The sequence below is a fragment of the Halomonas sp. GD1P12 genome (assembly GCF_025725645.1).
Classification (GTDB): Bacteria; Pseudomonadota; Gammaproteobacteria; order Pseudomonadales; family Halomonadaceae; genus Vreelandella.
Window position 1 is genome coordinate 2728967 of sequence record NZ_CP107007.1, and the last position, 451901, is coordinate 3180867.

General features: G+C 61.9%; 424 protein-coding genes, 7 tRNA genes and 3 rRNA genes (2 of these 434 running past the window's edge). 185 read left to right on the plus strand and 249 right to left on the minus strand.

What is annotated here, in order from left to right:
* On the minus strand, positions 1–1686 hold the 5' portion of the coding sequence (locus OCT39_RS12490; RefSeq protein ID WP_263584792.1) for a ligand-gated channel protein. It extends 273 nt beyond the left edge of the window; the window shows 1686 of its 1959 coding nt (coding positions 1–1686); the start codon lies at positions 1684–1686; its stop codon lies beyond the left edge, outside the window.
* A gap of 201 nt (positions 1687–1887) precedes the next feature.
* Here OCT39_RS12490 and OCT39_RS12495 point away from each other — a divergent pair, with 201 nt between their 5' ends.
* The 5 genes from OCT39_RS12495 to OCT39_RS12515 all read left to right on the plus strand — a co-directional run bounded on the left by OCT39_RS12495 (position 1888) and on the right by OCT39_RS12515 (position 7942).
* On the plus strand, positions 1888–2802 hold the full coding sequence (locus OCT39_RS12495; RefSeq protein ID WP_263584793.1) for a LysR family transcriptional regulator: 915 nt from the start codon (positions 1888–1890) through the stop codon (positions 2800–2802).
* Positions 2803–2910: 108 nt separating this feature from the next.
* The gene (locus tag OCT39_RS12500; protein ID WP_263584794.1) at positions 2911–3786 is read left to right on the plus strand and encodes an AEC family transporter; all 876 of its coding nucleotides are present in this window, start codon (positions 2911–2913) and stop codon (positions 3784–3786) included.
* 71 nt (positions 3787–3857) lie between these two features.
* A complete protein-coding gene (locus OCT39_RS12505) occupies positions 3858–5024 on the plus strand; it encodes a PQQ-dependent sugar dehydrogenase (RefSeq protein ID WP_263584795.1) in 1167 nt (388 codons plus the stop codon).
* A 60-nt stretch (positions 5025–5084) separates the two neighbouring features.
* Positions 5085–6533, plus strand: a complete 1449-nt coding sequence (locus OCT39_RS12510; protein WP_263584796.1) for an ATP-binding protein — start codon at positions 5085–5087, stop codon at positions 6531–6533.
* Positions 6534–6544: 11 nt separating this feature from the next.
* Positions 6545–7942 (plus strand): sigma-54-dependent transcriptional regulator, encoded by a 1398-nt coding sequence (locus OCT39_RS12515; RefSeq protein WP_263584797.1) that lies wholly within the window; start codon positions 6545–6547, stop codon positions 7940–7942.
* Positions 7943–8020: 78 nt separating this feature from the next.
* On the opposite strand, the gene OCT39_RS12520 is transcribed toward OCT39_RS12515, so the two are convergent.
* Both OCT39_RS12520 and OCT39_RS12525 read right to left on the minus strand, forming a co-directional pair.
* Entirely contained in the window at positions 8021–8215 is a 195-nt protein-coding gene (locus tag OCT39_RS12520) for a hypothetical protein (RefSeq protein ID WP_263584798.1), read from the minus strand.
* A gap of 278 nt (positions 8216–8493) precedes the next feature.
* A complete protein-coding gene (locus OCT39_RS12525; RefSeq protein WP_263584799.1) occupies positions 8494–8949 on the minus strand; it encodes a hypothetical protein in 456 nt (151 codons plus the stop codon).
* Between the two features lie 428 nt (positions 8950–9377).
* Between OCT39_RS12525 and OCT39_RS12530 the strand changes: the two genes are divergently transcribed.
* From OCT39_RS12530 to OCT39_RS12550, 5 genes are all read left to right on the plus strand, one after another.
* Positions 9378–10580, plus strand: coding sequence for a quaternary amine ABC transporter ATP-binding protein (locus OCT39_RS12530; RefSeq protein ID WP_263584800.1), 1203 nt, complete (start codon positions 9378–9380; stop codon positions 10578–10580).
* Positions 10580–11416: an ABC transporter permease gene (locus OCT39_RS12535; protein ID WP_263584801.1), complete on the plus strand. Its 837-nt coding sequence runs from the start codon at positions 10580–10582 to the stop codon at positions 11414–11416. Before OCT39_RS12530 ends, OCT39_RS12535 begins: the two co-directional genes overlap by 1 nt.
* 164 nt (positions 11417–11580) lie before the next feature.
* The gene (locus tag OCT39_RS12540) at positions 11581–12450 is read left to right on the plus strand and encodes a glycine betaine ABC transporter substrate-binding protein (protein WP_263584802.1); all 870 of its coding nucleotides are present in this window, start codon (positions 11581–11583) and stop codon (positions 12448–12450) included.
* 173 nt (positions 12451–12623) lie between these two features.
* Complete coding sequence (locus OCT39_RS12545; RefSeq protein ID WP_409335784.1) at positions 12624–14264, plus strand: BCCT family transporter; 1641 nt, start codon at positions 12624–12626, stop codon at positions 14262–14264.
* A gap of 396 nt (positions 14265–14660) precedes the next feature.
* Positions 14661–16322, plus strand: coding sequence for a BCCT family transporter (locus tag OCT39_RS12550; RefSeq protein ID WP_263584804.1), 1662 nt, complete (start codon positions 14661–14663; stop codon positions 16320–16322).
* A gap of 109 nt (positions 16323–16431) precedes the next feature.
* Here OCT39_RS12550 and OCT39_RS12555 read toward each other — a convergent pair whose 3' ends face one another.
* From OCT39_RS12555 to OCT39_RS12565, 3 genes are all read right to left on the minus strand, one after another.
* Complete coding sequence (locus OCT39_RS12555; RefSeq protein ID WP_263584805.1) at positions 16432–17157, minus strand: 3'-5' exonuclease; 726 nt, start codon at positions 17155–17157, stop codon at positions 16432–16434.
* A 10-nt stretch (positions 17158–17167) separates the two neighbouring features.
* Positions 17168–19069 carry a DUF294 nucleotidyltransferase-like domain-containing protein gene (locus OCT39_RS12560; protein ID WP_263584806.1) on the minus strand — a complete coding sequence of 634 codons (1902 nt, stop codon included), beginning with the start codon at positions 19067–19069 and terminating at the stop codon, positions 17168–17170.
* 183 nt (positions 19070–19252) lie between these two features.
* The gene (locus tag OCT39_RS12565) at positions 19253–19645 is read right to left on the minus strand and encodes a DUF4168 domain-containing protein (protein ID WP_263584807.1); all 393 of its coding nucleotides are present in this window, start codon (positions 19643–19645) and stop codon (positions 19253–19255) included.
* Positions 19646–19776: 131 nt separating this feature from the next.
* Between OCT39_RS12565 and OCT39_RS12570 the strand changes: the two genes are divergently transcribed.
* Positions 19777–20718 (plus strand): DMT family transporter, encoded by a 942-nt coding sequence (locus OCT39_RS12570; protein ID WP_263584808.1) that lies wholly within the window; start codon positions 19777–19779, stop codon positions 20716–20718.
* Here OCT39_RS12570 and mtgA read toward each other — a convergent pair.
* The 3 genes from mtgA to OCT39_RS12585 all read right to left on the minus strand — a co-directional run bounded on the left by mtgA (position 20700) and on the right by OCT39_RS12585 (position 23543).
* The gene (mtgA, locus tag OCT39_RS12575) at positions 20700–21416 is read right to left on the minus strand and encodes a monofunctional biosynthetic peptidoglycan transglycosylase (protein WP_263584809.1); all 717 of its coding nucleotides are present in this window, start codon (positions 21414–21416) and stop codon (positions 20700–20702) included. The genes OCT39_RS12570 and mtgA overlap by 19 nt on opposite strands.
* Before the next feature lie 10 nt (positions 21417–21426).
* A complete protein-coding gene (fghA, locus tag OCT39_RS12580) occupies positions 21427–22281 on the minus strand; it encodes an S-formylglutathione hydrolase (protein ID WP_263584810.1) in 855 nt (284 codons plus the stop codon).
* A gap of 152 nt (positions 22282–22433) precedes the next feature.
* On the minus strand, positions 22434–23543 hold the full coding sequence (locus tag OCT39_RS12585) for an S-(hydroxymethyl)glutathione dehydrogenase/class III alcohol dehydrogenase (protein WP_263584811.1): 1110 nt from the start codon (positions 23541–23543) through the stop codon (positions 22434–22436).
* A gap of 135 nt (positions 23544–23678) precedes the next feature.
* Here OCT39_RS12585 and OCT39_RS12590 point away from each other — a divergent pair, with 135 nt between their 5' ends.
* Positions 23679–24566, plus strand: coding sequence for a LysR family transcriptional regulator (locus OCT39_RS12590; RefSeq protein ID WP_263584812.1), 888 nt, complete (start codon positions 23679–23681; stop codon positions 24564–24566).
* Positions 24567–24711: 145 nt separating this feature from the next.
* Positions 24712–25371, plus strand: coding sequence for a hypothetical protein (locus OCT39_RS12595; protein WP_263584813.1), 660 nt, complete (start codon positions 24712–24714; stop codon positions 25369–25371).
* A gap of 112 nt (positions 25372–25483) precedes the next feature.
* Here the strand turns inward: OCT39_RS12595 and rpoD are convergent, their stop codons facing one another.
* The 4 genes from rpoD to OCT39_RS12615 form a co-directional block, all read right to left on the minus strand.
* Entirely contained in the window at positions 25484–27340 is a 1857-nt protein-coding gene (rpoD, locus tag OCT39_RS12600; RefSeq protein ID WP_263584814.1) for an RNA polymerase sigma factor RpoD, read from the minus strand.
* Positions 27341–27640: 300 nt separating this feature from the next.
* A complete protein-coding gene (gene dnaG / locus OCT39_RS12605; protein WP_263584815.1) occupies positions 27641–29485 on the minus strand; it encodes a DNA primase in 1845 nt (614 codons plus the stop codon).
* A gap of 165 nt (positions 29486–29650) precedes the next feature.
* Positions 29651–29866, minus strand: a complete 216-nt coding sequence (rpsU, locus tag OCT39_RS12610) for a 30S ribosomal protein S21 (protein ID WP_016416934.1) — start codon at positions 29864–29866, stop codon at positions 29651–29653.
* A gap of 203 nt (positions 29867–30069) precedes the next feature.
* The gene (locus OCT39_RS12615) at positions 30070–31494 is read right to left on the minus strand and encodes an amidohydrolase family protein (protein WP_263584816.1); all 1425 of its coding nucleotides are present in this window, start codon (positions 31492–31494) and stop codon (positions 30070–30072) included.
* Positions 31495–31682: 188 nt separating this feature from the next.
* On the opposite strand from OCT39_RS12615, the gene tsaD reads away from it, so the two are divergent.
* Positions 31683–32729 (plus strand): tRNA (adenosine(37)-N6)-threonylcarbamoyltransferase complex transferase subunit TsaD, encoded by a 1047-nt coding sequence (tsaD, locus tag OCT39_RS12620; protein WP_263584817.1) that lies wholly within the window; start codon positions 31683–31685, stop codon positions 32727–32729.
* On the opposite strand, the gene plsY is transcribed toward tsaD, so the two are convergent.
* Entirely contained in the window at positions 32726–33304 is a 579-nt protein-coding gene (plsY, locus tag OCT39_RS12625; RefSeq protein WP_263584818.1) for a glycerol-3-phosphate 1-O-acyltransferase PlsY, read from the minus strand. The two genes, tsaD and plsY, sit on opposite strands and share 4 nt — an antisense overlap.
* Before the next feature lie 104 nt (positions 33305–33408).
* Between plsY and folB the strand changes: the two genes are divergently transcribed.
* Together folB and folK are read left to right on the plus strand one after the other, a co-directional pair.
* A complete protein-coding gene (gene folB, locus OCT39_RS12630) occupies positions 33409–33789 on the plus strand; it encodes a dihydroneopterin aldolase (protein WP_263584819.1) in 381 nt (126 codons plus the stop codon).
* Entirely contained in the window at positions 33786–34298 is a 513-nt protein-coding gene (gene folK / locus OCT39_RS12635; protein WP_263584820.1) for a 2-amino-4-hydroxy-6-hydroxymethyldihydropteridine diphosphokinase, read from the plus strand. Before folB ends, folK begins: the two co-directional genes overlap by 4 nt.
* Here folK and OCT39_RS12640 read toward each other — a convergent pair.
* Together OCT39_RS12640 and OCT39_RS12645 are read right to left on the minus strand one after the other, a co-directional pair.
* Positions 34295–35416, minus strand: coding sequence for a polynucleotide adenylyltransferase (locus OCT39_RS12640; RefSeq protein WP_263584821.1), 1122 nt, complete (start codon positions 35414–35416; stop codon positions 34295–34297). The two genes, folK and OCT39_RS12640, sit on opposite strands and share 4 nt — an antisense overlap.
* A gap of 1 nt (position 35417) precedes the next feature.
* Positions 35418–36233 (minus strand): symmetrical bis(5'-nucleosyl)-tetraphosphatase, encoded by an 816-nt coding sequence (locus OCT39_RS12645; protein WP_263584822.1) that lies wholly within the window; start codon positions 36231–36233, stop codon positions 35418–35420.
* A 174-nt stretch (positions 36234–36407) separates the two neighbouring features.
* On the opposite strand from OCT39_RS12645, the gene OCT39_RS12650 reads away from it, so the two are divergent.
* Both OCT39_RS12650 and OCT39_RS12655 read left to right on the plus strand, forming a co-directional pair.
* Positions 36408–36638, plus strand: a complete 231-nt coding sequence (locus OCT39_RS12650; protein WP_263584823.1) for a hypothetical protein — start codon at positions 36408–36410, stop codon at positions 36636–36638.
* The gene (locus OCT39_RS12655) at positions 36638–38077 is read left to right on the plus strand and encodes an FAD-dependent oxidoreductase (RefSeq protein WP_263584824.1); all 1440 of its coding nucleotides are present in this window, start codon (positions 36638–36640) and stop codon (positions 38075–38077) included. The genes OCT39_RS12650 and OCT39_RS12655 overlap by 1 nt, the downstream gene beginning before the upstream one ends.
* Here OCT39_RS12655 and apaG read toward each other — a convergent pair.
* The 5 genes from apaG to OCT39_RS12680 form a co-directional block, all read right to left on the minus strand.
* Positions 38074–38451, minus strand: a complete 378-nt coding sequence (gene apaG, locus OCT39_RS12660; protein WP_263584825.1) for a Co2+/Mg2+ efflux protein ApaG — start codon at positions 38449–38451, stop codon at positions 38074–38076. The genes OCT39_RS12655 and apaG overlap by 4 nt on opposite strands.
* On the minus strand, positions 38448–39281 hold the full coding sequence (rsmA, locus tag OCT39_RS12665; RefSeq protein ID WP_263584826.1) for a 16S rRNA (adenine(1518)-N(6)/adenine(1519)-N(6))-dimethyltransferase RsmA: 834 nt from the start codon (positions 39279–39281) through the stop codon (positions 38448–38450). Before rsmA ends, apaG begins: the two co-directional genes overlap by 4 nt.
* Positions 39282–39339: 58 nt before the next feature.
* Positions 39340–40398 (minus strand): 4-hydroxythreonine-4-phosphate dehydrogenase PdxA, encoded by a 1059-nt coding sequence (gene pdxA / locus OCT39_RS12670; RefSeq protein WP_263584827.1) that lies wholly within the window; start codon positions 40396–40398, stop codon positions 39340–39342.
* Positions 40398–41429 carry a peptidylprolyl isomerase gene (locus OCT39_RS12675; protein ID WP_409335793.1) on the minus strand — a complete coding sequence of 344 codons (1032 nt, stop codon included), beginning with the start codon at positions 41427–41429 and terminating at the stop codon, positions 40398–40400. Before OCT39_RS12675 ends, pdxA begins: the two co-directional genes overlap by 1 nt.
* A gap of 75 nt (positions 41430–41504) precedes the next feature.
* Complete coding sequence (locus tag OCT39_RS12680) at positions 41505–43952, minus strand: LPS-assembly protein LptD (RefSeq protein ID WP_263584829.1); 2448 nt, start codon at positions 43950–43952, stop codon at positions 41505–41507.
* A gap of 70 nt (positions 43953–44022) precedes the next feature.
* Between OCT39_RS12680 and OCT39_RS12685 the strand changes: the two genes are divergently transcribed.
* From OCT39_RS12685 to speD, 5 genes are all read left to right on the plus strand, one after another.
* A complete protein-coding gene (locus tag OCT39_RS12685) occupies positions 44023–45030 on the plus strand; it encodes an aminoglycoside phosphotransferase family protein (protein ID WP_263584830.1) in 1008 nt (335 codons plus the stop codon).
* A complete protein-coding gene (murU, locus tag OCT39_RS12690; RefSeq protein ID WP_263584831.1) occupies positions 45027–45710 on the plus strand; it encodes an N-acetylmuramate alpha-1-phosphate uridylyltransferase MurU in 684 nt (227 codons plus the stop codon). Before OCT39_RS12685 ends, murU begins: the two co-directional genes overlap by 4 nt.
* Complete coding sequence (locus OCT39_RS12695) at positions 45707–46096, plus strand: gamma-glutamylcyclotransferase (protein WP_263584832.1); 390 nt, start codon at positions 45707–45709, stop codon at positions 46094–46096. The genes murU and OCT39_RS12695 overlap by 4 nt, the downstream gene beginning before the upstream one ends.
* A 133-nt stretch (positions 46097–46229) precedes the next feature.
* Positions 46230–46655, plus strand: a complete 426-nt coding sequence (locus OCT39_RS12700; RefSeq protein ID WP_263584833.1) for an OsmC family protein — start codon at positions 46230–46232, stop codon at positions 46653–46655.
* A 144-nt stretch (positions 46656–46799) separates the two neighbouring features.
* On the plus strand, positions 46800–47591 hold the full coding sequence (gene speD / locus OCT39_RS12705) for an adenosylmethionine decarboxylase (RefSeq protein ID WP_263584834.1): 792 nt from the start codon (positions 46800–46802) through the stop codon (positions 47589–47591).
* 188 nt (positions 47592–47779) lie between these two features.
* Here speD and lpxL read toward each other — a convergent pair whose 3' ends face one another.
* The 12 genes from lpxL to OCT39_RS12765 form a co-directional block, all read right to left on the minus strand.
* Positions 47780–48694 carry an LpxL/LpxP family Kdo(2)-lipid IV(A) lauroyl/palmitoleoyl acyltransferase gene (lpxL, locus tag OCT39_RS12710; protein WP_263584835.1) on the minus strand — a complete coding sequence of 305 codons (915 nt, stop codon included), beginning with the start codon at positions 48692–48694 and terminating at the stop codon, positions 47780–47782.
* Between the two features lie 14 nt (positions 48695–48708).
* Complete coding sequence (gene alr / locus OCT39_RS12715; RefSeq protein ID WP_263584836.1) at positions 48709–49803, minus strand: alanine racemase; 1095 nt, start codon at positions 49801–49803, stop codon at positions 48709–48711.
* Positions 49804–49970: 167 nt separating this feature from the next.
* Positions 49971–50945 carry an RNA polymerase sigma factor RpoS gene (gene rpoS, locus OCT39_RS12720; protein WP_263584837.1) on the minus strand — a complete coding sequence of 325 codons (975 nt, stop codon included), beginning with the start codon at positions 50943–50945 and terminating at the stop codon, positions 49971–49973.
* Positions 50946–51107: 162 nt separating this feature from the next.
* Entirely contained in the window at positions 51108–52193 is a 1086-nt protein-coding gene (locus OCT39_RS12725) for a peptidoglycan DD-metalloendopeptidase family protein (RefSeq protein ID WP_263584838.1), read from the minus strand.
* Positions 52194–52210: 17 nt separating this feature from the next.
* Positions 52211–53167 (minus strand): DUF368 domain-containing protein, encoded by a 957-nt coding sequence (locus OCT39_RS12730; RefSeq protein ID WP_263584839.1) that lies wholly within the window; start codon positions 53165–53167, stop codon positions 52211–52213.
* The gene (locus OCT39_RS12735) at positions 53164–53796 is read right to left on the minus strand and encodes a protein-L-isoaspartate(D-aspartate) O-methyltransferase (protein ID WP_263584840.1); all 633 of its coding nucleotides are present in this window, start codon (positions 53794–53796) and stop codon (positions 53164–53166) included. The genes OCT39_RS12730 and OCT39_RS12735 overlap by 4 nt, the downstream gene beginning before the upstream one ends.
* Before the next feature lie 31 nt (positions 53797–53827).
* On the minus strand, positions 53828–54574 hold the full coding sequence (gene surE / locus OCT39_RS12740) for a 5'/3'-nucleotidase SurE (RefSeq protein ID WP_263584841.1): 747 nt from the start codon (positions 54572–54574) through the stop codon (positions 53828–53830).
* A gap of 88 nt (positions 54575–54662) precedes the next feature.
* The gene (gene truD, locus OCT39_RS12745; protein WP_263584842.1) at positions 54663–55700 is read right to left on the minus strand and encodes a tRNA pseudouridine(13) synthase TruD; all 1038 of its coding nucleotides are present in this window, start codon (positions 55698–55700) and stop codon (positions 54663–54665) included.
* Complete coding sequence (ispF, locus tag OCT39_RS12750) at positions 55700–56179, minus strand: 2-C-methyl-D-erythritol 2,4-cyclodiphosphate synthase (protein WP_263584843.1); 480 nt, start codon at positions 56177–56179, stop codon at positions 55700–55702. Before ispF ends, truD begins: the two co-directional genes overlap by 1 nt.
* A gap of 5 nt (positions 56180–56184) precedes the next feature.
* Entirely contained in the window at positions 56185–56886 is a 702-nt protein-coding gene (ispD, locus tag OCT39_RS12755) for a 2-C-methyl-D-erythritol 4-phosphate cytidylyltransferase (protein ID WP_263584844.1), read from the minus strand.
* Entirely contained in the window at positions 56879–57235 is a 357-nt protein-coding gene (ftsB, locus tag OCT39_RS12760) for a cell division protein FtsB (protein WP_263584845.1), read from the minus strand. Before ftsB ends, ispD begins: the two co-directional genes overlap by 8 nt.
* A gap of 96 nt (positions 57236–57331) precedes the next feature.
* Complete coding sequence (locus tag OCT39_RS12765; protein WP_263584846.1) at positions 57332–58501, minus strand: GNAT family N-acetyltransferase; 1170 nt, start codon at positions 58499–58501, stop codon at positions 57332–57334.
* A 235-nt stretch (positions 58502–58736) separates the two neighbouring features.
* Here OCT39_RS12765 and OCT39_RS12770 point away from each other — a divergent pair, with 235 nt between their 5' ends.
* Genes OCT39_RS12770 through hexR form a run of 3 tightly spaced genes read left to right on the plus strand, consistent with a single transcriptional unit; the run spans position 58737 to position 63960 of the window.
* Positions 58737–61352 (plus strand): GAF domain-containing protein, encoded by a 2616-nt coding sequence (locus OCT39_RS12770; protein WP_263584847.1) that lies wholly within the window; start codon positions 58737–58739, stop codon positions 61350–61352.
* Positions 61349–63157 (plus strand): EAL domain-containing protein, encoded by a 1809-nt coding sequence (locus OCT39_RS12775; protein WP_263584848.1) that lies wholly within the window; start codon positions 61349–61351, stop codon positions 63155–63157. The genes OCT39_RS12770 and OCT39_RS12775 overlap by 4 nt, the downstream gene beginning before the upstream one ends.
* Positions 63109–63960 carry a transcriptional regulator HexR gene (gene hexR, locus OCT39_RS12780; protein ID WP_263584849.1) on the plus strand — a complete coding sequence of 284 codons (852 nt, stop codon included), beginning with the start codon at positions 63109–63111 and terminating at the stop codon, positions 63958–63960. Before OCT39_RS12775 ends, hexR begins: the two co-directional genes overlap by 49 nt.
* 8 nt (positions 63961–63968) lie before the next feature.
* On the opposite strand, the gene OCT39_RS12785 is transcribed toward hexR, so the two are convergent.
* Positions 63969–64328 carry a RidA family protein gene (locus OCT39_RS12785; protein WP_263584850.1) on the minus strand — a complete coding sequence of 120 codons (360 nt, stop codon included), beginning with the start codon at positions 64326–64328 and terminating at the stop codon, positions 63969–63971.
* Positions 64329–64363: 35 nt separating this feature from the next.
* Positions 64364–64846 carry an Lrp/AsnC family transcriptional regulator gene (locus tag OCT39_RS12790; protein WP_263584851.1) on the minus strand — a complete coding sequence of 161 codons (483 nt, stop codon included), beginning with the start codon at positions 64844–64846 and terminating at the stop codon, positions 64364–64366.
* Positions 64847–65032: 186 nt separating this feature from the next.
* Here OCT39_RS12790 and OCT39_RS12795 point away from each other — a divergent pair, with 186 nt between their 5' ends.
* The 3 genes from OCT39_RS12795 to OCT39_RS12805 all read left to right on the plus strand — a co-directional run bounded on the left by OCT39_RS12795 (position 65033) and on the right by OCT39_RS12805 (position 67598).
* The gene (locus tag OCT39_RS12795; RefSeq protein ID WP_263584852.1) at positions 65033–66724 is read left to right on the plus strand and encodes a 2-isopropylmalate synthase; all 1692 of its coding nucleotides are present in this window, start codon (positions 65033–65035) and stop codon (positions 66722–66724) included.
* Positions 66725–66813: 89 nt separating this feature from the next.
* Positions 66814–67215, plus strand: coding sequence for a fluoride efflux transporter FluC (locus tag OCT39_RS12800; protein ID WP_263584853.1), 402 nt, complete (start codon positions 66814–66816; stop codon positions 67213–67215).
* The gene (locus OCT39_RS12805; RefSeq protein WP_263584854.1) at positions 67212–67598 is read left to right on the plus strand and encodes a fluoride efflux transporter FluC; all 387 of its coding nucleotides are present in this window, start codon (positions 67212–67214) and stop codon (positions 67596–67598) included. Before OCT39_RS12800 ends, OCT39_RS12805 begins: the two co-directional genes overlap by 4 nt.
* Before the next feature lie 22 nt (positions 67599–67620).
* On the opposite strand, the gene OCT39_RS12810 is transcribed toward OCT39_RS12805, so the two are convergent.
* Positions 67621–68472, minus strand: coding sequence for a universal stress protein (locus tag OCT39_RS12810; protein WP_263584855.1), 852 nt, complete (start codon positions 68470–68472; stop codon positions 67621–67623).
* 16 nt (positions 68473–68488) lie between these two features.
* On the minus strand, positions 68489–69976 hold the full coding sequence (locus OCT39_RS12815; RefSeq protein WP_263584856.1) for a SulP family inorganic anion transporter: 1488 nt from the start codon (positions 69974–69976) through the stop codon (positions 68489–68491).
* A 490-nt stretch (positions 69977–70466) separates the two neighbouring features.
* Here OCT39_RS12815 and OCT39_RS12820 point away from each other — a divergent pair, with 490 nt between their 5' ends.
* The gene (locus OCT39_RS12820) at positions 70467–71735 is read left to right on the plus strand and encodes a PAS domain-containing methyl-accepting chemotaxis protein (RefSeq protein ID WP_263584857.1); all 1269 of its coding nucleotides are present in this window, start codon (positions 70467–70469) and stop codon (positions 71733–71735) included.
* A 117-nt stretch (positions 71736–71852) separates the two neighbouring features.
* Here the strand turns inward: OCT39_RS12820 and OCT39_RS12825 are convergent, their stop codons facing one another.
* The 5 genes from OCT39_RS12825 to OCT39_RS12845 all read right to left on the minus strand — a co-directional run bounded on the left by OCT39_RS12825 (position 71853) and on the right by OCT39_RS12845 (position 77566).
* Complete coding sequence (locus OCT39_RS12825) at positions 71853–72503, minus strand: peroxiredoxin (protein WP_263584858.1); 651 nt, start codon at positions 72501–72503, stop codon at positions 71853–71855.
* Positions 72504–72597: 94 nt separating this feature from the next.
* The gene (locus OCT39_RS12830) at positions 72598–73680 is read right to left on the minus strand and encodes a CNNM domain-containing protein (protein ID WP_263584859.1); all 1083 of its coding nucleotides are present in this window, start codon (positions 73678–73680) and stop codon (positions 72598–72600) included.
* 82 nt (positions 73681–73762) lie between these two features.
* Complete coding sequence (locus tag OCT39_RS12835; RefSeq protein ID WP_263584860.1) at positions 73763–74440, minus strand: haloacid dehalogenase type II; 678 nt, start codon at positions 74438–74440, stop codon at positions 73763–73765.
* A gap of 108 nt (positions 74441–74548) precedes the next feature.
* Positions 74549–75982, minus strand: coding sequence for an aspartate aminotransferase family protein (locus OCT39_RS12840; RefSeq protein WP_263584861.1), 1434 nt, complete (start codon positions 75980–75982; stop codon positions 74549–74551).
* 87 nt (positions 75983–76069) lie between these two features.
* A complete protein-coding gene (locus tag OCT39_RS12845; RefSeq protein WP_263584862.1) occupies positions 76070–77566 on the minus strand; it encodes an NAD-dependent succinate-semialdehyde dehydrogenase in 1497 nt (498 codons plus the stop codon).
* 305 nt (positions 77567–77871) lie between these two features.
* On the opposite strand from OCT39_RS12845, the gene OCT39_RS12850 reads away from it, so the two are divergent.
* A complete protein-coding gene (locus tag OCT39_RS12850; RefSeq protein WP_263584863.1) occupies positions 77872–79077 on the plus strand; it encodes a GGDEF domain-containing protein in 1206 nt (401 codons plus the stop codon).
* Here OCT39_RS12850 and OCT39_RS12855 read toward each other — a convergent pair.
* The 4 genes from OCT39_RS12855 to OCT39_RS12870 all read right to left on the minus strand — a co-directional run bounded on the left by OCT39_RS12855 (position 79072) and on the right by OCT39_RS12870 (position 83054).
* Positions 79072–79548: an Lrp/AsnC family transcriptional regulator gene (locus OCT39_RS12855; protein ID WP_263584864.1), complete on the minus strand. Its 477-nt coding sequence runs from the start codon at positions 79546–79548 to the stop codon at positions 79072–79074. The genes OCT39_RS12850 and OCT39_RS12855 overlap by 6 nt on opposite strands.
* 6 nt (positions 79549–79554) lie before the next feature.
* Complete coding sequence (doeB, locus tag OCT39_RS12860) at positions 79555–80586, minus strand: N(2)-acetyl-L-2,4-diaminobutanoate deacetylase DoeB (protein WP_263584865.1); 1032 nt, start codon at positions 80584–80586, stop codon at positions 79555–79557.
* Positions 80587–80650: 64 nt separating this feature from the next.
* Positions 80651–81850 (minus strand): ectoine hydrolase DoeA, encoded by a 1200-nt coding sequence (gene doeA, locus OCT39_RS12865; protein ID WP_263584866.1) that lies wholly within the window; start codon positions 81848–81850, stop codon positions 80651–80653.
* 196 nt (positions 81851–82046) lie between these two features.
* A complete protein-coding gene (locus OCT39_RS12870) occupies positions 82047–83054 on the minus strand; it encodes a DNA topoisomerase IB (protein ID WP_263584867.1) in 1008 nt (335 codons plus the stop codon).
* 130 nt (positions 83055–83184) lie between these two features.
* Between OCT39_RS12870 and OCT39_RS12875 the strand changes: the two genes are divergently transcribed.
* The 4 genes from OCT39_RS12875 to OCT39_RS12890 all read left to right on the plus strand — a co-directional run bounded on the left by OCT39_RS12875 (position 83185) and on the right by OCT39_RS12890 (position 86414).
* Complete coding sequence (locus tag OCT39_RS12875) at positions 83185–84120, plus strand: 2-hydroxyacid dehydrogenase (protein WP_263584868.1); 936 nt, start codon at positions 83185–83187, stop codon at positions 84118–84120.
* 75 nt (positions 84121–84195) lie between these two features.
* On the plus strand, positions 84196–84885 hold the full coding sequence (locus OCT39_RS12880) for a hypothetical protein (RefSeq protein WP_318152967.1): 690 nt from the start codon (positions 84196–84198) through the stop codon (positions 84883–84885).
* A gap of 15 nt (positions 84886–84900) precedes the next feature.
* Positions 84901–85827, plus strand: a complete 927-nt coding sequence (locus tag OCT39_RS12885) for a lysine exporter LysO family protein (RefSeq protein ID WP_263584869.1) — start codon at positions 84901–84903, stop codon at positions 85825–85827.
* Positions 85828–85868: 41 nt separating this feature from the next.
* The gene (locus OCT39_RS12890) at positions 85869–86414 is read left to right on the plus strand and encodes a cysteine hydrolase family protein (protein WP_263584870.1); all 546 of its coding nucleotides are present in this window, start codon (positions 85869–85871) and stop codon (positions 86412–86414) included.
* 25 nt (positions 86415–86439) lie between these two features.
* On the opposite strand, the gene OCT39_RS12895 is transcribed toward OCT39_RS12890, so the two are convergent.
* The 6 genes from OCT39_RS12895 to OCT39_RS12920 all read right to left on the minus strand — a co-directional run bounded on the left by OCT39_RS12895 (position 86440) and on the right by OCT39_RS12920 (position 94028).
* Positions 86440–87033, minus strand: a complete 594-nt coding sequence (locus OCT39_RS12895; protein ID WP_263584871.1) for a GNAT family N-acetyltransferase — start codon at positions 87031–87033, stop codon at positions 86440–86442.
* A 53-nt stretch (positions 87034–87086) separates the two neighbouring features.
* Positions 87087–88286 carry a serine hydrolase domain-containing protein gene (locus tag OCT39_RS12900; RefSeq protein ID WP_263584872.1) on the minus strand — a complete coding sequence of 400 codons (1200 nt, stop codon included), beginning with the start codon at positions 88284–88286 and terminating at the stop codon, positions 87087–87089.
* Positions 88287–88306: 20 nt separating this feature from the next.
* Positions 88307–90505, minus strand: coding sequence for an OsmC domain/YcaO domain-containing protein (locus tag OCT39_RS12905; protein WP_263587340.1), 2199 nt, complete (start codon positions 90503–90505; stop codon positions 88307–88309).
* Positions 90506–90611: 106 nt separating this feature from the next.
* On the minus strand, positions 90612–91922 hold the full coding sequence (gene argA, locus OCT39_RS12910) for an amino-acid N-acetyltransferase (protein ID WP_263584873.1): 1311 nt from the start codon (positions 91920–91922) through the stop codon (positions 90612–90614).
* A gap of 150 nt (positions 91923–92072) precedes the next feature.
* The gene (locus tag OCT39_RS12915) at positions 92073–93338 is read right to left on the minus strand and encodes an inorganic phosphate transporter (protein WP_263584874.1); all 1266 of its coding nucleotides are present in this window, start codon (positions 93336–93338) and stop codon (positions 92073–92075) included.
* Between the two features lie 9 nt (positions 93339–93347).
* Entirely contained in the window at positions 93348–94028 is a 681-nt protein-coding gene (locus OCT39_RS12920) for a TIGR00153 family protein (protein ID WP_263584875.1), read from the minus strand.
* A gap of 136 nt (positions 94029–94164) precedes the next feature.
* Between OCT39_RS12920 and OCT39_RS12925 the strand changes: the two genes are divergently transcribed.
* Together OCT39_RS12925 and OCT39_RS12930 are read left to right on the plus strand one after the other, a co-directional pair.
* On the plus strand, positions 94165–95043 hold the full coding sequence (locus tag OCT39_RS12925) for a CYTH domain-containing protein (RefSeq protein WP_263584876.1): 879 nt from the start codon (positions 94165–94167) through the stop codon (positions 95041–95043).
* Positions 95044–95072: 29 nt separating this feature from the next.
* Complete coding sequence (locus OCT39_RS12930) at positions 95073–96038, plus strand: ion transporter (protein WP_263584877.1); 966 nt, start codon at positions 95073–95075, stop codon at positions 96036–96038.
* Positions 96039–96059: 21 nt separating this feature from the next.
* Here OCT39_RS12930 and OCT39_RS12935 read toward each other — a convergent pair whose 3' ends face one another.
* Together OCT39_RS12935 and OCT39_RS12940 are read right to left on the minus strand one after the other, a co-directional pair.
* Positions 96060–96683 carry an L-threonylcarbamoyladenylate synthase gene (locus tag OCT39_RS12935; protein WP_263584878.1) on the minus strand — a complete coding sequence of 208 codons (624 nt, stop codon included), beginning with the start codon at positions 96681–96683 and terminating at the stop codon, positions 96060–96062.
* A 71-nt stretch (positions 96684–96754) separates the two neighbouring features.
* Positions 96755–97693, minus strand: a complete 939-nt coding sequence (locus OCT39_RS12940) for a PHP domain-containing protein (protein ID WP_263584879.1) — start codon at positions 97691–97693, stop codon at positions 96755–96757.
* 189 nt (positions 97694–97882) lie between these two features.
* Between OCT39_RS12940 and OCT39_RS12945 the strand changes: the two genes are divergently transcribed.
* Together OCT39_RS12945 and mnmC are read left to right on the plus strand one after the other, a co-directional pair.
* Complete coding sequence (locus OCT39_RS12945; RefSeq protein ID WP_263584880.1) at positions 97883–98182, plus strand: YciI family protein; 300 nt, start codon at positions 97883–97885, stop codon at positions 98180–98182.
* A gap of 166 nt (positions 98183–98348) precedes the next feature.
* Positions 98349–100352: a bifunctional tRNA (5-methylaminomethyl-2-thiouridine)(34)-methyltransferase MnmD/FAD-dependent 5-carboxymethylaminomethyl-2-thiouridine(34) oxidoreductase MnmC gene (gene mnmC / locus OCT39_RS12950; RefSeq protein ID WP_412031123.1), complete on the plus strand. Its 2004-nt coding sequence runs from the start codon at positions 98349–98351 to the stop codon at positions 100350–100352.
* Positions 100353–100363: 11 nt separating this feature from the next.
* Here the strand turns inward: mnmC and OCT39_RS12955 are convergent, their stop codons facing one another.
* The 13 genes from OCT39_RS12955 to ccmA all read right to left on the minus strand — a co-directional run bounded on the left by OCT39_RS12955 (position 100364) and on the right by ccmA (position 115467).
* Positions 100364–100639: a YheU family protein gene (locus tag OCT39_RS12955; protein WP_263584881.1), complete on the minus strand. Its 276-nt coding sequence runs from the start codon at positions 100637–100639 to the stop codon at positions 100364–100366.
* Positions 100636–102672: an NAD-dependent DNA ligase LigA gene (ligA, locus tag OCT39_RS12960; protein ID WP_263584882.1), complete on the minus strand. Its 2037-nt coding sequence runs from the start codon at positions 102670–102672 to the stop codon at positions 100636–100638. The genes OCT39_RS12955 and ligA overlap by 4 nt, the downstream gene beginning before the upstream one ends.
* Before the next feature lie 117 nt (positions 102673–102789).
* Positions 102790–104691, minus strand: a complete 1902-nt coding sequence (gene zipA / locus OCT39_RS12965; RefSeq protein WP_263584883.1) for a cell division protein ZipA — start codon at positions 104689–104691, stop codon at positions 102790–102792.
* Between the two features lie 592 nt (positions 104692–105283).
* A complete protein-coding gene (gene smc / locus OCT39_RS12970; protein WP_263584884.1) occupies positions 105284–108775 on the minus strand; it encodes a chromosome segregation protein SMC in 3492 nt (1163 codons plus the stop codon).
* Between the two features lie 33 nt (positions 108776–108808).
* Positions 108809–109705: a c-type cytochrome biogenesis protein CcmI gene (gene ccmI, locus OCT39_RS12975; RefSeq protein ID WP_263584885.1), complete on the minus strand. Its 897-nt coding sequence runs from the start codon at positions 109703–109705 to the stop codon at positions 108809–108811.
* Entirely contained in the window at positions 109702–110166 is a 465-nt protein-coding gene (locus tag OCT39_RS12980) for a cytochrome c-type biogenesis protein (RefSeq protein WP_412031124.1), read from the minus strand. Before OCT39_RS12980 ends, ccmI begins: the two co-directional genes overlap by 4 nt.
* On the minus strand, positions 110163–110687 hold the full coding sequence (locus tag OCT39_RS12985) for a DsbE family thiol:disulfide interchange protein (RefSeq protein WP_263584887.1): 525 nt from the start codon (positions 110685–110687) through the stop codon (positions 110163–110165). The genes OCT39_RS12980 and OCT39_RS12985 overlap by 4 nt, the downstream gene beginning before the upstream one ends.
* The gene (locus OCT39_RS12990; protein ID WP_318152968.1) at positions 110684–112660 is read right to left on the minus strand and encodes a heme lyase CcmF/NrfE family subunit; all 1977 of its coding nucleotides are present in this window, start codon (positions 112658–112660) and stop codon (positions 110684–110686) included. The genes OCT39_RS12985 and OCT39_RS12990 overlap by 4 nt, the downstream gene beginning before the upstream one ends.
* A gap of 3 nt (positions 112661–112663) precedes the next feature.
* Entirely contained in the window at positions 112664–113164 is a 501-nt protein-coding gene (gene ccmE / locus OCT39_RS12995; protein ID WP_263584888.1) for a cytochrome c maturation protein CcmE, read from the minus strand.
* Positions 113154–113381 carry a heme exporter protein CcmD gene (gene ccmD / locus OCT39_RS13000; protein ID WP_263584889.1) on the minus strand — a complete coding sequence of 76 codons (228 nt, stop codon included), beginning with the start codon at positions 113379–113381 and terminating at the stop codon, positions 113154–113156. The genes ccmE and ccmD overlap by 11 nt, the downstream gene beginning before the upstream one ends.
* Positions 113378–114118, minus strand: a complete 741-nt coding sequence (locus OCT39_RS13005; RefSeq protein ID WP_263584890.1) for a heme ABC transporter permease — start codon at positions 114116–114118, stop codon at positions 113378–113380. The genes ccmD and OCT39_RS13005 overlap by 4 nt, the downstream gene beginning before the upstream one ends.
* Positions 114119–114127: 9 nt before the next feature.
* Positions 114128–114844 (minus strand): heme exporter protein CcmB, encoded by a 717-nt coding sequence (gene ccmB / locus OCT39_RS13010; RefSeq protein ID WP_263584891.1) that lies wholly within the window; start codon positions 114842–114844, stop codon positions 114128–114130.
* Positions 114841–115467 carry a cytochrome c biogenesis heme-transporting ATPase CcmA gene (gene ccmA / locus OCT39_RS13015; RefSeq protein ID WP_263584892.1) on the minus strand — a complete coding sequence of 209 codons (627 nt, stop codon included), beginning with the start codon at positions 115465–115467 and terminating at the stop codon, positions 114841–114843. The genes ccmB and ccmA overlap by 4 nt, the downstream gene beginning before the upstream one ends.
* Before the next feature lie 276 nt (positions 115468–115743).
* Here ccmA and OCT39_RS13020 point away from each other — a divergent pair, with 276 nt between their 5' ends.
* Entirely contained in the window at positions 115744–116145 is a 402-nt protein-coding gene (locus OCT39_RS13020; protein WP_263584893.1) for a LexA family protein, read from the plus strand.
* 19 nt (positions 116146–116164) lie between these two features.
* Positions 116165–116788: an IMPACT family protein gene (locus tag OCT39_RS13025; RefSeq protein WP_263584894.1), complete on the plus strand. Its 624-nt coding sequence runs from the start codon at positions 116165–116167 to the stop codon at positions 116786–116788.
* 199 nt (positions 116789–116987) lie between these two features.
* Here the strand turns inward: OCT39_RS13025 and OCT39_RS13030 are convergent, their stop codons facing one another.
* From OCT39_RS13030 to OCT39_RS13040, 3 genes are all read right to left on the minus strand, one after another.
* The gene (locus tag OCT39_RS13030; protein WP_263584895.1) at positions 116988–118307 is read right to left on the minus strand and encodes a sodium ion-translocating decarboxylase subunit beta; all 1320 of its coding nucleotides are present in this window, start codon (positions 118305–118307) and stop codon (positions 116988–116990) included.
* Between the two features lie 12 nt (positions 118308–118319).
* Complete coding sequence (oadA, locus tag OCT39_RS13035; protein ID WP_263584896.1) at positions 118320–120185, minus strand: sodium-extruding oxaloacetate decarboxylase subunit alpha; 1866 nt, start codon at positions 120183–120185, stop codon at positions 118320–118322.
* An 84-nt stretch (positions 120186–120269) separates the two neighbouring features.
* On the minus strand, positions 120270–120527 hold the full coding sequence (locus tag OCT39_RS13040) for an OadG family protein (RefSeq protein ID WP_263584897.1): 258 nt from the start codon (positions 120525–120527) through the stop codon (positions 120270–120272).
* 125 nt (positions 120528–120652) lie between these two features.
* On the opposite strand from OCT39_RS13040, the gene OCT39_RS13045 reads away from it, so the two are divergent.
* A complete protein-coding gene (locus OCT39_RS13045) occupies positions 120653–121648 on the plus strand; it encodes a tRNA dihydrouridine synthase (RefSeq protein ID WP_263584898.1) in 996 nt (331 codons plus the stop codon).
* Positions 121649–121832: 184 nt separating this feature from the next.
* On the opposite strand, the gene OCT39_RS13050 is transcribed toward OCT39_RS13045, so the two are convergent.
* From OCT39_RS13050 to OCT39_RS13090, 9 genes are all read right to left on the minus strand, one after another.
* Positions 121833–121909, minus strand: a tRNA-Arg gene (locus OCT39_RS13050).
* A 76-nt stretch (positions 121910–121985) separates the two neighbouring features.
* A tRNA-Arg gene (locus OCT39_RS13055) sits at positions 121986–122062 on the minus strand.
* Between the two features lie 71 nt (positions 122063–122133).
* Positions 122134–122226 (minus strand) — tRNA-Ser (locus tag OCT39_RS13060).
* A 125-nt stretch (positions 122227–122351) separates the two neighbouring features.
* Positions 122352–122540: a carbon storage regulator CsrA gene (csrA, locus tag OCT39_RS13065; RefSeq protein ID WP_252106858.1), complete on the minus strand. Its 189-nt coding sequence runs from the start codon at positions 122538–122540 to the stop codon at positions 122352–122354.
* Between the two features lie 199 nt (positions 122541–122739).
* Positions 122740–123990: an aspartate kinase gene (locus OCT39_RS13070; protein ID WP_263584899.1), complete on the minus strand. Its 1251-nt coding sequence runs from the start codon at positions 123988–123990 to the stop codon at positions 122740–122742.
* 129 nt (positions 123991–124119) lie between these two features.
* Entirely contained in the window at positions 124120–126726 is a 2607-nt protein-coding gene (gene alaS, locus OCT39_RS13075) for an alanine--tRNA ligase (protein WP_263584900.1), read from the minus strand.
* 159 nt (positions 126727–126885) lie between these two features.
* Entirely contained in the window at positions 126886–127371 is a 486-nt protein-coding gene (locus OCT39_RS13080) for a regulatory protein RecX (protein ID WP_263584901.1), read from the minus strand.
* A 24-nt stretch (positions 127372–127395) separates the two neighbouring features.
* Complete coding sequence (gene recA, locus OCT39_RS13085) at positions 127396–128457, minus strand: recombinase RecA (protein ID WP_263584902.1); 1062 nt, start codon at positions 128455–128457, stop codon at positions 127396–127398.
* Between the two features lie 153 nt (positions 128458–128610).
* Positions 128611–129084, minus strand: coding sequence for a CinA family protein (locus tag OCT39_RS13090; protein WP_263587343.1), 474 nt, complete (start codon positions 129082–129084; stop codon positions 128611–128613).
* 168 nt (positions 129085–129252) lie between these two features.
* Here OCT39_RS13090 and mutS point away from each other — a divergent pair, with 168 nt between their 5' ends.
* Positions 129253–131817 (plus strand): DNA mismatch repair protein MutS, encoded by a 2565-nt coding sequence (mutS, locus tag OCT39_RS13095; RefSeq protein WP_263584903.1) that lies wholly within the window; start codon positions 129253–129255, stop codon positions 131815–131817.
* Between the two features lie 154 nt (positions 131818–131971).
* Positions 131972–132295, plus strand: coding sequence for a ferredoxin FdxA (fdxA, locus tag OCT39_RS13100; RefSeq protein ID WP_263584904.1), 324 nt, complete (start codon positions 131972–131974; stop codon positions 132293–132295).
* A 67-nt stretch (positions 132296–132362) separates the two neighbouring features.
* On the opposite strand, the gene OCT39_RS13105 is transcribed toward fdxA, so the two are convergent.
* The 13 genes from OCT39_RS13105 to OCT39_RS13165 all read right to left on the minus strand — a co-directional run bounded on the left by OCT39_RS13105 (position 132363) and on the right by OCT39_RS13165 (position 151444).
* Positions 132363–133754 carry an L-cystine transporter gene (locus OCT39_RS13105; RefSeq protein WP_263584905.1) on the minus strand — a complete coding sequence of 464 codons (1392 nt, stop codon included), beginning with the start codon at positions 133752–133754 and terminating at the stop codon, positions 132363–132365.
* A 618-nt stretch (positions 133755–134372) separates the two neighbouring features.
* Positions 134373–135662, minus strand: a complete 1290-nt coding sequence (gene eno / locus OCT39_RS13110; protein ID WP_263584906.1) for a phosphopyruvate hydratase — start codon at positions 135660–135662, stop codon at positions 134373–134375.
* A gap of 84 nt (positions 135663–135746) precedes the next feature.
* Positions 135747–136610 carry a 3-deoxy-8-phosphooctulonate synthase gene (gene kdsA, locus OCT39_RS13115; protein ID WP_263584907.1) on the minus strand — a complete coding sequence of 288 codons (864 nt, stop codon included), beginning with the start codon at positions 136608–136610 and terminating at the stop codon, positions 135747–135749.
* 9 nt (positions 136611–136619) lie between these two features.
* On the minus strand, positions 136620–138275 hold the full coding sequence (locus OCT39_RS13120; RefSeq protein ID WP_263584908.1) for a CTP synthase: 1656 nt from the start codon (positions 138273–138275) through the stop codon (positions 136620–136622).
* A gap of 183 nt (positions 138276–138458) precedes the next feature.
* Positions 138459–139877, minus strand: coding sequence for an FAD-dependent oxidoreductase (locus OCT39_RS13125; protein ID WP_263584909.1), 1419 nt, complete (start codon positions 139875–139877; stop codon positions 138459–138461).
* Between the two features lie 34 nt (positions 139878–139911).
* Entirely contained in the window at positions 139912–144354 is a 4443-nt protein-coding gene (gltB, locus tag OCT39_RS13130; protein ID WP_263584910.1) for a glutamate synthase large subunit, read from the minus strand.
* Positions 144355–144825: 471 nt separating this feature from the next.
* Positions 144826–145929 (minus strand): 3-dehydroquinate synthase, encoded by a 1104-nt coding sequence (gene aroB / locus OCT39_RS13135; protein ID WP_263584911.1) that lies wholly within the window; start codon positions 145927–145929, stop codon positions 144826–144828.
* Positions 145926–146492: a shikimate kinase AroK gene (gene aroK, locus OCT39_RS13140; protein ID WP_263584912.1), complete on the minus strand. Its 567-nt coding sequence runs from the start codon at positions 146490–146492 to the stop codon at positions 145926–145928. Before aroK ends, aroB begins: the two co-directional genes overlap by 4 nt.
* Entirely contained in the window at positions 146492–148582 is a 2091-nt protein-coding gene (gene pilQ / locus OCT39_RS13145) for a type IV pilus secretin PilQ (RefSeq protein ID WP_263584913.1), read from the minus strand. Before pilQ ends, aroK begins: the two co-directional genes overlap by 1 nt.
* 63 nt (positions 148583–148645) lie before the next feature.
* The gene (locus tag OCT39_RS13150; protein ID WP_263584914.1) at positions 148646–149170 is read right to left on the minus strand and encodes a pilus assembly protein PilP; all 525 of its coding nucleotides are present in this window, start codon (positions 149168–149170) and stop codon (positions 148646–148648) included.
* Positions 149167–149808, minus strand: a complete 642-nt coding sequence (locus OCT39_RS13155) for a type 4a pilus biogenesis protein PilO (protein ID WP_263584915.1) — start codon at positions 149806–149808, stop codon at positions 149167–149169. The genes OCT39_RS13150 and OCT39_RS13155 overlap by 4 nt, the downstream gene beginning before the upstream one ends.
* Positions 149808–150386: a PilN domain-containing protein gene (locus OCT39_RS13160; RefSeq protein ID WP_263584916.1), complete on the minus strand. Its 579-nt coding sequence runs from the start codon at positions 150384–150386 to the stop codon at positions 149808–149810. The genes OCT39_RS13155 and OCT39_RS13160 overlap by 1 nt, the downstream gene beginning before the upstream one ends.
* A complete protein-coding gene (locus OCT39_RS13165; RefSeq protein WP_263584917.1) occupies positions 150383–151444 on the minus strand; it encodes a pilus assembly protein PilM in 1062 nt (353 codons plus the stop codon). Before OCT39_RS13165 ends, OCT39_RS13160 begins: the two co-directional genes overlap by 4 nt.
* A 195-nt stretch (positions 151445–151639) precedes the next feature.
* Here OCT39_RS13165 and OCT39_RS13170 point away from each other — a divergent pair, with 195 nt between their 5' ends.
* Positions 151640–154168, plus strand: a complete 2529-nt coding sequence (locus tag OCT39_RS13170; RefSeq protein WP_263584918.1) for a penicillin-binding protein 1A — start codon at positions 151640–151642, stop codon at positions 154166–154168.
* A 92-nt stretch (positions 154169–154260) separates the two neighbouring features.
* On the opposite strand, the gene OCT39_RS13175 is transcribed toward OCT39_RS13170, so the two are convergent.
* The 3 genes from OCT39_RS13175 to OCT39_RS13185 form a co-directional block, all read right to left on the minus strand.
* A complete protein-coding gene (locus OCT39_RS13175) occupies positions 154261–156273 on the minus strand; it encodes a TRAP transporter permease (protein WP_263584919.1) in 2013 nt (670 codons plus the stop codon).
* Between the two features lie 102 nt (positions 156274–156375).
* On the minus strand, positions 156376–156876 hold the full coding sequence (locus OCT39_RS13180; protein ID WP_263584920.1) for a DUF1850 domain-containing protein: 501 nt from the start codon (positions 156874–156876) through the stop codon (positions 156376–156378).
* A gap of 49 nt (positions 156877–156925) precedes the next feature.
* The gene (locus tag OCT39_RS13185; RefSeq protein WP_263584921.1) at positions 156926–157885 is read right to left on the minus strand and encodes a TAXI family TRAP transporter solute-binding subunit; all 960 of its coding nucleotides are present in this window, start codon (positions 157883–157885) and stop codon (positions 156926–156928) included.
* Positions 157886–158179: 294 nt separating this feature from the next.
* Here OCT39_RS13185 and csiR point away from each other — a divergent pair, with 294 nt between their 5' ends.
* The 6 genes from csiR (at position 158180) to gabT (ending at position 164735) form a co-directional block, all read left to right on the plus strand.
* Positions 158180–158869: a DNA-binding transcriptional regulator CsiR gene (csiR, locus tag OCT39_RS13190; protein ID WP_263584922.1), complete on the plus strand. Its 690-nt coding sequence runs from the start codon at positions 158180–158182 to the stop codon at positions 158867–158869.
* A 93-nt stretch (positions 158870–158962) separates the two neighbouring features.
* Positions 158963–160141, plus strand: coding sequence for an acyl-CoA dehydrogenase (locus OCT39_RS13195; RefSeq protein WP_263584923.1), 1179 nt, complete (start codon positions 158963–158965; stop codon positions 160139–160141).
* A 21-nt stretch (positions 160142–160162) separates the two neighbouring features.
* A complete protein-coding gene (locus tag OCT39_RS13200; protein WP_263584924.1) occupies positions 160163–161377 on the plus strand; it encodes a CaiB/BaiF CoA transferase family protein in 1215 nt (404 codons plus the stop codon).
* 273 nt (positions 161378–161650) lie between these two features.
* Positions 161651–162460 (plus strand): EAL domain-containing protein, encoded by an 810-nt coding sequence (locus tag OCT39_RS13205; RefSeq protein ID WP_263584925.1) that lies wholly within the window; start codon positions 161651–161653, stop codon positions 162458–162460.
* Complete coding sequence (locus OCT39_RS13210; RefSeq protein ID WP_263584926.1) at positions 162453–163379, plus strand: diguanylate cyclase; 927 nt, start codon at positions 162453–162455, stop codon at positions 163377–163379. The genes OCT39_RS13205 and OCT39_RS13210 overlap by 8 nt, the downstream gene beginning before the upstream one ends.
* Positions 163380–163457: 78 nt before the next feature.
* The gene (gene gabT / locus OCT39_RS13215; protein WP_263584927.1) at positions 163458–164735 is read left to right on the plus strand and encodes a 4-aminobutyrate--2-oxoglutarate transaminase; all 1278 of its coding nucleotides are present in this window, start codon (positions 163458–163460) and stop codon (positions 164733–164735) included.
* A gap of 69 nt (positions 164736–164804) precedes the next feature.
* On the opposite strand, the gene OCT39_RS13220 is transcribed toward gabT, so the two are convergent.
* The 7 genes from OCT39_RS13220 to OCT39_RS13250 form a co-directional block, all read right to left on the minus strand.
* A complete protein-coding gene (locus OCT39_RS13220) occupies positions 164805–166109 on the minus strand; it encodes a TRAP transporter large permease (RefSeq protein ID WP_263584928.1) in 1305 nt (434 codons plus the stop codon).
* Between the two features lie 22 nt (positions 166110–166131).
* The gene (locus tag OCT39_RS13225) at positions 166132–166644 is read right to left on the minus strand and encodes a TRAP transporter small permease (protein ID WP_263584929.1); all 513 of its coding nucleotides are present in this window, start codon (positions 166642–166644) and stop codon (positions 166132–166134) included.
* A complete protein-coding gene (locus OCT39_RS13230) occupies positions 166641–167657 on the minus strand; it encodes a TRAP transporter substrate-binding protein (RefSeq protein WP_263584930.1) in 1017 nt (338 codons plus the stop codon). The genes OCT39_RS13225 and OCT39_RS13230 overlap by 4 nt, the downstream gene beginning before the upstream one ends.
* 274 nt (positions 167658–167931) lie before the next feature.
* Positions 167932–168183: a YkoF family thiamine/hydroxymethylpyrimidine-binding protein gene (locus OCT39_RS13235; protein ID WP_252106825.1), complete on the minus strand. Its 252-nt coding sequence runs from the start codon at positions 168181–168183 to the stop codon at positions 167932–167934.
* 35 nt (positions 168184–168218) lie between these two features.
* Positions 168219–169010, minus strand: coding sequence for an alpha/beta fold hydrolase (locus tag OCT39_RS13240; RefSeq protein ID WP_263584931.1), 792 nt, complete (start codon positions 169008–169010; stop codon positions 168219–168221).
* 116 nt (positions 169011–169126) lie between these two features.
* Positions 169127–170173 carry a DNA polymerase IV gene (gene dinB / locus OCT39_RS13245; RefSeq protein ID WP_263584932.1) on the minus strand — a complete coding sequence of 349 codons (1047 nt, stop codon included), beginning with the start codon at positions 170171–170173 and terminating at the stop codon, positions 169127–169129.
* Positions 170174–170284: 111 nt separating this feature from the next.
* Positions 170285–171745: a protein adenylyltransferase SelO gene (locus OCT39_RS13250; protein ID WP_263584933.1), complete on the minus strand. Its 1461-nt coding sequence runs from the start codon at positions 171743–171745 to the stop codon at positions 170285–170287.
* Between the two features lie 70 nt (positions 171746–171815).
* Here OCT39_RS13250 and OCT39_RS13255 point away from each other — a divergent pair, with 70 nt between their 5' ends.
* Positions 171816–172439: a DNA-3-methyladenine glycosylase gene (locus OCT39_RS13255; RefSeq protein WP_263584934.1), complete on the plus strand. Its 624-nt coding sequence runs from the start codon at positions 171816–171818 to the stop codon at positions 172437–172439.
* Here the strand turns inward: OCT39_RS13255 and OCT39_RS13260 are convergent.
* On the minus strand, positions 172436–173284 hold the full coding sequence (locus tag OCT39_RS13260; protein WP_412031144.1) for an NAD-dependent protein deacetylase: 849 nt from the start codon (positions 173282–173284) through the stop codon (positions 172436–172438). The genes OCT39_RS13255 and OCT39_RS13260 overlap by 4 nt on opposite strands.
* Before the next feature lie 106 nt (positions 173285–173390).
* Here OCT39_RS13260 and OCT39_RS13265 point away from each other — a divergent pair, with 106 nt between their 5' ends.
* Entirely contained in the window at positions 173391–174563 is a 1173-nt protein-coding gene (locus tag OCT39_RS13265; protein ID WP_263584936.1) for a UbiH/UbiF/VisC/COQ6 family ubiquinone biosynthesis hydroxylase, read from the plus strand.
* Between the two features lie 60 nt (positions 174564–174623).
* The gene (locus OCT39_RS13270) at positions 174624–175043 is read left to right on the plus strand and encodes a hypothetical protein (RefSeq protein ID WP_263584937.1); all 420 of its coding nucleotides are present in this window, start codon (positions 174624–174626) and stop codon (positions 175041–175043) included.
* A gap of 18 nt (positions 175044–175061) precedes the next feature.
* Here the strand turns inward: OCT39_RS13270 and OCT39_RS13275 are convergent, their stop codons facing one another.
* Positions 175062–176021: a ribonuclease Z gene (locus OCT39_RS13275; RefSeq protein WP_263584938.1), complete on the minus strand. Its 960-nt coding sequence runs from the start codon at positions 176019–176021 to the stop codon at positions 175062–175064.
* Positions 176022–176384: 363 nt separating this feature from the next.
* Here OCT39_RS13275 and OCT39_RS13280 point away from each other — a divergent pair.
* Positions 176385–177505 (plus strand): IS3 family transposase gene (locus OCT39_RS13280; protein ID WP_263584723.1). Its coding sequence is split into 2 segments (ribosomal slippage): positions 176385–176643 and positions 176643–177505, totalling 1122 coding nucleotides; the frame shifts between segments, so codons are not numbered across the junction.
* Here OCT39_RS13280 and OCT39_RS13285 read toward each other — a convergent pair.
* The gene (locus OCT39_RS13285; protein WP_263584939.1) at positions 177479–177766 is read right to left on the minus strand and encodes a hypothetical protein; all 288 of its coding nucleotides are present in this window, start codon (positions 177764–177766) and stop codon (positions 177479–177481) included. The two genes, OCT39_RS13280 and OCT39_RS13285, sit on opposite strands and share 27 nt — an antisense overlap.
* 238 nt (positions 177767–178004) lie before the next feature.
* Between OCT39_RS13285 and OCT39_RS13290 the strand changes: the two genes are divergently transcribed.
* Positions 178005–179138: an E22 family MetX-like putative esterase gene (locus OCT39_RS13290; protein WP_311960225.1), complete on the plus strand. Its 1134-nt coding sequence runs from the start codon at positions 178005–178007 to the stop codon at positions 179136–179138.
* Positions 179139–179305: 167 nt separating this feature from the next.
* A complete protein-coding gene (locus tag OCT39_RS13295; RefSeq protein WP_263584940.1) occupies positions 179306–180433 on the plus strand; it encodes a glycerol dehydrogenase in 1128 nt (375 codons plus the stop codon).
* 78 nt (positions 180434–180511) lie between these two features.
* Here the strand turns inward: OCT39_RS13295 and OCT39_RS13300 are convergent, their stop codons facing one another.
* The 5 genes from OCT39_RS13300 to OCT39_RS13320 form a co-directional block, all read right to left on the minus strand.
* On the minus strand, positions 180512–181165 hold the full coding sequence (locus tag OCT39_RS13300; RefSeq protein WP_263584941.1) for a DsbA family oxidoreductase: 654 nt from the start codon (positions 181163–181165) through the stop codon (positions 180512–180514).
* A 91-nt stretch (positions 181166–181256) separates the two neighbouring features.
* Positions 181257–181673, minus strand: coding sequence for a lysozyme inhibitor LprI family protein (locus tag OCT39_RS13305; protein ID WP_263584942.1), 417 nt, complete (start codon positions 181671–181673; stop codon positions 181257–181259).
* A 168-nt stretch (positions 181674–181841) separates the two neighbouring features.
* Entirely contained in the window at positions 181842–182243 is a 402-nt protein-coding gene (locus tag OCT39_RS13310; protein WP_263584943.1) for a hypothetical protein, read from the minus strand.
* 77 nt (positions 182244–182320) lie between these two features.
* Positions 182321–182824, minus strand: a complete 504-nt coding sequence (locus tag OCT39_RS13315) for a hypothetical protein (RefSeq protein WP_263584944.1) — start codon at positions 182822–182824, stop codon at positions 182321–182323.
* A 1136-nt stretch (positions 182825–183960) separates the two neighbouring features.
* Complete coding sequence (locus OCT39_RS13320) at positions 183961–184326, minus strand: winged helix-turn-helix transcriptional regulator (RefSeq protein WP_263584945.1); 366 nt, start codon at positions 184324–184326, stop codon at positions 183961–183963.
* Between the two features lie 93 nt (positions 184327–184419).
* On the opposite strand from OCT39_RS13320, the gene OCT39_RS13325 reads away from it, so the two are divergent.
* The gene (locus OCT39_RS13325) at positions 184420–185154 is read left to right on the plus strand and encodes an SDR family NAD(P)-dependent oxidoreductase (protein WP_263584946.1); all 735 of its coding nucleotides are present in this window, start codon (positions 184420–184422) and stop codon (positions 185152–185154) included.
* Positions 185155–185207: 53 nt separating this feature from the next.
* On the opposite strand, the gene OCT39_RS13330 is transcribed toward OCT39_RS13325, so the two are convergent.
* Both OCT39_RS13330 and OCT39_RS13335 read right to left on the minus strand, forming a co-directional pair.
* A complete protein-coding gene (locus tag OCT39_RS13330) occupies positions 185208–186233 on the minus strand; it encodes a histone deacetylase family protein (protein WP_263584947.1) in 1026 nt (341 codons plus the stop codon).
* Positions 186234–186297: 64 nt separating this feature from the next.
* The gene (locus OCT39_RS13335) at positions 186298–187002 is read right to left on the minus strand and encodes a GntR family transcriptional regulator (RefSeq protein ID WP_263584948.1); all 705 of its coding nucleotides are present in this window, start codon (positions 187000–187002) and stop codon (positions 186298–186300) included.
* 217 nt (positions 187003–187219) lie between these two features.
* Between OCT39_RS13335 and OCT39_RS13340 the strand changes: the two genes are divergently transcribed.
* The 6 genes from OCT39_RS13340 to OCT39_RS13365 all read left to right on the plus strand — a co-directional run bounded on the left by OCT39_RS13340 (position 187220) and on the right by OCT39_RS13365 (position 194939).
* Entirely contained in the window at positions 187220–188776 is a 1557-nt protein-coding gene (locus OCT39_RS13340; protein WP_263584949.1) for an ABC transporter substrate-binding protein, read from the plus strand.
* A gap of 60 nt (positions 188777–188836) precedes the next feature.
* The gene (locus OCT39_RS13345; protein WP_252106793.1) at positions 188837–189814 is read left to right on the plus strand and encodes an ABC transporter permease; all 978 of its coding nucleotides are present in this window, start codon (positions 188837–188839) and stop codon (positions 189812–189814) included.
* On the plus strand, positions 189811–190644 hold the full coding sequence (locus OCT39_RS13350) for an ABC transporter permease (RefSeq protein ID WP_263584950.1): 834 nt from the start codon (positions 189811–189813) through the stop codon (positions 190642–190644). The genes OCT39_RS13345 and OCT39_RS13350 overlap by 4 nt, the downstream gene beginning before the upstream one ends.
* Positions 190645–190653: 9 nt before the next feature.
* Complete coding sequence (locus OCT39_RS13355; protein ID WP_263584951.1) at positions 190654–192300, plus strand: ABC transporter ATP-binding protein; 1647 nt, start codon at positions 190654–190656, stop codon at positions 192298–192300.
* A gap of 86 nt (positions 192301–192386) precedes the next feature.
* Positions 192387–193784, plus strand: coding sequence for an FAD-binding oxidoreductase (locus OCT39_RS13360; protein WP_263584952.1), 1398 nt, complete (start codon positions 192387–192389; stop codon positions 193782–193784).
* A 45-nt stretch (positions 193785–193829) separates the two neighbouring features.
* Positions 193830–194939, plus strand: coding sequence for a pyridoxal phosphate-dependent aminotransferase (locus OCT39_RS13365; RefSeq protein WP_263584953.1), 1110 nt, complete (start codon positions 193830–193832; stop codon positions 194937–194939).
* 22 nt (positions 194940–194961) lie between these two features.
* Here OCT39_RS13365 and OCT39_RS13370 read toward each other — a convergent pair whose 3' ends face one another.
* The 6 genes from OCT39_RS13370 to OCT39_RS13395 form a co-directional block, all read right to left on the minus strand.
* Positions 194962–195918 (minus strand): branched-chain amino acid transaminase, encoded by a 957-nt coding sequence (locus tag OCT39_RS13370; RefSeq protein ID WP_263584954.1) that lies wholly within the window; start codon positions 195916–195918, stop codon positions 194962–194964.
* Complete coding sequence (locus OCT39_RS13375; protein ID WP_263584955.1) at positions 195915–197021, minus strand: class II histone deacetylase; 1107 nt, start codon at positions 197019–197021, stop codon at positions 195915–195917. The genes OCT39_RS13370 and OCT39_RS13375 overlap by 4 nt, the downstream gene beginning before the upstream one ends.
* A 92-nt stretch (positions 197022–197113) precedes the next feature.
* Positions 197114–198058 carry an ornithine cyclodeaminase family protein gene (locus OCT39_RS13380; protein ID WP_263584956.1) on the minus strand — a complete coding sequence of 315 codons (945 nt, stop codon included), beginning with the start codon at positions 198056–198058 and terminating at the stop codon, positions 197114–197116.
* 187 nt (positions 198059–198245) lie between these two features.
* A complete protein-coding gene (locus tag OCT39_RS13385) occupies positions 198246–198602 on the minus strand; it encodes a RidA family protein (protein ID WP_263584957.1) in 357 nt (118 codons plus the stop codon).
* A 113-nt stretch (positions 198603–198715) separates the two neighbouring features.
* Positions 198716–199027, minus strand: coding sequence for a hypothetical protein (locus OCT39_RS13390; protein ID WP_263584958.1), 312 nt, complete (start codon positions 199025–199027; stop codon positions 198716–198718).
* Positions 199028–199110: 83 nt separating this feature from the next.
* Positions 199111–199197: transfer RNA gene (locus OCT39_RS13395), tRNA-Leu, on the minus strand.
* 112 nt (positions 199198–199309) lie between these two features.
* Here OCT39_RS13395 and queA point away from each other — a divergent pair.
* From queA to secF, 5 genes are all read left to right on the plus strand, one after another.
* A complete protein-coding gene (queA, locus tag OCT39_RS13400; RefSeq protein ID WP_263584959.1) occupies positions 199310–200341 on the plus strand; it encodes a tRNA preQ1(34) S-adenosylmethionine ribosyltransferase-isomerase QueA in 1032 nt (343 codons plus the stop codon).
* Positions 200342–200397: 56 nt separating this feature from the next.
* The gene (gene tgt / locus OCT39_RS13405; protein ID WP_412031125.1) at positions 200398–201516 is read left to right on the plus strand and encodes a tRNA guanosine(34) transglycosylase Tgt; all 1119 of its coding nucleotides are present in this window, start codon (positions 200398–200400) and stop codon (positions 201514–201516) included.
* A 99-nt stretch (positions 201517–201615) separates the two neighbouring features.
* Positions 201616–201942 carry a preprotein translocase subunit YajC gene (gene yajC, locus OCT39_RS13410; RefSeq protein ID WP_252106781.1) on the plus strand — a complete coding sequence of 109 codons (327 nt, stop codon included), beginning with the start codon at positions 201616–201618 and terminating at the stop codon, positions 201940–201942.
* A gap of 131 nt (positions 201943–202073) precedes the next feature.
* Positions 202074–203927 carry a protein translocase subunit SecD gene (gene secD / locus OCT39_RS13415; RefSeq protein WP_263584961.1) on the plus strand — a complete coding sequence of 618 codons (1854 nt, stop codon included), beginning with the start codon at positions 202074–202076 and terminating at the stop codon, positions 203925–203927.
* Positions 203928–203976: 49 nt separating this feature from the next.
* Entirely contained in the window at positions 203977–204903 is a 927-nt protein-coding gene (gene secF, locus OCT39_RS13420) for a protein translocase subunit SecF (RefSeq protein ID WP_263584962.1), read from the plus strand.
* Positions 204904–205017: 114 nt separating this feature from the next.
* On the opposite strand, the gene OCT39_RS13425 is transcribed toward secF, so the two are convergent.
* Positions 205018–205812: an inositol monophosphatase family protein gene (locus OCT39_RS13425; RefSeq protein WP_263584963.1), complete on the minus strand. Its 795-nt coding sequence runs from the start codon at positions 205810–205812 to the stop codon at positions 205018–205020.
* Positions 205813–205990: 178 nt separating this feature from the next.
* On the opposite strand from OCT39_RS13425, the gene trmJ reads away from it, so the two are divergent.
* The 16 genes from trmJ (at position 205991) to OCT39_RS13505 (ending at position 221217) form a co-directional block, all read left to right on the plus strand.
* The gene (gene trmJ / locus OCT39_RS13430; RefSeq protein WP_263584964.1) at positions 205991–206749 is read left to right on the plus strand and encodes a tRNA (cytosine(32)/uridine(32)-2'-O)-methyltransferase TrmJ; all 759 of its coding nucleotides are present in this window, start codon (positions 205991–205993) and stop codon (positions 206747–206749) included.
* A gap of 80 nt (positions 206750–206829) precedes the next feature.
* Positions 206830–207690 (plus strand): serine O-acetyltransferase, encoded by an 861-nt coding sequence (gene cysE / locus OCT39_RS13435; protein ID WP_311960200.1) that lies wholly within the window; start codon positions 206830–206832, stop codon positions 207688–207690.
* Positions 207691–207826: 136 nt separating this feature from the next.
* Positions 207827–208294: a Fe-S cluster assembly transcriptional regulator IscR gene (iscR, locus tag OCT39_RS13440; RefSeq protein ID WP_263584965.1), complete on the plus strand. Its 468-nt coding sequence runs from the start codon at positions 207827–207829 to the stop codon at positions 208292–208294.
* A gap of 35 nt (positions 208295–208329) precedes the next feature.
* Positions 208330–209511: an aminotransferase class V-fold PLP-dependent enzyme gene (locus OCT39_RS13445; RefSeq protein ID WP_263584966.1), complete on the plus strand. Its 1182-nt coding sequence runs from the start codon at positions 208330–208332 to the stop codon at positions 209509–209511.
* 50 nt (positions 209512–209561) lie between these two features.
* Positions 209562–209888, plus strand: coding sequence for a HesB/IscA family protein (locus OCT39_RS13450; RefSeq protein ID WP_263584967.1), 327 nt, complete (start codon positions 209562–209564; stop codon positions 209886–209888).
* 143 nt (positions 209889–210031) lie between these two features.
* Positions 210032–210457, plus strand: coding sequence for a nucleoside-diphosphate kinase (gene ndk, locus OCT39_RS13455; protein ID WP_263584968.1), 426 nt, complete (start codon positions 210032–210034; stop codon positions 210455–210457).
* Between the two features lie 72 nt (positions 210458–210529).
* Positions 210530–211714 (plus strand): 23S rRNA (adenine(2503)-C(2))-methyltransferase RlmN, encoded by a 1185-nt coding sequence (rlmN, locus tag OCT39_RS13460; RefSeq protein WP_263584969.1) that lies wholly within the window; start codon positions 210530–210532, stop codon positions 211712–211714.
* A 153-nt stretch (positions 211715–211867) separates the two neighbouring features.
* Complete coding sequence (pilW, locus tag OCT39_RS13465; protein ID WP_263584970.1) at positions 211868–212614, plus strand: type IV pilus biogenesis/stability protein PilW; 747 nt, start codon at positions 211868–211870, stop codon at positions 212612–212614.
* A gap of 28 nt (positions 212615–212642) precedes the next feature.
* Positions 212643–213560 carry a RodZ domain-containing protein gene (locus OCT39_RS13470; RefSeq protein ID WP_263584971.1) on the plus strand — a complete coding sequence of 306 codons (918 nt, stop codon included), beginning with the start codon at positions 212643–212645 and terminating at the stop codon, positions 213558–213560.
* Positions 213561–213568: 8 nt separating this feature from the next.
* Positions 213569–214684, plus strand: coding sequence for a flavodoxin-dependent (E)-4-hydroxy-3-methylbut-2-enyl-diphosphate synthase (gene ispG / locus OCT39_RS13475; RefSeq protein WP_263584972.1), 1116 nt, complete (start codon positions 213569–213571; stop codon positions 214682–214684).
* A 50-nt stretch (positions 214685–214734) separates the two neighbouring features.
* Entirely contained in the window at positions 214735–216030 is a 1296-nt protein-coding gene (gene hisS / locus OCT39_RS13480) for a histidine--tRNA ligase (RefSeq protein WP_263584973.1), read from the plus strand.
* A 68-nt stretch (positions 216031–216098) separates the two neighbouring features.
* Complete coding sequence (locus OCT39_RS13485; protein WP_263584974.1) at positions 216099–216755, plus strand: YfgM family protein; 657 nt, start codon at positions 216099–216101, stop codon at positions 216753–216755.
* A complete protein-coding gene (bamB, locus tag OCT39_RS13490) occupies positions 216755–217936 on the plus strand; it encodes an outer membrane protein assembly factor BamB (protein WP_263584975.1) in 1182 nt (393 codons plus the stop codon). Before OCT39_RS13485 ends, bamB begins: the two co-directional genes overlap by 1 nt.
* Positions 217933–219336 (plus strand): ribosome biogenesis GTPase Der, encoded by a 1404-nt coding sequence (der, locus tag OCT39_RS13495; RefSeq protein WP_263584976.1) that lies wholly within the window; start codon positions 217933–217935, stop codon positions 219334–219336. Before bamB ends, der begins: the two co-directional genes overlap by 4 nt.
* A gap of 304 nt (positions 219337–219640) precedes the next feature.
* Positions 219641–220255: a hypothetical protein gene (locus tag OCT39_RS13500; RefSeq protein ID WP_263584977.1), complete on the plus strand. Its 615-nt coding sequence runs from the start codon at positions 219641–219643 to the stop codon at positions 220253–220255.
* Positions 220256–220416: 161 nt separating this feature from the next.
* Positions 220417–221217 (plus strand): M48 family metallopeptidase, encoded by an 801-nt coding sequence (locus OCT39_RS13505; protein WP_263584978.1) that lies wholly within the window; start codon positions 220417–220419, stop codon positions 221215–221217.
* Between the two features lie 80 nt (positions 221218–221297).
* Here the strand turns inward: OCT39_RS13505 and aroE are convergent, their stop codons facing one another.
* The 6 genes from aroE to OCT39_RS13535 all read right to left on the minus strand — a co-directional run bounded on the left by aroE (position 221298) and on the right by OCT39_RS13535 (position 226835).
* A complete protein-coding gene (aroE, locus tag OCT39_RS13510) occupies positions 221298–222119 on the minus strand; it encodes a shikimate dehydrogenase (RefSeq protein WP_263584979.1) in 822 nt (273 codons plus the stop codon).
* Positions 222116–223051 carry an oxygen-dependent coproporphyrinogen oxidase gene (gene hemF / locus OCT39_RS13515; RefSeq protein ID WP_263584980.1) on the minus strand — a complete coding sequence of 312 codons (936 nt, stop codon included), beginning with the start codon at positions 223049–223051 and terminating at the stop codon, positions 222116–222118. Before hemF ends, aroE begins: the two co-directional genes overlap by 4 nt.
* Before the next feature lie 71 nt (positions 223052–223122).
* The gene (locus OCT39_RS13520) at positions 223123–223965 is read right to left on the minus strand and encodes an oxygenase MpaB family protein (protein WP_263584981.1); all 843 of its coding nucleotides are present in this window, start codon (positions 223963–223965) and stop codon (positions 223123–223125) included.
* Position 223966: 1 nt separating this feature from the next.
* Positions 223967–224524 carry an L-threonylcarbamoyladenylate synthase gene (locus tag OCT39_RS13525; protein ID WP_263584982.1) on the minus strand — a complete coding sequence of 186 codons (558 nt, stop codon included), beginning with the start codon at positions 224522–224524 and terminating at the stop codon, positions 223967–223969.
* 84 nt (positions 224525–224608) lie between these two features.
* Positions 224609–225733, minus strand: a complete 1125-nt coding sequence (gene dprA, locus OCT39_RS13530) for a DNA-processing protein DprA (protein WP_263584983.1) — start codon at positions 225731–225733, stop codon at positions 224609–224611.
* A gap of 58 nt (positions 225734–225791) precedes the next feature.
* Positions 225792–226835, minus strand: a complete 1044-nt coding sequence (locus tag OCT39_RS13535; RefSeq protein WP_263584984.1) for a LysM peptidoglycan-binding domain-containing protein — start codon at positions 226833–226835, stop codon at positions 225792–225794.
* Between the two features lie 218 nt (positions 226836–227053).
* Here OCT39_RS13535 and def point away from each other — a divergent pair, with 218 nt between their 5' ends.
* The 8 genes from def to OCT39_RS13575 all read left to right on the plus strand — a co-directional run bounded on the left by def (position 227054) and on the right by OCT39_RS13575 (position 235413).
* Positions 227054–227566, plus strand: a complete 513-nt coding sequence (def, locus tag OCT39_RS13540) for a peptide deformylase (protein WP_263584985.1) — start codon at positions 227054–227056, stop codon at positions 227564–227566.
* 84 nt (positions 227567–227650) lie between these two features.
* A complete protein-coding gene (gene fmt, locus OCT39_RS13545) occupies positions 227651–228664 on the plus strand; it encodes a methionyl-tRNA formyltransferase (protein ID WP_263584986.1) in 1014 nt (337 codons plus the stop codon).
* Positions 228661–229992, plus strand: a complete 1332-nt coding sequence (gene rsmB, locus OCT39_RS13550; RefSeq protein ID WP_263584987.1) for a 16S rRNA (cytosine(967)-C(5))-methyltransferase RsmB — start codon at positions 228661–228663, stop codon at positions 229990–229992. Before fmt ends, rsmB begins: the two co-directional genes overlap by 4 nt.
* 48 nt (positions 229993–230040) lie before the next feature.
* Complete coding sequence (locus OCT39_RS13555) at positions 230041–230247, plus strand: dodecin (RefSeq protein ID WP_252106752.1); 207 nt, start codon at positions 230041–230043, stop codon at positions 230245–230247.
* Positions 230248–230355: 108 nt separating this feature from the next.
* Positions 230356–231729, plus strand: a complete 1374-nt coding sequence (gene trkA / locus OCT39_RS13560) for a Trk system potassium transporter TrkA (RefSeq protein WP_263584988.1) — start codon at positions 230356–230358, stop codon at positions 231727–231729.
* A 45-nt stretch (positions 231730–231774) separates the two neighbouring features.
* A complete protein-coding gene (locus tag OCT39_RS13565; RefSeq protein ID WP_263584989.1) occupies positions 231775–233223 on the plus strand; it encodes a TrkH family potassium uptake protein in 1449 nt (482 codons plus the stop codon).
* Between the two features lie 37 nt (positions 233224–233260).
* Positions 233261–234511, plus strand: a complete 1251-nt coding sequence (locus OCT39_RS13570) for a TraB/GumN family protein (protein WP_263584990.1) — start codon at positions 233261–233263, stop codon at positions 234509–234511.
* Complete coding sequence (locus OCT39_RS13575) at positions 234508–235413, plus strand: DMT family transporter (RefSeq protein ID WP_263584991.1); 906 nt, start codon at positions 234508–234510, stop codon at positions 235411–235413. The genes OCT39_RS13570 and OCT39_RS13575 overlap by 4 nt, the downstream gene beginning before the upstream one ends.
* Positions 235414–235428: 15 nt before the next feature.
* On the opposite strand, the gene OCT39_RS13580 is transcribed toward OCT39_RS13575, so the two are convergent.
* From OCT39_RS13580 to OCT39_RS13605, 6 genes are all read right to left on the minus strand, one after another.
* A complete protein-coding gene (locus tag OCT39_RS13580) occupies positions 235429–236175 on the minus strand; it encodes a tRNA-uridine aminocarboxypropyltransferase (protein ID WP_263584992.1) in 747 nt (248 codons plus the stop codon).
* Between the two features lie 150 nt (positions 236176–236325).
* A complete protein-coding gene (locus OCT39_RS13585) occupies positions 236326–237384 on the minus strand; it encodes an isopenicillin N synthase family dioxygenase (RefSeq protein ID WP_263584993.1) in 1059 nt (352 codons plus the stop codon).
* A 71-nt stretch (positions 237385–237455) separates the two neighbouring features.
* Positions 237456–238205, minus strand: a complete 750-nt coding sequence (locus OCT39_RS13590; protein WP_263584994.1) for an SIR2 family NAD-dependent protein deacylase — start codon at positions 238203–238205, stop codon at positions 237456–237458.
* Positions 238206–238274: 69 nt separating this feature from the next.
* Positions 238275–239135 (minus strand): ethanolamine ammonia-lyase subunit EutC, encoded by an 861-nt coding sequence (gene eutC, locus OCT39_RS13595; protein WP_263584995.1) that lies wholly within the window; start codon positions 239133–239135, stop codon positions 238275–238277.
* Positions 239125–240540, minus strand: coding sequence for an ethanolamine ammonia-lyase subunit EutB (locus OCT39_RS13600; protein WP_263584996.1), 1416 nt, complete (start codon positions 240538–240540; stop codon positions 239125–239127). Before OCT39_RS13600 ends, eutC begins: the two co-directional genes overlap by 11 nt.
* 166 nt (positions 240541–240706) lie before the next feature.
* Positions 240707–243511, minus strand: a complete 2805-nt coding sequence (locus OCT39_RS13605; RefSeq protein WP_263584997.1) for an EAL domain-containing protein — start codon at positions 243509–243511, stop codon at positions 240707–240709.
* Positions 243512–243974: 463 nt separating this feature from the next.
* Here OCT39_RS13605 and OCT39_RS13610 point away from each other — a divergent pair, with 463 nt between their 5' ends.
* From OCT39_RS13610 to zigA, 3 genes are all read left to right on the plus strand, one after another.
* Positions 243975–244337 carry a helix-turn-helix domain-containing protein gene (locus OCT39_RS13610; RefSeq protein ID WP_263584998.1) on the plus strand — a complete coding sequence of 121 codons (363 nt, stop codon included), beginning with the start codon at positions 243975–243977 and terminating at the stop codon, positions 244335–244337.
* Positions 244338–244486: 149 nt separating this feature from the next.
* A complete protein-coding gene (locus tag OCT39_RS13615) occupies positions 244487–244765 on the plus strand; it encodes a TIGR03643 family protein (protein WP_263584999.1) in 279 nt (92 codons plus the stop codon).
* Between the two features lie 121 nt (positions 244766–244886).
* Positions 244887–246110 (plus strand): zinc metallochaperone GTPase ZigA, encoded by a 1224-nt coding sequence (gene zigA, locus OCT39_RS13620; RefSeq protein WP_263585000.1) that lies wholly within the window; start codon positions 244887–244889, stop codon positions 246108–246110.
* Between the two features lie 283 nt (positions 246111–246393).
* On the opposite strand, the gene OCT39_RS13625 is transcribed toward zigA, so the two are convergent.
* From OCT39_RS13625 to OCT39_RS13725, 21 genes are all read right to left on the minus strand, one after another.
* Positions 246394–248382: a polysaccharide biosynthesis protein gene (locus tag OCT39_RS13625; protein WP_263585001.1), complete on the minus strand. Its 1989-nt coding sequence runs from the start codon at positions 248380–248382 to the stop codon at positions 246394–246396.
* 519 nt (positions 248383–248901) lie between these two features.
* Positions 248902–250185 carry an O-antigen ligase family protein gene (locus OCT39_RS13630; protein WP_263585002.1) on the minus strand — a complete coding sequence of 428 codons (1284 nt, stop codon included), beginning with the start codon at positions 250183–250185 and terminating at the stop codon, positions 248902–248904.
* Positions 250186–250213: 28 nt separating this feature from the next.
* Positions 250214–250990 (minus strand): ElyC/SanA/YdcF family protein, encoded by a 777-nt coding sequence (locus OCT39_RS13635; protein ID WP_263585003.1) that lies wholly within the window; start codon positions 250988–250990, stop codon positions 250214–250216.
* A gap of 89 nt (positions 250991–251079) precedes the next feature.
* Entirely contained in the window at positions 251080–252117 is a 1038-nt protein-coding gene (locus OCT39_RS13640; protein ID WP_263585004.1) for an NAD-dependent epimerase/dehydratase family protein, read from the minus strand.
* Positions 252118–252165: 48 nt separating this feature from the next.
* On the minus strand, positions 252166–253443 hold the full coding sequence (gene tviB / locus OCT39_RS13645; protein ID WP_263585005.1) for a Vi polysaccharide biosynthesis UDP-N-acetylglucosamine C-6 dehydrogenase TviB: 1278 nt from the start codon (positions 253441–253443) through the stop codon (positions 252166–252168).
* 407 nt (positions 253444–253850) lie between these two features.
* Complete coding sequence (gene galE, locus OCT39_RS13650) at positions 253851–254867, minus strand: UDP-glucose 4-epimerase GalE (protein ID WP_263585006.1); 1017 nt, start codon at positions 254865–254867, stop codon at positions 253851–253853.
* Entirely contained in the window at positions 254864–256069 is a 1206-nt protein-coding gene (locus OCT39_RS13655) for a DegT/DnrJ/EryC1/StrS family aminotransferase (protein ID WP_263585007.1), read from the minus strand. Before OCT39_RS13655 ends, galE begins: the two co-directional genes overlap by 4 nt.
* A gap of 45 nt (positions 256070–256114) precedes the next feature.
* The gene (locus tag OCT39_RS13660; protein WP_263585008.1) at positions 256115–256738 is read right to left on the minus strand and encodes an acetyltransferase; all 624 of its coding nucleotides are present in this window, start codon (positions 256736–256738) and stop codon (positions 256115–256117) included.
* Entirely contained in the window at positions 256735–257328 is a 594-nt protein-coding gene (locus OCT39_RS13665) for a sugar transferase (protein WP_263585009.1), read from the minus strand. The genes OCT39_RS13660 and OCT39_RS13665 overlap by 4 nt, the downstream gene beginning before the upstream one ends.
* A 197-nt stretch (positions 257329–257525) precedes the next feature.
* Positions 257526–258659 (minus strand): glycosyltransferase, encoded by a 1134-nt coding sequence (locus tag OCT39_RS13670; RefSeq protein ID WP_263585010.1) that lies wholly within the window; start codon positions 258657–258659, stop codon positions 257526–257528.
* On the minus strand, positions 258656–259582 hold the full coding sequence (locus tag OCT39_RS13675) for a glycosyltransferase family 2 protein (RefSeq protein ID WP_263585011.1): 927 nt from the start codon (positions 259580–259582) through the stop codon (positions 258656–258658). Before OCT39_RS13675 ends, OCT39_RS13670 begins: the two co-directional genes overlap by 4 nt.
* Positions 259576–260640, minus strand: a complete 1065-nt coding sequence (locus OCT39_RS13680; protein WP_263585012.1) for an EpsG family protein — start codon at positions 260638–260640, stop codon at positions 259576–259578. The genes OCT39_RS13675 and OCT39_RS13680 overlap by 7 nt, the downstream gene beginning before the upstream one ends.
* Positions 260637–261734: a glycosyltransferase family 1 protein gene (locus tag OCT39_RS13685; RefSeq protein WP_263585013.1), complete on the minus strand. Its 1098-nt coding sequence runs from the start codon at positions 261732–261734 to the stop codon at positions 260637–260639. The genes OCT39_RS13680 and OCT39_RS13685 overlap by 4 nt, the downstream gene beginning before the upstream one ends.
* On the minus strand, positions 261734–263536 hold the full coding sequence (locus tag OCT39_RS13690) for a hypothetical protein (RefSeq protein ID WP_263585014.1): 1803 nt from the start codon (positions 263534–263536) through the stop codon (positions 261734–261736). Before OCT39_RS13690 ends, OCT39_RS13685 begins: the two co-directional genes overlap by 1 nt.
* 25 nt (positions 263537–263561) lie before the next feature.
* On the minus strand, positions 263562–264572 hold the full coding sequence (locus OCT39_RS13695) for a glycosyltransferase family 2 protein (protein WP_263585015.1): 1011 nt from the start codon (positions 264570–264572) through the stop codon (positions 263562–263564).
* Complete coding sequence (locus OCT39_RS13700; protein WP_263585016.1) at positions 264569–265648, minus strand: polysaccharide pyruvyl transferase family protein; 1080 nt, start codon at positions 265646–265648, stop codon at positions 264569–264571. The genes OCT39_RS13695 and OCT39_RS13700 overlap by 4 nt, the downstream gene beginning before the upstream one ends.
* Positions 265632–266960, minus strand: coding sequence for a lipopolysaccharide biosynthesis protein (locus tag OCT39_RS13705; protein WP_263585017.1), 1329 nt, complete (start codon positions 266958–266960; stop codon positions 265632–265634). The genes OCT39_RS13700 and OCT39_RS13705 overlap by 17 nt, the downstream gene beginning before the upstream one ends.
* 313 nt (positions 266961–267273) lie before the next feature.
* Positions 267274–269505, minus strand: a complete 2232-nt coding sequence (locus OCT39_RS13710; protein WP_263585018.1) for a polysaccharide biosynthesis tyrosine autokinase — start codon at positions 269503–269505, stop codon at positions 267274–267276.
* A gap of 38 nt (positions 269506–269543) precedes the next feature.
* Complete coding sequence (locus OCT39_RS13715; RefSeq protein WP_263585019.1) at positions 269544–269984, minus strand: low molecular weight protein-tyrosine-phosphatase; 441 nt, start codon at positions 269982–269984, stop codon at positions 269544–269546.
* 38 nt (positions 269985–270022) lie between these two features.
* Complete coding sequence (locus tag OCT39_RS13720; RefSeq protein ID WP_263585020.1) at positions 270023–271171, minus strand: polysaccharide export protein; 1149 nt, start codon at positions 271169–271171, stop codon at positions 270023–270025.
* An 848-nt stretch (positions 271172–272019) separates the two neighbouring features.
* Entirely contained in the window at positions 272020–272193 is a 174-nt protein-coding gene (locus tag OCT39_RS13725) for a hypothetical protein (protein ID WP_263585021.1), read from the minus strand.
* A gap of 42 nt (positions 272194–272235) precedes the next feature.
* Here OCT39_RS13725 and OCT39_RS13730 point away from each other — a divergent pair, with 42 nt between their 5' ends.
* The 3 genes from OCT39_RS13730 to OCT39_RS13740 all read left to right on the plus strand — a co-directional run bounded on the left by OCT39_RS13730 (position 272236) and on the right by OCT39_RS13740 (position 276060).
* The gene (locus OCT39_RS13730; protein ID WP_263585022.1) at positions 272236–273039 is read left to right on the plus strand and encodes a hypothetical protein; all 804 of its coding nucleotides are present in this window, start codon (positions 272236–272238) and stop codon (positions 273037–273039) included.
* A gap of 79 nt (positions 273040–273118) precedes the next feature.
* Positions 273119–273940, plus strand: coding sequence for a capsule biosynthesis GfcC family protein (locus tag OCT39_RS13735; protein ID WP_263585023.1), 822 nt, complete (start codon positions 273119–273121; stop codon positions 273938–273940).
* Between the two features lie 53 nt (positions 273941–273993).
* Entirely contained in the window at positions 273994–276060 is a 2067-nt protein-coding gene (locus OCT39_RS13740; RefSeq protein WP_263585024.1) for a YjbH domain-containing protein, read from the plus strand.
* A gap of 139 nt (positions 276061–276199) precedes the next feature.
* Here OCT39_RS13740 and OCT39_RS13745 read toward each other — a convergent pair whose 3' ends face one another.
* Positions 276200–277258, minus strand: a complete 1059-nt coding sequence (locus tag OCT39_RS13745) for an SDR family oxidoreductase (RefSeq protein ID WP_263585025.1) — start codon at positions 277256–277258, stop codon at positions 276200–276202.
* Positions 277259–277404: 146 nt separating this feature from the next.
* On the opposite strand from OCT39_RS13745, the gene OCT39_RS13750 reads away from it, so the two are divergent.
* The gene (locus tag OCT39_RS13750) at positions 277405–278352 is read left to right on the plus strand and encodes a LysR family transcriptional regulator (protein ID WP_263585026.1); all 948 of its coding nucleotides are present in this window, start codon (positions 277405–277407) and stop codon (positions 278350–278352) included.
* Positions 278353–278422: 70 nt separating this feature from the next.
* Here OCT39_RS13750 and OCT39_RS13755 read toward each other — a convergent pair whose 3' ends face one another.
* The 6 genes from OCT39_RS13755 to OCT39_RS13780 form a co-directional block, all read right to left on the minus strand.
* Positions 278423–279736, minus strand: a complete 1314-nt coding sequence (locus tag OCT39_RS13755; RefSeq protein ID WP_263585027.1) for a TRAP transporter large permease — start codon at positions 279734–279736, stop codon at positions 278423–278425.
* Positions 279733–280239, minus strand: a complete 507-nt coding sequence (locus tag OCT39_RS13760) for a TRAP transporter small permease (protein ID WP_263585028.1) — start codon at positions 280237–280239, stop codon at positions 279733–279735. The genes OCT39_RS13755 and OCT39_RS13760 overlap by 4 nt, the downstream gene beginning before the upstream one ends.
* An 82-nt stretch (positions 280240–280321) precedes the next feature.
* Entirely contained in the window at positions 280322–281320 is a 999-nt protein-coding gene (gene dctP / locus OCT39_RS13765; protein WP_263585029.1) for a TRAP transporter substrate-binding protein DctP, read from the minus strand.
* Between the two features lie 158 nt (positions 281321–281478).
* Positions 281479–282114, minus strand: coding sequence for a 3-isopropylmalate dehydratase small subunit (gene leuD, locus OCT39_RS13770; RefSeq protein ID WP_263585030.1), 636 nt, complete (start codon positions 282112–282114; stop codon positions 281479–281481).
* Positions 282111–283541 carry a 3-isopropylmalate dehydratase large subunit gene (gene leuC, locus OCT39_RS13775; RefSeq protein WP_263585031.1) on the minus strand — a complete coding sequence of 477 codons (1431 nt, stop codon included), beginning with the start codon at positions 283539–283541 and terminating at the stop codon, positions 282111–282113. The genes leuD and leuC overlap by 4 nt, the downstream gene beginning before the upstream one ends.
* Before the next feature lie 248 nt (positions 283542–283789).
* Positions 283790–284593 (minus strand): GntR family transcriptional regulator, encoded by an 804-nt coding sequence (locus tag OCT39_RS13780; protein ID WP_263585032.1) that lies wholly within the window; start codon positions 284591–284593, stop codon positions 283790–283792.
* A 219-nt stretch (positions 284594–284812) separates the two neighbouring features.
* On the opposite strand from OCT39_RS13780, the gene OCT39_RS13785 reads away from it, so the two are divergent.
* The 7 genes from OCT39_RS13785 to OCT39_RS13815 all read left to right on the plus strand — a co-directional run bounded on the left by OCT39_RS13785 (position 284813) and on the right by OCT39_RS13815 (position 291441).
* Positions 284813–285235 (plus strand): nuclear transport factor 2 family protein, encoded by a 423-nt coding sequence (locus OCT39_RS13785; protein WP_263585033.1) that lies wholly within the window; start codon positions 284813–284815, stop codon positions 285233–285235.
* Positions 285236–285245: 10 nt separating this feature from the next.
* Positions 285246–286130: an isocitrate lyase/PEP mutase family protein gene (locus OCT39_RS13790; RefSeq protein ID WP_263585034.1), complete on the plus strand. Its 885-nt coding sequence runs from the start codon at positions 285246–285248 to the stop codon at positions 286128–286130.
* 126 nt (positions 286131–286256) lie between these two features.
* A complete protein-coding gene (locus OCT39_RS13795; protein WP_263585035.1) occupies positions 286257–286916 on the plus strand; it encodes an isochorismatase family protein in 660 nt (219 codons plus the stop codon).
* A gap of 10 nt (positions 286917–286926) precedes the next feature.
* Positions 286927–287880 (plus strand): polysaccharide deacetylase family protein, encoded by a 954-nt coding sequence (locus tag OCT39_RS13800; RefSeq protein ID WP_263585036.1) that lies wholly within the window; start codon positions 286927–286929, stop codon positions 287878–287880.
* A 4-nt stretch (positions 287881–287884) separates the two neighbouring features.
* Positions 287885–288814, plus strand: coding sequence for a polysaccharide deacetylase family protein (locus tag OCT39_RS13805; RefSeq protein WP_263585037.1), 930 nt, complete (start codon positions 287885–287887; stop codon positions 288812–288814).
* On the plus strand, positions 288814–290229 hold the full coding sequence (locus OCT39_RS13810; protein ID WP_263585038.1) for an FAD-dependent oxidoreductase: 1416 nt from the start codon (positions 288814–288816) through the stop codon (positions 290227–290229). The genes OCT39_RS13805 and OCT39_RS13810 overlap by 1 nt, the downstream gene beginning before the upstream one ends.
* Positions 290230–290325: 96 nt before the next feature.
* Entirely contained in the window at positions 290326–291441 is a 1116-nt protein-coding gene (locus tag OCT39_RS13815) for a metallophosphoesterase (protein ID WP_263585039.1), read from the plus strand.
* 15 nt (positions 291442–291456) lie between these two features.
* On the opposite strand, the gene OCT39_RS13820 is transcribed toward OCT39_RS13815, so the two are convergent.
* The 4 genes from OCT39_RS13820 to OCT39_RS13835 are packed head-to-tail and all read right to left on the minus strand — an operon-like array spanning position 291457 to position 294277.
* Positions 291457–292365, minus strand: coding sequence for an MBL fold metallo-hydrolase (locus OCT39_RS13820; RefSeq protein ID WP_263585040.1), 909 nt, complete (start codon positions 292363–292365; stop codon positions 291457–291459).
* A 44-nt stretch (positions 292366–292409) separates the two neighbouring features.
* Positions 292410–292628 (minus strand): DUF1653 domain-containing protein, encoded by a 219-nt coding sequence (locus OCT39_RS13825; protein ID WP_263585041.1) that lies wholly within the window; start codon positions 292626–292628, stop codon positions 292410–292412.
* A complete protein-coding gene (tcdA, locus tag OCT39_RS13830) occupies positions 292625–293482 on the minus strand; it encodes a tRNA cyclic N6-threonylcarbamoyladenosine(37) synthase TcdA (protein WP_263585042.1) in 858 nt (285 codons plus the stop codon). Before tcdA ends, OCT39_RS13825 begins: the two co-directional genes overlap by 4 nt.
* Before the next feature lie 24 nt (positions 293483–293506).
* Positions 293507–294277, minus strand: coding sequence for a pseudouridine synthase (locus OCT39_RS13835; RefSeq protein WP_263585043.1), 771 nt, complete (start codon positions 294275–294277; stop codon positions 293507–293509).
* 147 nt (positions 294278–294424) lie between these two features.
* Here OCT39_RS13835 and sodC point away from each other — a divergent pair, with 147 nt between their 5' ends.
* The 3 genes from sodC to OCT39_RS13850 all read left to right on the plus strand — a co-directional run bounded on the left by sodC (position 294425) and on the right by OCT39_RS13850 (position 298030).
* Positions 294425–295000, plus strand: coding sequence for a superoxide dismutase [Cu-Zn] SodC (sodC, locus tag OCT39_RS13840; protein ID WP_263585044.1), 576 nt, complete (start codon positions 294425–294427; stop codon positions 294998–295000).
* A gap of 214 nt (positions 295001–295214) precedes the next feature.
* The gene (locus tag OCT39_RS13845; protein WP_263585045.1) at positions 295215–296681 is read left to right on the plus strand and encodes a carbon starvation protein A; all 1467 of its coding nucleotides are present in this window, start codon (positions 295215–295217) and stop codon (positions 296679–296681) included.
* A 512-nt stretch (positions 296682–297193) separates the two neighbouring features.
* Positions 297194–298030: a manganese catalase family protein gene (locus OCT39_RS13850; protein WP_263585046.1), complete on the plus strand. Its 837-nt coding sequence runs from the start codon at positions 297194–297196 to the stop codon at positions 298028–298030.
* A gap of 64 nt (positions 298031–298094) precedes the next feature.
* On the opposite strand, the gene bfr is transcribed toward OCT39_RS13850, so the two are convergent.
* The 4 genes from bfr to lptF form a co-directional block, all read right to left on the minus strand.
* Complete coding sequence (bfr, locus tag OCT39_RS13855; RefSeq protein WP_263585047.1) at positions 298095–298586, minus strand: bacterioferritin; 492 nt, start codon at positions 298584–298586, stop codon at positions 298095–298097.
* A gap of 190 nt (positions 298587–298776) precedes the next feature.
* On the minus strand, positions 298777–298983 hold the full coding sequence (locus OCT39_RS13860) for a (2Fe-2S)-binding protein (RefSeq protein WP_263585048.1): 207 nt from the start codon (positions 298981–298983) through the stop codon (positions 298777–298779).
* Between the two features lie 208 nt (positions 298984–299191).
* The gene (gene lptG, locus OCT39_RS13865; RefSeq protein WP_263585049.1) at positions 299192–300271 is read right to left on the minus strand and encodes an LPS export ABC transporter permease LptG; all 1080 of its coding nucleotides are present in this window, start codon (positions 300269–300271) and stop codon (positions 299192–299194) included.
* A complete protein-coding gene (gene lptF / locus OCT39_RS13870) occupies positions 300271–301347 on the minus strand; it encodes an LPS export ABC transporter permease LptF (protein ID WP_263587346.1) in 1077 nt (358 codons plus the stop codon). The genes lptG and lptF overlap by 1 nt, the downstream gene beginning before the upstream one ends.
* 135 nt (positions 301348–301482) lie before the next feature.
* Here lptF and OCT39_RS13875 point away from each other — a divergent pair, with 135 nt between their 5' ends.
* The 6 genes from OCT39_RS13875 (at position 301483) to OCT39_RS13900 (ending at position 309455) form a co-directional block, all read left to right on the plus strand.
* Positions 301483–303000 carry a leucyl aminopeptidase gene (locus OCT39_RS13875; RefSeq protein WP_263585050.1) on the plus strand — a complete coding sequence of 506 codons (1518 nt, stop codon included), beginning with the start codon at positions 301483–301485 and terminating at the stop codon, positions 302998–303000.
* Positions 303001–303138: 138 nt separating this feature from the next.
* Positions 303139–304251 (plus strand): branched-chain amino acid aminotransferase, encoded by a 1113-nt coding sequence (locus tag OCT39_RS13880; protein ID WP_263585051.1) that lies wholly within the window; start codon positions 303139–303141, stop codon positions 304249–304251.
* Positions 304252–304320: 69 nt separating this feature from the next.
* Positions 304321–304752 (plus strand): DNA polymerase III subunit chi, encoded by a 432-nt coding sequence (locus tag OCT39_RS13885; RefSeq protein WP_263585052.1) that lies wholly within the window; start codon positions 304321–304323, stop codon positions 304750–304752.
* Between the two features lie 17 nt (positions 304753–304769).
* Entirely contained in the window at positions 304770–305822 is a 1053-nt protein-coding gene (locus tag OCT39_RS13890; protein WP_263585053.1) for a PDDEXK nuclease domain-containing protein, read from the plus strand.
* Between the two features lie 138 nt (positions 305823–305960).
* Complete coding sequence (locus OCT39_RS13895; RefSeq protein ID WP_263585054.1) at positions 305961–308807, plus strand: valine--tRNA ligase; 2847 nt, start codon at positions 305961–305963, stop codon at positions 308805–308807.
* A gap of 315 nt (positions 308808–309122) precedes the next feature.
* Positions 309123–309455, plus strand: a complete 333-nt coding sequence (locus tag OCT39_RS13900; protein ID WP_263585055.1) for a DUF4124 domain-containing protein — start codon at positions 309123–309125, stop codon at positions 309453–309455.
* 23 nt (positions 309456–309478) lie between these two features.
* On the opposite strand, the gene OCT39_RS13905 is transcribed toward OCT39_RS13900, so the two are convergent.
* Positions 309479–309970, minus strand: coding sequence for a nucleoside deaminase (locus OCT39_RS13905; protein ID WP_263585056.1), 492 nt, complete (start codon positions 309968–309970; stop codon positions 309479–309481).
* 235 nt (positions 309971–310205) lie between these two features.
* On the opposite strand from OCT39_RS13905, the gene OCT39_RS13910 reads away from it, so the two are divergent.
* Positions 310206–310691, plus strand: a complete 486-nt coding sequence (locus tag OCT39_RS13910; RefSeq protein ID WP_263585057.1) for a nucleoside deaminase — start codon at positions 310206–310208, stop codon at positions 310689–310691.
* A gap of 43 nt (positions 310692–310734) precedes the next feature.
* On the opposite strand, the gene OCT39_RS13915 is transcribed toward OCT39_RS13910, so the two are convergent.
* The 3 genes from OCT39_RS13915 to OCT39_RS13925 form a co-directional block, all read right to left on the minus strand.
* Positions 310735–311301 carry a DUF2726 domain-containing protein gene (locus OCT39_RS13915; RefSeq protein ID WP_263585058.1) on the minus strand — a complete coding sequence of 189 codons (567 nt, stop codon included), beginning with the start codon at positions 311299–311301 and terminating at the stop codon, positions 310735–310737.
* Between the two features lie 951 nt (positions 311302–312252).
* Positions 312253–313314, minus strand: a complete 1062-nt coding sequence (locus OCT39_RS13920) for a phage portal protein (protein WP_263585059.1) — start codon at positions 313312–313314, stop codon at positions 312253–312255.
* Positions 313304–315103: a terminase large subunit domain-containing protein gene (locus tag OCT39_RS13925; RefSeq protein WP_412031126.1), complete on the minus strand. Its 1800-nt coding sequence runs from the start codon at positions 315101–315103 to the stop codon at positions 313304–313306. Before OCT39_RS13925 ends, OCT39_RS13920 begins: the two co-directional genes overlap by 11 nt.
* 144 nt (positions 315104–315247) lie before the next feature.
* Here OCT39_RS13925 and OCT39_RS13930 point away from each other — a divergent pair, with 144 nt between their 5' ends.
* From OCT39_RS13930 to OCT39_RS14060, 27 genes are all read left to right on the plus strand, one after another.
* A complete protein-coding gene (locus OCT39_RS13930) occupies positions 315248–316057 on the plus strand; it encodes a GPO family capsid scaffolding protein (RefSeq protein ID WP_263585060.1) in 810 nt (269 codons plus the stop codon).
* A 48-nt stretch (positions 316058–316105) separates the two neighbouring features.
* Positions 316106–317110 (plus strand): phage major capsid protein, P2 family, encoded by a 1005-nt coding sequence (locus OCT39_RS13935; protein ID WP_263585061.1) that lies wholly within the window; start codon positions 316106–316108, stop codon positions 317108–317110.
* Positions 317110–317790: a phage terminase small subunit gene (gpM, locus tag OCT39_RS13940; protein WP_263585062.1), complete on the plus strand. Its 681-nt coding sequence runs from the start codon at positions 317110–317112 to the stop codon at positions 317788–317790. Before OCT39_RS13935 ends, gpM begins: the two co-directional genes overlap by 1 nt.
* Positions 317791–317903: 113 nt before the next feature.
* Positions 317904–318374, plus strand: coding sequence for a head completion/stabilization protein (locus OCT39_RS13945; RefSeq protein ID WP_263585063.1), 471 nt, complete (start codon positions 317904–317906; stop codon positions 318372–318374).
* Positions 318371–318586 (plus strand): tail protein X, encoded by a 216-nt coding sequence (locus tag OCT39_RS13950; RefSeq protein ID WP_263585064.1) that lies wholly within the window; start codon positions 318371–318373, stop codon positions 318584–318586. Before OCT39_RS13945 ends, OCT39_RS13950 begins: the two co-directional genes overlap by 4 nt.
* A 12-nt stretch (positions 318587–318598) precedes the next feature.
* Positions 318599–318943, plus strand: a complete 345-nt coding sequence (locus tag OCT39_RS13955) for a phage holin family protein (RefSeq protein WP_263585065.1) — start codon at positions 318599–318601, stop codon at positions 318941–318943.
* Positions 318940–319212, plus strand: a complete 273-nt coding sequence (locus tag OCT39_RS13960) for a phage holin family protein (RefSeq protein WP_263585066.1) — start codon at positions 318940–318942, stop codon at positions 319210–319212. The genes OCT39_RS13955 and OCT39_RS13960 overlap by 4 nt, the downstream gene beginning before the upstream one ends.
* Entirely contained in the window at positions 319212–320024 is an 813-nt protein-coding gene (locus tag OCT39_RS13965) for an N-acetylmuramidase family protein (protein WP_263585067.1), read from the plus strand. The genes OCT39_RS13960 and OCT39_RS13965 overlap by 1 nt, the downstream gene beginning before the upstream one ends.
* Complete coding sequence (locus OCT39_RS13970) at positions 320021–320371, plus strand: hypothetical protein (protein ID WP_263585068.1); 351 nt, start codon at positions 320021–320023, stop codon at positions 320369–320371. The genes OCT39_RS13965 and OCT39_RS13970 overlap by 4 nt, the downstream gene beginning before the upstream one ends.
* Positions 320355–320501, plus strand: a complete 147-nt coding sequence (locus OCT39_RS13975; RefSeq protein WP_263585069.1) for a hypothetical protein — start codon at positions 320355–320357, stop codon at positions 320499–320501. The genes OCT39_RS13970 and OCT39_RS13975 overlap by 17 nt, the downstream gene beginning before the upstream one ends.
* Complete coding sequence (locus tag OCT39_RS13980; RefSeq protein WP_263585070.1) at positions 320498–320809, plus strand: hypothetical protein; 312 nt, start codon at positions 320498–320500, stop codon at positions 320807–320809. The genes OCT39_RS13975 and OCT39_RS13980 overlap by 4 nt, the downstream gene beginning before the upstream one ends.
* Positions 320809–321624, plus strand: coding sequence for a hypothetical protein (locus OCT39_RS13985; protein WP_263585071.1), 816 nt, complete (start codon positions 320809–320811; stop codon positions 321622–321624). The genes OCT39_RS13980 and OCT39_RS13985 overlap by 1 nt, the downstream gene beginning before the upstream one ends.
* Positions 321621–322034 (plus strand): hypothetical protein, encoded by a 414-nt coding sequence (locus tag OCT39_RS13990; protein ID WP_263585072.1) that lies wholly within the window; start codon positions 321621–321623, stop codon positions 322032–322034. Before OCT39_RS13985 ends, OCT39_RS13990 begins: the two co-directional genes overlap by 4 nt.
* Positions 322031–322516, plus strand: coding sequence for a phage tail protein (locus tag OCT39_RS13995; RefSeq protein WP_263585073.1), 486 nt, complete (start codon positions 322031–322033; stop codon positions 322514–322516). Before OCT39_RS13990 ends, OCT39_RS13995 begins: the two co-directional genes overlap by 4 nt.
* On the plus strand, positions 322513–322971 hold the full coding sequence (locus OCT39_RS14000; RefSeq protein ID WP_263585074.1) for a phage virion morphogenesis protein: 459 nt from the start codon (positions 322513–322515) through the stop codon (positions 322969–322971). The genes OCT39_RS13995 and OCT39_RS14000 overlap by 4 nt, the downstream gene beginning before the upstream one ends.
* A 73-nt stretch (positions 322972–323044) precedes the next feature.
* Positions 323045–323599: a phage baseplate assembly protein V gene (locus tag OCT39_RS14005; RefSeq protein WP_263585075.1), complete on the plus strand. Its 555-nt coding sequence runs from the start codon at positions 323045–323047 to the stop codon at positions 323597–323599.
* A complete protein-coding gene (locus OCT39_RS14010) occupies positions 323599–323937 on the plus strand; it encodes a GPW/gp25 family protein (protein WP_263585076.1) in 339 nt (112 codons plus the stop codon). The genes OCT39_RS14005 and OCT39_RS14010 overlap by 1 nt, the downstream gene beginning before the upstream one ends.
* Positions 323934–324830, plus strand: coding sequence for a baseplate J/gp47 family protein (locus OCT39_RS14015; protein WP_263585077.1), 897 nt, complete (start codon positions 323934–323936; stop codon positions 324828–324830). Before OCT39_RS14010 ends, OCT39_RS14015 begins: the two co-directional genes overlap by 4 nt.
* Entirely contained in the window at positions 324823–325509 is a 687-nt protein-coding gene (locus OCT39_RS14020; protein ID WP_263585078.1) for a phage tail protein I, read from the plus strand. Before OCT39_RS14015 ends, OCT39_RS14020 begins: the two co-directional genes overlap by 8 nt.
* Before the next feature lie 4 nt (positions 325510–325513).
* On the plus strand, positions 325514–327976 hold the full coding sequence (locus tag OCT39_RS14025) for a phage tail protein (RefSeq protein ID WP_263585079.1): 2463 nt from the start codon (positions 325514–325516) through the stop codon (positions 327974–327976).
* An 8-nt stretch (positions 327977–327984) separates the two neighbouring features.
* Complete coding sequence (locus tag OCT39_RS14030; protein WP_263585080.1) at positions 327985–328527, plus strand: DUF4376 domain-containing protein; 543 nt, start codon at positions 327985–327987, stop codon at positions 328525–328527.
* Positions 328528–328563: 36 nt separating this feature from the next.
* A complete protein-coding gene (locus OCT39_RS14035; protein WP_263585081.1) occupies positions 328564–328740 on the plus strand; it encodes a hypothetical protein in 177 nt (58 codons plus the stop codon).
* Positions 328741–329034: 294 nt separating this feature from the next.
* On the plus strand, positions 329035–330207 hold the full coding sequence (locus tag OCT39_RS14040) for a phage tail sheath protein (protein ID WP_263585082.1): 1173 nt from the start codon (positions 329035–329037) through the stop codon (positions 330205–330207).
* A gap of 35 nt (positions 330208–330242) precedes the next feature.
* Complete coding sequence (locus OCT39_RS14045; RefSeq protein ID WP_263585083.1) at positions 330243–330752, plus strand: phage major tail tube protein; 510 nt, start codon at positions 330243–330245, stop codon at positions 330750–330752.
* A 61-nt stretch (positions 330753–330813) separates the two neighbouring features.
* Positions 330814–331158 carry a phage tail assembly protein gene (locus OCT39_RS14050; protein ID WP_263585084.1) on the plus strand — a complete coding sequence of 115 codons (345 nt, stop codon included), beginning with the start codon at positions 330814–330816 and terminating at the stop codon, positions 331156–331158.
* A 26-nt stretch (positions 331159–331184) separates the two neighbouring features.
* Positions 331185–331325 carry a GpE family phage tail protein gene (locus tag OCT39_RS14055; RefSeq protein ID WP_263585085.1) on the plus strand — a complete coding sequence of 47 codons (141 nt, stop codon included), beginning with the start codon at positions 331185–331187 and terminating at the stop codon, positions 331323–331325.
* 9 nt (positions 331326–331334) lie between these two features.
* Positions 331335–334412 carry a phage tail tape measure protein gene (locus OCT39_RS14060; protein WP_263585086.1) on the plus strand — a complete coding sequence of 1026 codons (3078 nt, stop codon included), beginning with the start codon at positions 331335–331337 and terminating at the stop codon, positions 334410–334412.
* A 6-nt stretch (positions 334413–334418) separates the two neighbouring features.
* Here the strand turns inward: OCT39_RS14060 and OCT39_RS14065 are convergent, their stop codons facing one another.
* Positions 334419–334790: a hypothetical protein gene (locus OCT39_RS14065; RefSeq protein ID WP_263585087.1), complete on the minus strand. Its 372-nt coding sequence runs from the start codon at positions 334788–334790 to the stop codon at positions 334419–334421.
* Between the two features lie 15 nt (positions 334791–334805).
* Between OCT39_RS14065 and OCT39_RS14070 the strand changes: the two genes are divergently transcribed.
* From OCT39_RS14070 to OCT39_RS14085, 4 genes are all read left to right on the plus strand, one after another.
* Complete coding sequence (locus tag OCT39_RS14070) at positions 334806–335249, plus strand: phage tail protein (protein WP_263585088.1); 444 nt, start codon at positions 334806–334808, stop codon at positions 335247–335249.
* Positions 335246–336232: a contractile injection system protein, VgrG/Pvc8 family gene (locus tag OCT39_RS14075; protein WP_263585089.1), complete on the plus strand. Its 987-nt coding sequence runs from the start codon at positions 335246–335248 to the stop codon at positions 336230–336232. Before OCT39_RS14070 ends, OCT39_RS14075 begins: the two co-directional genes overlap by 4 nt.
* Positions 336233–336539: 307 nt before the next feature.
* The gene (locus OCT39_RS14080) at positions 336540–337046 is read left to right on the plus strand and encodes an ImmA/IrrE family metallo-endopeptidase (protein WP_263585090.1); all 507 of its coding nucleotides are present in this window, start codon (positions 336540–336542) and stop codon (positions 337044–337046) included.
* Complete coding sequence (locus OCT39_RS14085; protein ID WP_263585091.1) at positions 337043–337732, plus strand: hypothetical protein; 690 nt, start codon at positions 337043–337045, stop codon at positions 337730–337732. The genes OCT39_RS14080 and OCT39_RS14085 overlap by 4 nt, the downstream gene beginning before the upstream one ends.
* Positions 337733–337909: 177 nt before the next feature.
* Here the strand turns inward: OCT39_RS14085 and OCT39_RS14090 are convergent, their stop codons facing one another.
* Positions 337910–338260 (minus strand): hypothetical protein, encoded by a 351-nt coding sequence (locus OCT39_RS14090; protein WP_263585092.1) that lies wholly within the window; start codon positions 338258–338260, stop codon positions 337910–337912.
* 103 nt (positions 338261–338363) lie between these two features.
* Here OCT39_RS14090 and OCT39_RS14095 point away from each other — a divergent pair, with 103 nt between their 5' ends.
* The gene (locus OCT39_RS14095; protein WP_263585093.1) at positions 338364–339689 is read left to right on the plus strand and encodes a Y-family DNA polymerase; all 1326 of its coding nucleotides are present in this window, start codon (positions 338364–338366) and stop codon (positions 339687–339689) included.
* A 179-nt stretch (positions 339690–339868) separates the two neighbouring features.
* The gene (locus OCT39_RS14100) at positions 339869–340369 is read left to right on the plus strand and encodes a hypothetical protein (RefSeq protein WP_263585094.1); all 501 of its coding nucleotides are present in this window, start codon (positions 339869–339871) and stop codon (positions 340367–340369) included.
* A gap of 30 nt (positions 340370–340399) precedes the next feature.
* On the opposite strand, the gene OCT39_RS14105 is transcribed toward OCT39_RS14100, so the two are convergent.
* From OCT39_RS14105 to OCT39_RS14120, 4 genes are all read right to left on the minus strand, one after another.
* Positions 340400–340600, minus strand: coding sequence for a hypothetical protein (locus tag OCT39_RS14105; protein WP_263585095.1), 201 nt, complete (start codon positions 340598–340600; stop codon positions 340400–340402).
* Positions 340601–340820: 220 nt separating this feature from the next.
* A complete protein-coding gene (locus OCT39_RS14110; protein WP_263585096.1) occupies positions 340821–342071 on the minus strand; it encodes a hypothetical protein in 1251 nt (416 codons plus the stop codon).
* Between the two features lie 22 nt (positions 342072–342093).
* Positions 342094–342726, minus strand: coding sequence for a DUF4145 domain-containing protein (locus OCT39_RS14115; protein ID WP_263585097.1), 633 nt, complete (start codon positions 342724–342726; stop codon positions 342094–342096).
* Positions 342726–343331, minus strand: a complete 606-nt coding sequence (locus tag OCT39_RS14120; RefSeq protein ID WP_412031127.1) for a S24 family peptidase — start codon at positions 343329–343331, stop codon at positions 342726–342728. The genes OCT39_RS14115 and OCT39_RS14120 overlap by 1 nt, the downstream gene beginning before the upstream one ends.
* A 138-nt stretch (positions 343332–343469) precedes the next feature.
* Between OCT39_RS14120 and OCT39_RS14125 the strand changes: the two genes are divergently transcribed.
* From OCT39_RS14125 to xerC, 14 genes are all read left to right on the plus strand, one after another.
* Positions 343470–343973: a hypothetical protein gene (locus OCT39_RS14125; RefSeq protein WP_263585099.1), complete on the plus strand. Its 504-nt coding sequence runs from the start codon at positions 343470–343472 to the stop codon at positions 343971–343973.
* A gap of 192 nt (positions 343974–344165) precedes the next feature.
* Positions 344166–344462 (plus strand): hypothetical protein, encoded by a 297-nt coding sequence (locus OCT39_RS14130; protein ID WP_263585100.1) that lies wholly within the window; start codon positions 344166–344168, stop codon positions 344460–344462.
* A gap of 46 nt (positions 344463–344508) precedes the next feature.
* Positions 344509–344715 (plus strand): hypothetical protein, encoded by a 207-nt coding sequence (locus tag OCT39_RS14135; RefSeq protein WP_263585101.1) that lies wholly within the window; start codon positions 344509–344511, stop codon positions 344713–344715.
* Positions 344716–344746: 31 nt separating this feature from the next.
* A complete protein-coding gene (locus OCT39_RS14140; protein WP_263585102.1) occupies positions 344747–344950 on the plus strand; it encodes a hypothetical protein in 204 nt (67 codons plus the stop codon).
* A gap of 37 nt (positions 344951–344987) precedes the next feature.
* A complete protein-coding gene (locus OCT39_RS14145) occupies positions 344988–345179 on the plus strand; it encodes a hypothetical protein (protein ID WP_263585103.1) in 192 nt (63 codons plus the stop codon).
* Complete coding sequence (locus tag OCT39_RS14150) at positions 345172–345489, plus strand: ogr/Delta-like zinc finger family protein (protein WP_263585104.1); 318 nt, start codon at positions 345172–345174, stop codon at positions 345487–345489. The genes OCT39_RS14145 and OCT39_RS14150 overlap by 8 nt, the downstream gene beginning before the upstream one ends.
* The gene (locus tag OCT39_RS14155) at positions 345482–345883 is read left to right on the plus strand and encodes a hypothetical protein (protein WP_263585105.1); all 402 of its coding nucleotides are present in this window, start codon (positions 345482–345484) and stop codon (positions 345881–345883) included. Before OCT39_RS14150 ends, OCT39_RS14155 begins: the two co-directional genes overlap by 8 nt.
* Positions 345880–346146: a hypothetical protein gene (locus OCT39_RS14160; RefSeq protein ID WP_263585106.1), complete on the plus strand. Its 267-nt coding sequence runs from the start codon at positions 345880–345882 to the stop codon at positions 346144–346146. The genes OCT39_RS14155 and OCT39_RS14160 overlap by 4 nt, the downstream gene beginning before the upstream one ends.
* A complete protein-coding gene (locus tag OCT39_RS14165; protein ID WP_263585107.1) occupies positions 346143–348461 on the plus strand; it encodes a replication endonuclease in 2319 nt (772 codons plus the stop codon). Before OCT39_RS14160 ends, OCT39_RS14165 begins: the two co-directional genes overlap by 4 nt.
* Positions 348462–348478: 17 nt before the next feature.
* Positions 348479–348694 (plus strand): TraR/DksA C4-type zinc finger protein, encoded by a 216-nt coding sequence (locus OCT39_RS14170; RefSeq protein WP_263585108.1) that lies wholly within the window; start codon positions 348479–348481, stop codon positions 348692–348694.
* A gap of 2 nt (positions 348695–348696) precedes the next feature.
* Positions 348697–348987 carry a hypothetical protein gene (locus tag OCT39_RS14175; protein WP_263585109.1) on the plus strand — a complete coding sequence of 97 codons (291 nt, stop codon included), beginning with the start codon at positions 348697–348699 and terminating at the stop codon, positions 348985–348987.
* On the plus strand, positions 348980–349303 hold the full coding sequence (locus OCT39_RS14180) for a hypothetical protein (RefSeq protein ID WP_263585110.1): 324 nt from the start codon (positions 348980–348982) through the stop codon (positions 349301–349303). Before OCT39_RS14175 ends, OCT39_RS14180 begins: the two co-directional genes overlap by 8 nt.
* On the plus strand, positions 349300–349509 hold the full coding sequence (locus tag OCT39_RS14185; RefSeq protein WP_263585111.1) for a hypothetical protein: 210 nt from the start codon (positions 349300–349302) through the stop codon (positions 349507–349509). The genes OCT39_RS14180 and OCT39_RS14185 overlap by 4 nt, the downstream gene beginning before the upstream one ends.
* On the plus strand, positions 349506–350654 hold the full coding sequence (gene xerC / locus OCT39_RS14190) for a tyrosine recombinase XerC (RefSeq protein WP_263585112.1): 1149 nt from the start codon (positions 349506–349508) through the stop codon (positions 350652–350654). The genes OCT39_RS14185 and xerC overlap by 4 nt, the downstream gene beginning before the upstream one ends.
* A 102-nt stretch (positions 350655–350756) precedes the next feature.
* Here xerC and OCT39_RS14195 read toward each other — a convergent pair.
* The 7 genes from OCT39_RS14195 to OCT39_RS14225 all read right to left on the minus strand — a co-directional run bounded on the left by OCT39_RS14195 (position 350757) and on the right by OCT39_RS14225 (position 355519).
* A tRNA-Thr gene (locus OCT39_RS14195) sits at positions 350757–350832 on the minus strand.
* Between the two features lie 71 nt (positions 350833–350903).
* Positions 350904–350978 (minus strand) — tRNA-Gln (locus OCT39_RS14200).
* A gap of 6 nt (positions 350979–350984) precedes the next feature.
* Positions 350985–351060 (minus strand) — tRNA-Phe (locus OCT39_RS14205).
* Positions 351061–351215: 155 nt separating this feature from the next.
* Positions 351216–351491, minus strand: a complete 276-nt coding sequence (locus tag OCT39_RS14210) for an oxidative damage protection protein (RefSeq protein ID WP_263585113.1) — start codon at positions 351489–351491, stop codon at positions 351216–351218.
* 40 nt (positions 351492–351531) lie between these two features.
* Positions 351532–352623: an A/G-specific adenine glycosylase gene (gene mutY / locus OCT39_RS14215; protein WP_263585114.1), complete on the minus strand. Its 1092-nt coding sequence runs from the start codon at positions 352621–352623 to the stop codon at positions 351532–351534.
* A gap of 77 nt (positions 352624–352700) precedes the next feature.
* On the minus strand, positions 352701–355022 hold the full coding sequence (locus OCT39_RS14220) for an AsmA family protein (RefSeq protein ID WP_263585115.1): 2322 nt from the start codon (positions 355020–355022) through the stop codon (positions 352701–352703).
* A complete protein-coding gene (locus OCT39_RS14225) occupies positions 355022–355519 on the minus strand; it encodes a GNAT family N-acetyltransferase (RefSeq protein ID WP_263585116.1) in 498 nt (165 codons plus the stop codon). The genes OCT39_RS14220 and OCT39_RS14225 overlap by 1 nt, the downstream gene beginning before the upstream one ends.
* Before the next feature lie 184 nt (positions 355520–355703).
* On the opposite strand from OCT39_RS14225, the gene hisB reads away from it, so the two are divergent.
* The 4 genes from hisB to hisF all read left to right on the plus strand — a co-directional run bounded on the left by hisB (position 355704) and on the right by hisF (position 358533).
* A complete protein-coding gene (hisB, locus tag OCT39_RS14230; protein WP_263585117.1) occupies positions 355704–356297 on the plus strand; it encodes an imidazoleglycerol-phosphate dehydratase HisB in 594 nt (197 codons plus the stop codon).
* 66 nt (positions 356298–356363) lie between these two features.
* Positions 356364–357005: an imidazole glycerol phosphate synthase subunit HisH gene (hisH, locus tag OCT39_RS14235; protein ID WP_263585118.1), complete on the plus strand. Its 642-nt coding sequence runs from the start codon at positions 356364–356366 to the stop codon at positions 357003–357005.
* 11 nt (positions 357006–357016) lie between these two features.
* The gene (hisA, locus tag OCT39_RS14240; protein ID WP_263585119.1) at positions 357017–357763 is read left to right on the plus strand and encodes a 1-(5-phosphoribosyl)-5-[(5-phosphoribosylamino)methylideneamino]imidazole-4-carboxamide isomerase; all 747 of its coding nucleotides are present in this window, start codon (positions 357017–357019) and stop codon (positions 357761–357763) included.
* Positions 357760–358533 (plus strand): imidazole glycerol phosphate synthase subunit HisF, encoded by a 774-nt coding sequence (gene hisF / locus OCT39_RS14245; RefSeq protein ID WP_263585120.1) that lies wholly within the window; start codon positions 357760–357762, stop codon positions 358531–358533. The genes hisA and hisF overlap by 4 nt, the downstream gene beginning before the upstream one ends.
* 114 nt (positions 358534–358647) lie before the next feature.
* Here hisF and OCT39_RS14250 read toward each other — a convergent pair whose 3' ends face one another.
* Positions 358648–359247 carry a YjaG family protein gene (locus OCT39_RS14250; protein WP_263585121.1) on the minus strand — a complete coding sequence of 200 codons (600 nt, stop codon included), beginning with the start codon at positions 359245–359247 and terminating at the stop codon, positions 358648–358650.
* A 119-nt stretch (positions 359248–359366) separates the two neighbouring features.
* On the opposite strand from OCT39_RS14250, the gene OCT39_RS14255 reads away from it, so the two are divergent.
* Positions 359367–360056, plus strand: coding sequence for a type 1 glutamine amidotransferase (locus OCT39_RS14255; protein ID WP_263585122.1), 690 nt, complete (start codon positions 359367–359369; stop codon positions 360054–360056).
* On the opposite strand, the gene mnmH is transcribed toward OCT39_RS14255, so the two are convergent.
* From mnmH to OCT39_RS14275, 4 genes are all read right to left on the minus strand, one after another.
* Positions 360053–361135 carry a tRNA 2-selenouridine(34) synthase MnmH gene (gene mnmH, locus OCT39_RS14260; protein ID WP_263585123.1) on the minus strand — a complete coding sequence of 361 codons (1083 nt, stop codon included), beginning with the start codon at positions 361133–361135 and terminating at the stop codon, positions 360053–360055. The two genes, OCT39_RS14255 and mnmH, sit on opposite strands and share 4 nt — an antisense overlap.
* The gene (selD, locus tag OCT39_RS14265; RefSeq protein ID WP_263585124.1) at positions 361136–362173 is read right to left on the minus strand and encodes a selenide, water dikinase SelD; all 1038 of its coding nucleotides are present in this window, start codon (positions 362171–362173) and stop codon (positions 361136–361138) included.
* Between the two features lie 87 nt (positions 362174–362260).
* Entirely contained in the window at positions 362261–363634 is a 1374-nt protein-coding gene (gene radA / locus OCT39_RS14270; protein WP_252109598.1) for a DNA repair protein RadA, read from the minus strand.
* A 129-nt stretch (positions 363635–363763) separates the two neighbouring features.
* A complete protein-coding gene (locus tag OCT39_RS14275; protein ID WP_263585125.1) occupies positions 363764–364219 on the minus strand; it encodes a copper resistance protein NlpE in 456 nt (151 codons plus the stop codon).
* A gap of 215 nt (positions 364220–364434) precedes the next feature.
* On the opposite strand from OCT39_RS14275, the gene hisC reads away from it, so the two are divergent.
* The gene (gene hisC, locus OCT39_RS14280) at positions 364435–365496 is read left to right on the plus strand and encodes a histidinol-phosphate transaminase (RefSeq protein ID WP_263585126.1); all 1062 of its coding nucleotides are present in this window, start codon (positions 364435–364437) and stop codon (positions 365494–365496) included.
* Between the two features lie 463 nt (positions 365497–365959).
* On the opposite strand, the gene rrf is transcribed toward hisC, so the two are convergent.
* From rrf to rluD, 9 genes are all read right to left on the minus strand, one after another.
* A 5S ribosomal RNA gene (gene rrf / locus OCT39_RS14285) occupies positions 365960–366075 on the minus strand.
* A gap of 130 nt (positions 366076–366205) precedes the next feature.
* Positions 366206–369094, minus strand: a 23S ribosomal RNA gene (locus OCT39_RS14290).
* Between the two features lie 282 nt (positions 369095–369376).
* Positions 369377–370911, minus strand: a 16S ribosomal RNA gene (locus OCT39_RS14295).
* Together the 16S, 23S and 5S rRNA genes form the textbook arrangement of a ribosomal RNA operon.
* A gap of 485 nt (positions 370912–371396) precedes the next feature.
* The gene (pssA, locus tag OCT39_RS14300; RefSeq protein ID WP_263585127.1) at positions 371397–372272 is read right to left on the minus strand and encodes a CDP-diacylglycerol--serine O-phosphatidyltransferase; all 876 of its coding nucleotides are present in this window, start codon (positions 372270–372272) and stop codon (positions 371397–371399) included.
* Between the two features lie 206 nt (positions 372273–372478).
* Positions 372479–372970, minus strand: a complete 492-nt coding sequence (gene ilvN, locus OCT39_RS14305) for an acetolactate synthase small subunit (RefSeq protein ID WP_263585128.1) — start codon at positions 372968–372970, stop codon at positions 372479–372481.
* Complete coding sequence (locus tag OCT39_RS14310) at positions 372970–374694, minus strand: acetolactate synthase 3 large subunit (RefSeq protein WP_263585129.1); 1725 nt, start codon at positions 374692–374694, stop codon at positions 372970–372972. Before OCT39_RS14310 ends, ilvN begins: the two co-directional genes overlap by 1 nt.
* A 432-nt stretch (positions 374695–375126) precedes the next feature.
* Positions 375127–377715: an ATP-dependent chaperone ClpB gene (gene clpB / locus OCT39_RS14315; protein ID WP_263585130.1), complete on the minus strand. Its 2589-nt coding sequence runs from the start codon at positions 377713–377715 to the stop codon at positions 375127–375129.
* 145 nt (positions 377716–377860) lie between these two features.
* On the minus strand, positions 377861–378628 hold the full coding sequence (gene pgeF, locus OCT39_RS14320; RefSeq protein ID WP_263585131.1) for a peptidoglycan editing factor PgeF: 768 nt from the start codon (positions 378626–378628) through the stop codon (positions 377861–377863).
* The gene (gene rluD / locus OCT39_RS14325; protein ID WP_263585132.1) at positions 378625–379584 is read right to left on the minus strand and encodes a 23S rRNA pseudouridine(1911/1915/1917) synthase RluD; all 960 of its coding nucleotides are present in this window, start codon (positions 379582–379584) and stop codon (positions 378625–378627) included. Before rluD ends, pgeF begins: the two co-directional genes overlap by 4 nt.
* Positions 379585–379746: 162 nt before the next feature.
* Here rluD and OCT39_RS14330 point away from each other — a divergent pair, with 162 nt between their 5' ends.
* Both OCT39_RS14330 and OCT39_RS14335 read left to right on the plus strand, forming a co-directional pair.
* Complete coding sequence (locus tag OCT39_RS14330) at positions 379747–380562, plus strand: outer membrane protein assembly factor BamD (protein ID WP_263585133.1); 816 nt, start codon at positions 379747–379749, stop codon at positions 380560–380562.
* Positions 380563–380799: 237 nt separating this feature from the next.
* Positions 380800–382485: a methyl-accepting chemotaxis protein gene (locus OCT39_RS14335; RefSeq protein WP_263585134.1), complete on the plus strand. Its 1686-nt coding sequence runs from the start codon at positions 380800–380802 to the stop codon at positions 382483–382485.
* A gap of 80 nt (positions 382486–382565) precedes the next feature.
* Here OCT39_RS14335 and OCT39_RS14340 read toward each other — a convergent pair whose 3' ends face one another.
* On the minus strand, positions 382566–384197 hold the full coding sequence (locus OCT39_RS14340; protein WP_263585135.1) for an NAD+ synthase: 1632 nt from the start codon (positions 384195–384197) through the stop codon (positions 382566–382568).
* Between the two features lie 173 nt (positions 384198–384370).
* On the opposite strand from OCT39_RS14340, the gene OCT39_RS14345 reads away from it, so the two are divergent.
* Positions 384371–384631 carry a PP0621 family protein gene (locus OCT39_RS14345; RefSeq protein ID WP_263585136.1) on the plus strand — a complete coding sequence of 87 codons (261 nt, stop codon included), beginning with the start codon at positions 384371–384373 and terminating at the stop codon, positions 384629–384631.
* Here OCT39_RS14345 and thiO read toward each other — a convergent pair.
* Entirely contained in the window at positions 384628–385725 is a 1098-nt protein-coding gene (thiO, locus tag OCT39_RS14350; RefSeq protein ID WP_263585137.1) for a glycine oxidase ThiO, read from the minus strand. The genes OCT39_RS14345 and thiO overlap by 4 nt on opposite strands.
* 110 nt (positions 385726–385835) lie before the next feature.
* Between thiO and OCT39_RS14355 the strand changes: the two genes are divergently transcribed.
* A complete protein-coding gene (locus OCT39_RS14355; RefSeq protein WP_263585138.1) occupies positions 385836–386354 on the plus strand; it encodes a GspH/FimT family pseudopilin in 519 nt (172 codons plus the stop codon).
* Here the strand turns inward: OCT39_RS14355 and trxB are convergent, their stop codons facing one another.
* The gene (trxB, locus tag OCT39_RS14360; RefSeq protein ID WP_263585139.1) at positions 386355–387305 is read right to left on the minus strand and encodes a thioredoxin-disulfide reductase; all 951 of its coding nucleotides are present in this window, start codon (positions 387303–387305) and stop codon (positions 386355–386357) included.
* A 348-nt stretch (positions 387306–387653) separates the two neighbouring features.
* On the opposite strand from trxB, the gene acnA reads away from it, so the two are divergent.
* Positions 387654–390389 carry an aconitate hydratase AcnA gene (acnA, locus tag OCT39_RS14365; protein ID WP_263585140.1) on the plus strand — a complete coding sequence of 912 codons (2736 nt, stop codon included), beginning with the start codon at positions 387654–387656 and terminating at the stop codon, positions 390387–390389.
* Positions 390390–390502: 113 nt separating this feature from the next.
* Here acnA and OCT39_RS14370 read toward each other — a convergent pair whose 3' ends face one another.
* From OCT39_RS14370 to gloA, 19 genes are all read right to left on the minus strand, one after another.
* Positions 390503–392179, minus strand: a complete 1677-nt coding sequence (locus OCT39_RS14370) for an NAD-dependent malic enzyme (RefSeq protein ID WP_263585141.1) — start codon at positions 392177–392179, stop codon at positions 390503–390505.
* A gap of 166 nt (positions 392180–392345) precedes the next feature.
* Positions 392346–393572, minus strand: a complete 1227-nt coding sequence (locus OCT39_RS14375; RefSeq protein ID WP_263585142.1) for a YeeE/YedE family protein — start codon at positions 393570–393572, stop codon at positions 392346–392348.
* A gap of 65 nt (positions 393573–393637) precedes the next feature.
* Positions 393638–394663, minus strand: coding sequence for an AI-2E family transporter (locus OCT39_RS14380; protein ID WP_263585143.1), 1026 nt, complete (start codon positions 394661–394663; stop codon positions 393638–393640).
* Positions 394664–394835: 172 nt separating this feature from the next.
* Positions 394836–395855: a tryptophan--tRNA ligase gene (locus OCT39_RS14385; protein WP_263585144.1), complete on the minus strand. Its 1020-nt coding sequence runs from the start codon at positions 395853–395855 to the stop codon at positions 394836–394838.
* 51 nt (positions 395856–395906) lie between these two features.
* The gene (locus OCT39_RS14390) at positions 395907–396380 is read right to left on the minus strand and encodes a hypothetical protein (RefSeq protein ID WP_263585145.1); all 474 of its coding nucleotides are present in this window, start codon (positions 396378–396380) and stop codon (positions 395907–395909) included.
* Positions 396367–396837 (minus strand): PilW family protein, encoded by a 471-nt coding sequence (locus tag OCT39_RS14395; RefSeq protein ID WP_263585146.1) that lies wholly within the window; start codon positions 396835–396837, stop codon positions 396367–396369. Before OCT39_RS14395 ends, OCT39_RS14390 begins: the two co-directional genes overlap by 14 nt.
* Positions 396834–397235, minus strand: coding sequence for a prepilin-type N-terminal cleavage/methylation domain-containing protein (locus OCT39_RS14400; protein ID WP_263585147.1), 402 nt, complete (start codon positions 397233–397235; stop codon positions 396834–396836). Before OCT39_RS14400 ends, OCT39_RS14395 begins: the two co-directional genes overlap by 4 nt.
* A complete protein-coding gene (locus OCT39_RS14405) occupies positions 397236–397655 on the minus strand; it encodes a type IV pilin protein (RefSeq protein ID WP_311960074.1) in 420 nt (139 codons plus the stop codon).
* Between the two features lie 61 nt (positions 397656–397716).
* A complete protein-coding gene (gene ispH, locus OCT39_RS14410; RefSeq protein WP_263585148.1) occupies positions 397717–398706 on the minus strand; it encodes a 4-hydroxy-3-methylbut-2-enyl diphosphate reductase in 990 nt (329 codons plus the stop codon).
* Between the two features lie 116 nt (positions 398707–398822).
* Complete coding sequence (fkpB, locus tag OCT39_RS14415; protein WP_263585149.1) at positions 398823–399266, minus strand: FKBP-type peptidyl-prolyl cis-trans isomerase; 444 nt, start codon at positions 399264–399266, stop codon at positions 398823–398825.
* Positions 399267–399276: 10 nt separating this feature from the next.
* Positions 399277–399822 (minus strand): signal peptidase II, encoded by a 546-nt coding sequence (gene lspA / locus OCT39_RS14420; RefSeq protein WP_263585150.1) that lies wholly within the window; start codon positions 399820–399822, stop codon positions 399277–399279.
* Positions 399815–402646: an isoleucine--tRNA ligase gene (gene ileS, locus OCT39_RS14425; RefSeq protein WP_263585151.1), complete on the minus strand. Its 2832-nt coding sequence runs from the start codon at positions 402644–402646 to the stop codon at positions 399815–399817. Before ileS ends, lspA begins: the two co-directional genes overlap by 8 nt.
* An 8-nt stretch (positions 402647–402654) precedes the next feature.
* Entirely contained in the window at positions 402655–403758 is a 1104-nt protein-coding gene (gene ribF, locus OCT39_RS14430; RefSeq protein WP_263585152.1) for a bifunctional riboflavin kinase/FAD synthetase, read from the minus strand.
* Between the two features lie 120 nt (positions 403759–403878).
* Complete coding sequence (murJ, locus tag OCT39_RS14435; RefSeq protein ID WP_263585153.1) at positions 403879–405450, minus strand: murein biosynthesis integral membrane protein MurJ; 1572 nt, start codon at positions 405448–405450, stop codon at positions 403879–403881.
* Between the two features lie 70 nt (positions 405451–405520).
* Entirely contained in the window at positions 405521–405787 is a 267-nt protein-coding gene (rpsT, locus tag OCT39_RS14440; RefSeq protein WP_263585154.1) for a 30S ribosomal protein S20, read from the minus strand.
* Between the two features lie 236 nt (positions 405788–406023).
* Complete coding sequence (gene cysQ, locus OCT39_RS14445; RefSeq protein ID WP_263585155.1) at positions 406024–406830, minus strand: 3'(2'),5'-bisphosphate nucleotidase CysQ; 807 nt, start codon at positions 406828–406830, stop codon at positions 406024–406026.
* On the minus strand, positions 406831–407553 hold the full coding sequence (locus tag OCT39_RS14450) for a mobilization protein (RefSeq protein WP_263585156.1): 723 nt from the start codon (positions 407551–407553) through the stop codon (positions 406831–406833).
* A 128-nt stretch (positions 407554–407681) separates the two neighbouring features.
* Positions 407682–408137, minus strand: coding sequence for an META domain-containing protein (locus OCT39_RS14455; RefSeq protein ID WP_263585157.1), 456 nt, complete (start codon positions 408135–408137; stop codon positions 407682–407684).
* Between the two features lie 12 nt (positions 408138–408149).
* A complete protein-coding gene (gloA, locus tag OCT39_RS14460; RefSeq protein WP_263585158.1) occupies positions 408150–408590 on the minus strand; it encodes a lactoylglutathione lyase in 441 nt (146 codons plus the stop codon).
* Between the two features lie 206 nt (positions 408591–408796).
* Between gloA and OCT39_RS14465 the strand changes: the two genes are divergently transcribed.
* Entirely contained in the window at positions 408797–409888 is a 1092-nt protein-coding gene (locus OCT39_RS14465; RefSeq protein ID WP_263585159.1) for a metal-dependent hydrolase, read from the plus strand.
* On the opposite strand, the gene OCT39_RS14470 is transcribed toward OCT39_RS14465, so the two are convergent.
* From OCT39_RS14470 to rho, 7 genes are all read right to left on the minus strand, one after another.
* Complete coding sequence (locus tag OCT39_RS14470) at positions 409885–410604, minus strand: MliC family protein (RefSeq protein WP_263585160.1); 720 nt, start codon at positions 410602–410604, stop codon at positions 409885–409887. The genes OCT39_RS14465 and OCT39_RS14470 overlap by 4 nt on opposite strands.
* A 93-nt stretch (positions 410605–410697) precedes the next feature.
* Positions 410698–411204 (minus strand): DUF3087 domain-containing protein, encoded by a 507-nt coding sequence (locus OCT39_RS14475; protein WP_263585161.1) that lies wholly within the window; start codon positions 411202–411204, stop codon positions 410698–410700.
* A 120-nt stretch (positions 411205–411324) separates the two neighbouring features.
* Positions 411325–412425: a lactonase family protein gene (locus OCT39_RS14480; protein ID WP_263585162.1), complete on the minus strand. Its 1101-nt coding sequence runs from the start codon at positions 412423–412425 to the stop codon at positions 411325–411327.
* Between the two features lie 227 nt (positions 412426–412652).
* Positions 412653–413717 (minus strand): 3-deoxy-7-phosphoheptulonate synthase, encoded by a 1065-nt coding sequence (locus tag OCT39_RS14485; protein WP_263585163.1) that lies wholly within the window; start codon positions 413715–413717, stop codon positions 412653–412655.
* Positions 413718–414227: 510 nt separating this feature from the next.
* Entirely contained in the window at positions 414228–415019 is a 792-nt protein-coding gene (locus tag OCT39_RS14490) for an NAD(P)H-flavin reductase (protein ID WP_263585164.1), read from the minus strand.
* A 76-nt stretch (positions 415020–415095) separates the two neighbouring features.
* Positions 415096–416589, minus strand: a complete 1494-nt coding sequence (ubiD, locus tag OCT39_RS14495; protein ID WP_263585165.1) for a 4-hydroxy-3-polyprenylbenzoate decarboxylase — start codon at positions 416587–416589, stop codon at positions 415096–415098.
* Between the two features lie 61 nt (positions 416590–416650).
* The gene (rho, locus tag OCT39_RS14500) at positions 416651–417910 is read right to left on the minus strand and encodes a transcription termination factor Rho (RefSeq protein WP_252109522.1); all 1260 of its coding nucleotides are present in this window, start codon (positions 417908–417910) and stop codon (positions 416651–416653) included.
* A gap of 451 nt (positions 417911–418361) precedes the next feature.
* Here rho and ppx point away from each other — a divergent pair, with 451 nt between their 5' ends.
* Entirely contained in the window at positions 418362–419897 is a 1536-nt protein-coding gene (gene ppx / locus OCT39_RS14505; RefSeq protein ID WP_263585166.1) for an exopolyphosphatase, read from the plus strand.
* Here ppx and tilS read toward each other — a convergent pair.
* The 18 genes from tilS to rpsB all read right to left on the minus strand — a co-directional run bounded on the left by tilS (position 419883) and on the right by rpsB (position 440723).
* Complete coding sequence (gene tilS, locus OCT39_RS14510; RefSeq protein WP_263585167.1) at positions 419883–421211, minus strand: tRNA lysidine(34) synthetase TilS; 1329 nt, start codon at positions 421209–421211, stop codon at positions 419883–419885. The genes ppx and tilS overlap by 15 nt on opposite strands.
* Positions 421192–422148 carry an acetyl-CoA carboxylase carboxyltransferase subunit alpha gene (locus OCT39_RS14515; RefSeq protein WP_263585168.1) on the minus strand — a complete coding sequence of 319 codons (957 nt, stop codon included), beginning with the start codon at positions 422146–422148 and terminating at the stop codon, positions 421192–421194. The genes tilS and OCT39_RS14515 overlap by 20 nt, the downstream gene beginning before the upstream one ends.
* Positions 422149–422267: 119 nt before the next feature.
* The gene (dnaE, locus tag OCT39_RS14520; RefSeq protein WP_263585169.1) at positions 422268–425777 is read right to left on the minus strand and encodes a DNA polymerase III subunit alpha; all 3510 of its coding nucleotides are present in this window, start codon (positions 425775–425777) and stop codon (positions 422268–422270) included.
* 31 nt (positions 425778–425808) lie between these two features.
* Positions 425809–426429, minus strand: coding sequence for a ribonuclease HII (rnhB, locus tag OCT39_RS14525; RefSeq protein ID WP_263585170.1), 621 nt, complete (start codon positions 426427–426429; stop codon positions 425809–425811).
* On the minus strand, positions 426422–427603 hold the full coding sequence (gene lpxB / locus OCT39_RS14530) for a lipid-A-disaccharide synthase (protein WP_263585171.1): 1182 nt from the start codon (positions 427601–427603) through the stop codon (positions 426422–426424). Before lpxB ends, rnhB begins: the two co-directional genes overlap by 8 nt.
* Positions 427604–427669: 66 nt before the next feature.
* The gene (lpxA, locus tag OCT39_RS14535) at positions 427670–428437 is read right to left on the minus strand and encodes an acyl-ACP--UDP-N-acetylglucosamine O-acyltransferase (RefSeq protein ID WP_263585172.1); all 768 of its coding nucleotides are present in this window, start codon (positions 428435–428437) and stop codon (positions 427670–427672) included.
* On the minus strand, positions 428434–428877 hold the full coding sequence (gene fabZ / locus OCT39_RS14540; protein WP_263585173.1) for a 3-hydroxyacyl-ACP dehydratase FabZ: 444 nt from the start codon (positions 428875–428877) through the stop codon (positions 428434–428436). Before fabZ ends, lpxA begins: the two co-directional genes overlap by 4 nt.
* 135 nt (positions 428878–429012) lie before the next feature.
* Positions 429013–430050, minus strand: a complete 1038-nt coding sequence (gene lpxD / locus OCT39_RS14545; protein WP_263585174.1) for a UDP-3-O-(3-hydroxymyristoyl)glucosamine N-acyltransferase — start codon at positions 430048–430050, stop codon at positions 429013–429015.
* A gap of 51 nt (positions 430051–430101) precedes the next feature.
* A complete protein-coding gene (locus OCT39_RS14550) occupies positions 430102–430599 on the minus strand; it encodes an OmpH family outer membrane protein (RefSeq protein ID WP_263585175.1) in 498 nt (165 codons plus the stop codon).
* A gap of 66 nt (positions 430600–430665) precedes the next feature.
* Positions 430666–433017: an outer membrane protein assembly factor BamA gene (gene bamA / locus OCT39_RS14555; protein WP_409335781.1), complete on the minus strand. Its 2352-nt coding sequence runs from the start codon at positions 433015–433017 to the stop codon at positions 430666–430668.
* 98 nt (positions 433018–433115) lie between these two features.
* Entirely contained in the window at positions 433116–434474 is a 1359-nt protein-coding gene (rseP, locus tag OCT39_RS14560) for an RIP metalloprotease RseP (protein ID WP_263585176.1), read from the minus strand.
* 20 nt (positions 434475–434494) lie between these two features.
* Entirely contained in the window at positions 434495–435712 is a 1218-nt protein-coding gene (gene ispC, locus OCT39_RS14565; RefSeq protein ID WP_263585177.1) for a 1-deoxy-D-xylulose-5-phosphate reductoisomerase, read from the minus strand.
* A complete protein-coding gene (locus OCT39_RS14570) occupies positions 435709–436530 on the minus strand; it encodes a phosphatidate cytidylyltransferase (protein ID WP_263585178.1) in 822 nt (273 codons plus the stop codon). The genes ispC and OCT39_RS14570 overlap by 4 nt, the downstream gene beginning before the upstream one ends.
* Positions 436523–437308, minus strand: a complete 786-nt coding sequence (gene uppS, locus OCT39_RS14575; RefSeq protein WP_263585179.1) for a polyprenyl diphosphate synthase — start codon at positions 437306–437308, stop codon at positions 436523–436525. Before uppS ends, OCT39_RS14570 begins: the two co-directional genes overlap by 8 nt.
* A gap of 84 nt (positions 437309–437392) precedes the next feature.
* Positions 437393–437950 (minus strand): ribosome recycling factor, encoded by a 558-nt coding sequence (frr, locus tag OCT39_RS14580; protein ID WP_252109508.1) that lies wholly within the window; start codon positions 437948–437950, stop codon positions 437393–437395.
* Between the two features lie 4 nt (positions 437951–437954).
* A complete protein-coding gene (gene pyrH, locus OCT39_RS14585) occupies positions 437955–438722 on the minus strand; it encodes a UMP kinase (RefSeq protein ID WP_263585180.1) in 768 nt (255 codons plus the stop codon).
* Positions 438723–438863: 141 nt separating this feature from the next.
* A complete protein-coding gene (gene tsf, locus OCT39_RS14590) occupies positions 438864–439733 on the minus strand; it encodes a translation elongation factor Ts (protein WP_263585181.1) in 870 nt (289 codons plus the stop codon).
* 240 nt (positions 439734–439973) lie between these two features.
* The gene (gene rpsB, locus OCT39_RS14595; protein WP_263585182.1) at positions 439974–440723 is read right to left on the minus strand and encodes a 30S ribosomal protein S2; all 750 of its coding nucleotides are present in this window, start codon (positions 440721–440723) and stop codon (positions 439974–439976) included.
* A gap of 347 nt (positions 440724–441070) precedes the next feature.
* Here rpsB and map point away from each other — a divergent pair, with 347 nt between their 5' ends.
* From map to OCT39_RS14630, 7 genes are all read left to right on the plus strand, one after another.
* A complete protein-coding gene (gene map / locus OCT39_RS14600) occupies positions 441071–441859 on the plus strand; it encodes a type I methionyl aminopeptidase (protein WP_263585183.1) in 789 nt (262 codons plus the stop codon).
* The gene (locus OCT39_RS14605) at positions 441859–444534 is read left to right on the plus strand and encodes a [protein-PII] uridylyltransferase (protein WP_263585184.1); all 2676 of its coding nucleotides are present in this window, start codon (positions 441859–441861) and stop codon (positions 444532–444534) included. The genes map and OCT39_RS14605 overlap by 1 nt, the downstream gene beginning before the upstream one ends.
* Positions 444535–444669: 135 nt before the next feature.
* Positions 444670–445866 carry a succinyldiaminopimelate transaminase gene (dapC, locus tag OCT39_RS14610; RefSeq protein ID WP_263585185.1) on the plus strand — a complete coding sequence of 399 codons (1197 nt, stop codon included), beginning with the start codon at positions 444670–444672 and terminating at the stop codon, positions 445864–445866.
* 137 nt (positions 445867–446003) lie between these two features.
* Complete coding sequence (locus OCT39_RS14615) at positions 446004–446351, plus strand: Spx/MgsR family RNA polymerase-binding regulatory protein (RefSeq protein WP_263585186.1); 348 nt, start codon at positions 446004–446006, stop codon at positions 446349–446351.
* An 81-nt stretch (positions 446352–446432) separates the two neighbouring features.
* On the plus strand, positions 446433–447458 hold the full coding sequence (gene dapD, locus OCT39_RS14620; protein ID WP_263585187.1) for a 2,3,4,5-tetrahydropyridine-2,6-dicarboxylate N-succinyltransferase: 1026 nt from the start codon (positions 446433–446435) through the stop codon (positions 447456–447458).
* Complete coding sequence (gene dapE / locus OCT39_RS14625; RefSeq protein ID WP_263585188.1) at positions 447445–448626, plus strand: succinyl-diaminopimelate desuccinylase; 1182 nt, start codon at positions 447445–447447, stop codon at positions 448624–448626. Before dapD ends, dapE begins: the two co-directional genes overlap by 14 nt.
* Positions 448623–449012: a hypothetical protein gene (locus tag OCT39_RS14630; protein ID WP_263585189.1), complete on the plus strand. Its 390-nt coding sequence runs from the start codon at positions 448623–448625 to the stop codon at positions 449010–449012. The genes dapE and OCT39_RS14630 overlap by 4 nt, the downstream gene beginning before the upstream one ends.
* An 80-nt stretch (positions 449013–449092) precedes the next feature.
* Here OCT39_RS14630 and OCT39_RS17430 read toward each other — a convergent pair whose 3' ends face one another.
* Positions 449093–449626 carry a cold shock domain-containing protein gene (locus OCT39_RS17430; RefSeq protein WP_311959999.1) on the minus strand — a complete coding sequence of 178 codons (534 nt, stop codon included), beginning with the start codon at positions 449624–449626 and terminating at the stop codon, positions 449093–449095.
* A 166-nt stretch (positions 449627–449792) separates the two neighbouring features.
* Here OCT39_RS17430 and OCT39_RS14640 point away from each other — a divergent pair, with 166 nt between their 5' ends.
* Positions 449793–450041: a SlyX family protein gene (locus OCT39_RS14640; protein WP_263585190.1), complete on the plus strand. Its 249-nt coding sequence runs from the start codon at positions 449793–449795 to the stop codon at positions 450039–450041.
* A 29-nt stretch (positions 450042–450070) separates the two neighbouring features.
* Here the strand turns inward: OCT39_RS14640 and ald are convergent, their stop codons facing one another.
* The 3 genes from ald to OCT39_RS14655 form a co-directional block, all read right to left on the minus strand.
* Entirely contained in the window at positions 450071–451189 is a 1119-nt protein-coding gene (gene ald / locus OCT39_RS14645) for an alanine dehydrogenase (RefSeq protein ID WP_263585191.1), read from the minus strand.
* A 178-nt stretch (positions 451190–451367) separates the two neighbouring features.
* Positions 451368–451817 (minus strand): acyl-CoA thioesterase, encoded by a 450-nt coding sequence (locus OCT39_RS14650; protein ID WP_263585192.1) that lies wholly within the window; start codon positions 451815–451817, stop codon positions 451368–451370.
* A 37-nt stretch (positions 451818–451854) separates the two neighbouring features.
* Positions 451855–451901, minus strand: the end of a protein-coding gene (locus OCT39_RS14655) for a class I SAM-dependent rRNA methyltransferase (RefSeq protein WP_318152969.1). 1162 nt of this gene lie beyond the right edge of the window; 47 of the gene's 1209 nt are visible here — the last part of the coding sequence; the start codon falls outside the window, past its right edge — the gene reads right to left on this strand; its stop codon occupies positions 451855–451857.

Below are 451901 nucleotides of genomic sequence, written 5' to 3' on the forward strand. Positions count from 1 at the left end.
GGCGGCCACTTCGTGCTTGGGCAGCTGGGTCAGCGGGTTGCCCTCGAACTCGCCGCTTTTCTGCTCGGAGTCGGTGTAGGTGTAGCTGCCGCTGAGCGAGATCGCATCGGTGATCGGCGCGCCGAGGCTCGCCTCCACGCCCTGGGTGACGGCCTCATCGACGTTCACGCGGTAGGTCGGGTCGCTGCCGAAGTCGTTGGCGCCGTCCGGGCAGACCGCGATCGGGCAGCCGATACGGGTGATCTTGTCGTCGAAATCGTTGTGGAACAGCGTGAAGCTGCCGTTGAGGCCGGCTTCGTTGCCGTAGAGCAGCGCGATCTCCTTGTTGAGCGAGGTTTCGGGCTCGAGATCCGGATTGCCGTAGATATTACCGCCGCGGCTGACCTGCCCCCAGCCGGGGGTGATTTCACGCAGCGCCGGGGCGCGGAAACCGGTGGAAACGCCGCCTTTCAGCGTCCAGTCCGGCGTCATGTTCCAGACGCTGTAAAGCCTGGGGCTTAGGTGGCTGCCGAAGTTCTCGTCCTTGTCCAGACGCAGGCCACCGGTCAGCGCCCAGGTGGGCGCGAGCATCCACTCGTCCTCGGCGAACAGCGCCCAGCGGTACTGGTCGATCTGTTCGAGATCGGAAATCTGGTTGGTGGTGCCGTCGTCGAGCTCCTCTTCTTCGTAGCTCGCCCCGACGGTGACCATGTGCGCACCCAGCGGCAGTACCGCGGTGGATTTCGCCGTGGTGTTGGTGATCTCGATTTCGCGCGAATCGTTTTCGCTGCTTTCCCGCTGCAGGTAGGTTTCCGTGGTGCCCCAGCCGAAGCTGCCGCTGTGGGTCAGCGCAACGTGCTCGTGGGTGTACTCGTTGAAGCTGTCGGTGCATGGCCCGCGGCAGCCCTCGGCGGGGGCCGATTTGCCGACCCGGGAGCGGCGGTCCTGTTCGGTCACGCCCGCCTCGAGGCTGAAATCGTGATTGTCGCTGGCGTCCAGGCTCAGCTTGGCGGTCAGGCTCTGCAGGCTTCGCTCCTCGTAGCCGTCGACGATGTCGTCCTCGTCGCGCTCGGAGGCGCGGCCATACACCTCGAGCCCGAGAATATCCTGCACCAGCGGGCCGCCGGCGTAGAAGTTGGCCTGGCGGCTGTCGCCGGACTCGCTGTTCTCCTGAATGACGGTGTCGATCTGTACGTTGCCGTGCCAGCTGTCGGCCACGGTGCGGGTGATCACGTTGATGACCCCGCCGATGGCGTCGGAGCCGTACAGGGTCGACATCGGTCCGCGCACGACTTCGATACGCTCGATCGCCTGCAGCGGCGGCAGCCAATCCTGCTCGAAACCGCCGCTGCCGTTGGGTCGCGTCTCGCGGGTGTTTTGTGGCCGACCATCGACGAGAATCAGGGTATATTCAGAGGGCATGCCGCGAATCGAAATATCGTTACCGTTATCCCCGGCGCCCCCACCGGTCACGATGAGCCCGGGTACGTTACGCAGCGCGTCGGTGACATCCTGATAATGACCACGCTCGATATCCTCACGGCTGAGCACGCTGATGGACGCCGGTGCATTGGTGATTTGTTGCTCGAAGCCGGCCGCCGTGACCACGACATTGTTCAACGAGGTGCTTTGCTGAGCCCAGGCCGGGACGGCGACCAAAGAGGAGATCGCGCTCGCCAGCAGCGTTTTGCGCAAGGGGAGTGACATGACGCAGTTCCTATGAAGATCCGGGTATCGTAATAGTGTTATCGTTCTCTGAATGCTAATAATTAGCATTCACATACTCTCACATCCATTCAGGCCCGTGGGGGAACGTGGAGTTGCCGGAACCGCAACACAAATCGCTCTTATTTTCATTTGTGGCCATTGCTGGCACAATGAGCCTCTTTTGCTCGCGGGCCCGCTTTCATGTACGACTTCGATGAACTCAACGCGTTTTCGGACGTCATGGCGACCGGCAGCCTGACCCGCAGCGCCCAGCGCATGGGGGTGGCCAAATCGACGCTGAGTCGGCGCATCAGCCAGCTCGAGTCGCGCCTGAACCAGCCGCTTCTACGCCGCCAGGCGAACCAGCTGACGCCTACCGAAGCCGGGCTTCTTTTTCATGGCTACTGCACGGAGCTTTTAACGCTGGCCAGGCAAAGCCAGGAGGCGCTGTCGGAGCTTCGTGAGGAGATCAGCGGCAAGATCACGCTGGAGGTTCACGGCGCGCTTGCCCGCAACTGGGTCGCCAAAGTCGTGGATATCTTTCTGGACCGCCACCCGGGGATCGAGTTGACGCTTCAGAGCCGGGAAAGGCCGTCCACGACGCTTCAAACCAACAGCGTACATATCTGGCTTGGCGCGCTCGACGAAAGCGGGCTCAACCAGGAGCGCCTGGGTCAGCTCACCCGCGGGCTTTACGCAAGCCCGCGCTATCTGGCCCAGGCGCCCATGCTTGCTCACCCAAGTGATCTGGATCACCACGCCTGGATCGATCTGCTCGACACCGACACGACGCGCCTGCCGCTTTATCACGCCAGCGCCCCGGAGTACGTGTTTTCGCCGCCCCGCTCACGGCTCAGGGTGGATCAGACGCTGATCCACGTGGACGCGATCGCCAGCGGCCAGGGTATCGGGCTTTTGCCGCACTGGATCGTCAATCAGCGCGAAATGCACCACCCCGGCGAGCTGGTACCGTGTTTGGCGGGCTGGGAGCCCCAGCCGCTGCCGGTGTCGATGCTCTACGCCTTTGGCCACCACTCGCGCCGGGTCAGCGCCCTGTTGAGCTGCCTGCGCGAGCACGTGCCGCACCAGTGGCAGGCGCCGCCGCTGTTCGCCTAGCGTTTTCGCCCGGTGTTAGCGTTTGGCGGCAGTGCGATCACCGGGAAACCTTGCCAGCTAACGACCCGATTGATGACAATAGGCGTTTACGCTTGCCAGGAACGCTCCATGCTCGTTGAACTGTTCGCCGTGATGGCTCCGGTGCTGGCCGGTGCCGGCCTTGGTTTTTTCTGGGTGCGCCTGGGCTACCCCTACCCGATCGAATTCGTCACCCGGCTGGTATTCAACGTTGGAACGCCGGCGTTGGTGCTGGCTTCGCTTGCCGGCGCCTCGATCGATGCCCACACCTTCGGCAAGACCATGCTGGCCGCCGCGCTGGTCATCAGCCTGATGGGCGTGGCGTCCTTTGGCGTGGCCAGGCTTTTGCGCCGCGACTGGAAAGTGCTCATCGCGCCCATGATGTACCCCAACACCGGCAACATGGGCCTGCCGGTGGTGCTCTACGCGTTTGGCAGCGCCGGCTTCGTCTATGGCATCACCGTCATGGTGACCGTCTCGCTTTTTCAGTTCACGATAGGCGCCATGCTCTCGAGCCGGGGTAATCCGCTCAAGACGCTGGTCAAAACGCCGACGGTCTACGCCATTTTGATCAGCATGGCGCTGATGCTCACCGACACGGCGCTGCCTGGCTGGATCGCCAACACCGTCGATCTGATGTCCGGCTTTACCGTACCGCTAATGCTGATCACACTCGGCGTGTCGCTGGCGAGCATCCGGGTCGACAACCTGCGCTCGGGGCTAGGCTTTAGCCTGGTGCGCATTCCGCTGGCCGCCGTCACGGCCTGGCTGGTAGCCGAGCTTTTAAATCTGCCGGCGCTGGCGCAGATGATTCTGGTGCTGCAAATGTGCATGCCGGTGGCGGTGTTCAATTACCTGTTCGCTCAACGTGCCCAGCGCGAACCGGTCTACGTGGCAAGCCTGGTGTTCTGCTCGACGCTTTTGGCGCTTTTCAATCTGCCTGCACTGCTGGCGTTTATGATGTAGCGTGTAGGGAACCTGCTCGCACACGCGCAGTCACTGCTGGATCGACGTCAAACCCTGGTCGGAGAGCTCTCATGTTCTACCCCGCTGCCCCGTTGTCCTCGCCCCTTCGCCGCGCCTTTGGCGTTCTGGGTGGGCTTGTGCTTTTAACCGGCGCCGGTAGCGCCCAAGCCGAAATGACCCATGAAGCCGTTGCAACCGACGCCGTCACGTTCTCGATCGAGCGCGTAGCCGATGGCCTGACTCGCCCCTGGGCGGTCGCGTTTCTACCCGACGGGCGGTATCTGGTGAGCGAACGAAGCGGCGCGCTCAATCTGGTGGATGATCAGGGTCATATCGAGGCGCTCGAGGGCATGCCCGAGGTCAGCACCCAGGGCCAGGGCGGGCTTCTGGATGTAGTGCTCCATCCGGCGTTTGGTGACGGCGAGCACGACTGGATCTACTTCACCTGGAGTAAACCGGATCAAAACGGCACGCGCACGGCGCTTTCGCGGGTGCGCTGGGAAGGCGACGGTCTGGGCGAGCTCGAGCACCTGTTCGAGCAGGACCGGGCCTCGGGCCCCGGGCGTCACTACGGCTCGCGGCTGGCGTTTTTGGACGACGGCACGCTGGTCATGAGCGTCGGCGATCGCGGCTCCGACCCAACCCGTGCCCAGGCCCGCGACGACCACGCCGGCTCTACCCTGCGCCTGACCGAGACCGGCGGCGTACCGGCAGACAACCCGTTCGTCGATGACGGCGCCACGCTCGATGAAATCTATACGCTGGGCAATCGCAACATCCAGGGCATGACCGTTCGCGACAACGGCGAGCTTTGGGTATCCGAGCACGGCCCGCGCACCGGCGACGAGCTGAACTTGATCCAGCCCGGCGAAAACTATGGCTGGCCGGAGGTCACGCTGGGCAACGATTACGCCACCAACGAGCCGCTGGGCGTCGACTCAAAACCGGGCATGACCGGCCCGGCCGTCGCCCTCGAGGGCCGCTTTGCGCCGTCCGGGCTTGCCGAGGTGAACAGCGAGCGCTTTACCGCCTGGCAGGGCAATCTGCTGGCCGGCGGCCTTTCCAGCGAAAAGCTCGAGCGCTTCGTGATCGAAAGCGGCCGCGCCGTTGAGAGCGAAGTGGTGCTCGAAGGTGAAGTCGGGCGCATTCGCGACGTACGCCAGGGCCCGGACGGCGGCATTTACCTTTTGACCGACAGCGACCAGGGCGGGCTTTATCGCTTGCTGCCGACCGACTGACTGACGCTTGAATGACTTTTTAACGGCTTTTTATAACCCCCTGGCGGCGACGGACACGCGATGCGCTTACGCAATTTAATGATTCTGACGGTCATCGTGCCGCTGTTCGTGGCGCTGGTGGTGTTCAGCTTCGTGGCGATCAAGGCGCTCGAGGACAACGTGCGCTCGAAGCTTCAAACCGAGGTCGAAATCATTACCCGGGCGCTGAGCACCTCGCTGAGCTACGCCGTCGCCCGCGAAAGCGCCGCGCCGCTGGAAGAGGCGCTGCAGTCGGCGTTCTCGTTTCACCGGATCTACGGCGCCTACGTGTTCGATGTGCAGGGCCGGGAGATCTACGGGCTGGGCCTTGGCAAGAATCTTTTCACCCCGGACGAGATTCAAAGCGTGATCTCGCGGGACGATCTTTACAGCAACTACCGCCAGCACGACGGCTGGACCTACTACTCGGCGCTGATTCCACTGCGCACCCAGGACGGCACCGTCTACGGCGTGCTGCAGGTCAACCGACTCAACACCGGCATCGAGAACTACACGGGGTTTATCAGTATCGTGGCGGTGCTGGTATTCATCATCGGCGCCGGCGGTATCGTACTCAGTATCTGGTGGGGGTTTCGTCGCTACATCGAGCGGCCATTGAACCAGCTTCTGCGCGTCATGCTGCTGGTCGAGGATGGCGACCGGCGTCAGCGCGCAAGCGTCGAAGGGCCAGCAGAGTATCGCCGGCTGGCCTCCGGGCTCAACGGCATGCTCGACGCCATGGCCGAGAAGGACCGCGACATCGATGCCCGCCGGGAGCGCGAAATCGAACTCGAAAAGCGCCTGCGTAAATCCAAAAAACTCGCCGAGCTTGGCGTGCTGGCCGCCGGGGTCGCCCATGAGATCGGCGCGCCGCTGACCGTCATCAACGGCCAGGCCCAGCGCCTGGCGCGGCGCGACGTCATCGGCGACGACGAGCGCGCCCGGCTCGGGCGTATTCGCGGCGAGGTCGAGCGCATCGTCGAGATCGTGCGCCAGCTCATGGAGCTTGGCCGACAACACAACGTGGAGAAAGAGAAGCAGTCGCTCGATCACCTTATCACCAGCGCAAGCCAGCTGGTGGAAGAGGAGTTGGAGCCCCGCGGCATCCGGCTGGACGTCAAACTTCCTACTCCACCGCTTTGGGTCATGGTCGACGGCCAGCAGGTCGTGCAGGTGCTGACCAATCTGCTGCGTAACGCCGCCCAGGCGCCGGAGGTTAGCCTTATCCGGGTTCGCGCGCAGGAGAACAGCCGTGAAATGACGCTTTGGGTCGAGGACGACGGCCCGGGCATTCCGGTATCGCACCATCAGCAGGTGTTCGATCCGTTTTTTACCACCAAGCCCGTGGGCCAGGGTAGCGGGCTGGGGCTTTCGATGGTACACCGCATTATCAATGATCACGGCGGGACGATTGGCGTGTTCGACAGCGCCCTCGGGGGAGCAGGATTTGAAATCACCCTCCCCTTGAGTGAAGACACCGCATCCGCTTGAGGAAAACGTTTGTGACCGAACAGGAACACGCTTTACCGCTTCTGGTCGTCGAGGACGACCCCGCCATTCGCGAACTGCTCGAAGAGGAGCTCAATGACGCCGGCTACACCACGCTTGGCGTACCGAGCGCCGAAGAGGCCGTGGCGCTTTTGAGCCACACGCCGGTGGCGATGATGATCACCGACGTGCGCTTGCCGGGCATGTCCGGTATTGAGCTATTGCAACAACTTCGCCAAAGCGGCTCGGAGCTTGGCATCATCGTGATTACCGCCTTTGGCACCATCGACCAGGCGGTCGAGGCGCTCAAGCTCGGCGCCAATGACTTTCTCACCAAGCCGCTGGATCTGGACGCCATTCGCGAGGCGGTCTTTCGCGTGCTGGAGCGCCAACGCCTGGCGCTTTCTCACGATGCCGAGCTTACCCACTTTCACGGCATCGTGGGCAAAAGCCCGACCATGCAGGGGCTTTTCCACGACGCCTCCAGGCTTGCCAAAAGCAGCGCGCCGATCCTCATTCTGGGCGAAAGCGGCACCGGCAAGGAGCTTTTGGCCCGCGCCATTCACCAGGAAAGCCCGCGCCATGATGCGCCCTTCGTGCCGGTCAACTGCGCCAGCATTCCCGCCGACCTGATGGAGAGCGAATTCTTTGGCCACATAAAGGGCGCCTTCACCGGTGCCAACGAAGCGCGTAAGGGGCTTTTTCAAAGCGCCCAGGGCGGCAGTCTGTTTCTCGACGAAATCGGCGAAATGCCGATCAACCTGCAGGCCAAGCTTTTGCGCGCGCTGCAGGAGAAAACGATTCGCCCGGTAGGCGGCGAGCGCGAAGAGCCGGTGGATGTGCGCATCATCGCCGCGACCCACCGCGATCTGGACAAGGAGATTGAGGCGCAGAATTTCAGAAGCGACCTGTTCTATCGTCTGGAGACCTTTTCACTGCGCATTCCGCCGCTTCGCGAGCGCGGCAGCGACATCGAGCATCTGGTATTTGCGCTGATCGACAAGCACGCCGACGCTCAGGGCAAGCAGATCGAACAGATCGAGCCCGAGGCGCTCAATACGCTGTTGAGCTACTCCTACCCGGGCAACGTACGTGAACTCGAAAACGCGATCATGCGCGCCGTCACCCTCAGTGAAGAGGGCGTGTTACAGCATGGCGATCTGCCGGAGCGGCTTCGCGATCACGTCAGTGCTCAGTCGGACGCCGAGTTTACCCCAACGCTCAGGGGTGAAGTGCTGTCGGGCACCCAGACACCCGCCCCGGCGCCCGCCCGCTGGCCAAGCCTTGAGGAGGTCGAAAAGCGCTATATCCGCAAGGTGCTCGAGGCGACCGGCGGCAACAAGCGGCGCACTGCCGAAGTGCTGGGTATCGCCCGCCGCACGCTCTACCGCCGTCTCGAGGATGACAGCTAGTCATGCGTTGATGGCCAAAAAATGGCCAGACAGTCGCGGCTGTCTGGCCATTGGGAGATCAAAACCGCCCGTGTTCGATTAGACGCCGTCACTCGGCGTTTCGCCGGCATCGTCGTTGGACATCGGGCCCGTGCCCATGGGCTGCTGCTCCTCGGGCTCGGCGTCCGGGTTGGGCGCGTCGGGTTCGCCACAGCCGGTAAGGCCGAGCGCACCAAAGGCCAGCAGAGCGCTTAACAGCAGCGCTTTAAAACGGTCGCCACGTTGTTGTGCCATGTGTCTTTCTCCTTGACCTTGTGAAGTCGCGTTCCTTGAAGCGATCTGCCCGTACAGAGCCTCTTAAACCTAGCGCTGACGTCTGGTTTTTGCCAGTGCCGCAAACGTTTCAAACCCCTTTCTCCTCCCATGAGTACAAAAAAACCCCCGCAGGCGCGGGGGTAATGGTAATGAAGCATTGAGCGCAGCCGCAGGGAACGGACAGCCCGCTCGATTCATTACCGTAGGGAGCGGTCATCTAACCCGGTCTGTTCACCGGGTCGATCTACTAAGTCGATTTACTGTGTAGTTTCGTCGTCGCGTTCGCCGTCGCCCGGTGCAGAGCCCGGCATCGGCTCGGTACCGTCACCAAAACCGGGATTCTCTTCCGGGTCCTGATCGTCCATGGCGCCTTCGCTACTGGGCATCGGCTCCTGCGAGGTCGTGGCGTTACTTTCAAGGCCCGGGTCGCTCATCGCCGGGTCGTCGGCCATTGCCGGGTCGTCAGCCATTGCCGAGTCGTTACTCATGGCCGGGTCATTGGCCATACCGGGCTCTTCGTTCATGGCCGGGTCGTTCGCGGTCCCACCCTGCTCCATGGTCTCGGGCTGCTGAGCCGGCGGCATCTCATCTTCATCGTCGCCGCCGCAACCGGCAAGCGTCAATGTGCTGGCAGTCAGCAGCATGCCAAGGGCAACGAGCGATTTGCGTTTGAACATCGGTTTGCCTTGTTTTTCCATAAAACGTTTATCCATAAAGCCTGCCTCCATTGAATCCAGCGAGCTAGTCAGGCTGCCATTCTTGGCAATTGCATCGAATCCTTCGACCCTGAATCTTCAACGCGTGTCGTTGAAAGTGGAGTTACACAAGTCGTGCCACTGCAGCACCGAATTTTAATTTTTATAAAAAAATCAATAATTTATAAAAAATTACCCCGACCTTTTGGATTAATCTATGCTAATGGGAGGCAGGCACAAAATGACACATGTAGCGTTAGTTCACCGTGTCGACCGGGCGTTGTGACACACCGATGCGACTTATGTATAATAATTTTTAATAATACAGCTGGTAATCGTTAATTTACTTTTATGATCTCCGGGAAACCGTGGCAGGCTCCTGTCTTCAAAGCCTGCGCGTTAGAGAGATAGCCAACGATAAATCACTCCATAAAAAGGTTCGATTAATGGATGAAACACGTCCTGTCAAAATCAAGGTTCGTAATTTAAGCAAGGTATTTGGGAAACAGCCAAAAAAAGCACTCGAGCTACGCGACCAGGGCCTCAAACGCCCGGAGATACTCGAGCAGACCGGACAAACGTTGGGCCTTTCCAACATCACCTTCGACGTTTATGAAGGTGAACTTTTGGTCATCATGGGGCTTTCGGGCTCCGGCAAGTCCACCCTGATTCGCTGTTTGAATCGCCTGATCGACTCCACCGAAGGCGAGATTGTCATCGACAACGAGAATATTCCGTCGCTCGGCGAGAAGAAGCTTCTTGAGTGTCGTCGTCGCCATTTCTCCATGGTGTTTCAGAACTTTGCGCTTTTTCCCCACCGCACCGTTCAGCAAAACGCTGAATTTGGCCTCGAGATTCGCGGCGTCGACAAGGCCGAGCGCCGCGAGCTTGGCTACAACTCGTTGCAGCAAGTGGGGCTGGGCGGTTGGGAAGATGCCTATCCCCACCAGCTTTCCGGCGGTATGCAGCAACGCGTGGGGCTAGCGCGGGCGCTGGCCAACGATGCCAGCGTCCTGCTGATGGACGAGGCGTTCTCCGCGCTCGACCCGTTGATCCGCAAGGAGATGCAGCAGGAGCTTTTGCAGCTTCAAACGCGCATGCAGAAAACCACCGTGTTCATCACCCACGATCTGGACGAGGCGCTGTCGATCGGTGATCGCATCGTGCTCTTAAAAGATGGCGAAGTGGTCCAGATCGGTACACCGGAAGAAATTCTCACCAAGCCCGCCGACGACTACGTGCGCCGCTTCATCGAAGGGGTGGACCGCTCGCGTATTTTGACCGCCGAGAGCGCCATGCGCCCGGTGCGCACCAGCATTCGTGACACCGACGGCCCGCGCGTAGCACTTCGCCGCATGCGCGATTACAGCATCGACTCCATCTACGTGACCGACCGCGACCGCCGCCTCAAGGGGCTGTTGGAGGCGGACGCCGCCAGTCAGGCCATCGAAGCCGGTGACGAAACGCTGGATGCCTACCTCACCCAGGATTTCCGTCTGGTCACCCCACAGGAGCCCCTGCAGCACCTGTTCGCCATGTTTAGCGAAAAAGGCTTTCCAGTCGCCGTGGTCGACGAGGAGAAGCGCCTTCTGGGCGTTGTCGTCAAGGGCGCAGTACTGGATGAACTGGCACGAGCAGGAGATCAGTAATGGACAACCTTCCCCGTATTCCCCTGGGCAATTGGATCGAAACCGCACTGCGCTGGCTGACCAGCGAGTACTCGGTCGTCACCCGCGCGATTTCACGCGTGACTCAAACCGGTATCAGTAGCCTGAACGACGCCCTGATGTGGCTACCCGAGTGGGCGCTGATGGCGCTCATCGCCCTGCTCTGCTGGCGGCTGGCGAGCCCGCGTTTGGCGATCGGCGCGGTAGCGGGTCTGGCGCTAATCTGGAACATGGATCTGTGGAATCCGATGATCGAAACGCTGACGCTGGTGGTGATCGCCACGCTCGTGGCGGTCGTCATCGCGCTTCCCATCGGCATCCTGGCGGCACTTTCCGACCGACTTTACAAGGTGATCATGCCGATTCTGGATTTCATGCAGACCATGCCGGCGTTCGTCTACCTGATTCCAGCGATTCCATTTTTCGGTATCGGCGCGGTATCGGCGATTTTCGCTACCGTGATCTTCTCCATGCCGCCGGCCATACGCTTCACGACGCTCGGCATTCGCCAGGTCCCGACGGATTTGATCGAGGCCGCCGATGCCTACGGCGCCACGCGCAGTCAAAAACTCTTCAAGGTGCAGCTGCCACTTTCGCTGCCCACGGTGATGGCCGGTATCAACCAGACCATCATGCTGGCGCTGTCGATGGTGGTGATCGCCGCGATGATCGGCGCTGACGGGCTTGGCAGCGAAGTGTGGCGTGCCATTCAGCGCCTGCGCCCGGGCGATGGTTTCGAGGCCGGTATCGCGGTCGTCATTCTGGCCATGCTGCTCGACCGTTTGACTCAGGCGCTACGTAAATCAAAGCGTCAATGAGGCCATGGCCTTATCGCGCGGGCGCGCAAAACTTGAAGCCCACGCTATAAGCCACCATGCTTGGGAAGCCAAAACCAGCGCTCTCGCGCGGTTTGGCTTCTCATAAGATGAAGGCTTTTTTTGCCTTTTATAAAAGTGTTACACATTCAAAAAAGGGAAACAGCATGAAAACACGCATCAATCGTTCTGTTCGTCTTGCCACGCTCGGGCTCATGACTGGCAGCGCCCTGCTCGCCGGCGGCTTTGCTCAGGCCCAGGAGCAAGGCACGGTCAACCTGGCCTACGTCGAATGGTCCTCCGAGGTCGCCTCCACCAACGTGATCGCCGCCGTGCTCGAGCAGCAAGGCTATGAGGTGAACATGACCTCGCTCTCCGCAGCGGCCATGTTCCAGGCACTTTCGACCGGCGATGCCGACGCGATCGTCGCGGCCTGGCTTCCCACCACCCACGCCGACTACATGGAGCGCATTGGCGGCGACGTCGAGGACCTGGGCCCAAATCTGGACGGTACCAAGCTTGGTCTGGTCGTTCCCGAATACACCGAGGTGAACTCGATCGATGAGCTCAACGACAACGCCGAGCTGTTCGACGACGAGATCATCGGCATCGACCCCGGTGCCGGCCTGATGGGGCTGGCAGAGGAAGCCGTCGATACCTATGATCTTGATCTTCGCCTGCGCAGCGGTAGCGACGCGACCATGGTGGCGGCGCTGGATAACGCCATCAACAATGAAGAAGACATCGTCGTGACCAGCTGGACACCGCACTGGATGTTCGCACGTTGGGACCTCAAGTACCTGGACGACCCGGAAGGCGTGTTCGGCGGCGCCGAGCAGATCCATACCGTGGTTCGCAACGGCTTCGAGGACGACATGCCCGGCGCCTACGCCATTCTGGACGCCTTCGAGTGGACCCCGGAGCAGATGGGCGAAGTCATGCTCATGAACCAGGAAGACGGCAGCGACCCCTATGAAAACGCCAAGCAGTGGGTCGAAGAGAACCAGGACGTTGTCGAGCAGTGGCTCGATTCGTAATCGCGACCGTGGCCCGGCCCAAGCGCCGGGTTAACAAAAGGCTTGTACAAACAGTTTGTACAAGAGGGGTGTTTCTTATACAACTGACGGGCAGGCGCTTCGCGACCTCGTTTTACCCGGCATCCCTTTGGTCGTACACCTAGCGAATTCGATTCAACATGGAGAAAGATCGAGTGGAAAACGAAAAACCCAATCAGCCCAAGGAAGAGCCGGTCGGTGAGGGTATCCCCTCCCCGGACGGGCCAGCGAACCTCATCGATACCGATTACGTTATCGGTCAGGACAATTTCACCGCCGAAAAAATGGGCTTGAGGCTCGACCTCCACGGTAAAGTCTTTACCATTTCGTCTATCGTCGTGACGCTGTTCGTCGTGTTGACGCTGGCGCTTCAGGACAATATTTCGTTCATCTACGATGCCATCTTTGGCTTTTTGACCGGCAATCTGTCCTGGTTCTTCATTCTTACCGCCAACGTTTTCGTCATCCTGTGCCTGGGCCTGATCGTCTCGCCGTTAGGTAAAATTCGCATTGGCGGTGCCAACGCCAAACCGGATTTTACCTACATGGGCTGGTTTTCGATGCTGTTCGCCGCGGGCATGGGCATTGGCCTGATGTTCTTTGGCGTCAGCGAGCCGCTGACCCACTTCGGTACCTCCATCGAGGGCGGCAGCGGTGCACCGCTTTCCGGTGCCGAAGGTGACGCTGCGGGCGCGACGGCGCTGGCCATGGCCGCGACCATCTTCCACTGGGGCCTGCACCCGTGGGCGATCTATGCCGTCGTTGCACTGTCGCTTGCGCTTTTTGCCTTCAACAAGGGCCTACCGCTCTCCATGCGCTCGGTGTTCTATCCGATTCTGGGCGAGCGCGTGTGGGGCTGGCCGGGCCACTGCATCGATATTCTGGCGGTATTCGCTACGCTTTTCGGTCTCGCCACCTCGCTGGGCTTGGGTGCCACTCAGGCCGCCGCGGGCCTCACCTATCTTTTCGGCGCGCCGGAAAGCGACATCACCATGATTCTTTTGATCGTGGGTATCACCTGCGTGGCGATCTGCTCGATCGTGGCTGGCGTGGATAAGGGCGTTCAGCTGCTGTCCAAGATCAACATCGCCCTGGCCGCCGGGCTTTTGTTCTTCGTGATCGCCGTTGGCCCGACGCTGTTCATCGCCACTGGCTTCTTCGAGAACCTGTTCAACTACGTCGTCAATTTGCCGGCGCTCTCCAACCCCTTCGGCCGTGAAGACGTTGGCTTCACTCATGGCTGGACTGCCTTCTACTGGGCCTGGTGGATCTCCTGGTCTCCGTACGTCGGCATGTTCATCGCCCGCGTATCGCGCGGCCGCACGGTGCGTGAATTCCTGATCTCGGTATTGATCGTCCCGTCCGTCGTCTCGGTTCTCTGGATGACCACCTTCGGGGGTACTGCGATCGATCAGTACGTAAGCCAAGGGATCGAAACGGTGCGCGACGCCGGCGTCGACCTGCAGCTCTTCTTGATGTTGGAACAGCTGCCGCTGTCGGATATCACCTCCTTCATCGCCATCGTGCTGGTCATCGTGTTCTTCGTGACCTCATCGGACTCCGGTTCGCTGGTCATCGATTCGATCACCGCTGGCGGCAAGGTCGACTCGCCGATCCCCCAGCGTGTGTTCTGGGCCTCCATCGAGGGTGCGATCGCCATCGCGCTGCTGCTCGGCGGTGGCCTGACGGCGCTGCAAACCATGGCGGTCTCTACCGGCCTGCCCTTCGCGTTTATCCTGCTGGTGTCGTGCTACGCCATCATCAAGGGTTTGATGAGCGAACCCAAGGCGGTTTAATCGCAAGCCGTACGAAAACGGGCAGCCTCAGGGCTGCCCGTTTTTTTACGTGCGGTGAAAATGGCGCCAACGTGCGGTCAGGCAGGGCCCGGGAGTCCATGACCGGCCTGGGTTCTGTCTGAAAAGTCGGCGAGCGAAGACAGGACAAGGCAAAAATGGGCGAAGAAACGGAGTTTACAGTGAGTAAATGAGTATTCTGAGCCAATTTTTAACGCCGTATTGTCGAGCGCAGGCACTTTTCAGACAGAACCTGGTGAAAAGCCGTACCGCCCGTCAGGTAACCACCGCGTTTACGAATTAATTTCTTTACAAACCATATTCATGGAGGCGCAAAAGTATAATTATTGTTAATATACTGCGCAACAAACACGACACGCCGTCAAGGCGTGTTTTTTTATGCAAAGCGCAGAGGTAGCCGTGGACAAGCAAGAACCCAATCACTCATCGGACGAGCCGGCGTCAGACGGTATACCCGCCCCCGAAGGGGCAGCGAATTTGATCGATACCGATTACGTCGTGGGTCAGGACAACTTCACGACCAACAAGATGGGGATCAACCTCGACCTTCACGGTAAGGTATTTAGTATCTCCGCCGTGATCGTGCTGCTGTTCGTGGTATTGACGCTGGCGCTGCAGGATACCATTGCGCCCGTCTACGACGCCATTTTCGACTTTCTGACCGGCAATCTTTCCTGGTTCTTTATCGCCGTGGCCAATGTTTTTGTCATTTTATGCATTGGTTTGATTTTTTCACCGCTTGGCAAGATACGCCTGGGGGGAACCAACGCAAAGCCTGACTATACCTACATGGGCTGGTTTTCGATGCTGTTTGCCGCCGGTATGGGCATCGGCTTGATGTTCTTTGCAGTCAACGAGCCGCTCACCCATTTTGGAACCTCTTTTGATGGCGACGGCTGGGCGCCTCTGGGCGGTGCCGAGGGAGATACGGCGGCGGCGACGTCGCTTGCCATGGCCGCCACTATCTATCACTGGGGTCTGCATCCCTGGGCGATCTACGCCATCGTGGCCCTTTCACTGGCGCTGTTCTCGTTCAACAAGGGGTTGCCGCTTTCGATCCGCTCGGTGTTCTACCCCATTCTTGGCGAGCGCGTTTGGGGCTGGCCCGGGCACGTGATCGATATTCTAGCAGTGTTCGCCTCGCTCTTTGGTTTGGCAACGTCGCTGGGGCTCGGTGCCAGCCAGGCCGCGGCGGGGCTATCGTATCTGTTCGGCGCGCCGGAAAGCGATATCACCATGATCCTTTTGATCGTGGGCATCACGATGTTGGCCATCGCTTCGCTAGCGGCCGGTGTCGATAAGGGCATGCAGCTTCTGTCCAAAATCAACATCGTGATGGCGGCGGCGCTTTTGTTCTTCGTGATCGCCGTTGGCCCGACACTGTTCATCCTGACCGGCTTTTTCGAGAACCTGTGGAGCTACGCGGCCCACTTCCCCGCCCTTTCCAATCCTTTTGGTCGTGAAGATGCCGACTTCAGCCAGGGCTGGACCACCTTCTACTGGGCCTGGTGGATCTCCTGGTCTCCGTACGTGGGCATGTTCATCGCCCGCGTCTCACGGGGCCGCACGGTTCGCGAATTCCTGATTTCCGTTTTGATCATCCCATCCATGGTATCGGTACTCTGGATGACGACCTTTGGCGGCACAGCCATCGATCAATACATCAACCAGGGCATCAGCGCCGTGCGCGATGCGGGTGTCGATCTGCAGCTGTTTTTGATGCTGGAGCAGCTGCCGCTTTCGCAAATCACCTGCTTCGTGGCGATCCTGCTGGTCGTTTTCTTCTTCGTGACCTCTTCTGATTCGGGCTCTCTGGTAATCGACTCGATCACCGCCGGCGGCAAAATGGATGCTCCGACGTCGCAGCGGGTATTCTGGGCGATCATCGAAGGCGCGATCGCTATTGCGCTGCTGCTCGGCGGCGGTTTGACCGCGCTGCAAACCATGGCGGTCTCCACCGGCTTCCCCTTCGCGCTCATCCTGCTGGTGGCCTGCTACGCCATCATCAAGGGACTGATGAGCGAGCCCAAGGCGGTGTGATAATAAGGCAATATGATCCAGGGTCGTTCCAGCCCTAGCGCTACGACAACGGGCAGCCAAAGGGCTGCCCGTTTTTTTATGCCTGAATGTCTTGGCGCTTGTGCCAGTTTTAACACCAAAAGGTCTTGAGCAGCGTATCGCGGGAATAGCGGTGCGCGACCTGCGCTTGAAAGAGCTCGGCGGTGGCCAGCGCGTCGGTCAGCGCGTGGTGGCCCTGGTAGGTGGGAAGCCCGTAGCGCTGACGGCTGGCATCCAATCGAATGGAGACCGGCGGACGGCCCAGCCAGCGGCGAAACCGCGACCAGAGCGTTTGACGGTGAAGCCTTGCCTCCAGCGACATGGTGTCGATCATGGGAAACAGCACCCCTTCGCCGCGGCGTGACTTCACCGCCGCGTCCAGAAACGGCCGCTCGATGTTGCGAAAATGCACCACGACGAGCCTTCCTGCCAGCTCGTCGAGCAAGGGCTCGAGCACCTCGTCCAGATCCGGCGCATCGCTGACCTCCGAGTGGGTGATGTGGTGATACGTCACCGACTCCTCGCTCAAGGGCCGGGGCGGCTTGACCACCCAGTAGCGCCGGCTGGAGAGCGGGATACGATCAAGCGTGAAGTGGATCAAGCCGATGCTGACGATGGCGTGGCGGCGCTCGTCGAGCCCGGTGGTCTCCATATCCAGTGCCACCATGGGCACTTCCGAGATGGGCGTGTCCGGACCAGGAAGCTCGGTGTCGAAAAAGCGCTTCAGGGCGTCGTCCTGAGCGACCGCGCTTCGCTTTTTCATGTAGCCATTCCAGTCGGCCTGATTGACGCGCTGGCGCGGGCGTATTCCTTTCATGGTGACGTCCTTAGCGCTGGGCCGGAATGGGGTAGCGAAACTTCAAGAACTTCTGCGCATTGCTCAACACCTGGAAGGCGTCCTTGAGGGTGTGGCGCTCGCTGTCGTCGACGTTTTCCGGCTCGATGTTGTTGTCCGGTTCGCGCTCCTCCTGAAGGTCGATCATCTGGTGGCGAAGCCTGGACATGTGCAGAAACTCGAGCGCGTAGCTGAGCTTGTCGCTCACCCCCGAGGCGAGCAGCTGGGTGTTGTCGATATCGTTCAGGCGCTGGAAGCTGTTTTGCGCCTTGGAGCCGCAGGCCAGCGCGTGGACGCGAATCAGATCCACCATCGGCGCGGTACCGCGGCGCTTCAGGTTGATGGAGTTATTGTGCTTGCCGTCCTTCTCCATGACGATGGTGCGGAAAAACCCGAGCGGCGGCGTGCGGTTGAGCGCGTTTCGCGCCATGGCGGCGAGAAAGCGCGGCGCCTGTGGCGCGCGCTGGGCGATCAAGTCCTGCAGCGTTTCCACGTAATGGTCCTCGCCGTAGATGCTGTCCAGATCGAAAAAGATCGAGCTGTGAAGCAGCTTCTCCGGCGTCGGGTTGGCGATCCACTCTTCGAAGTAGCCCTTCCAGACGTGCAGCGGCTGGCGCCACTGACGGTTGGTCGCCATGATATCGCCTTTGCAGTAGGTGTAGCCGCAGGCGTCCAGCCCGTCGCTGACGATCTTTGCCAGCGCCTTGAAGTACTCGTCGTGCTGCTCCGGGTCGAAGCGGTCCGACAGGATCAGGGCGTTGTCCTGGTCGGTGACGATGCCCTGCTCGTTGCGCGCCATGGAGCCGTTGACCATGAAGCAGTACGGCACCGGCGGCGGGCCGAGCTCCTCCTCGCCAAGCTCCAAAAGGCGCCGAGTGAAGCTTCGCCCGATCGTCGACAGCGCGCTCCCCACCATGACCGAGTTAGCGCCCTCCTGCAGCATGCGCACGAAAGCGGCGCGCACGTCCGAGGCGAGTCGCGCCAGGCCCTGAACGCTTGACTGGTTGAAGATATTGCTCACCAGATAGAGCCCGCTGTGGGTTTCGTAACGGATGATATCGGACAGATGCACCACCCCGACCGGGCGCTGGCGGTAGAGCACCGGTAGATGGTGGACGTTGCTGCGCAGCATGATCAGCATCGCCTCGTACACCGAGGCGTCGGACTGAACCGTGATCAGGTGATCGGACACCACGTCGCCCACCTGGGTTTGCGGCGAGAGGCCCTTGGCCACCACGCGGTTGCGGAAATCGCTGTCGGTAAGGATGCCGCACATCTGCCAGGTCTTGCCCTCGCTGTCCTTGAAACTGTAGCGCGGGTTATCGCTGCCCTCGTTGATCACCAGTACCGCCGAGGCCTGGGCCTGGCCGACCTGAATCGCCGCATCCTGAACGCTGATGGTCGACTCCACCATGACCGGATAGCGTGTGACCAGCTTACGAATCCGGGTGACCATCATGTCGTTGGATTTTTTTTGCTGCTGCGCGACGCTTTCAAGGCGCGGGCGCTCGAGCTCGACGAAGTCGGCAAAATCCTCGTCTTCTTCACAAAGGCGCTGAAAAATGTCCTTTGGGATGAAGTACATCAGGGTGTCTTCGATGGCGGTGGCCGGAAAACGCACGCGATGATTACGCAAAAGGCTGAAATGACCGAAGATATCGCCTTCGCCCAAGCGGTTATAAAGCTCGCCCCGGCGACGATAGACCTCGACTGCGCCGCTTCGGATATAGCAAAGCTCGTCGAGCACTTCGTTGAGTTTCAGAACCTCGGTGCCGGTCTTGAAGTAGCGTATCTCGACACTTTCGGCGATCGCGTCCAAAAGCTCGTCGGACAGCCCGTCGAAGGGGGGAAACTGCCCCATGTGCTGGCGTATTTCCCACAGTTCCACATCCATAATGACTCCTCGGTGAAGCGCTCGCCCGTTTGGCACCAAGTTTGGCGGCATATCCCTGGCCGGTAAAGCGGGGCACACAAAAAAGCCCGGCGAAAAACGCCGGGCTTTTTAAGCTCAGAACCTGCTTGACGCCTTAAAGAGCGCGCCCGACACTGAACCGGTCGGGGCTTGGCGTCGGTCTCATCAGGACTGGCTTGCCATCTCTTGAACGCGCTGCATCATTTCCGGATCCTGCTGGATGGACTGGCCGATGGCGTTGAACGTGTCGACGTCCAGACCGCTACCTTCGACCACTTCGATCATGCGCTCGTTGGCTTCAGCGCGAACTTCCTGTTGAGCGGACTCGTCTTCTGCTTCCTGCAGGCGCTGTGTGTACTCTTGCGAGATCACGGCGATTTCTTGAGAAGCATCGGCGAACTGCTGTAGCTGCTCGTCAGAAAAGTCCTGCGTCGGAGCGGCTTGTTGGGTGGCCGCGGAATCCTGCGCTGGCTCTTGTTCCTGCTGGGCCTGAGCAGTACCTGCCATCAAACCGGTTGCAAGAAGTGCAGCTGAAAACAAGGCAGTCAATCGTTGCATGATAAGAAACCTCTTTGCGCGTTATGTATGTGGTGACTCAGACGCAGTGCGCTCCAACAGGTTCAATTTTTAGTGTAATTATAAGTAACAATAAGTTAATAAATGAAAACATCCATTCCTGAAGGTGAGCCATGCGCTTCTCGACCGATGCCACGCCCCGCGCGCGAATAGCGCACGCCGGACTGACGGCCATGCCGCTTGTGTTCGTACTGCTTTGGAGCACCGGCTTCATTGGCGCCAAGTTCGGTCTACCCTACGCCGAGCCCTTCACCTTTTTGTTCATTCGCTTCGTACTGACGCTGTTGCTGCTGGTTCCGCTGGCCTTCGTCATGAAGGCACCCTGGCCGCACGCGACCGCGCTTTGGGCGCACATTGGCGTTTCGGGGTGTTTGGTGCATGGAGCGTACCTGGGCGGAGTGTTTTACGGCATCTATCTGGGCATGCCGTCGGGGCTTGCCGCGCTGCTGGTGGGGCTTCAGCCGCTGTTGACGGCACTTCTGTCAGGCCCTTTTTTAGGCGAGCGTCTCACATACTGGCAGTGGCTGGGGCTTTCGCTGGGGCTTGTCGGCATCGCACTGGTACTGGGCAGCAAGCTAGAGTCCGGCCGGCAACTTTTTGATGGTTTCGGTTTTGATGCACTGGCGTGTGTGCTCGTTGCCCTGTTGGGTATTTCACTGGGCACGCTTTACCAAAAGCGCTTCTGTACGCAAATGGCGCTTCTTTCCGGCACGGTGATTCAGTATCTGGCGGCGGGAGCGCTGCTGGGGGTCGGGGCGCTTTTGTTTGAAACCCGCGAAGTGACGCTGGCGCCGACGTTTCTACTGACTCTAGGCTGGCTGGTACTGGTGCTGTCGATCGCCGCCATTCTGCTCTTAATGGCGCTGATCCGTCAGGGCGAAGCGTCGAAAGTGGCGAGTCTGTTCTACCTGGTGCCGCCGGTCACGGCGCTACAGGCGTGGTGGCTGTTTGACGAACGGCTGCCGCTATTGGGCCTTTTGGGTATGGTCGTGGCCATTGTCGGGGTGATGCTGGTGATCCAGCGCTCGCCACCGGCTCAAAGCCGCTCCAAATAGCCGACCCCGCCCAGGTTTCGCATCTGACGGCGAATCCACTGGCTGCGCCGCTCGACCTGGGCATCCGGGCGGGCGGCGCTTCTGTTGCGCGGGTCGGGCAAAATCGCCGCCAACAGGCTCGCCTGGCGCTCGGTCATCGCACTGCCCGAGGCGCCGAAGTAGTGATCCGCCGCAGCCTCGAGCCCGAATACGCCGGTATCCCACTCGGCCACGTTCAAGTACACCTCGAGAATGCGGGTCTTGCTCCAGAAGGTCTCGATCAACAGCGTAAACCAGGCCTCGAGCCCCTTGCGCAGCCAGCTTCGTCCGCTCCAGAGAAATACGTTCTTGGCGGTTTGCTGGCTCAGGGTGCTCGCCCCGCGCAGGCGTGAGCCGTCCTGGCTTGCCTGCCAGGCGCGCTTGAGTTCGACGAAATCGAAGCCGCGATGCTCGGGAAAGCGCTGATCCTCCGCAGCGATGACAGCGAGCTTGGCGTTGCTCGAGAGCTCATCGAAACTGCGCCACTGATGGGTGATGGTGATCGGCTCGCCGGCGATGATGCTCTGAATTTTGCGCTCGACCATGACCATCGACCCCGGCGGCGGCACCACCTTGAACAGCAACACCAGCGCGACCGAGAGCACCACGAAGGCCAGAGCGCCACGCCAGACGATACGCCAGAGTCGTTCAAGCCAGCGGCGCAGCGCGCGATTGAGCATTACAGCATCCTTAGCGTTTCATGAGATGCTGCGCATGATAGCGCAAATGCTCTTCGATGAACGAGGCAATGAAGAAGTAGCTGTGATCATAGCCTGGCTGACGACGAAGCGTGAGCGGGTGATCGTGCTCTTCGCACACGGCTTCCAGACGCTCGGGCATGAGCTGCTCTTCCAAAAACTGGTCGGCATCACCCTGGTCGATGAACAGGCGCTGGCGCGAGGCGCCGTTGGCCACCAGCTCGCAGGCGTCGTACTGGCGCCAGCTCGATTCATCTTCGCCAAGGTAGTTCGTGAACGCTTTCTTGCCCCAGGGGCAGTTCATTGGGTTCACCACCGGCGAGAAGGCCGATACCGAGCTGAAGCGGCCAGGATGGCGCAGCGCCAGAATCAGCGCGCCGTGGCCGCCCATGGAGTGGCCGCTGATCGACTCGCGTCCGTTGACCGGAAAGTGCTGTCGCACCACCGACGGAAGCTCCTCGACCACGTAATCGTACATGCGGTAGTGGCTTTTCCAGGGTGCCTTCGTGGCGTTGACGTAGAAGCCAGCGCCAGAGCCGAAGTCATAGCTTTCGTGCTCGCCGGGCAGGTCGGTTTCCCGGGGGCTCGTATCCGGGCAGACGATGGCGATGCCGAGCTCGGCGGCCACGCGGTGAGCACCGGCTTTCTGCATGAAGTTTTCGTCGTTACAGGTGAGCCCGGAGAGCCACCAGACCAGCGGCACGCGCTCGTTTTCGGCCTGCGGCGGCAGGTAGACGGCGAAGACCATATTGCAGTCCAGTGCCCGCGAGTAGTGGCGGTAGCGCTTGTGCCAGCCGCCGAAGCTTCTGTTGGCAGACACAAGTTCCAGGGTTTCGCTCATGCTCATGAGTGCGCTCCTGACGATGAAAACGCGGCGGGAAATACCGCCGCGTTTTGTTTCACTGTAGTGGTAACTATAGTGGTTAACTGTAGTGGTAAATGACGAGCTCTAACATCCGGGTGACAGAAAGCGGGCTTGCCTTTTGTCACCGCGGCTCATCAGTAGTGCAGTACGGTACGAATGCTCTTGCCTTCGTGGAGCAGATCGAAGGCTTCGTTGATCTTCTCGAAGGGCATGTCGTGGGTGATGAAGTCGTCGATGTTGATCTCGCCGTTCATGTAGCGCTCCACGTAACCGGGAAGCTCGCTTCTGCCCTTGACGCCGCCAAACGCCGAGCCTTTCCAGACCCGGCCGGTGACCAGCTGGAACGGACGGGTAGAGATCTCCTCGCCGGCACCGGCCACGCCGATGACGATCGACTCTCCCCACCCCTTGTGGCAGCACTCCAGCGCCGAGCGCATGACGTTGACATTGCCGATGCATTCGAAGGAGTAGTCGACGCCGCCATCGGTCAGATCGACGATGACCTGCTGAATCGGGTCTGAATATTTCTTGGGATTGACGAAGTCGGTGGCGCCGAACTGTTTGGCCAGCTCGAACTTGTCCTCATTGACGTCGATGGCGATGATCCGGCCCGCCTTCGCCATGACCGCCCCCTGAATGACTGCCAGACCGATGGCGCCCAGACCAAACACGGCGACCGTCGCGCCCGGCTCGACCTTCGCGGTGTTGAGTACCGCGCCGATACCGGTAGTCACGCCGCACCCGAGCAGGCAAATCTTGTCCATCGGCGCTTCCGGCGATACCACCGCCAGCGACACTTCCGGCACGACCGTGTACTCGCTGAAGGTTGAGGTTCCCATGTAGTGATGCAGCTTCTTGCCGTCGAGCGAGAAGCGCGAGGTACCGTCGGGCATTACGCCCTTGCCTTGGGTGGCGCGCACGCTGCCGCACAGGTTGGTCTTGCCAGACTTGCAGAACTTGCACTCGCCGCACTCGGCGGTGTAGAGCGGAATGACGTGGTCGCCGGGTTTCAGGCTGGTCACGCCCTCGCCCACTTCCTGCACGACACCGGCGCCTTCATGGCCCAGTACCGACGGAAAGAGCCCTTCCGGGTCGGAGCCCGAGAGCGTATAGGCGTCGGTGTGGCACACGCTCGTGGCGGCCATTTTCACCAGCACTTCGCCCTTTTTCGGACCCTCGACGTCGATTTCGACGAGCTCGAGCGGCTTACCCGCTTCAAGCGCTACCGCAGCGCGTGACTTCATATCAAATCTCCTGGGATGAAAGAGCCGAACGTTTGCTCCATGTCAGCCAGTGTAGCCACCTGTGCGAACGGGATAAACAGGGATATACTCACAAGATTGTTGCTCATCAGCAATAATTGGCTTTGAAGGAGTTTCATGCAGCGCTGGGATCGTATCGAAGCCTTCGTCGAAGTGGTGCGGCTGGGCACCTTTTCTGCGGCGGCGCGCCATCTGAAAGTATCGACATCGCACACCAGCCGACTGGTCAGCCAGCTCGAGAATCAGCTCGGCGTGCAGCTTTTGTATCGCACCACGCGCCAGATTCGCCTGACCGACGCCGGCTCACTCTATGTAGAGCACTGTCGCCACCTGTTCGATGGGCTGCGCGACGCCGAGCAAATGATCAACAAGCTTCAGGCCAAACCCAGCGGCCTTTTGAAGCTCACTGCAGCCACCACCTTCGGCGAGCGCTACGTCGCCCCGCTGGTCAACGACTTTCAGTGCCAGCACCCGGCGCTCGAAGTGCACATGCACTTCACCAACCGGGCGGTGGAGCTGATCGACGAAGGCTTCGACATCGCCATTCGCATGGGCGTGCTCAAGGATTCCAGCCTCATCGCCAAGCGTTTGTGCGAGCGCCGCGAATACATCGTTGGTTCCAGCGACTATTTCCGCCAGGCACCGCGCCCGCATACGCTCTCGGAACTCAGCCAGCACCCGTGTCTGCTGGGCTCGCGCCCGTTTTGGCTATTCGAGGTCAACGGCCAGCGCCGCGAGGTTCGCCTGGAGGGGCGGTGGAGCGGCAACTCCGGCCCGGCCCTTCTGGATGCCGCGCTCAAGGGCCTGGGCCTTGCCCAGCTTCCCGACTACTATGTGGCGCCTTATCTGAAAAGCGGCGAGCTGGTCGCGGTGCTGGAGCCGTTTCAGCATCATGACACCGCGGTGTGGGCGGTCTATCCGCGTCACCGCCACCTTTCGCCTAAAATTCGCCAGCTGGTAGACTACCTGGCGACCCATATCGATACCGGACTACCGAAACGCTAATACAAGGCCGTTCTTGCGGCTTTGGAGGGCGTGCGCGGGCGAGTGCCTCGGGCATTATCAGGGTGCGAGCAAAGCAAAGTGACGATATAATGAACATTCAATGCTGAATGTTTATGATCCGCGTCACGCCCCGTAAGGATGCTCAATGTCACTGCCCCCACCCAACTGGTCCATCAACTTCAAAACGAGTCTCATGCGCGCAATACTTTATGTGCTGTTTATCGGTGCCATTGCCCAGGGCAGCTACCTCGAAGCACTTTACATGCCTGAACTTCGCTTCAGTGAGTACGGCTTTACCGAGCTTGCCCAGACGACCGTACTGGCCAGCGCCTGTTTGATGCTCATCTACGTGCGACAGGTCCTGAAGGTATGGCCCACGGTTACGCTGCTGCTGTTCGCGTTCATCGCCGCCTCGCTGGTGCGCGAGCAGGATTACTTTCTCGACGAGTACGTTGCCCGCCACACCTGGAAGATTCTGGTGGCACTGATCGCCGTGCCGTCGATCACCTGGGTCATCATTCAACGCCGTCGGTTTCTCGACGAGTTTCGCTACTTCAGCAACACCTTCTCCTTTGGCCTTTTTGCCAGCGGCGTGCTGACCACCTATATTTTCTCGCGCCTTTATGGTCGCAGCGTGTTTTGGGAAGCCGTACTGGGTGAAAGCTTCGAGCGTACCATCAAGGACGCCGCCGAAGAGGTGATCGAGCTGCTGGGCTATAGCCTGATCATGTTCGCCACGCTCGAGCTTCTGCTCATGGCGCGGCGTATTTATCTCGCGCGTAAGGCGGGCAAACCGCTGAACTGATCGGTCTCTCGGGCGCGGCCAGGTCGGCCGCACCCGAGTATCCAACGCAAAAAGCCCCGCCGTTCATGAAACGGCGGGGCTTTTTTGTTCACCACCTGTTGTGGCGGTCAGCTCACTCGTCGAGGAACGAGCGAAGCGGCTCCGAGCGACTAGGGTGACGCAGTTTACGCAGCGCCTTGGCTTCGATCTGACGAATACGCTCCCGGGTGACGTCGAACTGCTTGCCCACTTCCTCGAGGGTGTGGTCGGTGTTCATGTCGATCCCGAAGCGCATGCGCAGCACCTTCGCTTCGCGCGCGGTCAAACCGCCCAGCACGTTGCGCGTGGCTTCGATCAAGCCTTCGCCGGTGGCCAGATCGATCGGCAGCAGCATGGTGCCGTCTTCGATGAAATCGCCCAGGTGCGAGTCGTCGTCGTCACCAATCGGCGTCTCCATGGAGATCGGCTCCTTGGCGATCTTGAGCACCTTGCGCACCTTGTCTTCCGGCATTTCCAGACGCTCGCCAAGCTCTTCCGGCGTCGGTTCGCGGCCCATTTCCTGGAGCATCTGGCGCGATACGCGGTTGAGCTTGTTGATCGTCTCGATCATGTGCACCGGGATACGGATGGTGCGCGCCTGGTCGGCGATCGAGCGGGTGATCGCCTGGCGAATCCACCAGGTGGCGTAGGTCGAGAACTTGTAGCCGCGACGGTATTCGAACTTGTCTACCGCCTTCATCAGGCCGATGTTGCCTTCCTGAATCAGGTCCAAAAACTGCAGGCCGCGGTTGGTGTACTTCTTGGCGATCGAGATCACCAGACGCAGGTTCGCCTCGACCATCTCTTTCTTGGCCCGGCGCGCCTTCGCTTCACCAATGGAGAGCTTGCGATTGACCTCTTTCAGATCCGGCACGATCAGCTGGACCATATCTTCCTCGAACGCAATCTTGCGCTGGGAGCGGGCGATATCGGCGCGCAGCGGCTCGAGACGATCGGCGTACTTGGGCTGCTCCTCCTGGAAGCGGTCGAGCCAGCTCTGATCGGACTCGTTACCCGGAAACGACTTGATGAACAGTTTGCGCGGAAGCTTGGCCTTTTTCACGCACAGCTGCATGATCGCCTTTTCCTGGGCGCGCACCTGCTCGACGCTGATGCGAACCTGCCCGACCAGGCGCTCGAAGTGCTTGGGCACGAGCTTGATCGGCGAGAACAGCTCTGCCAAACGCGCCTGCTCTGCCTTGAGCTCGGCGCTGCCGCGGCCGTGCTTTTTGAAGGCGGCGTCGACGGCGGCGTTTTGCTCGCGAATCTGCTCGAAACGCGCACGGGCCTCTTCCGGGTCCGGGCCACCTTCGCTGGCCGAGTTATCGTCCTCGTCGTCCTCGTCGTCGCCGTCGAGGTCTTCGTCGTCGCCGGGCTCGGCATCAACGACCGGCTCGGCCACTTCGGCCTCGGCAACGCCTGGAATGCCCTCATCCGGGTCGATGAAGCCAGAGAAGAGGTCCGAAAGCCGCCCGGGCGCTTCTTCGTCCTGGGTGGCATCGTAGGCCTGCAAAATGGAGGTAACCGCGCCAGGCAAATAGGCAAGTGACGACATCACTTCCCGCGTGCCCTCTTCGATCCGCTTGGCGATTTCGATTTCGCCTTCACGGGTCAAAAGCTCGACCGTGCCCATTTCGCGCATGTACATGCGAACCGGGTCCGTTGTGCGACCCACGTCGCTTTCCACGGCGGCAAGGGCCGCCACGGCCTCTTCCGCAGCGGACTCGTCCGTGGAGTGATCCGACATCATCAAAGTGTCTTCATCCGGCGCTTCCTCAACGACACTGATACCCATGTCGTTGATCATGCCAATGATGTCTTCCACTTGATCCGGGTCGGCGATATCCTCGGGTAGATGGTCGTTGACCTCGGCATAGGTCAGGTAACCCTGCTCCTTGCCGCGCGCGATCAACTCCTTCAGACGTGACTGCTGCTGCGCATTTCCAGCCATAGAAACCCTATCTCGACGAAGAAGAATGAAACACCTGGGGCGCTGAATCGATAAAACTCAACAAGCCGAACATTATAGCGTAATTTGCTGCGTTTTTCCCAGCGAAACGTATTTGCGCGACGAATCAGGTGTGTTAGGTTATTCGGTTAGGCCGCTTACCGGCCTCTGATGCTCTCTATATGGCGCCGCAAGGGCGTAATTCAACCCCGCTCGCTACGCGCTATTCAAACGCTGACTCAAACCCTGACGACGCTTTTGACCTTCAACCGTTGGCCGCCCGGTCTTACTACTGCGTATGAGCTACTGCTTACGAGTCAGTTCGACCACGAGCGTTGCCAAACGTTGCCGCTGGCTCTTGTCCAGCTTTTGTCCCGAACGCTCGAGTGCCAACAGCGCCTCGTACTCCTCCTGCGGCGAGCGCCGGCGCTCGAGTCTCGCAAGATGCTCGACCAGCCCTAAAAGCTCGGTCTTCCTGGCCGCGGCGGGAATCAACAGCTCGCGTCGGGCGAGCTCATCGAGCGCCTGCCCCTCTTCGCTACCCTGAAAGTGCGCCAGCACCACCTGCGGGCTTTTGTAGCGCCCGGCGCGCAAAAGCGTGACCAGCTCGCGGCAAAGCACGCCATCCGGGGCGCCCTGCGGCAGCCAGTCGAGGTTTTCGGGCACGACGTCAACAAGGCGCGGCTCGAACAACAGCAGCTGGCTGATGCGCTCGACGGTCGAAAGCACCTTTCTCGAGGCTTTCGGCTTTTTTCGTGCCATCGGGGGCGCAGGCGCCGACTCCGGATAAAAACTATCCATGAGCGGCGGTGGCTCGTCGCTACCCGGCACGAGCTCAAGGGCGGGCTTTTCGAGCATCGACGAGAGCTGCTCCTTGCCCAGCCCACTGCGTTTGGCCAGCGCCTCCAGCAGCAGCGACTTGAGCATGCCGTCCGGCACCCGGTTGATCGCCTGGAGAACGTGGCTGGCGAAGCGCTCGTTGCCCTCGACGGTATTCAGATCGCGCCCCTGGGCGGCCTGCTCGAACAGAAATTCGGAGAGTGGCATCGCGCAGGTGACCCGGTCCTGAAACGCTCGTTCGCCTTCCCGGCGCACCAGCGAGTCCGGGTCCTCGCCTTCAGGCAAAAACAGAAAGCGCGCCTCGCGCCCGTCGATCATCTGTGGCAGCGCCGTCTCGAGGGCCCGGCTCGCCGCCTGGCGCCCGGCGCGGTCGCCGTCGAAGCAAAACACCACCCGACTGACCAGCCGAAACAGCCGGTGCAGATGATCCTCGGTGGTCGCGGTGCCGAGCGTGGCCACGGCGTTGTGGATGCCGTACTGCGCCAGCGCCACCACGTCCATGTAGCCCTCCACCATAATCAGCTGCTCGAGCTTGGCACTGGCCTTGCGCGCCTCATAAAGACCGTAGAGCTCGCGCCCCTTGTGAAACACCGGCGTTTCCGGCGAGTTCAGATATTTCGGCTGGCCGTCTCCCATGATGCGCCCGCCAAAGCCCAGCGTGCGTCCGCGCAGATCGCGGATGGGAAACATCACCCGGTCGCGAAAGCGATCATAAGTGCGCCCGGTATCCTCACGGTGAATCAACAGACCGTACTCGATCTGCACCGCTTCGCTGACGCCCTTGGCACTCAGGTGCTGCTTGAGCGCCTCCCAGCCATCCGGCGCGAAGCCGATGCCGTAGGCGGCGATGACCTCGTCGGAAAGATCGCGCTTTTTAAGATAGTCGCGAGCGCTCTGCCCCGCCTGCATCTTCAGACGCTCGCGGTAGAAGCTGCCGGCAAGCTCCAGAAGACTCACGCCCTCCTTGCGCTTTTGCTCACGCTCGCGCTCGCGGGGGTCATCGGCGCCTTCGCGGGGCACGTCGAGCCCCAAGCGGGCGGCCAACTGCTCGACCGCCTCGGGAAAGGAGAGCTTGTCGTACTCCATCAAAAAGCGCAGGGCGTTACCGTTGGCGCTGCAGCCGAAGCAGTGATAGAACTGCTTGTCGGCGCTCACCGTAAAGGAAGGGGTCTTTTCCTGATGAAAGGGGCAGAGCCCGGAGTAGTTACGCCCGGCCTTTTTGAGCTGAACACGCTCGCCCACCACCTCGACGACGTCGGTGCGGTCCAGAAGATCGTCAATGAAACGCTGGGGGATCTGTCCGGCCATGAGGGGCGTTCCTGCGCGGAGCAAGGGTCAATGGCCTAACCCAAGCGCGACTTGGGTTAGATCACTCATTGATGTCGTTCTGTTCAAAAACAAACGGCCACCTGACGGCGGCCGCTTGGCATCCCTCTTGAAACACACGCCCAAGCGCGTGTTTCTGGGTACGGATCAATAGAGCCGTTCGAAACGCTTACGCTCACGCTGAAGCTTTTTAGCGTGACGCTTCACAGCTGCCGCTGCCTTGCGCTTGCGCTCGGCTGTCGGCTTCTCGTAATGCTCACGACGACGTACTTCAGAGAGAACGCCGGCTTTTTCGCAAGAACGCTTGAAGCGACGCAGAGCGACGTCAAACGGCTCGTTATCACGTACTTTTACAGAAGGCATTAAGCACTCACCACCTTAAGGAGACTTGAGTTCGGATAGTGCGCACACCGCTTAATCCAGCATCTGTAGATACAGTGTACGACCCTTTTTTACAGCGCCGAGTAGTCTAGTCGTGATACGCCTATTTTGCAACCGGGCGCGCCCGAGTGCCAGCCACCGCGCTCGCCGCGGGCACCTCTTGTTCCGATTTCTTCAAACCTGGATCATAGCTTATCGCGCAGGTGCGAAAGCGAGGCGTCGATGCGCGAGGCGATCTGCTCGTCGTCCATATTCAAAAGCTGCCCGCCGCGCTTGGCGATGCGCCCGTCCACGGCGACCAGCGAAACACTTGCCGGGGTCGCGGCGAAAACGATAAACGCGTAGGGTTCACCAGGCAGCATGCCAAGACTCACCTGGTGGGTGTCGAGCATGATCAAATCCGCCTGTTTGCCCGGGCTCAACGTGCCGATCTCATCGCCAAGCCCGATCGACTCGGCGCCGAGGCGCGTCGCCAGCGCCACCAGCCGTTCGCAATCGACGCTGGTCTGGTGTTCGCTGGCGCCGATCTCGGTCAGTGCGGCGTGTTTCATCACCGAAAACAGATCGCCGCTGCCGGCCAGGGCGTTGCCATCGATCCCAAGTCCCAGCCGCTCAACACTCTCAAAATGCGACAGCCGCGTAAGCCCATAGCCGACCCGGTGCTCGGTCATGGGCGTCAGCGAAAGGCTAGCGCCAGCCTCATTGAGGGCGCTCAGATGCTCTTCGCGCGCGTTGGTGGCGTGTACGACCTGAAGCTCTGGAATCAAAAACTCGCCGTCGATCAGCGCCTGAAACAGGCCATCGTGATTGTCGCCGCTGACGTGTACGGAGACAGGCAGGTTCATCTCGCGCGCCGCCTCGAACTCCCGGCGCTTGACGGCCATGGCGTCCTGATTGCCCAGGTTGTCGGGTAGCCGCCAGGCCAGGCCCAGTGACAGGCGCCCGCGCTCGCTATAGCGCTCCCAGTTCTCAACAAGCTCGCTCAGGTGCTCAAGATCGATCTGACTACCGGCGGTCTTGCTCTGATTACCGAACATCAGCCGCGTGCGCAAGGGTGAGGCGCCAAGCGCTTCGAGCGCGGCCTGACAGTGTTCGGGGCTTCGATTGTTGTCGAAAAAATCGCAGCTGGTGGTCACGCCGGCGTTGACGTTCTCCATCGCCGCCAGATACTCGCCAATCCAGATATCGCCGGGGCGAAAGTGCTCGCTCAGCCGCTGTGTCAGCGGGAAGAACAGCGTCTGCTCGGTCTGGCCGAACATGCCGCGCATTTGGGTCTGCCACATATGATTGTGGGTATCGACCAGCCCCGGCATGACGATGCAGCCTTCGCCGCTGATCATTTCGCTGTCGCCGGTGTCCAGGCTCTCACCCACCGCCTCGATACGCCCGTCCACGACCCAGATATCGGCCTTCTCCAGCGGTGCCTTGCCCTCCTCCATGGTCAGGATGGTGGCGTTCTTGATGCACCAGCGCGTGGGCGAGTCGCTGGCGGTATCGTCGCTGTCCTCGCTTTCGTCGCTGGCGTAGGCACCGGGCACCAGGCTCGACCCCGCCAGTGCCGACAGGGCGCCGAGAAGCCGGCGTCGAGTAAGGGGGAGTGCGTGCCGCATGGCGATGTCCTTGAATCCATGAACGAGAGGTGTATGAACGAGTTTAATAAACCTAGTCGAGCGCTGCCCCGCGTCAATCAGAAATCAGACGAAAGCCAGGCACGCAGCCCATGGCGAACGCGCGTACCGGCTCGAAGGCCTGGCGTGATAAAATCACGCTCATCCTGAACGCTTTTAAAGAGACCCCCATGAGAGTGCTTGGCATCGAAACCTCCTGCGACGAAACCGGTGTCGCGCTTTACGACACCCGCGCCCCGGCAGGCAAAGGGCTTTTGGCGGATACGCTCTACAGCCAGGTCGCCATGCACGCCGAGTACGGCGGCGTGGTGCCGGAGCTCGCCTCGCGGGATCATACCCGCAAGCTCTTGCCACTGATCGAACAGGTGCTCAAGGAAGCCGGTTTGGATAAGCGCGATCTCGACGGTATCGCCTATACCGCAGGGCCCGGGCTGGTCGGCGCACTGATGGTCGGCGCCAGCACCGCCCACGGCATGGCGCGGGCGCTGGATATTCCGGTGCTCGGCGTGCACCACATGGAGGGCCACTTACTCGCGCCGATGCTCGAGGAGAACCCACCGGCGTTTCCGTTCGTCGCGCTTTTAGTGTCCGGCGGGCACACCCAACTGGTCGAGGTCAGCGGGCTTGGCTGCTATCGGCTGCTGGGTGAGTCCGTCGACGACGCGGCGGGCGAAGCCTTCGACAAGGCCGCCAAGATGCTGGGCCTGGCCTACCCCGGCGGCCCCCAGGTGGCCAGGCTCGCCGAGCGCGGCGACCCGAAGCGCTTTCGCTTTCCGCGGCCAATGACCGACCGTCCGGGGCTCGATTTCAGCTTCTCCGGGCTCAAGACCCACACCCTGACCGCGATCAAAAAGCTCGACGCCGACGGGGCGCTGGACGAGCAGGCCCGCGCCGACATCGCCCGCGCCTTCGAGGAAGCGGTGGTGGACACCATGGTGATCAAGTGCCGCCGGGCGCTGGATGACACCGGGCTCAAGCGGCTGGTGATGGCCGGCGGGGTGAGCGCCAATACGCGCCTTCGAGAGCGGCTGGCCGTGGAGACCGAAAAGCGCGGTGCCCAGACGTTCTACCCCCGCGCCCGTTTCTGCACCGACAACGGCGCCATGATCGCCTACGTGGGCGCGCGGCGCCTGGAAGCCGGCGAGCGCGATACCGTCGGCGTCATGCAGTCGACCCCGCGCTGGCCGCTGGACACCCTGACCCCGCCCGAGCGCTAGCGGCGAAGGCGGGGCTCCTGGCCGTCGCGCAGGCGGCGAATATTGAGCGCGTGGCGCGCCACCACCACCAAGGTGAACGCGCCGACCACGCCCAGATACGCAGGCAAAAGCCAGAGCGTGAACAGCGGCGCGGCCAACGCGCTTGCAAGCGAGGCCGCCGCCGCCGTGCGAAGTCGCCAGGCGATCAGCGCCCAGAGTGTGGCGCACAAAAGCGCCACCCAGGGCACCAGCACCAGCAGCGCCCCGAAGGCGCAGGCCACCGCCTTGCCGCCGCGAAAGCCGTACCACACCGGGTAGCTGTGGCCCAACAGTATCGAAAGCCCCACCGCGCCTTGGAGCCACACCGGCAGCGCCTGGCTTTTGGCCAGCATCAACACCGGCATCGCCTTGGCGGCGTCGAGGGCCAGCGTGGCCGCCGCCAGGCGCGGCCCGTGGCTTCGCAGCACGTTGGAAACCCCCGGGTTTTGCGAGCCGCACCAGCGCGGGTCGGCAACGCCGGCGAGCCGGCACACGACGATGGCGGCAAGCCAGCTGCCGCTCAGGTAGCCCGCCAGGGCCCAGAGAAGCGCATTCACCGGGCACACACGCGCGGGTTGGTATCGTTTGTCGGACGGCTCACGTACACTCTTTTTGACCTTGGTAGGGTTTGTAACAGGCACTTGTAACAGGAACAGGGCGCATGGACCGTATTTTAATTGAAGGCTTAACGATTGAAACCGTCATCGGCGTGTACGACTGGGAGCGCACCATCACCCAGTCGCTGCGCCTGGACTTGACGCTTGCCACCGACATTCGTCCGGCGGCCGCGACCGACGACTTGCACCTGACCCTGGATTACGGCGCCGTCTGCCAGCGCATTCAGCAGTTCGCTGACGAGCACCACTTCGCCCTGATCGAAACCTTCGCCGAGCGGCTGTGCGAATGCCTGCGCCACGAATTTCCCATCAGCTGGCTACGCCTGGCCGTGCGCAAACCCGCCGCCGTGCCCGCCGCCCAAAGCGTGGGGCTCGAGATCACCCGCGGCGAGATTCCCGAGGTCATCGAGCGCCCGGCGACGTGAGCCTGGTCTGCTTGAGCCTGGGCAGCAACGTCGACCCGGCCACGCACCTTGGCGCCTGCTTCGAGGCGCTTACGCGCACTTTCGATGCAGTGAGAATCTCGCGGGTCTTCGAGAGCGAGCCGGTCGGCTGCCAGGCCGCGGTCAACTTCTTCAACGCGGTGGTCGCTTTTGAAAGCAACTGGAGCCCGCAGGCGCTCAACGCGTGGACCAAAGCCCAGGAGGCGGCGCTGAACCCGCGCGCCCCCCGCAACCGCCACGCCCCCAGGGCGCTGGATATCGACCTTCTGAGCGTGGGCGATACCTGTGCCGACTTCGAGGGCTTCACTCTGCCCCGACAGGACATCACCCGTTACGCCTTCGTGCTCAAGCCGCTCGCCGAGCTGCTACCCAACGAGCGCCATCCACGCTGTAAAACGCCCTACGCCACGCTTTTCGCGCGCGCCGACTTCAGCGACCAGCCGCTGTGGCCGGTGACGTTCAGCTTTCGCGGCGTGGCGATTTCGCCCTAACCCTTTTCTGCGCTCAGAGCGTCATCGACTGCCGCGAAACGCCGCTCGCGCAGCGCCTCCCCTAGCGCCTTGCCCTGAAACCCCTCCGCCATCAGCGCTTGCGGGCTCACGTCCCGGGCGCGCCGAAACGCCTCATCAAGCGGTTTTTCGAGCGCCGGGGCCAGCCCCCCTATCAGGGAAAGCTGCGCCTCGACCTGATCAGGCTTGCGAAAGGCATCGAGGCGTTCGAGCCACTCGAACGCGAGCGCCCCGTCGACTTCGCCCTCGATCAACGCGCGCGTAAGCGCAACGTGGCGACAAAGCGCGGCAACGGCGTTGGGCAAGCGCAGCCGCTCGATCAGCGCCTCACGCTCGGGCTCGCAAAGCGCGCTTGCCAAAAGCGCCATGCGCCAGTGGGCAAGTTCACCTTCGCATGGCGCCTTCTCTAAAAGCCTGAGTGCCTCGTCGAGATGAGCCGCCAGGTGCGGCCACCAGCTTTCAAGCGCCCCGGCCTCGTCGAGCGCGGTAAAGAAGCGCGCCGGGTGGGGCTCGGCCAGCGCCTTCTCGGTTTCGACCCACACCCGCTCTGCGGCCAGATGCAAAAGCTCGCCGCTTTGCGCGACTTGTCGCATCAGCGTCCGGGTTTCTTCGGCGATTACGAACCCGAGACCGGCGTAGCGGGCCAGAAAGCGTGCGGTACGAAGTACGCGTAACGGGTCCTCGGCAAACGCCGGCGAAACGTGGCGCAACAGGCGCCGCTCGAGATCCTTCTGGCCGTCGAACGGGTCGACCAGCGTGGTGTCCGGACGCTGGGCGATGGCATTGATGGTCAAATCGCGGCGCAGCAGGTCCTCCTCCAGCGTCACGTCCGGGCTTGCGTGCACCGTAAAGCCGCCGTAGCCGTGGCCCGCCTTGCGCTCGGTGCGCGCCAGCGCGTACTCCTCGAAGGTTTCCGGATGTAGAAATACGGGAAAATCCCGCCCTACCGGCTTGAAGCCCTTCGCCCGCATCGTTTCCGGCGTGGCGCCGACCACCACCCAGTCGTTGTCGAACACCGGCCAGCCGAGCAGCGCATCGCGCACCGCACCGCCGACCCGGTACACCTCGAGTCCATCGAGCGCCTTGTCGCAAGCGTCCACGTCAGCGCCCCTTCTTTTGACTGGGTACGCTTGCGCGCTCGAGCGTCTCGAGGTTCATCGCGGTGAGCGCCCCACCCCACACGCAGCCGGTATCCAGCGCATGAACATCGATCTGCGCGCCGGGGGTTTTACCCTCCAGCGCCGCCCAGTGACCGAACACCAGCCGGCTGTCGTCTCGACGCGGATACTGAAACCAGGGGTGAAAGCCTTCCGGGGCGCTATCCAGGCCCTCCTTGGCGGCAAAATCGAGCGTTTCGTCAGCGTCGATGAAGCGCATGCGGCAGAACACGTTGACCAGCGCGCGCAGCCGGTCCATGCCCTCGAGCGACTCGACGAAGCGCGCCGGCTCGTTGCCGTAAAGCGTTTGTAGAAACTGCCCGGCGTTTTCGCTTTTGAGCATCGCTTGCACCTCGGCGCTATAGCCAAGTGCGGCGTGCGCGCTCCAGCTCGGCAGCACGCCGGCATGAGTCATCAGCGTGTGGTGCTCGAACACCGCCAGCGGCTGAGCCTGCAGCCAGTCGAGCAGCGCCTCGCGCTCCGGGGCGTTCAGAATCGCCCCCAGGGTGTCGTTCTTTTTCAGCCGGCCGCCGCCGCGAGCCGCCACCAGCAGGTGAAAATCGTGGTTGCCCAGCACGCAGCGCGCCGCGCTCCCCAGCGCCCTGACCTCGCGAAGGCACTCGAGCGAGCCTGGGCCGCGGTTGATCAAATCGCCCACCAGCCACAGGGTGTCGCGGGTCGGGTCGAAAGCGAGTTTGTCCAGAAGTGCTACGAACTCCGCGTGGCAGCCGTGCAGATCGCCGATGGCATACGTACTCATAAAACGTCGATACTCATAAAAAAACCGTTACTCATAAAAGGCGGCGACACCGTGAAAAGCGCGGGCGTGATGGAGCCGGCGCGAAACGTTGAAAGAAATGCCCGCCGAAAGCGTTCGTCCGGCTACTATAGGCAAATACCACGACCTCGTGCTGGCTTCAGGGTGACAACGACCATGCCAAAACTCCACACGCTACCGATCGATTGCGAGGCGAAGGCCTGCGCGCAGCTCACGCTTACAAGCCCCTCGCGCAGGGCGCTTTTGAAAAGCCTGTCGCTCGGCGCCGGCGGCGCGCTGCTGGCCGGCGTGCCCCCTACTCTGGTCCAGGCAGCGTCGACAGCGCCGTCGCTATTGAAAAACGGCTGGCTGTTGCGCCGCGCCGACATCGACGGTGCGAGCCGCTAATGTATCAGCCCTTTAGCGCGCTAAGCGAGCGGGAGAGTTTCGACGTCTGCGTGATCGGCGCGGGCGCGGCGGGCATCACCGTTGCCATGACGCTGGCACGCCAGGGTCGCCGGGTGCTTTTGTGCGAAGGCGGCGAGGCCTCCTTTAGTGAGCGCTCTCAGGCGCTCTATCGCGGCGACACCCTGGGCGATACCTATCTGGATCTCTCGAGCATTCGGCTTCGCTACATGGGCGGCTCGACCAACCACTGGGGCGGCGTGTGCCGGCCGCTGGACGCCCATGACTTCACCGCCAAACAGGCCGCCCCGCAAACGGCCTGGCCGATCGGCCGTGGGGATCTGGACCCCTATTTCGAAGCGGCCGCCGCGCTTCTGGATCTGGAGGAGATCCCCCCGGATACGCCGGTCGAAGATACCGGGCTCGAGCGGGTCTACTTCTCGCTGGGCCCGCCCACGCGCATGAAGGACAAATTCGCCGCGACCTTGAACGGCCTCGAGACGCTGACCTACTGCCTGACGGCCAACCTGGTGGGTCTGAGCGTGGGCGACGGCCGGGTCGAAGCGGCCACCTTTAGCGACTTCGACGGTCAGCGTAAAACGATGCGCGCGCGCAGCTTCGTGCTCGCCTGCGGCGGCATCGAGAACGCCCGGCTGCTGCTTTGGTGTAACGCGCAAAGCGGTGGCCGGCTGGTGCCCGACGCCACCACGCTCGGGCGCTACTGGATGGAGCACCCGCACGCCACTATCGGCCAGGCGCTGCTGTTCGAGCCGGCCCGGCTGGGCCTCGATACCGACTACAACGTCTATCTGTCGCCGACCCCGCGCGCGATGAGCGAGCGCGGCATACTCAACTGCGGGCTGCGCCTGCACCGCATGGCGCCGGAAGCGACCCGTGAGCTCATCCAGGCGCTTGCAGCCGAGGCGCCGGGGCTCGAGGCCACCCTTGTGCAAAGCGCGGACACCGCCCACGGCGTCTATCTACGCGCCGCCTGGGAGCAGGAGCCGCGCTTCGATAACGCGGTGGAACTCATGGAGGAGCGCGACGAGCTGGGCGTGCCGCGAAGCCGGCTGGTGTGGCAGCAGTCAGCGCTGGATCGCCACACCATCCGCGAAAGCCTGATACTATTGGGCGAGTACCTGCTCGAGGAGAATATCGGCCGGGTGCAGTTTGCCGACTGGCTCGCCGTTGAGCCGGTCGAGCTTCCCGAAGAGGGCGAAATCGCCGGGCGCCATCACATGGGCGGCACGCGCATGAGCGATGATGCTCGCCGTGGCATCGTCGACCGCGACTGCCGACTCTTTGCCCAGGCGAACATGTTCGTGGCCGGCTCCAGCGTGTTCGCAAGCGCCGGCCACGCCAACCCGACGCTGACCATCGTTCAGCTCGCCCTGCGCCTTGGCGTGCATATCGACGAGGCGCTGGAGCTGGGGCGCGTCTAGTGGAGCTGGCTGGGCGCGGCCAGACGAAACGGGGCGATGGAGACATCAAAAGCGCGCTGGGTGTAGGTGTTGAGCAGCGTGTACGCCCCTTCCATGACGCCGACCGGGGTTTGCAGAATCGCTCGGCTGGTATAGCGAAAGCGCTGGCCGGGACCGATCAGAGGCTGCTGGCCCACCACGCCCTTGCCGCGCACTTCCTGAGCGTCGCCGCTGCCCTGAGTGATCTTCCAGTAACGTGCCATGAGCTGCACGCTGTGAGGGCTCTGGTTATGCACCGTCACGGTATAGGTGAATACAAAGCGCGACTCGCTCACGCTCGACTCCTCGATGCAGTACTCGGGCGTCACGTTTACCTCGATATCGAGTTGGCTCACGGCTCACCCCGCTCGGCGCTTGTCTGTTCGGCGTCCAGACGGGCGACGTGGTTGGCAATCAGCACGTACTCCGCCACGCTCAGGGTTTGCGGGCGCCGGTTTGGGTCGATCGAAAGCGACTCCAGCGTTTCGGCGCTGACCCGGCCCTTGAGGTTGTTGCGCAGCGTCTTGCGCCGCTGGCCAAAGGCGAGCTTGACCAGCTCGAACAGCAGCACCGGATCATCCGCCGGGTGCGGCAGCGACTCATGCGGCGTCAGGCGCACGATGGCCGAGTCCACCTTGGGCCTGGGGACGAACGCCTCCGGCGGCACGATGAAAAGCTGCTCGACCTGGCAGTAGTACTGCGCCATCACCGACAGCCGCCCCCAGTCGGTGCCGCCGGGCTCGGCGGCGAGGCGCTCGACCACTTCCTTTTGCAGCATGAAGTGCATGTCGGCCACGGCACTGCCCATGCCAAGCAGGTGCACGATCAGGGGCGTGGAGATGTTGTAGGGCAGATTGCCCACCACGCGCAGCGCCGGGCCATCGCCCTTGAGCGCGTTAAAATCGAACTTCAGCGCGTCGCCTTCGTGGATCACGAACCCTGGATAGTTGAAAAACTGCACCCGCAACCCAGGGATCAGGTCACGGTCGAGCTCGATGACCTCGAGCGCGCCACCGGCGTCGAGAAGCGGCTCGGTCAGCGCCCCTTGGCCCGGGCCGATCTCGATCAGCCGGTCGCTCTTCGCAGGACCAATGGCGCGCACGATGCGCGAAATGGTGCCGGGGTCACGAAGAAAGTTCTGGCCGAAGCGTTTTCGGGCGCGGTGTTGAAGGGGCGCTTGAGACATCGAACGAAAGTCCTTGAGTAGGATAAAGCGTGTAACGGGGTGGCGAATGAACCGGAGGCTAAGGCGCCGCGGCGGCATGGGCGGCGCGCTGGTCGCCAAGGCGTCTGGCGAGATCGATCGCCACCAGCAGGCTTTCGGGGCTCGCCACGCCCAGCCCCGCCAAATCCAGCGCGGTGCCGTGATCGACCGACGTGCGCACCAGCGGCAGGCCAAGGGTGATGTTGGCCGCCTGGCCGAACCCTGCATACTTTAGCACCGAAAGCCCCTGGTCGTGATACATCGCCAGCACCGCGTCGACCTTCTTGAGGTGGCGCGGGGTGAAGAGCGTATCCGCCGGGTAGGGGCCGCGAACGTCGATTCCCTGTGCGCTCAGGTGCTCGATGGCCGGCGTGATGGTCTCGATCTCTTCAACGCCCAAATGCCCCTCTTCGCCGGCGTGGGGGTTGAGCCCGCACACCGCGATGCGCGGCGAGGCAATCGCGAACTGGCGGGTCAGGTCCTCGGCGAGCAGCGTAATGAGGCGCGTCAGGCGCTCGAAGGTGATGGCATCCGCCACCTGGCGAAGCGGCAGGTGCGTGGTGGCCAGCGCCACGCGCAGATCACGGCTTCCCTGCCAGCCGTCTTGCTGGGCGTGCAGGGCGCGGTCGGTGGCCAGCATCATCACCACCTCATCGACGCCGCAGGCATCGCGCAGCCATTCGGTGTGGCCGGTGAAGCCGGTAAAGCCGCCGTCGATGATCACACCCTTGTTCAGCGGCGCGGTGACGATACCCGCCGCCTGCCCTTCCAGGCAGGCGCGAACGGCGATCTCGAGCGTTTCGATCACGTAGGCGGCGTTGGCCGGGGCCAGCACCCCGGGCATGCAGGGTGCGGCGAGGGTGACCGGCCACACCGGAAGCTGCGGCCTCAAAACGTTTTCCGGCGCGTGCTGCTCGGTCACGATGTCAACGTCGAGCTTCAAGCGTGCGGCGCGCTCGGCCAGCATCTGCGGGTCGCCCACGGCAACGGTGTCCGGGGGCAGGCGCTTCTGCGCGGCCAGCATCAGCACCAGTTCCGGGCCGATGCCCGCCGGCTCACCGGTGGTGACTAAAAGCGGTAACCGGGGCTCTCGTGACATTACTGGCGAATGTCCACGAAGGCCTGTTCGCGAATCTCGCGCTGCCAGTTCTGCAGCTCTTCGTTGGCGCGGCGCTGGAAGATCGCCTGGCGCACCTGCTCGCGGCGGCTCTCGTCGGTCACGTCCTGACGGCGGCGGTCCAGCACCTCGATCACGTGGTAGCCAAACTGCGAGCGTACCGGCGCCGAGATCTGGCCCGGGCTCAGGCTATTCATCGCCTCTTCGAACGCCGGCACGGTCTGGCCCGGGCGCACCCAGCCCAAATCGCCGCCATTCATGGCGCTGCCGCTGTCGTCACTGAACTCGCGCGCCACCGCGGCGAAGGATTCGCCCTGCTGCAGGCGCGAGCGCACCTGCTCGGCGCGGGCGCGGGCCTGGCTTTCATCGCGGGTCGGCGTCAGCGCGACGAGAATGTGGCGCGCCTGGCTCTCCTCGATGAAGGACTGGCCCTGCTGGCCGGGCTGCTGCTCGATAAAGCGGTCGACCTCGCGCTCGCTGACGTTGACGCGCTGCTGAATCTGACGCTGCTGCACCTGGCGCATCAGCATTTCGCGGCGCACGTCCTCGCGCACCTCGGCCAGGCTCAGCCCGTCGGCCTCGAGGGCGTCGGCGAAGCCATCAAGGCTCATGCCGTTGGATTCGGCAATGCTGCGTAGCTGGCGGTTGAGCTCGGTATCGTCGACATTGAGATTCGCATCACGCGCCATCTGCAGCTGGATTTCGTCGAGCACCATGCGCTCGAGCACCTGCTGGGTGAGCTGGCGCCGCGGCGGCAGCTCGCCGCCCTGCGCCTGGGCCTGCTGCTCGATCTGATTGACGCGATCATCGAGCTCGCTTTGCATGATCACGCCGTCGTTGACCACCGCCGCGACGCTATCGAGCGTCTGGCGCTGGCTGTTTTGAAAGCTCTGGGCCAGCACCTGGGTGCTGGTCAGCGCCGCGCCGGCGCCCAGGCTAAGCGCCAGCGCCCCGACCGTGGTCAGCCGCGAAAGCGTTCGTGTAAAGCGGCCCTGGGCCCGGCGTTTGTGCATCATCATAAGAAAACTCTCTTCGTCGCTTAAAAATAGCCGCGCGTTACGCGAATCACGCATCATCACCGTGGCACGTTACAAAGGCGAAGGCGTGTAGCCTGGAATCGCCCGGTCGAAGTAGGTGTTCGCGCCCTGGCCAACGCCGCCCAGCCCCCGGAAAACGAAGCGCAAAAACAGGCCGCGGTCGCTGAAATCGTCGGCCACACGGGCGGTGTCGTTGTCGTCGATCCATTCGCGCCACACCAGCTGAACGCCGTAGCAGCAGTCGTTCCACTGCACGCCGGCCAGCTGTTCCAGCGCCCGGTCGTTGGTCTGGTCATACAGATAGCGCCCGATCAGGTCGATCTGCGGGGCAGCCTTGTATCCCACCGAAAGATCCCACTCTTCACGGTTGTAGTCGCGAAAGCCGTCGTCGCCGGGCACAACGCCTGGATCGAACCCTTCGATCTCCCAACGGTAGCCAAGGTTCACTACGTGCCCCTCGGGATGGCGATAGCGCACGTCGACGCTGGAGCGCTCGGTCTGCTGACGCTGGTCGTCGTAGAGCCACTCGTAGCCGGTGCTGAAACGGTCGCTGATCTGCCAGTCCAGGCGCGTCACCAGCGGCGAGCGGTCGCGCGTCGCCTGGTAGCGGCTTTGCGGATTGACGAAGGGGTTCTCCTCCGGGCGAGCCGGTAGCGTGTCGGGGTCGCCGTTTTCGTCGATGCGCCGCTCGGCAAAGTAGGCGCTCTGGCCTACGCCGAAGGTGAGCCGGTCGCGCCCGGCGTCGTCCTCGATCAACCGCGACTGCACGCCGTAGGAGATCCGGTTGAGATCGCCCACCCGATCGGCGCCGGAGAAGCGCAGCGGCGACCAGAGCTGATCCCAGGAAAAAGCACGCTCATAGCTGTCGAACTCGGGCAAATCGGTCTGGTCGGTACGCGGCACGAAGGCGTAATTCAGCCGCGGCTCCAGCGTCTGGCGATAGCCGTCGCCGCCGAGCTCCAGATCGCGCTCGAAAGTCAGGCCGCTGTCGATGGAGGTGACCAGCAGGCTTCGCGTGGGCGACGTGGCGCGGTCGGTGTCGCGGCTGCCGTAGTCGAGCTCGTAGGCGGTGTTCCAGAACTCGGTGCGCGGCTCGATATAGCCCCAGGGCTTCTCGAAGCGCCAGCCCACCGCCGGCGTCAGGTGAAGGCGCGAGCCGTTGGCCGCTTCACGCTCGGGCACCAGGTTTTCGTTCACGTCGCGCCAGAAGTAGGTCGCATTCGAGCGCCACTGGCCGTAAAAGCCGCCGCCGAGATCCCAGTTCGTGGTGTTGGCGGTCAGACTCGGCAGGCGATAGAAGGGTTTGTCGCTATCGGCCAGCGGGTCCTCCAGGCGCTGAAACCCCTGGGCGCGGGCGTCGAGCTGCCAGCGCTCGCCGCGGTAATCCACCTGCGCCAGGCGCTCCATACCGGCGCGCTCGCTGCTGCCGAACTCGGCGCCGAAGTCATCGAAGTAGCGCCCGTCGCTGGCGCCGCCATAGCGCAAATTGTAATTGCTGCGCGCGTTGATGCGCCCGCGGTGCTGGGCGTCGATGTACCAGCGCTCCTCGCCCTCGAAGCGGTTGTCCCCGGAGCTTCGGCCGCCGTCGTCGGCGAGGTAACCACCCTCGACGAGGGTGCGGGTCTGCTCGCTCATGTGGCGGTATTCGCCGTTGAGCAAAAGCCCCCGGTCGGTCATGAAGCGCGGCGTAATGGTCGCGTCCTGGTTGGGCGCGATGTTCCAGTAGTAGGGCTGGGCGTAGTCCAATCCATCATTGGAGAAGCCAAGCGTTGGCCACAAGAAGCCGCTCTGGCGCCGGTCGTCGAGCGGAAAGCGCACCCAGGGCCAGTAGAACACCGGCACATCCTTGACGTGCAGGCGGGCGTTGCGCGCGGTGCCGAAGCCCGCGGCCTGATTCAGGCGAATATCGCTACTCAGAATCTGCCAGGTATTTTCACCGGGCTCGCAGGTGGTGAAGCTGGCGCTTCGAAGCCGGTACTGATCCTCGCCGGTCTGCTCGAGCCGCTCGGCCTGACCGCGCAGGCGCGGCTCGTAAAGAACATAATGGCTATTGTCGATGGTGGCGCGGTCTTCGTTGAGAAACAGCGTGGCCTGGTCGCCGCGCACCAGCGCCTGGCCGTTTCGAAGCGCAAGCTCGCCTTCGGCATCGACCTGCTGGCGCTCGGCGGGAAGAAAGATCTGCGCGGCCTGAAGCTCGCTATCAGCCCGGCGCAGCACCACGTCACCGCGCAAGAGCGCCTCGCCGTTCTGGGCGTAGTCGGCCTCTCCCGCTTCTACCGAGAGCGTTTCGGGGTTCTGCTCGGCGGGCAAACGATAGCCGGGCATCACGTAGCGGCCGCGACACAGCTGATTGGACGCCTCGTCCGGCCGGTAGGGCTGCCAGTCCAGCGCACTGGCGGGCAGCGGCTCGCCTTGCGCTACCGCCGACGTCGCCGTGAGCGCAAAAATGCCCAGCAGCGTATGTCCTGCCAGCGCCGTTCCCGTACATCGCTTGCCCATGTTCGTTATCCTTGGCATTCAGAATCGGTATTATACAGCTCGCATGATGCCCGACCAGCAAGGAGCTTGCATGTCCACATCCAGGTTTGACGCCCTCACCAGGTGGGTCGCCGACCAGTACGGTCTCGATGCGACCGCCCTTACCCTCGCCCCAGCCGGGGGCGATGCGAGTTTTCGCCGCTATTTTCGCCTGAGACTTCCCTCCGGCGAAACACAAATTGTCATGGACGCCCCGCCCGAGCAAGAGGACTCCGCCCCGTTCGTGGCGATCGGCCAGCGGCTTCACGCGGCCAACCTGCCGGTGCCCGCCATTTATCAGGCGGATCTGGATCAGGGCTTTCTGCTGCTCGAGGACCTGGGCGATACGCCGCTTCAGACCAGATTCATCGATACCGCGAGCGTGCATGAGCACACGGCAGAGGCGCTCGCGCTGGTGAGCGCACTGCAAAACGCCGTTGACCCGAGCTTTCTTCCGCCATTTGACGAGGCGCTGCTGCGCCGCGAGCTCGCGCTATTTCCCGAGTGGTGCCTGAAGAGCTGGCTCGGCCTCGAGGTACCGACCTCGCTCGCCGCTTTCGAGGATGAGCTCACGCGGCTGGCGCTTTCGCAGCCGGTAGTGAGTGTACATCGAGACTTCGATGCCATGAACCTCATGCCCCACGCCGGGCGCCTTTACATGATCGATTTCCAGGACGCGGTGGCCGGGCCCATCACTTATGACGTCATATCGCTTCTGTGCGGGCGCTACTGGCGCTTTGACGCGAGTGATTTCGACGCGCTGGCGCTGGCGTTTCACGCCCGGGCACGCCAGGACGGGCGCCTGCCGGCAAGCGTCGACGCGGCGGCGTTTTTGCGCTGGTGTCGCGCGATGGCTGCCCAGCGCTCGCTGAAGGTGCTGGGCATTTTCTGCCGTCTGACCCTGCGCGACGCCAAAACCGGCTACCTCGAGCGGCTGCCCCACTTTCTGGATCACCTCGAGGACAGCTTGGCCGGGCTCTCAAGCCACGACGATTTCGCCCGCTGGACGCGCGATACGCTGCGCCCGGCCATCGCCGCCAAGCTGGAAGATTCACCATGAAGGCGATGATTCTGGCCGCCGGGCTCGGCACGCGCATGCGCCCGCTGACCGACACCTGCCCCAAGCCCTTGCTGACCGTAGGCGGCAAGGCGCTGATCGAGCATCATCTGGCGCACCTGGCCCGAGCCGGCATTTTTGAGGTGGTGATCAACGTAAGCTACCGCGCCGAGCAGATCATGGAGGCCCTGGGCGACGGCGCGCGCTACGGGCTCTCGATCACCTACAGCGTGGAACAGACGCCGCTGGAAACCGGCGGCGGCATCCTCAACGCTCTGCCGCTTCTGGGCGAGGCGCCCTTTTTGCTGGTCAATGGCGACGTCTGGTGTGACGCCCTGCCTACCCCAACGCTGGTGCCTCAGGCGCTCGCCCACCTGATGCTGGTGGACAACCCGCCCCAGCACCCAAACGGCGACTTCTCGCTCGAACAGGGCCTGGCGGGACTCGATACGCCGGCGCTTACCTACTCGGGCATCGCCGTGATTCATCCGGCGCTGTTTCAGGGCTGCTCCCCCGGCGCCTTCGCGCTGGCGCCGCTTCTAAAAGAGGCGATTGCCCGCGGGCAGGTCAGCGCCGAGCACTTTACCGGCCACTGGGTGGACGTCGGCACGCCGGCGCGCCTAAAAGCGCTCGAGGATTTTTTGACGTCATCGACCCACCGTTTCAACGAGGAGTCACCGTGAGCCTTGCCGACGACATCGCCGTCACACCCTTGGTCGCCGTTTACGGCACGCTGAAAAAGGGGCTCAATAATGCCTATCTATTGGAGGGCGCCGAGTTCGTCGGCGCGGATACCAGCCGCGTGCTCACGCTTTACGACGTGGGCCCTTATCCCGGCGCCAAACAGCGCGAATCGAAAGGCATTGCGCTGGAGGTCTACCGCGTCGATGAGGCCATGCTCGCCCGTCTCGACGTGCTGGAGGATCACCGACTCGACGCCCCGGGAGAAGGCGAGTATCAGCGCGTCACGCTGACCACCCGCTTCGGCGAGGCGTGGGTCTATCTCTACAATCCGGAGATCGCGGACTTCATCGCCATCGATGAAGGTGGCTGGCCGCTGCCGCGCTAAGGGTCTCGAGTGGCAGGCGTGCTATGCTGCGCGCATCAGTCGTGGAGCTGGCGCCCTTCTCAAGCGCGCCAGGCATCCCTGGAACAGACTCAAAACGTATTCAAACCCCGGCATCAGTTAAAAGGAGAGCCGCGTGAAAGCACGAGTGAAATGGACAGACGGGCGCCAGTTCGTGGCGGAATCGGGCAGCGGCCACAGCGTGGTGATCGACGGGCCGCCGGATCACGGCGGGCGCAACACCGGCCCACGCCCGATGGAAATGCTGTTGATGGGCATGGGCAGCTGCACGGCGTTTGATGTATTGAACATTCTCGACAAGGCGCGAGCCGATGTCACCGACTGCGTGGCCGAGATCGACGCCGAACGCGCCGACGAGGTGCCCTCGGTGTTCACCCGCATCCACGTGCATTTCGTGGTCACCGGGCGCAACCTCAAGGAGAAGCAGGTGCAGCGCGCCGTCGAGCTCTCGGCGGAAAAGTACTGCAGCGCTTCGATCATGCTGGTCAAGGGCGGCGTTGACGTCACGCACTCCTTCGAGATCCAGGACGCTGCGTCGTAAAAAAATGGCCAGCCGGGATGCAACGCGGGCCGCGGGGGGGCATAATAGCCCGCCCTCGCGCCCGACGCGGGGCGCTCAACATTTGCGAATCGGTTCCGGCGCTGGCTCGTCGGGGTGTTTTCACTGCCATCAGGAGGCGCGGAATTGCCTGATAATCTCCGACTCCACGGGTTTAACAACCTCACCAGCTCGTTAAGCTTCAATATTTACGATATTTGCTACGCCAAGACCGAAGAGCAGCGCGGCGCGTATATCGACTATATCGATGAGCTGTATAACGCCGAGCGTCTTACCCAGATTCTCAAGGATGTGACCAACATCATTGGCGCGCACGTACTCAACATCGCGCGCCAGGACTACGAGCCCCACGGCGCCAGCGTGACCATCTTGATCGCCGAGCACGAGCTCGACGAGCCGGTCGCCCAAACGACGCCCGGTCCGGGCCCGCTGCCGGAAACCGTGGTCGGCCACCTGGACAAGAGCCACGTGACGGTGCACAGCTACCCCGAGTCCCACCCGGACAACGGCATCAGCACCTTCCGCCTGGATATCGATGTCTCCACCTGCGGCCACATCAGCCCGCTCAAGGCGCTGAACTACCTGATTCACAGCTTCGATTCCGATATCGTCACCATGGATTACCGGGTACGCGGCTTCACTCGCGACGTCGACGGTAAAAAGCTTTTCATCGACCACGCCATTACCTCGATTCAGGACTACCTGGCCGAGGACACCAAACAGGCGTATCAGATGATGGATGTGAACGTGTATCAGGACAACATGTTCCATACCAAGATGCTGCTCAAGGATTTCGAGCTGGACAACTATCTGTTCGGCACCTCACGGCGCGACATCACCTTCGAGGAGGCGCGCGACATCGAAAGCCGCCTGCGCAAGGAGATGCTGGAGATCTTCTACTCGCGCAATCTCGATTAAGCGCCTACCGGCCGCATACGAAAAAGCCGACGCCCATGCGTCGGCTTTTTTTTGATAGTGGCCGCCTCATGATGCTCGCGTGGTCTTGAGCAATCCGTAGCGGGGGTTTTTCGCCAAGGATGGCGAAAGTAGCCTACAAGGATGTATTCATGGCGCCCCGCGTAGGGTTGCTCAAGACCACCTCCACGCTAGTAAACCTCCCCATCCCCCTCCGGGCGCGTCTTGAAGCGCCGGTGAAGCCACAGGTACTGCTCCGGGTGCTTGCGGATCGCCCGTTCGATGAACTGGTTCACCCGGGTGGCGTCGTCCACTTCATCCTTGCTCGGGAAATTCTCGAAGGCCGGCAGACACTCGATGGTGTAGGTGCGGTTATCCGGATTGCGGTGGAACATCAAGGGCACTACCGGCGCGCCGGTCATGCGCGCGATCTTCGAGGTCAGACGAATGGTCGCCGCCTGCTGGCCAAAGAGCGGCGCAAATACGCTGACATCGCGGCCGAAGTCCTGGTCCGGCGAGTACCAGACGATATGCCCCGCCTTGATGCGACGCACGACCCCGCGTAGGTCGTGGCGGTCGATCGCCTGGCCGAAAATCCGCGAGCGGGCCCGGGTCATGAAGCGCTCGAACAGCGGATTATTGTGCGGCCGGTAGACCACGTCCGCCGGAAAGAAGAGCGAGTGCAGCGCCCCGCCTAAATCCAGCGTCGAGAAGTGAATGCCGACGACCAGCACGCCCTTGCCCTGAGCTTTGGCCCGGGCCAGGTGCTCCTCGCCATGGTAGGCCACCCGGTGGCGAAAGCCCTCGGCGCGGCGACACCAGCCGGTGGCGGTCTCGACCAGCCCGATACCGTTGGCGATGAAGGTCTGTTTGACCAGCTGGCGCTGCTCCTCAGCGCTTTTTTCCGGAAAGCAGAGCGCGATGTTGGTCGCGGTGATATGGCGCCGGCGCTTGATCAGCGCCCAGGCCATCAGCCCGATGAGCTTGCCGATCGCGAGCTTCAGCCGCCAGGGCAGCCAGGCCACAACAACCATCGCGCCGATGGCAAGCCAGGTCGACCAGTAGCGCGGGTGAGCAAACGAACGGGGAAAGGGTTTCTTCGACATTCCAATAACCTTGATCAAGCGCCGTGATAGCGGCGCGGCACCCGGGGCAGCACCCCGGTCAAGAGCGTATAGCTGATCGTGTCGCAGTGGCGGGCGACCTCGTCCACCGACAAAAGCGCCCCACAGGCGCTTTGGCCCCAGAGCGTCACGTCGCTGCCGATCGCAACACCGCTCACGTCGGTCACATCCACGGTGAGCATGTCCATCGACACGCGCCCGACGATCCGGCAGCGCTGACCGTTAACCAGCACCGGCGTGCCGTCTTTTGCGTGACGATCGACGCCGTCACCGTAGCCCGCGGCGACCACGGCGATCAATGAGCGCCCGGGTGCGCGCCAGCGCCCGCCGTAGCCGACCGGCTCGTTTGCCTCGATCTCGCGCAGCGCGATGATTTCCGAGCGCAGGCTCATGACCGGGCGAAGCGCCTGGGTAATGGCGTTGTCCACTTCCAGCGGATTGCTGCCGTAAAGCATTACCCCGGGCCGGTTCCAGGCGCCGTGAGCAGCGGGATAGGCAAGCGTGGCCGGCGAGTTGGCCAGACACAGCGGCGCGCCGAGGGCGTTTCCAAGTGCCGCGACACTTTGAAGCTGGCGCTCGAAGTAGCCGCTGTCGCCGGCATCCGCCGTGGCGAAGTGGCTCATCAGGTGAAGCTCGCCGACTCCAGGGGCGGCCTCGAGTCGGCGCCAAATGGCCTCTACCCGGTCGGGCTCGAACCCCAGCCGATGCATGCCGGAGTCGACCTTGACCCAGACGGGGATCGGCGTTTGGGGCGTAAACGCCAATAGCGCCTCGATTTGCCACTCGCTGTGCACGCTGGTCCATAAGTCGTGAGCATCGATAAGAGCGAGCTCTTCGGCGTCGAAGAAGCCCTCGAGCAGTACGATGGGAGCGGTGATGCCGCCTTCGCGCAGCGTGATCGCCTCTTCAATACACGCCACCGCCAACGCCGGCGCGAGCGGCGCAAGCGCCCGGGCACAGGCGAGTGCGCCGTGGCCGTAGGCGTTGGCCTTGATCACCGCCACGGACCGGCTTTGGGGCGCGCAGCCGGCGGCCACGCGGTAGTTGTGACGCAGCGCGTCGAGATCGATATGGGCCGCCAGCGGGCGCATGGCTCTTCTCACTTACCAGGCGCTGAAACGGCGCCTGCGGTTTTCATTCGGGTATAAAAAAGCCCAACGTATTGGGCCGGGTCATCTGCCTGGATACCGGCGCACCGGCTGGCCGGTGCGCCCTGTCTTGCCGCTGGCAAGTCTCGCGGGAAGCAGTGCTTTAAGGCTTAGCTCTCGAAAATGGCGTCGAGAGAGAGGCCCTGTTTTTCCAGCGAGCGACGAAGCTTCTTTAGCGCTTCGACCTGGATTTGACGAACCCGCTCGCGAGTCAGACCAATTTCAGCGCCGACTTCCTCGAGGGTCGCCGACTCGTGGCCTCGAAGGCCAAAACGGCGAACCACGACTTCGCGCTGCTTTTCACTGAGCTCGTCGAGCCAGTGATCGACGTGCTCGCGCACGTCACCGTCGACCAGTAGCGATTCCGGGCCGGAGACATCGTCGTCAGCCAGGGTGTCGATCAACGGTTTGTCGCTTTCGCCGCCCATGGGGTAATCCACCGACGACACGCGCTCGTTCAAGCCCAGCATTTTCTTGACCGTGCTCACCGGTTTGTCGAGATGCTCGGCAATCTCTTCGGCGGTCGCCTCGTGGTCGAGCTTTTGCGTCAGCTCACGCGCGGCACGCAGATAGATGTTGAGCTCCTTGACTACGTGGATGGGCAAACGAATGGTGCGCGTCTGATTCATCAGCGCCCGCTCGATCGTTTGACGAATCCACCAGGTAGCGTAGGTCGAAAAACGAAATCCGCGCTCGGGGTCGAACTTCTCCACGGCGCGAATGAGGCCCAAATTGCCCTCCTCGATCAGATCGAGCAGCGTCAAACCCCGGTTGAGGTAGCGTCTGGCGATCTTGACCACCAGGCGCAGGTTGGATTCGATCATCCGCGAGCGACCCAGCGGGTCCCCCTTGCGCGCTAGCCGGCCATAATAGACCTCCTCTTCCGGCGTCAAAAGCGGCGAAAAACCGATTTCGTTGAGATAAATTTGCGTAGCGTCCAGGCTCTGGGTCGACTGTCGATCTTCGCGCCCCAGTGCTTTTTCGAAGGCATCTTCCTCTTCGTTGGCGGATTCCTCGGCATCGTCCAATGCCTCCTCCGCGGTCTCGAGGTCAACCTCCTGCAGGTCCTTCTCCAGCATGCTCATGATCTTACCCCCGTTGTCTTGCCTAACCGCCATGTAAAAAAGTGTGGGTGGTCGTACTGTCTGTACGCGCTCACCGTTATTGTTATATGACGCTCTTATCAAGCTGTTCGGGTTTTTCTAAAGGCGCGGGGCGCCTTGGCCAAGCCGATCAAAGAGAGCGCTTTATCGCGATGGTAAAAAGTCCAAGGGGTTTTCGGGCTGGCCATCGCGGCGCACCTCGAAATGAAGTTTGACGCTGTCGGTGTCGCTATCGCCCATGGTGGCAATGACTTCTCCTGCCTCGACCACATCGTTTTCGCTGACGCGCAAGCTGTCGTTGTGCGCGTAAGCGCTAAGAAACTGGTCATTGTGTTTGAGTAGTATGAGGTTGCCATAACCCCGTACTCCGCTACCGGCGTAGACCACGATGCCTGGACCGGCGGCTCTTACAGGTTGCCCCTTTTGTCCCGTGATATCAATCCCGGCGGTGATCGTTTCGCCCTCACCAAAGCCACCGGCGACCTGGCCATCCGCCGGCCAGCGCCAGTTGATGGTCTCGGCCGGCGTGAAGGTGCGCGAGGAGCGATCCGGAGCCGCGGGCGCTTCGGGCGCGGCGGCGGGCTCGGGTGTCGACTCCACCGGTTCGGGCTGCGGCTCGGGCTCAGCGGGTGCCTCCGGCTCCGGCGTGGCGGCGGGCGCCTCCTCTATCGACGACTCGGCCTCAGGTTCGGCGATGGGCGCCTCTTCACGCGCCGGCGCCTGGCCGTCATTACTGCCGTTATTGGTGTCGCCGCGCTCGGCGGTGATGCGCTGATTGCGCTCGATGGCACTCTCATCCGGCAATAGCCAGTCCATCTGCTGGTCGCTTGACTGAACGGTGTTTTGGCCTCCGGTCTCGTTGCTAGCGATCGCCACTCCACCGCCCAGACCAGTAGCTACCGCGCCCCCCTGACGCGCCGGCGGCGACTGATCGGCCGGGCTCGGCCCTTGAGCATTCGCCCCGCCGCCCTGGCGCAGCGTGATGGTCTGGCCGGGTTGAATCTGATACGGCGGGGCGATGTTGTTCATCGCCGCCAGCTCCCGGTAGTCCAAATTGTATTGCCAGGCGATGCCATAGAGCGTGTCGCCCGGCGCGACGGTGTACTGGGGCGAGCTTTCCACCGCGCGGCGCGCCTCGCTCAGATCTCGTACCTGGGGCGCGTTTGACGGCTGATTGACGCAACCGCTGATGGCCAACGCCACCAAAGAGAGTGTAAAAACCTTACGCATGCAAACTCTACTCCTTTTCAACGCCGCGCGCCTTGTGTCGAACTGCCTGGTCCTTGAACGGCCCGCCGGCTAAGTACCACGACCAGCGCCGCGCCGATGAGCATCATGACAACGACGCCCGCTACCTGAGCGCTACCGTCGATCAGGTTAGCGTAGTCACCTGGCAGCAGGTAGCGGTGCGATAGCGCAATGATCTGCCCTTCGGGGCCCATTTGATAGCTAAGAAGTTCGCGCCAGGGCCACAGCACCGGTAGCGAGCCGACGATGAAACCTAAAAGTAGCTGCATCGTGGCGTTGTGATGGCGCTTCAAAAGCCACCAGAGAAACCGTGAAAAGAGCATCAGACCGACAAGACAGCCCAAGCCAAACCACATGATAATACCGATGTCGAGACTTTTGATAGCCCCCATGATGGTGCCATAAAGCCCCATGGTGAGTAACAAAAAGCTTCCGGACACGCCGGGCAGCAGCATCGCGCTGATGGCGATGGCTCCAGCCACGACGACGATCAGCGCCTCGTTGCCCAACAGCAGCACCAGCGGCATCAATGCCGGCAGCGCCTGGGCAAGCAGCAGCCCGGCCAACAGCGGCAGCACGTACAAAAGCCGCCAGCGCCCGCTCGCCCGACCTACCACCAGCGCCGAGGCAGCGACCAGCCCGAAAAAGAAGCCGTCAAGCAGCAACGGGTGTGTGTGCATCAGCCAAAGCGCCAAGTGCGCCACGCTCACCAGGCTCAGCGCGATACCGGCCAGAAGCGGCACCAAAAAACCGAGATTCAGATGCGCAAAAAGGCCCCGCCAGCCGCCCTGGCGCCAGGCAGGCCAGGCACTGGGGCCGAACTGCTTGATGGTGTGGATCAGCTCTTCATAAATACCGGTGATGAAGGCAATCGTGCCTCCCGAAACGCCGGGCACCGCGTCGGCGGCGCCCATCCCGGCGCCTTTCAAAAATACGCCCAAGCGTCGATGCTTCAATCCACCACTCCTTGCAATAAAGGGACGAAGCGTACCGGCTCGAGACGGCGCTTCTCGAACGCCCCACCGATACGCTTGACCTGTGTTAGCCACTGGCTGCCGTCCGGCGCTTCCAGTGGCGCAATCAATACGCCGTGATGACCCAACTGCTCCAACAGCGCTTTGGGCAGCGTTTGCGCGCAGGCAGTCAACAGGATCACGTCGAACGTGTGCCCGCCGGGCCAGCCCTCGCCGCCGTCGGCGATCGCCAGATTCACACGGGCGTCGAGACTCGAAAGCCGCCCGGCCGCGCGCTCGCCAAGCGTGACGATTCGCTCGACGGAATAAAGCGTGGGTACCAGCCGCGAAAGCACCAGCGCCTGGTAGCCCGACCCGGTGCCTACTTCGAGCACCCGCCGGGGGTTGGCCTTGAGCACGAGCTCGGTCATGCGCGCCACGATGAACGGCTGCGAAAGCGTCTGGCCATAGCCAATCGGCAGCGCCGTGTCCTCGTACGCCCGGTGCGCCAGCGCCTCGTCGACGAACAGGTGGCGCGGCTCGGCGGCCATGACCTCGAGCACCCGCGCGTCAACAATGCCCTGGTCGATCAACCGTTCGACCATACGGTCTCGCGTGCGCTGGGAGGTCATCCCCCGCCCACGGCGCTCTGCCTGAAAGAGATCAGGCAAAAGCGTCCAGCCAGGCTTGCACGTCGCCCCGCGCCGGGTGGCGCGTCAAGTCGGTCTGTAGCGGCGTGATCGAGACGAAGCCTTCGTTGATTGCGGCGAAATCCGTGTCCTCGCCGTCGTCGGCGTTGGCCGCCACCGGCGCGATCCAGTAGCGCGTGCGCCCGCGCGGATCCTTGATCGGTACCGCCTTCTCCGCCGGGCCGCGATAGCCAAGCCTTGTCACGCGCACGCCCTTGATCTCCTCCCAGGGCAAATCCGGCACGTTGACGTTCAAAAGGGTTCTTGGCGGCAGCGACAGCGTATCGGCAGCGCCGACGAGTGTCGCCGCCATGCGCGCGGCGCTCTCGAAATGGCGCTCGCCGCAAAGCGACATGGCGATCGCGCTCATGCCCAGGTTGCGCCCTTCCATGGCCGCCGCAACGGTGCCGGAGTAAAGCACGTCGTCGCCCAGGTTGCTACCGTGATTGATCCCGGCGATCACGAGATCCGGGCGCTCGTCCCACACCCCGTTCACGCCGAGATAGACGCAGTCGGCGGGTGTGCCATCGACGCTGTAAAAGCCGCTGTCGAGCGCGGTGAGCGATAGCGGGCGCGACAGCGTCAGCGAGTTGCTCGCCCCGCTGCGGTCACGGTCCGGCGCCACCACGCGCAGTCTGGCGTGCTCGATGAGCCCGTCGTGCAGCGCGCGAAGCCCCGGGGCGTACACGCCGTCGTCGTTGGATAAAAGCAGTCGTCGCATGGGCCTCTCCCTGGGCAGTCGGTGTGGCGTGATTCCCTGACCGTGTGCACGGCACCAAATGTGCGAGTACGCTCGCGCAAGCGCGCCATCAAAAATCCGGGTGGTCGATCAGCTCGCGCAAAAGCGCGGTCGCAAAGCCGCCACGTGGCAAAGAAAATGCGAGCACTACGGCATCGGCCTCACGCGTCAGTACGGGCTCGATGACGCGCATCCTAAGCGCCCGGTGACTTTTTTTCACCCCCGCCCGGTTCAAACCGTCACACAGCGCGGCTTCGCGGGCGTAAAGCGCCTGCTCCAGCGCGCCGGCCTTACCGAGCGCAGCCTCGCCAACGCCCCAAAGCGGCCCCGCCGGATGAAGGTCGAGCGCTTCGGCGCGCGCGGTGAGCGTTTCATCAACCTCGTTTATACTAAACACGCTTTGGGTGCCGTCGAGCATCAGCGTATCGCCCGGTACCGGCGAGTGCCAGCTTCCATCACCCACCCGCGCGCTCAAAAACTCGTTGAACAAAAACGCGCGCGCCGTGGAGAGCAGCATGCCTTGGCGGTCGTCGCGCTTGCGCCAGCCCTTTTGCAGCACCGCGCGCGCCTTTCCCAGATTGCGCCCCTGGGCGCCAAAGCGCTGGGGGCCAAAGTAGCTGGCCACGCCTTCACGGCACAGCGCCTCCCAGCGTTTGGCGAACGCCTCGGTTTCGACGGCCTCGCCGCTTACGCGCAGGCGAAAGCGGTTGGTGCGGTGCACGCCGCGCTTGAGCTTGCGCGGGTGTCGCCCCTGCTCGACCAGGCGAATGCCCTGAACCGCGAGCGCCTCCTCCAGGCCCTCCGGCGACGGCCGGCCTGGCAGGTGGACGCTGAGCCACTGGCGCGTCACCGCGATTTTATCCTTCATGCCCGAGTAGCCAATGGCGCGCGGCGCCACCTCACACAGTCGGGCGAGGTGCTTGACCACCTCGAGGGTGGTCAGGCCGCGTTTTTCAAGGCGCAGCCACACATGCTCGCCCTCGCCTTGTGGGGTGAAGTCGAGCTGCTCATCGACGAAGAAATCCTCCGGTACCTGGCGGTACTGGCCCGGCGCGCGGGGGCCAAAGCGAGCCTCCAGCGCGCGGGGCCAGTCCGGCAGTGGATTCATCAGCGCGCCCCGGGCGTTAGCAGCACCACCGCCTCGGCGGCGATACCCTCACCCCGGCCGGTAAAGCCGAGCCGCTCGGTGGTGGTCGCCTTGACATTGACCTGGCCCAGCGTCACGCCGAGATCCAAAGCGATCACCTCGCGCATGGCGCCGATATGGGGCGCCATTTTCGGCGCCTGGGCCATGATCGTGGCGTCCAGATTGCCCACACTGAAGCCGGCCTTGCCCACCAGCGCGGCCACGTGGCGCAAGAGTGCACGGCTGTCGGCGCCTTTCCATTGTGGGTCGGTATCCGGGAAGTGGTGGCCGATGTCGCCAAGCGCGCAGGCGCCCAGCAGCGCATCGCTGATCGCGTGAAGCAGCACGTCGCCGTCGGAGTGGGCAACGAAGCCCTGCTCGAACGCGAGCCGAACCCCACCGACCATCAAATGATCACCCGGGCCGAAGCGGTGTACGTCGAATCCATGGCCAATACGCATGAGCACTACTCTTTACTGTTGCCGGCCTGCAGCGAGAGAATCGCCGCCGCTAGGGCAAGATCATCGGGATGAGTGATTTTCAGATTGTCGCGGCGGGCGCTGACGAGCTTTGGCGAAAGCCCCTGTGCCTCGATGGCGGAGGCTTCGTCGGTAACCGCCATGCCCAGCTCCTGCGCGTGGCTGAGCGCCCGTTTTAACAGCGCGAAGCGAAACCCCTGGGGCGTCAGTGCGTGCCAGAGCCCGTCGCGGGGCTCGGTATGCGCGCTGCGCCCGGCCTCCGTTTCGCGCTTCATGGTGTCTGCCACCGGCATGGCCAGAAGCGCCCCGCCCGGATGAATGCGAGCGTTATCGACCAGCGCGCGCAGATCCTCGACGCTGACGCAAGGGCGTGCCACGTCGTGCACGATGACCAGGTCGTTATCCTCGGCGTCGATCGCGTTCAGCGCGTTCTGGACGCTGTCGACCCGTTCGCGCCCACCGTCGACCCGCTGCCAGTGTTCAAACGGCACGAAGCGCGGATCGAAAAAGCGATCGTCGGCGTCCAGACAGAGTACCAGCCGCGCCTCTGGATAGGCGGCGTGCAGGCGCTTTAGTGTGTGGGCCAGCACCGGGCGGCCTTCGATCTCGAGATACTGCTTGGGCCGGTCGGCGCCCATGCGCCGGCCCTGGCCCGCCGCCGGCACCACCATCCAGAGGCGATCACTCATCGGCGGTCTCGCTCTCGGCGGCGACCGGGTTGGCGACCATTGCCGCGTTCAAACCGATCAGCTCGTTTTGAATCGCCACGCCCGGCACCCAGAAAAACTGCTCGTCGCTTCGCACCATGCCCATATCGCTACGGGCGCGCTCTTCGATGGCATCCAGACCGGTCTTGAGATCGGTGACCTCGGCGGCCAGCCGCGCGTTGCGCTCGCGCATGGGCACGTTCGCCGCCTCCTGTACCGTCACGCGCTGCTCGACGCGCTGCAGATCCTGCCAGCCGCCGTTACCCAGCCAAAGCTGATACTGTAAAAATCCCAGAACGCCCACCAGGGCGATCACCAGCCATCGATGCATCGAAGCTTCCTGTAATCGAGTGCCTTTTCAAGGCGTGAACGGCGCGCATTATGCCAGCAAGCGGGCCTGGCAGCGAGCCGTGTGTCGCGAGCTGCGCTATGACAACGCCTTGAACGGCAGCGCCTCCAGCGCCGCCTGGCGGTAAGCCTTGACGTGTTCACCTTCCCGAGCGCAGAACTCGGCAACGCCGGCGGCAAGCCCTTCGTGGGCCAGGTAGTGAAGCGAGCGCGTGGGCGTCGGGGCGAAGCCGCGCACCAGCTTGTGCTCGCCCTGGGTGCCGGGGTCGAAAAGCGAAAGCCCCCGCTCCAGGCAGAACTCGATCCCCTGGTAGTAGCAGGCCTCGAAGTGCAAGCAGTCGGCGACCACTTCGCTGCCCCAGTAGCGCCCATAAAGCGTGGTGGCGCCGCGAAAGTAGAGCGCGGCGGCCACCGGGCGGTCGTCGACGAGCGCCTGCACGAGCAGCATCGACTCTGGCATGTTCCGGCGAAGCGCCTGAAAAAACGCCTCGTTGAGGTACGGCGGGCGGCCGCGCTCATGGTAGGTGATCGTGTAGCAGCGAAAAAAGTGCGCAAGCGCCTCAAGGTCGATCGCCTCGCCTTCCAGGCGCCTGAGCGTGATGCCCTGCTCGGCAACCAGGCGCCGCTCGCGCTTGATCGTCTTGCGCCGCTTGGCAGTGAGGCTTTCCAAAAAGCCATCAAAATCCTTGAAGCCGCGGTCGCGCCACTGAAACTGCACGCCGTGGCGAACGATCAGCTCCGGGCACTGGGCCTGCCAGGCATCGACTTCGTTGTCATTGGCAAACAGCAGATGCCAGCTCGAAAGCCCCAGCGTCTCGCACTGATCCCGCCACCCCCTGGCGAGCAGCGCAAAGGCGCTTTGGGCATCGATATCGCAGGCCACCAGCGTGCGCTGGCCCGGTACCGGGGTAAAGGGTACGGCGCTCAGCGCCTTGGGGTAGTAGTCGCCCCCGGCGCGCTCGAAGGCCTCTGCCCAGCCCCAATCGAACACGTACTCGCCGCTGGAGTGGCTTTTCAAATAAAGTGGCAGCGCCGCGACCAGCCGCTCCCCCTGCCATACGCAGAGATGACGCGGCTGCCAGCCGGTGGCCTCGCTTGCCGAGCCGCTTTGCTCCAGCGCGTTCAAAAAGGCGTGGCGTAAAAAAGGCTGTTCCGGGCTTACCAGCGCATCCCACTGCGCCTCTGGCACGTGCTCGATCGACGAGAGTGTGACCAAATTCAACGCCTGTGAAGACCTGCCATCCGTCATGAGCACCTCGCATTGAATGACTGTCGGTCATTTTACCGCTAACGAATAACGGCCATCGTCTGGCCGCTTTGACACCGAGTATCGCGCAATCAAACGCTCACTAGAACCCGGCATGGGCGTTTATCGCTTTACCAGACCAATCGGATGTAAAAAAATGGACGACGGGCCGGCAAATCGTTAAAGCCTGGCTAAAAACGACCGATAAAGAAGGGATTGCCCCATTCCTGGAACGACTATGCAAGCCGCCCGGATACCCGAAAATGAACCCCAGCGACTAGCGGCCCTGCACCACCTGGAGATGTTGGACACGCCGCCGGACGACATGCTCGACCGCTTGACCGAGCTTGCCTGCGACATCTTCGATGTGCCTATTGCCTTGATCACGCTGGTGGACACGGATCGCCAGTGGTTCAAATCACACACTGGCCTGGCCATACAGCAAACGCCGCGCGAGCACTCTTTCTGCGCCCACGCCGTTTTGAAAAACGACGTATTGATCATCGAAGACACGCTCAAGGACCCGCGCTTCGTCGATAATCCACTGGTGATCGGCAATCCGCACATCCGTTTTTACGTTGGGCATCCGTTGCGCCCGTTCGACGGTCAGGTGCTCGGCACGCTGTGTTTGATCGACCAGACCCCGCGCTACTTTAGCGAGCGGGAGCAGCGGCTTTTGGCCAATCTCGCCGCTCAGGTCGAGGATCTTTTCCAGCGCCACAAGCGCGAAGCCCTGCTTTCCCGCGATGCCGAACGCTTCGAGGCGCTGTTCAGCAAAAGCGCGGTGGCCAAGGTGCGGATCAGCCGCGACGGGGACATTAGCGCCATCAACCCCTCGGCGCTGAAGCTATTGGGTCTTGCGGCCGATGACGTTTTGCATCAAAGCATCGACATGCTGACGCCGCCGGAGATCGCCGCCGAGCACCACCACGCCATCAACGCTTACCTGGCCGGCGAGGCGCAGACGGTGATCGGCCTTGGCCGCGAAGTGGAAGCGCTGCACCGCGATGGCCACCGCGTGCCGGTTCACATGACGCTCAACGCCATTCACGACGCCCATCACAACGTCGTCGAGTTTCTGGCCGTGATGACCGACCTGAGCAATGTCTACGCCGCCAATCAGCGCATTCTCAAGGAGCAGAGCCTTTTAAAAGTGCTTCATCAAGGGATCACCGACTACCAGGCGCTGATGTCCGGCCAGCGGCTCTGGATATTCTTGATGGAAGCGCTGAGAGAGTTGACCGACAGCGACTACGCGCTGATCGGCGAGGTGCTGCCCACCGATACCAGCAACGCGCTCAAGATTCACGCACTGACCGATCTTTCCTGGAGCGAAACCTCCCACAAGCTGATGGAGCGACTGCGCAGCGGTGATATGACGCTCACCAAACCCGACACCCTTTTGGGTCGTGTATTTGCGTTTGGCGAGGTGGTGATTACCGACGATGTCTATGGTCATGAGAGCCGGGGCGGCTTTCCGCCCGGCCACCCGCGGCTGAATAACTACCTGGGCGTGCCGATTCTAAGCGGCGATCAAGTCATCGGCATGTACGCGATCGCCAACAGCCAGCAGCCGCTCAACCAGGCGCTGATCGACTGGCTTCAACCCTTCACCGACACCTGCGCACTGTTGATCAATCTCTACCGTCAGATGGCCGAGCGCGAGCACGTGCTCCAGGCGCTGGCCGTCGCCCGTGACCAGGCCGAAGAGGCCAACCAGGCCAAGAGCGAGTTTCTCTCCTCGATGAGCCACGAGCTGCGCACGCCCTTGAACGCGATCATCGGTTTCGCGCAGCTTTTGGACAAGGGCCGGCGCGACCCGCTCAGTGACAAGCAGCAGCGCCAGGTACAGCAGATCGAAAAAAGCGGTCAGCATCTTTTGGGCCTGATCAACGAAATCCTCGATCTCGCGCGGATCGAATCCGGATATTTGGCACTGTCGCTTGAGCCGATCTCCGTGAGTGCCGTGCTCGACGACGCCTGCGCCACTCTCGAAGCCAACATCGAGGCGGCGGGCATTACGCTCGAGCGCGCGCCGCTGGCGGCGGGCTGGCGGGTGCTGGCGGACTACACCCGCACCAAGCAGGTGCTTTTAAACCTGCTCTCCAACGCCATCAAGTACAACTGCGCACGCGGGCGCATCGAGATACGCGCCGTTGCCCAGGGCAATGCGCTTAAAATCAGCGTGCGCGATACCGGCGCCGGCATCGCCCCGGAGCGCCAAAGCGAGCTGTTCGAGCCGTTCAACCGGCTGGATGCGGAGTACGGCGCCATCGAGGGTACCGGCATCGGGCTTGCCATCACCCGGGAGCTTGTTCATCGCATGCACGGCAAGGTGGGCGTCGAGAGCGCCCAGGGCATGGGCGCCACGTTCTGGTTCACGCTCCCGCTGACCGACGAAGGGGTCGAAGCTGCTCCCGAAAGCGAAGCGCCGCTTAATCACCGCGCACACGCTTCGCAGTGTCGCATTCTCTACGTCGAGGACAACTCGACCAACCAGCGACTGATGCAGGACATTCTCGAGGAGGTGGAGGAGGTGGAGGCGGTGGATTTGGAAGTGGTGGGCAGCGCCGAGCTTGCGCTGGAAATACTGCGCCACACCCGCTTCGACCTGGTGCTTTTGGACATCAATCTGCCCGGAATGAACGGCTATCAGGCGCTCAAGGCGCTACGCCAGAACCCAGCGCTCGACGCCATGAGCGTGGTGGCGCTTTCCGCCAACGCCACGCCTCAGGATATCGAAAAAGGGCTTGCCGCCGGATTCGACGAGTATCTCACCAAGCCTCTGGACATCGATAAACTCACGAAGGCGCTCGAGGAGCATCTTCACCCAGCACCTGGAAGCGATCTATGAAACTGGCCCAAAAGCACCTGCTGGTCGTGGATGACAACGCCATCAATGTCGAGCTTCTGACCGACCTGCTCGAGGAGCACGGCTACGACAACGTACACGGCCTGAGCGATTCCCGCGAGGTACTCGGCTACTGCCAACGCCACTGCCCCGATCTGATTTTGCTCGATATTCGCATGCCGCACCTGGACGGCTACGCGGTCACCGAGGCGCTCAAGGCGCACTGCGGCGAGGCGCTACCTCCCATCATCGTGCTCACCGCGCAAATCGATGACGAAACGCGCCACCGCGCGCTGGCCTTGGGCGTTAGAGATTTCATTACCAAGCCGTTCAAACATGACGACGTAATGCAGCGTATTCGCAACACGCTGGAGCTCGAACAGCGCTATCAACGCAGCACCCGTCAGGCGCAGAGCTTCAAGCGCCTGGCTGACGAGCACTCTCAGGCGCTGGACCAGCAGCTGCGCACGGATACCATCACCCAACTGCCCAATCGGCGAGCGATGACCCATGCGCTCGAGCGCGCTGCCCGCGACAAGGCGCCGACCGGACTTTTGTTCATCGCCATCGACCAGCTCGACGATGTCGTGCGCCTTCACGGTTACGCCATCGCCGATCAGCTGCTGCTTCACGTTAGCCAACAGCTTCAGAACCAGCTGCAAAGCGATGTCACCCTCGGCATCTGGGGCGGCAGCGAGCTTCTGGTCATCCTGCCCGAAACGAGTCACGAGCGGCTGACCGGCCGGGCCATTCATCTGCTGGAGTGCTTCAACCAGGACCAGGCGCTGGAGGATTTGTTGCTACCGCTGGGGGCCAGAATCGGTATCAGCAGCGCCCATCAGGGCTTTGATCCGGAGCGGCTGGTACACATGGCGGCGCTGGCGTTGCCACAGAAAAACGCCCCCGTGCGCGTGCAAAGCTATAACGAAGAGCTCGAAACCCTTCAGCGTCAGCGGCTGCGCCTACAGCAGTCGATTCGTGGCGCCACCGAGCGCGGTGAGATCAGCCTCGCCTTCCAGCCCAAGATCTCGCTGTCGGACGACCGCGTGATCGGCGCCGAGGCGCTGATCCGCTGGGACCATCCCACGCTTGGGCGCGTTTCGCCGGCGGAGTTCATCCCGCTGGCCGAGGCCAGCGGCGATATTCTCGCCATCGGCGAATGGGTCATCGAAGAGGCGCTTCGTCACATCGTGGCCTGGCGCCATCAGGGGCTTTTGAACGACCAGTTTCATATCGCGGTCAACGTCGCCGCCCGCCAGCTCGCCCGACGCGACTTCGCCGACACATTGCTCAAAACGCTCGAGACCTACGAGGTACCGACGGACTTTCTCTCATTGGAGGTGACCGAGTCCGGGCTTTTGAGCGACATGCACAACGCCCGCCTGCAGCTTGCCAAGCTCGCCCAGTTCAACATCGCCGTGGCCATCGACGATTTTGGCACCGGCCACTCATCGCTTGCCTATATCAAAACACTGCCCTTCTCGACGCTGAAGATCGATCGCGCCTTCGTCATGGATCTGGAGGATACGGAGGTCGACCGACACCTGGCGCTGGCGATCACGCGGCTGGCCCACGCCGTGGGGTGCGACGTGGTCGCCGAGGGCATCGAAACCAAGCCCCAGGCGGATTACCTGCGCTCCATTGGTTGTGAGGCGGCGCAGGGGTATTATTATGCCCGCCCCCTGCCCGCCGATGAGTTCTTCGACTGGTGCGCGCAGTGGGGAGACGCCCACCCTTCGACGAATGCTCTGGAACCCACATGGCCCACGATCTCCTCGACCGCCTGCGCGAACGGCTCAACGATCTAAACCGCTCGGAGTTCAAGGTGGCCAACGTCATCATGGACGACCCGGTGGCCGCCACGAGCCTGAGCATTGCAAGCCTGGCCCAGGCCGCCGGGGTCAGCGAGCCAACGGTGAACCGGTTTTGCCGCAACTTCGGGGCCAAGGGCTATCCGGACTTCAAGATCAAGCTGGCTCAGAGCCTGGCCGGCGGCACGCCCTACGTGACCCGCGCGGTCGAGCCTGGTGACAGCGCCACCCAGTACACGCCGAAAATCTTTGGCGCTACGATCGCCGCGCTCAAGGAGGCCGAGCGCCAGGTCGACATGGCCGCGATCGAGCGCATGGTCGACTACCTGACCCAGGCCAAGCACATCCACTTTTTTGGCCTTGGCGCCTCCGGCGCGGTCGCTCAGGACGCGCAGCACAAGTTCTTTCGCTTCAACCTGCCGGTCATGGCCTATATCGACGTGCTGATGCAGCGTATGGTGGCCGCGGCCTGCCACACAGGCGACGTGATCGTGATCATCTCCTACACCGGGCGCACCCGAGAGCTCGTCGATATCGCCAAACTCGGGCGCGCCGCCGGCGCGGTGGTGCTGGGCATCACCGCCCCCCACTCGCCGCTTGCCAACGAGTGCACGGCAACGCTGGATGTCGCCACCCCGGAGGACACCGACCACTACATGCCGATGACCTCGCGGGTCATCCAGCTTACCCTGATCGATGCGCTGGCCACCGGTGTGACGCTGCGCCGCGGTGAGGATTTCCTGCCGCACCTCAAGAAAATCAAGGAGAGCCTGCGCGAGACGCGCTTTCCGCTGGAGTAGTCGGCCGGCTACTGGCTAACGGCGGCCGTCACGGTGATTTCGACCTTGAGCTCGTTGGCGGGCAGCGGCGCGCAGACGCAGGTGCGCGCTGGCGCATGGCCTTCCGGCACCCAGGCATCCCACACCGCGTTCATCGCCGCGACGTCGCCGCCATCCTTGAGATAAACCGTCGCACTCAAAAGCTGCTCGCGACTGGAGCCGATCTCCTCGAGCAGGGCATCGACGCGTGCCAGCATGCTTTTCGTCTGCTCGGTGATATCGCCCTGACGCGCATCGGGTCCGGCGACCTGGCCACACAGGTAGGCCACCCCCTGATGGATGACGGCGCGGCTCATGCGCGCTTTGGTATCGTGACGCTGGGTGGACATGCGTTCTCCTGTTTGAAAGTGGTGCCCTGGAGCGCCTAGCGGCACGTAGGCACGGGACGGTGCTCGAAAACCCGGCGCAGCACGAAGCTCGTATGCGCGCCGGTGACGCCTTCGATGCGGTTGATGACGTGCAGCAGCAAATGCTGATACTCGTCCATATCGCGAATCAGGATCTTGAGCTGAAAGTCCGCGGCCTGACCGGTAATGATCAGACACTCGATGACGTTGGGGATCTCGCGCACCTGGCGCTCGAAGTTATCAAAACGCTCCTGGGTGTGCTGATCCATGGCGATGTGCAGAAGCACCATCAAATCGAAGCCGAGCTGGCGCGCATCGACCTCGGCGCGGTAGCCCGCGATCAGGCCATGCTCCTCGAGCGCGCGCACCCGGCGAAGACACGGCGACGGTGAAAGCCCGATGCGCTCGGCGAGCAGCTGATTGCTGATACGCCCCTCTTGCTGCAGCACGTCGAGAATGTGCCGATCATAGCGATCGAGTTCCAGCGGAACGGGCAGCATCGGCCACCTCCTGCCAAAATTTTATCTTTTAACGATAGTTTCTGCCAATTATTGCCGCAAGAGCCAAGTATTAGCAATAATCTTCTGGCGCCCCATGGGTATACTGGTGCTACCGTCAGAAGACGAAACGCGCTCGAAAAGCCGACGATACGTCTCAACATCCCATTAACGTCAGGAAGCCTTTTTATGTCTGCCTTCGATCATCGCAAGTACCGCCCCGCTCCCCGCGTTCCCGCTTTCGACCGCACCTGGCCGGACAAGGATCTCGACCGCGCTCCGATCTGGGTGAGCGAAGATTTGCGCGACGGCAATCAGGCGCTGCTGGAGCCGATGACTGTGGAGCAGAAAAAACGCTTTTGGCACCAGATCGTCAAGGTGGGCATCAAGGAAGTAATGGTCGGCTTTCCCTCGGCCAGCCAACCCGACTATGACTTCGTGCGCTGGTTGATCGACGAGGACCAGATCCCCGAGGACGTGACCATCGCGGTGCTGGTGCAGTGCCGCGAGCACCTGATCGAGAAGACCTTCGAGTCACTGGTCGGCGTCAAGCGCGCGATCATCCACCTTTACAACTCCACCTCCACCGTGCAGCGCGAGCGCGTTTTCGAGATGGATCGCGGCGGCATTACCGATATTGCCGTGCAGGGCGCGACGTGGGTCAAAACCTACGCCGACCAGTACCCGGACGTCGAGTGGCGCTTCGAGTACACCCCGGAGAGCTTCTCGAGCACCGAAATCGACTTTTCGCTGTCGATCTGCGAGGCGGTCATGGACGTTTGGCAGCCGACCCCGGAAACCCGCTGCATTCTGAACCTGCCGACCACCGTGGAAGTGGCCGGCCCGCACCACCACGCCGATCAGATCGAGTACTTCTGTCAGCATATTAGCCGCCGAGATAGCGTGATTATTTCGGTACATACTCACAATGATCGCGGCGGCGCGGTGGCCTCCGCCGAGCTTGCGCTGTTGGCCGGCGCCGACCGGGTCGAGGGCACGCTGCTGGGCAACGGCGAGCGCACCGGCAACATGGACATCGTCACGCTGGCCATGAACCTCTACAGCCAGGGCATCGACCCGGAACTCGATTTGTCCAACCCGGACGAAATCGTGCAGGTCGTGCAGGAGTGCACCGGTATCACCATGCACCCGCGCCACCCCTGGGTCGGCGAGATGGTCTACACGGCGTTTTCGGGAAGCCACCAGGATGCCATTCGCAAGTCGCTCAAGCACCAGAAGGACGACGAGCCCTGGCAGGTGGCGTATCTGCCGATCGACCCGCGCGATATCGGCCGCGACTATCAGGCAGTGATTCGTGTCAACAGCCAGTCCGGCAAGGGCGGCATGGCGTTTTTGCTCGAACGCGATTACGGCATCAACCTGCCGCGCTGGATGATGCTGGCGCTCGCCCCCTACGTGCAGCAGGAGAGCGAGAAGCGCGCCAGCGAGCTTTCAAGCGAAATGGTCCGCCAGGTGATGTTCGATCACTTTAGTCATCAAGCACCGCTGGCGCTTGCCGACTACCGCCTTTCAAAGGGTCAAAACGAAGGTATCGAGGTCACGCTGACGCAAGGCGACGACACGCTGCGCTTGGAAGGCACCGGCAACGGCGCCATGTCCGCCTTTACCCACGCCTGGCGCCAGCACGCCGGCAGCCACGTGGCGATCGTCGATTACAGCGAACACTCGCTGGGCGGCGATAGCGAAGCCAACGCCATCGCGTTCGTGCAGCTCAACGTCGACGGCCAGCGCATCTGCGCGGTCGCCGAGGACAGCGACACGGTGAGCGCCTCGCTCAAGGCACTGCTGTCGGGCATCAACGCCGCCCAGACCCAGGCAAGCCAGGACACGTTGACACGCAGCGAAAACGCGACCGTCTGAGGTGTCGCACGCTCCTCGCCTGACGCTCAAGGCCCGCCCGGCGGGCCTGTTATACTCCTCGTGACGTTCAATCAGGGTGAAAGGTAGCGATGGGTCACGGGGGTATTCAAACAGTCATCAATATCGCCCTTTTAGCGCTCGGCGCCGGGCTTGGCGGCATGGGTCGCCTGGCCGTCACGCGGCTGGCCGCCCGGCATCTGGCAATGGATTTCCCCTGGGGGACGCTGGCGGTCAATGCAAGCGGCGCCCTGGTTGCCGGGGCGCTTCTAGGCCATTACGGTTTCGCGCCGCTGTCGAACTCCCCGGTCGGGCTTTTGCTGATCGGCGGGCTGCTCGGCGGCTACACCACCGTCTCGTCACTTTCCCTGCAAACGCTCACGCTCTGGCAAGACCGCCAACCACGGACGGCGATCGCGTATCTGGCGGGCACGCTCGCCGCAGGCGTAGCCCTCGCCGCGCTGGGATGGCACCTAACGGGGGGGGCGTTATGAAGGGGATAGCGGCGTACCTGGCCGTCGGCGTGGGGACCGCGCTTGGCAGCGTGTGTCGCTACGCGGTGTCGCTACTGGCGCTGGCCGGGCTGGGCAACGCTCTGCCCTGGGGGACGCTTCTGGTCAACGCGCTGGGCTCGGCTCTAATCGGCTGGCTCTCGACCCGAATGGCGCAGGCCCCGAATAGCGGCCTGGCACGCTGGCAGCCGTTCTGGGTGACCGGCTTTTGCGCCGGGTTCACCACCTTCTCGCTTTTCAGCCTCGAGCTTCTCACGCTGTTCAAGCTTCACGGCTGGCTCGCCGGCGCCTATGCCCTGACAAGCGTGGCGCTCTGGCTTTTGGGTGCCGGGCTTGGCCAGCGGCTGGCCAAGGCGCAGGGCTAACGCACAGGGCTAATCCACAGGGCTAGCGCAGCACCAGTACCGGCGTGGCAGCGCGGCGTAGCATTTTCGTCGTGGTACTCCCCATGAGCAAATGCTTGAGCCGTGAGTGTCCAAACGCGCCCATCACCATAAGATCGATGGCATGCTCGGCCATGTAGGTCTCGAGCGTCTGGTCGACATCGCCGGCGCGAATCGCGCCTTTCGCCTGGTGTTCACCGGCGGTGAGTGTCTCGAGCGCCCAGTCGAGCTCGCTTGTGTGCTCGCCGGTCGCCGCGCCCACGATCAACACATGGCACTCGGCGCCGCTAAACAGCGGCGAGCGCGCCAGCATTTCGACCCCCTTGCGCGCCGTTTGACTGCCGTCGAAGGCGATCAGCACGCGTTTGGGCGGCGTGAATGTGGGCGGCACGATCAGCACCGGGCGGTGGATGCGGCGAACCAGCGCTTCGATATGCTCACCGAGCTCCTCGCGTTGGCTATGGCTGGCGCCCTGCTTGCCCAGTACTAGAAGCCGCGTTTTGCTTTCGAGCTCCAAAAGCGTTTCGACGAAGGTGCCGTTGAGCTGGCGCGCATTGGCCTGGGCCCCCTGCGCTTTTGCCCAGGTACCGGCCTGCTCCAACAGCGCCTTGCTGCGCTTGCGATTTTCCCGTGCGCGCCGTTCATCGAAACTCGAGAGCGTTTCCATCAGCTGCTCCTGAGAGCCCAGCGACAGATTGCCGGAAAGGTCCTGCTCGCCGGGCACGCCGGAGTGGTTGTCGATCACGTGCAAAAGGCTCAGCGGTGCCTTTAGCGCAAGGCTCGCCCAGGCGCCGTACTCACTAACGCTCTGGGCAAAACGCGAGTCGTCGATGGCGGCAAATACGTGCTCGGTCATGACCTGCTCCTTATGCTTAGTGGTCGCCCATCAGCTTTTCGACGGCTTCCGGGTCGTCGTGAACGGCGTAGCGGTCGACCACGGTCGCGCTTGCCTCGGACAGCCCCTTGAGCTCCACGCTCGTGCCTTCACGGCGAAACTTGATCACTACCCGGTCAAGCGCCTGTACCGAGGTTATATCCCAAAAATGGGCGCGCGATAAGTCGATGACGACGTGATCGAGACTCTCCTTGATATCGAAGTTGGCGATGAAGCGCTGCGACGAGGCGAAGAACACCTGGCCGATGACGCGATACTCTCGCGTCCCTTCATGGGTCCTGGCGCTCGACACGGCCATGATGTTGCCTACCTTGTTGGCAAAGAACAGCGCCGCCAGCAGCACGCCGACGAATACGCCAAGCGCCAGGTTGTGGGTGCCCACGGTGACCGCCACGGTGGCCAGCATGACGATATTAGTGCTCATGGGGTGTTTTTTCAGATCGCGGATCGAGGCCCAGCTAAAGGTACCGATGGAGACCATGATCATCACTGCGACCAGCGCCGCCATGGGAATCTGCGATACCCAATCGGACAAGAACACCACCATGATCAAAAGCACTACCCCGGCAATCAGGGTCGAGAGCCGCGTGCGCCCGCCGGATTTGATGTTGATCACCGACTGGCCGATCATCGCGCAGCCCGCCATGCCGCCCAAAAGCCCCGCGCCGATGTTCGCCACGCCCTGCCCCTTGCACTCGCGGTTCTTGTCGCTGGGCGTGTCGGTCAGGTCGTCGACGATGGTCGCGGTCATCATCGACTCCAGAAGCCCCACTACCGCCATCATCACAGCGTAGGGGAAGATGATCGCGAGGGTGTCGACATTCAAAGGCACGTCCGGCCACAAAAACACCGGCAGCGTATCGGGCAGCTCGCCCATGTCACCCACCGTGCGAATGTCGATGCCGCTGACCAGGTAAACAATGGTCAGCACCACGATGCAAACGAGCGGCGACGGCAGCGATTTACCCATCACCGGCAGATAGGGAAAGAGATAGATGATGCCAAGCCCTGCCGCCGTCATGGCGTAGACGTGCCAGGTTACATCGGTGAGCTCGGGCAGCTGTGCCATGAAGATCAGAATCGCCAGCGCGTTGACGAAGCCCGTGACCACCGAGCGCGAAACGAAACGCATCAGCTCGGCGAGTTTCAAATAGCCTGCCGCGATCTGTAGAACGCCGGTCAAAAGCGTAGCCGCCAGCAGATACTCGAGGCCGTGCTCGCGTACCAGCGTCACCATCAACAGCGCCATCGCGCCCGTCGCCGCCGAAATCATGCCAGGCCGCCCGCCGGTGAAGGCGATGATCACCGCGATGCAAAATGAAGCGTAAAGCCCCACCTTGGGGTCGACGCCGGCGATGATCGAAAAGGCGATCGCTTCGGGAATCAGCGCAAGCGCCACCACGATGCCTGAAAGCGTATCGCCCTTGATGTTGGAAAACCATTCGTACTTGTTGAAAAGCGCCATGCCATATCCCGTAAAACGTTGATCGATCTGTCGTGCAGCCCCCAGCCGCGCACAGGCGCGCTGAACGGATGCGAGGATAGCGGCTAAAAGCCGCAACGTGAGGGCACAGCGCTAGGGTGGAAGCATCGTCCAGAGAGAGGTGAGAAGCATGAATTACCGCTGCCTTGCGAGGTGATCGAGGCAAAAGCCGACTAACGCGGCTTTTCAGAGAGCGCGATTATAGCAAGCACGTTCTCGAATGCCACCCAGGGCAGGCTCGACGATACCGGTATTTTAGTACGCCTATCGTACTCGATAGCGTCTCTCAATCGTTAAATGAATACGTCACAATTGTTTGCAACTGATTAGTACGCAAATAAATGGAGCAGGATTACTCTAATCAAAACGCATGATGTCTAGCGCTTGAAAAAGTAAAAAAATAATACATAATTTATACAAAAATAGAACCATATGACCAAAGCGGTACAACCCCTACCCATCGAGAACGCCCATGCTCACCTTCATCAAGCACGACGCCTTGCCTCTGGCGCTTCAGGAACACACCGCCAGTATTCATTTCTCACCCAATGGCACCATCCTGGATGCAAGTCCCATCTTTTTACAAAAGATCGGCTATCAGCTGGACGATATCGTCGGCCAGCACCACAGCATTTTTTGCCCAGTGGAGGAGACTTCCTCGGCGAATTATCAGCGCTTTTGGAGCGCACTGGCCAACGGTGAGCCGCAGCAGGGCAGCTTTCGGCGTATCAGCGCCGCTGGCGAGGATATTTGGCTCGAAGCGATCTACCTGCCGGTGAGAAACCGTCGCGGCAAGGTAGAGAAGATCGTCAAGATCGCCAGCGACATTTCCACGCGTCACCAATCCGCCCAAAGCCACAGCGCCGTTCTCCGCGCGCTCGATAGCTCCATGGCGGTCATCGAGTTCGCACCCGACGGCACCGTTTTGAACGCCAACGCCAACTTCGAGCGCGTCATGGGCTACAAGAGTGAGCAGCTCAAGGGCCAGCACCATCGCCTCTTCTGCACGCCGGATTTTGTCTCTCAGCTGCCGGCATTCTGGGCAGCGCTTGCCAGCGGTCAGTTCAAGCAGGGCAAGTTCGAGCGTCTTGACAGCCAGGGCCAAAGCGTATGGCTCGAGGCCACCTACAACCCGGTTTACGACAGCCATAACAACGTCGTCAAGATCGTCAAGTTCGCCACCGACATCACACGTGCCGTTAGGGAGGGCGAGGCCGCCCGCCGCGCGGTGTTGAACGCCCAAAGCACGTCCAGCCAGACCGAGCAGATCGCCCAGAACGGCTTGACGCACCTTCACCGGGTGATCGAGGAGTCACGCCAGGCGGCCCGGACCCTGGCCGATGCCCAGCAGCTCATGACCGCGCTCAACAAGCAGGCGCAAACGATCAACAAGATCACCGCTGCGATCGCCAAAATCGCCAATCAGACCAACCTTTTGTCACTGAACGCGGCCGTGGAAGCGGCGCGAGCGGGGGAACGGGGGCGCGGTTTCGCCGTGGTCGCCAACGAAGTGCGCCAGCTGGCCAAGGGCTCCAGTGAAGCGGTCGAAGAGATTACTCGCGTGCTCAGAGAAAACAGCGAGCTGGTCGAGCGTACGAGCCTCGCCGTCTCCCAGGTGGTCGAGCAGGGTAAAACCAGCCAGGCAAGCGTGGGAGAGATCGAGACCATCGTCAACGAGATCCTTGCTGGCGCGCGCGGCGTATCGGACTCCGTCGAACGGCTGGCACTTCAATCGGTGTGATAAGGCCCACCGGCTGGATAAAAGAAGGGGCAGTGCCGCGCTGAACAACGCAAAAACGAAAAAGGCGGCCAGCGGCCGCCCTCTTCCTAACGCCCAATAGCGGGCGCCTGAACACTATTACTTGAGGCGCGTTTTACGTAAGTAAGGCAGTACCGCGTCGAACTCGCCAAATTTATCCCTGGCATCGTCATTGGAGACGCTCGGCGGGATGATCACATCCTGACCTACGGTCCAGTCTGCCGGGGTGGCCACGCCGTGCTTTTCGGTCGCCTGCAGCGCATCGAGGGCCCGCAGGATCTCCGCGAAATTACGCCCCACGGACATCGGGTAGGTCATCGACAGTTTGAGCTTTTTGTCCGGGCCAATGATGAACACCGAGCGCACCGTGGCGCTGTCTGCCGGGGTGCGCCCATCGGGCAGGTAGGCGTCTTCCGGCAGCATGTCAAAAAGCTTGGAGACCTCCAGCCCTTCGTCGGCAATGATCGGAAAGCCGACCGCGCTTCCGCTGTAGGTTTCGATATCTCCCGCCCAGCGCTTGTGATCCTCGACGCCATCCACGGAGACACCGATCACTTTGGTGCCGCGCTTTTTCCACTCGTCATTGAGCGTGGCAACCGCGCCAAACTCGGTCGTGCATACCGGGGTGAAATCCTTCGGGTGCGAAAACAGAATCGCCCAGTTATCGCCGATCCAGTCGTGAAAGCGGATCGCGCCCTGGCTAGTCTCGGCGTCAAAATCCGGAACGACGGCGTTGATACGTAGTGACATGGTGCCTCCTTTGCGGGTGGTCGAACTTTTAATACCTTAAACCACGCTCTACCAATTCTCTATAGAACGTTTGGTTTTAAGACACTGCCTGGCGCTACGGCGTTCCACCTTCTTTGCCCGGTTGAGCCGGCTCTTTCGTTGCCGCGACCATATCAGCCGGCTCGCGACCCCGCTTGACCCGAGAGAGCCAGCGCTGTCTGGCGTGATGGCGCAGGTTCGTGACGCGGTCGGTTTCATCGACAATGTCCTGGCCCAGAATGGTTTCGAAGATATCCTCGAGCGTAATCAGCCCCACGAACGTGCCGTGCTCGTCATATACCACACGCATATGCAGGTGATCCTTGAGCATGGACACGAACACCTCTTCGACGTGATGATCGACATCCACCCGGCCGATCGAGTGCATCAGCTCGCTCATGCTCTTGTCGTCGTCGGCGTGGTAGATATCGGCCTTGTGAACGTAGCCAAAGGGCTGCTCGGCGCTGTCCATGACCGGAAAGCGAGTAAACGACGCCTTGCCATGCTGGCCGTCGAACTCGGCCACGGTCATATTGGGGGTGACCGTCACGCATACCGTGCGCGGCGTCATCGCCTGGGACACGGCGATCTCGTGCAAATTGAGCATGTTGACGATGGTGCGCGACTCGTCGTCGTCCAGCACCTTCTCCTCGAGCCCGACCCGCGCCAGCGTCTTGATCTCCTCGCGCAGGTCGACGTCGTGCTCGGCACTTCCCAGCCGGCGCGTGATCTGCTCGGAAAGCCAGATGAACGGCAACAGCACCAGGATCATCGGCTTGAGCAAGCGCGGCAATAGCGGTGACAGCGCGCGCCAATAGGTAGCGCCGATCGTCTTGGGAATGATTTCCGATAGCACCAGAATCAGCAGCGTCATCACCGCCGACACGATCGCAATCGAGGCCTCGCCGAACACGACCGCCGCCTGAGCACCTACCGCCGTCGCCCCCACCGTATGGGCAATGGTATTGAGCGTGAGAATCGCCGCCAGCGGCCGGTCGATATTGGTCTTGAGGGTATTCAGCGAGGCGTGCAGGCGCGGATTGTTGTTTTTCAGCCGGGCAATATAGCTTGGTGTAATGGACAAGAGCGCGGCTTCGAGAATGGAGCAAAGAAACGATAAAGAGATGGCAAGCGTTGCGGTAACGATGAGCAGGAGCATGAGCACTTGGCGGTGAGGGGTGTAACGTGTTTATAGGAGCGCGGCGCAGGATTGTCAATGAAGCACCGCGCTCGTAAGCGCCCTACCCCATGATACGCGACGAAAACGACTCGAGGTCGGTGACGGTCATGTCCGGCTCGATTCCCCAGGGATCGAAAGGCGCATCGCTTCGCCGGCGCACCCAGGCGCTCTTGAGCCCGGCGTGCCTGGCGCCGATCACATCGAAAGCGTTGCTCGAAACGAGCCAGGTGTGCTCGGGGCGCACGTCCAGCCGGCTGCGAAGATAGGCGTAAACCGCCGGGTCGGGTTTGAAGCGCTTGATGGCATCGACGCTGACCCAGTCATCGATGTAGGCCGAGACGCCGGCCCGGCCCAAAAGCCCTGCCACTGCCTCTTCGGTACCGTTGGAGAACGCCACGCAGCGAAAGCCGGCTTCCTTGAGACCGGCCAGCGCCGGGCGCACGTCATCGAAGGCGGGAAGCTCGCCGTAGAGCGTCATCAGGTGATCGCAGTCGTTGTCGGAAAGGCCGGTTTGCAGCGCCCGGTCGGTAAAGATCAGCGCGCGCCGAGTGCATTCGGCGAACGTTACGTAGGCGCCCATCAGACCAACGCGAAAGCTGTACTCGAGCTGCTTCTCGCGCCAGCGCCTGGCAAATTCCTGAGCACGCGAGCCGTCCGCCAGCCGCCGCTCGAGCTCCTCGGTGACGCCTTGGGTGTCGATTAGCGTGCCGTAAACGTCGAAGGCTAAAACCGGTTGCATCCTGCACCTCGTTGTCAGAATCAAAAGGGATGCTCTAAGCGTAGCCTGCCCGGCGCAAAACAAAAACGCCGCTGCACGAGGCAGCGGCGTGTTGAACGAAGCGCTGGATCAAACGGTAAACGCCGCTTCCTGCTCGCCGGTCTTGAGGTCGCCCGAGCGGGTCAGCTCGTCGGTGACGCGGTCGACGGCGCGCTTGGCCCGCGCAATCACTTCGTCCACCTCCTGGCGGTTGATGGTCAAGGGCGGGGCGAAGCCGAGGATATCGCCCTGGGGCATGGCGCGGGCGATCAGGTTCTCCTCGAGTGCTGCCGCGGCGACCCGTGGGCCGACTTTCAGCGCCGGGTCGAAGTGCAGGCGCTGTTTCGCCTCCGGCGAGAACTCGAGAGCGGCCATCAGGCCCACGCCGCGCACGTCGCCGAGAAGCGGGTGTCCCTCGAAGGTCGCTTTCAGCTGGCTCTGGAAGTAGGCGCCGGTTTCCGCGGCGTTGCCGACCAGGTTCTCGCGCTCGATGATGTCCAGGTTGGCAAGCCCCGCCGCGCAGCCCAGCGCGTGGCCGGAGTAGGTCCAGCCGTGGCCGATCGGGCCAAACTCACCGGTGCCGGCTTCGAGCACTTTCCACACCTTGTCACCGACGATGACGCCGGACAGCGGCTGGTAGGCGCTGGTCAGGCCCTTGGCGATGGTGACGAGATCCGGCTCGATGCCGTAGTGATGGCTACCGAAGGCGGACCCGGTGCGCCCGAATCCGCAGACCACTTCGTCGGCGATCAACAGCACGTCGTACTTGTTCAAAACCGCCTGAATCGCTTCCCAGTAGCCTTCCGGCGGCGGCACGATGCCGCCGGTGCCGAGCACCGGCTCGCCGATGAACGCGGCCACGGTGTCCGGGCCCTCTTCCAGAATCATCGTCTCGAGCTTTTCGGCACAATACGCTGAAAACTCGCGCTCGGTCATGCCGTGCTGCTCGGCGGCGCGCAGATAGTAATGCGGCGCTTCGGTGTGGCGGATGGTGTCGATCGGCAAATCGAAATGGTCGTGAAACGCCTTGAGGCCTGTGAGCGAGCCAGACGCGATGCCGGAGCCGTGGTAGCCGCGCATCCGCGAAATGACCTTCTTCTTCTGCGGGCGACCCAGCACATTGTTGTAGTAGCGCACGATCTTGAGCTGGGTTTCGTTGGCGTCCGAACCTGACATGCCGTAGTAGACCTTCGACATGTTCATGCCAGCGGCCTTGACGATGCGCTCGGACAGCTCGATCTGCGGCTCGTTGGAGTGGCCCACGTAGGTGTGGTAGTAGGAGAGCTCGAGCGCCTGCTTGTAGATCGCCTCGGCGATTTCGGTGCGCCCGTAGCCGATGTTCACACAATATAGCCCGGCAAAGCCGTCGATGAACTCGCGGCCGTCCTTGTCGACGATGTTGATGCCTTTACCGCCGGTGATCACGCGCCCCGGCGCGTCGCCGTGGGCGAAGTCCTTGAGGTGGGTCGAGGCGTGAAAGGTGACCTCACGGTCGCGGTCGATTAACGCTTGATGCTGACTCATACGCTGCCTTCTTGACGTGCGCCCCGCTCGACATCGAACGAGGCCTGATAAATGCGTGATAAAAATGACGTGACGTTGCCGATTCGCTTAACTGCCGGAAACGGAGCCCAGTGCCCCCAGGCAGTAGTACTTGGTTTCCAGATACTCGTCGATGCCGGAGGCGCCGCCCTCGCGGCCAAGCCCGGACTGTTTGACGCCGCCGAAGGGCACCGGCGGGCCGGTCATTTTAACCGAGTTGACGCTGACCATGCCGTACTCAAGCGCCCGCAAAAGTTTCCAGATGCGACGGATATCGTGGGTATAGACGTAGGCGGCCAGCCCATACTCGGTGTCGTTGGCCATACTGATCACCTCGTCATCGCTTTCAAACGCGGTAATACCGGCCACCGGGGCGAAGTTTTCCTCGCGCCAGACCTTCATTTTCGGCGTAACGCCCGTCAACAGCACCGGCATGAAGAAGTTCTCGCCCGGCGCCTTTTGCTGGTCGCCGGCGATCAGCGTCGCGCCTTTGGAAAGGGCGTCATCGACGATCGCGGCGGCCTTCTCTACCGCTTGGCGGTGAATCAGCGGGCCCAGGTCCACCTCGCCCTTGAAGCCGTTGCCCACGGTGAGCGCGGCCATCCGCTCGGTAAAGTGCGCCACGAACTCATCGTGGATCGAGGCGTGCACCAGAATTCGGTTGGCGGCGAGACAGTCCTGCCCGGCGGTCTGGAACTTCGCCGCCACCGCGGCGAGTGCGGCCTCGCGCGGATCCATATCCGGGCCGACGATGAACGGGGCATTGCCACCCAGCTCCAGCGACAGGCGCTTGACGGTGTCGGCGCTTTGCTCGATCAGAAGCCGCCCGACGCGGGTGGAGCCGGTAAACGACAGCGCCCGGATGCGCGGCTCGCGACACAAAATCTTCGACACCTCGGCGGGCTCGCCCAGCACCACGTTGAAAATGCCCGCCGGAATGCCCGCACGCTCGGCAAGCTCGGCCAGCGCCAGCGCGGAAAACGGCGTTTCATTGGCGGGCTTGACGATCACCGGGCAACCGGCGGCAAGTGCCGCCGCTGCCTTGCGGGTGATCATCGCCAGCGGGAAGTTCCAGGGCGTGATCATCGCCGCGATGCCGACCGGCTCCTTTATGGTGCCCAGTGAGGCGTTCGGAATGTGGCTGGGGATGGTGTCGCCGTAGGTGCGCTTGCCCTCTTCGGCAAACCAGCGCACGAAGCTGGCACCGTACTCCACTTCGCCGCGGGCATCCGGCAGCGGTTTGCCCTGTTCCAGGGTCATGATGCGGGCCAGATCCTCGCGATGGGCCTGAATCAGATCGTACCAAGCAAGCAGGCGCTCGCAGCGCTCGTCGGCGCGCAGCAGCCGCCACTGGCTGAAGGCGGACTCGGCGGCGTCAACGGCGGCGGTGATTTGGCTGGCCTCGAGCAGCGGAATATGGCCGATCGTCTCTCCCGTGGCGGGATCGACGACGCCCTCCTCGCGTCCGCCCTCGCCGTGGGTCCACTTGCCGTTCACGTAGGCGTACTGGCGAAACAGACGCGGGTCATCCAGACGATTGGACAGTGTGGCGGCGTACGTGGTCATAAAACCTCCCTGGCCTTCGTCAACAAGCGGCGAAGACGTGCAAAAAGCGATAAGCGCCCGTGGCGCTGACTCTATGGCTCTACGCTACGCGAGGATTCACCCGAAGTGTTTTCGAAAAACGCGGCCGAGCGTACGCTTTTTTTGGTGGCTCGCGCTTCAACGACGGTTTTTTTTGGTTCGCATGTGCAAATACGGCACTTGCAAACATTTGTGGAGTAAACTCATGAGAGTTAAATGATCTTTTTCATGCCGGCATCGTTTGAGTGACCCATTGCCCCCGTGCCGGCATCATAGAGGCCGATTTCGTGTATCGACTCACTTCCTACTACAAGGCGCTTTCGCAACGCGCCGGCGACCTGACGGTCCGTGATCACTACGATAATTATCGACACGATGAGCGCCTTCGCTCGATCAAGCTGCTCACGCTTTGGCTCGCGTTTTTCTACTTTTTCTACACGCTGGTCGATATCTACCTGCTTGATGATGTCACCTGGCGTTCGATATTGATTCGCGGGCTGCTGGTGGGGCCGACCACGGTCGCACTGATGCTTTACTACGACCGGCCCGGCCCGATTCGGTTAAAGGAACTCGCAGGCACCTGCCAGGCCTGCCTTGGATGCGTCGCCTGGTGTCTGGTGATCGTTGGCTCCCACGACCCGAGCGTGCTCGACTACTTCTATGCCGGGCTAGTGTTCATTCTCGTGCTCACCATCGTCTTTACTCCGCCATTCGAGTACAGCGTTTACGCCTCGCTGTTCGTGTTTGCGTGCCTCTACTCGACCGTCTGGTTTCTGGAGGGAGTGACGCCAGAGTACGTCGTGCGTAATCTGTCCGTCGGCGTGCCGGTGCTGGTGCTGTCGCTGATGGCCAACTACCGCTTCTCCTCCGAGTCGCTGCGCCTCTATATGGAGAATCTGCACGTGGAGCGCCTGCGCGGCGAGCTGACCGAGCGTAACGTCGAACTCGAGCGCCTTTCGCACCTGGACCCGCTCACCGGGCTTGCCAACCGCCGGGCGCTGGCCCGTCAGGAAAAGAAACTGGCGCAGCGCAGCGCTTCGCTAGAGAAAGCCACGGTGATCGTGGTCGATATCGACCATTTCAAGGATTACAACGACCATTACGGTCATGCCGAGGGAGACAGTGCGCTGCGCGAGGTCGCCAATGCCATCAAAAGCGCCTGCGCGCCCAGGGACGTGGTGTGCCGCTATGGGGGCGAAGAGTTTCTGGTACTGCGCTACGGCGAAGCGTCCTGCCACGATAACGCGCTGGCCGTAGCGGAGCACATTCGCGAGCGGGTCGCCGAACGGCGTATTGCCCACCGGGGCGTGCCGGCGGGCAAGGTGACCGTGAGCGTGGGCGTTTGCAGTGGGGCGCTCGGCAGTGGCACCACCCTCAAGGAGCTGACCCGATGCGCCGACCAGGCGCTTTACGATGCCAAGCAGCAAGGGCGCAATCGGGTGTGCCGGCGCGAGTATGCGCCTTCCCCTCATCACGCCAACAAGATGTCATGACGGCTCGTCGAACTCGAGCGCCAGCGGTTGGCGCTTGACGGTCTTGGTCACGATATACGTAAAGTAGCGCTCGATACCGGCCTCTGAGACCAGCCAGCGATCCATCTGGCGCTGATAGCTGTCGATCGAGCGTGCTTCGAACTTCACCAGGTAATCCACGCCGCCGCCGACCGCCACGCACTCGGTGACCTCCGGCGTTTCGAGCACCAGCGCCTCGAAGCGCGAAAAGCTCTCCACGTTGTGCGCCTTGAGCTCGATCTGCACCCACACCGGGTTGCGCGGCACCAGAGCCTCGGCGTTGATACAGACGGTATACCCCTCGATGACCCCGGCCTTCTCGAGCCGCTTGACCCGCTCCCAGCAGGGGCTGATCGATAGATTGATCGCCTCGGCCAGTTTGGACTTGGTGATGCGTCCATCGCGGCTGAGAATGTCGAGAATCTTCAGGTCATAGCGGTCGAGTTTCAGCACGTGGCGTTACGCCTCAAGTCGGTCGACGACATCGGCGATCACCGCGAGCGTATCTCCCATATTGATAAGCGACGGTGCGCGGCGCGCCATCAGAACACCGTCGCGTTCGGCCTTGTAAGCCACCGGCTCGGCGCCGCTTCGCGACATGTCGTACACGTAAGCAATGGTCTGGCCCTTTTGGACCGCATCGCCCAGCGCCACGGTCAACTCCAACACGCCCTGGTGCTGGCTCTGCACGTAGCAGCGGGCATCCGGCATATCGAGATAGACCTGGCCGCCTTCCGGCATGGCCACCTCGCCTTCGACCAGCCCGTAGTGAATCAGGAAATTGCGCACGCCCTGTTCGGCGATCGCCATGCTGTGTGGGGTGGACGTGCCGCCGCCGCCGAGCTCGGTGGCCACGAACACCTTGCCCTGGCGCTCGCAGGCGGTATCGAAAAGCCTTTCCGCGTCGAGCTCGAACATCACCATGGCGTAGGGCGCCCCGAACGCTCTGGCGCCATCGAGGGCGGCCCGCTGCTGATTCTTGTCATCGAGTACGTGGGAGGCGGCAAACGGCAGGATATCGAGGGTGCGCCCACCGGAGTGCAGGTCGAGCACCACGTCGCTCATCGGTACCAGCACGCGGGTGAAGTAGTCGGCGATCTGTGCGGTGACGCCGCCATCCGGGTCGCCGGGAAAGCTTCGGTTAAGGTTGCCTTTATCCATCGGCGAGGTGCGCGTGCCGGCCATTACCGCCGGAGTGTTCATGCACGGCACGATGATCACCCGCCCGGAGACCTCTTCGGCTTTCAGGGCGCTTGAGAGCTTCAAAAGCGAGGTGATGCCTTCATACTCGTCGCCGTGGTTGCCGCCGGTCAGAAGCGCAGTGGGGCCGTCGCCATTTTTCACCACGGTGACGGGAATCATCACCGCCCCCCAGGCGGAGATATCGGTGGAGATCGGCAGCTTCAGAAAGCCGTGCTGGACACCGTCGGTGTCGAAATCCACGGTGGCGGAGACGGGGCTTGGCCGCCGGGTGCTCGCTTGCTGAGTCATGCATATGTCCTTGTGTCGAATCGTCGTCGGCGCGATGGCGAACGTGGAGCCTATCGTCGCCTCGCTACTTCACAAATAGCTGCCGGGGAAAGTTCGCCAGGGTCTCGCAGCCACTTTCGGTGATCAGAATGCTTTCGGTGATCTCAAGGCCCCACTCTTCTACCCAGAGCCCGGGCATGAAGTGAAACACCATGCCAGGTTTCAGAACCGTTTCGTCGGACGGGCGCAGGCTCATGGTTCGCTCGCCCCAGTCCGGTGGGTAGGAGAGCCCGATGGAGTAGCCGCAGCGGGCCCCGCCGCGATCAAAGCCGTACTTGTCCATCGCCGCGCCCAGGGCCATGGCGATATCCGCGGTGCGGTTGCCGGGTCTGGCCACAGCCAGGCCGTTTTCGATGCCTTCCAGAAGCGCGGATTCGGCGCGGATGAAGTCTCTGGGGGGCGTGCCGAGAAACACCGTGCGCGACATCGGGGCGTGGTAGCGCTTGAACACCCCGGCGATTTCGAAGAACGTGCCCTCGCCTTCGCGAAACGGGGTGTCGTCCCAGGTCAAGTGCGGGGCGGCCGCGTCCTTGCCGGTGGGCAGCATCGGTACGATGGCCGGGTAGTCGCCGCCGAACACGCGGCCCTGCTCATCGACGAAGCCTTCGATGCCGACGCGATAGATCTCCGAGACCAGCTTGCTCTTGGGAAGCCCCGGCTCGATCACTTCGATGATGCGCGAGTGCATGCCCTCGACGATGCGTCCGGCCACGCGCAGATACTCGATCTCCTGAGGCGACTTGATCGCCCGGCACCAGTTGACCAACGCGTTGGCGTCCATGAAGCGGGCGTGGGGCAGCTCGCGTAGAAGGCTTTGGTAGGCCTTGGCGGAGAAATAGTAGTTGTCCATCTCCATGCCGACCACGCCGGTGTGCCAGCCGCGCCCGGGCATCACCGACTGTGCCAGATACTCCATCGGATGCATGTCCGGGTTCTGCACGTAGTAGTCGGGATAGTAGGTGATGTTCTCCGGGTCGATCCAGCAGGTGCGAAGCGCTCCGTTGGCGTCCATACGTCGTCCGAACCAGACCGGCTCGCCTTCGAGCCCCACCAGTACGCACTGATGGACATAGAACGACCAGCCGTCGTAACCGGTCAGCCAAGCCATGTTGGAGGGGTCGCTGACGATCAGTACGTCGATACCGCGGCTGGCCATTTCAGCGCGCACCTTCCAAAGGCGCGCGGCATACTCTTCGCGAGTGAAAGGCAGGGAAACCTCATTCATCGAGCAACTCGCCCTTTTAAATCACTAAAAACCAGCTTGCTGGGCCCATGCAGCGAAAGGTCCGTGCGAGCACCGCCATTGCCGTCTTGAGCCGATACTAGCACCGACCCTTGGCGTTGGGTCAAAGGCTTTATCAAAAGCCCTTACCAAAAGCCCTTATCAAAAACCGGCCGTGCTGGCGTGGCGTCGACGCGCGTCAGCTCTTGCGCTTCAGGCGACTTTTCAAAAGCTCGAGCACGGCGCGCTCGTCCGGCCCGGTCAGATCCTCGTGTTCGAGCTCGACTTCGACCAGCTGGCGAAAGTTCTCGAGCGTCTGACCGTCCAGGTAGCTCTCCACCACCCGCGGGTCGATGTAACTCGCCCTGGCGATGCTTGGCGTATTGCCCAAGGATTTCGCCACCCGCTCGACGGCCTCGCGCACGTTCTTCTCGCTGACCTTTTCATCCTCGTCGACCCCCAGCTCCTCGAGCGCCAGCGCGGCGATCGAAGTACCCGCCCAGGTTCGAAAATCCTTGGCGCTGAACTGCTCGCCCATTACCTCGTGGATGTAGTCGTTGAGATCATTGCTGTCGACGCGCACCTTGTGGCCCTCGTCGTCGAAATACTTGAAGATCTCGTAGCCCGGCGTTTCATCGAGCTCTGCGACCACGCTCGCCAAACGCGCGTCCTCCACCACCCGGTGCTGGTCCTGGCCGCTTTTGCCACGGTAGTCGAAAATCAGCTCGTCGCCGTCGATGGTCAAGTGTTTCGAGCGCATGGTGGTCAGCCCATAGGAGTCGTTTTGCTGACGATAGCGCTCGCTGCCCGGGCGGAAATAAGCGCTGTCGATCAAACGCACCATGCACGCCAGCACTTTTTCGCGCGGCAGACCTTCTTGCAGCATGTGCTGGCCGGTCACCCTTCGCATCGGCGTGAGCTTCTGGGCGAAGGCGATCATGCGATCGAACTTTAGCGCCTCGCGTTTCTCGCGCCATTTGGGGTTGTAGACGTACTGCTTGCGCCCGGCGTCGTCGCGGCCGGTGGCGTAGATATGGTGGCGCGTGTCGAGGGTGATCTCGACGTCGCGCCAGGCCGGCGGAATGGCAAGCGACTTGATCCAGTCACGCCACGTTTGATCCTTGAGCGTTTCGCCATCTTCGGTTTTATAGGTAAAGCCCTTGCCACTTCGTTGACGCGTGACCACGTGGGCCTTGCGGATTGCCATGGTGAATCTCCTTTTCGCCTCAAAATGGGCGCCGACGTGGCGCTGAGGGTGCGCGGCGTCCTTGCAGCCCTTCCCCCACTTAACCCATGATAGCTGGTAACCTACAACATGCGATTCACGGAGGTTTTTCATGAAGATCGTGGTACATACCGACCAGGCCGACCAGTGGCAGGCCGCACTCAGCGAGGCGCTACCCGAGGCAACGGTGCTCAAAAGCGATGCGCCGGCGCAAGAGCGCCAGGGCGCCGACTATCTCGCCGTCTGGAAAGCGCCGGGGCACCTGCTGGCCGAGCAGCGCGCGCTTAAAGGCATCATCAACCTGGGCGCCGGTGTGGATCACCTGCTCGCCTCCCCCGAGCGCCCGGCAGACGTACCGATCGTCAAGCTGCGCGACGCCGGTATGGGCGAGCTGATGGCTGACTACGTGCTCTACGGGGTGCTGCATTTCTATCGCAGCATGGACCGCTACAGCGCGCAGCAGCCAGGCGCGCAGTGGCAGCCACACGAGGTCGTGGAGAAAGCCCAGTGGCCGGTCGGCGTCCTGGGGCTCGGGGCGATCGGCCAGGCGGTGGCGAGCGCCCTCGACCAGGCCGGTTTTCCGGTGCTGGGCTGGAGCCGGTCGCCCAAGACGCTCAAGAACGTGCGCTGCCTGCACGGCGAGGCGGGGCTCGATGAGCTGTTGGGCCAGGTTCAAAGCGTGGTGACCATTTTGCCGGACACCCCGGCCACTCGGCATATTCTGAACGCCGAGCGGCTCGCGCGCCTGCCCAGGGGCGGAAGCGTGATCAACCCGGGCCGGGGCGGTCTGATCGACGAAGACGCCCTGCTCGAGGCGCTTGGAAGCGGTGAGCAGGAAGGCCATTTGCGCGGCGCCCTGCTGGACGTGTTCAGCGAGGAGCCACTGCCGGCGGCCCACCCGCTTTGGCAGCATCCGCGCGTGTTGATCACGCCGCACATGGCCGCCCCCACGCCGCTGGCGGACGCCATCGACCAGGTGATCTCGTACCTGCACGCTTTCGAGGCCGGCGACGCCATCGCCACGGTCAACCCAAGCGACGGCTACTGACGGCCGCGACGTTTTGACTGAACGAAGCGCTGAGCTCGACGCTCTCAGGGAAGATTGAAGCAAAGGAGAAGGATCGTGCTCAAACCTGTACCTTCGCGCCGCCGCGCCGCCTGTCTGGCGCTTGCGTGCCTGACCATGGGCGCCACCGCGGCCAGCGCTGCGGCCCAGACGCCGGAGCTTGTCGCCCCGCGCCCTTTCGAGGCGAGCTACCGGCTGGAAATTCGCGGCTGGCCCGGCGCCACCGTGCGCCATACGCTCAGTCAGGAAGGGCTTCATTGGCTCTCGAGCATGCGTTTTTCCATCGCCGTGGCCAAGGGTGAGGAGCGCAGCCGCTTCGCGGTGGAGGGCAACGACACCCGGGCGCTGCTCTATTCGAGCAGCTATTCCCTGCTGGGCGTCGGCGACGACTATACGCTTGGTGAGGCCGAGCTTACCGCCCTCGATCGTCAAACCGCGCTGTTCGATCTGTCGCGCCGCGTGGAGAGAGCCGAGTGCACCGAGCGTGCGCCCTGCGACATCACCTTTCTCGACCATCGCGGGCGCGACGAGCACTTTCAGTACTACGTCCATCCGGAAACCACCGTGAGCGTTCCCGCCGGTGATTTTCAGGCGCCGAGCGTCACGCTTACGGACGTCGAAAAGCCGGATCGCCATATCGACTTAAGCTTTCACCCCCAGTGGCCCGGCCTGATTCTCTCTGCGGAGTACATCAAGGATGGCCGCCGGGATACCACCCTCACGTTGACACGGTTTGCACCGCAATAAGGCTCGCCCACCCCCATGTTCTCCGGTTTACTCATCGTACTGCTGCCTCTGATCGGGGGCTATCTTTTGCGCGTTCGCTCACCGCGGCTGCTGGAACTCATCAATCGCGGCGTCAGCGCCTCGGTGTATCTGATTCTGCTGCTGATGGGCGTGAGCCTGGCCGGACTCGAGAATCTGGCGGGCCAGCTCTCGACACTGGGGGGAAGCACGCTGGTGCTGTTTTCGATCACGATGGTGTTCAACCTGGCCGCCCTTGGCTGGCTATCGCGCAGGCTGACGCTCAAGGCTGGCGCATCTAACGTGGTCGAGAACGCGCCGACCAGCAAGCTTGCCGCGATCAAGGGCTCACTGTTACTGCTGGTGACGGTCGTACTGGGTGTGGTGTTGGGTCTGCTGCTGGCGCCGCTTTGGGGCCGCGAACTGTTCACCACGGCGGATCTGCTCGCCGAATGGGCGCTCTACGCGCTGCTCGTGCTGATCGGGTGTCAGCTACGCAACTCCGGCATGGCGCTCAAGCAGATTCTGCTCAACCGGCTGGGGCTGGCCATCGCCGCGACGCTGGCAGCGAGTTCGCTACTGGCCGGGCTTGCCGCCGCGCCGCTTTTATCGCTGACGCCCTTTGAGGGGCTCGCCATGGCCTCGGGCTTTGGCTGGTATTCGCTCTCGGCGATTCTGATCGGCGACCAGCTCGGCCCGCTGCTCGGCGGCGTGGCGTTTTTCAACGACCTGGCCCGGGAGCTTTTAGCGTTCGTGCTGATTCCGCTGATCATCCACCGCCACGCGCCGCTTGCCATCGGCGTCGGCGGCGCCACCTCGATGGATTTCACCCTGCCGGTGATCCAGCTGCACGGCGGCGTGGCCTGCGTGCCGGTCGCGGTGGTCAGCGGCTTCATCCTGTCGCTTTTATCACCGCCGTTGATTTTGTTCTTTCTCTCGCTTTAGATACACCAGGGCGCAGCCACACCACGACCGAAGGGGCAGATATGAAAGCACTGATCAACATCGACTACACCGTTGACTTCGTCGCCGACACCGGCAGTCTCACCTGCGGCGCGCCGGGCCAGGCCATTCACGATGCCCTGCTGGCGCTGACGAAGTCGTTCGTCGAGGCCGGCGACTTCGTCGTGTTCGCCATCGACCGGCACGCTCAAGACGACCCCTACCATCCGGAAACGGCGCTCTTTCCGCCCCACAATATCGTGGGTACCGAGGGCCGGGCGCTCTATGGCGAGCTCGCGGCGTACCACGCAAGCGTAAAGCACGCACCCAACGTGCATACGATGGACAAGAGCCGCTACAGCGCCTTTCACGGCACCGACCTTGAAATCAAACTGCGCGAGCGCGGAATCACCGAGGTGCATCTGGTCGGCGTATGTACCGATATTTGCGTACTGCACACGGCGGTCGATGCTTACAACCGGGGGTTCAAAATCGTCGTCCATCAGAACGCCGTGGCAAGCTTCGACGCCGCCGGCCACGCCTGGGCGCTGGGTCACTTTCAGAACGTGCTGGGCGCCCAAGTGGTCTGACCCCGTATCGCGGCCAATAGCGTTCTCAGCCCGGCGTCAATCGCGCGAGCTTGCTCCTCAAATTCATGCGCACCGCCGGCCACTCGGATTCGATGATCGAATAGATCACAGTGTCGCGCAGCGAGCCATCACTCAGGATCTGGTGGGCGCGCAAAATACCGTCCTGCTTGGCGCCCAGCGACTCGATCGCCGCGCGCGAAGCCCGGTTGAAGAAGTGGGTGCGAAACTCGCAGGCAATTGCCCGGGAGGCCTCGAACAGATTCGATAGCATCAAGAGCTTGCACTCGGCATTCACCGCGGTGCCGCGCACGCTCTGGGAGTACCAGGTATAGCCGATCATCGCCCGGCGGTTGGCGGCGTCGACGGCGTAAAACCGCGTTGTACCGACGATATCGCCGCTGGCCAGGTGGCGCACGGCGTAGGCCAGGTGACCGCGGCTGGCCTCTTCGATGGCCCGCTCCACGTAGGCGGCCATCTCTTCGGGGCGCGGGATACTGGCGTACCAGAGCGTCCAGCCCTGCCCGTCGCGCACCGCCTCGGCTAGCGCCTCGATATGCCCGGCGTTCAAGGGCTCCAGGCGCACGTGCTGGCCCTCGAGCTGCTGCTCCTGAATAAACATCGCTACCTCCTGACGGATGGCCCTTGTCTGCGCGACCGAGTCGCGCGGCTCGTCTAACGCTCGGCGCCGCTGGCGGCCAGGTGGTCGCTCAGGGCGTGGAAGAACTGGGTGATCGGCACGATCTCCATGGCTTCCGCCTTGGGCTGGGCGCTGGTCATGGCGATGACCATATCGTTGTCCGGGTCGATGAATACCCACTGGCCGAAGATGCCTACCGCCGAGAAGGCGTTATCGCCTTCCGGCCACCAGGAGTAGCCGTACTCGATCTCCTCGCCACCGATCTCGTGAGGTCTTGCCGACTCCGTCACCCAACCTTCCGGCAGCACGTTCGGCGCACGCTGCTCCTCGAGCACGAACTGACCAAAGCGCGCATAGTCGCGTAGCGTGATCAGAAGCCCACTTCCGCCGATCTCCTGGCCATCCTCGCCGTCGAGCCACCACTTTGCATCGGTTTCCATGCCGTAGTTCGCCCAGATCTTCTCGGAGAGGTATTCAGAGGCGCTCTTGCCTACCGCACCGTTGATGATCGCCGAGAGCAGCTGGGTTTCGCCGGTGCTGTAGTTCCACACCGTGCCGGGGTCGGCGGCGCGTTCGAGCCCGCCCATGAACTCGAGAATCGCGCCCGGGCGCTGCTCGAGCTGAAGCTCGAGCATCTGGCGGCGCTCGGAGTCCGGATCGGCGTAGGTTTCATCCCAAGCCACGCCGGAAGCCATCAAAAGAATCTGCTCGACGCTGACGTCGTCATAGACGCTGCCCTCGAGCGCCGGCACGTAGGTGCTGACCGGGTCGTCGAGACTTTCGATATGGCCATCCTTGAGCGCGGCGCCGATCAGCGTCGAGGAGACCGACTTGGCGATCGACATCGACATCCAGGGCGTCTGGGCGGTATTGCCGAGCGCGTACTGCTCGAACACCACGTCGTTGTCGTGCACCGCCATCAGCCCGCTCACCCGGTTGAGCGCCATGAAGTCATAAATGTCGTAGGTCACGCCTTCATGGGTCAGCGAGAAATCCTCGAGCGAGGCGTCGCGCTGACCAAACCGATGCGGCTCGGCCGCCGCCTTGACCGTGCGGGTTGGGAAGAGCCGGTCGATGTGGCGCGAAAGCTCGACCTGCTCGTCGGGCATCATCTGGCCGCTATACAGCTTTCGCACCTCGCTTTGGCTTTGCTCGGAGCTCTGGGCCCAGGCCGCCGGGGCAAGGGCCAGGGCGCCGGCGATCAGCGAGGTGTTGAGTAGCGTCGGTGTGGTCATATCACCCTCTCTTGATTGGCTCACGCAAGGCCCGCTTTGGCAGCACGCGCGGCGTGAAGTTTCCTGTAGCTTTCGATCAGGCGCTGGTGGCGCTCCAGACCGTCGAGCTGCAGGTTGGTGGGCGTGAGCCCGTAAAAGCGCACGGAGCCTTCGACGGAGCCGACCACCGCCGCCATGGTCGCCTCGCCGAACATGCGGGTGAAATTGGGCAGGTAGTCGTCGAGCTCCAGCTCGTCGTCCAGCGCGATCTCCAGCACCGCCTGTACCGCTTGGTAGAAGAGCCCGCGCTCGACGGTGTTGTCGTTGTACTGCAAAAACATCTCGACGCAGTCCAGCGCCTCGTCGAGCCGACCCAGCGCCAGAAAGATCAGAAGCTTGAGTTCCAATATAGTGAGCTGGCCCCAGACGGTGTTTTCGTCGAACTCGATGCCGATCAGCGTGATGATGTCGGCATGATCGTCCATCTGGCTCTCTTCCAGGCGCTCGACCAGATCCGTGAGCGCCTCGTCGTCGAGGGCGTGGAGGTTGAGAATATCCTCGCGGTAGTCGAGCGCCTTGTTGGTGTTGTCCCAGATCAGATCCTCGATCGGGTACACCTCGGAGTAGCCCGGCACCAGAATGCGGCATACCGGCGCGCCGAGATCCTCGTGAACGGCCATGTACACCTCGGCGTCGAGCTCGGCGAAGATGTCGAACAGCGTCTCGGCCTCCTGCTGGGAGGTCTTGCGCCCTTCGTCGGTGAAGTCCCACTCGACGAACTCGAAGTTCGAGCGGGCGCTGAAAAAGCGCCAGGAGACCACGCCGACCGAGTCGATGAAGTGCTCGACGAAGTTGTTGGGCTCGGCCAGCGTCTGGGAGTTGAACGTCGGCAGCGGCAGATCGTTCAGGCCTTCGAAGCTGCGCCCCTGCAACAGTTCCGTGAGGCTACGTTCGAGTGCCACCTCGAAGCTTGGGTGGGCGCCGAAGGAGGCGAACACGCCGCCGGTGCGCGGGTTCATGAGCGTCACACACATGACCGGGAACTGGCCGCCCATCGAGGCATCCTTCACCAGCACCGGGAAGCCCTGGGCCTCCAGCGCCTGGATGCCTTCGACAATACCCGGGTACTTCGCCAGCACCGCCTGGGGTACGTCCGGAAGCGAAAGCTCCTGCTCGAGAATGTCGCGCTTGACCGCGCGCTCGAAAATTTCCGACAGACACTGCACCTGGGCTTCCGCCAGGGTGTTGCCGGCGCTCATGCCGTTACTCAGAAACAGATTCTCGATCAGATTCGACGGGAAGTAGACCGTCTCGCCATCCGAGTGGCGCGTAAACGGCAGCGAGACGATGCCGCGGTCCACGCGTCCGGAGTTGGTGTCATAAAGATGCGAGCCGGCAAGCTCGCCTTCCGGGTTGTAGATCGCCCGCGTATGCGCATCGAGGATCTCCTCGGGCAGTTCGTCATTGGGGCCCGGCTGAAACCACTTTTCATTCGGGTAGTGGACGAAGTCACTGCCCGCGATCTCTTCGCCGAAGAACTGGTCGTTGTAGAAGAAGTTGCACGACAGGCGCTCGATGAACTCGCCCAGCGCCGAGCACAGCGCGCTCTCCTTGGTCGCGCCCTTGCCGTTGGTGAAGCACATGGGGGCGGCGGCGTCGCGAATGTGCAGCGACCAGACATGGGGCACGATATTGCGCCAGGAGGCGATCTCGATCTTCATGCCCAGATCCGCAAGGATGCCGCTCATGGTGGCGATGGTCTGCTCCAGCGGCGCATCCTTGCCCTCAATAAACGTTTCGCCGCCTTCGGGGGCGCCCATGAGAAGCGCCTGAGCGTCCTCGTCGATGTTCTCGACCACCTCGATCTGAAACTCCGGGCCGGTCTGCACCACCTTTTTCACCGTGCAGCGGTCGATCGAGCGCAGCATGCCCTCGCGGTCCTTTTCGGAAATGTCCTCGGGCAGCTCGACCTGGATCTTGAAGATCTGCTTGTAGCGGTTTTCCGGGTCGACGATGTTGTTTTGGGAGAGCCGAATGTTGTCGGTCGGGATATTGCGCGCGTTGCAGTACACCTTGACGAAGTACGCCGCGCACATGGCGGATGAGGCCAGAAAGTAGTCGAAGGGGCCGGGGGCGGAGCCGTCGCCCTTGTAGCGAATCGGCTGATCCGAAATAACGCTGAAGTCGTCGAACTTCGCCTCGAGGCGAAGGTTGTCGAGATAGTTGACCTTGATTTCCATGGGGCAGACGTCCGAATCGATGAGTGTGCCCGGCGCGTTTATATGGCTTTGGGCGATGGCCCCCATTATCCAGTTTTTCGCCCGCCCCGTCTGCCCGTCGCGCGTCTTACAGCGTTTTGATCAGCACCTTGGATTTGCGCGCGTGGTTGTAGGTATCGCGCCTGAGCGGCGGAAGCTCCTCCAGGCTTGCGTCCTGGAAGCCGTGCTCGACGAACCAGTGGGCGGTGTGGGTGGTGAGCACGAAAAGCGCCGCCAGCCCGGCTTTGCGCGCGCGCTGCTCGACGGCCTCGATCAGGCGCTCGCCGCGCTCGCCGCCGCGGTAGCTTTCGTGCACCGCCACGCAGGCCAGCTCCCCGACGCCGGCCTCCGAAAAGAGGTGCAGCGCCGCACAGCCGATCACCATGCCGTCGCGCTCGATCACCTGGTAGTCGTCGATCTCGTGCTCGAGGCGCGCGCGGGAGCGCGCCACCAGCATGCCGCGGCGCTCCAGCGGCTCGAGAAGCTCCAAAAGCCCCGCCACGTCGTTGAGCGTGGCGGCTCGAAGCTGCTCGTAGCGGTGCTCGGTGATCATCGTCCCCACGCCGTCGCGGGTAAAAAGCTCGCCCAGCAGCGCATCCGGGTCCTGCCAGCTGAGCAGGTGCGTGCGCGCCACGCCCTTGCGCGCCGCGGTAGAGGCCGCGCTCAGGTGGCGGGCGAGCTCGGAGCCGGGGGCGGCGGCGGCGAGCCGGGGCTCGGCCTCCTTCGGGCTGAGCTGGCGAAGCAGCCCGCCCTGCTCGTCTTCGAGGCCTTCCGAGTCGCCGAGCAGAATCAGTTTGTCCGCCTTGAGCGCTACGGCGGCGTGCTGGGCGACGTCGGCGGCGTCGAGATCGAACACCTCGCCGGTGCTGGAAAAGCCCAGCGGCGGCAGCAATACCAGCGACCCTTGGCTCAAAAGCTCCTGGATGGCGCCGGCGCGTACCCGGCGCACCTCGCCGCTATGATCGAAATCCACCCCTTCGCGCACGCCCAGCGGCTTGGCGGTGACCAGGTTGCCGGAGACTACGCTTAACTCAACGCCGTGCAGCGGGGAGCTTGGCAGCCCCAGGGAGAGGCGTGCCTCGAGCCACAGCCGCTGGTGGGACGCCACCTGCTCGACCTGAGCCATCACCGCGCGGTCGGCCACCCAGCGCCCGTCGACGTGAACGGGTGCCACGCCCGCCGCGGTGAGCGCAGCCTGCACCTGGGGGCGCACGCCGAACACCACGACCAGGCGAACGCCGAGCGTGTGCAACAGCGCCAGATCCTGAATCAGCTGCTCGCCACGGTGTGAGGCCATGGCGTCGCCTTCGATCAAAATCACGAAGGTTCGCCCGCGGTGCGCGTTGATGTACGGCGAGGCGTTACGAAACCAGTCGACAAAGGGGAAGCGTTTATCCAAGGGGCCGCTCTCCGGCGCAGAGTGAATGAAGGCGTTGGCAGACCGACTACTTTAACAGAGCCCGAAAAACCAGCGCCAAAAAAAACGGCACCGCTTTGCAAGACTCGCCGGGGCGAAGCAAAACGGTGCCGCGTGGCAGGCGCGTTGGCGTTAGCCGAACATGCCCTTGAACATGAAGAAGAACACGATGGCCAGACACGCGCCCGCCGGCAGCGTGATCAGCCAGGACATCACGATGGTGCCGATGACGCGCAGATTGAGTGCGGCCATGCCGCGGGCAAGTCCCACGCCCAGCACCGCGCCGACCAGCGTGTGGGTGGTCGAGATCGGCAGGCCAGTGGCCGAGGCCAGTACCACGGTGCTCGCCGCGGCCAGGGTCGCAGCAAAGCCGCGGCTCGGCGTAAGCTCGGTGATGCCGGTGCCGACGGTGGCGATCACGCGGTGGCCGTAGGTCACCAGACCAAACACGATACCGCCACCACCGAGCACCAGCACCCACCAGGGCACCAGCGCGGCGCTGTCGATCATGCCTTCGCTACGCACCACGCTGATCACCGCGGCCAGCGGGCCGACCGCGTTGGCGACATCGTTGGAGCCGTGGGCGAACGCCATGGCGCAGGCGGTAAAGATCATCAGCACGCCAAATACGCGCTCGACGTTGGCGTAGCCGAAGTGGTCGGCGGCGTTTTGTTCGAACTTGATCCGCCGTTGCATGACGATCCCCAGCCCCATGATGGCCGCACCCAATAGAATCGAGAGGATCAGGCTTTGGCTAAAGCTCAGGTCGAGCCCGACGTGGGATAGCCCCTTGGTGAGCGTCACCATCGAGACGATGAAGCCGACCAGAAACACGTAGCCAGGCACGTAGCGCTTGGCGGCGGCAAAGGGGTCATTGCTTTCGAAAATCAAATGATGAACGGATTTGAACAGCACGTAGCCGATGGTACCGGCCAGAAGCGGCGACACCACCCAGCTCGAGGCGATCTGGGTCACCTTGTCCCAGGCCACCGCCTCGACCCCCAAGCCCACCGCGGCGAAACCGACGATGGCGCCGACGATCGAGTGGGTGGTCGAGACCGGCCAGCCCTTGGCCGAGGCCACCATCAGCCAGATACCGGCGGCCAGAAGCGCCGAGAGCATGCCGTAGACCAGAAACTGCGGATTGGCCTCCAAAAGCGCCGGGTCGATGATGCCGCCCCGAATGGTGGCAGTGACTTCGCCGCCGGCAAGCCAGGCGCCAAGAAACTCGAAAATCACCGCGATGATGATGGCCTGCTTGATGGTGATCGCTTTCGACCCCACCGAGGTTCCCATGGCGTTGGCGACATCGTTGGCGCCCACGCCCCAGGCCATGAAAAAGCCGAATACACAGGCGAGAATGATAAAAATATCGCCATACTGGGCAATAATCTGCATGCGGTCCCCTTAACGCGCGGTCAAAATCTGCAGTCGGCTACCCACGCGCTCGGCGCGGTCCGATACTTCGCCCACCCACTCGATGATCTTGTAAAGGAAGATCACATCCACCGGCGGCAGTACACTTTCGAGCTCGAAGAGCTGGCGGCGAATCGCCACCTGTTGATCGTCGGCCTGATGTTCCAGGGTATGCAGCTCGCGAATCATGTTCTGCATGACATCCGACACGTTGCGCCCGAAGCCGGATTCCAGCAGCTCCTTGAGCTCCTCGAGCGCCTGACGCGCCTGAGCCACGCAGGCTACGCTGGTGATCATGTAGTCGCGCATCGGCTCGGCAAGCTCATCCGGCACGCGCATTTTACGTCCCAGCATAATGCCGGTAATGTCACGCACCTTATTGGCGATCTTGTCCTGCACGCTGATCAGATCCAACAGATCCGAGCGCGATACCGGCAGGAACATGGTGCTGGGCAAATTCAAGCGCAGCTCGGTTTTCAGCGTGTCCGCGTCGTGCTCAAGACAGGTGACACGCTCACGCAGTGCCGTCGCGGTCTCCCAGTCGCCTGCCAGCGAGGCCTCGAAAAAGGGCAGCAGCTGATCGGCGCACTCGTTGGCCTTGACGATATGGGCCAGAAGCGGCTGGAAGGGCGAACGGCCGAACATGGCGGAAAAAGGATTGGAGGTAACCATAGTGCCTTTCATCCTGAGTGTGGAAAGCCTGAAAATGGCGGCGCTAGTATAAAGAGTGCGCCTGCCGCCGTCATGAAAAGTTCATAAAGACGTCGAAATTTAACGCAACGTTCACAAAAGCAAGGTAGCCATTGTCATGAAAGATCACTCCCCGCTCGAAGTAGAGCTTAAGCTAGCGCTGCCTGCCGCGTCCATCGACGCCCTTTTAAGCTACCCTGCCCTGGCCAAGGCCCCGACCCGAAAGCGCCTGACCAACACTTATTACGACACCCCCAATAAGGACCTTTCCCGCCAGGGCATCGCCGTGCGGCTGCGCCAGACCGGTGGGCAGACGCTGCAAACGGTCAAAACCAAAGGCCACGGCGGCGGCGGGCTCTCGACACGGGGCGAGTGGGAGTGGGCCGTGAGCAAAGGGCTGGATATAAAGGCGCTCGCCGCCCTGCCGCCGTTCGAGAACGTATCTATTGAGGCGCTCAAGGCCCTCACCCCGACGCTTGCCACGGATTTCGACCGGCGCAGCTGGATGATCGACTGGAACGATAGCCGCATCGAGCTCGTGCTCGATGAAGGCGAGGTCCGTGCCAACGGCGCGCGGGCCGTGATTTGTGAAATCGAGCTCGAGCTCAAGGAAGGCGCTCCCGATGCGCTCTGGTCGCTGGCGCTCTCGATGTCGAGTTTCGTCCCACTTCGCCCGAGCGATTCGAGCAAGGCCGCCCGCGGCAATGCCCTGAGTCATGGCGAGTGGACGCTGCCCCAGGCCGACACCCCCAGCGAGTGGCTGCACCGGGCGACGGTGGCGATGGACGCCTACCAGGACAGCCGCGAACCAGCGTACTTCGAGCACGCCGTTCGCGCCTACGAGACGCTGGCCGAGCATCCGGCGCTTGCCGAGCCGCTTCGCCCGACCGCGGCGGCGCTCGCTCGGGCGCTGGATAAAAACGCCACGAGTATCAGCTTTGGCTACAACGCCTTGAGTCTGGCGCATCGCCTGACCCTTGAAAGCGCGCTAAGCTGAACCGGCTTGCCACGTTCAAGGATAACGCCATGAGCCTTCACCTCGCGCCGGGCCCGGAAGGCCTGCGTTCGCAGCTTTTTCACATAATATTTGAATCCGATACGCCCGGCGCCAAGGCCTTCGATCTGGCGCTGATCATCGCGATTCTCACCAGCGTCACGATCATCATCCTTGGCAGTGTCGAGAGCATCGCCCAGCCCTACGGGGAGATATTTCTCTACATCGAGTGGACGATCACGATCCTGTTCAGTATCGAGCTTCTGGTGCGCCTCTACTGCCTGGATCGACCGCTGGCCTATATCAAAAGCTTCTACGGCGCGGTGGATCTGATCGCCATTCTTCCCGCCTGGCTGGTGCTGCTGGTACCCGGCGCGCACGGGTTGGTGATCGTGCGCCTTTTGCGCGTGCTGCGTATTTTTCGCATTCTGCGAATGATGGAGTTCGTCGGCGAAGGCCACATGCTGCTCGAGGCGCTCAAGCGTAGCTCACGCCAGATTCTGCTCTTTTTCAGCAGCATTCTGATGGTGGTGACGCTGTTCGCCGCGCTGATGTACACCATCGAGTCCGAAGAGGCGGGCTTTACCAGCATTCCGATCTCGATCTACTGGGCGATCGTGAGCATGACCACGGTAGGTTACGGCGATATCGTGCCGTTAACGCCGCTGGGCAAATCGATCACGGTGATTTTGATGCTGCTGGGCTACTCGATCATCGCCGTGCCCACCGGCGTCTTCTCGGCCCAGGTAATCCGCTCCATTCGTGAGGACCGCTACTCGGAAGAGGCCTGCCCCGGTTGCGGTCACGACCACCACGAAAAGCGCGCCCGCTACTGCCTGCGTTGCGGCACCTGGCTCGACGAGTTCAGCGAGGACCCGCGCGAGGAGGAGCGACGCGAAAAGGAAGAGAAGAAAGCCCGGGAAGCGAAGGAGAAGATGGAGGAGTTGAAGCTCGAGGAGAAAAAGCGCGCCGATGAAGACGAGGACGCCGGCGAATAATCGCCAGCGTCCCCCACAAGGCTAGCTCTCGAAGGGCGCGGTATCGCCGCGCCCTTCGCGCACGATGGTCGGCGGCATGGTGCGAAGATCGATCACGCTGGTGGGGTCCAGATGGCAGGCGCCGCCATCGATGATCAAATCCAGGTGTGCACTGAAGCGCTCGCGAATCTCTTCCGGGTCGTTCATGGGAAGCGTCTCGTCCACCGGGATGAGCGTCACGCTCATCAGGGGCTCCCCCAGGGCTTCGAGCAGCGCGTGGGTGATGCGATGGTCCGGCACGCGCACGCCGATCGAGCGGCGCTTGGGGTGCAAAAGAAGCCTTGGCACTTCGGTGGTCGCTTCCAGAATGTAGGTGTAGGGCCCCGGCGTGTGCGCCTTGAGCAGGCGAAACACCGCGTTATCCACCTTGGCATAGGTGCCGATTTCGGAGAGATCCGAACACACCAGGGTAAAGTTGTGCTTGTCGTCGAGCGAGCGCAGCCACTTGATCTTCTCGATCGCCTTTTTCTCGCCCAAATGGCAGCCCAGCGCGTAGCCCGAGTCCGTCGGATAGGCGATGACCCCGCCCTTGCGAATGATCTCGACGGCCTGGTCGATCAAGCGCTTTTGCGGATTTTCCGGATGGATCTGAAAGTACTGGCTCATGGCTGACTCCTTGCCCTGTCACTTCTCGCCCGGCGGGCGGTGTTCCCCAAGCATAGCTCACGATGGCCGTGTCATGCCGGCGTGCCCACGGGCAGAAGCCCGGCGGGCGCCTCGTGTAAATGGATTAGCCGCGGATGCTGCCAGATCGGCCGCGCCGCGGTGCGCGGGATGGCGCTGGTGCTACCGGGGGCGGCGTGGCTGCCGGGAAAGTGAAAATCGCTGCCCAGGGAGGCATACAGGTCGCGCTCGACGAGCTGGCGCGCCAGATCGCGGGTGGCGTCCGGATTCTGCTGGCCGCTGACCAGCTCCACGGCCTGGCCGCCGGCGGCCACGAAGCTGTCCATCAGCTGGCCGCGCTTTCGCCGGGTCAGCCCGTAGCGAAGCGGGTGGGCGATCGCCGCTACCCCACCGGAGGCGACGACCCACTCGACCGCCTCACCGATCTCGGGCCAGTGCGCCTTGACGTCGCCCTTCTTGCCACTGCCCAGGTAGCGCTTGAAGGCGCTGGCCCAGTCCGGCACCAGCCCCTCTGCCACGAGCGCCCGGGCGAAGTCCGGGCGTCCCAGCGGGCGCTCGCTTCCGGCGTGTTCGCGCGCCTTGGCCAGCGCATCCTTGAGCCCCAACTTCTCCAGCCGCTGGGCGATCACCTCGGCGCGCTGAATACGCGCCTGGCGCTGCGCCTCGAGACCTTCGATGAGCGGCCCGCGGGCGCCCCCCGGCATCAGTGCCACCACGTGAATGTTGATGCCCTGCCAGCGCGTGGAGAGCTCGCAGCCGGCGATCAGACAAAGGCCTTCTCGCTCGCAGGCCAGTGCCGCCTCAGCCACGCCGTCCATGGTGTCGTGGTCGGTCAAAGCGATATGAGAAAGCCCGCGGCTTGCGCACAGCGCGACGAGATCGAAGGGCGACAGCGCGCCGTCGGAGGCGGTGGAATGCATGTGCAAATCCACCGGATAGCCGTGGTCGGCCTCGAAGCTTTCGGGCAGCACGGTCACAGGGAGTCGGGGCATGGGCATGACGTCGGTTGGGGAGTTTGTCAGAATGGGGGCCTTCACGTATAAATACGGGCGTTTGCACGCGCCGCGCCATGGTACCTAACGCGCGTGCGCCGTACCATGTACGCCGCGATATGAAACGCTGATTTTTATTCACGGCCCGCCCCCCAGACCACGCTTTGCGCTTAACGCCGAGGACCCCCCATGCTCTACGCCATCATGAGTGAAGACGTTTCCGATAGTCTGGAAAAGCGCCAGGCGGCGCGCCCGGACCACCTCGCCCGCCTGGAAGCACTACGCGACGAGGGCCGTCTGGTGCTGGCGGGCCCGCACCCGGCCATCGACAGCGAAAGCCCGGGAGATACCGGCTTCACCGGCAGCCTGGTCGTGGCGGAGTTCGATAGTCTGGACGACGCCCAGGCGTTTGCCGATAGCGACCCTTACGTGGCGGCAGGCGTCTACGCCCGCGTCACCGTGAAGCCCTTCAAGAAAGTAATGCCTTGATTTTTACGGGCTGCTATGGGGGTGCCGCCGGCTTTTGCACAGAGGCTGTGGAAAACTCTGTGAAAACACGGCGGACGCTTTTCTCAAAGCGAGAGAGTGCGCCCGTATTAACGAATTGATCATTTTTTAACCGCTTTTCACGCTTGCCTCGACAACGGATATTCGTGTGACCCAGCGCCACCCTGTAATGCCGCCCCTGGAGACGTTGACCGCCCCGCCGCTGACCTGGGAAGACACCGCCCCGCACTCGAGTCAGTTCGGCGACGTCTATTTTTCCCGCGAGGACGGCCGCGCCGAAACCGAGCACGTGTTCCTGAACGCCAACCGGCTGCCCGAGCGCTTTGCCACCTGGCGCGAGCCACGGGCGTTCGTCATCGGCGAGACGGGCTTTGGCACCGGGCTCAACGTGCTCAGCGCCTGGGCGTGCTTCGAGAAGCACGCCCAGGCTGGCGCGCGCCTTCATCTGTTATCCACAGAGAAGTACCCAATGCCTGTCGAAGCGCTGTCCCGCGCGTTAAACGCCTGGCCCTCGCTTTCCCACTACGCCGACGCACTCTGCGCGCGCTGGCCCGCCCCCGTCGCCGGCATTCACCGGCTGCACTTGAGCGAGCGGGTGACGCTGGACCTTCACTTTGGCGATACCACCGAGCGTTTAACGCTGCTCGACGGCCGGGTCGACGCCTGGTTTCTGGACGGCTTCGCGCCCTCCAAAAACCCGGCAATGTGGCAGGACGCGCTGTTCGAGGCCATGGCGGCGCGCTCGCACCCCGGGGCGACCTTCGCCACCTTCACCTGCGCCGGTATCGTCAAGCGTGGGCTCAAGGCGGCGGGCTTTGCGATCCGCAAAGTGCCGGGCTTTGGGCGCAAGCGCGAGATGCTCGCTGGCGAGATCGACCACCCGCCGGTGGATAACCGCCGCCACCACACGCCCTGGTTTACCCCGCAAGCGCTGCAGCCAGTCGCGCACGTCGCGGTGATCGGCGCGGGCCTGGCCGGGGCCTGCACGGCGGCCGCGCTCGCCCGGCGTGGGGTGAAGGTCAGCGTGTTCGAGCGCGAAGCGCCGGGCGCCGGCGGTTCGGGCAACCGCCAGGGCGCGCTCTACGTCAAGCTCGCCGTCGAGACCAACCTGCAGAGCCGCTTCTATCTGGCGGGGCTTTTGTACAGCGCGCGCTGGTTGGGCGGGCTTCAAGGGAGTGAGGCGTTCTGGTCGCCCTGCGGGGTGGTGCAGCTGGCGACCAGCGACAAGGAAGCGAGCCGCCAGCGCCGCTTTTTGGCGCGCCACCCGCTGGGGGACGCGGTGGTTCAGGCGCACCTGGGGGGGCTCGCTACGCTGGCGGGCGTCACAGGCGAGACCGAGCACGCGCTGTTCTATCCACAGGCGGGCTGGACACGCCCCCAGAAACTTTGCCAGGCGCTGCTGGACCATCCACGCATTACGCTCAAAAAAGCCGAGGTGAGCGCGCTTGAAGCCGATGCATCCGGCTGGCGCCTGACGCTTGGGGATAACACCGCCTACGAGGCGGATCAGGTCGTCGTTGCCTGCGCGCACCAGGCAAACGCGTTCACCCAGACGCAAACGCTCGCCCTGCAAAAAGTGCGCGGCCAGGTGAGCTCGCTGGCGCTTCCCGAGGGCGTGAGCGCCCCGTCCAGAGTGGTGTGCGCCGGCGGCTACGTCTGCCCGCCTGTGGAGGGCGTGCTCACCTTCGGCGCAAGCTTCGTGCCCAACGACGGCGAGCGCGACCTGCGCGAGGCGGATCACCAGCGCAATATCGACGAGCTCAGGACCGCACTGCCCGAATGGGTCGAGGCGCTCGAGCGTGCAAGCGGCCCATTGACGCCGGCAAGGCTCTCCGGGCGGGCCGCGATCCGCGCGGCGAGCCCGGACAAGACGCCTTACGCCGGGCCGGTGCCCAACGCAGAGGCGTGGCAGCGCGACTACGCCGCGCTCTCGAAGGACGCCTCCCGCGTGGCACCCATACCCGGCGCGCACCACCCGGGGCTCTGGGTGTCGGCGGCGCACGGCAGCCGGGGGCTTGCCAGCGCCCCGCTGTGCGCCGAGGTCATCGCCTCCCGGATGCTCAATGAGCCGCTGCCGGTCGAGGCCGCGCTCGCCGATCACCTGCATCCGGGCCGCCGGCTGATCAGCGCGCTGATTCGCGCCGATTCATAGGCAGTACGCGCCTAGTAGTCGCCCTCCTCCTCGTCGTCGGCGAGATCGCGGCCAAAGGCGCGCCACTGCTCGAGCGTCATCACTTCGGTGTACTCGAGCTCCAGATCGTGGGCGATGAGCAGCTCGCCGCGCTCGAGCTGGCGCTTGAGCTCGACTACCCAGCCGTGCATGCCCTCACCGCTGGTGTCGGTGGTGTCGTAGCCCTGTCGGGTCACGAACGCCTCGAGCAGAGCGTTCAGGGTTTCCGGCGGCAGCATGCGCGCCGGCACTTCGATGAATCGGCTCATTCGGCCTGCTCCCACTGCTTGAGTTGTTGCGTAAAGGCGGCCTCGTCCAGCACCTCGACCCCGAGCTCCTCGGCCTTGGCCAGCTTGCTGCCCGCCGCTTCGCCGGCGACCACGCAGGTGGTCTTTTTCGAAACGCTGCCGGCGACCTTCGCCCCCAGCGCCTGCAGGCGCGCCTTGCCCTCGTCGCGCGTCATGGTCTCAAGGCTTCCGGTGAGCACCCAGGTCTGGCCCTCCAGCGGCGTTGGGCCGCGCGTGACTTCCGCCTCCTCCCACGTGAGGCCGGAGGCGATCAGCGCCTCGATGGTTTCCCGGTTGTGCGGCTGCTGGAAAAACAGATGCACGTGGGCGGCGACGATCGGACCGACGTCGTTGACCGCTTCGAGCGCGGCCTGATCGGCGGCCATCAGCGCCTCGAGCGTGCCGAAGTGGCTCGCCAGATTCACCGCGGTCGCCTCGCCCACTTCGCGAATGCCGAGGGCATAGACGAAGCGTGCGAAGGTGGTGTTTTTGGCACTTTCGAGCGCCGCGACCAGGTTCTGCGACGATTTCGCGCCCATGCGCGGAAGTTCGGCCAGCCCCTCGGCGGTGAGACCGAACAGATCCGCCGGTGTCTTGACCCAGTCGCGCTCGACGAGTTGGTCGATGATCTTTTCGCCCAGCCCGTCCACATCCAGCGCCTTGCGGCTGGCGAAGTGCTTGAGCGCCTCCTTGCGCTGGGCGGGGCAGAATAGCCCGCCGGTACAGCGCGCCACTGCCTCGCCCTCGACGCGTTCGATGTCCGAGCCGCACACCGGGCAGGCGGTAGGAAACTCGATTACGCGGGCGGCCTTCGGGCGTTTGTCGGGGTCGACGCGCACGACCTGGGGAATGACGTCGCCGGCCCGGCGAATCGCCACGGTGTCGCCGATCATCACGCCAAGCCGTTCGATCTCATCGGCGTTATGGAGCGTGGCGTTGGAGACGGTGACGCCGGCCACGCTCACCGGCGCAAGCCTGGCCACCGGGGTGATGGCGCCGGTACGCCCCACCTGAAACTCCACGTCGTTGAGCGTGGTGACCTCCTCCTGGGCGGGGAACTTGAACGCCACTGCCCAGCGCGGCGCGCGGGCCACGAACCCGAGCTCGCGCTGGGCGCGCAGATCATTGACCTTGATCACCACGCCGTCGATGTCATAGCCCAGCTTCAAACGCTTCTCGCCCAGCGCGTCGCAGTAGCGGGCCACCGCGTCGGGGCCGGTGAGCGTTTCAAGCTCGCTGCTCGAGCGAAAGCCGAGCGTCTTGAGTCTGGCCATCAGTGCGCTGTGGCTGTTGTCGCCGGCATCCGGGTCGAGCCTGGCGACCTGGTAGGCGTGAAACTCCAGCGGGCGCTTGGCGGTGATGCGTGGGTCGAGCTGGCGCAGGCTGCCGGCGGCGGCGTTGCGCGGATTGGCGAACACCCGGCCCTCCTCTTCCCGAGCGCGCTCGTTGAGCGCCTCGAAACCTTCATGGCGCATGATGACCTCGCCGCGCACTTCCAGCAGCGCCGGGGCCGGGTCGCCCCGAAGGCTGAGCGGAATCGAGCGCAGCGTGCGCAGATTCGAGGTGATGCCTTCGCCAGTGCGCCCGTCGCCGCGGGTCGCGCCGTGGGTCAGCACGCCCTGCTCGTACACCAGCGACACCGCCGCGCCGTCGAGCTTGGGCTCGCAGCTGAACTCGATCTCGCTTGCGTCACACTCCAGGCGCTCGGCCACGCGCTCGGCAAAGGCGAAGATGTCGTCGCGATCGAAGGCGTTGTCCAGTGACAGCATCGGGGTAGCGTGGGCCACCGCGGGAAAACCTTCCGCTGGCGCCGCGCCTACCCGCTGGGTAGGCGATTCCGGCGTAACGAGCTCCGGATGCTTCGCCTCGATCTCTTTCAGCGCCTGCAGCTTGCGGTCGTAGTCGGCGTCGGTCAGCGCGGGCTCGTCGAGCACGTAGTAGCGGTGGTTGGCGTCGTCGAGCTCGGCGCGAAGCGAGGCGAGCTCTTCGAGCACCTCAATAGAGGGCTGACTCATGCGTTGGGGTTCCGTGAAGCGGGTCTCTGATGGACATATCCTAAAGCCTGGCAGCCAGCGGCTCCAGAAACAAAAACACCCGCCTTTTCAGGCGGGTGTTTTCATACAGACGAAGTGCTAGCGGGCGTGGCGCTGTAGCCGGTGACGGCGTTCGAACTCGTGGACCCGCTGGCGGGCGAACTCGATGGTTTGCGCCGTCATGACGCTGCGGTTTTCGTCCTTGAGCTCGCCGCCCATGTGACGCACCACTACCATGGCGGTTTCCACCATCGCCTCGAACGCGGCGGCGCTGTCGAGCGCGCCGGGCAGCGGCATCAGGAAGGTGACGCCGGGCGTGGCGAACTCGTCCATCTGCTCGATGGGGAAGGTACCGGGCTTGACCACGTTGACCATGGAGAACTGCAGCGCACTGTCGTCGCTTTCGGTCTCGAAACGGTGGAACACGCCCATGGCGCTGCAGTAACGAAGCCCGCAGGCCATCATCAGCTCCAGCAGTTTGCCGCCGTCGAAGCCGTCTTCATCCCGGGAAAGCACGCTGATGACGACCATTTCCGACGCGTCGGTTAGTGCGTCCCTGGCGCGAGCGCCAGAAACGTCGTGGCGAAGCGCTTTCGCAAGCGTCGGATGCACGCGTACGCTGCTCTCTTCAAACGCCGGCGCATCGCTGTACTCGTCGCCGTACTCGTCAGGGTAATCGCCATCGTCGCGGTCGTCGCTCCGGGGCTCGGCAAAGCGCTCGTCATAACGGCGCTCCCCCCCCTGGCGGCGCAGCGCGCTCATGGAGGGCTCGGCGCTGTAAAGCTCGTCGTTTTCGAAGCGAGTCGCGCTGTTGGCGGCTTCAAGCTCGCGGGCTCGGGCATTTTCCTGAGCAATGCGCGCCTTTTCGGCCTCGGCGGCCTCCTTCGCTTCGCGGCGCTGCTCGGCTTCCAGCGCCTTACGCTCGGCTTTTTGCTTGGCCAGCGCCTTCGCCCGCTCGGCTTTTTCTACCTTTTTACGCTCGCGGGTCTGGCGGTGCTCGATCATCCGACGCTTGAACGAGCGCCCGATGCCTTCGAAATCGACCAGCCGGTACTCGTCGACGGTATCGTCATCGAGCTCCCCGGCGGTATGGGCGCGCAGCTGGCGCCGCTTGCGCGCCTCGGTGCTCTTGACGTGCGCAGCGGTGTCTTCGGGCTCGGCACGAAGCACCGGCTCCTGCTCGGCGGCCGGGGCCGATTCGCTTGCCGCGACGGCCTCGTCACTTGAAAGCGGTTCCGGGCGCGAAGCGGGCGTTTCCGAGGTCATGCTCGGGTCGATCGTTTCATCAAGCGGTGCGGGCTTAGCCTGAACCGGTGCAGGCTCGGCCGGGGCAGCAGAAAGGGTCGGCTCGACCAGCTCGGCGGACGACGCGCTACTCTCGGGCGCCGGCTCGACGAAAAGGCTGGGCTCCTGACGCTCCGCGCCGTCCAGGGCGGGCTCGGTAGCGGGTCGCGGCGCCGGGCTTACGGGCTCATCGGTGGTGAAGGAAGGGGCTGATATTTCAGACGCTGAAGCATTTGCGGCAGACGTTTTAGGCGCAGGCGTTTCTGCTGATGCTTTAAAAGCAGCGCGTTTGGAGGCGCCGTGCTGGGCTTGAGAGGCGCTTTCAGCGTGCTCATCGCTGTAGCCGCCTTCATAAGCAAACTGCTGGCCGCCGGCCGCCTTTTTGGAACGCGTGGCTGCCCGCGAGAACGAACGTTTGAAATCGGAGAGTACGCGGGACGGGCCTGGGTGCTCCTGACGCTCCAGCTGCGGCTTTTTGCCCAAACCGCTGTAGTCGGCGGGTTTGACTACGCGCGCGCCTCCGTTGGGAAGCTCCCAGTTGATTTCGGCTTCCTTGGCCTCGTCATCGAACTCCTCTGCCGACGCTTTAGGCAGGTTATCGACCGCCTGGTCGAGCCTTGGCACTCGGCGCTGGCGCTGAAGCCTTCGAACCCCATCGACCACGATAAGCGACACCAACGCCAATCCCAGAATGATTAACCACTCTCTTAATTCCATGTCGAGCATTCCATGGGTCATTTTAACCGGTTAAAGGCGCTACCCTTGATGATCATTCGCGTCCATCCAAACGCTGCACCGACCACCAAACATAGTGCGACTGCTATAAAAAGGACAACGTGTGCTTGCTCTACGCGGGCTATCCGCCATTTCGATCAATACTCGACAGAGTAAATCCGGCGCTTGGACAAACGGTAACGCTAAAAGTGCCATCCTGGCGCTTGTTCGGGCCAACGCTATTCGACACGTGGGCCGCGGGCCCTTTAGCGGTCGGCGAGTCTTTGATGACGCTCCGTCCCGCTTATAAATGTGCTCAGTGTAGAAGCGTTAACCCATGATGACAAAATCTTACCGCCATACTCGCTCATTAAACAAGCACAACTCGGGATTATCGCGACAAGTGCTCAAGAGTTGACGTTAGTTTGATTAAAAAGAGCGCTATAACGAAACTCGTTAAGCGCTCCTTTTATACTATATATATGTCCAGCCGCTATTTTTTTCATCAATGGGATCAAACGCTCCGCGCCCACGCTATCGGCTGGCATCGATACGCCGGATAAAGGGCGCCTTTCATGGGGCCTGCCCTCGTTCTTTAGTCGACCAAAGCGGCGGCTTCGTCGATACCGACCGACACCAGCCTTGAGACGCCGGGCTCCTGCATGGTGACACCCATCAGCCGTTCGGCAGCCTCCATGGCGATCTTGTTATGGGTGATGTAGATGAACTGGACGTTCTCCGACATCTCCTTGACCAGTTTGGCGTAGCGGCCGACGTTGGCATCGTCCAGCGGCGCGTCGACCTCGTCGAGCATGCAAAACGGCGCCGGGTTGAGCCTGAAGATCGAAAACACCAGCGACAGCGCCGTCAGCGCCTTTTCACCGCCGGAGAGTAGGTGAATAGTGCTGTTCTTCTTGCCCGGCGGGCGCGCCATGATCGCCACCCCCGTCTCCAGCAGATCCTCGCCGGTGAGCGTGAGCCACGCCGCGCCGCCGCCGAACACCCGCGGGAAGAGTTCCTGCAGCCCGGCGTTGACCTGATCGAAGGTGTCGCGAAAGCGCACCCGGGTCTCCTGGTCGATGCGCTTGATCGCACGTTCCAGGGTCTCGAGCGCCTCGGTCAGCTCGGCGTGCTGGGCTTCCAGGTAGTTGCGCCGCTCGGCCTGCTGGTCGTACTCCTCGATCGCCGCCAGGTTGATCGCACCAAGCTTTCGGATCTTCTCCGAGGTGTTCTCCAGAAGCGACTGCCAGCGCGACTCCTCGGCATCATCGGCAAGCCCGTTGGCGAGCGCCTCGACATCGTGGCCGAGCTCGGCCAGCGCCTCGTCCTGGGTGGCGGCCTTGAGGGTCAGCGCCTGCACCTCCATGCGAAGCGTCTGGAGCTGTTCGCGGCTCTGCTCCAGAGTGCGCTCGTGATTTTGTCGGGCGAGCTCGTCATTTCTGAGCTGTTCGGTGATGACCTGGGCCTGCTCGCGGGTGTCACTCAGCCGGGCCTGGCGCTGCTCGCGCTCATGGAAAAGCTCCTCGAGCTCTTCAGCAGCGAGTTCGTCGGGCTCTCTTAGCGCCTCGCGGGCCTCTTCGAGCTCTTCGATACGCAGCGTCAGGCGCTCGTCGCTCTCCTCGGCGCGGGCCTGCTGGGCGCGCAGGCTATCGCGCTCGGTGTTGAGCCGCTCGCGCTCCAGCGCCAGCGCCTGCTGGCTCGCCTTGAGCGGGGCCTGCTCGCGGCTCAAACGCTCGAACTCCTCCCGGGCGCGGGCGCGCTGCTCCACGCTCTCCTCGCGGGCGGTGGCCGCCTCGTCGAGCTTTGCCATGGCGTCGTTCCAGCGCTCGCGCTGCTCCTCGAGGCTGAGTACCAGCGTCGCCTCGTCCTCCTTGAGGGTGGCAAGCTCGTCGTCGATCTCGGCGGCGCGGCCCTCCAGGTGCTCGAGGCGCTGCGCCAGGCGCTGCTCCTTGACCGCGAGCTGCTGGCGAAGCGCACCGTGTTCGCGCTCGGCCTGGTCGCGCTCGCCGCGCTCGTGCTCGAGATTTTCAAGCTGTTCGGCGAGGCTTTCGCACTGCGCGTCCAGCGCTTCGAGCGCCTGCTCGAGCGCCTCCTGCTCCCGGCTGAGTTCGTCGAAACGCCGGCGAGTCACCAGCAGCGCATCGACGCCCTGCCCGCTCGCTTTCTGCGAAAGCCACCCCGGCCCGCACCAGAGCCCTTGCCGACTGACCGCGCTCTCTCCCGCAGGCAGCCGGGCGGCAAGCGCCTGGGCCTCATCATCACCTTCGACAACGTGAATGCGCGCGAGCCACTCACTAAGCGCCCCGGCGCCGTCCACCTTCGCATCGAGCCGGCCGTCGTTGTGTGCCCTGGGAGCGGTGGCGTCGATCAGGCACCAGTCGGTGGCCAGCGCCTCGGGCAGCTTTGATAGCGCCGCGCCGTCCACCATACGAGCATTGAGCCAGGGCGCGAGCAGCCAGGAGACGACCGATTCCCAGCCGGGCGCGGCCTGCAGGGTTTCGCCGAGCCTCGGGGCGCTCTCGAGGCCCAGCGCCTTTAGATGGCCATCGAGCGCCGGGTCGTGGTCGGCAAGCGCCGCGTCGATCAGCGCCTTGAGTGAGGCGAGTTCGCCCTGGCAGCGGCTCAGTTCCCCACGCTTGTCATCGCGGGTCTTGAGCGCGCGCTGGTGCGCCCCTTTGGTGTCGCTGATGCGCTGCTGGGCCTGCTCGCGCTCGGTTTGAAACTGCTCGACGCGCCACTCGGCCGCTTCGAGCTCGGTCTGGCTTTGAGCGTGCTCCTGGCGCACGGCGGTGGTGTCGTCGAGATCGCCGCGCTGCTGCTCGCGGCGCTCACGCTCGCCCTGCAGGCGCTTGATGCGCTGCTCCAGATCGGCCACCTGATCCTGGCCGCGCTCGGCGCTGCGGCTGGCGTCGCGCCAGCGGGCGTCGAGGTCGGCAAAGTGCTGCTCGGCGTGCTCGAGCGTCGGCTTGATGCCGGCTAACGCCTCCTCCAGCGCCTCGAGCTGCTCCTCCAGGCCTTCGAGCTCTGGCAACAGCGTCTCCCAGCGCTCGTCGATCGCACTCAGGCGCTCGCGGTCGCCTTCGCTCACCCGGCGCTGCTCATCCAGATCGCGCCGGGCGGTGTCGATATCGCTTGCCAGCTGGCTTTCGCGGCTCTTGCGGTGGGCCTGGTCCTGCTCGAGGCGCGCGATGCGCGTGGTGGTCTCGAAGAACTGCTGCTGGTGACGCTCGAGCACCTCGGCGAGTTCGTCGTGCTGGGCGCGGGCCTGCTCGAGGCGGGTTTCGCAGGCGCGCACGCCGAACACGTCCTTCTCGACGCTGATTTCGAGCTCGCGCACGCGGGCTTCCTGGCGGGTTTGCTCGGCACGCAGGGCGCGACCGCGAATCAGCGCAAGCTCGCCCTTGAGCTGGTACTCCTGGGATTTCAGCGTCTGGTAGCGTTTGGCGGCCTCGGCCTGGCGCTTCAAGCGCTCGAGCTGCTTGTCGAGCTCTTCGCGAATGTCATCCAGGCGCTCCAGATTCTCCTGGGTGCGGCGCATGCGGTTTTCGGTTTCGCGGCGGCGCTCCTTGTACTTGGAGATGCCGGCGGCCTCTTCCAGGGTCGCGCGCAGATCGTCCGGGCGCGCCTCGATCAGCCTGGAGATCATGCCCTGACCGATCAGCGCGTAGGAGCGCGGGCCGAGCCCGGTGCCCATGAACAGATCCGCGATATCCCGGCGGCGGCACTTCTGGCCGTTGAAGAAGTAGTTGGACTGGCCGTCGCGAGTGACCAGACGCTTGACGGCGATTTCCGAATACTGGGCGTAGGCACCGCCCATGGCGCCGTCGCGGTTGTCGAACTTGAGCTCAATGGCGGCCTGGCCGACCGGCTTGCGCCCGGTGGAGCCGTTGAAGATGACGTCCGCCATCGACTCGCCGCGCAGGGTCTTGGCCGAAGACTCGCCCATCACCCAGCGCACCGCGTCGATGATGTTGGACTTGCCGCAGCCATTGGGGCCGACGATCGCGGTCATGTTGCCATCGAAGGGCACCGTGATGGGATCGACGAAGGATTTGAACCCGGTAAGGCGTATGGACGTTAGGCGCATCGCGGCTCTTTGAAAACGGAAAAAACGAGCGGGCTATTCAAACACACCATCGGTCGAAACGTTAGCCTCACTCGATGCCATACGCGCCTGGGCTTCGCGAATGCCGTCGCGCAGCGCCTCGCTCGTTTCGCCCTCGCCAAGGCTTGCCAGCGCCCGGCGCCAGCGGTCGATGGCAAGCTCATAATCGCCTTCGCCAAAGGCGTGAACGCCGAGAAGGCTCAGGATTTTGGGCTGGCGCGGGTCCTGCGCCAGCACTTCGTCGACCAGCGCCTGCACCTCGGGGGTCAGCGTGCGCTCAGCCATGAAAAAGCGCAGCTCTGCGAGTTCGCTCAAAAGCGCCGGTGCGCGGCCTTCGATAGCGATCAGCCGGTTCAGCGCCTTTGCCGCCTGCTCGAGCCGGCCGGTTTCGCGATAGAGCGTGAACAGCGTTCCCCAGACGTTGGGGTTACCGGGCTGGCGGCCAGCCTCGGCTTCCAGCGGTGCAATGTAGCTCTCGAAAGAGTGCCCCGGGGTGCTCTCCCAGGCACTTCGCAGCGCGTAGAGCCGCAGATCACCCTCGGCGCCGCTTCGCTGGTAGCCGACCACCGCCGCGACGAGCACCGCTACCGCCACCAGCGGCACGACCCGCCGCCCGGCGCCTGGCTTTTTCAGCGCGCGTCGGGGCGCGGGCGCGGTATCCTCAAGAAGGCTTCGCTCGAGCTCGAGTTTGTCCTCGTCAAAACGCGCCTGGTCGATGTCGCCACGATCGAGTGCGCTTTCCAATGAGGTGAGCCGGCGGCGAAAAATGGCGACGTTCTGGCGGTTGGCATCATCGCGCTCTTCAAAACGGCGCTGAGCCTCAAACAGCGCCCGCGCTCGCCAAAGCGGCGACAGCATCAGCCAAAGCGCCGGTAGCGCCGTGATCAGAAGTGCGATCCAGAGCGGCGTCATGGGCTCTTCTCCTCGTCGATCAGCGCCTCGAGCCGGGCGCGCTCTTCGCGGCTCAGCGCGCGATGCGACGCCTGGCGTCGGGCGCGCACGATCAGCGAAAGCACCAGCGCGGCGAGGACCACAAGCGCCACCGGGATGCCCCAGAGCAGGTAGGTGCGGTTTTCAAGGCGCGGGTTGTAGAGGATGTACTCGCCGAAGCGCTCCACCATGTGATTGACGATTTCGCCATCCGACTGCCCCTGGTGGAGCAGCTCGAAAACGCGCTGACGCATGTCGGCGGCGATGGGCGCGCTGGAGTCGTCGATCGCCTGGTTTTCGCACAGCGGGCAGCGCATCGAAGCGGTCAGATCGACGTAGCGCCGCTCGAGCACCGGATCACTGAACTCGCGCACCTCGATCGCCGCCAGCGCCGAGCCGGCCACCAGTAGCAGCGCCAGTACTCCCACTAACCGCCGGATCATCGCCACTTCTCCACCTCCGGCAGGATCTGCGCTTGCACGTTCTCCGGGGAGATATAGCCCTTGTGGTGGTAGCGAATCACCCCCTTTTCATCGACCAGAAAGGTTTCCGGCGCGCCGTAGACGCCGAGATCGAAGCCCAGGCTGCCGTCAGGGTCGAACACGTTGACCTCGAAAGGATTGCCGTACTGCTGGAGAAATTCGGTGCCCTTCTCGCGAGTATCGCGGTAGTTCACCCCGACCAGACGGATGCCATGATCGGCCAGTTCTAGAAGCTGGGGCATCTCCTGCTTGCAGGCCGGGCACCACTCGCCCCACACGTTGACCAGCGTCACCTGGCCGCGCAAAAGCGACTCGTCCACGCGGCGCGTCTCGTCGCCAAGCGTGGTGGCGCTAAAGGCGGGAAACTCGCGGGCCATGAGTGCCGAGTCGCGCTGGCTTGGGTCGCGCGAAAGCCCCTGGTAGAAAAACAGCGCGATGCCGACGAAGCCGAGCGGCAGCAGTAGCAATAGCCAGCGTCTCATGGCGTGACCTCGCGTTGGATGGGGGAAGACGCGCGCCGGTAGCGCCGGTCGATCACCGCCAGCACCCCGCCAAGCGCCATCAATAGCGCCCCGAGCCAGAGCCAGCGCACGAAGGGCTTGTACTGCACGCGCATGGCATAGCTGCCGTCGTCGAGGTCTTCGCCCATCGCCACGTAAAGATCGCGAAAAATCCCGGGGCTCAGCGCGACCTGGGTCATGGGCATGCCGGTGGCCAGATAAAGCCGCTTTTCCGGGCGCATGATGAACGCGCGCCCGTCGCCGCCCTTGCGCACCTCGATCACCGAGGTATCCGCCAAAAAGTTCGGCCCGCGGCGGCTAGTCAGCTCGCGCATGGTGAACTCATAGCCGGCGACCTCGACCGCGGTGTCCGGCGCCATGCGCACGTTGCGCTCGACGTTGTAGTTCGATACCACCGTCACCCCGACGATGGTCACGGCGAGTCCCACGTGGCCGAGCACCATGCCCCAGTAAGCGAGCGACAGCTTGCCAAGCCCGCGCCGGACCGAGCTCGCCCGGCGGCAGGTCGCGACCACGTCGCGAACCAGCGGCAGCACGATCCAGAGTGCGGCCAGAAGCCCAAGGCTCACCCACGGGTTCCAGCGCCCGGCGAAGAGCAGCGGCGCCGCCATGCTGAACACGAACGCGGCAAGCCCGGAGAGCCACAGCGTACGCTTGAGCTCGACAAAGGGCATGCGCTTCCAGCGCGACACGGGGCCTGCCCCCATGAACAGGCACATCACCAGGGTAAGCGGCACGAACAGCGCGTTGAAGTACGGCGGGCCGACGCTGATCTTGCCAAGGCCCAGCGAGTCCAGAATCAACGGGTAAACGGTGCCGAGCAGCACCGTGACGGTCATGATTACCAAGAGGAAATTGTTGATCAACAACAGCGCGTCCCGCGAGCACCAGCCAAAGCCGACCCGGTGGCTGACCCGGGGCGCACGCAGCGCGAACAGCAAAAGCGACAGCGTCACCGTCACACCCAGCAGCACCAGGATGAAAAAGCCGCGGGCCGGGTCGTTGGCGAAGGCGTGCACCGAGGTGAGCACGCCGGAGCGCACTAAAAACGTGCCCATCAGCGAAAGCGCAAAGGTGGTGATCGCCAGAAGTACCGTCCAGCTTTTGAAGGAGCCGCGCTTTTCGGTCACCGCCAGCGAGTGCAAAAGCGCCGTGCCGGTCAGCCAGGGCAGAAGCGAAGCGTTCTCGACCGGGTCCCAGAACCACCAGCCGCCCCAGCCAAGCTCGTAGTACGCCCACCAGCTGCCAAGCGCGATGCCCACGGTCAAAAACGCCCAGGCCAGATTCGCCCAGGGCCTGGCCCAGCGCGTCCAGGCCGCGTCGAGGCGCCCGCCCATCAGCGCGGCGATGGCGAAGGCGAAGACCACCGAAAAACCGACGTAGCCCATGTAGAGCATCGGCGGATGGATCACCAGGCCGAAATCCTGCAGCAGCGGATTCAAGTCGGCGCCGTCGCCGGGCACGTTGGGCAGCAGCCGCTCGAAGGGGTTGGAGGTAAGCAGTATGAAAAGCAGAAAGCCGACGCTCACGAGCCCCATCACGCCAAGCACGCGGGCGACCATGTCGCGGGGCAGCGCGCGGGAGAAGCGCGAGGCGGCAAAGCCCCAGCCCGCGAGCATCAAACTCCACAAAAGTACCGAGCCTTCGTGATTGCCCCAGACGGCACTGGCCTTGTAGTACCAGGGCAGCAACGAGTTGGAGTTGTTGGCCACGTTGGCCACGCTGAAGTCGTCGAGCAGGTAGCTTGCAGTCAAACACACGTAAGCCGCGCCCAGAAACAGAAACTGCCCCGCCGCCATCGGCGCCCCGTACGCCATCCAGAGCGGGCGCCGGCTCGCGCTTCCGGCCAGCGGCAGGATCGCCTGAAGCGCGGCCATCGAAAGCGCCAGAATCAGCGCGAAGTGGCCGACCTCGGGAATCATCCGTATCCACATGGGCTAGTCGTCCTCGCGGGTCGGCGCCGCCAAACGCTCGGCGACACGCGCGGCCTTTTGCTGGTAGTCCGACGGCGCGTAGCCCGCGTCTTCCAACGCCTTTGCCACTTCCGGCGGCATGTAGTTTTCATCGTGACGGGCAAGCACCTTGTCGGCGCGAATTCGCCCATCGCGCTGGAGTTCGCCGACCACGACCACGCCCTGACCTTCGCGAAAGAGATCCGGCAGGATGCCGCTATAAAAGACCTCGACCTCCTCCACGTAGTCGGTAACGACGAAGTCGACATCGAGGCTTTGCGGGTCGCGGGCGACCGACCCCTCCTTGACCAGGCCCCCGGCGCGAATCTGGCGCTCGAGCGGCGCTTCGCCCATCGCGATCTGCACCGGGCTAAAAAACAGGTTTATGTTGGCGCGCAGCGCATAGAGCGTTAGCCCCAGAGCCACCGCCGCCAGCACCACCAGCCCCAAGAGCGCGAACAGTCGCTGTTGTCGTTTAGGCGTCATCGCTGACCTCGGTTGGCGTGGGGATGGAGGGAGACTCGGTGCGGGCGCGCTCGCGCCGGGCGCGCCGTGAGAGCGCCTTGAGCAGCGCGCGCCGCTCGAGCTTCGCCTGCCAAAAGCAGAGCAACAGCAGCGCCGCGGTGACGCCCCAGGCCGACCAGACGTACACGCCGTGGCCGCCCATGGCGAAAAACGCACCGAGTGAGTCGAAGGCGCTCATGAAGAGGACTCCGTGAGCGCGCGCACCCAGCGCTTGTCGCCTTCGCGCCTTAAAATTTCGCTGCGCACGCGCACAAGCGTCAGCGCCGCGAAGAAGCTATAAAAGCCGATCACCATGAGCAAAAGCGGCAGCCACATCGACGCCGGCATGGCCGGGCGCTCGGTGAGCGAGAACGTGGCGGACTGGTGGAGCGTATACCACCACTCGACCGAATACTTGATGATCGGAATGTTGATCACCCCCACCATGGCGAGAAGCGACGCCGCCCGAGCCCCGCTCTGGCGGCTACCAAAGGCGCCGCGCAGTGCAATCACGCCCAGATAGAGAAACAGGAGAATCAGCATCGAGGTGAGCCTTGCGTCCCACACCCACCAGGTGCCCCAGGTCGGCACGCCCCACACGGCGCCGGAAAACAGCGCCGTAAACGTCATCACCGCGCCAAACGGCGCCATCACCGCGGCGGCCATGTCGGCCACCTTGATCTTCCAGACCATGAACACCAGGCTTGAAAGCGCCATCGCAATGAATACCGATTGGGCCAGGAGTGCTGCCGGCACGTGCACGTAGATGATGCGAAAGCTCTCGCCCTGCTGATAGTCCGCCGGCGCCAACGCCAATCCCCAGACGCCCCCCGCGCCAAGCGACAGCGCCGCCAGCGCCCAGCACCAGGGTGTGAGCCGGCCGCTTAGCCGGTAAAACCACTGGGGTGATCCAAACTTGTGCACGATGGCCCACATGGCGGGTCCTCAACCGTTGAGACTGATACGAAGCGACGCGGCGATCGCCCAGGGGGCGAGCATCAGCGAAAGCGCCAAAAGCGCCCCCAAAATCGCGAGATAAGGCAAGGCGCTTTGCCCGTCGATGGCCGCCTCGACGGCGCCGGTACCAAACACCAGCACCGGAATGTAGAGCGGCAGGATCAAAAGCGAGGTCAGCACGCCGCCGCGAGCAAGCCCTACCGTGAGCGCCGCGCCGATCGCGCCGACCAAACTGAGTATGGCGCTGCCAAGCAGCAGCGACAGCGTCAGCACCGCGTAGCTGCCCGCGGTAAGCGCCAGGAGCGTGGCGAGCAGCGGCGCCGAAAGCGAAAGCGGTAGCCCGGTTATCAGCCAGTGCACGCACACCTTGGCAAGCGTTTGGGTCCAAAGCGGCTGCGGCGCGAGCATGAGTTGCGCAAGGCTCCCATCCTCGAAGTCGCCGCGAAAGAGCGTATCCAGCGACAGCAGCGCGGCCAGAAGCGCCGCCACCCACAAAAGCCCTGGCGCTATCACGGCCAAAAGCTTGGGGTCCGGCGAAATGCCGATCGGAAAGAGCGTGATCACCAGCGCGTAAAAGACCAGCGGATTGAGCGCCTCGCCTCGGCGACGAAACGCCAATGTTAGCCCGCGCGAGAGCGTGGCGATGAACGCACGCCCGGCCCCGTGAGGCGCCGCCCTTAATGCGCCGTCATTGCTGGCGCTCATGCCGGCCCCAGCTGCAGGCGGCGCACCCGCTCGAGCCCGCCAAGCGCGTGGTGAGTGGTGATGATGACGCTTCCCCCCGTTCTGGCGTGGTGCGAAAGCCGCTGCTCCAGCATCAAAACGCCTTCGCGGTCGAGCGCCGTAAAGGGCTCGTCGAGCACCCAGAGCGGCCGGGGTGTGAGCGTCAACCGGGCAAGCGCCACGCGCCGGTTCTGGCCGGCGGAGAGCCGCCCGACGGGCGTATCCTCGAACCCGGCAAGCCCGACATCATTAAGCGCACGCTCGCAGCCAGCCTCATCCGGCGGCTCACCGCCCAGCGCCTGATACCAGGCCAGATTCTCGAGCGGCGTCAGCCCCGCCTTCACGCCGGGCGCGTGGCCCAGATAGAGCAGGTTCGCCAGAAACACATCGCGGCAGGTGCGAAGGGGCTGACCATTGAACTCAAGCGCGCCTTCATAATCGTCGAGCTGCCCGGAGAGAATCTTCAAAAGCGTGGTCTTGCCGCTGCCGTTAGGCCCCTCGACGCGCAGGATCTCGCCGCGTTCAAGCGTCACGTTCAAACCCACGAACAGCCAGCGGTCGTCGCGCTCGCAGGCAAGCTGTCGGGCTTGAAGGCGCAGGCTCAAGGGGCATCTCCAGGGCGTGAAGTTCGCGCGCACTGTACACAAAAATGCGCTTTCCCGCCAGCAAGCCGGCCCCGGTAAAGCGACGTGAACGCCGCTCGCGCCTGACGTTGCGGGTACGAGCGGTCAAGCGTTGAAACCGGTCTCCAGGTAAACGCCCTACAGGGGTAGCACTGTATTTAAAAACAGGTTTATACTCCAACCACTGTATGAAAAGACATGCTCTGCGCTTTTCACTTGTTCACGCCCAGGGAGCGGGCGATTGCTGGAGAGAAACCGATGATCGCATCACGACCGATTGAGCCTGCCACCGCCTCGCGCGTCGCGGCCAGCACGCGTAACCCCGCCCTTAAGCGGGTAACCGGTGAGCAGCGTGAAGTCACCCGGCGCAACACCTATGCGCTGCGCGTTCGCGGTCATCGCATGCAGCAGTACAATCTGTTTGACGGCGACGTGATCGTGATTCACCGCCAGCAGCGCGGTGGCCACCGGGAAATCGCCACCGCGACGATCAACCAGCGCGAAATCGCCCTCAAGGAGCTGTCGATCAGCCGGCTTGGCCTGCGCCTGTGCGCCGAAGGCGAGGCGATGCCGACGGTTTTCCTGCATAATAGCGATATACAGGTGCTGGGCATGGTGATGGGCGTTGAAAGCCCCGCCGCAACCACTCGGCGCCACTAACCGTTTCAGGGAGCCCCGCTTGCGCTACCGAGCCCCCGACCTTGCGCTCGACACCCGTTTTGAAGCCGAGCTTGTCATCGAGAAAAGCCAGTTCATCGCCTGGCTTTGCCACGCGCCGACGCCAGAGGCCTTCGAGACGCTTTTAAAAGCGGCGCGGTCGGCGCACCCAAGCGCCAGCCACCACTGCAGCGCCTTCATTGCCGGCCCGCCCGGCGAGCAGACCCATATCGGATTTTCTGACGACGGCGAGCCCGGCGGCACCGCGGGGCGGCCGATGTTTCAGGCACTTTCGGGAAGCGGGCTCGGTGAAATCGGCTGCGTGGTCATCCGCTACTTCGGCGGCACCAAACTCGGCACCGGCGGGCTGGCCCGTGCCTATGCTCAGTCGGTGAATAAAGCCCTCGAGACGCTGCCTACGCGCGAAATCGTCGAGCGTACTTCCTACCGTGTAAAGGTCGATTTCGCCCAGGAAGCCCAGGCCCGCGCCTACTTCGACGAACAGAGCGCGCCCATTACGGGTGCCGACTACGACGGCCAGGGCGTGACGCTGACCGTCGCCTGGCCCACCGACGAGCCGGCGGATTTCACCGTGCTCGAAAGTCGCCTGAAAAGCGCGCTGGACATTCAACGCGTCAAAACCTGACACGCCCCGCTCGAAAGCGGGGCGTGTCAGTTAGCCCATTCGTCTAATCCGGTGCAGGAAGCGGTGTCGCCCACCCCTACGTGAGGCGCTGTGAACCCTTCCCTGGGCGCTACTTTCGCCATCCCTGGCGAAAAACCCTCACTACGGGCTGCTCGACACCGCGCCACGTTCTCTGACGCTTTCACTTACACCGCGGCTTTTAGCCCAGATACTTGATCATCACCCCGGCAGCCACCGCCGAGCCGATAACGCCGGCCACGTTCGGGCCCATGGCGTGCATCAGCAGGAAGTTGTGCGGGTTCGACTCGAGCCCCACCTTGTTGGCGACCCTCGCGGCCATCGGCACGGCGGAAACGCCAGCGGCGCCAATCAGCGGGTTGATCGGCATTTTGCTCACCAGGTTCATCAGCTTGGCCATCAACACGCCGGCGGCGGTGCCGATGCCGAAGGCCACGATGCCCAGACCCAGAATGCCCAGCGTCTCAAAGGCAAGAAAGCTTTCGGCCATGAGCTTCGAGCCCACCGAAAGCCCCAGTACGATGGTGACGATGTTGATCAGCGCGTTCTGGGCAGTGTCCGCCAGCCGTTCGACCACGCCGCATTCGCGCATCAGGTTACCAAAGCAGAACATGCCCAGAAGCGGCGCGGCATCCGGCAGAAACATCGCCACCAGCAGCAGCAAAATGATCGGAAAGACGATCTTTTCGAGCTTCGAGACCGGACGCAGCTGCGTCATGGCGATCTTGCGCTCCTTGTCGGTGGTCAACAGGCGCATGATCGGCGGCTGGATCAGCGGTACCAGCGCCATGTAGGCGTAAGCCGCCACGGCGATCGCCCCCAGCAGTTCCGGGGCCAGCACGCTCGAGACATAAATCGAGGTCGGCCCGTCCGCGCCGCCGATGATGCCGATCGCCGCGGCCTGATTGAGCGAAAAGTCCATCACGCCCATCGAGGTGAGCAGCACCGCGCCAAAAAGCGTCGCGAAAATGCCGAACTGCGCCGCCGCGCCGAGAAACAGCGTACGCGGGTTGGCCAACAGCGGGCCGAAGTCGGTCATCGCCCCCACGCCCATGAAAATCACCAGCGGCGCGATGCCCGAACCGATGGCCACGCTGTAGAAGTTGTAGAGCACGCCGTTGCTGTAGCCTGCCGCCACGGCGATGTCGCGGGCGGCGCGCGCTGCTTCCGGGGCGGCGTCGTGCGCGACCACCTTGAGCGCTTCGCGCCAGGCCTCCAACCCTGCCGCCGGGTCGAGCGCCACCCCCAGGGCGGCGCCGATCTGCTCCAGCAGCGCCGGGCGCGCCACGTCGATCGCCTGATCGAGCGCCGAAATCGCAAGCCCCGCCTCGGGGATGTTGGCCAGAATCCCGCCAAAACCGATCGGCACCAGCAGCAGTGGCTCGAACTTCTTGTAGATGGCGAGATACAAAAGCACCAGCGCCACCACCATCATGACCGCCTGGCCGAGCTGGAGGTTATAAAGCCCCGAGCCTTCCCACAGGGTAATCAATTTATCCATTATCGGATGCCCTTAAAGCTCGACCAGAGAGTCGCCTACGGCGACGCTGTCGCCTTCGCTCACGTTGACGCTGGACACCGTGCCGCCGCTCTGGGCGCGCACCTCGGTTTCCATCTTCATGGCTTCGAGAATGATCACCACGTCGCCTTCACTCACCTGATCACCCACCTTCACGTTGACCTTGAAGATGTTACCGGCTAGCGGCGCATCGATGCTCTCCCCGCTCGAAGCAGCCGGCTCGCTCGTTGGCGCCGGCGCCGATGACGCGCTGGTGTCAGTGATTTGGCCAATATCGCCGCCTTCGGCGACCTCGACCACGTAGGCCTTGCCGTTGAGCTTGACGGTATAGGTCTCGGGTCCGGCGGCCGTTGCCGCGCCAGCCGTCGCTGCGCTGGACGTTGCCGCGGCGGCCGATGCCGGTGACTGAGCTTTGGACTTGTCGTCACCCTTGGCTTGCTCGACCTGGGGCGCGGGCTCGAAGGCGTCCGGGTTGTCGCGGTTTTTCAGGAACTTCAGGCCGATCTGTGGAAACAGCGCGTAGGTCAGCACGTCGTCGATGCGCTGCTCGCCTTCGCTCAGGCGAATGCTCTCGGCGCTCGCCTTCTCTTCGAGCTCGCTTTTTAGCCGCTCCATCTCGGGCGACAGGTTGTCTGCCGGGCGGCAGGTGATCGGCTCACCGCCTTCCAGTACGCGCGTTTGAAGCTCCGAATTGAACGGCGCGGGCGCGGCCCCGTATTCACCTTTCAACAGCGCCTGCACTTCCTTGGAGATCGACTTGTAGCGCTCATTCATCATCACGTTCATCACCGACTGAGTGCCGACGATTTGCGAGGTCGGCGTTACCAGCGGTATGAAACCCAGGTCTTCACGCACCCGCGGAATCTCCTCGAGCACGTCGTCGAGCCGGTCGCCGGCGCCCTGCTCCTTGAGCTGGCTCTCCATGTTGGTGAGCATGCCGCCGGGCACCTGAGCGGTCAGGATGCGCGAGTCGATGCCTTTGAGCGAGCCTTCGAAGGCGGCGTACTTCTTGCGCACCTGACGGAAATAGCCGGCAATGTCCTCGAGCGCCTCAAGATCGAGGCCGGTGTCGCGGTCGGTGTCCTTGAGCATTGCCACTACGGATTCGGTCGGGCTGTGGCCGTAGGTCATCGACATCGATGAAATCGCGGTGTCGACGTTGTCCACGCCGGCCTCGACTGCTTTCAAGATGGTCGAGGTCGAAAGCCCGGTGGTCGCGTGGCAGTGCAGGTGAACCGGAATCGACAGCGCCCTTTTCAGCCGCGTGACCAGCTCGAAAGCGGTGTAAGGCGTCAAAAGGCCCGCCATATCCTTGATCGCCAGCGAGTCGGCGCCCATCCCGGCGATGGTCTGGGCAAGCTCCACCCAGCTGTCCAGGGTATGAACCGGGCTTACGGTGTAGGAGATGGTGCCCTGGGCATGGCCGCCGACCTGGCGCACGGCCTTGATCGCGCGCTCCAGGTTACGTGGGTCGTTCATGGCGTCGAACACGCGAAACACGTCGACGCCGTTGGTTTTGGCGCGCTCGACGAATTTATCGACGACGTCATCGGCGTAGTGGCGGTAGCCCAGCAGGTTCTGGCCGCGCAGCAGCATGGCCTGAGGTGTGTTGGGCATCGCTTCCTTGAGCGCGCGAATACGCTCCCAGGGATCTTCGCCCAGATAGCGAATGCAGGCATCGAACGTCGCCCCGCCCCAGGTCTCCAACGACCAGAAGCCGATTCTGTCGAGCTTTTCGGCAATCGGCAGCATATCGTCTAGGCGAAGGCGCGTAGCGAACAGCGATTGGTGGGCGTCGCGCAACACGACATCGGTGATGCCCAGCGGGCGGGGTTTCTCGTGTGTGACTGGCTCGTTCATGGCTCGTTTCCAAAATTGTTTTGTTAGTAAACTTAACAAAAAAAGCCGCTTTATCTTTGTAAAGTTCGCTAGTCAGCGGTGTCGCTATCGGGTACGCGAACTGCGGTAACGATGCACCGCGGCAGAGATGACCGCCACGACCTCGTCGTCCTGGCCCGCCGGGGTCGCGCCAGCGCTGGATTTGACGCGCGTTGGCGTGGATTCGGCGGCGGGCTGCATGCGCGTTATCAGCGCCGACATCAGCACTACGCTGATCACCAGTATGGTAAGAAAAACAAACACAAAGCCCATCCCCAATCCCATCAGGGCCAGCCCTTCCTGTAGCAGCTCTTCTTCTTGCACGGTTTTCTCCCGAATGATCCCATCGATTGGCGCGCCGGGCTTTTGCAAAGGCGCTTGGCGCAGTAAGGACAATCCTCTAACCTGCCATATCCAGCATATATTGCAATGCCGCAAAAGTGGAAGTCATGGTTGTTAATTTACTACAAAAGGGGGAAATCGGCCTGGCGCCGATGGAGGGTGTCATCGACGCTCTCACCCGCGATTTGCTCACCCGAGAGCGCGGCTTCGATTGGACGGTGACCGAGTTCGTACGCGTGGTGGATGCGCGCCTGCCACCCCGAGTGTTCTACAAGCACTGCCCGGAGCTCGAGCACCCGCCGGTCGCCACGCCCAGCGGCGTGCCGGTGCACCTGCAGCTTCTGGGTTCTGACCCGGTGGCGCTGGCTGCCAACGCGCGTCAGGCGCTCGAGCTGGGCGCGGTCAGCGTGGATCTGAACTTTGGCTGCCCGGCCAAACTCGTCAACCGCCACGACGGCGGCGCCTCGCTGTTGCGCCGCCCGGAGCGGGTCTTTCGCGCGGTGAGCGCGGTGCACGAAGCCCTGGAGGGGCGCATCCCGGTCACGGCAAAGATTCGTCTGGGCTTTTCCGATCGGCGCCTGGCGGTAGCCTGCGGCCAGGCCGCCGAGGCGGGTGGCGCCGCAAGGCTGGTGGTACACGGGCGCACCCGTGACGAAGGCTATCGGCCGCCGGCGCACTGGGAGTGGATCGGGCGCATCCGCGAGCGGCTCTCGATCCCGGTGGTGGCCAATGGCGATATCTGGACGCTGGAGGATTACTGGAAGGCGCGCACGCTTTCGGGCTGTCGCGACGTGATGCTCGGGCGCAGTGCGCTGGCGGACCCCTGGCTTGCCCCGCGCATTCGTCACTGGCTGGACACCGGCGAGCGCCTGCCCGAAACCAGCTGGGCGATGCGCGCAGGCGTCATCGCCGAGTACGCAAGGCGCCAGCGCGAAGCGCTGCCCGAGCGCGTGGTCGTGTCGCTGGTCAAGCAGTGGCTGGCCCAGATGCGCCAGGCAAGCACCGAGGCCAACCAGCATTTTCAGCGCTTGAAGCGCATCGCCGAACTCGACGTGCTGCTCGCCGAGCTCGCCCCAACCCCCAGGGCGTGCGCCCTCGCCTAGCCATTAGCCAAAAAAAACGCCTGACCACGTAGCGTGGCAGGCGTTTTAAACGACCGCAGAGAGCGCGAGCAGCTCTCATGCACAGGCTCCATCCTCCTGAACCAGCCTGCGGGGCGCGTCTGGCGTGTTTACATGGCGCCGACGCAGAAAACCCGCCTCAAAAGAGACGGGTTTTCCTGGAATTTGGCGCGCCCGGGAGGATTCGAACCTCCGACCCTCTGATTCGTAGTCAGATACTCTATCCAGCTGAGCTACGGGCGCTTTACAAAATGTCCTGCTACTTTCTCGATTCAAATCGACGGATGTAATCGCGCGATTCGATCAAACAACCTGTGGATGGCGCGCCCGGGAGGATTCGAACCTCCGACCCTCTGATTCGTAGTCAGATACTCTATCCAGCTGAGCTACGGGCGCATATCCAATGAAAACTCGCTCGATTCCAAAATACTTCGAAACGTAAAACGATTTTCAACAAGTTCGGCAGTTGGCGGAGAGAGAGGGATTCGAACCCTCGATAGGGCTATAAACCCTATACTCCCTTAGCAGGGGAGCGCCTTCAGCCACTCGGCCACCTCTCCTCAACGGCACGGCGCGAATATTACCGATTATGCGTTGGGTTGTCCAGACTTAAGCAGAAATTTTTTCGCACCGGCTTCATGTTAGCGCTTAGACGCCCTCTAGTGGACGTGGGATAAGCCGCCATTTATTCAGGTTCGCTTTCAGTGTCACGCTCGCGCTGAATGCGCTGGTAGATCTCTTCGCGATGTACGGCGACATCCTTGGGAGCATTCACACCAATTCTGACCTGATTACCTTTTACTCCCAACACTGTGACGGTGATCTCATCACCTATCATCAGCGTTTCGCCTACGCGGCGCGTTAGGATGAGCATGGCTGATCTCCTTCTCAGACGTTTGTACAACGAACCGTGTCCGCCAGAGGCGTCACCGTCGCTATTATGCGACAAAGCGACACCAGTCACCAACGACTGTTGCCTCTGGCTCCATGACACGTTAAGCATTCGCTGTAAGTGAGCTCACCACCGTTGGCAGCAAGTTACCTATTAGCGTAGAAGGTTTAGAGCACAAATGTTATTTAGATTCTATATTTGTGCTGTCCAAACCGAACGCCTTGTGTAGCGCGTTCACCGCCAGTTCCATATGCTTTTCATCGATGACCACGGAAATCTTGATTTCCGAGGTGGAGACCATACGGATATTGACGTTCTCATCGGCCAATACACGAAACATCTTCGAGGCAACGCCGGCGTGAGAGCGCATGCCGACACCCACCAGCGAGACCTTGGCGATGTTGTCGTCACCGCGCAGCTCACCGCCGCCCAGATCCGGAATCACGCTCTCTTCCAGAAGCTTTTTGGTCGCCTTGTAGTCGCCCTTGGCCACGGTGAAGGTGAAGTCGGTGTAGTCGCCGGCGGGGGCCACGTTCTGCACGATCATGTCGACTTCGATGTTGGCGTCGGCGATCGGGCCGAGAATGCGTGAGGCGACACCCGGCACGTCTGGCGTATGCAAAAGGGTCAGCTTGGCTTCGTTCTTGGTAAAGGCGATACCGGAGATCAGCGGTTCTTCCATGGAATCCTCGTCTTGGTCAGAATCAGCAACAATTAGGGTACCGGGGCCATCCTCGAAACTGGACAGCACCCGAAGCGGAACGTTGTACTTGCCAGCGAACTCTACCGCGCGAATCTGCAGCACCTTGGATCCCAGGCTTGCAAGCTCCAGCATCTCCTCGACGGTGATGCTCGTAAGGCGCTGCGCCTTCGAGCAGACGCGCGGGTCGGTGGTGTAGACGCCGTCGACATCGGTATAGATCTGGCACTCGTCGGCACCGAGCGCCGCGGCCAGGGCCACGCCGGTGGTGTCCGAGCCGCCGCGACCGAGGGTCGTGATGTTGCCCTCTTCATCCACGCCCTGAAAGCCCGCCACGACCACGACCTTGCCTTCGTCGAGGTCGGTCTTGAGATCGTCGGTTTCGATGCGCTGAATGCGCGCCTTGGTGTAAGCGCTGTCGGTATGGATACCCACCTGGGCGCCGGTGTGCGAAGTCGCCGACACGCCGAGCTGCTGCAGCGCCATCGCCAGCAGTGAAATGGTGACCTGCTCGCCGGTGGAGAGCAGCATGTCCATTTCGCGCGGCGCCGGGTCTTCGTTGAGCGCGTGGGCCATATCGGTGAGGCGGTTGGTCTCGCCGCTCATGGCGGAGACCACCACCACGATCTGGTGGCCCTGGTCGCGAAAGCCTTTTACCTTTTCCGCCACGGCCTTGATCCGGTCGACGGAGCCGACCGACGTACCGCCGAACTTTTGTACGTATAGTGCCATATGCCATTTTCCCTATGCGTTCGGAGTAAAAGAGTAATAGTAGACTAGCGGGAAATTAGCGTTGGAAACATGCGCTAGTCTGACTACCGCTATAAAAAGGGCCGATGGCAGCGCCACCGGCCCTTTGAGTTAGAGCGCGTTTGCAAGCCAGGCCGGCACACTATCGAGCGCCCCGGGTAGCGCCTGGGGCTGGCTGCCGCCGGCCTGGGCCATGTCCGCGCGCCCGCCCCCCTTGCCGCCGACCTGTGCGGCGACGTGGTTGACCAGCTCGCCGGCCTTGACGCGGTCGGTGAGATCGTCGGTCACCCCGGCGATCAGGCTCACCTTGCCCGCCGCCTGGTCCGCGACCGCCAACAGGATCACGCCGGAGCCGATCTTCTGCTTGAGCTGGTCGAGCATGCCGCGAAGGTCCTTGCCGGAAACGCCGTCGAGCCGAGTCGCCAGAAGCTTCACGCCGCTTACTTCTTGGACCTGGCCAAGCAGGTCACTGCCGGCGGAGCTTGCAAGCTTCGCCTTGAGCTGCTCGAGCTCTTTTTCGAGCGTGCGGTTGCGCTCAAACAGCGACTCCACGCGGGACTCGACCTGCTCGGGCTTGGCCTTGAGCCGCGCCCCCAGGCGCTCGAGCGTGGCTTCCTGCTGCTGGAAGTAGGCCAGCGCGTTCTCGCCGGTGATCGCCTCGATACGACGAACGCCGGCGGCGGTGCCCGCCTCACTCACGATATGGAAGCAGCCGATATCGCCGCTTCGCGCCACGTGGGTGCCACCGCAAAGCTCGATGGAGAAGTCGTCAGCTCCGATGGTCAGCACGCGCACGCTGTCGGCGTATTTCGCCTCGAACAGCGCCGCTGCGCCCTTGGCTTTCGCCTCGGAAAGCGTCATCTGCTCGGTGCGGGTCGGAGCGTTGGCCAGCACCTGCTCGTTGACCAGCCGCTCGACCTCGGAAAGCTGCTCGGCGCTCAGCGCCTCGAAATGGCTGAAATCGAAGCGCAGGCGCTCGGCGTTGACCAGCGAGCCCTTCTGCTGGACGTGGTCGCCCAGTACGATGCGCAGCGCTTCGTGCAGCAGGTGGGTGGCGGAGTGGTTACGCACCGTGGCGGCGCGAAGGCCGGTATCGACCTCGCCACGCGCCCCGGCGCCGACGCTCAGCGTGCCTTCGACCATCACGCCCTGGTGCAGGTGGTGGCCGCTCTGCTTCTGGGTATCGGTGACCTGAAAGCGCCCGCCGTCGACGTGCAGGTAGCCGGTGTCGCCCACCTGGCCGCCGGACTCGCCGTAGAACGGCGTGCGATCCAGCACCACGATCCCCTTCTGCCCTGCCTCGAGCGCGGCCAGCGCGTTGCCTTCGGTATCGAGTAGCGCCGTCACCTGGGCGTCGTCGGCTAAAAGCTCGTACCCGGTGAAGTCGGTGGCGCCTTCGAGCTCGATGTTGGCGCTGTAGTCGGCGCCGAACTGGCTCGCCGCGCGGGCGCGCTCACGCTGGGCCTCGAGCTCGCGCTGGAAACCCGCTTCATCGAGTGTGACGCCGCGCTCGCGGCAGACGTCCGCGGTCAAATCGAAGGGGAAACCGTAGGTGTCGTAGAGCTTGAACACGGTCTCGCCGGGCAGCGTGTCGCCGTCGAGATTCTCCAGCGCTTCGGTCAGAAGCCCCATGCCATGATCCAGCGTGCGGGCGAACTGCTCCTCTTCTTTCAGCAGCACGCGGGCGATCTGCGCGCTCGACTCGCGAAGCTCCGGGTAGGCGTCGCCCATCTCCGCATCCAGCGCCTCGACCAGCTCATGGAAGAACGTTCCCGTGGCGCCAAGCTTGTGGCCGTGGCGTACCGCGCGGCGAATGATCCGGCGCAGGACGTAGCCGCGCCCTTCGTTGGAGGGCAGCACGCCGTCGGCGATCAAGAACGCGCAGGAACGGATGTGGTCGGCGATGACGCGAAGCGACGGTGCCTCGAGATCATGGGAGCCGGTGGCCTGCGCGGCCGCTTTCAGCAGGTTCTGGAACAGGTCGATCTCGTAGTTGGAGTGCACGCCCTGCATGACCGCCGCAACACGCTCAAGCCCCATGCCGGTGTCGATCGAAGGCTTGGGCAGCGGATGCAACGTGCCCTCGGCGTCACGGTCGAACTGCATGAAGACCAGGTTCCAGATCTCGATGTAGCGGTCGCCGTCTTCCTCCGGGCTTCCGGGCGGCCCGCCCCAAACGTCAGCGCCGTGATCGAAAAATATTTCCGAGCTCGGCCCGCACGGGCCGGTATCGCCCATCTGCCAGAAGTTGTCCTCGTCCAGACGCGAGAAGCGCTCGGGGTCGATGCCGATCTCCTCTTTCCAGATCCTTTCGGCCTCGTCGTCGCTGATATGCACGGTGACCCAAAGCTTCTCCTTTGGAAGGCCCAGGGTGTCGGTCAGAAACGTCCAGGCAAAGCGGATGGCATCACGCTTGAAGTAGTCGCCGAAGCTGAAGTTGCCCAGCATCTCGAAAAACGTGTGGTGGCGCGCGGTGTAACCGACGTTGTCCAGGTCGTTGTGCTTGCCACCGGCGCGCACGCAGCGCTGGGCCGAGGTGGCGCGCACGTAGGGGCGCGGGTCGCGGCCCAGAAAAACGTCCTTGAACGGCACCATGCCGGCGTTGGTGAACAAAAGCGTTGGGTCGTTGCCGGGCACCAGCGAGCTGGTGGGAACCACGGTGTGTCCGTGCTCTTCGAAATAGGAGAGGAAGGCCTGCCTGATCGCTGCGCTTTTCATAGGGGTTCCGTGACAATGAAGCGTGATGCCCCGGGGCGCTATCGCCGCCACCCTGGGAGCCGCAAAACATCCATTATAACGAAGTTGCCACGCGACTAAAGCCACGAAGCGCTGGCGTCTTACAAGCAGTGCGATGGGTGAAGGAATTACAGGTGCGGTTTAGTCGGAAAGCGTGGAGAGCGCGTAGCGAATCTGCTCGAAGTCGAAGCCGCGCTGAGCCAGAAAGCGCTCGCGTTTGGCGCGCTCTTTGGGGGGCACAAAACGCTCGCCCGAAGGCGCCCCGGACGTGCGAAAGCGCCGCTGTAGCGTTTCAGCCGCCAGTTCGAACCAGTCGATGCGCTCCTGCTCGGCGACCGCGTTAATCGCCTGCGTTTGGGCATCGCCTCTGATGCCACGGCGACCAAGCTCCATTTTGATGCGTATGGGCCCTTGGCCTCGCAGCACCCGCGAGCGTACGAAACTTTCGCTGAAGCGGTCGTCGTTTTGAAGCCCCTGCTCCTCGAGGGCGTCGAGGCATTCGAGGATATCGGCCTCCTCGAACGTCTTTTGCGCAAGCTTTTCATGGAGCTCGGCGCGGGAGTACTCGCGCCGGGCCAGTAGATCGATGGCGACCCCGCGCGGGGTCGCGTTACCGGCGCCAAACATGGCTCTCTCCGCAGGGACGGACGATTAGATCAGGCTATCTTCGCCGCCCGCGTCATCCGCTGCGGCGACCTCTTCTTCTTTTTTGGGCTCGGCCTTGGCCAGCAGCTGATCGCGAATCTGGCTCTCGATCTCTTCCATGATTTCCGGATGCTCTTCCAGGTACTGGGACGCATTGGCCTTGCCCTGACCGATCTTGCTGCCCTTGTAGCTGTACCAGGCGCCGGCCTTGTCGACCAGGTTGCACTGCACGCCCAGATCGATCACTTCGCCGGCGTGGTAGATGCCCTTGCCGTAGAGAATCTGGAACTCGGCCTGACGGAACGGCGGCGCGACCTTGTTCTTCACGACCTTCACGCGGGTTTCGTTACCGGTGACCTCGTCGCCGGTTTTCACCGAGCCGGTGCGGCGAATATCCAGACGCACGCTCGAGTAGAACTTCAGCGCGTTACCGCCGGTGGTGGTTTCGGGGCTGCCGAACATGACGCCGATTTTCATGCGGATCTGGTTGATGAAGACGACCAGGCAGTTGGCGTTCTTGATGTTGCCGGTGATCTTGCGCAGCGCCTGAGACATCAAGCGCGCCTGCAGACCCACGTGGGCGTCGCCCATTTCGCCTTCGATCTCGGCGCGCGGGGTGAGGGCCGCCACGGAGTCGATGATGATGACGTCGACACCGCCGGAGCGCACCAGCATGTCGGTGATCTCGAGCGCCTGTTCACCGGTGTCCGGCTGGGAGACCAGCAGGTCATCCAGGTTGATGCCGAGCTTTTCCGCGTAGCTTGGGTCGAGCGCGTGCTCGGCGTCCACGAACGCGCACACCTTGCCCTGTTTCTGCGCCTGAGCGATGACCGACAGCGTCAGCGTGGTCTTGCCCGAGGACTCCGGGCCGAAGATTTCGACGACCCGCCCGTAGGGCAGACCGCCAATGCCGAGCGCGATGTCGAGTCCTAATGATCCGGTCGATACCGACGGCATGACCACGCGCGGCGCATCGCCCAGACGCATGACGGTGCCCTTGCCGAACTGACGATCGATCTGGCTGAGCGCGGCGTTCAGTGCTTTGGTACGGTTTTCATCTTGAGCCATGTAAAGCGTCCTCGTAACAACCTGTATAATTAGCCAGTATTATGCCAAATATTGGCCGCAAAACCTATCCCTGTCGCGCTATTTATTTCCGCAGCACCCCGGCTATCAGTTCGCTCTCAAAGCGCTGACAGCAGTGCTTTTTGCCCGAGTGCGCTAGCGCGAAAGGCGCAGGATCAACGCGATCAGCGCCTCGCGCACCGCCTGCTCACGCACCGCTTGCCGGTCGCCGGGAAACATGAAGCGCTGGGCGCGCTGTTCGCGCTCGCTGCCCACACTTAGCCACACGAGCCCCACGGGCTTTTCCGCGCTGCCGCCGCCGGGCCCGGCCACGCCGCTCACCGCCACGCCAAGCTGTGCGCCGCTTTCACGACACGCCCCGCGCACCATCTCGTTCACCACCGCCTCGCTCACCGCACCATGGGCGTCGAGCGTTTGTTGGGCCACGCCCAAAAGCCGGGTCTTGGCCGCGTTGGAGTAGGTCACCAATCCGGTTTCGAAATAGGCGGAGCTGCCCGCCGCCGAGGTGATCATCGAGGCGATGCCGCCCCCGGTGCAGGACTCTGCCGTGGTCAGCGTGACGTTCTGGGCCACGCAGAGCTTGCCCAGGCGCTTGGCAAGCAGCGCCATATCGAGATTTTTCAAGCCGGATACGTCAGCCACCTTGCAGACTCCTTCATGTCAGCGCTGTGTTCAGCGTAGAATACTGCGTTTGTGTTGCCTATAGAACCAACACACGGAACTCGAACACCGCCCACGGCCAAGCCTTGCCGTGGGCCACGCCAAGCCAGGACGTCCATGTCACAAAGCCCCGCGCATACGCCCATGATGGCGCAGTATCTGAAGATCAAACGTGACCACCCGGAAGTGCTGCTTTTCTACCGGATGGGGGATTTTTACGAGCTGTTCTTCGACGATGCCCGCCGCGCCGCGGCGCTTTTGGATATCACCTTGACCGCCCGCGGCCAAAGCGGCGGCAAGCCGATTCCCATGGCTGGCGTCCCTTACCATAGCGCCGAGGGCTATCTTGCTCGGCTGGTCGCCGCCGGCGAGTCCGTGGCGATTTGCGAGCAGATCGGCGACCCGGCGACCAGCAAGGGCCCGGTGGAGCGCCAGGTGGTGCGCATCGTCACCCCAGGCACGCTGCACGATGAGGCGCTGCTCGACGCCCGACGCGATAACGTCCTGGTCGCGCTCGCCCCGGGCCGCGATCGCTTCGGTCTTGCCTGGCTCGAACTCTCCAGCGGGCGCTTCAACGTGCTCGAGGTAGAAAGCGAAGCAGAGATGCTCGCCGAGCTGACCCGCCTGGCGCCGGCGGAGCTTTTGGTGCCTGAAAACCTGACGCTGCCGGAGGCCTGGTCGCAAAAGCGCAGCCTGCGCCGCCAGGGCGAGTGGCTGTTCGATTTAGACAGCGCCAACCGGAGCCTGTGTGATCAGTTTCAGGTGCAGGATCTGCGCGGCTTCGGCTGCGCGCACCTTTCCACGGCGCTCATCGCCGCCGGCGTTTTGGTCGATTACGCCCGCGACACCCAGCGCTCGCGCCTGCCCCACGTCACCGCCATCACTGTCGAGAATCGCGACGACGCCGTCGTCATCGACGGTGCCAGCCGGCGTAACCTGGAGATCGACACCAACCTTGCCGGCAGCACCGACAATACGCTGGCGAGCGTGCTCGATACCTGCGCCACGCCGATGGGCTCGCGGCTCTTGAAGCGCTGGCTCAACCGCCCGCTGCGCCAGATCGAGCTGGTCAAGGGCCGCCAGGCCGGCGTCGCGCTTTTGAGCCTCGACGCCGCCTATATGGAGCTTCGCGAGGCGCTTTCTGAGCTTGGCGACATCGAGCGCATACTGGCGCGCGTAGCGCTCTACAGCGCCCGCCCGCGGGATCTGGCCCGCCTTCGCGATGCGCTCAACGCTTTACCCGAACTACAGCGCCTTTTGGAGGCGGTGGAGAGTGGCAGCGCCATCGACGCGCTCAAGCCCCACGTTCGCCCCTACCCGGAGATGGCGGACACCCTGACCCGGGCGATCATCACCAACCCGCCGGTGGTGATTCGCGACGGCGGCGTGATCGCGGAAGGCTTCGATGATGATCTCGACGAGCACCGCGGGCTTGCGGAAAACGCCGGCGAGTATCTGGTCGAGCTCGAGCGGCGCGAGCGCGAGCGCACCGGGCTTTCGAACCTGAAAGTGGGCTATAACCGGGTGCACGGCTACTTCATCGAGCTGCCCCGCGCTCAGGCGCAGCAGGCGCCGGCGGAGTACATTCGCCGCCAGACGCTGAAAAATGCCGAGCGCTTCATTATCCCCGAGCTCAAGGAGTTCGAGGACAAGGCGCTGTCGGCAAAGTCCCGGGCGCTGTCGCGGGAAAAGTGGCTCTACGAGCGCCTTCTTGGCGAGCTCAACGCCCATCTTCACGCGCTCCAGGCGACCTCCCAGGCGCTCTCCGAGCTCGACGTGCTGTGCGCCTTCGCCGAGCGCGCCGAGGCGCTTGGCTGGGTGCGCCCGACGCTTAGCCAGGAAACCGGTATTCACGTCACCGCCGGGCGCCACCCGGTGGTCGAGCACGTCAGTCAAACGCCTTTCGTGCCCAACGATATCGACCTTTCCCCGACGCGGCACATGCTGGTCATCACCGGCCCTAACATGGGCGGTAAATCGACCTACATGCGCCAGACCGCGCTGATTGCGCTGCTCGCCCACTGCGGCAGCTTCGTGCCCGCCGCACAGGCCGAGATCGGCCCGCTCGATCGCATCTTCACCCGCATCGGCTCCTCCGACGATCTCGCCGGCGGGCGCTCCACTTTCATGGTGGAGATGACCGAAACCGCCAATATCCTGCATAACGCCACCGACCAGAGTCTGGTGCTGATGGACGAGATCGGCCGCGGCACCAGCACCTTCGACGGCCTGTCGCTTGCCTGGGCGAGCGCCGAGCAGCTGGCGGGCACCAAAGCGCTGACGCTCTTCGCCACCCACTACTTCGAGATGACCGCCCTGCCGGAGCAAGCCGAGGGCGTGGCGAACATTCACCTGACCGCCACCGAGCATGGCGACAGCATCGTGTTCATGCACCGCATCGAGGCGGGGCCGGCAAGCCAGAGCTACGGCCTGCAGGTCGCCCAGCTGGCCGGCGTGCCAAGTGCGGTGATCCATCGCGCCCGCGAGAAGCTTGCCATGCTCGAGCAGCGCGACGTCGACGAGCAGCAGCGCCCGGCACCGGCGGCCAGCGCGCCGCTTCAAAGCGATCTGTTCGCCAGCGCTCCGCACCCGGTGGTGGAGGCGCTTACCAACGTCGACGTGGACGATCTATCGCCGCGGGAGGCGTTGGCCCTGATGTATCAGTGGCGGGCGCTTCTCTGACGGGCCAGTTCGCGCTTGCCGCAGCCCGGCACCCCCTCTAGAATACTCGGCATGCGTTTTAGCTTATAAAAAGCGGTTAGCTTATAACCATTCACGATTAGCAATCATTTACGACTACCGTGGCCGCCGGCGGCCAGGCAAGAGGAACCAACCGATGACGTTTGTCGTTACCGAAAACTGCATCCAGTGCAAATATACCGACTGCGTAGAAGTCTGCCCGGTCGACTGTTTCTATGAAGGCCCGAACTTTCTGGTGATCCACCCCGACGAGTGCATCGACTGCGCGCTGTGTGAGCCGGAGTGCCCCGCCGAGGCGATCTTCTCTGAAGACGAGTTGCCAAGCGGCCAGGAACCCTTCATCGAGATCAACGCCGAGCTCGCCGACGTATGGCCCAATATCAACGAAAAGAAAGACCCGCTGCCGGACGCCGAAGAGTGGGACGGCAAGAGCGGCAAAATGGACAAGCTCGAACGCTGAGCCCTGCCCTACCCTTGCAAATGAAAAAAGCCACCCGAAGGTGGCTTTTTTTGGGCCTGAAAGCGCGCTAGGCGGCTTTCGGCGTGCCCAGCTCGTCGGACTCCGCGGCGAAGACCGCACCGTCGTGTTGGCCCAGCAGCCGGCTGGTCACGGTGCCTGCGGTCATGGAGCCGTTGACGTTGATCGCCGTGCGGCCCATGTCGATCAGCGGCTCGATCGAGATCAGAAGACCGGCCAGTGCGATCGGCAGATCCAGCGTCGAGAGCACGATGATCGCCGCAAAGGTCGCCCCGCCGCCGACGCCGGCAATGCCGAACGAGGCCAGCGTCACCACCAGCACCAGCGTCGCCAGGAACTCGAGCGAGAGCGGGTCGATCCCCACCGTCGGCGCGATCATCATGGCGAGCATCGCCGGATAGAGCCCCGCGCAGCCGTTCTGGCCGATGGTGGCCCCAAAGGAGGCGGCGAAATTGGCGATCGCCGGCGGCACGCCGATACGGTCGACCTGGGCTTCGATGTTGAGCGGAATGGTCGCCGCACTCGAGCGCGAGGTGAACGCGAACGTCAGTACCGGCCACACCTTCTGGAAGTAGCGCAGCGGATTGACCCCGGCGCCGGAGAGAAACAGCGCGTGCATCACCAGAATCAGGCCAAGCCCGATATAGGAGGCCACCACGAACCCCAGAAGGCCGAGAATGTCGCCGATGTCGGACGTCGCGACCACCTTGGTCATCAGCGCCATGACGCCGTAGGGCGTGAGGCGAATCACCATGCGCACCAGGCGCATGATCCACTTCTGCACCACGTCGATGCCGTCGATCAACCTGTCGCCGAGTACCGCGTTCTCGCGCTTGATGCCCAGTGCCGCCATGCCCAGAAAGGTCGCGAAAATCACTACGCTGATGATCGAGGTCGGGCGCGCGCCGGCCAGGTCCTGGAACGGGTTGCTGGGAATGAAGGATAAAAGCAGCTGTGGTACGGTCAGATCCGCGACCTGGGCGCTACGCTCGATGATGTCCTGGCCGCGCTCGAGCTCGCGCGCGCCCTGAACGAGCCCTTCGGCGGAAAGCCCGAACAGCTGGGTCATGCCGATGCCGATGATCGCAGAAATCGCCGTGGTGATCATCAGCATGGCCAGCACGCCAACGCTGATCTTGCCAAGCGAGCTGGCGTCGTGAAGCCGGGTGACTGCCGAGAGAATCGTCACCAGCACCAGCGGCATGATGATCATCTTGAGAAGCTGCACGTAGCCACCGCCGACCAGGTTGACCCAGTCGATAGTGCCGGTGAGCGTGGCGGTGTCGGCATAAAGCGCCTGCAACGCAGCACCCAGCAGTACACCAATAATCAGCCCCACCAACACCACGCGAGAAAGGCTCGCGCCGCGGCGCTGCCAGCGCGCCAGCAGTGCGATCGCCAGCGCAAAAATTAGTACGTTTATCGCTACCCACCAGGGCATGGTCGTCGCCTCCTTGAAACCAGGCCGGTGCGGAATGCACCGGACAACGAGCAGACCAAACGATAGCCTGCTAACTCGGACGCGACATGGTAATTAATCGTCGAAAGGAATAACAATGCATTTTTCTTATAACCATCGATAGCATTCGCGCTAACGCCCGGTAGAGTGCGCCGCCCGGGATCACAACGACCTCAATGCCCATGGCAAGTACATAAACAGGCACATAAAAAAGGCGGCCCGTAGGCCGCCCGCTCCAAGCACTTCCTTTCACCACATCCTGTGTCAACACTCCTCGGTGTCCTCCCTGCCGGCGCCTCGTTCACCGTGGCCCCGGCGCACCACTTCTTTCGCTCTCTATCCTGCCTAAAGCATCCTTGCCTCCCCTTGTCCTGAGGCCAGTGTGACAGAGATGAAGCGCAGCGCAAAAAGTGCTTATCATTAAAAAAGGCGAGCCCTGAGGCTCGCCTTGAGATTTCAACCCTATAAAAATCAATTATTTAAAAAATCCATTATAAAGAAAGCTTTTTATTTCCAACGCTTTAGTACTATTTTCCTAGCGTCAGGTAAGCGATCTCTTACACCCGATTAAACGATTACTTACAGGCGAGGCGCCCAGGCTCACTGCCCCTTGATCGCTTTTAGCCCGGGGTAATCGACGTTTCCAAGCTCCGCCTCGATCATGAGCAGGCGATTGTACTTGGCGACCCGGTCGGAGCGGCAAAGCGATCCGGTCTTGATCTGGCCTGCGGCGGTGCCCACGGCCAGATCGGCGATGGTGGTGTCCTCGGTTTCACCGGAGCGGTGTGAGATTACCGCGGTGAAGCCGGCATCCTGGGCCATCTGGATGGCATCGAGGGTCTCGGAGAGCGAGCCGATCTGGTTGAACTTGATCAGAATGGAGTTTCCGATCTTCTCGTCGATGCCGCGCTTGAGAATTTTCGTGTTGGTCACGAACAGGTCGTCACCCACGAGCTGGACCTTATCACCGAGCTTGTCGGTGAGCGCCTTCCAGCCATCCCAGTCGGACTCGTCCATGCCGTCTTCGATCGAAACGATCGGATAGTCGTCGCAAAGCCCGGCGAGATAATCGGTGAAGCCCTGGGCATCGAAGCTCTTCTCTTCGCCGGCAAGCACGTACTGGCCATCCTTGTAGAACTCGGAAGAGGCGCAGTCGAGCGCCAGGGTCACGTCAGTGCCCAGGGTGTAGCCGGCATCCGCCACCGCCTGCTTGATCACCGCCAGCGCCTCGGCGTTGGAAGAGAGGTTCGGCGCGAAGCCGCCCTCGTCCCCCACCGAAGTGGAGAGCCCTTTCGCGGCGAGCACCTTCTTCAGCGCATGGAAGATTTCGGCGCCCACTCGCAGCGCCTCGCGGAAGTTGGCCGCGCCCACGGGCTGAACCATGAATTCCTGGATATCGACGTTGTTATCCGCGTGCTCGCCGCCGTTCAAGATATTCATCATCGGTACCGGCATGCTGTAGTGGCCCGGCTTGCCGTAGAGCTCGGCGATATGGGCGTAGAGCGCCACGCCCTTGGCGTTGGCCGCCGCCTTGGCTGCCGCCAGCGACACCGCGAGAATGGCGTTGGCGCCCAGGTTTGCCTTGTTGTCGGTGCCGTCGAGCTTGAGCATGGCGTCGTCCAGCCCGCGCTGGTCGCGCGCGTCCATACCGAGTAGCGCCTCGCGGATGCTGCCGTTGACCGCCTCGACCGCTTTCAACACGCCCTTACCCAGATAGCGTGCCTTGTCGCCGTCGCGAAGTTCCAGCGCTTCGCGCGAGCCGGTGGAAGCGCCGCTTGGCGCGCAGGCCTGGCCCACCGCACCGCTTTCCAGGCGCACCGTGGCGCTCACGGTGGGGTTGCCGCGGGAGTCGAGCACTTCGAGCGCGGTGATATCCACAATTTTGGTCATGACAGCGTCCTTTTTGATTATCGGTCTACTAACTAGCGATGTTTCCCGTGAGCGCCGGCCGTGGCGTTAGCGCCCATCGCGCGCCTAGCGAATCACGAGCGGCTCGAAGCCTTTTACCAGCGCGTCGAGCTGTGAAAGCTGGGTCAAAAACGGTTTGAGCTGATCCAGCGGCAGCGCACACGGCCCGTCGCACTTGGCGTTGTCCGGGTCCGGATGCGCTTCCAGAAAGAGCCCGGCCAGGCCCACGGCGACACCGGCGCGGGCGAGCTCCGCTACCTGAGCGCGGCGCCCGTCGGCGCTGTCGGCGCGACCGCCGGGGCGCTGGAGCGCATGGGTGACATCGAAAAAGAGCGGGTAGCCGGTCTCCTTCATGTCGCCAAAGCCAAGCATGTCGACCACCAGATTGTTGTAGCCAAAGCTCGACCCACGCTCGCAGAGCATCAGGCGGTCGTTGCCGGCTTCAACAAACTTGGCAATGATGTGGCGCATCTCGTGCGGGGCGAGAAACTGCGGCTTCTTGATATTGATCGCCGCCCCGGTGTTGGCCATGGCGACGACCAGATCGGTCTGGCGGGCCAGAAACGCGGGGAGCTGGATGATGTCCGCTACTTGCGCCGCGGCCGCCGCCTGGTGGGGCTCGTGCACGTCGGTGATGATCGGCACGTTATAGCGCGATTTGATATCGGCCAGTATCTGCAGCCCTTTCTCGAGGCCCGGCCCGCGAAACGAATTGATCGAACTGCGGTTGGCCTTGTCGAAACTCGCCTTGAACACGTAGGGCATGGCAAGCGCCGAGGTGGCCTCGACGTAGGCCGCAGCGACCTCATCGGCAAGCTCGGCGGACTCCAGTACGTTCATGCCACCGAGCAGCATCAGCGGCAGAGAGTTGCCGGCCTTGAGGCCGGCAATGTCGATGTGACGCTCGCGAACGCCTTGATCAGAGGCCATGACGGCTCCTTACTCGTGGGGCGCGGCGTGGGCGCGCGTGCGTTGTGCCTTGTGCTCGACCGCGGCGTTGACGAAGCCCGAGAACAGCGGGTGCCCGTCGCGCGGCGTGGAGGTGAACTCCGGGTGGAACTGACACGCTACGTACCAGGGGTGGTCGGCAAGCTCGACCATCTCGACCAGCGACTGATCGACGCTCTTGCCGGAAATCACCAGCCCCGCTTTTTCAAGCTCGTCGATGAACTGGTTGTTCACCTCGAAGCGGTGGCGATGGCGCTCGACGATTTCATCCGAGCCGTAGGCTTCACGCGCCTTGCTTCCCGGGGCAAGGTGGCACACCTGGCCGCCCAGACGCATGGTGCCGCCCAGATCAGAGGCCGCGTCGCGCAGCTCGATCTTGCCTTCGCTATTGAGCCACTCAGTGATCAAACCGACCACCGGATGCTGAGTGTCGTGGGTGAACTCGGTGGAGTTGGCGTCCGCCCAGCCGGCGACGTTGCGGGCGTACTCGATTACCGCGACCTGCATCCCCAGACAAATCCCCAAATACGGCACGTTGTTCTCGCGCGCGAACTGAGCGGTCTTGATCTTGCCTTCCACGCCGCGCTCGCCAAAACCGCCGGGCACGAGAATCGCGTCCTTGCCGGCCAGGCGCTCGGTGCCGTGGCGCTCGATGTCTTCGGAGTCGATGTAGTCGACGTTGACCTTGATGCGTCCCTGAATGCCGGCATGAATCAGCGCTTCGTTGAGCGACTTGTAGGCGTCCAAAAGCTCCATGTACTTGCCGACCATGGCGATGCTCACCGACTTCAGCGGATTGAGCTTGGCGTCGAGCACCTTCACCCACTCGGAGAGATCGGCAGGCTCGGCTTCCAGGCGCAGCTTGTCGCAGACGATGTCATCGAGGCCGTGCTCGTGGAGCATCAGCGGAATGCGGTAGATGGTATCGGCGTCCTGAAGCGGTACCACCGCGCGCTCTTCGACGTTGGTAAAGAGCGCGATCTTGCGCCGCTCGCTCTCCTCAAGCTCGACTTCGCTTCTGCAAATCAGGATATCCGGTTGGATACCGATGGAGCGAAGCTCCTTGACGCTGTGCTGGGTCGGCTTGGTCTTGGTTTCGCCGGCGGTCTTGATGTAGGGCACCAGCGTCAGGTGCATGAAGATCGCGCGGCTCGCGCCCTGCTCGCTTCGAATCTGGCGAATGGATTCCAGAAACGGCAGCGACTCGATATCGCCGACGGTGCCGCCGATCTCGACCAGCGCCACGTCGAAGCCTTCGCCACCGTCGTAGACGCGCTGTTTGATCTCGTCGGTAATGTGCGGGATGACCTGCACCGTACCGCCCAGGTAGTCGCCGCGGCGCTCCTTGCGCAGCACGTGCTCGTAGACCCGGCCGGTGGTGAAGTTGTTACCCTGGGTCATCCTGGTACGAATGAAGCGCTCGTAGTGACCCAGATCGAGATCGGTTTCGGCGCCATCCTCGGTGACGAACACCTCGCCGTGCTGGAACGGGCTCATGGTGCCCGGATCCACGTTGATGTACGGGTCGAGCTTGAGCATGGTGACCTTAAGGCCGCGGGCCTCTAGAATCGCCGCCAGCGAGGCCGACGCGATGCCCTTGCCAAGAGAGGACACAACGCCGCCGGTCACGAAGATATATCGTGTCATGGAAAACCTGTAAGAACGTGATCAGAAGGCACGGCAGAAAGCCACACCAGGATGGGATGACAGAATACCAGAGCTCGCCCGAAGGCTCAATTTGAACTGGCCGGCCCTCCACTGCCGAGAAAACCTTGCGCCCATAAAAAAACAGGCCGTGCGAACACGACCTGTTGATTTGGCAGGAAGAAATCAGACGCCCAGGTAATCCAGCATTCCCTCGGCGGCCTGACGGCCCTCATAGATGGCGGTGACCACCAGATCCGAGCCGCGGACCATGTCGCCGCCAGCGAAGATTTTCTCGTTAGTCGTCTGGAAGGCGTACTGACCGTGTTCCGGGGCCTTGACCAGGCGACGCTCGCAAACCTCGACGCTGGCGCCTTCGAACCACGGGATCGTGCTTGCCTGGAAGCCAAAGGCGACCACGACGGCATCCGCCGGGATCACTTCTTCGGAACCGGGCACGATTTCCGGGCGGCGGCGGCCGTTTTCATCGGCCTCGCCCAGCCGGGTGCGCACGACCTTCACGCCTTCCACCTTACTCTCGCCGACCACGGCGATGGGCTGGCGGTTGAAGAGAAACTCGACGCCCTCTTCCCGGGCGTTGGCCACCTCGCGGCGCGAGCCGGGCATGTTCTCTTCGTCGCGGCGGTAGGCGCAGGTCACGCTCGCCGCGCGCTGACGAATTGAGCTGCGGTTACAGTCCATCGCCGTATCGCCGCCGCCGAGCACCACCACGCGCTTGCCTTCCATCGAGATGTAGTCCGCCGGATCCTTCTCGAAGCCCAGGCGCCGGTTGACGTTGGCGATCAAAAAGTCGAGCGCCTTGTAAACGCCGGGCAGGTCTTCACCGGGGAAGCCACCTTCCATGTACTGGTAGGTGCCCATGCCGAGGAATACCGCGTCATACTCCTGCACCAGGGTGTCGAACTCGATGTCCACGCCGATCTCGACGTTCAAACGAAACTCGATGCCCATCTCCTCGAACACCGCGCGGCGACGCTCCATGACGTTCTTTTCGAGCTTGAACTCCGGAATACCGAAGGTCAAAAGCCCGCCGATCTCCGGGTGGCGGTCGAACACCACGGGCTTGACGCCGTTGCGCGCTAGAATGTCCGCCGCGCCCAGGCCCGCGGGGCCGGCGCCGATGATCGCGACCTTCTTGTCGGTCCAGACCACCTTGGACATGTCCGGGCGCCAACCCATGGCGAAGGCGGTGTCGGTGATGTACTTCTCGATCGAGCCGATGGTGACCGCGCCAAAGCCATCGTTGAGCGTGCAGTCGCCTTCACAGAGACGGTCCTGCGGGCAGACGCGCCCGCACACTTCCGGCAGCGAGTTGGTCTTGTGCGAAAGCTCCGCGGCTTCGATGATGTTGCCTTCCACAACGAGCTGCAGCCAGTTGGGAATGTAGTTGTGCACCGGGCACTTCCACTCGCAGTACGGGTTGCCGCAGTGCAGGCAGCGGTGCGCCTGGCTCGCCGCGTCCGTTGGCTTGAACGGCTCGTAGATTTCGGCGAACTCTTTGGCGCGCGCGTGCGCCTCTTTTTTCTGCGGGTCCTTGCGACCCACGTCGATAAACTGGAAATCGTTGTTCAAACGGTTGGCCATGATCTCTCTCCTCTCGGCGATGGACACATTCGGATTACTGCGGCTGACGCCGAGATTGATCCAACAGACTTCCCAGACTCGCCGCCTTCGGCTTCACCAGCCAGAAGTGGCGCGCGTAGTCGCTGAAGTCTTCCAGAATGGCTGCCCCACGCTTTGATCCGGTCTCGGCCACGTAGGCTTCGATCGTCTCGCGCAGGTGGCGGCGGTACGCCTCCATCGCCTCGGTGTTGACCCGGTGAATCTCCACCAGCTCGTGGTTGTACTTGTCCACGAAGCTGCGCTCTTCGTCGAGCACGTAGGCAAAGCCGCCGGTCATGCCGGCGCCGAAGTTGACGCCGGTCTCACCCAGCACGCAGATCATACCGCCGGTCATGTACTCGCAGCAGTGATCCCCCGCGCCTTCGATGACCGCCATGGCGCCGGAGTTGCGCACGCCAAAGCGCTCGCCAGCCACGCCCGCGGCATACAGCGTGCCGCCGGTGGCGCCGTACAGGCAGGTGTTGCCGACGATCGAGGTCTTGTGACTTTCGAACTCGCTCACCTTGGGTGGCACGATGACGATGCGCCCGCCGTTCATGCCCTTGCCGACGTAGTCGTTGGCATCGCCTTCGAGATACAGATTCAGGCCCCGCGCGTTCCACACGCCAAAGCTCTGGCCTGCCACGCCGGTGAAGCGCGCGGTGATCGGGGCGTCTTCCAGGCCCTCTTCGCCATAGCGCTTGGCGATGGCGCCGGAGGAGAGCGCGCCAACGCTACGATCGCAGTTAGTGATATCGAAGCTGAAGTCGCCGCCGGAGCGGTTCTCGATGGCGCTTTTGAGCGCCTCGAGCACTTCCTGGTTTTTCGCACCCGGATCGTGGGGCACGTTGCGACTCACCGTGCAGAACTGCGGCGCATCCGCCGGCACGAAATCGTTTTTCAAAAGCGGGGTCAAATCGAGCCCGCGCTGCGAGGCGGTGCGCCCTTCGATCACTTCGAGCAGATCGGTGCGGCCGATCAGGTCGGTCAGCCTGCGCACGCCCATCATCGCCATCAGCTCGCGCACTTCTTCGGCAATGAAGCGGAAGTAGTTCTTGACCATGTCGACGGTGCCGCGAAAGTGCTCGCCGCGCAGGTAGTCATCCTGGGTGGCGACGCCGGTGGCGCAGTTGTTCAGGTGACAGATGCGCAGGTACTTGCAGCCCAGCGCCACCATGGGCGCGGTGCCGAAGCCGAAGCTCTCGGCGCCGAGAATCGCCGCCTTGATGACGTCGAGCCCGGTCTTCAGGCCGCCGTCGGTCTGCAGGCGGATCTTGTCGCGCAGGCCGTTGATACGCAGCGCCTGGTGCACCTCGGGCAGACCCAGCTCCCAGGGGGAACCGGCGTGCTTGATCGAGGTCAGCGGGCTCGCCGCGGTGCCGCCGTCGTAGCCGGAGACGGTGATCAAGTCGGCGTAGGCCTTGGCAACGCCGGTGGCGATGGTGCCGATGCCGGGCTCGGAGACCAGCTTGACCGAGACCTGGGCTTGTGGGTTGACCTGCTTGAGGTCGAAAATCAGCTGCGCCAGATCCTCGATCGAGTAGATGTCGTGGTGCGGCGGCGGCGAGATCAGCGTCACACCAGGCACGGCGTAGCGCAGCTTGGCGATGATCTCGTTGACCTTGCCGCCGGGCAGCTGGCCGCCTTCACCGGGCTTGGCGCCCTGGGCGACCTTGATCTGCAGCACTTCGGCGTTGACCAGATACGACGGCGTCACACCGAAGCGGCCGGAGGCGATCTGCTTGATCTTGGAGCTTCGGATGGTGCCGTAGCGGGCGTGGTCTTCGCCGCCTTCACCGGAGTTGGAGCGCCCGCCGGCTTCGTTCATCGCCTGGGCCAGCGCCTCGTGAGCCTCCGGCGACAGCGCGCCGAGGGACATACCGGCGCTATCGAAGCGCGGCAAGAGCTCCTCGATGGACTCCACCTCGTCCAAGGCGATGGAATCGCCGGACTGCTTGAGCTTCAGCATGTCGCGAATGGTCGCCACCGGGCGCTCGTTCACCTGCTGGGCGAACTTCTTCCATTTGGCGTAGCTGCCTTCCTGCACCGCCGCCTGCAGCGTCATGACCACGTCCGGGTTGTAGGCGTGGTACTCATAGCCGTGAACGTACTTGAGCTGGCCGCCCTGGGAGATTCCCTTGCGCGGCGTCCAGGCATCCTTCGCGATCAGCGTCTGCTGCATCTGCAGCTCGCCAAAGCCTGCGCCCTGAATGCGCGAGGCCATGCCCACGAAGCAGGTGTCCATGATCTCGTCGTTGAGCCCGACTGCCTCGAACAGCATCGAGCCGCGGTAGGAGGCCAAAGTCGAGATGCCCATCTTGGAGAGAATCTTGAACAGCCCCTTCTGCAGGCCCTTACGGTAGTTCTCGCGGGCGTCCGCCGGGTTGCCGGTCAGCTCGCCGACGCGATGCATGTCCGCCATGACCTGGTAGGCAAGCCAGGGATAGACCGCCGTGGCGCCCACGCCGAAGAGCACCGCCATCTGATGAGCATCACGGGCGTAGCCGGTCTCGACGATGATGTTCGCCATCGGGCGCATGGCAAGACGGCCCAGGTGGCTGTGTACCGCACCCACGGCGAGCGCGGCCTGAATCGGCACTTCGCCCTTGGGCAGCTCGGCGTCACTGAGCACCAGCAGCACGCAGCCCTCCTTCACCTGACGCTCGGCCTTCTGGCACAGCGCGTCGACGGCCTGCTTGAGGCTGGTCTCGTCCGGGTTGTAGCCCAGCGAGAGTAGGCAGCTGGCAAACGCCGGATCGTCCTGGCTGACCAGCGCGGTGAACTTGCGCGGCGACAGGATCGGCGTGGTCAGAATCAGGCGATGGGCGTGTTCCGGGGTCGCCTTGAAGACGTTGAGCTCGGCGCCGCAGCAGGTTTCCAGCGACATCACGATCGCCTCGCGCAGCGGGTCGATCGGCGGGTTGGTCACCTGGGCGAATTTCTGCCGGAAGAAGTCGGTCAGAAGACGCGGGCGGCTCGACAGCACCGCCATCGGCGTGTCGTCGCCCATCGAGCCAACCGCTTCTTGGCCGCTTTCCGCCAGCGGGCGCAGCACCTGGTCGCGCTCTTCGAACGTCACCTGGAACATCTTCTGCTGCACGTTGAGTGCATCGGTATCCATGCTCTGGAACCGCGCAAGCTCGGTCAGCGCTGACTCCAGATAGCTCGCCTGCTCTTTCAGCCAGCGCTTGTAGGGGTAGGCGGACTTCAGGCGGTTATCGATGTCGTCGGTATGCAGCACTTCGCCGGTCTGGGTATCGACGGCGAGCATCTGGCCCGGGCCGACGCGGCCCTTGGCCACCACGTCCTCGGGCTTGTAGCCGTAGGTGCCGGTTTCGGAGGCGAGCGTGATGTAGCCGTTCTTGGTCATCACCCAGCGCGCCGGGCGCAGGCCGTTACGGTCGAGCATGCACACCGCCTGGCGGCCATCGGTCATGACCACGCCGGCGGGGCCATCCCAGGGCTCCATGTGCATGGAGTTGTACTCATAGAACGCGCGCAGCTCCGCGTCCATGGTCTCGACGTTTTGCCAGGCCGGCGGCACCATCATGCGCACGGCGCGGTGAAGCTCCATGCCGCCGGTGAGCAGCACTTCGAGCATGTTGTCCATGCTCGAGGAGTCGGAGCCGGTGGTGTTGACTACCTCGTCGAGCTTGACGATGTCCGGCAACTGCTCGCTTGCGAAGTTGGCCTTCCGGGAGTTCGCCCAGCCGCGGTTGGCTTCGATGGTGTTGATCTCGCCGTTGTGGGCGAGCAGGCGAAACGGCTGGGCCAGCGGCCAACGCGGCGCGGTGTTGGTCGAAAAACGCTGGTGGAATACGCAGATGGCGGTTTCCAGGCGCGAATCGTTCAGGTCCTTGTAGAAGGCCGGCAGATCTTCCGGCATCACCAGGCCCTTGTAGGAGACGACTTCAGAAGAGAGCGAGGCGACGTAGAAGTCCTCCTCTTTCTTCAAGGCCTGCTCAGCGTAGCGCCGGGCCATGAACAGGTCGACGGTGAAATTGGCGCTATCGCCAGGCTCGACGAAAATCTGTTCGATCCGCGGCAGACAATCGAGCGCCATCGGGCCGCACACGCTCGAATCCGTGGGCACTTCGCGCCAGCCCAGGCGCTTCAAGCCGCGGCTGTCGAGCTCGCGCTCCAGCGTCTCGCGGGCCGTCCGGGCGCGCGCATCATCATTGGGCAGAAAGATCACCCCCACGGCGAAGCGCTCGCCGGGCTCGGTGCCCAGCGCTTCTTTTGCGACATCGCGCATGAACCGGGTCGGCATTTTCAGCAGCAGCCCGCAGCCGTCGCCGGTTTTGCCGTCGGCGGCGATGCCGCCCCGGTGGGTCATGCAGGTCAGCGACTCGATGGCGGTTTTGAGGAGATCGTGACTGGCTTCCCCTTGCATGTGCGCGATAAGCCCAAAACCGCAGTTATCGCGAAACTCGCCAGGCTGATGAAGACCTTTGTTCATGGGCGTGCCTCTAGTCAAGGTGTTTTACTGGCAGCGAACTTGTGCTTTAATAGCGGGTTTTCTTTTTATTTTGTCTTGCCTTTCCCGCCCGAGCTCCCGGCTCCCTGGCGTTCGCTGCCTTAGGAAAATGGCCGCTCAGCATAGCCACTTGCCCCCACCTGGCGCAATCGCCCGACCGCGCCAAATTTCTCAAAACTCTCGCCAAATCCTGTATTTGCAGCACCACCCAACCAAAAAACATAGCTCCGTCAACCACTTAAGCCGATATCATGCGTAGTCTGCGTGAGCCCGAATGCCACATAGACTTTAGTCTAACAACACCGCTTTTATCCATGCCGATAACGCATACGGCATACCGATTGGCGCAACCATTGGCTTTACGCATGACCCAAACGCCAAAACCCGCCACGTGGGCGGGTTTTAGAGGCGCCGGTCGACGCCTGCTGTCAAGACAAAGACAGAAGAACGGAATTATTCGCTTCGCGGGTAGCGCCGAAGCAGCTCGTTAAGCGTATCCGGTGGCGTCTGATCGCTGATTACCGCCTCACCCAGAGCGTTGAGCAATATCAACCTGAGCCGGGCATCGACGTTTTTCTTGTCCAGCCGCATCCGGCTGAGAAAATCCTCGACGCTCATGTTCGACGGCGCGGCCAGCGGCAGCCCCGCGCGCTCGATCACCGTCCGGGCGCGAGTGAGCATCGGCTCGTCGATCATGCCAAGCTCGAAGGAGAGTGTGGCCGCCATCGCCATCCCGGCGCCGACCGCCTCGCCGTGTAGCCAGTTGCCGTACCCCTGGTGCGCCTCGATGGCGTGGCCAAAGGTGTGGCCCAGGTTCAGAAGCGCCCGCACGTCCTGCTCGGTTTCATCTTCGGCGACGATATCGGCCTTGATCTGACAGCTCACCGCGATCGCCTCACTGACGGCATCGGCATCAATACGGCGAAGCGCGTCCATGTGCTCCTCGAGCCAGCCAAGAAACGCCTCGTCGCGAATCAAGCCGTACTTGATCACTTCGGCAAGCCCGGCGGAGAGCTCGCGCGGCGGGAGTGTGGCCAGCGTGTCGATATCGATGAGTACCGCGCGAGGCTGGTGGAAAGCGCCGATCATGTTCTTGCCCAGCGGATGATTGACGCCGGTCTTGCCGCCCACCGAGGAGTCTACCTGGGAGAGCAGCGTGGTCGGTACCTGAATGAACGCCACTCCGCGCTGATAGGCGGCGGCGGCAAAGCCGACCATGTCGCCGATCACGCCGCCGCCGAGTGCGATCAGCGTGCAGCGGCGATTGAACCCGGCACCCAGCAGGGCATCCCAGATGCGCTCGACTTGCTCCAGGTTCTTATAGCGCTCGCCGTCGGGTAGCGACACCGTACGCACGTCGCACTCCTCGGGCAGCGCGTCCATCAGCGCCTTCAAGTAGAGCGGCGCAATGGTGTCGTTGGTGACTACCATCACCTGGCGGCCCGCCAGATAAGGCGCCAGCAGGCCGGGCTCACCGATCAGGCCGCGGCCGATATGAATGGGGTAACTGCGCTCGCCGAGCGCGACGTTGAGGGTGCGACGGGCGTTGGCAGTCATGAGGATACCCCGGAGTCGGTGAGCTGGCGGCTTTCCAGCGGATCGTTCAAGCGCCGCGCGCGGCGCAAAATGTCGTTGACCACCGCACGCGGGCTTCGCCGGTCGGTGCGTACGGTAATGTCCGAGGTCGCGCGATAGAGCGGGTCACGCAGTAAAAACATATCCTTGAGTACCTGCTCGCGGTCGACGCGCTGCAAAAGCGGGCGGTTCTTGTCGCGGGCGGTACGCTTGAGCTGCTGCTCGACGGTGGTCAGCAGATACACCACGGTGCCGCGCTCGCGCAGCGCCCGGCGGTTCTCTTCGCGCAGCACCGCACCGCCGCCGGTGGCCAGCACCACCCCAGAAAGCCTGGTGAGCTCGTCGATCATCTGCACTTCGCGAAGGCGAAAACCGGGCTCGCCTTCGACGTCGAAAATCCAGGGAATGTCCGCGCCACAGCGGTCCTGGATCACGTGATCACTATCAAAGAACGTGCGTGAAAGCTCCGCGGCCAGCAAACGGCCGATGGTGCTTTTGCCGGCTCCCATCGGGCCGACCAGAAAAAGATTGGGTAAATCCTGCATCAGCGAACCGTCAAACCATCATCGAGTAGTCGTGGAGTAATAAACACTAACAGCTCTACCTTCTCATTGCTCTCCTGGTTATAGCGAAACAGCCGGCCCAAAAGCGGCAGATCGCCCAGAAGCGGCGTTTTGGAAATTTGGCTGAGCTGCTCGGTGGTCAAGATACCGCCCAGCACCACGGTTTGGCCATTGTCCACCAGTACCTGGGTTTCGATCTGGTTGGTATCGATGGGCGGCTCACCACCGAATTCGCTTTCGCGGAAACTATCGTTCTTGATCACCAGATCCATGATGATGCGGTTGTCCGGAGTGATTTGCGGCGTGACCTCGAGCGAAAGCTCGGCTTCCTTGAACTGGGTATCCGGGTTGCCCTCTGCATCGACGCTTTGAAAGGCGCGCTCCTCGCCCTGGCGGATGGTGGCGGTGCGCTGGTTGGCGGTGATGATGCGCGGCTGAGAGATCGTCTGGCTCTTGCCCTCGCTTTCGAGTGCTCGAAGCTCGAGATCCAGCAGCACGTCGCCGGAGAGATAGCCGAAGCTGAAACCGGTGCCCGCGACCGCGCCGGGGCCAAGGTCCACGGCGAGCCCGCCCCGAGCACGGCTGAGACCTTGTGGATTGAGGTCTCGACGAACGCCTTGCCCAAACTCGTTAATCTGAAAGCCGCGAGTGCTCGAGGCGCTCCAGTTGACCCCCAGCTCGCGGGAGGCGTTATCGCGGGCGATGACGATGCGCGCCTCGATCTGTACCTGGCGCACGGCGACATCGAGCCGGTCGAGGGTGGCCACGATTTCGCGAAGCTGGTCGGCGGTATCCTGCACCAGCAGCGTATTGGTGCGCTGGTCCACGCTGACCCGGCCGCGGTCGGTCAACAGGCCAAAGCCTTCGGCGCCGCGCAAGAGCTGGGCGAAGTCCTCGGCGCGGGCGTAGCGCACCTCGATGAACTCGGTCACCAGTGGCGCCAGTGTTTGGCGCTGATTGCGCGACTCGATCTGTTGACGTTCGACCTCGGCGAGCTCCCCAGCCGGGGCGATCACGATCACGTTGCCCTGCTCGCGGCTCGATAGTCCCTGGCTTTGCAGAATCAGCGCCAGCGCCTGATCCCAGGGCACGTCGTTCAAGTTCAGCGTGACCCGGCCGGTGACGCTGTCACTGGCGACCAGGTTGAGCCCGGTGAATTCGGCAAGCGTGGCGAGTACCGAGCGCACTTCGATGTCCTGAAAGTTAAGGCTCAGCCGGTCGCCGGTAAAGCGCTCTTCCGCCCCCTGGGCAAGCGAATCGGCGGGGGTGGCCACGGGCTCGACGTCGATGGTCAGCACCCGCCCGCTTTGCGAGGAGAGCAGCGCATAAGGCCCCTGGGTTTGCAGCTCGAGCTGGGTGCCCGTGGCGGTGGTGCGCGGCGTGATGCGATTGATGGGCGTGGCGAAGTCGGTGACATCGAGAATCTGGTCGAGCGACGCGGGCAGCGTGACGCCCGGCAAGGTGGCGTTCACCACGCCAAGACCCGCCTCCTCGACGCGGGCGTTCACCCCGCTTTGACTGAACGTGACCAGAAGCCGCCCGGCGCCGTTGGCGCCGCGGCGAAAATCGATGTCCTCGATGCTTGGCCCACTAGAGGCGGCCGGCGCCGGGCGCGGTGACGGTGGGGCAGTGGGGACGCTGGCGGCGCTTGGCGTGGACGCGACCGGCGGCTGGGAGCCAATGGCGGTGGGGGTAAGAAACACGCTGAGCCGGCTGGGCGAGGCCGCCGAGCGAAACGTGTGCGCGCCGCTCAAATCGACGATCAGCCGCGTGCGCCCGCCACCTTCGATGGTGGTAATGCGCTCCACCCCACCCAGCCCCACGGCCTGGCTTCGCTCGGCGAGCCCGTTTTGCGTATTGGCCAGATCCAGCGCCAGCCGCGGCGGCGCCTCCAGCGCGTAGCCAGTCAGCTCGCCCGGCGCGCCGTCAAATGACAGCAGTAGCTCGACCTCCCCCTGGGGCGCATCACGCACCTCCAGGTCGGTCAATAGCGCCGCCGAGGCAAGCGCCGGGCAAGCGAGCACAGAGAGGGCGAGCAGACAAAGCGCGGTACTGCGGGCAATGGTGATCATAAACAGGGATGTCCAAATAAACGTCCAACGAAAATGGTTGCTCAACCGCAGCTCACAAGCGCCTCAGGGCTGCAGCGACAGGGCGGCCGGGCTCGTTTGCCACCCTTGCTGCTCGTCAAGGATGCGCTCGACCAGCGTGACCTCGTCCAGCGTAATGCGGGTAATCTCCCCGTAGTTGGTGCCCAGGTGATTGCCTTCGCGCACGGTGACGACGCTGCCGTCCGGCGTTGCAATCAGGGCGACGCGCTGAGTGCCCATCTGAAGCGTACCTACCAGGCGTAGCGACGGGAGCGCAAAGGCCTCCAGCGGCTCCAGCGGGCGCTCGGTATCCGGCGCCAGGGCGCTATCGCGCGTCGCGATTGTCTCACTGCGCGCGAGCCGCTCAGGCGCCAAAAACGGGCTGCGTGACTCGCTATATCGATAGTTTAATAGCGCGGGCTCGGGAAACGGTGCGGCGTCGATGGCCACCGGCACGTTCGGTTCGCGCCGAATGTCGGCAAGCGTGGCATCGAGCTGGTCGAGCATGGCGTCGTTGCAGCCACTCAGCAAAGCGGCCAGCAAAAGCGGCGTTAGCGCGCGCGGACTCATGGCGCTACCTCGTCGGGTCGAGCCTCGTCGATATAGGTATAGGTGCGCGCATCCAGCGTCAACCGTAGCGACTCGCCCGGCGGCTCGACGGCGGTGAGGGTCAAATCGTGCTGGGTCACGATGCGCGCCAGCTGGCTGATATCGGCGACGAAGCGGCCCAGCTGGTGGTAGCCGCCGCGCACCTGAATATCCAGCGGATGCTCGATGTAATGCTCGTTGGCCACCGGCGCGCCGAGGCGAATCACCTCGATGGTAAGACGATTATCCACCGCGGCATCGCTGATGCTGTCCAGAAGGGACGGAATTTCGACATTGGTGGGCAGCATCGCGCGCATGCGCTCCATGTGTCCGCCAAGCGTTTCAAGCTGGCTTTGAACGTTGGGCAAGAGCGCCACTTCCGAGGCCTTGACGCGGTAGTCGCTTAAAAGGCGCGCCTCCTCACGTTTGGCCTCGGCAAGGCCAGCGCGCTTTTCGCTCACCTGCCAGGCCATCAGAGCCCCAAAGGCGACGGCGAACACCAGTATCACGCACAGCGCCTTCAAAAAGATCGGCCAGCCGCCGGCCTCTTTTAGATCGAGACTTTGCACCTCGACTTCCTTGAGACGCTGCCACTCCTGGCGCGCCCGGGCTTTACTCATCACTGGGCGGTCTCCTCGGTCGTCGCACTGGCCTCGACGGTGGGCATCGTTTGAATCATCTCGAAGCGAAAACGCCGCCCCTGCTCGTCCGGCGCGCTGGTGACTTCCGATAGCACCGGCACCGCGAAGCCCGGCACGCGGGCCAGGCGGCGAAGCTGCTCGGAGACCTGGCGCTCGTCGTTGGCCGTCGCCGTCACACTCACCCGCGGGCCTTCACGGCTGAGCTCTTCGTAGACCACACCGTCGGTCAAACTGGCCGCCAGCGCGTTGAAGAGCTCGACGGTATCGACGCGCTCGCTTTGCAGCGTCCTGAACAGGGCAAGCTGCTGATTGAGCTGGGCAGCATCCTCCTGGTAGCGCTTGACGTCCTCGATCTGCTGGTCGAGCTGCTCGATGTGGCGGACGATATAGTCATTACGCATCGCCTGCTCGTCGAGCTCCTGTTGATAAATGAGCGAAACGCCGAGGGCGGCCAGAATACCCAGCGCAAGCGCCAGTGCCAGCACGCCGTAAAACTGTTTGGTGCGCTTCTCCCGACGCGCTTCGCGCCAGGCCAGCAGATTGATATTGATATTCACTGGCTCACCTTCATGGCAAGCCCACAGGCGGTGAGCATTGCCGGCGCGTCGCTGGTCAGCCCCTTGACGTTGATCCGCGAGCGAAGCTTCATGCGCTGAAACGGATTGGCCTGGGTCACCGTCAGGTCGTTCTCCTGGGCGATGCGCTCGGCAAGGCCCGGAATCACGCTCGACCCGCCGGCCAGCACCAGATGCTCCACGCGCCGCTTGCGCCCGGCGGTGTAGTAAAGCTGTAGAGAGCGGCCTACCTGCTGTACGACGGTGTCGATGAAAGGATCGAGCACGCTCTTTTCGTAGTCCTCCGGCAACCCGCCGCGCTTTTTGGCAAGCCCCGCCTCTTCGTTGGTCAGCTCATAGCGCTCGCGGATGTTATCGGTGAGCTGGCGCCCCCCGTAAACGGTATCGCGGCTGTAAATGATGCGGCCCTTGTCGAGCACGTGGAAAGCGTTCATGGTCGCGCCCAGATCCACCAGCGCGATGTTCGACTGCGACGCCTCGGCCAGATCGATCTGGCGTCTGAGCTCGCCAAACGAGCGCTCCACGGCGAAGGTTTCAACGTCGACGGCGGCCGGTTCGAGCCCGGCCTGGATCAGGGTATCGGTGAGCTGGCTGACATCGCGCTGGCGACACGCCACTAAAATCACCTGCTGCAGAGTGTCGTCGCCGGGCACCAACCCCAGGCGCTGGAAATCGAACGCCACCTCGTTGAACGGAAAGGGAACGTGGCGGTCGTACTCCTCGATGATACGCGCTTCGATGTCCTCTTCGCCAAGCGATGCGGGGTACGTGAGGGTGCGGGTAATCGCCGCACTCGCCGGTACCGCGACGGCGGCCTTGCGTGTGGTGGGTTTGGCGTGTTCGACGGCGGCTCTAAGTACTCGCGCCACGTCGTTGATATCGCGAATACGCCGCTCCACCACCGCGCCTTCCTTGAGCGGGCGTACGGCGTAGCTTTGTACCTGATAGTTGGTATCCAGCTGTTTAAGCTCTAAAAGCTTGACGGTGGCCGAGGTGATATCGACCCCGATCAATCCCTTTCCAGACGTTGATAAGCGCATGGGATCCCGTTTGGTTTTATCGTTTTACCGAGCGTGTAGCGAGGTTACCTTATTTTTAGCGGCGCGACACGTTAAGGCCCACATGGCATATCAACACTGGTGGCCGGTGGATAGGCTTCTTATAATGGTGCCCAATTGCGCAATACGGCCAGCTGGACGCCGTACCTCTTTTATCTCCACGGGTGCCCTCTGTTCATGACGTTTTTACGAACTCTTCTCGTGTCACTGTTCTCCGCGGTGGTCGCCCTCGTGGGCGCCACGGCGCTGGCGGTGATCGCCGCTTCCATCTACTTTTCGCCCGGGCTTCCCGATGTGCGTCAGCTACAAAATTTCGAGCTCCACACCCCGCTTCGTATCTTCACCAACGACGGCCGGCTGATCGGCGAGTTCGGTGAAGAGCGCCGCATGGTGGTGGACTTCGACGAAATCCCTCAAAACATGATCAATGCGCTGATCGCCGCCGAGGACTCGAGCTTCTTCGAGCACGCGGGGGTCGACCCGCGGGGTCTGGCCCGTGCTGCGGTGGAGCTTGCCAGCAGTGGCGGCACGATCCAGTCCGGCGGCTCGACCATCACCATGCAGGTCGCGCGTAACTACATGCTCACTCTGGATCAGACCTTCACGCGCAAGATTCGCGAGATCCTGCTGGCGCTTCAGATGGAGCAGGTGCTCTCCAAGGAGCAGATCTTCGAGCTCTACGTGAACAAGATCTTTCTGGGCAACCGCGCCTACGGCATCGCCACCGCCGCGGAGACCTATTACGACCGCCCGCTCTCCGAGCTCACGCTGGCCGAAACCGCGATGATCGCCGGCCTGCCCAAGGCGCCGTCGGCGTTCAACCCGCTGGCCAACTCCGAGCGCTCGCTGATTCGCCGCAACTGGATCCTGTTTCGCATGCGCGAGCTGGGTTACATCGATAACGACACCTATCAGGCGTCGGTGCAGGAGCCGGTCACCGCGCGTCGCCACTATACGCAAACCGAAGTGGACGCCTCCTACGTCTCGGAAATGGCGCGCCAGTACGCCGTCGAGCGCTTTGGCGATACCGCCTACACCGGCGGCTACCGCATCTATACCACCATCGATAGCGAGCTTCAGCCCGCCGCGCGTCAGGCGCTGGCCGATGGTTTGATCGAATACGACCGCCGTCACGGCTGGCGCGGGCCGGAGCAGAGCGACATCGCCGCGAGCCTGGTCGAAGCCCAGGAGCAGACCACGACCCAAGGGCTCGAGGAAGAGCTTTCCGAGTCGCCGGAGATTCGCCAGACCGCGCGCCAGGCCGCCGAACGCAGCCAGACCGAAATCGAAGGCATTGAGGGCGACGTCTCCAACTGGCTTCAGGTGATCGAGCGCACGCCCAACTACGGGCTTTTGCAGCCAGCCATCGTGGTCGAAAGCAGCGGCCGCGAAATGCAGGTGCTGACCCGTGACCGTGAACTTAAAACCATCGGCTGGGACGGCCTGAACTGGGCCCGCCAGTATCTGAGTCCGCGAAGCCGCGGCGGCGAGCCCGCCAATGCCAGCCAAATCGCCGAGCGGGGCGATCTGATTCGCGTAGTGGAAAGCGATGACGGCTCGCTACGCCTTTCCCAGCGCCCGGACGTTGAGGGATCGCTGGTGGTGCAGGACCCGCGCACCGGCGCCATTCTCGCGCTGCAGGGCGGCTTCGATTTCAACGCCAGTAAATTCAACCGTGCCATTCAGGCCCAGCGCCAGTCCGGCTCGATCTTCAAGCCGTTCATCTATCTCGCCGCGCTCGACGACGGCGGCATGACCGCGGCGAGCGTAGTCAACGACTCGCCGCTGGTGGTCGATGACGGCAGCGACTCGCTATGGCGGCCGATGAACTCGAGCCGCGACTTCCAGGGCCCGATGCGCCTGCGCCCGGCGCTGGCCCGCTCGCGCAACCTGGTCACCATCCGGGTACTGCAGTCGATGGGCATCACCCCGACCATCAACTATCTGGAAGGCTTCGGCTTCTCGGTGGATCGCCTGCCGCGTGGGCTATCGCTGGCCCTCGGTAGCGCAAGCCTTACGCCGATGGAGATGACCAACGCCTACGCGGTCATTGCCAACGGCGGCTTCCAGGTCTCGCCCTGGTTCATCGAGCGCGTCACGCGTAACGACGACCGCGAAATTCTCGACGAAGCCACGCCCAGCATCGCCTGCGCGAGCTGCGCCGAAGGCCAGCAAAGCGTCGAGATCGACGGCAAGAGCTACCCCATCGCCAAGCGCGTGGCCGACCCGGCGGCGGTGTACATCCTTCGCGACATGCTGCGCGACGTCATCACCTCGGGCACCGGGCGCGCCGCGCTCAGTCTCGACCGGGACGATATCGTCGGCAAGACCGGCACCACCAACAACCAGCGCGACGCCTGGTTCGCCGGCTTCAACAGCAACCTGGTGACTACGGTGTGGGTCGGCAAGGACAGCAACGAAACCACCGCCGAGTACGGCGCCAGCGCCGCGCTGCCGATCTGGATCGACTTCATGGGCCAGGCCCTGGCGGGTACGCCGTCGGCGCTGCCGGAGCGTCCGAGCAACGTGGTGACCGCACGGGTCGACCCGGACAACGGACGTCGGCTTTATGACAATCAGTCCGGCGGTATCACGGAGCTGTTCCGCGAGGATAATCTGCCCTCTTATCAGGCGCGCACGGTGAGCCGCGAGTTCGAGGAAGCAACCGGCTCCCAGGGCTCCGGCGCGGCAGAGTCGATCTTCTAACGCTTTTAAGCCCTGAACGAAAAAGGCCTGAACGAAAAAGCCCGGGACGCCATGGCGTCCCGGGCTTTTTTGTGGCGCTCACTCAAGGCCGGTCACGGCATGACCGGGTGCTCCTCACGGCGGCTGGCCAGGTAGTTGGCGGCGATGATCACGGCCATCACGACCACGCCCGCAAGCTCGGTCCAGAGGCTTGGGTAGAAGACGCCGAAGATCGCCGCGCCGATCGCCAGACGCGCCGGCCAGCTCATTCGCGTGAACAGATAGCCTTCGAGCGAGGCGGCAAAGGCGCACAGCGCGAAGATCGCGATCACCGCATTCCAGATCACGACCGGCACCGGCCCGCCAATGATGATCTCCGGATTGAAGACCATGAACAGCGGAATCAGGTAGAGCCCCTTGGCGAACTTCCAGGCCTGGAAGCCGGTTTCCATCGGTTTGCTGCCGGCAATCGCCGCCCCGGCAAAGCCCGCCAGCGCAATCGGTGGGGTCACGTTGGAGTCCTGGGAGTACCAGAACACCACCAGGTGCGCGATCAGAAGCGGTACGCCGAACTCATTGGTCAAGGCAGGCCCCACCAGCACGATCAGCACGATGTAGCTGGCGGTCACCGGCAGCCCCATGCCGAGCACCAGACTCGCCAGTAGCACCATGACCAGTGCCAACACCAGGTTACCGCCAGAGAACGCGAGCATCATCGAGGAGAACTTGAGCCCGAGCCCGGTCAGCCCCACCACGCCCACGATAATCCCGGCCACGGCGCAGGCCATCGATACCGCCACGGCGTTGCGCGCGCCCAGTTCGAGCCCTTCGACCAGTTTGGTCAACCCCGACCAGACCACCGCTTTGGTACGCGCTGCGGTCACCGGCTGGCCCTGGCCGGGGGCAACGAAGAAGTAGCAGAGCGCGTAGCGAATCACCGCCACCGCCACCATGGTGATGACTGCGTAATACCCCACCCGCATCGGTGACAGATTCAGCACCAGCAGCCACACCAGCACCGCCAGCGGTAGCAGAAAGTGCCAGCCGTCCTTCATCACCTGGCGCATCTTCGGAAGCTCGGAGCGCGGCATGCCCTGCATGCCCTGCTTGAGCGCAATGATATGCACGAACAGATAGACCGTGGCGAAGTACATGATCGCCGGCAGGATACTGATCTTGACGATTTCCAGATACGGCGTGTTGGTGTACTCGGCGATCAAGAAGGCACCGGCGCCCATCAGTGGCGGCATGATCTGCCCGCCGGTCGAAGCCGCGGCTTCGATACCGCCGGCCTGCTTGGGCTTGTAGCCCAGCTTTTTCATCAGCGGAATGGTGAAGGCACCGGTGGTCACCACGTTGGCGATGGCGCTGCCGGAGATCGAGCCCATGCCCGCCGAGGCGAGCACGGCAGCTTTTGCCGGGCCGCCGCGCTGGCGCCCGGTGGCGGCGTAGGCCATATCGATGAAGAATCGCCCCGCGCCGGTACTCTCGAGAAAGGCGCCGAACAGCACGAAGATGAAGATGTAGGTCGCCGCCACGCCGAGCGGCAGCCCAAAGATGCCCTCCTGGCCGAGATAGAGCTGCCCCGCGACGCGGTCCAGCGTATAGCCACGGTGCGAGAGAATGCCCGGCAGCCACTCGCCAAGCCAGGGAAGCTCGCCCCGGGGGCCGGCCAGGGCGTAAACGATGGCAATCAGCCCGATGATGGTCATGCCGAGTCCCACCGCGCGGCGGCTCGCTTCCAGCACCGTGACGGTCGCGATCATCGCCACGATGATGTCGGTCTGGTTCCAGAACCCGGCGCGGTTGATGATCTCATCGAGAAAGAACACCAGATAGCCGCCGGTGATCAAAGCGCCAGCGAAGCAGACGGCATCGAGCGCCCAGCCGAGCGCCCCGCGCTTACGATCCGGGCCGAACACCGGAAACATCAGAAACGCCAGCAGCATGACCAGCGCCAAATGAATGCTGCGCTGGTAGAAAAGCCCGAGCGGCTGAATACCCGCCGAGTAGAGCTGAAAAAGCGACAGGGCGACCGCGACCAGCGTGATCGCCCAGAGTGCGGCGCGAGGCTGAATCGCGTTGGCACCCGGCATGACCACCGGCGGTTGAGTGGATTCGCTCATGGAGTCCTCGAAGCGTTAAAAAAGCTGCGTTAGAAAAATTGCGCTAAAAAGCGGTCCTGGAAGATCTTCATACCCCAACCTGAGACGATTCGAGCGTGTTGATCACTCGGTGTTGGCGCTTGACGACGACGCAAGCTCGATCGTCACGCGCTCGCCGGCGGCGCGCTCGCTAATGCTCGACGGCTCATGCTCGCCGTCAGGCCAGACGATACGGTGATTCACCCCAGGCGCCCCCGCCCGCAGCAGGTAGCGGTTGCTTGGGACCGGCTCGTCGATGGCGTTGATCCAGTAGCCGCCCTCGCCGTCGGAGACCTGCTCGCCGCGGCCCGCGATATGGCCAAGGCCCGCGGCGAAGTCCGGCTGATGGCTGCGCTCGAGCACCATCTGCCCCTGTTGATTGCGATAGCAGTCGAGCACGGTGAAGTGCGCCACCGAATGGTTCCAGGCCATGCACCAGCGCCCGCCTTCCACAACGGTGTCATCGATCAACACCTCACCCGACTCACTGGTCACCACCAAACGCGCCGGCGCCTGTCCCCAGGCGCCGGCGTGCGGCAGTGTCATCAGTGAAAGCGCTATCAGCGGTAGAGTGAACCACTGCATGATCAGACGCCTTTTGAACGATCGTTAAGAGAACGTGTTAAGAGAGTGATCAAGGACGCAGGCGGTCGGGAATCTCGACACCGGTCTCCTCGAAGTAGCGAATCGCGCCGGGATGCAGCGGCACCGGCGTGGACTCCATGGTGAACTCCACGGTGGTGTCGTTGGCCGCCGGGTGAACGGCGATCAGCTCGTCGGTGTGCTCGAACAAAAGCTGGGTGAGCTGATAGGCAAGCTCTTCATCCATGTCCGCGTTGACCACCAGCACGTTGGGAATACCTATGGTTTGCACCGCTTCGTCCATACCGTCGTAAAGCCCGGCTTCCAGCTGGTAGGGAGCGAACACCGCCTCCTCTTCCTGAGCATTGGCAATCTCTTCGTCGGTCAGGCTGATCAAGCGGATGTCGCGGGTCGCCGCCAGGTTCATGATCGAGCTGGTGGGCGGGCCCACGCTCCAGAAACCGGCGTCGATGTCGCCGTCGCGGATGGCGTCGGCGGTTTCGTTGAAGTTCAGCCGCTGGGCGGTGAAGTCGTCGTAGCTAATGCCGTTGGATTCGAGCACGGCGCGGGCATTGAGCTCGGTGCCGCTGCCCGGGGCGCCCACCGATACGCGCTTGCCGGCCAGATCGTCGATGCTTTCGATGTCGGATTCCGCGAGCACGACCAGCTGCACGGCGTTGGGATAGATCGAGGCCAGCGCCCGGGTGTTCTCGACCTGGCGGCCTTCGAAATCGCCGGTGCCGGTGTAGGCCTGGTATACGGTGTCGGCAAGCGCTGTCGCCATGTCCGCATCGCCGCGCATGATCAGCCCCATGTTCTCGACCGAGGCGCCGGTTACCTCTGCCGTGGCCTGGGCGCCTTCGATGTGGTTGTTGATCATCTCGGCCAAACCGCCGCCGATCGGATAGTAGACACCGCCGGTTCCGCCGGTGGCGATCGATAGCTGCTGGGCACTGGCGGGTAGCGCCATGGCCAACATGGTCGTGGCGGCTGCGTATTTTAGCGTTTTCATGAGCGTTGCCTCTATCCTTTTGGGAGCGTTATTGATGTTTAAATCAAGGCGGTATCAACGGCGTCGGGCATTCGAAAATGTTTTTCACCCAACCGTTTAGTCGACGTTAGCACGGTTTTAAATCAAACGTTAATGGGACGATAGTGCCATGACCCAGGCTCTGTGCCGGCGTTTTTGGAACGCTTTCGCCCTTAAAAGCGTTTAAAAGGCGCGCTTGATCATGCTAAAGAATCGAAATTAACGGATAATGACCGTCATTTATCAAAAACGGCCAACACCGCTACAGGATACGCGATGGATACCTCCCTGCCCCGGCCTAACCTGGCCATCAACGCCTACCGCGATTTGAAGCGCGACATTATTCGCGGGCGCTACCCGGCGGGCGAAAAGCTGTTGATGAGTCGTTTGAAGGAGCACTACGGGCTCAGCACTGGCCCGCTGAGAGAGGCGCTTTCACAACTAGTGGCGGACCGGCTGGTCATCGCCATTAGTCAGCGCGGCTACCGCGTCGCCCCCATGTCGCTTTCTGAGCTGCGTGATATCTACGACGCCCGCGCACAGCTCGAAGGGTTGGTGCTAAAACTGGCCATCGAGCGCGGCGACGATGACTGGGAAGCCGAGGTACTGGCCACTGCCCACCGCCTTGGCAAGGTCACCAATGTAAGCTCCCCGGAGGCGTTGCTGGATACCTGGGACGCGCGCCATCAGGCGTTTCACACCGCTATCGCCAGCGGCTGTAACTCCCCTCACCTTCTGCAGATGCGCGAAACGCTCTTCAGCCAGGTAGAGCGCTATCGCCACCTTTGGCTCAAGCAGACGGTGATGTCGCCCGCGGCGCTTTCACGAAAACACGACGAGCACAGCGCCCTGGTCGAGGTCATTCTGGCCCGCGACGCCGAGCGCGCTGCGGTCATGATGCGCGATCACCTGATGACGCCGGTACCGATCATCACCGAGCTCTTGCGCGAGCGCGGCATCGACTAGCGTTTCCTCAACTAACGTCGTCGTTTTATAAAAATGTAGATATTTTTTTATATCAGCGCTACATTGGACGCACTTATCAGGAGGGCTATTGCCATGTCACGCTTCAACTGGGACGACCCGCTGCTGCTCGAACAACAGCTGACCGACGAAGAGCGCCAGATCCGCGACGCCGCGCACGACTACTGCCAGGAGAATCTCCAGCCGCGCGTGCTGAGCGCGTTTCGTGAAGAGCGCTTCGATCGCGAGATCATGTCCGAGATGGGCGAGCTTGGCCTACTGGGCGCGACGGTGGCCGAGGAGTACGGCGGCGCCGGCGTCAACCACGTCGCCTACGGGTTGATCGCCCGCGAAGTGGAGCGCGTCGATTCAGGCTACCGCTCGGCGATGAGCGTGCAGTCGTCGCTGGTGATGTATCCCATCGAAACCTACGGCAGTGAAGAGCAAAAGAAAAAGTATCTGCCCAAGCTCGCCACCGGCGAGATGGTGGGCTGCTTCGGCCTGACCGAGCCGGACCACGGCTCCGACCCGGGCTCGATGATCACCCGCGCTGAACAGGTCGATGGTGGCTACCGCCTGACCGGCGCCAAGATGTGGATCACCAACAGCCCGATCGCCGATATCGCCGTGGTGTGGGCCAAGTCCGCCGCCCATGAAAACCAGATCAAGGGGTTCATCGTCGAGCGTGGCACGGAAGGCTTCTCCACGCCAAAAATCGAGGGCAAGGTGTCGCTGCGCGCCTCGATCACCGGCGAGATCGTGCTGGATAACGCTTTCGTGCCGGATGAGAACCTGCTGCCGAACGTCAGCGGTTTGAAAGGCCCGTTTGGCTGCTTGAACAAGGCGCGCTATGGCATTGCCTGGGGGGTGATGGGCACCGCCGAGTTCTGTTGGCACGCCGCGCGTCAGTACACTCTTGATCGCAAGCAGTTCAACCGGCCGCTCGCCGCCAACCAGCTGATTCAGAAAAAGCTCGCCGATATGCAGACCGAGATCACGCTCGGCCTTCAGGCGGCGCTGCAGGTCGGCCGGCTGATGGACAACGGCAGCTGGACACCGGAAATGGTCTCGCTGATCAAGCGCAACAACTGCGGCAAGGCGCTGGACATTGCGCGGCTCTCGCGGGACATGCACGGCGGCAACGGCGTCTCCGACGAGTACGGCGTCATTCGTCACATGGTCAATCTCGAGTCGGTCAACACCTACGAAGGCACCCATGACGTACACGCGCTGATTCTGGGCCGCGCTCAGACCGGTCTGCAGGCGTTCTTCTAAGCCGCCGCGCAAGGAGTTGTTATGAGCGATGCGCCCACCCCGCTCAAAGGCGTCAAAGTGCTCGATCTCTCCCGCGTGCTCGCCGGCCCCTGGTGCGGGCAGACGCTGGCCGATCTGGGCGCCGACGTCATCAAGGTAGAACGCCCCGGCAAGGGCGACGATACCCGTCACTGGGGGCCGCCCTGGCTCGGTGACAGTTTTGAATCCGCCTACTATCTGTGCGCCAACCGCGGCAAGCGCTCGGTGACGGTGGACATGGCAGCCCCCGAAGGCCAGGCCCTGATCAAAACCCTGTCCAGGGGCGCCGATGTCGTCGTGGAGAACTTCAAGGTGGGCGGGCTCAAGCGCTACGGGCTCGATTTCGAGAGCCTGAAAGCGCTCAACCCGGGGTTGATCTACTGCTCGATCACCGGCTTTGGTCAGCAAAGCCCCTACGCTCACCGCGCCGGCTACGATTTCATGATCCAGGCGATGGGCGGATTGATGAGCCTGACCGGTCAACCGGACGAGGTACCCGGCGGCGGACCGGTCAAGGTGGGCGTGGCGATCACCGACCTGTTCACCGGCCTCTACGCTACCAATGCCATTCTCGCCGCGCTTTACGCCCGCCGTGACTCAGGCCAGGGCTGCCATATCGATCTTTCGCTGATGGACGTTCAGGTCGGGGTGCTGGCCAACCAGGCGACCAACTACCTGACCTCGGGCCGCGTGCCCGAGCGCCTGGGCAACGCCCATCCCAATATCGTGCCCTACCAGGCCTTCGCCACTTTGGATGGCCATATCATCGTCGCGGTGGGCAACGACGAGCAGTTCAAGCGCTTTTGTCAGGTGATCGAGCAGCCCGGCCTTTGTGATGATCCGCGCTTTGCCACCAACGGCGCCCGGGTAGCCAACCGCGAGGAGTTGGTGCCGCTTTTAGAGGCCACGCTTGCGCTGCGCTCGATCGACGAGTGGCTGGCGGCGCTGGAAGCGGTGGGCGTGCCCTGCGGGCCGATCAACACCCTCGACCGGGTATTCGAGGATGCCCACGTCAAGGCTCGCGGACTCAGAAAGACCTTTGCTCACCCTCAGGCCGGCAGCGTCGACCTGGTCGCCAATCCGGTGCGTATCGATGGCCGCTCGGCCACGGCGCCTACCGCGCCGCCACTTCTGGGGCAGCACACCGACGACGTGCTCGAAGAGATCGGTATTACCCGACAGCAGCGCGAAGCGCTCAAACGAGCAGGCATTATTTAGCCCCGCCGCTCACCGCCATCACAATCTAACGATTCCTCCATTTAACGATTCCCCTTGTTCAACGCCCGCTTCGGGCGTTTTTTTGCTTTAACGTGAGCAAATATCGATTTTTTGAACAATTGTTAACTAAACGTTAAAAGCATAACGCCGGACATGTACGGACTCCAGCACTGCTACTAAACTACCAGCATCTAAGCTTAAAACACTAGATATACGGCGCGTCACGAGCGCGCTCAAAAAATCAAGAAACCAAGGGTTTGTGGAGGGTTTTTCATGGGTAACTGCGCTCGCGTACAGGGGCACTGTAATCGGTGCGAAGGAGAGCTTCCGTTCGAGTTCACCATGGCGTTCCAGCCGATCGTGGATATTTCCAAAGCGCAGGTCATCGCTTTTGAGGCGTTGGTGCGCGGTGTGAACGGAGAGTCGGCCTACAGCATTCTCTCGAAAGTCACCGACGATCTACTCTACCGCTTTGATCAGGCCTGCCGCGTCCGAGCGATCGAAATGGCCAGCGCGCTGAACATGCCGACCAGTCTTTCCATCAACTTTCTCCCCAATGCGGTTTACGAGCCCCGTGCCTGCATTCAGGCAACGCTCGAAGTATCGCGGCGTGTAGGCTGGCCGGCCAATCGACTGATCTTTGAAATCACCGAAACCGAGCGCGTCAAGGATCGCCAGCATCTCTCCGATATCATCGACGCCTACCGCAGCATGGGCTTTGAAACCGCGCTCGACGACTTCGGCAACGGCTTCGCCAATCTCGATCTTCTTACCGAGCTTGCCCCCAACAAGCTGAAAATCGATCGCGAGATCGTCATGCACTGCGATAGCGACCCGCGCCGCCAGGCGATTTTGAAGTCGGTCATTACGCTGGGGCGCGAACTCGGCACGACCCTGATCGCCGAAGGCATCGAAACCGAAGCCGAAGCGCTGTGGCTCGCCCGCGCTGGCATTATGCGTCAGCAGGGCTATTTTTATGCTAAACCCGCCATCAACTCACTGGGTGAAGACCTTTCATCGCGCCTGGAGGCGCTTCGCGCCAAGGCGCACTCAAGTTCGATACCCGAGACAGCGAATGCTTGATCTTTCGACCGACCAACTACAAGAAACGGTCAAACGCTCCAAACGCAACGCCTGGAGCGTTCTTAACAGTGCCCCCATCGGCATCTGTGTCACCAACCCACAGGGCCATTTCGAGCTGGTCAATCCCGCCTTCTGTGCGTTTTACGGCTACGCTCAGGAAGAGCTGATCGGCCAGCACTTTATCATGCTGCTCTCGCCGGAAAACCACTCGTTCGCCTGTACCCAGCATACCGAGTTTCTGGGCGGCACGGAGACGATCCAGGCGCGCCAGGAGTGGACGGTTTACTGCAAAAACGGCGAGCGGCGCACCGTGTTGACGGAGGCCGCCAAGGTCGAAAGCGACGACGATCAACAGTACAAGGTCACCTTCGTCATCGACATCACCGAGCGCAAGAAGCTCGAAGAGCGCCTGCAGGAAGCCAACAGTCGGCTCGATCACCTGGCCTGTCACGACGAGCTGACGGGGCTTTTAAATCGTCGCGCGGGTCTTTGCCAGCTCGAAGAGGAGCTCAAGCGCTGCCGGCGCTACGGCGGCGAACTCAGCGTCGTGCTGTTCGATCTGGATAGTTTCAAATCGATCAACGACACCTATGGTCACGCTACCGGCGATACCGCACTCGCCGAGGTCACGGCAGCGATCGCCCACGCTCTGCGCGACACCGACCTGCAGGTGCGCCTGGGCGGCGAAGAGTTTCTCATCATCATGCCGGAAACCGGTAGTGACGAGGCGCACGTTGCCGCCGAGCGCCTGCGCGCGATCATCGAGGAGCGCCGCTTCACGCCCCACCAGTTGTCGATCACGCTCTCCGCCGGCGTCGCCAGCACGCCCGCCACCTCTGCCGAGCAGCTCATCGAGCGCGGCGACCAGGCCATGTACCAGGCCAAAGCCAGTGGGCGCAACCAGGTAAGCCTTGCCTAAGAACGTGTAAATAACGCCACTTGCGTACTATGCTGTCCTCACACCCGTTATTTTTGCTCAACGCCAGAGGACCCCGCCATGACGAGTAATGCCGAGCTTAACGCGCTAAAGCAGAAATACGTCGCCGCCGGCGCCGCAAGCCCCGCCACCGCCTTTGCCGCCCGCGCTGAAAACGCCGAAATCTGGGATGCCGACGGTAACCGCTTCATCGATTTTGCCGGCGGCATCGGCGTACTCAACATCGGCCACCGCCACCCGAAAGTGGTCGCCGCGGTCAAGGATCAGCTCGACAAGGTCATGCACACCTGCCAGACCGTGATGCCTTATGAAGGCTACGTGAAGGTCGCCGAAAAGCTCAGCCACGTTGTGCCGGTGCGCGGCCACGCCAAGGTGATGCTCGCCAACTCCGGCGCCGAGGCGCTCGAAAACGCGGTCAAGATCGCCCGCGCGGCGACCCAGCGTGACAACGTGATCTGCTTCGACGGCGGCTATCACGGCCGTACCTTCTTTACCATGGCAATGAACGGTAAGGTCGCGCCCTACCAGACCGATTTCGGCCCGATGCCCGGCACCGTCTTCCGCGCCCCTTACCCGGTGCCCTCCCACGGTATCAGCGAAGAGGAAGCGATCCGCGGGCTGATGATGACGCTCAAGACCGACGCCGGCCCGACCAATACCGCCGCCATCGTGCTCGAACCGGTGCTCGGGGAAGGCGGCTTCTATCCCGCCCCCGCCTCGTTCTTGAAGCGCGTGCGCGATATCTGTGACGAGCTCGGCATTCTCATGATCGTCGACGAAGTGCAGTCAGGCTTCGGCCGTACCGGCAAGCTGTTCGCCATCGAACACAGCGGCGTCGAGCCGGACATCATGACCATGGCGAAAAGCATGGCCGACGGCATGCCGATTTCGGCCATCGTCGGTACCGACAAGATCATGGACTCTTCCGGCCCCAACTCGCTTGGAGGCACCTACACCGGCAGCCCCACCGCCTGCGCCGCGGCGCTTGCCGTACTCGAGGTGTTCGAGGAAGAGAACATTCTGGAGAAGAGCCGGGCACTGGGTGACAAACTCGCCCAGCGCTTCGGCCAGTGGCAGGAAAAATTCGACTGCGTCGCCCACCCGCGCAACATGGGCGCGATGGCCGCTTTCGAGCTGGTATCCAATAAAGCCGACGGCGCCCCCAACCCGGACCTGGCCGGCGCGCTGTGCAAAAAAGCCCGCGAAAAGGGGCTGATCCTGCTCTCCTGCGGCCTCTACGGCAACACCATCCGCTTTTTGATGCCGGTCACCATCGACGACGCGGTGCTCAACGAAGGCCTCGACATCATCGAGTCCTGCCTGGAATCGCTAACCTGAACGTTGGCTCGATGAAAAAGAACGCCGCCCCTTGAGGCGGCGTTTTTGTTTTGTGACTTACACCGGGGCTCAACCGGTCATATAGCGCGGCAGCCACAGCGCGAGTTCCGGCCAGACACTGATGATCACCGCTGCCAGACACATGAGAAGGAAAAACGGCAGCGACGCCAGCGCTACGCGGCCGATACTTTCGCCGGTCAAGCTCTGCAACACGAAGAGATTGAAGCCGACCGGCGGCGTGATCTGACCAAGCTCGATCATGATGATCAAAAAGATGCCGAACCAGATCGGATCGAAGCCGGCCAGCAGCACGATCGGCAGCGTAATGGGCAGGCTCATGACCGTGATCGAAATCCCATCCAGAAAGAGCCCCAGCGCGATATAGAAAATCGCCAGCGCCACCAGAAGCATCGTGGGGCTGAAGTTCTGCGCCGCAATCCAGCTTGCAAGCTCGCGCGGCAGGTGCAGATAGCCCATCGCCGTAGAGAGCAGCGTCGCCGTGATCAGCAGGCTACACACCATGATCGAGGTGATCAGCGTGCCGCGAAACGCCTCAATCAGCATCGCGACGTTGATCTGGCGCTCAACGGCCAGCAGCACCAGCGTGGCAGCTACGCCCACCGCCGCCGCTTCGGAAGGCGTGGCGATACCGCTGTAGATCGAGCCGATCACGATCGCGATCAGTATCAAAATCGGTAGCAGCAGCAGAATCGACTGGCCGATGGACTGCGTATGCGCTACTTGTTTGGGCGCCAGGCCCGGCGACATCAGTGCCCGTGCGCCGATATAGCTGCTATAGAGTAGCGCGATCACAAGCCCTGGCACCACGCCGGCCATGAACAGCTGGCTGATCGACACCTCCGCCTGCACGCCGTAGACGATCATCACGATCGACGGCGGAATCAACAGCCCCAGGCTGCCCGCCCCCGCGAGTGAGCCGATCGAAAGGTTACGGTCGTAGCCGCGCGCCTTGAGCTCCTGGGTCGTGATCTTGCCGATGGTGGCGGTCGTGGCCGCGCTCGAGCCGCTTACCGCGGCAAACAGCGTGCAGCCCAACACGTTGGTGTGCAAAATACCGCCCGGCAGCCGACTGGTGATCGGCACCAATCCCTTGAAAAGGCGCTCCGACAGGTTGGAGCGAAAGATCAGCTCCCCCATCAGAATGAACAGCGGTATGGCAGAAAGCTCCCAACTGTTACTGGCGCGGTACAGCACCCGCGAAAAGATCAAGCCGATACGGTCGGCGCTGAAATCTCCGAAAAGCCATAGCGACCCGATGGACACCGCCAGCATCGAGGCGAAAATCCAGGTCCCCATGGAGAGGAAAAACACCAGCAACAGCGCCACGCCGACAGCCGTCCAGAAAATATCCATAAGTCGTTCCTGTTAGCCTGGCTTAAGCGGTAGGGGAGACGTAGCGCGAGCGCAGCAGCACGATTTTGAGCGCTCTCACCAGCAGCGTCAGCGAAATCAACCACATGCCGACAAGAATGGCGCTTTCCGGTAGCCAGATCGGCGTTTCGGCCAGGGTTTCGCTGACCACGCCGCGCTGGTAGCTACGCTGTACGTTCTGCAGCCAGAACGTGGAGAGCCAGAAAAAACAGCCGGCGGTGACCAGGCTGCTGAATAACTCCAGCGGCCACCTTGCAGGGCCGGGAACGCGATCCATCAACAGCGATACCCGAATCAGCCCGCCCTTCTCCAGCACGTAAGGCAGCCCCAAAAATGCCATGGTCGCCACGGCGTAGCCGATGTACTCATCCAGAATGAACGTCGAGCGGCCAAAAAGGCGCATCGCAATCTCGACGATGATATGGCCGAACATGTAAACGATGAGCGCCACCGCAATGGCGGCGCCTATCCGATTGAGAAATCTCGACGCCTTTTCGATGGCTTCGAAAACCCTCATTGCTGGCTCCGGAACTCGTCGAGAATCGTCTCGCCGGTCTCACCCGTGCTTTCGACCCAGTTCTCGACCACGCTGGTAGAGGCCTCGGACAGAGCGTCGGTCAGCGCCTGCGCCATCGGGTCGTTCACGATGACATCGTTGTCCGCCAGCGTCTGGTAGTTCTCTTCGGTGCGGGTTTCGACGGCGGCCCAGTTGTGCTGGTCGGTCAGGCGGGCGGCTTCGAGCACGGCCTGCTGCTGCTCTTCGCTAAAGGAGTCGAATACCGCCTTGTTCATGTGCACCATGTTGAGCGGAATCGCGTACTGAACGGCGGAGAAGTAGTTCTGGTGCTCCCAGAAGCTGCCATTGGCACCGGCTTCGGCGGAGGTCAGCACGGCACTGATACCGCCGGTAGCGAGCTGCGGTACGACATCACCCCAGGAGAGACTCACCGGTGCGGCGCCGACGTTTCTAAAGGTCTCGGTGCCGCTACGATCAAAGGTGCGGATTTTTAAATTTTGCAGGTCGTCGGCGCTTTGAATATCGTCTTTCGACCAGATCCCGCTTGGCGGCCAGGGTGAGGCGTAGAGCAGTACCTGGTCGTTGTCCGCGAACACTTCCTCGTAATAAGGCTTGGCAATATCGTAGAGCTGGCGGGCGTCTTCGATATCGCTGACCAGAAACGGCAGCGACGAAAGTAAAAAGATCGAGTCCACGCCGCTCATGGTGCCCGACAGCGTATCGGCGATGTCGACGGCACCATCGGCCACGGCATAGAAGTGGTCACCGGAGTTGAACCCCAGCGCCCCGCCAGTGTGCAGCGTGATGCTGATATCGCCGCCGGTCAGCTCGTTCACCTTGTCGATGAAGTAGGCATCGCCCTGGGCATGAATAGAGCTTGCGTTGTACTCGTTGGAGAAGTCCAAACTAAAGGACTGGGCGTACGCCTGGCCGCTAGCCAGGGCCAGCCCAAGAGCGGTGAGCAGGCTTTTACCGGCCGTGCGCCGGCGAAGGTATGGATTGAGCGCTTTCATGAGGAAGTTCCCTGCCGTTTTTATTGAAGGTCGCTTTCAATGTACCTTCCTCGACCGCTCATCCGCATTTGAAGGCGACGTAAAAGCGCCTGGATGCGACACCTGGCCCAGTAGCGAATGAAGTATCATTCACTTTCAACGCTAACTTAACCAACTGATTGATCTGAATAAATACTCAGAATACCTCGACCGCCCACAACGAATTATTCGGTGCAGAAACGACAATGCCGCGGCGGGCGCGGCATCGTCGATCGAAGCGGTTGATAACTAACGGCTACTCCCGCGGCCGGCGATCTCCTTCCAGAAAGTTGGCGGTGAACACCGCTTTGCCGTGGGTCTCGAAGGACCACTTCATGACCTCAGTCAGCGCGTTCATCACCGTGTCGAACTCACCGAATACCTGGGTACTCATGCGGTTGGCGTGCACCTCGAGGCCGGTGGCTTCCAGGCGCTTGACCACCTCCTTGACCACGGGTTTGAAGTCGTCGGTCAGCGGGTAGTAGCTTAGCTGTACGGAAAGGTACATGGCGTGCCTCCTTGATGGGTCTCGTGAGCTGTAGCTTAGGGCGCAAGCCGTTGCCAGGCGTTGATGATCGCCGCGCGGGTCTCGTCCGGGTGCTCCATCGGGAACATGTGCCCGCCGGGTACGCGGCTTACGCGCAGGCCCTTGCGGGTGAGTCGCGCGATACGGCCCGGCGTTAAAAGATCCGAGCGGTCGCCGGCAACGATCTCCACCGGCACCCGGATTTTGGTCAGTTTCGACGACAGGTGGTCCGGCAGGTTGCGAAAGATCGCCACTTCCACTCGCGGCTCGAATACCAGCTCCGCTTGGCCGTCGTCGCGAAGCGTCGTGCCTGTTTCAACATAGTCGTTGAGCGCCTCTGTGGTAAAGCCGCGAAAGATGCCGCGGCGGCCCAGCGAGTGGGCCATCGCTTCGCGGCTTGGCCAGACGCTGCGCCGCCCCTTGGTTTTGCCCGCCGGGGTAATACGATCGACGAAGCCAAAGCGCTTGGCCGCTTTCATCGCCCAGGCATCCATGCCCAGCATCAACGGCGGGTCGAGCATGACCACCCCAAAAAAGCGCTCGGGTTCGCGCAACGCCGCCATGGCCATGAGCGTGCCGCCCAAAGAGTGTCCGACGCCAAACACTTTTCGGTGGGTGGGCAGATAATGCAGCAGCTCGTCGACCAGGTTGCCCCAGTTGCGGTTTACCGGATAGCGCGGGTGGTGACCCACCCGGTCGATGGGGCCAAGCTCGAAGTGCTCGGCAAGCGGCGCCAAAAGGCTTCGGTAGCTGGCGCCGGTAAAGCCGTTGGCGTGGGCAAATACCAGCAAAGGGCGGGAGGGCGTCATGGGCGGCTCAAGGTGGAGGAGAATAGAAGGTAAGCGCAGCCCTTTAGGCCGCCAGCGTTCATACACCTGTTTTAATCGCTGCCCGTGCCGGCGTCAATGCGCCGAAAGGGGAAGTTTCAAAAGAGCGAGAGCTGGGTATCAGGCGCGCCGTCGGCCAAGCGGTACCCCACGCCCAGCAGGCGTACCGGGCGGCTTTTGCGGGCCCAACCAACGTTCAAAAGCGTTTCGAACTGGGCCATGTCCGGGGCCGGGTCGGCATGTTCGACGGTGGTTTGGGTAAAGTCGTTGAATTTCACCTTGACCATCAGCCCTTTCACCGCCGGCGGTGGGTCGAGCCGGGCATAGCGCCGCTCCAGGTCCTGCAGGAGTTCGGGAAGTTCGCCCCGGCACGCCTCGAGTGTCGGCAGATCCTGAGAGTAGGTCTGTTCGGTGCTGATCGACTTGCGTTCGCGATGGGTCTTCACCGGGCGCTCATCAAAGCCCCGGCTCAGCTCATGCAGGCGCTTGCCGAAGCGGCCAAAGTGTTCGATCAGCTCGGTCAGCGGGCGCGCTTGCAGATCGAGGCAGGTGTGGATATCCAGACTCGCCATTTTCTCGGCGGTGCGCGGGCCCACGCCGTGAATCTTCTTGACCGGGAGCTGCTCGACGAAGCGCTCGACCTCCCCTGGGGCGATGACAAAAAGGCCGTCGGGCTTGTTCCAGTCGCTGGCGATCTTGGCCAGAAACTTATTCGGTGCGACCCCGGCGGATACGGTGATCCCCACGTCCTTTTGCACCCGCTCGCGAATGGCCTGGGCCATCAACGTGGCGCTGCCCTTGAACTGCGTCACCTCGGAAACGTCCAGATACGCTTCGTCCAGCGATAGCGGCTCGATCAGCTCGGTCATCTCGCGGTAAATGGCAAAAACCTGCCGGGCGACCTCCTTGTATTTGGGCATGTCGCCGCGCACGATCGTCAGGTGCGGGCAGCGCTTGAGCGCCTGCCCCATGGGCATCGCCGAGTGGATGCCGTACTCGCGTGCCGGGTAGTTGCAGGTCGCCACCACCCCTCGCTGCTCGACGCTGCCGCCAATGGCGATGGGAATGTCCGTCAGCGCCGGGTTGTCGCGCATTTCAACCGCCGCGTAAAAGCAGTCGCAGTCACAGTGAATAATCTTGCGCACGGGCTCCCTGCTTGGCTCACCGTCGAAAGGTTAGCGCCGGGCCGTTAAATGGTCCGCCGCTGTAAAAAATCACAGTGTAGCATAGCCTCGCGCGCCATAGCCTCGCGCGCTTTAGGTGCCACAGAAGGTGCGCAGTACCGCCTGGCTGTCGGTGGCCGGCGCGGCCAGCCGACGCGCCTCGACGGACTCATCGAACGGCGCACTCACCACGCTCAACAGCGTATGAAACGGCGCGAAATCGCCTTCGATCGCGGCGTCGATCACCTCTTTCACGCGATGATTGCGCGGAATCACGACCGGGTTGGCCCGGCGCATGGCGTCAAATCGCGTGGCATCATTTAGAAGCGGCGCCGCGCGCCACTGCTCGAGCCACGCATCGAGCGCTTCGGGCTGATGGGAAAGCGCCAGCAGCGCCTCGCGACGTTGCGTCTCGAAACTGTCGGCGTAGTGGGTCAGCGCATCGAAGGTGGCGGTCATGTCCATGCGCCCCTGATGCATCACTGTCTCGAGTGCGTCCATCAGCGTGTCGGCGGTATCACCGCCATTCTCGGCGAGCCCGAGTTTGGCGATGCGAAGCGCCTGCCGGGTTTTATCGAAGTGCGCCTCGAAGCCGCGAATCACTTCGACCGCCAGCGCCACGCCCTCCTCGCCCTGCACGTTCATCAGCGGCAGTAAGGTTTCGGCAAAGCGGGCCAGATTCCACTGGGCGACCGCCGGCTGGTTGTTGAAGGCGTAGCGCCCGCCCTCGTCGATCGAGCTGAACACCTTGCGCGGGTCGAACTGCTCCATGAAGGCGCAGGGGCCGTAATCAATGGTTTCGCCACTGATGCTGGTGTTATCAGTGTTCATCACGCCGTGGATGAAGCCCAGGCTCATCCAGCGCGCCACGAGCTCGGCCTGGCGGCGAGTGACACACTCCAGAAGCGCCAGATACGGATCATCCTGTTCGCGCGCCTCGGGGTAGTGGCGCGCAATGACGTAGTCCGCCAGCGCACGGGTAGTCTCCTCACCGTGGCGAGCGGCGAACTGGAAGGTGCCCACGCGCACGTGGCTCGAAGCCACGCGGGTGAACACCGCGCCGGGCTCCGGCATCTGGCGCGCTACGCGCTCGCCGCTGGCCACCGCCGCCAGCGCCCGTGTGGTGGGCACGCCCACCGCGGCCATGAACTCGCTGACCAGATATTCACGCAGCACTGGCCCCAGCGGCGAGCGCCCGTCGCCACCACGCGAGAACGGCGTGCGCCCGCTGCCCTTGAGCTGAATATCGAAACGTCGACCCTCGGCGTCCACCACGTCGCCCAGCAGCAGCGCGCGGCCATCGCCGAGCTGCGGTACGAAGTTGCCGAACTGGTGGCCGGCGTAGCCAAGCGCCATGGGCTTCGCGCCGTCGGGAATCGTGTTGCCGCTGAACCACTGGGCGAGCGTATCGTCGTCAGGCACGTCGCTTGCGCCGAGTTTTCGGGCCAGCGCCTCGTTGAAGGCGATCAGCGCCGGGGCGCACACACCGGAAGGCTCGCAGGCGAGCCACAGCGGTTCAGGGAGCCGGGTATAGTCATGCTCGAATGTCAGCACTGGAGCCTCCGCTTTCAATAGTGTCGTTGGGCTAATACCCTAGCACCTGACTCAAGTTTATGGCGATATTATGGCGCTTTCCGATTCTGCAGACGTTGCACCCTTCTCCACGCCCCTGCCCCGCGGTTTTTACGACCGCGACACCCTGGAGGTCGCCCAGGACCTACTGGGCTGCCAGCTGGTGCGCCGCGTGGAAGGCGAGCTAATCGCCGCGACCATCGTGGAAACCGAGGCCTATCGGGGGGCAACGGACTCCGCCTGCCACGCCCACCGGCGCAAGACGCCGCGCACCGAGGCGATGTTCGGCCCGCCCGGCCACGCCTACGTCTATCTGGTGTACGGCATGCATTGGCTGTTGAACATCGTTACCCAGCCGGAAGGCAACCCCTGCGCGGTGCTGGTACGCGCCGTCGAGCCCTGCCTGAACGAGGACGCCATGCGACGGGCGCGCGTGGCGCGAAATCGCGAGCTTTCCAACGGCCCGGGCAAGCTCACCCGGGCGCTTTCGATCGACAAGGCCCTGTACGGCGAGGACATGACCCGCGCAGACAAGCTCTGGGTCGCCCAGGGCCCCACCTCACAGCGCGTCGCGACCGGCCCGCGCGTGGGCATCGACTACGCCTCGCCTGCCGATCGCGACGCGCCCTGGCGGCTCTGGATCGCAGACAACCCGTGGGTTTCCAAAGCGCGCTAGGACGCGCGATCAAGATACTCAAGCGCGTGAGCCAGCACCGGCGTCAGCGGCGCCCGCCACTGGTGAGAAAGCAGCGGATCGGCGCGAGTTACGCCCAGCGACAGCGACGCCACCGGCAGGCCCTTGGCGTGCGCCTCGCGGCAAAACCGGTAGCCGGAGAACACCATCAGCGAGGTGCCCACCGCCAATACGGCGCTTGAGCGCGCAAGCGCCGCTTCGGCTTCTAGCCGGCGCGCTTTCGGCACCACGTCACCGTAGTAGACGACATCAGGCTTCATGACGCCGCGACAGCGCGGGCAGTCGTAAACGCGAAAACTCGAGAAGTCGGTTTCCAGATCCGCGTCGCCGTCCGGGGCGTGGGCCGCGTCCATGGCGGCGAAGCGCGGGTTCATGCGCGCCATTTCCGCGTGCATGGCGTAGCGCATCATCGAGTAGCCGCAGCGCATGCAGCTGACCGTATCGGCGCGGCCATGCAGGTCGACCACCCGTTTGGATCCCGCGCGCTGGTGAAGCCGGTCGACGTTCTGCGTCACCAGCATTTCGACGAAACCGCGCGCCTCGAGCTCAGCCAGCACCCGGTGAGAGCCGCCCACCTGAGCGCTACCCAGCGCCTTGAAGCCGATCAGGGCGCGGGCCCAGTAGCGCCTTCGCACGTGAAGGTTGCCCATGAAGTCAGCGTGCTGCACCGGCGGTGAGCACTTCCACTGGCCGTTGGCGTCGCGGTAATCGGGAATGCCGCTATCGGTGCTGACCCCGGCCCCGGTAATGATGAAAAGGCGCGGATGGCCAGCGATGAACGCCGCCAGCTCCTCGCCCGCCTGCTCGATATCGGTTGGATTTTTTATCTGCGTCAATACGCCACCTCAAAAAACCGGTTAACATCCCAACGATACGGTAAGACATCGGGCGAGCCCATAACGTGCCCTCCCCCGGCGGAGAAAGGAGCCTCTCATGCAGCAGGATCACGACATCATCATCATTGGCGGCGGCATGGTCGGGGCGGCGCTGGCCGCGCGGCTGGGCAAGAGTGGGCGCCGCGTGGCACTGATCGAGCGAGGCGCGCCGCCCAAGGCGGCCGAAGGCGATTATGACCTGCGCATCTCCTCGCTCAACAAGCGCTCGCTCGAGTTCATCGAGGCAAGCGGCGCCCAGCTCCCCCTGGAGCGCACCGCCGCGTTTCGCCATATCGAGGTGTGGAACCAGGAAGGCACCGGGCATAGCCTCTTTTCGGCCAGGGACAGCGACCTGGAGCAGTTTGGGCTTTTCATCGAGAACATAGCGCTTCAGCACGCGCTTTGGCAGCGGCTTGAAAACATGCCGAGTGTGACGCTCTACACCGGCACTACCCTGGTCGCCACCCTTGCCAGCGGCTGCGGGCGCACAGTGGAGCTCGATAACGGCAAAACCCTGAGCGCCGAGCTGGTGGTCGGCGCTGACGGCGCGAATTCCAGGCTCCGGGAGCTGGCCGGCATCGACATCGCCACCCACGACTACCGCCAGCGCGCGATGATCATCAACGTCGAAACCGCGCTCCCCCAGCAAGATGTGAGCTGGCAGTGCTTCACGCCCACCGGGCCGCTGGCCATGCTGCCGCTGCCCGGCCACCGCGCCTCACTCGTGTGGTACGACGAACCCAACGCCATTCAGGCGCGCGAGGCGCTGGACGACGACGCGCTGATGGACGCCATTGAAGCGGCGTTTCCCAAACGCCTGGGCAGCATTACTCGCGTGGTGGCCCGCGCAAGCTTCCCCATCAAGCGCCAGCACGCCCGAAGCTATACCGCCAAGCGCCTGGCGCTGATGGGCGACGCCGCCCACGTGGTGCACCCGCTGGCGGGCCAGGGGCTGAATATCGGCCTGCACGACGCCGACACCCTGGCCGAGCAAATTCTCAAGCACGTTGATGCCGGCGACGCCTCCGCGCTTCAACACTACGAGTGGCACCGGCGCCTCGCCAATCAGGCGATGATCGCCGCCACCGACGGTTTTCATCACCTGTTCACCGGCGCCAAACCGCTGCGCCAGCTCGGCGACCTGAGCCTGCACCTGGCCGAGCGCCTGCCGCTGGCCAAGCGTCTGATGATGCGCCAGGCCAACGGGCTGAATCCGTTCAAGATTTGGTAAACCGTGCGCCAACGGGTAACCGTTGGCCGCTTCTTCTCTTGATAAATGGTGGTACTCATCATGTTCAAAAGAGCCCTGGCGTTGAGCGCCACGATACTCATCAGCGGGTGTAGTCAGGAAAACACGACGGCGGCAGCCGTGGAGCCCGCTTCCAATAGCGCGGCGCAGGAGAGTGCGCCCCATCAGATGACGGATCAATGGATTGGCCGTTGGGACGGCGTGGAAGGGTTGGTCCTGGAGATCCGCCACGAGGATTCCGCCAACCCAGGCAGTTACCTGCTCGACATGCAGTACGGTCTGGATGCGGATCAGCACGGCACCTTCGAAGGACAGGCAACCGCAGAAGGCATCCGCTTTACCCGTGAAGACGGTGAGCAGCTGCTGCGCCAGGCGGATGGCGAAGCGACCGGATTGAAATGGCTGGCGGATAAGGAAAACTGCCTGGTCGTACAACCTGGCGAAGGCTACTGCCGTAACTGAACGGCGCGATGAAGCGGGTCACTCATCCGCCACTTCACGAAAATGACCCGATTTATCCAGAGTAAATTCCAGAAAGTCGCGCGCCAGGTAAAGCGTGCCCGAGTACACGCGCTCGGCCTCCTCGCGGATCTCCTCGATCGACGACGACGGCTCGGCGCGCGACTGATAGCGCGGGCTGAAGTGCGTCAGCACCAGATACGGTAGCCCTGCGGCCTCGGCGAATCCGGCCACCTGCCCTGCATAGCTGTGGCGCACCACGGCGGCTTTCTCGGCCATCGCGCCGGTGTAGGTGGCTTCGTGCACCAGTACCTGGGCGCCTTCGCAGGCGCTGGCCAAAAGCTCCGGGCGGTCGTTATCACCGGCCACGACGATTTTGCAGGGCAGTTGATCGAGCCTGAGAAAGTCCTCGCCCTTCAACGTCTCGCCCTGCCACTCGACCTCCTCGCCTTTACTGAGCTGCCCCCACAGCGGGCCGCGCGGCACGCCGCGTGTGATCAGTTTTTCGGTATCGAGCGCAGGCAGAGGCTTTTCGGTAAAGCGGTAGGCGAAGGAATCCACCCCATGGGAAAGGCGCGTCGTGGCGACCGTCAGCGCGTCGAATTCGACCTCGGGAAGCGTCTCAGTGAAGATGAACGTCATCTCGAACGACAGCCGAAGCTGGGTAGCCTCACAGGTGGCCATGATCCACGTCTTGATCGCCTGCGGGGCGATGATCGTCAGCGTCTCGGTACGCCCGTTCATCGACGCGCTCGCGAGCAACCCCGGAAGCCCATAGCAGTGATCGCCGTGCACGTGGGTAATCAAAACCGCGCGCAGCCCATGAAGTGACAGCGGCGTATGCAGAAGCTGATGCTGAGTCGCCTCGCCGCAGTCGATCAAATACCAGCCCTTGCCGGTGCGCTCGCGAAGCGCCAGCCCGGAAAAGTTGCGCGCTTTAGTGGGCGTACCGGCGGAGGTGCCGAGAAACAGAAGGTTCATATTTACGTTGAAACTCCGGTACAACCTCGCTCTAGCGGTTGTCAAATAGGATAAATTCTACCTGCTTTTCAAATCGAAAATTTATCTATTATTCGCACCCTGCTTCCCGAACGCAGGTTTTAAATCAGCGGAGATACTATCTTCGATTAGCTGTAGAACTCTGTTGGACTCATCATACTCTAGTATTCGCACTTGATATTCACCCTTGAACCATTCATAAAGGTGCAGCGAATATGTACTTGGTGGACAACTGACCAAATGCTGGCTTAACCTTCTTTGCAAATTTCTTGTAGAAGCGACGTCACCCCCTGATTGAGTAGCGCTACACTTTAGAGTCCGATCCTATGCGTAAGGAGATTGGACATGAAGAAGCGTTTCAGCGAAGAACAGATCATCGGTTTTCTGGGCGAAGCCGAAGCAGGACTGCCCATCAAGGAGCTATGCCGTCGGCACGGTTTCTCAGAAGCCAGTTACTATCTATGGCGCAGCAAGTTTGGCGGCATGAGCGTCCCCGATGCCAAACGACTCAAAGAACTCGAAGCCGAAAATGGGCGCTTGAAAAAGCTGCTCGCGGAGTCGCTACTGGAAATGGAGGTCACTCGGGAGGCGCTGAGAAAAAAGTGGTGAGTGCCCCGGCACGCCGAGACGTGGTGCGCTTTATGGTGTCACGTGGTCTGAGTGAACGCCGAGCGCTCCGTATCATCCATATGAGTGCCAGTGCATTGCGCTATCAATCGGCCCCTGACCGCAATGGGGCATTGCGTGAACGCATTACGGCCCTGGCCCATCGGCATCGTCGCTATGGCGCTGGCATGATCTACCTGAAGCTGCGTCAAGCCGGTGAACGGGTCAATCATAAGCGCGTCGAACGCCTCTACGCGGCGGCTCGATTGCAGGTAAAGCGCCGCAAGCGCAAGAAGGTTCCTGCGTCTGAGCGAAAGCCCCTTGGCCGTCCTTGTGCCGCCAACCAGGTCTGGTCAATGGATTTTGTATTTGACCGTACGGCAGAAGGACGCGTGATAAAGAACCTCACCGTTGTCGACGACGCCACCCATGAAGCCGTGGCGATCGTACCTGAACGGGCCATTGGCGGCCTGTCGTTAACACGGATTCTAGATCATCTGGCTATACAACGTGGCCTGCCAAGCGCCATTCGTACGGATAATGGAAAGGAGTTCTGCGGACGCGCCATGCTGACGTGGGCTCATCAGCATGGTGTCGCCCTGTTTTTAATCGAACCTGGAAAACCCAATCAAAACGCCTACATCGAATCGTTCAATGGGCGTTTTAGAGACGAATGTCTAAATGAGCACTGGTTCACCAGCCTGAATCACGCGAGGATCATCATCGAGGCGTGGCGACGGGAATACAACGAAGAAAGACCGAAGAAAGGGCTTGGAGGGTTAACGCCTTCCGCCTATGCCGAGCAACTGGTGTTAAAACACGATAAAGTAACTTCAGACTCTAAACCCGGGTGCTACTGAAGATGGGGTGACGTCGGAAGAGCCTACATAAAGAATGTTCGAGGGATGGTTAATCTTGCAGCATGCTTTGGTTTTAGTCTGTTTAAATGTCTTGAACGCTTCAAAGGTTTCAGCCGCGTTACCGCCCACCTCACTGATAATATAAATACCTTTATCAACCGCTGGCATTTCTTCAGTACTGGAAATTAAGATATCTTTCTTGGGCATAGCAAGTTTGGCCTGCTTGCAATCTTTAATCATTGAATCTAAATATTGCGTCATCCTTGGCCTCACAATCATTATAAAAAATTAATTAATTAAAAATTATACAAGAATACAGCACATAGCTGACTCCTGGATAGCTAGCCTCGTCCAATAAAAGGTTTTTACTCAAGCGCTACAAAACCCGACTATGCTGAGAAAACCGCTTTTGATATCTCACAACAATCACAACAACATATAAGGAACTTCCATGCCGCGCCTGCACCGATACACCCTGATGATAGCGAGCCTTGCCCTTATGACCGCGACGCCTCTTTTTGCCTTCGACGGTTTGGTCGATAAACAGACCTTCGAAATCGAGAACTTTACGACCCAAAGCGGCGAGACGATCCCGGAGGTGAGAGTCGGCTGGGAGGCCTACGGCGAGCTCAACGAGGCGCGCGATAACGTCATCCTTATCACGCATTTTTTCTCCGGCACCAGCCACGCCGCCGGCCGCTACGCGGAAAGCGACGTGCTGCCCGGCTACTGGGACGCCATCATCGGCCCGGGCAAGCCGCTGGATACCGACCGTTTTTATATCATCTCCTCCGACACGCTGGTCAATCTCAACGCCCATGACCCGAATGTGATCACGACCGGTCCGGCCACGATCAACCCGGAGACGAATGAGCCTTGGGGCCTGGCGTTCCCGGTAGTGACGATTCGCGACTTCGTCGAGGTGCAGCGGGCACTGCTGGAGAGCCAGGGGATCGAGTCACTGTACGCGGTGATGGGCCCGTCCATGGGCGCGCTGCAGGCGATCGAGTGGGCAAGCGTCTACCCGGAGCGGGTCGAGCGGCTGGTGCCCGTGATCGGTAGCGGCGCCGCCGACCCGTGGCTGGTCGCCATGCTCGATACCTGGGCGGCGCCCATTCGCCTGGACGCGAACTGGAACGAAGGCGACTACTACGACGGCGAGCCGCCGCTTGAAGGGCTCAAGGCGGCGCTCAAGCTGATCACGCTCAACGCCAGCCACTGGCGCTGGGCGAACCGCACCTTCACCCGCGACTGGGCGGATGAAAACCGCGACCCGGCCGAAGAGCTAAACGCCCGCTACGCCATCGAGCAGACGCTGGACAACCTGGCCGCCGCTCGCGCCCACACCGCCGATGCCAATCATCTGCTGTACCTGGTGCGCGCCAACCAGACGTTCGAGGCCGGCGGCGCCTCCGCCGATGAGGGGCTTGCCAACATTCAGGCGCCCACGCTGATGCTCTATAGCGAAGACGATCAGGTCTTCTCCGCGGAAGGTGTGCGCCGCACCGCCGCGTTGATTCGCCAAGCGGGCAATGAAGTGACGCTGGAAACGCTTCAAGGCAATCAGGGCCATCTGGACGGCGTGCTCGCCATCGACCAGGCGAGCGACCTGCTGCGTGAGTTCCTGGAGTAACCTTTCTCGCCTCGCCACGCAATGCCCCGCCCGGTGCGGGGCATTTTATTGCCGCCGGTCATGGTAACGGTCGTTTCTTGTACGTTCGCTGAATCAATCCGAGCGTTTCAGCCCAGGCGCTGTCTACACTGGGCTAGCCACTCATTGATGCACAGGAGCGATCCGCCATGGAAGCGACCAACGAGAAAGTCTTCATCAGCCCCGCCCGCTACGTGCAGGGCGAAGGCGTTACGGCGCGTGCCGGGCACTACGTGGCCGCACTCGGCCAGAAAGCACTGCTGATCGCCGATGACGTCGTGTGGGATATCGCCGGCGAAGCGCTCAGCGAAAGCCTGCAGGGCGAAAACGTTAGCTTCGAGCGCGTGGTGTTCGAAGGCGAAGCCTCCACTCGCGAGATCGAGCGCATCGTCAAGCTTGGGCGCGAGCAAGGGGCCGACGTGGTGATCGGCTTTGGCGGCGGCAAGACGATCGACACCGCCAAGGGCGTGGCCGACGAGCTCAAGGCCGCCTGCGCCGTACTCCCCACCACCGCCTCCACCGACGCGCCGACCAGCGCCTTGTCGGTCATCTACAACGACGACGGTGAGTTTGAGTCCTACCGTTTTTTTGATAAGAACCCGAACCTGGTACTGGTGGATACCGGCATCATCTGCAAGGCGCCGCCGCGCTTTCTGGCCTCGGGCATTGCCGATGCGCTGGCCACCTGGGTCGAGGCACGCGCGGCGATTCGCGCCAACGCCAACAACATGGCCGGCGGCAAGGCCACGCTTCTGGGCGCGACCATTGGAGAGAAGTGCGAAGAGATCCTCTTCGAGCACGCCATGCTCGCCTACCAGGCCAACCAGGCGCAGATCGTCACGCCTTCGTTTGAAGCGGTGGTGGAAGCCAACACGCTACTCAGCGGGCTAGGCTTCGAAAGCGGGGGCCTGGCCGGGGCGCACGCCATCCATAACGGCTTCACCGCCCTGCACGGTGAGATTCACGAGCTGACACACGGCGAGAAGGTGGCGTTTGGCACCGTCGCCCAGCTGATTCTGGATCAAACGCCGCAAGCAGAGCTGGAAGAGTATCTGGATCTTTATCTGGCACTGGGCCTGCCGGTGACGCTCAAAGCGCTCAAACTCGAAGACGTCAGCGACGAGGATTTGTACCGCGTGGCAGAAGCGGCGCTAAAGGAAGGCGAATCGAGCCATAACCTGGCCTATCAACTCACGCCGCAACAGGTCGTCAGCGCCATCAAGGCGGTGGACGTGCATGCGCGGGCATTCATGGAGAAGGTGGGCCTGAGCGAGTAAGAACTTAAAAATCACGGACGCCACGTAAGTGGCGTTCTGCTCCTCGCCCGCTCGGCGCTTCTCAAAATCTACAGAGCATCAGCAGTTGGCGTTCTCTTGTGCCACCTGACGAAGCGCATCGACCAGCACCTCGGCGGGCTGGGCGCCGGAAATCAGGTAGCGGCCGTCGAGAATGAACCCCGGTACGGCGCTCACCCCTGCTTCCATGAACGTCTGCTCTGCCGCGCGAACCTCCTCCGCGTACTGATCAGAGCGGGCGATGGCCTCGGCAGTATCACCGTCAAGCCCCGCCTCAATCGCCTTTTCGCGTAGCACCTCTGGGTCTGACGGGTTTTTCGCCTCACCGAAGTAGGCATCGAATAGGGCCAATTGCAGAGGTGTTTCCCGGTTCTGCGTAGCCGCCCAAGCCAGCACCCGGTGGGCCGCAAACGTATTGTTCGCCCGCCGCTCGACGGCACCCCGGAAATTCAAGCCCAGCTCTTCGGCCACCGCCATGATCTCGCGCTGGGACTGCTCCATGGTGGCCGCATCCTTGCCGTATTTTTGGCACAGGTGCTCCAGAATCGGCTCGCCCTCGGGCGGCATGTCGCGGTTAAGCTCGAAGGGCTGCCAGTGAAGCTCGACCTCGATCTCGCCCTTCAGGGTTTCCAGCGCTTGTTCCAAACGCCGGTAGCCGATCGCGCACCACGGGCAGGCAACATCGGACACCAGGTCAATTCTCAACGTCTGCATTGGGGAACCCTCTCATTCGATCAAGCGGAAGAAAGCATGGTACGTGCCTATAGAAAGTAACGACAGTACCGTCATGTAACGAATCAAGGCGTTACTCGATGGCGGGTTCCGGTAACACCGGCGGCGTACTGTCCATATAGGTCAGGAAATCTTGCCAGAGGTCATGCGTTCGCTGTTTCGTTAACCGGGTACTGCACGTAATGCCCATGACGCCGCGAATGGTGCCGTCGCGCCACTGCGTATAGACAGCGCCGCAATGGGCCGCAGCATACGCCTGCCACTGCGTTTGAGCCGCCTGGATAGCCTCGACTAACTCCGGATCCGCCGCGTTATGTTCAACGCTCGTTTCCAGATAGTGGGCGAGTACCTCCTCGGCGGCCTCCAACTCGATAGCCGCGCACCGATTGGTCTCGAGCGTGTTCCTGATGTTATTGCAATCAAGCGCTTCGTCGTCAGCCACGGCGGACAGCGACAGCGTAGCAAGCACTATGAATAACCACTTTTTCATGTTTTCTCCAAACGCATCCGGTGCGGGCCAAGCAGGCACAGCTGCCATGTTCTCACACTCGACGTCAGGAAGATCATCTAACCGTTGAATGCCCTGCCCGCACATTTATGACCTGCATAGATGGTCAGCCCGGAACTCAGCTAAAATCAGCCCGGCAACATGTGCTTGTTATAGCCTGCGGCCAATTTTATTCATCTCTTCTGGGCATGGCGTGCTTTCCCCTGGCGTAAGAGTGACGTTGTATTGGGGCTGAAAATCTTGACCACTACTCCACATGGTCGTGTGTGTTTCAAAACCTGGTTTTACTACGCACCAATTCCAGAAAAACACGTTTGAGCCGTGAATCATCAGCGATTCAGTGCGCCACTCCTTTATTTCTGGAAAGCTCGCCTCGCCGCCATTACTGGTTTGATCACTCCTTCTCATCTGTTCAAAGCCATACGGGTAGGAGTTCGATATCAAAGTCACCCTGGCATCCTGAATGGGCTTTCCTTTCTCGTCGGTGACGAGGATTTCAGCCTCCGGCTGCAGCGTTTTGTTGACGGGATAAACAACGCAGCCTGATAGCAATAGAGTTATCGTTAGTATTCATGTTTGATTCGTTTTAAGCCAGATTCAGGTAAACCGTTGACATCATATTGATTTCTTTATACCTGCAGCCGGAAACGAACTGTTCCTGGCGCTTTGGGTGTGAAATCTGATTTTGACATATACATTAAGTTTGAGTCATTTAACTGTTTTAGATATTTATGATGCTTTGGCGTAACTTTTTTACCCATTACCTCTGAGAGCAAACTCATCTCTTTCCAGCGCTGAGTATAAGCTTCATAACTTTCATCATAAAGGATACGAAGTAGTTGCTCAGTAAATTCACCGTTTTCGTTTTTATGAAGTTCTTGCCCTATATCGACAGCTATTTTATGGATAGTTGTGATAACCTCATCATCTGTCTCCTTTTTATGAAATTCATTAGTAGCAAGCCAAAAGTACCATTGATATAAATCATTTAGCTTTAAGAAAAGCTCATATTCTGCTTTTTCAATTGCCTTCTGCTCTTCTGACTTTGTCTTTATTTTATGATTAATCAAGCCTCCAATCAGAGCCAGAAGAACTCCGCTTAAAAATCCTAGAGCTATACTCTGAATGTCCATTTTATTCCTAGGGTATAATGTCTATTCTCAATTGCCAGCAGAACGCGCCAGCGCTTTGGACGATCAACTGTAGCTTATTATTAGAGTCACGTTCACAGAGTGTTATACATAGGCTTCTTCTGATTCGGAACCTGACGAGAGAATTTCGAGAACGCCTCGTATTCGAGATATGCCACCCAGCCGAGACGCCGAAGGTCATTGGAGCTAGGATCGGCAGGATTACATTTTATAGGCATAGCGGCCACGAAAAGGCCAGAAGTCCATTCGTCGAAATTACCAAGCGCTTTGAATATAGTCCATCCACCGCTATGCCCATTTCGTCCACGAATCGAGTTCTGAAATTGGGACCACCTTTGGCTTAGCCCACCTTTCGATTTCGTCATGCCGACGTAAACCACGTCACGCCACCTGACAGCCGAACCCGCCAAATCTTGATCGGATATTGCGATGACATAAACACCAGGATACTCGCGCCCTACTATATCGAAACGATCACTCCATAAGGTCCAACGACTAAAACTTAGGACCGGAATTGATATTTCACGCATCCCTATTATCTCTAAAAATGATTATATGAAAGGCTGTATAATCTCAATAAACGCGTCCGTCTATTCATTGATTTTATGTAGCAAGCTCTTTTGACTCTACCTTATTATACCTATTGTGAGCAAAGCAAAATTTGGCCACATATCCAAAATTCGCTAGCCTGCGCATTTTGCCGGTTTCAATCATACGGACACTCGGTATTACGCATGCGGAGCCTTGGTTGGAAGGAGGTGTGGTCTCTCGACCAATAGATACGCAATCTCTCCGGTCCGACACACTCCACTGCGGCGTAAGCCCCGCGGCTTGCCCAACAGTAGTGATAGACACTCATGCATTGAATGAGGCGAGGTGCTTACGCAACCTGCGCTGGCAAGGGAATAGTTCAGCAGGTACGTGTAGTGGCGTTGCTATCCATGGCTTTTACCGCTTTGGGTTCGAAATTACCAACGTCGCTATGTGGCCGATTGGGTTTACGCTAGGCATTTTCGAGTAAGGCAAAACCGCCGTCATCGCTATCGCCAAGGTAGACGACCAGCGGGTTTGATTCACCACCTAACGTTGGCGAAGCGGCCGTTCAGCTAAACTATCGTCTACCGGCTGGCTTGGCGGCGGTCCATCGCTGCGGCAATGTCCTCTTCGTGCGCTTCACCCCAGTTGCAAAGCGGTTCCATGGCTCGCACCAGGCTTTCCCCGAAGGGCGTCAGCGAGTAGTCGACGCGCAGCGGGATCTCGCCATAATCGGTTCGCCGGACGATGCCGTCGGACTCCAGCTCTTTCAACTGCTGGATCAACATTTTGTCGCTCACCCCCCGAACGCTTCGCTTTAGCTCGCCGTAACGCGTCGGGCCCTTGTTTAAAAAGAACAGAATCAACGGTTTCCACTTCCCGGTCATCACGTGCAGCGTTGCATGCAGGCCGCAAATGAAACGTGGGTTTTCTGAGTTTTCTTTCGCCATAACCCTACTTACCAAAAGGTGCATACTTGAACATTTGTAAGCGGGTTATATATCGTTCAAGCGAATCGAGTCAACGCACACGGAAACCCCAACATGAATCGGCTAAACGGCAAAATCGCACTCATCACCGGTGGCGCTAGCGGCATCGGTTTGGCCTCGGCCCAGCGTCTCATCGAGGAAGGCGCCTTCGTCTTCATTGTCGGCCGGCGCCAGGACGTTCTCGACAGCGCGACGTCGACACTGGGCCACAACGCCCAGGGTCTCCAGGCGGATGTAACGAAGTCGGAGAATCTCGACCGTGTATTCGAGACAGTTCAGAAAGAGAAAGGCCACCTGGACATACTGGTGGCCAACGCGGGCGTCGGCGAGTTCGCACGCCTGGGGCAGATCACGCCCGAGCACTACGACTATATCTTCGACATCAACGTCAAAGGCACCCTCTTCACCGTTCAGAAGGCGCTGCCGCTGATGCAGAATGGCGGCTCTATCATCCTGACCGGCTCTACGGTGGGCAGCATGGGTACCCCGGCCATGAGCGTTTACAGCGCCTCCAAGGCGGCCGTGCGCAATTTGGCGCGCAGTTGGGCTCATGACCTCAGGGGAACGGGCATTCGCGTGAACGTAATGTCGCCTGGCCCCACCCAAACCGACAAGGTGATGGCACTGCTCCCTGCTGAGGCCGTGGGCGAGATGAAGCGGGCCATACCGCTTGAGCGACTGGGCGACCCCAGGGAAACCGCCGCCGTAGTGGCATTCCTGGCATCCGACGATAGCCGCTTCATGACAGGGAGCGAGGTGTTCGTTGACGGGGGCTACGCCCAGGTTTAGGGCCTGATGGGAAACGCGAGGCAATGCGCTATAAGCCGAAACGAGCGCTCGGCTTATAGCGCCTCTACCATTAGTCCTTCAAAGAAACTTACCGCGTTCGCTTCGAGCCCTTCCAGGTAATACCCACCTTCCTGCACCACCAGTGTCGGTAGGTTCAGCGCCGCGATTTGTCGGCCCAGCTCATGAAAGCCTTGTGTGGAAACGGCGACTTTGGCCTGGGGGTCGCGCTCAAAGATATCGAAGCCGAGCGCCAGCACCAGGGCGTCGGGTTCGAACAGGCGAATGGCCTGACGGGCCTGCTCCAAACGCTCGAAGAATACCGACTCAGTAGAGCCATGCGGCATCGGAAGGTTGAGGTTGTAGCCGAGCCCTTCGCCTTCACCGCGCTCGTTCTCGAAGCCGCTGACCGCCGGGTAGAAGTTGGTGGTGTCGCCGTGAATCGAGATGTAGAACACGTCATTACGAGAATAGAAAATTTCCTGGATGCCCTGGCCGTGGTGCATGTCGGTATCGAGAACCACGATGCGCGGGTAGCGCCTGGTCAGGTGCTGCGCGGCGATGGCGGCGTTATTGAGAAAGCAGAAGCCGCCGGCGGAGTCGATGCCCGCATGGTGGCCCGGCGGGCGGGAAAGCGCGTAGGCGAAGCGCTCACCGCTCATCAGCGCCTCGGCGCCGGCCACCGCGCTCTGGGCCGACCAGTAGGCGGAGTGCCAGGTGTGCTGACCCACCGGGGCGCTGCCGTCGGCCAGGTAGCGGGCGGCCTCGGCCAGAATGCCCTGCAAGGCGTTGGGCGAGCGCACGAAGATGTTGGAAATCACTTCTTCGCCCCAGTCCTCGCCCACGGCGTGCCAGCGGGCATGGGCGCTTTCCAGAAAGCGCAGGTAGGCCAGTGAGTGCACCGCTCTAAGAGGGCCAACGCCGTAATCCTTGGGCGGCGATAGTTCGAACCCCAGCCGGTCAGCGGCGGCCAGCAGGTGAGTGGCGCGCAGGGCGACCTCCTGGGGTGTGCGCATCTTGCCGCGTGAAAAGTAGGTTTGCGGCTGATGCCATTTCTGATCGTCGTGAAAGAACGTCTGCACTGCCAGGTCTCCTCGTTTCGTGCCATGAAAGCGCCATACAATCGCTCGGTAGAAACGCACGCGATCAACGCGTGCCGCCCTCCTCCTGCGCGCCCGCGTCGTTGATGCCGCGCACCACGGAATCTCTCGCCACACCGATGTGGTAGTCGATCGCTTCCCGGCAGGCCGGGCCGTTTTGGCTCGCCAGCGCTTCCAGCAGTTGATAGTGGCTGGTCGCAATGGTTTCCGGCGCTTCGTGGGTCCGCGTGATCAAGGTGATGCACAGGCGCAGCTCGTGCGCTAACCCCTCGAAGGCGCGCAGTAGCCGCTCATTGCCGGCGTAGTGCAGCATCAGGCGGTGAAACTTCAAATCCTCTTCGATACGCCGCGTGCCGCTATCGCTCGTAGCCGCCTCGCAAAGCACGTCCACCTGTCGTTCGAGCGCGTTTCTGGCCTCAGGGGTGTAGCGCTGAGCGAGGCGCTCGATGGCGTGGCGCTCCAGGCACAGGCGCAGGTCGAACACGTCCTGTAGCTCGACCGCGTCGAGCGCCTTGACGAAAAATCCTCGCCGCGGGCGCGAAACCAAAAGACCACGGCTTTCGAGGAGCCTGGCTGCCTCGCGCACCGGTGCGCGGCTGACGCCCAAATCCCGTGAAAGCTGCACTTCCGAGAGCCGCTCGCCGGGCATGAAGCGCTGTTCGATCACACCTTGAGTAAGAAAATCGGCCACTTGCTCGACCAGATTCTTTTGCTGGATCAACCCCTGGGGAGCCATGGGTAACAAGGCCATGGGCACCTCCCTTTGTAAATTGTTTTCGACGTTCAGTATGACGCAAATAAGGGCAGTGTCGATAAACGACTGCCGACTGTCGACAGTTAAAAAGAGCGGTGCTATGGTCAAAAAGGCCCTCAAAAACCTATTTCAACGGGCTCTCCAGCACCACGCCTCGCTTGCTAAAAAGACAAAACATCACGTTATTGACGTGAATAACCGAGGAGTAGGAACAATGAAAACACCTTTGGCTCTCGCGATTTCCGCAGCGGCCCTGGCCGTTTCTTGCGCAGCGATGGCGCAGGAACCCAAAACCGGCGGCACCATCGATACCATCATTCAGCCCGAACCGCCGGGCCTGGTACTGGGCATGATCCAGAACGCCCCCACCCGTACCGTCGCGGGTAATATCTACGAGGGACTTCTACGCTACACCACCGACCTGGAACCGATGCCGCAGCTAGCCGAGTCCTGGGACGTGAGCGAAGATGGCCGAGTCTATACCTTTCATCTGCGCGATGATGTGACCTGGCACGACGGCGAGGCCTTCACCGCCGACGACGTGGTGTTCTCCGCAGACGTTTTTCACCGTGAACTCAATCCCAGCGCCCGCGCCGTGCTCGAGCACGTCGAAAGCATCGAAGCGACCGATGATTACACCGTAGTCTTCACGCTGGCCGAACCCTTCGGGCCGTTTTTGCTCTCCTTCGAGGCGGGTACGTTCACCATGGTGCCGGAGCATCTCTACGCAGGCACCGATTTCCGCAATAACGAGCACAACGACCACCCCATCGGCACTGGCCCGTTCAAGTTCTCCAATTGGGAACGCGGCACGGTTATCGAGCTAGTCAAAAACGAAGACTATTACGAAGAAGGCCTGCCCTACCTGGACGGGGTAAATTGGCACATCATTCCCGACGGCGGCTCCCGGGCCGTGGCCTTTGAAAACGGCACCGTCGACGTGCTGCCCAGCGGCACCGTGGAAAATTTCGACATCCCGCGTCTTTCCGGGATGGACGGTGTCTGCATGACCGAGCAGGGCCATGAGTACTTCAGCCCCTTCGCCATGCTGTGGATGAACAACCGCGAAGGCCCCACCGCCGACAAGCGCTTTCGCCAGGCGGTGATGTACGCCATGGACCGTGAGTTCGCCCGCAACGTGCTCTGGAACGGGTTGGGTAACGTCCCGCTCTCCGCCTTCGGTTCCAATGCGCGTTTCCAGGACGACGATTTGGAGCCCTACGACTACGACCCTGACCGCGCCCGCGAGCTGCTGGATGAAATGGGCTACGACGGTGAAGAGATCAGACTGTTGCCACTGCCCTACGGCGAAACCTGGACCCGCTGGGCCGAGGCCGTACAGCAGAATCTGCGCGAAGTAGGCATCAACGTCAGCACCCAGGCCACCGACGTGGGCGGCTGGAACCAGCGCCTGGGCGACTGGGATTATGATCTGGCCTTTACCTACCTCTTCCAGTACGGCGACCCGGCGCTGGGCATCTCGCGCACTTACCTTTCGGACAACATTGCCAAGGGCTCGCCCTGGAACAACGTGGAAGGCTACGAAAACGCCGAGGTCGATGCGCTTTTCGACGAGGCGGCTACGGCCTATCCGGACGCCGAGCGTGAAGCGCTTTACCAGCAAGTGCAGGAGATCCTTCACGAGGATGTGCCGGTGGGCTGGCTGATGGAGCTTGGTTTCCCCACGATCTACCGCTGCGACGTCAACGACCTGGTGACCTCCGGTGTCGGCGTCAACGACGGCTTCCGGGATGCCTGGCTCGACCGCTAAGCCAAGCCTTGCCCGGCTGGCGTGCTCCGGCCGGGCTAAAAAAACGTCAGGAATTCCATCATGGTCTATGCCCGCTTGATTGCCATGCGGCTCATCAAAGCCGTCATTGTGCTATTTCTCATCGTCATTTTTAACTTTTTGCTGATCCAGCTTGCCCCCGGCGACCCGGCCTCCATTCTGGCTGGCGAAGCCGGCGCGGCGGATCAGGAGTTTCTCAACCAGCTACGCGAGCGCTTCGGGCTCGACCAGCCCATGTACGTGCAGCTGTGGCGCTACGTTTCGGGCATCGCCATGCTCGATTTCGGCTACTCCTACCGTTTGGGCGTTCCGGTGTTCGACTTGATCATGGCCCGCCTGCCCGCCACGCTGCTGCTGACCGGCACGGCCTTCGTACTGTCACTCTTTTTGGGCATCGTGGCCGGCTCCATGGCCGCCGCCCGGGTGAAAAAACCATCCGGCTCGCTGATCATGGCGCTGGCACTGGTGTTTTACGCAACGCCGCTGTTCTGGGTAGCGCTGATGTCGGTGGTGGTGTTCTCGGTCTATCTGGGCTGGCTGCCCGCCTACGGCCTCTATACCGTGGGCGCGGGCCATACGGGCCTTGCGCTGGTGTGGGATGTCGCCCAGCACCTGGTGCTGCCCGCCACGACCCTGGCGCTGTTTTTCATGGCGATCTACACCCGCATGACGCGTACCTCGATGCTCGAAGCCGCTCAGCAGGATTACGTCAAGACCGCTCGCGCCAAGGGCTTGAAGCCGCGCATCATTCAACGCCGCCACGTGCTGCGTAACGCACTCCTGCCGATCATTACGTTGGCCGGCTTGCAGGCGGGGCAAATGGTCGGCGGGGCGATCCTCACCGAGACCGTATTTGCCTGGCCCGGCATTGGCCGGCTGATGTTCGAGGCGCTTCAGCAGCGCGACTATAACCTGCTGCTGGGGATCTTCTTTTTCTCAGCCGCGCTGGTCATCGTCTTCAACATCATGACCGACCTGGTCTACCGCCTTGCGGATCCGCGCATCAAGGGGGCTTCATGAGCTTTTTCGCACGCTTTGCCCAAAACCGCGGCGCTTTAGTGGGTCTTATCATTCTGGCGCTGATCATCGTCATGGCGATACTTGCGCCGCTTTTATTTCCCGAGTCGCCCTGGCGCATGGTACAGCGCCCGTTTCTGCCGCCTCTCGCGCAGGATGGCTTTATACTGGGCACCGACACCATGGGCCGTAACGTGGCCGCAGGGCTGATGCACGGCGCCTGGGTGTCGCTTCTGATCGGACTGGTCTCCACCAGCGTGGCGCTTTTGATCGGCGTACCGATGGGCGCTATCGCCGGCTACTACGGTGGCCTGATCGACGACGTGCTCATGCGCTTCACCGAGTTCTTCCAGACCATTCCCAACTTCGCCCTGGCGATCGTACTGGTCGCGATCATGCAACCCAGCGTCACCTCAGTCGTGCTGGCGATCGCGCTGGTGAGCTGGCCGCCGGTGGCGCGTCTGGTGCGCGCCGAGTTCATGTCGCTGCGTCACCGTGAATACGTCGAAGCCGCACGGCTGGTAGGCCAGACCAATACCACCATCATTCTCAAGCAGATTCTGCCCAACACGCTCTCGCCGATCATCGTGCTGGCCTCATTGATGGTGGCCACGGCCATATTGCTGGAGTCCGGGCTTTCGTTTCTCGGGCTGGGCGATCCCAACGTGATGTCCTGGGGCTACATGATCGGCGCGGCGCGCACCGTGATCCGTCAGGCGTGGTGGCTCAGTTTCTTTCCAGGCGTTGCCATCCTGCTTACCGTGCTGGCGCTGAACCTGGTGGGCGAAGGCCTCGACGATGCGCTGAACCCCAAACTGTCCCGCGAGCGCTAGGAGAGAGACATGACGCAATCGAATCCATCCCAGGCGCCGGGCGAGGCGGTACTTCGCATTCGTGACCTGAGCGTGGCGCTGCCCAAGGGCGCGGATCGCGCCCTGGCGGTAGAGAACGTGAGCTACGAGGTGAACCGCGGCGAGATCATGTGCATAGTGGGTGAATCCGGGTCGGGCAAGTCCATGGCAGCCAATACGGTAATGGGGCTTCTGCCCAAGGGCGTACGCCCGGTACAAGGCGAGATCACCTTCGAGGGCCAGAACTTGCTCGCGCTTACCGAGAAGCAGCACATGGCGCTGCGCGGGCTCAAGATCGGCATGATTTTCCAGGAGCCGATGACCGCCCTGAACCCGCTGATGCGCGTGGGCGCCCAGATCGCCGAGGTGTTCGAGGCCCACGGCCGGTTGACCCCTTCCGAGCGCCAGGCACGCGCGCTGGAGCTGTTGATCGAGGTGGGCCTGCCGCAGCCGGAAAAGGCGATTCGCGCCTACCCCTTCGAGCTTTCCGGCGGCCAGCGTCAGCGGGTAATGATCGCCATGGCCCTGGCGCTCGAGCCGGTGCTCTTGATCGCCGATGAGCCGACCACTGCGTTGGATGTCACGACCCAGGCGCAGATCCTCGAGCTGATTCGCGATCTGCAGCGCCGCCGGGGGATGGCGGTGATGTTCATTACCCACGACTTCGGCGTGGTGGCCGAAATTGCCAACCGTGTCTGCGTGATGCGCCACGGCAAGATCGTCGAACTCGGCGACGCGGATGAGGTGCTCGGCAACCCGCAGCACGAATACACCCAGGCACTGATCGCCGCGATCCCGAGCAACGCCGTACCGCCCCACCGAGAGGCGCGTGAGCCCGCAGCGCTTCTGGATATCAAGCATCTCAACAAGGTGTTTCGCTCTCGCGGAGGCTTTTTGAAACCAGCGCGCGAAGTGCGTGCGCTGGACGATGTTTCGCTTTCGCTTGCTCGCGGCGAAACCGTTGGCATCGTCGGCGAATCCGGTTCGGGCAAGTCGACGCTTGGGCGCTGCGTCGTACGTCTGGAGCATCCGGACGACGGCGAACTGCTGCTCGACGGCGTGAACCTGTCAACGCTCAAGGGTGATGCCTTGCGCCGCGAGCGCCACCGGGTGCAGATGATTTTTCAGGATCCTTATGCCTCGCTCAACCCGCGCACCAAAGTGGGCATGGCGATCGCCCAGGGGGCGATCGCCAACGGCACACCCAAGGCAAAGGCGTTGGCGCAGGCGGGTGAACTCCTGGACATGGTGGGCCTGGGCGCCAGCGCTCTGGATCGCTTTCCCCACGAATTTTCCGGCGGCCAGCGCCAGCGTATCGGCATCGCTCGGGCGCTGGCGCTCAATCCGGAACTGATCGTAGCGGACGAGGCCGTCTCGGCGCTTGATGTCTCCATTCAGGCCCAGGTGCTGGAACTGCTCGAGGAGCTCAAGCAGCGCCTGTCGCTATCGCTATTGTTCATCACCCACGATTTACGTGTGGCCGCGCAGATCTGCGATCGCATCGTGGTCATGCAGCATGGTCGCATCGTCGAGCAGGGAAGCGCAGAGCAGATATTTTTACATCCCCGCGAGGCCTATACCCGCTCGCTGCTGGAGGCCATTCCCGGGCGTGAGGCGCCAGTGGCAGCCAGCGCCTAAAGCGCGATGTAAAACATGATATTGTTTCGCATGCATTTTTTTAACACGAGCGCCTGCCAGCCGTCTCGTCATCGAAAGGAATATGAATGAAGATCACCCTGGAGGCCCTACGCGCAATCGTAGGCCCTAACCATGTCTTGACTGGCAGCGATGTGACGAGCCGGCAGGAAGATTGGATGACCGGCGCGCCGTGTCAGGCCGGTGCCATCGTTCGACCAGCCAGTACCGAGGAGCTTTCAGCGGTGATGCGCGCCTGCTTCGAGTGCAAGCAGACCGTGGTGACCCACGGCGGGCTAACGGGACTTGTTCACGGTACTCAAACCAGCCCTGACGATCTTGTCATCTCGCTGGAGCGTATGACCGCCATCGAGAGCGTCGACCCGGTAGGCGCCACGCTGACGGTTCAGGCCGGCGCGCCGCTGCAGCGCGTGCAGGAAACCGCCGAGGACATCGGGCTACAGTTTCCGCTGGATTTGGGCGCGCGGGGCAGCTGCACCATCGGCGGCAACATCGCCACCAACGCGGGTGGCGTGCGGGTGATTCGTTACGGCATGATGCGCCAGCAGGTGCTGGGGCTCGAAGCGGTGATGGCCGACGGGCGCGTGGTTAGCTCGATGAACCACATGCTCAAGAACAACGCCGGCTTCGATCTCAAGCAGCTGTTCGTGGGCACCGAAGGCGTACTGGGTATCGTGACCCGCGCGGTGCTACGCCTGCAACCGCCTACGCCGAGCGAACACACCGCCATGGTCGCCTGCCCTTCTTTTGAGGCCTTGACGGCGCTGCTCGCTCAGATGGGTAAGACGCTGGGCGGCGGGCTCGGGGCGTTCGAGGTGATGTGGCAAAACTACTACCAGCTGCTGACAGAAACCTTGGGACGGCACACGCCCCCGATTTCTACAGAGCACCCTTACTACGTGATCATCGAGTGTCTGGGGAGCGACGACGCCCGCAGTGAGGCTCAGTTTCGCGATGCGCTGGAACAGGCCATGGAAGCGGAGCTGATCATCGATGCGGTTATCGCGCAGTCCAGCACCCAGCGTGACGGCCTGTGGGCGATACGGGAAGATATCGAAGGACTCAAGGAAGGGCTGCACCCGGTACTGACCTTCGATGTGAGCCTGCCGATCGCCGACATGGAGCGTTACACCCAGACGCTCGAAGCGAGGCTTGAAGCGTCGTGGCCCGACCCGCAGTTGATCGTGTTCGGCCATCTGGGCGACAGCAATCTGCATATTTCGGTCGGCGTGGGTAGCAAGGAGCCCGCAGTCCGCCGCGCCGTGGAAGCACTGGTCTATGAGCCACTGACGGCGCTGGGCGGCTCCATCTCTGCCGAGCACGGCATCGGTCTTGAAAAGCGTGCCTGGCTTGGAAGCTGCCGCAACGAGGCGGAGATCGAGTTGATGCAGACGCTGAAAAAGTCGCTCGACCCTTTTGGGCTGCTCAACCGCGGCAAAATACTCGACGAGACGCTTTTTGAGTAAGCCGCCAGCCTCTTACTATTCAGTTATTACTTTCAGGATACCGTTATGCCCCGCTACCCCGATCACCTGACCGGCGAAGGTCCGGTTAACCCGTTCCCCGGCATCAAGGTGCTGGAGAGACGCATCGGCCGCGAAATCCCCCATCGACTGGGTTCCAATGAAGGGCTCGATATGCCTCACCGGGCGCTGCGTGAGCATTTCGGCGATGCCGCCACCGAGCACGCCTACTGCTATGGCGATGCCGAAGCGCTGGGCGTGCGCCAACGTCTTAGCGATCAGCAGGGTATCAAGCTCGACGAGCTGCTGGTGGATGCCGGTGCCGACAGCCTGATCGCGCTTTCATTACGAACCACCTGCATGGCCGGCGACACGGTGATCAGCACCGCGGGCACCTACCCCACCTTTGGCTATTTTGCGAAAGGCCAGGGCTGCCGGCTGGTGGAACCGCCCTACTTTGAAGCACCCGGCGTACTCGCGCCGAACCTCGACGCATTGGCCGAAGCTGCGCACCAGGAAAACGCGCAGCTGGTGTATCTTGCCAATCCGGATAACCCAAGCGGCTATCTGCACGACGACAGCGCCATTTTGAAGCTAAGAGAAGCACTGCCCGATCACTGCTGGCTTCTGCTCGACGAGGCCTATGGCGATTTTCGCGACGATGCGGGCAGCGACTTTGCCGCTCGGGCGCTTCCCGGCGTCATTCGTTTGCGCACACTATCGAAAGCCCACGGAATGGCTGGGCTGCGTATCGGCTACGCCATTGCTGACCCTGCCGTGCTCGCCATGATGATGAAAGTGCGTATTCATTATGCGGTCTCGGCGTTCACCCAAGCGGCAGCGGAAGTGGTGCTGGATAACATGGACGAGGTCAATCAACACGTTCGTGACGTGAAAGCGCGCCGGGAGCGCCTCGCCGAGCATTTTCGCGCACTGGGGGCCGATGTGCTGCCAAGTGCCACTAATTTCATCGGTATTCGGCTGGCCAGCAGCGAGCTGGCCGAGCGCGTCAACCGCGAGCTGCTCGAAGATGGCCGGCTGATCGCCCGCCCGGCGCACCCGGCACTCGGCCACGTGCTCCGGGTGACTGCCGTGGCGGATGCGCTAAAACCCGGGCGGCTGGCCATTCTGGAGCGGGCGATCAACGCGTCCGCCTGACGCTCCCAAGCCGAGCCCGCCGTTAGGCGGGCGTCAGCCAGTGCTTAAACTCATCAAGCTCTCCGCGTACCGCTTGGCGATACAACTGCTGCAACCGGGCAGTCACGCTCTCATGGCTGATCGGTTCACTGACCGGCGGCGCGCCGGCGCGGGTGCCGATATGACGCCCATCGAGCTCGCGCAGTGGCAAAATCTCCGCGGCGGTGCCGGTCAAGAACGCCTCGTCGGCGGTGTAGAGTTCGTCGCGGGTGATGCGCCGCTCGCGTACCTCCAACCCGAGCACTTGGCGGGCCAACTGAATCACGCTGTCCCGCGTGATGCCCTGCAGGCACGAGGTCACCTCGGGCGTGTGCAGTACGCCGTCGCGCAGCAGAAAGACGTTGGCTGCCGAGGCTTCGGCCACGTAGCCTTCGGGGTCGAGCATGATGGTTTCGTCGAAGCCCGCCTTCACTGCGGTATTCAGCGCCAGTATCGAGTTGACGTAGTGGCCGCTGGTCTTGGCGCGGCACAGGCTAATGTTGACGTGGTGGCGTGCCCAGGAGGAGGTCAGCGCGCGAAGCCCGTGCGTGGCCGCCTGGGGCGAAATGTACGGCCCCAGATCCCAGGCGGCGATCATCACATGCGTTTGCAGCCCCTGAGCGCGTAACCCTAAACCTTCGGCGCCGAGAAACACGGTCGGTTTGAGATAGGCATCCGTTAGCGCGTTTCGCGCCAGGCAAGCGCGCTGGGCTGCGATCAGCGCTTCTTCGCTGAACGACAGCGGAATATCCAGCGAGTGGGCGCTTTCCACCAGCCGCCTGGTATGCTCCGCCGCCCGAAAGATATGCGTCCCGCCCGCTCCGTCGTAGGCGCGCACGCCTTCGAAGCAGCCCATGCCATAGTGCATGGTATGGGTGAGCAAGTGCATTTTCGCGGCTCGCCATTCAAGCCATTCACCATCCTGCCAGATCCAGCCGTCACGGTCGTATAGCGGTGTCATCGGTGGTTGCGCTCCCACTCCGTTTGCCAATGGTCGATCAGCGCGCACTGATGCGGCTGTAATGCCTGGTAACCCCAAGCGGCGATCTCGTCGTTTTGCGGGTCGGGTACGGCAGTATGGCTACCCGCCAAGGCCTGCAGCGTGGCGTGGCCACAAAGCGGTGCGTATCCTTCCGAGTAGCCACCTTCATGAACCAGCACGAGCCGGCCCTGGCAGCAGCGCTCGGCCAAAGCCTTGAGCCTTGACGTCATATCGGCAAAGGCCTGGCTGTTGAGCAGCATCTTGCCCAGCGGGTCCTTGGCGCAGGCATCATATCCGCAGGCGACAACGATCATCTCCGGCGCGAAGGCCTCGATAGCCGGCAGTACCAAGCGCTCGAACGCATACTCGTAGGCCCCAATACCGCACCCGGGCGGCAGGGGCAGGTTGAGATTGGCGCCCAGGCCCTCGCCTTCGCCCTGCTCGTCGAAACCACCGCTATCAAGCGGGTAGTTGGCCGCCTGGTGGATCGAGACGGTGAGCACGTCGGGCTCTTCATAGAACGCAGACTGCTGGCCATTGCCGTGGTGCACGTCCCAGTCGAGAATCGCGACCCGTTTGATTTGACCCAGCGCACGCGCGCGCATGACCGCCACCGGAATATTGCCCAGCAGGCAGAAGCCGCGGCCCTGGTCAGCTTCGGCGTGATGGCCCGGCGGGCGGCAAAGGGCGTAGGCGTTATCGAGTGCACCGGTCGCAACCGCCTCGACAGCAGCGATGGCAAGTCCCGCCGATTGAGTCGCCGCCGCCCAGCTACCCGGCGTGTAAGGGGCGCAGTCGCCGCCATTTCCGCCCATGCCTTGATCACCGGCTTGCAGCGCGTCCAGATAGCGCCGGCTGTGAAACCGCTCGAGATCTTCACGGGCCGCCGGGGCAGGTTTGACGACGTGAAGTTCGTCGATCAGCCCGCTGACTTCGAGAATGTTCTTGAGACGCCGCTTGCTATCCGGGCTTTCTGAAGCGGGTTGAGGCTGAAGGAACTCGCCAGGGGCGGAAAACACGCCGATGGCGCCCTGGTCGTGCCAGAAGCAGCGCTCGTGCCAGTAAAAACCGGTTTGGCTCATCGTTTCTCCCTTTTAAAGTTGTTCGCCGGGACCTGGATTAACGTTCCCATCGTCGATGTAATAGCCAACGCGGCCAATCGTAAGCGCCCAGGCTAAGCCTCGGCACCCGACAGCGTCTCCCACACCTCGACCGCCGCGGCGAGATCCTCGAGGGAGGCGCCGACGGACTTGAACAGCGTGATCGCCTCACGCGAGGAGCGCCCGGGATGCTCGCCGCTGAGCACCTCCAAAAGATCGGCCTGAATGTCATCAAAGCGAAACGCCCCTTCGTCGATGGCCTGCAGAATATCGCCCGCCTCGCCTTTCGCGCCGGCGTAGGTGTCCACGAACACCTCGCTCAGGCGCAGGCACTCGGCATCGGTTTCGCGCATCTGCGGGCGAAAGGCACCGATCAAGTCCAGGTGAGTGCCCGGCGTGAGCCATTCGCCCTTGATCAACGGCTGGGTGGAGAGCGTGACGCAGCTGACGATGTCCGCCGCGGCCACTGCCTCGGCCAAATCCTCGACGGCGCGGGTCTCGAACCGGTCGGCGTAATCCCGGGCAATCGCGGCGGCCTTGTTCGGGTTTCGCCCCCACACCAGCACCCGTTTGATGGGCCGCACGCTTGCGTGGGCTTCGATCACCATGGGGGCGAGCTTGCCGGTGCCCACGACCAGCAGCGTCTCGGCGGTGTCGAGTGAGAGCTTGCGGGCCGCCAGCGCGGACGCCGCCGCGGTGCGACGCCGGGTCAGTTCGCTGCCGTCGATACACGCCAAGGGCTGGCCGTGTTTGCCTTCGCTGAGCAGATAAAGCCCGGAAATCGCCGGCACGCCGGCCTCGGCGTTCTGGGGAAAGACGTTCACCATTTTCACACCGATGTAGCCGGCGGCTTCCCAGGCGGGCATCAGGAGCATCGTGGCTTCGCCGTCGGGGCGATGCATGGCGTGATGGTGACGCGGCGGTGACTCCACGCCGTTGAGGAAAGTTCGTTCGAGTCGTTCGATCAGGCCTCTCCATTCAAGGTGACGGGCCACCTCCTCGCTCGAAATCACTCGCATATCGCCTCTCCGTTCGGGTTGTCAGTCATGAGCCTTGCGCTTACGCGCACGCCCCACTGCGCTCAGTGGCCCCATGGAGTTTACCCAAAAACAGCGACTCTTCGCATACCTCAATAATGGGCGCACTCAACGAAAAACCCCGGCGGGCGCCGGGGTTTTCTAAAGCGGGGATCAAACGAGCGATGGATCAGCCGTTGGCCAGTGCCGCCACGACCATGATTTCGACCTTCCACTCGGGCTTGGCCAGTTTGGCTTCAAGGGCGGCACGCACCGGCGGGTTGTTCGAACCGATCCAGGCTTCCCAGGCGACGTTCATCGCATCGAACTCGGCCATATCGGTGACCCAGACCTGGGCGGAGATCAAGTGCGCTTTCGAGGAACCCGCTTTTTCCAGCAGCTCGTCGATGCGCGACAGCACCTGCTCGGTCTGGCCTTTCATATCGGCGGTGGCGTCGGCCGGTACCTGGCCTGCCAGATAAACGGTGCCGTTGTGAATGGCGATTTGGCTCATGCGGGCGTTGCTGTCGTGGTAGGTCACGCTCATGGTGTTTCTCCGTGCATTAAATAAAGAACGCCCCGAGACTACGACATACGCGGCAAAAATGCTTGCTCGACGTGATGAAAACCGTCTCGTTGATTGAAAAAACACAATGAACCTCAGTAGTTGGCAAGAAACCCAAGCCACAGCACGAGGTAAATGAGCCCAACCACCAGCACGGTCAGTAGCGCGCCAATGACCAACGACACCAGCGTAATGCGTGCACTCTCCTTGCCTGAAAGCGGCGACGTGCCGTCTTCACGCTTGTTTCGATTAGGGATCAGCGCAATGACGATAATCCCCCAGAGAGGTAGGAGAATCCCGATTAAAATGCCCAAAACAGTCGGGTAGCCTTTCTTTCTGGCAAAGACCGTATTCAGAATAATGCCGGTTACAGCGATGAAGACCCACCCGACGAGCGTGTAGTCCATAGCGCCCCCAAGCGGCTCCAAAAGCCGGTAGTAGAAGCCAATAAAAAAGGCCTAGCGAAAACGCTAGGCCTTTTTTAACAAGATGGTACCGGTGGCCAGACTCGAACTGGCACGCCTGTTACAGCGGCGGATTTTGAATCCGCTGCGTCTACCAATTCCGCCACACCGGCAATGGCTGGGCATTATACGGAGAATCGCTGCCGGGTCAATCGCATCGACTGACTTTATCGTGTGAAAGCGCTATCCTAGGGCGCCTGTTCGACCACCCACAAGAGCCCTTTAATGCAGCGCGCGGACTTTCATTTCGAGCTACCTGAAGAGCTGATCGCTCGCTACCCCTCCGAGCAGCGTAGCGACTGCCGTTTGCTGTGCCTGAGCGGCCAAAACGGCGCCATCGACCATCGCCGCTTCACCGATCTTCTCGCGCTTTTGGAGCCCGGCGACCTGCTGGTGTTCAACGACACCCGCGTGATTCCCGCCCGCCTGCACGGCCAGAAAGCCAGCGGCGGCAAAGTGGAAATGCTGCTGGAGCGCCCGCTGGATACCCACCGGGGCCTTGCACACCTGCGTTCGAGCAAGTCGCCCAAACCCGGCACCGAGCTGATCTTCGAAGGCGGCATTCACGCCGTGGTGGAAGGCCGGCGCGATGCGCTCTTTGAGCTGCGCTTTCTGGGCGAGACGCCGATGATCGCGCTTCTGGAAGCGCACGGCCACATGCCGCTGCCGCCTTACATCACCCGCGACGACGAGCTTTCCGACCGTGAGCGCTACCAGACCGTCTACGCCCGCCGCGACGGCGCGGTGGCCGCACCCACGGCGGGGCTTCACTTCGATCAACCGCTGCTGGACGCACTCGCCGAGAAAGGCGTGGAGAGCGCCTTCGTCACCCTGCACGTCGGCGCGGGCACCTTCCAGCCGGTGCGGGTGGACAACATCCTCGAGCACCACATGCATAGCGAGTGGATCGAGGTGGGTGAAGAGGCCTGCCAGAAGGTGCGCGACGCGCAACAGGCAGGGCGGCGTGTGATCGCCGTGGGCACTACCAGCGTGCGCTGTCTGGAGAGCGCTTGTCAGAAAAGTGCGGACGGCCAGATCGCCCCTTACAGTGGCGATACCGACATCTTCATTTACCCGGGCTACGAATGGCGTTGCGTGGACGCGCTCATCACCAACTTCCACCTGCCGGAATCGACGCTCTTGATGCTGGTGTCCGCCTTTGCGGGTTTTGACAACATCCAGCGCGCCTACCGGGAAGCGGTCAGCGAACGCTACGCCTTCTTCAGCTACGGCGACGCCATGCTGCTGACGCGCTGATCGCGGCCGCCCCAACGAATTCAGATACGAGTCTAGACATGCGAAACGAATGCTTTATGCGCTTCGAGCGCCTAGCCGAGGACGGCCGCGCGCGCCGCGGCCGCCTTCACTTTCCCCGCGGCACGGTCGAAACCCCGGCCTTCATGCCGGTGGGCACCTATGGCACCGTCAAGGGCATGACGCCGGAATCGGTGAAAGAGATCGGTGCCGAGATCATTCTGGGCAACACCTTTCACCTGTGGCTGCGCCCGGGCACGGAAGTGATCGAGGCCCACGGCGACCTGCACGACTTCGCTCAGTGGGACAAGCCGATTCTCACCGACTCCGGCGGCTTCCAGGTCTTTTCGCTTGGCGAGATGCGCAAGATCACCGAACAGGGCGTACATTTTCGCTCGCCAGTAGATGGCAGCAAGGTGTTCATGGGCCCGGAAGAGTCGATGGCGGTGCAGCGCTCGCTGGGCTCCGATGTGGTGATGATCTTTGACGAGTGCACGCCCTACCCGGCGACGTTCGAGGAAGCCGAGAAATCCATGGAGCTCTCGCTTCGCTGGGCCAAACGCTCCCGGGACGCCCACGGCGATTCACCCTCGGCGCTTTTCGGCATCATCCAGGGCGGCATGCACCCCGAGCTTCGCGAGCGCTCCCTGAAAGGGCTGATGGAGATCGGCTTCGATGGCTTGGCGATCGGCGGGCTTTCCGTGGGCGAACCCAAGGAAGAGATGATCAAGGTGCTCGACTACCTGCCGACCTGGATGCCGGATGACAAGCCGCGCTATCTGATGGGTGTGGGCAAGCCCGAGGATTTGGTCGAAGGCGTGCGCCGGGGCGTGGACATGTTCGACTGCGTGATGCCGACCCGCAACGCGCGAAACGGCCACCTGTTCGTCTCCACCGGCACCGTCAAAATTCGTAACGCCACGCACCGCCACGACACCCGACCGCTCGATGACGAGTGCGACTGCTACACCTGCCAGAATTTCTCGCGCAGCTACCTACATCACCTGGATCGCTGCAATGAAATGCTCGGCTCGATGCTCAATACGATCCATAACCTGCGCTTTTATCAGCGGGTCATGGCGGATTTGCGCGCGGCAATCGAAGCGGGTACATTGACCGCCTTTGTGGAAGGCTTTTATGCCCAGCGCGGCCTGCCCGTGCCACCGCTTGCCAAGTGATAAAAAGCAGCGATACCTGATTGATCGCCACTCGCGTGCGCGAGTGGTTTTATCCCATTTTCCATCAACCTCAACGTCATTAACCCAGGAGCTCGCTCGATGCTGGATTTCTTCATCTCGCCGGCGCATGCCGAAGGTGCCGCCGGCGGCGGCGGTATTGCCCAAATCGTCATGCTGGTCGGTTTCGTACTGATTTTCTACTTCCTGTTGTGGCGCCCGCAGGCCAAACGCGCCAAGCAGCACAAGCAGCTGGTCACAAGCCTGGATAAAGGCGATGAAGTGGTCATCGGCGGCGGTCTGGTCGGTCGCGTCACCAAGGTCAGCGACGAATTCCTGACCCTTGAAGTCTCCGAAGGCACCGAAGTGAACGTGCAGAAAAACGCCGTGGCCGCGGTACTGCCCAAGGGCACTATCAAGTCCATCTAATCTTCGCGCCCCACCCTGCCGACACGTGCCAGCCACCCCGGCACGGGTGAGATGGTCGATGATGGTAAACGTTGCCGTACGCGGGCTGCCCGCGTACGGCAATTCCGTATGTCATTGAAGGCAGGGCTTACATGCTCAACCGTTACCCCCTGTGGAAGTATCTGCTGATACTGGTCGTTTTGATCGTTGGCCTTATCTATTCGCTTCCCAACTTATTTCCCGCCGATCCCGCCATTCAGATTAGTAGCGCCCAGGGCGATGCCCTGAGCGAGCGCGACGTGTCCCGCGTACGCGATGCCCTCGATGAGCGCGATATCGCCGTCACCGGCGTCGAGCAGGAGAACGGCCAGTGGCTGATTCGCCTGGCAAGCGACGACGACCAGCTCGACGCGCGCGACGCGGCAACCGAAGTGCTGGGCGGCGATGCCACCGTGGCGCTGAACCTGGCCGATGCCACCCCTGGTTGGCTACAGGCGTTCTCCGCCTCGCCGATGACTTTAGGGCTCGACCTTCGCGGCGGCGTGCACTTCCTTTTGGAGGTGGACATGGACGCGGCGATCACCCAGCGCCTGGAAGTCAACGCCAGCGCCATGCGCGAGCTTCTGCGCGGCGAACGTATTCGCTATCGCAATACCGAGATCGATGGCCAGACCCTGTCGCTCGATTTCGCAAGCTCGGAAGACCGCGACGACGCCCGCCAGCTGATCAGCCGCGAGTTTCCGGACTTCGATTACGCCAGCAACGGCAGCGGCCGCTCGGCAAGCCTGGCCATGACGCTCAGCGACCAGGTCGTGAGCGAAATCCAGGACTACGCCACCAACCAGAACCTGACCACGCTGCGTAACCGGGTCAACGAGCTGGGTGTCGCCGAGCCGATGGTACAGCGCCAGGGGCCGAACCAGATCGTGGTGGAGCTGCCGGGCATTCAGGACACCGTGGCCGCCAAGCGCATCGTCGGCGCCACCGCGAACCTGGAGTTCCGCCTGGAAGCGCGGGGCGACACGCCGGAGATGGAAACCGAAAGCTTCGGGTTTCGTAACAACGACGGCCGCAGCGCGCAGCTGATGCGCGATGTGATCATTACCGGCGACAGCGTGTCGAGCGCGAGCAACAGCTTCGATGAGAACGGCCGCCCCCAGGTCAACATCAACCTGGACGGCACCGGCGGTACGCTGATGAACCGCGCCACGCGCACCAACATTGGCCGCAACATGGCGGTCCTGTTCATCGAGCACAAGAGCGAAGACACGGTGGTCACCGACCCGGAAACCGGCGAGCAGACCATCGAGCGTGAGCCCTACACCGAGCGCGGACTGATCAGCCTGGCCACCATTCAAAGCGCGCTGGGCAACAGCTTCCGCATCACCGGGCTCGACTCGCCCACCGAAGCGAGCGAACTCGCGCTACTGCTGCGTTCGGGCTCGCTTGCCGCGCCCATCTACTTCGTGCAGGAGCGCACCATCGGCCCAAGCCTTGGCGCCGAAAACATCGAGCGCGGGCTTTTGTCGGTCCAGCTGGGTCTTTTGCTGGTCGTGCTGTTCATGCTCGCCCGTTACAAGGTCTTCGGCGTGTTCGCCACCGTCGCGCTGGGGCTGAACCTGACGCTGCTGGTCGCGGTGATGTCGATGCTGGGCGCCACGCTCACACTTCCCGGCATTGCCGGTATCGTGCTCACGCTTGGCATGGCGGTGGACGCCAACGTGCTGATCTTCGAGCGCATCCGCGAAGAACTCAAGAACGGGCTGTCGATCCAGCAGGCCATTCACGCCGGCTACGAGCGCGCCTTCACCTCGATCGTCGATGCCAACATCACCACCCTGCTGGTGGCGGTGATCCTGTTCTCGATCGGTACCGGGCCGGTGAAAGGCTTCGCCGTGACGCTCTCGATCGGTATTTTGACGTCGATGTTCACCGCGCTGATGGTGACGCGCGCCATGGTCAACCTGACCTACGGCAGCAAGCCCGTTAAAAAGCTATGGATCTGATCGCCATGTTCCAGACCCTCGCGCTTCGCCCCGACTTCAAGAGGTGGTCATGAAACCCCTATCACATCTGTACATCGACTTCATGGGCCGGCGGAACCTGGCGTTCATCGCCTCCGCCGTCATGCTGGTCGTGTCGATCGTCGCCATTGCCGCGTTCTCGCTCAACCTTGGCCTGGACTTCACCGGCGGCACGCTGATCGAAGTACGCTACGGCGCGGCGCCCTCGCTCGACGCCGTGCGCCAGCTGCTGGAAAATAGCGGCTTCCAGGACGTCTCGGTGCAAACCTTCGGCGCCTCCACCGAGGTGCTGATTCGCCTGCAGCAGGCGTTTGATCCGGACGTAGGTACCAATGTCGTCAATCTACTGCGTGAAAGCGGTGACAGCGTCGATCTGGTCCGCGCCGAGTTCGTCGGCGCCCAGGTGGGCGATCAGCTGCGTGATCAAAGCGGCATGGGCCTGATGGTCGCGCTCGGCGTGGTGATGCTGTATGTGGCGCTGCGCTTTCAGTACAAGTTCGCCATCGGGGCGCTTTTGGCGCTGATTCACGACGTCATCATCGTGGTCGGCGTGTTCGCGCTGTTCCAGCTCGACTTCGATTTGACGGTGCTGGCGGCGATCCTGGCGGTCATCGGCTACTCGCTCAACGATACGATCGTGGTGTACGACCGTATCCGCGAGTCGATTCGCACCTCGCGCATCGACGACATGCCGCAAATCTTCAACGAAGCGATCAACGCCACGCTCTCCAGGACGCTGGCGACCTCCGGCACGACCATTCTCGTGCTACTGGCGCTGCTGGTGCTCGGCGGCGACATGATCCAGAACTTCGCCATTGCGCTGCTGGTCGGCATCGGCGTGGGCACCTTCTCCTCGATCTATATTTCCGGAGCGCTGCTGCTGCCGCTGAAGCTCTCGCGCGAGGATCTGATCCCGACGAAGAAGGCACTCGACGAAGAGGAAGAGGAGCTGCCGTAAGGCGCTTTTCAACCACGGGCTTTCGAGTCACAAAAAAGCCCCTGCCGGGTAACCGGCAGGGGCTTTTTTTGTTCGCCACTTACTATTCGCGACTCACCAATGACTCATCATTCTTCAAACGTGCGGCGCCAGCTGCTTGATCAGCGCCTTGTAAAGGCGCGGGCCGGCGGCCATCAGCTGGCCTTCGGGCTTGATCGCGGGCTGGCCCTGCAGGGTGCCGACCAGTGCGCCCGCTTCTTTCAGAAGCAGCGTGCCGACCTGCAGGTCCTGCTCTTCGAGCCCCAGCACGAAAGCGCTGTCGACGCGCCCGCAGGCGAGCTCGCAAATATCCAAAAGGCCGCTGCCGGTGGCGATCAGGGTGTCGGTTTGCGGGGCGATGTGCTGCGCCACGCTCAGGTACGCCGGCAGGTGCGCTTCGCGCAGCCAGGACGGCGGCAGGCTCATCGCCATGCGGGTACCGGGGAGCGCGGTGGACTTGCTCACGCGCATGCGCTTGTCGTTGTGCTGGGCGCCGCTGCCGCGGCTGACGATGTACTCGTCGTCGCCAAACGGGGCGATGATGACGGCGTGCTCGGGCCGCCCCTTGATCAGACACACCACTGTGAGTGCAAAGCCTTTACCCGCCACGGATACGTTGGAGTAGCCGTGAAGCGGTTCAATCTTCCAGAGGGTCTCGGCGCCGTCGCCTTCGCCCGCTTTATGCGCGGTGTAGCGACCGGTCACGCCGTGCTGCGGATAGCCGCGCTCGAGCTGGTGCACGATCGTGGCTTCGGCCTTGCGCGCGGTATCTTCCAACAGGCGCTCGAGGCTGGATTCCTCGTGGGCGTTTTCGATACGTTCGCGAACGCGTAAGAATTGTTCGGCGGCGCCACGCGCGGCGCGCAGCGCAAACTGGACCATCGGATTCATGATCAAACCTTGTCACAGTGATGTTAAAGAACGTTGGGCCGCCCGGATAAAACCAGGTAACGATTCCAGGTAAGGATGGGGGTGGGCGAACCTTTGGCGCGCAATTCTAACAGAGCCCCCTCGGGCTTGCTATCGACTCATGCTAAACTGCGCGTTTTCATCATTACCGAGCCTTTTCATGCTTGAGCGCATTCGCATCGTTCTTATCGGCACCAGTCATCCTGGCAACATTGGCGCCGTGGCCCGCGCCATGCACAACATGGGCCTGGCAGATTTACGTCTGGTCGCGCCGCGCTGCGAAGTGATCACTCAGGAGAGCATTTCGCGCGCCTCCGGCGCGGATCACCTGCTGCACAGCGCCCAGGTGGTCGAGACGCTGGAAGAGGCAGTGGCGGATGCCACTCTGGCCGTAGGCGCCAGCGCCCGCTCGCGCACCCTCCCCTGGCCGATGCTCACCCCGCGTGAGCTCGGTGGCCGGCTTTCGGGCGAGTGCCGGGCCGACAACGCCCGCGTGGCGCTGGTATTCGGCCGCGAGGATAGCGGGCTGACCAACGCCGAGCTTCAGCGCTGCCACGCCCACGTGCACATTCCCACCAACGCGGAGTTCAGCTCGCTGAACCTGGCGGCGGCGGTGCAGGTCGTGGCCTACGAGTGCCGCCTGGCCTGGCTCGACGGCAAGCCAAGCGCCTGCCCCCAGAATGAGGCTGAGCTGGATACCGAGACCGAGCTCGCCACCCACGAGGAGCTCGAGCGCTACTTCGAGCACCTGGAGCGCACGCTGATCGCAATCGACTTTCACGACCCGGCCAAGCCGCGCCAGCTGATGGCCAGGCTTCGAAGGCTCTACCTGCGCGCCCGGGTCGAGAAGATGGAGATGGGCATCCTGCGCGGCGTGCTCACCGCGACAGAAAAAGCGGCCGCTGACAAGGCGCGCTAAACTACCTGTCAGACTCGAATTCGAATGCGGCTACGTTAGAGCTCGAAGCGCCGCGCCGTCGCCAGGACGAAGGACCCTACATGTTTGAACGTTTGCGTGAAGATATTAACAGCGTGTTCGACCGCGACCCGGCGGCGCGCAACTTCCTCGAAGTGCTGACCAACTACCCAGGGCTTCACGCGCTGCTGCTACACCGTGGCGCCCACTGGCTCTGGAAGAAGAACCTCAAGTGGTTGGCGCGCAGCATTTCGACCTTCGGGCGCTGGCTCACCGGTATCGAGATTCATCCGGGGGCGACCATCGGGCGGCGCTTTTTCATCGACCACGGCATGGGCGTGGTGATCGGCGAGACGGCCACGGTCGGCGATAACGTCACTCTGTATCAGGGTGTAACCCTGGGCGGCACCAGCTGGAACAAGGGCAAGCGCCACCCGACCCTGGGCGACGGCGTGATCGTCGGGGCCGGTGCGAAAATTCTGGGCCCGTTCACCGTCGGCGCCGGGGCGAAGGTGGGCTCCAACGCGGTGGTCACCAAGGAGGTGCCCGCCGGCGCCACGGTCGTAGGCATTCCCGGCAAGGTCGTCCAGCGCCCGGACCCGGACGTCGAAGCGGCACTCGAGGTCGACCCGGCCCGGCGCGAGGCGATCTGCCAGAAATTCGGCTTCGATGCTTATGGCGTGAGCCAGGACATGCCCGACCCCGTCGCCCGCTCGATGCAGGCGATGCTCGATCACATGCACGCCGTCGACGGACGCCTGGAGCGCATGTGCGCCACCCTCAAAAAGCTCGATGCCGGCTACCGCGAGGGAAAGCTCCCCGAACTCAACAGCGACGACTTCGCCGACGTGCTCGACGAGCCCACCCCGGGCTGTGAAAGCGTCGACGCCGCCCATACGCGCGCACGTTCGAACAGTCCAGAGAGCGAAACGCCCCGGCACTGACTCGACCGCCCGTTGATCCGACCGCGCCAGGCGGCGCGGGCCATGCGCGCCACAATAGTTGACCAAAGTACTCGGGATTTCCCATAATGGTCCCACACTTTCGTCCGTGCGCTCATGACCAGCACCGGGATACCCTATGCGTTTGACCACCAAAGGCCGTTACGCCGTGACGGCGATGCTCGATCTGGCGCTGCACGCCGAGCAGGGCCCGACGTGTTTGAACGATATTTCCAAACGTCAGGAAATTTCGCTTTCCTATCTCGAGCAGCTCTTTGCCAGGCTGCGCCGGGCGGGGCTGGTCAAGAGCGTACGTGGCCCCGGCGGTGGCTACCTGCTGGCCCGCGGGCTCGACGACATCAGCGTGTCTCAGGTGATCGATGCAGTCGACGAGCGTGTCGACGCTACGCGCTGCCAGGGCATGTCGGATTGCCAACAGGGCGATATCTGCTTAACTCACTATCTATGGTGCGAGCTCTCCAACCAGATTCGTCAGTTTCTCGATGACGTCACTCTGGCAAAGCTCGCCAGGCGCCCGGACGTGCTGCAAACGGCCACCCGTCAGCGCCACCGCGTCGATGCGAGCATTCTCGCCTCGTCGCAATGACCGCCCTTTTACCATTTGATGAGCCGCTGGACACCATGCCGACAACCTCCGCTCCCCCGCTCCCCGTTTATCTGGACTACGCCGCCACCACGCCGGTGGACGAGCGCGTGGCCGCGGTCATGCAGCGCTATCTGACGGTGGATCAGCTGTTCGCCAACCCGGCCTCGCGTAGCCACATGCTTGGCTGGCAGGCAGAGCAGGCCGTCGAGCAGGCGCGCCGCCAGGTCGCCGATGCGATCAACGCCGACCCGCGGGAAATCGTCTGGACCAGCGGCGCTACCGAAGCCGACAACCTGGCGCTGACCGGCTTCATGCGCGCCAATCGCGAACGCGGCATGCACCTGGTGACCTCCACCATCGAGCACAAGGCAGTGGTGGATACCGCCAGAGCGCTCGAAAGCGAGGGTTTCGAGGTCACCTGGCTCACGCCGGGGCCGGATGGCCGCGTTACCCCCGAGCAGCTTGAAAGCGCGCTTCGCGACGACACCACGCTGGTATCGTTGATGGCGGTCAACAACGAGCTTGGCACCGTCAACGACCTCAAGGCGCTGGCTGACACCGCCCACGGCTTCGGCGCGGCGTTTCACACCGACGCCGCTCAGGCGGTGGGGCGAATCGAGCTTGACGTGGCCGCCCAGCAGGTGGATTTGATGTCGCTATCGGCGCACAAGGCCTACGGGCCGAAGGGAATCGGCGCGCTTTATGTGAAACGCCACCCGGATATTCGTGTCGAAGCCTTGATTCACGGCGGCGGCCACGAACGCGGCATGCGCTCCGGCACCCTCCCCACTCATCAGATTGCGGGCATGGGCGAGGCGTTTGCGCTGATGAACGAGGTCGGCGAGGCTGACCGCGCCCATATCGACGCGCTCAAGGCGCGCTTCATGGCCGGGCTTGCCGATATCGGCGGCGTGCACGTCAACTCGCCAACCAAACATAGCGTGGCGAGCATCGTCAACGTGGCGTTCGAAGGCGTGGACGGCGAGGCGCTGTTAATGGCGCTGCGCGATGTGGCGGTATCGACGGGTTCGGCGTGCAACTCGGCAAGTGTAGAGCCCTCTTATGTGCTGCTGAATATTGGCGTGCCGCGGGCGCTGGCCCACTCGTCGCTGCGTTTTAGCTTTGGGCGCTTTACCACCGAACACGATATCGATCACGCGCTCGGTCTGATGCGTCACGCGCTTGGCGGGCTTCGCACCCCGCAAGCCTCGAACTGATCTTCATCGGACGGCTCTACTCAAGACCGACACTTTCAAGGAGCATGCCAATGGCAACCCTCACGATTACGCCCAACGCCGCCAAACAGATCCGTCACGTGCTGGACGAGCGTGGTCAGGGGCTTGGCCTTCGCGTCGCCGTCAAGCCCAGCGGCTGCTCGGGCTACAGCTACGTGCTGGACTTCGCCGATGAAGCGAAAGCGGACGAAGTCCGTTTTGAAGAGCACGGTGCCTGCGTGTTCGTCGACCCTGAAGCGCTTGCGATGCTCAACGGCAGCGAAGTCGATTACGTCAGCGAAGGGCTCAATCGCTACTTTCGCTTCAACAACCCCAACGTCAAGGACGAGTGCGGCTGCGGCGAGAGCTTCACCGTTTAGCCGAATCGGTATTCATCCCCGGTGGGAGGCGCTATAATCGCGCCCACTTTGCCGGGCGGGCGCCGTACCGGCTTTTGATCACCTTGTGCGCCGCTTCGCAAGAAGCGGCACTTTCTGTTTTAGACCCCCAAAGGAGTTACACCATGGCGACTGAACGCACTCTGTCCATCATCAAGCCCGACGCCGTTGCCAAGAACGCGATCGGCGAGATCATCGCCCGTTTCGAAAAGGCCGGCCTCAAGGTCGTAGCCGCCAAAATGCAGCACCTTAGTGAGGAGAAAGCCGGCGGTTTCTACGCCGAGCACAAGGAGCGCCCGTTCTTCAAGGATCTGGTCGGCTTCATGACCTCCGGGCCGGTCGTGGTACAGGTACTCGAAGGTGAAGGCGCGATCGCCAAAAACCGTGACCTGATGGGCGCGACCAACCCGAAAGAAGCCGAAGCCGGCACCATCCGCGCCGATTTCGCTGAAACCATCGATGCCAACGCCGTTCACGGCTCCGACTCTGCCGAGAGTGCCGAGCGCGAGATCGCCTACTTCTTCGGCAACGACGAGATCTGCCCGCGCTAAGAGCGCCGACTCGAACCGCGTTGCTGGCCATTTTCGCGGGGGCTCGCCCCCGCCCTTTCCAAGCGCTGAGCCATGACCACCACCGTAGCCCAACACACGCCCGAGGCGAACGCCGCCACTCAATCCACGCCAAGCGACTCGACCGCCCCGGCACGGGAAAACCTGCTGGGGCTTTCGCGCGCGCAGATGGAGGCGTTTTTCCTCTCCATCGGCGAGAAGAAATTTCGCGCCGCCCAGTTGATGAAGTGGATTCACCAGGAAGGCATCGATGACTTTTCCGCGATGACCAACCTCTCCAAGGCGCTGCGTGAAAAGCTCGCCAAGGTGGCGGAAATCCGCGGGCCGGCGGTGGTCTACGAAGGCACCTCCTCGGACGGTACCCGCAAGTGGGTACTCGAGGTGGAAGACGGCAGCTACGTGGAAACGGTCTTGATCCCGGCGGAAAACGGCAAGCGGCGCACGCTCTGCGTGTCGTCGCAGGTGGGCTGTTCGCTGGACTGCAGCTTCTGCTCCACGGGCAAGCAGGGCTTTCAGCGCAACCTCACCGCCGCCGAGATCATCGGCCAGGTGTGGGTCGCGCAAAGAAGCGTCGGCCCGCGCCGCGATACCGCCAATCGTCCGGTGACCAACGTGGTCATGATGGGCATGGGCGAGCCGCTTTTAAACTTCGACAACGTCGTGCCGGCGATGAAGCTGATGCTCGACGACAGCGGCTACGGGCTTTCCAAGCGCCGGGTGACGCTCTCGACCTCCGGCGTGGTCCCGATGCTCGACAAACTCGGCGACGAGATCGACGTAAGCCTGGCGATTTCGCTGCACGCAGCGACCGACGAGCTTCGAAACGAACTGGTGCCGATCAACCGCAAGTACAACATCCGCTCGCTTCTGGACGCCTGCCATCGGTATCTCGCTAAGTGCCCGGAGAACCGGCAGGTCACCATTGAGTACACCCTGATCAAGGATGTGAACGATCAGCAGGAGCACGCCGAGCAGCTCGCCGCGCTTTTGAAAGAGCTCGCTTGCAAGATCAACCTGATCCCGTTCAATCCGTTCCCGAATTCCGGCTACGAGAAGCCGTCTCGTAACCAGGTCATGCGCTTTCAGCAGTGGCTTTATGATCTTGGCTACAACGCCACCGTGCGCATGACCCGCGGCGACGACATCGATGCCGCCTGTGGGCAGCTGGTGGGTCGCGTGAAAGACCGCACCAAGCGCAGCGCACGCTACATTCAGTCGGTCCAGCTCGACGCCGACTAACGCGCCTTGACTTCCGTTTCACACAGCGCTTTGATGAACCCTGTTTTAACCCGGCATAATGACGCAATTACTGCCCGGGCCCGGCGAAAGCCGCCGTTTTATCAAGGACCGGCGCCCATGGCGGCGGGTTAATATTCACTCACGAGGGCGACCATGATTGGCTACGGTAGGCGCACCACCTTCCTTCGAGTACCGGCGCTGTCCATTATAATGGGCAGCATGATACTCGCCGGGTGCGCCACGCAAGGCCCCAGCCCCTCGTCGCAAACCGGTCAGGACGCCGCCGACGCTTACAGCCAGCTGGGCGTGGCCTATCTGGAGCGCGGCAACCTGTCCCGGGCGCTCAACGCGCTCGACCGCGCCATCGAAATCGACCCCCGCCACGCCGAGGCGCTTCAAGGCATGGCGCTTGTGTATCAGCAGCAGGGCGAAACTCAGCTGGCCACCCGCTATTTTGAAGAGGCCGTCAGCGCCGCCCCCTCCTTTACTCGCGCGCGTAACAACTACGCGGCGTTCTTGTATCAGCAGGGCCAGTACCGTCAGGCCTGCGAACAGCTGGAAATCGCATCGACCGATGCCCAGTACGCCAACCGCGCCCAGCTTTTCACCAACCTGGGGCAGTGCTACATGGCGCTCGACGATGTCAGCCGCGCGCGCGAGCGCTTCGTGCGCGCCCAGAGTATCGACCCGCGGAGTCCGCGCGGGTATTTGATGTTAGCCGAACTGGAAGTTTCTCAGGGCAATTTCGAGCGCGCCTGGGCGCCGCTGCAAAGTTATCTGCAGCTGGCAGGCCCGGACCGGCAGGCACTGACGTTGGCCGCCTCTGTTGCCCGCGCTCGGGGCGACGAACAGGCCGCCGCCGAGTATCAGCGTCAGTCGATGGCCGCAAGCGCCCCCTGATCACCTAATTATTGAAGGATGCTCAGCCATGAGCGACATGCATTTACACGAGAATACCGCGACCACCACCGCCTCACCCGGCGAGCTCTTGAGCCGTCAGCGTGAACAGCTCGGCGTGGCGCTCTCCGACGCCGCCCGGGCGCTCAATTTGCGCCCGGCCGTGGTCGAAGGCCTGGAGCGCGACCAGTACGACGAAATTCCCGTGGCCGCTTATCGCCGCGGCTATCTGCGCGCCTACGCCAAGTATCTGGGCATGGACGAACACCTGGTGCTCGACGCTTACAAGGCACGCTTTGGCACTGCCGAGGCCGAGCGCAAGGTGGCGCCGGTCACGACCTCGCGCCCGCCTTCGCGCGTCGGCGCCTGGCTTTTCAAGCTGGTCACGCTATTGGTGATCGCCGGGTTGATCGGCGTGACGGTGATGTGGTGGCAAAGCCGCGGCGGCAGCGAGCCGCCGAGTATGGGAGCGGCCCCCTCCGCCGAAGAGCAGAGCCAGCTCGACGCCGCCAATCAGAACGCAGCGCTGCCCGATACGCCGGTCTCCGCCCCGGCCCCCTCTGATGCGGCCACCGGCCAGGCCGGTGGCACCGACGTCAACGACAGCGCCGCGCTGGAGGCCGCCGCCGAGCCCGAGCCGGTAGAACTTTCCGAGACCGCCATCGACGCCGCGCTTGCGCTGGTCGAGGCGCAAAACCAGGGCGATGCCAATACCCTCGAGCTGAGCTTCGCCGAGCAGTCCTGGACCGAAATTTTCGATGCCAACAACCAGCGCGTGTTCGTGGGCCTGCAAACGCCGGGCACCACGGCAACGGTTGAAGGCGAGCCGCCTTTTCGACTCACCATTGGTAACGCGACCGGCGTGACGCTTGACTACATGGGCGAATCCGTCGATCTCGCTCAGCGCGCCGGTGCCAATAACGTTGCCCGCTTTACTCTAGGAGAGTGATCCGTCCCATGCACGCCCCTTCTCCAATCAAGCGCCGCCCTTCCCGTCAGATTCACGTCGGCAAGGTCGCGGTCGGCGGCGATGCCCCCATCGCCGTACAGAGCATGACCAACACCAACACGCTGGATGTCGACGCCACCGTCGGCCAGATCCAGCAGTTGGAAAAGGCCGGTGCCGATATCGTGCGCGTCTCGGTGCCGGACATGGACGCCGCCGAGGCGTTCGGGCGCATCAAGCAACGCGTTGACGTGCCGCTGGTCGCGGACATCCACTTCGACTACAAGATCGCGCTGCGCGTGGCCGAACTCGGCGTTGATTGCCTGCGCATCAACCCGGGCAACATTGGCCGCGAGGACCGCGTCAAGGCGGTGGTCAACGCCGCCCGCGATCACGGCATTCCGATTCGCATCGGCGTCAACGCAGGTTCGCTCGAAAAGGATCTGCAGAAGAAGTACGGCGAGCCGACCCCGGCGGCGCTGGTGGAATCCGCCATGCGCCATATCGACTACCTCGACCGGCTCGACTTCCAGGAGTTCAAGGTCAGCGTTAAGGCCTCGGACGTGTTCATGGCGGTCGCCGCCTACCGTGATCTCGCCGCGCGCATCGAGCAGCCGCTGCACCTGGGGATCACCGAGGCGGGCGGGCTGCGTTCGGGCACGGTAAAATCCTCGATCGGCCTCGGGATGCTGTTGATGGACGGCATCGGCGACACCATTCGCGTGTCGCTGGCCGCCGACCCGGTCGAGGAGATCAAGGTCGGTTTCGACATGCTCAAGAGTCTGAAGCTGCGTGCCAAGGGCATCAACTTCATCGCCTGCCCGAGCTGCTCGCGTCAGAACTTCGACGTCATCGACACCATGAACCAGCTCGAAGAGCGTTTGGAAGACGTCATGACGCCGCTCGACGTCTCAGTGATCGGCTGCGTGGTCAACGGCCCGGGCGAAGCCAAGGAGACCGATATCGGCCTGACCGGCGGCTCACCGGCGAATCTGGTCTACATCGACGGTAAGCCCGCGAGCAAGCTTCGCAACGAGCACCTGGTCGACGACCTGGAAGCCCTGATTCGCGAAAAGGTTCGCCTCAAACAGCAGCAGCAAGACGCCGTTATCACCAAAAGCGTATAACGTCGCGCAAGACGGGAAGCCTGGCTTTTCGTGCTTACAAGGAGTTTTCATTGAGCAAGTCCGGTACCAAAAAGATCCAGGCGATCCGCGGGATGAACGATCTACTGCCCAGCGACAGCCCCCGCTGGCAGTTTTTCGAAGCGAAAGTGCGCCAGATCATGCAGCGCTACGCCTTCGATGAAATCCGCATGCCCATCGTCGAGCAAACGGCACTCTTCGCCCGCTCGATTGGCGAAGTGACCGATATCGTCGAAAAAGAGATGTACACCTTCGAGGACCGAAACGGCGATAGCCTGACGCTGCGCCCGGAGGGCACCGCAAGCTGCGTACGCGCGGCCATGGAGCATGGCCTGCTCTACAACCAGACCCAGCGGCTCTGGTACCAGGGGCCGATGTTTCGCCACGAGCGCCCGCAGAAGGGCCGCTACCGCCAGTTCCACCAGGTCGGCGTGGAAGCCTACGGTTTCGAAGGCCCGGACATCGACGCCGAGGTGATTCTGCTCTCGGCCCGGCTCTGGAAGGAGCTGGGGCTTTTCGAGCACGTGACCCTCGAGCTCAACTCACTCGGCTCGCTTGAGGCGCGCGCGGCCTACCGCGATACGCTGGTGGCCTACTTCAACGAGCACTTCGAGCTTCTCGACGAGGACTCCGTGCGTCGCCTTGAAAGCAATCCGCTGCGCATTCTGGATTCCAAGAACCCGGCCATGGCCGAGATGCTCGACGCCGCGCCGCAGCTTTTGGATCACCTGGACGAGGCTTCCATCGAGCACTTCGAGTCGCTGAAAGCCATGCTCGACGCCGCCGGTATCGGCTACGTGGTCAACCCGCGCCTCGTTCGCGGGCTCGACTACTACTCGCGCACGGTGTTCGAGTGGACCACCACCGCGCTTGGAAGCCAGGGCACGGTATGCGCCGGCGGGCGCTACGACGGCCTGGTCGAGCAGCTCGGCGGCAAGCCCACCCCGGCGGTGGGCTTCGCCATGGGCATCGAACGGTTGATTCTGCTGCTCGACACCCTCGATCTCGTCCCGGATGAGGCGCTCGGCAAAAGCGACGTCTACCTGATGGCAATGGACGACACCGCCACCACCGCCGCGCTGACGCTGGCCGAAACGCTCAGAGCCGAGCTTCCCGCGCTGAAGCTGCAGCTACACTGCGGCGGCGGCAGCTTCAAAAGCCGCATGAAGAAGGCCGACAAGAGCGACGCGGCCATCGCCCTGCTACTGGGTGAAGACGAAGTGGCCAACCAGACGGTCACGCTCAAGTTCTTGCGCGACGATCGCGAGCAGCAGAGCGTCGCGCAGGCAGCGCTTGTTGCAACGCTTGATGAGCTGATCATCCGCTAACCCGATCAATCGTGTCGGTTCCCGAGGCTTGTCCCGGGGCCCGCCATGCCCGAACAAGGAGACCGCCCGTGGCGGAGCTGAGAAGCGAAGAAGAGCAGCTTGATGTGATCAAGCGCTGGTGGAAAGAGAACGGCACCTCGCTGATCGCGGGGGCAGTGATCGCCGCGGCCGGTGTGTTCGGCTGGCACGCCTGGCAAGACTACCAGGAAGGCCAGGCAGCGGCGGCGTCCGTGCGCTACCAGCAGCTTCTGACCATCGCCAACCTGCCAGAGCAAGGCGCCGAGCAGCTCGATAGCGCCAAACAGCTGGTCAATGAGCTCAACGACGACTACGGCAGCACGCTCTACGCCGAGCTCGGTTTGCTGCTCGAAGCGCGCCTGGCGGTGGGTCAGAACGATCTCGATGGCGCCCGGGAGGCGCTCGAGCGCGCCGCCGACGGTGCCTCGCGCGATTACGTTAAGAGCCTGGCCTGGCTTCGCCTGGCGCGTATCGAGATTGCCCAGGGCAACCCGGAGCAGGCGCTAGAGCTTTTGGACGAGCCGATCGTCGACGCCCTGGCCGCTCAGCGGCTCGACGTTCGCGGCGATGCCTACGCCGCCCTTGGCGATCGCGACAACGCGCGCCAGGCGTGGCAAGAGGCGCTGGCCGCCGACGGGCAGAGCCAGTCACTTTACGGCATACAGTTTAAGCTAGACGACCTTGGCGCCAAGGAGGCGACCTCCTAATGACGATCAGCCTTTCCCAACCGTTGATTTCCAAAACGCTGCTGCGCACCGCCCTCGGCGCGGCAGCGTTGGCACTTCTGGCCGGCTGCGCGAGCAAGGGTGAACCCACCAACGCGCCGACCCCGCTGACCAGTTTCAACGAGACCACGACGGTGTCGAACGTGTGGCGGCAAAACGTCGGTGACGGCCTGGGCCGCGCCCGCTACCCGATCGCGCCCGCCCGCGAAGGCAATACCGTGTTCGCCGCCGACGCCCAGGGCGTGGTCATGGCGCTGAATGCGACCAACGGCAACCGCCAGTGGCGTATCGAGCTCGACACGCCGCTTTCCAGCGCCCTGAACGCCATTGCCGGCCAGCTCTATCTGGGCACGCGCAACGGCGAAGTGATCTCGATCGATCAAAGCGATGGCAGCATCAACTGGCGCTCGCGGGTTTCCAGCGAAGTGCTGGCCGCCCCCCAGGCTAACCCGCAGCTTCTGATCGTGCAGAGCGTGGACGGCCAGGTCACCGCGCTCGACCGCGCCACCGGCCAGGAGCGCTGGGTCTATACCAGCAACCAGCCGGCGCTGACCCTACGCGGCACCGGCACGCCCATGGTGATCGAGCCGGTCACCTTCGTCGGCTCTGCCAACGGCCGTTTGACGACGCTGGATAACCGCAGCGGCCAGCCGCTTTGGGATCAGCAGATCGCCACGCCCCGCGGGCGCAGCGAAGTCGAGCGGCTGGTCGATCTGGCCGGTCAGCCGGTACTCAGCCAGGACGGCCGCCTGTTCGTGACCAGCTACAACGGCCGCGTCGTGGCGCTCGAGGCCACCCAGGGCGGCGTGCTGTGGGAAACCAATCTCTCCAGCCGTCATACACCGGTGCTGGTCGGCAACGCGCTGTTCGTCGTCACTGACGACAGCCAGATCGTGGCCCTCGATGCCAACAGCGGCCAGGAGATCTGGCGCAACTCGGCGCTCGAAGATCGTCAGCTGACCGCTCCCGCCTTCGTCGATGGCCGCCTGGCCGTCGGCGATTTCGAAGGCTACGTACACCTGATCGACGCCCGCGAAGGTTCGATCGTTGGCCGCACGCGGGTGCATAAATCCGGTATTACCCTGCGCCCGGTCAGCGAAGGCAGCACCCTCCATGTACAGGCCAACAATGGCCGGCTGCAAACGTTGGAAATCGCTCCATGACACCCGTCATTGCATTGGTCGGTCGGCCCAACGTGGGCAAATCGACCCTGTTCAACCGCCTGACGCGCTCTCGCGATGCGCTGGTGGCCGACTTTCCCGGCCTCACCCGTGATCGCAAGTACGGCAACGGCCTGCTGGGCAACAAGGCCTACACCGTTATCGACACCGGCGGTATCAGCGGTGACGAGGAAGGTATCGACGCGGCGATGGCCGAGCAGTCGCTGGCCGCCATCGACGAAGCCGACATCGTGCTGTTTCTGGTCGACGGCCGCGCCGGGCTCAACGTCGCCGACGAGGCGATCGCCAACCACCTGCGGGTCAATCAGAAAAAGACCTGGCTGGTGGTCAACAAGACCGACGGGCTCGAAGAGCACTCGGCCATGGGCGATTTCTGGGGCTTGGGCATCGGTGATCCCTGGCCGATCGCCGCCGCCCACGGGCGCAACGTCTCGCAGTTGATCGACATCGTGCTCGCGCCGTTTCCCGAGCGCGACGCCGACATTCCCGCCGACACCGGCACCAAGGGCATTCGCATCGGCGTCATCGGTCGACCCAACGTGGGTAAATCCACCCTGGTCAACCGGCTGCTCGGCGAGGAGCGCGTGGTGGTGTTCGACGAGGCGGGCACCACGCGTGACGCCATCGAGATTCCCTTCGAGCGTCGCGGCAAGCCCTACGTGCTGGTCGATACCGCAGGCGTGCGGCGGCGCAAGAACGTCAGCGAGATCGCCGAGAAGTTCTCGATCATCAAGACGCTGGACGCGATCAAGGAGTGCCACGTCGCCATCATGGTGCTGGATGCGCGAAGCGGGCTGGTCGAGCAGGACTTGCACCTGTTGGACTACGTGCTGACCACCGGCCGGGCGCTGGTGCTGGCGGTGAACAAGTGGGACGGGCTCGAGCATGAAGCCCGGGAGACGATGCGCAGCCAGATCAAGCGCCGGCTGGGCTTTGCCGACTACGCCGAGATGCACTTCATCTCGGCGCTGCACGGCACCGCCGTGGGCGATCTCTACCCCTCGATCGAGCGCGCGTTCGACGCCGCCAACGCCCACTGGTCGACCAACCGCCTGACCACGCTCTTGCAGGATGCCGTCAGCCAGCACCCGCCGCCCATGATCAACGGCCGGCGCATCAAGCTGCGCATGGCCCACCAGGGCGGCAGCAACCCGCCGATCATCGTGGTCCACGGCAACCAGACGAGCTCGCTGCCGGAAGCGTACCGGCGCTACCTGACCAATACCTTCCGCAAGGTACTCAAGGTGCGCGGCACGCCGATGCGCTTCGAGTTCCGTTCCGGCGACAACCCGTACGACAACATGGCCGGCGCCAGCGACAAGGAAAAGGCCAAAAAACGCGAACTGGGCCGCACGAAAGAGGCGCGTCAGAAACGCCGCTGAGCGTGCCTCCCCCGCCCGAACAAGCGCCCGTCTCGAGACGGGCGTTTTTTTAGCTTCTCGCTCACCCCGGCAGCGCTTTGCGCTGCATCGCTGGCTAGCGCCTGCTCCTACAACGACCCAGTGGTATAAGCGCACGTCAACCGTAGGAGCCGAATTCATTCGGCGATGGCGGCGGCAAGCCGCCCTTGCTCGACGGCTCGCGCGATCTCTGGCCTGGCATGCAAACCAGTTGACAAAGCACGGCGCGCTACCTCAAATAGCCCCACTCCAGCGGTTTTATCGTTGGCTCTTTTCAGGAGGTCTCATGCGTTACTTACGTGCTCGCGTTCGCTGGCTCGCGCTTTTGAGCGTCACCGTGTGGCTTGCCGGCTGTATGGCCATGCCGCAAACCGCCTTCAACGCTTTTCGCCTGTCGGTGACCTCGGCCACCGTCGAGAACGTGCGGGTCGGTTCGTTCGATTTGAACCGCGGGCTCGATACCGCAAGCCTTCCCGCCATGCTGGCCTCGAGCGTGCGCTCAGGAAGCCTGCCGATTCAGGCCACCCTCGCACTCGGGTTGGATCTGCCGCGGGGCATGCCGGCGGTGAACATGGCGGGCTTCAACTGGGCACTCGATATGCCCGGGGCGGACCCTGTCACCGGGCGCTACGGTGAAACCGTGTCGCTGACGCCGGGCGCGGGGCCGAACCTTCGCCTGCCGCTGTCGCTCGACGTGCTCGCCAGCGACCCGCAGCGCCTGCGCCCGATGATCGACCTGGCCCGTGAACTGGCTGCCCGCGGCTCGCTGCCCCAGGGAAGCGAGCTTGCGATCACGCCGGGAAGCCTGAGTGGGCTGGGCGTGACGCTGCCCGCCGGGGTACTGACACCGACGCTGCGCTTCAACGTCGGCCCCGACGGTCAGCTCTCTCAAATACGCTAGCTCACGCACGCCAGCGTTGGCGGCGCGGCCCCAAGCGTGCAGTCTGGCGAATTCGCCGCCCGCATTTGCCCGATCGCTGCGTTATGATAAAACTACTCGAAACGGGTCGTTTTGAAACGGATCATTCACCTTCATATGGCTTTTGCCGACAAGGAATTTTTATGCGCTGGCTTCGCCCTTTCGCCGTTACCGCGCTGTGCGCTTCGCTCGCCGCCTGTAGCACCTCGCCCACTGGCCGCTCGCAGCTATTGCTGTTATCGGATGCCGAGCTGAATCAGATGGGCCAGCAGGCGTTTTCCCAGTATCAGCAGGACGTGCCGATGGGTGATCAGGCGAGCCTGCGCTACGTGCAGTGCATCACCAATGCCATCGTCGACGTGCTGCCGGAGCGCCAGCGGAGCATGGACTGGCAGGTGCGCGTGTTCGAGTCCGAGCAGCCCAACGCCTTCGCCCTACCCGGCGGCTACATGGGGGTGAACACCGGCATGCTCGATATCGCTACCAGCCAGGACCAGCTCGCCTCGGTCGTGGGCCACGAAATCGGCCACGTGCTGGCCAACCACGCCAACGAGCGCGCCTCGACCGAAAGCGCGACCTCGCTGGGGCTGTCGGTGATCTCCAGCGCCGCGGGCCAGTCCGCTGGCGGCCAGCAACTCATGGGCGTGCTGGGAATGGGCGCGCAGTACGGCATCGCGCTGCCGTTTTCGCGGACTCACGAAAGCGAGGCGGACACCATCGGTCAGAACCTGATGGCCCAGGCCGGTTTCGACCCGCGGGAAGGCGTGACGCTGTGGGAGAACATGCAGGCGGCGTCCAGCGGCGGCGCGCCGCCCGTGTGGCTTTCGACCCACCCAAGCCAGGGCCAGCGTATCGAAGGGCTGCAGGCCACCATGGCCCAGGCCGTGTCGCTCTACGAGCAGGCCAGAAGCCAGGGGCGCACGCCGAACTGCCCGCGCCCCTGAGCGCGCAGGACTTTCTTCAAGTACCTTTCTTGAATCCCTTCGCGGTCAGGCGCGTCCTACGCGCCTGACCGGGCAGGCGCTCACCCTTCAATCAGCGTTTTTCTTAAAAGCGCCTGCACCGGTGCTGTTTCCGGGCGCACGTTCTGCCAGATAAAAAATGCCTCCGCGGCCTGCTCGACCAGCATGCCGAGCCCGTCGATGGTGCGCGCCCCGCGCATTTGTGCCCACTGTAAAAAGACCGTGGGGGCGGCGGCGTACATCATGTCATAGGCGACCGCATCGGGTTCGAACAGCGTTTCGGGCAGCGGGGGCAGTTCGCCGGCAAGGCTTGCGCTGGTGCCGTTGATGACCAGATCGAAACGCCCGGAGAGCACCTCATAACCGCCGCCAGATACAGTGCCAAGATCGCGAAAGTCCGCGGCCAGCGCCTCGGCCCTGGCGCCGGTACGGTTGGCAATAACAAGCTCGCGCGGGGCTTCATTCAGCAGCGGCTCGAGCACGCCGCGCACCGCGCCGCCGGCCCCCAGAACCAGCACGCGTTTGCCCGCCAGGGGCACCTCACAGGCCTTCAAATCCCGCAGCAGGCCGATGCCGTCGGTATTGTCACCAAAAACACGCCCGTTCTGGCCGAGGCTGAGCGTATTCACCGCGCCGGCGCGTCGGGCGCGCAGGCTTTGCGTATCGCAAAGTGCGAACGCCTGCTGCTTGAAGGGCACGGTGACGTTGGCGCCGCGCCCGCCGCTTTCGCAAAACGCACGCCAGGCCGCCTCGAAGCCATCAAGCGGGGCGAGCTCGGCAGTGTACGCCAGCGGTTTGCCGGTCTGCGCAGCGAAGGCCTGGTGAATCATCGGCGATTTGGAGTGCTTGACCGGGTTGCCCAGCACGCAGTAACGGCTGCTCATGCGCTCACTCCCGCCTTTTCGGCTTCGGCCAGCCAGTCGCGGGGCGTCAGGTAGTCGTCCAGGTGCGCCTCCGGGCTTCCCGGGCCCGGCGTGTAGCCGTACTCCCAGCGCGCCAGCGGCGGCATCGACATCAGAATGGACTCGGTGCGCCCGCCGCTTTGCAGACCAAACAGCGTGCCGCGGTCCCATACCAGGTTGAACTCGACGTAGCGTCCGCGCCGGTAGAGCTGGAACTCGCGCTCCTGCTCGCCCCAAGGCGTGTCGCGCCTGCGACGGGTGATCGGCAGGTAAGCTTCCAGGAAGCTGTCGCCGACGGCGCGCTGAAAGGCGAAGGCCGTCTCGAAATCCGGCTCGTTCAAATCATCGAAAAATAGCCCGCCCACGCCGCGGGTCTCGTCGCGATGCTTGAGGTAAAAATAGTCGTCACACCACGCCTTGTAACGCGGGTAGACGCCCTCACCGAAAGGCGCGCAGGCCGTTTGGGCCACCCGATGCCAGTGCACGACGTCCTCGAAAACCGGGTAGTACGGCGTCAGGTCGATCCCGCCGCCAAACCACCACACTGGCGCCTCGCCTTCCTTTTCGGCGATGAAAAAGCGCACGTTGCCATGACTGGTGGGCACGTGCGGATTCTCCGGATGCAGTACCCAGGAGACGCCCACGGCGTGAAAACTGCGCCCGGCAAGCTCCGGGCGCGAGGCGGTGGCCGAGGGCGGCAGCGTCTCGCCGAAAACGTGGGAGTAGTTGACGCCGCCCTTTTCGAACAGCGCGCCGTTTTCGATCACCCGTGAGCGCCCCCCGCCGCCAGCTTCACGCTGCCAGCTCTCTTCTCTGAAGGTGCCGCGCCCGTCCGTGTCGGCCAGCGCCTCGCAGAGCCGGTCCTGCAGGTTCATCAGGTAGGTTTTAACGTCGTCCAGATGCTCGTGGGCCACAGTGTCTCCAAAGCCGTGCAGGGTAGACGTCAATGGTAAGGGGTAAAGCAGAAGCGGTGAAGGGGCGGCGCTCAGTCACGGCGCTGAAAGCGCACCAGCGCGCGGCGGTAGGCGCCGCTTCGCACCGCGCGACTGATCATCGGCATCGCGCTTTTGATGCCGGCGCGCACCAGCCGGCGCTGCACCCGGGGCATGTCGAGCGACAGCATTCGGGCGCCCCACTCGGGCAGAAGATCGATACCGGCGCGCATGAACAAGGCGCCTGCCGGGCCCAGAATCAGGTGGCGCGGCGGCGCGCTCAAAAGAACCCGCACCACGTCGCGGGTGCGCTCATCAAACACCAGCTCGCCTCGCTTGGCCTCTAAATACGCCGCCACCGCTTCGCGGCTATCCGGCACCTGGCGGGCGCCGAGCGCCTCGGCGATGCAGGCGGTTTCGAAAAAGTAGCGGTCCTGCTCCGCCGCGCCGAGCGACGGGTTTCGGTACACCAGGTGCGCGGCCATGAAGCGGCTCATCTCCGCCACGTGCACCCAGGTGAGCAGGTCCGGGGCGTCGGCGGCGTAGGCGCGACCATCGGCGGCGTGACCGCGTACCTTCGCGTGGACCCGGCGTACCCGAGCGATCGACTCTTCCGCCTGGGCGAAATCGGCGAAGCTGGTGGTGGCGATGAAGTCGCTGGTGCGCCGCAGGCGCCCGACCATGTCGTGGCGAAAGTTGGAGTGATCCCACACGCCGGCGAGCGCCAGCGGATGCAGCATTTGTAACAGCAGCGCGCTGATGCCGCCGCACATCATCGGCGTAAAGTCGCCGTGAATACGGCGCACAAGGCCACCTTCCGGGAACGGCCCGGGGTTTTCGTCGGCCCGCGCCGCGCCGAGCCTGGCCACCATGGCGTCGTACAGAAAGTGGCTCATGTCAGGCGCGCAGCACCTCGTTGGTCACCAGATCGCGAATGGTGCTGGGCCGGGTCTGGCCACCGAGTTCGCCATCGAGCATGGCATCGAGCTCGTCGCCGAAAATGGCGCGTACCTCATCAGCGCTCATGGCCGGCGGCTCGGCGGCGCGGTTGGCGGAGGTCGACACCAGCGGCCCGCCGAAGGCCTCGCAAAGAGCCCTCATACCGGGGTGGTCGGTCACCCGTAGCGCCACGCTCTGATGGGCGCCGCGCACGAGGCCGTGGCTGCGCCCGTTATCCGGCACAAGCCAGGTGTGCGGGCCGGGCCAGCTCGCGGCGAGCGGCGCGTGCAGGGCCAGCGGCAGCGACTCGAGCCAGGGGCCGAACTGCTGGATGCTGGCGGCGACCAGAATGACGCCCTTGGCCGGGTCGCGCTCTTTCAGGCGCATCAGGTGCGCCAGCGCCTCATCGTTGTCCGGGTCGCAGCTCAGCCCCCATACCGCCTCGGTCGGGCAGGCGATTACGCCGCCCTGGCGCAGGGTCTGGACCACGCGTTGAAGATTGTCCATCGAAGTCATCACGGCCTCCTGTGAATGCGCGGCGCTGCCACGGATCGAATTGCCATCTTACCACGCTCGAGGGTTACCCCGGCTTGATCAACGCTACCCCAGGCGCACCCAGCCGCCCGCTTGCTGAGCCACGCGGCCCTCGAGTTCGAGCATGAGAAGCCTTTGCTGGCACTCGCCTACGCTCTGGTCGGTGTACTGCACCAACAAATCGATCGGCGTGGGAGTCGAGGAGAGCGCGGCGAGCAGCGTATCCGGCGTATCGAGCGTAAGCGGGTCACTCATCTGGACCGGGGCGGATGTGATGGGTTCCGCAAGGGCCTGCCCGGCCGTTGGCAGGTACGCGCCGGCCCAGTGGCCGAGCTCCTCGAGGATATCGTCGACGTGGCGGGTGAGAATAGCGCCGCTTTTCAGAAGCGACAGGCACCCGGCGGCCTGCACGTTATAAAGCGAGCCCGGCAGGGCGAACAGCTCACGGCCCTGCTCCACGGCAAGGCGCGCGCTCACGAGGCTGCCGCTTTTTTCCGTGGCCTCGATGACCAGCGTGCCAAGCGAAAGCCCGGTGACGATGCGATTACGCCGCGGAAAGTATGCCGGCCGCGCCCGGGTGCCCGGCGGGTGTTCGGAGAGCACCAGTGCCCGCGGCGTTTGGGTGAGCTTTCGATACAGCGCGCGGTGGCTCGCCGGGTAGATGACATCCACCCCCGAGCCCAGCACCGCCACCGTGGCGCCGCCTTCATCGAGGGCGGCCTGCTGGGCCAGGCCGTCCACACCCAGCGCCATGCCGCTGACCACGCACCAGCCGCGACCGGCAAGCGCCCGGGCAAACTCCCGAGCGTTGCGCCCACCCTCTGCGGTCGGCTTGCGCGTACCCACCATGGCCAGGCGCGGCCCAATCAGCGCGTCGAGATCCCCCAGAGCCCACAGCACCGGCGGCGGGTCCGGCAGCTCGTCGAGAAGCGCAGGCCAGCGCGGGTGGCCTGGATACAGCACGTGGCGGTGGGGGCCGGCCTCGCACCAGCCGCGGCTGGCGTCGATCTGCGCCTGAAGCGGGCTTTTATTCGGATGGTCGAGCCAGAGCCTGAGTGCGCTTGCCGCCGGCGCCGGGAGTGCGGCGAGCCACCCCTGGGGCCAGTCGGGCGCCTGATCATAAAGCGTCTTGAGCCGGTGCGCGCCCATGTTGGGCAGCGCGGCCAGGGCTAGCCACGCGTTGGCATCCATACCCGCCTCCTTTTTAGCTTAAGCTTTTCACCCCGGGCTGTTGGTCCCGATCGTTTCATCAAGGCCTGGGCGTGCGCACCTCATCGCCTATCGCCAGTACGTTGGAGGCCTGCATCACCAGAGCGTAGCTCATGCGGCTGTAGGGCTTGAAGACCATCAGGAGCCCGCCTTCGGTATTGGGCAGCTGGAACAGCTCCCCGGTGCGCGGGTCGTTGATGAGTTCGCCCTGCTGATCGACGCGCAGCACGTGCCCGGGCTGAAGGCCATCCTGGGTACCAAGGTCGATGGCGACGACCTGCAGCCGGCCGATGAAGCGCACCCCGCCGGGGGCGGCAATGATATGGCCGGCCACCTCGGCCTGAGGCGCGCGCGGTTGGAAATCCGCCTCGATTCTGTCATCGAGCGCGATCACGATGTCGTCGTTGCGCACTTCCTGTCTGGCGCTGAGCGCCTCGACCCGGGCGATCTCGCCCTGCTGATCGATCAGGCGCGCCTCGCCGATAAAGACCAGCTCGCGGCCCAACACCTCGCCGCTGGCGGACAGGTAGGGCTCGCCGGGACGATAAAAGCCAAGCGCAACGCCCGTGGGCAGCACACCGCGCACGTAGAGCGTGTCGCCGGCGCCGCTGATGAAGCGCTGATTCTCGCCACCGACCACGTAGCCAAGCTCCCCCAGCGCCCGGCCCGCCTCCAGAAAGCGATGCTGGCGCAAAAACACCTCGACCACGTCCATCGGCAGCGCCCACACCGCCTCGCGCGGCTCGATGGTGCGCACGCGCGGCGAAAGCTTCACCACCGGCTGGCCGGTTTCCAGCGCAAAGCAGGGAGCACCGGCGCAGTCGCGCAGAATCAGCGTGTCGCCGGGGTAGATCAAGTGCGGATTGCGAATCTGCGGATTGGCTTCCCAAAGCGACGGCCACTGCCAGGGGTTTTGCAAAAAGCGCGCGGCGATGCCCCAAAGCGTGTCGCCTTTGACCACTACGTAGCGCTCGGGGGCGTCGCTTCGAATACGCTCCCAGCCCTCGGCGGCGTTGGCGAACGCGGCGACACTCAGCAGCAGCGCGGCGAGGGCACCCAGGCGAAAGGTTTTGTGCACGACCATGGCAGATCCTAAAGCAGTGGCAGCGGCCAACGACACGCCCGCGTGCATGCCCAGAAGTACCGCCAGCGTGATATAGTGGCTTATAGTAAAGCACAGGGTCGCCCTCGCCCATTGCAACGCGAGCGCGACTTTTTGGCTCCTTTTTCAACCCTACCGCGTTTGAAGCGCCGGGACTCCCCGTTTCAAACCGCAGATTCAACAACGGTGATTGTAACGCCATGGCCAAACGTCCCATTCTCGAATTCCCCGATGAGCGCCTGAGAACCAAGGCGAAGCCGGTGGAGACCGTTGACGATGAAGTTCGAAGCCTGGTCGACGACATGCTGGAGACCATGTACGACGCCCGCGGCATCGGCCTTGCCGCCACCCAGATCGACGTTCACCGCCGCGTGGTGGTGATGGACGTCTCCGAGGCGGGCGACTCGCCGCTGGTCATGATCAACCCGCGCTATGAGCCGATCGGCGAAGAGAAGGAGCCGATGTCCGAAGGGTGCCTGTCGATCCCCGAGCACTACGCCGACGTGCCACGCTTTTTGAAAGTGAAGCTGAACGCTCTGGATCGTCACGGCGAGGCGTTCGAGCTCGAAGCGGACGGGCTGCTCGCCCACTGCATCCAGCACGAGTACGACCACCTGGAAGGCGTGCTCTTCGTCGATTATCTCTCCGCGCTCAAACGCGATCGCATCCTGAAGAAAATGCAAAAGCGCCACAAGCTGATGCAGGACGCCTAGACGCCGTCAAAGCCGCCCGCAGGCGGCTTTTTCACGCTCGTTTATCCGGCCGCCCCCTCCACCGTCTTTCGAACAGGTAGATCCATGCCCTCACTGCGCGTCGTCTTTGCAGGCACTCCGGAGTTCGCCGAATCCCACCTCGCCGCTTTACTAAAAAGCGACCACCAGGTGGTGGGCGTTTACACCCAGCCCGACCGCCCGGCCGGGCGCGGGCGAAAGCTCACCCCGAGCCCGGTCAAACGCCTGGCGCTCGAACATGAGCTGCCCGTGTACCAGCCGCAAAGCCTGAAGGACCCTGCCGCCCAGGCCGAGCTGGCCGCACTCGATGCCGACATCATGGTGGTGGTCGCCTACGGACTCTTGCTACCGCAAGCGGTGCTCGACACGCCGCGGCTGGGCTGTATCAACGTTCACGCCTCGCTCTTACCGCGCTGGCGCGGCGCCGCCCCGATTCAGCGGGCAATCGAAGCCGGCGACGCCGCATCCGGCGTCACCATCATGCAGATGGACGCCGGCCTCGATACCGGCGACATGCTGCTCGAGCTCAAAACGCCGATCACCGAGCAAACCACCGGCGGCCTGCTTCACGACCGGCTGGCCGAGGATGGCGCCAAAGCGCTGATCGAGACCCTCGACGCTCTGGCGGAAGACGGGCTGACCGCCACGCCTCAGCCGGTCGAAGGAGTGACCTACGCCGCCAAGCTGAGCAAGGCTGAGGCCGAGCTCGACTTTCGCCAGGATGCCTCTACGCTTGCGCAGAAGATTCGCGCCTTCAATCCCTGGCCGGTCGCCTGGTGCGCGCTTGGCGACGAGCGCCTGCGCCTTTATATGGCCCGCGCCGAAGCGCGCGCAAGCGAAAGCCCCTCTGATCTCGTCGAGGCGGATCGCGTCGCGCCGGGCACGCTGCTCGCCCACGGCGGTGATCACCTGCGCATTTCCTGCGGCGACGATGGGCGCGAGGTGCTGTGCGTCAGCCACGTTCAGCTTCCCGGCGGCAAGCTGCTGCCGGTCAGCGCGCTGCTCAACGCCCACCCCCCACGGCTTGCGCCCGGCAGCCGCCTGGGCTCACCCTTGATACAACAGGAAGAGAGTTCATGAGCGCCAAACGCCCCCAGGAAGGCAGCGGCCAGGAAGTGCGCGCTGCCGCCGCTCGCGCCCTCGCCCCGGTTCTCAGCGAGCAGGGCTCGCTTTCCGGGCTCGACGAGCACAGCGTCATTGCCCGCGACCGCGGCCTGCTCAAGGAGCTTTGCTATGGTAGCTGCCGACGCCTGCCGCGGCTCGAGGCGATCGCCGGCAAACTGCTGAAGCAGCCGTTCAAGAAGCGCGACCAGGACGTCAACGCGCTGTTATTGATCGGCATCTACCAGCTTTTGTACATGCGCATTCCCGCCCACGCGGCGGTAGGAGAAACCGCGGGGGCGGCCAGACTTCTAAAAAAGGAGTGGGCCACGCGGGTATTGAACGGCTGCCTGCGCCGCCTGCAGCGCGAAAGCGAGACGCTCGTTGCCGAGGTCGACCGCGATGAGAGCGCAGCACTCGAGCACCCGGCCTGGCTTTTGAACGCGCTCAAGAGCGCCTGGCCCGAGCAGTGGCGCGACGTGGTCGCCGCCAACAACGAGCCGGGGCCGATGACGCTGCGGGTGAACCAGCGCGTCAACGACCGCGAAGCGTATCTGGCCAGGCTCATGGACCAGGGGCTCGAGGCGCATCTGTGCCTTCACGCGCCGGACGCCATCACGCTGGAAACGCCCTGCGACGTCTCGCAGCTCCCCGGCTTTGAGCAGGGCCATGTCAGCGTGCAGGACGAGGCGGCCCAGCTCAGCGCCGCGCTATTGGGCCCGGCGATCGCCCCGCGCCCCGGCGCCCAGGTGCTGGACGCCTGCGCCGCTCCCGGCGGCAAGACCGCCCACCTGCTCGAGCAGTTCGACATCGCGTTAACGGCGCTGGATAGCGACAACCAGCGCCTGGCGCGGGTCGACGATACGCTTGGCCGGCTCAACCTGAGCGCCAACCTGATTCATGCCGACGCCGCCGAGCGCGACTGGTGGAGCGGCACACTCTTCGATGCTATTTTACTCGATGCGCCGTGTTCGGGAACCGGCGTGATTCGCCGTCACCCGGACATCAAGAAGCTGCGCCGGCAAAGCGATATCGGCCAACTGGCCAGGCTTCAGGCGGCGATTCTGGACAATCTCTGGGGGCTTTTACGCCCGGGCGGCACGCTGTTGTACGCCACCTGCTCGGTGCTTCCCCAGGAGAACGCGAAACAGATCGACGCGTTCGTGGCGCGCACCCCGGACGCCCGCGTGACGACCCCGACAGACGTCGCCTGGGGCACGGCCAGCGGCCACGGTCGGCAGCTCTTTTCGCAACAAAACAGTCACGATGGCTTTTTTTATGCCAGGCTGGAAAAGCAACCGGCGTGACGCGAGCGTCGCGCCACATCGCCAACTATCGACAAGGATGAGATGACCATGAGCGATCATGTTTACAAGCACGTAGAGATTACCGGTTCTTCGGAAAAAAGCATTGAAGACGCGGTGCAAAAAGCGCTGGCCAAGGCGTCCAAAAGCATCGACAACATGCGTTGGCTCGAGGTGGTCGACACCCGCGCCCATCTTGAAAATGGCCAGGTCGCCCACTGGCAGGTGACCGCCAAGGTCGGCTTCACCCTCGAGTAATTCCCCACTGCTTTTCGACGGCGGCTGGTTTACACTGGCCGCCGTCTTTATTGCAGCGCCCTTCTTGTTTGACCATACCGCCGGCGCTTTCAACGGATTCGATTCACCATGAAAATCATCATTCTTGGCGCCGGCCAGGTCGGCGGTACGCTGGCCGAACACCTCGCGCGCGAAGAGAACGATATCACCGTGGTCGACACCAACACGGCCAAGCTCCGCGAGCTTCACACGCGTCTCGATATCCGCACCGTCACCGGCGCCGGCTCCTACCCCATCGTGCTGCGCCAGGCCGGCTGCGAGGACGCCGACATGCTGATCGCCGTCACCAACTCCGACGAAGTCAACATGATCGCCTGCCAGGTGGCGCATACGCTGTTTCGCACGCCGACCAAGATCGCCCGGGTGCGCGCTACGCCCTATCTGACCCGCAAGGGCCTGTTCGCCCACGAAGCGATTCCCATCGATGTCTTGATCAGCCCCGAGCAGGTGGTCACCGATCACGTGCGCCGCTTGATCGAACACCCGGGGGCGCTGCAGGTGCTGGAATTCGCCGGTGGGCTCGTCCAGCTCGTGGCGGTCAAGGCGTTCTACGGCGGCCCGTTGGTGGGCCAGGACCTCGCCTTTCTGGGGCGCCACATGCCCAACGTCGACACCCGCGTAGCGGCCATCTACCGGCGTAACCGGCCTATCATCCCGCGCGGCGATACGGTGATCGAAGCCGACGACGAGGTGTTCTTTCTCGCCGCGCGGCGCGATATCCGCGCGGTGATGAGCGAGCTCAGGCGCGTCGAGCGCGGCTTTCGCCGGGTGGTGATCGCCGGCGGCGGCAACATCGGCGAGCGCCTGGCCGAGCATCTCGAGCACAGCCATCAGGTCAAGATCATCGAGCACAGTCTCGAGCGCTGTACCACGCTCTCCGAGCGGCTCGACCGTACCGTGGTGCTCCACGGCAGCGCCACCAGCAAGCGGCTGCTCGAGGAGGAGAACATCGAGGATTGCGACATCTTCTGCGCGCTGACCAACGACGACGAGGTCAACATCATGTCGTCGCTTCTGGCCAAGCGGCTGGGGGCCAAGAAGGTGCTGACGCTGATCAACAACGCCGCCTACGTGGATCTGGTGCAGGGCGGCGAGATCGATATCGCCATTTCACCCCAGCAGGCGACCATCGGTAGCCTCTTAACCCACGTGCGCCGGGGCGATATCGTCAACGTGCATTCGCTCAGACGCGGGGCTGCCGAAGCGATCGAGGCGATCGCCCACGGCGACAAGCAGTCGTCGAAAGTGGTGGGCCGGGCGGTGCGCGACATCGACCTGCCCGAGGGCACGACCATCGGGGCGATGGTGCGCGGCAAGGAGGTCATTATCGCCCACGGGGACGCCACGGTGGAAAGCGGCGATCACGTGATTCTGTTCGTGATCGACAAGCGCCGGATTCGCGACGTCGAGCGGCTATTCCAGGTCGGTTTGACGTTCTTTTAAGCGCCCCATGTCATTACAAACATTGGCCAGGAGCTGCGGGATTCCATGAGTTTGAGGGTCATTTTACGCATTCTAGGGCTGCTCTTGATGCTGTTCAGCCTCACCATGCTGCCCCCGATGCTGATATCGCTCTGGTTTCGCGACGGTGTCTGGTACGCCTTCGCCAGCGGCATCGCCATTACCGTGATCACCGGCCTACTGTTGTACCTGCCCAACCGGCGCGCGCGCAAGGAGCTGCGCATTCGCGACGGGTTCATCATCGCGGCGATGTTCTGGACGGTGCTGGCGTTTTTCGGCTCGATTCCGCTGATGCTCTTCGGTCCGAGTGCGCTGCACTTCACCGACGCGGTGTTCGAGTCGTTTTCCGGGCTCACCACCACGGGGGCGACGGTGATCACCGGCATCGATTTTCTACCGGAATCGATTCGCTACTACCGCCAGCAGCTGCAGTGGCTCGGCGGCATGGGGATCGTGGTGCTGGCGGTGGCGATCCTGCCGACGCTCGGCGTCGGCGGCATGGCACTTTACCGCACCGAAATCCCCGGGCCGCTCAAGGACTCCAAGCTCACCCCGCGCATCACCGAAACCGCCAAGGCGCTCTGGTACATCTACGCCACGCTGACCATGGCGTGCCTGGTGGCTTACATGCTGGCGGGCATGAGCTGGTTCGACGCGCTCGGCCACAGCTTTTCGACCGTGGCGATCGGCGGCTTCTCCACCCACGATGCCAGCATCGGCTACTTCAATAGCCCCGCCATCGAGCTGATCTGCGTGGTCTTCATGCTGGTCTCGGCGTTCAGCTTCAGCCTGCACTTCATCGCCTGGCGCGAAAAACGCCTGCTGCACTACTTCGAGGACCCGGAGGCGCGTTTTTTAATGCTGTTTCTGGTGGGGCTGGTGCTGATCGCCGCTTTCACGCTCTGGTTTACCGACACCTACGATACGCTGCACAGCCTGCGCCATGCGCTGTTCGAGGTGGTATCGGTGGCGACCACCGCGGGCTTCGCCGTGGCGGATTTCTCCGCCTGGCCGGGGGCGCTGCCGTTCATGCTGTTCGTGGCGGCCTTCATCGGCGGCTGCTCCGGCTCCACGGCCGGCGGTATGAAGGTGATCCGTATCATCCTGATTTTGAAACAGGGCATGCGCGAGGTCATGCGCCTGATCCACCCCAACGCGGTGATCGCGGTGAAGGTCGGTAAGGTCAGCGTGCCGGACAGCATCGCCCAGGCCGTGTGGGGCTTTTTCTCCGCCTACGTGATGCTGTTCTTTTTGATGCTGGTCGGCGTCATGGCCACCGGAGTGGATCAAATCACCGCCTGGTCCACCGTGGGCTCGGCGCTCAACAATCTGGGCCCGGCTCTGGGCGAGGCCAGCGAGCACTACGGCGACATGCCCAACCTCGCCAAATGGATTCTGGTCGTGGCGATGCTGCTGGGCCGCCTGGAAATCTTTACCGTACTGGTTTTATTCACTCCCGCATTCTGGCGCCGCTAGCGCCGCCCGGGGGCCACCTTATGTTAGCGAGATACTCATGACGCACGACGCTCCCCCCCCGATGGGCCGCGAGTTCGAGACGCTGCCCGCGACCAGCGGCCCGCTGAAGGCCATCGAGATCGAAGGCACCCGCTATACGCTACTGGGCACCGCCCACGTGTCGGCCCAAAGCGCCGACGACGTGACGCGGCTTCTCGACAGCGGCGCCTTCGACGCCGTGGCGATCGAACTTTGCGACGCCCGCCACCACAGCATGACCAACCCGGACGCCATGGGCGAGCAGGACCTTTTTCAGGTCTTCAAGCAGGGCAAGGCGGGCATGGTGGCGGCAAGCCTGGCGCTGGGCGCGTTTCAGCAGCGCATCGCCGAGCAGTCCGGCATCCAGCCCGGCGCCGAGATGCGCGCCGCGGTTGAGGCCAGCCAAACCCACGCGCTGCCGCTTTTGATGATCGACCGCGACGTCGGCGTGACGCTCAAGCGGATCTATCGCAACGTGCCCTGGTGGCAGCGCATGTCGCTGTTCACCGGGCTGATCGGCAGCGTCATGTCGCGCCAGGACGTCTCGAAGGAGGAGATCGAGAAGCTCAAGGAGGGCGACATGCTGGAGGCGACCTTTAGCGAGTTCGCCAATGAGTCGGAGAACCTCTACACGCCGCTGATTCGCGAACGCGACCGCTACATGGCGCTGCGCCTTGCCGAGCAAGCCCCACCCGGGCGCTACAAGAACGTGCTGGTGGTACTCGGCGCCGGGCACCTGAAAGGCACCGCCGAGCACCTGGAGGCGCCGCTGCCGAAGAACCCGACCACCGAGCGCGAGGCGCTCGAGCATACGCCGCCGCCGTCGAAGCTCTGGAAGGCACTGCCCTGGCTGATCACCGCGCTGGTCATTACGGGCTTCGCGATCGGCTTTTCGCGCAACACCGAGCTTGGCTGGCAGCTGGTGCTGGAGTGGTTCTTGATCAACGGTATTCTTTCCGGTGGGGCGACGATTCTGGCGCTGGCTCACCCGGTCACGATCATCTCCACCTTCTTCGCCGCCCCGCTGACCTCGCTCAACCCGACCATCGGCGCCGGGTTCGTGGCCGCCGGGGTCGAGCTTTACATGCGCAAGCCCAAGGTGCGCGACTTCTCCTCGCTCAGACACGATGTCACCGCGCTCAAGGGGTGGTGGAAAAACCGCGTCTCGCGCACGCTGCTGGTGTTCATTCTGGCCACCCTCGGCTCGGCGGTGGGTACCTGGGTGGCGGGCTTTAGAATCGCCGGGGCGCTGTTTGGAAGCGCGGCGTGAATAGAATCGAGCGTGCGCCCTGGCAGGCGGATGCCTTGCTGCTGCTGGTGACGCTCATGGCCGCCGGCGGCTGGATCTTTTCCAGAGAAGCGCTTGCCGGCATGCCGCCGCTTCTGTTCATCGGCAGCCGCTTTCTGCTTGCCGGACTGATCCTACTGGGCTTTGCCTGGCCTTCGCTTTCGCGCCTGCCCGCCCGGCGGGTGCGGCGAAGCCTGTTCGTTGGGCTGCTGTTCAGCCTGGCGACCGGTTTCTGGATCATGGGACTAAGCGTCTCCTCGCACCTGGGCGAAAGTGCCTTTATCACGAGCCTGGGGATTTTGATGGTGCCGGTGCTCGGCATGTTGTTTGGCGACACGCCCCCGCGCACGACCTGGATCGCGCTGCCCGTGGCGCTGGCAGGCTTTGGGCTTTTGTCACTCAACGCAGGCTTTCGCGTCGAGCTTAGCCAGCTTTTGATGGTGTGCGCCGCACTCTGCTTTGCGCTTTTGATCAACGTCAACACGCGAGTGGTGCGCAACGTGGCGGCCCTTCCGCTGACCACGCTGCAGCTTCTGGCGGTAGGTGCGGTGCTGACGCTGGTTTCGCTAATCTTCGAGCGCCAGCCCATGGCGCTGAGTACGCCGGTGCTGGGCTGGTTTTTGGCAAGCGTGGTGCTGGCAAGCTCGCTTCGCTACTTCCTGCAGATCAAGGCCCAGGGCATGACGACGCCGAGCCACGCCTCGGTCATCCTGATGCTCGAAGCCGTGTGGACCGCGCTGATCGCCGCCTGGTGGCTCAATGAAACCATGACCCCGCTACAGCTTTCGGGCTGCGCGCTGATCTTTCTGGCGCTGCTGATCAACCGCTGGTACTGGGTACGCAAGGTGCTGCGCCGCTGGCTGCCGGCGCAAACAAGCGCTTGAAACCGGTTCACCCCTTTAAATATCCGCCCGTTTGGCCAATAGCCGCTCCATGGCGGGCGTCGGCTCGTCGATTTTGCGATAGAAACGGCTCGCCGCGTAGCTTTCGTTGAACACGTCGAAGTAGTCGTCGAGCACGTTTGCCGCTTCAATATCGCCGCCCTGGCGCAGAAGCTCGGTGGCCACTTCAGCGGTGCATAGATGCGCTTTCGAGGCGGGCTTTCTAAGGCGGTAGCGGGTTTCACGCTCGGTGCGAAGCGGCAGTACCGGCAGGCCATCGAGATAAGGGCTTTTACGAAACATGCGCCGCGCCTGACGCCAGGTACCGTCGAGAATCACGTACACCGGTATCCGGTCGCAGGCCTTTACCGCGTGCACCGCGTCCATTCCCACCACGCGGTCGGCGTAGTCCGGCTGGTCGTCGGGAAAGATCAGAAACGGCGCGTAGCGCGCATCCTGCAGTAGCGCTTCAAGCTCGGGGTCGAGCCCGGTGCGCGCCCAGGTGAAAACGCGGGTTTCATTTAGCACGTCCCCAATCAGCCGCCCGGTGTTGGTGGGTTTCAAGTGCTCGAGCGAGTGGGTCAAAAGCCACACCTGGGCGTAACTCTCCACGCTCACCTTGTAGGGGCAGAGGCAGTTGAGTTTGGGCAGGTTGCACCCTTCACAGCGAATCACGAAGCTGCCGCGCGCCTTGAACTCGCGCCGCGGCGGGCGCGAATGCTCGGCAGACGAAGCCAATTCAGAGGGAGTATCAGAGGCAGACATCGGCGCACCCAAACGATCAAAGGGCGCAGAGTATAAAGCAGCGCCGCTCGCGTGACGAACCCGCGAGCACCAAGCGCAAGCGGGCTCGCCGTTTTCCCATGGGGTCAGCGCTGAACCGATGCCAGCACGCCGGGTGCGCTCTGGCCGAATTCACTCGGCCAGGGCTTCCACGCAGGAAGTATCACGCAGATGGGCGTAGCTTGCGGCGTAGCGGGCGAACTTGTGCGCGCCACTAGCGTAAGGGGCGTAGCGCGGCGGGACGCTTTCGCTCGTACAGCTTGGTAGTACCTCGACCATGGCCTCAAAATCGAGATCGAAGAAGAACGGCAGCGAGTAACGCTGCCGGCCGCTGGTGTTGACCACCCGGTGCAGCGTCGACACGTAGCGGTCATTGGTGAGGGTCTGCACCAGGTCGCCGATATTGACCACGAAAGCCCCGTCGATGGGCGGCGCGCTGATCCAGGTACCGTCGCAATGGCGAATCTGCAGACCACCTACGGCGTCCTGCGCGAGGATGGTCAAAAGCCCGTAGTCGGTGTGGGCGCCGATACCGATCTCCTCTTCACCGATCGCGCCGGCCTGGCTTGGGTAGTGCAGCAGTCGCTGAATCGCTATGGGCCGTTTCTGGCGCGGCGCGAAGTAATCCTCACAAAGCCCAAGACTCAGCGCGATGGCCCCCACCAGGCGATGACCCAGCGTCAGCATCTCGGCGTAGTAGCGCTCGAACACCGCCTTGAACGCCTCGGGTTTGGCCGGCATCCGGTTGGGCCCACGAAACGGCGACACCTCGGCCTCATCGAGCCCCAGATCGAAGCACTCTTTCAAGTCGCGACTTTTGTTTGGGTCGACGTTTTCACCAAACAGTGGCGTGTAGCCGCGCAGAGAGAGCCCCGAGCCGACGATATTGAGCGCCTCCTTTTCCGCCAGGGGGCGCGCAAAGAAACCGGCCGCCATCGTAAACGCCTGCTCGACGAGCCCGGGGTCGATTCCGTGCCCGCGCACATAGAAAAATCCGGTGCGTTCACACGCCTGACCAATCGCGTTGGCAACGCTCATCGGGTCGCTCTGATCGAGCAACGGGCCCAGGTCGATGACGGGAATTTGTGCCGGCGCCAGTGTGCGCGTCGTCAGGGAAGGCGCCAGGGTAAAGCGCGCGCGCTCGGCGTTTTGATGGTCCAACACCTCGAGGTCCGTGGTGTCATCGCTCATGTAGTGGTTCCTTGTTACCTTTAGCTGATCGCTGTCACAGCGGTGCTGCTTTATCGCGGCTTCCGGCCAACTCAGTCAAGCGCTAGACTTCGCTGTTGGCGCCAGCGCTCGACCAATGCCGGCACCCCTTCCCCGGCGGTGGTGTTGATCGCCAGCACCCCCGGGGGCGTCAGCGCATCGGCGTCCGGGTCGATCAGCGCGCAGGGCGTGTCCACACCGATATAAGACAACAGCGAGGCGGCGGGCATCACGGCAAGTGAGGTGCCCACGACCAGAAAGAAGTCTGCCTGGCTTGCAAGCTCACAGGCCTGCTCGAAAAGCGGTACCGACTCACCGAACCAGACCACGTCCGGGCGCAGCTGGCTGCCCTTGTCGCAAAGATCGCCCAGGGTCATATCGCCGGCCACCGGGTAGCGAAGGCTCGCGTCAACGCTGGAGCGCGCTTTCAAAATTTCGCCGTGAAGGTGCAGCACGTAGCGCGAGCCCGCCCGTTCGTGCAGATCGTCGATGTTCTGGGTGATGATCGAGACGTTAAAGCCGTCCTGCTCGAGCGTGGCCAGCGCCTTGTGTGCTGCGTTGGGCTGGGCGCGGCGAATCTGCGCTCGGCGCTGGTTGTAGAAGGCGAGCACGCGTTCGGGGTCGGCGCGAAAGCCTTCCGGGGTCGCCACCTGCTCGACCGGGTGCTCCTCCCAGAGGCCATCGCTGGCGCGAAAGGTCTTGATACCGCTTTCGACGCTGATGCCGGAGCCAGTGAACACTACCAGGTGCGGCGGCGTGCCAGCGTTTGGGTGGCGCTCGCCCACGGGTTCGCCTGTCAACATGACGCTCTCCTTGTCAGATCACGTCCCGTTGTAGCCCGTGTCGCGCGCGGTGTAAAGCGCCTGGCCGCCTCAGTCGGCGACCAGAAAATTGCGGGTCGAGCCAATGCCCTCGACCACGTCGTCCTCGCTTCGGTCCTTGAGCTTGACCCCGGAAAGCTGTCGCTCGCGCGCCTCCTTGAGCAGTAGCAGGAGTTTACGTGCCGCCTGGCCGGCCTCGAGCCCCGCCGGGCGCACGTTGGAGATACAGTTGCGCCGGTCGTCTCTAAGCCCCACCTCCGGCGCCCAGGTCATGTAGAGCCCGAGGCTGTCCGGCGAGCTGAGCCCGGGGCGCTCACCGATCATCACCAGCACCGCGCGGGCGTTCAACAGCGCGCCAATCTCGTCGCCGATGGCCACGCGGCCCTGCTCGACGACGGTCACCGGCGCCAGGCGCCAGTCGTTAGTATCCTGCTTCAACGCCTGGTCGAGCGCCTTCAGAAACGGGGCACCGTTCTGCTGTACCGCCAGCGCCGAGAGGCCGTCGACGATGACGATGGCAAGATCACTGGGCTCGGTGCTGTCCGTCTGCGCCTCGAGGCGCTCGCGATCCTCGTCGCTCAACCGGCGGCCGTAGTCCGGGCGCTGCAGGTAGGTGGCGCGGTCCGTCGCCCGGCTTTTCAGCAGTAGTGGCTCGGCGTCGAGATCAAGCGCCTCTTTCAGCGACGCCTTCAGCGCGTCGATGTCCAGCGGGCAGTGCACCGCGTCCTGGGCCTGGGCGTGGGCGAGCTGAAACTCCAGCAGTTTATGGGTAGGTAGACTCACCCCGGCGCGACCGAGGCCGATGCGCGCATCGGTGAAAGCGCGAAGCGTCGCCCAGGGGTTGTCGACCACGCCGGCGTCGCGGCCCTGCTCCGTAGAGGAGCGTGGCGTTGGTGTGTGATCACTGCTCATGGCTCGCCTCCCCGGGTAGACGGCGCAGGCTTTTCGCGAACGCCTTCGGGACGTGGTCGTTTAGCCGGTGGGTATCGACATCCTCAAAAATCTGCATGCGCGCAAGCCACTGCTCGAACTCGGGAGCGGCCTTGAGGCCCAGCGCCCGGCGCGCGTAGAGCGCATCGTGAAACGAGGTGGTCTGGTAGTTGAGCATGATGTCGTCCGAGCCCGGAATGCCCATCACGAAATTGCAGCCGGCCACGCCCAGAAGCGTGAGCAGGTTGTCCATGTCGTTCTGGTCAGCCTGGGCGTGGTTGGTGTAGCAGACGTCGCACCCCATGGGCACGCCCAGAAGCTTGCCGCAGAAGTGATCCTCGAGCCCGGCGCGAGTGATCTCCTTGCCGTCGAACAGGTACTCCGGGCCGATGAAGCCGACCACGGTATTGACCAAAAGCGGGTTGAACTTGCGCGCCACGGCGTAGGCGCGCGCCTCGCAGGTCTGTTGGTCGAGGCCATGATGGGCATCGGCGGAAAGTGCGCTTCCCTGGCCGGTCTCGAAATACATGACGTTGCGCCCGACCGTGCCGCGGTCAAGCGACTGTGCCGCGGATTCGGCCTCGGCCAGGGTGGCAAGATCGAAGCCGAAGCTCTTGTTCGTGGCCTCGGTGCCGCCGATCGACTGAAAGACGAGATCCACCGGCGCGCCCTGCTCGATCGCCTCCAGCGTGTTGGTCACGTGGGTGAGTACGCAGGACTGGGTGGGGATCTCGTACTTCTGGATCACCTCGTCCATCAGGCGCATCAACTTCACGCTCTGGGCAACGTTGTCGGTGGCCGGGTTGATGCCGATCACCGCATCACCACTGCCGTACAAAAGCCCGTCGAGAATGCTCGCGGCGATCCCGGTGACATCGTCGGTCGGGTGGTTGGGCTGCAGTCGAGTGGAAAGCCGGTTGGGCAAGCCGATGGTGTTGCGAAAGGCGGTGACAACGCGGCATTTTTTCGCTACCAGAATCAGATCCTGGTTGCGCATCAGCTTGCTCACCGCTGCGGCCATTTCTGGGGTAATGCCAGCGCGCACACGCGCAAGCACCTCGGGGGTGGCCTGATCCGATAACAGCCAGTTGCGAAAATCGCCGACCGTCAGGTGGCTGATCGGCGCGAAGGCGGCGGCGTCGTGGTCGTCGATGATCAGCCGAGTGATCTCATCGTCTTCGTAGGGCACCAGCGCTTCGTTGAGAAAGGTGGAAAGCGGAAGCTCGGCCAGCACCATCTGGGCGACCACGCGCTCTTCGGCACTTTCTGCCATGACGCCGGCCAGCCGGTCACCAGAGCGGGCCGGCGTGGCCCTGGCCATCAGCTCGGCCAGATTCGAAAAGCCGTAGCGACGACTCCCTACCTGGGTATGGTAAGCCCTGGTCATGATTGCCCCCTGTGCGCTTGACCCCGCCGGCGGGCGCCGACGCCGTGTGTGGTCTCTATTCTGTTCACCTTAGCGGCAACCAGGCGCTTCGCCTATCAAGTTTCGGCAAATCCGACGTGAGTAAAGAGAGTTGACGCGTTAAAGGGGGCGAACGTTGGGTACGCGTTCAAAGCCAGCGCGTTGCGAACTGTGACGCCGTGAGCGGCCGGTCGAACAGATAGCCCTGCCCTTGCGTGCAGCCCATCTCGAGCAGCGGCTCGATTTGCGCCTGGCTTTCGATCCCTTCGGCGATCGTTTCGAGCCCCAGGGTATGGGCCATGGCTATGATGGTGGCGACGATAATGCGGTCGTTTTCGCTGACCAGCATGTCGCGGATGAAGGAGATATCGATCTTGATCTTGTCCACGGCGAAGCGCTTGAGATAGGCAAGCGAGGAGTAGCCCGTGCCGAAGTCGTCGATGGCCAGGCCCATGCCCTGCTCCTTGCAGTAGCGGGTGATCGCCACGGCCTCTTCCGGGTTGACCATAATGCCGCTTTCGGTCAGCTCCAGACTCAGCATCGAGGGGGTAATATGATAGCGGCTGCAGTTTTCGAACAGCGTGTCGATCAGGTCGTTGTCGTCGAACTGATCCGCCGCCACGTTGATCGCAAGCTGCCCGCAAAGCGAAAGCCCCTGGCCTTTCCACTGGGCGAGCTGCTGGCACGCCTTCTCGATGACACAGCGCCCAAGCGCGACCATCATGCCGCGCTCCTCGGCCAGCGGGATGAAATCACCCGGCGAGACGAAGCCCAGCACCTCGTCCTGCCAGCGACAAAGCGCCTCGGCGCCGATCAACTCGCGGGTGTGCAGGTTCACCTGGGGCTGGAAGTTCAGGGTCAGCGTCTTGTGTGCGATGGCGATGGCAAGCCGCTTGGCCATGTCGAGCTTTTCGCGCATGGCCTGCTCCATCCACGGCTCGAACAATCGCGCGCTCGACGGTGCTCGCTTGGCCTGATGCATGGCGATATCGGCGTATCGAAGGAGCCCCTGGGCGGTGCGCGCCTGGTCGGGGCACACCGATACGCCGACGCTTGCGCTGACGTCCGCCGTATGCTGCTCGACGACCACGGGCGCCACGAGCGAGTCCTGAAGCCGGGTGGCGATCTCGATCGCTTCATGCTGGCCGGCGTCAAGACACAGCACCACAAACTCGTCGCCGCCCAGTCTTGCCAGATAGTGGCGCTCTTTCAGCACCGTCGAGAACCGCTTGGCGACCTCTTTAAGCACCAGATCGCCGACATAATGGCCGGCGATATCGTTGATTTCCTTGAAATGGTTAAGGCCCAGCAGCAGTAGCGCCAACGAACGCGGTGGTGTCTGTCCCACGTGCTGCACCAGTCGCTGCATGAAATCCGCCCGGTTGGGCAGGCGCGTGCCCTCGTCGCGGTAGGCCAACTCGCGAATGCGGCTCTCGTCCTGCTGACGCGAAAGCTCCGAGGCGACCCGTGCGGCAAAAATCTGCAGCACCGTGCGAGCGATGTGGGTGTCCTCCAGGGGCTGTTCGAACATGACGCCGACAACGCCGATCGGTTGCCCCTGGGCATCGTCCAATCGGCGACCGATATAGCCGTTGACCCAGTCGAGCTCGCCGTTGGACTCGGCGGGCATACGGATGGCGGCATTTTCGAGCACCACGCACTCTTTGTGATTGACAACGTCTTCACAGGGCACGCCGGCTATTCGATAGCGAATGCCAGGCTGCTCTTCGCCTCTGATATTGAGCGACGCCATCGACGCCACGCCTGGCTCCATTGCGTCGAGCCGAGCGATGAACCCCACCTGGGCATCGAGCGCCGTCGCCATGTGGGCGGTGAGCTGAGACAAAAACGCCTCGCCGTGGTTGGCCGACACCGCCGTGGCCACGTGGGCCACCGCGTGCTGAATGCGCTGCTCGTTTTGTCGGCGCACGATGCTGTCCAGTCCAAAGGCGATATCGTTGGCCAAATCGCCCAGGACCTTACGCTCTTTTTTGGAAATGCACGTTTCCTGAGCGTGGTAGCAGCTGAGCACGCCCAAAGGCGTATCGCGAAACATCAACGGCAGCGCGATGAATGCTTTAACCCCCAGAGAGCATAAGGTGGAGGCGACCGTTTCGTTGACGCCACCGGTCTGGCCTGGCTTTGTGATAAAGACCGGCTTGCCGGTCGCGAATGCGGTCTGGGTCAAGGCCCGGCTGTAGCGCTTGATCATCAGCTGGCGCGGACTGCACCAGGCGATCTCCTGGCCGTCCCGGTCGGCCATCGTCCTCACACTCAGCGAATCGGCGCGGCCCAGAGGACCCGGGCGGCTGATCCAGGCAGCGGCGTAGCCGCCAGTGTCGACGGCCACATCACAGCAGCTCTGCATGAGCGCCGTTTCATCCTGGGCATTGAACACCGCCTCGCCGCCTTCGCTTAAAAGCTTGAGCGCCCGGCGCTGGCCGGCGATACGCACATTGGCGTTGGCGCCAGCCAAACGGCGAGAGAGTTCGAAACTTGCAAGTGACGCCGCGATTCTCAGCGTATCGACGGCGAAATCGGGAAGCGTCAATGGCGAGGAGTGAATCAGCGCGATCAGCCCGAGCCAGTTGCCATCGGCATCCAGCATGGGCACCCCCAGATACCCCTGGGCATCAAGCGCGGCCAGCTGCGTATCATTGGGAAAGCGGGAACAAATGCCCGCCTCGGCAAAGAACTCACTGCTCGGGCTCACTTGGCTGCAGGCGGTTCCCTTGATCGGGAACGGCGCTTGATGAAGCCACTGCCCGTTGGAGTAGAGCGTTACCGGAGAAACGAGGCTTTGATGCGCATCGATGCGCGCGACCAGCACGTGATCGACGCCCAGAAGCGCTGACAACGAGAGGGTCAACTGCTCGAAGAACTCTTCACGGCTGCTGCGAAGAAGGCTTCTGGAGAGCTGCTGCAGGATACTGGGCGCAGAGTCTGAGAGCATGAAGTTGAACGCCTTGAAGTTGATCCATTAACGGCGTCGATACCGATGCCTCTTCACCCACAGTGAGGACCGTCAGCCTCAGTGCGGTGCTATCTTTTTACAACATATGGCTAATACGAATATAACAATTTAACTGTGCAGCTGGCACGAAAGTTCTCATTGACGACTCACCCGCCCTACATTCCCGCGCAACATCATTCCCACTCGGCATCATTCCCACTCAACATCATTGGAAGCTATATCGGCTTCTTGCGCCCGTTCTTGACCCTGAACGTGACGACTTTACCGCAGCATTTGTGCAAGGACCGCCCACGCCTCGGCACGCCCCACATAGCCAGCGCCAATGATTTGATTCGACAAATTTAATTATCGTCTACCAACCTCTTGAGTTGATACTCAACTCGCTTAGTCCTTCATGTCAACAGGTGGGTCCTTAACCATTCTTTATCATTGGGAGGGCAACGTGACGAAAAAAGAACGGGAACATATCGCCAGTCACATCGGCGGTGCAATCGCCAAACGGCGCGTAGGCTGCCAGATGACCCAGGAAGAAGTGGCTGAGCGGCTGGGGATCGGTAACGAAGCCGTCTCCCGTATCGAGCGGGGGCGAGTGATTCCCAACGTGATACGTCTGGTACAGCTATCCGCGATTTTCAACTGCGAGACCGCCGAGTTGCTGGGTGAAGTGAGTCTTCAAACCGACGATCAGGCGAGCCGAATGAAAGACCTGCTGGCGCCGCTCGAGCAGCAGGATCGTAAGCTCATCCTCGATATCACCGAAAGTCTGGCGGCGCGCCTTCATCAAAAGGCGCCGAACGAAAAGTAACCCCTGGCGTCCAGGCGAACGCAGCACCGCGGATCGTGTCCAAGCAAGCAGCTCCAAACAACAAGCAGTTCCAAACAAGCAGTTCCAAACAAACTTGTCCAAACAACCAGTTGTGATCCTGACCACCGTAATTCTGGAAGGTATGCCCCATGGCCAAAGCGTCCGTCGAACGTTTCAAGCGACTTCCCGAAGAAGACCGCTCCCGCGTCATCGAAATGGCCTGGGAGGATCGTACCCCGTTTGAAGCCATTGAAGGCCTGTACGGTTTGGGCGAGCACGATGTCGTCGATGTCATGCGCCACGCGCTCAAACCCGGCTCGTTCAAACTCTGGCGCCGACGCGTTAGTGCTCGAGCAACCAAACACCGCGCGCTTCGCTCGCCCGCCATTCAGCGCGACTACTGCCCGACCCAGTACAAACGCTTCTAATCCCCCTGCCCCCGCGGGGGCATTCCACAGCACCATGACCAGATCACGTTGAGCAAAACATATTTCAACTCTCTTTTAATTGATATAGTATAACGTAACATTAAAAGTAGAGAGATCGACCGTGTCTGACTTCCACCCCCTCCCCGTTACCGTGCTCTCGGGGTTTCTCGGCGCCGGCAAGACCACCGTACTCAACCATATTCTGGCCAATCGTGAAGGCCGCCGCGTGGCGGTGATCGTCAACGACATGAGCGAGGTCAACATCGACGCCGCCCTGGTTCGTGGCGGCCCTACCGAGGCATCAGAAGAGGAAGTGGCGTTGAACCGCTCTAATGAGCGGCTCGTCGAGATGAGCAACGGCTGCATCTGCTGCACACTGCGCGAGGATCTGCTCGTCGAGGTAGGTAAGCTTGCCCGCGAGGGGCGCTTCGATTATCTGGTAATCGAGTCCACCGGTATTTCCGAGCCGCTGCCGGTGGCCGAAACGTTCACCTTCGAGGACGAAGAGGGCCAGAGCCTCTCTCACGTTGCGCGTCTGGATACGCTGGTCACCGTCGTCGATGGCGCCAACTTTCTTACCCAGTACCAGCAGGCTCAAAGCCTCGAAGAGGCGGGCGAGCACCTGGGGGAAGAGGACGAGCGTAACGTGGCGGACCTGCTGGTCGATCAGATCGAGTTTTGCGACGTGTTGCTGGTCAGCAAGGTTGATCTGATGAGCGAGCGTGAGCTTGAATCGCTAAAAGCGGTGCTGACCTCACTAAACCCGGACGCCGAGATCGTGCCGATCCGCCAAGGCCAGGTGGCGCTGAACAAGGTGCTCGACACCCAGCGCTTCGATTTCGAGCGCGCCCAGCGCGCGCCGGGATGGCTCAAGGAGATGCGCGGCGAGCACGTGCCGGAAACCGAAGAGTACGGCATTTCGAGTTTCGCCTACCACGCGCGACGCCCCTTCCACCCGGGCAAATTTTTTGAGCTGCTGCACGCGGACTGGTTCGGCGAAGGGCTGCTGCGCTCGAAAGGCTTTTTCTGGCTGGCCACCCGCCCCCAGTGGGCCGGCCAGTGGAGCCAGGCCGGCGGCATTGCCCATCACGGCGTCGCCGGCATGTTCTGGAAAGCGATCCCCGAGTCGCGCTGGCCCACGGACCCGGAGTATCGTGATTTCATCAAGGAAAAATGGGTCGAACCCTTCGGCGACATGCGTCAGGAGCTGGTGTTCATCGGCCAGCACATGGATAAAGCCCGTATGCGCGCCGCTTTGGACGACTGTCTTTTGAACGAAGAAGAGCTGCTGGAGGGGTTCGATGCCTGGAAGACGCTGCCGGATCCGTTTCCGGCCTGGGAGTAGTCGGTCGTATTACGGGCAGTGGGGATTGATTAAACATTGAGAATATTCGCGAGTGACGCGTGAATAAAACCAGTGGCCTGACACTGGTCTTATCTACCTACGCCCCACCGCTACCTTGGGGCCCTCCTGTCAGCTATCGCTGGCCGGCCCGCTTAAACATAAAAAAAGAGCCGTTCGCCTTCTACCGCTGAAAGAGATCAGCGTGTAGGACGAACGGCTCTTGAGGTGTTGTCGGTTAAATCGATGCGCTATTCAAGCCTATCGGCGCTTCGCGCGTTAAAATTTAAGCGACGCTGTGCAAAGCCGGGCCGCTGTCGAAGTCACCATGCCTGGCGGTCAGAACGGCCTCCTTGCGTACCGGACACTGCCACAGGTGATCCACCAGCTCGCTGTTGGGGGCATAGCCCAAGGGCGCATCGATCAACAGCTGCTGAAGGCGTCGAGAATCACTGCTCCGGCATGCACGCATCAGTTCGCTCATCAAGCGCTCGGTTTCCTCGAGGGACAGCGATACTTCGTTAGCCGACATGATGCGCGGGTGGGCCGTATTTCGCACGCGCTCGCCAATGAGAAGCTCCTCGTAGAGCTTCTCCCCCGGGCGCAAGCCGGTAAAGCGAATCTCGATATCGCCATTGAGCGAGTGTTTCGTCTGGTTCGGCTCCGTCACGTAGGGGTCGAATCCGGACAGACGCACCATTTTGGTGGCAAGGTCGGTGATTTTGATGGGTTCGCCCATATCCAGCACGAATACGTCGCCACCCTTGGCCATTGCTCCGGCCTGGATGACCAATTGGGCAGCCTCGGGGATGGTCATGAAATAACGCGTAATCTCAGGATGAGTAACGGTGACCGGCCCGCCCGCGGCAATTTGACGACGGAACATGGGCACAACCGAGCCGCTGGAGCCCAGCACGTTGCCAAAACGTACCATGCAAAAACGGGTGTTACTTTGTGCGCTAGACATGGCCTGACACACAAGCTCTGCCAGCCGCTTGGTCGCCCCCATCACGTTGGTCGGCCGCACGGCCTTGTCTGTAGAAATCAGCACAAAGTCGCTGACACCGCTGGCGACGGCTGCCCGCGCGCAGTTGAGCGTGCCAATGGCATTGTTGACCAACCCCTCTTCCACGTTGTGCTCGACCATGGGCACGTGCTTATAGGCCGCCGCGTGGTAAACCGTCTGCACCTGGTAGTAGGTCATGACGGATTGAAGGCGCTCGGTGTGCTGCACCGATCCCAATAACGCCAGTACCTCTACATGCTCCAGCCCTTCTTCCTGGGCAAGGCCACGCAGGTCCTGCTCGACGCAGTACAGGTTGTATTCAGACACTTCCAAAAGCAGCAGCCTGGTAGGATGCTGGCGTAAAATTTGCCGACACAGTTCGCTACCGATCGATCCACCCGCCCCGGTGACTAGTACCACCTTATCGGAGATATTGGCACCAATCAGGTCAGGGTTGGGCGGTACCGGGTCGCGCCCCAGCAGGTCCTCGACGGCCACATCGCGAATTTCTGTGGTCTTGGCCTTGCCAGTAATCACATCGGCCATGCCGGGAACCGTTTGTACCGGGACCGTCACGTCTTCCAGTGACTCGAGAATTTCCCGACGGCGCGCGTGGCTCGCGCTGGGCAGCGCCAGCAGAATTTTTTCAACCCCATAAACATCGATCAGGCCTTGAACGGCGCGGGGATGATGAACCTTGAGCCCCTGGATAGTGGAGCGCTGTACTTCGCTGTCATCATCCACGAAGCATACGGGCTCGTATTCGTTCCCACTACGAAACGACACGACCAGCTGTCGCCCAGAGCTGCCCGCGCCATAAATCAATACACGCGTTTTGTAACGTACCTGACCGCGAGAGTAGAGTGATCTCAATACCGCTCGTACGCCGCCGATGGTCAACATGGCGAGCATGGCGTAAATGAAAGGTACCGAACGAGGAATAGGTAAAAGCGCGACGTAGTTGACCACGATCAGTACCATCGTGGATGCTAATACGCCGGCTAGAACGGTCGTCGCCGCCTGCATGTCCATGAAGCGGATGATTGCTCGGTAGAATCCCAGTCGCGCAAAGATGAAAAGACTAATAGGAATAATGGCAGGTAAGACCAGCCAGACGTTGGAGTTGGACACAAAGGACCAACCATCTAGCCGCAAGAACATGGCCAGCAGAAAGCTAACCGTTATCAGCCCGGCATCAACCACTAACTGAATCAGGCGTTTTTGAGGTCTTGGCAGACGAAATAAGGGGTGCAATAAGCGCGATAACATAGCAGTCGACTCCAATTCAGCTCAACGAGCGCTCGAATTCACGAGCTGTCGATACGGCATTCACCGTTTACTACGGTGTTTGGAGCAGTTTTACGTACTGTTTCGGATTAGTTTTATCATACCTTTGCCTACATCCTTGTACTATTGAGCAGTTTAAAATCAATGCTGTCCACACGCAGATAAATGTGTTGATGGCTTAAATTCAGCAAGTTACCTGCATATTAAAGTATGCAGCGTAGACATTATTCGTGCCCATTAAGGCGAGCTGATAAGATAAGTATCAGGAGGGCATTTCTTTATACCGGACCCAGTATGACAACAGCATTACATCCAGCGAAGAGCGCTTGATCGTTCAAGCCGACGCGACAAGTATTATAATTTCTATAGCCTTTATTTTTTATAAATTATCGTATGATTTTTCTAGTCAAACCATTGCCTTTTAAGTAGCAAAAAAACGGCCATTAATCGCAATTTATTACTTTTTTTTTCAAAACCAATCCAGGTTAAAAAAATGACGTATTATTCGGCAGTTGTTTTCAAAGACGTTTTGAAAGGCTCTTTAGAATGTGCATGACGGTTTACAACGGCTGCCACGCACACCACCAACCAAACCCAATAGGCAGCCAGTACTATCGGATAGGCGAAGAAGGCATAGCTCAAGCCAAAATCAAAAAATAGTAGCGCCAGTAGACAGCCTGCTAGCGCTAGTGGATCCCGATCCGGGCATCCCCCGTGTAGCCGCCGCGCAAAAAACCAAAGCGGCGCCACGTACAGCAATAATGTCGCCAGCCCCCCCAACGCACCATAGCGTAACCAGGCATTCAGAATATCGTTGTGAGCATGCCAGTGCTCGGTGACACCACTACTTACACGACCCTGCTCATTGAGCGTTTTCAAAACATTGCGATACTCCTGAAGGCGATACCCCGACCACGGCCGCTCGGCAATCAACTGCAGAGTGACTCGATAGAGCTCGAGACGAACGCCGATCGATCCGTGCGCCTCGCCATTCAGGTAATCAAGGCTTTCACTCATCGCGCTGTTCACCCGCTGCTGTACACCGGTCTGGGGCAGCGAGTAAAGCCCAATGACCAGCACGGCGATCACGACCGAGATCCCCCCGCGCAAGCGCAAGGGCCACTTCCGGCCATAAGCGCGATAGAGCATCCACACTGTCAACGGCAGCGCCAGCCAGCCACCCCGCGTACCGGAAAGCAGAGAAGCGTCAAGCCCTCCCAACGCTCCTGCTGCTACTAGCATTACCCAGCCCCAGCGTTTAGGCTGCTGCCATGCCCAAGGCAACCCAGCCAAACAGACAACCCCCGCCGCGAGCGAAAAGTTGCCAAACAGAATAGCGTGAAAAGGGGCCTGTCCACTTGCCCGCTCAACGCCCTGACCTGCGAACTGCCATAATGCCCACGCACCCACAGCGGCTCCGGTCACGGCGAACGCCACAAAAACGTTCGCGGCGCTTACATAAAGCCTGGGCAAGGCACAAACCGTTAACACGCTCAGCAGTAAAACAAGGAGCCGAGGCCATTCGTCCTGCCACGTCTGCGGCCCTTGCACAGCACAAGCCAGTAGGGTGGCTGCCGCACAAAAAATGGGTAACAGGACGAGGTATCGAGCCAGCCTAGTGGCTTTTTTAAAACGCCCGCTGACTAATTCAAAACCACCTAAAACGGCTAGCGCGCCCAACGCTAACCATCCGCCATTGGGTAGGAGCAGCGGCGCAGCGATTAAAAAGCTAGTGCCGAAAAAAATCAGGGAAGTGTTTCGCAGCATCATCAGTTTTAAACACATGGGAGCTTGTTAGCGTTGGAAGAGATGGCTAATGCTCAACATCGACCATTAAAAGCCCCAGCGTCTCGTACAGCGCCCGTTCGGTTTTGTGTAGCTGGCTCGCCGAAGGAATCCAGTAGCGAACGCTATGAGGCGACTCGAACTGCGTTAAAAAATGGGTCGGGGCAGCGACAGGTAAAAGCCCTACCGCTTGAAAGTGGCGCATGGCACGCGGCATATGGGAAGCAGAGGTGACCAGTATGACTGGTGCGCCCTCCCCTACTAAATCACGAACCGCTCGGGCTTCCTGGCCGGTATCGGTTGGCCAATCCAGTACGCGTATGGATTGCCGTGGCACGCCCAATGCATGCGCGGCTTCGAGATAACCCCGAGCTACTGGCGCTATCGAAGTATCACGGGCGGCCCCTGACACGACTAGCGGCACATCCTGTAATTCACGCCATAACCGTATGCCTTCCATTAGGCGAAGCGCTGAGCTTTCACTCAGTTTGGCTACGCTGGAAACAAGCGCCTGCGGCTGCCAGCCTCCGCCCAGCACCACTATCGCAGCAGGCGCCTCTACGTCAGCGACATCCAAAAGCGCCGGGTAGCGCGTTTCGATCGGCGCCAACAAGCGCTCTGCAATCGGTGCCCAGCTAGCCAAGAGTAGAACCGTCAGCCCCAGAGCAGATAGCGCACGCCCCGAGTACAAACGTTTTAGCCAAACCAACCCTAACCCCAAGAACAGCAAAGCCATGCTTATCGGCAAGGGCATTAAAAGCGGCGGCGTAAGGCTTTTTATTAAATCGTACATGGCAGCCTTCATTGGCGCTTTCTATTCAAAGGGCCCCACCGCTGCGAGCTTCAAACAGATGGTCTTCGATACTTTCAAGCAATTTAAGTCGCTATGGCACTTTACTGCCGAAAATAGTTCAGATACCAGGGCATGGCTTCGCCAATACCGTCGACGATGGTGTGGCTGGGCGCATAGCCCAACAAGCGAGCTGCCTTGGTGATATCCGCTTGAGAATGGCGCACGTCACCTGCTCGGAAATCCCGATATGTCGGGTCTTCTGTATAACTGACACCCTGCTCAGCCAGCCCGTTGCGCAAGTATTCGAACAATTGGTTTAGCGTTGTACGACCACTCACGGCTACGTTATACACCTCGCCCTGCGCTACGTCTTCCGCGGTTGCCGCCAGCAGGTTGGCCTGCACGGCGTTAGCGATATAGCAGAAATCTCGGCTGGTTTCGCCATCGCCGTTAATGAAAAGCGTTTCATCCTGCAGCATGGCGCCGGCCCACTTGGGAATGACCGCTGCATAGGCTCCATTGGGATTTTGCCGTTTTCCAAAAACGTTGAAGTAGCGCAGACCGGTGGCTTTAAAATTGTAGGTGCGAGCGAACACATCAGCATACATCTCGTTCACCACCTTGGTGACAGCATACGGCGATAGCGGCTTGCCTATGCACTCTTCCACCTTGGGTAGCGCTGGATGATCGCCATAGGTAGAGCTCGAGGCTGCATATACAAAACTTCTTACTTCGGCGTCCTTGGCCGCCACCAGCATGTTCAGATGGCCCGTGATGTTAGCAGCGTTGGTCGCGATCGGGTCCTCAATTGAGCGCGGCACGGAGCCAAGCGCGGCCTGATGCAATACGTGATCGACCGACTGCCCATCGACCTGCATGGCCGCGCGGCAGGTATCGGGATCGCGAATGTCTCCTTCGATAAAGCTAAAGCGTGCCCACTGCTCGGCGCTTACCAGAGAACGCACCTCATCCAGATTGGCCTGAAAACCGGTGGCGAAGTTATCCAATCCCACCACGCGTTGATCGAGTTTCAAAAGCGCTTCGATTAGATTACTGCCAATGAAACCGGCACAACCGGTCACAAGCCAGGTACGAGGAGTGGCCTTCAGCTCGGCCTGGAGCGATACAATTCGACTCATTGCATTCCTTGATACGTGGTGAGATCGTTTTACATCGAAGCGCTCGACTTACAGTCGCAGGTCGGCGTCATGTTTCGGCAGCACGTATTTTAAATCGTAAAGTACATGCTCAGGCTTACCCCAGACACGAATACCCTGCGCGCCCAGCTCACAAAACTCCCGGTGCGCAACGGCCAGTATCATCGCATCATAAGCACCCGCCTTGGGGCTCTCGACGGGAGTAATACCGTATTCAGCTTCGGCTTCCGCTTTACTGACCTGAGGATCATACACATCGACGCAGACGCCGTAATCGGCCAGCTCGGCTAGAATATCGACGACACGCGTGTTGCGAAGGTCAGGGCAGTTCTCTTTAAAGGTCAACCCCAGTACCAGAACGCGCGAGCCTTCAACGTGAATACGCCGCTTGATCATTTGCTTGACCAACTGACCCGCTACATAGGCGCCCATGGCATCGTTCAAACGGCGCCCTGCCAGAATCATTTCCGGATGATAGCCGACTTGCTGGGCCTTGTGCGTGAGGTAGTAGGGATCCACACCAATACAGTGACCACCCACCAACCCCGGACGAAAAGGCAGAAAGTTCCACTTGGTGCCAGCGGCCTGGAGCACTTCTTCGGTATCGATATCCAGTCGATTAAAGATCAGCGCTAGCTCGTTGATCAAGGCAATATTGATGTCGCGCTGCGTGTTTTCGATCACCTTGGCTGCCTCGGCGACGCGAATGCTACTGGCCAAGTGAGTTCCTGCAGTAATGACCTTACGGTAAAGCGCATCGACAAACTCTCCGGTTTCGGCCGTAGAGCCCGAGGTGACTTTTTTAATGGTGGTAACGCGGTGCTCCTTGTCACCCGGATTGATCCTTTCCGGGCTATAGCCCGCAAAGAAATCCTGGTTGTACACCAACCCGGACACCCGCTCGACGACAGGAATACACTTCTCTTCCGTGGCCCCGGGATACACAGTGCTTTCGTAAATCACCACGTCGCCTTTGGAAATTACCTGACCTATCGTTTCGCTGGCTTTAATCAGCGGGGTGAGGTCGGGCTGACGGCTGGCATCGATCGGCGTGGGCACGGTCACGATATAGACGTTACACGCGCGCAGTGCTTCGAGCTCGCTGGCAAAGCTTAGCTGTTTGGCTTTCGCCATCAGCGCGGGCTCGACCTCCAGAGTATGGTCTATGCCATCGCGCAGCTCAGTAACGCGCCCCTTATTGATATCGAACCCTACTGTGGGTAAGACTTTACCAAACTCGACGGCCAATGGCAGGCCCACATAACCAAGACCAATGACCCCCAGATGGACGTTATCAATATTAGGCACGGACGCTTCCTTTCAATGAGCATGAGAGTAATGAGATAGTAATATCTCACCAATACGGCAATACTAAACCGCCAGCTACACGAGCACTACAGCTCTTTAGAGCTTTCGATTTCACATCACCAACGCTTTCACTCTTTTTTTCAAAAAGTGTGGCAAAACACTAATTCAAGCTCATGCAAGCATAAGTAAAAGAGCGCGTGGTGAAATACTAGAAAACCCACGCCTACCTCAACAAACTTCTAGTTATCAGGACCTACCTTGACTTATTAGATATGTAATTTTTGGCGGGCAGATCCATGGTGCTAAACAATAAAAGCAAAAAAGCTTCCACGCTCACTGACTTATTAAAAAGCACATGGCACTTCCTTTATGATAAGCGCAGACTTAACGCTTATTAACCCGCTGCACTAACGATACCCTTGGGGATTTCTCTGCTGCCAGCGCCAGGTATCGACCATCATCGTGGTTAAATCACGTTTGGCTTTCCATACCAATTCACGCTCTGCCAAGGTGGGATCCGACCAGCAAGTCGCAACGTCACCGGGCCGCCTGGATTCAATACGATAAGGAATAGTTACCCCCGATGCGCGTTCAAAAGCATCGATAACTTCCAACACCGAATATCCCTGGCCTGTCCCAAGGTTCCACGTATAGCAATCATTCTTGTTATTCAGTAACGTGTTCAGTGCACACAGATGCCCCTCTGCCAAGTCCATGACATGAATATAATCGCGTACACCGGTCCCATCCGGAGTAGCGTAATCACTGCCGTAAACGGCTAAACAGTCGCGGCGCCCAACCGCGACCTGGGCAACATAAGGCAATAAGTTGTTTGGAATCCCCTGAGGGTCTTCGCCTATTTGACCGCTTTCGTGCGCGCCTACCGGATTGAAATAACGCAAGCGCGCGATCGACCAACGCGTATCAGAGTGTGCAAGGTCCTGAAGGACTTCTTCAACCATGAGCTTTGATCGACCATACGGATTGGTAGGCTTACCGGTAGGAAGCCCTTCATGTAGCGGCATGGGATGCTCGTCCCCGTATACCGTCGCTGACGAACTGAATACAAGCTTAAAAACACCCGCGGCCTGCATGGCCTGACAAAGCGTTACGGTTCCGGAAACGTTGTTTTCGTAATAGCCGAGCGGCTGACTCACGCTTTCGCCCACGGCCTTTAGACCGGCAAAATGGATGACTGCGCTAAATTCGTGCTCGTTCAGGAGGCGATCCAACACCCCCCTATCGCGGATATCTCCCTCCACAAACGTAAGCGTCCTTTCGGCGAGCGCTTCTACTCGAGCGAGTGACTCACGTGAAGCGTTGGCAAGATTATCCAGTACGACGACAGAGTACCCGGCTTCGAGGAGAGCCAACGCTGTGTGTGAACCAATATATCCCGCCCCACCGGTTACAAGGATAGTCATGGGTTGGCTCCCTTTTGAGTGGCAAGGCTCATTACTTCGCTAATCGCGTCACAGGTTTTTTGAATTTCCCTCTCCGTCAACGTAGGGTGGCACAAAAACATCAAGCTGGTTTCCCCCAGTTCCTTGGCGACAGTTAGCGGTTCTTCAGGCCGCCAGCCTGTACCGTCGAACGCCTTTTCCAAATAGACTTCAGAGCAGGAACCGGAAAAACATGGCACACCGCGATCCACGATTTCATTCATGATGCGATCACGGTCCCAATCCTGTTGGAGTTGAGAGGGTTCGACGAATACGTAGCACTTGTAGGCGGCGTGCTCGATGTACTCGGGCACCAAAGGCACGCGTAGCCCATCGCACTCACTAGCGGTTTGCCAGATCCGCTGGGCATTGGCTTGGCGAGCCGCTTTCCACTCCGGCATGAAGGTCAGTTGGATACGGCCGATAGCAGACTGCATTTCCGGCAGCCGCCAGTTGGTTCCAAAGCTTTCATGTAGCCAACGAAAGCCGGGCGGGTGCTCACGTTCGTAAACCGCTTCCCAACTTTTCCCATGATCCTTATAGGCCCACATTTTTCGCCAAAGCGCTTCGTCGTTGGTGGTGACCATGCCGCCTTCACCACCGGTCGTCATGATTTTATCCTGACAAAACGACCAGCAGCCGACGTGGCCAAAGCTACCGACGCTCTGGCCTTTGAACGTGGCGCCATGAGCCTGGGCGCAATCCTCGATAACGTGCAAACCGTGCTCGTTAGCCAGGGCCATGATGGACTCCATGTCACAGGGCCAGCCCGCCAAATGAACGGCGATGATCGCGCGTGTATTGGGCGTGATCTTTTCGGCGATGGACATCGCGGTAACATTCTGTGAATCATGGTCCACGTCGGCAAAAACCGGAACCGCGCCCGCGGTAACGATACTGGAAGCCGTCGCCAGGAAAGTACGCGATGTGGTAATTACCTCATCCTTACCTCGCCCTTCTCCCTCACCAATACTTAATCCCTTTAATGCCAAATCCAGGGCTGTCGTGCCATTGGAAACTGCAATCGCGTATCCACAGTTGGCAAACTGAGCGAACTCACGTTCGAACTGACGACCTTCCTGGCCTGTCCAGTAGTTAACACGGTTGGAGAGCAGGACGCGCTGCACCGCTTGAGACTCTTCCTCGGAAAAGGAGGGCCATGGAGAAAAAGGGCCACTTAGCATGCGATCACCTGATTTTAAAATAATTAAATGAAGGGGCAGAGCGACTCATCGAATCACGGGTCGCGCAGGCACGCCAATTACCGTTTGACCATTTGAAATTTCAGAGACAACGACGGCCCCTGCTCCTACGGTAACGTTATGGCCAATATTCAACAGCTGTATCACGCTTGCGCCAATGCCTATCCAGCTGGCTTCGCCAACCGTGACAGCGCCGGCCAATGAAGCGCCAGGGCACACGTGTGAGCCGTCGTGCAGGAGGCAGTCGTGATCAATACTGGCTCGCGTGTTAACCACGCACGCCTCGCCCACACGACTATCGATTTGTATAACGGCTCCTGCAAATATGACGCTACCTGCACCCAATGCCACAGTGCTACTGACATAAGCCGAGGGGTGGACGAGCGTTATCAAGGGAGCATCGAGGGCCTTGAGGTCTCGCGTTTTTTTCAACCGCACGTGATTATTGCCGATACCTACGATGACGCCATCGAAATCGTGCAACTGCTCCAATAATGCCCGGGTATCGCCAATAACGGGCCAAAGACCGTTACTTTGCAAGCTCGGCCAGGCATCATCGAAGAAGAGTATGTGCTGCCAGCCGCATAGAGACGCCGTCTCCGCAACGACCTTACCGTGACCGCTGGCGCCCAAAACGGCCAAGCGCTTCATTTGCCACTTCCCGTGAATTTGGTCATGGTCGCTTCACCTTCTGCGCTGATGCCATCCCTCACCAGCACCTTTTTCACAGTAAGCATCAGAATTTTCAAATCGAGCCAAAGAGAGTGGTTTTCTACATACCACACGTCCAGCTTGAACTTGTCGTCCCAGGAGATAGCGTTACGGCCGTTAATCTGTGCCCAACCGGTTACGCCGGGTCGCGCTTCATGACGCCGGTATTGCTCGGCGCTGTAAAGCGGCAAATACTCCATTAAAAGCGGCCGAGGACCGACCAGACTCATATCGCCCTTAAGCACATTCCAAAGCTCCGGCAGCTCGTCCAGACTAGTGGCACGTAGAAAATTACCAAAGCGGGTGAGGCGCTGATCATCTGGTAGCGGGTGACCTTGAGCATCATATGCATCCTTCATGGTACGGAATTTAACCATCTCAAACGGTTTTCCATGGAGGCCCGGACGAATCTGGCGAAACAGGATGGGGGAACCAAGTTTGCTACGAACGAGCAACGCCACTACCAAAAGCACGGGAGAAAGCAAGCTCAGGGCGAGCAGAGACACTAGAAAATCAAATAGTCGTTTCATTGGTAAATCCAACGTATATATAAATGAAGATGATAATTTGCCAACGCGGCTATTCGTTGCAAGCGTCGCCCTGCGTAACACGATCCGAACGAAATCGAGCAAAGTCACGGCTCTTAAAACGGCTTTAAAGATAGTGATTTGATGCCATACGCCTTTTCGCTTGCACAGCCACTGATCAGCCGAACGACGGCCTCGGATCAACGCGCACAGTAGCGTTCGAACAACTCCCAAACGTGATTCTGGTCGAAGTTTTCCAATGCCCACTGACGTGCGTTCGAGTAAATTTGCTCGGTCTCTTTTGGATTACGCCGCATGCGTTCAATGTGTTGCCAAACAGTTTCAACGTCACCAAAAGGAACACGCACTCCGCTTACGCCCTCTGCAACGCTATCGCGCACGCCTACCACATCGAAACCAATCGTAGGGACGCCCATGACCGCCGCTTCGATAGCGACATTGCCAAACCCTTCTCGGTGCGTAAGAAACAGATGTACGTTCGCGATGGCAAAATACGCAGAAACATCGTCTGTGAATCCTACATGGCTCACATTACCGATGGTTTGGATACGCGTTAACACTGACTCACAGCCCGCCTCGATGGGCCCGACCATCACAAAGCGGATATTCTCGGTCGACTGCGCGGCGCGTTTTGTTAACGCCTCCATTTCGGCCAGCCCTTTCTCCATCGAAATACGGCCAACCGTGAGTACAACGAACGCATCTGGCTCAATGCCGAGCGATTTTTTTAGTTCCTCCAATTTATCATTACTAACGTTTTCTGGATCAAAATGATCAGCATTCACACCGTTGCTGGAGCCGCCACCCAAGACGCGCCCCTTGCGGGTGAAAAAGTCACCCGCATGGCGGTACTCGGCCATCAAGGAGCGCGATACGAAAAGCACCTCGTGGGCGCAAAATACGGCGATACGGTCGAAGGTTAAATACAGCGATCGGGAAAAACCCGAAAAATTCTCATATACCCGGCCCTTGAAAAACACCACGCGTCGAGATTGACGCGTCAACCAAGCCGTTATCGAGCCAAGCAGAATTGCTTTGGGAGTGGCCACGAGAACCATGTCGTAACGAAAGCGTAAAAAATGAAACAGCAGTTGGAGCAGAGCGGCCAAATCTGCTCCTATCCGCGGAGGGCGCACCATTTTGATAGGCACGACCTTCCCAACGTCACGCCGCCGAAGCAGCTCGATTTCATCGGCGGACCCGCCGCATAAAAGCGTGAGCTGAAAGCCTTGCGCCTTCAAATGTTCGAGCTGCCCACGATAGAGTACGTTAAATGATATCGCGTCCGTCACCACCAAACAGAGACGCTTCATGATTTTTCGGCCATGTGCGCTTGATTGACAGGAAGTTGCAACGCTTGAACGGTCTGAATTTCACCCAGGACTTTCGCTTTTTCTGCTGCTTCAATGCCCTGCTGATTTCGCCGGCGCCGAATGACGTCCATCTTTCCCAACCAGTTCAGCAACGTCACAGCGCTTGACTTGGCATACAGTGCCATTAGCCCTTTAGTACGCACCCTGTTCGTAAACCGCCCCTTGGCATCTTCACGTATTGAGATACGCCCTACCCGATAGGCAAGCAATAACTTATTGGCGGTGACATTGCCATCCTCCCGATAGTAATAAAGAGGCTCGGGAATGATAGCGATGTTTAAATCATCTTGCGAAAATGAGCGTATCCATAGATTGGTATCCTGCGACTTGGGGAGATCTTCTCGGTATCGGTTTCGCATAAACCACTCTTTACGGCCGAGAATCGATGCATGAACGATACCCGCCTGCCCCGCTAAAAGCGCTTTTTCTGTTATATGGTGGTTTGGAGAAACACAGCGAATACCGACAGGCTCCCCGTCATCGGTCAATGAACATACGCCCGTTCCCACCAGATCAAGCTCAGGGTGTTCCATTAAACATTCGAGCTGCTTTCGGATACGATCCGTATCCATGAGATCGTCTGCATCCATTCTTGCGACAATATCGTATTTCGCTAGAGAATTGATTTCATTCAGCCTGGTTGCCAGCCTTTTATTTTTTCCGTCCGAGTAGACACGAACGCGCGGATCGTCGATAGAACGAGCGATATCGAGCGATTTATCGGTAGAACCATCGTCGACGAGGATAAGCTCCCACTCCTGGTGAGTCTGTGCAAAGACCGACTTGATGGCATCGAGCAGAAACTGCTCTGAATTGTAAAAAGGAAGCCCTATCGATACTGGAGGCAGCGCTTTATCTACCATGCAAAGATATCCATATTGAAGGAGTAAGGAGAAAGATTGCTAAACGTGGACGTCGTTAGGACGAAGTACATAGCGGTGACGCACAAAAACCCCATCGCCAAAAGAATGCGCGTCGTTGTGGTGCCAAGCTGCTGAAACACCATGGGCCATAAAAGTATCGACATAGAGCTAAAATACAAATGCAGTCGCAGTACTCCCGATGGATTAACGCTCGACAGGGTCGAGGCCAGCGTCGGGACCAGACCAATCAAGTAGATATTGAGCAACCGTGCGTACCATCCGTTAGGATCGGGAACATAGCGCTTAAAGATATAGAGCATGACACCTTGTCCGAACAGGAAAGCCACCGTGACTTCGCCGCCCCCCTCTCCCGCTTCTGCATAGGTAGAAAATCGGTCACTAAGAAGCTCCGATGCCAACCCAACAAATACGCTCAAAAAAGCGACCGCTATCACGGTAGTGAATCCGAGAATGGCCAGCCGCTGCCAGCGCACCTGTGTCGTAGCTAGCCAGTAAAGGGGCAACGCAATCAGAGCGGTTCTATGAAACAGCGCAGCGAATGCCACCAACGCTATGTAGGGCCACAGGCGCCGCTCAAGTAAAAATGGAATAGCAAGAAAACAGATCGCTGCGGCAATACCTTGACGCGCGCCGTTGAAAAAAAAGGTGTAGGTGCCCAAGGTTACGAAAAGGTAGACCCCGGTTTCGTAACGCTTCACCAGGCGTGTAATAGTTGTTAGATAACAACTGACAACGATGAGCGCGATCAGGACCAGCAGCATCGAGTAGGACTCGGAGAGCGTTCTGGCAATCCAGGACAGCAGGTAGTAGCCGGTATCCTGTCGCTCAATAACGATATCAAAGCTATCGCTTTCATGGAAATGACGTATGTAAGTACCGGTATCCGTACCGACTCGCCTATTACGCAGCCCCGCGAATAACACCAGTGCGGTGCCGGTAAAAAAAAGGCCCAGCCGACGCACACCGGAGCTTCCTGCGCGCCGCCATACGCAGGTGTTAATAGTGACGAATATCAGTAGCAGCAAATACGCAATCATGCAGCGTTATATACCTGTTCGAGCCGGCGCGCACCCGCCGCGGATGAAAACCCTGCCTGTTCCAGAATCCTGTGGCGTACATGCTTTTCAGGATGGTCCGCGGTCGCCGCGGACAGTATTGTCTGCGCCCAATCGGCATCTCCCGCCTCAAGCTCGACAAAACGCACCATGTCCATGCCCAATTCCACTTCTGGCGAGACAGCATTGGAAACCACTGCTGGCAATCCCGCCGCCTGAGCCTCGACCAATACTACTGGGAAGCCTTCGTGTAGCGATGGCATTAGCATTACGTCTGCAGCCGCCATCAATTCGGGGATATCGGTTCGCAAACCGAGCACTTGTACGTGGCTTTCAAGACGATGTTCAAGGATCAGATCCCGAATACGGTCCTGTTCAGGTCCAGTGCCAACCAGGAGCAACTGAAAATCCACTCCTTTTTGCCTTAGTGCCTTCGCAATGAGAATCGAACGCTCATGATTTTTAACGGGCATGAAGCGTCCCACCTGCACGATCACTATCTCCCCGCTATTAATTTTGAGCTCGTTGCGCACCGCTATACCGGATGCCTGTGAAAACCGCTCGATATCGACGGCATTCGGGATAACCACCACGTCCTCTCTACCGGGAAACAAATAATTCGAGGCCGCCCTGCCACAGGAGACGAAACGTGTGGCCGACATGACAATGAGGCGTCTGGCTACACGCTGATACAGCCGGCCAGCCCGGCTTGCGCTATTGGCATCTTGCGTATTGTGAGAGTGTGCGACCCGGCAAGGTACACCGGCCATACGAGCAGCCATCAAGTGCAGGCCACTGCTGAAAAGCGTATGTGAATGGACCGTCTTCCAGACACCGCTGCATAGCAAACGATAGAGTTTCCAAAAGCGGGAGACTGGGTTAGTCGCGTTGATTCGATGAATACGTCCGCCCAGCTCTTCTATTTCGTCATCGTAATCGCAGCGCTCATCGGTGAAGTAGATGAAGTCGAATTGAAACCGGCTGCGGTCGATTTCACGGTACAGGTTCATCACCATGGTTTCTGCCCCCGCACGGTCCATGCGGCCGACGACATGCAGTACACGTGCTAACGCCATCACGATTTTCCCTGAGCCAAATGAGCGGTTTCCTGAGCGTTCGGGCGCTGGACAGCTCCCTGTTTTGCGTCGGCCTCATACATGTTTAAAATTTTATCCACGAGAACCAAACGGTAAGCCAATGTTTGTGGCGATAGCCTATAAGGTCGCTTGGCCTTGAGATAAGCTTTGAGGCTTCGCGGCAAGTGTCTGGAGACCCAGCTACGCCCCGTTCGCAACAATTTAGCTGATCGTGTGGGGGTCTGTTGATCGTTCTCTTCGGAGGGTGCGGATGCCATATCCAGCACCGGGGTGGGAAAGCGCTGACTCTGGCGAAGCGTCGTCAGGTAGTCATTCATGAATCGACGTCCGGTTGTGTTTTGAAAAAACGAAACCGGAGACGCTAGAGACCCCTCGGCATGCGACGGCACGCCGCTATGATCGTGCTTTCTCCAAAGCGTTCTAATGTGTTTTTTATCCCCCTTGGCATGGTCGGGAAGCGCAACGTACGCCTTGAACAACGACCAGCTCATCATGGGAGAGTAATTTTCAACATGGCCACTCACTAGATCGGTGAATGCCGAAACCACCATGGGGATGCGATAGCTGGCATACAGGCGATCCCGCCATTGAACCAGCGTTTCTCCGGGTAACAACGCGACATCAAGTGACGCTGAGCGTTGGTCGAAGAGCGCTGAAAAATGCCGTGTGTTCGCATAATCCTCGAACGTGGCAAACCCCAGTTGCTGCCTTGCAGAAAGCTGATCGGCATAGATGGCGGTCGGAAAAGGAATGTCTCCCCGTAGCGCACAACGAAAACCCGAGCGATAAAACTCATCCCACATGGAGAAGCCATCGGTATAGGCATTAAAGTGATCAATCCTGCCTTCCGAGGCTTCTACAAATCTGTCCAGCACATCGTCGTAGTCACCGCCTTGCGTAGGCAGAAACCGATCCAAAAGCGGTTTTCTGTAGGTATCGGCAATACGCTGCGCTGCGCGTTTGTCATCGAAAACCGTGTCTCGCTGTTCGATGCCCCAGTTAACCAGCTCGACGTTGGAAGCCACGCCGGCCTCTCGTGAAAGCGCCAGTAGCAGCCGGCTATCCAAACCGCCGGACAAAGGCAACAACACCTCACCAGCTTCATGGGAGCCCACGATCTTTTTGATCGTATCGATCACCTGGGATTCGAACTGGTCCAGGTAGTTTTGAGACGACTCTTTACCCGATTGTGGCAGCGCAATGCCCGGTTTTGGACGAGCGTCGATCTGCCATTGACTCACATCCAGAACATACTCAAGACCAGGTTTCACCTGTACGATTTTTTCATCCCAGGCCGCGAAGGGGCCTTGGCAACCGGAGGAAAGAAACCAGCCGGTGGCCGCTTGATTGGGAGCGAATGCGCCCTTGAATCGAACGATCGCTCGCTGCGAAGTGGAGACGACGAGCATTTCGTCATCCATGTAGTACCAAAGCGTGCGAGAGCCGAACTGATCAGTAAAAAAAGATACTTCCTGAGTATTCGCCTGAATAACCGCGTAAGAACCGTCTGCCTGCACGCTGTGACGCTCTATTGACGCTTCTTCATCCTCATCAGAGGCTACCCACCCGATGGTCAGTTGCCCGGCAGCTTGATCGGTTACGCTATCGCTATTTTGAATGGCGTAATAGCCGCCCGAGCTACCCGGCCACTCGGCGACGATGTGGTTACAGCGTCCCTGAAGCGAATGGGGCGTCAACATCTCACAGATGCTCTCAAGTCGAGAAAGCGCGCTCCCCGATGCAGCCGGGTCTCGAAATTTTATAAATACGTACTGAGCCATAAAGCAGTGATATCCCGTTCGGTGACTAGGCAGACGACGTGGCATTGCGGCGATAAGATGAAAGCCTGGACAACGCCGCACGAAGGGAGCGAATAGAGCTATAGGCGAAAGGCTTCGGTAGCCGAAGGGCGGCCAACAGCACTTTAACCCTGGGCGCAGGTGACGCGCTTTGTCGCGCTTGTCGAGTGCAGGTAAGGTGATTGCGCGCGGCCAACAAGGCCTCTTTCAGAAAGTCATGTTGAATCGTCATCACCACAAACCAGATGCCACGGTAAATTTTAGTCGCCAGTAGTTGCCGAACGCCCACCGAGGCAGAGTGGCGCTCGACGATGTCGAGAATTAGCCGGTGTGCCGAGAAGATGTGCAAAAGCTTACGATCCCCGGCGGCGGTGATCGAACCCGAGCGCTGCCGGTACTGATAAAAGCGATTGGGAATGCGTTCGATTTTTCGGGTCAAGAATCCCAGTTCCCAATGAAACGGCCAATCCTCGTAGTAATGCCCTACCGGGAACCGTAACCGTGGATCATCCAGAAGCTCAGCTCGAATGAACTTCAGCCAGGCAAAATGCGGAAGTTTGAAGTATTCGACCTCGGCGAGCGAGCGTGCTTGATGCATATCGATACGCCCGTCGCTCCCCGGCAGCGGTTCGCCGTCATGGAAAACAGCAAAATCGAACATCACCACTTCAGCCTCAGTTTCGATCGCTCGAGCAAGGCATGTCTCGACCAGTTCCGGTGCGATCGCATCATCCGAATCCACGAACAGCACAAACTCACCCCGGGCGGCTTCGATACCGGTATTGCGTGCCGCCGATAACCCCGAATTCGTGTCGTGTTGGATCACGCGTACGCGGTCGTCTTCAAGGTGGGCATCGAGTTTGGCCAGCGATCCATCGGTCGAGCAGTCCTCTACCACAATGATTTCAAGGCGGCCGTAGGTTTGGCGACGAACCGAATCCAGGCATTCGTCGAGATAAAACTCAACGTTGAAAACGGGAACAATAATGGATACCAGTGGAGAGGTGTCAGAAATCATGAATCAGCAACCGCCATACGGAGATCGTTATAATGTGCGGGTTCTATCACTGGGTGTGCAGGCTCGCGACGCGGGATTGCGAGAACGTCTTGAACGATCCCGTCGATATTGGAAAGCTCGCCAAGTTCTAAAAAGCGTACTTGAGGAACATCACGCAACCAGTCTGTCCAGGTTTGGCGAATCTTATGGTTGGAGTTGGGTAAAACCAGGCACGGAGTTCCGGCCAGTGCGGCCAGGATCATGCCATGAAGGCGGTCGGTTACCACAAGCTGCGCACTTTGAAACTGGCTGAGTTTTCCCTGCAGTAATTCGGCACAGCGTTCTGAAGAAAGGCGCGAGCCACCTGCATGGGTATCGGTTACCTCGGTCACCAGTCCTGCATCGGTGAGAGCTTTCAAAAGCGTTTGATGCTGATGATCGCTTAACGAACGCTCACGATCGTCTCGCAAACAAAGCAGCGCTCCACGTGGCTCGACACTATTATTGACCCCGAAATCGACGGCCGTCGCGCTGAGAACGATATCGGGAACAAAACGCACTGCCGGCTTTTTATGGTCGGCAAACAGCTTTTTGAGTTTTTCAAAGCTCACGGCTTCGCGCGCGTGTAGATAAAGGTTTTGATGCCTCGAATATACCCGCACGATTCTGTCGACCGCACGCTGAGACTGCTCGGAGTCATCCCAATCAAGCGTCTGGGGGAAACACACCACCCGATTGCGTGGAAAGGAACGAATGACCAGCTGTCGCAACGCTTCGATATCAGGATACAAAGACCCCATGTTGCCGCCACCGATGATCGTGACGACGTCTTCCTTGACCGCTTGTTTGCGTATCGAGCGAATCACTGCCCGTGTATCGCTAATGGGCACCGATACGAGTTGATGGTTGGGCAGGTGCCGCGAAAGATAGTTTTGTTGCGCAGCCGTGATCGCAAGATCGCCTATGTTTCCATAGTCCGCTGCCAAAAAGACGAAGCAGCGTGGCGCGTCGGGAAGCTGCATGCGTCGTGCAGACAGCACGCCTTGCAATTTTTGCTTGATCGATAAGGGTATTTTACTTTTAAGTGATGTAAGCATCGTTGCCTCTCCGTTTTATTGCCGCTGCCTTTCTCAAAACGAGTAAGAGAAGCACCAGGTATCCTGCTACATTAACGAGCGCAAAAACCGCTACTGCGACGAGGTCGTTCCCGAGATTGGCGCCAATGAAAAGCGACAGTACCCGAGCAGCAGTAATAGCGACTTCATAAATGAGAAGTGTTCCCTGCATGCGCAATACCGGCATTGAAGAGACCGCGGGTCGGGTCGCTAAAACGCTAGCCATCCATAAGGCAACCCAACGCGAGTATTCACCAGCACGCAGCCATTCATCGCCAAAGAACCAGGGAAGCAAGATGTCCCCCCATAAAGCGATGACACCAAAGGGAACAATCCCGATGCACGCCATCCCAAGCGTGGCACGCTGTATCAACGGCAACGCGTTCGCGGGATTTCGACGAACGGCTTCTGTTACGCGGGGGAAAAAAACCTCCAGCACGGATTGCCCAAGCAGCATGATCGGCGCGCCGAGAACCAATGTGGTGATGGAGTATTGCCCGGCAATGGAAGCGCTGAACAAGGAAGTCAGGACGAGCACCGGAAGTCCGAGAGACGCTGCATTAATCATGCTTTGCGGCATGCGATAGAGCACAAAATCACGCTGTTCGATCGCGGCCTTGCGAATACCTGCACGTCCGAACCAGCGGCGCACCTCGAAAGCGCCTTTTTTGGGGACGCGGGAAAGCAACATGGTGAAGTTAAGCGCCTTGCCCCCTATCATGATAATAATCAGCAGCAAGCCGTGAGGGGCTAAAAGACCACCGGCCAATTTCCCCAGATTCATTAAAAACGTACTGGCTACGTAGGAGCGCGCCTTTTGCTTGAAAAGCCCCTCTCGAATCGCGGACTGGTTCGCCACTGATAATAGTGCACTTAACAGTAAAGCCACGGGTATCAGATACAACAAGTACGGTGCTGCTTCCAGCCCCAGCGAGTGGGCAATCGGTGCGCGAAAAAGCAAAACGATCACAAGCGCGACCGGGGCCATGATAGAAGCACAAACGAGTGACAGCCGAGCGACCGCCGTAGCCCCCTCCTCGGTTTGCGGCATCACGATCGCATTGGCATAGCCAAGCGTGGCAATGGGTGAAATGATATTGATCACTGCCGTGAATGCGGCGAGCGCACCAAACGCCTCGGGGCCGTACAGCCGAGTAAGAAACGGCATAAAAGCAAGCGAAATGGCCTGAGCCGCTGCGATGCCCGTTGCCACGGCAACAACGTTGCGCACGAAACTACTTTTGCTGAATTTACTCGCGCGTACGCGCAGCTTGCCCAGAGCTAGACTATTCATCAATTAATAGCGCCATACCATCGATAATACTCATGAAACTTCCACACCCGGTTGATGGGAGAGCGACCTACTATCTCGTAGCCTTGTTCAACGTCTTGAAAAAAACACATTCCTGATAGGCTACTGCGCAAAAATCACCCGTATGTAACCCCGCGTCTCCAACCGTACCCTGTGCCTGGCTACGCTTTCCCACCGCGGGCCCATTAAAGGCGCGGTATTCGTTATGGCTCTCAGCGCGATAACCAGGCGCATTATTGATACCCGAACGGCCTGACTCGAGCCTTCAAACTAGTCAGGCCGTTCGAGCGCAGGTTTACTCGTTGACTGATTTATAGCTGTACTGGTAGTAGCCATAGCCGTAACTGTTGGCCGCCTTTTTCTCCATGGCATTCAAAATGGCGCCTTTCACCACCACGCCTGCCGCTTCCAGTCGACGAGCTGCGTGTTGTAGCTCTTTCAACGTATTGATTTCAAAACGTGCCAATAACAAGGTCGTACCACAATGACTACCCACCACGGCAGGGTCGGTCACTGCCAGTACTGGCGGAGTATCCACGATCACCAGATCAAACTGCCGCTCGGCTTCACTAAGTAGCTGAGCGAAATGCTGGCTCATCAATAGCTCGGAGGGATTAGGCGGCGCGATGCCTCGAGACATATAGCTCAGACCCTCTACCTGGCTTGCACGCACCTGTGTTTGCCAGCCACTGCGACCAGAAAGTACGTCAGAAAGGCCTTCGGCGCTTTGCCCACCAAATGCATGATGAATGTGGCCCTTGCGCATGTCCGCATCAATTACGAGGACCTTTTGCCCTGCCTGAGCGCACACGGCGGCCAGGTTCACCGCTATAAAACTCTTACCGATACCGGGGCTCGAACCGGTGATCATCAAACATGAATTTTTGGCTTCCATCATCGCGAAATGCAGGCTAGTACGAAGACCGCGCAGCGCCTCTATGGAAAGATCGGTAGGGTCGTGCTTGGCCAAAATGCCGCTGATGACCTGATGGCTTCGTTTATCTTTTTTACCTTTTACTTTACGTACCAGTTTCTGCTGCGCTTCCGATAGCGGGATCGTTGCATATACCGGCAATCCGCTTTGCTCGATCTGCTCGGCGGATTCTATTCCCCGGCGAAGGAGTCCCAGCGCCAGCACTCCCCCAACGGCCAACATTCCCCCAAGCAGTGTCGCGACCATTACGATGAGCGATTTTCTCGGCGCAATAGGGCCACCGCCTACGAGGGCGTCATCGATGATACGCACGTTGCCCACGGTCCCGGCGCGGGTCATCTGTAGTTCCTGGGTTTTGTTCAACACGTTAACGTAAATGGCTTGCGTCACTTCCACTTCACGCGTTAGCCGAACGATCTCCTGCTGGGTTTCAGGAAGCTGGCTGACCTGCTCGTCCAACTGATCCAAATCGTTTTGTAGGCGTCGCTTTTGGCGTAAAAGCGCTTGGTAACTCGGGTGGTTTGGAGTGAAGCGCTGAGACAGCTCCGCCTCCTGAAGCTCCAGTTCGTTGAGGTTTTGCTCCAACGCGATGTAGCGGTTGATCGCTGCCTGAGACTCGCTGTTAAGATCAACGCTTTCGGCGTTGACCCGGTATTCGTTGAGACGGTTTTCAGCGGAGTTGAGCTGCTCGCGCAGCTCCGGCGACTGCTCTTCCAAAAACGCCAAGCGCTGTTCGGCCTCGGCGGATTGCCGCTCGACGTTTTGGGTCAAAAACGTTTCTATAACTGCATTAAGAGAGCGGCGAATAGCCTGCCTATTTTCACCCTTCAAAGTGAGTTTGAAGATGCCGGTACTGCCGCCACGTCCACCGCCACCCTGCTCGCTTACGCTCAGATTACCTCTCAAGTGGTTAATAGCATTGGAGCGAACCACTTTGGTCAAGATGAATTCAGCGCCCGGAGCAGCAGAGAGCTCTACCACGCTCACCTGTACGCCGCCCTCAAGGAAGCTGCTAAATTCGCCTACCCGGCCATTACCCAAACGCTCGCCGCTTAACCATAACGAGTACTCGCTGGCAGACTCGTTTTCTACTTTCAGGGTGAAGGGCATACCACGGTAGGCATCGTCCACTTCGAGTCGGCCGACATCGATACTCTCGTTACCCCATACACTTGCGTGCCCCTGCATAAAGTCAGGCCGATTGATACCGCGGCGCTGAATAAAGCCGCCAATAAGGGGGAGCGTATTAGGTGTTACCACGGTATCGAGCGAGATGCGATCGACCACTTGGCCTAGCACCATGCGCGACTGCAAAATCTGCACTTCGGCAGACGTCGAGGACTCACTCTCCGGCCCCAGCATGTCGCCCAACCCCTCCAGCGGGTTGATCGACGATCGCTTTTCGACTTGTACCAGCGCATCCCCTTGGTAAACAGGCGTTGCGCTCAAGGCCACGAGAACGCCAATAGCGGCAAATATCCCGGTGATTCCCACGATCCACCACTTTTTGTCCAGCAGCAGACCGAATAGGCGGCCTAAATCGATTTCATCACTATCGTTTCCAACAGGGCGCTGGGCCGTCACATCACTCATGCTTTGGCTACATCCATTTTGGCTATTCAGGGGCGGCGTTACGCCAGCTTCAAGGCCCAGGCTTGTACGGCCTGATCCATTAGCTGATGAACGTGCTGAAATGTTTCCGCACTTTTTCGATACGGGTCAGGGATATCCTTGCCCCGACCATTTTCAAGCCACTGTCCTAGCCGCATCGTTTTGCCAAGCGCGGCTGGGGAAAGCTCTGCGACAGCCAGACGCTGCTGGTCACTCATGACTAGTATCAGGTCGGCGCGATCGAGCATCTCACGGGTTAGCTGGCGAGCCTGGTGGTTATCAACCTCGAGCCCGTCCCTCTCGGCAAGAACGCGAGCGTGGGCATCGATTTGACTGCCTACCAGCGCGCCCAAACCGGCAGAAGAAAACTGCCTACCCGGCAGGCGCTGGCGCAGCATGGCCTCCGCCACGGGGCTGCGGCATATGTTGCCGACACATACCACTAGAATGCGCTGAAACATGGCGGGGCTTTCCTGCTCCGAGTCGTTATATCAGGGGTTTATTGCAGATTACGTGAGTCAGAAATACTGCCTGCGGCGTAGCCCGGCAAGCGAACGGACGGCAGGAGTTGACTGATCACACGGTTCCAGCGGGCAATCGGTGCGGTGGTCACGTACACCACATCATTGGGCTGCATCGCAAACCTGCTTCCCAGTACGAAAGCAGCAGCGTTGCTTATATCCAGCTGATAAACGGTCGCCAAACGGTCACTGTTCAGCTCATTACCGCGAATGACAAAGATGCCCGAGGGTTCAGCGGTGACTTCATTGACGCCGCCCGCTTGCGCTAGCACATCAGAAAGGGATAAACGCTCGTTACCCAAGCGAACATTTCCAGGCGAATTCACCTGCCCCATGACGGAAACCGCTTGGCTCTCAGCGCTGGGTATGTGCAGTACGTCGCCATCTCGCAGCAATCGGTTTTGGGTTTGATCACCTTCACGCAACAGGCTGAAAAGAGAAAGACGCTGCTCCACGCCGTTTCGAGTCAGATACACCTCGTGCCAGTTGGCGTCTTCGGTAGCGCCCCCTGTCTGGCTCACGGCATCGATCACGGTGAGCGGCACGGTCGTGACGGGCACGCTACCTGGGCTTGCAACGGCACCGCTTACTTGAACCTTCTGCGAGCGAAAAGCAGCGACGCTGACGTCCACCTGAGGCGTTTGAATAACGCCGCTCAGGCGTTGAGTCAGCAGTTCGCGCACCTCTTCCAGGGTCAATCCGGCGACCTGAACACGACCGGCAAAGGGGTAAAAAATAGTGCCGTCGCTGCGCACTCGATTACCGCCCTCTTCCGCCCCGCGTTCGCTGCCGGCGGGAATGGTCAATTCAGGATGATCGTATACGACGATACTCAGCACATCGCCGGCGCCGATACGGTACTCCCATTCATCGATTGCCTGGCGAAGCTCGCCTGACATGGGCGTGGCGCGATTACCTGCGTGCGGCATGGTCGCCAAAAGCCCCGGCGTAATGGGTTGAACGTCGATCAGGTTATCGATGGGCGCGGCTTGCGTATTTGCGTCAAGGTGCCCGCCCGGCGCCAGTGCACAACCGGAAAGCGTCAGCACACCGGCAAAAGCGCTCAGGTAAGCTGCCGCAAGAGATAGCCGCCGCAAAGGGCGAGAGGCGAGATAAGGCTGAAACATCCGTTTTACTCGATGTAAAAAAATCCACCTGCACGGCTGGCGCCAGCAGATACCTTGAATACTTTGAAACACGCTATTAAATGAGCGGCAATGCTACCTAAATCTGCTGTGCTAAACCAGTCGCAATATCTTTAAGCGTGCGATAGGCCTGCGTATGAAACCAGCAGGACTAGCCGGCACGATTACGCCACTCCTAATAACGCATGACGCATGGAAAACGTTTTATGGGAGCCTTTTGATTAATCTGAAGACGGCCCCAAAATAGGTTTTGACGACAACCTCTCGCCATCAGTAAATAAATCATTGTTTTAATTTAAAAAATACTATACAACCGCGACTTTAAACAATTAATAATCGCATTGCGCATTGATTTAAATACTCATAAATTATTTTACTCAAGTACAGCCTATAAAAAATTCATTTATTCAAAAACAAGCATATTGAAATAACCAACGGGTAAGACCCATTTTTTTAAACAAATGAATCATTATTTAGGCTTATCAATAAACGACTTGAATGTTAATTCTGATCTATTCTCCAGGATATTTACAGGTTACCATTCAGCCCAAATCGGTGGCCGCCGCTTCTCATGACTGGATCAGGCTTGCGATGCTGGCATGAGTAACACAACACCTGCATGCTTATAGGCCAAAATGGCAGCTACTCACTTTATCTGGAGATCGAGCAATGTTAAGAAAAGCATTGATTTTATTGGTCACAGGAAGCGTATGCATCGCTTCGCTAGCCTCGGCGCAAACAACGTCTGATAGCGCGGCGTCGATCGAGAGCGGTGTCGAGCCTGGTGGTTCTGCTCCCATGAATATTTCCTCCAGCCCGAGCGCTGCAGGTCAAGGCACAACCACCACGCCGGCTAGCGCAGGCGTCACGGCAGGAGGTGCCGCCCCGGGCGGTTTGTCTGGCGCGTTAAGCACTAGCGCGACCACCTTGACCACCAGCACGCCATCCCAGGTGGCCGCCGGTATCGCCGCGGAGTCATCCGGCGCCAGCGGTACGAGCGGCACCAGCGGTACAACGGGTACGACCGGAACGCGTTGAGGCTACGCTTGAAACACATAAAATCGCGCCAGGCTGATCGCGACATCGAGATGTACAAAAGCCGCTTTTTAGCGGCTTTTATGCGTCCTGCTTCCCTGTTTTTCACTCATGTTGTCAATGGCGAAAGAAAAAGCCGTCTGCAAGCGCTCAAGACGGTGACGGGCGCCATCAGTTTATTAGCGATGGCAGGCTGTAGCGTGCTCGAAAGCTCTCCGATAGGCCAAGCCATCGTGGCACTGGATCCGAGCAAGGGCTTGGCAACGGCTACTCAGGCAGACAGCATCCCGTTTGCCTCTTTAGCGCTCGATAGCTCTACTCAGCGCGGCCTGCTGGTATTGGGCGCTCAAACCGGTACACAAACGCACTGGCCCTCCCAAAGAGGCTTTTTGAGTCTGGAAAGCGGTGGTTTATATGCAGCGTCCACGCTAGAGGGAGACTTACTGAGCACGCGTTATTACTTCGACCACTCAGCCGCTGCTGACGCCCTGGCCGCGGCCGGTGAACTGCCCTGGCAGCGTTCGCAACCCCGCTTCTGGATAGAACGCCATTGGGTCGATACCGGTGGGCTCAGCCATGCTCATCGCGCTGAGGGGCATATGACGTGTAAAGCGCCTCGAACACGTGCGCTATTGTTGACCGAGCTGCTACTTCAGCCCTGCGACGTCACGTATACCTGGGATAACGGCCAAACGACCAGGGCTCAGTGGTGGAAAGACCCCATCACACAACGGCTGTGGGAAGTGGATGAAATAGCCTGGCCCGGTGGCCCTGATATCAAATGGCAAGTGGCTCGCCCCTGGTGGGACAGCTAAGCCGCCACTACGGCGCTGGTAGTAATCGCCCCGCCCCTTCCAGTTGCCCGTGCTGCTTTAAGCGAGAACCATGAGAATCATGATCGACCGCGCCACTACTCGAGCGCACTTTGTTTACGCTAAACGCCTGGTTATCAGGACGCTACTGATGGGCGCTCTGGTGTCAGGCATGGCGGGTGTGAGCCACGCCACCGAAGCGGGCGAGCGCACGTTGGCCGATGCCTGGCTGGAAACACTGTCTCAACAGGCGACGCCCATCAGTTGGAGCCATGCCTATGCTCTCCTGCTCCCCGACCAGCAGCGCTACCCACAACAGCGGCGCTACTTGATCGAAGAGCTGGGCACGTTAGTCATAAGTGCCCAAGTGACAGGAAATACGATTTACGCTCAGGCGCTTTTGAAGTGGCAGGAAGCACTACGCAGTTTGGAAAATGGCGCGATGCGCAGCCCGCAGCGGCTGGATTTATTGGCATTGGGCACCAACCTACGCGAGGCACCGCTGCTGGAAAACGTGGCCTATTGGGGCGTTTGCGATACTCCTGACTGGGTAGAAGTCTGGGGCCTTCAGGGGGTTAGTCGAACCGCCTGGCGCCCTAACATGACGATCGACGATGTAAAAAAAGCGTTGCCAGAACAAACGTTCAACAACATTGACCATGCGTCTCTGATAACGCCCCAAGGGAATGTGTTACGACGAGGCGTTGCGGCCTGGAACCACGAGACAACACCTCTTGCCCCCGGCAGCCGCTTACTCATCGCGCTGCCCAGTCGGCAAGGGCTGATGGGTGCGCTTCCCTTTCCCGGCACGACGGAAGAACCGGATATCATCAATCAGCGGCTGCCAGGCGTGTTGGCCGCTCAACTCCCTGGCGATCAATGTACTCAATGGCACGCTCCTTAATTCACTTACTGGCTGCTCGCCCCTTTCGCTGTTACCCATGTACCTCAAGGCCCATGGCATGGGTATGCGTAACGCTGTCCGCCTTCATTTTGCCCAACGTGGCCGCCGCCGATGGCCTGGCCGGCCAATTGGGCCATGGTCAAAGCGATTTCGGCGGTGTGGGCATCATGCAAACGCCCACCGCGCGCATGAACCCGCTGGGTGAAATGTCGGTGAGCGCTAGCCGCACCGCCCCCTATCGACGCTATAACGTGTTTCTTCAACCCACTCGCTGGTTCGAAGGCGGTTTTCGCTACGTCTCCGTCGAGAATCGGCCAGGCCCGCTGTATGACCGCAACCTGGATAAGGGTTTCGATGCCAAACTGAGACTATTGGAAGAAACCCGCTACTGGCCACAGCTGGCCGTGGGCGCACGCGATATAGGCGGTACCACGCTGTTTGGCGCCGAATATGTGGTCGCCAGTAAACGCTGGGGGAATTTCGATTTCACCGCAGGGCTAGGCTGGGGCTACCTGGGGACCGCAAGCGATATCGATTCTCCCTTTGGATGGCTGGCGGACCGCTTCGATAACCGTTCGGCCAACAGCGGCTCAGGCGGCGGCGAGCTCAATTTCGGCCAGTACTTTGCAGGGCCCGCGGCAGTTTTCGGCGGAGTGGAGTATCAGACGCCCTGGGACCCCTTGATCCTTCAGCTCGAGTACGAAGGAAACGATTACTCCAATGAGCCCCAGGACAATGATCAGGTTCAGGATAGTCGCTTCAACGTTGGGGCGCGCTTGGCCATTAGCGATAACGTGGAGCTGCATACCGGGTGGCAGCGCGGCAATACGGCCATGGCGGGCATCACGTTCAACCTCGATCTTAACGGGCTTGATCAGTTAAAAAACGATCCGCCGTTGCAGCCTCTGGACGCCGCGCCGCAAGCAAGCTGGGCGGCGGCCAGCCAACGACTAAACGAAAATGCCGGCATGCAGGTGGAGCGCATCTCCCGACAGGGCGATAGCCTGACCGTTACCGCCAGGCCCGGGCGCTTTCGCTCTTTGGCCCAAAGCGAGGGGCGTGCGAACCGCATCCTGAACGCCCAGGCCGATGAGGAGATCGAAACGTTCCGCTTTGACTGGGAGGAGCGGGGCGTGCCGCTGCGCGAAAGCGTTCATGACCGTGAGCAGTTCGTAGAGGCGGCGATCTCGGCCGATCATGAGTACGCCTATCGATACGGTATTTATACCCATGCCCGATTGGAAGACGGCACCGGTGAGACCCTGCATCAGGCGCCCGCCCAACGTTTCAACTGGCAGTTGGGGCCCCGGCTCGATCAAAACTTCGGCGGCCCGGACGGTTATCTTTACCGCCTCAAAGCCCAGCTCAGCGCCGAGTATCAAACCGACCCCAACGGCTGGTTCTCCGGCAGTATGGCCTGGACAGTGGCGGATAATCTGGGCAACTACGAATATATTGCCAACTCTCGACTGCCCAGAGTGCGTACGTTTGTAGGGGATTACCTGTCGGAGTCGCCCTTCGGTATCGAGAACCTGCAGTACACGCGCACGGCCAAGGTGAGCGATAACGTATACGCCATGGGCTATGGCGGCATACTGGAAATGATGTACGCCGGCGTCGGTGCCGAGTGGCTGTACCGCGAGTTTGACGCTCCCTGGGCGCTCGGCGCGGACATCAACTGGGTGCGCCAACGCGACTTCGACCAGCGATTCGACATGCGTGACTACAGCGTTTGGACAGGCCACATTAACGCCTATGTGGAAACCGGCGTGGAAGACGTGCTGGCCAAACTAAGCGTTGGCCGTTATTTGGCCGGTGATATAGGCGCCACGCTCGATCTTTCCCGCGAGTTCGACTCGGGCGTCCGAGTGGGCGCTTGGGGCACCCTGACCGATGCCGGCGATGATTTTGGCGAGGGCAGTTTCGACAAGGGCCTCTACCTCACCATTCCACTGGACGCGTTTTTCACCTTCTCCAGCCGCAATAGCACGACGCTTAGGTGGCAACCGCTCACCCGCGATGGCGGCGCACGTTTGAGCCGCCGGTACGATCTTTACACCATCACTCAGGAGCGCGACCTGGATCGCTATTGGCAGCAATACGACACCATGTGGCAATAATCTTTCGATCAGGCAGTAAGCTGGTCGATGTGTAATGTTTGTTGCACAGCGCCGACAATATTCGTCCTTGCTTAAAGCGGAGATGAACGCATTAAAAAAGGGGGCCATTAGGCCCCCTTTTTTATTCACTAAACACGTCTTAAGGAATGAGACGCTCAGCCCGCAGGCGAGTAAACAGATCGAAAAACGCGGCGCGGGTCTCGCGGAAGTGGTCGAAGCCGAAATCGCGCATCTTGGTTACGTCGTTGACGCACTCCTGCTCGCGGCCAAGGTCGGCATCGGAGTGCCACCAGGAGGCGAGCTTGTCGACATCCGGCTCGGCCAAGTCGTGCTTCTCGGCGATCTGTTGCCAGACACCGGCGCTATCTTTCATCTGCTCTTCCAGCGGTTTGGGCGCTTCGGGGCATTCGGCCACCTCCAGTTCGAAGAACTCGCCGATTTCCTGCCACATGCGGCGCCAGCGGAAGATGTCGCCGTTGACGGTGTTGAACGCCTCGTTGTGCGCGCCCGGTGTCGTGGCCGCCCACTCCATCTGGCGGGCCAGTACCAGCGCGTCGGTCAAATCGGTCAGCGCGTTCCACTGAATTTGCGAACCAGGGAAAGTGAACGGCTGGCCGGTTTTCTTGCAGATCGAGGCGTAGACGGCCAGCGTCGTGCCCATGTTCATGGCATTACCCACCGCGTAGCCAATCACCGTGTGCGGACGGTGCACGTTCCAGCTGAACCCGTCGCGCTCGGCGGCAGCGAACAGGGTGTCTTCCAGGGCGTAGTAGAAGTTATCACCGGGCACCCGGGGCGCAGACTCGCGAAACGGCGTCTCCACCTTACCGCTGCCATAGCTCTCGAAAGAGCCCAGGTACTGCTTGGTGCCGGTGACCAGCGAGACGTGCTGAATGTTCTTGTCCTGCAAGGCGTCGAGCAGATTCTGCATCATGGCGCCGTTGGCCTTGACGTTCTCCTTTTCGCTGTCCCGCTTGATCCAGGTGCAGTAAAACACGTGGGTGATGGGCAGCTCGGCCAGCGCCTTTTCGGTCGCCTTGCGATCGAGCAGATCCGCGGTGACGGGAATGACGCCGCTTTGCTCGGTCGCACGACGCGACAGCCCGTAAACGGTCCAGCCGCTGGCGTTGAGATAGCTTGCCAGATTGCCGCCGGTAATGCCGGTAGCGCCTACCACGAGCGCGTTGCCTTTACGCATGATGACTCCTTCGATGAACGTGACTGCCCGCTTTTCTCAAGGCCTTGTGACCTTTTCACGGCGAGCGATGACGTTCATTCTGGTAAGAGACGTCAGTTGCTACAATTGGAAAAACCGCAAATCTTTATTGCATCAGGTGCAATACGATGGATCTCAACGCTCTACGTGTATTCGAACGTGTTGCTGCGACCGGCAGCTTCACGGTAACCGCGCACCATTTTCACCGGGCGGTTTCGTCCATTTCTCGTCAGATCACGGCGCTTGAGGAGTCGCTGGGCCAGCAGCTTCTTTACCGTCACACGCGCGCGGTGACCCTGACCGAGGCCGGCGAGCGCTATTACCGGGATATTCGTGAGATTCTCAACCAGCTCGACCTGGCGACCGAAGCGCTTCAGGCGTCGGGCAGCGAGCCGTCGGGGCTTTTGCGTATCAACGCGCCGGTATCCTTCGGTCAGCGCCAGATCGTACCCATCCTCCACCGTTTTCAGCGTCGCTACCCCGCTATCAAGGCGGAGCTGGTACTGACCGACCAGCTCACCGACCCGGTCAAAGAGAGTATCGATATCACCTTTCGGGTCGGCGAGCTTTCGGACACCACGCTGGTGGCAAGGCGCCTGGCGCCCATGAACTACGTGGTGGCGGCCTCCCCTGCCTACCTTGAGCGTTACGGAACGCCGCAGACCCCGGAGGCGCTTTGCCAGCACGACTGCCTGCTCTACCAGGGCGAAATGGGACGCCAGCGCTGGTACTTTGACCAGCCAGGCGCCAGGAGCCCCCTAACCTGCAAGGTAGAAGGCTCGCTTTACAGCAACAGCGCCGAGAGTCTGCTGCAGGCGGCATTGATGGGCCAGGGGCTGGTGATGTTTCCCACTTGGCTAATTGCCGACGAGCTCGCCCGCCAGGCGCTGATTCCCGTACTCAAATCCTGGCGTGGCGAAGTGGCCCCCGCCCGGCGCTACATTCACGTCCTGTACGGCCAGCGACGCCTGACCGCGCCCAAGGTCAGTGCCTTTCTGGAGCACCTGTTCGAAGAACTGGGCGACGTACCGCCCTGGGATCGCTGGCAGGAGCGAATAGCGAAAGAAACATCGTAATACCTTTACCCATCAAGACGTCACCATGAAAAAAGAGAGGCTGGCGCCTCTCTTTTGGATTTCGCTTCGCTCACAGCATTCGTGGCAACCAGGTGGCCAGGCTCGGGAAGATGACCAGCAGCGCGACCAGCAGCATCGAGCAGAGAATATAGGGAATGGCGGCGGAGTAGATTTCCCGCATGGTGGTTCCCGGCGGTGCGACCCCCTTCATGACGAAGAGCAAAAGCCCCAGCGGCGGCGTGGAGAAGCTGATTTCCAGCGCTAGCAGCACGACCACGCCAAACCAGATCAAATCGAACCCGAGCGCCTGGGCCAGCGGGAAGAAGATCGGCACGGTCAGCATCATGATCGAAATCTGCTCCATGAAGGTGCCGAGCACCAGGAGCACGGCGAACATGGCCATCAGCATCAAAATGGGCGATAGATCGAAGCTGGTGGCCCACTGAATCAGTCCGCCGGAGGCACCGGAGAAGCCCAGGAGCTGGCTGAAGGTCGCCGAGCCGAACACGATCAGATACGCCATCAGCGTGACCTTGAGTGCCCCAATCACCGACTGAGTGAACGCCGCCCAGGTCATGCAGCGAAAGATAAAGCCCAGAATGATGACCCCGAGCGCACCGAAGGCCGCCGCCTCCGAGGGCGTAGCGAAACCGATCAGCATGAGCGCCACGATGATCACCATCACGCTGAGCATGGGCAGAATGTCGGTCACGATGAGTTTTAGCTTGGCACCTAGCGGTACCGGCTCGAGCTCGTAGGCCGGTGCCGCCTCCGGGTCGCGCCGGGTCTGGATGAAGATGGTCGCCATGTAAAAGCCGGCCAGCGTCAGCCCCGGCAAAATGCCAGCGACCAGCAGCGCGCCGATGTCGATCTTGGCAAGCGTTGCCAAAAGCACCGCCAGCGCCGAGGGCGGAATGATGATCGCAAGGCCTCCGGTCCCCAGAATGGGGCCGATCGCCATCTTCTTCTTGTAGCCCCGGCGCTCCATTTCCGGCACCAAAAGCGAGCCCATCAGCGCTGTCGACCCCATGGAGGAGCCGCTGAGCGTGGAAAAGGCGGTACCACCCACCACGGTGACGTAGGAGAGCCGACCGGGCACCTTGCCCATTAGCCGGTCCACGGCGTTGAACATCTTCATACCGAGCCCGGTACGAAAGAACAGCTCGCCCATCAAGAGAAACAGCGGAATCGGTACGAGGTTAAAGCTCGAAAGTGCCCCGAAACCGTTGTTGAGCATCTGTACGATGCCCGCCTGCCCCCCCATGAAATGCCAGGCCCCGATGACGTTGGCGGCTAAAAACGCCAGCGCGATGGGCGTGCCTACCGCCATGAAGAAAAGAATCAGCGAGAGTAGAAACGCCAGCGCAAAATACCATTCCATCATTCCTTGATCCCCGCTTCGCCGCTGTGAAGAATCTCCGGGCCGATGACGAAGCGGCCAAACTCGACCGCCATCAGGGTAAAGCTGACCGGAAAGACGATGGTGAGTATCCACTTGGGTACGAAAAACGCGCGCACGTCATAGTCGCTGCGTTCGATATTGAGCAAAAATAGATCAAGCCCCTTCCAAGCGAGCACCCCACTCACCAGCACGCAGACCAGCGCAACCGCTCGGCTGAGAATATTGAGCACGGGCAGCGGCAGTACCGATGTGAGCAGCTCGATATGCACGTGCCCTTTCTGACGCACAAGCCAGGGCGCGCCCAAAAGCGTCAGGTAGAACATGGCGTACTCGGTGGAAAGAAAGAACCACGCCGAGGGCTGTAACCCCAGGTTACGAATCACGACCGACAGCACCACCGCCACCATCAGCCATACCAGCATGATGGCGGCAAGCAGTGCCATGCCGTTGAGCAGCAGCAAATAGCCGCGTTGTGCATAGCGCATAGAAACCCCGAAGCAGTTGGCGTCCTGCAGAAAGACGCCGGGGCAAGAGCCGGCGTCTTGAGTACGGTAAGAGCCGGCGACGTTATAGATCGTTGAACTTCTCGATCAGCTCATCGTAATGCTCAAGGCCCATCGGGTGACGTTCCATCTGGCCTTTCATGCGCGCCCAGGTCGCTTCGCGGGCGGCATCGGCGTAACGCTGGGCCGCCTCGCCTTCCAACGTGACGACGTTCATCCCGTCCTCTTCGAGCTCGGCCTGCTGCTCGACGGCACGCTCGGCCAACTGCTCGGCGCTGTCACGCTCGTGCTCGATCGCCACTTCCTGAAGAATCTGCTGAGACTCGGGGCTTAGCTGATTCCACTTGTTCAGATTGACGATCACACCCATGTCGGTAGAGAAAAATGCCGGGTCGATCCGGTAGTTCAGGAATTTGTCCCAGTTGAGATCTTTAAGGCCGATCTGCGTCCAGCCCGTGGCGTTCACGACGCTGCGCTCGAGCGCTGAATAGACATCGGTGGTGGGCAGGCTGATCGGCTGCGCGCCGAGATAATCCTGGAAGAAGGCGTCATACACGGGGTTGCTGCGAAGCCGAAGCCCCGAAATATCCAGGTCACCGTTTTCATCGAGGCCCGGCTCGTCGATGGTGTAGAGGTTGTAGCTCACGCCGCTGTCGAACCAGCCCAGATAGTAGGTGCCCATCTTCTCCTGATGGATCTCATTGAGCAGATCGATTCCGCCGTTTTCGCGGGCGTAAATGGCGTTGGTATTCGAGGCAACCATGGCATCGCGCTCGGGCACGGTACCGGCGTAGAAACTCGCCGCGGTATAGGCCATGTCCACCACGCCGTTGCGCACCGCCTCCGGCTGCTCGGAGAGACCAATGACCTCGGGGCCGCCTCGTACATTGATCTGCACGACCCCTTCGCCGCGCTCGTTCACTTTATCGACGAACTCCAGAAAGCTCTGGGTGTAGATCAACGATGGCGGGAAGGCGTGAACGGCGTTGATTTGATCGACGGCGAAGGCCGGAACGGAGGCGAGCGCGGTCATTATGGCGAGCGTCAAGGGGGCTTTTTTCATGGGGAGTCTCCTGTAGATATTATCATTGGTACGACTGTCGATTGCCGGTACGTTTGTTTATTGGAATGGCTGTTAGCGTACATGCCGGTACTGAATAATCGTGGGGGCTTGGCGCTTTCCCGATCAGGGTGAGTCGCAAAGCGCCCTTGTAATCACCGCTACCCTTTACCGATTAAAGGCGCGCCCCCCGGGTAGGGCTGCGCCCAGGGAAATCGCTTGGCGTAGGTGGCGGCGAATGTGTCGATATCGCCTTCATGTTGACGGGTCATGTCGATATCGTCCCAGCCGTTGAGCAGCTTGGTGCGCCAGACCGGGTTGATCGTAAAGGCCACCTCGAGCTCGCCAACGCGAATGCGCTGCTCGAGTAGGTCCACGTCGACCGGCGCCGCCTCGCCAAGCGCCTTGAGCAGACGCTCGGCGTCTTCCTCGTTGACCACCGCGGGCAGCAGGCCGTTATTGACCGCGTTGGAAGCGAAGATATCGCCGAAACTCGGCGCGATCACGCAGCGAAAACCGCCGTCGACCAGCGCATAGACCGCCGCCTCCCGCGAGGACCCCGCCCCGAAGTTGCGCCGGCTCACCAGCACTTCGGCCTCGTCGGCGCTGGGCTGGTTGAGGGGATAGTCTGGTGAAGGCGCGCCGTGGGCGTCGCGGCGCACGTCGAACAGAAGAAACTGACCGTAGCCGACGCTGCGCGGCTCTTTCATGAAACGCGCGGGAATCAGTTGGTCGGTGTCCACGTTGGCGTGGGGCAAGCTGATGCCCAGCGTGGTTAAAATCTCGATGGGTTTCATGAGCGCACCCCGTCGGTGTGGGCGCCTGGCGCCAGCGTGCGGATATCGGTCAGCCGCCCTTCAAGGGCGGCGGCGGCGACCATGGCAGGGGACATTAAATGGGTACGCGCCCCCGGGCCCTGGCGCCCCTTGAAGTTACGATTGGTGGTCGAGGCGCAGCGCTCACCGCTGGGAACCGTGTCGCCGTTCATGCCCACACACATCGAACAGCCCGAGTGGCGCCACTCGAGCCCCGCGTCGATGAAGATACGATCGAGCCCCTCCTCTTCGGCCTGGGCCTTGACCTGGGTGGACCCGGGTGACACGACACCGGGCACGCGGCTTTTACGCCCGTTCAGCACGGCCGCGGCGGCGCGCAGGTCTTCAATGCGGGCATTGGTGCAGGAGCCGATGAACACCCGATCGATGGCGATATCGGTGAGTTTCTGGCCCGGCGAAAGCCCCATGTAGTCGAGACTATCGCGAATCTGGCGCGCCCTGGCGCTCTCCTGGTCGCCGTCCAACGAAGGCAGGCGGTGATCGATGGGTAGCGCCTCTTCCGGCGAAACGCCCCAGGTGACGGTAGGCGCAATCTCCGCGGCATCGATAGTAACGTCCTGATCGAAAACGGCGTCGGCATCGCTGTAAAGCGTGGACCAGTACGCGCAGGCCTGGTCAAAAAGCTCGCCTTTCGGACTGTAGGGCCGGCCTTTCAAATAGTCGAAGGTGGTCTGATCCGGAGCGATCATGCCGCACCGGCCGCCGCCCTCGATGGACAGATTGCAAAGCGTCAGACGCGCCTCCATCGAAAGTGAACGGATCGCCTCGCCGGCATACTCGATGGCAAAGCCGCGTGCGCCGTCGGCGCCCAACCGTGAAATCCAGGTCAGCGCGATATCCTTGGCCGTTACCCCGGGCGAGAGCTGTCCTTTCAAGGTGATGCGCATTACCTTGGGTTTGGTCTGCCAAAGCGTTTGGGTGGCCAGCACATGCGCAACTTCGGAGGCGCCAATGCCAAAGGCGATGCTGCCAAACGCCCCGTGGGTCGCCGTATGGCTATCGCCGCAAACCATGACAAGCCCGGGCTGGGTCAGCCCCTGCTCTGGACCCATGACATGGACGATGCCCTGGCGTGGGTCATCGAGCCCGAAAAGCGTGACATCGTGTTTGGCGGTGTTGTCGGTGAGCTGTTCGATCATGGACCGAATCTTGGGATCATTCACTTCATCGAGAGTGCGCGATAGCGTCGGCGCGTAGTGATCGGCAATGCCAAAGGTCAGAACGGGCCTGGCGACCGGCAGATGGCGTTCTTCCAGCTTGTTGAAGGCATGAAAGGAGCCTTCATGGACGAAGTGGCGGTCGATCCACAAAAGGCTTTGACCACTGTCGCTGCGGTACACCTCATGGGCGGACCACACCTTGTCGAATAGCGTCTGGGGAGTGCTCATGATGTTCGCTGTCTCGGCCTGTGCCACTGCGTGGCACCGTTTTATTAGTGGGGGCGGTCATCACGCCCTGGGCAGCTTTCAGCCTGGCTCTGGCCGACGGGGATATGGCTGCCAGCTTTTCTCTACAGATTTTTCTTCAATTAGTTTTTCTACAACTAGCGCAAATCTTAAGCACAGGTCAAATGTATTTTTTAGAATTTATAATTGGTATTAAAAATAATACATGCAAAACGTGTTCGTAAAGTTTTTCATACCGTCGAGTCGGTAGGCATACCGCCCACCCGGGGTTCCCAATAGCGTGAGCTGTCGTCGCCATTGCGCTCGAGATCGATCTGGAAACGGTAGCGGTCGGGGCGATAGAAAGCCTCCAGATGTTCGACACCCCGCCCTTTTTCATCGAACACCACGCGCGTCAGCGAAATCAGTGGCGAGCCGACCGATACCTCCAGCGCCTGGGCAAGATCGTGGCTTGCAAGCGTTGCAGAAATGGATTGAGAGGCGTGATCCACGTTGACGCCGCTGCGCTCGAGCAAAACGAACAGCGGTGTATCGGCCAGGTCCGCCTCGCTGTAGTGCAGGGCGATCTTCTCGGGCACGTGGGTGATCAGGTAGGAGAACGGATTGCCGTCCACCATGCGCACGCGTACCGAGCGCTGTGCCTTGGTGTTCGGAGCCATGCCCAGCCGCTTGGCGATCGTCTCCGGCGGCGGCGCATAGCCGAACTCCAGCAGCCGCACCTGGGAGGCCTGGCTCATCTTCACCATGTTGGGCATCAGATTCGAGACGTTCGCCGTCATCACCGTGGCCTCCAGCGGCTGCTTGAGCACCACCGTGCCCACCCCGGCCTTGCGCTCGACCAGGCCGCTCGCCTGCAGCGCCTTGATGGCGCGGCGCACGGTCACTCGCGATACGCCGTGCTGCTCGGCCAGCCTGTTCTCGCCCGGAAGCTTTCCGCCCGAGGGAAGACGGCCGCTGAGAATGGCATCCTTGAGCAGCAGATAGATGCGATGCGACTTCGTCCCTCCCACGGCCGAGGTATGTGCCTCGCTCATCCTTGTTCCCCTACGTCGTCAAAAAATTTTCCAGCGCACTTGACGCGCACCGCTTTGTAGACATAAAAATGTATCAAATTTAATACATTTAAACGACTCATCGATTCGTATACCCGTGACCAAAACGTTCGGCCGAGGACACAGCTCTGCCACGCACTGAGTAACACACATCGCGAGCATTTCGAAGCAGAAAGCGGCAACTCAGCCAAGAGGCCAGCCATGGAGAGTAACGCAAGCGAGCGGCGTGGCAGCGATAAAACGCAGGTGCGCGCGTTTCTCGCCGCCATGCAAGCGCGAGACCTGGCGAAAGCCAAACGGTTTCTGGCCGAGCGCGTTGCGCTGGAGTTTCCCGGGGCGCCTACGATGGCAAGCCTCGAGGAGGTCATCGCCTGGGCAGGCAGTCGTTACCGACACGTGAGCAAGACCCTTCACGGCGTGGATCACTGCGTCACGCCGCTTGAGTCCATCGTCATCTGCCACGGCGTGCTCGACGTGACCTGGCTGGATGACACGACGTCCACGGGCGTGCGCTTTATCGACCGCTTCGAGCTGAAAGATGGCCTGATCATCCGTCAGCAGGTCTGGAACGATCTGGCGCTTGTGCGCCCCCACCTTGCCCCTGCCGGGCACTCCCCCCTCTGAAGAGAGCCTTATGACACAAAAAACCACTTCCCCACCGAGTCTCACACGCCTGTTGCAGGATCCTTCCATCGTGGTCGCCCCCGGCGTATTCGATGCACTCGGCGCCTCGCTTGCCGAGCAGGCTGGCTTTGATACGGTCTATCTCTCCGGCGCCAGTCTCGCCTATACCCAGCTGGGGCGGCCTGATATCGGCCTTTTGAGCATCACCGAAATCTGCACCGCCATGTCGCATATTCGTGAGCGCACGAACCTTTCCGTGGTCGTGGATTGCGATACGGGCTTTGGTAACGCCATGAACGTAATGCGCAGCGTGCGCCTTCTGGAGCGCGCCGGCGCCAACGCCATTCAGCTCGAGGATCAGACCTATCCCAAGCGCTGCGGTCACCTGAAGGGCAAGACCCTGGTCTCCAGGGGCGAAATGGTCGGTAAATTGCATGCGGCACTGGATGCTCGGGAGAGTGAGGACACGCTGATCATCGGGCGTACCGATGCGCTGGGTGTGGAAGGTACCGACAGCGCTATCGAGCGCGCCCAGGCCTATTTTGAAGCCGGCGTGGACATGCTGTTCATCGAAGGCATCCGCACCGACGAGGATATCGACAAGATCATGACCCGGTTCAAGGGCAAGGTGCCGATCATGGCCAACATGGTCGAAGGTGGCGACACGCCGCTGCAAAACGCCCAGGCGCTGGAAGCGCTCGGCTTCTCGCTGGTGATCTTCCCCGGCGCGCTGGTGCGCGCGATTACCCATATGGCGAGCCGCTTCTTCGCCACGCTGAAACAGGACGGCACCACCGACGCCTTTCGCGATCAGATGCTCGATTTCAAAGAGCTCAACGATTACCTGGGCACTCAGAAAATGCTCGAACTGGGTGAGCGTTACGAAGAGCGCTAATGGCAGGCCCCGGGCGCCCGCGTCAGTCAAGACAGAGTTGGACACGGCCCCCTTCGAAAAACAATGCCTAGAAGAAAGACTTTTTCAAGAACGACGCTTTAAAAATAACCATGTCAGGAGACAGCAATGCAGACGACGGACAAGACGGCCAAAGAGATTTTTCATGACGTCATGGCTAACCCGCAGCGGGTGCCTTTTGGCTTTGGCAAGAAAGCGGTACTCGTCAACGTCGACCCGCAAAAGGCCTACACCCGCACGGATCTTTTCAAGACCGCTTACGAAACCGACCCGAAACAGCTCGAGTACACCAATCAACTGGCCCGCGGCTTTCGCGCGAAAGGCTGGCCGGTGGTCTGGACCCACGTGGCCTTTCTCGACTCCGCCGAGGATGCCGGCGTGTGGGGCACGCGCACCGACACCCCGGATTCGCTGCAGAACATCAAGTACGGCTCTGAGCGCGCCGAATTCGACGAACGCGCCGAGATCGACCACGAGCGTGACGTAATCTACACCAAGCGCATGCCCTCGGCGTTTTTCGAAACGCCGCTGCAGTCGCTTTTAGTGTGGCATCAGGTGGATACCGTGATCATCACCGGCGGCTCGACCTCGGGCTGCATTCGCGCCACCGCCGTGGAGAGCCTATCCCGCGGCTATCGCACCATCGTGCCGATGGAGTGCGTGGCCGACAAGCACGAGAGCTACCACTACGCCAACCTGACCGACCTGCACCTGAAATACGCGGACGTCATGCCGGTGGCCGACGTGCTGGCATGGCTCGAGGGCTGAGGAGCAAACCATGAAGGAATCCCTTGGCGTATACGACTACTGGGCCTATGACCAGCGTCCGAAAATCGAGTGGCCGGGTGGTGCGAAGGTCGCCTTCTGGGTCGCGCCCAATATCGAGTATTACGAGCTCGACCCGCCCCAGAATCCCAGCCGCAAACCCTGGCCACACCCACACCCGTCGGTGCCCGGCTACAGCATCCGCGACTACGGCAACCGGGTAGGCCACCAGCGCCAGATGGCGCTGCTGGACAAGTACGGCATTCGCGGCTCCGTTTCGCTGTCGACGGCGCTTTGCGAGCACCATCCGGAAATCATCCAGATGTGCAAGGAGCGCGACTGGGAGTTCTTCAGCCACGGCATCTACAACACGCGCTACACCTACGGTCTGAGCGAGGCCCAGGAGCGCGCCATGATCCGCGACAGCATGGAGACCATCCATCGCCACACCGGCCAAGCCTGCGCGGGGTATCTGGCGCCGGCGCTTTCCCACTCCGAGCGCACGCTGGATCTGTTCGCCGAAGTGGGCGAGGAGCTCTTCGGTGAGCGCGGCGGGCTCTATACCTGCGATCTCTTCCACGACGACCAGCCCACGCCGGTCAACGTGCGCTCCGGCAAGCGCTTCATTTCTGTGCCCTACTCCATGGAAATGAACGACACCATCGTTTACGCCGTGAACAAGGTCGAACCGCGCCAGTACGCCACCATGCTCAAGCGTCACTTCGACCGCCTGTACCAGGAAGGCGCCGAGTCCGGCACGGTGATGTGCATTCCCACCCACAACTACCAGGTGAGCTGCCCTCACCGCATCAAGGCCTTCGAGGAGGCGCTGGAGTACATTACCGGCCACTCCGACGTCTGGGTCACCACCGGCCGGGAAATCGCCGAGCACTACCGGGCGCACTCTTACGATGCCGCGCTTGACAGTATTCAGGCGCAGGCCGCTACCGCACCAAGGGAGGGTTGATACCATGGCACTCAACGACGACTACCTGGACTACCCGCTGCGCCGCCATGGCTACGACCACGACCGCTATGACTGGTCGATGCTCGGGGAACGCCCCCCGATTACCTGGCCCGGCGGCAAGACGCTGGCGGTATGGATCAATATTTCGCTGCAGTTCTACCCGCTCAACCAGCGCGGCGAGCCGTTCAAGGTGCCCAACGGCATGACCATGCCCTATCCGGACCTGCGCCACTTCTCGCTGCGCGATTACGGCAACCGGGTGGGCATCTATCGGGTGCTCGAGGCCTTGAAGCGATACGCCATCACGCCGACCTACGCGATCAACGCCCAGCTCGCCGAGCAGACGCCTTATCTGGTCAAGCGTCTTCAAGAGCACGGCGGCGAGTTCATCGCCCACGGCTGGAACATGGATCACCTGCACTACGGTGGCCAGCCCGTCGAGGAAGAGGCCGAGCTGGTCAAGCGCTCGGTAGACACCCTGCGCCGCTTGACCGGCCAACGCATTCGCGGCTGGCTCAGCCCGGCCAAGCACCAGAGCTTCAACACACCGGATCTTTTGACCGAAAACGGCATCGAGTACTGCGCCGACTGGGTCAACGACGAGCTGCCCTACGTTTGGAAGACCGCCTCGGGCCCGCTCACCATGATGGGGCTTTCTACCGAGATCGAGGACCAGTTCGTCATGAGCCAGAACCTCCACTCGGAAGACTCATGGGTCGCGCAGGTGAAGGATGCGTTCGATTTTCTGCTGGAGGAGTCGCGCACCGCTGGCGGGCGCCTGTTCGCCCTGAACCTTCACCCCTGGCTTGTCGGCCAGCCCCACCGCATCGCCTGCCTGGAAGAAGTGCTTGCGCATATCAGCGGACACGCTGAGGTATGGCAGGCGCCAGCGGGCGAGATTCTGGATGCCTTCACTCATGCGGAGCAGGCGTAATGGCGATCGTTCCCTACACCCACACCACTGAATTCGATGCCCACCTGCCGCTTTTGATCATCGGTGCCGGCGCCTGTGGGCTGGTGGCGGCGCTCAAGGCGCGTGAGGCGGGCATCGAGCTTGCGGTGCTGGAGCGCGATGCGCTGCCTCGCGGCAGCACTGCGATGTCACAAGGCTTCATTCCCGCCGCTGGCACGCGCTTTCAAAAGGCGCTGGAAGTCGAGGATACCCCACGCCTCATGGCCGAAGACATTCAGCGCAAGAACGGCTTCGAGGCCGATCAAGCGATCGTCGAGCGGCTGGCCGAGCAATCGGGGCCGACCGTGGAGTGGCTGGCCGACGATCACGGCGTGCCTTTTGAGCTGGTCGAAGGCTTTCTCTACCCCGGCCACCGGCGACTGCGTATGCACGCCACGCCTCGGCGCACCGGCGAGGAGCTGATGGGCGCACTTTTGAACGCCGCCGAGCGTGCCGGCGTGGATATTCTCACCCAAGCGCGGGTCGAGGACCTGCACGTGGACGAGGCCCAACGGGTGCGCGGCGTAACGATCACACGCCCGGACGGCAGTCGTGAGCGTATCGGCTGCGATGCCCTGATCCTGGCCTGCAACGGCTACGGCGGCAATGCCGAGTTGGTCAAGCGCCATATCCCGTCGCTCAAGGAGGCGCTCTACTACGGCCACGAGGGCAACCAGGGCGATGCGCTGCTCTGGGGCGAGGCGATGGGCGCAAGCACGAAGGATCTCGGCGCCTGCCAGGGCCACGGCTCGCTTGCCACTCCGCACCAGATTTTGATCAGCTGGGCACTGATGATGCAGGGCGGCATGCAGGTCAACGTGCTGGGTGAGCGCTTCTCCAACGAACACGGCGGCTACTCCGAGCAGGCCGCCAACGTCCTCGCCCAGCCCGAGGGCGTTGCCTGGAATATTTTCGACGGCCGTATTCATGAAAACGCGCTTGAATTCGAGGATTACCGTAACGCCTTCGAGGCCGGCGCGATACGCGCTTTCGACACGCTAGATGCCATGGCCAATTGCCTCGACCTGCCGCTCGCCGCGCTGGAGACGGCCGTCGACGACATGCATCGCCACGCCCGAACGCAGACACCGGACACGTTCGGCCGCGTTTTCGAGCCCGCCAACCTGCTGTCACCGCCTTACTACGCCGTCCGCGTGACCGGGGCGCTGTTTCATACCCAGGGCGGACTCGAAGTGAATACCCAGGCACGAGTGCTGGATACCCAAGGCCGGATGCTGCCCAACCTGTTCGCCGGCGGCGGCGCAGCGCGGGGCGTTTCCGGCGCCGGCGATAGCGGCTATCTCTCGGGCAACGGTCTATTGAGCGCCGTCGTGCTGGGCGCCGTCGCCGGACAAAGCGCGGCGGCGCTTTTACAGGCCACCGAACACGAGGCCTGATAGCGGGCGTTGATGCGGCAGGCATCGAGGCTTTTGCCAAGGCGCTGATTTCGTGGTTTGCTGGCACGCCCTAACGCGCCACCACGAGAATCACTCATGTTTCATCTGCTGATTTCACTGCCCTGCCTGATCGTGATTCTCCGGGTACTGGCGCCGCTCCCGTGGCCGCGCTGGAGCAAAATAACGCTCTCGGCGCTGCTGCTGCTCGTCTCACAACATCACCTTCTAACCCAGCTCGCCTTTGGCAGCATGTTCTCGCCGGAGGTGCCGCGCGCGGTGGTGCTGCTCGTCAATACGCTGTTTGGGGCGATGCTCTTTCTGGCACTGATGCAGCTCGCGGTCGATGTGGTCACCCTGGTGCTGGCGCTGATCAAACGGCGCCGTCTCGGTATCCCCGGCGCGCTTCGTTACGCGCTCAGCCTGGTGGCGCTGGGGGTGGCCGCCTTCGCCGTGAGCCAGGCGGCGCGTGTGCCACCGCTCAAGGAGGTCGATATCGCCATCGACGGGCTGCCAGAGGCGTTCGAGGGCTATGAGATCGTGCATCTGACCGACCTGCACATCAGCCGGCTGTTCCAGGTGGGCTGGGTGGAGGACGTGGTCGAGAAAACCAACGCGCTCGGGGCGGACGTCATCCTGATCACCGGCGACCTGATCGACGGCACCTTGCAAGCGCGCCGTGACGATGTCGCCCCGCTTGCCTCGCTTTCAGCCCTCGACGGCGTATTCGTCAGTTCCGGCAATCACGAGTACTACTTTGGCGCCAACGAGTGGATGGCGCACTACCAGACGCTCGGTATGCAAGCACTCGCCAACGAACACACGGTGATCGAACGCGGCGACGCCGCGCTGGTACTGGCCGGGGTCAACGATGCGTCTGCCGCCGGGCACGGCTATACGGGGCCGGACGTGACCCAAGCGCTCGAAGGCGCGCCGGCAGGCGCCCCGGTCATCCTGCTCGACCACCAGCCGCGCAACGCGCGCAATACGGCTGCCCGGGGCGTCGATCTGCAGCTTTCCGGCCACACCCACGGCGGCATGATGGTGGGGTTCGACCGGCTCGTGGCGCGTGCCAATGAAGGCTTTGTGTCAGGCAAATACGAACTCGACGGCATGACGCTCTACCTCAACAGCGGCACCGCGCTCTGGCCCGGTTTCGCCCTACGTTTGGGCAAGCCGTCGGAGCTTACGCGTATCACGCTGCACGCGCAGTAGCCACTCGAGCAAGCGCTAGCTCCAGCTCCCCTCACCCAGCGCGTCGAGCGGAATTTTCAGATAGCGCTTGCCGTTGGCTTCCGGCTCGGGCAGGCGCCCGCCCAGGGTATTGACCTGGAGTGCGTGGAGAATCAGCCTGGGCATGGGCAGTTCGCTGTCACGCTGTTGGCGAAACGCGACGTACTGCGCCTCGCCTTGACCCGCCAAATGAGGGTTATGCTCGCGCTGCTCGGCCACGCTGCTTTGCCAGGCCGGGGCGCGACCGCCCGGGCAATAGTCGTGACCGGTGAACAGCCGAGTCTCGTCGGGCAGACTCAGAATCTGTTGAATGGAGTACCACAGCGCGCGGGCGTCGCCGCCGGGAAAATCCGCCCGGGCGGTACCGAAATCCGGCTGAAAAAGCGTGTCGTGAACGAACGCCGCGTCGCCCACCACGTAGGTGATCGAGGCCAGCGTATGGCCCGGCGAGTGCATGACCCGCGCCGTTAGCTCACCGATTTGGAACGTATCGCCGTCGGCAAAGAGCCAATCCCACTGACGCCCGTCTGCGGGCATCTCCGGCCAGTGATAGATCTTCTTCCACAGCGCCTGCACTTTCGTGACGTGCTCGCCGATCGCGGTCGGCGCGCCGGTCTTTCCCTTTAAATACTGCGCCGCGGAGAAGTGATCCGCGTGGGGGTGAGTATCCAGAATCCACTCGACGTGAAGCGCATGTTTGGCCACGTAATCGAGCAGCTCATCGGCATGGTGGGTGGCGGTAGCGCCGGATTTCTCGTCGAAATCCAGCACCGGGTCGATGATCGCGCAGGCCTTCGTGGCCGGGTCGCTGACGACGTATTGAACGCTACCGGTGCGCGGGTCGTAAAAGCCCGCCACCTCCGGCTGGCCCTCAAAAGCGGCGGGTGAATGCTGAAACGTGTTCATGCGGGCTCCTGTCAGGCAAAGGATGGTGGCCAAGCGCGTGGGGATCAAAACGCCTTTTCGAGCGCGAAGCGCGGCTGCTGCTGGCCTTGCACCTCAACGGTTTCGATAAACATCTCGAGTGGGCGCACCCACAGGCCGTACTCGCCGTAAAGCGCCCGGTAGACCACCAGCGGCTCCTCGGTTTCGCTGTGCTGCGCGGTGCCGAGTACTTCGTAAAGTGCGCCTTTATAGTGGCGGTAGATGCCGGGAGCGGGCGAGTTCATGGGGCGTTCTCTCCGGGTGGTGTGTTGACGTCGAGACGGGCGTTTTTGGCCAGCCGTTCGAGCACTTTCGAGGCGGCCACGAAGCCGAAGGTGCCGGTGACGAAGGTGGCGGCGCCAAATCCCGAGGCGCAATCCAGTCGGGTGGCGTCGCCGCTGCCGGGCTTTTGCAGGCAGACTTCGCCGTCAGCGCCCGGGTAGACGAGCTGCTCGTCAGAGTAGACGCAGGCCACCGAGAAGCGCCGCTTGGGGTTACGTGAGAAGCCGAAATCCCGGCGCAGGCGCGCGCGCACCCTGGCGAGCAGCGGGTCGTGTTCGGTGCGGGTGAGATCGGCGACCTGAATACGGGTGGGGTCGGTCTGCCCGCCGGCCGCTCCGGTGACGATGATCGGAAGCTTTCGCCGCTTGCACCAGGCAATCAGCGCGGCCTTGGCGATCACGCTGTCGATCGCATCCACCACGTAATCGGCACGCTCGGGAATGCGTTCAGCAAGGTTCGTCGGCGTTACAAACGCGGTATCGGCGATGATCTCGATATTGGGGTTGATCAAGCGACAGCGCTCGGCCAGCACCTCGACCTTGGGCCGGCCGATGGTGCCATCGAGGGCGTGCAGCTGGCGATTGACGTTGGAAACGCACACATCGTCGAGATCGATCAGCGTGAGCGTGCCGATACCGGAGCGCGCCAGCGCCTCCGCCGCCCAGCTGCCTACCCCACCAACGCCCACCACGACCACGTGGGCGCGGCGAAAGGCATCGGCCGCGCGCTGACCGTAAAGGCGGCGAATGCCGCCAAAACGGAAATCGTAGTCAGAAGCGTCGTCCGAAGCAGGGGCGATGGAGGCGTCAATGGACATGCAGGGCTCTCTGTAATGAACGGGTCAGGGCGGAGTATCGGCGATGGGCGTGACGGGGGCGGTGCGCACGCGGTCCCGCGGCAGGTGCCCCGCCCAGCCAAGGCGCTCGAACAGCGCCGCCATCGCCGGCTCCAGCGCGCAGTCGATGCACAGCCGCAGCGGCTGGCAAGGATGATCGAAACAGAGCTGGGTGGCGGCGAGCAACAGCCCCGGCGCGCCGAGCTCATCGGCGAAAAAACGGTTGTGTACGCTCTTGCCGTGCTTGGCATCGCCAATGATGGGATAGCCCCGGCGCGACAGGTGCCGGCGAATCTGGTGGCGCCGCCCAGTGAGCGGCCTGGCCTGCACCAGCGAGTAGCGCGCCACCGGGTAGCGGTCCACCTGCACCGGAAGCTCCACACTGTCGAGACGCTGGATGTCGGTGCGCGCCTTGAGCGCGGGCATTTCGGCCTTGGGGCGGCTGCCGTCCTCTTCGCGCAGCGGGTAGTCGAGCGTCTCCTCGAAGGGCGCCTTGCCGCGCACGACCGCCAGATAGCGCTTTTCGACCTCGCGCTCGTTGAACGCCAGGCTTAGCTTGCTGGCGGCGTCGGAAGAGAGCGCCATGACCATCACGCCGGATGTCGGCCGGTCCAGCCGGTGAACCGGGTAAACCCGCTGGCCCAGCTGGTCGCGCAGCGTCTGTAGCAGGAAGGTGGTTTCGCCCCGGGCGAGCTTGGAGCGGTGCACCAAAAGCCCGGCGGGCTTGTGCACCGCCACCAGATGCGCGTCCTGATAAAGAATGCGTAGCGCCGCCATGGCCTTCCCCGCGAAAAAAGTGGCGCCATTGTCGCGGCTTCACCGGCGGTTGTCACTAGTGCTCGTCGTTGGCGTCCGCGCGCTTGAGAAGCTACCTTTCATATACCCCGTTTCGGGGCTTCCACGGAACAGGAAAGGAGAGACGACATGCGTTTAGTGACCCCCTTGACCGGTATCGCCGCCGCGCTTTTGCTGGCAACGACCGCCCAGGCCCAGACCAACGATACGGACACCGACAGTAACTCAGGCGGAACGCTGGAAGTGAACATGCACGACGTCACCGCTGAAGGCGTTCAGGACGCCACAGGTACGGTGACCATCGAAAGCTCCGAATTCGGTGGCGTCATGCTCACGCCCTCCCTTACCGGGCTCGAGCCCGGCGTGTACGGCTTCCACCTGCACCAGAACCCAAGCTGCGAACCCGCCGAAAATGACGATGGCGAGATGACCGCTGCTCAGAGCGCCGGCGGCCACTACGACCCGGAAAGCACCGAGACCCACCAGGGCCCCTATGGTGACGGCCACCTGGGCGATTTGCCGGTGCTGACGGTGAACGAGGATGGCGAAGCCAACCTGCCGGTACTCGCGCCGCGCCTGAGCATGGACGACATGACCGACCGTGCCCTGATCATCCATGAAGGCGGCGACACCTATGAAGACGAGCCGCATCTGGGCGGCGGCGGCGCGCGCATGCTGTGTGGCGTCACCCCAGCCGCTTTTTGATCGAAAGCGACCCGCGCCTGGCGCGCATGACAAACGGGCAGCCCAACGGCTGCCCGTTTTTTTGTGGGCACTCAAAGGGTCAATCTGTCCGAAGGGAAACTAAAGTTGTAGAGCGTATCCACGCACGACCAGATACATTCAGCGGGTTTGGACACGCGGGTCGAGCGCCCGCGCGATCTCCCCCCTCGCCACCGACCACCACCGGGTACCCCCAATGATCACTTTCATCGCCTCGATACTGCTGCTAATAGTCGGGTATTTCACCTACGGCAAGTTCGTGGATCGAGTGTTCGTCGCCGACCGAAAGCGTCCGACACCGGCCTTTAGCATGCGCGACAACATCGACTACGTGCCGATGAACCCCACGCGCAACTCGCTCATTCAGCTACTCAATATCGCCGGGGTGGGCCCGATCTTCGGCCCGATTCTGGGCGCCTTGTACGGCCCCGTGGCGTTCGTCTGGATCGTGATCGGCTGCATCTTCGCCGGCGCCGTACACGACTACCTGACCGGCATGATCTCGATTCGTAACCACGGCGCGCACCTGCCGCAGCTGGCGGGCAAGTTCCTTGGCAAGGCGATGAAGCACGTGGTCAACGGCTTTGCTCTGCTGCTGCTGCTGCTGGTGGGCACGGTGTTCGTGACCTCGCCGGCCACGCTTCTGGCGAACATGACCTCACTGTCGCTGGTCGGTATTACAATGGCGATCTTCGCCTACTACCTGATCGCCACGCTGCTACCGATCGACAAGGTGATCGGGCGTATCTACCCCTACTTCGGCGCGCTGCTGCTCTTTAGCGCCGCCGGTATCGGCATCGGCCTGGTCGTCACCGGCGCGCCGATTCCCGAGCTTTCATTCCAGAACATGCACCCGGACGGCGCGCCGATCTTCCCGCTGCTGTTTCTGACGATCTCCTGCGGCGCGCTCTCCGGCTTTCACGCCACCCAAACGCCGATCATCTCGCGCACCACAGAGAACGAAATCAGCGGCCGCCGCATCTTCTACGGCATGATGATCACCGAAGGCGTGATCGCCATGATCTGGGCTGCCGCCGCCATGAGCCTGTTCTACGGCGATCAGTCGCTGTCCGACGTGCTGGCCGCCGGCGGTCCCGCCGCGGTCGTAAGCGAAGTCTCTACCGTCATGCTGGGTGCAGTGGGCGGCACGCTCGCCATCCTGGGCGTCATCGTACTGCCGATCACCTCCGGCGACACCGCGTTTCGCAGCGCGCGCATGATCATCGCGGATTATCTGAAGATCGGACAAAAGCCGATCGCCAAGCGTTTGATGATCGCCCTGCCGCTGTTCGTCATTTCCTATGCGCTGACCCACATGGACTTCACCCTGCTGTGGCGCTACTTCTCCTGGGCGAACCAGACCACCGCGGTCATCGCGCTATGGGTGGGCACCATGTATCTGGTGCTGTCGCGCAAGCCCTACCTGATTACGGCAATCCCTGCCGTGTTCATGACCATGGCAACCTTTACGTACCTGGCCTTCGCGCCGATCGGTTTTGGCCTGCCGCTGCAGATCAGCTACGTCGTGGCCGCGCTCGGCACGCTGGTATGCATCGCGCTATTCATGAAGCGTGTACGCCGCCTGAGCCGCGCCACGTTCACCGTGGATGAGCCGGTAGCCGCATTCGAGGGATCTGACGCCTTCGCCGCGCAAAACCGCTAACCTTTACACGAACCCGAACCCGCCTGACGGATGATCCCGTCGGGCGGGTTTTATTTTCAGGGGCTTTCAAAGAGCTTTCTCTTCTCTTTCCAGGCCCGCAGCTTACTTCCCTCCAGCCTCGCCTTTACTTAACTTAAATCAATATCTTTAATAGATAACTATTAACGCTGCTTAACTTTCTTCGTTACATCGTTGAAAATTATCACTAATAAAATAAATAAAAAAGAACACTTTAAGATGCGCATGAATCATAGAGACATCAAAAAGTAAATATTTATAAGTCACTGATTTTAAATCGAATAAAAAACTTTAACCCAATAAAACAGCTTATTTATCTTATATATTTATTTATATGCTAAGTTATTAAAGGCAACAAGTATTCATTCTGACGAAACGCCAAAGCCAGTTACTCCAAATCATGGGTTTTTAATAAAAAATCAAATTTTTTTATTGAACAACTTATCAGGAGTAATCACCAAGGACCCCCTTGGCAAACTACTAAGGAGAGTAACATGTTTCATCATTCCTCTAAGCTGCAATACCCGGTCAAGGTTGATAAACCTAACCCCCAGTTCGCGATGCTGCTTCAACAGGCGATCGGCGGTATTGAAGGCGAGATTCGCGTGGCCATGCAGTACTTTTTCCAGGCCATGGGCGCCCGCGGTGATGACCGCATTCGGGACATGTTGATGTCCACCGCCACCGAAGAGCTTTCACACATCGAGATGCTGGGTCATGCGGTTGCGCTCAATCTGGAAGGCGCCCCGGTTTCCTATCAGGAAGAAACCGCCAAGGACCCGGTCATGAACGCCATTCTGGGCGGCGCCAACCCACGCCATCTGCTTTCGTCCGGGCTTTCCGCCATGCCGGTCAATGCCAACGGTGTGCCTTTCGACATGAGCCACGTCTACGCTACCGGCAATATCGGCGCGGACATGATGGCCAACGTCGCCGCCGAATCCGGTGGTCGTGTGCTCGCCACACGCCTTTACAACTGGACCGACGACCACGGCATGAAGGACTTCCTGTCGTTTCTGATTGCTCGAGATACTTACCACCAGCAGCAGTGGCTGGCGGTGATCGAGGAGCTTGGCGGCATGCAAGCGCAATTGCCGATTCCAAACTCGACGCCGGAAGAGCATGAAGCGACCGAACACTCCTACTACTACCTGAACACCCTGCTGGATAAGGACGCACCCAAGGGCCGCTGGGGCGAAGGTCCATCGCTTGATGGCCGAAGCCAGTACTCCATCAAGAATACACCCGAGCCGCTGGGTCAGGAGCCATCGCTTGGCGGCGCCAAGCCCAACTCCGGTGCTCAGATCGAACAGGTCGATTCATCCAAGTAAAAAGGATGCCACAAAAAAACCCCGAACCAGGTTCGGGGTTTTTATGTTTAGCGGCGGCCGCGACTTACTCGTAGGACTGGTCGCCGGCCACGTGCATCTGACGCTGGATGTAGTTCTGGATGCCGACCTTGTCGATCAGGCTGAGCTCGGTTTCGATGTGGTCGATGTGCTCTTCTTCATCGGCCAGCAGGTCGCGCAGCATGTCGCGAGTCACGTAGTCCTTCACGCTTTCGCAGTAAGTGATCGCTTCGATGTAATCGTTGCGGCCGTCGTGTTCTATCTTGAGATCGCACTCGAGCATTTCCTTGACGTTTTCACCGATGTGCAGCTTGCCCAGGTCCTGCAGATTCGGGATGCCTTCCAAAAACAGAATGCGCTCGATGATCTTGTCGGCGTGCTGCATCTCTTCGATGGACTCATCGTACTCCCACTTGGCCAGCGCCTTGAGGCCCCAGTCCTTGTACATTTTGGCATGCAGGAAGTACTGATTGATCGCCACCAGTTCGTTGCCGAGCGCGATATTGAGATGCTGGATGACCTTGGGATCGCCTTTCATGTATCACCTTTATTTAGCTGAACCGCTTTTTTGTCGTCAAAGGTTTTTCGATCAATCAAGCAGTTACGTTGGTAAAGGAGCAGCGACACGAAGGGCGTACTCCCAGTTGAGTGAGAGTATAGACGAGGCCTTTAAAAATTCAAGTAAATCAAACGTTTGCTAAAAGCAAATCAAACAATAGTGATTCGCGTCATACGGCGTAAGCAAGACCCATATCGGCCTGTTCGCGCTCGATTTGAAGCGCTTCGCGGGTAATCGATTTTCCAAGACAGGCGCACTTGCCGCACTGGGTTGCGCAACCGGTGGCCTCACGCACGTCGCGCCAGCTGCGCGCCCCGTCGCTGACTTCCCGGCGAATCTGGTGGTCGGTCACTCCCTTGCACACACATACGTACATGGCATCACCTCGATAAAAGCATGGAGTGAATGTAAATGATTCGCATACGAGTTATCAAGTGCCAACCAGTGCTCTTTAGTAGCGGTTTTTAACCGGGCCATTTTTAGTACCGTCAATACAGGAAGTTAGCCCCCCGGCAGGAGAAAAAAATTACAAAAAAAAGCCGAACCGCTTCCAAAACGGCCCGGCATGTGCAGATTTTCGAGCGCTAGCCGTTGCGGCGTAGAAAGAAGAGTCCAACCACGGCGCAGGCAAGCGTCGGGACCAGCACCGCCCACACCGGCGAGAAGCCGAAAATGCTCGAGGCCGGCGCCAGTAGATCCTGCACGTACTTGAACACCAGCCCCGTGACGACCCCGTAGAACACCCGCGTGCCGGCGGCGACGGTGCGCAGCGGGCCGAACACGAAGGAGGCGGCGATCAGTACCAGTGACCCCATGGTGAGCGGCATCAGTACCTTCTGCCAGAAGTAGAGCAGCGGCTGCTCGGCGCTCTGGCCCTGGCTTTGCAGGAAGTTGGCGTAGGCCCACAGCTCGCTGGGCGCTTGGCTTTCGATGTCGCGCAAAAGGCGTTCGAGCTGGGTCGGGGTCAGATCCGTCTCCCACGGCATCCGATCAACATACTCGGATTCGGTGCGGTCCTCGAAAATACGCGTGGTGTTGACGCCTTCGAGCTGCCAGGCCCCTTGCTCCCAGCTGGCGCGAGCGGCGCGGGTGGCCTCGACGAGGCGGCGATCCTCGAAGCGGTAGCGGGTCAAATCGAGCACCACGTCGTCGGCGCGAATCGCGCCAAAGCGGTAGACGCTGTCGCCTTCTAGCTGCCAACCGCTGCGGCTTTGCAGCATTGTGCCCTCACCCTGGCGCTGCTCCAGTCGCCAAGCCTCGGCGAACTGTTCGGTGCGGGGGCTGACGAACTCGGCCACCAGAAGCACCACCGCGACCACTACCAGCACCGGCTTCATCACGCCCCATAAAATGCGCCCCAGCGAACGCCCGGCGGCGCGCATCACGGTCAGCTCGTTGCTCGAGGCCATGGTGCCCAGGCCAATCAGCGCGCCGATGAGCACCGCCACCGGCGCGTACTGATAAAACCGCCAGGGCAGGCGCATGCCCAGATAGACCAGGACGTCCAGCGCCGAATAGTTGCCCTGGGTGTCACCGAGATCACCAATGTAGGCGATCGTGATATCGAGGCCCAACAATACGAACTGCACGATGATGATGGCGCCCAACACGTTACGGGCAATGTAGCGATCCAGTCGATCGAAAGGGTTCAAGGCACCGAACATTAGCGCATTCCTTTACGTTGCGAGCGCCAGATCAAAAGGCCCCCCAGAAGCAAGAACAGCCCGTGAATGGGCCACACGCCGATCGCGGCGGCAAGCGTTTGACTTCCGATCGCGTCTACTGCGGCCAGCAGCAGGCTCAAATAGGCGACGTATAAAAAGACCGCCGGAAGGAGCTTGGCAAAGCGCCCCTGGCGTGGATTGACCTGAGAAAGCGGCTGGGCCAGAAGTGCCAGCACGAACACCATCAGCGGAAGCCCGGCCCGCCACTGAAACTGCGCCTGGGCGCGGGGGTCAGGGTCGCGCCAAAGTTCCGGCGTAGTGGCGAACTCCAGCGAGTCGAGCTCCTGACGATCGCGGCTCAGGCCCAGACGCAGCGTATAGCGATCGAACACCAGCCGCTCCGCTGCGCGCGAGCCGGGGGTGACGCCGTAGCGCTCGCCCTCTTCCAGCACCAGAAAGCGGCTGCCGGTGTCGACGCTGGTTTCCTGATATCCCGAGCGCGCCCGAGTCACGTAGCTGTGCGTGCCCTCCTCGGCCTGGGCCTGCTCGTGGACCAGCACCTCCTGCATCCGGTTGCCGTTATCGCTAAAGCCGCTGATATAGGCGGTGCGCCCGCTGCCAAAGGACTGAAAGCGCCCGGGCGCCAGTACCGAGACGTCCAGCCGGCTCTGCTGCTCTTCGATGGTCGCCTCGGTCAAAAGCGAGCCCGCCGGGGTCAGCCACAGGCTGCAAAGCCCGACCAGAATGGCCACGATCGACGCCGGCAAGAGCGTCACGCGCAAAAGCCGCGTGGGGCTCATGCCGCAGGCGACCATCACGGTGATTTCGCTGTTCATGTAGAGCTGGCCGTAGGCGAGCAGAATGCCGAGAAAGAACGCCAGCGGCAGAATCAGCTCCATGAACCCCGGCAGGTGATAGAACATCAAACTGCCCAGAATGGTAACCGGGAAGTCGCCTTCGGCGGCATCGGCGAAGTAGCGAATAAAGCGGCTACCCATGATGACCAGCAGCAAGATGCCGGCGACCGCCGACATGGTGAGTAACACTTCACGAGTCAAGTACCGAAATAAAATCAACGCGCTCTCCGGCCAGTCCAGCAAGGTTGCCATGCAATGCGCTCATGGCTTGGGTACACTAATCCAGCGTACGATAGCGATATACGATCGCGGTATTATCGCGAATCCCTCGATGCTTGTCTTGTTGGAGACGTCATGGAATTTTCCGTTCAAACGGCCAATCCCGCCAAAGCCGAGACGGCCTGCCTGGTGCTGCCTGTCTATAAAGATAGCGAGTTACTGCCGTGTGTGGCGAAACTCGACGACGCGAGCGAGCGGCTGATCGGTCAACTCCTCGAACGCGGCGACTTCGATGCGGCTCTGGGTAACGTTCAGTTGATTCCTTTTGCCCCGGGCCTGGGCGCCGAGCGGCTTCTGCTGGTGGGCCTTGGCGCACGCGAAAAGTGCCAGGAAGCGGCCTTTCTCAAGGCGCTCGACGCCGCCATGACCGCACTGGTCAAGCTGCCCATCGACGATGCGAGCGTGGCCTTTACCGACGTGGTCCTCGAGCGCGACACCGCCTGGAAGGCGCGCAAGACGCTGGAGGCCGCCGAACGCGCGCTTTACCGCTTCGATCAGTTCAAATCCCAGCCGGCACCGAAGGCGACGCTGACCGCCCTTCACCTGATCGTCACCGACAACGCCGAGGTGGAAAGCGCCCAATACGGCGCGCGAGTCGGCACGGCCATCGGCCAGGGCATCAACTTCACGCGCACGCTGGGCAATCTCCCGGGCAACGTCTGCACGCCGCGCTACCTGGCCGAGCAGGCCGAAACCCTGGGGCAAGCGTCCAAAGGCGCACTGTCGGTCGAGATTCTGGATGAAGAAGCGCTCGAGGCGCTCGGCGCCGGCGCGCTTCTTTCCGTGGGCCGGGGAAGCGTGGAGCCCTCGCGGCTGATAGTGATGCGCTACCAGGGCGCGGAAGAGGCCGACGAGGCGCCGCACGTGCTGATCGGCAAGGGCATCACCTTCGATACCGGTGGCATTTCGCTCAAGCCCGGCGAGGGCATGGACGAGATGAAGTTCGACATGGGCGGCGCGGCCGGCGTATTCGGCACCGTCAAAGCGGTACTTGAGATCAAGCCGAAGATCAACGCGGTGTTCATCGTCGCCGCCGCCGAGAACATGCCCGACGGCGCAGCGACCAAGCCCGGCGACATCGTCAAAACGCTCAAGGGCCTGACGGTGGAAGTGCTCAACACCGACGCCGAAGGCCGGCTTGTACTGTGCGACGCGCTCACCTACGCCGAGCGCTTCACGCCCGCCAGCGTCATCGATATCGCCACGCTCACCGGGGCCGCCATCGTGGCACTTGGCCACCACGCCACCGGGCTTTTATCCAACGACGACGATCTGGCTCTCGACGTGCTGGAGGCCGGCGACGGCGCCTGGGATCGCGCCTGGCAGCTGCCGCTCTGGGACGAGTACCAGGAGCAGCTCGATTCCAACTTCGCGGATCTGGCCAACATCGGCGGGCGCCCGGCGGGTACGATCACCGCGGCGTGTTTTCTCTCCCGCTTTGCCGAGCACTTCCCCTGGGCGCATCTGGATATCGCCGGTACCGCCTGGCACTCGGGCAAACAGAAAGGCGCCACTGGCCGTCCGGTTGGGCTTTTGACCCAGTACCTGCTGGATCGCGAAACCGATGCCCAGATCGAAATCGGGGTGAAATAACCCGCCTCGATCGCCTAGCGGTTGCCTTTCAAGGCCACAACCGTTAAACCTGAATGCCATGAGGCGCCCGCCAGCCCGGGCGCCTTCCCTCTTTTTAATGTCAGCCCCTGCGGGGGTATTTTGCGGAGACCACACGCCGTGCCCACTGCCAGTTCAGCCAATCGTTTCGAAATTTTGCCGTCCAACCTGCCCACGGCGGAGAACATTCGCGAAAGCATTCTTCAAAACCCGGGGTTCGGCCGCCACTTCACCGACCACATGGCCCACGTCCGCTGGACCGTCGACGCCGACTGGCACGGCCACCAGGTGCGCCCCTACGGGCCGCTCACTCTCGACCCGGCCGCCGCGGTGCTGCACTACGGCCAGGAAATCTTCGAGGGCATCAAGGCCTACCGCCACGCCGACGGCTCGGTCTGGACCTTCCGCCCGGAGAAAAACGCCGAGCGCCTGCGCCGTAGCGCCCGCCGCTTGGCCCTGCCCGAGCTCTCGGATGAGGACTTCATCGGCTCGATTCAGGCGCTGCTCGCCCAGGACAGCGCCTGGGTGCCGACGCCGCAAAGCGACGCCGACGAGTGCAGCCTCTATCTGCGCCCGTTCATGATCGCCTCGGAAGCGTTTCTCGGCGTGCGCCCGAGCCACGAGGTCGACTACTACGTCATCGCCTCGCCGGCGGCTTCCTACTTCAAGGGCGGCGTGAACCCGGTCTCGATCTGGCTGTCGTCTACCTACAAGCGCGCCGCACCCGGCGGCACCGGCTTTGCCAAGTGCGGCGGCAACTACGCGGCCTCGCTTGCCGCACAGAAGGAAGCCGAAAGCCATGGCTGCGGCCAGGTCGCGTTCCTGGACGCCGCCGAGAGCAAGTGGCTCGAAGAGCTTGGCGGCATGAACCTGTTCTTCGTCTACAAGGATGGCCGCCTGGTTACCCCGCGCCTGACCGACACCATCCTTGAAGGCGTGACCCGCGACTCGGTCCTCACGCTTGCTAAAGACATGGGCCTGACGCCGGAGGAGCGCCCCATCAGCATCGACGAGTGGCGCGACGGTGCCAAATCCGGCGAGATCTCCGAAGTGTTCGCCTGCGGCACCGCCGCGGTCATCACCCCGGTGGGCGAGCTGGTCACCGAGCAGGAGCGTATTCGCGTTCAGGGCGACGGCGGTAGTGAAGTGGCCATGCGCATCCGCAAGGCGCTGCTGGACATTCAGTATGGCCGCAGCGACGACAAGCACGGCTGGCTGACCCAACTGGTGTAGCCCTTCCCGCCGCCGCCTCGCGCGGCGGCGCTTCACTTCTACCGACGACCCTTGCAAGGCAGAAGCCCCATGGCGCGAATCGACTTCTACATACTTCAGGACACCACCCTGGAGGGGCGGCTCGCCTTTGCCTGCAAGCTGGCCGAGACCATCCACCGCAAGGGCTACCGGCTGCACCTGCACTGCGAGGATCAAACGCTTGCCGAACAGGCCGACGAGGCGCTGTGGACCTTCCGTGATGACGCCTACCTGCCCCACGCGATCGAAGGCAGCGACCTGGCCGACAGCGTCCCCATCACGCTCGGCTTCAATGAGCTGCCTTCGCCCCGCGAAGAGACCGCGCTTTTGAACCTGCACCCGGATATCCCCGCGGGCATCGAGCGCTTTACAAGAGTTGCCGAGATCATCAACCAGCACCAGCAGGTGCTCATCGCCAAACGCGCCTGCTGGCAGCGCTACAAGGAGCTTGGCCATGAGGTAGTGCCGCACAAGATCGGCTGATACCGGAGAGAACGCCCATGAGTGATAAGCCCGTTTCCCTGATCACCCCGCCCGATGGCTACAACGATTGGCTCGCCGAGCTGAAACAGCGCATTCATGCGTCACAGCAGCGAGCGACGTTTGCGGTCAATCGCGAGCTGATACAGCTTTACTGGCAAATCGGCCGCGACATTCTCGAGCGCCAGGCAGAGCAAGGCTGGGGCGCAAAGGTGATCGAGCGGCTGGCTTTCGATTTGCGGGCGGCTTTTCCGGAAATGAAAGGTTTCTCACCTCGTAACCTCAAATACATGCGTGCCTTCGCCGAGGCCTGGCCGGAGCCCGCGTTTGTGCAAGAGGTGCTTGCACAATTGCCCTGGTATCATCAGCTGGCCCTACTGGAAAAGCTATCCGACCCGGAAAGCAGATGTTGGTACGCCTACGAGGCGATTCAGCACGGCTGGTCACGCAACGTACTGGTCATGCAGATCGAAACCCGCCTGCTGGAACGCCAGGGAGCGGCGGTGACCAACTTCGAGGCGAGCCTGCCCAAGCCACAGTCGGACCTGGCCCGGGAATCGCTGAAAGACCCGTATCGCTTCGACTTTCTCGGTCTGTCAGCCGAGTCTCAGGAGCGCGACGTCGAAGAGGCGCTGGTGCGCCACGTCACCGAATTCCTGCTGGAGCTGGGCGCGGGTTTTGCCTTCGTCGGTCGCCAGGTGCTACTCGATGTTGGCGGAGAAGAGTTCTTCCTCGATCTGCTGTTCTATCACTTGAAGCTTCGCTGCTACGTGGTCATCGAGCTCAAGACAGGCAAGTTCAAACCAGAACACTTGGGGCAGCTCGGCTTCTACCTGACCGCGGTCGACCGCCAGGTAAAAACCGAGCTGGATGCGCCGACCATCGGCCTGCTGCTGTGCAAGAGTAAGAACAAGGTCGTCGCCGAATACGCGCTGAGCGATAAATCCCAGCCGATGGGCATTGCCGAATACAAGTTGTTGGAATCGCTCCCCACCGAGCTGCAAACGGGCCTGCCCAGCATCGAACGAATCGAGCAGACGCTTGCCGAGATCAAAAACGGCCCCGAGATGTAAAACAACGCCTGGTAACAACACGCTCATGCGCTGCTCCCCTGACGCGCGGCACTCGATCGCGCTATACTTGTCGCCATTTTTTCGCCCCATCCGAATTTCATGCGCTCCCTTTGAGACGCATCGTTTGTGAGTCGCTCCATGGAAAAGACCTACCAACCCGAACAGATCGAAACCCGCTGGTACGCGCGCTGGGAAGCGGACAACCGCTTCGCGCCGTCAGGCACCGGCGCGCCCTTCTCCATCATGATTCCGCCACCCAACGTGACCGGAAGCCTGCACATGGGCCACGCGTTCCAGGACACCATCATGGATACCCTGACGCGCTGGAAACGCATGCAGGGCAACAATACGCTCTGGCAGGTGGGCACCGACCACGCGGGGATTGCGACCCAGATGCTGGTCGAGCGTAAGGTCGCCGCCGAAGAGGGCAAGACGCGCCATGATCTCGGGCGCGAGGCGTTCACGGACAAGATTTGGGAGTGGAAGGCAGAATCTGGCGGCCACATTACCCGTCAGCTGCGCCGTATGGGCGCCAGCGTTGACTGGTCGCGCGAGCGCTTCACCATGGATGAGGGCTTCTACAAGGCGGTGCAGGAAGTCTTCGTGCGTCTGCACGAGGAGAAGCTGGTTTACCGCGGCAAGCGTTTGGTCAACTGGGACCCGACGCTGCACACCGCGATTTCCGACCTGGAAGTCGAAAACAAGGAGCAGCAGGGCAGCTTCTGGCATTTCCGCTACCCACTGGCCAACGGCGTGCAAACCGCCGACGGCAAGGATCATATCGTCGTCGCCACCACCCGCCCGGAAACGCTTTTAGGCGATACCGGCGTGGCAGTGAACCCGGACGACGCGCGCTACGCCTCACTGGTCGGCCAGTTCATCGAGCTTCCGCTGGTCGGCCGGCGCATTCCGATCGTCGCCGATGAGCACGCGGACATGGAAAAAGGCTCGGGCTGCGTCAAGATCACCCCGGCCCACGACTTCAACGACTACGAAGTCGGCAAGCGCCAGAACCATCTTTTGATCAACGTCTTCTCCAAGGACGCCACGATCCTCGAGCGCGCCGAGATCTTCGACCTCAAGGGCCAGCCCCAGCCGGACGAAGACGCCACCCTGCCCACCAAATACGCAGGCCTGGATCGTTTCGAAGCGCGCAAGCAGATCGTCGCCGACATGGACGCGCTTGGCCTGCTGGTCGAGGTGGAAAGCGTCAACAACACCCTGCCTTTTGGCGACCGCTCGGGCGATGTCATCGAGCCGCTTCTGACCGACCAGTGGTTCGTGGCGGTCGAAAGCCTGGCCAAGCCTGCGATCGAGGCGGTAGAGAACGGCGATATCCAGTTCGTGCCGAAGAACTACGAGAACATGTACTTCGCCTGGATGCGCGATCTGCAGGACTGGTGCATCTCGCGCCAGCTCTGGTGGGGCCACCGCATTCCCGCCTGGTACGACGAGCAGGGCAACGTTTACGTGGCGCGCTCCGAAGCGGAAGCCCGCGAGAAGCACGGCCTAACTGCAGACGTCACTCTAACCCAGGACGAGGACGTGCTGGATACCTGGTTCAGCTCGGGCCTTTGGACGTTTGGCACGCTGGGCTGGCCGGAGAAGACCCCGGAGCTCGAGACCTTCCACCCCACCAGCGTGCTGGTGACGGGCTTCGACATCATCTTCTTCTGGGTCGCCCGGATGATCATGATGACGCTCAAGTTCACCGGAGAGGTGCCCTTCAAGACCGTCTATGTGCATGGCCTGGTGCGCGACGGCCAGGGCCAGAAGATGTCGAAATCCAAGGGCAACGTGCTCGACCCGATCGACCTGATCGACGGCATCAGCCTGGACGCGCTGCTGGAAAAGCGTACCGGCAACATGATGCAGCCGCAGAAAGCCAAGGCGATCGCCAGGGCGACGAAAGAGGAGTTCAAGGACGGCATCGAGCCCCACGGCACCGATGCGCTGCGCTTCACGTTCCTCTCGCAAGCGACCACCGGGCGCGACATCAAGTTCGATATGAACCGGCTGGACGGCTACCGCAACTTCTGCAACAAGCTGTGGAACGCCTCGCGCTATGTGCTGATGAACGCCGAAGGCGAGGATTGCGGCGCTGCGGACGAGCCGGTGGAGCTCTCGCTAGCCGATCGCTGGATCATCTCCGAGCTGCAGAAAACCGAGGCCCAGGTCACCAAAGCGATGGACGAGTACCGTTTTGACCACGCCTCCCAGGCGCTTTACGAGTTCGTCTGGAACGAGTACTGCGACTGGTACCTGGAGCTTTCCAAGCCGGTGCTGTGGGACGAAGCCGCAAGCGCCGAGTCCAAGCGCGGCACCCGCCGCACCCTGGTGCGCGTGCTCGAAACCATCCTGCGCCTGGCGCACCCGATGATGCCCTATATTTCCGAGGAGATCTGGCAGCGCGTGGCGCCTTTGGCCGGCCGTCATCCGGGCGGTGACGCCTCGATCATGACGCAAGCCTGGCCACAAGCCAATGAAGACAAGATCGACGAGCAGGCCGGGCGCGACATCGAGTGGCTCAAGGGTGTGATCATCGCCGTGCGCAACATCCGCGCCGAGATGAACATCGCCCCGGGCAAGCCGCTGGACGTGCTGCTGACCAAGGGCCAGCCGACGGACGCCGAGCGCCTCGAGAGCAACCGCCTGTTCCTCTCGAAACTGGCCAAGCTTCAAAGCGTCACCTGGCTTGCCAACCCCGCCGAGGCGCCGCTGTCCGCCACCCAGCTGGTCGGCGATATGGAAGTGCTGGTGCCGATGGCGGACCTGATCGACAAGGACGCGGAGCTTGCGCGCCTGAACAAGGAGATCGAGAAGCAGGACAAGCTGATCGGCGGCGTCGAGAAGAAGCTTTCCAACGAAGGCTTCACCGCCAAGGCGCCGGCCGCGGTGATCGACAAAGAGCGCGCCAAGCTCGCCGAGTTCCAGTCCGCTAAAACGCTGTTGCAAGAGCAGAAGGCCAAGATCGAAGCGCTTTAACCTCTTCGATGCTCTAGCCCGCCATGCTCACCGGCTCCGTCAGGAGCCGGTTTTTTAACGCCAGGCAGCGCTCGATTAGCACACGGATCAGGCGAACCAGCGGCACGGTTGTATACCCGATTCTCAAACTTGCGCCCTATGTCACACCGATGGGACATGAGCCGCTGGACTCGGTACTGGACATACTGGCGCCAGCGGCAAGCTGTTTTCTGTTGGCACCCGGCGTGTGGGCAATACGCCAGCGGGGCCGCTAGCGCGATTTGGCGTTTTTTTGGTACTCTAGCCGGACCAATGTTTGCTTAGCGGCGATGTACAATGAAAAGAACGCTTTTGCTATCCGCGCTGGCGCTTGTTGCCCTACCCGCTCACGCGGAGCTGTTCAAATGCACCGCGCGGGACGGTCACACCACCTTTCAGGACAGCCCCTGCGCGAACGGGCGTTCTGAAACCGTCAATCCCAACGGCCTCAGCATCATTCAGGCGCCGCCAGTCAGCGCCCGCGCCTCGATTCAGTCCGCCTCCGTCCAGCCGCCCCGCATCATTTACCTGCCCGGCGGCAGCCAGCACCAGCACTCCATTCAGCAGCGCAACGCCCGCGTCAAAGCACGTGCCCGCCTGCCGCTCAGGTTTGGCCGAACACGGCCCTGATCTTTTGGCCACTGCATGGTCTCTCAGCTTTGATGGCGATGGGTCCAGAGCCGAAACGGTGCCGTGGGATCCTCGACTTTCATCTGCGTGAAAGGCAGATTCTGCTGGGCGATGGGTTTGGCGAACTCGTCATAGAACGTTTTGAGCGTCATGTAGCGCCCGCCGTCTTCGTAGTGCTCGCCTTCCTGTTCGCGCGTAGCGGCAAAGTACACCTGCTCCGGCGCCGCATAGTAAAGCGCCCCAAGGCACATGGGGCACGGGTAAGCGGTAATGTAGACATCGCACCCGTTAAGGTCGGTTCTTCCCTTGGCGGCCAGCTCACGGATGGCGGTGATTTCGGCATGCGCGGTGAGATCCCCGCTTTGCGACACCTGATTGGTCGCCTCATGCACGATCTCGCCGGATTCACGATCCACCACGATGCAGGCAAAGGGTTTGCCGCCCGCGTCGACGTTCTCCAGCGCCAGCTCGACGCTACGCTGGATCAGGGTTTCGGGAGTAGGTGTCTGAGTCATGAGATATTCGATTCCTTTTGATCGATGGGGTAAACGTCCTGTTCGCCACACGCCCCTCAACGCCTTGGCCACATGCGGCCAGCTACCTGGGGAGCCGCCACCGCAAGGCTCGCGGTGGCACATGAAAGATAGTCGAAATATACCGGCGCGCGGGTCGAAATCGACACCTTCCCATCATGCCGATGCTCAGGTGCTACGCTTGGCCTAATGACCCGTTCAAACAGGAGCGCTTTCCATGGATTCCACTCAGCGTTATCAGCTACTCCAGCGCGCCGTCGCTCTCGCCGAGCAGGCCCTGGAGGCCGGCGACGAGCCCTTCGGCTCGGTGCTCGCCGATGCGCAAGGCGTTGTACTGCGTGAGGCCCGAAATCGCATCAACAGTGGCGATGCCACCCAGCACCCGGAGTTCGAACTGGCCCGCTGGGCCGCGCAGCACTTGAGCGAGCGCGAACGACATGGGGCCACCGTGTTCACCTCCGGCGAGCACTGCCCCATGTGCGCCGCCGCCCACGCCTGGGCCGGCCTTGGCCCCATCGTCTACGCCAGCTCTTCCAAACAGCTTGCTGCTTGGCACAAAGAGTGGGAACTCGAAAGTCCGCCAGTGGCGCCGCTGACCATCGAGCAAGTAGCGCCGAAGGTGCCGGTCAGCGGGCCGGATGAGGCGCTGGCTCGGGCGGTTTATGAGCTGCACTGTCGGTATCGTGGTGCTCGAAGTGCATGATCTGGTTGGCGAGGAATCACATCAGCATTCGGATCAAATAGGGCTAGCGGCTGCTGTGAACCTTGATCTTTCGGGAACGATAATCCAGCCACATTCTTTTTAATTCGACGCCCGCGTCAGCGCATACTGACTCGAGGATTCTATCCCTTCTCTGCCGATCCGGCCGTTCATGGCTTGGGTCGTCCAGCTCCATGACATACAGGATGCTGAAATCTTCCTTGCTGCAGATCACATAGTCGAAATGCCATTGAGAGATCTGTCTGAATAAGGCCAGGTACGCGCTACTTTTGGACCGATACTTTTTGGAATTGGGCTCTATGACGTCGACCACTCGAACCTGAGCGAAAATGTAACACTCTTCCCCATAGGTACTGACCAGCACCCTGTATACGTCCTGCTCACTGGGCGACATTAAGGCGCCTTTCTTGTGATAGGCTCCGCCTTTTTTCAAGAGCGCTTGTGACCTTGACGTTTTCCTGTCAGAAATGGAGCCGGTTCTTTTGGATGACAGGCCAGCCAGTATTAGTTTCATCAAGACGACGAAAACAAAAATAGCGGGTATCCATAGTACCGCTGGCCATAACAACGCAGTGGCATTCACGAAATCCATTCACACCTCTTTTTATTATGTCGTTCTGTATAGCCTCGGTTTCAGTACTGATAGCTGGAAGTCCGCCATATGTAACCGTAGAGCGATTGTAAGGTTTTCAAGAGTAGCTCGCCCTGCTCACGCTACTCGAACCGCAAATTTTCTGGCAAATCGAACTCAAGCCAATCTTTATACGCAGGGGAGCTGGCAGAGGTAACCTTTGACTGTCACCATCGGAAAACGGCGTCTGATAATCACCAGGAAATTAGCGATATGAAGAGAAATCCACATACGAAAAAGCCGCCCCAAAGGGCGGCTTTTTCATGTTCTGTAACGCTTTGCTTTATAACCATTTTAAATGGTGCCGACACCAGGAGTCGAACCCGGGACCTACTGATTACAAGGTAACTATTTTTAATAATTAAAACACGATCTTATCAAAAATAAATATATGGAAAACTTCAATTCTTGCGCTAACTAAATCAATCCCTTATGAAATCTCACTATGTACCAATGGTTTTACGGAAACCTGAAGAATCCGCCCTGTAACCCCATCCTTCAGATGCTCGCCAAGCCCTACCTCAAACCACAAAACCAATCCCCGCAAAAAATGCATAAATGCGCATGAAAACGCATAAAAAATCGCTCCTTTAAAACGGCCATTCCGCCCAGCAGCGGCGCGGCCCGAGCCCCTGCCGCAATAGTGCATAAAAACCACTACATTTAGCGCGCGGGCGGGGCGGGGTGCCGATGGCGCGGCGCGGGTCGTCGCCGTTGGTGGGTAGGTGGGCCGTAGGGCGTGCGTGCGGCGCGTTCGCGGATCGTTCGAGGTCGGGGCGCGGCCAGGATAGCGGCGCTCTAAACGAACGAGAGAGCGAATACAAAGGTTAGTACAACTCATTCAAAAACAGGCTTTGTTCAAGTGCGCACAAAAAAGCCGCCCGGGCGGGCGGCTTCGGTTATCAGGCGGGGTCAGTCGGCATCGGGGTCATCTAGTTGGTACGGCTCAAACCTCATGACCTCCTGCCCAATGTGATCGTTGACCTCCTTGAGGATTGCTTGGATGGGCTCGAGCTCGTTGGCTACGAACACCTGTGCTGCCTCCCTTGGCGTCCCAAATCCGCCAGTATTCTGGGGAATGATCCCCATGAGCTGGGGAGGTATGCGGTGTCCAGCCAGCTGGTCATCGCGGGTAATGTTCTTGATCGCCGCGAACTCGTCTTTCGCTGCCACCTCGCTCACCGGAATGATCTGCACACCGTCCTTTTTACCCCGCGGCGAGTAGAGGAACAGGTTTCGGAAGTTGCCCGGTCCTTTGCTCTGCTTCAGCGCCTTGCGCATGTCGTCGATGTCTTTCTGATCGTGCGCCGGGTCGTTAACGTACATGATAAACCCGGCGTGCGAGCCATTCAGATAATAGCGCCGACGAAACAGCGTCGCGGATTCGTTGAGCCAAGCGCTTTGTAGGCTGCCCAAATAATCCGGCACCCCGTAAATTGTTTGATCAATGTCGGGCTCGAGCAGGTGGATCGTGCGGCCGGCGGGTAACTCGATCCGCTCCATGTAGTTTGGGTGCCACCAGTAGCGGTCGTTGTCACCACGGCGCATGTACTTAGCGCTGCGATGCTGTAGGCCCAGCGTGCGCCCCAGCCGCCCCCGCACTTCTTCCAGGTACCCATTTCCGAACACCAGGTAGTCAAGGGCCAACGCCGCGAAGTTCCTCCGGTTGAGAAGCGGGTGCGGTATGAACGTCTTGAGCAGAATGTTCCTTTTGACCTGCAGCGCGCTGCCGTGGTGCGCAGTCGCCCGGTAGCTCTTTGCCAAGATGCTCAACGGAACAGGCGGCTCGTACCATTCGTCCGGCGTTAGCCAAACCCCCTCATACCACACGTCGTGCATCGACGTGACCGGCTCCGGATCGCCGAAGGTAAACGCCTCCATTCGCCCGCTATCGTTGGCCACCGCCGGGACGGCGGCTTCGGGTTCATACGCATATACCCGGTGGCGAGGTTTCGCCGCGGTCTCAGTCGTCATCGTCGGAAAACTCCATGATGGATTTGCCGGCACCCTCGGTCGTGGGGCCGTCGATCGGTTCGAAGTGAAGCGCGTGCATCGTCGCCCACGCCAAATCGGCGTGCCCGGTCGCTTGGCTGCGCCCGGACACATAAGTGAATTGCCGGCCTGAGCCGGTGAGCTCTTTCTTAATCGCCATGAACGACGCGGCCAGATCCGACCAGCCCGCGTCGAACTCTAGCCGGTCTTTCCGCATGATCTGCTGGGCCTGCAGCACCATGCTGGTTTTCAGCGCGACGTCGTACCGGTACCGAACCAGCGTCGGGAACCACTTCTCGACGTACTCCGCCACGGCGCCACCGATGCCGGTAGTATCGATGCCAATATGCCCAATGTTGTATGTGTCGCGGAACGCCTCGATAAACTCGGCTTGCTTCTCGTAGTCCTGCCCTTTCAACCGGTGCCGCTCGAGCACCCGATGCTTTTCCTCGCTCGATCGCGCCGGCAAAAGCACCACCAGCCCCGCACCGTCGCCGTCCTCGCTAGTACCGGTCGGGTCGTAACCAATCCACACCTCGCGATCACCCACCGGGCGCGGCGCGAACGGCCGGTAGTCGTCCCAAACCTCCCACGAATCAACCATGCACGCCTTCATGACGGCGAGCGGGAACGCGCTCTGGCTGTCATCGACAAACCCACACATCAGAAGGTTGTCGAATTCCTCCGGCGAGTACTCCAGGCGCAGCTGCTCGAGGTCGAACAGGTCACAGCCGCCCTCCATCGCATCCAGTACCGTGACGATCTGCCGCCAGTGGCCGTCCGGGCAAAGCCGCCCGTTTTTCAGCGCCTCATGAGAAACATCGAACTCGGCGCGCTCGCTCTTCTTGCGCCGCTTGTTGAACAGGTCGCCGTTCCAGAACGGGTAGCCCTCATGGCCAACACTCGACGGCGTTGAAAAATACGTCTGCCGCCACTTCTTGTGCATCGCCATGCCGGACGTGACTTTCCGAAACTCGGCAAAGCGATGAATCCAGAAGTACTCGTCGAGGTACACGTCGCCGTGATAGCCCTGGGCGGTTTTGCTGTTGGTACCCAGGAAGTGCAGCTCGGCGCCGTTATCCAGCACGATCGGGTCGCCCTTGAGCTCGACGTCGCACGTCTCTTTAACGAACTGAACGATGTAGTTCCGAAAGATGTGGGCCTGGGCGCGGCTGGCAGAAAGGAAAATCTTATTCCGCCCGTTCTTGAACGCATCAACGATGGCCTCGCGGGCGAAATACCACGTCGCGCCGATCTGGCGGCTCTTGAGGATGTTGCGGATGCGGTGTTTCTGACCCGCTTCGTGCCAAACCGCTTGGTACTCGAAGAGCGAATCGAGAAACGCCGCTTCCAGCGCCTCGATCTGCTCGTCATCCAACGCGTTACGGCGCGGCTTCTTCTTCGGCCCCGCGTTACGCGCCTCGATGTTCGGGTTGAGATCGGCTTCATTGCCGGTCTCGTCGTATTTGCGGACCCTCGCCAGGCGCTCCATTTGCCGGCCGAGAAGGTCGATTTCCTTATAGTCGACCGGCTCTTTTTTCTGCTTGGATACCAGCTGAACCAGCCGCGCCTCGATCGTGTACTCCACGCGCTCGGTCGGCGTCTTGTCCTCCCACCGGTCGCGTGCTTTCCACGAATGAACCGTGGCCGGCTTCTCGCCGATATGCTCAGCAATACGCACGACTCGCCACCCTTGCCAGTAGAGATGGCGGGCCGTCATGCGCGGCGATTCGTCGGTGCTCATAATTGGGGTGGGGGCGGCTGTTGTCATGCCGCCAGCGTACCCGCCGCGCGCGACACGCACGCCCGCCCCTATTTGTCATGCCACGCTCGCACAACGCCCGCCCGTTGAGACTATCGCGCTACACGCGGAACCTGAGCGCTATTGACCGCCACCCCGCTCAGGAAGCCCCACATGCCCAAGTTTTTCCGCGTCGCAACCGAAGGCGCAACCACCGACGAACGCAAGATCCAGCGCGACTGGATCACCCAGATGGCCGCCAACTACGACCCCAAGAAATACGGCGCACGCGTCTGGATGGAACACATTCGCGGCCTGACGGCAGATAGCGCCTTCAATGCCTTAGGCGATGTGCGGTCGGTCGAGGCCCGCGAGGTGGAAGACGGCAAGCTGGCACTCTTCGCTGAGATCGACCCCACCGACGAACTCAAGGCAATGAACAAGCGCCGCCAGAAGATCTACAGCTCCATCGAAGTGAACCCGAGCTTCGGCGATACCGGTGAAGCGTATCTCGAGGGGCTGGCCGTCACGGACTCCCCTGCCTCGCTCGGTACCGAGATGCTTGCGTTCAGCCGTGACAAGGGCGCCGCCTCGCCACTGGCCGCTCGCAAGCAACACGCCGAAAACCTGTTCACAGAAGCCGTCGAGGTCGACCTCGACTTCACCGAAGAGGAGACCCCCAAGCCCGGCATCGGCGAGTTCGTCAAAAACCTGTTCAGCCGCCAGGACGCCAAAACCACCAGGGGTTTCGAAGCCTTCGGCGCCGACATCAAGGGTGCGTTCGAAGAGTTCGCCAAGCGGCACGACGCTCTGAATGCAGACCTCGAAAACCGCCCCACCGCCGAAGCGTTCAGCCAGCTGAAAGCCGACCACACCGCGCTGCAAAAACGCTTCGATGAGCTTTTCACCAAGCTTGACAACACACCGGATACCCCGCCGCGCACACCCGCGACCGGTGGCACCGCCGAACTCACCGACTGCTAACGCGCGCCGCCCGCTCGCCGCCACCGTCCAACACTCAAGGGAACATCAATGCGCAACGATACACGCCAAAAACTCAACCAGTTCAAGGCCCAGCTCGCCAAGCTGAACGGCGTCGAAAACACCAGCGAACAGTTCAACGTCACGCCCAGCGTCCAGCAGACGCTCGAAACCCGCATGCAGGAATCAAGCGAGTTTCTCAGCCAGATCAACATGATCGGCGTCGACGAGATCAAGGGCCAAAAGGTCGGCCTCGGCGTCTCCGGCCCCATCGCCTCGCGTACCAACGTCGAGCAGAAGGAACGCCAAACCCGCGACGTCGCCGAGCTGAGCGCCGAGAACTACGAGTGCGTCAGCACCGAGTTCGACACCCACATCCGCTGGGCGCAGCTCGACGCCTGGTCGCGCTTTCCGGACTTCCAGGCGCGCCTGCGCAACGCAATCCTCCGCCGCCAGGCCCTCGACCGAATCATGATCGGCTTCAACGGCGAGCGCGCCGCGATCGAGACCGACCGCGCCGCCAACCCGATGCTCGAGGACGTCAACAAGGGCTGGCTCCAGAAATACCGCGACCACGCCGCCGCCCGTGTGCTGAAAGGCGTCACAGTCGGCGCCGGTGGCGACTACGCCAACCTCGATGCCCTGGTGTTCGACGCCGTCAACGAGATGATCGACCCTTGGTACCGCGAAGACACCCAGCTCGTCGCGATCATGGGCCGAAAAATGTTGGCGGATAAGTATTTCCCGCTGATCCAGCAGCACGCAGAAACCCCAACCGAAGCCCGCGCGATGGACCTGATGATCAGCCAGAAGCGCGTCGGCGGCTTGCAAGCGGTGCGCGCCCCGTTCGTGCCCGACGGTGCCGTGATGATCACCTCGCTCGCCAACCTGTCGCTCTACTGGCAGCTCGGCAGCCGCCGCCGCTACGTGATCGACAACCCCAAGCGCAACCGCATCGAGAACTATGAAAGCTCGAACGACGACTACGTCGTCGAAGACTACGGCTTCGGCTGCCTGGTCGAAGGCATCAGCGAAGCAGGTCAGGAGGGCGCGTAATGAAAAGCCCCGCTCGCAAGCACTTCGAGCGCGTCACCGCCGCGAAAGCGGCGGGGGCCGCCAAGCCCGGCCAGCCCCAAACCGGCGAGCAATACGAGCTCCACGCCGCCGCGCTCTACGAAGCCCGCCGCACGCTCAAGGGCATCAAATCGATTCAAGCCAAGATCGAGAAAAAGCGCGAAGTGCTGCCGGACTTCCTGCCCTACGTCGACGGCGTGCTCGCCGAAGGCGCCGGAGCCAAAGACGACGTGCTCATGACGATGATGATCTGGTGCATCGACATCGGCGAATTCGGAAAAGCCCTCGAGATTGGAACCTACGCCGTGAAACACGACCTCGACACGCCCGACCAGTACGATCGCGACACGGTGAGCATCCTCGCCGAAGAGATCGCCGAAGGCGTGAAAGCGCAGCTCGAGCAGGAAGGCGCCGACGCCGACGCCCTCGCAAACGTCATGGCCCGCACCGTCGCCACCGTCGGCGACCACGACATGCACGATCAGATCAAGGCGAAGCTCCACAAGAGCTACGGCTACGCCCTGCGCGCCGCCGACGATCACGAAGGCGCGCTCGCGCAGCTGAAAGAAGCCCTCGCGCTCAACGAGCGCATCGGCGTCAAGCAGGACATCCAGCAGCTCGAACGCCTTATCAAGAACGCTGGTGGCAAGGCAAGCGCCTAGCCACCCAACCGAGTCGCACCCCGACGGCAAGGGGGCACCGCCAAGCAAGGGCTTCAAGCCACGCGCGAAGCGGTCCACCCCCTTCTTAAACCGCTCGGAAAACAGGTGGCCACATGAATGCAAGCGGGCCTTACAACACGAACGCCCCCAGCCCCACGCTGGAGCCCATTACCAACAACGGCTTCTGGCCCGACATCGACCCCAGCGCCTTCCGCGACGAAGAGCGCGTCACCGGCGTGACCGACGTGCGTATCCGGCAATCGCTGCGCGCCGCCACCGCCGACATCAACCGCCAACTCGCCGACTACCAGTGCGAGCAGCTCGACGCCGGACGCATGGCGTGGGACGCGATCCCGCCCGAGCCGTGGCAGTCCCCCGGCGACATCGAGTTGCTCTACCTGCGCGCCGTCTACGCCCAGGCCCAGGCGGATCTCCTCGAGCGCTACCGCGACCACTCGGCGACCACCAAGGGCGACGAGCGCGGCGAAGCCAAGGATCTCGCCGCCGACGACTACCGCGCCGACGCCCGCGAGGCCATCGCCGAGCTCACCGGCCGCCGGCACACCACCGTCGAGCTGATATGAACCGGCTCATTCGCGCCCACCAGGGCGAGACGGTCGACGCCCTGCTCTACCGCGTCTACGGCAAAACCGCAGCGATCACCGAGCAAACGCTACAGCTCAACCCGCACCTCGCCGACCAGGGCCCGGTGCTGAAAGAGGGAACCCCGGTCACGCTACCGCCGCCGCCGGACACCCGCGAAACCGTCAAACCAAAAATCCAGCTCTGGAGCTGAAAAGGGGAACACATGGCCGAACCATCCACCATGGCCGCCGCCGGAACCGCCAGCCTCGCCGCCGTGGTGATCGGCCTGCTACCCGGCATCGATGCCAACGCCGTCGTCGGCGCCTTTTGCGGCGCCACGCTCTTCGTCATCAGCGCCAAGGAACTCGGGCTCCTCGAGCGCGCGGCGTACCTGTTCATCAGTTTTTGCGTGGGGTACCTCGGCGGCCCCGCCACCCTCGGCGGCATGCTCGAGCATTCAGCCGTCGCGGCGTTCATCGCATCCGCCGTATCCGTCACCGCCGGGCTGCGAGCGATCGAGGGAGTCAAAACGCTCGACCTCAAGGCCTGGCTCGGAGGCCGCAAGTGACCATCGCCTACGCCATCACGCTGGGCGCCGCGCTGATCGTGATTGCGCGGCTGCTCACCTTCCGCCGCCGCGCCGGGCGCTACCGCCCCGGCGTCGCCTTCACCGCTTGGGCGATCATCGCCGTCACGACCTGCCTCGCGATTTTCGGCCCGCCACCCAATGAAGTCGCCCGCTGGCTCATCGCCGCCGCCATGGTCGCGCTCGCCATCGGCCTGCTACGCACCGGCGGCAACGTCGCCCATCTTATCCGCCCCCTACGGAGGCTCTAATGCTGCTACGCCACGGCTCCATCGGTCCCAGCGTCACCGCGCTACAACGCGAACTCACTAGAGCCGGGTATCCGGTCAGCATCGACGGCGACTTCGGCCCCAACACCGAGCGCGCCGTCCGCCTTTATCAACGTGACCACGGTCTGGTGGCCGACGGCATCGCTGGACCCAAAACCCGCGCCGCGCTGCACGGCCAGCAAAGCGGCCAGATGCTCCGCCAGATCGACCTCGTCAACGCCGCCCAGCGCCTCGGCGTCGAACTCGCCGCCGTCATGGCCGTGAACGAAGTCGAAAGCCGCGGCAAGGGATTCCACCTCGGCGGCCCCCGTAACGGCCAGCCGGTCATCCTGTTCGAACGCCACATCATGCGCCGCCAACTGCAACACCACGGCATCAACCCGGTGCCCTACCAGCGCACCCAGCCCGATATCGTCAACGCCAGCCCCGGCGGCTACGTGGGCGGCTACCGCGAACACAGCCGACGCGAACGCGCCGCAGAGATCCACGACGCCGCCTCGATCGAGGCCGCGAGCTGGGGGCTTTTCCAAATCATGGGATTCCACTGGCAGCGCCTGGGCTACGCCTCCGCCGCTCACTACGCCGTTGAAATGAGCACCGACGAAGCCAATCAAATGGTCGCCTTCGTCCGCTTCATCGAAGCCGACCGCGCGATCCACGCCGCCCTGCGCCGCCGCGACTGGGCCGACTTCGCCCGCCGCTACAACGGCCCCAACTACGCCGCGAACGACTACGACACCAAACTCGCCGCCGCCTACCGCCGTCACGCTCAGGAACTGAGGCAAGCGGCATGAACAAGCTCACCCTACTCGCCAGCGCCGCCGCGCTGGCGGCCACCTTCACCGCCGGCTGGCAAGTGTCGAACTGGCAAAACCAAAGCCACGCCCTCACCGCCGAACGCGCCGCCCGCCAGGCCATCGACGCCAGCCTCGCCCGCGAATCCGAGATCGCCGCGAACGTCGAAGCCCGCCTCGCCGAACTCACGGCCAACGAGCGCATCATCGACCGAGGAATCATCCGTGAAATTCAAAAGCCGATTTATCAGCGCGTGTGCCTGGAGCCTGATGCTATCCGCCTGCTCAACCACGCCGCCGCCGGAACCGCGCCCGATTCAACAGACCCTGATGCAACGCTGCCCTAGCGTGCTGCCGCTGCTCACCACCGGCACCGGTGAAGACGTCGCGCTCACCATGAGCGAATGGGCGGCGCAGTATCAACGCTGCGCAACCCGCCATAACGGGCTGGTCAACGTATTAGAGGAAACCCCATGAGACTGTTCTCGAACCAGGCCGAAAACGGCACGAGCGGCGACTACCAACACCCGGGAAAACTGCTCAACATCTACGTCGCAGGCAACCTCGGCGGCGGCACCCTCGCGGTAGAAGCCCAGCTCCCCGATAAAAGCGGCTGGCTCCCCATCGCCGGGGGCCAACTCGATAGCCCCGGCCTTCACGTACTCAACGCCGCCCCGCTGACCGTCCGCGTCCGCCTCAGCGGCGCCGCGGCGCCAAGCCTCGACGTCTGGCTGGAAAGCGACGGCGCGTCCACCTACCGCCGTGTATTCAAGCGGGGCGAATAATGATCACGCCCGCGATCACCACCCCCATCGCCCAGCCGATCGGCTCACCGTTCGGCCACCGCCTCGGCGGCATGGCGCCGCCGCCCCCAGTGCCGCCGGTAGTCGACCCGGACGCGCCGTTACGCGCACTGATTGAAGAGATGTTCGGCGCGAGCGAGCCAGGCGCGCTACTTATCCCCCAGCCTATAGTGCTGGGCAAGCAAGTGTTGTGGCAGGACGCAGCGGGCACCGTCCCCGTGAGGTATAACGGCGATCCTGTAGGTCTATGGGAAGTGACTGCTGGTAATAAGCGCGTGTGGCAGGACGTCAGCGCAAAGCGTGGCGTCTATCGAACGGATGGCAATGGGCATCACTGGATAGATACCGCGGGCGGTGCGTTTTACAACATTGACTCGATTAACGTGGCGGGCGGGTGCGTGTTTATAGCGGGTGAGTACACCGGCTCGAGCGGCACCTCGATTTTTATCTCCGGCAACGGGCCGGGCTACGTACATTTTCGCAGCGACGGTCGCTGGCGGCGTAATTTTCAAAATATCGACACGCCGTCGTCGTTGAGCATTAACGCCTCAAAGGCCCAGCGGCTCAATATGAGCGGGCTGTACATGCGCGTTAGAACAAGCGATCAATCAACGGAGTATACGAACAGCATCGAAGCGAGTAGCAGCGGGCTCGATAACGCCCAGTCGCTGTTCGCCTATCCCGGCGGTGGCTCATCGGCAGACATGAATATCTATGGCTTGATGTTGCGTGAGCAAAAAATGAATCCCGATAAAGAACAACCCGTTTTGGACTATCTCGCGGGGCTGCGTCCATGAATACTGAATACACTTGGCGCGTCACGATCCCCGCTCCCCCCGCCCACACGTATGAAGCGAATCAGCTCGCGCTATGCCTGGGCGAATCCGCCTCAGACGATCACACCTTCACCGCTATCAACGCTCAAGACCCGCACGGCAACCAGTACGCCCTGGTGTCGACCGTCGTCAAAGAGAAATTCCTCGACGGTGCAGAAACTCAGCTGGTCGCCCCTGACTTCGCACCCAACGTCGACCTCGCCGCCGCCCGAGAAGCTCAGGCCCTATTGCGAATCGGAACGCTCGAACACCCGGTGCAAGCCACCCCCAATATCCTCGCCGTCATCAAGGGCGACCGGCTGCAAAGCGCCCACGACCACATCGCCGCGCTCGGCCTAACGCTCATCCCCCAGCAGGACGACGCCAAATGATCAAACTCCAATCCCTCCGCCAGCACCTGCTCGGCGCCGTCGCCGAGCTGCGCCGCAACCCCGAATGCCTCCACACCTTCGTCAACGACGGCCGCATCAAATTCGCTCGGGGCCAAAACCTCAGCCACCAGTACACGGTGGACGCCCAGATCCTCATCACCGACTACACCGGCAGCCTCGACACGGTCATGATTCCGCTCTTGCAGTGGCTCAACACCTACCAGCCGGATCTACCGGAAGATGAAGCCGTCCAGATCGAAGCCGAGATTCTGAACAACACCCACTGGGACCTCGCGCTAACCGTGCGCCTCACCGAGCGCGTCGTCGCCAAGGTCGACTGCGACACCGGCCGCATCGACACCGAGCACCGCATGCCCGCCTACCCGGTCGACGCCTGCCCGGCCAAGCGTTGGCAGTTGAACATCAAACACCCCGGCAACGCCGACTACACGCTCGAAGCCGAATGGGATAGCCCCGCATGAGCGACAATCTCCAACAGCTCGACGAATGGCTCACGCCACTGATCGACAAACTCACCCCCAAAGAGCGCCGCGTGCTCGCCCGCAACGTCGCTCGCGACTTGCGCATCGCGAACCGCGAGCGCATCAAAGCCCAGACCAACCCCGACGGCACGCCTTACGAGCCCCGCACCGAGCTACGCGGCCGGCGCGGCCAGGTCCGCCGTAAAGCAATGTTCACGAAACTCCGCACCGCCAAACACCTGCGCATCAAAACCAGCGCCGACGAAGCGGCGGTCCAGTTCACCGGCCGCGTCGCCAAAATCGCCCGCGTTCACCACTACGGCCTACGCGACCGCGTCGAACCCGGCGGCCCCATGCACCGCTACGCCCGCCGCGAGCTCGTCGGCATCACCGCCGCGGATCGAAACCATATCGCCGAAAGCGTCCTCAACCACCTCACCCCGCCCGGCGCATAGCCGGGCTTGTCCTGCCCACGCGGCACAACGCCCGCCGCTACCCACCCGCGCGAAAGCCTTGCAGCATGGCCCCATGAACAACGCCGCCGAACTACTCCGCCTGATTGAAAACGTTATCCGCTTGGGCTCTGTTGCCCAAGTCGATCACAAAAGCGCCCGTGTGCGCATCAAATCCGGCGAGCTACTGACCGCGTGGGTGCCATGGATCACCGCCCGCGCCGGAGCTACACGCGATTGGAGCCCGCCCACAGTAGGTGAACAGTGCGTGCTTTTCTCGCCCGGCGGCGACACAGCCAACGCCTTCGCCATGGCTAGCCTGTTTCAGCTCAGCGCGCCGCCGCCCAGCCACGACCCCGGCGTCATCAGCCGCCTGTTTCCCGATGGTGGCCTGATCGAATACGACCACGCCCGCCAGGTCGTGCGCATCAACCTACCCGGCTCGATCGAGATCCACGCCCCCGGCGGCACCCAGTGGCACGGCAACATCGCCCACACCGGCAACCTGACACGCAAAGGCAGCGATACCCAAACCGGCGGCACGAAAACCCACAACGGCAAAAACGTCGGCAGCGACCACACCCACGGCGGCATTCAGCCCGGCCCCGGAAATACAGGAGCGCCCAACTAATGCCCGGCATGAACGCCACCACTGGCCAGCACCTCGACGGCCTCGACCACATCCGCCAAAGCGTCGCCGACATTATCACCACACCCATCGGCTCACGCGTCATGCGCCGCGACTACGGCAGCCTCGTCCCCGAGCTGCTTGATCGCCCCATGAGCGACGCGCTCTTGATGCAGGTTTACGCCGCCACCGTTATCGCCGTGAGCCGCTGGGAACCCCGTATCAAAATCACCGGTACCCGCCGAATCGTCAGCACCCAACAGCCCGGCGCCGCCACGCTCGAGCTGTTGGGGAAAACCCCCGACGGCGAGCCGCTCAACGTAGGAGTACCGGTCGCATGAACACGCCCATCGATCTTTCAAGGCTCCCCGCCCCGGCGGTGATCGAGCCGCTCGACTACGAAACCATTTTCACCGAGCTCGCCGCCGACCTGACCAGCCGCGACCCCGATCTCGCCGACACGCTCACCCTCGAAAGCGAGCCGCTCACCAAGCTGCTCGAGGTCGCCGCGTACCGCGAGCTGCTCCTACGCCAGCGCATCAACGAAGCCGCAAAGTCAGTAATGCTCGCCTATGCCCAGGGCGATGACCTCGAACACCTCGCCGCACTGTTCGACGTCGAGCGTTTGCAGATCGACCCCGGCGCCCCGAACGCCACCCCGCCGGTACCGCCCACGTTCGAACGCAACAATGCCCTGCGCCGCCGCGTGCTGCTCTCACTCGATGGGCTCAGTACCGCTGGCCCGGAACGCGCCTACATCTACCACGCACTCAGTGCCAGCGGGGATGTGAAAGACGCCGATGCTTTCAGCGAAGCGCCCGGCGAAGTGACCGTGGTCGTGCTTTCGCACATGGAAAACGGCATGGCCCCGGCCGAGCTCCTGGCCACCGTCAACGCCGCGGTGAACGCCACCGAAACCCGCCCGCTGACCGACAACCCCACCGCGATCAGCGCAGAGATCATCGACTACGCCATTCACGCCACGCTGCACATACTCCCCGGCCCGGAAGCCGCCGTCGTGCGCGAAAACGCCATGGCCGCGGTCACGGCCTACGCCGAGGATCAGCACCGCATCGGCGCCCAGGTCACGCTGTCCGGCGTCTACGCCGCGCTCCACCAGCCCGGCGTCCAGCGGGTCGAGCTGTTCAGCCCATTGGCCACCATCACGACGACCCGCAAGCAAGCGCCCTACTGTGCCGGCATCGAGCTGACCAGCGAGGTGGCCAATGGTTAACCACCTGTTACCGCCCAACGCGACGCCCCAGGAACGGGCGGTGAGTGAAACGCTCAGCCGCCCCGATACGATTACCGTGCCCATCCGCGAACTCTGGCGGCCGCAGGAATGCCCTGAACGGCTTCTGCCGTGGCTCGCTTGGGCAATGTCGGTCGATGAATGGGACGCAGAGTGGAGCGAACAGCAAAAGCGCAACGCCATCGATGCCGCGGTTTACCTGCACCGTCACAAGGGCACCGCCGCTGCGGTCCAGCGCGCGGTCGATCTCGTTTTCGATGATGCCGAAGTGCAGGAGTGGTTCGACTACGGCGGCGAGCCCTTCCACTTTCGCGTCGTCAGCGAAGGTGCGTTCACAAGCTCGCGCGACTACCAGCGCCTGACTCGCCTGATCGAGTCATCGAAGAACGCGCGTAGCTGGCTGGAGGCCATCGTCATTCGCAGCCGTCTCGAATCGGGTGTCACGGTGGCCACCGTCACGGCCCAGGGCAACCACACCCGCATGGGGCCACGCCCGGCAACGCCGCAAAGCGCGCCCCAAACGGTAAGAGTGGCCGCCGTCCAGCACGCCGCCGCCCGGTACCGCATCGCCCCTTGGCAACTGCGCCTGAGTACAGCCGACGCGATGGGCATCCACGCCACCGCCTTCCACGACTACCGCCACACCACCATACGAGGTTAACCCTATGGCCAACTTCCCCGGTCTGGTACTGACCCGGCAAGGCCGACAGCTCCAGGCAAAAGCGCAGATAGGCGCGGCGCTCACGTTCACCCGCGTCGCCCTCGGCGACGGCACGAGCAGCGCCCCCGACGCGATGACCGCGCTCGACAGCGAGCTTTTGTCGCTTAGCATCCAAGAGTTCGAAGTCGTCGGCGACGGCACCTCGCGCATGCGCGTGATCATGACCAATGAGTCGCTCGAGGATGGATTTTTCGTGCGCGAGCTCGGCGTGTTCGCCGAAGACCCGGACACTGGCACCGAGCAGCTCTACAGCTACACCAACGCCGGCGACCAGCCCGATTTCCTGCCCGCCGGCGGCGGCGCCACACTCGTCGAAAACGTATTCGATCTCTACACCGTGGTAGGCAACGCGCAGAACGTCACGGCGCGTATCAACGACTACATCACGATTGCCACCAAGCAAGACATCGATACGATCCGACCGCACTTGATGCCTGAAGGCGGAACCACTCACCAGTTGCCCCGCAAGCGCAGTAATGCCGAGGGCGACGTCGAATGGTATGACCCCGCCGAGGGCATCAATATCGCGGTCGACTCGCTCGAAGAGCGACGGATCGCCGTCGCTGAACAACTCACCTTCCGGCTGACGAAAGTCACAACGCGCGGCCTAGCGGTGTATGTGAACGGCCAACGCCTGCCGCGCGGCGACTGGACACCGCTCGGCGAAACCCAAGTGCGTATCAATATCGCGCTCGAAGCAGGCGACGAGGTGCTGTTCGTTCGCAACGAAGAGATGGGCGAGATCGTGATCCCCCGTGTCTCGCTGTCGGGGCCATCGCTAGTTTATCCGGGCAGCACCAATGCATTCCAAATCACCGATTTCGATGCATTTGCCAGCTACGAGGTGGCTGCAAGCCGTGGAGACGCCAGCCGCGCTGGCGATACCGTCACGCTGACGTTGGGAGCGGAGGAACCAGACGGCGCGCTAGATCTCGACGTCACGCGTGACGGTTCAGGGGTGACATACGAAATCGCGGTTGGGGCCCAGGCGATTGCAATGCCGCAGTGGATCTACCCTGGCATGAACGACACCGGAGTGTCGCTCATGCCCACTCTGCAGGCCACGCCGTTTCGAACATACCCTCGCAATGCTGATAGCCCGGCGAGTGCGGACTGGCAGATCGCTAAGGATGCGATGTTCGCGGACATCGTTTGGCAGTCACTAGAGAACACGGTAAATCTCACGTCGATTACGGTTTCCGAAGTATTGCCCATCCATACTCCGCTGTACGCTCGCTATCGGCAGACAGGCCAACAGCTAGGAGCTACAGATTGGCAGGTGGTCACGTTTACAACAACCAATACCGCCGCGCAGCCACAGATCACTTCGCCTCGCGAAAACACGGATAACGTGCCGTTTCACGCCGGTGTTGCGGTGACGGCGTCCCCGTTCAATTTCCCTGCTGGGGGTGATACGCATATCGCGTCTGATTGGGAATTGAGAGACCCAGAAAGCAATAAGCTCATCGCGAGTGTCGTCAATAGTGGCGAGCATTTATCGAGCTGGAACGCGATCAGCGAACGGCTAACTCCGTTCACTGCTTATGACGTTCGCGTTCGCTATCGCGGCGCAATGACCGGCCCGACAGCGTGGTCAAAATCGTCGTCGTTCACGACCGGACCCAGTGTTGGCGAGGTCGTTTTCGACGAGCCCGGACAGCATGTATTTATCGTGCCCTATGGCGTGATCTCCATCTGTGCCGTCGCGGTTGGCGGTGGCGGTGGTGCGCATCATAGAGCTAAAGACGACAACAGGTCTCCCTACTCCGGGGGTGGCGGAGGCCTGCGATATATCAATGATATAGAGGTCGTTCCGGGTCAAGCGATACCGGTAGTCGTTGGACGTGGCGGTTCAGGCGCTGCTTTGTATGGCTCATCAACTTCCAGCCGAACAGGAGGAACATCCTCGGTAGGCGAATGGATCTCGGCATTCGGTGGGCGAGGCGGCATTAACGGACTGGGCGGACAAGGTGAGGGAGGCGCTGGAGGCAGAGGAGGCCATGGTAATCACTTGGGAGCCGCTGGCGGTGCTGCGGGATATTCGGGTGACGGAGGCAACGGTGGCTCTGTAACCGGCGGTAGCGAGGATGGAGTGGGAGGCGGTGGTGGCGGTGGTAACAAAACTGGCACTTATAGCTCACCAAAAGGCAGTGGCGGCGGAGTCGGGCTGTTCGGTGAAGGCCCAAGTGGGGCCGGCGGTACATCGACATCACCAGGAGGAAAGGGTGGCAGTAATGGTACGAACGGCCAGCAAAGCAATCCAAACGGAGCCGCCGGCGGAGAATACGGCGGCGGTGGAGGGTTGCCAACCTCCGCCGGAAATCGAGGCGGAGACGGAGGAAGAGGTGCTGTTCGAATCATATGGGGCCCAGGTCGCTCGTTCCCTCACCATGCTGAAAAAATCTAGGAATTGTCATGCACGCACGTTTTGACACTGATAACCGTTTAGCGGAGCTGATCAACGTCGATCCTACGGGTCGCTATCACCCCAACGTGATCTGGATACCTGTCAACGATGAGATGATCGAGTATTTGACGGACGACTACATCGTCGATAGAGGTAAAGTTCAGCCGCCCACGCTCGACTACCTTCGCGATCAGCTCAAGGCTCGCTTGGCCGAGCATCGACATACTGTCGAAACCGGCGGTATGGAGCTCCCCAACGGCTCGCGCGTTCACACCGACCGTGAAAGCCAGGCCCAGCTCACAGGCGCGTACCAAACGCTGGTCACACCGTTCGTGGAGTCGATCGACTGGAAAGGCCCGGACGGCTGGATCACGGTCACTGAAACCGAGCTACGCCCGATCGCTCAAGCGGTCGCGCTCCACGTCCAGGGATGCTTCAAAGCCGAACGGCGCGTGAGCGAGCAGATTACTGCGGCGGAGGATGCCGAGGCGCTTTATGCGATTGATATCGCCCAGGCGTTCGGAGAGGCATTGGCGTCGACGGTGTCGTGACACCACGATGGTGGTGTTCAACACGGGAGGACCACTATGAACATCATCAAAACAAGCGATCGCGACATTGATCGGTTAATCGACTATTTAGACGATCAACACAATCCGACTCACCGCGATAGCTCTCGCGAAGCGCTGGAACGCTGGCTCGAAGAGCCTGATGGATTGACGCAAGCCCAGCGTGAGCGCATCGAAGAAGCTCTCTCCCGCTAAACTAAGTGCCCGCCAATCGGCGGGCTTTTCATTCATATTTTTGTAGTGAGATCGAGCACTACATTCGTTAATACGAGAATTCGAATCAGTAACCCCAGAAAAGTTGAAAGTTTTTTCACTAAAGCCTCCTTTTTTAATGGCTATTAGTGATAAGGGGCACTGACTCGAGATATGCCCTTTCTGTCCCGCCTTTTTCGCACAACGCCCGCCACTACCCTCCCGCGCGAACCCCGCCCAACATGGCACCACCAGCCAACCGAACAACCCGCTTAAACCTGCGCAGGAGCCACGCCCATGGCCCAGGACTACCACCACGGCGTCCGCGTCGTCGAAATCAAAGAAGGCACGCGCCCCATCCGCACGGTATCGACAGCCGTCATCGGCATCGTCGCCATCGCCCCCGCTGCCGATGAAACCGCGTTCCCGCTCAACACCCCGGTACTCGTCACCGACCTCTACGCCGCCATCGGCAACGCAGGCAAAGGCGGCACGCTGCGCCGCACCCTCTCCGCCATCGTGAATGAGACCCGCGCCGTGTGCGTGGTGGTCCGCGTCGAGCAGGGCGAAGACGAAGACGCCACCACCGCCAACATCATCGGCGGCGTCAGCGACACCGGCCAAAAGCTCGGCATGCAGGCGCTCACCGCCGCCGAAACCCGGCTCGGCGTCAAACCGCGCATCCTCGGCGTGCCGGAACTCGACAACGAAAGCGTCGCCAGTGAGCTCGCCGGCATCGCCCAGCAGTTACGCGCCTTCGTTTATGTCAGCGCCTACGGCTGCGAAACGAAAGAGGAAGCCAACCTCTACCGCGAAAACTTTGGACAGCGGGAAGTCATGGTGATCTGGCCCAACTGGCAAGCCTTCGACGTCGACGCAGAAGAAACCCGCCCGCTCTCCGCCGTGGCCAAGGCGCTCGGCCACCGCGCACGGTTGGATAACGAAATCGGCTGGCACAAAACGCTTTCCAACATGCCGGTCAACGGCGTCACCGGCATCACGAAGGATCTCTCTTGGGATCTGCAAGACCCGGCCACCGACGCCGGCTATCTGAACGAAGCCGACATCACCACGCTGATCAACAAATCCGGCTTCCGTTTCTGGGGCTCGCGCACCTGCAGCGTCGACCCGCTTTTCGCGTTCGAGTCCTACACCCGCACCGCCCAGGTACTCGCCGACACCATCGCCGAGGCGCACATGTGGGCCGTCGACAAACCCATGCACCCCAGCCTGGTGCGCGACATCATCGAGGGCATCAACGCCAAGCTCCGCGAGCTCACCCGCCAGGGCTACCTCCTCGGCGGCGAAGCGTGGTTCGACGAAGAGCTCAACAGCCCCGAGGTGTTGAAGTCCGGCAAGCTGTATATCGACTACGACTACACCCCGGTACCGCCACTCGAAAACCTCATGTTCCAGCAGCGCATCACCGACCGCTACCTCGTCGATTTCGCCGCGCGCATCAACGATTAAGCCGCCGCCCATATAGGCCACACAGGAGCTAGACAATGGCACTTCCTCACATCCTTAAGGACTTCATTCTCTTCGGCGACGGCAATAACTACCAGGGCCAAATCCCTGAGCTAACCCTCCCCGAGCTCGCACGCCGCATGGTCGAGTACGAAGGCGGCGGCATGGACGGCCCGATCGAAGTCGACCACGGCAACGAACTGCAGGAGTTCGAATGGACCGCCGGCGGCATGATCGTCGACATCTTCGACACCTACGGCAGCCCCATTCACGACGCCGCGATGCTGCGCTTTACCGGCTCCTACGAATCTGACGAAACCGGCGACATCATTCCGGTCGAGATCGTCATGCGCGGCCGCCACAAGACCATCTCGATGGGCGACGCCTCCAAAGGCGATAACAACCAGATCAGCGTCACGACCACGCTCAGCTACTTCAAGCTCACCGTCGACGGCGAAAACGTGATCGAGCGCGACGTGCCCGGCTACGTGTTCAATGTGCGCGGCGAAGACCGCCTCGCTCAGCGACGCCAGGCCCTCGGCGTTTAAGCCACTCCCAGCTCAAGGCCGCCTCGGCGGCCAAGCCAAACCCGTTCAATAGGACCGCACCATGACCGACAAGACCGAAAACCAGATCGCCGCAGAGCAAGCCACCGCCACCGCCCCGGGCGTGCCCACCGAAGTGGTCGAGTTCGAAACGCCGCTCCAACGTGGCAAAACGCAAGTGAAAGAAGTCACCGTGCGCAAGCCCATGTCGGGTGGCATGCGCGGCGTTAGCCTGGTCGACATCATGAACCTCGATGTCGCCGCGCTTACGAAGGTCATGCCGCGTATCACCACCCCGGCGCTGACCGAAGCCGAACTGAAAACCATGGATATCGTGGATCTCGTGCAACTCGGCACGGCGCTGAACAATTTTTTGATCCCAAAGAAACTCAAGGACGTCGAAGCCTAAGTCTGCCCGAGTTCGTCGAGGACGCCATGGCGGATCTCGCCATGGTGTTCCACTGGCCGCCGGGTGAGATGGACGGCATGGAGCTCGACGAGCTCATGAAGTGGCGCGAACGCGCCCGCAAACGGCACGAAGCCAGCCAGCCGAAAGGCAAACCACCACGCAAATAGGAACGGCCGATGTCGCGAAACCTACGCCTCCAGGTCATGCTGAACGCGATAGATCGCGTCACCGGCCCCCTCAAGAAAATGCGCGAAGGCGCCGGGCAAACCGCCCAGGCCATGCGCGAAACCCAGGGGCAGCTCAAGGAGCTGCAGCGCACCCAAAGCGACCTCACCAGCTACCGCAAGGCTCGCATCGCCGAGCGGCAAAATATCCGCGCGATGCGGGATGCCCAATCACGCGCGCGCGAATATACCCAAGCCCTCGAACGCCAGCGCGAAGCCCACGGCGTCAATGAATCCGCCCTCAAGACGGCCCGTAGCGAGTACAAGCGCCTCTCGAACCAGATGCTGGCCACGACCCTGCCCAGCCGACAGCTAACCGATGCGCTGGAACGCTCGCGTCTGCGCCTGAACGAAACCCAGCGCGCCACCGATGAATCAGGACGCGCGCTCACGCAGTACCGCAACAAGGTTCGGAACACCGACGAGCGAATCAAACAGCTCACCCAGACCAACGCCAACCTCACCGAGCGAACGCGCGGCCTCAAGACCCGGCTCGACGACGCCGGCATCAGCACCGACAACCTCGGCCGAAGCGCCCGCGAGCTGCGAACGAAGGAAGAGCGGCTCAACACCGCGCTGCAGGAGCAAAAACGCCACCTCTCGGAAGTCGCCCAACGCCAACGCCGCCTAACCGAGGCCCGCGACCGCTACCAAAACGGCATGGCGAACATGTCCCGCGCCCAGGGCGTCGGCATGGGCATGTTCGGCACCGGCATCGCCCAGGGCTACGCCGCTAGCCGCCTACTCGCGCCGGGCGTGGCGTGGGGCGAGCAAATGAGCACCCTCCAAGCCGTTGGCCGCTTCGATGCCGACGACGAACGCTACCAGGCATTACGCCAGCAATCCCGCGACTTGGGTGCGTCTACGGCATTCAGCGCGACCGAAGTCGGCAGTGGCCAAGAGTTCCTATTACGCGCGGGTATGAGTAGCGACGCGATCCGCGCCTCGATGCGCGACGTGCTCGACCTCGCACTGGCCAACAACACCGAGCTAGGCCGCGCCGCGGATATCGCCTCGAACATCGCCGGGGCGTTCAAGGTGGATATGGAAGCCGACGGCTCGATGGCCCGGGTGGCCGATATTCTCTCCGGCACCGCCTCCCGCGCGAACGTCAATCTGGAAATGCTCGGCGAAACCATGAAGTACCTGGGCGGCGCCGAAGACCTCAAGTTGACGATGGAACAAGCCGCCGCCATGTCCGGCATTCTCGGCAATATCGGCATCCAGGGCAGCCAGGCCGGCACCACCATGCGCGCCATGATGAACCGGCTCACCAACCCGGCGGCCAATGGCGCCGCCGCGATTGAAAACATCGGCCTGCAGGTCGCCGACGCCAACGGCAACATGCGCGCGATGCCCGATATCCTGCGCGACATCGCCCAAGCCACGGCGGATCTGGGCAACGTCGAGCGCAAAGCCATCATGCAGGACATCTTCGGCGTGGAAGCAGGCTCCGGCATGGCCGAGCTGGTCGACGCCATGGGCGGTGGCCAGCTCGATGAGATCATCAACGCCCTCGGCGACAACATGGGCGAAAACGCCCGCATGGCCGCCACCATGACCGACAACATCGGCGGCGACCTGAAAGCCCTGCGCAGCGCCTGGGAAGAAGTCGGGATCTCGATCACCGACACCAACGATGGCCCCTTGCGCGACCTCGTCCAGAACATCACCGCCATCACCCGCGGCGTCGGCGACTGGATTAAAGCCAACCCCGAGCTAGCGGGCACCATCGCCAAGGTCGCCGCGGGCATGATCGCACTGGCCACCGTCGGCGGCGCCGTCACGATGACCTTCGCCAGCATCCTCTCCCCGCTGCTGTTCGCCCGGTTCGCCATGGCCACCCTGGGCATCAAGGTTGGTGCCCTCGCCCCCATCCTCAAAACCGCTGGCGTCGCCCTGTTCGCCGTCGGCCGCGCGCTCACCGTTGGCCTGCTCGGCGCGCTCAAGGCTACCGCCATATTTCTGGCTACCAACCCGATTGGCTGGGCGATCATGGCCATCGCCGGCGCGGCGTTTTTGATCATCAAATACTGGGAGCCGATCAAGGGCTTTTTCCAAGGGCTTTGGAAGGACGTGAAAGATGCCTTTGGCGACGGCATCGGTGGCGTGGCCACGCTGCTTCTCAACTGGTCACCCGCCAATCTGATCTGGCGTGGAATCGTGGGCGCCGTTGAAGGCCTGGGCATCGAAGTGCCTGCCCTATTTCAAGAACTCGGCACGTTTGTCGTCAACGGTCTCATCGGCGGGTTCGGAAACGGCTGGGCCGCTCTTCGAGAAGCCATGACTCAAATGGCCACCAACCTGAAAAACTGGTTCTGCGACATTCTCGGCATCCACTCCCCCAGCCGGGTTTTCGCCGGCTTCGGCATGAACATCGTCGAAGGCATCATCAACGGCATCACCGACATGGCCGGCGCCCTGCGCGACCATGTAACGGGGCTGGCCAGCAATATCGCGGGGTGGATGAGCGACACCGTGAGCAGCGCCATGGATATCGGTCGCGACATCGCCGGCGGCATGGCCGACGGCATCCGTAACGGCGCGCGCGGCGCATGGGACGCCGTGACCGGGCTAGCCCGGGGCACCGAGAACACCGCCCGGGAAGAACTCGACACCCACTCCCCCAGCCGCGTGTTCAAGGATATCGGCGTCGACGTCGCCGGCGGCCTGCGCGACGGCATCGAGCGCGGCGAGAGCGGCCCGCTGGCTCAAGTGCGCAGCCTCGCCAACGGTCTACGCAACGCCGCCGGCGGCCTCATGCTCGGCGCCGGCATCGCCACCAGCGCCGCCGCCGACATCGACACGCGCAATCTACAGATCGACGCCCGCCCACCGCTGCAAAGTGGGGCCAGCGCCTCGCCGGTCAACGTGACGATCAACCTCGGCGGAATCACCGTGAACGCCGCCCCCGGCATGGATGAGCAAGCCCTCGCGCGTTTGGTCAATGAGCAAGTCCAGCGCGCTCTACAAGACGCCGAGCGCCGTGCAGCGGCAGCGACCCGGCGCAACTTCTATGACAACGACTAAGGGGCATCAATGCTTCAGGTAAAACCTCAGAGCGCGCATCAAATTAACGACGGTGCCAGTCAAAGCAGAAATAAAGCCTATGTAAAAGATGTAGCCCACGTACTGAACCATCGCGCTTTCCAGGTCTTTCAACCCTCCCATGAACAGCCCGAACACGGCCATGAAGATGGCCCAAATCAAGGCGTCTAAAGAGCTTTCGTTTTTCTGGTCTTTAAAGGTAAATCCAATGATCAAGCCCAGCAAAATGAGGATCATCTCGTGATTACCTGCTTGGACCATCCGAATATGAAAAGCGGGGTCATCAATGAGATGGCCAACTCCCATACCAACAAGCGTCACGATAATGCCCGCAAAAATAACCCAGTTATCAGTGTTCATAAGGTGCCTTAATTTATGATGATGACCTACGGCCTATTTGTCTTCGGCCTCAATACCGCTGCTTACCAAGAGCTTCAACGCCAAACGAACTGGCGCCACGCCAGCCAGTCGCGCATCAACGCCCGCCCGGTTCACCAGTTCCTCGGCCCCGGCGACGACACCATCACGCTGACCGGCACGCTATTGCCCATGTTCACCGGTGGCCAGCAAAACCTCGATATGCTCCGGTCGCTCGCCGACGGCGGCCGCGCCTGGCCGCTGATCGAAGGCACCGGCACTTATTACGGCATGTTCGCGATCACCAGCCTCAGCGAACGCAAATCCGAGTTTTTCCGCGACGGCGCGGCGAAACAGATCGAGTTCGACCTCCAGCTAACACGCATCGACGAGGGCCGCACCGAACTCCTCGGCGTCCTCGAAAACAGCGCCCTGCGCGCGCTGACCGGGGCGCTCGCATGAGCATCCAGCCCGACTACCGCATCACGCTACAAGGCCAGGTTATCAGCCCGGAGTTTCGCGCCCGCCTCGCATCGCTCACGCTCCATGACCGCCGAGGCATGCAGGCCGACCAGCTCGACATTGTGCTGACCGACGACGACGGCATGCTCGACATTCCCCCCACCGGCGCCGAGCTGATTCTCGCCATCGGCTGGAAAGGTCAGCCGCTCAGCGAGCGCGGCACGTTCATCGTCGATGAAGTCGAGCACACCGGCGCACCGGACACCCTCAACATCCGCGCCTCGAGCGCGAACCTGCGCGCAGGACTGCCCGGCAAGCGCACCCAAAGCTGGGATAGCGTCACCGTGCGCGACATCATCGAAACCATCGCCGCCCGACATGACCTCACCCCCAGCGTCGGCGCCACGCTCGCCGGCGTGCGCGTCACCCACATAGACCAGACCGACGAGTCAGACCTCCACTTCCTGACCCGCCTCGCCGAGCGCTTCGACGCCGTGGCCACCGTCAAAACCGGCCACCTCATCTTCGTACCCGCCGGCCAGGCTACCACCGCCACCGGCCTGACGATCCCGCCCATCACCCTACGCCGCCAAACCGGCGACCAGCACCGCTACCTAAAAGCCGAGCGCGAAGCCTACAGCGGCGTCACCGCGCTCTGGAACAACACCGCCCACGCCACCCGCGAGGCGGTAACGGTAGGCGAGCCGGAAAACGCCCAGCAGCTGCGCCACACTTACGTAAGCGAGACCGAGGCGCTTGAGGCCGCGCAAGCCGAATGGCAGCGCCTGCAACGCGGCACCGCCTATTTCAGCATCACCCAAGCGGCGGGCGAGCCCGAGCTCTTCCCCGAAACACCCGCGTGGTGCAACGGCTGGAAACGCCAGATCGACGAAACGCCGTGGATCATCGTTGAGGTCATCCACCGCCTCACCGACACGAGCTACACCACCACTCTTGAACTTGAGACACGACCAAATAATTAGACCATGGGAAGGTACAAAGAGCGCCCATTTACGCTATTGTGTACACTAAACCATGAAAACCCCTTTTTTTGCTGATGAAGCCTTGAGTCAGGGGGGCATAAGTGAACCAAGGGTGGAAATAATGGTATTATATACAGCAAACCGTTTATCAGGTTGGCAACTGAGTCATTATGATAGGTAGGCTGTTGACAGCTCGAACATAGCTGTATACAGAACACCCAGTATCAAACGCCGGGTATACAACCGCCAAGCAGATGCTATGGCGGTTTTTGTTCGCTACCAGGCGAGCAACTGCTAGGAGATTACTATGGCACGCGTAAATGTAACCGAGAAAGTACGCAAAGTACTGGAGCTTACTTGGGACGATGAGCTCCCAGTGGAGCCGGTTGACATTGCTCGTTACCTGCTAATCACGAAGGGGGGTGAGAAGCGCAACATTTCAATGGTCGGGCGCTCAAACATCCAATTCAGTGGTCAAGCGCGATTTGACAAAGATAAGGGCCGGTATTTTTGTGAATACAACACTACTGAGCCCAGCTACCGTCAACGATTTACCCAAGCTCATGAGCTGGGGCATGTGGTATTAGGCCATGTTCGTAACGGTGCTAGTCCGAAACGAGATACTAGCTTTGCTGTGAGCTCAAATGATCAAGATGAGATTGATGCTAATCAATTCGCGGCTGAGCTTCTAATGCCGGAAGAGTATGTGCGGACAGCCGTGAAACAAGAGTTCAACCTTAATAAGTTAGCTAATTTGTTTGACGTATCCACAACAGCCATGCATTACAGGTTAAAAAACCTACGTTTACTATGAAGTTTTCATCTTTTTTTTCGCATTATTTTCAAAATAAAAACAAACACCAACCGCCCTCAAGTGGATCGGATGAAGGAAACGTCGAGCCACCGGGACTAGAAAAGCCTCCTAGCCTCAGTGATTCGAATGAAGAAAACACCGAGCCATTGGGGCTAGACAAGCGTTCTAGCCCTGACGATTACAATGAAGAAGATTGGACGGGAACGGAAACTCCAGAACAGTCAGACGAAGTCGGCAAAAAGCTTCGTCAGCGGCATGATGATGATCTGAATCGTGACAAGGTTGCTCGTCATACCCAAGGTACGCAACAAGTCGAGCAAATCATCACGCGTACCAAAACGGCATCTAAAAACTTCCTCAAGTTATCCGTTACTGGTGCTATCATAATTTTCTTGGTTGGTTTTTTCTCATTGCCACAAACGCGTGAAATATTGAATCTCTTCCAATGGATAGAGTTAGATGCTGATATAGCCAACTCGGGGCATTGGACTATATATCTACTTCTGTTTTTACCTACTACATTAATGGCCGTCTTAGGCATCACCCTCTGGATCACTGGCCTAAAGTTCTCATCACAAATTTATGGCGGTATTCAAGGATCAGAAGAAAAAGGGACTAACGAAACCGTATCAGAGTGCTTCAAAACTGTCCAAGAGCTCTTAAAGCAAAACAGCGGATCGCCGTAATCCAAAGCCCCGGTCTTCAGCCGGGGCTTTTTCGTGTAGGCCCGCCCTCCTTGGCGGGTGCTCATCCGTCGCAGTTCTCGGGCGGTAAACCGCGTGCTTTCAGGCGACACTTTCAACGTGGCAAACCTTGAGTCACTTCGCCGTAAGCAGAAAAGGACACGCATCGTCAGCGATCACCTACACCGCCCAGCACCGCGCCTGCCGGACCACCACCCCCTTGAACTGCTCCGCCTTGATGAAGCACCCCTCGCCGCCGGTGGCGGGTAGCAGGCGGCAGCGCTCGCCCACGCGGTGGGTCTTGAACAGCCGGTACTCGCCGCCTACCTCGGCCACCACCAGATCCGCGTGGCCATACGAGCGCGCCTCATCCACCACCAGTACGTCGCCTTCCATCCACGGCCCGCCGGGCGCGGCATCCTCGCCAACTTCCACCAGAAAATGGCTCGGCAAAAATCGGCGCTGGTCGAAATCCACCACCGCCGGATGCTCCACCCCCACTACGGCGGGGCCTAGATAGTTCACGCGCATGTCGTCGTCCTGTTCTGCGGTTCGTCCCGGCGAATTTGCCTCTCGCCTTCTCATTGTCTAATACTGTATAAAACGACAGTCTTACACAACAGGGAGGTTAAGAATGATTGGTTTGGTCGACTGCAATAATTTTTACGTGAGCTGCGAGCGCGTGTTCAACCCCAAGCTCAAGGGCCGCCCGGTGGGCATCATGTCCAACAACGACGGCTGTATCATCGCCCGCTCCAACGAGCTGAAGGCGCTGGGTATCGAGATGGGCACGCCCGCGCACCTGGTACGCCACCAGGTCGAACGCGGCGAGATCATCCTCTACTCCTCCAACTACGAGCTCTACGGCGACATGTCTCACCGGGTGCAAAGCATCCTCGAGGAAGAAACCGCCGGCGTGGAGCCCTACTCCATCGACGAGATGTTCGTGCGCATGGACGGCTTCGAGCCCGAGGCCCTGCTACACCACGCCAAGGGCCTGCGCTGGAAGGTGGGCCGCTATACCGGCATTCCGGTTTGCGTCGGCGTGGCCGCCACCCATACCCTCGCCAAGCTGGCCAACCGCATCGCCAAGAAGCACCCGGGCTACCCGGGCGTATGCATCCTCCACGCGGACACTGCCGAGGCCCGCGCTCTGCTCCAACAGATCGACGTGGGCGACGTGTGGGGCGTCGGCCGCCGCCTCACCGAGCGCCTGCAAGTCATGGGCATCAAAACGGCGTGGGATCTCCGTGAAGCGGATGCCAAGCGCCTGCGCCGCAAGTTCAGCGTGAACATGGAACGCACGGTGCTTGAGCTGCGCGGGATCAGCTGCCTGGAAATGAACGACCTGGCCGAGCCCAAAAAGCGCATCATGACCAGCCGATCGTTCGGGCGCTCCACCGGCAACCTCAGCGACCTCGCCGGGGCGATCCGCCACCACGCCCAGCGCGGCGCCGAAAAGCTGCGCGCGCAAAAGAGCCTCGCCCGGGCGGTGCTGGTATTCCTCAAGACGGACCGCTTCCGGCCGGACCAGCCGCAGTACTCCCCTAGCGTGGTCGTCGAACTCGAACGCCCCACCCAGGACACCCGCGAGATCCTCCACGCCGCAAGCGAAGGCCTGAACCGCATCTACCGGCCCAAGTACGGCTACAAGAAAGCCGGCGTGATGATGCTGGACCTCACCGACCAGCACCGCCAACAGCTCAGCCTGATGGACACACCGCAAACGGAAGAAGACCGCCAGCGCAGCCAGAAGCTCATGGCCACGATGGACGAACTGAACGAGAAGATGGGGAAAGGCACGGTGCGCTTGGGACTACCGGAGAAGCACGCGCCGTGGCATTTGCGGTGCGCGCACCGAAGCCCACGGTATACGACGCAGTGGGGGGAGTTGATGCGGGCTTATACAGATGAGGGGTCGGCCAATGGAGTAAAACCCAATATGATCGGCCCAAAGTAGCTCACTCGCATCCGCGTTCCCTTGCTGACTCTAGCACGAGTGATGCGCCGCACTGCGCCGAATCCTAGAACTTATTACTGAAAAAAATCCCAGCACTCAAGGGTTATGAGTTTGCGGATTTTGATCAAAATTTATGCGACTATGAATTTTCATTAGTCTATACATCGAGAGAAATAGAAATGAATACACAGCAAATTAAGCAGGCAATTGCCAACCGGATGCTGAGTGAGTATGACCAAGGAAATAACGGTATGGTCGATATGAAACAAATAGCCTCAGAGCTAGGGATACCATGGTCACAAGTCGAAAATGTAGTGGGCATGCTTCACGAACAAGGGATCGTTCGAACAGTAATTGGATGCCATGTTGCTCATTTAACCCCACTTGGCATACGAACATTAGAACCCAGCGACATAGGAGTACCCAAACAGCCACCTCAAACCGTTAATAATCACTTCAGTGGCTCATTTAACCAATCGGCGATCGCCACTACGAACGGGTATGCAACCGTTTCTGTGCAAAACACCGAGGTAAACCATTACTTTCAACAGCTAGAGCGGGCAATCGACCAATCGCAGAACATCCCGTCCGAGCAGAAGCAAAAGTGGAAAACAGACCTATGGGAGATGTCCAAGCATCCAGCACTGGTAGCAGCGCTAGGAGCAATTTTAGGCGGGTAGTCAGGCTAAAAAGGAACAGTTGGACGGCAGTTAGCCGCCCGCAAACCGGATGATAGCAAACACCAAGGCAGAGACCGCCACGATGATACCCACATTCCATTTAATAATGTTGGTTTCGGTCTTGGCCAAGCTTTCCTTGGTGGCCGTCGTTTCCTTAATGATGGCAACCTCTTGCTCAAGGTGACGCAAGCACTGTTCCATAACCGCGCTGGGAGCCATCTGGTAGCTCATGAATCACACTTACCGCCGGGGCTAATCCTTGGACTCGGCCCGAAAGTTCCCCATGCGGATCGAAAACTGAAATACTTATTTCGCCGCTAAAACACATTGGACTTTGCTTTGAGACTCCCTTACTAGCTAGAAAATCCTTAATAACGCTACCTGTTACTTGATAAGTAAAACCGATCATTTGTATACCCTGCAAATACCCACCAACCTAACAAAATTCCTTTTATTCACTTTCTTTATTTTTACGCCAAAGTAACAACTGCTCGATAGGGCTATGTTTTTCTTTAGCTGCTCCATCAATAACCATTTGAGAATCTCGACTAATAGAGAGAAGATTTATTCTCATCAACTCTTTCAAATCTTCAGAAACTTCATCTCCGATCTCTAACAATCTTGACTTATAACCTTCATAAGACTCAGCTAAAGTTTGTTTTTGAGCATAAAACTCCTCTAGCCTAGTAAGAAGCGAAGATTTTTTTGAAGCAAATACACCAAGCCAGAGAGGCACACCAAAAAGAGTTAATCTAGTTAAAAAGAAGTGGACGTAACTCCAAAAATCATTAGGCTCAAAGTCTGACCAAGCAAACAGAGATAGCGCAATAATTAAACCGACGCCAAGAGAAGCATAAAAAATAATATCATACGTAACTCTTAGTGCAGCTGCAGCCTCTTTACGTTCTTTAAATGACTTCGCCAACTGAACAGTTACAGCACTCCCAAGCACTTCATCAGCTTTTTTCTGTACGCTTTCTGATGCAGAGGTTACCGCTGCAGCTTTTTCTAAAATTGATTTGGCATCATAGGTAAGCTTTTCGTTATCACCTATTAAAATGTCTAAATACGCTCTATTCTTTTCAAGATTATTGTGGATATTATTCACATTCTTTAGAAGATTTTTTGCTTCTGCCAGACTTTCAGCCAAAGAATCACTATGCTCGTTGTAAGACTGCATATTAGAATATGCGTCTTCAATTTGCTTCGACAATTTTGTTAAACCAACCTCTTGCTTCTTAAAGCTTTCGTTAAAATAATGAATTCTCGACTCAAGCTCTTTATTAACGCCAAACAGTTGATTTAGAAAACTAGGATCTTGATTATAAAAAGAAGCATCCCAAATTCTAATATTATATTTTTGCCTAGGGTTATTGTTTTCGCCATATTCAATCCATACACCTGATCCAAAGAAAACACTTTCTTTAAACAGATTCAAAGGCTCTATTTTAAATTTGATTTCTTTATTATTTTCTATAAAAGAGCCTTGAATATCATCTTGATCAAATTCATCGTCTTTTACAAGCTCAGCTTCGCCCTCTTTCATCAGCCCATTAGCATTATAACCCATAACTTTGAACTTATGATGCCCAACAACCTTGAAGTAATAATTATTCACAAGCTTCAAATCAGAAGCTATATTATTAGCAACTGTTATTGGCTTTAACTCACAAAAAAAACCGCTGGACTCTTCATAACTCATACAGTTACCTTAATTATAGTAATCAATTAGATGAATCACGCTTCTCAACCCCCTGCCGCTTACCCTCAGGCAAACTCTCATAAAGCGCGTCAATCTCTTTAAATCGGGTAATCCTGTCTTGAACAATAAAGTTCAAAAGCTCAAACATGGAGCCAACGCTTTTATCGATATCTTCATCTTTCAGCTCACCTGGGTGAACAGACTCATTACCAATAATTCGAATAGCATCGAGTGCTTTTTGTACGGCTTGAGGCAAACCATCTTGAACGAGCTCACCAATGGCCCTATCGATTTTCGAGTTTTTACCAAGGTGAATACATAAGCGCTGAAGTGCTAGGCGAAGTAAAGCTGCTGCGGCTCTCGAAGAGTGTGGAAGAACATCACGTGCTTCTAAATAATCTTTTTTCGCATCTTCAGGCATATCCTGATGAGGAAAAGGGGCGCCTGAAATCAAAGGAAAAATTAGTTGCCCAGAAAGTTCACGGTATTCCGTACCAAACCATAAAGTTGCACCACCGCAATGCTGACACTGGGCTCTCTCAACAAGAGTTCTGACTTGGTTCAATTGCCAGTTAAACCAGGCGACTTTGGAATAAACATCGCAGAATGGACAAGTGAACGACTTAGCACGATGCTTAGGGGGATAATATTTCATCACACCACCCGCCCAATCCGAATCTCGCACCGCCCCAGAATCTCCAAATCTCCCATATCCTGTGGCTTGATCATCTCCGGCTGGTACAGCTCGTTATCACTAATCAGGTACAGCGCGCCCCCGGCCAACCGCTGAACACGCTTGATCCGCCGCTCCCCACTCACCAGCAGCAGGAACACCCCTTCCTGCTTCGGATCGCGAGCCGCCCGGTTCACCAGCACCCAGTCGCCATCCGCCAGGGTGCCGTCCATCGAATCCCCCCGCACCTGCACGCCCACGATCTGCGCCGGGTCGAGCCCCTGAGCGGTCAACTCGCTACGCGGGAACTGCAAGGTCGTCTTGATCGGCTCGCCCTCAAAGCTGCGCCCGGCGCCGGCGGCGGCTTCTATGTCGTACATCGGTATCGAAGCCATGCCTTCAGCCAGGTCGAGCAATTCAACATTTGAAGAAACCGTCCGGTTCCCGGTCAAGATGTACTGCACATCGACTCCTTGCGAAGCGATGGCGGTCAAGTAGTCGCCTTTCGGGCTGCGCTGGTCAGCTTCGTAAAGCATTTGGGACTTTTTAGTTACATGGGCAAGGTCACCGAACTGGGTTTGAGACATCCCCAGACGCTCCCTCTCTTCCCTAAGCCTTTCACCCAATGAAACCATTATGTCCTCTCAACTATTGACATGGTCACCGTTCGGTACCATTCTATCGATGTCTTTCACTTCATTTCACTTTGCAAGGGAGCCACTGCCATGGCCACACCTGCTGAAACCTCACCGCGCATCACGGTGCAACACGTCACTATCGAGGAAACCCAAGGCCCACTCTCTGTCGACGTTGCGCGGCTTGGACTCGAAAGCTTTAACGCCACCTGCCAGCAACAAACAATGACACTCGATGAGCTTCTCGACGTCATCCGTGGCGCCAACGAGCTGGGCGCAACTGATACCACCGCCACTTTCCAGCTCGATGAAAAAGCACCTAGCCACACGTGGTCGATCAAGGCGATCAAGCCTGACGCAACGGCGCCTAAAGACACCGACTCCCAAGCCTCAGCTTTTCAGCTCACGGCACGCCAACAAGCCTTGGCCGAAGGCGTGATGGTTGAGGTCGTGGGCGCTTTGGCAAAGCAAAGCACGCCCGGCAAAGTCCTCAGCGAAGCGGCCATCAATCTGGCGAATGCGTTGCGGGTTGGCCTGGATCAGCTCACGACAACGTCTTGTAGTACTCGACCAACTTCTTGTGAGCAGCGATAGCGGTATCGGCGAGCTGCTCACCTCTCATGGTTCCGTAAGCGGTATTTCCGGACGAAATGATTTGGTCGGACCTGATCATCTCAAGAACGACTTCATGAGCGGCATGTACGGGATCATTTTTGGGATCTAGCGAACGTTGCTCCGTCATAAACCAACCCTCCTAGGGCATCAATTAAAAAGGAAGCCACTGCCATGGCCACACCTGCATCAAACCCGATCCTGCTGTTCCGCGGTATCGACGTCGAGCTGAACCGCTGCTCGCCCGCCACCCGCCAGGCCATCACCGCCGAGATTGGCGGCACTAACCCACTCGCGGACCTCGAAGCGTTAGAAGAGCGCGTCACGGCGGAAGCCACCGGCCAGCTCGCTGCCACGATGCTGACCAACGGCGCCGCCGCCGTGGATATCGAAGACGCCCTCGCTGAACTGCGCGTGCATCTCGATGAGCACTTTCTCCAGCGCAAACTGGTGCGCCTGTACGACCGCTAACCGCGCCTTTTTTCGAGTCTTTCACACTGTAAAGGAAGCCTACCCCATGACCACCGCCAACGCCATTACACCTAAGCGCATTTATGCCCCCAAAGGCTGCAATAGCCCGGTGATGACCCATATCACCGAATCCGAGCGGAGCGATCTTGAACGCATCAGCGAGCTGGAAGTGCGCTCGCTTTCGGCCACGGCCCGCATGCTCATGCTGCGCGGTATCGCCCAGTACGACGATGACACCCTCAACGCCCAATAACCCTGCGTGCCGCTGCCAAAGGAACACTGCCATGCACCAAGACACTCGCCGCATTCGCCACCGCTACGCCGCCATCAACCTGGATGAGTACGAAGCTCGGCTGATCGATGCCCTGGTGGATTACACCGGCATGTCCCGGGCCACCTTGCTCCGCCAGTTGGTCCTGAAAGAAGCGCTCGACACCCTGGGCGTTGGCGACCTCGTGAACACCAGTGTGGGCCAGCGTGCCTCGTAAAAACAGGCACGAAAAAGGTCCTCAAGGAGCACTTGCAATGCCCCAGAACCACCTACTGCTGGACGACGAACTCGAACGCCAGCTTGAGGCGGTACGTAAACAGGAAGGCCTGAACAGCATTGATGAAGCCGCCGAGTGGCTCACGCGGCGGCGCTTGCGCAAAGGCACCCAAGGGCTCACGGGCCGGGGCCGCGCCCTTTATCCCGTATCAGGAGACCGCAGTGAGTAGCACCGACACCCCTCAAAGCGAGTTCAGCCGCCTGCGGATCGACTGCCCTCATTGCGGTAGCCATATGAAGGTGCGCACCTCGAAAAGCGATATGTCGCTACTGCGCGAACTCTACCTGCACTGCACCAACGAGTTCGACTGCGGCTTTCGCGGCAAGGCGAATCTTGAATTCGTGCACACCCTGACCGTCAGCCGCTGCCCCAACCCCGACGTGTACTTGCTCACCTCGCCCTGGGTGCTCAAGCAAATGAAGCTCGACCTGCCCACGGTCAACGACGAATGCTACGACGAGGAAACCCCCAATGAGTAACGTGGCTACCCTCCCCCTGCCCGCCCGCCTCCAACCCGACCGCGCCGGCTTCGGCGAACTCCGCGCCGAGCTCCATGGCCGCGCAGGGGATCAGGATCTGATCGACGTCTGGGCGAACCTGCCTTACGCCGAGCGCCGTCTGGTGCTCAAAAGCGCCGGCCTCAAGGAAGACGCCACCCAGCACATCAGCGCGTTCGCCAAGCCCGCACGCGACGCCATCCGCGCCGCGATCCACCGCATGAGCGACTACGCCAGCGGGCTCAAGGACCAGCTGCGCAACCGCACCCAGCACCCGAGCGCCGAGCTGGCCAGCCACGCCCGCCAGGCACTGGCCGAGGGCAACACCAAAGCGGCCCTTCACTGGCTCGCACTGATCGAAAAGGGGGTGGCATGACCACCCGCGACGAGTTGCTCAAGCGCTACACCAGCGAGGCCATGCAAACCGGGGAGTACATCCGCGAACTCTACAAGGCGTGGGCGCACTTCACCGGGCTGGCCGTCATGCTCGAGCGTTCCGGCCACCGCATGGCCGCCGCTGAAATCCAGCGCGAAGCCGATGCGCTCGGCCAGCGCGCTAACCAGCTCGAGGGCGTGCTCCAGGACTATCACATCGACGTCGCGTCGGCGCGTATGGCGGCCAAGGGGCTCGAGCAGTGAGCGCGCTGGATCTCGCCTTCGCGCATAGCTCCGGCACGCCGGACTGTGGCCACTTCCTGCGGGCTCACTTCGAGCGCCTGCCCTCGCTCGCCGACCGGCTGGCCGGTGGTTACGTGCACGTTTCGAAACGCCACGGCCACGCCGCCGCGAACCGCTGGCTAAACCACAACGCCAAAGATCTGATCGAGCCCACCGAAGTCTACCGCCGCTTCGAAGCAATCAAGGGCGATCTCCAGCGCGGCTTTGAAGCGCTAGTTAAACGTGGCGCAACCACCATCGAGGGCTTGAAAGCGGGCTGCGAGTGGTTGACCAGCGTGCAAGAGCGCCTGATGCTGCGCGGGCTCAACGCCACCCACGATGACGAAGCGGTCATCAACCACGCCAGCGCCCAAGCCACCGCAATCGAGCGCGAGCGAAGCAAGCTGATCGGCGGCATCGCCGAGCATAACCGCCGCCTGCGCCTCGGCCTGCTACCGCCCCCGCTCAATCTGAAAACGCCCAAGGCCCGCACGCTCTCCGGCCAGGCGCGCGAAGTCGCGCTGCAGATCGCGCAGTCGCGCAACCCGCTTTCGCCCCCGCTGGGCGTCATTCCATTGATGGCAGTGTTTCGCTGGTACCGCGCGCCGGTCATGAGCCTGCGCGTCGTCAATGTAATGGCGCTCGAAAAGGCGCAGTTTCGGGCACGCTCCCACGGTTTTAGCCCGCCGGGCCTAAAGCTGAAACCGAGCGCCCAGCTCGCCAGACTCACCAGTGCCAACTGGTGGCGGCGTCAGCTGCGCACGTTGGCCGGGCGGCGGCTCGAGCAGGTCCAGCGCGAAGCCCACCGCGTCCACAAACGCGCCGGCATCTACTGCAGCCACGTCACGCTTGATCGCCGCCGCGCCCAGAAGAACCGCAATACCGCCTTGCTCGAGGCGCTCGAAGCGATCAATCAGGACGGCCAGGTCTACACGCTGGCCGAATTGGCCGAGCTGGGCCTATCGAACCCGAACCATCGCCGCGCCGAATTGATGCTGCGTATAAGTGACACCGAGGCGGAGTCGCGCCGTATGGGGCACGTTGGCATGTTCTACACCATTACCGCGCCCAGTAGATTTCACCCGGTCGTCTCCGAAAACAGCGTGCGCAACCGGAAATATGACGGCTCGACGCCGCGCGATGCTCAGGCCTATTTGCAAAAGGTGTGGGCGCGCACCCGCGCCGCGCTCGCTCGGGAAAACCTCGGCATCTACGGCATCCGCGTGGTCGAGCCGCACCACGACGGCACGCCCCATTGGCACCTGCTCATCTGGATGAAGCGCGAGGACGCCAACCGGATCAACCACATCATCCGCGACCACGCCGAAGCCGACACGCCGGAAGAGCTATTCGACCGCCGAGGCCGCGAGACCACCGCGCGCTTCAAGGTCGAGCGTATCAACTACGCCAAAGGCACCGCCGCCGGCTACGTGGCTAAGTACATCAGCAAGAACATTAACGGCGAGCAGTTCACACGCGACGGCATCGAGGGCGACGACAAGGACAGCTATGGTCATGACCTCAACAGCGTGGCCCCGCGCATCGAGTCGTGGGCGGCCGTGTGGGGCATTCGCCAGTTTCAGTTCGTGGGCCTGCCCTCGGTCACGGTCTGGCGGGAGATCCGACGGCTCAACGAAAAGCACGCCACCGAGCTGGAGAACTGGGAAGCCGCCACGCGGCCCGACCAGCGCATCGCCAGCCGCTTCGAGCAGATCCGCAAGGCCGCCAACGCCGGCCAGTGGGATCAGTTCTTACGCCTCATGGGTGGCCCGAACATGCCCCGTAAACAGCGCCCCATCAAACCCTGGACGATGCCCCGCGTGGACCTCAACCGCCTCAAGGACGAACAAGCGCAGATCAGCCACGCCACCGGCGAGGTAGGTGAAGGCATCGAGGCCAGAGGCCGCCACGGCGAACCCACGCCCGGCACCTTCGGCATCGTCGTGGCCGACGGCCGCGGCAACGAACACGAATATTTGACGCGCTTCTACCGCTGGCAAGTGCGCGGAAAGTCGCGCAGCCACCAAGGGGGTTTGGGAGGAGGCGCAGCCGAGTCCCCTTGGACTCGTGTCACTAACTGTACGGGCGGCCCGGATATTGAGCCGCGCGAGCCTCCAGAAGAAGAGAAAAAAGCTCAGCTTGCCCGCCTGAAAGAGTGGCAAAGCTCAGAAATTTACCGAGTTGAGCGCGACGCCGAGTACCAAGACGCCCTCGCCGCCCGAGAAGCCGCGCGAAACCTCTTCGCGCCGCGCCCCCGAACCCAGCAGGAAGAGTACTTCCCGCCCGAATTGTGTTGAAAGAGGACCAACGAACAATGGCCGATAACGCCGACCGCGCCGCGGACATCACCCAACAAAGCCTGGACGCCACCCTGGCACGCCGCGCCCAGCTCGCCCAACCGGCGCCGCACGATGAATGCGTCGACTGCGGCTACGAGATCTCAGCGCCCCGCCGAGCCGCCGCGCCGTGGGCGACTACCTGCATTGAGTGCCAAGGCATTCGTGAACTGAAAAACAAGCAAGGAAGATAACCATGGCCATAGATACGACCTGGGTACGTGAAAACCCCGAAGAAGCTGCTCGGCAAATCGAATTGCTTAGCGAAATGCACGTGGACCGCGTTCGTCACTTCTGGGAGTCGCGCGGCTTCGGCGGGTGCGAAGAGTTTGCGCTGGCCTTTGACTCGCTGAAAACGCTGGCAGGTTCATGCACCACAGAGCGCGAGCACTACATTCATACCCGCGCTTGGGATAACGGCTATCTGAACGGGCGTGAGGAAACGCTGACAGAGCAGGCCAGGGCGCAGGCGGTAGCCGATGAATGAGAGCCAACCCAATGCCCCCACAAAGGTGCCGTCACCTTCAAAAGGTGGCGCCTACGCGCGGCAAGCCGCGATGCTTTGCCAAGATCGGGCCTTTCAGCTCTACCTCGATCGCCGCCGGCGCGCCAAGTTTGGCCTCGGCGAAGCCGCCCTGCCCGACGGCACCCATGACACGGACGACGCCCGCGACTGGCTGGTCGCGGCCTGCCAAATCCAAAGCCGCGCCGAACTGGATAGCAACGCCCAAGCGCGCCAAACGTTCCGCATGATCCGCAACCGCTTCAACCACTGGCGGGCCAAGCAAGAGGGTCACTTATGAGCTTGCAAAATGTTATCGATTGCGAAGAAATAAAAGCGATCACCGGGTATCAGCGGCCGGCCGATGCGGCACGATGCCTGCGCGAGCAAGGTGTGGTCGTGTTCAACGGCCGCCGAGGCCCCTGGACGACCATCGATTTGATCAACAAAGCGGGCGGGATCGAAGCCGCCACGCCCCATGAGCTCAGCCCTAGCGACATCCTATGAAGACACGCCCGCGTAAGCACAGCCCGGATATCCCGGCACACATCAACCAGTCGAAGCTCCCCAACGGGGTGTATTACGACAAGCGCGGCCGGGGCCGCTGGTACGTTCAATATCGTGATGAAGCGGGCAAACTGAAAACCGAGCGCATCGCCGGGGCCGATGCTACCCTGTCAGAGCTCCACCGTATCATCGAGCAGCGCAGCGGCATTGATCGCCGCACCCTGCGCTACCTGGCTCAGCAGTTTCACCAATCCGCGCAGCTTAAAGAGCTGGCCATCAAAACCCAGCAGGACTACGAATACTGCCGATCGGTGCTACTGGAGATGCCCACGAAGCTGGGCAAACCACTGGGTGACTTGCCCACGACGCAATTCTCGCCGGCGCTGGTCCAGCGCCTAGTGGATCGGATCGCCGCTGAGGGTACCCCCTCAAAAGCTAACCACTTACTGCGCTACCTGCGCCGACTCTTCCGTTGGGGAATCAACCGCGGGCATTGCGACACCAACCCGGCCCAAGGCGTCGAAGCCGCCAAGGAACGCAAACAGCGCCGCTTGCCGGAGCTGGCCACCATTGCGCGGCTTACCGAGTTCGCTCGAGAGCGTGGCCAACGCACACGCGGCGAGAAAGGCGCCTGCGCGCCTTACCTTTGGATGGTGATGGAGCTGGCCTATATCTGCCGGCTACGCGGCATCGAAGTGATCACCCTCACCGATGCCAATAGCACCGCGCAAGGCGTGATGACCAACCGACGCAAGGGCTCGCGAGACAATATCGTGCGCTGGTACCCACGATTGACCGCCGCATGGACGGCCGCAACCGAACGCCGCGCGGGGATCTGGAAAGCCAAGGACAAGCCGGCGCCCATACACCCCGAAAGACGCCCGCTGATCGTTGCCGCCGACGGCGACGCTTTACGCAAGTCCAGCTTGGATACGGCTTGGCAACGCCTGATGAAGCTGGCCATTGCCGAGGGAGTGATCACGGAAGAAGAACGCTTTGGTCTACACGATCTCAAGCGGCGAGGCATCACCGACACGAAGGGTACGCGGCACGAAAAGCAAGAAGCAAGCGGGCACCGGTCAGCGTCCATGATGGACACGTACGACCTTAGTGTGCCGCTGGTATATCACCCGGGAAACGAGTGATTAGGGCGATAGATCTACGTAAAGATCTACGGAAACGAAAAAGCCGCCCCGAAGGGCGGCTTGATCATGTTCTGTAACGCTTTGCTTTATAACCATTTTAAATGGTGCCGACACCAGGAGTCGAACCCGGGACCTACTGATTACAAGTCAGTTGCTCTACCAACTGAGCTATGTCGGCGCTTCACGTTTTCTTGAACATTTGACTGGCCTGCGTGAAGCGAGTCAGTCAACAAGAAATCTTGTTGGCAATGGCTGGGGTACCAGGATTCGAACCTGGGAATGCCGATACCAAAAACCGGTGCCTTACCACTTGGCGATACCCCAGCAGTGTGGTGGCCAGAGACGGAATCGAACCGCCGACACGGGGATTTTCAATCCCCTGCTCTACCAACTGAGCTATCTGGCCGCTGCCAACGGTGCGTATTAAACTAAAAACGCCGCTTTTCGTCAACACCTTTGTGAAACTTTCTTTCCGTTCACGAGGTTATGGCACACCGCGCGCTTTTCGCCCTGCCCTGCCGGTGGCGGCAAACGCCCGCGCGGCGGGCGCTTGAGGGGCCTTCAGGGCTGGCTGGGCGGCACGTAGCCTTCGGCCTGATCGGTGGGTTCGTTATCCAGAAAGCGCTCCATCTGCGTCATCAGGTACTGGCGCGATTCCGGCTCGAGCATGTTGAGGTGCTTTTCGTTGATCAGGCGGGTCTGCAGCGCCTGCCACTCCTCCCAGGCTTTTTGCGAAACCGTGGCCTGAATCTCCTGGCCCTTCTTGCCAGGCAGTGGCGGGAAGGCGAGGGCCGGTAGTTCCTGCTGATACTTGCGACAGAAAACGGTGTTGCTCATGAAGGTGCTCCTTGATGGGTGAGTTGCCCCCGAGTATGGGTCAGGGCCCCGGGGTGGGATCAAGCGAAAACGGCGCGAGCTGTTTTAAAAGCGATTTGACCGGCGCGGCCAGTCCCAGCGCCGGCGGGTCCAGCGGGTCGAACCAGACGCCCTTCTCGCGCACACCGTTAAGCCCTGCGCATCGCGCCGGCTGCGGGGTGATCGCCAAACGGAAGTGGCTAAAGGTATGGGTGAAGCCGGGGAGCGCAGGCTCGATGATCGCGCTGTCGGTAAAGGTCTCCAGCCAATCGCTGAGGGCGGTGCGGTCATCGAACTGGGGCAGGCTCCAGAGCCCGCCCCAGAGGCCAGAAGGCGGGCGCTGCTCGAGCCATACGCGCCCCTGTTCGTCGCGCAGCACCAGCATCAGCGTGTCGCGGGTGGGCAGGGTCTTTTTTGGTTTGGACTCGGGGTAGCGCTGCGGCGCGCCCTCTTTATAGGCGGCGCACACATCAGCAAATGGGCAGATCACGCAGTCCGGCCGGGCGCGGGTGCAGAGCGTGGCGCCGAAATCCATGATCGCCTGGGTGTAGTCGGCCAAGCGCTCATTAGGGGTGAAGTAGTCGGCCAGCTGCCAAAGCGTACGCTCCACGGCGGGCTTTCCGGGCCAGCCGGGCACGGCGTGAAGCCTGGATAGCGAGCGTTTGACGTTGCCGTCCAGAATGGCGGCGCGCGTGCCCTGACTTTGGGCGATGATGGCGCCCGCGGTCGAGCGACCAATGCCGGGCAGCGCCATGAGCGCCTCGACGCTCTCGACCGGCAGCTCGCCGCCGTGCTCGTCACGCGCGGTTTGAGCGGCCTTGTGCAGGTTGCGGGCGCGGGCGTAGTAGCCAAGCCCGGTCCACAGGTGCAGCACCTCATCCTGGTCGGCGTTGGCCAGCGCGTTTAGCGTGGGAAAGCGCTCCATGAAGCGCTCGAAGTAGGGAATCACGGTCGTGACCTGGGTTTGCTGCAGCATGATCTCGGAGACCCACACGCGGTAGGCGCTGCGCGGCGACTGCCAGGGCAAATCATGGCGGCCGTACTGGTCGAACCAGGCCAGCAGCCGGCGTTGAAATTCAGGGGCCGTTAAACACGGCGTCGGCGTATCGGCCATGGGGTGAAAACACTCCGCGGGCAGGGCAGGAAAAAAAGCGCCGGCCCAGAGGCCGGCGCTCCCAAAGAGTAGCGGAATCAGTCGAAGAGGTTGCGAATGCCGTTACGCAGCTCGCGCACGTTCTCTTCACCGAGGCGGTCGTTCAGTTCGTCGAGGGTCTCGCCAAGGCGCTCTTCGATCTGCGCGCCGGCTTCGTCCTGCAAGAGCGACACGACCGAGGCCTGGAAGGCGTCACGGTCGAGCCGGCACCACTGGGACTTGTCGTCATCGAGATGGCCCTCGCAGAGCACCGGCAGCGCCAGCGCCTGAAGGCGCGGGTTGACGTTGCAGGCGGCGTCAGCGGTATCCACCAGTCGGGCGTTGGCATGAGTCAGAAAGTTCATGCTGGTGAGGTTCAGCTCGCCGCTGCCCTGCATGTCGATACCCGGCAGCGTCACCATCAGGTCGTCGCTGGTCACTACGCCGTTGCGCACGTTGAAGGTGGCGTCGAAGCGATCGAAGCGGGTATCCGGCTGCCAGTCGCGCAGCGTGCCCTCGCCTTCGAGTTTGGCGACGAGCTCGCACACCTGCTGCGAAATGTTGGTTTGCAAAATGGCGCCGTTGTCGAGGCGCGCGTCGAGCTCGCCGTTGAGATTGCTGGTCAGCACGTCGCGCGTGTTACCGCGCGTGGTGAGCTCGCCCTGCAGGTTGAAGCGCCCGCGAATCGGCGACGGTTCTTCACTGAATGCCTCGATCATGGGCGCCACCTGTACGCCACTGATGGCGGGCGCGAACTGCCACGCCAGCACCGGCTCACGGGCGTCGATCGAGCCCGTCGCCTCCAGCGTGCCATCGTAGAAGCGCGACTCGAAGCCGGTCAGCCGGTGAAGGCCCTGCTCGCCGCGAAGCGACAGCCGGGTGTCATCGAAAGTGAGCCCGGCAAGTGTGAGCCGGTCCACTTCCAGGTCGCCTTCCAGATCCAGCGCAGCGAGCCACGCCTGGGGCAGTAGCGGGTTTGCCTCCTGGGCAACGGCACGGCGAATGAGGCCGTGGCTCGCCTGCTGGGCGGTGACCGGCCCCGGCAGATAATAATCCAGATCGAGGTGATCGCCGGAAAGATCGAAGCGCAAGGCGCTGCCGTCCAGCGCCGCGGCCAGCTCACCGGTAAAGGTGCTGTCATCGAGCACTAAAGAGAGCTGGGGCAGCGTGATCTGCTCCAGGTCGCCCTCGACGGGGCTGGTCATGGCGACATCGCTCAGCGCGGCTTCGCTGGCGGTATTGAGCGACACGCCCATGCGCGAAAGCCAGGGGCGCAGCGTGAAGGGCGCGGCGTTAAGCTGACCCTGATACTGCGGGGCGTCCAAAAACTGTTCGACGTTGAGATGGCCGCTCAGGCGCAAGTTATCGGGGCCGGTGAGTTCGGCGTCGCGAAGCTGTGCGGTTTGCGCGCCCCAGTCGCCGTCCAGGGCGAACGCCAGCGCCATCGCCAGCCCTCCCTGCCAGTTCTCCGAGTGGCGCAGGCCGGTTTCGATCACCCCGTCGCTGACGCTAAAGCGCTGCTCGCCAAGCCAGGCGATCATTTCGGCGGCTTTCAGGCTGAGTTGCTGCGGCTCTTCTTCGCTGGCGGTGGTCGAGCGGGTGGAGAGCTGGAAGTCCTCGAAGGTAACGCGTTCATCGTTCAGGCCCAGCAGCACGCGGGTCTCCAGGCTCATCTCGCTGGTAAAGGCCGGGGTGCGCTCGAGCGCTTCGGCGTCCAGGCGATTGTGCCGGGTCAGGGTGAACATCGCCTTGAGCGGAAACGCGCGCGACGGGTTGACGTTGCTGCCGTTGATATCGAGCGACTGCAGCCGCCAGAGCGCCTGGTTGGGCGCATCGCGATAGCGAATGTCGGCGTTTCGCACCTCCACGCTTGCGATGTTGAGCACCACCGAGAGGCTGCCCGCGTCGACGTGGGGCCCGGCGCTGGCCGGGGCCAGCACGGTTTCGGCGGATTCGCTGTTCTGCTCGGCAAGACGCTCCACGAGCGGCTGCCAGTTGCCCTCTCCACTCGCGTCTCGCTCAAGATTCAGGCGTACGCCGTCCAGCGTCAGGCCGTCGATGGCGATTTCACCGCGTAAAAGCGGTGCAAAGGCGACGCTGACCTCGGCCCTGTCCACGGCGGCGAACGAGGTATCCTCGACGGGCTGCTCGGGAAGCCAGGCGCGCGCCTGGGACACGCTGACGCCGATGCGCGGGTAGAACGACCAGGTGATCGGCCCTTCCAACGCCAGATTGAGCCCGGTTTGCTCTTCGACCACCTCGACCAGGCGCGGTTTGAAATCCTCGGGATCCAAAAAGGTGGTGACATACACCACGGCGGCGACGGCCACCATGGCCAGAATGCCGACCGCGGCTAGCAAAATACGCAATAACTGTTTCATCACCCGTTCCCTTGTGGGTCTAGCTCGACATGCTCATGAATACCGCTGTCACTCAAGGCGCCGCTACCGGCCGCCGGTGGCGCGGAAAAAGGCCGATAGCCGATTTTGGACAGCAGGATACGATCGGCCAGCGGCAGCGAGCCGGCATCGATACGAAGCGTGCGACCATCCTCTTTTGCCTGCTCGCCCAACAGTGCCATAAGGCGGGAGCCGACGCCACGCCGCCTGGCGGAGCTTTTCACGCAAAGCTCGGAAAGCCACCAGGCACGATCATCGGCTTCATATATGGCCACCGCGCCCAGCAGATGGCCGTTGAACCGGGCGCAGGCGAAGAACTGACGCGGCGACTGGACCAGATGCTGCTCGATGAACGGCGCGACCGTCCGGGTGCGTAGCCGCTCCCGGGGAGCGTCGGCATAGATACGCGAAAGCTCCTGGCGTACGGCATCGTCCGTCTCCCAGCGGGTCTGATCGACATACAAAAGCGTCACCGGCATGCTCAATCCTCCTGGCTGCGTTTGCGCCGCCCTGCCCGCTGAAATCGGCGACCTTTCGCGCATTGTAGCGGATGGGGTCATCGATTCTCTATAATGGCCGTTTGGCTCGCTATTATGTCCAAGGTCGGGCGTGGACGTTCACGCCTCGCCGCCCCACTATGCGCGCAAGCGCAGGAGATGCAACATGTCAGCGCGAACTGCCACGGTCAGCCGTGACACCAACGAAACGCAGATCACCGTGACCATCGACCTCGACGGCGAAGGCCATTTGAAGGGCGAGTCTGGCGTGGCGTTTCTTGATCACATGCTGGATCAGGTCGCGCGTCATGGCATGATCGACATCACCATGGACGTCACCGGCGACCTGCACATCGACGCCCACCACACGGTCGAGGATCTGGGCATTACGCTCGGCCAGGCGTTCGACCAGGCCGTGGGCGACAAGCGCGGTATCGTGCGCTACGGTCACGCCTACGTGCCGCTCGATGAAGCGCTTTCGCGCGTGGTGGTCGACTTTTCCGGCCGCGCGGGGCTGTTCATGAACGCCACCTTTACCCGGGCAATGATCGGGGCGATGGACACGCAGCTGTTCAGCGAGTTTTTCCACGGCTTCGTCAACCACGCCCGGGTCACGCTGCATATCGACAATCTCAAGGGCGAAAACGCTCACCACCAGGCGGAAACCATCTTCAAGGCCTTTGGCCGGGCGCTGCGCATGGCGCTTGCCGAGGACCCGCGCATGGCGGGAAAAATGCCCTCGACTAAGGGAACGCTTTGATGCCGGCCGCTTCTCGCCGTACGCCCTCGCCCACCGTTATTCGCCCACCCCTGTAAGGAGCGCAACATGACCATTGCCGTTATCGATTATGGAATGGGCAATCTGCATTCCGTGGCCAAGGCGCTTGAACACGTAACCCACGAAAACGTCATCATCACCCGCGATGCCCGCCGCATTCTGGGCGCCACCCGCGTGGTGCTGCCAGGCCAGGGCGCGATTCGCGACTGTATCGGCGAGCTCGAGCGCACCGAACTCCGGGGTCTGGTCGATGACATCCTGACCCGCCAAGCCAAGCCCTTGCTCGGCATTTGCGTGGGCCAGCAGATGCTGATGGAGAAAAGCGAGGAGAACGGCGGCGTCGACTGCCTGGGCTTTTTTCAGGGCAGCGTCGACCGCTTCCCGCTCGATATGCGCGACGAACATGAGCAGCGCCTGAAGGTGCCCCACATGGGCTGGAACCGGCTCACCCAGCACCACGACCACCCGCTGTGGGAAGGCATCGAGGATGGCGAGCGTTTCTACTTCGTTCACGGCTACTACGTCAACGCCACGACGGATGACCACGTGCTCGGCACGACCCAATATGGCGATGTGAAGGCGCACGTCGCTATCGGACGCGATGCCACCTTCGCCGTGCAGTTTCACCCGGAAAAAAGCGCGCGGGCCGGTCTTCGCCTGCTCGAAAACTTCGTTACCTGGACGCCCTGAGAGGATTCACCATGCTAGTCATTCCCGCCATTGATCTCAAAGACGGCCAGTGCGTACGCTTGAAGCAGGGCCGCATGGAGGACTCGACCTCCTACGGCGACGACCCGGTCGCCATGGCCGGACGCTGGGTGGAGGCCGGCGCGCGCCGCCTGCACCTGGTGGATCTCAACGGCGCCTTCGAGGGCAAGCCGGTCAACGGCGACGCAGTCACCGCCATCGCCCGTGCCTACCCGAACCTTCCGATCCAGATCGGCGGCGGTATTCGCAGTGCCGAGACCATCGAGCACTACTTAAGCGCCGGCGTCTCGTATGTGATCATCGGTACCAAGGCGGTGAAGGAGCCCGAGTTCGTCGGCGAGATGTGCCGCGCCTTTCCCGGCAACATCATCGTCGGGCTCGACGCGAAGGACGGGTTCGTGGCCACCGACGGCTGGGCGGAAGTGTCCACCATCAAGGCCACCGAGCTTGCCAAGCGCTTCGCCGGTGACGGCGTCTCCAGCATCGTCTACACCGATATCGCTCGCGACGGCATGATGCAGGGTGTGAACATCGACGCCACCGCCGAGCTTGCCCGCGAAGGCGGCCTTCCGGTGATCGCCTCCGGTGGGGTGACCAACCTCGACGACATCAAGGCGCTTTGCGACGTCGCCGACAGCGGCATCCTCGGAGCGATCACCGGCCGCGCCATCTACGAAGGGAGCCTGGACGTGCGTGAAGCCCAACGCCTGAGCGATGAACTGACCGGAGGTCGAACATGAGTCTGGCCAAACGCATCATTCCGTGTCTGGACGTCGACGCCGGCCGCGTCGTCAAGGGCGTGAACTTCGTCGGCATCCGCGATGCTGGCGACCCGGTGGAGATCGCCAAGCGCTATAACCAGCAGGGCGCCGACGAAATCACCTTTCTGGATATCACCGCAAGCTCTGACGAGCGCGCAACTACCGTCGACATGGTCTCGCGCATCGCCGGCGAGGTGTTCATTCCGCTCACCGTGGGCGGCGGTATCCGCAGCTGTGACGACATTCGCACCATGCTCAACGCCGGCGCTGACAAGGTCTCGATCAACACCGCCGCAGTAACCAACCCGGAGTTCGTCTTCGAGGCCGCCGAGCGCTTCGGCAGCCAGTGCATCGTGGTCGCCATCGACGCCAAGAAGGTGTCCGGTGAAGGCGAGCCGCCGCGCTGGGAGATTTTCACCCACGGCGGGCGTAAGCCCACCGGGCTCGATGCCGTCGAGTGGGCAAAAAAGATGGTGGCCCTCGGCGCCGGCGAGCTGCTTTTAACCAGCATGGACCGCGACGGCACCAAAAGCGGCTTCGATTTGGGCGTAACCCACGCCATTTCCGAGGCGGTGAGCGTACCGGTGATCGCCTCCGGCGGGGTGGGCAACCTGCAGCACCTGGTGGATGGCGTGATCGAAGGCGGCGCCGACGCGGTACTGGCGGCGAGCATTTTCCACTTCAGCGAATACACCATTCCGGAAGCCAAGCGCTACATGGCCGAGCGCGGCATCGAAATGCGCCTTTAGCGCGCGGCTCATATCATCGCCTAATATCGTCGTCTTACACTTCTGCCCGGAGCCCTTGCAACCGAAGCACTCCGGGCCGTTTGCCTTGCGTCAGAGCGCCTTTCGGCCTGGATGTCAGGCGTCGTCGTCCAGGCTAAGCCCCAAATTACTGACGCCGCCGTTGCGCCCGAGCACACGCAGTTCCTTGAGCGCGGCCTTGTCGAGCGGCGCGCTGACCGCCTCGAGCACCGCGTCCTGAAAGTCGTTTTCGTCCTCCATGAGCGGGTGGTCGCGAATGATCAGCGCAAGTTTCCGGGCGTCCACTTCGCCTTCGGTCAGCTCGATGAAGGCGCGCACGCCGGCCCGCGAGGTACGGCTGACATCCAGCACCGCCTCTCCGGCGTCCCCCTGTAGCGTGTCGAGCAGCGCGTTCACCGCGACCACCGCATCCAGCGCGCGCCGCGCGCCGAAGCTGTCGTCGTCTTCCGGCGGCTCGCACTCGGCAAGCTTCTCGGCCTGGCGGGCGAAATCGATACTCGCGCCGGGTACCTGCAAGCGCTCCCACACAAGGCTCAGCACGGTCTTGAGCGTGTGGCTGTCGCCCTGGCCGGTGGTTTGCTCGTACAGCGCATAGTTGGGTATCAGGCGCTCACAAAGCGCGGCCATGAAGGCCTGCTGGGCGTTCAGCGGAAGCGTCTGAAGAAGCTGATAAAATCCAGAGGGTTTGGCCACCATGTTGATTTCCTGAGCCTTTATAGGGGTGAAAAGGGTATTGGTGAAGACAAGGCGATACGTTATCGTCGCACATTCGCAAACGCGACTTTGACGCGACGACGGCCGGCGAGGAGATTACCATGCATATTCATCTACTACAGCACGGCCCGCACCACGGCCCCGCCCGCCTGACCGACTGGCTCGACAGCATGGGCCACAGCTACACGGTTTTTCATCTGTTCGACGGCGAGCTGACCCCGCGCCCCGGCGAGTGCGATGCGCTCATCGTGCTCGACGGCCCGGAGGAGTTGATTCAAACCCCGCCCGCCTGGTCCAGAGCGGAGAAAAAACTTTTGAACCGCTACCTGGACGGCCAGCGTCCGGTGCTCGGCATCGGTTTGGGGGCGCTGTGGATTGCCGAGGCGCTGGAGGCGGTGATCGCCCCAGGCACCTACCCGGAAACCGGCTGGCACGGCGTTACGCTTGCCCCGGAAAGCCCGTTCGATCTTCCCGAGCGCTTCGAGGCGTTCATGTGGCACCGCTACGTGTTCAGCCTGCCGGATGCCGCCCTGCCGCTGGGCGGCAGTGACGCCGCCCCGCTTCAGGGCTTTGCCTGGGATGCCGGGCGAGTGATGGGGCTTTTGTGTCACTTCGAGGTCACCGCCCAAAGTGCCGCCGAGCTTTTCGCGCACCCGCCCGCCGCGCCGGCCACGGCCGCCGGCCAACGCTATCTGCAAAGCGAAGCGGCCATTCTGGAAACCCCCCAGCGCTTTCACGGCCTGGCACCGCTACTTGATCGCGTCATGCTGCAGTGGCTGGCCCGCGCCTAGGCGCTCCACTGACGGGCGGCGTCCAGGCAGCTCTCCCAGTCGCCCACATGAAGCTCCGCCGGGGCACTCTGGCGCCGCTCCAGGTGATAACGGTAGAGCGGGTCGTAGTATTCGGTCAGAAGCGGGCCAAGCCAGGCTTCGTGGGCCTGGGTGTTGCCCAGGTCGTGGGCATCGAAGGCCAGCGCCTGCAACCGCTGAAGGCGCTGCAGGCGCGCATTGCCCAGCCGCTTGGCTAGCCGCTTCAGGCTATTGGAGAGCTGCTCTTTCATGCGCGCACGGCCTTCCTCGGCGCCAAACCGCGCCACGAACGCCGCCTCCAGCGCTTCGATATAATCATGACGAAGCTGATCCAGACGCCAGTCCAGCGGCATCTCGACGCGAATGCGTGGTGCTTTTTCCATCGCGTGCCAGAAAGTGAGAGGAATGTTGGCATTGCCGATCTGGCGCGACTCATCCTCCATCACCAGCTTACCGGGGCGGTCCAGCAGCTGCACTGCAAGCGTGTGCTCGAAATCGATTTGCGTCGTGGGCGCCTCGACCTGGCGGCCAAACGCCGAGCCCTTGTGGTTGGCACAGGCCTCCAGGTCGATGCCGTTTTCGAGACGGTTGATCAGTACGGTCTTGGCAGAACCTGTCAGCCCGGCCACCACCAGCATGGGCTGCTCGGCGGCCTGATCGATACGCTCGCAAAGTGCGCGGCGCATCTCTTTCCAGCCCCCCGCAATCCGGGGCACATCGACGCCCTCCTCGGCAAGCCATGTCGTGGCGATCTGCGAGCGCAGGCCGCCGCGAAAGCAGTAGATCAGCGCGTCCGGGTGGCGTGACAGATACTCGCGCCAGGCCGCAATACGCGCCCGCTTGACCTCGCCGCTAACCAACCGCTCGCCCAGGGCGATCGCCGCCTGTTGGCCGTGCTCCTTGTAGGCGATACCGACCTGATGGCGCTCCTCGTCGACCATCAGCGGCAGGTTGACCGCACCAGGAAGGCTCCCCTGAGCAAACTCGACCGGCGCGCGCACGTCGATCAGCGGCGTGCCCTTGTGAATCAGCTGGGTCGTGGCGGGTACGTCATTTCTCATCTAGCCGACCACATCGATCAGTGCATCGCCTTCCCGCGCCTTCATGGTGCCGAAGGGCTGAAGATCGAGCCCGTGCTCGCGGCCAATGCGCTCCACGTCATCCTCCCAGGCCGGGTCGACGCTGAGCAGAAGACCGCCGGAGGTTTGGGGATCGCACAGCCACTGCCAGTGCGCTTCGTCCATCGGTTTGAGCTGCCCACCCAGCGCTTCGTGATTTCTGAGCGTGCCGCCGGGCACCGCGCCCTGGCGGCGGTAGGCTTCGGCCTCGGCAAGGCGCGGCAGCCGGCGAAAATCGATCTGCGCCATGACGTTGCTGGCACTGCAGATCTCGCTGAGATGGCCGGCCAGACCAAACCCGGTGACATCGGTCATGGCGTTGAGCCCCTTCACTTTGGCAAGCTCCACGCCGATGCGGTTGGATTTGAGCATGGTTTCGCGGGCCAGGCCATGGTGGCCCGCTTCCAGCAGGCCGCGCTTTTCGGCGGTGGTCAAAAGGCCCACGCCGAGCGGCTTGGTCAGAAAGAGCAGGTCGCCGGGTTTGGCGCCGCTATTGAGCTTGAGCTGGTCGAGCTGGATCAGCCCGTTCACCGCCAAGCCAAAAATGGGCTCGGTGGAGTCGATGGAGTGCCCGCCGGCCAGCGCCACGCCGTGCTCGCGGCACACGCCCTGGGCACCGGCCACCACGTCGCCGGCGATCTCCGGGGCAAGCTTGTCGACCGGCCAGCCGAGAATACTCAGCGCCATCACCGGCGTACCGCCCATGGCGTAGATATCGCTGATCGCGTTGGTCGCGGCAATACGCCCGAAATCGAAGGGGTCATCGACGATCGGCATGAAGAAGTCGGTGGTCGAGATCATGCCCCGGCCATCGCCCAAATCGAACACGGCAGCGTCTTCGCGCCCCTGGTTGCCCACGATGAGCTGCTTGTGGCCGGCGCTCGGGCCCGCCTTGGCCAGAATGCTGTCGAGCACGTCCGGGGCGATCTTGCAGCCGCAGCCGGCGCCGTGGCTATATTGGGTCAGTCGAATCGAACTCATGGCGTCTCTCCTTGAAACCCACCGGTCGTCGCGTTTGCCCGCGTGATCGTCGATAGGTCGTTGTTTTCCATTTAAGCGTAGTACAGCTTAAAGCGCTTCCAGCGCATCGCTCAACTTATCCACGGCGATGACTTCCATGCCCTTGGGCGGCTGCTTCGGCGCGTTGGCCCTCGGCACGATCGCGCGTAAAAAGCCGTGTTTGGCGGCCTCGGAAATGCGCTCCTGGCCGCTGGGTACCGGACGAATCTCGCCGGACAGCCCCACCTCGCCGAACACCACCAGCTCCTTCGGCAGCGCCCGGTTTTGCAGGCTCGACACCACAGCCAGCAGTACCGCAAGATCGGCGCTCGTTTCCAGCACCTTGACGCCGCCGACCACGTTCAGAAACACGTCCTGGTCGCCGGTAAAGAGCCCGCCGTGGCGGTTGAGCACGGCGAGCAGCATCGCCAGTCGGTTCTGATCGACCCCCACCGCCACACGGCGCGGATTACCCAGCGCCGACTCGTCCACCAGTGCCTGCACCTCGACCAGAATCGGCCGCGTGCCTTCCCACACCACCATGACCAGACTCCCCGGCGCCTGCTCTTCCTGACGGGAGAGAAAGATCGCGCTGGGGTTCTTGACCTCTTTCATGCCCTGCTCGAGCATCGCGAAGACGCCGAGTTCGTTCACCGCGCCGAAGCGGTTTTTCTGCCCCCGTAGAGTTCTAAAGCGCGAGTCGGCGCCGCCTTCGAGCAGAAGCGAGGCATCGATCATGTGCTCGAGCACCTTGGGGCCGGCCAGGGTGCCGTCTTTCGTCACGTGGCCGACCAGCAGCAGTACCGTGTTGCTCTGCTTGGCAAAGCGGGTGAGCGCGGCCGAGGATTCGCGCACCTGGGCCACGCCGCCGGGGGCGGAGCTAATGTCCTCGAGGTGCATGGTCTGGATCGAGTCGATCACCAGTATTTCCGGCTTTTCGCGCTCGGCAACGGCAAGAATCGTTTCGACGCTGGTTTCGGCCAGCATCTTGAGCCCGCTGGTGGGTAGCTGCAGGCGGTGGGCGCGCATGGCGACCTGGGAAAGCGACTCCTCACCGGTGACGTACATGATGCGCCGCGTTTGAGCGAGCTTGCAGGCGGTTTGCAGCAGCAGGGTCGACTTGCCCGCCCCCGGGTTTCCGCCCAGCAGCACCGCCGAGCCGGGCACGAGCCCGCCGCCCAGCACGCGGTCGAACTCGGCGAAGGTGGAGCTCAGCCTTGGCACCTCGCTCAAATCGACCTTGCTCAGATCGACCACGTCACGGGAAAGATCTCCTGCGTAGCCGCTTCGACCCTGAGCGGGCGCCCCGGCACCGGGCCGGGCGCTCGCCAGGCGCACCTCGCTCAGGGTATTCCATTCCTGGCAGCTCGAGCACTGCCCCTGCCACTTGCGGTATTCGGCTCCGCACTCGGTGCACACATAGGCGCTTTTGACTTTGGCCACGCCGCGCTGCTCCTGTCTTGCTTGCCGCCCGGCGGCCGCTACAAGGTGCCGGGCAAATACACGAAAGGCGGCTCAGGGCCGCCTTTCACACTCACGGCGCGTACGCCGTGACGCTCATCGCTTGAGCGCTTACCGGCGCTGCAGCTGCAGCATTTCACCGTTCTCGAAGCGACGACGTTCCGGGTCGATCAACTCGAGCGTTTGTTCGCTGATTTTCTGGAAGTAGTAGATCTGTCCATCGCCGTTGGGCGTCAGCTCATAAACGGTCGCGTTGGAATCCGACGGCGTGCCGGTCAGCACTTCCCAGTTACCGGAGTAGTTTTCGTCCGGCGGGGTCTGGGGATGGTTACGATAGCTTGCCGTCAGGTCGAACGTCCGCTCCTGCGGGGCGCTGGTCTCTTCACCTTCCAGCGTCACGTTGAGGTCGATGCCATCACAGTTGCGGCACGGCAGCGTTCCCTGATAGGTGGCCTGAGACGCGCTCATGGCGGGAGCGTCCTGGCCCTGCTGATCGGTCTGGCCCGATGCGCAGCCCGCCAGTAGTGCCAACATAGCCGAACCGGCTAGCAAACTCCGAAATTGCATTGGGTGTCTCCTTATCGTGTTGGACATACATTTCTTTCGTGCGCTTATGACAGCATAACCGCTACAAGGTGCGACGCCCACCCCTCGATGCGTTGCATTCATGTCAAATAATCGCCAGACAAAACAGCCGCCTGTAATAGTCATGGATGCGTCTTGCGCTTGATCGTGGCTCGGGCCACCATAATGCTCCTTGCAAGAGCCACCAGGTGTCCCTCATGAGCCAATTCTGGAGCCCCGCCGTCCGGTCGCTGACCCCGTACGTGCCCGGCGAACAGCCCGTCGAGCGTCTGATCAAGCTCAACACCAATGAAAACCCCTATCCGCCGGCCCCGGGCGTGGGTCAGGCGCTGCGCGATTACGCCACCGACCACTTGCGCCTCTACCCGGACCCGACCTCCCGCGCGCTTCGACAGACGCTGGCCGATACGTTCGACGTCGACCTGGAGCAGACGTTTGTCGGCAACGGCTCCGATGAGGTGCTGGCCTTCGCCTTCCAGGCCTTTTTCTGCCACGGCGCGCCGCTCGATGCGCCGGCCATTACCTATAGCTTTTACCCGGTCTACGCCAAGCTGTACGGGATCGAACTTCGCCAGCATCCGCTCAACGCCCAGTGGGAAGTCGACCTCGACGCCCTGACCGCGAGCGCCGCGCGCAGCGGCGTCATCCTGGCCAACCCCAATGCGCCTACCGGCCACGCCCACTCGCTCGAGAACATCGAGGCACTTCTCAAGCGGGTACCGGATCGCGTGGTGCTGGTCGATGAGGCCTACGTCGACTTCGGCGCCGATAGCGCCGTTGCGCTCATCAAACGCTACCCGAACCTGCTGGTGACCGGTACGTTCTCCAAATCAAGAAGCCTTGCCGGCCTACGGCTGGGCTATGCGATCGGCTCGCCGGCGCTGATCGAGGGGCTGCAGCGGGTCAAGGACTCCTTCAACTCCTTCCCGGTGGATAGCCTGGCCAGTGTGTTGGGTATCGAGGCGCTCAAGGATCAGGCGCACTTCGACGCCTGCCGCAACCATGTGATCGCCACTCGCGAACGCACCCGCGAACGCCTCGAGGCGCTAGGCTTTGAGGTACTGCCGTCAAAAGCCAACTTCGTGCTGACGCAGCACCCCGACTTTCAAGGCGCCCAGCTCTTCGCCGGCCTTCGTGAGCGCGGCATTCTGGTACGCCACTTCAACACGGATATTCTGGGCAACTTCCTGCGCATCACCATCGGCACCGATGATGAAATGGATAGCCTGATGGAAGCGTTGGAAAGCATTTGTCGTTAACTGGTGATAGCCATTTCAACCCGCTCTTGTAGGAGCAGGCTTTAGCCAGCGACGCGGCGCACCGCTTGGGTGGACGGCAGGCACGATGGCAAACCCAACCCCGGGCGGCTGTCGCCGCCATCGCCCGATGAATCGGGCTCCTACAGTAGATCAGGGCGCGATTGCCCTGCAGGAGCAGGCGCTAGCCAGCGATGCGGCGCAACGCGTCGCTTGGGTGGACAGCAGGCACGGTGGCAGCAAATCCCACCCGGGCGGCGGGTGCCGCCATCACCCAATGAATCGGGCACCTGCAGTCGATCGGGGCGCGATTGTCCTGTAGGAGCAGGCGTCAGCCAGCGATGCGGCGCACCGCGCCGCCGGGGCCGGGCGGCAGGCACCCTGCCTTCCGGGCCTTTTCCCTTCTTTTTTCCACGCATAAAAAAAAGCCCCGAACACAGAGTGCTCGGGGCTTTTTCGAATAGGTGCCTGACGATAACCTACTCTCGCATGGGGAGACCCCACACTACCATCGGCGCGTTGCGGTTTCACTTCCGAGTTCGGCAAGGGATCGGGTGGTTCACGCAAGCCATGGTCGTCAGGCGTAACTTTCAATGTATATCGGCTGACGGTTTCGTGATCGTCCCGTTCGACATGAAGCCTTTCGCTTCATGCTCATGCGTATCCGGTTCTTGCTTCGTTGTCACTGCGGGCCGAACCCCTTGGGTGTTATAGGGTCAAGCCTCACGGGCCATTAGTACACGTTAGCTCAACACCTTGCGGTGCGTCCACACCGTGCCTATCAACCAGCTGGTCTCGCTGGGCCCTTCAGGAGGCTCAAGGCCTCGGGGATGTCTCATCTTGAAGGGGGCTTCCCGCTTAGATGCTTTCAGCGGTTATCCCGTCCGCACATAGCTACCCGGCAATGCCACTGGCGTGACAACCGGAACACCAGAGGTGCGTCCACTCCGGTCCTCTCGTACTAGGAGCAGCCCTTCTCAAACATCCAACGCCCACGGCAGATAGGGACCGAACTGTCTCACGACGTTCTAAACCCAGCTCGCGTACCACTTTAAATGGCGAACAGCCATACCCTTGGGACCGACTTCAGCCCCAGGATGTGATGAGCCGACATCGAGGTGCCAAACACCGCCGTCGATGTGAACTCTTGGGCGGTATCAGCCTGTTATCCCCGGAGTACCTTTTATCCGTTGAGCGATGGCCCTTCCATACAGAACCACCGGATCACTAGAACCTGCTTTCGCACCTGCTCGACGTGTCTGTCTCGCAGTCAAGCACCCTTATGCTCTTGCACTCATTGCACGATGTCCGACCGTGCTGAGGGTACCTTCGTGCTCCTCCGTTACTCTTTGGGAGGAGACCGCCCCAGTCAAACTACCCACCACACACTGTCCTCGACCCGGATGACGGGTCGGAGTGAGAACACCAATGATGCCAGGCCGGTATTTCAAGGGTGGCTCCCTCCGAACTGGCGTCCGGAGTTCCTAGCCTCCCGGCTATCCTACACAGGCAACATCAGTATCCAGTGTGAAGCTATAGTAAAGGTTCACGGGGTCTTTCCGTCTAGCCGCGGGTACACCGCATCTTCACGGCGATTTCAATTTCACTGAGTCTCGGGTGGAGACAGCGTGGCCATCATTACGCCATTCGTGCAGGTCGGAACTTACCCGACAAGGAATTTCGCTACCTTAGGACCGTTATAGTTACGGCCGCCGTTTACCGGGGCTTCGATCAGGAGCTTCGCCCGAGGGCTAACACCATCACTTAACCTTCCGGCACCGGGCAGGCGTCACACCCTATACGTCCGCTTGCGCGTTGGCAGAGTGCTGTGTTTTTACTAAACAGTTGCAGCCACCTGGTATCTTCGGCCGGTTCGGGCTCGGGGAGCAAGTCCCTCTACCCTACGCCGGCGTGCCTTCTCCCGAAGTTACGGCACCATTTTGCCTAGTTCCTTCACCCGAGTTCTCTCAAGCGCCTTGGGATTCTCACCCTGACCACCTGTGTCGGTTTGGGGTACGGTCGCACATGATCTGAAGCTTAGAGGCTTTTCCTGGAAGCGTGGCATCAGTGACTTCCTGACCGTGGTCAGTTCGTCTCGCATCTCGGCCTTGAACGCCCGGATTTGCCTGAGCATTCAGCCTACCTGCTTTCACCGGGACAACCAGCGCCCGGCTCACCTAGCCTTCTCCGTCCCCCCATCGCAATCATGTCCGGTACGGGAATATTGACCCGTTTCCCATCGACTACGCCTTTCGGCCTCGCCTTAGGGGCCGACTCACTCTGCTCTGATTAGCATCGAACAGAAACCCTTGGTCTTCCGGCGGGGGAGTTTTTCACTCCCCTTATCGTTACTCATGTCAGCATTCGCACTCGTGATACCTCCAGCAGACCTCTCGATCCACCTTCGTCGGCGTACACGACGCTCCTCTACCGCTCATCCAGAGGATGAACCCGTAGCTTCGGTACCTGGTTTAGCCCCGTTACATCTTCCGCGCAGGCCGACTCGACCAGTGAGCTATTACGCTTTCTTTAAAGGATGGCTGCTTCTAAGCCAACCTCCTGGCTGTCTGAGCCTTCCCACATCGTTTCCCACTTAACCAGGATTTGGGGACCTTAGCTGACGGTCCGGGTTGTTTCCCTTTTCACGACGGACGTTAGCACCCGCCGTGTGTCTCCCACGCTGCACTCACCGGTATTCGGAGTTTGCCTCGGGTTGGTAAGTCGGGATGACCCCCTAGCCGAAACAGTGCTCTACCCCCGGTGGTGATACGTGAGGCGCTACCTAAATAGCTTTCGAGGAGAACCAGCTATCTCCGGGCTTGATTAGCCTTTCACTCCGATCCACAAGTCATCCAAATCTTTTTCAACAGATCCTGGTTCGGGCCTCCAGTTGATGTTACTCAACCTTCACCCTGCTCATGGATAGATCGCCCGGTTTCGGGTCTATATCCAGCGACTGGTCGCCCAGTTAAGACTCGATTTCTCTACGCCTCCCCTATTCGGTTAAGCTCGCCACTGAATATAAGTCGCTGACCCATTATACAAAAGGTACGCAGTCACAGAACAAGTCTGCTCCCACTGCTTGTACGCACACGGTTTCAGGATCTATTTCACTCCCCTCGCCGGGGTTCTTTTCGCCTTTCCCTCACGGTACTGGTTCACTATCGGTCAGCCAGGAGTATTTAGCCTTGGAGGATGGTCCCCCCGTCTTCAATCAGGGTTTCTCGTGCCCCGACCTACTCGATTTCACTGTGCTCGGATTTCGGCTACGGGACTATCACCCGCTATGGTCAGACTTCCCAGACTGTTCGCCTATCGATTGCACAACTTAAGGGCTGGTCCCCGTTCGCTCGCCGCTACTGGGGGAATCTCGGTTGATTTCTTTTCCTCGGGGTACTTAGATGTTTCAGTTCCCCCGGTTCGCCTCGTATCCCTATGTATTCAGGATACGATACCGACCTTGTGGTCGGTGGGTTTCCCCATTCAGAGATGTTCGGGTCGCAGGTCGTTTGCCACCTCACCGAACCTTATCGCAGGCTTCCACGTCTTTCATCGCCTCTGGCTGCCTAGGCATCCACCGTGTGCGCTTCATTGCTTGACCCTATAACCCGAAGGAGTCCGGGCCCGCAATGACAACGATTGCCGGATACGCTTGAGACGTATCACAAAACAATTGCGTATCGAGATCACGTCACGATTACAGGAGCCGAAGCTCATGTCACCGTATCGTCATTCGATACTGTCAGCATGATATACATTGTTAAAGAGCGACTGCCATAAGCAGTGACAAGACAACGCGTGGCGTCTGGCTTGTCACTGCTCATCAACAGCATCTGATCAGGCAATTCATTGTGGACGTTTACCGCGAGGATGACGCATCGTTTAAGGAGGTGATCCAGCCGCAGGTTCCCCTACGGCTACCTTGTTACGACTTCACCCCAGTCATGAACCACACCGTGGTGATCGCTTTCCCGAGGGTTAAGCTAACCACTTCTGGTGCAGTCCACTCCCATGGTGTGACGGGCGGTGTGTACAAGGCCCGGGAACGTATTCACCGTGGCATTCTGATCCACGATTACTAGCGATTCCGACTTCACGGAGTCGAGTTGCAGACTCCGATCCGGACTGAGACCGGCTTTTCGGGATTCGCTTGCTCTCGCGAGTTCGCTGCCCTTTGTACCGGCCATTGTAGCACGTGTGTAGCCCTGCTCGTAAGGGCCATGATGACTTGACGTCGTCCCCACCTTCCTCCGGTTTGTCACCGGCAGTCTCCCTAGAGTTCCCGCCATTACGCGCTGGCAAATAGGGACAAGGGTTGCGCTCGTTACGGGACTTAACCCAACATTTCACAACACGAGCTGACGACAGCCATGCAGCACCTGTCTCTGCGTTCCCGAAGGCACCCCGGAATCTCTTCCGGGTTCGCAGGATGTCAAGAGCAGGTAAGGTTCTTCGCGTTGCATCGAATTAAACCACATGCTCCACCGCTTGTGCGGGCCCCCGTCAATTCATTTGAGTTTTAACCTTGCGGCCGTACTCCCCAGGCGGTCGACTTATCGCGTTAACTTCGCCACAAGGTGCACAAGGCACCCAACGGCTGGTCGACATCGTTTACGGCGTGGACTACCAGGGTATCTAATCCTGTTTGCTACCCACGCTTTCGCACCTCAGTGTCAGTGTCAGTCCAGAAGGCCGCCTTCGCCACTGGTATTCCTCCCGATCTCTACGCATTTCACCGCTACACCGGGAATTCCACCTTCCTCTCCTGCACTCTAGCCTGACAGTTCCGGATGCCGTTCCCAGGTTGAGCCCGGGGCTTTCACAACCGGCTTGTCAAGCCACCTACGCGCGCTTTACGCCCAGTAATTCCGATTAACGCTTGCACCCTCCGTATTACCGCGGCTGCTGGCACGGAGTTAGCCGGTGCTTCTTCTGTGGGTGATGTCCTTCCTGACGGGTATTAACCGGCAGGCCTTCTTCCCCACTGAAAGTGCTTTACAACCCGAGGGCCTTCTTCACACACGCGGCATGGCTGGATCAGGCTTGCGCCCATTGTCCAATATTCCCCACTGCTGCCTCCCGTAGGAGTTCGGGCCGTGTCTCAGTCCCGATGTGGCTGATCATCCTCTCAGACCAGCTACGGATCGTCGCCCTGGTGAGCCGTTACCTCACCAGCTAGCTAATCCGACATGGGCTCGTCCGATAGCGGGAGCCGAAGCCCCCTTTCTCCCGTAGGACGTATGCGGTATTAGCCTGGGTTTCCCCAGGTTATCCCCCACTATCGGGTGGATTCCCATGCATTACTCACCCGTCCGCCGCTCGCCACCAGGAAGCAAGCTTCCCGTGCTGCCGCTCGACTTGCATGTGTTAAGCCTGCCGCCAGCGTTCAATCTGAGCCATGATCAAACTCTTCAGTTTAAAATCAGTGTGATTCTTGCCTGCCCCACATACGAAGACATGACGCAGAGGCGAATCAATCCTGGCTCAAGGTTCAAACGAATTTACCGTGATACCTCGAAAGGTATCGCTGTGTTCGTCTGCCTTGATATAAGGTGACTTGTCACCCTCATCGGCAAACGCCCACATGAATTGCCTGATCAAATTGTTAAAGAGCTGTTCGACGAACCGTTCGATGACCTGAACCGCTTGCCCGTCGAGGAAGGCGTATTCTACGCATTCCGGTGAATTTGTCAACCGCTGATTTCAGCGAGTGAAGCGAGCCATTCAAACCTGCCGAACAGTGCTCTAACTTCCTGACAAACCGAAGGTTTTCACCTTTATCCACCGCTGGAAACGCTTGGCGTCCCCGGCAGCGGATGCGTACTTTACGGATTTGGCGGGGCGAGTGCAAGGGCTTTTTTTCAAAAAGATGCGTGCCGTCATCAGGGTGTCATACAGCCGTGTCAGGCACGCCCTTTTTTACGGCCGTTTTTAGCCTTGCGCATAACCGCATGTACCGGGCCGGAAAGCACATAGGCACCGAACAGCAGTAGCAGCATCGCGGACGGTTCTACCGAGATCATCACGAAACCGAGTACCACCGCCAGCAGTACGACAAATGGCACCGGCTTTTTGAAGTCGAGCTCCTTGAAGCTGTAGTAGCGGATATTGCTGACCATCAAAATGCCCGCCGCGGCCACGACGACCAGCATCAGAAGCTTGAAGCCAAACGCATCGGCATCGAAGCTGTGAAAGGTCCATACACTGGCCGCAACCAGTGCCGCTGCTGAAGGGCTGGGCAGGCCGATAAACCACTTCTTGTCGGTACTGCCGATCTGTACATTGAAACGCGCCAACCTGAGCGCGGCGCAGGCCACATATAGAAACGCCACTACCCAGCCGGTCTTGCCGATATCCTGAAGTATCCAGGTAAAGGCGACCAGCGCGGGCGCCATGCCAAACGAGATCATGTCGGCGAGGCTATCGTACTCTGCGCCGAAAGCACTTTGAGTGTTGGTCATGCGCGCCACGCGCCCGTCCAGCCCATCGAGCACCATGGCGATGAAAATGGCGATAGCCGCCGAGCTGAAGTCGCCGTTAATGCCGGCCACCACGGCAAAGAAGCCGGAAAAGAGCGCCGAGGTGGTAAAGAGGTTGGGCAGCAGGTAAATCCCCTTGCGGCGAATTTTTTTGCCGTCCTCGACGGACTCTTCGACCACCTCGGTTTCACGTAGAAATGCCGTAGCGAGGTCTTCGTTGCTCACCGAGTCGCTGTCGCGGTCGGGCTTGTAAGGCGGCGGCGTATGTCCTGGCTCTTGATCGTGAGCATCCTGAGTCATGTGCGTCATCCCTAATCTGAAATCGTTTGTAGTCCGGTTTTCATTCTACACGCTACCCGGCCGGCGGCTACCGCGATTGCGGCTATCGCAACAGCCTGGCTCAAACGTCGGTAGAGTGCGATAACTACCACACCGCCATGCCTGCAAAGCGCTGACAAAAAAGCCGCCCCTGGGGGCGGCTTTTAAACGCAGGCGAAGAGCGAGCGCTAGAGCGACAGCACCTTGTCTCCCCGCGCGATACCGGACACCCCGGTGCGCGCCACTTCGAGAATGCCCACCGGCGCCATGGCCTGCAGGAACGCGTCGAGTTTGGCGGCGTCGCCGGTGATCTGCACGGTGTAGAGGCTCGGCGTCACATCCACCACCTGGGCGCGGAAGATGTCGACCGTGCGTTTGACCTCGTCGCGGGCAGCGCCCAGCGCTTTCACTTTCACCAGCATCAGCTCGCGCTCGATGTGGTTACCCTCGGTCAAATCGACCAGCTTGACCACGTCGATCAGCTTGTTGAGGTGCTTGGTGATCTGCTCGATCACGCGATCATCGCCCACCGTGGTGACCGTCAGCCGTGAGAGCGACGGGTCTTCGGTGGGTGCAACGTTGAGCGTTTCGATGTTGAAGTTACGCTGAGAAAACAAGCCCACCACACGTGATAGCGCACCCGGTTCGTTTTCCAGAAGAATCGAGATGATATGACGCATCAGGTACGCTCCGTTTTGGACAGCAGCATGTCACGCATCGCGCCAAGCGGCACTTGCATCGGATAGACGTGCTCGAAGGGGTCGACCTTGATATCGAGGAACACCAGTTCGTGCTTGTCTTCGAAGGCACGGGCCAGTGCCGGCTCCAGCTCCTCTTTCGTGGTCACGGTAATCGCGGTAAAACCGTAGGCCTCGATCAGAAGATGGAAATCCGGCAAGGACTCCATGTAGGAGTGGGCGTGGCGCGACTTGTAGTTCAAGTCCTGCCACTGGCGCACCATGCCGAGCGACTGGTTGTTCAGGTTAACGATCTTCACCCCTACCCCGTACTGCTTACAGGTAGAGAGTTCCTGCATCATCATCTGAAAGCTGCCTTCACCGGTGATACACACCACGTCATCATCCGGATAGCTCTTCTTGATGCCCATGGCCGCCGGAAAACCGAAGCCCATGGTGCCCAGGCCCCCGGAGGTGATCAGCCGGTTGGGCTTGTCGAACTTGTAGTACTGGGCGGCGAACATCTGGTGCTGGCCGACATCGGTGGTGACGAACGCCTCGCCCCGGGTCACGCGGCAAACTGCCTCGACCACTTCCTGAGGCTTGAGCGCCTCGCCGGGGTTGGACGGCTCATAGAGCTTGCCTTCGCGATCCAGGCGCCAGCCGTCGATCTTCTCCCACCATTCGTTAAGCGCGTCGGTGTTTTCCACCGTGCGCCCTTGAACGAGGCTAATCATCTCGTTGATGACGCCAGCGGCAGGGCCGACGATCGGCACGTCGGCGCGCACGGTCTTGGAGATCGAGCTCGGGTCGACGTCGACGTGAACGATTTTCGCCGTGGGGCAGAATTTCGAGGTGTTGTTGGTCACCCGGTCGTCGAAGCGCGCACCGATGGCAATGATCAAATCCGCGTGGTGCATCGCCATGTTGGACTCATAAGAGCCGTGCATGCCGAGCCAACCCAGGCACTGCTTGTCGCTTTGCGGGTAGGCGCCGATGCCCATGAGCGTGGTGGTAATCGGAAAGCCGAGTTTCTTGACCAGATCCGTCAAACCTTCGCTGGCACGGCCGGTGACCACGCCGCCGCCGGTATAGAACACCGGGCGTTTGGCCTTGAGCATCAGCTCGACGGCCTTTTTGATCTGCCCGGTGTGGCCGCGGCTGACCGGGTTATAAGAGCGCAGCTTGACCTTTTTCGGGTAAGCGTACTCGTAGCGCTCGGTCGGCGCGGTCATATCCTTCGGGATATCGACCACCACCGGGCCCGGGCGGCCGGTCGAGGCGAGATAGAACGCCTTTTTCAGCACGTCCGGAATTTCGGAAGGGTGACGAATCGAGAAGCTGTGCTTCACGATCGGGCGGGTCACGCCGACGATATCGGTTTCCTGAAAGGCGTCTTCGCCGATCAGATGGCTCATGACCTGGCCGCACAGTACGACCATGGGAATGGAGTCCATGTAGGCGGTGGCGATGCCGGTCACGGCGTTGGTCGCGCCGGGCCCGGAGGTCACCAGCACCACGCCGGGCTTACCGGAGGCGCGGGCGTAGCCGTCGGCGGCGTGGGTCGCCGCCTGCTCGTGGCGCACCAGAATATGTTTGACATCGTCCTGACGGAAGAGCGCATCATAGATATGCAGCGCCGCCCCACCGGGGTACCCATAAATGTATTCGACGCCCTCGTCTTTCAAGAAGCGGGCGATCATGTCTGCGCCGGAAAGCAGTTCCACAGTAATTCTCCCCTAAAGGTCTCGAGTGCGATCCGCAGATGGCTGCGGGGTCGAGTGCGGCGGTATGCCGCTGCCGGCGATGCCGACACCTGATGCCAAACCCTGGCATACGGCCCGGTTAGGGCCAGCACTCTCATCGGAGGCCGTGTTGAAACGGCGTCCTTTCACGGCGGTTCACCGCGTCGGGGCGTTGGCCAGGCCAAGCGGTTGACTTGAGCCCGGAAGTCCTTCGGCGGGTAAAGGCGAAAGCCTACCCTTCACGCGGGGATAGGGGGTTACCCGTGGGGTCCGCGTCCGCAAATCAGGAACCCACAAGATTCCAATAGCGCCTCTTGCCTGTCAACCTTTCATCGCCCCAATCCGGGGCGGGTGCACCAAAACAAAAACCCCGCCGGGCTGTCCGGCGGGGTCGGTCGATCACATCACGTGCTATCAGGCGAAGACCAGCTTGCCCTCCTCGGCGCTGACGTGGATGGTCGCGCCCGGCGCGTACTTGCCGGCGAGCAGGTCCTGGGCCAGCGGGTTCTCGATCCGGCTCTGGATCGCCCGCTTGAGCGGCCGCGCCCCGAACACCGGGTCGAAACCGACGACCGCGAGCTGCGCCATGGCCTCGTCGCTGACCTCGAGACTCAAACCATGCTCGGCAAGGCGCGCCTTCAAGCGCTCGAGCTGGATAGACGCAATCGCCTGAATCTGCGTCTGCCCCAGGGCGTGGAAGACCACTACTTCGTCGATGCGGTTGATGAGCTCTGGGCGGAAGTGGTTGCCGACCACGTCCATCACCGCGTCCTTCATCGCTTCATAGCCCGCGTCGTCACTGTTCTCGCCGCCCATGCGCTGGATGATGTCCGAACCCATGTTCGAGGTCATCACGATCACGGTGTTACGAAAATCTACCGTGCGGCCCTGGCCGTCGGTCAGCCGCCCGTCTTCGAGCACCTGCAGCAGAATGTTGAACACATCCGGGTGTGCCTTTTCCACCTCGTCGAGCAGCAGCACCGAGTAGGGCTTGCGGCGCACCGCTTCGGTCAGATAGCCGCCCTCCTCATAACCGACGTAGCCGGGAGGCGCGCCGATCAGCCGCGCCACGGAGTGCTTCTCCATGAACTCGGACATGTCGATACGCACCATCGCCTCCTCGGTATCGAAGAGGAAGTTGGCCAGCGACTTGCAAAGCTCGGTCTTGCCCACCCCGGTCGGGCCGAGAAACAGAAACGAGCCGTTGGGCCGGTTTGGGTCGGAAAGGCCGGCCCGCGAGCGGCGCACCGCGTTGGCCACCGCCTCGACCGCTTCCTCCTGGCCGATCACGCGCTCGTGCAGCGCCTCTTCCATGCGCAGGAGCTTATCGCGCTCACCTTCGAGCATTTTCGATACCGGAATGCCGGTCCAGCGCGAAACGACCTCGGCGATCTCCTCTTCGGTCACGTTGGAGCGCAACAGCTGGTGATGGGCGGTATCGGTTTCGCCTTCACCGCTTTCCGCGATCTTCTTCTCGAGTTCGGGAATCTTGCCGTACTGGATTTCGGACATGCGACCAAGATCGCCCTGGCGACGCGCCTGCTCGAGATCCAGGCGCGCCTGCTCGAGCTCGGCCTTGAACTGGGCGGCGCCCTGAATACTGGCTTTTTCCGCCTTCCAGATCTCGTCGAGGTCGGCGTATTCGCGCTCGAGCTCATGAATGTGATCGTTGAGTGCTTCCAGCCGCTTGCGGGTCGCCTCGTCGGTCTCCTTCTTGAGCGCCTCGCGCTCCATCTTGAGCTGGATCAGGCGCCGGTCGAGGCGGTCCATCGACTCGGGCTTGGAATCGAGCTCCATGCGAATGCGCGAGGCTGCCTCATCGATCAAATCGATCGCCTTGTCCGGCAGCTGGCGGTCGGTGATGTAGCGGGTAGAGAGCTTCGCCGCGGCGATGATCGCGGAATCCGTGATCGCCACGCCGTGGTGCACCTCGTAGCGCTCCTTCAAACCGCGCAGAATGGCGACGGTGTCCTCTTCCGAGGGTTCGTCGACCAGCACCTTCTGGAAGCGGCGCTCGAGCGCGGCGTCCTTTTCGATGTACTTGCGGTACTCATCGAGGGTGGTCGCGCCCACGCAGTGCAGCTCGCCGCGGGCAAGCGCCGGTTTGAGCATGTTGCCGGCGTCCATCGCGCCGTCGGCCTTGCCGGCGCCGACCATGGTGTGCAGCTCGTCGATGAACAGGATCACTCGGCCTTCTTCCTGGGCAAGCTCCTTGAGGACCGATTTCAGGCGCTCTTCGAATTCGCCGCGAAACTTGGCGCCAGCCAGCAAGGATCCCATGTCCAGCGACAGCACGCGCTTGTCCTTCAGCCCTTCCGGCACCTCGCCATCGACGATACGGCTGGCCAGCCCCTCGACGATGGCGGTCTTGCCCACGCCGGGCTCGCCGATCAATACCGGGTTGTTCTTGGTGCGCCGCTGGAGCACCTGAATCGTGCGGCGAATCTCGTCGTCGCGGCCGATCACCGGGTCGAGCTTGCCTTCAAGCGCCCGCTGGGTGAGGTCGAGGGTGTACTTGTTGAGCGCCTCACGCTGATCCTCGGCGTTGGCATCACTCACACTCGCGCCGCCGCGAAGGCTCTCGATCGCGCTTTCGAGATTCTTACGCTCGATGCCGGCCTCTTTCATCGCCTTCGCCACCGCGCCGCCGGCCTCAAGTGCCGCAAGCAGCACGAGTTCGCTGGCGATGAACTGGTCGCCGCGCTTTTGCGCTTCACGGTCGGTGAGGTTGAAAAGTTTCACCAGATCGCGCGAGGGCTGCACATTGCCATCGAACTGGCTGACTTTGGGCAGATCCTCGAGCAGGCGCTTGAGCGCGTCGCGCAGGCGCGAACTCGCCCCACCGGTCTTGTCGATGAGCGCCTTGATCCCGGTGTCGCGGGTATCGAGCAGGGAAAGCAGAAGGTGAACGGGCTCGAGCTGATTATGGCCCTGGCCGACAGCCAGAGACTGCGCCTCGGCAACGGCGGACTGGAGCTTCGCGGTGAATTTATCGAATCGCATGGCATTCTCCCGGGGTGGCCGCGCGTTTGGACGCGCGGCGTGGCCCTGAACGGTTTCAATTTGCCAGAAGGTTTGGCTTGACAAATTAAATGGTGCCGATTCAGGGCGCTTTCAAGAGCTCATGCAGGGTTAAATTCGGATTCACTCACACCGGGTCGTTGGCGAGCCAGATGACGCTGGCCATGCGCCCGGTGCGCCCCGAGTCACGGCGGTAGGAGTAAAAGCGCGATTCGCAGGCGGTACAGAAGTGGCCGCCGCTGATGTGGTGAACGCCCAGAGTCGCCAGGCGAAAGCGCGCCAGCCGGTAGAGGTCGGCCATGTAGTGGTTGAGCCGGTAGGGGCTGTGCTCGAAGGCGTCCGCGCTCTCCGGATGGGCACCGACGAAGGCGCCATACACCTCCGGGCCGACCTCGAACTGGGCGTTGGAGATCGCCGGTCCCAGCCACACCAGAATATCGTCGGCGTCGCAGTTCATCGCCGCGACCGTCGCCTCCAGCACGCCGCTGGCAAGCCCGCGCCAGCCGGCGTGGGCCACCGCTACCTGGCTGCCCTGGCGGTTGCAGAAGAACACCGGCAGGCAGTCGGCGGTGAGCACCACGCAAGCGTACTCGCTGGTCGTGGCGATCGAGGCGTCCGCTTTAGGCGGGCTCGCTTGAAAGCTCTGCTGCACGCGGGCGCTGTGAATCTGGTCGAGCCACAACAGCGGGCGGTCGTCGCCGACCTCTTTTTGCAGCAGGCGCCGGCAAAGCGCCACGTGATCCGGATGATCGCCAACGTGGCTGGCCGGATTGAAGGCGGCGAAGTCGTTCTGGCTAGGGCCGGTTTCGCGGGTCGTGACGAAGCCACGAACGTTGTCCGGCGCCGGCCAGTCCGGCACCACCTTACTCGGGTGCAGGTCGATGGCATCGCTCATCGTTTGGTCTCGCTGTCATCGCGCAGGTAGTCCAGCAGCATCAAGAGCTCGTCGGGCAGCGACGCTCTAAACGTCATGGGCTCTTCGCTGACCGGATGAATAAAGCTTAACTTTCGCGCGTGCAGCGCCTGGCGGGGAAACTCGCGCAGAATCTCCTTCAACTGCTCACCGGCGCCCGGCGGAAGGCGCGCCCGCCCGCCATAGAGCGGGTCGCCGATCAGCGGGTAGCGGGCGTGGGCCATGTGTACGCGAATCTGGTGGGTGCGCCCGGTTTCGAGCTGACAGCGCACGTGGGTATGGGCGCGAAAGCGCTCGACCACGCGGTAGTGCGTGACGGCGGGTTTGCCCGAGGCGGTCACGGCCTGGCGCTTGCGATCCTTCGGGTGGCGGCCGATTGGTGCATCGATCGTGGCCCCGGATACGGGCTTGCCGATCACCACCGCATCGTACTGGCGCGAAACGCTTCGCGCCTGCAGCTGTTCGACCAGCCGGGTCTGGGCGGTCAGAGTCTTGGCCAACATCATCAGGCCGGTCGTGTCTTTATCAAGGCGGTGAACGATCCCCGCCCGAGGAATCTCGGCCAGCGACGGGCAGTGAAACAGCAGCGCGTTCAGAAGCGTGCCGTCCGGGTTGCCCGCTGCCGGGTGCACCACCATGCCCGCGGGCTTGTTGAGCACGATGACCGCCTCGTCTTCGAACACGATATCGAGGGGAATCTCCTGGGCGGCGAAGCGCGTATCCTCCTCGAGGGTAGCGCAAAGGCGCAGGGTCTCTAGGCCGTGGAGCTTTGCCTTGGGTTTGGCGGTCGCGCCGTCCACGGTCAGCTCGCCGCCATTGATCCACGCTTTCAAGCGCTCGCGGGAGTATTCGCTGAACAACTCCGCCGCCGCCTGGTCCAGGCGAGCGCCGGCAAGCGTGGCGGGCACCTGGTGTGTGGCTTCGATGATGTGCGACATGCAGAACCTCTTAGGACGCAGACCCGAGCGGCAAAACGCGGTGATGCCTGCGTTTTGCGCCAAGGTGTTTTATAGTGGGCCAATTGCGACCTATTCTACCATTTCTACTTATGGCCATCTTCGCTTTTCGGTGATTGAGGCTTGTTTGCAACGAGGATGATGATGCGCGTTTTCTCCACTGCCCACCGCTTTGGCGCCGTAGCCTTGAGCCTTGCTCTACTAGCCGGCTGTGCCAGCAACAGCAACAACGACGACGCCGCCGAGCAGGATGAGGGCGAGTTCTCCAACGTTCAGGAGCGCGAGCTCTACGAGCTCGCTCGCACCGCGCTTGAAGATAACCGCTACCCCATCGCCATCGACCGCCTGGAAGCGCTGGATACCCGCTACCCCTTCGGCGCCCATGCCGAGCAGGCCCAGCTCGAGCTGATCTACGCCTACTACGAAAACGGCAACTGGGAAGAGGCGCGCGCCGCGGCCAGCCGCTTCATCCGCCTGCAGCCGGATCATCCTCAGGTCGACTACGCCTACTACCTGCGCGGGCTCTCTGCCTGGCAGGCCGGGCGTTTCAGCCTCGAGCGGCTGCGCCTGATCGACATCTCCAAGCGCGATCTTGGCGCTTCGCGGGATGCCTACAACGATTTCCGCGAGTTGATCCAGCGCTTCCCGCAAAGCGAGTACGCCCCGGATGCCCAGCAGCGTATCGTCTATCTGCGTGAGCTTTTGGCCCAGCACGAGCTGCACGTGGCGGACTACTACCTGCGCCGCGGCGCGTATCTTGCCGCCGTCGAGCGCGGACGCTGGGTGATCGAAAACTTCCCCGAAGCCAACGCCACCCGCGACGCCCTGGCCACCATGGTCGAAGGCTACCAGGGCCTGGGCATGAACGACCGCGCCGAGGAAGTGCTCGCGGTGCTGCGTGAAAACGACCCCAATCACGAGCAGCTTCGCGGCGGACGTTTCGTGCCCAAGCACGGCTAATCCCTGCACTGATAGCACTCCATAAAGCCCCTGAACGGCCAAGCGCCGGTCAGGGGCTTTTTTTGTGGGCGAACGTTGAGCCTCTTGCCGTTACCCAGAAATTTCTGGCGGCCTTTTTTGCTAGCACTTTTTAACTATCCCTAACAAAAAAATAGCAAAAAATATTATGCAATATTTGTACATAGATCTAGTATTGCATCAGCCAATAACAGCCATCGCTACAAGGGAATTGTACGCATGCCCGCTCGAAGCCAGCTAAAAATCAGCACCCGCCTCACCATCGCTTTCTCGATTCTGCTCTTTTTTCTTGCCGCGCTCACCGCCATCGGGATCTATCAAGTGGGCCAGATCAATCGTGACCTGGCCGAGATCAACGACGTCAATGCCGTCAAGCAGCGCCATGCCATTGACTGGCGCGGCAGCGTTCACGACCGAGCCATTGCCCTTCGCGATCTCGTCATTACCGCCACGGACAACCAGTACCGCGACCTGAGTAGCGAAATGCGGCGGCTTCAGGACAACTACCTGAACGCCTCTCAGGAAATGGCAAAGATCACCCGCGACTACCCGGGGCCGGCAGAGGAAGCGCGTATTATCGAAAGCGTTCAGGCGCAGCAGGCATTAACGCTCGAGCTGACCGACGCGGTGGTCGGCGCACGGCTGGCAGGCGACTTCGCCCGGGCGCAAACGCTTTTGATCGAACGGGCGGGGCCGGCGTACGCCGAGTGGCTGTCGCGCATCAATCAGTTCATCGACCTGCAGGAGCGGCTCAACAACGTCACCACCGACCACGCCCGCCACGCCGCCGCGAGCTTTCAAAACCTCATGCTCGGCTTGACCCTGCTGGCGCTGATCATCGGCGGGCTCATGGCATTCTGGCTGTCGCGCCAGCTGCTGAGCGAACTGGGTGCCGAGCCCTTCGAGGTCCAGGCGTTTTCCAACGCGATCGGTAACGGCAATCTGGCCGTGGCAAGCGAGCGCCACACGAAACGCGAACGCGGCATCATGGCCTCGCAAGTGGCCATGGCCGGGCAGCTCGAGGAGATCGTATTGAAAGTGCGCGGCTGTGCCGAGGCGGTGGCCAGCAACAGCGAGCAGATCGCCGAAGGCAATACCAACCTCGCCTCGCGCACCGAGCAGCAGTCAAGCGCTCTGGCCCAAACCGCGGCTGCCATGGAGCAGCTCAACAGCACCGTGACCCAGAACGCCGACAACGCCGAACGGGCAAGCCAGGAAGCGACGCAGGCAACCGCCACCGCCGCCCAGGGCGGCAAGGCGGTTCGCGAAATGACCGCGACCATGAACGAACTGGACCAAAGCTCCCAGGAGATTTCCGGCATCATCGCGACCATCGATGCGATCGCCTTTCAGACCAACATTCTGGCGCTGAACGCCTCGGTAGAAGCGGCACGCGCCGGCGAACACGGCCGCGGCTTTGCGGTGGTGGCCAGCGAAGTGCGCAATCTCGCCCAGCGAAGCGCCAGCGCAGCCAAAGAGATCAACGCGCTGATTTCGAAAAACCTCGAGCGCGTCAAACACGGCAACGAGCGCGCAAGCCTTGCGCGCCAGTCCACTGAAGAGATCATCAGCGCCATCGAGCGGGTCAACGTCATCATGAACGAGATCAGCAGCGCCAGCGCCGAGCAGAGCGCCGGGGTGCGCGAGATCAACCAGGCCGTTTCCGAAATGGATCAAATGACCCAGGACAACGCCCACCTGGTCAGCGAAAGCGCCAGTGCCTCCTCGACGCTGCGCCACAATGCACGGGAGCTCATCAACGCCATGCAGACGTTCAAACTCCCTGCCTCGGCCCAAGCCTCCACCGCGCCGGCCTCAACCGCCAACGCCTTGCCAGCGACTCGCAACACGGCTTCCAAACCGCTCGTTCAGCGCCCTGCAGAGCCCGCCTGGGAGAGTTTCTAACCCTCACCGCTTCTGGATACAAACAAGCCAGGCAGTGCCTGGCTTGTTGCATGATCGAGGGCCGCTTACCACGCGACTAGTCAGTCACCAGGCTGCCAGCCGTTGACGATCGGGTAGCGGCGGTCGCGGCCAAAGCCTCGGGCGGTGACGCGCACGCCGACCGGCGCCTGGCGGCGCTTGTACTCGCAGCGGTCCACCAGCTTGACCACCTGATAGACGTCAGCCTCGGTAAAGCCCTCATTGATGATCGCCTCGGCGCTCATGTCGCCTTCGATGTAGCGCAACAGAATCGCGTCGAGCACGTCGTAGTCCGGAAGCGAATCGCTATCCTGCTGATCCGGGGCGAGCTCGGCGCTCGGGGGGCGTTCGATGACCCGCTCGGGGACCGCCGGCGACTGCGTGTTGCGCCAGCGCGCAAGCTTGTATACCCAGATCTTGTAAACATCCTTGATGGCGTTGTAGCCGCCGACCATGTCGCCGTAGAGCGTGGCGTAGCCCACCGCCATCTCGCTCTTGTTGCCGGTGGTGAGCACCATGAGCCCTTTCTTGTTGGAGATCGCCATGAGCAGCACGCCGCGACAGCGCGACTGCAGGTTCTCCTCAGTCGTGTCACGCTCGGCACCGGCGAAGCTCTCGGCAAGCGTCCGGGTGAACGCCTCGACCATCGGCGCGATCGGCATGACGTCATAGTTGACGCCGAGCATCTCGGCCTGCTGCGCGGCATCCTCTTTCGAGATGTCCGCGGTGTAGTGATATGGCATCATCACCGCCTGCACCCGCTGCGGGCCGAGCGCGTCCACGGCGATCGCCAGTGACAGCGCCGAGTCGATACCGCCGGAGAGCCCCAGCACTACGCCCTGGAAACCACTCTTGTTGACGTAGTCGCGAAGCCCGGTGACCAGCGCGCAGTAGAGGCTCTCCTCTGGTGACACCGCCTCTTCGATCTCACCGGCTTCCGGTGCCCACGCGCCGTCAGACTCGACAAAGCGCACCGGCATCAGTCCGGCCTGCCAGTAAGGGGCGAGCACCTTGAGCGCCCCGTCGGCGTCGATCACGCTCGAGCCGCCGTCGAACACCAGCTCGTCCTGCCCGCCAATGGTATTGACGTAGACGATCGGCCGGCTGACCGCGCGGGCGCGCTGCTCGAACAGCGCCAGCCGCTCGCTGGGCTTCTCCTGATGAAAGGGCGAGGCGTTGAGCGTCACCAGCACGTCGGCGCCGGCCTCTTTGGCCGCCTCGATCGGCGCGCTCTCCCACAGATCCTCGCAGATCAAAAGCCCAAGCCGGGCGCCCTTGTGCTCGAATACCAGCGGCTCGCGCCCGGCGGTGAAGTAGCGCTGCTCGTCGAACACCTGGTAGTTGGGAAGCGCCTGCTTGGCGTACTCCGCCTGCCACTGCCCGTTATAGAGCACGCCGGCCAGGTTGAACCGCTTACCGTCTCTCACGCCCGGGTAGCCGATGATCACCAGCACGTCGCGGGCGACTTTCTCGGCCATGGTCGCCCGGGCCTTTTCCAGGCGCGACTCCATCGAGGCTCTCAATAAAAGATCCTCCGGCGGGTAGCCGGTCAGAAACAGCTCGGGAAAGACCACCACGTCCGCCCGGTGCTCGATACGCGCCTCGCGAACCGCTTCGATCGCCTTGGCGGCGTTACCGGCAATATCCCCGACCAGTGGGTCGAGTTGGGCCATGACCAGCGTTAACTCTTGCATGGGGGGTAAAATCTCTTGAGAATCCTTGAAACATACCGTTTGGACGCGAAGCGCCAAGGCTCAGCGCTCACTCGCCTCCAAACCGTACCGGGTCGCCCGCATTGTCCCGCAAGCGCTCGCCGCTGGCAAAGGGCGCCCCCGGTTACCCCCTTCCCGCTGGGAGCGATAAAAGGATGAACCTGTTGATCATTCGGCTACTTATTTTTGCGCTGGTGTTTTATGTGGGCCTGAAGCTCTACGGCCGGTACCGCCAGCACAAATTGGCAAAGAACGAAACGCCCAAGCGCGTCGAAGGCGGCGCCATGGTGCGCTGTCGCTGGTGCGAGGTGCACGTGCCGGAAAACGAAGCGCTGCGCTTCGATGAGAAGTGGTTCTGCTCAAGCGCCCATCGAGAGCGCTACATAGAGGAGCAGAAGAAAGACGACCCCGCCTAAAGCGCCAGCCGCTCTTCGGTCGGCGCAAAGGGCGTCGGGTCGATCAGCGGCGCGCGGCCAAGCAGCGTATCGGCCAGCAGGTGCGTCGAGGCCGGCGCCAGCACCAGCCCGTTGCGATGATGCCCGGCGTTGATATAAAGCGAGGCGACTCCCGGAACCGCGCCGATAAAGGGAAGTCCGTTGGGTGAGCCCGGCCGTAGCCCCGCCCAGTGGTGCGCTACCGGATAGTGGGCGAGCGCCGGCACGATCTCCTCGGCACTTCGAACGAGCGACGCGCGGGCGGCTTCATCAGTGCTCTTGTCGAAGCCGGCCTCCTCGAGCGTCGAGCCCACCAGCAGCAGGCCATCATTTCGGGGAATGATGTAGCGCCCATCCTTGAGCACGACGCGCTCGACGAGCCCCTTCGGCGCCCGATAGGCGATCATCTGCCCCTTGACCGGGCGCACCGGAAGCTCGATGCCAAGCGGCGCCAGAAGCGCCGCCGTCCAGGCCCCGGCGCAGAGCACCACGCGCTGCGCCCGTCGATGCCCTTCTCGAGTTTCGATCCCCGTCACCCGGCCGTGCTCGACGACCAGCCCGCCTACCTGCTGATGCTCATAAAGCGTCACGCCTTTCATGGCCTCAAGCCGGGCGCGCAGCGCCTGACCCAGGCGTGGGTTACGCACACTGCCAAGCGTCGGCATCCAGAGCGCGCGCTCAGTTGCGGCGGCCTGGGGCTCCTTGTCGGCCACGAAGGCGCGGCTGACGCGCTCCAGGGGCTTACCGAACTCGCGCGACCAATTGAGTGCCGCCTCATCGTCCTCGACGCTCAGGTACAAAAGCCCTTTCTGACGATACTCCGGGTCGATCCCGGTCTCTTCCAGCAGGCGCAGCGCAAGCGTGGGGTAGGCGCCTTCCGACCAACGCGAAAGCGTCGAGATCGCCGGCCCGTGGCGCCAGGGGTAAAGCGGCGAGACGATACCGCCGCCCGCCCAGGACGCCTCCTGGCCGCACACGCCACGCTCGACGATCGAGACCGTCTGGCCGGCGTCCGCCAATTGAAGCGCGGTCATCATGCCGATGACCCCGCCGCCCACAATCAAGAAATCGCTCACGATACCCGTTCCTTATTTCCTACACGCGTCTGCGCTCGCGCCTACCTTCTTTGATTCGAAGGCTCATTAATCTAGCCTCAGGACACTCGGCGCCTCGGGAGGGCCGACTCATGCCTCGTTTGCTTAAGCGCTCACCCGCGGCAGGCGGCTTTACCCTGCTGGAGCTGGTCGTCGCGCTGCTCATCGCCGTCATTTTGACCCACGGGGCGTCCTCTCATCTTCAAGCCCTTGGCCACGCCGTGGCGCTCAAAAGCGAGATCAATCGTTTTCAGCGCGCGTTTTCCCTGGCGCGTAATACGGCGATCACAAAGCGAAGAACCGTCACACTTTGCCCCATCACCCACGCGCGCCAGTGCAGCAATGACTGGAGCCAGCCGCTGGCGGTCATCGAAACCGCGCTCGATGGGGGGCATGCGTCGCGGCGCGTGGTACGCATCTTTCCCACGCATCCTGACAGTGACATCACCTACAACCGGGGCTGGCGGCAGGTACGCTACACGCCGCTGGGCCACACCAGCGGCTTCAACGGAACGTTTTATCTATGCAACGGCGCCGACACCGGCCGGGTGCTCGTACTGAGCCAGCTCGGCCGGCTCCGAGTCAACGAGCAGCGCCCGGACTGCTTTTGATCAGGCGATGCCGTCCAGATAGCGCTCGGCGTCGAGGGCCGCCATGCAGCCGCTGCCCGCCGAGGTGATCGCCTGGCGGTAGATATGGTCCATCACGTCGCCGCAGGCGAATACGCCGGGCACGCTGGTCGCGGTGGCATTGCCTTCGAGCCCGGAATTGACGGTGATGTAGCCGCCCTTCATCGCAAGCTGTCCCTCGAAAATGCCGGTATTGGGGCTATGGCCGATGGCGATGAACAGCCCCGGCGCGTGAAGCTCCTTGGTCGTGCCGTCGAGCGTGGACTTCAAGCGCACGCCGGTCACGCCGCTACCGTCGCCCAGCACCTCGTCGACCTGCTGGAACCACTCGAGCGCAATGGTGCCCGCCTCGACTTTCTCGAGCAGCTTGTCCTGCAGGATCTTCTCGGCGCGCAGCGTATCGCGACGGTGTACCAGCGTCACTTTGGAGGCGATGTTGGAGAGATAGAGCGCCTCTTCTACCGCGGTGTTACCACCGCCCACGACCACGACTTCCTGATTGCGATAGAAAAAACCGTCGCAGGTCGCACAGGCGGAAACGCCCTGGCCCATGAACTGCTGCTCGGTGGGCAGCCCCAGGTAGCGGGCGCTGGCGCCGGTGGCGATGATCAACGCGTCGCAGGTGTAGGTACCGCTATCGCCTTTAAGCGTATAAGGCTTTTCGCTCAGGCTGACTTCACTGATATGGTCGAACAGCACCTCGGTATTGAAGCGCTCGGCGTGGGCCTGCATTTTTTCCATCAGCGCCGGGCCCTGAATGCCCTCGGCTTCCCCGGGCCAGTTGTCCACGTCGGTGGTCGTGGTCAGCTGTCCGCCGGCCTGTAGCCCGGTGATGAGCACCGGTTTCAGGTTGGCGCGAGCGGCGTAAACCGCCGCAGTGTACCCGGCAGGCCCGGAGCCGAGAATGATCAAACGTTCATGACGCGTTTCCATGACACCACCTATAAATCTCGATAAAACCGATCACCCTACCAACCATGCGCTGGTAGCGGTCGAAAACCAGACAAGAGAGTCTGCCTGAAATGGCGTCGAGTACAAGCGATTACAAGGCCCACGCTCATCCATTGGGTGCCGCGCGCTTGAAAGGCCGGATTAAAATGCCCATGTACCATTAACAAGTACCATTAATAAGCTAGGCTTTACACAACGACCCATCGCGGCGGAACAGGCCAGGTGCCAACAGAGCGCCACCCAACGTGTGTTAATTTAAGGCCTGAACATGACTTACCGTGGCACTGCAAAAACCTAAAAACGCCCAGCCATCAAGTAGAGGAGCATGGAATGAGCAAGATCCCCGATACGCTCAGCACCCTGGAGGTAGGCAGCCGCTCTTACGCCTACTACAGCTTGCCCAAGGCGGCCGAGTCGCTTGGCAATATTGAACGGCTACCCAAGACCCTGAAAATTCTGCTGGAAAACCAGCTGCGCTTCGGCGACGACGAAAGCGTCGACAACGACGATCTGCAGGCGCTGGTCGACTGGCAGAAAGAGGGCAAATCGAGCCGTGAAATCGGCTATCGTCCGGCACGCGTTCTCATGCAGGACTTCACCGGCGTACCCGGCGTGGTCGATCTGGCCTCCATGCGCGACGCGGTCGAAAAGCTCGGCGAGGACCCGGCGCGCATCAATCCGCTTTCGCCGGTGGATCTGGTCATCGACCACTCGGTCATGGTCGACGAGTTCGGTCATGCCACGGCGTTCGATGAGAACGTCGAGATCGAAATGGAGCGCAACCGCGAGCGTTACGAGTTTTTGCGCTGGGGCCAGCAGGCCTTCGACAACTTCAAGGTCGTCCCACCGGGCACCGGTATCTGCCACCAGGTCAACCTGGAGTACCTGGGCAAATCGGTCTGGACCAAGGAAGAAGACGGCAAAACCTACGCCTTCCCCGATACGCTGGTCGGCACCGACTCGCACACCACCATGATCAACGGTCTTGGCGTACTTGGCTGGGGCGTGGGCGGCATCGAGGCGGAAGCCGCGATGCTGGGTCAGCCGGTGTCGATGCTGATTCCCGAAGTCATCGGCTTCAAGCTCGAAGGCAAGCTGCAGGAAGGCATTACCGCAACGGACTTGGTGCTGACCGTCACCGAAATACTGCGCAAGAAAGGCGTGGTCGGCAAGTTCGTCGAGTTCTACGGCGACGGCCTGAAGGATCTACCGCTGGCGGATCGCGCCACGATCGCCAACATGGCGCCGGAGTACGGCGCGACCTGCGGCTTCTTCCCGGTGGACGACGAAACCCTGAACTACATGCGCCTGACCGGCCGTGAAGACGACCAGATCGCGCTGGTCAAAGCGTACTGCCAGGAGCAGGGGCTGTGGCGCGAACCCGGCGACGAGCCGGTCTTTACCGACACCCTGGGCCTCGATATGAGCACCGTCGAGGCGAGCCTGGCCGGACCCAAGCGCCCGCAGGATCGCGTATCGCTCAAGAACCTGCCCGACGCCTTCAACAAGGTGATGGAAGACGACGGCAAGCTCGAGCAAAACACCGAAACCGGCAAGTTCTCCTCGGAAGGTGGCCAGACCGCCGTGGGTCTCGAGCGCAGCTTCGAGCACAACGACAGCCAGGACGTGGCCTACAACGGCCAGAGTTTCCGCCTGAACCCGGGGGCGGTCGTGATCGCCGCGATTACGTCCTGCACCAACACTTCCAACCCGAGCGTGATGATGGCCGCCGGCCTTCTGGCGCGCAAGGCGCGAGAGAAAGGTCTGGAAACCAAACCCTGGGTCAAGACCTCCCTGGCGCCGGGCTCCAAGGTCGTCACCGACTACCTGGCCGCGGCGAATCTGAACGAGGATTTGGACGCGCTGGGCTTCAATCTGGTGGGTTACGGCTGCACCACCTGTATCGGCAACTCCGGCCCGCTGCCCGAGGAGATCGAAAAAGCGATCAACTCAGGCGACCTGGCCGTGGCCTCGGTGCTCTCGGGCAACCGCAACTTCGAAGGCCGTGTGCATCCGCTGGTGAAAACCAACTGGCTCGCTTCACCGCCCCTGGTGGTCGCCTACGCCCTGGCCGGCAACGTGCAGTGCAATCTGGTCGATGAACCACTTGGCGATGACGGCGACGGCAACCCGGTGTATCTGAAGGATATCTGGCCCTCCCAGGCCGAAATCGCCGAGGCGGTCGAGAAGGTCAACACCGACATGTTCCGCAAGGAGTATGGCGAGGTGTTCGAAGGCGACGAGACCTGGAAAGCGATCAACGTGCCGGAAAGTCAGGTGTACGAATGGCCGGAGTCCACCTACATTCAGCACCCGCCGTTTTTCGAGGGGATGGGCCGCGAACCCGAGCCCACCGAAGACGTCAAAAACGCCCGGGTGCTGGCGATGCTGGGCGACTCGGTGACCACCGACCACATCTCGCCGGCGGGTTCGATCAAGCCGGACAGCCCCGCCGGGCGCTATTTGCAGGAGCATGGTGTGAAGCCGGTGGACTTCAACTCCTACGGCTCGCGGCGCGGCAACCACGAGGTGATGATGCGCGGCACCTTCGCCAACGTGCGTATTCAAAACGAGATGCTCGACGGCGTGGTCGGCGGCGAAACCCGCCACGTGCCGAGCGGCGAGCAGATGGCCATTTATGATGCGGCCATGAAGTATCAGGAAGAAGGCACGCCGCTGGTCGTGATCGCCGGCAAGGAGTACGGCACGGGTTCCAGCCGCGACTGGGCCGCCAAGGGCACGCGCCTGCTCGGCGTACGTGCGGTGCTGGCGGAGTCCTACGAGCGTATTCACCGCTCCAACCTGATCGGCATGGGCGTGGTACCGCTACAGTTCCCGGAAGGCGAAGGCCGCCAGAGCCTGGGGCTGACCGGCGATGAGGAGGTATCGATCGAGGGCCTTTCCGATCTGAGCCCGGGCTCGAACGTGAAGGTCACGATCAAAAACGGCGACGGTGAGCGCACCCTCGAGGCGAAATGCCGTATCGATACGGTGAACGAACTGGCGTACTACCGCCATGGTGGTATTCTTCACTACGTGCTGCGCAAGATGATCGGCGCAGCCTAAGCAGTAGATGAACCCAATGCTTGCATGCCCCCACCCTGGTGGGGGTTTTTTTTCGCCCCTAAAAAAGCGCCGCTGCCAGGGCAGCGGCGCGGGGGCCTGCGCGGCGTGAAGGTTTAAACGGCGCGACGGCGGTACTCGCGGTAGTCCGGGTCCCAGCTCGCGCTTTCGATATCGTGACGAAGCTGGGTGCCGCTGGTGGTCAGCGCCACGCCGTTATGCTGGGCGGTAGCGGCCACTTCAAAAGCGATCGACTGGCTGATCTCGCGGATTCTGGACAGCGGCGGCAACAGCGCCCCTTTGCCCTCCTTGACCAGCGGCGCTTCGCGCGCCAGCGCCCGGGAAGCGCTCATCAGCATCTCATCGGTCACGCGGTGGGCTTTCGCCGCGACCACGCCAAGGCCAATGCCGGGGAAAATGTAGGCGTTGTTGCACTGGGCGATCGCGTAGGTGCGCCCGTTGTGCACCACCGGCGCGAAGGGGCTGCCGGTGGCGACCAGCGCCTGGCCATCGGTCCAACGAATCACGTCTTCCGGCAACGCTTCTGCCTGAGAGGTCGGATTGGAGAGCGGCATGATCACCGGATTCTCACAGCCGGCATGCATGGTGCGCACCACCTGCTCGGTGAAGATACCGCGCTGGCCGCACACGCCGATCAGAACAGAAGGTTTGATCTGAGCGATGGTCTCCTCGAGCCCCTGACCGTTCCAGTCCTTGACCAGCGAAGGGTCGTGGGCCAGCCGGCGCTGGAAATCACGCTGCCAGCTCTGATCCGAGGTCATCAATCCGTCGCGGTCGATGACGTAGATCCGCTCGCGCGCTTCGCGCTCCGATAGCCCTTCGGCCTGCATCGCGACCACGACCTGCTCGGCGATGCCGCAGCCGGCGGAGCCGCCACCGACGAAGACTACCCGCTGTTTGGCGATACTCTCTTCACGCGCGTGGCAGGCCGCCATCAGCGTGCCCACTACCACCGAGGCGGTGCCCTGGACGTCGTCGTTGAAGCAGCAAAGCTCGTTGCGGTAGCGCTCCAAAAGCGGCACGGCATTGGCCTGGGCGAAGTCCTCGAACTGCAGCAGCACGTTGGGCCAGCGGCGCTTGACCGCGGCGATGAAGTCCGCCATGAAGGCGTCGTACTCGTCCTGGCCGACCCGTTCGTGGCGCCAGCCCATGTACATCGGGTCGTCCAGCAGTGCCTGGTTGTTGGTGCCCACGTCGATCATGATCGGCAGCGTATAGGCCGGGCTGATCCCGCCACAAGCGGTGTAAAGCGCCAGCTTGCCGATCGGGATGCCCATGCCGCCGATGCCCTGGTCGCCAAGGCCCAGAATGCGCTCGCCGTCGGTGACCACGATCACCTTGACGTTGTCCTTGGTGGCGCTGCGTAGGATGTCGTCCATGTGCTCACGATCCGGGTAGCTGATAAAAAGCCCCCGGTGGTTGCGATAGATATTGGAAAATTCCTGACACGCTTTGCCGACCGTCGGCGTATAAATGATCGGCAGCATCTCCTCGAGATGCTCGGATACCAGCCGGAAGTAGAGCGTTTCGTTGTCATCCTGGATCGCTCGCAGGAAAATGTGGCGGTCCAGGTCGTTATGGCACTGCTGGTACTGGCGGTAGCTACGCTCGAGCTGGTCTTCGATGGTCTCGACCTTCTGCGGCAGCAAACCAATCAGGTTGAACGCGAGTCGCTCCTTTTGAGTAAACGCACTGCCTTTGTTCAATAGCGGCATCTCGAGCAGGGAAGGACCGGCGTAAGGAATGTACAAGGGGCGTTTGCTTTCAGTCATGGGGTTCTCTTCTCGTCCATTACTGCTGCAGCGCAGCAATATCAAGCGTTTACAGTATGACGGCGTAATGTACCACGCTACTACGACAAAGGTGGCACGCGCACCCGTCTGGCGCAAAAAAATGCCCCGCTTTTTTAGCGAGGCACGAGACATCAATCAGTTAGCGTCAGGCGGTTTTCGCCTTCGGCTTGCGCCCTTCTACCCCGGCGAAAAACAGTGGCCGCATTTTGACCCCCAGCATGTTGCCGGCGAAGGCGGCTGCCATCCAGACCCAACCGTGCAGGCTACCCGAGGCGATGCCGCTGAAGTAGGCGCCAATGTTGCAGCCAAAGGCGAGTCGCGCGCCGTAACCAAGCATCAGCCCGCCGAGAATCGCCGCCACCACCGAGCGAATCGGGATATTGAAGTTCGGCGCGAAGCGCCCGGCCAGATGCGCCGCCGCCAACGCCCCCAGCATGATGCCGATGTTCATGACCGTCGTGATGTCCGAAAAGATGCTGGCGTTGAGCGCCGCTTCGTTGGACGCGGACTGCCAGTAACCCCACTGACTGACATCGCCGCCGATGAATTCGAACACCTTCGCCCCCCACAGCGCGAAGGCCGAGGTGATGCCCCAGGGGCGGCCGGCAAGCGCCAGCGTGGCGAAGTTCAAAAGCGCCAGCGCTACGGCCCCGGCATACAAGGGCCAGGGTCCTGCCAGCCAACGCTCGCGCAGCGGCCGGGTCACCGCCGGCGCCCTTTCGAGCTGGCCGTGGCGGCGGCGCTCCAGCACCAGCGTGGTCGCGGCGATCGCGGCAAAGATCACCAGGCTAATGGCGATACCTACGCTCGGGCCCGCGACCTCCACCAGCGATACCGGCGCGAACGCCGGCAGGCTCTGCCACCAGGCGAAGTGAGCGGTGCCGATCACCGAGCCAACCACAAAAAACAGCAGCGTGATCAGCATGCGCGCGTTGCCGCCGCCGGCGGTGAAGAGCGTTCCCGAGGCGCAGCCGCCACCGAGCTGCATGCCGAGCCCGAAAATGAACGCGCCGACCACCACGGACACGCCGATGGGCGCAACGAAACCGGCCACCGGCGTGCCGGAGAGCGACCCCGCGCCGAGGGCAGGGAAAAACAGCACGACGGCAATGGCGAGCATGACCATCTGAGCGCGCAAGCCCCGGCCGCGGCGCTCGGTGATGAAGGCCCGCCAGGCCGCGGTGAAACCGAAGGCGGCGTGGTAGAGCACGACGCCAAACAGCGCGCCGATGATCATCAAAAGCCCGGTATTGGCGCTAAAGAACACGCCGATCAATAGCGCACCGAGTACCGTCGCCGCCATGGCGAGCAGCGGCACCCGGTACTTGTTGGAGAGTTTTTCGGCCTCCGGTGAGGCAGACGTGGTCGACATGAGGCACCCTCGATGGTTAAGCGTTGATTGCAAGCGCTGATTATAAAACCGGGTAGCGCGCTGGCCTACTCGACAGGATTGTGATCACCCTCTTCGCGCTGAACGTAGAGCTCGTTGATCAACACGAAACCGATTACGGTCAGCGGTGCGGCCAGGAGCACCCCGGCGACGCCGAAAAGCGTGCTGGCAGCGAAGAGCGAAAACAGCAGCATCGCCGGCGGCAGGCTTACCGCGTGCTGCTGCACCAGCGGCTGCAGCACGTTGCCCTCGATCTGCTGGATGATCACGTAAGCGATCAGCGCGAACAGCGCGGTTTGGGGACTGACCGTATAGGCGAGCAAAAGTGCCGGCACCGCGGCGATCAAGGGCCCGACCAGCGGCACGAAGTCCAGCACCCCGGCAATCAGCCCAAGCCCGAGTGGGGCCGGCACACCGATCAACCACATGCTCACCCCGACCAGAAAACCGGTGCTTGCCATGGCGATCAGCTGCCCACCGAGCCAATGTCGCAGTGCCTTGCCGCTGGCATCCAGCGCACCGGCCAGTTTGTCGCGACTCTTGATCGGCGCGAGCAGCAGCAGTCCGTGGCGATACACCTGCGGCTGGGCAGCGAAGTAGATCATGCCCACGAACAGGGCAAAAAAGTTCACCAGACTCCCGCCCATGGAAACCACCACCATGCCGAACTGCGCGATGCCGTTTTCGAACATCGACCCGGCGCGCTCGCCGGCGTTGTCCATCAAGGGTTCCAGCGGCGTATCCTGAAGGCGCTCTCTGAGCTGCTGCCAGGCGTCGGGCAGCAGCGACGTCAGCGACTCGAGCTCCGAGGTCACCTGAGAGCCAAAGGCCAGGCTGATACCGGCCAGCAGCAGTATCAGGCCGACCACCACGATCAATAGCGCCAACCAGCGCGGCATACCTCGATCGAGCAGCGGATTCATGCAGGTTTGCAGAATACAGGCCCCGACCACCGCGCCGAAGATCAGCAGCAGCAACCCCACGAGTTTCCAGAGCACCAGCGCCACGACCGCCAGCGCCAGTACGATCATGGCTTTTTCGGTAAACGTTTGATGACGGTACGTCGATTGCATTTACTCATTCCTTGTCAATGCGTTGCCCCATAGGACGAAAAGCGCCCGACTCACGGCATCCTTGTCGCCTGACTGTAGCTTATGCGCCACGAAACGGTTAGGCACGGCGCTAAAAAAGGCCCTGCCTGGCGGCAGAGCCTATCGCTTGCGCGATATTCGGGCGGTGATACGCTTAGCTAAAGCGCCCCAGCCCCATCGCCGAGCGCAGCGTCTCGATGGTGCGCGTGGCCTCTTCGCGGGCGCGCTCGGCGCCCTTTTGCAATACATTTTCGATATGGCCCGGGTCTTCGAGTAGCGCCGAGTAGCGCTCGCGGGGCGCTTGCAGGTGTGCATTCAGGTAGTCGAACACCTGATTTTTGGCATCGCCCCAGCCGATGCCGGCAGCGTACTGCTCGCGCATCGCAGCCGCTTCCTCGGCGCTTGCGAAGGCCGCGTAGATTTGAAACAGCGTGCAGGTGTCCGGGTCCTTTGGCTCGCCAGGCTCCAGCGAGTTGGTCTTGATCTTGCGAACGAGCTTCTGGAGTTTTTTCTCCGGGGCGAACAGCGCAATGGTGTTGTCGTAGCTTTTCGACATCTTGCGCCCGTCCAGGCCCTTCAATACTTCGGTTTTTTCGTCCACCACCGCCTCGGGCTGGACGAAGTAATTGCCTTTATAAAGGTGGTTGAAGCGTCCGGCGATGTCGCGCGCCATTTCGATGTGCTGAATCTGGTCGCGCCCGACCGGCACCTTGTGGGCGTTGAACATCAGGATATCCGCCGCCATTAGCACCGGGTAACCAAACAGCCCCATGGTCACGCCTTTATCGGCGTCCTGATTGCCCGCTTCCTCGTTATCCGCCACCGCCGCTTTATAGGCGTGGGCACGGTTCATCAGCCCCTTGGCGCAGACGCAGGAGAGCATCCACATGAGCTCGGGAATTTCCGGAATGTCCGACTGGCGGTAGAAGACCGCGTTATCGGTATCGAGGCCCAGCGCCAGCCAGGTCGCGGCGATCTCCAGGCGCGACTGCTGCACCCGCTTGGGGTCCTGGCACTTGATCAGCGCGTGGTAGTCGGCCATGAAGTAGAACGGCTCCACGTTCGGGTCCTGGCTTGCCTCGATGGCCGGTTTGATGGCGCCGACGTAGTTGCCCAGATGGGGCGTGCCGGAGGTGGTAATCCCGGTCAGCACACGGGTTTTGGCGTTGCTCATGGTGTGATCGATCCAGCGTCATAAAAATTCGAAAGTGGCTCGATTGTACACTCAATCCCACGAAAACGTCGCCCCGGGCTCGCGCTCTTCGTCGACCCGCAGCAGTATCGGCGCGCTGTGTGCGGCAAGCTCCCCATTGCTCGCGCGGCTCACGCCAAGTGCCAGCACCCAGCGTTCGGCGCCCCGCATCACGGGCAGATAAAGACACGAACCCTCGACACAGCGATGCACCGCCGCGGGGTGCGCGGTGACTATCGGCCAGCGAGCATTTTGACCCGGTTCGAGCGTGGGGGCATTGTGCCAGTCGAGCGTATCAACGGCGGAAAGCGCTCTCGCGGCGGCAGTTTCGGCGCGCATGTGCGCTTTGAGCGCGGCGCGGTAGTTGGCGGCCTGGCGCTGGTCGACCAGCGCCGACTGAACGCCAACGAGGCCGAGCATCAGCGCGCCGGTCAACACGACCATGACCACCACCAGCGCCGCACCACGCTGGCGGCCAAGGACGGAGGTAGTCTCAGCGCAGCGCATCGGTACTCGCCAGCCCAAATGGGCGCTGAGTGACATGAAAGGCAACCCGCTGCCCGTTGGGGCCAAGCGGCAGGGCGACGCGAAACACGCCGTTTTGAACGGGCTCGATCAGCGCACCGGTTTGCGCGCAGGCGCCTGGTCCGAGCCTGTCGAACGAGACCAGCGGCTGGGCCTCTTCGCGGTCCTGCACGGTACAGCGACACTCACCCGGCTCGCCGCGACACACAAGGTGAAAAGCCGCTGCGGTTTGCGCGCTAAAGTCACTCGGGCGCCGCAGCCGGTCGGCCATGGCCGTGGCGGTATAAATGAGGGTTTGCTGCTGGCGACCCAGCCGGTCCACCTGCTCGAAGGTGTGAAAGCTCGACAGCAAAAGCCGCCCGGCGCCAAGCACCACGGCGCTGGAAAGCGCCACCGCGACCAGCGCATCCACCAGCGTCAAACCTCGCTGCCCGTTCATGGGCGCTCCGCCGACCGGGCAGGCAGCTCGAGCCGATACGTCGCAGGGACAAACGACACGCGCGTCACGGTGATCATAAACGCGCAGCCCTGACGCTCTATCGCGCCCAGGGCGTCACCGGCAAGCAGCGCCTCGCCCTCATCGAACCAGTACTGGCGCCAGCGGCGCTCGACCTGACCGATAGCCATGTCGGCGCAGGCCGGCGCGCGACGGTACTCAGCCCAGAGCCGCTCCTGGGCATCCAGCGCGGCAACGCTTGCAAGCGCTTGCTGGTACCCTTCGTGGGCACCCTGCAGGGACTTCAACTGTAGCGCGGCCATGGCGACCAGCCCAAGCGAGAGCACCAGCAGCGCGACCAGCGACTCGACGAGCCCAAAGCCACGCTGACCGGTGCTCATTCACCAGCACCGTTCGGGGTGACGCTCGCCGAGCGCGTTCAGAGTAAGCGGCTCACTGCAGCCGTCGTTCTCATCGGTCGTGGCCGTCAGTAGAAAACCACCATCGTAGTCCGGCGCCTGCGCATTCGTATTGCCGGGGGTTCGTAGAATGTCGTAGTGGCCATCGGGGGAGGTATCAGGGATGGCGCAGCCGTTGTCGTAGCTGTAGAGACGGGCGTAGCAGCGTTCGAGCTCGGCGGCGGCGCTCAAAAGCCCGGCCTGGGCATCGGTGCGAAGCGCGTTCTGGGTATAGCGCTGATAGCCTGGATAGGCGATGCCCGCGAGGATCGCGACGATCGCTACCACGATGAGTACTTCGATGAGGGTGAAACCGCGCGGGCGCAACGTGGCACCGGCGCGTGGGTCAAAACGATTGGTCACGGGGTCGCCTCGTTTTAGTTAGCCCATACCTTAAGTATGGCTAAAACGGGCGTTGAACGCATTAGCCGCTTGCGATCACCTGGTCGCGAAGCTCTTTGGGCATTGAGAACACGATGGTCTCTTCGCGGCCGGCAAGCTCCGAGGGGTCCGTCGCCCCGAGCGACTTGAGCCGCTCGATCACGCCCTTGACCAGCACTTCCGGGGCGCTGGCGCCGGCGGTCACGCCGATACGTGACACGTTGTCGAGCCAGTGGCCCTCGATCTGATCGGCGTTGTCGATCAGATAGGCGGGTGTACCGATGCGCTCGGAGAGCTCGCGCAGGCGGTTGGAGTTGGAGCTGTTGGGGCTGCCCACCACCAGAATGAGATCGTTTTGCGCCGCCAGATCGCGCACCGCGTCCTGGCGGTTTTGCGTGGCGTAGCAGATGTCGTTCTTGCGCGGGCCCTGGATCTCGGGGAACTTGTCGCGCAGCGCGTCGATCACCTTCGCGGTATCGTCCATCGACAGCGTCGTTTGGGTCACGAACGAGAGCGTCGACGGGTCGGCCACGTCGAGCTTCGCCACATCCTCCTCATCCTCGACCAGGTAGATGCGCCCGCCAAAGGAAGTATCGTAGCGGCCCATGGTGCCCTCGACCTCGGGATGACCTTCGTGGCCGATCAAAATGCACTCCTGGCCGCGCTTGGCGTAGCGCAGCACTTCCATGTGCACCTTGGTCACCAGCGGGCAGGTGGCGTCGAACACTTTCAAGCCCCGCCGGTCGGCGTCTTCCTGCACCGCCTGGGAGACACCGTGGGCGGAGAAGATCACGATGACGTCGTCCGGCACCTCGTCGAGCTCTTCGACGAACACCGCGCCGCGCTCTCGAAGCGAATCCACGACGAACTTGTTATGGACCACTTCGTGGCGCACGTAGACCGGCGGGCCGAACACGTCGAGCGCCCGGTTGACGATGTCGATGGCACGATCCACCCCGGCGCAGAAGCCGCGCGGATTGGCCAACTGAATGGTGATCGGCGTCGTTTGAGACTCGGTTTCGGGTGCGTTCATGGTAGCGCCTTGATGCGTGAGCGCATCGCTGAGTGAATAGTGGCTCGCGGCTCTTGATGCATTGAGACAGCGCCCGGCTCATCGCGTTCGATCGACGCGTGCGCGGGCGATGCGGGTCAGTGAGTGGTCGCGGGGCGAATCTCGAGCACCTCGACCTCGAAGGTCAGTGTACGCCCGGCCAGTGGATGATTGAAGTCCACCTCGACCCGGTCACCGTCGATGGTCTTGACCACGCCGGGAAGCTCGGTGCCCGCCTTGTCGGCAAACGACATCACCATGCCGATCTCCGGCTCTTCGTCGCCAAAATCCGCGCGCTTGAGCGTCTGGATGTTCTGCGCGTTGTGCTGGCCAAAGGCGTGCTCCGGGGTGATCTCGAACGTGCCGCTCTGCCCCGGTGCGAGCCCCTTGATCGGGTGCTCGAAACCCGGCGGCAAATTGCCGTCGCCGAAGACGAAGGTGGCCGGGGCTTTCTCTTTGGTCGAGTCCACCACCGTGCCGTCTTCGAGCTTCAGGGTGAAATGCAGGGTAATTTCCATACCCTCGTCGATGACGTAGTCCATGCGCTTCTCGCTAGTGGGTGGTTTCGTTGACAGCGGCCTTTTTGCGCCGCCGATCGCCCATGATCGACTCCCAGATCAACAGCGCAGCGCCAATCACGATGCCCATGTCGGCCACGTTGAACGCCGGGTAGTACCAGCCGGCGACGTGGAAGGAGAGAAAATCGACCACGTAGCCGTGGACCAGCCGGTCGTACAGGTTGCCCAGCGCCCCGCCGATGATCAAGGGCAGCGCCACGGCCAGAATTCTTTCATCGCGGCGGATGCGCGAAAGCCAGACGGTCAGCGCGACGCTCGCGCCGACCGCAATGATGGCGAAGAACCAGCGCTGCCAGCCCGGGTGGTCGGCCAGAAAGCTGAACGCCGCGCCGAAGTTGTGCATCAGGCGCAGATCGAAAAACGGCAGTACCTGCACCGGCGCGTTGTAATCCAGCGCGTGGCTGAGCCAGTACTTGGTCAACAGATCGACCGCGATGACCGCCGCGGCGATCCATAAAAAGCGCAGCGGCCGGCGCATCGGCGCCCTTTCCGCCGCCGGCGCTTGAGTTGCGTTAGGCATAGCGGCGGACCTCGCCAGGGCCGTCCGGCAGGTTCAAAATCGAGCGCTCGCAAAGCGTCGGGTGCTCCGGGTGGCTACCCACGTCCGGGCGGCGCTCCCAGCTGCGCTCGCACTTCTCATAGGGGCTCGGCGCCACGGCGACCTTCAATCCCTCGAGCTCGCTGTGAGCGCCCGCCTCGGCCTCGGTCAGCGGCTTGAGCGTCGCGTTCGAGGTGATCAGCACGAAGCGCAGCTCGTCGCCCAGGCGCGCAAGCAGCGCCTCGAGCTCGTCGCTGACATAGAGCGTTACCTCGCTATCCAGCGAGCCCTTGATGGTGCCCTCGCCGCGCGCCTCTTCCAGACGCTTGTTGACCGCCTGCTTGACCTCGAGCACCTGCTCCCAGAACTCGCGGCCCATCTCGGCATCGTCGGAAAGCGGCGTGAGCCCCTCGTAGTAGGTCTCGAGCAGCACGCTGTCGCCGCGCTCACCCGGGATATGCTCGAAGATCTCCTCGGCGGTGAAGGAGAGAATCGGCGCGACCCAGCGCGAGAGCGCTTCGATCACGTGATACAGCGCGCTCTGGCAGCTGCGGCGGGCCAGCGAATCCGCTTGGGTGGTGTACTGGCGATCCTTGATGATATCCAGGTAAAAGCCACCCAGATCGCGGGCGCAGAAGTCATGCACCTGCTGGTAGACGTCGCGGAAGCGGTACTCGTCATACGCGGTCTGGATGCGCGCCTGGAGCTGGTCGGCGCGGTCGACGATCCAGCGATCGAGCGCGATCATGTCGTCGAACGCCACCATGTCGCGGCTCGGCTCGAACCCGGTCAGGTTACCCAGCAAAAAGCGCGCGGTGTTGCGAATGCGCCGGTAAACGTCGGCGGTGCGCTTCAGTATCTCATCGGACACCGCCATTTCGCCGGAGTAGTCGGTGGACGCGGTCCACAGACGCAGGATGTCGGCGCCGAGCTTGTCCATCACCGTTTGCGGCGCGACCACGTTGCCGATCGATTTGGACATCTTGCGCCCCTGAGCGTCGACGGTGAAACCGTGGGTCAGAAGCTCGCGGTACGGCGGGTGGCCGTCGATGGCCGAGCCGGTCAAAAGCGATGAGTGGAACCAGCCGCGGTGTTGATCCGAGCCTTCGAGATACAGATCCGCCCGCGGGCCGGACTCATGACCGTGCGGGTGCGAGCCTCGGAGCACGTGGCGGTGGGTGGTCCCGGAGTCGAACCACACGTCCAGCGTGTCGGTGATTTTCTCGTACTCATCGGCCTCGGCGCCGAGAAGCTCTAGAGCGTCCATGCCAAACCAGGCGTCGATACCGCCCTCTTCCACGCGTTTGGCGACCTCTTCCATCAGGCCCACGGTGTTGGGGTGAAGCTCGCCGGTCTGGCGGTGAAGGAAGAACGGAATCGGCACGCCCCAGTTGCGCTGGCGCGAGATGCACCAGTCCGGGCGGTGGGCAATCATGCTGTGAAGCCGCGCTTGGCCCCAGGCCGGGGTGAAGTGGGTCGCCTCGATGCCCTCGAGCGCCTTTTCGCGCAGGGTCTTGCCGTCGCGGCCTTCGATGTCCATGCCCACGAACCACTGCGCCGTGGCGCGGTAGATCACCGGCGTCTTGTGGCGCCAGCAGTGCATGTAGCTGTGGGTGATCGGCGTATGCGCCATCAGCGCGCCGGCATCCGCAAGTGCGGCGACGATCTTCGGGTTCGCCTTCCAGATCATCTCCCCGCCGAACATCGGCAGATCATCGACGTAGACGCCGTTGCTCTGCACCGGGTTTCGCATGTCGTCGAACTCCATGCCGTAGTCGCGGCAGGTGTTGAAGTCGTCCACACCGTAGGACGGCGCGGAGTGGACGATCCCGGTGCTGCCGACCTCACTTTCGACGTAGTCGGCCAGATACACCGGCGAGCGGCGATCAAAAAGCGGATGGCGGAAGTCGATCAGGTCGAGCGTTTCGCCCTTCGCGGTCGCGATTACCTCACCTTCCAGACCAAAGCGCTCGAGGCAGCTCTCGACAAGCTCCTCGGCGAGCAGCAGCAGGCGCTCGCCGGTGTCGACCAGCGCGTAGGTAAACTCCGGGTGGACGTTCAGCGCCTGGTTGGCGGGAATGGTCCAGGGCGTGGTGGTCCAGATGACCACCGCCGCGGGCTTGGAAAGCGCCTCCAGTCCGAAGGCCGCGGCCAGCTTGTCCGCGTCGTCCACCGGAAAGGCGACATCGATGGCGTCGGACTTCTTGTCCTGGTACTCGACTTCCGCTTCGGCGAGCGCCGAGCCACAGTCGAAGCACCAGTTGACCGGCTTCAAGCCCTTGAACACGTAACCCGCCTCGACCATCTCGGCAAGCGCGCGGATCTCGCCGGCTTCGTTGACGAAGTCCATCGAGCGGTAGGGGTGATGCCAGTCGCCGATCACGCCCAGACGCACGAAATCGGTGAGCTGGGTTTCGATCTGAGCGCCGGCGTATTCGCGGCAGAGCTCGCGGGCCTTTTCCGGCGAGAGATGCTTACCGTGAGTGGTTTCGACCTTGTGCTCGATGGGCAGGCCGTGGCAGTCCCAGCCCGGCACGTAAGGCGCATCGAAGCCGGCGAGGTTCTTCGACTTGACGATGATGTCTTTCAGGATCTTGTTGACGGCGTGACCGATATGGATGCTGCCGTTGGCGTAGGGAGGGCCATCGTGCAGCACGAACAGCGGGGAGCCTGCGCGGGCATCGCGCAGGCGCTGGTAGAGATCCATGTCCTGCCATTTGGAAACCCGCCCCGGCTCCTGCTTGGGCAGCATGCCGCGCATGGGGAAATCGGTATCGGGCAGATTGAGCGTGTGCTTGTAGTCCATAGGTCCGGTCAGCCGTCGTTAGCCTCGGCGTCGCCCGCCGAAGAGAAATCAGAAGAAGCGGCCTCTCGCCCGAGCGGGGCCGAAGCCAGCCAGGCCTCGAGCGCGCCGCCGTCAAAAGGCGCGCTCGAAACCGATGATTTGACATCCGCCTCAGCGGTGCCTGCGGCGCCCGACGAGGCAGTCTCGCCGGGGGCAAAATAGCGTCGCGCGCGCGCCTGGTCGCGCTGAATCTGCGCCTTGAGCGCGCCAAAGTCGTCGAACTTCACCTCGCCTCGCAGTCGTGCGCAGGGGTAAACGGTGAGCCGCTGCCCGTACAGGTCGCCTTCGAAGTCGAACAGGTGCACCTCGAGGGTCGGGCGCTTGGCACCGACGGTCGGGCGAAAGCCGACGTTGGCCACCCCCGAATAACGGCGGCCGTCTGCAAGCTCCGCGATCACGGCGAACACCCCGCGCAGGGTCAGCGGCTGCGGCAACAGCGGCAAATTCGCCGTGGGCGCGCCGATGGTGCGCCCAAGCTGCTGGTCGCGCACTACGCGCCCAGACACCGAATAAGGCCGGCCCAATAAACACTGGGCGGCGGCGAAGTTGCCGCTGGCGAGCATCGTGCGCACCCGGGAGCTCGAGACGCGCTCACCCTCTAGCGTGAAGGTGCGCGTGTGCTCGACGGCGAAGCCCTCTTCGTCGCCCACCGCCTTGAGCAGCGCGAAGTCGCCGCGCCGGTCGCAGCCGAAGCGAAAGTCGTCACCCACCACCAGGTGCTTCACGCCGAGCCCTTCGATCAGAACACGATCGATGAACTCACGACCGGTCAGGCTTCGAAGGGCGTCGTTGAAGGCCAAACACAGCACCCGCTCGGCGCCGTGCTGGCCCAAAAGGCGCACCTTTTCGCGAAGACGGGTAAGCCTGGGCGGGGCCTGCTCGCCGGCGAAGTACTCACGCGGCTGAGGCTCGAACACCACCACCGTCAGCGGCAGACCCAGGCGCGCGGCGTGCTCGCGGCACTGCTCCATGATCGCCTGATGGCCGCGATGCACGCCGTCGAAATTACCGATCGTCGCCACGCAGCCGCTCTCGCTTGCGCCCAGATTGTGCAGACCTCGTATAACGTGCATGGCCCCTCTTTCGGTTGAAGCGTGCCAGTCAACGCGTGGGTGAAGATGCTTTTGTGTCAACAAAGCCCTTGATTATAACGAACGCGCGGTGAAGGTGCAGTTACGATTGCGCCGCCTCACTCAGCTTGAAAGCCGGAAGTGGCGAAGGCGCAGCCCCCAGGCGGCAAGCCAGGCAAAATAGAGCCCGCCGCCGAGCGCCATCAATCCTGCCACCCAACCAATTCGCGTCCACAGACTAAAATCGAGCCACGCCTGCCAGGGCGGCGTAAGCAGATAGAGCGCGGCGCCCATGAGCGCACTTCCGCCGATGAGCTGGATCGCGTAGCGCCCCCAGCCGGGCTGAAACACCAGCACCTTTTCGCGATACAGCAGATAGCCCAGAAGCCCGGCGTTGAGAAACGCCGACAGCGCCGTTGCCAGCGCCAGCCCCGCGTGAGCCAGCGGCCATATCAACAGCAGGTTGAAGACCATGTTGGCGACCATGGCAACGATGCCGACCTTGACCGGCGTTTTGGTGTCCTGGCGAGCAAAAAAGCCCGGCGCCAGCACCTTGATCAGCATGAACGCGACGAGCCCCACGGCGTAGGCGCGAAGGCTCATGGCGGACATCTGGATGTCGCTGTCGGTCATCGCGCCGTAGTGAAACAGCGTGATCAAAAACGGTTCGGCCAGCACCACCAGCGCCAGTGCGGCCGGCACGCCCAGCAGCAGCACCACGCGAATCGCCCAGTCGAGCATGGCGGCGAAGTGGCCGCCTGATTTTTCCGCGTGGCGCTTGGAGAGCGCCGGCAGAATCACCGTGCCGATCGCCACGCCGAAGACCCCGAGCGGCAGCTCCACCAACCGGTCCGAGTAGTAGAGCCAGGAGACGCTACCCGCGGCCAGAAGCGAGGCCAGCACGGTATCCAGCAGCAGGTTGATCTGTGATACCGACACGCCGAACAGCGCCGGCGCCATCAGTTTCAGGATGCGCTTCACCCCGTCGTGGGCGAAGTTGGGCCAGGGCGTGGGCAGAAGCCCCAGCCGGTAGAGAAACGGTACCTGGAAAACGAGCTGAGCGCACCCCGCGATCAGCACGCCCCAGGCCAGGGCCATGGCGGGCTCTTCCATCAGCGGCATCAAAAAAAGCGCCGCCCCGATCAGCGAGAGATTCAGCAGCACCGGCGTAAACGCCGGCACGGCGAAGCGGTTCCAGGTGTTGAGCACCGAGCCGGAAAAAGCGGTTAGCGAAATCAGCAACAGGTACGGAAAGGTCAGGCGCAGCATGTCCGCAGTGAGCGCGAGCTTTTCCGGGTCGCGGCCGAAGCCCGGCGCGAACAGCCAGATCAGCCAGGGCGCGCACAGCATGGCCAGCGCGGTAATCAGCGCCAGCAGCGCGGTAAGACTTCCCGCTACCGCGTTCAAGAGCTCGCGGATCTCCTCGCGGTTTTGCCGCGTCGAATACTCGGAGAGCACCGGCACGAAGGCCTGGTTGAACGCGCCTTCGGCAAACAGCCGACGCAGAAAGTTGGGAATCTTGAAGGCGACGAAAAACGCATCCGCCCCGCTGCCGGCGCCGAGAAACGTGGCCACCACGACGTCGCGGACCAGCCCCATGACCCGGGAGAGCATGGTCATGGCGCTGACGATCAGCCCCGAGCGCATCAGAGTGCGCCGGGGGGCCGCGGCTTGCTGGGGAGAGGAGTCCGTCATCGCGTTATCCCTGGACGTATACAGGCACAAAAAAACCGGCCGTAGCCGGTTTTTTCAAGACGCTGCCGGCTTACGCTGCCAGCGCTTTAATTCGCTTGTTCAAGCGGCTTTTCAGACGAGCGGCCTTTTTCTTGGACAGCACGTCCTTGTCAGCGATGCGGTCGACGACCGGCTGCATCTGCTTGAACTCTTCCATTGCCTTGCCATGGTCGCCGGTGTGGATCGCCTTGATCACACGCTTGATGTAGGTGCGGACCATGCTGCGCTGGCTGGATTTCAGGGCACGACGTGTCTCGGCCTGGCGGGCGCGCTTGCGAGCTTGCTTGCTGTTCGCCACTGGTATCTCCTTGGAGAATAAAGGTTGCCTGAACGGCAACGAATTAACTATATGTTGTCGAGTGACTAACGCCAACCTCGACATTACCTAAACAACCAACTGATTTTGCAGGCGTTTTTGCTCTGCCAAACGTGTAACGGCAAGCCCTGGCCCGCTCGTTCCCACGCTTTTTCTGTCTTAGCTGCCTGAGAGGATGGCGTAGCCTATCACACCTGCCCCGGTCGTGCCAGCGCTTGTCAAGCGTTAAAGTGCTCGCGCGCGCTTTGGCTCCAGACGAAAAAGCTGGGGTTCAAAGGCCTTGCCGGCGTGTGGTAGCCAAGCGCTTCACCGGCTTCATCGACGATCATCCCGCCGGCCTGCTCCACCACCGCCTGGGCGGCAGCGGTATCCCAAAGGCTGGTCGGCCCGAAGCGCGGGTAGACATCCGCCCGCCCCTCGGCGATCAGACAGGCCTTGAGCGAGCTTCCAAGCGGGGTGAGCTCACACTCACCGAGCGAGGCGAGCCAGGCCTTCAATCGCGGGTCCTGATGCGAGCGGCTGCCCAGCACCCGATAGCCCCGGGCCGCATCGAACTCGGCGCAGCGAATCGGCTGCCAGATGCCCTCGCCTTCGACCTTGAACGCGCCCAGCCCACGCCCGGCCAGGTAGCGTTTGCCAAGCGCCGGGGCCACCACCACCCCAAGCACTGGCTCGCCTTGATGAATCAGGGCGATGTTGACGGTGAACTCATCATTGCGCTTGATGAACTCGCGGGTGCCATCGAGCGGGTCGACCAGCCAGTAGGTGCCCTCCACCCCCGGCCCTTCAAAGCGCTCCACACTCTCTTCAGAAAGCACCGGCGTTTGGGGCGTCAATCGGGCAAGCCCCGCCAGGATCACCTCGTTGGCGCGAAGGTCCGCCTCGGTCAGCGGGCTTTGATCCGCTTTCAGCGTGACGTCGATCTCCCGGCGGTAGACCGAAAGAATCACCTGGCCCGCCTCCCGGGCGAGCTCATCGATGGCCTCGAGCAGCGCCCGGTCAAGGGCGGGCTGGGCGCCTTGCATCTACGCTTCCCCGGTATTTGATGCCGGCTCAGGGCCTGGGGCCACCACGTCATCGAGCTCGCGATAGGCCTGGCGCAGCCACACTTTCATGCGCTGACGCTCAGCGATGTTCATCAGGCGGCGATCATTGGCCACCGCCCAGAAGCTGCTGTCGTTGAAGTCGATTTTCTGGGTCAGCTTGGCGTGAAGCCTTGGCAGCTCGATCAGCTGCGCACCTTGAGCCCGCGCCTGGCGGTAGGCCTCGCTTTGGCGAAAACGCTCGAAGCTCTCGCCACGGCCCAGGTTCTGAACCACCACCACGCTCACCGGCTGATCGCCAAGGCGCTTCAACAGCGTTTGCAGCAGCGCCACCGAGTCGGCGCCATCATCCATGACGTGCCACCACTGCACGCGTGCACCGAGCTCGTCGAGCAGCGCGAACACATCGGTTTCATCGAGCCAGCGGCCCAACGCCTGAGACGACTGCGCGGCCAGGTCGATGATCAGGTCGCGCTCGGGATCCGCCTCCACCGCCATCAGCACGCCGTCCATGCTTTCGTCATCACCGACGATCACGGGTGAGGCGTAGTCCGCGTAAAAGCGTGAGAACGTCTTGTGAGAGGCATCGCCATCGAAGCCAATGAATGCCCGGTCGTGGTCGATGTAGTACTGCGCGAGCACGCGCGCGGTCATCGATTTGCCCACGCCCCCCTTTTCACCACCGATAAAATGTACGCAGGCCATCGTTACTCGTCTCTGATGAAAACCGAACCCAATCGCGAATTTAGCAAAAAAACCGCGCCGCGCCTTCACTACTTCGTGCCTGGCGTACATTTATATCCGACGACAAAACATCGGCCACCCGGTCGGCGTTAGTTGGCCTTGCGCCAGCCGCCCAGCACGCGGCTGTCCGGACCAAAAAAGACCACCCGGTCGTGATCGATCAGGTAGCGGTAGGCGGTTTCGAGCATACCGGTCACGCGGCGAGCATCATCGAGCTCGGCGCAGCCCATGCGCGTGGTGGAAAGCTCGCCCACCTCGATGCGCTGACTCTCACCGAGGCTCACGCTGCCCTGAAAGTTGTTACAGCCGTCGCTTCCGGTAATACGCCCGTCGCGGCCAATCTGGAAAAACGCCGTTTGCGGCATCGACAGGCGCTCGTCGGTCCCCATCAGCAGTAGATTCCAGCGCGTGCCGACCAGCGGGCCCGAAAGCGTCCCGCCACTGGCGACCGGTGCCGACCCGCCCTGTTGAACCGGGCCACTGCTACACGCGCTCAACAGCAGCGCCGCGCTGACGGCAAGCGCGCCAATAATATGTTTTTTCACCGATAACGTCCTTTACCAGCTGCCGCTGTTGTCCATGGAAGCCCAGGGCTCCTGGGGCTCGAAGGCGTCCCCTTTTTGCAAAAGCTCGACGGAGATGCCGTCCGGGGATTTCACGAACGCCATGTGGCCATCGCGCGGCGGGCGGTTGATGGTGACGCCGGCGTTCTGCAGCCGCTCGCAGGTTGCGTAGATATCGTCGACGCGAAAGGCCAGATGGCCAAAGTTGCGCCCGCCGGCGTACTCCTCCGGGTCCCAGTTATAGGTGAGTTCGAGCTCCGGGGCGCTCAGACGCTCGCTGCGCCCCACGTCGTCTCGCGCCGCCAGAAAGATCAGCGTGAAGCGGCCCTTTTCGCTCTCCTTGCGGCGCACTTCCTCGAGCCCCAGCAGGTCACAGTAGAAGTGAAGCGAGGCATCGATATCGCTGATGCGTACCATGGTGTGTAGAAACTGCATGAGATTCCCTCCTTCGAGCACGAGTTGAAACGATAACGGGAACAGAATAGCGGCGATTGGGCAATTCATGAAGCGGCACCGCGCTTTTCCTTGAGCGCGCATCATGCAAACGCCTCTCAAAAGAAGAAACCGTGCGGCGCATCGGCGCGGTGCTACGCTTAAGCTTTTTTTAACCAGCCTTTCTCGAAGGTCATAAAGGAAACCCCGTGGATTCGATTACGCAGGCGGCGCTGGGCGCCGCAGTGGGCGGCGCCGTCATGGGCCGACGCCTTGGTCGCAAGGCGGTGGTGGTCGGCGCGCTGTTAGGCACCCTGCCGGATTTGGACGTTGCGCTGGACTACGGCGATGCAATCGCCAACGTCACCGAGCACCGGGGGTTCAGCCACTCGCTGTTCGTGCTGACGGGCCTGGGGACACTGCTCGCCCTTTTGAGCCGTTACGCGCTTGCGGGCCGAGCATCCCTTGCCCGCTGGTGGTGTTTTTTCACGTTGATCTTGATCACTCACCCGCTGCTCGACTCGCTCACCACCTACGGTACGCAGCTGCTCTGGCCGCTGGATACGCCGCCCGTCGCCTGGCCGATCGTGTTCATCATCGACCCGCTTTACAGCCTGGCGCTGTTGGGCGGCCTCGTCGCCGCCTGCGTCTCGCGCCGCGTGGTGCACTACTGCGCGCTTGGCCTTGCGCTGTCGTGTGCCTATCTGCTGATGGCGGCGGGCATGAAGTGGTCGGTCGAGATGCGCCTGGCGCCAGCGCTCGAGGCGCGCGGGCTCGATGCTGCGCCGCTGATCGTCCAACCCACGCCGTTCAACATTCTGCTGTGGCGCGCCACGGCCATCGAGGGGGAGCGCTATTTTGAAAGCCTGGTCAGCGTGTTCGACGACGACAGCGCTCCGCGTCTCGAGGCGTTCCAGCGTCAGCGTGCGCCGCTCGAGGAGGTGGCGCTATCCGGCGCGCTTGGTCAGCGCCTGACCTGGTTCAGCGGCCCCTTCCTGCGCTACGAGGTCGAGCCCATCGACGGCGTCGAGACGCTGATCGCCACCGACCTGCGGCTGGGATTTCCAGGCTTTCACCCGTTCAACTTCACCCTGGCCACGCGCCAAAACGGCGAGTGGCAGGCAGTGCCTGAAAGTGAGCAGCTCCCTTCACAGCGCGGACTCAGCGCACAGACGCTGTCGCGCCTGCTCGCCCGCATTGTAGGCAACGAGAAGGCGCTGTGCGCCAGCGACTTCATCGAGCAAAGTTGGCGCGTTTACGGGGAACGCTACGCCTGCCGCCCCGAGAGCGTGACGGATTAGTCCGGCGCGATGCCCTGGCCGCAGCCGCTATACTGCTCGCCCTGGTAGGTGAGGGTCACGCGGGCCGGGTACGGTGCACGGCTTGTCTTGTCAAAACAGGCGCCGGCATCGATGCGCACGCGGAAAAACGGCGCCACGTCGGCGCTTTCCAGCACCACCCGGCCGGCGTCGTTATCCAGCGTGCTGATCATGTAGGTCAGCCGCTCTGGCGGATTATCGCCGGCTTGCACGGTCAGGGTTGGCGTATCGTGGGCAAGGGTGAGCGCCCAGGCCGGCGCCGTCCCAACGCCCTTGAACATCACGCCGGGGTTGTCGGCCCGAGTCATCGCCCGGCGCTCGCCACCGGCGCTGCAGGCGAGCTGGCCGCGGGGCGTTTCGACCCGCGCGGTGTCGCCGCGCTCCCAAAAACTGATATCGCCGTTTTGATAGCGCGCGCCGCTGGCCACCACCGCCTGGGGCAAGCGCCAGGCCCCGTGCAGCGACCAGAGCCGGAGCACCTGGTCGTTGTCCGCACTGATCAAATCCTGGTGGGCGGGCTGGCAGTGCCAAGCCCTGAAGCGCTCGGCGCTGCCGGGAAAAAGCGACGACGGCAGCAGCGGCGCGTCGCTGTTGGCCACCGGGCGCGGCGGCTGGCTTTCCGGCGATGTCGCACAACCGACAAGCCACAGCCCCAGGCAAGCGGCGCCAAGCGCCTTGAGCGGTGTTGAATCGAGCATTGAAGTTCCCTGTAACGCTTTTTTAGGAAGGGCTAATTTTATCAGGATCGGCGTTTAAAAGGGCGGATGAAAAAAGGGTTCATCCTGAAGAGACTAGCGGCGCGTAAATGCACTCAAATCGTGGGGGTCGAAGACCGTCACGCGATCCGGTAGCGCCAGCGCCTGGCGGCGTTCCAGTACGCGCTCTTTTTGTGCAACGCGCGCAGGATCCGGCGCTTTGCCGTTGAGTGCGGCCACCTGATCCACGCCTTCGTGGTAGAAACTTAAAACATCGAGAGCGGCGCGATTGTCCTCATCGACCGCACGCTCGAGCGACGCCTGGTAGCCCTGAATACGCGAAAGATGGTTTTTAAGCTGCCAGACGTAGCTGATTTCGCCCATCCACGGCCGCTCCTTGAGACCCGCAAAGAGCGCGCTGGTAGCCAAAAGCCCCAGCGCGATTCCCAAACCGTGAGCCCAAAGGCTACTTTCCATCACCGAGCTCAACAGCAGCGAAAACAGCATACTGAAAATAATCAGCTGACCGACCATCATGACGCTGATCATGCGCGCCTTGCGCCGGTAGCGCTTTGGGTCTTTCTCTTGCAGGGTAAAGGCCATGCCTTGTCTCCGTTAAATAGCCACTATCATAAGAGAGTGGCCACGGCATACAAGTCATGGCGTGATCTTCTTTTTTGGGGTGATTCAACCGACACCCGTTCATCGATCGTGACGGCCGCCCTATCCCTCGAAGGAAACGATCTCGACCCAGTTGGCATTCTTACCGGCGGGCGCATCATCGATACGGGTGAGCTCGCCATTTTCAGGGTCTATTCGGTACAGGCCGACGCGGTCGTCACGCTGACCGGTGACGACCATGTAGCGCCCCGTGTCATCGATCTGGAAGCCGCGCGGCTGACTCTCTACCTCGAGATGATTCAGGTAGGTGAGTTCGCCGGTATCGGGGTTAGCTTCGAACGTACTGATGACGCTGCTGGTTCGCTCAGACGTATAGACGTAGCGCCCGTCCGGTGTGACCTGAATATCGGCTGCCCATATACGCGGCGTATCATCGCCCTCGGGTATCGCTTCACGTGCCATGCCCTGGTCGAGGTTCAGCGACTCGACAATACCCGGCTCGACCGATACCTGGGTCAGCGTGCCGTTGCTGGCATCGAACGCGTAGGTCGTGACGGCCCCCGAAAATTCGCCGAGCAGGTAGACGTAGCGGCCATTGGGAGAAAAGACGAAATGACGCGGGCCGGTATCGTCCGGCGTACCGGCGGCGTCTGGGTCGTTCGACTCCAGCCGTCCGGTCTCGGCGTCAAAGCGAAATTGCGCGAGCCGGTCATCCCCCAGGTTGGAGGCAAAGGCGTAGCGGTTGTCCGGCGAGGTGTGGATCGCGTGCGCATTGCGGCCGGTTTCGACGGTTTGCTGAGCGTCTCCTACGACGCCGTTTTCATCGATGGGGCTGACACTAACGAGGTTGTCGGAATAGGACGCGGAAAACAGATAGGCCCCGCTCTGGTCCGACTCGATATAGGGCATGCTGGCAGGCAGGGAGCCGCTACCCTGCTGGCTTAGCTTTCCCGTCTCCCTGTCGATTCGATACGTCAGCACTCGGAAAGGCTCGCTGCGCACGGAGGCGTACAGGTAGTGCCGGTCGGGGCTGACCGCCATGGGCATGACGCCTTCGCCGGCGGTGGTCGTCTCCAGTGGTTCCAGCGTACCCGCCGCGCGGTCCAGGATATAGCTTGTAATCGCACCGTCATCGGCATTGGAAACGTAGACGTAGGTGTTCGCCTGAGCCGTCAGGCCTGTTCCGAGAAGTGTCGCGCCCATTAGAAATATCCCTGCCATTCTGGTTGTCTGGTGCATGATGGGTATCGATTCCTGATCCTTCGAGAAAAACGTATGACATCGTACATCCTGTTCAATGTAATACGTTTCCACTACCCAACAACTAGACCAATGGCGTACTGCCGGTCTCAAACGGACGAAGAAGTAGCCACCGCGCTGATCCGCGTCGAACACGAAGCGAATCAGGCGAGTCCCGGAGCATCAAGGCGTCAAGCTAGCCGCTCGGCGGCGGTTTTCAACAGGTGCTCGGTGGTGTCCCAGCCCACGCAGGCGTCGGTAATCGAGACGCCATAGCGCATCGCGCCGGGGTTTAGCGCCTGTTTGCCTTCGAACAGGTGGCTTTCGAGCATCAGTGCGACCAGGTTCGCCTCGCCCGCGCGGCGCTGGTCGAGAACGTCGAGCATCACCTCGCTCTGGCGGCGGTGATCCTTGCGCGCGTTGGCGTGGCTGCAGTCGACCATCAGGCGCGGGTTCTGCCCCGCCGCCTGCAGGGTCTGGATCGCCTGGCGCACGTGGTGGGACTGGTAGTTGGGTTCACCGTGGCCGCCGCGCAGCACCACGTGCGTATGTGGGTTGCCGGCGCTTTGACGCATGATCGGGCGGCCCTGCGCATTCTGGGCGAAGCGCTGGTGCGGGTGGGCAGCGGCCTGCATGGCGTCGATCGCCACCTGTACGTCGCCGCTGGTCGCATTTTTAAAGCCCACCGCAGCGCGCAAGTCACTGGCAAGCTCGCGGTGAAGCTGACACTCGGTAGTGCGCGCGCCGATCGCCACCCAGCTCAACAGATCTTCCAGGTACGGCGCGAGCATCGGCTGCAAAAGCTCGGTGGCCACCGGAAGGCCCCGGGAGGCCACGGCGTGCATCAGCTCCCGCGAGCGGGTCACCCCTTTCGCCATGTCGCCGGCGCCGTTCAAATCCGGGTCGTAGGCCAGGCCCTTCCAGCCCACGGTGGTGCGCGGCTTCTCGACGTAAACACGCATTACCGGCAGCACGCGCTCGCTGATCTCGTCGCCGAGCGCGGCGAGGCGGTCGGCGTACTCGAGCGCGGCATCCGGGTCGTGGATCGAGCAGGGCCCAACCACCACCAGCAGGCGGGAATCCTCGCCGGTCAGGATGCGCTGCACCGCCTGGCGCTGGCGATCGAGGCGGCTTTCAAGTGCGGCATCGACGTGGATGCGCTCCAAAAGCTCGCCGGGCAGCGGCAAGGGCGTAGCGCCTTTCTCGGTGGCGGTGGCGGGCTGGGCAGTACGGGTCGTCGTTACTGGGGCGTTCATGGCGTTATCTCACGGTCAAGGGACATCGGTCATTCAGGGTGCCACCCAAACGGGCCCGGTCGGAGGTGGCTACCTGCACCGACCGCGCGCCGCTAAATCGCCAGGCCTGGTAATTACCCGAATAGAGAGCGATAAAAGCGTTGCGGTAAGCGGTCATGGTGTCTCTCCTTGAAACGTTACGTGAATCCGGTTTTATAACCGTATAAAAACGCAAAAGCCCCGGCGGGTGTCCCGCCGGGGCTTTTGCTGTCGGCAGGCTACCTGGAAGGTGTGCCTGCTGGGTTGGCTAGTCGCGAGCCCAGGGCACACCGGATCCAAACCAATAAAAGCCATAGCCCAACGCGCACGCGAAAACGCCCGCCGCGCGAGGCAGCGAAAGCGTTATCAGTGAGCGAGGCGATAGCGTCATAGTGTTATCCGGTGTGTTATTCAATGGGCGAACCAGCGTTATGGCTTTATCCTGCCTGCCAAAACCGTCAATGGCAATACTCTTTACGCATCGAATGTCGTTTAGCTCGTCGGGCGCGGGGCGTAGGCGAACACGTCCGAGTAGAGCCTCTCCGGCCGGGCGCCATGAGCCTCGAGCACGTCGACGCAGGCGTAGACCATGCCCGGCGAGCCGGAAAGATAGATATCGCACTCGTTGACCGCCACCGGTTCATTTTCGATGGCCAGGGTCGGCAGCGCGCGCTCGAGCACCTCGGTGATACGCCCCTGAAAGTGGGCGATGCGCGGCGCGTTAGTCAGCGGTTTTTCGAGCTCGAGTTCGGTGACCGCGTGAAAATGAACGTTGTCGAAACGCGCCGCCCAATCGCTGGCAAGGTGTTCGGCGTAAAGGTCTCGATGCTCGCGGGCCGCCCACCAGATGAACACGGCGCGCCCCGGCTGCTCGTCGAGCACCGCCTCGACGATCGCTTTCATCTGGGCGAATCCGGTACCGGCGGCGATCAACAAGAGCGCGCGCTCGCTTTGCACGTCGAGCACGCACTCGCCGCCGGGCAGGCGGATGGTGAGCTCGCCGGAGAGTGTGAGCAGTTCGCGCAGTCGGGCGGAGTTCTCCCGCTCCGGGCGGTGCTGGATGTGCAGCTCGATCACGCCGTCGCCGCGCCCGTGGCTGGCAATGGAGAACGGCACCCAGGTGGACGCGTCGAGCTTGAGCTCGAGGTACTGGCCCGGCAGGTGACTGATCGCGTCCGGGTCGCCCTCCAGCGTCACCCCGAGTACGTCCGGGTTGAGCGCTCGAACGTCGGTGATCCGGCAGATGATCGCTTCCCGCGTGGGGGTCTGGGTGCTCGTGCTCATGACAGCCTCTTTTGAAAACTCAACGCTTTTAAATCTGGCGCTTTTAAAACCTTGCATAAAACCCTGAAACGCTCGCTTAGCCGTGGCGCGACGGCGGGCGCTCGATACCGATCCCCAGCGACTCCCAGCGCTCGTCGACCCGCGCCTTGACCGCCTCATCCATGACGATGGGCGTGCCCCACTCGCGGTCGGTCTCGCCGGGCCACTTGTTGGTGGCGTCGAGGCCCATCTTGGAGCCGAGCCCGGAGACCGGCGAGGCAAAATCCAGGTAGTCGATCGGCGTATTCTCGACCATGACCGTATCGCGGGCCGGGTCCATGCGCGTGGTGATCGCCCACATCACATCTTCCCAGTTGCGCGCGTCCACGTCGTCGTCGAGCACGATCACGAACTTGGTGTACATGAACTGGCGCAGAAAGCTCCATACCCCCATCATTACGCGCTTGGCGTGGCCGGGGTACTGCTTTTTCATGGTCACCACCGCCATGCGGTAGGAGCACCCTTCCGGCGGCAGGTAGAAGTCGACGATTTCGGGAAACTGCTTGTGCAGGATGGGCACGAACACTTCGTTGAGCGCCACACCCAGGATCGCCGGCTCGTCCGGCGGCCGGCCGGTGTAGGTCGAGTGATAGATCGCATCGCGTCTTTGGGTCATGCGCGTCACGGTGAAGACCGGGAAGGTATCCACTTCGTTGTAGTAGCCGGTGTGATCGCCATAGGGGCCTTCCGGCGCCATGTCGTCCGGGTAGATGAAGCCTTCGAGGATGATCTCGGCAGAGGCCGGTACCTCGAGGTCCGCGTGATGACACGCCACGAGCTCGGTGCGCGAGCCGCGAAGCAATCCGGCGAAGGCATACTCGGAGAGCGAATCCGGAATCGGCGTTACCGCGCCCAGAATGGTCGCCGGGTCGGCGCCGAGCGCCACGGCCACCGGGAACGGCTCGCCGGGGTGCTCCTTCTGGAACTCCTGAAAATCGAGCGCCCCGCCGCGATGCGACAACCAGCGCATGATCAGCCGGTTCTTGCCGATCTTCTGCTGGCGGTAGATACCCAGGTTCTGACGCTTCTTGTGCGGCCCGCGGGTGATGACCAGCGGCCAGGTGACCAAAGGGGCGGCGTCGCCGGGCCAACAGTGCTGGATCGGAAGCCGGTTCAGATCGACCTCGTCGCCTTCGAACACCACTTCCTGCACCGGGGCGCGCTTGACGCTTTTCGGCCCCATGCTCAGCACCTGCTTGAAGATGGGCAGCTTCTCCCAGGCATCCTTCAATCCCTTGGGCGGGTCCGGCTCTTTCAAAAACGCCAGCAGCTTGCCGACTTCGCGCAGCGCCTCGACGGACTCCTGGCCCATGCCCAGCGCCACCCGGGTGGGAGTGCCGAACAGGTTGCCCAGAAGCGGCATATCGTGGCCCTTGACGTTCTCGAACAGCAGCGCCGGGCCGCCGGCACGCAGGGTGCGATCGCAGATTTCGGTGATCTCCAGGTACGGGTCCACCTCGACCGTTACCCGCTTGAGCTCACCGCGCGCTTCGAGTGCCTTGATGAAATCGCGCAAGTCGTTATATTTCAAAACCTTCCCCCGAAGTATCGCCTTGACAGGCTATCGCCTTACCGCGCCTGGCGAGGTGCGCCTAGCGACGCTTCATCGCTTCGAAAAACTCGATGTTGGTCTTGGTATCCTTCAAGCGATCGATCAAAAACTCCGTGGCGGCGGTGTCTTCCATCGGGTTCAACAGCTTGCGAAGAATCCACATGCGCTGCATTTCGTCTTCCGAGGCCAAAAGGTCCTCGCGACGCGTGCCGCTGCGGCGAATGTTGATCGCCGGGAAAACGCGCTTTTCGGCCAGCTTGCGGTCGAGGTGCGCTTCCATGTTGCCGGTGCCCTTGAACTCCTCGAAGATGACTTCATCCATCTTGGAGCCGGTATCGACCAGGGCCGTGGCGATGATGGTGAGGCTTCCGCCCTCTTCGATGTTACGCGCGGCACCAAAAAAGCGCTTGGGCTTTTCGAGCGCGTGAGCGTCGACACCGCCGGTCAGCACCTTGCCGGAGCTCGGCACCACGGTGTTGTAGGCGCGCGCCAGGCGGGTGATGGAATCGAGCAGAATCACCACGTCCTTTTTGTGCTCGACCAAACGCTTGGCCTTTTCGATCACCATTTCGGCGACCTGCACGTGGCGCGCTGGCGGCTCATCGAAGGTGGAGGCAACCACTTCGCCGCGCACGGTGCGCGCCATTTCGGTCACTTCTTCCGGGCGCTCGTCGATCAACAGCACGATCAGATGACACTCGGGGCTGTTGCGCGTGATCGAGGTGGCGATGTTTTGCAGCATCAGCGTCTTACCGGCTTTCGGCGGCGACACCAGAAGGCCCCGCTGCCCCTTGCCGATCGGCGCGGTCAAATCGATGATGCGCGCGGTCAGATCTTCGGTCGAGCCGTTGCCGATCTCCATGCGCAGCCGATCGTTGGGAAACAGCGGCGTCAGGTTCTCGAAGAGAATCTTGTGCTTGGCGTTTTCCGGGCGGTCGAAATTGATCTGGCTGACTTTCAACAGCGCGAAGTAGCGCTCGCCCTCTTTCGGTGGACGAATCTTGCCGGAGATCGAGTCGCCCTTACGCAGGTTGAAGCGACGAATCTGTGACGGCGACACGTAGATGTCGTCCGGCCCGGCGAGATAGGAGCTGTCGGCGCTTCTTAGAAAGCCAAAGCCGTCCTGGAGAATTTCCAGCACACCGTCGCCGTAGATATCCTCACCGCTCTTGGCGTGCTTTTTGAGGATAGCGAAGATGATGTCCTGCTTGCGCGAGCGAGCCAGGTTGTCGATCCCCATTTCGCGGGCGATATCGAGCAGCTCGGGAACGGATTTTTGCTTGAGTTCAGTGAGATTCATCGGTGTGTAAGAACGTTGCTCATGAAAGCCAGGCGCCGGGCGCCGGGAATAAGACAGGAGGCGTAGTGAGTCCGCCCAGTGGTGCGTTCAGGTCCCGCTAGACAAGTCAAACGGCGGCGAACCCGGCTTTCTATAGCGCAGGGGCTGCTTGACTCGAAGGTTCGTGGAAGCTGCTTTGTGATCCGCTCAAGGAGTGGGCGGTATCAACGGGTTCTGACGACTTGGAAATCAGGCCAGTTGGAAGTTTCCGGGTGGACGTGAGGCGACGCTGGTCGAGTCACTCCTGCCGATTCGCCGTGCATTTGGATCAACGCATCGAGACCGACAGGCCAGCCGGGAGCAGGCCAGTAGCTCGATGGTAGTCAAGCGCCGGCCTAAACGCAAGCCCCGAGCAATTGACAACGGCTGGCCGGCGACGCAACCTTGCCTTAGCCCATTGGAAGGAACGCTCATGTTACAGGACACCCCGCTCGCCGAGCCCGATGCCTCCCCCGCCGCGGAGGGCTCGCAGCCGACCCGGCTCGCCGCCATCGACCTTGGTTCGAACAGCTTCCACCTGCTGGTGGCCAACTACGTCAACGAGCGCCTTCAGGTGGTCGCACGGCTAGGCGAAAAGGTTCAGCTGGCAGCGGGGCTCGACGATAACGGCTATCTCGAAGAGGCGGCCATGCAGCGCGCGCTCGAGTGTTTGGCCCGCTTCGCCCCCTTTCTTAGCGACATCGACGCCGCCAATCTGCGCATCGTCGGTACCAACGCGCTGCGCGACGCCCATAACAGCCAGGATTTCATCGATCAGGCCGAAGCGCAGCTTGGCCACGCCATCGAAATCATCGCCGGGCGCGAAGAGGCGCGCCTGATCTATTTGGGCGCGGCCCACGCGCTGGCAGAAAACGGTCGCCGGCTGATCGTCGATATCGGGGGCGGCTCCACCGAGCTGATCATCGGCGAGGCTTTTGAGCCCAAAGCCCTCGAAAGCCTGCGCATGGGCTGTGTGACCTACACGAGCCGCTACTTTCCCGACGGCGAGCTGTCCGAGAAGCGCATGCGCCGCGCCGAGCTCGCCGCACTTTCCGAGCTCGCCAACATTCAGCGCCCCTATCAAAAGCTCGGCTGGGATGACCCGGTGGGCTCGAGCGGCACCATCAAGGCCGCCGCCAGCGTGCTCCATGCCTACGGCGATACGCCGCAGGAGGGCATGATCACCCGCGCGGGGCTCAGGAAGCTGCGCGACCGGCTAATCAAGTGCAAAAGTCTCGATAAGGTCGTCCTCGATGGTCTCAAAGAGGATCGCGCCCGGGTTTTCCCCGCCGGCATCGCGATCCTGAGCGCGATTTTCGAAGCCTTCGATCTAAAAGAGATGCGCTTTGCCGACGGTGCGCTGCGCGAGGGCGTGCTGTTCGACATGGCCGGGCGCAACACCGCCGAGGACATTCGCGCCAGCACGCTTGCCAACCTGCAGCAGATCTACGATGTCGATGTGCGCCAGGCCGATAACGTGGCCCATACCGCGCGGGCGCTGTTCGAACAGGTGAGCCGCGCCTGGCGGCTCACCCCGGAGCAGGGCCATTTTCTGGAGTGGGCGTGTCTGGTGCACGAGATCGGCCTTGCGATCTCTCACAGCCAGTTTCATCGTCACGGCGCGTATTTGCTCGAACACTCGGATCTGGCCGGCTTTTCGCGCCCGGAGCAGCAGCTTCTGGCGCAGCTCGTTCGCGCCCACCGGCGCAAGTTTCCGGTCAAGGAGTGGCAGTCGCTGCCCGCGGCGCAGCGCGACGCCTGTACCAAGCTTGCGCGCCTTTTGCGCCTGGCGGTACTGCTCAACCACTCGCGCCCGGAAGAGCCGCCGGCCACGCCGACTATCACGGCAAGCGAGCAGACACTGACCGTGACGCTGCCGGCAAGCGACGAGCCGACGCTGTTAAGCACTGATCTCGAGCAGGAGCAGGCCGCGCTTCAGGCCGCCGGATTCTCGCTAAAGCTCATTTAGCGCGATCAACGTGACATCGCGGGCCTGGAACAGCACCCGGTCAGGCGTGACCCGGTCAGGCGTGACCCGGTCTGGCGTGACCCGGTCAGGCCCGGCGAGTGCGGCCAGACAGCGCTCTCCCTCCATCACCACGATCACGCCCTCGCGCCGCCAGGGCGGAAGCCCCGCCTCCTGCAACAGACGCTTGAGATCGCGCCGCCCGCGCCCGGCCAGATCGATCACCTCGCCGCCCCGGCGAAAGCGCAGCGTCACCCGCCGCGCCGGGTAGAGGCGGACCCGAAGGGGTCCCAGCGGCGTGGCGATCCCCTCTTCACCGTTCCAACTCACCTGCCACGCCGGCAGCGCCTGGCGCGGCGCCATCAGATAGAGCCCGCCGCGCCAGCGCCGCGCCTCGGCCCCGGGCCAGCGAAGGTGAACCCGGGCATCGTCGGCCGCGCCGAGCTGCTCGAGCAGGCTCTCCAGCCGCGCTGCCGGCGGCGTGGGAAGCTCGAGCGTTTGGCACAGCGTGCGGATCAATAGCCGCTGGCGGGCGGGAGAGTGCGCGCGAAGCCCCTCGACCTCGAGACAGCCCGGCCCGCGGGAGAGCGCTTCAAGATCCTGCACGGCGTAGTCAAAAAGCAGTGCATCGGCCTCGCCGGCAAGCCGCGCGCTGCGCGCCAGCATCCTGGGGCCGCTCGCGCCAAGCGCCGGCAGTACGCGGTGGCGTAGCCGGTTGCGCAAAAGCGCAAGATCGTCGTTGGTCGGGTCGTCACACCAGTCAAGCGAGCGCGCCCTGGCAGCGGCTTCGAGCTCGGCACGCGGCCGCTCGAGCCAGGGGCGCACCAGCGTACGGCCCCGCCACTGACGTCTTTCGGGCATGCCCGCCAGCCCCCGCACGCCGCTGCCTCTGAGCGCGCCGAGCAGAAAGGTTTCGGCCTGATCGTTCTGGTGCTGGGCGAGCCACAGCGTATCGCCCTGTGGGACGTGGGTCTCAAACGCCCGGTAGCGGGCGGCGCGGGCAGCGGCCTCCAGGCCCTCGCCGTTGAGCGCGACGTCCACATGGGCCACCTCCAACGCCACGCCGAGCGACTCACACAGCGTGCGGCAGTGAACCTCGAAATCCCTGGCGGCGGCCTGCAAACCGTGGTTGACGTGAAGCGCCGCAAGCTCTCGCCCGGCGCGCTGGCAGACGCCGGCGGCCAGGGCGAGCAGCAGCGTGGAGTCGAGCCCGCCGGAGAGCGCCACCCAAACAGAGCGCCCCGGCGCGGTGTGCGCCAGGGCGTCGGTCAACAGCCGTTCAAGCGGGGTAAGCGGCTCAGGCGGCCGGGGCGCCATAGCTCATGAGGCGCTCATAGCGGCGCGCAAGCAGCGTATCGGTATCCAGCCGCTCAAGGCGCTCGAGGCTATCACTGAGTGCCTGCTTGATGCGCTCGGCGGTAGTGGCCGGGTGGCGGTGAGCACCGCCCAGCGGCTCCTTGATCAGCTCGTCGACGAAACCGAGCTCCTTCAGGCGCTCGGCGGTAATGCCCATCGCCTGGGCGGCCTCGGAGGCCTTCTCGGCGCTTTTCCAGAGAATCGAGGCGCAGCCTTCCGGCGAGATCACCGAATAGGTGGAGTACTGCAGCATGTGCAGCTCGTCGCATACGCCGATCGCCAGCGCCCCGCCGGAGCCGCCCTCGCCTACCACGGTGGAGATGATCGGCGTTTTCAGCCGCGACATCACCGCCAGGTTATAGGCGATCGCCTCGGATTGGCCGCGCTCTTCGGCGTCGATACCCGGGTAGGCGCCGGGGGTGTCGATGAAGGTCAGCACCGGCATCTTGAAGCGCTCGGCCATCTCCATCAGTCGGCACGCCTTACGATAGCCTTCCGGGCGCGGCATACCGAAGTTGCGGCGCACCTTCTCTTTTACGTCGCGGCCTTTTTGATGGCCGATCACCATCACCGGGGCATCATTGAGACGCGCCACGCCGCCAACCAGCGCGGCGTCATCGGCAAAGTTGCGATCGCCGTGGAGCTCGTCGAAGTCGGTGAAGATGGAGGCAAAGTAGTCCAGCGGATAGGGGCGCTGCGGATGGCGCGAAATCTGCGACACCTGCCAGGGCGTCAAATCCTTGAAGATCGACTCGGTCAGCTTGCGGCTTTTCTCTTCGAGCCGGGTAATTTCGTCGGAAAGATTGACCTGGTTGTCGGAGCTTACCAAGCGCAGCTCCTCAATTTTTGCCTGAAGCTCTGCTATGGGCTGTTCAAAATCGAGATAGTTGGGATTCATCGGCTCTGCCTGTAAGCGTCCTGTGAAAAGAAGCTTGAGTGAAAATGTCGTGATGAAAATATCGTCAAACGTGCATTATCGCACCTGGGCCGGCGCGCGCAAGGCGCGCGCGCCAAACGCTAGCGGTAGCGCAGCTGGATACCGACCTGGCCCTCGACGTCGCGAAGCGTCTGCAGCAGGTCGTCGCTGGGCGTCACACTCCAGCTTTCGTCGAGCGAAAGCCACCCGGTGGCCTCTTCATGGCGGTAGTGCAGATGCACCGGAAGCCCGGCCTCGTCGCGATACGGGCTCAGGCAGTCGCGCAGGCTCTCGACCAGACGGCCGTTGATTTTGCTCGCATCCAGCGCGATCTCCACGCCCTGGCCATACTTGAGTCTGGCCGCCACCATCGGCGTGACCTCCTTGCCGCGAAGCTTGAGCCCACCGGAGAAGTCATCACTCGAGACATCGCCTTCGACGATCAACACCTGCCCGTCGAGGCTTTGGCCTCGAAGCTGCTCGAACAGTTCGCCAAAGATCGAGGCCTCGATACGCCCGGTACGGTCATCGAGGGTGACGAAGGCCATGGTGTCGCCGCGTTTGGACTTCATGGTACGCATCGCTACCACCAGCCCCGCCACCCGCTGCGGCTCCCAGGAGGGCTTGAGCTCGCTGATGCGCGTGGAGACGAAGCGCTTGAGTTCACGTTCGTACTCGTCGATCGGATGACCGGTGAGGTAGAGCCCAAGGGTATCCTTCTCGCCGGCCAGGCGCTCACGATCCGACCACTCCCGGGCGTGGCGGTACTCGGTGTAGACGTCACTCGCCTCTTGTTCCTCGGCCGGGGCGAAGGCGTCGCCGAACATGTCGAGCATCCCCAGGTTCTGGTTGGCGTGGCTCTGCGCCGCCGCCTTGAGCGCGTCCTCCATGGCGGCGAACAGCACCGCCCGGTTGGGGCCGAGGTTATCGAGGGCCCCGGAGCGAATCAGCGCCTCGAGGGTGCGCTTGTTCATGCGTTTGGGGTCGATGCGCCGGCAGAAGTCGAACAGATCCTTGAACGGTCCGCCCTCCTCACGCGCGGCGACGATCGCCCCGATCGGGCCTTCGCCCACGCCGCGAATCGCCCCGAGCCCGTAGACCACGCGGGCCTCCACATCGACGGTGAACTTGTAGCCGCCCACGTTGACGTCCGGCGGCGTCACGGTGAGCTTGAGATTGCGACACTCCTCGATCAGCGGTACCACCTTATCGAGGTTGTCCATCTCGGTGGACATGACCGCGGCCATGAACGGCCCCGGGTAGTGCGCCTTGAGCCACGCGGTCTGGTAGGAGACCAGCGCGTAGGCGGCGGAGTGCGACTTGTTGAAGCCGTAGCCGGCGAACTTCTCCACCAGGTCGAAGATGTTGCCCGCCAGATCCTTGTCGATGCCGTTGGCCGCGCACCCTTCCATGAAGCCGGCGCGCTGCTTGGCCATCTCCTCGGGCTTTTTCTTGCCCATCGCCCGGCGCAGCATGTCGGCCTGACCGAGGCTATAGCCGGCCATCACCTGGGCGATCTGCATCACCTGCTCCTGATACAGGATGATGCCGTAGGTGGGCGAAAGCACCGGTTTCAACAGCTCGTGCTGGTAATCCGGGTGTGGATAAGAGACTTCCGCGCGGCCGTGTTTACGGTTGATGAAATCGTCGACCATGCCGGATTGCAAAGGCCCTGGCCGGAACAGCGCCACCAGGGCGATCATGTCGTCGAGCGAATCCGGCAAGAGCCGCTTGATCAGCTCCTTCATGCCGCGGGATTCGAGCTGGAATACCGCCGTGGTCTCGGCGCGCTTCAACATCTCGAACGTCTTGCCGTCATCGAGCGGAATGGCGTCGATGTTGAGCGGGCCTTCACCGGCGGCGTCGCGCACCTTGTCGACCATCTCCAGCGCCCAGTCGATGATCGTCAGCGTTCGAAGGCCCAGAAAGTCGAACTTGACCAGCCCCGCCTCTTCGATGTCGTTCTTGTCGAACTGCACCACCAGCCCCGAGCCGTCCTCATCGCACAGAAGCGGCGAGAAGTCAGTGAGTTTGGTCGGGGCGATGACCACGCCGCCGGCGTGCTTGCCGGTACCGCGGGTGGTGCCCTCGAGTTTGAGCGCCATCTCCCAGATCTCTTCGGCTTCCTCGTCGGTGTCGATGAACTCCTTGAGCGCCGGTTCCTGCTCGATCGCCTTGCCAAGCGTCATGCCGACTTCAAAGGGGATGAGCTTGGAGAGCTTGTCACCGAGCGAGTAGGGCCGGCCCTGGGCACGGGCGACGTCGCGCACCACCGCCTTGGCGGCCATGGTGCCGAAGGTGACGATCTGGGACACGGCGTTACGCCCGTAGCGGTCCGCCACGTACTCGATCACCCGGTCGCGCTTCTCCATGCAGAAGTCGACGTCGAAGTCGGGCATCGAGACCCGCTCCGGGTTCAAAAAGCGCTCGAACAGCAGATCGTAGCCAATCGGGTCGAGATCGGTGATCTTCTGCGCATAGGCCACCAAGGAGCCTGCACCGGAGCCGCGCCCCGGCCCGACCGGCACGTCGTTGTCCTTGGCCCACTGGATGAAGTCCATCACGATCAAAAAGTAGCCGGGAAAACCCATCTGGATGATGACGTTGAGCTCGAACTCCAACCGCTCGCGGTAGCGCGCATCGATCGTTTTATACTCGTCGCTGTCACGCGGGTAGCGATCCACCGGGAACAGAAAGTCGAGGCGCTCGGTCAGTCCGTCGTGGGAGACCTTTCTGAAGAACTCGTCCTGGGTCATACCCTCGGGAATGCCGAACTCGGGCAGGAATATCTCGCCCAGACGTACGTCGACGCTGCAGCGCCGAGCGATCATCACGCTGTTCTCGAGCGCCTCAGGGATGTCCGAGAACAGCTCCGCCATCTCTTCCGGGCTTTTAAGATACTGCTCCTCGGTATAGCGCCGTTCGCGGCGGGGGTCGTCGAGTGCCTTGCCCTCGCCGATCGCTACCCGCGTCTCGTGCGCCCAGAAGTCGTCGCGCTCCAGAAAGCGCACGTCGTTGGTCGCGACCACGGGGGTGCCGGTCTCGACGGCAAGCGCAACGCTTTGGTGAACGCAGGCTTCTTCCAGCGAGCGCCCGGTGCGGATCAGCTCGAGATAAAAGCGGTCGGGAAACGCCGACTGCCACTCCTCTAAAAGCGCGCGCGCCTCGCGCTCGTGATCGCTCAACAGGTGGCGACCAATATCGCCTTCACGCCCGCCGGAGAGCGCGATCAGTCCTTCGCTCTGCGCGAGCACCCAGCGCTTATCGAGAATCGCGCGGCCCTGGCGCTGGCCGTCGCTCCAGCCCTTCGAGATCAGCTCGGTGAGGTTGCGATAGCCGACGTCGTTCATCGCCAGCAGCGTAATGCGGTACGGGTGCGCCTCGTCATGCGGGTTGGCAAGCCACAGGTCACTGCCGATGATCGGCTTGAGCCCCGCCCCCTGGGCGGCCTTGTAGAACTTCACCAGCCCGAACAGGTTCGTCTCGTCGGTCAGCGCCAGCGCCGGCATGGCGCGGGCAGCGGTCGTACTGACCAGCGACTTGAGCTTTACCAGGCCGTCGACCAGGGAGTATTCGCTGTGCACCCGAAGATGAACGAAGGGAGACGTCATAAGAGGTTCACCACTAGATAGATGAGTGTGCCTACGCCGGCGCCTGCTGGCGCTTGACCGGCCCAAAGCTTTGTCGATGCTCCAAAAGCGGCCCGTGCTCGGCGAGCGCCGCGAGATGCTCTCTGGTCGGGTAGCCCTTGTGACGGGCGAAACCGTACTGCGGGTAGCGCGCATCGAGCGTAAGCATCTGAGCGTCGCGCGCCACCTTGGCGAGAATCGACGCCGCAGCGATGGCCGGGTGGCGCGCGTCGCCCTTCACCACCGCCTGGCCGGGAAGCGCGTGACCGGGCAGCCGGTTGCCGTCCACCAGCAGATACTCGGCCTGTGGTGCGAGCCCGTCAATCGCCCGGCGCATGGCCAGGTGCGTGGCGTGAAAAATATTGAGCGCATCGATCTCTGCCGGGCTCGCCTCGGCGATGCAAAACGCAAGCGCCGACTCGCGAATGAGCGCATCCAGCGCCTCGCGCTTTTTGGCGCTCAGCGTCTTGGAATCTCCCAGCCCCTCGATCGGCTGCTCGGGGTCGAGAATCACCGCCGCCGCCACCACGCTGCCGACCAGCGGCCCGCGCCCGACCTCGTCGACCCCGGCCAGCAGCGTGCCGGTGTAGGAGATGACGAGCGGCGGATGATCGTCGCGAGATATTTTAGCCATGAGTCTCCTGGACGGTGTCGGGCAGCGCCGCGCCTTTCGCGACGGCTTCGATCGCGCGCGCGGCGCGCTCGCTGGCACCGCGCTGAAGCCCTGCGTGCATCTGCGCAAAGCGCGCCTCCAGCGCCTGACGGGCGGAAGCGTCGCTCAACAGCGCATCGAGCCTTGCGGCAATCGCTTCGCTGGTGGCCTCGTCCTGAATGAGCTCAGCCACCAGATCCTCCTGGGCGATCAAGTTGGGCAGCGAGATCCAGCGCGTCTTGACCAGCTTTTTGGCGAGCCAGTGGGTCGCCGGGGCCATCTTGTAGGCCACCAGCATCGCCCGATGACAAAGCATCGCTTCCAGCGCGGCGGTCCCGGACGTCAAGAGCACCGCATCGCTTGCGACCATCGCCTCGCGGGCGCCGCCCTGGGTCAGCGTCACCCGGCCCTTGAGCGCCGGGTAGCTCGCCAGAAGCGCAGTGAGCTCGTCAAAGCGCGCCTCGGTGGCGGCGGGAATCACTACGCCAAGCGCTTCATGGCGCGCGCAGAGCGTAATGAGGGCCTCCATGAACGTTGCGCCCATAAAACGGATTTCGTTGGCCCGCGAGCCTGGCAGCACCGCCAGCACCGGGGTGCTGGCCTCGAGGCCGAGCGCCTGATGGGCCGCGACGCGGTCGTTGGTGAGCGGCATTTCGTCGGCCAGCGGGTGGCCGACGAAAGCGACGGGCACCCGATGGCGCGCGTAGAAGTCGGCCTCGAAAGGCAAAAACGTGAGCATGGCGTCCACGGCGCGGGCAATCTTCTTCACCCGCCCCTGACGCCAGGCCCATACCGAAGGGCTGACGTAGTGAGCGGTCTTGATACCCGCCTGGCGCAGCTTGAGCTCGAGTCCCGTGTTGAAGTCCGGCGCATCGATACCGATCATGACGTCCGGCTGCCAGGCCAGCGCCTCATCATACAGCGTACGCCGCACCCGGATGAGCGCCGGCAGATGCTTGAGCACCTCGACCAGCCCCATCACCGAGAGGGTTTCCAACGGAAAGCGGCTCTCGAGGCCTTCGCGCTGCATGTTGGGTCCGCCGATACCGCGAAACTCGACCCCGGGGTGACGGGCGCGCAGCGCGCGCATCAGCCCGGCGCCCAGCTGATCGCCGGAGAGCTCGCCGGCGACGAGGTATACGCGCGCAAGCGTCATGCTCGATCTTCCTGTAGCGTTGAACAAAGCGCGCCGGCCGAGCCGGGCGCGCTTTTAAAATGGGGGCTAGCGAACGATGCCGCGGGTGGAGCGCTCGATCGAGTCGGCGAAGTGGGTGACTTCCGCCAGATCGAAGCGGCTGCGCATCTCTTCGAGCGCCTGCTCGACGGTCAGCCCCTGGCGATAGACCAGCTTGTAGGAGGCGGTGAGCGCGCTGATCGCCTCGCGGCTAAAGCCGCGGCGCTTGAGCCCCACCAGATTGAGTCCGCGCGCCTCGGCGGGGTTGCCGTTGATCATCATGTAACACGGCGTGTCCTTGGTGATGATCGAGCCGCCGCCGGCCATGGCGTAGTCGCCGAAGTGGCAGAACTGATGCACCGCCGAGAGCCCGCCGAGAATCGCGTGATTGCCGACGACGACGTGGCCGGCCAGGGTTACCTGGTTGGCGAGGATACAGTCGTCGCCGATCACGCAGTCGTGGCCGACGTGGACGTAGGCCATGAACAGATTGCGCGAGCCGATGGTGGTTTCGCTGCGATCCTGTACGGTGCCGCGGTGAAGGGTCACGCCTTCGCGCACGACGTTGTCGTCCCCCATCACCAGGCGCGTGGGTTCGCCGGCGTACTTCTTGTCCTGGCACTCCTCACCCACGGAGGCGAACTGGAAGATGCGCGTACGCTTACCCAGTTTGGTGGGCCCCTTGATCACCACGTGGGGGCCGATGACGGAGCCCTCGCCGATCTCGACGTCCGGGCCGATCACCGTGAACGCGCCGACCTCGACATCATCGGCCAGGCGGGCGGTCGGGTCGACCAGTGCGGTAGGATGTATCAAGTGACCTTCCTCTCGGCACAGATGATTTCCGCCTCGCAGGCGAGTTCGCCATCCACGGTGCCCTGGCAGGCGAACTTCCAGATGCCGCGCTTGCCTTTGATCACGTTCGCCTCCAGGCGAAGCTGGTCGCCGGGCATGACCGGACGTTTGAAACGCACGTTGTCGCTACCGACGAGGTAGTACACGTAGCCGTCGGCGGGCCGCTTGTTGACGGTCTTGAAACCCAGGATACCGCAGGCCTGGGCCAGCGCCTCGATCACCAGCACGCCGGGCATGATCGGGTGATGGGGAAAGTGGCCGTTGAAGAAGGGCTCGTTGATGCTGACGTTCTTGAACGCGACGATGGATTCGCCCACAGTCAACTGCGTGACTCGATCCACCAGCAAAAACGGGTAGCGGTGGGGCAAGTACTCGCGAATTTCGTTGATATCCATAACCATCGTGACGACCTCGAAAAAGACAAAAAACCCGACTGCGCATCAGGTAAAGGCCGGTACTCCTGCCGGCAAAAGGTGCGAAATTATACCCTTGCACCCGGGCAAAGAACCACCGCCTGGCACCGTTAACCTGATGCCCTACTCACTGCGATGATTTTTCTCCAGCTTGTTCAACCGCTTGGCGATATCGTCGAGCTGTTTGAAACGCACGGCGTTCTTGCGCCACTGGGTATTGTTCATCGCCCCGGTGCCCGAGGAGTAGACGCCAGGCTCGGTGATGGAGTTGGTCACAAGACTCATGCCGGTGACCTGCACGCCGTCGCAGAGGGTGAGATGCCCGGAGAGCCCGACCCCGCCGCCGAGCATGCAGTGCTTGCCCACCCGGGTGGAGCCGGCGATACCGACACAACCCGCCAGCGCGCTGTGATCGCCGATGATGACGTTGTGAGCGATCTGGACCTGGCTGTCGATCTTGACGTCATTGCCGATCAGCGTGTCGCCCAGCGCCCCGCGGTCGATGCTCGAGCAGCTGCCGACTTCGACATCATCGCCCAGCACCACACCGCCGAGCTGGGCGATCTTGTGCCAGCCGGCACCGTCGTGGGCGAAGCCAAAGCCGTCGCCGCCAATCACACAGCCGCTTTGCAGGATCACCCGCTTGCCGATCACGCTGCCGTGGCAGACGGTGACGTTGGCGTGCAGTCGGCTGCCCTCGCCGATCGCGCTGTCCGCACCGACGACGCTACCGGCGCCGATGACGACCCGGTCCCCCAGCGTTACCCCGGGCTCGATCACGGCGTTGGCCTGAATCGATACCCCTTCTCCCAGCACCACGTCGTCGGCCACCACCGCGGTGGCGTGAATACCGGGCGTATCGCGGGCGACGAGCGGGTCGAAAAGTTGGGAAACCCTGGCGTAGGCGAGATAGGGGTTTTGCGTTTCGAGCCGGGGCACCGGGCAGTTTTTGCCGTGCTCCGGGTGGAGCAGCACCGCCGCGGCGCGGGTGCTGGCCAGATCCTTGAGGTAGGCGCGATTGGCCAGAAAAGCGATCTGGTCGGGCTCGGCCTCCTTGAGCGTCGCCAGCCCTCGAATGGGCTGGTCGACGTCGCCGTCGACGTCGATATCCAGGTGGCGGGCGATATCGGCCAGCGTGATGGTGTGAGAAGCGTGCGTCATAAGAGCCCACAAGTGCGCGGGTGCGGCCGTGGCGCACCCCCATCGTTTGATTTAGAGTGAGTCGAAAATCTGCGTGACTTCGTTGGTGACGTTCGGCAGATCCGTCGAGGAGTGCAGTACGCCCTGGGGCTCGACCAGCACGTCGATGTTGCGCCGCGCCAGCACCTGCTCTACCGCCTGCTCGAGCTTGGTCTCGGCGCTTTGCAAAAACTGCTGCTCGGAGTTTTGCTGGGCCTGGAGCACCTCGCGGCGCAGCTGCTCGAAACGGCTGCCCTTTTGCTGGAGCTCGCTGATCAACGCGTCGCGCTGGGCCTGGCCCATGGTCTCGCCTTCGTTTTGCAGGCGCTGCTGAAGCTGCTGAAGCTCGTTACCCAGCGCCTGGGCCTCACGCTGCTGGCTACCGATCTGGCCTTCCAGCTGGCTCAGCGAGGTTTGCGCGGACTGGGTATTCATCAGCGCCGCGCGCCAGTCGAGCACCGCGACTTCGGCGCTGTAGGCCGGTAGTGCCATGACCCCGAAAAGACACGCGGCGGCCGTCAATTTACGCATACTCACTCCTTTCTTAAGCTGGCCCGCGCCAAACCGCCGGGGCACTCCCGGCGGCCGACGGCCGTATTAGAACGTTTGTCCCAACGAGAACTGGAAGAACTGGGTATCGTCGCCGCTTTCATCATTGAGCGGCTCGGCCACGCTGAAGGTCAGCGGGCCTACCGGCGTCAGCCAGGAAAGACCGATACCTGCGCTGTAGCGCAGATCGCCCAGATCGACGCCGGAGCTGCAGCGCTGGCGGCCGGCGTCTTCGTCCAGCACGTCGTAGCAGGAGTCGAGGAAGGTGTTACCCGCATCAAAGAACAGTGACGTCTGGATCGAGCGCTGATCTTCGACGAAGGGCAGCGGGAAGAGCACCTCGGCGCTGCCCTCGACCAACACGTTACCGCCCAGCGTGCGGTCACGGCCGCCTTCGCGAGCAGGCGTGGTGCGCTGACCCAGGGTGTTGGAGGTGAAACCGCGCACCGAACCAAGGCCACCGGAGTAGAAGTTTTCGTAGAACGGGAACGGGTCGTTAGTGCCCAGGGTATCGGCGTAGCCGAGGTTACCGGTGAACTTCAGCGCCCAGGTCTCTTCCTCGTTGATCGGGAAGAGCTGCTGGGCGCGAGCGCGGGCCTTGTAATACTGAGCGTCGCTGCCCGGCACGCCGGTTTCCAGCGACAGCCGCTGGTAGCTACCGGCGGTGGGCATGATGCCGCGGTTCAAATTGTTGCGCGTCCAGCTGGCCGTAAGCTTGAGGCTCTGCGCGTCCTCGCCCTGGTCCTCGACGTAGCGGCGAATTTCCGAGGCGGTGTCGAAGTAGGTCTTGATCGTCAGATCCTCGACGCTGGCGCCGAAGTTGAGCCTGGAGAGCTCGCTGACCGGATAGCCGAAGTTGATGCCGGCGCCATAGGCGTCGGTCGAGAACGTCGAGATGTCCGAGTCGGCGTAGTCGGTTTCGCGATAGAACACGTTATAGCCGCGCGAAATGCCGTCCAGCGTCCAGTAGGGGTCGGTGAAGGCGAAGTTGACGCTGGTGAAGGTGTCGCTTCGCTGGGCGCCGACGTTGACGCGGTTACCGGTACCGAGGAAGTTGTTCTGAGCAAGACCCACGCCGTAGATGATACCCGCGCTTTGCGAGAAACCCACACTGGCCGACACCGAGCCCGAGGGCTGCTCTTCGACGTTGTAGGTCACGTCCAAAAGATCCGGCTGACCGGGGACCGGCTGGGTGTCCACTTCCACCTGGCTGAAAAAGCCCAAACGCTCGAGGCGCTGGCGCGACTGGGTGATCGACTCGGTGGAGGCAGGCGCCCCCTCCATCTGGGTCATTTCACGGCGCAGCACTTCATCCTGGGTGGTGGTGTTGCCATAGAATTCGATCCGACGAACGTAGGCGCGCTGGCCCGGATCGACGGCGATCACCAGATCGACGGTGTCGTTGCTTCCGGTCTGCTCCGGCACGCCACGGACCTCGGCGAAGGCGAAGCCTTCGGCACCCAGGCGGCTTCGTAGCGCCTCGGTGGAGGCGTTGACATCGGCGCGAGAGAACACGTCGCCGCTTTGCACTTCCAGAAGCTGTCGCGCCTCACTCTCACTGATCTGCAGGTCGCCGGCAAAGCGAATGTCGCCGACGCGAAACTGCTCGCCCTCGTCCACGTTCAGCGTGATGTAGATCTCGGACTGCTGCGGGCCGATCGACACCTGGGTCGAGGTGACGTCGAAGTTGACGTAGCCACGGTCGAGATAGAACGAGCGCAGCCGCTCGATATCACCGGCGAGCGCCTCGCGCGAGTATTCATCGTTGGAGAACCAGCCGAAAAAGCGCCCCGGGCGGTCCTCGAGTTCGAAAACGCTGCGCAGCGTATCGTCATCGAAATCCTCGTTGCCGACGATGTTGATCTGTCGGATGGTCGCCACGTCGCCCTCGTCGACGTTGATGTTGACCTGCACGCGGCCCGTGTCGATCTCCTGAACGTCGGTGCGAATGGAGGCGTTGTAGCGCCCCTGGGACTGGTAGACGCCTTCGAGCTCGCGCTGAATCTCCTCGAGCGTGGAGAGCTGTAGCACCTGGCCCTCGGAAAGCCCGGACTGGCGCAGGCCGCGGCGCAGGTCGTCATCGGCGATTTCACTGTTGCCGGTGATGTTCAGCCGCGCGATGGTCGGGCGCTCGACGACCTGGATGACCAGCACGTCGCCTTCGCGAACGAGCGACACGTCTTCGAACAGGCCGGTGGCGAACAGGTTGCGCGCGGCGGCGGCCAGCTCCTGCTCGCTGACGCGGTCGTTGGCGCTGACGGGAAAGGCATTGAAGACCGAGGCGGCAGATACCCGCTGCAGTCCTTCCACACGAATGTCCGAAACGTCAAAGGATTGTGCCTGGGCGCTGCTGGACGCCGCCAGCAGGAGTGCCGCCATTCCAAGGGTCTTGATTTTCATGCAGTCAGTTCGCTCGCGTTGGTCTGCCGGTTGTTAAACAGGCACCATATACATTTGTGCAGGCGGATGACAAGGCATCCCACGCGCTACACGCGTCATTACCAAAGGCGCATCAGATCGAAGTAGAGCGCCATGATCATTAGCGTCCCCACCATGGCGAGCCCGATACGCAGCCCCATTGCCTGGGTGTGTTCTGAAACCGGGCGACCCCGCACGATCTCGATAAAATAATAAAGCAAGTGCCCACCATCGAGCACCGGAATCGGCAGCAGGTTCAAAACGCCGAGACTGATGGAAAGGTACGCTAAAAAGCCGACGAACGCTTCCATTCCCGCGCGGGCGGAGTCACCGGAAATCTGGGCGATGGTGATGGGTCCGGAGAGGTTGGAGGGCGAAATGAGCCCCACCAGCATCTTGCGGATCGCATCGACCGTCAAAACGATCATTTCACCGGTGCGCGAAAACGCCTGCCCCACCGCCTCGAGCGGCCCATAGCGGATCTCACGGGTAAGCTCCTCGGGCCAGTCGACCTGCTCTACCCCTGCGCCAATGTACCCAACCTCGGCGCTGTTCTCCAGTGGTTTGCTTTCCGGGGTCAGCGACAGCGTCAACGGCGCACCGCCGCGCTCGATGCGCACCGAAAGCGGCTGCCCTGCGCTTTCGCGAATGATGCCGACGAACGCCATCCAGTTCTCGACCGGTGTGTCGCTGACCGCCAGAATCCGATCGCCGGGCTCAAGACCAGCGCCAGCGGCGGCGCCATCGTCGAGCACCTGGCCGAGCACCGCAGGCACCGGCGGGCGCCAGGGCGTGAGACCCAGGCTTTGCAGCGGCTGGGGGGGATCCTGGCGGGCGAGATAGTTTTGTACCGGCAGTGAATAGGTGCGCGCAGGGCTCGATGCGGTTTCCCGCGCGCTAAAGGTGAGCTCGCCGCTGTAACCGATCAGCGAAACGAGCTTTAAATTGATCTCCTCCCAGGAGCGCATGGGATCAGCCTGAATCGCGGTGATCTCGGCGCCTTCCGGCAGGCCCGCCTCATACGCCGGCGAGTCCTGGGCGACGTTACCGATAAGCGGTGTGACGGTGGTGGTGCCGGCGACGAACAGCGCCCAGTAGGCGATCAGCGCCAACAGAAAATTGGCGATCGGCCCGGCGGCGACGATGGCGATGCGCGCCCAGACACTTTTACGATTGAAGGCTTGACCCAGCTGCTCCTCTGGCACGGGCGCTTCGCGCTCGTCGAGCATCTTGACGTAGCCGCCCAACGGGATCGCGGCCACGGCGAACTCGGTGCCATGACGGTCGGTCGTCGACCAGAAGGGTTTACCAAAGCCCACCGAGAAGCGCAGCACCTTTACGCCGCAGCGTCTGGCGACCCAGAAGTGGCCGAACTCGTGAAAGGTGACCAGAAGCCCCAACACGACGATGACCGCCAACACGTTCTGTAATAGTCCCACGCGCGCCTCCTTTCGGCCGCTTACCCGCCGGTCTGGTTCTCGCTGGAACGCGCGGTCTCGAGCAGCAAGCTTGCCTGCTCTCGCGCCCACTGATCGGCGGCCAGAATCGCCTCGACGCTATCCGCACGGTGCGCGTGCGGGGCCTGGACGACGCCGGCCACTACTTCGGCAATGCCGCCAAAGCGCAGCTGGCCGCTTAAAAACGCCTCCACCGCCACTTCGTTGGCGGCGTTCAAAATCGCCGGCGCCGCCCCGCCCTGCTGCATCGCCTCCCGCGCCAAGCGAAGGCAGGGAAAGCGCACCTCGTCCGGCGCTTCGAAATCGAGCCGCGCGATCTGGAAAAGATCGAGCGTTTCGACACCGGAATCGATCCGCTCCGGCCACGCCAGGCCATAGGCGATGGGCGTGCGCATGTCGGGATTGCCGAGCTGGGCGATCACCGAGCCATCATCAAAAGCGGCCATGGAGTGGACCACGCTTTGCGGGTGCACGACCACCTGAATGTGATCCGGGTGGGCGTCGAACAGCCAGCACGCCTCGATCAGCTCCAGGCCCTTGTTCATCAGCGTGGCGCTATCCACGGAAATCTTGCGCCCCATCGACCAGTTGGGATGTGCGCAGGCCTGCTCTGGCGTGGCGGCGTCGATGTCCGCCGCGCTCCACTGGCGAAACGGCCCGCCGGAGGCGGTCAATAGAAGTTTTCGAACGCCGTGGCGCGCGAGCCCGCCGCGATGCTCGGCCGGCAGGCACTGATAAATGGCGTTGTGTTCGGAATCGATGGGCAACAGTGTGGCGTTCGAGCGCGCGACGGCGTCCATGAACAGCGCCCCGCTCATCACCAGCGCCTCCTTGTTGGCAAGCAGTATCCGCTTGCCCGCCTCGGCGGCAGCCAGCGCCGGCATGAGCCCGGCCGCCCCGACGATCGCCGCCATCACGGTATCTACCCGTTCGTCCCGGGCCACGGCGCACAGCGCCTCAGCGCCAAAGCTCACCTGGGTGGAAAGCCCCGCGTCCTCGAGCGCCCGCGCAAGCCAGGCGGCGTCGTCAGCGCCGGCCAGTACCGCTACCTCCGGGTGGTGCGCCTGGCACTGCTCAAAAAGCGCCTCTTTCGAAGTGTGGGCGGCCAGCGCGAACACCCGGTAGCGCTCCGGGTGGCGAGCAATGACGTCGAGCGTGCTCTTGCCGATCGAGCCGGTCGAGCCCAGCACGGTGACGCGCTGCAGCGCGGGCGACGTCATAGTGCGGCCACCTGAACGCTGAGCACTTCAGAATAGAACAGCGCGAACACCGGAACCGCCGCGGTCAGACTGTCGACACGATCGAGCACGCCGCCGTGACCCGGCAGCAGGTTGCTCGAGTCCTTGATGTCGCGAAAGCGTTTGAGCATGCTCTCGAACAGATCCCCCAGCACCGAAACGAAGGTCACCAGCGCCGTTATCGCGACCAGCGTGACGCCGCCGGCCACGCCCATCGGTTGCCAGAAGGCAAAGCCTACCGCCAGCAGGCACGTGGCGACCAGCGCGCCATACACGCCCTCCCAGGACTTGGCCGGGCTCACGCGCGGGGCGAGCTTGCGCTTGCCAAAGCGCCGACCGGCGAAGTAGGCGCCGATGTCGGCGCTCCATACCAAAAGCAGCACGAATAAAAGCCATACGCCGCCGCTTTCGCGCAGCACGTTAAAGCCTACCCAGCAGGTCAGCAGCACCCAGAAGCCGATGGCCAGACGGCCGGCGCGGCCATGCCACTGCTGGCGCTTTTCCGGGTAGTTCGCTACCCAGTAGAAGTTGACCACCCAGCCGATCGCGGCAAGCCACAAGGGCCAGCTCGCGTAGGCGAAGCCGCCCGCCCACATCGCCGCCATGAACAGCGCCATGAGCGCGACCAGCTTCAGGCGCCGGGCGCGCCCGGCGATGCCGGCCAGATTGGTCCACTCCCACGCCCCCAGCAGCACGATCACCGCGGTGAACAGGGCAAAGGCACCGCCTGTGAGTCCAAACAGACCGATCAGCGTTAACGGGGCCAACCAGGCTGCGGTAATGATCCGCTGTCTAAGCACCTTGCGCCTCTATTTGTTCGTCCGTCATGCCAAAGCGTCGGCGCCGGGAACAGAATTCGTTCAACGCGCTATCGAACGCCTGGGCACCGAAGTCCGGCCAAAACAGGGGGGAGAAGTAGAGCTCGGCATAGGCCAGCTGCCAGAGCAGGAAGTTGGAGAGCCGCTGCTCGCCGCTGGTGCGAATACACAGATCCACCGGCGGCACCTCGCCGGTGTTCATCGCCTGATCGAGGCGCGTCTCGTCGATATCGGCCGGGTCGAGCGTACCCGCCGCCACCTGCTCGGCAAGCGCGCGGCTGGCGCGGGCGATGTCCCAGTGGCCGCCGTAGTTGGCGGCGATCACCAGGTGCATGCCGGTATTGTCGGCGGTCAGCGCTTCGGCGCGCTGGATATGCTTCTGGATGGCGTTAGAGAAGCCCTGCTGCTCGCCGATCACCGAGAGGCGAATATTGCGCTCGTGAAGCTTTTTGACTTCGCGCTTGAGCGCCATCAAAAAAAGCTCCATCAGCGCGTTGACCTCGGCGGCCGGGCGCTTCCAGTTCTCGCTGGAAAAAGCGAACAGACTCAACGTCTTCACGTCGCGCTCGGCGGCGCGCTGGATGACCGCGCGCACCGCCTCGACGCCGGCGCGGTGGCCGCGAACGCCGGAAAGCCCACGCGCACGCGCCCAGCGGTTGTTGCCGTCCATGATGATGGCGATGTGCAAGGGGGTCGCCCCGCCGGCGTGAGAAGGCTTGGCAGCGCTTGGCGCCTGAGTCGGAAACTGCGGAGACGTCATGGGGTCTTGCACCAACGTTCAGTCATAAATGAGCCATACCGTCGCCCGAGCGCCATGGCGCCCGGGCGTAATAAAAAGACAAGACTAGACCTGCATCAGGTCCTGTTCCTTGGCCGTCAGCGCCTTGTCGATTTCGGCGATGTACTTGTCGGTCAGCTTCTGGATCTCGTCTTCGCCCTGGCGCTGATCGTCCTCGGTGATCTCCTTGTCCTTTAACAGCGACTTGAAATCACCGTTGGCGTCGCGACGCACGTTGCGGATCGCAACGCGTGCGGTTTCCGCCTCGGCGCGCGCCTGCTTGATGTAATTCTTGCGCGTGTCTTCGGTCAGCATCGGCATCGGCACGCGAATCACGTTGCCGGCGCTTGACGGGTTAAGGCCCAGATCCGCGGTCATGATCGCTTTTTCGATCTTTGGCACCATGGGCTGCTCCCAGGGCGTGACGGTCAAGGTCCGTGCATCTTCCACGTTGACCGACGCCACCTGGTTCAGCGGCACCTGGCCACCGTAGTAGTCGACGGTGACCGCATCCAGGATGCTCGGGTGCGCGCGCCCGGTACGGATCTTGTTGAAGTTGGTATGCAGCGCGTCGACGCTTTTCTTCATGCGCGTTTCGGCATCTTTCTTGATGTCGTTGATCACGTGTTTATCCTCTGTCTATCAGCGTGCCTTCCTTGCCCCCTACGACAAGATTGAGTAGGGCGCCAGGCTTGTTCATGTCGAATACCCGTACCGGCATGTCATGGTCCCGTACCAGGCAGATAGCGGTCAAATCCATCACGCCGAGTTTTTGCTCCAGCGCGTCGTCGTAGCTGAGCTGGTCGTACTTGACCGCGTCCGGGTACTTGACCGGGTCCTTATTGTACACACCGTCCACCTTGGTGGCTTTAATGACCACGTCGACATCGACTTCGATGCCACGCAGACACGCCGCGGAGTCGGTAGTGAAAAACGGATTGCCGGTGCCGGCGGAGAAAAGCACCACATCCCCCGAGGTCAGATAACGGATCGCCGTGCGGCGGTCGTAGTGCTCGACTACGCCGCTCATGGGAATCGCTGACATCACTCTGGAGCGAATATTGGAGCGCTCCAAAGCGTCGCGCATGGCCAGCGCGTTCATCACCGTTGCCAGCATTCCCATGTGATCGCCGGTCACCCGATCCATGCCCGCTTCATTGAGTGCCGCGCCGCGAAACAGGTTCCCGCCCCCGATCACGATGCCGACCTGTACACCAATGCCGACCAGCTGGCCGATCTCCAGCGCCATGCGATCAAGCACCGCCGGGTCGATCCCGAAATCGTGCTCTCCCATCAGCGCCTCGCCAGAGAGCTTCAAAAGAATCCGCTTGTACTTGGACTTCGACTTGTCCATTTTGCCGGCAATGGGGCTGGCGTCTTGAACATCACGTGACATGGGCATCTCTCCTGAGTGGAAGGCAAGGGTGGGCAGCCGGCCGCGGCGTTGCGCGGGCGAGCCCGCGCGCAAAACGCAAGGGCCGGATACACGATGGCGTGCGCTTGCGCGCACGCCATCATCGAACTGAAACCTCTGACCTTAGCGACGGCCAGCCTGTTCCATAACTTCCTTGGCGAAGTCGACTTCTTCTTTCTCGATGCCCTCGCCTACTTCAAAGCGCGTAAAGCTGACCACTTCACCACCGGCGGCCTTCACGAACTCGGCCACGGTCTGGTTGGGGTCCTTGACGAAGGGCTGCTGCGTCAGGCTGTTCTCGGCCAAGTACTTCTTCAGGCGGCCTTGAACCATTTTCTCGGCGATCTGCTCGGGCTTGCCGGCCATGTCGGGCTGGGCCAGGATGATCGCTTTCTCTTCGTCGAGCTCCGACTGGGGCATATCTTCCGGGTGAGAAACACTCGGGTTGATGGCCGCAACGTGCATGGCGACGTCTTTCGCGGTTTCGCTGTTACCGCCGGTCAGCACGGTCAGTACGCCGATACGGCCGCCGTGGACGTACTCGCCGACCAGACCGCCTTCAACGGCGTTGACGACCACGGCACGACGCACACCGATGTTCTCACCGATTTTCTGAACCAGCTGCTCGCGCGCGGTTTCGATCTCGCCTTCGGTGACCGCGGCCACGTCGTCGCTTTTAGCGGCGAAGAATGCGTCAGCGACTGTCTTGGCGAAACTGATGAAGTTGTCGTCACGCGACACGAAGTCGGTCTCGGAGTTGATCTCGACCATTACACCGTAGCTGCCGTCGTCGGCGACGCGGGTGACCACGGCACCTTCGGCGGCGACACGGTCGGCTTTCTTCGCGGCCTTGAGACCCGAGTTCTTACGCAGGTTCTCGATGGCTACGTCGATATCACCATCGGTTTCGGTGAGTGCTTTTTTGCACTCCATCATGCCAAGACCGGTACGTTCGCGCAGTTCTTTAACCTGAGAGGCGCTGATAGCTGCCATGAGAAATTCACCTCTGAAAGGATTTTTGAGAGTTGGACGCGCTACAAAGTATACACAAGGCGTGTTGACCGCTTCATGTCACTGCGTGATCAAAACAGATTGATCAACACAGACAGTCGTTTGTAGTGCGTATGCCGGCGCAGGAGCCCGGCGTAATCGGCCCGCCAAGCGGGAAAAAGGGGGCCAAAGCCCCCTTCACGCGATGCGGCTCAACTGCCCGCCGCATCCACCGTGGCCGTGTTACTCGGCCGCGGCGTCAGTTTCGGCGGAAGCCTGCTCGTCGGTCACTTCAACGAACTCGTCCGGACGACCTTCTTTAGCACGGCCACACGCGTCGGCAATCGCCTTCACGTAGATCTGGATCGCGCGGATGGAGTCGTCGTTACCCGGAATGACGTAGTCCACGCCATCGGGGTTGGAGTTGGTATCGACCACGCCAATGACCGGGATACCCAGCTTGTTGGCTTCGTTGATCGCGATGCGCTCATGATCAACGTCGATCACGAACAGCGCGTCCGGCAGGCCGCCCATGTTCTTGATACCGCCGATGGAGCGCTCGAGCTTCTCCTGCTCGCGCGTGGCCATCAGAACTTCTTTCTTGGTCAGCTTCGAGAACGTGCCGTCTTCGTGCATGGTCTCAAGCTCGCGCAGACGCTTGATGGACTGACGAATGGTCTTGAAGTTGGTCAGCATGCCGCCCAACCAGCGATGGTTGACGAACGGCTGGTTGACGCGATTGGCTTCTTCTTTAATGACCTTGCTGGCGCTGCGCTTGGTGCCAACGAACAAGATCTTGTTGTTGGACGCCGCCATCTTCTCGACCACATCGATCGCTTCGTTCAGCGCCGGCAGGGTGTGCTCGAGGTTGATGATGTGAATCTTGTTGCGCGCGCCGAAGATGAACTTGCTCATCTTCGGGTTCCAGTATTTGGTCTGGTGACCGAAGTGAGCGCCTGCTTTGAGCAGATCACGCATATTGACGTGAGCCATGGTAAAACTCCTGAAACTCGGGTTAGGCCTCCACGCACCCCATGGATCCGACCGATAGTCTCAGCGCTGTCAAAGCGCCTTTCGAGGCTAACGGCACCCGGGACCATGTGCCGGTGCATGTGTGTTTTCAAGGCTTGCTGTATGAGCCTTATGGCAGTGCCGCAGACTCTGTATGGGCGCCGACCGGCATACTCGCCGCGCCGCGCGCCGAAAAAAGGCGATTGCGGGATGGCGATTGCAGGAAAGCGCGCGGCTTTATACCATATATCATTGCCAAGATGAAGTCGCCCTTCGGGGTTTGCACGCCCGGCGTGCACTACCGACCCAACCCGCCATATCGAGAAGTCATGAACGTTCCTATCAAGACAGCGGAAGAAATCGAAAAAATGCGCGAAGCCGGCCGCCAGGCTGCCAGCGTGCTCGAGATGATCACCCCTTATGTCGTTGCCGGCGTCTCCACCGGCGAGATCGACAAGCGCTGTCACGCGTATATCGTCGACGAGCTGGGCTCGACACCGGCGCCCTTGCACTATCACGGCTTCAGTCACGCGACCTGCACCTCGATCAACCACGTGGTCTGCCACGGCATTCCGGACTTCGACAAGACGCTCAAGAATGGCGATATCATGAACCTGGACATCACCGTGAAGACGCCGGACGGCTACCACGGCGACTCCAGCATGATGTTCATCATCGGCGACACCATCCAGGGCGAGCGCCTTTGCCGCGTGACCCAGGAGTGCCTTTACAAGAGCATGGCGCTGGTCAAGCCCGGCGTTCACCTATCAGAACTCGCCCGCGCGATCCAGAAACACGCCGAAGCCAACGGCTACTCGGTGGTGCGCGACTTCTGCGGCCACGGCATCGGCGCCGGCTTCCACGAAGACCCGCAGTTTCTCCACTACGACGGCTATGCGCCTTCCGCCGACATCGCGCTTGCGCCCGGCATGTGCTTCACCATCGAGCCGATGATCAACGTCGGCAGCTACAAGACCAAGGTGCTGCGCGACGGCTGGACCGCGGTGACCAAGGACAAGAGTCTCTCCGCTCAGTGGGAGCACACGCTGCTGGTCACCGAAAACGGCGTTGACGTGCTGACCGCGCGCAGCGACGAAGACCTTAGCTTCCTCAACTGATGCTTCTCCACCACCACCGGTTCGAGCCGGACGCGACGCTTTTCGACCTGGCGGCGTTTCGCACCGAGCTTGCCGGTACGCGCTCGCCGATCGCGCCCTTCAAGGCCGCCCTCAAGGAGCTTCAGGCGCGTTTGGACGAGCGCTTTCGAGCAGGCGCCGACATTCGTGATCTGGTGCGCGGGCGCGCCTGGTATCTCGATCAGCTGCTGGCCATGGCCTGGGAGCGCTTCGAGTGGCCGGATGACGGCATCGCGCTCATCGCCGTGGGCGGGTTTGGCCGCGGCGAGCTGCACCCGCACTCCGACGTCGATCTACTGCTGCTGCTCGAGCACGACGACGACAGCGCCTACCGCGAGCCGCTCACTGCCTTCATCACCTTTCTTTGGGATATCGGCCTTGAGATCGGCCACAGCGTGCGCTCGCTGAGCGACTGCGAGCGCGAGGCGGCCGAGGATGTCACGGTGATCACCAACCTGCTCGAATCGCGCCTGATCGCCGGCCCCGAGCGATTACGGCAGAAGATGCGCGAGCGCCTGGCCCCGGAGCACCTGTGGCCGGCGGATCGTTTTTTCGAGGCCAAGTGGCAGGAGCAGATCAGCCGCCACTACCGCTACAACAACTCCGAGTATCACCTGGAGCCGAATTTAAAGAGCTCGCCAGGCGGGCTTCGCGACATTCAGATGATCGGCTGGGTCGCCAAGCGCCACTTCGATACCGAACAGTACGCCGACATCGTCGCCAACGGCTTCATGAACGACGCCGAGCTTCGAATCCTGAGCCAGGGCCAGGCCTTCCTGTGGCAGGTGCGCTACGCGCTGCACATGATCACGGACCGCGCCGAGGACCGGCTTTTGTTCGATCACCAGCGCACCATCGCCGAGATGTTCGGCTTCAAGGATACGCCGGAGCGCTTGGCCGTCGAGCAGTTCATGAAGCGCTACTACCGCCACGTGACGGCACTGGCCGGGCTCAACGACATGCTCCTGCAGCACTTCGACGAGGTCATCCTGCGCGGCAAGGAAGTGCTCGAAACGGTCACGCTCAACGAGCGCTTCGAGACCCGGGGCGGCTACATCCAGGCCCGCTCGAGAACGCTGTTTCGCGACCATCCCGAGGCGATGCTCGAGCTGTTTCTGCTGATGGCCAGACACGAGCATATCGAAGGGGTGCGCGCCGACACTATTCGCCTGATTCGCGATCACCGCCACCAGATCGACGACCACTACCGCGAAGACCCGCACCACCAGCGCCTGTTCATGTCGATCATTCGCGCGCCGGGCAACGTCCCGCGCCAGCTCCGGCGCATGAACCGCTACGGGATTCTGGGCAAGTACCTGCCGGAGTTCGGCCGCGCAGTGGGTTTGATGCAGCACGACCTGTTTCATATCTACACCGTCGACGCCCACACTCTGCGGCTTTTGAAGTTTCTGCACGGCTTTCGCAAATCCGACGCCAAAGCGGACTTCCCGGTGGCGGCCACGCTGATTCACCAGCTGCCCAAACTCGACCTTCTCTGGATCGCCGGGCTTTTCCACGATATCGGCAAGGGCCGCGGCGGCGATCACTCCGAGATCGGCGCCGTCGACGTCGAGCACTTTTGTCAGCGTCACCACGTCTCGCCCCACGACACGAACCTGGCGAAGTGGCTGGTCGAGCACCATCTTCTGATGTCGATGACCGCGCAAAAGCGTGATATCAGCGACCCGGACGTGATTCGCGATTTCGCGCTGGCGGTTCGCGACGAAATCCGGCTGGACTACCTGTACGTACTCACCGTGGCGGACATCAACGCCACCAACCCGACGCTCTGGAACGGCTGGCGGGCATCGCTTTTGCGCCAGCTCCACGCCGAGACCAAGCGCGCGCTGCGTCGCGGACTCAAGAACCCGCCGGACCGCGACGATTGGATTCGCGAAACCCGCCTGGAGGCGCGCTCACTGCTCTCCAATGTGGGCGTGGAGAGCGCGCGCATCGACACGCTGTGGGAGACGCTGGGCGAGGACTACTTTCTGCAGTACGCGCCGAGCGAAATCGTCTGGCAGGCGCAGGGCATTCTCGCCCACGAGGGCTCGAAGCTTCCGCTGGTGCTGATCAGCGCGCCCACCCTGGACATGGCCGAAGGCGGCACCAAGGTGTTCATCCACACCCGCTCGGTGGACGATCTGTTCGCCGCCACCGCCGCGGCGATGGAGCAGTTGGGGCTTTCGATCCACGACGCGCGCATCGCCACCTCCCATAACGACTGGACGCTCAACACCTTCATCGTGCTCGACAGCCACGGCCAGCCGATTCGCGAGCCCGGCGCGATCGAGGAGATGCGCAGCCACCTGGTGGAGGAGCTCGATGACCCTGACGACTATCCGCAGATCGTCACGCGCCACACGCCGCGCCAGCTCAAGCACTTCAAGGTACCGACCGAGGTGCTGATCGAGCAGGACCCGGCCAACGAGCGCACGCTCCTGGAGCTGACCGCCCCCGACCGCCCGGGGCTTCTGGCACGTGTGGGGCGCATCTTCATGGAGCAGGACATTGCGCTCTCCACGGCGAAGATCGCCACGCTCGGCGAGCGGGTCGAGGACGTGTTCTTCATCACCACCAAGGCCGGCGAGCCGCTCACCGACCCGGCGCGCCAGCAAAAGCTTCGAAGCCGGCTGATCGAGGTGCTCAGCGTTTGAGTCAGTGGAGCACCAGGGGATCGCTTGAGTGCGCAACGCGGGTTTGAGGTGGTCAGTGGGCATGCTTATAATCGAGGCCTCTTTTATCGCGCCTCGCTCCCACGCCGCTGCGGCCCGCCCATCAACGGACACGCCATGAATTCTGATCTCAACGCCCTGCACCCCTATCCGTTCGAGAAGCTGGCCACGCTCAAAAAGGGGCTCGTCGCCCCCACGGGCCTCGAGCATATCGCTCTGACCATCGGTGAGCCCCAGCATGCACCCTACCCGGCGGCGCTCACCGCGCTGGCACAAAGTCTCGACGAGATGGCGCGCTATCCGGCGACCAACGGCCTTGGCGAGCTGCGCGAGCAGATCAGCGCCTGGGCCACGCGGCGCTTCGGGCTGGCGGGGCTTGATCCGGAGCGCGAGGTGATGCCGGTCAACGGCACCCGCGAGGCGATCTTCGCTTTCGTGCAGGCCGCGCTCGATCGAAACCGGCCCGCGAAGGTCGCGGTGCCCAACCCGTTCTACCAGATCTACGAAGGTGCGACGCTGCTGGCCGGCGGCACGCCGCTGTATCTCGACTGCCGCGCCGAGAACGGCTTTTGCCCGGATTTTTCCACGGTGGACGCCGCGACCTGGCAGGACGTGCAGATCGTGTTTCTCTGCTCGCCGGGCAACCCCACCGGCGCGGTCACCTCGATGGCCGAGTTCAAGGCGCTGATCGCGCTCGCCGATGAGCACGACTTCATCATCGCCTCCGACGAGTGCTACTCCGAGCTCTATCTCGATGAAGCCGCGCCGCCACCGGGACTGCTGCAGGCCTGCGCCGAGCTTGGCCGCGATGACTATCGCCGCTGCGTGGTGTTTCACTCGCTCTCCAAGCGCTCGAACCTGCCCGGGCTTCGCTCCGGCTTCGTCGCCGGCGACGCCGACATTCTCACGCCCTTCAAGCGCTACCGTACCTACCACGGCTGCGCCATGTCGCTGCCGGTGCAGCGTGCCTCGATCGCGGCCTGGCAGGATGAGGCTCACGTACTGGCCAACCGCGACGCCTACCGCGAGAAATTCCAGGCGGTGGCCGAGGTGCTCGCCCCGGTGATGGACTTCCCCACGCCCGAGGCCAGCTTCTATCTCTGGCCCGCGGTGCCCGGCGGCGATGACATCGCCTTCACGAAGCGCCTGTTCAGCGAAGAGCACGTCAGCGTCCTGCCGGGCAGCCTGATGGGCCGCGAGGACGCACATGGCCACAACCCGGGCACCGGGCGGCTGCGCCTGGCGCTGGTCGCCGAGCTCGAACCGACGCTGGAAGCCGCGCGCCGTCTTCGCCGCTTGATCGAGCGCGGCTAGGCGTTTTGCAATCGCGATATTTTGGCTATGTTGGTTTTGACCCGGTTGGTTTTGACCCGGTTGGTTTTGACCACGCGAACGAAACGCGGTGACACGCCGGCGAACGCGCGACCATCAGAGCAACGACAGGAGGCTTTATGCTGACGCTTTACATCATCGATAACTGCGATACCTGCCGCAAGGCGCGCAAGGCGCTGGACGAGAAAGGCCTGGCCTTCAAGACCCACGACCTTCGCAAGGATGGCCTGTCGGCGAGCCTTCTGGAGCACATCCTCGAGCAGGTGCCGCTGCTGGACGCCATCAACAAGCGCAGCAAGACCTGGCGGGAGCTGCCGGAAGAGGAAAAAGAGGGGTTGGATGCGACCTCTGGCCGCGAGCTTCTGCTCAAACATCCCACGCTCTTGAAACGCCCGCTTCTGGAGCTCGATAGCCACCACTTCGTGGTGGGCTATCAAGAGGGTGATTACGACAACATCACTCAGTAACCCAATGATCGGCCACTGATCGTGGCCGATAATGGCAACGCTTTTTACTCACGACGACTTAACCGGAAAGGAAGACGCTTTATGCTGAGCTTCGCGCTTGGAATCGGCACGCAAAACACACAAGGCGACTGGCTGGAAATCTACTACCCGGCCCCGCTTTTCAAACCCGCCGAGAGCCTGATCAGCGCCGCGCAAAAGGCGCTAAACGCCCCCGCCGGCACCCAAGCCGTGAGCTTTCTGCCCGAGGACTGCGAGCGCCTGAGCCAAGCGCTTCAGGATGCCGGCCACGCGGAGCAGGCAAGCGTTGCCGCTTCGCTTGCCGACAGTCAGCGCCCGCTGGTGGCCATGTTCATCGATACCGACGACGCCCCGCAAAGTGCCCCGGAGGTGTATCTCAAGCTGCACCTGCTCTCGCACCGGCTGGTCAAACCCCACGGCCTCGACCTGACCGGCATGTTCGGCCTTCTACGCAACATCGCCTGGACCAGCGAAGGCGCCATCGACATCGAAGAGCTGCCCGAGCGTCGCCTGAAAGCGCGGCTGGCCGGCCAGCCGCTCTCCGTGGACTGTGTCGACAAGTTCCCCAAAATGACCGATTACGTGGTGCCCGCGGGCATTCGTATCGGTGATACCGCCCGCGTCCGTCTTGGGGCGTATCTGGGTGAAGGCACCACGGTGATGCACGAAGGGTTTGTGAACTTCAACGCCGGTACCGAAGGCCCGGGCATGATCGAAGGCCGCATCTCGGCGGGCGTATTCGTCGGCAAAGGCTCGGATCTCGGCGGCGGCTGCTCCACCATGGGCACGCTGTCTGGCGGCGGCAACATCGTCATCAAGGTGGGCGAAGGCTGCCTGATCGGCGCCAACGCGGGTATCGGCATTCCGCTGGGCGACCGCTGCACCGTCGAAGCCGGGCTCTATATCACTGCCGGCACCAAGGTCACGCTGCTCGATGATCAGAAAAACGAGGTCAAGACCGTCTCTGGTCGCGAACTGGCCGGCCAGAACGACCTGCTCTTGCGCCGCAACTCGCAAAACGGCCGTGTGGAATGCTTGACCAACAAGAGCGCCGTGGCGCTGAACGAGGCGCTGCATGCCCATAACTGAGCCCGAGGGGCTCTCGCCCACGCTCGCGCTCGCCTTCGACCTGATAGGCCGCGCCTCGGTCACGCCGGACGACGAAGGCTGCCAGACGATCATGATCGAGCGCCTCGAGGCGCTCGGTTTTCATGTCGAGCGCCTGCCCTTTGGCGATGTGGAAAACTTCTGGGCGGTACGCGGCCATCACGGCCCGGTGCTGGCCTTTGCCGGCCACACGGATGTCGTTCCCAGCGGCCCGCACACCAGCTGGGAGTTTCCGCCCTTTTCGCCCTGCATCGACGACGATGGCATGCTGTGCGGCCGGGGCGCGTCGGACATGAAGGGAAGCCTGGCGGCGATGATCACCGCCGTCGAGCGCTTTGTCGGCCACACGCCGGATCACGATGGGCGTATCGCGTTTCTGATCACCGCCGACGAGGAAGGCCCGGCCATCGACGGCACCCGCGCGGTGGTCGAACATCTGCGCGAACGCAACGAGCGCCTGGACTACTGCATCGTCGGCGAGCCCTCCTCCACGGCCACGCTTGGCGACGTGATCAAGAACGGCCGGCGAGGCTCACTGGGTGGCGTGCTTCACGTCAAGGGCATACAGGGCCACGTGGCCTACCCGCACCTGGCGCGCAATCCCATCCATCAGGCGCTGCCGGCGCTCGAGGCGCTGACCCGCGAGCACTGGGACGCGGGCAACGACTTCTTCCCGGCGACCAGCTTTCAGATCTCCAACTTTCGCGCCGGCACTGGCGCCACCAACGTGGTCCCCGGCGAGATCGAGGTGGTGTTCAACTTCCGCTACTCCACGGAAGTCACCCATGAGGCGCTGAAGGCGCGCACCGAAGCGATTCTCGAGCGCTTTGGGCTCGAGTTTCACATCGACTGGACGCTCAACGGCGAGCCGTTTCTCACCGCCGAAGGCGCGCTGGTGGACGCGGTGATGACCGGGGTGGAGGCGATCACCAAACAGCGCCCGGCGCTTTCGACCAGCGGCGGCACCTCGGATGGTCGCTTCATCGCGACCCTGGGCGCCCAGGTGGTCGAACTCGGCCCGCTCAACGACACCATCCACAAGGTCAACGAGCGCGTGCGCGCCGCCGATCTCGATGAGCTGAGCCGGATCTACGAGGCTACCCTGCAGGCGCTATTCACTGAGGAAAACGGCCGGGAGCCAACACGATGAGCGAGCGCTTTCCGGATATCGAGGTGTACCTGGCCAAGGTCGAGTTCGAGGCGCTCAACGCCTGGCTTTTCGACACCATCGCGGCGCCGGCGCTACGCCCGGCGGGCAAGAACAAGTGGAAAAGCCAGGGGCTGAAGGACAGCGTCGCGGTGCCGGTACTGCTGGTGGAGAACGCCGCCGACGGCTTCGCGAGTCTCTGGTTCGACAGCGCCCACACGCCCTGGCCTACTGATCAGGCCTGCGCCACGGCGGCGGCGCCGGCGCTGGGCGTCGAGGTGCGCTGCTCGCTCGGCGGCTGGAGCCCGGGGGATGACCCGGACGCGTTCTGGCAGGTGCGGCCAACGGGCGAGGCCCAGCGTATTGCCTGGCCGGATTCCGGGCGCTAGCCTGCGCTTCTCGTTTTTGCCTGCCCCAAAACGCCACTGGCCCCGCGATTGCGGGGCCAGTGGTTTGAAGCGGGAAGCGATCAGGACTCGATGATGCTCACGTCGTCGGCCTGAAGGCCGCGATCGTTTTGAATCACGTGGTAGCGCACGATCTGCCCTTCGGCGAGCATGCGCGGCCCGCGCCCGCGTATGGCGCGAAAGTGAACGAACACGTCCTCGCCGTTATCGCGGGTAATGAAACCGTAGCCCTTGTTGGTATTGAACCACTTCACTTCTCCCTCTTCGCGCCCGTCGTTGGGGTCGATCACTTCCGCCGGCTCCTCCTCGACCGGCTCCGCGGGACGCGGGGCGGGTTTGGCGCGAACCGTTTCGCCACTAACGACCACCGGAGGCGCGAACGCCGCCGCGGCCAGCGTGCCGACCAGCAGTACGATAAAACTCCCCAGGGCCACGGCCACGTAAACACCGGTCGTACCGATAATGGCAAGCTCGGAAAGCCACTGCTCGGCGAGCGGGGCGTCGGTGAGATGCACAAGACCGGCCAGCAGCAGCGGCGTGGGCGCGGCGAGTAACACACTGATCAATAAACAGCGAACAACAACTTTTGGGTTCATGGATATAAAAAGCTCTCTTGTTGTATGAGTAACAAACAAAGGAAAATACGCGGCGAGATTATAGCAACCCCCCACTTTGGCGATAAATATTCGAGCAATATCACTTACGTCGCGCAAAAGGCGGGCTAACCCTACCGAGCATACACTACAAGGTTTCGATCTTATCATGACAAACGAATTATCGCCCGCCGAGCTCGGCCGCCGGCTCGAAGCGTTGGAGAGCAAGCTCGCCTATCAGGAGCACTGGCTGGACACCCTCGACCAGACGATCGCAAGCCAGGCGCAGCAGCTGGAAAAACTCGAACGGATGAACACCCTTATGCGCGACCGGCTGCGCGAGCAGCACCAGGTGTCGAGCGATCATACCGACGGCGGGGCCTACCGTCTGGAAGACGATCTGCCCCCGCACTATTGAGCCCCTTTCGGTTTGAAAGCGGCGCCCGCTCAGGGGTCGATCAGCGACTCACTGCTCACGTACTCGAGCCCAAACGCCTCGGCCACCGCTCGATAGGTGACCTTTCCGGCGTGGACGTTGAGCCCCGGCGCGAAGTGGGCATCGTCCTTGAGCGCCTGCTGCCAGCCCTTGTCGGCCAATGCCAGTACGAAAGGCAGCGTGGCGTTGGTCAACGCCTGGGTGGAGGTACGCGCCACGGCGCCGGGCATGTTCGCGACACAGTAGTGGACGATACCGTCGACGAGATAAGTCGGCTCGGCGTGAGTGGTGGGTTTGCTGGTCTCGAAGCAGCCGCCCTGGTCGATGGCAACGTCCACCAGCACGCTTCCCGGCTTCATGTCGGCGAGCATGGCGCGGGTGATCAGCTTCGGCGCCGCCGCGCCTGGAATCAACACCGCGCCGATGATCATGTCCGAGCGCTTGGCCGCCTCTTCCAGCGCATCCGCCGTGGAGTAGACGGTTTTGATGCGGCCCTGATACCGATCATCGAGCTCGCCCAGACGGGCAAGGGAGCGATCCAGAATCGTCACGTCGGCGCCGAGGCCCAGCGCCATCCGCGCGGCGTTTTCACCCACCACGCCGCCGCCGATCACCGTGACCTTGCCCGGTGCCACCCCGGGCACGCCGGGCAGCAGCACCCCAGCCCCGCCCTGGGCTTTCTCCAGGCTGTGGGCGCCGGCCTGCACCGCCATGCGCCCGGCCACCGTGCTCATCGGCGCCAGCAGCGGAAGCCCGCCCTTGCCGTCGATGATGGTTTCATAAGCGATACAGGTCGCGCCGCGGTCGATCAAGCCCTGGGTCAGCGACTTCTCCGCCGCCAGGTGCAGGTAGGTAAAGAGCGTATGCGCCGGGGTCAGCCGGGCAACCTCTTCAGCCTGCGGCTCCTTGACCTTCAGGATCAGCTCGGCGTTTTGCCAGAGCGCCTCGACGTCGGGCTCGATATGCGCCCCCGCCGCTTCATAGTCGCCGTCCTGAAATCCGGCGCCTTCACCGGCACCGGCCTGCACGAACACCGTGTGACCGCGCCCGGCAAGTTCTCGGGCGCCGCTGGGGGTAAGCGCGACGCGGTATTCGTGATTCTTGATTTCCCTTGGGACGGCGATCTGCATGGCGGGCCTCTCGATGAGCGTCAATGAACGTTACTTCATTACAGCACAGTCGAAAGGCGCTGCCAGCGCACGGCCTTAAAACGAGAAAAACACCGGTAAAGGCGTTTTTCAGAAGAAAATTGTGGCGCAAACCGCGCGCTGGCAGAAAAATCCGCTTTAGCCGCGCGCTGCTTTAGCCTTATCCCTTCGCTGCGGGCTCGCTCACGACCGCCGCGCCGTAGATGCGCCGGTACTCCTCGGGCAGGCGCTGAGGCCGCCCGGTGGAGAGCGCGGCGCACACAAAACGCGTGCGGGCGTTGAGCAGCATTTTACCGTCGCGCTCACGCTTGAGCTGAAATCGCCGGGTAAGGCTCAGGCGCTGGTCGCACTCGACGATCCAGGTCGCCAGTACGAGCGCCTCGCCCTCGAAGGCGGGCGCGAGGTAGTCGAGCTCGTGGCGGTGCACCACCATTGCCCGGTCGAGCGCGCGGTAGCGGGCAAGATCGAGGCCCAGCGCCTCGGAGTGGGCCCAGCTGATCCGCTCGACCCAGCGCAGGTACTCACCGTTGTTGACGTGACCAAACGCGTCGATGGCGCTCGCCTCGACGGTGATGGCCATGACGTACGGCGCTGGCAGTGCCCACTCCATACTGACTCCTTACGCGTATTGGCTAACCCATCGTCGATCAGTCGCGGTAAACCCGTACGCCCAGCGCCTTGAGGTAGGCGGTTT

What these genes read in the sequence shown, in the direction of transcription:
- OCT39_RS13945 (WP_263585063.1), top strand. Translation starts at nt 317,904, where the DNA reads ATGAATGCAAGCGGGCCTTACAACACGAACGCCCCCAGCCCCACGCTG.
- acnA (WP_263585140.1), top strand. Translation starts at nt 387,654, where the DNA reads ATGAGCAAGATCCCCGATACGCTCAGCACCCTGGAGGTAGGCAGCCGC.
- lpxB (WP_263585171.1), bottom strand. Translation starts at nt 427,603, where the DNA reads ATGACGCTTGCGCGCGTATACCTCGTCGCCGGCGAGCTCTCCGGCGAT.
- OCT39_RS12765 (WP_263584846.1), bottom strand. Translation starts at nt 58,501, where the DNA reads ATGACGGATGGCAGGTCTTCACAGGCGTTGAATTTGGTCACACTCTCG.
- OCT39_RS13985 (WP_263585071.1), top strand. Translation starts at nt 320,809, where the DNA reads ATGATCACGCCCGCGATCACCACCCCCATCGCCCAGCCGATCGGCTCA.
- OCT39_RS13785 (WP_263585033.1), top strand. Translation starts at nt 284,813, where the DNA reads ATGGAGAGTAACGCAAGCGAGCGGCGTGGCAGCGATAAAACGCAGGTG.
- OCT39_RS13915 (WP_263585058.1), bottom strand. Translation starts at nt 311,301, where the DNA reads ATGGATTTCGTGAATGCCACTGCGTTGTTATGGCCAGCGGTACTATGG.
- OCT39_RS13795 (WP_263585035.1), top strand. Translation starts at nt 286,257, where the DNA reads ATGCAGACGACGGACAAGACGGCCAAAGAGATTTTTCATGACGTCATG.
- pdxA (WP_263584827.1), bottom strand. Translation starts at nt 40,398, where the DNA reads ATGTCACGAGAGCCCCGGTTACCGCTTTTAGTCACCACCGGTGAGCCG.
- OCT39_RS13360 (WP_263584952.1), top strand. Translation starts at nt 192,387, where the DNA reads ATGAAGATCACCCTGGAGGCCCTACGCGCAATCGTAGGCCCTAACCAT.
- OCT39_RS12785 (WP_263584850.1), bottom strand. Translation starts at nt 64,328, where the DNA reads ATGTCCACCCAGCGTCACGATACCAAAGCGCGCATGAGCCGCGCCGTC.
- murJ (WP_263585153.1), bottom strand. Translation starts at nt 405,450, where the DNA reads ATGACGGACTCCTCTCCCCAGCAAGCCGCGGCCCCCCGGCGCACTCTG.
- OCT39_RS13150 (WP_263584914.1), bottom strand. Translation starts at nt 149,170, where the DNA reads ATGAGTCCGCGCGCGCTAACGCCGCTTTTGCTGGCCGCTTTGCTGAGT.
- OCT39_RS14275 (WP_263585125.1), bottom strand. Translation starts at nt 364,219, where the DNA reads ATGCAATTTCGGAGTTTGCTAGCCGGTTCGGCTATGTTGGCACTACTG.
- recA (WP_263584902.1), bottom strand. Translation starts at nt 128,457, where the DNA reads ATGGCTCAAGATGAAAACCGTACCAAAGCACTGAACGCCGCGCTCAGC.
- doeB (WP_263584865.1), bottom strand. Translation starts at nt 80,586, where the DNA reads ATGACTCAGCAAGCGAGCACCCGGCGGCCAAGCCCCGTCTCCGCCACC.
- OCT39_RS12935 (WP_263584878.1), bottom strand. Translation starts at nt 96,683, where the DNA reads ATGAGCCAGTACTTTCAGATCCATCCGGAAAATCCGCAAAAGCGCTTG.
- iscR (WP_263584965.1), top strand. Translation starts at nt 207,827, where the DNA reads ATGCGTTTGACCACCAAAGGCCGTTACGCCGTGACGGCGATGCTCGAT.
- OCT39_RS13520 (WP_263584981.1), bottom strand. Translation starts at nt 223,965, where the DNA reads ATGAGCCACTTTCTGTACGACGCCATGGTGGCCAGGCTCGGCGCGGCG.
- OCT39_RS12920 (WP_263584875.1), bottom strand. Translation starts at nt 94,028, where the DNA reads ATGGTTACCTCCAATCCTTTTTCCGCCATGTTCGGCCGTTCGCCCTTC.
- OCT39_RS13745 (WP_263585025.1), bottom strand. Translation starts at nt 277,258, where the DNA reads ATGCGTAAAGGCAACGCGCTCGTGGTAGGCGCTACCGGCATTACCGGC.
- OCT39_RS14630 (WP_263585189.1), top strand. Translation starts at nt 448,623, where the DNA reads ATGAGCGAGCGCTTTCCGGATATCGAGGTGTACCTGGCCAAGGTCGAG.
- OCT39_RS13505 (WP_263584978.1), top strand. Translation starts at nt 220,417, where the DNA reads ATGCGCTGGCTTCGCCCTTTCGCCGTTACCGCGCTGTGCGCTTCGCTC.
- eutC (WP_263584995.1), bottom strand. Translation starts at nt 239,135, where the DNA reads ATGAGCAGTGATCACACACCAACGCCACGCTCCTCTACGGAGCAGGGC.
- folB (WP_263584819.1), top strand. Translation starts at nt 33,409, where the DNA reads ATGGACCGTATTTTAATTGAAGGCTTAACGATTGAAACCGTCATCGGC.
- OCT39_RS13615 (WP_263584999.1), top strand. Translation starts at nt 244,487, where the DNA reads ATGGCCAAAGCGTCCGTCGAACGTTTCAAGCGACTTCCCGAAGAAGAC.
- cysQ (WP_263585155.1), bottom strand. Translation starts at nt 406,830, where the DNA reads ATGCAAGGCGCCCAGCCCGCCCTTGACCGGGCGCTGCTCGAGGCCATC.
- dapC (WP_263585185.1), top strand. Translation starts at nt 444,670, where the DNA reads ATGAATTCTGATCTCAACGCCCTGCACCCCTATCCGTTCGAGAAGCTG.
- OCT39_RS13500 (WP_263584977.1), top strand. Translation starts at nt 219,641, where the DNA reads ATGCGTTACTTACGTGCTCGCGTTCGCTGGCTCGCGCTTTTGAGCGTC.
- fghA (WP_263584810.1), bottom strand. Translation starts at nt 22,281, where the DNA reads ATGAGCATGAGCGAAACCCTGGAACTTGTGTCTGCCAACAGAAGCTTC.
- gloA (WP_263585158.1), bottom strand. Translation starts at nt 408,590, where the DNA reads ATGCAGTTTCTACACACCATGGTACGCATCAGCGATATCGATGCCTCG.
- OCT39_RS14605 (WP_263585184.1), top strand. Translation starts at nt 441,859, where the DNA reads ATGCTTCTCCACCACCACCGGTTCGAGCCGGACGCGACGCTTTTCGAC.
- ispF (WP_263584843.1), bottom strand. Translation starts at nt 56,179, where the DNA reads ATGCGTATTGGCCATGGATTCGACGTACACCGCTTCGGCCCGGGTGAT.
- OCT39_RS12770 (WP_263584847.1), top strand. Translation starts at nt 58,737, where the DNA reads ATGCAAGCCGCCCGGATACCCGAAAATGAACCCCAGCGACTAGCGGCC.
- secF (WP_263584962.1), top strand. Translation starts at nt 203,977, where the DNA reads ATGAAACCCCTATCACATCTGTACATCGACTTCATGGGCCGGCGGAAC.
- OCT39_RS13170 (WP_263584918.1), top strand. Translation starts at nt 151,640, where the DNA reads ATGACGTTTTTACGAACTCTTCTCGTGTCACTGTTCTCCGCGGTGGTC.
- OCT39_RS13185 (WP_263584921.1), bottom strand. Translation starts at nt 157,885, where the DNA reads ATGAAAACGCTAAAATACGCAGCCGCCACGACCATGTTGGCCATGGCG.
- dctP (WP_263585029.1), bottom strand. Translation starts at nt 281,320, where the DNA reads ATGAAAAAAGCCCCCTTGACGCTCGCCATAATGACCGCGCTCGCCTCC.
- OCT39_RS13315 (WP_263584944.1), bottom strand. Translation starts at nt 182,824, where the DNA reads ATGGACATTCAGAGTATAGCTCTAGGATTTTTAAGCGGAGTTCTTCTG.
- fmt (WP_263584986.1), top strand. Translation starts at nt 227,651, where the DNA reads ATGCCCTCACTGCGCGTCGTCTTTGCAGGCACTCCGGAGTTCGCCGAA.
- OCT39_RS13705 (WP_263585017.1), bottom strand. Translation starts at nt 266,960, where the DNA reads ATGAATAGTCTAGCTCTGGGCAAGCTGCGCGTACGCGCGAGTAAATTC.
- OCT39_RS12825 (WP_263584858.1), bottom strand. Translation starts at nt 72,503, where the DNA reads ATGTCACTACGTATCAACGCCGTCGTTCCGGATTTTGACGCCGAGACT.
- OCT39_RS12595 (WP_263584813.1), top strand. Translation starts at nt 24,712, where the DNA reads ATGTCACTGCCCCCACCCAACTGGTCCATCAACTTCAAAACGAGTCTC.
- OCT39_RS13205 (WP_263584925.1), top strand. Translation starts at nt 161,651, where the DNA reads ATGGGTAACTGCGCTCGCGTACAGGGGCACTGTAATCGGTGCGAAGGA.
- OCT39_RS12800 (WP_263584853.1), top strand. Translation starts at nt 66,814, where the DNA reads ATGGGTCACGGGGGTATTCAAACAGTCATCAATATCGCCCTTTTAGCG.
- OCT39_RS13290 (WP_311960225.1), top strand. Translation starts at nt 178,005, where the DNA reads ATGACCGCGACGCCTCTTTTTGCCTTCGACGGTTTGGTCGATAAACAG.
- OCT39_RS14090 (WP_263585092.1), bottom strand. Translation starts at nt 338,260, where the DNA reads ATGCGCGTGAACTATCTAGGCCCCGCCGTAGTGGGGGTGGAGCATCCG.
- OCT39_RS13255 (WP_263584934.1), top strand. Translation starts at nt 171,816, where the DNA reads ATGGCGCTTTCCGATTCTGCAGACGTTGCACCCTTCTCCACGCCCCTG.
- OCT39_RS13720 (WP_263585020.1), bottom strand. Translation starts at nt 271,171, where the DNA reads ATGTTTCAGCCTTATCTCGCCTCTCGCCCTTTGCGGCGGCTATCTCTT.
- mutY (WP_263585114.1), bottom strand. Translation starts at nt 352,623, where the DNA reads ATGGCCGATACGCCGACGCCGTGTTTAACGGCCCCTGAATTTCAACGC.
- OCT39_RS13275 (WP_263584938.1), bottom strand. Translation starts at nt 176,021, where the DNA reads ATGAACCTTCTGTTTCTCGGCACCTCCGCCGGTACGCCCACTAAAGCG.
- OCT39_RS12655 (WP_263584824.1), top strand. Translation starts at nt 36,638, where the DNA reads ATGTATCAGCCCTTTAGCGCGCTAAGCGAGCGGGAGAGTTTCGACGTC.
- pilW (WP_263584970.1), top strand. Translation starts at nt 211,868, where the DNA reads ATGATTGGCTACGGTAGGCGCACCACCTTCCTTCGAGTACCGGCGCTG.
- OCT39_RS13105 (WP_263584905.1), bottom strand. Translation starts at nt 133,754, where the DNA reads ATGCCCTGGTGGGTAGCGATAAACGTACTAATTTTTGCGCTGGCGATC.
- OCT39_RS13570 (WP_263584990.1), top strand. Translation starts at nt 233,261, where the DNA reads ATGACGCACGACGCTCCCCCCCCGATGGGCCGCGAGTTCGAGACGCTG.
- OCT39_RS12495 (WP_263584793.1), top strand. Translation starts at nt 1,888, where the DNA reads ATGTACGACTTCGATGAACTCAACGCGTTTTCGGACGTCATGGCGACC.
- OCT39_RS14650 (WP_263585192.1), bottom strand. Translation starts at nt 451,817, where the DNA reads ATGGAGTGGGCACTGCCAGCGCCGTACGTCATGGCCATCACCGTCGAG.
- lpxL (WP_263584835.1), bottom strand. Translation starts at nt 48,694, where the DNA reads ATGTCGAAGAAACCCTTTCCCCGTTCGTTTGCTCACCCGCGCTACTGG.
- OCT39_RS13320 (WP_263584945.1), bottom strand. Translation starts at nt 184,326, where the DNA reads ATGGCGAAAGAAAACTCAGAAAACCCACGTTTCATTTGCGGCCTGCAT.
- OCT39_RS13200 (WP_263584924.1), top strand. Translation starts at nt 160,163, where the DNA reads ATGAGCGATGCGCCCACCCCGCTCAAAGGCGTCAAAGTGCTCGATCTC.
- OCT39_RS14145 (WP_263585103.1), top strand. Translation starts at nt 344,988, where the DNA reads ATGCCCCAGAACCACCTACTGCTGGACGACGAACTCGAACGCCAGCTT.
- yajC (WP_252106781.1), top strand. Translation starts at nt 201,616, where the DNA reads ATGCTGGATTTCTTCATCTCGCCGGCGCATGCCGAAGGTGCCGCCGGC.
- tgt (WP_412031125.1), top strand. Translation starts at nt 200,398, where the DNA reads ATGCGCTTCGAGCGCCTAGCCGAGGACGGCCGCGCGCGCCGCGGCCGC.
- selD (WP_263585124.1), bottom strand. Translation starts at nt 362,173, where the DNA reads ATGAGTTCGATTCGACTGACCCAATATAGCCACGGCGCCGGCTGCGGC.
- OCT39_RS13450 (WP_263584967.1), top strand. Translation starts at nt 209,562, where the DNA reads ATGGCAACCCTCACGATTACGCCCAACGCCGCCAAACAGATCCGTCAC.
- galE (WP_263585006.1), bottom strand. Translation starts at nt 254,867, where the DNA reads ATGACTATCCTTGTAACCGGTGGGGCGGGATATATTGGTTCACACACA.
- OCT39_RS14105 (WP_263585095.1), bottom strand. Translation starts at nt 340,600, where the DNA reads ATGAGCTACCAGATGGCTCCCAGCGCGGTTATGGAACAGTGCTTGCGT.
- OCT39_RS13975 (WP_263585069.1), top strand. Translation starts at nt 320,355, where the DNA reads ATGCAACGCTGCCCTAGCGTGCTGCCGCTGCTCACCACCGGCACCGGT.
- leuC (WP_263585031.1), bottom strand. Translation starts at nt 283,541, where the DNA reads ATGAGCACTCCCCAGACGCTATTCGACAAGGTGTGGTCCGCCCATGAG.
- OCT39_RS14000 (WP_263585074.1), top strand. Translation starts at nt 322,513, where the DNA reads ATGAGCGACAATCTCCAACAGCTCGACGAATGGCTCACGCCACTGATC.
- OCT39_RS14515 (WP_263585168.1), bottom strand. Translation starts at nt 422,148, where the DNA reads ATGAATCCCAACTATCTCGATTTTGAACAGCCCATAGCAGAGCTTCAG.
- OCT39_RS13860 (WP_263585048.1), bottom strand. Translation starts at nt 298,983, where the DNA reads ATGTACGTATGTGTGTGCAAGGGAGTGACCGACCACCAGATTCGCCGG.
- OCT39_RS13425 (WP_263584963.1), bottom strand. Translation starts at nt 205,812, where the DNA reads ATGAATCCGATGGTCCAGTTTGCGCTGCGCGCCGCGCGTGGCGCCGCC.
- OCT39_RS14375 (WP_263585142.1), bottom strand. Translation starts at nt 393,572, where the DNA reads ATGTCGACCACGTCTGCCTCACCGGAGGCCGAAAAACTCTCCAACAAG.
- OCT39_RS13990 (WP_263585072.1), top strand. Translation starts at nt 321,621, where the DNA reads ATGAATACTGAATACACTTGGCGCGTCACGATCCCCGCTCCCCCCGCC.
- OCT39_RS12985 (WP_263584887.1), bottom strand. Translation starts at nt 110,687, where the DNA reads ATGAGACGCTGGCTATTGCTACTGCTGCCGCTCGGCTTCGTCGGCATC.
- ald (WP_263585191.1), bottom strand. Translation starts at nt 451,189, where the DNA reads ATGCAGATCGCCGTCCCAAGGGAAATCAAGAATCACGAATACCGCGTC.
- map (WP_263585183.1), top strand. Translation starts at nt 441,071, where the DNA reads ATGAACGTTCCTATCAAGACAGCGGAAGAAATCGAAAAAATGCGCGAA.
- OCT39_RS14110 (WP_263585096.1), bottom strand. Translation starts at nt 342,071, where the DNA reads ATGAGTTATGAAGAGTCCAGCGGTTTTTTTTGTGAGTTAAAGCCAATA.
- OCT39_RS12830 (WP_263584859.1), bottom strand. Translation starts at nt 73,680, where the DNA reads ATGCTCCTGCTCATCGTTACCGCAACGCTTGCCATCTCTTTATCGTTT.
- OCT39_RS14485 (WP_263585163.1), bottom strand. Translation starts at nt 413,717, where the DNA reads ATGAACGCCCCAGTAACGACGACCCGTACTGCCCAGCCCGCCACCGCC.
- OCT39_RS13445 (WP_263584966.1), top strand. Translation starts at nt 208,330, where the DNA reads ATGCCGACAACCTCCGCTCCCCCGCTCCCCGTTTATCTGGACTACGCC.
- xerC (WP_263585112.1), top strand. Translation starts at nt 349,506, where the DNA reads ATGAAGACACGCCCGCGTAAGCACAGCCCGGATATCCCGGCACACATC.
- pilQ (WP_263584913.1), bottom strand. Translation starts at nt 148,582, where the DNA reads ATGATCACCATTGCCCGCAGTACCGCGCTTTGTCTGCTCGCCCTCTCT.
- hexR (WP_263584849.1), top strand. Translation starts at nt 63,109, where the DNA reads ATGGCCCACGATCTCCTCGACCGCCTGCGCGAACGGCTCAACGATCTA.
- OCT39_RS13980 (WP_263585070.1), top strand. Translation starts at nt 320,498, where the DNA reads ATGAGACTGTTCTCGAACCAGGCCGAAAACGGCACGAGCGGCGACTAC.
- OCT39_RS13920 (WP_263585059.1), bottom strand. Translation starts at nt 313,314, where the DNA reads ATGACGACTGAGACCGCGGCGAAACCTCGCCACCGGGTATATGCGTAT.
- OCT39_RS14370 (WP_263585141.1), bottom strand. Translation starts at nt 392,179, where the DNA reads ATGACTGAAAGCAAACGCCCCTTGTACATTCCTTACGCCGGTCCTTCC.
- OCT39_RS13760 (WP_263585028.1), bottom strand. Translation starts at nt 280,239, where the DNA reads ATGCGCTATGCACAACGCGGCTATTTGCTGCTGCTCAACGGCATGGCA.
- OCT39_RS14085 (WP_263585091.1), top strand. Translation starts at nt 337,043, where the DNA reads ATGAAGTTTTCATCTTTTTTTTCGCATTATTTTCAAAATAAAAACAAA.
- OCT39_RS17430 (WP_311959999.1), bottom strand. Translation starts at nt 449,626, where the DNA reads ATGAACCCAAAAGTTGTTGTTCGCTGTTTATTGATCAGTGTGTTACTC.
- OCT39_RS12955 (WP_263584881.1), bottom strand. Translation starts at nt 100,639, where the DNA reads ATGAGCCGATTCATCGAAGTGCCGGCGCGCATGCTGCCGCCGGAAACC.
- OCT39_RS12500 (WP_263584794.1), top strand. Translation starts at nt 2,911, where the DNA reads ATGCTCGTTGAACTGTTCGCCGTGATGGCTCCGGTGCTGGCCGGTGCC.
- OCT39_RS13240 (WP_263584931.1), bottom strand. Translation starts at nt 169,010, where the DNA reads ATGACGCCCTCCCGCCCTTTGCTGGTATTTGCCCACGCCAACGGCTTT.
- OCT39_RS12805 (WP_263584854.1), top strand. Translation starts at nt 67,212, where the DNA reads ATGAAGGGGATAGCGGCGTACCTGGCCGTCGGCGTGGGGACCGCGCTT.
- OCT39_RS13805 (WP_263585037.1), top strand. Translation starts at nt 287,885, where the DNA reads ATGGCACTCAACGACGACTACCTGGACTACCCGCTGCGCCGCCATGGC.
- OCT39_RS13220 (WP_263584928.1), bottom strand. Translation starts at nt 166,109, where the DNA reads ATGGATATTTTCTGGACGGCTGTCGGCGTGGCGCTGTTGCTGGTGTTT.
- ccmE (WP_263584888.1), bottom strand. Translation starts at nt 113,164, where the DNA reads ATGACGCCTAAACGACAACAGCGACTGTTCGCGCTCTTGGGGCTGGTG.
- OCT39_RS13555 (WP_252106752.1), top strand. Translation starts at nt 230,041, where the DNA reads ATGAGCGATCATGTTTACAAGCACGTAGAGATTACCGGTTCTTCGGAA.
- OCT39_RS14005 (WP_263585075.1), top strand. Translation starts at nt 323,045, where the DNA reads ATGAACAACGCCGCCGAACTACTCCGCCTGATTGAAAACGTTATCCGC.
- ispC (WP_263585177.1), bottom strand. Translation starts at nt 435,712, where the DNA reads ATGACGTCGCCCGCGCTGCAGCGCGTCACCGTGCTGGGCTCGACCGGC.
- hisC (WP_263585126.1), top strand. Translation starts at nt 364,435, where the DNA reads ATGAGCCAATTCTGGAGCCCCGCCGTCCGGTCGCTGACCCCGTACGTG.
- rpoD (WP_263584814.1), bottom strand. Translation starts at nt 27,340, where the DNA reads ATGGCTGGAAATGCGCAGCAGCAGTCACGTCTGAAGGAGTTGATCGCG.
- OCT39_RS13090 (WP_263587343.1), bottom strand. Translation starts at nt 129,084, where the DNA reads ATGGCGCTGCTTGCCAAGCGCCTGGGCAAGCTCTGCGTGGCCCAGAAC.
- gabT (WP_263584927.1), top strand. Translation starts at nt 163,458, where the DNA reads ATGACGAGTAATGCCGAGCTTAACGCGCTAAAGCAGAAATACGTCGCC.
- OCT39_RS14040 (WP_263585082.1), top strand. Translation starts at nt 329,035, where the DNA reads ATGGCCCAGGACTACCACCACGGCGTCCGCGTCGTCGAAATCAAAGAA.
- OCT39_RS12810 (WP_263584855.1), bottom strand. Translation starts at nt 68,472, where the DNA reads ATGACCGAGCACGTATTTGCCGCCATCGACGACTCGCGTTTTGCCCAG.
- OCT39_RS12680 (WP_263584829.1), bottom strand. Translation starts at nt 43,952, where the DNA reads ATGGGCAAGCGATGTACGGGAACGGCGCTGGCAGGACATACGCTGCTG.
- OCT39_RS13580 (WP_263584992.1), bottom strand. Translation starts at nt 236,175, where the DNA reads ATGTCTGCCTCTGATACTCCCTCTGAATTGGCTTCGTCTGCCGAGCAT.
- OCT39_RS13120 (WP_263584908.1), bottom strand. Translation starts at nt 138,275, where the DNA reads ATGACACGATATATCTTCGTGACCGGCGGCGTTGTGTCCTCTCTTGGC.
- OCT39_RS13660 (WP_263585008.1), bottom strand. Translation starts at nt 256,738, where the DNA reads ATGAAGCGCTTGGCCGTTTTGGGCGCCAGCGGTCACGGTAAGGTCGTT.
- ispG (WP_263584972.1), top strand. Translation starts at nt 213,569, where the DNA reads ATGCACGCCCCTTCTCCAATCAAGCGCCGCCCTTCCCGTCAGATTCAC.
- OCT39_RS14385 (WP_263585144.1), bottom strand. Translation starts at nt 395,855, where the DNA reads ATGAGCAACGCCAAAACCCGTGTGCTGACCGGGATTACCACCTCCGGC.
- OCT39_RS13680 (WP_263585012.1), bottom strand. Translation starts at nt 260,640, where the DNA reads ATGATTGCGTATTTGCTGCTACTGATATTCGTCACTATTAACACCTGC.
- lspA (WP_263585150.1), bottom strand. Translation starts at nt 399,822, where the DNA reads ATGCCTAACGCAACTCAAGCGCCGGCGGCGGAAAGGGCGCCGATGCGC.
- OCT39_RS14120 (WP_412031127.1), bottom strand. Translation starts at nt 343,331, where the DNA reads ATGTCTCAAACCCAGTTCGGTGACCTTGCCCATGTAACTAAAAAGTCC.
- trmJ (WP_263584964.1), top strand. Translation starts at nt 205,991, where the DNA reads ATGCTTGAGCGCATTCGCATCGTTCTTATCGGCACCAGTCATCCTGGC.
- OCT39_RS12835 (WP_263584860.1), bottom strand. Translation starts at nt 74,440, where the DNA reads ATGCAACCGGTTTTAGCCTTCGACGTTTACGGCACGCTAATCGACACC.
- OCT39_RS13590 (WP_263584994.1), bottom strand. Translation starts at nt 238,205, where the DNA reads ATGTTGACAGGCGAACCCGTGGGCGAGCGCCACCCAAACGCTGGCACG.
- OCT39_RS14255 (WP_263585122.1), top strand. Translation starts at nt 359,367, where the DNA reads ATGCATATTCATCTACTACAGCACGGCCCGCACCACGGCCCCGCCCGC.
- OCT39_RS12815 (WP_263584856.1), bottom strand. Translation starts at nt 69,976, where the DNA reads ATGGCGCTTTTCAACAAGTACGAATGGTTTTCCAACATCAAGGGCGAT.
- OCT39_RS13175 (WP_263584919.1), bottom strand. Translation starts at nt 156,273, where the DNA reads ATGAGCGAATCCACTCAACCGCCGGTGGTCATGCCGGGTGCCAACGCG.
- OCT39_RS14345 (WP_263585136.1), top strand. Translation starts at nt 384,371, where the DNA reads ATGAACCTGTTGATCATTCGGCTACTTATTTTTGCGCTGGTGTTTTAT.
- OCT39_RS12555 (WP_263584805.1), bottom strand. Translation starts at nt 17,157, where the DNA reads ATGAAAGGAATACGCCCGCGCCAGCGCGTCAATCAGGCCGACTGGAAT.
- OCT39_RS12535 (WP_263584801.1), top strand. Translation starts at nt 10,580, where the DNA reads ATGGACAACCTTCCCCGTATTCCCCTGGGCAATTGGATCGAAACCGCA.
- OCT39_RS12645 (WP_263584822.1), bottom strand. Translation starts at nt 36,233, where the DNA reads ATGAGTACGTATGCCATCGGCGATCTGCACGGCTGCCACGCGGAGTTC.
- OCT39_RS13895 (WP_263585054.1), top strand. Translation starts at nt 305,961, where the DNA reads ATGGAAAAGACCTACCAACCCGAACAGATCGAAACCCGCTGGTACGCG.
- OCT39_RS13180 (WP_263584920.1), bottom strand. Translation starts at nt 156,876, where the DNA reads ATGCAGTGGTTCACTCTACCGCTGATAGCGCTTTCACTGATGACACTG.
- OCT39_RS12980 (WP_412031124.1), bottom strand. Translation starts at nt 110,166, where the DNA reads ATGATCCGGCGGTTAGTGGGAGTACTGGCGCTGCTACTGGTGGCCGGC.
- OCT39_RS13690 (WP_263585014.1), bottom strand. Translation starts at nt 263,536, where the DNA reads ATGGCTCAGTACGTATTTATAAAATTTCGAGACCCGGCTGCATCGGGG.
- ilvN (WP_263585128.1), bottom strand. Translation starts at nt 372,970, where the DNA reads ATGCGTCATATCATCTCGATTCTTCTGGAAAACGAACCGGGTGCGCTA.
- OCT39_RS14020 (WP_263585078.1), top strand. Translation starts at nt 324,823, where the DNA reads ATGGTTAACCACCTGTTACCGCCCAACGCGACGCCCCAGGAACGGGCG.
- OCT39_RS14160 (WP_263585106.1), top strand. Translation starts at nt 345,880, where the DNA reads ATGACCACCCGCGACGAGTTGCTCAAGCGCTACACCAGCGAGGCCATG.
- OCT39_RS13710 (WP_263585018.1), bottom strand. Translation starts at nt 269,505, where the DNA reads ATGAGTGATGTGACGGCCCAGCGCCCTGTTGGAAACGATAGTGATGAA.
- OCT39_RS12510 (WP_263584796.1), top strand. Translation starts at nt 5,085, where the DNA reads ATGCGCTTACGCAATTTAATGATTCTGACGGTCATCGTGCCGCTGTTC.
- OCT39_RS13970 (WP_263585068.1), top strand. Translation starts at nt 320,021, where the DNA reads ATGAACAAGCTCACCCTACTCGCCAGCGCCGCCGCGCTGGCGGCCACC.
- OCT39_RS12925 (WP_263584876.1), top strand. Translation starts at nt 94,165, where the DNA reads ATGAAAGATCACTCCCCGCTCGAAGTAGAGCTTAAGCTAGCGCTGCCT.
- OCT39_RS12775 (WP_263584848.1), top strand. Translation starts at nt 61,349, where the DNA reads ATGAAACTGGCCCAAAAGCACCTGCTGGTCGTGGATGACAACGCCATC.
- OCT39_RS13800 (WP_263585036.1), top strand. Translation starts at nt 286,927, where the DNA reads ATGAAGGAATCCCTTGGCGTATACGACTACTGGGCCTATGACCAGCGT.
- OCT39_RS14395 (WP_263585146.1), bottom strand. Translation starts at nt 396,837, where the DNA reads ATGAACGGGCAGCGAGGTTTGACGCTGGTGGATGCGCTGGTCGCGGTG.
- OCT39_RS12900 (WP_263584872.1), bottom strand. Translation starts at nt 88,286, where the DNA reads ATGACCACACCGACGCTACTCAACACCTCGCTGATCGCCGGCGCCCTG.
- ribF (WP_263585152.1), bottom strand. Translation starts at nt 403,758, where the DNA reads ATGCACGTTATACGAGGTCTGCACAATCTGGGCGCAAGCGAGAGCGGC.
- ftsB (WP_263584845.1), bottom strand. Translation starts at nt 57,235, where the DNA reads ATGCATCGATGGCTGGTGATCGCCCTGGTGGGCGTTCTGGGATTTTTA.
- OCT39_RS14475 (WP_263585161.1), bottom strand. Translation starts at nt 411,204, where the DNA reads ATGGCCTTTACCCTGCAAGAGAAAGACCCAAAGCGCTACCGGCGCAAG.
- OCT39_RS14010 (WP_263585076.1), top strand. Translation starts at nt 323,599, where the DNA reads ATGCCCGGCATGAACGCCACCACTGGCCAGCACCTCGACGGCCTCGAC.
- OCT39_RS13270 (WP_263584937.1), top strand. Translation starts at nt 174,624, where the DNA reads ATGTTCAAAAGAGCCCTGGCGTTGAGCGCCACGATACTCATCAGCGGG.
- ccmB (WP_263584891.1), bottom strand. Translation starts at nt 114,844, where the DNA reads ATGAGCGCCAGCAATGACGGCGCATTAAGGGCGGCGCCTCACGGGGCC.
- OCT39_RS13735 (WP_263585023.1), top strand. Translation starts at nt 273,119, where the DNA reads ATGATCGACCGCGCCACTACTCGAGCGCACTTTGTTTACGCTAAACGC.
- OCT39_RS14480 (WP_263585162.1), bottom strand. Translation starts at nt 412,425, where the DNA reads ATGGGCGCGACACTTCTCGGAACAGGCCTGACGGCTCAGGCGAACACC.
- OCT39_RS13235 (WP_252106825.1), bottom strand. Translation starts at nt 168,183, where the DNA reads ATGTACCTTTCCGTACAGCTAAGCTACTACCCGCTGACCGACGACTTC.
- OCT39_RS13965 (WP_263585067.1), top strand. Translation starts at nt 319,212, where the DNA reads ATGCTGCTACGCCACGGCTCCATCGGTCCCAGCGTCACCGCGCTACAA.
- OCT39_RS13340 (WP_263584949.1), top strand. Translation starts at nt 187,220, where the DNA reads ATGAAAACACCTTTGGCTCTCGCGATTTCCGCAGCGGCCCTGGCCGTT.
- eno (WP_263584906.1), bottom strand. Translation starts at nt 135,662, where the DNA reads ATGACCAAAATTGTGGATATCACCGCGCTCGAAGTGCTCGACTCCCGC.
- rpsU (WP_016416934.1), bottom strand. Translation starts at nt 29,866, where the DNA reads ATGCCTTCTGTAAAAGTACGTGATAACGAGCCGTTTGACGTCGCTCTG.
- ccmD (WP_263584889.1), bottom strand. Translation starts at nt 113,381, where the DNA reads ATGAGCGCCTTCGACTCACTCGGTGCGTTTTTCGCCATGGGCGGCCAC.
- csrA (WP_252106858.1), bottom strand. Translation starts at nt 122,540, where the DNA reads ATGCTCATCCTAACGCGCCGCGTAGGCGAAACGCTGATGATAGGTGAT.
- OCT39_RS12550 (WP_263584804.1), top strand. Translation starts at nt 14,661, where the DNA reads ATGCAAAGCGCAGAGGTAGCCGTGGACAAGCAAGAACCCAATCACTCA.
- OCT39_RS13070 (WP_263584899.1), bottom strand. Translation starts at nt 123,990, where the DNA reads ATGGCACTATACGTACAAAAGTTCGGCGGTACGTCGGTCGGCTCCGTC.
- bfr (WP_263585047.1), bottom strand. Translation starts at nt 298,586, where the DNA reads ATGAAAGGCGATCCCAAGGTCATCCAGCATCTCAATATCGCGCTCGGC.
- OCT39_RS13900 (WP_263585055.1), top strand. Translation starts at nt 309,123, where the DNA reads ATGAAAAGAACGCTTTTGCTATCCGCGCTGGCGCTTGTTGCCCTACCC.
- OCT39_RS13875 (WP_263585050.1), top strand. Translation starts at nt 301,483, where the DNA reads ATGGAATTTTCCGTTCAAACGGCCAATCCCGCCAAAGCCGAGACGGCC.
- OCT39_RS14125 (WP_263585099.1), top strand. Translation starts at nt 343,470, where the DNA reads ATGGCCACACCTGCTGAAACCTCACCGCGCATCACGGTGCAACACGTC.
- OCT39_RS12940 (WP_263584879.1), bottom strand. Translation starts at nt 97,693, where the DNA reads ATGCCCCGACTCCCTGTGACCGTGCTGCCCGAAAGCTTCGAGGCCGAC.
- OCT39_RS13265 (WP_263584936.1), top strand. Translation starts at nt 173,391, where the DNA reads ATGCAGCAGGATCACGACATCATCATCATTGGCGGCGGCATGGTCGGG.
- dnaG (WP_263584815.1), bottom strand. Translation starts at nt 29,485, where the DNA reads ATGGCCGGACAGATCCCCCAGCGTTTCATTGACGATCTTCTGGACCGC.
- tilS (WP_263585167.1), bottom strand. Translation starts at nt 421,211, where the DNA reads ATGGCGCCCCGGCCGCCTGAGCCGCTTACCCCGCTTGAACGGCTGTTG.
- OCT39_RS13835 (WP_263585043.1), bottom strand. Translation starts at nt 294,277, where the DNA reads ATGGCGGCGCTACGCATTCTTTATCAGGACGCGCATCTGGTGGCGGTG.
- OCT39_RS14065 (WP_263585087.1), bottom strand. Translation starts at nt 334,790, where the DNA reads ATGAACACTGATAACTGGGTTATTTTTGCGGGCATTATCGTGACGCTT.
- hisA (WP_263585119.1), top strand. Translation starts at nt 357,017, where the DNA reads ATGCTAGTCATTCCCGCCATTGATCTCAAAGACGGCCAGTGCGTACGC.
- rsmB (WP_263584987.1), top strand. Translation starts at nt 228,661, where the DNA reads ATGAGCGCCAAACGCCCCCAGGAAGGCAGCGGCCAGGAAGTGCGCGCT.
- OCT39_RS14025 (WP_263585079.1), top strand. Translation starts at nt 325,514, where the DNA reads ATGGCCAACTTCCCCGGTCTGGTACTGACCCGGCAAGGCCGACAGCTC.
- OCT39_RS13750 (WP_263585026.1), top strand. Translation starts at nt 277,405, where the DNA reads ATGGATCTCAACGCTCTACGTGTATTCGAACGTGTTGCTGCGACCGGC.
- OCT39_RS12570 (WP_263584808.1), top strand. Translation starts at nt 19,777, where the DNA reads ATGCGCTTCTCGACCGATGCCACGCCCCGCGCGCGAATAGCGCACGCC.
- OCT39_RS12790 (WP_263584851.1), bottom strand. Translation starts at nt 64,846, where the DNA reads ATGCTGCCCGTTCCGCTGGAACTCGATCGCTATGATCGGCACATTCTC.
- OCT39_RS12650 (WP_263584823.1), top strand. Translation starts at nt 36,408, where the DNA reads ATGCCAAAACTCCACACGCTACCGATCGATTGCGAGGCGAAGGCCTGC.
- OCT39_RS13585 (WP_263584993.1), bottom strand. Translation starts at nt 237,384, where the DNA reads ATGAGCGATGACACCACGGACCTCGAGGTGTTGGACCATCAAAACGCC.
- OCT39_RS12590 (WP_263584812.1), top strand. Translation starts at nt 23,679, where the DNA reads ATGCAGCGCTGGGATCGTATCGAAGCCTTCGTCGAAGTGGTGCGGCTG.
- OCT39_RS13640 (WP_263585004.1), bottom strand. Translation starts at nt 252,117, where the DNA reads ATGAGTCGAATTGTATCGCTCCAGGCCGAGCTGAAGGCCACTCCTCGT.
- aroE (WP_263584979.1), bottom strand. Translation starts at nt 222,119, where the DNA reads ATGAGCAGCCGTTACTGCGTGCTGGGCAACCCGGTCAAGCACTCCAAA.
- ccmI (WP_263584885.1), bottom strand. Translation starts at nt 109,705, where the DNA reads ATGACGCCGCTCTGGATCGCACTTCTGATCACGGCGCTACCGGCGCTT.
- OCT39_RS13825 (WP_263585041.1), bottom strand. Translation starts at nt 292,628, where the DNA reads ATGAACTCGCCCGCTCCCGGCATCTACCGCCACTATAAAGGCGCACTT.
- OCT39_RS13020 (WP_263584893.1), top strand. Translation starts at nt 115,744, where the DNA reads ATGATCGCATCACGACCGATTGAGCCTGCCACCGCCTCGCGCGTCGCG.
- OCT39_RS12520 (WP_263584798.1), bottom strand. Translation starts at nt 8,215, where the DNA reads ATGGCACAACAACGTGGCGACCGTTTTAAAGCGCTGCTGTTAAGCGCT.
- OCT39_RS13345 (WP_252106793.1), top strand. Translation starts at nt 188,837, where the DNA reads ATGGTCTATGCCCGCTTGATTGCCATGCGGCTCATCAAAGCCGTCATT.
- trxB (WP_263585139.1), bottom strand. Translation starts at nt 387,305, where the DNA reads ATGGAAACGCGTCATGAACGTTTGATCATTCTCGGCTCCGGGCCTGCC.
- OCT39_RS13755 (WP_263585027.1), bottom strand. Translation starts at nt 279,736, where the DNA reads ATGATGGAATGGTATTTTGCGCTGGCGTTTCTACTCTCGCTGATTCTT.
- OCT39_RS13905 (WP_263585056.1), bottom strand. Translation starts at nt 309,970, where the DNA reads ATGACTCAGACACCTACTCCCGAAACCCTGATCCAGCGTAGCGTCGAG.
- OCT39_RS12945 (WP_263584880.1), top strand. Translation starts at nt 97,883, where the DNA reads ATGCTCTACGCCATCATGAGTGAAGACGTTTCCGATAGTCTGGAAAAG.
- OCT39_RS14180 (WP_263585110.1), top strand. Translation starts at nt 348,980, where the DNA reads ATGAATGAGAGCCAACCCAATGCCCCCACAAAGGTGCCGTCACCTTCA.
- ileS (WP_263585151.1), bottom strand. Translation starts at nt 402,646, where the DNA reads ATGGACTACAAGCACACGCTCAATCTGCCCGATACCGATTTCCCCATG.
- OCT39_RS13845 (WP_263585045.1), top strand. Translation starts at nt 295,215, where the DNA reads ATGATCACTTTCATCGCCTCGATACTGCTGCTAATAGTCGGGTATTTC.
- rpoS (WP_263584837.1), bottom strand. Translation starts at nt 50,945, where the DNA reads ATGAGCATGCTGGAGAAGGACCTGCAGGAGGTTGACCTCGAGACCGCG.
- OCT39_RS12675 (WP_409335793.1), bottom strand. Translation starts at nt 41,429, where the DNA reads ATGCACAAACGCCGGGCCCAGGGCCGCTTTACACGAACGCTTTCGCGG.
- OCT39_RS13030 (WP_263584895.1), bottom strand. Translation starts at nt 118,307, where the DNA reads ATGGATAAATTGATTACCCTGTGGGAAGGCTCGGGGCTTTATAACCTC.
- clpB (WP_263585130.1), bottom strand. Translation starts at nt 377,715, where the DNA reads ATGCGATTCGATAAATTCACCGCGAAGCTCCAGTCCGCCGTTGCCGAG.
- OCT39_RS12930 (WP_263584877.1), top strand. Translation starts at nt 95,073, where the DNA reads ATGAGCCTTCACCTCGCGCCGGGCCCGGAAGGCCTGCGTTCGCAGCTT.
- OCT39_RS14355 (WP_263585138.1), top strand. Translation starts at nt 385,836, where the DNA reads ATGCCTCGTTTGCTTAAGCGCTCACCCGCGGCAGGCGGCTTTACCCTG.
- uppS (WP_263585179.1), bottom strand. Translation starts at nt 437,308, where the DNA reads ATGACGTCTCCGCAGTTTCCGACTCAGGCGCCAAGCGCTGCCAAGCCT.
- ndk (WP_263584968.1), top strand. Translation starts at nt 210,032, where the DNA reads ATGGCGACTGAACGCACTCTGTCCATCATCAAGCCCGACGCCGTTGCC.
- OCT39_RS12895 (WP_263584871.1), bottom strand. Translation starts at nt 87,033, where the DNA reads ATGTTTATTCAGGAGCAGCAGCTCGAGGGCCAGCACGTGCGCCTGGAG.
- ppx (WP_263585166.1), top strand. Translation starts at nt 418,362, where the DNA reads ATGTTACAGGACACCCCGCTCGCCGAGCCCGATGCCTCCCCCGCCGCG.
- OCT39_RS13740 (WP_263585024.1), top strand. Translation starts at nt 273,994, where the DNA reads ATGGCATGGGTATGCGTAACGCTGTCCGCCTTCATTTTGCCCAACGTG.
- rsmA (WP_263584826.1), bottom strand. Translation starts at nt 39,281, where the DNA reads ATGTCTCAAGCGCCCCTTCAACACCGCGCCCGAAAACGCTTCGGCCAG.
- kdsA (WP_263584907.1), bottom strand. Translation starts at nt 136,610, where the DNA reads ATGGCCTCTGATCAAGGCGTTCGCGAGCGTCACATCGACATTGCCGGC.
- OCT39_RS13165 (WP_263584917.1), bottom strand. Translation starts at nt 151,444, where the DNA reads ATGCGCTTATCAACGTCTGGAAAGGGATTGATCGGGGTCGATATCACC.
- OCT39_RS14050 (WP_263585084.1), top strand. Translation starts at nt 330,814, where the DNA reads ATGACCGACAAGACCGAAAACCAGATCGCCGCAGAGCAAGCCACCGCC.
- def (WP_263584985.1), top strand. Translation starts at nt 227,054, where the DNA reads ATGGCCAAACGTCCCATTCTCGAATTCCCCGATGAGCGCCTGAGAACC.
- OCT39_RS13390 (WP_263584958.1), bottom strand. Translation starts at nt 199,027, where the DNA reads ATGGACTACACGCTCGTCGGGTGGGTCTTCATCGCTGTAACCGGCATT.
- OCT39_RS14060 (WP_263585086.1), top strand. Translation starts at nt 331,335, where the DNA reads ATGTCGCGAAACCTACGCCTCCAGGTCATGCTGAACGCGATAGATCGC.
- murU (WP_263584831.1), top strand. Translation starts at nt 45,027, where the DNA reads ATGAAGGCGATGATTCTGGCCGCCGGGCTCGGCACGCGCATGCGCCCG.
- aroK (WP_263584912.1), bottom strand. Translation starts at nt 146,492, where the DNA reads ATGCAGGATTTACCCAATCTTTTTCTGGTCGGCCCGATGGGAGCCGGC.
- cysE (WP_311960200.1), top strand. Translation starts at nt 206,830, where the DNA reads ATGTTTGAACGTTTGCGTGAAGATATTAACAGCGTGTTCGACCGCGAC.
- OCT39_RS12885 (WP_263584869.1), top strand. Translation starts at nt 84,901, where the DNA reads ATGTTCTCCGGTTTACTCATCGTACTGCTGCCTCTGATCGGGGGCTAT.
- dnaE (WP_263585169.1), bottom strand. Translation starts at nt 425,777, where the DNA reads ATGACGTCTCCCTTCGTTCATCTTCGGGTGCACAGCGAATACTCCCTG.
- OCT39_RS14335 (WP_263585134.1), top strand. Translation starts at nt 380,800, where the DNA reads ATGCCCGCTCGAAGCCAGCTAAAAATCAGCACCCGCCTCACCATCGCT.
- dprA (WP_263584983.1), bottom strand. Translation starts at nt 225,733, where the DNA reads ATGGATGCCAACGCGTGGCTAGCCCTGGCCGCGCTGCCCAACATGGGC.
- ispH (WP_263585148.1), bottom strand. Translation starts at nt 398,706, where the DNA reads ATGAACGCACCCGAAACCGAGTCTCAAACGACGCCGATCACCATTCAG.
- OCT39_RS14390 (WP_263585145.1), bottom strand. Translation starts at nt 396,380, where the DNA reads ATGCGCTGCGCTGAGACTACCTCCGTCCTTGGCCGCCAGCGTGGTGCG.
- OCT39_RS13820 (WP_263585040.1), bottom strand. Translation starts at nt 292,365, where the DNA reads ATGAACACGTTTCAGCATTCACCCGCCGCTTTTGAGGGCCAGCCGGAG.
- OCT39_RS13635 (WP_263585003.1), bottom strand. Translation starts at nt 250,990, where the DNA reads ATGAAGGCTGCCATGTACGATTTAATAAAAAGCCTTACGCCGCCGCTT.
- OCT39_RS13890 (WP_263585053.1), top strand. Translation starts at nt 304,770, where the DNA reads ATGAGTGATAAGCCCGTTTCCCTGATCACCCCGCCCGATGGCTACAAC.
- OCT39_RS13195 (WP_263584923.1), top strand. Translation starts at nt 158,963, where the DNA reads ATGTCACGCTTCAACTGGGACGACCCGCTGCTGCTCGAACAACAGCTG.
- der (WP_263584976.1), top strand. Translation starts at nt 217,933, where the DNA reads ATGACACCCGTCATTGCATTGGTCGGTCGGCCCAACGTGGGCAAATCG.
- OCT39_RS12845 (WP_263584862.1), bottom strand. Translation starts at nt 77,566, where the DNA reads ATGACCACGTACGCCGCCACACTGTCCAATCGTCTGGATGACCCGCGT.
- OCT39_RS14115 (WP_263585097.1), bottom strand. Translation starts at nt 342,726, where the DNA reads ATGAAATATTATCCCCCTAAGCATCGTGCTAAGTCGTTCACTTGTCCA.
- OCT39_RS12915 (WP_263584874.1), bottom strand. Translation starts at nt 93,338, where the DNA reads ATGCAGATTATTGCCCAGTATGGCGATATTTTTATCATTCTCGCCTGT.
- alaS (WP_263584900.1), bottom strand. Translation starts at nt 126,726, where the DNA reads ATGAAAAGCGCAGCGATCAGGCAGGCCTTCCTCTCCTATTTCGAAGAG.
- OCT39_RS13995 (WP_263585073.1), top strand. Translation starts at nt 322,031, where the DNA reads ATGATCAAACTCCAATCCCTCCGCCAGCACCTGCTCGGCGCCGTCGCC.
- OCT39_RS13470 (WP_263584971.1), top strand. Translation starts at nt 212,643, where the DNA reads ATGAGCGACATGCATTTACACGAGAATACCGCGACCACCACCGCCTCA.
- OCT39_RS13230 (WP_263584930.1), bottom strand. Translation starts at nt 167,657, where the DNA reads ATGAAAGCGCTCAATCCATACCTTCGCCGGCGCACGGCCGGTAAAAGC.
- surE (WP_263584841.1), bottom strand. Translation starts at nt 54,574, where the DNA reads ATGCGACGACTGCTTTTATCCAACGACGACGGCGTGTACGCCCCGGGG.
- oadA (WP_263584896.1), bottom strand. Translation starts at nt 120,185, where the DNA reads ATGAACGAGCCAGTCACACACGAGAAACCCCGCCCGCTGGGCATCACC.
- pgeF (WP_263585131.1), bottom strand. Translation starts at nt 378,628, where the DNA reads ATGAGCGATGCCATCGACCTGCACCCGAGTAAGGTGGTGCCGGACTGG.
- OCT39_RS14250 (WP_263585121.1), bottom strand. Translation starts at nt 359,247, where the DNA reads ATGGTGGCCAAACCCTCTGGATTTTATCAGCTTCTTCAGACGCTTCCG.
- ispD (WP_263584844.1), bottom strand. Translation starts at nt 56,886, where the DNA reads ATGAGTGATCGCCTCTGGATGGTGGTGCCGGCGGCGGGCCAGGGCCGG.
- fdxA (WP_263584904.1), top strand. Translation starts at nt 131,972, where the DNA reads ATGACGTTTGTCGTTACCGAAAACTGCATCCAGTGCAAATATACCGAC.
- fkpB (WP_263585149.1), bottom strand. Translation starts at nt 399,266, where the DNA reads ATGGACTACGTCATCGACGAGGGTATGGAAATTACCCTGCATTTCACC.
- aroB (WP_263584911.1), bottom strand. Translation starts at nt 145,929, where the DNA reads ATGACTGCCAACGCCCGTCGCACCCTCAACGTCGCGCTCGGCGAGCGC.
- OCT39_RS13625 (WP_263585001.1), bottom strand. Translation starts at nt 248,382, where the DNA reads ATGTTATCGCGCTTATTGCACCCCTTATTTCGTCTGCCAAGACCTCAA.
- secD (WP_263584961.1), top strand. Translation starts at nt 202,074, where the DNA reads ATGCTCAACCGTTACCCCCTGTGGAAGTATCTGCTGATACTGGTCGTT.
- OCT39_RS12525 (WP_263584799.1), bottom strand. Translation starts at nt 8,949, where the DNA reads ATGGATAAACGTTTTATGGAAAAACAAGGCAAACCGATGTTCAAACGC.
- smc (WP_263584884.1), bottom strand. Translation starts at nt 108,775, where the DNA reads ATGCGCCTAACGTCCATACGCCTTACCGGGTTCAAATCCTTCGTCGAT.
- OCT39_RS14640 (WP_263585190.1), top strand. Translation starts at nt 449,793, where the DNA reads ATGACAAACGAATTATCGCCCGCCGAGCTCGGCCGCCGGCTCGAAGCG.
- OCT39_RS13925 (WP_412031126.1), bottom strand. Translation starts at nt 315,103, where the DNA reads ATGACAACAGCCGCCCCCACCCCAATTATGAGCACCGACGAATCGCCG.
- trkA (WP_263584988.1), top strand. Translation starts at nt 230,356, where the DNA reads ATGAAAATCATCATTCTTGGCGCCGGCCAGGTCGGCGGTACGCTGGCC.
- rho (WP_252109522.1), bottom strand. Translation starts at nt 417,910, where the DNA reads ATGAATCTCACTGAACTCAAGCAAAAATCCGTTCCCGAGCTGCTCGAT.
- OCT39_RS14220 (WP_263585115.1), bottom strand. Translation starts at nt 355,022, where the DNA reads ATGAAACAGTTATTGCGTATTTTGCTAGCCGCGGTCGGCATTCTGGCC.
- OCT39_RS12560 (WP_263584806.1), bottom strand. Translation starts at nt 19,069, where the DNA reads ATGGATGTGGAACTGTGGGAAATACGCCAGCACATGGGGCAGTTTCCC.
- OCT39_RS13810 (WP_263585038.1), top strand. Translation starts at nt 288,814, where the DNA reads ATGGCGATCGTTCCCTACACCCACACCACTGAATTCGATGCCCACCTG.
- rluD (WP_263585132.1), bottom strand. Translation starts at nt 379,584, where the DNA reads ATGTCGCACATCATCGAAGCCACACACCAGGTGCCCGCCACGCTTGCC.
- hisF (WP_263585120.1), top strand. Translation starts at nt 357,760, where the DNA reads ATGAGTCTGGCCAAACGCATCATTCCGTGTCTGGACGTCGACGCCGGC.
- OCT39_RS13045 (WP_263584898.1), top strand. Translation starts at nt 120,653, where the DNA reads ATGGTTGTTAATTTACTACAAAAGGGGGAAATCGGCCTGGCGCCGATG.
- OCT39_RS13715 (WP_263585019.1), bottom strand. Translation starts at nt 269,984, where the DNA reads ATGTTTCAGCGCATTCTAGTGGTATGTGTCGGCAACATATGCCGCAGC.
- OCT39_RS13700 (WP_263585016.1), bottom strand. Translation starts at nt 265,648, where the DNA reads ATGCTTACATCACTTAAAAGTAAAATACCCTTATCGATCAAGCAAAAA.
- OCT39_RS13350 (WP_263584950.1), top strand. Translation starts at nt 189,811, where the DNA reads ATGAGCTTTTTCGCACGCTTTGCCCAAAACCGCGGCGCTTTAGTGGGT.
- OCT39_RS13370 (WP_263584954.1), bottom strand. Translation starts at nt 195,918, where the DNA reads ATGACACCGCTATACGACCGTGACGGCTGGATCTGGCAGGATGGTGAA.
- OCT39_RS13295 (WP_263584940.1), top strand. Translation starts at nt 179,306, where the DNA reads ATGGAAGCGACCAACGAGAAAGTCTTCATCAGCCCCGCCCGCTACGTG.
- OCT39_RS13815 (WP_263585039.1), top strand. Translation starts at nt 290,326, where the DNA reads ATGTTTCATCTGCTGATTTCACTGCCCTGCCTGATCGTGATTCTCCGG.
- hisB (WP_263585117.1), top strand. Translation starts at nt 355,704, where the DNA reads ATGTCAGCGCGAACTGCCACGGTCAGCCGTGACACCAACGAAACGCAG.
- alr (WP_263584836.1), bottom strand. Translation starts at nt 49,803, where the DNA reads ATGCGCCCGCTGGCGGCCCATATCGATCTCGACGCGCTGCGTCACAAC.
- pssA (WP_263585127.1), bottom strand. Translation starts at nt 372,272, where the DNA reads ATGACTCAGGATGCTCACGATCAAGAGCCAGGACATACGCCGCCGCCT.
- mutS (WP_263584903.1), top strand. Translation starts at nt 129,253, where the DNA reads ATGTCACAAAGCCCCGCGCATACGCCCATGATGGCGCAGTATCTGAAG.
- OCT39_RS14450 (WP_263585156.1), bottom strand. Translation starts at nt 407,553, where the DNA reads ATGGCCTGCGTACATTTTATCGGTGGTGAAAAGGGGGGCGTGGGCAAA.
- OCT39_RS13080 (WP_263584901.1), bottom strand. Translation starts at nt 127,371, where the DNA reads ATGTTTGGCGCCGGTAACGCGACCCCGCGCGGGGTCGCCATCGATCTA.
- tcdA (WP_263585042.1), bottom strand. Translation starts at nt 293,482, where the DNA reads ATGTCCATTGACGCCTCCATCGCCCCTGCTTCGGACGACGCTTCTGAC.
- OCT39_RS13885 (WP_263585052.1), top strand. Translation starts at nt 304,321, where the DNA reads ATGGCGCGAATCGACTTCTACATACTTCAGGACACCACCCTGGAGGGG.
- rnhB (WP_263585170.1), bottom strand. Translation starts at nt 426,429, where the DNA reads ATGGCTAAAATATCTCGCGACGATCATCCGCCGCTCGTCATCTCCTAC.
- OCT39_RS13665 (WP_263585009.1), bottom strand. Translation starts at nt 257,328, where the DNA reads ATGAAACGACTATTTGATTTTCTAGTGTCTCTGCTCGCCCTGAGCTTG.
- OCT39_RS13125 (WP_263584909.1), bottom strand. Translation starts at nt 139,877, where the DNA reads ATGGCCAACCGTTTGAACAACGATTTCCAGTTTATCGACGTGGGTCGC.
- gltB (WP_263584910.1), bottom strand. Translation starts at nt 144,354, where the DNA reads ATGAACAAAGGTCTTCATCAGCCTGGCGAGTTTCGCGATAACTGCGGT.
- OCT39_RS13695 (WP_263585015.1), bottom strand. Translation starts at nt 264,572, where the DNA reads ATGATTTCTGACACCTCTCCACTGGTATCCATTATTGTTCCCGTTTTC.
- bamA (WP_409335781.1), bottom strand. Translation starts at nt 433,017, where the DNA reads ATGAAAATCAAGACCCTTGGAATGGCGGCACTCCTGCTGGCGGCGTCC.
- OCT39_RS13525 (WP_263584982.1), bottom strand. Translation starts at nt 224,524, where the DNA reads ATGACTTCGATGGACAATCTTCAACGCGTGGTCCAGACCCTGCGCCAG.
- OCT39_RS13930 (WP_263585060.1), top strand. Translation starts at nt 315,248, where the DNA reads ATGCCCAAGTTTTTCCGCGTCGCAACCGAAGGCGCAACCACCGACGAA.
- OCT39_RS14400 (WP_263585147.1), bottom strand. Translation starts at nt 397,235, where the DNA reads ATGAGCACCGGTCAGCGTGGCTTTGGGCTCGTCGAGTCGCTGGTCGCG.
- OCT39_RS14340 (WP_263585135.1), bottom strand. Translation starts at nt 384,197, where the DNA reads ATGCAAGAGTTAACGCTGGTCATGGCCCAACTCGACCCACTGGTCGGG.
- OCT39_RS14550 (WP_263585175.1), bottom strand. Translation starts at nt 430,599, where the DNA reads ATGCGTAAATTGACGGCCGCCGCGTGTCTTTTCGGGGTCATGGCACTA.
- OCT39_RS14070 (WP_263585088.1), top strand. Translation starts at nt 334,806, where the DNA reads ATGATGATGACCTACGGCCTATTTGTCTTCGGCCTCAATACCGCTGCT.
- OCT39_RS14380 (WP_263585143.1), bottom strand. Translation starts at nt 394,663, where the DNA reads ATGCAATCGACGTACCGTCATCAAACGTTTACCGAAAAAGCCATGATC.
- fabZ (WP_263585173.1), bottom strand. Translation starts at nt 428,877, where the DNA reads ATGGTTATGGATATCAACGAAATTCGCGAGTACTTGCCCCACCGCTAC.
- OCT39_RS13005 (WP_263584890.1), bottom strand. Translation starts at nt 114,118, where the DNA reads ATGTGGGCCATCGTGCACAAGTTTGGATCACCCCAGTGGTTTTACCGG.
- OCT39_RS13950 (WP_263585064.1), top strand. Translation starts at nt 318,371, where the DNA reads ATGAACCGGCTCATTCGCGCCCACCAGGGCGAGACGGTCGACGCCCTG.
- OCT39_RS14330 (WP_263585133.1), top strand. Translation starts at nt 379,747, where the DNA reads ATGCGCGTTTTCTCCACTGCCCACCGCTTTGGCGCCGTAGCCTTGAGC.
- lpxD (WP_263585174.1), bottom strand. Translation starts at nt 430,050, where the DNA reads ATGACGCACGCTTCTCACACCATCACGCTGGCCGATATCGCCCGCCAC.
- mtgA (WP_263584809.1), bottom strand. Translation starts at nt 21,416, where the DNA reads ATGCTCAATCGCGCGCTGCGCCGCTGGCTTGAACGACTCTGGCGTATC.
- OCT39_RS14135 (WP_263585101.1), top strand. Translation starts at nt 344,509, where the DNA reads ATGACCACCGCCAACGCCATTACACCTAAGCGCATTTATGCCCCCAAA.
- OCT39_RS12905 (WP_263587340.1), bottom strand. Translation starts at nt 90,505, where the DNA reads ATGGAAATCAAGGTCAACTATCTCGACAACCTTCGCCTCGAGGCGAAG.
- OCT39_RS14225 (WP_263585116.1), bottom strand. Translation starts at nt 355,519, where the DNA reads ATGCCGGTGACGCTTTTGTATGTCGATCAGACCCGCTGGGAGACGGAC.
- doeA (WP_263584866.1), bottom strand. Translation starts at nt 81,850, where the DNA reads ATGAATGAGGTTTCCCTGCCTTTCACTCGCGAAGAGTATGCCGCGCGC.
- gpM (WP_263585062.1), top strand. Translation starts at nt 317,110, where the DNA reads ATGAAAAGCCCCGCTCGCAAGCACTTCGAGCGCGTCACCGCCGCGAAA.
- rpsB (WP_263585182.1), bottom strand. Translation starts at nt 440,723, where the DNA reads ATGGCTCACGTCAATATGCGTGATCTGCTCAAAGCAGGCGCTCACTTC.
- OCT39_RS13375 (WP_263584955.1), bottom strand. Translation starts at nt 197,021, where the DNA reads ATGAGCCAAACCGGTTTTTACTGGCACGAGCGCTGCTTCTGGCACGAC.
- OCT39_RS14210 (WP_263585113.1), bottom strand. Translation starts at nt 351,491, where the DNA reads ATGAGCAACACCGTTTTCTGTCGCAAGTATCAGCAGGAACTACCGGCC.
- OCT39_RS14490 (WP_263585164.1), bottom strand. Translation starts at nt 415,019, where the DNA reads ATGAGCACGAGCACCCAGACCCCCACGCGGGAAGCGATCATCTGCCGG.
- OCT39_RS12585 (WP_263584811.1), bottom strand. Translation starts at nt 23,543, where the DNA reads ATGAAGTCACGCGCTGCGGTAGCGCTTGAAGCGGGTAAGCCGCTCGAG.
- OCT39_RS12615 (WP_263584816.1), bottom strand. Translation starts at nt 31,494, where the DNA reads ATGCGGCACGCACTCCCCCTTACTCGACGCCGGCTTCTCGGCGCCCTG.
- rlmN (WP_263584969.1), top strand. Translation starts at nt 210,530, where the DNA reads ATGACCACCACCGTAGCCCAACACACGCCCGAGGCGAACGCCGCCACT.
- OCT39_RS14075 (WP_263585089.1), top strand. Translation starts at nt 335,246, where the DNA reads ATGAGCATCCAGCCCGACTACCGCATCACGCTACAAGGCCAGGTTATC.
- OCT39_RS13630 (WP_263585002.1), bottom strand. Translation starts at nt 250,185, where the DNA reads ATGTGTTTAAAACTGATGATGCTGCGAAACACTTCCCTGATTTTTTTC.
- OCT39_RS13535 (WP_263584984.1), bottom strand. Translation starts at nt 226,835, where the DNA reads ATGGTCGTGCACAAAACCTTTCGCCTGGGTGCCCTCGCCGCGCTGCTG.
- OCT39_RS13910 (WP_263585057.1), top strand. Translation starts at nt 310,206, where the DNA reads ATGGATTCCACTCAGCGTTATCAGCTACTCCAGCGCGCCGTCGCTCTC.
- OCT39_RS14095 (WP_263585093.1), top strand. Translation starts at nt 338,364, where the DNA reads ATGATTGGTTTGGTCGACTGCAATAATTTTTACGTGAGCTGCGAGCGC.
- OCT39_RS13955 (WP_263585065.1), top strand. Translation starts at nt 318,599, where the DNA reads ATGGCCGAACCATCCACCATGGCCGCCGCCGGAACCGCCAGCCTCGCC.
- OCT39_RS12875 (WP_263584868.1), top strand. Translation starts at nt 83,185, where the DNA reads ATGAAGATCGTGGTACATACCGACCAGGCCGACCAGTGGCAGGCCGCA.
- OCT39_RS12840 (WP_263584861.1), bottom strand. Translation starts at nt 75,982, where the DNA reads ATGAGTCAGCATCAAGCGTTAATCGACCGCGACCGTGAGGTCACCTTT.
- OCT39_RS14130 (WP_263585100.1), top strand. Translation starts at nt 344,166, where the DNA reads ATGGCCACACCTGCATCAAACCCGATCCTGCTGTTCCGCGGTATCGAC.
- zipA (WP_263584883.1), bottom strand. Translation starts at nt 104,691, where the DNA reads ATGGAATTAAGAGAGTGGTTAATCATTCTGGGATTGGCGTTGGTGTCG.
- OCT39_RS14155 (WP_263585105.1), top strand. Translation starts at nt 345,482, where the DNA reads ATGAGTAACGTGGCTACCCTCCCCCTGCCCGCCCGCCTCCAACCCGAC.
- queA (WP_263584959.1), top strand. Translation starts at nt 199,310, where the DNA reads ATGCAGCGCGCGGACTTTCATTTCGAGCTACCTGAAGAGCTGATCGCT.
- leuD (WP_263585030.1), bottom strand. Translation starts at nt 282,114, where the DNA reads ATGAAACCCATCGAGATTTTAACCACGCTGGGCATCAGCTTGCCCCAC.
- OCT39_RS13655 (WP_263585007.1), bottom strand. Translation starts at nt 256,069, where the DNA reads ATGCTAAGTGGCCCTTTTTCTCCATGGCCCTCCTTTTCCGAGGAAGAG.
- OCT39_RS12505 (WP_263584795.1), top strand. Translation starts at nt 3,858, where the DNA reads ATGTTCTACCCCGCTGCCCCGTTGTCCTCGCCCCTTCGCCGCGCCTTT.
- OCT39_RS12870 (WP_263584867.1), bottom strand. Translation starts at nt 83,054, where the DNA reads ATGGCAATCCGCAAGGCCCACGTGGTCACGCGTCAACGAAGTGGCAAG.
- OCT39_RS13565 (WP_263584989.1), top strand. Translation starts at nt 231,775, where the DNA reads ATGAGTTTGAGGGTCATTTTACGCATTCTAGGGCTGCTCTTGATGCTG.
- OCT39_RS14185 (WP_263585111.1), top strand. Translation starts at nt 349,300, where the DNA reads ATGAGCTTGCAAAATGTTATCGATTGCGAAGAAATAAAAGCGATCACC.
- ligA (WP_263584882.1), bottom strand. Translation starts at nt 102,672, where the DNA reads ATGAGTCAGCCCTCTATTGAGGTGCTCGAAGAGCTCGCCTCGCTTCGC.
- OCT39_RS12890 (WP_263584870.1), top strand. Translation starts at nt 85,869, where the DNA reads ATGAAAGCACTGATCAACATCGACTACACCGTTGACTTCGTCGCCGAC.
- OCT39_RS13685 (WP_263585013.1), bottom strand. Translation starts at nt 261,734, where the DNA reads ATGGCGTTAGCACGTGTACTGCATGTCGTCGGCCGCATGGACCGTGCG.
- OCT39_RS14015 (WP_263585077.1), top strand. Translation starts at nt 323,934, where the DNA reads ATGAACACGCCCATCGATCTTTCAAGGCTCCCCGCCCCGGCGGTGATC.
- OCT39_RS13355 (WP_263584951.1), top strand. Translation starts at nt 190,654, where the DNA reads ATGACGCAATCGAATCCATCCCAGGCGCCGGGCGAGGCGGTACTTCGC.
- OCT39_RS14055 (WP_263585085.1), top strand. Translation starts at nt 331,185, where the DNA reads ATGGCGGATCTCGCCATGGTGTTCCACTGGCCGCCGGGTGAGATGGAC.
- bamB (WP_263584975.1), top strand. Translation starts at nt 216,755, where the DNA reads ATGACGATCAGCCTTTCCCAACCGTTGATTTCCAAAACGCTGCTGCGC.
- OCT39_RS13225 (WP_263584929.1), bottom strand. Translation starts at nt 166,644, where the DNA reads ATGAGGGTTTTCGAAGCCATCGAAAAGGCGTCGAGATTTCTCAATCGG.
- OCT39_RS12530 (WP_263584800.1), top strand. Translation starts at nt 9,378, where the DNA reads ATGGATGAAACACGTCCTGTCAAAATCAAGGTTCGTAATTTAAGCAAG.
- pyrH (WP_263585180.1), bottom strand. Translation starts at nt 438,722, where the DNA reads ATGTCACGTGATGTTCAAGACGCCAGCCCCATTGCCGGCAAAATGGAC.
- OCT39_RS13365 (WP_263584953.1), top strand. Translation starts at nt 193,830, where the DNA reads ATGCCCCGCTACCCCGATCACCTGACCGGCGAAGGTCCGGTTAACCCG.
- OCT39_RS12540 (WP_263584802.1), top strand. Translation starts at nt 11,581, where the DNA reads ATGAAAACACGCATCAATCGTTCTGTTCGTCTTGCCACGCTCGGGCTC.
- OCT39_RS14175 (WP_263585109.1), top strand. Translation starts at nt 348,697, where the DNA reads ATGGCCATAGATACGACCTGGGTACGTGAAAACCCCGAAGAAGCTGCT.
- OCT39_RS13600 (WP_263584996.1), bottom strand. Translation starts at nt 240,540, where the DNA reads ATGACCAGGGCTTACCATACCCAGGTAGGGAGTCGTCGCTACGGCTTT.
- truD (WP_263584842.1), bottom strand. Translation starts at nt 55,700, where the DNA reads ATGAATCCACTGCCGGACTGGCCCCGCGCGCTGGAGGCTCGCTTTGGC.
- OCT39_RS12725 (WP_263584838.1), bottom strand. Translation starts at nt 52,193, where the DNA reads ATGCGTAAGGTTTTTACACTCTCTTTGGTGGCGTTGGCCATCAGCGGT.
- OCT39_RS13605 (WP_263584997.1), bottom strand. Translation starts at nt 243,511, where the DNA reads ATGCTCTCAGACTCTGCGCCCAGTATCCTGCAGCAGCTCTCCAGAAGC.
- OCT39_RS13285 (WP_263584939.1), bottom strand. Translation starts at nt 177,766, where the DNA reads ATGACGCAATATTTAGATTCAATGATTAAAGATTGCAAGCAGGCCAAA.
- OCT39_RS13300 (WP_263584941.1), bottom strand. Translation starts at nt 181,165, where the DNA reads ATGCAGACGTTGAGAATTGACCTGGTGTCCGATGTTGCCTGCCCGTGG.
- OCT39_RS13850 (WP_263585046.1), top strand. Translation starts at nt 297,194, where the DNA reads ATGTTTCATCATTCCTCTAAGCTGCAATACCCGGTCAAGGTTGATAAA.
- OCT39_RS13335 (WP_263584948.1), bottom strand. Translation starts at nt 187,002, where the DNA reads ATGGCCTTGTTACCCATGGCTCCCCAGGGGTTGATCCAGCAAAAGAAT.
- tsaD (WP_263584817.1), top strand. Translation starts at nt 31,683, where the DNA reads ATGAGAGTGCTTGGCATCGAAACCTCCTGCGACGAAACCGGTGTCGCG.
- OCT39_RS13385 (WP_263584957.1), bottom strand. Translation starts at nt 198,602, where the DNA reads ATGAGCGTGACCTACCACGACAGCAACGCCCGCATGAGCCAAATCGCC.
- OCT39_RS14030 (WP_263585080.1), top strand. Translation starts at nt 327,985, where the DNA reads ATGCACGCACGTTTTGACACTGATAACCGTTTAGCGGAGCTGATCAAC.
- OCT39_RS13675 (WP_263585011.1), bottom strand. Translation starts at nt 259,582, where the DNA reads ATGGTAGATAAAGCGCTGCCTCCAGTATCGATAGGGCTTCCTTTTTAC.
- OCT39_RS12565 (WP_263584807.1), bottom strand. Translation starts at nt 19,645, where the DNA reads ATGCAACGATTGACTGCCTTGTTTTCAGCTGCACTTCTTGCAACCGGT.
- sodC (WP_263585044.1), top strand. Translation starts at nt 294,425, where the DNA reads ATGCGTTTAGTGACCCCCTTGACCGGTATCGCCGCCGCGCTTTTGCTG.
- OCT39_RS12795 (WP_263584852.1), top strand. Translation starts at nt 65,033, where the DNA reads ATGTCTGCCTTCGATCATCGCAAGTACCGCCCCGCTCCCCGCGTTCCC.
- OCT39_RS13210 (WP_263584926.1), top strand. Translation starts at nt 162,453, where the DNA reads ATGCTTGATCTTTCGACCGACCAACTACAAGAAACGGTCAAACGCTCC.
- OCT39_RS14045 (WP_263585083.1), top strand. Translation starts at nt 330,243, where the DNA reads ATGGCACTTCCTCACATCCTTAAGGACTTCATTCTCTTCGGCGACGGC.
- csiR (WP_263584922.1), top strand. Translation starts at nt 158,180, where the DNA reads ATGGATACCTCCCTGCCCCGGCCTAACCTGGCCATCAACGCCTACCGC.
- mnmH (WP_263585123.1), bottom strand. Translation starts at nt 361,135, where the DNA reads ATGAGAAATGACGTACCCGCCACGACCCAGCTGATTCACAAGGGCACG.
- hisH (WP_263585118.1), top strand. Translation starts at nt 356,364, where the DNA reads ATGACCATTGCCGTTATCGATTATGGAATGGGCAATCTGCATTCCGTG.
- OCT39_RS13155 (WP_263584915.1), bottom strand. Translation starts at nt 149,808, where the DNA reads ATGAGTAAAGCCCGGGCGCGCCAGGAGTGGCAGCGTCTCAAGGAAGTC.
- OCT39_RS13790 (WP_263585034.1), top strand. Translation starts at nt 285,246, where the DNA reads ATGACACAAAAAACCACTTCCCCACCGAGTCTCACACGCCTGTTGCAG.
- OCT39_RS14140 (WP_263585102.1), top strand. Translation starts at nt 344,747, where the DNA reads ATGCACCAAGACACTCGCCGCATTCGCCACCGCTACGCCGCCATCAAC.
- OCT39_RS14035 (WP_263585081.1), top strand. Translation starts at nt 328,564, where the DNA reads ATGAACATCATCAAAACAAGCGATCGCGACATTGATCGGTTAATCGAC.
- OCT39_RS13305 (WP_263584942.1), bottom strand. Translation starts at nt 181,673, where the DNA reads ATGAAAAAGTGGTTATTCATAGTGCTTGCTACGCTGTCGCTGTCCGCC.
- OCT39_RS13935 (WP_263585061.1), top strand. Translation starts at nt 316,106, where the DNA reads ATGCGCAACGATACACGCCAAAAACTCAACCAGTTCAAGGCCCAGCTC.
- OCT39_RS12990 (WP_318152968.1), bottom strand. Translation starts at nt 112,660, where the DNA reads ATGTGGATACGGATGATTCCCGAGGTCGGCCACTTCGCGCTGATTCTG.
- dapE (WP_263585188.1), top strand. Translation starts at nt 447,445, where the DNA reads ATGCCCATAACTGAGCCCGAGGGGCTCTCGCCCACGCTCGCGCTCGCC.
- lptG (WP_263585049.1), bottom strand. Translation starts at nt 300,271, where the DNA reads ATGTTCGGTGCCTTGAACCCTTTCGATCGACTGGATCGCTACATTGCC.
- OCT39_RS13380 (WP_263584956.1), bottom strand. Translation starts at nt 198,058, where the DNA reads ATGCGAGTGATTTCGAGCGAGGAGGTGGCCCGTCACCTTGAATGGAGA.
- OCT39_RS14470 (WP_263585160.1), bottom strand. Translation starts at nt 410,604, where the DNA reads ATGCTCGATTCAACACCGCTCAAGGCGCTTGGCGCCGCTTGCCTGGGG.
- OCT39_RS14100 (WP_263585094.1), top strand. Translation starts at nt 339,869, where the DNA reads ATGAATACACAGCAAATTAAGCAGGCAATTGCCAACCGGATGCTGAGT.
- dapD (WP_263585187.1), top strand. Translation starts at nt 446,433, where the DNA reads ATGCTGAGCTTCGCGCTTGGAATCGGCACGCAAAACACACAAGGCGAC.
- OCT39_RS12820 (WP_263584857.1), top strand. Translation starts at nt 70,467, where the DNA reads ATGCTCACCTTCATCAAGCACGACGCCTTGCCTCTGGCGCTTCAGGAA.
- OCT39_RS13780 (WP_263585032.1), bottom strand. Translation starts at nt 284,593, where the DNA reads ATGAGCGAGGCACATACCTCGGCCGTGGGAGGGACGAAGTCGCATCGC.
- OCT39_RS14170 (WP_263585108.1), top strand. Translation starts at nt 348,479, where the DNA reads ATGGCCGATAACGCCGACCGCGCCGCGGACATCACCCAACAAAGCCTG.
- tsf (WP_263585181.1), bottom strand. Translation starts at nt 439,733, where the DNA reads ATGGCAGCTATCAGCGCCTCTCAGGTTAAAGAACTGCGCGAACGTACC.
- OCT39_RS13670 (WP_263585010.1), bottom strand. Translation starts at nt 258,659, where the DNA reads ATGAAGCGTCTCTGTTTGGTGGTGACGGACGCGATATCATTTAACGTA.
- OCT39_RS14615 (WP_263585186.1), top strand. Translation starts at nt 446,004, where the DNA reads ATGCTGACGCTTTACATCATCGATAACTGCGATACCTGCCGCAAGGCG.
- OCT39_RS12735 (WP_263584840.1), bottom strand. Translation starts at nt 53,796, where the DNA reads ATGACCTCCCAGCGCACGCGAGACCGTATGGTCGAACGGTTGATCGAC.
- OCT39_RS14080 (WP_263585090.1), top strand. Translation starts at nt 336,540, where the DNA reads ATGGCACGCGTAAATGTAACCGAGAAAGTACGCAAAGTACTGGAGCTT.
- OCT39_RS13325 (WP_263584946.1), top strand. Translation starts at nt 184,420, where the DNA reads ATGAATCGGCTAAACGGCAAAATCGCACTCATCACCGGTGGCGCTAGC.
- OCT39_RS12685 (WP_263584830.1), top strand. Translation starts at nt 44,023, where the DNA reads ATGTCCACATCCAGGTTTGACGCCCTCACCAGGTGGGTCGCCGACCAG.